Raw genomic sequence first — 461,373 nt, forward strand, 5'->3', positions numbered from 1 at the left:
TGCGCTCGTCGCGCCGACGAGCAGCAGGCCGGTGGCGATGATCGTCGCCAGCTTGCCGCTTTCCTTGTTGCGGGCGCCGGCCAGGATCGCCTGGATGGTTTCCGCGCCCTGCTTGCCGACGAGGCCGCGCAGCTCGTCCAGCAACTGGCCCTGGGCGGCGTCGGTGCCGTAGAAAAAGCCGGCGATCGCGATGACGAGCACGAGGATGGGCGCCAGCGAGAACAACGTGTAGAAGGCGAGGGCGGCGCCCTTGCTCGACGCCCGGTGGCCCAGCCATTCGGTCACGGCGCAGCGCATCACGTGGACGACCTGGCGGGAGAAGGGAATCCAGTTTTGTACTGCCATCAGGTAACCTCCAAAAAGACGAACGCGCCCGAAAGGCGCGTTCAAGGGCCTACGCCCGGTATCGCTCAGGCGCGGCCGGCGTACCGCTGCCGGCTGCGCGCAGGGCGCGCCCTGCATGGTCGCATTACTGCACGCGGCGCTCGATGGTGATCGGCTCCACTTCCACGCGGCGGTTCGGTGCCAGGCACTCGATCAGGTCCTTGCGCTTCTTCTGGTGGCAGTCGGTCACGACCGGGTTCTGCTCGCCCTTGCCGTAGGCCTTCAGGCGGTTGCCGTCGACGCCCTTGCCGATCAGGTACTCGCGCACGGCGTTGGCACGGCGCTCCGACAGCTTCTGGTTGTACTTGGTCGAACCCAGGCGGTCGGTGTAGCCCGTGATGTCGACGTCGGTGATCGACGGATCGGCCTGCAGCGCGGCGGCGATGTCATCCAGCTTCGGCTGCGGCATGTTCAGGGTCGCCTTGTCGAAGCCGAACAGCTCGCTGGCCGACAGGGTCACCTTCTCGAAACGGGCCGGCGGCGGTGGCGGCGGCGCGGCCGGTGCCGGCGGCGGGGTCTCGACGACCGGTGCCGGCGCAGGTGCCGGTGCCGGGGCAGGTGCCGGACGCGGCGGCGGGTTGAAGGCGTAGTTCAGGCTGACGGTCGCGTACTTGGTGTTGGCGCGCGAGAAGCCGAACTTGTCGTCGTCGCGCAGGTGGGCGCGCACGTCGCGCAGGTCGGCCTGCAGGGACCACTGGTCGTTCATGCTGACCTGGAAGCCGAAGCCGGCCTGGTAGTAGGGAGACCAGCCGGACGCATTACGGATCGGATTGCTCTCGTGGTCGCGTTCGCCGCCCACGCCGACCAGCAGGTACGGACGGAAGGTCTTGCGCGACAGCATCAGCAGGGCATCGACGCCGACGAGGGTCTGGCGGTAGTTGTAACCGTTGTCGTCGACGCGCGCCTGGGTGGCGCCGAACTGGATATCCCACAGCGGATGCACGGCCTTGCCGAATTTCAAGCCGCCGCCCCAGTCCTTCTTGGAGGTCAGGAAATCATGGTCGGGCTTGATGCCGACCACCGTCGGGGCGATGTACCACGATGGATTGATGACCTCGGTGGTGTCCTGGGCCAGGGCCGTTCCGGCTGAGCACAGGATGGCGGCCGCCAGAGCGATCTTCTTCGTATTATTCACAGGTAACTCCCATAAGTTGTAAAGGTACTTGACATCGCATGCCTTGCAGAGATGTTGATGCCAAGCATACAAGTCGGCCGTTTTTCAGGTCAGTGCGCTAGCGCACCTAACGCCCGGTTGCTGTGGCGATTTTACAACGTAGTCAACTATGCCATGATTGCCGGTTGTTTCAGGATGTTACGAACTGCGCGGTAATTCCCGCCTATTGCGCCCAACGTCGCCCTTTCTGCGATGTAGCTTCCTTTCATTACAGCTTCGTCATCATCCGCTTCGCGAGGTCGCGCGTTCGTCACGCGATGACTGATCAATACCGCTTTCGATTTCAGGCTGCGCTGCATGGTTCCCGTTGAGCCCCGCCAATTTGGCGCTCGTCAATGCGTGCGCGGATTTCTCTTGCCTTGAGGGATAAATAACTTTCAGAAATTTTTAGAAATGTTGGATGGCGCACAGACCATGCGTGATGAGGCAGGCAATCTTGTATCCAGTTAAGCGGAACCGGCGTGTTGACGAGTGGTCATACAGATACGGCGGTCCGGGCCATACCAGAACACAGTCCTTTTCACGGAGTAGACCAATATGCATGCAGCGACTCACCACAATGCGGTACAAGGCGATCTCAACGCGGTGCACACTTCCAGCAACTCTGCACTGATCGAACGCGTTCCACCGCAACCGACCGAGCGCGCACCGATTTCGCTCGCGCCGATCGAGCGGGTGCGGTCGACGTCGGCCACCCAGCGCCGGATCGAGAACATGCAGAAGCTGATTGGCGAGCTGCAAACCCATGAGATGCTGGCCGACGAAATCGCCTGGTTCCTCAAATTCTCGCCGTCGGGCGCCCGCAAATATATCCGCGACCTGCGCGAAGCCGGCGTCATCGAACTGGCCCGCTACATCGAAGGCACCGCCACCTACCTGGGCAAGGCCGTGTACCGCATTTCGCCGGACCCGGATCGCGTCAAGGCCTTCCTGGGCGCCATCTGCCAGCCCAAGCGCGAAGGCGTCGCCCCGCGCAAGGAGCGTCCGGGCCTGCGCGAGCAGAGCATGGCCGGCACCGGCCGCCACTTCCACATCCTTGCCGACGACACCCATTACGCGATCCGCGTCAACCGCAGCCCGGTGACCCGCGATCCGCTCGTCGCCGCACTGTTCGGCCCGCCGCCGAGCCAGGTCGGCAAAGAGCGCGCCTGAGCGCCCGGAATCTGCCCCGCGGCCGCAGGAAGCGGCCACGGTCGACGCGCCACCCCGCCGACAGGCCGGGTGGCGCTGTTTTTTTCCAGATTTGCAATTGAAAAGGCGACAAGCGCGCTCATATGCCGGATGCGGCACCCTGACCGCTTACCCCATCAAGGAGAATCCATGCTGCCGAGTGCCGAAGCCCTGGAAGGAAAACCGGTTCCCCGTGTCACGTTCAAGGCGCGCCCGAACGATCAATGGCGCGATGTGACGACCGATGAGCTATTCAAAGGCAAGACCGTCGTCGTGTTCGCCCTGCCGGGCGCGTTCACGCCAACCTGTTCCTCGGCGCATCTGCCGCGCTACAACGAACTGGCGCCCGCATTCCGCGAGAACGGCGTCGACGACATCGTCTGCATGGCCGTCAACGATGCGTTCGTCCTGCAGTCCTGGCAGGCCGGCCAGGAAGCGGGCAATATCACGATGATCCCCGACGGTAACGGCGATTTCACGGAAGGCATGGGCCTGCTCGTCGACAAGCGCGACCTCGGCTTCGGCAAGCGGTCGTGGCGCTACTCGATGCTCGTCAAGGACGGCATCATCGCCAAGATGTTCATCGAGCCGGACAAGGAAGGCGATCCGTTCGAAGTGTCGGATGCCGACACCATGCTGCGCTACATTAATCCGGACGCGGCCCCGCGCGAGCCCGTCGTGATGTTCTCCAAGCCGGGTTGCCCGTTCTGCGCGCGCGCCAAGGCCGTGCTCAAGGCGAACGGCATCGTCTTCACGGATATCCCGCAGGATGCGAAGATCACGACCAGCGTGCTGCGTGCCGTCTCCGGCGGCACCACGTGGCCGCAGGTCTTCATCGGCGGCAAGCTGATCGGTGACGCCGAGGCGGTCGCGGCGCATTTCGCGCGCCAGGCGCCGGCCGAGGTCAATTAATATCGGCATCGGGAGATTGCGATGGAAGCCGCTTTCGTCTGCGCCGCGCTGGCGCTCGCCGCGCTGCTGGCCTGGCTCGTGCCGCGCTGGCGCCTGCGCCGCGTGCTCGGGCGGCCGCTGACCGCCTTTCAGCTCGGCGTCATCGAACGCAACGTCGCGCAATACCGGGGCATGTCCACCGAACTGCGCGCGCAGTTGCAAGGCCTCGTCAAGCAGTTCCTGCACCACAAGACGTTCGTCGGCTGCGCCGGCCTCGAGGTGACGGAAGAGATGCGCGTGACCATCGCCGCGCAGGCCTGCCTGCTGCTGCTCAATCGCCCGAGCCGCGTGTATCCCGGCCTTCATGCCGTGCTCGTCTATCCCGGTGCCTTCCTCGTGCCGCGCCGCGAGCAGGACGCGGCGGGCGTCGTCACGGAAACGCGCCAGGACCTGCTGGGCGAATCGTGGGGCGACGGCCGCGTCGTGCTGTCCTGGGAGCACGTGCGCCGCGCGGGCCTGCCGGCCGAAGGCACGCACAACGTCGTGCTGCACGAATTCGCGCACCAGCTCGACAGCGAATCGGGCAGCAACAACGGCGCGCCCTTCCTCGGCAGTCCGGAACGCTATCGCAGCTGGTCGGAAACGCTGTCGCGCGATTTCGCCCTGCTGCGGCGCGATGCGTACTGGGGCCAGCGCGACGTGCTCGATCCGTACGGCGCCACGAATCCGGCCGAGTTCTTTGCGGTGGCAACGGAAAGTTTCTTCGAGCAACCGCACGAGCTGGCAGCGCGCCATCCCGGCCTGTACGCGGAGTTCGAGGCGTATTACCGCGTGGACCCACGCGCCTGGTTTGCCGCGCCGGCGCCGGAACCCGAGCATTACGGCGAAGTCTATGGACAATGGCGCTAAGCCGCGCGCAAGCGTGCGCTCGCGTACAGAGAGCCAGCCCAGCGGGATGCATGATGCACTTACTTTCGACGCAGGAGGTCATCCATGTCCACGATCATTGCAGGGCACTTCCAGCTGCAGGATGACGTCGAGCGGGCGCGCCGCGCCCTTGTCGACGCCGGTTTTTCGAGCGAACGCATCAGTGGGTTCTACCTGAGCCAGCCGGGCCAGCACGACCTGACGCCGATCGGCGGCGACAACATCCACTCGCCGGGCGCGAAGGAGTCGCCGATGGGCGTGGCCGAGGGCGCCGGCGCAGGTGCGGCGATCGGCATCGTCGCGGGCGCCTTGACGACCCCCGTCACCGGGCCGCTGGGGCCCGTGGTTGGCGGCCTCGTCGGCGCGCACGTCGGTTCGCTGTTCAGCTTTTCCAAGATGAAAGAATCGGGCGAGAGTGAAGAGGGCGGCCGCGCGCCGGTGGAAAACCGTCCGGCCGGCATGCTCGTGGCCGTCGCATTCGACGATGGGGGCCTCGAACAGCGCGCCGTCGACCTGCTGCGCGACCTCGGCGCCCATCATATCGAACGGGCCAGGGGCAATATCGTCGACGGCGACTGGGCCGACTTCGACCCGGCCACCGTCCCCGACATCATCCACTGAGTATCCGCCGCCGCGTGCTGCGGCGGCGTTCTGTCCGATTACTCAGGTACATCGTTTTCCCTCCGCCATGTCCGGCCGCCCCAGCTTTATCCGTTTGCGCTTCGTCAAGGACGGCTTTGTCCGTCGCCCTAGACTCGGTGCTTCGTGCTGCGCACCCGGCGCGGCAGGTTTGATGACAGGACGATGAAACCATGCACGATAACAAAGTAGCCTTGGTGACTGGAGGAATGGGGGGACTCGGCACGGCAATCTGCCGGCGCCTGCAGGCGGAGGGGTTCCGCGTGGCGGCAACCTATTCGCCCGGCAATGCCACGCCTGACGCGTGGCTGGCCGCCCAGAGGGACGAAGGATACCGATTCACGGCGTATCGCGTCGACGTCACCGACTACGGCGACTGCGAATGGATGATGCAGAAACTGCTGGCCGAGATGGGCCGGGTGGACGTATTGGTGAACAATGCCGGCATCACGCGCGACAAGAGCCTGCGCAAGATGACGCTCGAGGATTGGCAGGCCGTCCTGCGTGCCGACCTCGACAGCGTGTTCAACATGAGCAAGCAGGCGGTCGAACCGATGATGGCGCAGCGTTGGGGGCGCATCATCAATATCTCGTCCGTCAACGGCCAGCAGGGCGCGTTTGGCCAGGCCAATTACTCGGCCGCAAAGGCCGGCATGCACGGCTTCACGAAGGCGCTCGCGCTGGAAATGGCGCGCCATGGTGTGACCGTGAACACGGTATCGCCCGGCTACTTGCGCACCAAGATGGTCGAGGCGGTGCCCAGCGAAGTGATGAACGGCAAGATCCTGCCGCAGATCCCCGTGGGCCGCCTGGGCGAGCCGGACGAGATCGCCGGTCTCGTCGCCTACCTGACCTCGGAAGACGCCGGCTTCATGACGGGCGCCAACCTGGCCATCAACGGCGGCCAACACATGTATTAAGCGGCACACGGTGTGCGGCACACGGTGTGCGGCACACGGCGTGCGGCATAGGGTGTGCGGCACACGCTGAGCGCCGAATGTTGTGCGACGGCGCTGCCGCGCCTGGCCGGTCCGGCTGGTTCGGGGGAGCCGGCGCCGGCCAGCGCGGGGCGCCAGGCAGTGCGGGGCGGGACGGCCTGTCCGACGGGCCTCCCGCTCTTTTTCATGGGGCGCCCGACCGTCCCATATGCGCGCTAGCGTCGTTCGGCGCGCGTCTGGCAATCGATGCACAGCCGGGCCTCCGGCCGTGCCAGCAGGCGCGACGCGCCGATCGGCTGGCCGCATTCCTCGCACAATCCATACGTGCCGTCTTCGAAACGCGCCAGGGCCTGGCGCAGCTGGCGCATCTCGGCCGAGTGGTGGTCGGCGGCTTCGCGCGACAGGTCGTTCAGCAGGCGTACGGTGGCACGGTCCAGCGGCGACGTCTCGACCTCGTCCACGGGCAGCTCGCTCGTGTCCTGTGGCGGTTGCTCGACGCGGGACAGCGCCTCGATGCGCCGTTCAAGCATGGTCTTGAGCAGCGCCAACTGCTCGGGCGTAAGGGGTTCCATGGTCACGCCATGGCCACGGGGAAGGCGTGACGGCAGGCGCCGGACTCGACGTGTGGATTGACGTTCATGGAGATCCCCTTCGTTCGTGTCATTGGATGCCGCGCGGCGGCAACCCAGTGTAGCGCGGAACGACGGGGATGCCTACCGCCGCACCTCAGGCCGGAGCGGCGGGCGCGGCGGGCGCGTTGTCGACGCCGATGACGTCGAGCTGGCCCTTGAGACCCTCGACGGCGGCGAGGATGGGCACGACCTGGCCCGTGCTGGCCGCCGCCGCCAGCCCCAGCAGGCGGGCCACGAGCGTGATGCCGTCGCCGATGCGCGTGATGCGGCGGATCTTGTCGGCGGCGTCCACGGTCAGCTGAATCAGGTGTTGCTGCGGCTGGCCCAGCGCCGACACGATGCAGGCCGCCGCCTCCGCGTACAGCCGGTTGGCGCGCTGGCGCAGCTCCATCTCCGCGTTCAGCAGGGCGCGCGCGGCCGCCTGCTCCGATTCCGGCACGTCCTCGCCCTGGTGGCGCCGGATGTCGCGCATCACGCGCTCGTGGATGCTGTCCGCGCACTCCGACAGCTTGTCGGCCAGTTCTTCCACCTGGTGTGCCGTCGACAATGCCTCGGCCGGGCCGGGCGGCGGCGCGGTCGGCGCGGCCTTGGCGCCGTCCTGCCGGGAATTCGTGTCGTTTGCCATGATCTCTCCTCGTGCGCTCAATCGGACAGGGCGTCGCGCAGGCTCGTGAGGTCGCGCGCGTACGCGGCCAGCATCCTGCGTATTTCGTCGCCGTGCAGGTTATTGATGTTTTCGCGCAGTTTTTGATGGCCCAGGGCGACCTTCGTCAAACCCTGCAAGGCCAGGTCATAGCGTTTGTCGACCAGCTTGTATTCCGTCGACTTGTTCAGGTAATGGACCTTGGCGAGGGTCACCAGCATGCGGTCGGATGTCTTGCTGGAAAAGGGGATTTCGACGTCGAAGATGCCGAGCACGGTCTTCTTTTCGTTGTCGTTGGTCTTGGCGTACAGCCGCGTCAGCGTGATCATCGCTTCCAGCAGGATCTGCACGTCGGCGTCGCCGTCGCGCACCATCGTTTCGACGCTGCGGTTCTGGTAGCCGGACGCGATCACCCGCGTCAGCAGCCGCGCCAGCCCCGTGTAGGCCGCGATCTGGCGCTGCTGCAGGCCCGATTCCGCATTGGCCTTGAGGCCGCTGCCGAGGTCGTCGATGCGGTCGGACAGGTCGTAGCGGGTGTCGCCTGCCAGCACGCTGAGCGTCTGCATGTACAGCACGACGGTCTTCTGGATGCTGACGAAGTCGTCGTAGACGGCACGCCGGCGCGCATCGTTTTCCTTGGCGATGCGGTCGGCGGCCGGCGACAGATACGGTTGTTCGCGCTCGTACGTGTCGCGGTAGCGGCGCGACAGCTCGCCGTAGCCGCCCAGGCGGGCCGAGGCGTCGGCGAATTGCCGCACCTCGACCAGGCTCACCTGGCCGGTACTGGCACACCCGCCCAGCAACAGGCTGGCGGCGAGGACAAAAAGGGAGAGGCAGCGGCGCAGGTCCATGGGTCCTTTCTGGGCGGCAAAAGGCCGGCCGGAAAAGCCCCCATTCTTTCAAACCTGGGCGCTTCGTTATTGCCAATGATCAATTCAAACGGACGGACGCCAGCCCAGGCCCGCCACGGTGTCGCCCTGCGGGATGTATTCGCAGCCGACCCAGCCGTCGTAGCCGAGCTCGTCCAAGGTGCGGAACAGGAACGGGAAATTGATCTCGCCGGTGCCCGGTTCGTGCCGGCCGGGCACGTCGGCCAGCTGGATGTGGCGGATCAGCGGCAGGCGTTCGCGCAGCGTGTTGGCGAGGTCGCCCTCCATGCGCTGCATGTGATAAATGTCGTATTGCAGGAACAGATTGGGCACGGCCGCCTCCGCGATGATGGCGGCAGCCTGCGCGCTGCGGGTCAGGAAATAACCGGGGATGTCGCGGTCGTTGATCGGTTCGATCAGCAGGGCGATGCCGTGCGGCGCCAGCGCGGCGGCGGCGAAGCGGAGGTTGTCGACGAAGGCCGCGTGCGCGCGTTCCCGCGCCACGTTCGGCGGCAGCTTGCCGGCCAGGCAATGCAGGCGCTTGACGCCCAGGTCGAGCGCGTATTCCAGCGCCAGTTCGACGGTGTCCTGGAACTCGCCGGCGCGGCGCGGATCGCAGGCCAGGCCCCGTTCGCCGGCCGCCCAGTCGCCGGCCGGAAAATTATGCAGCGCCAGTTCCAGCCGATGGCGCTGCAGGCGGCCGGCGATCTGTTCGGCGTCGAAGGCATACGGGAACAGGAACTCGACGCCGTCGAAGCCGGCCGCGCGCGCGGCGCCGAAACGTTCCAGGAAGCCGAGCTCGTTGAACATCAGGCTCAGGTTGGCGGCGAAGCGGGGCATGCGGGTTCCTTTGACGTGGGATAACCCACTATGTTACAGCGCCTATGCTAAACCGTCGTGGCGGGCGCGTCGCGCAGCGCACGCATCGGCGTGAACAGCCAGGCCAGCAGCGCCGCGCCCGCGAGGCACGCGCCGACGCCGCCGAACAGCGCCGGCAGCGCGACGCGGCCGGCGATCCACCCGGACAGCGCGGCGGCCAACGGCGCCAGGCCCATGAAGACGAACATGAACAGGCTCATCGTGCGGCCCAGCAGTTCGCGCGGCACGCGCTGCTGGATCCACGTGAACACCGCGACCTGCACGAAGCCGCCCAGTACGCCGATGACGACGTTGATCAGCATGCCCTGCCAGCTGGCGGTAATCAGGCCCAGCGGCACGAGCAGCAGGCCGACGATGCCGTCGATCAGCAACAAGGTCATGCCGAGATTGCCGGCGCGGCGGCGTCCGATGCTGCTTGCGGCCATGCCCAGCAGGGCGCCGGCGCCATGCGCACCCAGCAGCAGGCCGAGCGCGGACGCGCCGTGCAGGCGGCTGCTGGCCAGCAGCGGCAGTGCGACCTGCATCACGCCGCCGATCACGCAGGCGCACAGGCCCCAGTAGATGAAGCAGGTGCGCAGCAAGGTGTCGCGCCACACGGCCGCGAGGCCGTCCGCCACGGCGCGCAGCACCGGTTGCGGCGCCGGCGGCGTGAACGGCCGCGGTTCGACCTGCGCCAGGGTCCAGGCCGACACGGCGAAACTGAGGCAGTCGACGCCGAATGCCAGCGCGAGGCCGTGCATGTGGCGCGGGCCGCCGCTGCCGTCGCCGGCGAGCGCGAACAGCAGGCCCGCCAGCAGCGGCCCGGCCAGCATCGCCGCCTGGCGCAGCCCCATCATCATGCCGTTCGCCGCTTGCAGGTAGGGTGGCGCGACGGCATGCGGCAGCATCGAGGTGCCGGCCGGGATGCCGAACGCCGAGGCGAGCGAGAGGCCCAGCGCCAGCGCGAGCACGGCCGGCAGGTGCGCGTGGCCGCTGTAGACGAGGATGGCCAGCACGGCCAGCAGCGCGGTGTTGACGTGCTTGGTGAGCATCAGGACCCGCTTCGGCGCGTAACGGTCGACGAGCGCCCCGCCGAACAGGATCAATACGGCGCGCGGGAGGCCCATCAGCGCGACGGACATGCCGAGCGCGACGGGATCGCCCGTCAGCTTGAGCACGAGCCAGGGCAGGGCGATCAGGGTGAACTGGTCGCCGAGGACGGAGATGGCGCCGCCGCTCATCAGCCAGACGAAGTTGCGGTCGCGCAGCAGCGGCCGGGATGGGTTGTTCATGCGAGCTCCTTGTCGTCGCAGGGGCGTGCGCGGGCCTGGCCTGCACGCCATCGTGGTTGCGGTTGGGGTTGCGAGCCGCGGCGCCGGTTCAGGCGTGGCGGCTCAGGACATCAGCGGCCGATGCCGGCGATCTGCGCGAGCAGGTCCGACGTCGCCTGGAGTTGTGCGCGCGCCGGGCCGCCGAGCATGGCGCGGCTGATGTTGTCGACGACGGTCGTCGCGTTCGTCACCAGCTCGCCGCCCGTCGGCGTGATCAGCGCGTAGCCGACGCGGGCGTCACGTGGGTCGCTCTGGCGCGTGACGAGGCCGATCTTTTCCAGCGGCAGCAGGGAACGCGTGACGCCGGACGCCGTCAGGCCCAGCTTGTCGGCCAGATCGACGCGGCGCAGGCGTCCGCCCGGCGCGCGCTGCAGGTGCAGCAGCAGCTGGTAGTCGGCGAAGCTGATGCCGTGGTGGCCGCCCAGGGCGCTGTCGAGGCGGCGCACGAGCGTCGCCCAGGCGCGGGAGAGGCGCAGGCAGAATTCGGTGGTGAGGTTGTCGGGGGTGTCAGGGATGTCGGTCGGGGTGGCGGTCGAGGTCATTGGGGGCTCCGGGTGCTGGACTATTACTTGATTTACCAAGTATAGGTGCGCTTTCAACAGTTTGCAAGTACTTGAGTTCGCAAATATCCCGGCCGGCCACAAAAAAGCCGGGAACAGTGTCCCGGCCTTCGAAGTGCGGACGGACGCCGGCGTGCCGGCGCCCATGTGCGTCAGCGGTCGCCGCCGGAGCGGGGCGCCGCCGGACGCGGGCCGCGGCCACGGCCGCCGCCATTGCCGCCGCCACCACCGCCGCTGCGGTTGCCCGGCTGGCCGGCGCGCGCGCCGTTGTTGCCGCCGCCGTTGCCGGCATTGCGCTGGCCCGCGGCCGGCGCAGCCTGCGTGCGCGGCTTGGCACCGCCGGCAGCGCCTGCGCCGTTGCCGGCGCCGCGGTTGCCGCCCGGACGGCCGCGGCCCGGATGGCCCGGCGCGCCGCTGCGCAGCTGGATCGGCTGCGGCTTCGCGGTCGGGTCCGGCTCAAAGCCCGCGATCACCTGGCGCGGCAGGGTCTGCTTGATCAGCTTTTCGATGTCCTTGAGCATCTGGTGCTCGTCCACGCAGACGAGCGACACGGCCTCGCCCGTGGCGCCGGCGCGGCCCGTGCGGCCGATGCGGTGCACGTAGTCTTCCGGCACGTTCGGCAGGTCGTAGTTGACCACGTGCGGCAGCTGGTCGATGTCGATGCCGCGCGCCGCGATGTCGGTGGCGACGAGCGCCGTCAGGCTGCCGTCCTTGAACTCGGCCAGCGCCTTGGTGCGCGCCGACTGGCTCTTGTTGCCGTGGATCGCCATCGCGCCGATGCCGTCCTTGCCGAGCTGTTCGACGAGCTTGTTCGCGCCGTGCTTGGTGCGGGTGAACACGAGCACCTGTTTCCAGCCGTGCGTCTTGATCAGGTGCGCCAGCATCGGGTGCTTCTTGTCGCGGTCGACCGGGTGGATCTTCTGGGCGATGACTTCGACGGTCGAGTTGCGCGGCGCCACTTCGATCATGGCCGGGTTGTCCAGCAGGCGGTCGGCCAGGCCCTTGATCTCGTCCGAGAACGTGGCCGAGAACAGCAGGTTCTGGCGCTTCGGCGGCAGCACGGCCAGCACTTTGCGGATGTCGTGGATGAAGCCCATGTCCAGCATGCGGTCGGCTTCGTCCAGGATCAGGATCTCGATCTTGTCGAGCTTGATCGTGCCCTGGCCCACGTGGTCGAGCAGGCGGCCCGGCGTGGCAACGAGGATGTCGACGCCATTGGCCAGCATCTTGATCTGCGGGTGGATGCCGACGCCGCCGAAGATCACGGCCGAGTTCAGGTTGGTGTGCTTGGCGTAGGTGCGGACGTTTTCCTCGACCTGGGCCGCGAGTTCGCGGGTCGGGGCCAGCACGAGGGCGCGGATCGGGCGCTTGGAAGATTTGTTCGTCAGTTGCGTGCCGGCCTTGTCGGTCGACAGGCGGTGCAGCACGGGCAGCGTGAAGCCGGCCGTCTTGCCGGTGCCGGTCTGGGCGCCGGCCAGCAGGTCGCCGCCGCCCAGCACGGCGGGAATCGCCTTGGCCTGGATCGGGGTCGGGGCGGTATAGCCAGCTTCAGTGACGGCGCGCACGATGGCGTCGGACAGACCGAGAGAATTGAATGACATAGTTATCTGGTAGGGATCGGCCCGTCGTTTCCACGCCTTTTTGCAGCGGAAACGCCAGTCCAGCCGATCGGATTACACAACAGGGCGGCCGGTACTGGTGCCGGCACGCCAAGACGTGAACGCAGACGCAACGTCAACGATCACGCGACATTATAGTTAAAAAATGTTTCGCTATGGAAATTTTAGCGCGGCCTGTGCCGATTTGGGACAGGGCCGGTGGAAGCGGGAGCGCGACACCTCGTGGGTGCCGGAGGCATGGTTGCAGGCGCCGACGATGCCCGCCTGCCGCGGGAAGGCCGCGCGGCCAGCAAGGCCCGCGGCATTCCCCGGACTTACACGAGACGTATTTTACGCGAAACGGCGGGTGGCCGCTCAGGCGAACGGTTTCAGCAGCGCGACCATGCCGGCGAAGACCTTCGGGCCGGCGGCGATGACGTCGCCCTTGTTCAGGTATTCGGATTCGCCGCTGAATTCGCCGACGATGCCGCCCGCCTCGGTCACGAGCAGCGAGCCGGCGGCGATGTCCCAGATCTTGAGGTGCTTTTCGAAGTAGCCGTCGACGCGGCCGGCGGCCACGTTGGCCAGTTCCAGCGCGGCCGAGCCGCTCGAGCGCAGGCCGTGGCAGCGCGGGGCGACCACTTCGTACATACGCAGGTATTCGGCGAGGTCGCGCGGCTCCGCGCCGTGGCCGGAGCCGATCAGCGCCTTGTTGATGCGGTCCGGATTGCGCACGCGGATGCGCTTGTCGTTCAGGTAGGCGCCGGCGCCCTTGGTGGCGGTGAACAGGTCGTTGCGGACCGGGTCGTAGATGACGGCCTGCGTGATCACGCCGCGCTGTTGCAGCGCGATGGAGATGCAGTAGTTGGGATAGCCGTGCAGGAAGTTGGTGGTGCCGTCGATCGGATCGATGATCCAGACGTATTCGCTCTCGTCGTTCAGGTTCGCGGTGGCGCCCGATTCCTCGCCGAGGATGGCGTGGTCGGGGTAGGCTTTCAGCAGCGTTTCGACGATCGCCTGTTCCGAAGCCTGGTCGACGTCGGTGACGAAGTTGTTGTGGCTCTTTTCGCTGACGGTGATGCGGTCGAGGTCGAAGGATGCGCGGTTGATGACGGTCGCGGCGCGGCGGGCGGCCTTGATGGCCGTATTGAGCATGGGGTGCATAAGCTATCCGTAAAAAATGCTGACGCCCACCGCGCGCGGGCGCCGTGAACGATCTGAACGAGAAATAATTAAAGAGCAAAGCGGTGCCGAAGCCGTTAAAATCGCGAACTTCTTGTTCGCATTTCAACGCTCGTCACCGCGCGATGGCGTTATTTTAAATGAACCCGACCGAAACTGTCTCTTCTCTTTTCAAACGTCTGCGCTTCGTGCTGGTGGAGACGAGTCGCGCCGGCAACGTCGGCTCGGTGGCGCGCGCCATGAAAACGATGGGCTTTTCCGACCTCGTGCTCGTGTCGCCGCGCTGCACCGACCCGCTGCACGATCCGGAAAGCGTCGCCTTCGCCAGCGGCGCGATCGACGTGCTGGAAGGCGCGCGCATCGTGGACAGCATCGCCGACGCCCTCGACGGCTGCAATTTCGCGGCCGCCGTGTCGGCCCGGCTGCGCGAGTTCTCGCCACCCGTGTGGAGCCCGCGCGCATTTTCCGCGCACGCGGCCGGCACGGCGGACCTGCGTCCGGTCCTGATCCTCGGCAACGAGCGCTTCGGCCTGCCGAACCAGATCGTCGAGCAGTGCAATGTGCTGATCAACATCCCGGCCAATCCGGACTATTCGTCGCTGAACCTGTCGCAGGCCGCGCAGGTGCTGGCCTACGAATGCCGGCTGGCCGCCCAGGGCGAAAACCGCACGCAGGAAGGCGTCGGCTTCCAGGGCGAGGCCGCGAGCGTGGCGCAGGTCGAGGGCATGTATGCGCACCTCGAAGAAGCGCTGGTGGCGATCGGCTTCCTGAACGCCACCAATCCGAAAAAGCTGATGCCGCGCCTGAAACGCCTGTTCGCGCGCGCCCAGCTGGAGACGGAAGAAGTCAACATCCTGCGCGGCATCGCCCGCCAGATGCTGAAAGCCGCACCGGCCAACGACGCCGAAGCCGGCCACGATTAATCCGCGAGTCGACAATTCGGGGTCGACAATTCGGGGTCGACAATTCGGGGGCGACAATTCGGGGTCAGAGCCCGGTTTTGGGCAATTGTGCGGCGGCTTTGGTCGGCGAGCCTTAGACGCCGCGCTCTAGTTTCATCCCGTCGCGGGGCGGGTCGTTTCGCTTACACTTTTACAAATACTGATAAAGGGTAGGCATGGAGACAACCCGTAGGACCTTCCTGAAGGCCGGCCTGCTGTCGGCCGCATTGCTGGCCGCGGGCGGCGGCTGGTATCGCGTCACCCATCCGGCGCCGCCGCGCGGGTTCGTGCTCGACGGCGAGGCGCGCGCGGCGCTCGACGCGATCGTCCCCGCGATCCTGGCCGGCGCCTTGCCGGATGCGCCTGCCGACAAGGCCCGCGCCATCGCCGCGACGACGGAACGCGTGCACCAGACCATCCTCGGCCTGCCGCTCGCCGCCCAGCAGGAAGTGCAGGATTTGTTCGGCCTGCTCGCGCTGGCGCCGGCACGGCGCCTGCTGACGGGCATCCCGCACGGCTGGGCCGAGGCGCGGGCGGTCGACGTCGCCGCCTTCCTGCAGGACTGGCGCGTGCATCGCCTCGCCCTGCTGCGCACGGCGTATGCGGCCCTGCACGACCTCGTGCTCGGCGGCTGGTACAGCGATCCCGCGCACTGGGATGCCATCGGCTATCCGGGACCGCTGAAGGAGCTGGCATGAGCGCCGAATCCGTGATTCCGGATCCGATCCACGCCGGCCTCGCGCGCGGCTGGAAGGTGATCGACGGCGCACGCGAAGAGCGCGACCGCGACCTGTCCGCCGACGTGGTCATCGTTGGCAGCGGTGCCGGCGGCGGCGTGACGGCGGAGATCCTCGCGCTGTCGGGCCTTTCCGTCATCGTCGTGGAAGAGGGCGCGCTCAAGTCGTCGCGCGACTTCAGGATGCGCGAGGCCGACGCCTACCCGACCCTGTACCAGGAATCGGCCGCGCGCAAGACGCGCGACAAGGGCGTCAACATCCTGCAGGGCCGTACCGTCGGCGGCTCGACGACGGTGAACTGGACGTCGAGCTTCCGCACGCCGCCGTCGACGCTCGCGTTCTGGCAACGGCATGTCGGCCTCGCGACGTACAGCGAGGCCGCGCTGGCGCCGTGGTTCGCGCTGATGGAGGCGCGGCTGCACGTGGCCGACTGGCCCGGCGCGCCGAACGAGAACAACGAGGTGCTGCGGCGCGGCGCCGCGAAACTCGGCATCGCGACGGGCCTCATCCGCCGCAACGTCAACGGCTGCTGGAACCTGGGCTACTGCGGCATGGGCTGTCCGACGAATGCGAAGCAGTCGATGCTCGTGACGACGATCCCGTCCGCGCTGGACCACGGCGCCACGCTCGTCACCCGCGCCCGCGCCCAGCGGCTCGTCGTCAAGGGCGACAAGGTCGACGGCCTCGAATGCACGCTGCTGGACGCGGCAGGACTGCACGCCACGGGACGGACGTTGCGCGTGCGTGCCCGCCATTACGTGCTGGCCGGCGGCGCCATCAACACGCCGGCGCTGCTGCTGCGCTCGAACGCGCCGGACCCCAGCGGACAGCTGGGCAAGCGCACGTTCCTGCATCCGACGCTCGTCTCGGCCGCGCTGTTCCCGCAGCGCGTGGACGGCTATGCCGGCGCGCCGCAGACTGTCTATTCGGACCACTTCATGCACACGCAGGCCATCGACGGCCCGCTCGGCTTCAAGCTGGAGGCGCCGCCGCTGCATCCGGTGCTGCTGGCCACGACGATGCAGGGCTTCGGCCGCGAGCACGCCGACATGATGCGCCAGTTCCCGCACCTGCAGGGCATGCTGGCGCTGCTGCGCGACGGCTTCCATCCCGAGTCGCAGGGCGGCAGCGTCGGCCTGCACGGCGACGGCGCCGCGGTGCTCGATTACCCGCTGAACGATCCAATCTGGGACGGCGCCCGGCGCGCGCTGCTGACGATGGCCGAGATCCAGTTCGCGGCCGGCGCCAGCGGCGTGCAGGTGGCGCACGAACGGGCGCCGCGCTACGCCAGCTGGAACGACGCGAAGGCCGGCATCGCCGCGCTGCCGTTCGAACGGCACCTGACGCGCGTCGTGTCGGCCCACGTGATGGGCGGCTGCGCGATGGCGGGCGCGGACCACGCCGGCGTGACGGGACCGGACGGCCGCTACCGGGGCCTCGCGAACGTCTCCGTGCACGACGGCTCGCTGTTCCCGACCTCGATCGGCGCCAATCCGCAACTGTCGATCTACGGCATCACGGCGCGCCTGGCCAGCGACCTCGCGCAAGCGCTGACGGGACGCCCGGCCGCGCGCCCGCAGGCGCAGGCGTGACGCGATGAAGCCATGAAGCCGGCCAGCGCACGCACGCTGCTGCGGCTCGTGCTGCTCGTGCAGGCGGCCGCCGCGCTGCTCATCGCGTGGGTGCTGCTGCGCCGCGGCGTGCCGGCGTGGGGCGCGCTGGCGGCCGGCGTCGGGGCCGTGGCGCTGGTGCGCCTAGTCATCAACATGAACAACTTCGTCATGGCGGGGTGGGCGGCGAGCGCCACGCCGCCCGAGCACCGGCTCGGGCCCGGGGCGCGCCTGCGCCTGCTGGCCGAGGAATTTTGCGCCAGCATGCTGGTGACGTCCTGGCACGTGCCGCGCGGCCGTGCGCGCATGACGATCCACCCGCACGGCGCCTACCCGCCCGTGCTGCTCGTGCACGGCTACGGCTGCAACAGCGGCTACTGGGCGCACCTGGCGCCGCTGCTGGACCGCGAGGGCATCAGCCACGCGGGCATCGACCTCGAACCGGTCGCGGGCAGCATCGACGATTACGCGCCGCTGATCGAGGCGCGCGTGCGCGAACTGTGCACCGCGACCGGCGCCGCGCGCGTCGCCATCGTCGCGCACAGCATGGGCGGGCTGGCCGCGCGCGCGTGGATGCGACGGTATGAAACCGGCGGCAGCGCGCGCGTGGCGGCACTGATCACGCTCGGCACACCGCACCACGGCACGGCGCTGGCGCGCTTCGGTCTTGGTGCGAACGCCGCCCAGATGCGCCGCGACAGCCCGTGGCTGCGCGCGCTGGCCGCCGGCGAGACCGGGGACGTGCGCGCGCGCATCGTGTCGCTGTACACGCACCACGACAACATCGTCGCCCCGCAGGATTCGAGCGTGCTGGCGGGCGCGCGCAACGTGGCGTTCGGCGGCGTCGGCCACGTGGCGCTGGGCAGCAACCCGCGCGTGCTGGCCGAGGTGTTGCGCATACTGCGCGAACTGCGTCCCGCGGAGGCGTGAAGGACGGCGGCTGTGGCCGCGCCGTCCGGTCGATGATATCCTTGCGGGTGAGTCCACCCACATTTGTTTCCATGCAACAAAAAGCCCCGCGCCGAACCCGCGAACGCATCCTCGAGCTGTCGCTGCGGCTGTTCAATGAATTCGGCGAACCGAACATCACGACGACCGTGATCGCCGACGAGATGAACATCTCGCCGGGGAACCTGTATTACCACTTCCGCAACAAGGACGACATCGTGAATTCGATCTTCGTCCAGTTCGAGGCGGAGATCGAGCGCATGCTGACCGTACCGGCCGGCCGCCGCTCGAACATGGAAGACGTGTGGCTGTACCTGCACCTCATGTTCGAGCTGATCTGGAAATACCGGTTCTTCTATCGCGACCTGAACGACCTCCTGTCGCGCAACCGCAAGCTCGAACTGCACTTCAAGGCGATCCTCGCCCACAAGATCAAGGTCGCGCGCCAGTTGTGCGAAGACTTGCGCAGCGAAGGCTCGCTCGAGGCGGGCGACGCCCAGATCGGCGCGATGGCAACGAACATGGTCGTCGTCGCCACGTACTGGCTGTCGTACGAATACGTGCGCAATCCGCGCAAGTACAGCGAGCAGCAGGCCATCGCCGACGCGCTGGCGCGCGGCTGCTACCAGGTGCTGTCGATGCTCGGCCCCTACCTGCGCGGCGACACGCTCGCGCTGTTCCAGCGCCTGTCCGACGATTTTCTCGCCAAGCTGCCGCCGGAACCCTGAGGACTCCATGAAATCCATTGCCGTCTACTGCGGCGCCTCGCTGGGCGCCGATCCCGTGTATGCCGACGCCGCGCGCGGCCTGGCCCGCGCCCTCGTCGAGCACAACATCGGCCTCGTCTACGGCGGCGGGAAGGTCGGCCTGATGGGCGTGATCGCGGACGAAGTGCTGCGCCTCGGCGGCGACGCGACCGGCGTGATCCCGAAGCACCTCGTCGAGCGCGAGGTCGGCCACGCCGGCCTCACGCGCCTGTTCGTCGTGAAGGACATGCACGAACGGAAAGCGATGATGTCCGACCTGGCCGAAGGCTTCATCGCCATGCCCGGCGGGATGGGCACGCTGGAAGAACTGTTCGAGATGGTCACCTGGGCCCAGCTGGGGATCCACGCCAAGCCGATCGGCCTGCTCAACGTGAACGGCTTCTACGACGGCCTGGCGTCCTTCGTCGGCCACCTCGTCGAGACGGGCTTCGTGCGTCCCGCGCACGCCGAACTCATGACGCTCGACGCCGATCCCGATGCGCTGATCAGGCGCCTGCGGCTGGCCGCGCCCGGCGCCCGGTAGCCGAAGCCCTTATCCCGCCACGGCTTCGGCATTCCCCAGGCGCCGTTGCTGGGCCTGCGCCTGCAGCATCTCCGTGATGCGCTCGGCCGCCACCGGTGGGCTGAACAGATAGCCCTGCATCTCGTCGCAATCGTTCGCGAGCAGGAAGTCGCGCTGCTCGACCGTCTCCACGCCCTCGGCGATCACGCGCAAGTGCAGGCGGTGGCCCAGCGAGATCACGGCCAGCGCGATGGCCTGGTCGTCGGAGCTGGAGGCCAGGTCGCGCACGAACGACTTGTCGATCTTGAGCGTCGAGATCGGGAACGATTTCAATGCGGACAGGCTCGAATAGCCGGTGCCGAAATCGTCGATCGACAGCGTCACGCCCATTTCCTTCAGTTCGCGCATGCGCTCCACGGCCTGGTTCAGGTCGCGCATCAGCAGGCTTTCCGTCACTTCCAGGTCGAGCGAGGAGGGCGGCAGGCCGCTGTCGCGCAGCGCGCCGGCGACGCGCTCGACGAGGCGCTTTTCCTCGAACTGGCGGGCCGACACGTTCACCGAGACCGTGAGCGCGTCGAGCCCGGCCGCGCGCCACAACTGGGCCTGGCGGCAGGCCGTGCGCACGACCCATTCGCCCAGGCCGACGATCAGCCCCGATTCCTCCGCGAGCCCGATGAAGCGCATCGGCGGCACCGTGCCGTGCTCCGGATGGCGCCAGCGGATCAGCGCCTCCACGCCGAACACGCGGCCCGTGCGCAGGTCCACCTTCGGCTGGTACAGCAGGTAAAAACGTCCGGCCGGGGACTCGACCGCCGGCGCGTCGGCGCCCGGCTTGTCCGGCGCGTCATCCGCCAGCGTGGCGTCCAGCGCCCCGCGCAGGCCTTCCAGCAGCACGAGCTTTTCCTCGACGCTGGCGTTCATCTCGCGCGTGTAGAACTGGAAGTTGTTGCTGCCCAGGTCCTTGGCGCGGTACATCGCGGCGTCGGCGTTCATCATGAGGGTCTTCGGGTCGTCGCCGTCGCGCGGGTAGACGACGACGCCCATGCTGCAACTGACGCGCACGGACTGGTCGCCGATCTGCACCGGCTCCGTCACGGCCTGGCGGATCTTTTCCAGCACGGGCGTCAACGCCAGCGGGCTCTCGCCGGCGTCCGGCAGCAGGATCACGAATTCGTCGCCGCCCAGGCGGCCGAGGGTGTCCGTGCGGCGCAGGCAGGCCTGCATGCGGCAGCCGACGACCTTCAGCAATTCGTCGCCGGCATTGTGGCCCAGGCCATCGTTGACGAGCTTGAAGCCGTCCAGGTCGACGAAGGCGAGGGCCAGGTGGCCGCCGTTGCGCTGGGCGTTGCGCACGGCCTGGTCGAGGCGGTCGCGGATCAGGCTGCGGTTCGGGAGCCCCGTCAGCTCGTCGTGGTGGGCCATGTGGCGGATGCGGTCCTCGGCCAGCTTGCGCTCCGTGATGTCGCGCACCATTGCGACGGCGCCGCCTTCGACGGGCACGATCTGGCGCTGCAGCCAGCGGCCGGCGGCCGGGCCGGCGCTGGCCTGCCATTCGGCCTCGATGACGCGCTGTTCGGCGACCACCTGGACGAGATGGTCGTACATGCCGTTGGTGCGGTAGTAGGGCAGCACGTCGCCCAGCAGCTGGCCGCGCAGGGCCTCGTTGGCGATGCCCGTGAACAGTTCGGCGCGGCTGTTGGAGCCCTCGACCAGGAAATCGACGATGCCGCCGTCCATGCCGGTCACGCTGCGCAGCACGAAGAAGGCGTCCGGACTGGCCTCCGACGCCGCCGCATAGGTTTGCTGGGCCTGGCGCTCGCGCCGGCGCGCCTTGGCCACCTGCCACGACCAGGCGCTGATCATCGCCACGACGGCCACCAGCAGCGAGCTCGCGGCCGTCGCGCCCACCAGGTAGGTGCCGTAGTGCTGCTCGTACTGCGCCATCTGTTCGCGCGCGGCCAGGCCGACGACGACCGTGAGCGGGAACCCGGCCAGGCGGCGCGCGCCGGCGTAGCGCTCCACGCCGTCGGGCGGCGTCGGTTGCGGCGCCACGGCTTCCTCCCCGATGCCGTCGAGCGCGATCGGCTGGCCCCACGAGACGTCGTCGCCGATGCGCACGGCGCGCGCCACGCCGTCGCTGCCCACGAGCGCCAGCAGGCCGAGTTCCCCGGCACGCGAGCGCTCGTACGAGCTGGTGAAATAGGCAGGATCGACTTCGACGATGGCCACGCCGGCGAAGCTGCCCTCGGCGTCGTCGATGCGGCGCGTGAAATGCAGGTGCGGTTCGCGGCGGACCGGATCGCCGGCGGTCTGGCTGACGAAGACCGCGCTGGCATCGTCGTTCGCGTGGATGGTGAAATAGGGGGCGCGCGACACGTCCTGCGCCGGCATCGGTGGATTGCTGTCGACGATGCGGCCGTCGCGGTCCGCGATGCTGACCTCGAACACGAGGCCGGGCGGCAGCAGGCCCTGGGCGCGCAGCGCCGGCAGGGCGCCGCGCGGGCCGTTCAGTTCGACCGCATACTTGACGACCTTCAGCGTCTGGTCGATCGCATTCAGGTTGCGCGCGACCTGCGCCTCGTACGTGTCGAGCTGCTCGCGCGCGGAATCGTGCGCGGCGGCGACGGCCGCGAGACGTTCGGTCTCGATGAAATGGAACGTCGCGGCCCAGATGGCCACCAGCGGCAGCAGCGCGAACAGCGGCAGCGCGATATGCGTCTCGAGGGCGCGCGCGAGCCAGCGGGGACGCCGGCGCCGGCCAGGGGAAGCGGACGAGGGCTTCATCATTGCACCACGAGGACGGCGTGCACGCTGCCGTCGAGCGCGCCCCGTTCGATATAGCCGATGGCGCCCGGATCGTCCGCGACCTTGCGCCGCACGGCCGCGCTGTCCGGCAGTTCGGCGGGCGGCTGGCCGCGGCCCGTGAACACCATCTTCGACCAGTGCGCCTTCAGCAGGGCCGGCGTCTTGCTCGTCACGCGCGCATAGAATTCGTCGCGGATCGGCGCGCCGAGGCGCAGGTCGTACGGCACGGCCTCGGCGCCGTCGGGGAAGCGCACCGACTGGCCGAGGAAGATCGCGGCCACCTGGTCGGCGCGCAGCGTGGCGACGGGATTGCGCGCGGAGACGATCACGACGAGGTCGGCCGCGCCGGCGCGAGCATCGGCAAGGCAGGCGAGCAGCAGGGCCGATCCCAGGAAGCGGGAATACTTGTGCGTCGCCATGCTAGTACACGAAGTCCAGGGCGACGCTGGCCACGTGGGTGGTGCGCCCGGAACGGAAGCGCGGCGTCGGGTTGATGAAGGTGCCGACGGAGTCGTCGTGCGGCGTGACGCGGTCGAGCTGCACCTTGAGCGCCATGTTCGTATGCAGGTCCCAGCGCAGGCCGGCCGCCACGGACGTCTGCTGCGGGATCCGGATCAGCAGGGCATTCAGCCCGGCGTTCAGCATGGCCGCCGTCGGCGCCAGCGCCGGGGGCAGGGCGGCCGCCGGCAGGCCCGCGTCCAGCGTCGGCCCGACGGCCCGCACGCGCGCCCACGTCGCGTACGGCGTCAGCGACTTCCAGCGCCAGCCGGCGCTGACATAGGCGTTGCGCGTCGCGCCGAGGAAGGAATGGCTGACCGTGCGGCCCGCCTCGGCCATCACGAACCAGCTGCCCGGGTCGTAGTTCACGCCGATATTGGCGAGCATCATGCGCTTGTGGTCCATCGCATAACGCCGGGTCAGGGCCTGGCCGGCCGGGCCGAACGCATTGAAGGCGTCGAACAGGTCGACGGCGATGTCGCTCGAGATCTCGGCGCTGACCATGTTGGCGCGCACGCTCAACGCGCCCCAGTCGCTCGTGTTCGAGATGCCGACGCCGCCGCGCCCGTACACGTGCAGGGGTGCGATCAGCGCCACGGCGCTGTGGCCGTAGAAGACCTGCGACGCGTTGCGCACGGGGCCGAGGTCCCAGCGCAGGGTGGCGTCGACGCCGTCGCTGCTGGTGACGGGCAGGACGTTGTAGCCTTCGACCGGCGGCCGCACCCACGGATACGCGTAGCCGACCTTGCGGTAGTCCGCCGTCAGGAACACGGGCAGTGCGATGCGGCCGGCGCGCAGGGCCAGTTCGGGCGTCACCTGGTACTTGATGTTGGCCCATTCGATGCGCGGCCGGTAGGTGTTGTCCAGCCCCTGTTCGCTCACGACCTGCAGTACGGCCGACCAGTGCCGCGCGAGCGTGGCGTCGAGCTGGATGCCGAGGCGGGTGTCGACGTCGGTGCTCCAGCGGCGCGTGAGACCGGTGCCGCTGGCCTTGAAGACGGACGACGTGTAGTCCGCATCGTGTTCGCTGGCATGCGCGACGCCCAGCGTGCCGAAGCCGGAGATGCGCCAGTCCGGGGTGCGCACCGGCTCGTCCTGCGCGCGGGCGGTGCCAAGGCAGGCGAGGCCGAACAGGGGAGGTAACAGGAACTGAACGAGGCGTTGTTGCTGCATTTGAGTCGACGGATGGGCCGGCTGGGAGCGCCAGGGTGCGGAACTCGACTGTAATCCTTGCTCAAAGGAAAGTCGACAGCTTTTGCCCGTCGGCCGCCCTTGTTCAAAATCTTGTTGCGCTACGGCAACGAGGGATTGCGTCAGATCCGGCCATTGGCTGCCGCGCCGCCGCGCTTTATAACTGCCGTGGCGCGCTCAGCTTGTGCGGCCCCTGTTCCAGCGTCATGCCGACCGTGCCGTCGGCCTGCTTGTCGAAGTGGAGCCGGATGTCGTGTTCCGCGTCCACGAACGTGTCCTGCGCCAGCGCCGTCAGCTTCATCGCCGGCTGTCCCACCGGCGTGGCGCGCAAGGTGCCGCCTTCGCGCGTGACCTCGATGACGAGTCCGGGCGCGAGCGGGTAACGGCCCAGGTACTGGTCCAGGACGGCGGGCGCCACCTGCACGGCCCGCAGTTCGGGCACCGTCGTGCTGCTGCGGTGGTGCGTCGTGCGGTTCAGTTCATCGTCGATCGTCAGGTCCGTGACGACACCTTTTGTGTCGCGCTGGAACTGTACAGTGATTAAGCTGTCACCGATCAGGAAGCCGTCCTTCCGGTACCCGCGCAGCGGCGCGCGCGGCATGCCCGTGCCCTGGATCGTCAGCCCGCCGTTCTCGTGGCGGACCGTGTGGGCCCGCTTGTCGTCGATCGGGTAGACGCCCACATAGCCGTCCAGTGTCGCCGCATCGGGCGCCGTCGCGGACGGCACCGGCAGCGGCTTGCCGGCCACGTCCATTGCGATCCCGTGGGTCAGCTTGGCAAGCGGCACGTGGATGCCGTCGGCGTCGCGGTTGGCCAGCATGGCGACATAGACATGCTCCTTCGGCAGCCAGACGGCGTCGGACGTGAAACCCGGGATATTCCCGCCGTGGAAGACTTCGTCGACGCCGTGCAGCCGGCCCACGAACCATCCGTAGCCGTACGGATTGGGCGTGCCGTCGTTGAGCGTGTGGGCGCTCCAGGCCCGGCGCAGCGTGTCCGGCCGCAGCAGCTTGCCATCGGCGAGTGCCGCCTGCCAGCGCGCGAGGTCGTCCACGGTCGACACGAGCGCGCCGGCCGCGTACGGCCACGTCATGCTGATCGGGCCTGCCGGTTGCGCCCGGCCGTCGTAGCCGGTGACGGGCTGGAAGCGCGCGTCCTCGTAGCCGGTGTGCGTCATGCCGAGGGGCTTGAAGATGCGTTCCTCGAGAAAGCGGGCATACGGGAGGCCCGACGCCTTCTCGATGATCGCGCCCAGCAGGAAATAGCCGGAATTGTCGTAGCTGAACCGGCTGCCGGGGACGAATTCCAGCGCGTCGTCCTTGAAGAAGGCGATGCCTTGCGCGACGGTGACGTCGGTGCGCATCACGTCGCGGAACCCGCGCTTGCCCGTGTAGCTGGGGATGCCGGACGTGTGCGTCAGCAGATGTTCGATCGTGATCTTCGCGCCGTGCGTGGGATAGTCGGGCAGGAAGCGCGTGATGTCGTCCGACAGGGCCAGCTTGCCTTCATCCGCCAGCATCAGGATGGCGACGGCCGTGAACTGCTTCGTCATCGAGCCGATCCGCGCAGGGGCATCCGCCCGCAGCGCCGTGCCGGACGCCACGTCCGCGCGGCCATAGCCCTTGCGGAACACGGTCTTGCCGTCCTTCGTGACGATCACGGCGACCCCGGGGCCGGTGGCCGGGAAATACGGAGCGATCAGCGCGTCGATCCGCGCCGCGAGCGCCTGCTCTTCCGCTTGCGCGGCAGGTACCGCGAGCGTGGGGGACAACGGTGCCAGGACGAGCGACACCACGGTAACGACATTCACTGCATATCGGCGCATGGATTCTCCTTGTGTGCGCCAGGATTATATGATGTCCGATAGGCAATATTTCGTTGCTGTCCGATGAAATAAATGACAACGCCGATACCGGGAGCGATATCCCGCCGTGGCGGGCCGGGTCACTCCCACAAGCGCGCGCCGCCCAGGTCCAGCTGGGTGAGGTAGAGCCGCAGGTCGAACTCGTACTGGTGGTAATCCGGCTCCATCCAGCAGCACAGTTTGTAGAACGCCTTGTCGTGGTCCTTTTCCTTGAGGTGCGCGAGTTCGTGCACGGCGATCATGCGCAGGAACGCGGGCGGCGCGTCGCGGAACACGGTGCCGATGCGGATCTCGTGCTTGGCCTTGAGGCGCCCGCCCTGCACGCGCGAGATTGCCGTGTGCAGGCCCAGTGCCTGCTGGACGATGCCGATCTTGCTGTCGTAGGCGACCTTCGCGACGGGCGCCGCGTTGCGCAGGTATTCATCTTTCAAATCCTGCACGTAGCCGTACAAGGCCTTGTCCGTGCGGACGTCGTGCGCGTCGGGGTAGCGCTGGCGCAGGTGATCGGCCAGGCGGTCGTCGGCGATCAGGCGCTCGACCTGGGACAGCACGTGCGCGGGATAGGCGCTCAGGTATTTCAGGCGGGAGGGAGAAGACATAAGGGCGGCACTGTAGCACGTCCATGTCTCGACGTCAGCGGATGACGGTGATGCAACGGGCGACCACGCCCGGCACGGCGGCGCGGTCGGCGCTTGCGCGCTTCGTGAAGGGGACCGGCCCTGGGCGCAGACCGATCCCGAACGTCATTGCTCCTTGCCGCCCTGGCGGTTGCCCGCTTTCGCGGCGGCCGCGGCGCGGTTGGCCGACTGCCGGCTTTCCCCGCCCTTGCGTCCGATATCGGCCATGTGGGCGCGGTTGCGGCTGACCACTTCCCCGCCTTTCTGGCCCGCGCGGCGCGCTTCCTCCGAATCGAATTCGTGCGCCGTGCCCTTCTGGTGGGCGGCCTGGCCACCCTTGCTGGCGATTTGCCGCTGCTGGTTCTGGTCCATCGCAGCGAAACCGCGCTTGGCCGGCTGGCTTTTCTGCTCGCTGCCGCCGGAGTCGGCAGCGCCCTTGTTGCCGCCATCCTTGCTTGTCGCCATATCGATCTCCTTGTGCCTGAACAATCAAAGCGAGCGTCAATGGATGCGCTCGTGAGTTTAGAGAGGCGGGAAATGAAATGGTTCCGGCGGCGTGCGGCTGGTTTCAGTGGATGTCGTCGGCGATCTTGAGCACCAGTTTTCCGAAGTTCTTCCCTTCGAACAGCATCGTCAACGCGTCGGGGAACCGGTCGAGCCCTTCGACCACGTGTTCGCGGCTCTTGATCGCGCCGTCGCGCAGCCAGGCGCCGAGGCGCTGCACGCCTTCCGGATAGCGCGGCGCATAGTCGAAGACCACCATGCCTTCCATGCGGGCCCGGTTCACGAGCAGCGCCAGGTAGTTGGCCGGCCCGCGCACGGGCGTCGTGTTGTTGTACTGCGAGATGGCGCCGCAGATCACGATGCGGGCCTTGAGGTTGATGCGCGCCAGCACGGCGTCGAGGATGTCGCCGCCCACGTTGTCGAAATAGACGTCCACGCCCTGCGGACAATGTTCCTTGAGGCCAGCCGCGACGGGACCCGCCTTGTAGTCGATGCAGGCGTCGAAGCCCAGCTCGTCGACGACGTAGCGGCATTTATCGGGCCCGCCGGCGATGCCGACCACGCGGCACCCGAGCTGCTTCGCCACCTGGCCCACCGTCGCGCCGACGGCGCCCGCGGCCGCCGAGACGACGACCGTCTCCCCGGCTTTCGGCTGGCCGATGTCGGTGAGGCCGAAGTAGGCCGTCATGCCGGGCATGCCCAATACGTTCAGCCAGGCCGGCAGTGGGGCGAGCGCGGGATCGATCTTCATGGCCGCGGCCGCCTTGACGTCGACGGGGCCCGTCCAGTACTGCTGCACGCCGAAGGTGCCGGCCAGGTGGTCGCCCACGGCGACGTGCGGCGAGCTGGATGCCTCGACGACGCCGACGCCGCCCGCGCGCATCACCTCGCCGATGGCGACCGGCCGGATATACGATTTACCTTCGTTCATCCAGCCGCGCATGGCCGGATCGAGCGACAGGTACAGCACGCGCACGCGCACCTCGCCGTCCTGCAGCGGGGCGAGCGGTTCCTCGGTCAATTGCCAGTCGCTGGCCTTCGGCAGGCCGACGGGGCGCGCGGCGAGGCGGAATTGCCGGTTCATTGGGGTCATGTGCGTCTCCTTTTGCCAACCGGGGTCAGAGCCCGGTTTTTGGCAATGTCTTTAAATCGGGCTCTGACCCCGGTTTGGGGAAATGGCGGATTGGCAATCCATGCGACAATGTGCCGGATCAGTCAACCTCAACCATTCTGAAGTATTTAGCAATGTATCCAGAATATATCCTGACCTTGTCCTGCCTGGATCACCGCGGCATCGTGCTGCGCGTGTCCGGTTTTTTGGCCGAACACGGCTGCAACATCATCGACTCGGCCCAGTTCGGCGATCCGGAATCGAAACTGTTCTTCATGCGCGTCCACTTCGCGCTGGAAGACGACGCGATGTCCGACGAACTGCTGCGTGCCGGCTTCGGCTCGCTGTGCGCCGACCTGGGTGCCGAGGGCGCGCTGCAGGACGCGAGGCGCAAACCGCGCGTGCTGATCATGGTGTCCAAGATCGGCCATTGCCTCAACGACCTGCTGTTCCGCTACCGCAGCGGCCTGCTGCCGGTGGAGATTCCGGCCATCGTGTCGAACCACATGGACTTCTACCAGCTCGCGGCCAGTTACAATATCCCTTTCCACCACTTGCCGCTCGAGGCGGGTGCCGGCGAATCGGCCAAGCTCGCCCAGGAGGCGCGCATCATCGACCTGCTCGACACCCACCGCATCGACCTGGTCGTGCTGGCGCGCTACATGCAGATCCTGTCGCCGGGACTGTGCGAAGCCTTGAAGGGCAGGGCGATCAATATCCACCATTCGTTCCTGCCCAGCTTCAAGGGCGCGCGTCCGTATGCGCAGGCGCACAAGCGCGGCGTCAAGCTGATCGGCGCGACGGCCCACTTCGTCACGGGCGACCTGGACGAGGGCCCGATCATCGAGCAGGACGTCGAGCGCGTCGACCACGCCATGAGCGTGGATCAGCTGACGGCGATCGGCCGCGACGTCGAGAGCGTCGTGCTGGCCCGCGCGGTCAAGTGGTTCGTGGAACACCGCATCCTGCTGAACGGCGACAAGACCGTCGTGTTCAGCTGACCACTTTAGATTGAAAGACTGGCTTCAATGGCCCTGAAAGCAACGATTTACAAGGCAGACCTGAGCATTGCGGACATGGACCGCAACTACTACCAGGAGCACGCGCTCACCATCGCGCGGCATCCTTCCGAAACCGACGAGCGGGTGATGATCCGCCTGCTCGCCTTCGCCCTGCACGCCGACCCTCAGCTTACCTACGGCAAGGACCTGTTCGACGTCGAGGAGCCCGCACTGTGGCTCAAGGACCTGACGGGCGCGATCGACCTCTGGATCGAGGTCGGCCAGCCCGACGAACGCCGCCTCATGAAGGCGGCCGGCCGCGCCGAACACGTGGTCGTGTACTGCTACAGCGCCACCAGCAACATCTGGTTCAAGGGCCTGGCCAGCAAGCTCGAACGTACGAAGAAAATTTCCATCATTAACATTCCGGCGGAAACCAGCGCCCAGCTCGAGCAGATGGCGCAGCGCTCGATGCAGCTGCAATGCACGATCCAGGACGGCCAGGTGTGGCTGACGGACGGGCAGCAGACCGTGCAGGTCGAGCGCGAGATCCTCATGGCCGAGCGCTGATCGGACAATTTGTCCGGGGCCGCGTGTGCGCCATGGCGTGCATACGCGGCTATAATCGGATCATGCCGATTCGTTCGATAAAACGCATGCGCTTCATCTGGCTGGCACTGTTCGCAGTGCTGCTGAACGCGCTCGCGCCTACGGTCTCGCATGCGCTGGCCGCGCGCCGGCCGGCGATCCCGATCGACGTCTGCAGCGTCGATGGCGGCGCGCCGTTCGCGGCCGCGGCCGCGCTGCTCATGCAGGACGAACATCGCGGCATGGGCCTGCTGGGCGACTGCGGCTATTGCCTCGCCCACGCGGGCAGCCACGGCATGCCGCCGCCCGCGCATCCGCCGCTGGCGCTCGTGCACGGCACGGCGCCCCGTCCTTTCCTGTTCCATCACGCGCCCCGTCCGCTGGCCGTCTGGCTGGCGGCCGTCCCGCGCGGTCCCCCATCCTTTGCCTGACCTTTGTCCCGGTGCCTGTGCGCCGCCATTCACTTTTAGTCAGGTAAAGTCATGTATAGCAAATTCCTCGTACTGGCCGCGGCCAGCCTGTTTACGTCCGCCGCGTTCGCCCAGGTGACCGTCGGCGATCCGTGGATCCGCGCCACCGTGCCGGCCCAGAAGACGGCCGGCGCCTTCATGCAGCTGCGTTCCGCCACGGCCACGCGCCTCGTCGGCGTCCAGACCCCCGTCGCGGGCCGCGCCGAAGTCCACCAGATGGGCATGGAAGGCCAGACCATGCGCATGCAAAAGGTCGACGGCATCGACCTGCCGGCCGGCCAGACCGTCAACCTGGCATCCGGCGGCTACCACGTCATGCTGTTCGACCTGAAGCGCCAGCTCAAGGACGGCGAGCAGGTGCCGCTGACCTTGACCTTCGTCGGGGCCGATAAAAAGCGCGAGAACGTCACCGTGCAGGTGCCGGTCAAACCGCTTACCTACACCGCCGCGCACTGACGGGAGCACACGATGAAAGCATATTGGATCGCCGCCTTGTTCGCGGCGCCGCTGGCGCACGCCCATATCACCGTCGCGCCGGCCAGCGCGCCGGCGGGCGCCTACCAGACGCTCGTCTTCAAGGTCGGCCACGGCTGCGACGGCAGCGCCACCACCGGCATCACGGTGTCGTTGCCCGATGGCGTGACGGCGAAGCCCATGCCCAAGCCGGGCTGGACCATCAACCTCGTCGACGGCAAGCTCGCGGCGCCGCTGCGCATGCACGGGAAGACGATCACGAGCGCCGTGCGCGAGATCACCTGGCGCGGCGGCCCGCTGCCGGACGCGTACTACGATGAATTCACGCTGCAGGCCAGGCTGCCGGACGCGCCGGGCCGCTACGTGTTCAAGGTCGGCCAGCAGTGCGAGAAGGGCCGCGTGGACTGGGCCGGCGATGCCGCATCGAAGACGCCCGCGCCCGTGATGGACGTGGTGCCCGCCGATATGGCGATGCCGATGCACCACCATTGAGGTGGGCATGCGACATCGACATCATCGCCTTGCGCTCGCCGCATGGGCGTGCCTCGGCGCGTCCGCGCATGCCCACGCCGACGACACGCACCTGAACACCGTGATCGTGTCGGGCGGCCGCCCGACGTCGCTGCCCGCGCAGATCCCGACGACGATCGAAGGCATCACCGGTGCCCAGGTCGAGGAGCGGATCAACGCGTTCGACAGCGAGGACGCGCTGAAATACCTGCCCAGCCTGAACGTCCGCAAGCGCTACACGGGCGACTACGACCACGCCGTGCTCGCGAGCCGCGCGTCCGGCACGGGCAACAGCGCGCGCTCGCTCGTGTACGCGGACGGCATCCTGCTCTCGAACCTGCTCGGCAACGGCGCCTCGTACACGCCGCGCTGGGGCCTCGTCACGCCCGACGAGATCGAACGCGTCGACGTGCTCTACGGCCCGTTCGCGGCCGCGTATCCGGGCAACTCGGTCGGCGCCGTCGTCGACTTCCAGACCCGCATGCCGACGAAGCGCGAAGCCCACGTCAAGCTGTCCGGCTACTCGCAGGGTTTCAAACTGTACCGCACGGACGACCGCTACGACGGCTGGCAGGGCAGCGCGGCGCTGGGCGACCGCAGCGGCGCGTGGTCGTGGTGGATCGACGTGTCGCGCATGAACAGCGACGCGCAGCCGATCGCGTTCGCCAACAGGCTGCTGTCCAGCGGCATCCCGAACGGCGGCGGCATCCCGGTGACGGGCGCCGTCGCGGGCCGCAATCCGTCGGACAAGGACTGGTGGCTGCTGGGTGCGACGAGCCGGACGCGCACGGTGCAGGACCACGCGAAATTCAAGCTCGCCTGGGACATCACGCCGACGCTGCGCGCCAGCTACACGTTCGGCTGGTGGCGCAACGATGCCGCGCGCACGGCCGAATCGTACCTGCGCGACGCGGCCGGCAACCCCGTCGTCACGGCGCCCCGCGTGAACATCGACGGCCGCGCGTACGACATCAAGGCGTCCGACTTCGCGCCCAGCCGCGGCACGCTGGAGCATGCGCTGCACGGGCTGTCGCTCAAGAAGCACAGCCGCGCCACGTTCGACTGGGAGATCGCCGCCAGCGTCTACGACTACGCGCGCGATCTCGTGCGCACGCCGACGGTGCCGGTGCCGGATGCGGACACGAACGGCGCCGGCCAGGTCACGGACATGCACGGCAGCGGCTGGAACACGCTGGCATTGAAAGGCATCTGGCGGCCGGATGCCGGCGCGCTGACCGGCCACACGGTCGAATTCGGGCTGCAGTCCGATCACGCCCGGCTGCGCACCCGCGTGTTCGGCAGCGGCACGGACTGGCTGCACGCGGGCGACGGCCGGCAGGTCTCCATCTTCAACGGGAACACCTGGCTGGAAAGCCTGTACGCGCAGGACAGCTGGCGCATCGCCGACGCCTGGCGCGCCACGCTGGGTGCGCGCTTCGAGCGGTGGCGCGCGTATGGCGGCGAGCTGTCGAACGCCGTGCTGGCGGCGCCGCTGCCGTTCCCGGACCGCAGCGAGACGGCATGGTCGCCCAAGGCCGCGCTGGCGTGGCGCGCGAGCCCGGACTGGACATTGAAGGCATCGACGGGCCGCGCGGTACGCGATCCGACGGCGGCCGAGCTGTTTCAAGGGGCCATCGTCGACAATGCGATCGTCAACGGCAATCCGCACCTGAAGGCGGAAAAGTCGTGGACGAGCGAGCTGTCGGCCGAGACGCTCGGCGACAAAGGCTCGCTGCGCGTGACGCTGTTCCGCGAGACGACGCGCGACGCGCTGTATTCGCAGCCGCTGCTGGTGAGCGGCGGGACGACCGTGAACACGGTGCAGAACGTGGGCCGCATCCGCACGGACGGCCTCGAAGTGGCGGCGCAGGCGGACGACGTCGGCGTGCAGGGATTCGGGCTGTCGTCCAGCCTGACGTTTGCCGACTCCATCATCACGGAGAACGCGGGCTTTCCGGCAAGCGTGGGCAAGTGGCAGCCGCGCGTGCCGCGCTGGCGCGCGACGATGCTGGCGACGTGGAAGGCGAACGACAAGTGGACGGCCACCCTCGGGGCCCGCTACAGCGGCCGCCAGTACTCGACGCTGGACAACAGCGACCCGAACGGCAATGCGTACATGGGAACGTCGGATTACCTCGTGGTCGATACGCGGCTGCGCTATCGCTTCGACCGCCAGTGGAGCGCGGCGCTCGGGGTGGACAACCTCAACGACCGCAAGTACTGGGCGTTTCACCCGTACACGCAGCGGACCGTGGTGGCCGAGGTGCGTTGGGACCTGTAGCGTGCACGGCGCGGTCCGTGCGGCCGTTCAGCGGCAGCGGTAGGGTGGGCACCCTGTGCCCACGCGTGACGTTGACGTTGACGCCACGTCGAAGGTCACGTGGGCACGGGGTGCCCACCCTACGATCAGCGCGGCGCCGCGCCCAGCCGGCGCACATTGCCCGATCCGACCACGGACCGGGTCACGTGCGGATCGCCGTAGTAACTGACGTCCCCGGAGCCGGCCACCGTCAGGCCCAGGCTCTCCTTCACCCACAAGGTCACGTTGCCGGAGCCCGCCACGGTGACGCTGGCGTTGTCGGCGCGCACATGGGCCAGGTCGACGGTGCCGGAGCCGCCGATCGAGATCGACGTGCTGCGCGCCGTGCCGCCGGCCACCTTGAGGTCGCCGCTCCCGCCGAGGGCGACGTTGACGGTATCGCCCTCGACGCGGCCGACCTTGATGGCGCCCGAGCCGCCCACGTCGAACTTGACGCGGCCGCCGTGCACGACGTCGGCATCGATATTGCCCGAGCCGCCCAGCACGAGGCGGTCGACGCTGCGCGCCTGCACGACGATTTTCAGGTTGCGGGTGCGCAGGTTCGCGTTGTGTTTTGCCCGGATCTTCAGCGTGCCGTCCTCGACGACGGTCTCGATCAGTGGCAGCAGGTTGTCGTCCGCGTCGATGGTGAGACCTTCGCGGCCGCTGCCGCTCTTGATCTCGACATTGCCTGGCAGGGACATCGCGACCCCGTCGAAATGGGCGACGTCGCGCGCCTGGTGCTGGATCTTGCCGCTGCCTTGCACCTGTTCGCTCTTGCCCCAGCTCCAGTCGCCAGCGATGGCTTGCGGCGCGACGGCGATGCAGGCGAGGGCGCAGGCGGCGATGACGAGGCGGCGGGTTTTATTGTCGATCATGATGTTCTCCTGAGTACGTGGATGTTCTCGATGGGTACATCGTAAGCGCGAGGCGGGCGTCACGATACCGGTTTGCGACAGGCCGCACGAAAACCGGACCGGACTGCATGCTCGCGGGGTGAACTGCATATGTTCCGGCGGCGTTCGTCAGGTCGTCATCCCGCCGTCAGCGAGGCATCAGCGCGTCGTCGGCACGTTATTAGCTCGTCGTTCCCGCCTGCGCGGGGACGACGGCATACGGCACATCGGGCCAGGACTTATTTCGGCAATGCGGAGGGCGCCCCCGTCACCGCGAGCGCCGCCTTGACGGTCTGCGCGTGGCCCGGCTGGCCGCCGCCCAGGTAGATCGTGTACGTACCCGGCATCACCTTGCGCGCGCCGGCCGCGTCGACCTGCGACAGCGCGCGCGCATCGAGGGCCAGCGCGACCCGGGTGCGCTCGCCCGCCTTCAGGTGCACGCGGCGGAACGCCGCGAGCGTCGGATTGGCGGCGTCGCCCGGCTTGGCCACGTACAGCTGGACGACTTCGTCGCCGTCACGCTTGCCCGTGTTGGCCACCTCGACGTCTACATCGACGGGCGCGCCGGCCGCGATGGACGGCGCCGACAGCGCCGGCGTACCGTAGCGGAACGTCGTGTACGACAGGCCGTGGCCGAACGGGTACAGCACCTGGCCCTTGAAATAGCGGTAGGTGCGCCCAATCATGCGGTAGTCGCCGAACGCGGGCAGGTCGTCCACGCCGCGGTAGAACGTGACGGGCAGACGCCCGGCCGGGCTGTAGTCGCCGGCGATCAGGCCGGCCACGGCGTGGCCGCCTTCGCCGCCCGGATACCAGGCCTGGATAATCGCGGGCACGTGCTTGTCGGCCCAGTTGACGGCCAGCGCGCTGCCGCTCATCAGCACGAGCACGGTCGGCTTGCCGGCCGCGACGACCTGTTCCAGCAGGCGTTCCTGCGGCGCGGGCAGGTCCAGGCTGGTGCGGTCGCCGCCCATGAAACCGGGCACCTGCAGCTTGAGTTCCTCGCCCTCCAGGTTGGCCGACAGGCCCGCGACGTACACGACCAGGTCCGCGCGGCGGGCCAGGGCGACGGCCTCCTTGCCGCCGTCGACCGGCGTGCTCCACACGAGTTTCTGGTCGCCGCGCGCGCCGCGCTGCACGGCCTCGATCCTGAGCGGATACGTGCGTCCCGCCTGCAGCGTCGCCTTGCCGGCCGCGATCGAAGGCGAGTCCACGACGTCCCACGCATCCACGACGAGCTTGCCGTCGACCCAGATGCGGTAGCCGGCATTGCTCAGGAAGCGCAGGCTGTAGTCGCCGGTGCGCGGCGCCTTCAGGTAGCCGGTCCAGCGCGTGGACGCATTGCGGCCGCCGTCCTGCCACGCGGCGCGGGCATTGGTTTCCGTGGCGCCGTGCGCGGCGCCCGTCAGGTCCGGACCGGCGAAGTGTTCGGCCGCGAGGCCGGGCGTGCGGCACGCGGCATCGACGCACAGGCTGGCGTCCGGCACCGGCGGCTCGGCCGGGCCGACGAGGCCCGTGCCCGGCGCGTACAGGATCTGCGCATCCGGGAAGCGGGCGCGGATGCCCGCGAGCACGGTCACGGGGTGGGACGGCTGGCCGTTGTAATTGCCGACCAGCGCATCCTCGCTGTCCGCGTTCGGGCCGATGACGGCGATGGTCCGCGGCGCCTTCTTGAGCGGCAGCAGGCCGTCGTTCTTCAGCAGCACCATCGCCTCTTGCGCCGTCTTGAGGGCGACGGCGCGGTGCGCCGGCGTGTCGTTGTCGTCGGGCCGGATGCCCGCGTAGGCCTTGGGCGGATTCGGGTCGAGCAGGCCGAGGCGGATGCGCCCCGCGAACAGGCGCACGAGGGCGCGGTCGATGACGGCTTCCTTCAGCTCGCCGTGGCGCACGGCGTTCGCGATGGGGCCGGCCTCGGTCGTCATCTTGTTGCGGTAGTCGCCGCAGATCAGGTCCATGCCGGCCGTGAACGCGGCGGCCACCGCCTGTTCTGGCGTCCTGGTGTAATGGAGGCTGTCGGCGCGGTAGATATTCGCGGCGGCGCCGCAGTCCGACACGACGAAGCCGCTGAACCCCCAGGCGCGGCGCAGGCGCGCATCGAGCAGGTCGTCGCTGGCGCACGCGGGGACGCCGTTGACGGCGTTGTAGGCGCACATGACGGATGCCACTTTGCCTTCCGTGACGGTGGCGCGGAATGCGGGCAGGTACGTGTCCTCGAGGTCGTGCGGGGACGGGTGGACGTCTTCGCGGTGGCGGTTCGATTCCGGTCCGCTGTGCACGGCGAAGTGCTTGGCGGTGGCGATCGTCTTGAACGAGGCAGGATCGTCGCCCTGCAGCCCGCGGATGAAGTTCACGGCGATGCGCGACGTGAGGTACGGGTCCTCGCCATACGTCTCCTGGCCACGGCCCCAGCGCGGATCGCGGAAGATGTTGATGTTGGGCGACCACACGGTGAGGCCGCGATACCAGTCCGTGCCGCCGTCCGGGGATCGGGTCGCCATGTACTTGGCGCGGAATTCCGTGGCGATGACGTCGCCCACGTCATGCATCAGCGTCTCGTCCCACGTGGCCGCCATGCCGACGGCCTGCGGGAACACGGTCGCGTATCCGGCCCGCGCGACGCCGTGCAGGCCCTCGTTCCACCAGTTGTAGCGCGGGATCTTCAGGCGCGGGATCGCCGGCGCGTCGTTGCCGAGCTGGGCGGCTTTTTCCTCCAGCGTCATGCGCGCGACGAGGTCGGCGGCGCGCGCCTCGGGCGTCTGCTGGGCCAGCGCCGGTGCCGCCGCGCACAGGGCGGCCAGCGCGAGCGGGGCGAGCGTGAAGGGGATGCGGCGTGGATCGTGGTTCATCGTAGTCTCCTGTTATTGGTTTCTGGCGATGCTAACACGAAAATGTCATGCGCTAACAATGAGCGAAAACACAACGCGATGTGGCGGCGACGGCACGTCCGGGGCTTGGTCTTGGAAAAAATATCTTTCCAGTTGGAATTTTGACAGCATGCTGGTTTTATAATCAACGCATCGCTCATCCGAGCCCGTTTGGTACATCGAAGAATGATGGAACACCACCAGTCGTCGCAGATCCCCACCCTGTCGTATATCGAAAACGAAGACCACCCGGTGTTCGGGACCCTGGTCGAGCAGATCCTGCACCTGCTGAATTCGAAGCTGGTATTTTCCGACATCATCATCCACCAGAACAGTCCGCTGATGCTGCGCCAGCCGAAGGGCCTCGTGGCCGTGACGGATTCGCCCATCACGAAGGAAGAGCTGGAAGAATTCTTCGACGTCATCGAGCCGAACTGGGCCGAGCGCATCGTCGACCGCGCGTTCGACCGCTCGATCGACCTGCACACCGCGCGCATCCGCGCCAACTGCTTCAGCTTCCAGGGCAAGAAGCGCCTCGGCTGCGTGATCCGCCGCTTCCCGAAGGAACCGCTGGCGCTGGACACCCTCGGCCTGCACGCGGACGAGCGCGAATTCGCGCGCCTGACGAGCGGCCTGGTCCTGATCATCGGCGACACGTGCCAGGGCAAGTCGACCACGATCGCTTCCATCCTCGACGAGATCAACCGGCAGCGCTCGGGCCACATCATCACCATCGAAGACCCGGTCGAGACCCTGATCCCGCAGCGCAAATGCATCATCACGCAGCGCGAGGTGGGCGTCGACGGCGACGTCGAAAGCTATTACCTGGGCGCGCTGGACGCGCTGCGCGAGCGGCCGGACGTGATCGTCATCGGCGAAATCCGCGACGCCCAGACGGCCCAGGAAGCGCTGGCGCTGGCCGAGTCGGGCCCGCTCGTGCTGGCGACCCTCCATGCGCGCTCGACGGAACTCGGGCTGCAGAAGATGCTGCGCCTGCTGGGCAATTCGGAAGCGCAGGGCCAGGCCCTCGCACACGCGCTGCGCGGCGTGCTGTGCCAGGCGCTGCTGCCGTCGAAGCAGGGCAACCGATATCACCTCGCCACGGAGTGCCTGACGCTCAGCCCGGCGGTCGGCGCGATGATCGAGGAGGGCGACCTGGGCGCCATCCGCGCGCACATGAACGCGGGCCGCGGGCCCGGCTGTCACACGATGAACAGCGTGCTGGAAGCGCTGCTGGCGGCGCACAAGGTCGGCGTCGACGACGCGCGCGCCGCGACGACGGACCGGATCGGCTTCGCCGAGATGGTCTGACCGCGATCGGGTAGTGCTGCTATCCGATCGTGTTCATCTCGCTTTCATCCTCGGTGTAGCGCACGGGCGCCAGGTTGTGCCTGGCGATGAGTTCCGGCACGGTCGCCGGGGCGCCCCGTTCGATGCGTTCGTGTTCCAGGACGTGATCGAGCATCTCCGCCTCGCTGCAGCGGCCGGGCGTCGCGAATTCCAGCGGTTCCTCGTTATTGCGGTACCAGACTCGATAAATCGGCATGCCAGTCTCCTGATGGTGGATGTCCGCAGTATGCCAGATCGGCCGAGCGCGCCGGCGCCGCGCGGCGCCTGTCGGTGCGTCAGGATCATGCGATCAGCCAGCCCGGGTTGACCGGTACCGGGATCGTGATCGGACGCCCGGCCTGGCCGTCGATTCCAGAAAAATGAATTTTGTCGCAATGTGCGAGCGTTCCCGGATTTCGCCTCAATAGAATCAGTCCATTCGAAGAGCTGATGGCATGACGCCCGACGAATTTCTCGTTCATTTTATCGAGATCCGATATATCGAGATCCGACATAGATAGGGGCGGTCGGTCGACGAACGCTGGTCAAGGTTAGCCTGAGGTTTTTCACGTCCAATCGAGATGCCGGTAGCGCGACAAACGGAACCATTCCGCATTAATGTCCTGAATCGGGTCCGGCCGGCCCACGATGGACGACAGGCCATGCATAAGTTCCCCGGCGCTTTCACTTAATGGAATTTGCGGGAGATTTTCTTGACGTTGATCCCAAAGGAACGGATAAACATTGAATCCGCCTTTACCGTCAATTTACTGACTTCCGCGTTGTTTTCTTTGGCGAGGCCAATAATCCAGTTCGCGACCTCTTTGCGGACATTGTCATCAAGCTTGTCGCCGTCACGGACAAAAAACGTCAAAGCGGGACGCGGCGGGCACGTGGTCCATTTTTTTTCCTTCTTGTCAAACCGTTTTGTGGCACCGCAACCGGAGTGAAACATTGCGACGGCCCGAACAGTAGAGCGGTCCGCATCGGTAACTACCAGCGCCTTTTCGGAAATTGACACCGGGTCGGCGCCGGCGAATAATCGCCTGCCACTCGGCAGGGCGACTTCCGGTTCCGGACGCCCCTTGAACGCAAACTCGAATTGGGAGTCGATCAGGTTACGGTTGTTCTCCTCGCGTGGAATCGATATGTAAAGTCCTTCTTCGCTTCCAAAAAGAATCTGGGCAGCGGAGGCAAGCCTGTCACGGGTGCCATCGGTCGTCCAGTCGAGTGACGTCGTGGAGGCCGACGGGGTTGGCGTGGGAGGGGATGTCTGAGCCGATGCGGACATGACCAATGAAACCAATCCGGCCGCGAAAGCTTTTTTAAGATTTTTCGAACTGATCATGGTTGTTCTTTCCTGGTGGCATTTGGTCGAGCCGGCATTTGAAGGAAGTTGATTTGTAGTCATTGCGTTTCCAGGAGGTTCGCAAGATCTTGTTGCCGTGGGTCGGTCTGGTCGGGGCCGTTCCAGTTTCTCGGATTATCGATGGCCGCGGCCCAGTTTCCAGTGGCCATCTGCTGCCAGAAGTTAGGCCAGCTCGGGCGATTCGAGTGCACATACCGTGTTTTTATCGGCATCGGCGTTGTCCGCAATGTGATCTGAATTGTCCGCAGGAAGAAACCAGATCAGTTCTCCGGGCGCGTTGATTTTATGATTGGGAATGGCGCCATGAAAAATAGAGTGGTGGAAGTGATTGAGTGAGTTTTTAACGAGCCAGGCACTGAAGGGACATTATTTATGCAAAACGCCCGACTTGCATGTCGATGCGGTCCGGAGGGGAAGGCGTCGCCGTGCCCGCCGGCAGGCATGCTCGCTGGTCAATCCAGCGGCACCTCCCGCCACCGGTTGACCTCCGGCGCCGTCACCACCGGCGCCGCATTGCCCCAGCTGTTCCTGACGTACGTCACGACGGCAGCCACCTCGGCATCGTCCAGCTGCGGACTGTACGGCGGCATGCCGAACGGCCGCGGATTGCCGCGCGTGGCCGGCGGAAAGCCGCCGTTCAGCACGATGCGGATGGCGTTGACGGGGTCGCGCATCGTCAGCGCGCCATTGCCCGCCAGCGGCGGATACGCGGGGTGGCCGGCCACGCTGGTGCCGCGCCCGTCGGTGCCGTGGCAATCGGCGCAGTGATGCGCGTACAGTTGGCGGCCCGCCTTCATCACGTCCTCGGGCGGCGGCACGGCAGGCTGGCGCGGCGCAGGTTCGGGCGGCAAGGATTTCAGGTAGACGGCCATCGCGCCCGCATCCGCCTCCGTCAGGTATTGAAGGCTTTGTCCAACCACCTCCGCCATCGGGCCGAAGACGGCGCCGCGCGGTGCGACGCCCGTGCGCAGCAGCTGCACGATATGCGCTTGTTCCCAGTTGCCGAGGCCGGCTTCGTTGTCCGCGTCCAGCGCGGGCGCGTACCAGCCGCTGGTCGCGATCTGGCCGCCGGACAGCCGCGTGCCCGTCGCGCCCAGGCCGTTGCGCGGGCTGTGGCAGGCGGCGCAATGGCCCAGGCCTTCGACGAGATAGGCGCCGCGGTTCCACGCGGCGCTTCGTGCCGGCTGCGGCGCGTACACGCCCGGCTTGAAGTACAGCAGGCGCCAGCCGGCCAGTACGATCTGCCGGTCGTAAGGGAAGCGCAACGCGTGCGGGCGATTCGCCAGGCGCACCGGCGCGAGGCTGCGCAGGTAGGCGTACAGCGCGTCGGCGTCGTCGCGCGTGACCTTCGTCGTGTTCGTGTACGGGAACGCGGGATACAGCAGGCGGCCGTCCGGCGCCGTGCCGTTGTGCAGCGCGTGCCAGAAGTCGTCCGCCGTCCAGGCGCCGATGCCCGTCGCCGCGTCCGGCGTGATGTTCGGGGCGTAGAGCGTGCCGAACGGCGTCGCGAGCGCGCGGCCCCCCGCGTACGGCTTGCCGTCGCGCGCCGTGTGGCAGGCCAGGCAGTCGCCGGCGCGGGCGAGATAGGCGCCCCGGGCGATGTTGGCCGGCGTCGCCGCCCACGCCTCCTGCGACCGCGCCGGGATGAATTCGGCGCGCGGCCACGCGAGCGCGATCAGGCCCAGCACCAGCACCAGCAGCAGCACAACCGACAAACCGGCAGCCCGGAGGACGATGCGTCTCATGGCCGCTCCGGTTCGCTGCCGCAGGCGAGCGGCATCGGGTGGGCGACGTCCGGGGCCGGGGCCGCGTCGTCCGGCAGCGGTTCGCTCGCGAGCCAGCCCGAGACGGCGGCCACGTCCGCCAGCGACAGCCGGCCGGCGATTGTCGCCATGCAGTCGGGGGCGTTGGCATGCCGGGTGCCGTTGCGCCAGGCGCCGAACTGGGCGTTGATGTAGTCGCGCGGCAGGCCCAGCAGGCCCGGGATCGCGGGCAGGGCGCCCGTCAGGCGCTGGCCGTGGCAGGCGACGCAGGCCGGCACCTTCGACACCGCGTCGCCGCGCGTGACGAGTTCGCGTCCGCGTTCCAGCTGGTCCGCCGGCAGGCTCGCGCGCGCCAGCACGGGCGCGGGCAGGTGCTGGGTCGAAAAATACGCGGCGATCTCGCGCAGGTAATCGTCGGACAAAGGCGCGACCATATACGTCATCAGCGGAAACTGGCGGCGGCCGGCGCGGAAGTTCTGCAACTGGTTGTACAGGTAGCCGGCCGGCTTGCCGGCGATGCGGGGGTAGTAGCGCGGTCCCGCCGTCGGCGGCGGTGCGGACGGGCTGCCGTGGCACGACGTGCAGGCGGCGACGCGCTGGGCCAGGGTGTCCGGCACGCCGCGCTCCGGCTGGGCCGGCGCCGGCGCCGCGTGCAGGATGGCGGCGAGGAGCACGGCGGAGCGGAGAACCGGGACGGACATGGCATTCCTGTGGTTGACGACTTTACCAGGCGCATGATACCGCGTCGCCTTGCAGGTCACGCAATCTTTCGAAAACACTAACTTAGCGCATACCTCACGCGTGGGCACGTTTCATTTGAGGCCCCGGCCTCAAATGCCCACCCTACCAACGGCGGAGGTAGGCCAGCAGGGCGGCCAGGTCGCGGTCGTCGTGGATGCCCCAGAAGCGCATCTTCGTGCCGGGTACCGTCTTGTCCGGATCGCGCAGGAAGGCGGACAGGGTGCGCTCGTCCCAGACGATGCCGGATGCCTTCATGGCGTCGGAATACGCGAAGTCGGCCGTCGTGCCCGCGCGCCGGCCGAACAGGCCGTTCAATTGCGGGCCGAAGCCGCCGCGCGCGTTCGGGCCGATCTGGTGGCAGGACGCGCAGGTCTTGAAGACGGCCGCGCCGTCGACGGGGCCGTCATGGCGCGAGCAGCCCGCCAGCGCGAGCAGCATGCCCAAGCATGCGACTGCGGCACGCATCTTATGAAGTACGCGGCTTCGGCTGCGCTGCCCGCACCGGGCCGCCGGCGAGCGGTGTCAAAGGCAGCGGGGGCGGCGGATTCGCGCGCCAGTGGCGGTAGATGCGCAGGGCCACGTGGGCGTCGTCCGCCGCGTACAGGATCTGCTTGTCGGACAGGCGCGGCAGCGCCCAGTTGGTCGTCGTGATCTTGCGCGACTTTTGCAGGCGCTGGCCGAAGAAGCGCGCGACGGCCGTCTTGGCGCCCAGCGCGTTGCGTTCGCCGCGGCGCAGGGCGGTGGAGAGGTCGAGTACGTTGCGCGTCTCGATCCCCAGTTTGGCGCGCAGGCGGCGCAGGTCGTCGCCGAGGCCGAAGCCGACCTTCAGGATCGCGGGCGATTCCAGCACGGCGCGCAGGACGTCGATGCCGGGGACGGCCGCCGGCGCGGCATCCTCCGGCGCGGCGCCGTCCGCATGATCGGGCGCGCGGGCGGCGGGCCGGCGCATGCCGATCTGGAACAGGTAGGCATGCGCGTCCGTTGCCAGCTGCACGAGGTGCGGCCCGGTCGATTGCTCGCCCTTCTGGAACGTGGGTTTCGACTCCGTGTCGAAGCCGATCGCGTCGGACGCCAGCAGCGCGGCCAGCGCGCCGTCCGCGTCCTGGCGGCTACGGACGAGGCGCACATCGGCCAGCGCGATGCCCTGGTAAGGGGGGAGGTCGTCCTCGGCCTCGCTCATCCGGGGCCGCTCAGCGCTTGGCGAACTTGGATGCCAGCTGCTGCAGCTTTTCCTGGCGCTTGCGGTCGGATTCCGCCGCCGCGGCCGCATCGCGCTCGGCCTTCTTGCGCTCGGCTTCCTTCTTGAAGCGTTCCTGCAGGAGTTCCTTGGCGTGCTGGCGGTGGGTGTCCGTCACTTCGGCGCCCGGATTGCCGTCCAGGTCGTAGCGCAGGGTGGCCTTTTCCATCGCGCGCAGGTAGCGCATCGAGCCAGTGTGGATGCCCAGCGCGGCGCGCATGGTCTTGCGGTTCAGGCCGGGCAGGCGGGCCAGCACCTGCTTGTCGATGCCGATCGCCAGCGGCAGGCAGTCGCGGAAGGCCTTGAACTGCTGTTGCAGCTGCTTCAGCAGGGCGCGCGGCGACTGGACTTCAGCGCCGGCGGTCGACGCGGCGGCGGCCGGGGTTGCGGCTGCGCTCGCATCGTGCGCGTCGGCTTCCGGGACCGGAGCCTGCGGCGCACCGTCGGCAGGATGCGCGTCGGGAACGGCGTGGGTGGCGTTTTCGGTGGCCTCGGGGAGCTCGGCGACAGGACTCATCGTATTCATTGACTTCATGGTAAGAACGGGAAGCGGAAGGATAGCATGGCCGCGCCCCGCGCGTGCGCCGCTCAGCCGTGTAACGGATCGTTTTGTTGACCAAATGATTGTTATTTCCTGCATGTGCAGCGGCGCGCGGCCGAGAAATCGTGTATCATCCGCCCCTTTCCTTGCGCACGGTTTGCGCCGACGCAGCCAGGATCTGGAAGAGGAAAAGGAAATATGCGGCTGAGTGATATCCCTTATCGGATATTTCAATTATCGCTAAACATTTCCTTGACGCATAATGCGTAGGTCTCCTCTATTTCTCACCTGGAAAATAGATTCAAGCCCGTTGTCTGACGGGCTTTTTTTCGTTCCGACATGCTAAGCCGCTATTTCAACCACTCACCGTTCCGCCCGATCCCCTTGTGCGCGCGTGCCGCAGCCCGTCCAGGCTGCCCGGTGCGACGCCCGCCGAGCGGGCGCAGCGCCAGGAGTGCTTGATATCCAGGTTTCCGCCCTTAGGTAAGACCGTCCTTCTCGGGCCATCCCCATCATCCCCGCCCTCCGGGGTCCGCACTGCGGGCCAGGTGGGTTATTGACTTCGCAGGCGCGCGCCACGCCTCGACTGGAGAAATTATATGAAAAACACCGCCAAGACCCTGACACTGACAGCGAAGAAAGCGCCCGCCAAGAGCACCGCGCAGCTGTCGGTGCCGAAGACCGCGACTTCGTATTTCCTCGAAACGGAAGCGGCCGCCAAGGTGACGGTGGTGAAGACCCGTTCGCGCCTGGCGTCGCTGAAGGCGGTCCAGACCGACGCCGGGCAGGTCTCGCAGCCGGAACCGTCCGACGCCGTCGCGGCCGACGTGCAGACCGCGGACAGCGCCATGCCGGCCGCGGCCGAACCGGCCGACGTGTCCGCCCTCGACGCCGCCGAACCGATGATCGTGCCGGGCGTCGCCGCCGTGGCCTTCGACGAGGCGGACGGCGCGCTCCCGACGCCGACGGCGCCGGCCGCGCCGCCGGTCATCGTCAAGAAACGCATGTCGCGCCTGGCCGCCTTGACGCCGGCCGACGCCCCGGCCGTGGCGGAACCGGTTGCCGCCGCGCCCGCAGTACCGGCCGTCCAGGCCGCCGAAGCGTCGGATCCGGCCCCGGCCGCGCGCGTCGTGCGCGCCCGCACCGCGCGCCGCATCGAGCCGTCGGCCGCGGCGACGACGTCCACCCAGCCGACCGGCACCGTCAGTACGACGACCGACGCCGCCGCGCTGGCCGCGATCGACACGTCCGGCTATCTGCTGCCGCAAGTGAAAGTGCCGGGCCGCCGCGGCCGCAAGCCGAGCGAATTCGTGCCGGAGAACGACGAGATCGCGGCGCTGAACGCCGTCGAGCGCGCCGAACTGAAGGCCGTGTCGAAACTGCGCGAGCGCAAGGCCAAGGGCGGCGCCAACCTGTTCGGCGCCGCGGAAGGCTTTTCCAGCGAGGAACTGGAAAAGCGCCGCCAGCAACTGAAGAACCTGATCAATATGGGGAAGGAGCGCGGCTACCTGACCCATGCGGAGATCAACGACCACCTGCCGGAAAACATCATCGATCCGGAAGCGATCGAAGGCATCATCGCGACGTTCAACGACATGGGCATCGCCGTCTACGAGCGCGCCCCGGAAGCGGAAATGATGCTGCTGTCCGACGCCGTCGTCACCCCGACGAGCGAGGACGAGGTGGAAGCGGCGGCCGCGACGGCGCTGTCGACGGTCGACTCCGACTTCGGCCGCACCACCGACCCCGTCCGCATGTACATGCGCGAGATGGGCGCCGTGTCGCTGCTGACGCGCGAGGGCGAGATCGCCATCGCCAAGCGCATCGAGGACGGCCTGAAGGACATGGTGCAGGCGATCTCCGCGTGCCCGGTGACGATTTCCGAGATCATCGCGCTGTCGCACAAGATCGCCAAGGACGAGCTCAAGATCGATGACGTCGTGGACGGCCTGATCGATCCGAACGAAGGCACCGCCGCGAGCGCACCCGTGAGCAGCGCCGGCGACGAGGACGACGAGGACGAGGACGACGTCGGCGAAGAAGAGGACGACGGCGGCGCGGGCGGCAGCGCCGCGGCCGGCTATTCGGCCGAGCAGCTGGCCGCGCTGAGGAAGGGCGCGCTCGACAAGTTCAGCACGATCGAAAAGCAGTTCGACAAGATGGGCCACGCGTTCAAGACGCAGGGCTACGGCTCGCCGGCCTACACGGCGGCGCAGGAAGTGATCTCGACCGAACTGCTGGGCATCCGCTTCACGGCCAAGGTCGTGGAAAAGCTGTGCGACACGCTGCGCCACCAGATGGACGAAGTGCGTTCGATCGAACGCGCCGTGCTGGACATCTGCGTGAACCGCTGCGGCATGCCGCGCGCCCACTTCATCAAGGTCTTCCCGGGCAACGAGACGGACCTCGAGTGGGTGCAGCGCGAAGTCGACTGCGCGTATCCGTACAGCGCCGTCCTGAAGCGCAACGCCCCGGCGATCCTGGAACTGCAGCAGCGCATGATCGACCTGCAGGCGCGCGTGGCGCTGCCGCTGGCCGACCTGCGCACCATCAACCGCCAGATGGCGGCCGGCGAAAAGCGTGCCCGCACGGCGAAGCGCGAAATGACCGTGGCCAACTTGCGTCTCGTGATCTCGATCGCGAAGAAGTACATCAACCGCGGCCTGCAATTCCTCGACCTGATCCAGGAAGGCAACATCGGCCTGCTGAAGGCCGTCGACAAGTTCGAATACCGCCGCGGCTATAAATTCTCGACGTACGCGACGTGGTGGATCCGCCAGGCGATCACGCGTTCGATCGCCGACATGGCGCGCACGATCCGCGTGCCGGTGCACATGATCGAGACGATCAACAAGATGAACCGCATCTCGCGCCAGATCATGCAGGAAACGGGCAGCGAGCCGGACATGGCGACCCTGGCGACGAAGATGGAGATGCCGGAATCGAAGGTGCGCGAGATCATGAAGATCGCGAAGGAGCCGATTTCGATGGAAACGCCGATGGGCGAGGACGGCGATTCGCAGTTGGGCGACTTCATCGAGGACAACGCGACGCTGGCCCCGCTGGACGCCGCGCTGCACGCCTCGATGCGCAACGTGATCAAGGAAGTGCTGGATTCGCTGACCCCGCGCGAAGCGAAGGTCCTGCGCATGCGCTACGGCGTCGAGATGTCGAACGACCACACGCTCGAAGAAGTGGGCAAGCAGTTCGACGTGACCCGCGAACGCATCCGCCAGATCGAAGCGAAGGCGATGAGCAAGCTGCGCCAGCCGTCGCGCTCGGACAAGCTCAAGACGTTCCTGCAGAACCAGTAAGGCTGTTCCGCGTGGGCACGGGGTGCCCACCCGACCGCCGGGTTGCCGAATCGTTCTTGCGCAGTCCTGCCAGCAGGGCCTGCACCGGGCGGGACGCCTTGCCGGCGTCGGAGCAGACCAGGCCGAACTCGCGGTGGACAGGCGGGCTCAGCTGCATCACGCGCAGGCCGCGCTGGTCTTCCGGCAACGTCGATTCGGGCACCAGGGCTGCGCCCATGCCCTCGCGTACGAGCATGCAGGCACTGGCCCAGTCGCGCACGGTCACGCGCACGTCCGGCAGGCGCAGGCCCGCTCGCTCCACCAGGCCCTGTCCGTGCTCGGCGCAACCGCCGGTGGCGAGGATGAAGGGCAGGGCGGCCACTTCCTCGAGGGTGACGCCGTTCCCGCTGGCGCGCCGGCCCAGCGGATGACCGGAAGGCAGTACCGCCACCCAGGCATCGCGTCCCAGTATCGCTGCGGCGCGGCGCGGCCCGGCGCGGGATTCAATACGACGCCCAGCTCCACCGTGCCGGCGTCCAGCCATTCTTCCACTTCCTCGTCCGTGCCTTCGAGAACCACCAGTTCAATGCCGGGATGGCGACGGCGGAAATCCCGCAGCAGTCCAGGCAGCAGCAGCGCGATCACCGATGGAAAGCAGGCCAGACGGATGCGCCCGCCTTTGAGGCCCCGGCTGTCGTCCGACAGCACCCGGATCGCATCGAGGTGCGCCACCATCGCACGGGCGTGCCCGATCGCTTGCTCGCCCAGCGCGGTGACGCCGATGCGCCGCCGCTCGCGGGTGAACACCTGGAATCCCAGCGCCGCTTCCAGTTGCGCGATGGCCTGGCTGGCGCCGGACTGCGTGATGCCCACGCGCTCGGCGCCGCGCGACACGTTGCCGGCATCGGCCACGGCGACCAGCAGGCGCCAGTGCAGGAGATTCATCATGTCGATCAGTAGCTCAGCTAATACATGGAAAATTGAACATTAATTTTACAGGCTGATGCCCGGCGCGGACACTGCCATGCGGCGCCGGCAACGTGCCACGCCTGCCTGTCAACGTTCCGAGGAGTTCCATGAAGCTGTACTACGCCCCCCATACCTGCTCGCTGTCGCCCCATATCGTGTTGCGCGAACTCGGCCTGCCGTTCGATCTCGTCAAGGTGGACAACCGGACCAAACAGACCGCGGACGGCCGCGATTTCCGCACCATTAATCCCAAGGGCAACGTGGCCGCGCTGGAACTGGACGACGGCCAGGTCCTGACCGAAGGTCCGGCCATCGTCCAGTACCTGGCCGACCTCAAGCCGGAAAGCGGGCTGGCGCCGCGCGCCGGTACATGGGGACGGGTGCGGCTCCAGGAATGGCTGAATTTCGTGACCAGCGAGATCCACGCCGGTTCCGCGCCGTTGTTCAATGCCGCGCTTCCCGAGGAAACCCTGGCGTATTTCCGCAACCGGCTGTTCAAGCGATTCGATTTCCTGCACGACGTTTTGCGCCATCAGGACTATCTGGCGGGCACGTCATTCAGCGTCGCCGATGCCTACCTCTTTACCGTGCTGGGCTGGTGCAGGTTCTTCGCCATCGACCTCGGTCGCTGGCCGGCGCTGCAGGCGTACGCGCAGCGGGTCGGCGCACGGCCGGCCGTGCAGGCGTCCTTGCGCGCCGAATCCATGGCGTGACGGCTGGCGCCGGGAGCGGCGTCTGCATCAGCCCGACGCCTTGCCGCCGGTCGAGACGAGCAGCTTGGCCAGCAGTGCCGACAGTTGCGCCTGCTCCCCGTCCGTCAACCCGGCGACGACCGCCTGCTGGTTGGCGACATGCCCGGTAACGGCCTCATCGATGAGGGCGAGTCCCGTGGCGGAGAGCGCCACCAGGGTTCCCCGTCCGTCCCTGGGGTTGGGCTGGCGTTGCACGAGCCCGGCCTTTTCCAGGCGATCGATGCGGTTCGTCATGCTCCCGGACGAGATCATGGCCGCTTCGTAGAGTTCGGTCGGGGTCAGCGCATACGGCGTCCCGCTGCGCCGCAGCGTTGCCAGCACGTCGAATTCGCCCGGCTGCAGGCCGAAGCGCGCGAACAGCGGGTTCAGGTGGTCGCGCATGATGACCACGCCCGCTTCGCCCAGCCGTCCCAGCAGGATCATCGGTCCCATGTCGAGGTCCGGCCGCTCGCGCGCCCATTGTTCCGCTGCTTTTTGTGCTCTATCCATGTTTGCAAGTATCTTGATGTAGAGATAAAATATCTTCACATCAAATTATATGGAACGCCGGTTGCACGGCAAAGGGTTCCGGGAAGTCTTCATGTCGAAATCACTCAGCGCATTTGCATTTCCGGCAGCGATCGTGCTCGTCGGTATCAATCTTCGTCCCACGATGGCGACGATCGGGCCGTTGCTCGACGTGATCCAGCATGAGACAGGGTTGAGCGATACCGGGGCAAGCCTGCTGACCACGCTTCCGGTCGCACTGATGGGACTGTGCATGCTGGGCGCGGGCCGCCTGCAAGCTGCCTTTGGCGAACGCCGGGGCATCGCGTTCGGCGTGCTGCTCATCATGCTGGCCTGTCTGGGGCGCTGGGTGTGGATCGGTGCCGGCGCGCTGCTCGCCACGGCGGTCGCCAGCGGCATCGGCATCGCGATGGTCCAGGCGTTGATGCCGGCCGTGATCCGGCAGCGCGCGGGAACGCGGGCGGCGGCGCTGATGGGGATCTATTCGACGGCGATCATGGGCGGGGCGATGATCTCCAGCGCGGCCAGTCCCTGGCTGGCGCAGGGCCGGACATGGACGGCGGCCCTCGGCGTATGGCTGCTCCCGGCCCTGGTGGGACTGGTTGCCTGGTGCCTGGCCACGTCGCCGTCCGACGTGCTGCCCGTGCATGCGGTACGGCGTCCGGTCCATCGCAAGCGGCGCGGCTGGCTCTTGCTGGCTTTTTTCGGCCTGGGCACCGGTGCCTACACCCTGGTCCTGGCATGGCTGCCGCCGTTCTACACCCAGCTCGGCTGGACGGCCGAGGCGGCGGGAGCGTTGCTTGGCGCCCTCACGTGCGCGGAAGTGGCGTCGGGAATCGCGGTCTCCGCATTGATCGGCCGTGCGCCCGACCGCCGCGCGGCGCTGCTCGTGGCGATCGGGGCGCTCCTCGCCGGGATGCTCGGCTTTTCCGTCGCGCCTGCCGTCCTCGCGTGGCCGGCGGCGGTGCTGGCCGGATGCGGCATCGGCGCGCTGTTTCCCCTGTCGCTCATCGTCGCGATGGATCACGGCGACAACCCGGCGGATGCCGGTGCGATCGCGGGATTCGTTCAAGGCGGCGGCTCTGCTGGCGGCGGTTCTGCCGTTCATCGCCGGACTGCTGCGCGAGTACCTCGCGGATCTCGCCCCCGCATGGTGGCTGATGGCCGCGCTCTGCCTCGTGCTGGCGGCCGTCGCGGTTCCGTTGCGTCCCGGCCATCGTATTTCCTTCCAAAACTGATACGCTGCGTCGGGCATGCCGGACCGACAAGGTTTTGTTGTGCCGGTCCGACATAAGTTGTCGAACGAAAAATGGTTCCGACGGGAAATTCAAATTCCGTCTGGCAATACCTAGCCGGCTTGCGGATACTTGGCACATCGTTAGTTCCCGTTTCGCTGCTCATGTTCCCCTCCCGTTCCTGTTTCCTCCTGCTGGCCGCCTGCGGCCTGCCGCTGGCCGCATCGGCCGCCGCCGACGATTCGATTGCCACCGACCGTCCCGATTTCGTCGAATCCAGCCAGGTCGTCGGCCGTGGCCGCCTGCAGCTGGAAACCAGTCTGCAGTGGGAGCGCGACCGCGCCGATGGCGTCACGGCCCGCACGCTCACCACGCCGACCCTGTTGCGCATCGGCGTGGGCGACACGACCGAGCTGCGCTTCGAGACGGATGGCCGCACCGTCGCGCACGCGGGCGGCGGCGGCACCGGCGCCGGTTACGCGGACACGTCGGCCGGCATCAAATGGCACACGGCCGACCAGAGCGGCGCGGCGCCGTCGCTGGGCGTCCTGCTGCATGCCGACCTGCCCAGCGGCAGCACGGCCCTGCGCGGCTCGGGCGTGCGGCCGTCGTTGCGGCTTGCGGCCGAGTGGGAACTGGCCGATGGCCTGTCGTTCGGCGTCATGCCCGGCGTCGGCACGGACAACGACGAACGCGGCGCCCGGCGCGGCTACGGCATCCTCGCCGCCACGCTCGGCAAGGACCTGGGCGAACGCCTGCACGGCTTCGTCGAACTGGCCGCGCCCCGCGTCGCGCGCGCGGACCGCGGCGGCACGCAGGCGAGCTTCGACACCGGCGTGACATGGCTGCTCGCGCAGGACATCCAGATCGACGCCGCGCTGACCCGCGGCCTGAACCGCCGCACGGCCGACCTGGGCATCGGCCTGGGCCTGTCCGTGCGCCGCTGAAGGAGAACACCATGCTGAACCGCTTCACCATCCGCCAGCGCATGCTGGCCTGGAACGTCGCCGCCATCGCCTTCGTCGTGATGGTCGGCGCCATCGGCGAACTGGCCGTCAGCCAGCTCGACGGCGCCATGGACGCCATCACCGCCAACGGCAGCGCCATCCGCCAGCAGATGGAAGCCGACCAGACCCACGACGCGCTGCGCGCCGACGTGCTGGCCGCGTTGCTGGCCGGCGAAAACGACGACGCCGCCGCGCGCGACGCCGCACGCCGCGACGCGACCGAACACACGGCCCTGTTCCGCAAACTGATGGCGGACCTCGACGCCCAGGTCACGGACCCGGCCATCCGCGCCGCCATTCAAACTGTCAAACCCGACGTCGACGCCTACCTGCAGAGCGTCGACAAGATCGTCGCGCTGGCGCTGCGCGATCCCGCCGCCGCGCGCGCCGTCTTTCCGGCCTTCATGGACCGCTTCCACGTACTGGAAAAGAGCATGGAGGCGCTGTCCGAGCGCATCGAGTCCGCGTCGGAAGCGACCCGTGCGGATGGCGACACGACGGTGCACGCCGCCCGCGTGCGCGTCGTCGCCATGGCGCTGGTGGCCGTGCTGACGACGTTCGTCGCGGGCCTGCTGCTCGTGCGTTCGATCAGCCGCCCGCTCGACGAGGCCATCGACCTGGCCGACCGCATCGCGGCCGGCCGCCTGGACGCCGACCTGGCGTGCGCCGACGACGACTGGAGCGAGACGGGCCGCCTCAAGCGCGCGCTGAAGGCGATGCAGGCGAGCCTGCGCCGCATCGTCGGCGACGTGCGTGGCGGCACCGAGGCGATCGCGGCGACGACGGCGCAAATCGCCGCCGGCAATGCCGACCTGTCGCGCCGGACCGAAGCGCAGGCCGCGGCGCTGGAAGAAACGGTGTCGTCGATCGAACAGCTGACGGCGACGGTCCGCCAGAACGCCGAGCACGCACGCCAGGCCGACAGCCTGGCGGCATCGGCGTCCGAGGTGGCCCGGCGCGGCGGCGTCGTCGTCGGCCAGGTGGTGGACACGATGGGCGCGATCGACGTGGCGTCGCGCCGCATCGTCGACATCATCGGCGTCATCGAAGGGATCGCGTTCCAGACGAATATCCTCGCGCTGAACGCCGCGGTGGAAGCGGCGCGCGCCGGCGAGCAGGGGCGCGGCTTCGCCGTCGTCGCGGGCGAGGTGCGCACGCTGGCCCAGCGCGCCAACGCGGCGGCCGGCGAGATCAAGGGACTGATCGACGACTCCGTGGCCCAGGTCGACCTGGGCAGCCGCCTCGTCGGCGAGGCCGGCGCCACCATGCGCGACGTCGTCGACAGCGTGGGCCGCGCCACCGCGATCATGGGCGAGATCAGCACGGCCAGCCGCGAGCAGGAAGAGGGCATCGGCCAGGTCAACCGGTCCATCGGCGAGATCGACGGGGCCACGCAGCAGAACGCCGCGCTCGTCGAACAGGCCACGGCCGCCGCGGGCGCCATGCAGCAGCAGGCGGAGCAGCTGCAACGCCTCGTCGCCAGCTTCGTCCTCGACGCGGCGCCGGCGGCCGGGCCGCGGGACCCGCTGCCGCAGGCCGCCGTGCCGCGCCTGGCGCTGCACTGATCATTACGGTTTGGACAGGAAGGGCCCGGCGTACGTGCACGCGGGGCCGTCCTTGGCATACTGTCGGTACGTGCGTTACCGATAGCCTCCATGCCGATGCCTCTGCGTTTTCCCCTCGTTGCCTGCCTCGCGGCGGGCGTCCTCGCCGTCCCGGCCGCCCGCGCGGACGATGACACCATCAACCCCGACCGTCCCAACGTCGCCAATTCCAGCCAGGTGGTCGGCGCACGCCGCGTGCAGCTGGAGACGGGCGTGCAATGGGACCGCCAGCGCGACGACGACGCCCACGTGCGCACGCTCACGACGCCCACCCTGCTGCGCATCGGCCTGTCCGACGCGCTGGAGCTGCGCGTGGAAACGGCCGGCCGCACGATCGCGCACGCGAGCGACCCCGCCGCGGGCGCGCACGCGACGAGCGCCGGCTGGGCCGATGGCGCGGCCGGCGTCAAATGGCATGTCGGCGACCAGGACGGCATGCGGCCGGCGGTCGGCCTGATCGCGGAAACGGCCCTGCCGACGGGCAGCGCGGCGCTGCGCGGCACGGGGTTCCGGCCGTCGCTGGACGTGCCGGCCGAATGGGATCTCGGGAACGACTGGTCGCTGGGCGTGATGCCGGGCGTCGGCCGCGATAGCGACGACGCCGGGTCGCATTACACGTACGGCGTGTTCGCGGCGTCGCTCGGCAAGGCGTTCAGCGCGCGCCTGCACGGCTTCGCGGAAGTGGCCGCGCCGCAGATCGCGCGGGCGGCGCATGGCGGGACGCAGTCCGTGCTCGACGCGGGCGCGTCGTGGCTCGTGAACAGCGATTGCCAGCTCGACGCGATGGTCGTGCATGGGTTGAACCGGAACGTGCCGGGGCTCAGCCTGGCGTTCGGGGTGTCGGTAAGACGCTAGCAGCGTCGCCCCCGCGCAGGCGGGGGCCCAATTTTGCATGCATTTCGACATGCATAAAGCTTGGGTCCCCGCCTGCGCGGGGACGACGGATCAGCCGGTGTTACGCAACCCCGCCGCCACCCCGTTGATCGACAGGTGAATCCCCCGATGCACGCGCTCATCGACCTTCTGCTCGGCCGACAGCGCGCGATGGCGCTGGATCAGCTCGACCTGCAAGTGGTTCAACGGGTCGAGGTAGGCGAAGCGGTTCTGGATCGAACGGGCCAGCAGCGGATTGTTCACGAGGCGTTGCTCGGTGCCCGTGACGAGTTCCAGGCAGCGCAGCGTTTCCGCGTACTCGGCCGAGATGCGCTTGAAGATGCGTTCGCGCAGGATCGCGTCCGGCACCAGCTCGGCGTAGCGCGAGGCGATGGCGAGATCGCTCTTGGCCAGCACCATGTCCATGTTCGACAGCAGCGCCGCGAAGAACGGCCAGTGCTGCGCCATTTCGCGCAGCAGCGCCAGGCGTGCGTCCCGGTCGCCGTCGGCGATCCAGCCGGAGACCGCGGCGCCGAAGCCGAACCAGCCCGGCAGCAGCAGGCGGCACTGGCCCCACGAAAAGCCCCAGGGAATCGCGCGCAGGTCTTCGATGCGGCGCGTCGACTTGCGCGACGCCGGGCGCGAGCCGAGGTTCAGTTCCGCGATCTCGGCGATCGGCGTGGCGGCGAAGAAGTAATCCGTGAAGCCCGGGGTCTCGTACACGAGGTTGCGGTAGGCCTTGTACGCGCGCTGCGACAGCTCGGCCATCACGGGCTCGAAGCGCGCCAGGCGCTCGATCTGTTCGCGGTCGGCGCCGTGCGGCATCAGGCCCGCTTCCAGCGTGGCGGCGACGAGCAGCTCCAGGTTGCGGCGGCCGATTTCCGGATTGCTGAACTTCGACGAGATGATCTCGCCCTGTTCCGTCAGGCGGATCTGGCCGTTCACGGTGCCCGGCGGCTGCGCGAGGATCGCCTCGTAGCTCGGGCCGCCGCCGCGGCCCACGGTGCCGCCGCGGCCGTGGAACAGCCGCAGCTTGACGTTCGCGTCCGCGAACACCTGCACGAGCTTCAACTCGGCCTGGTACAGCTCCCAGTTCGACGTCAGGAAGCCGCCGTCCTTGTTCGAGTCCGAATAGCCCAGCATGACTTCCTGCAGGCGGCCCTGGTGCTCGATGACGTCGGCCACGATCGGCAGTGCCATCCATTCGCCCATGATGGCGGCGGCCTGTTGCAGGTCGGGGATGGTCTCGAACAGCGGGATCACCATCACGTCGCTCGTCTTCTCGCTCGGCCGGTACAGGCCCGTTTCCTTTTGCAGCAGCAGGACTTCGAGCAGGTCGGACACCGTTTCCGTGTGCGAGATGATGTAGTTGCGGATCGCGCGCGCGCCGTAGCGCTTGCGGATCTCGCGCGCCGTGCGCAGGATCTGCAGTTCGGCGTTCGTGGTCTCCGAATAGCTTTCGTACGGGGTGTACAACAGGCGCGGCTGGGCCAGTTCGTCCAGCAGCAGCTTGACCTTCGCGTCCTCGTCGAGCGCGGTGTAATCGGCCTGCACGCCGGCGCGCGCGAACAGTTCGGCCAGCACGCGCTCGTGCACGTCCGAGCTCTGGCGCATGTCGAGCGAGGCGAGGTGGAAGCCGAAGATGCGCGCGGCGCGCAGCAGGCCGTTCAGGCGCGGCACGGCCAGGATGGCGCCGTGGTTCTCGTTGAGCGAATCGACGAGCACCTGCAGGTCGGCGCGGAAGTCGCACGAGTCGCGGTAGGCGTCCGCATGGCCCACTTCCTTGCGCAGGATGTTGGTGGCGCCCAGTTCGCGCGCCGTCGACGCGAGGCGCGCGTAGATGCCGATCAGGGCGCGGCGGTAGGGCTCGTCGCTGCGGTGCGGCGAGTGGTCGGGCGATGCGTCCGCCAGCGCCAGCAGCGCCGGGCTGGCCGGCACGAGCAGCGTGGACGGCGACAGCTCGGCGCCCAGCGCGTGCACTTCATCCAGGTAAAAATCGAAGATCGTCGTCGAATGGCGCACGAGGGCGCGCTGCATCGTCGTGGCGTCGACGTTCGGGTTGCCGTCGCGGTCGCCGCCGATCCAGCTGCCCATCTGCATATAGGTCGCGTCGTCGAGGCCGGAGGCCACCGCGCCGTACTGCGCCGCGAGTTCTTCTTCGATGTCGTCGTACACGGCTGGCAGCTCGCGCAGGAACGTCGTGCGGTAGTACGAGAGGGCGTTCTCGATCTCGTCGGCCACGGTCAGTTTTTCGTAGCGCAGCATGCGCGTCTGCCACAAGGTCGCGATGCGGGCCTGCAGCAGTTGCAGGTTGCGCGCGCGTTCCTTCGGCGTCAGCGGCAGGTCGCGCTCGGCCAGCAGGCGGGCGATGTCGTGTTCGGCGTCGAGCGTGCTCTTGCGCTGGACTTCGGTCGGGTGCGCCGTCAGCACGGGCGCGATGAGCGCCTCGCGGAGAAAAGCCTCGACCGTGTCCTGCGCGACGCCGGCGTCCTTGAGGCGGGTGAGGGCGTACGCGACGCTGGACGGTTGCGGCGTCGATCCGGCCAGCAGGTGGGCGCGGCGGCGGCGGATGTGGTGCTGGTCTTCGGCGATGTTGGCCAGGTGCGAGAAATACGAGAAGGCGCGCACGACGGAGTTCGTCTCTTCGCGCGACAGTCTGGAGAGCAGGCCGGTGAGCTCGGCGGCGGCTTCCTGGTCGTCTTCGCGGCGGAAGCGCACGGCGGTCTGGCGGATCGTTTCGACGACGTCGAACACGGCTTCGCCTTCCTGGTCGCGCAGCACGTCGCCGAGGAGGCGGCCGAGCAGGCGGATGTCTTCTTTCAGCGGTGCGTCCTTGTCGACGCCGCCGGGCGGGGGATTGAGTGCAGCAGGATTGTCCATATCGACCATGGTTGAATTGTTGAGAACTGCATGACAACGAATCGGTACTACCAATCATTCCTGGGGCACGCAGGCGGTCGGCCGTGGCGTGTGGGTGGGCCCATGCTAGAATTTATGTCTCGGGCATGGGCTTGACCGGCGCTGCCCGATCCGGGCGCAACGACAGTGAAAGAATCCGTTTTGAACTCTAACGACACGACGCAGCACGTTCCCGCGCAACTGATTATCGCATCGCGCGAAAGCCGGCTGGCCATGTGGCAGGCCACGCACGTGCGCGACCGGCTCGCCGCATTATATCCGCAGTGCCAAATCGACATTCTCGGCATGACGACGCGTGGCGACCAGATTCTGGACAAGACATTGTCGAAGGTGGGCGGCAAGGGCTTGTTCGTCAAGGAACTCGAAGTCGCGATGGCCGACGGCCGCGCCCACCTCGCCGTGCACTCCCTCAAGGACGTGCCGATGGAATTGCCGGAAGGCTTTGAACTGGCCGCCATCCTCGAGCGCGAAGACCCGCGCGACGCCTTCGTCTCCAACGATTTCGACAGCCTGGCCGCGCTGCCGGCCGGCAGCATCGTCGGCACGAGCAGCCTGCGCCGCCAGGCCCTGATCGCCGCGCGCTACCCGCAACTCGTGATCAAGCCGCTGCGCGGCAACCTCGACACGCGCCTCGGCAAGCTCGATCGTGGCGACTACGCCGCCATCATCCTCGCCGCCGCCGGCCTCAAGCGCCTGGGCCTCACGCGCCGCATCCGTGCCTATCTGGAGCCGGAAGAGAGCCTGCCGGCCGCCGGCCAGGGTGCGATGGCGATCGAGATCCTGTCGAACGACGCCGCCGGTTTCGACGTGCGCGCGCTGCTGGCGCCGCTGAACCACACGCACACGGCGCAGGCCGTGCAGGCCGAGCGCAAGGTGTCGAAAGTGTTCGGCGGCAGTTGCCAGGTCCCGCTCGCGGCGCACGCGACGGTCGACGGCGACACGCTGCACCTGCGCGCGATGGTCGCGACGCCGGACGGTCGCCGCAGCGCCTACGCCGCCGCCAGCGGCCCGGCCGCGCTGCCGGAAGCGGTGGGCGAGCAGGTCGCGCAGAAGCTGGCCGCTCAGGACGCCACCGGCATCCTGGCCGAATGCAAGGCGGCCGCCGCCGGCGATGCCTGACGCGGTCGTCATCACCCGTCCGCGCCAGCAGGCCGAGCCGCTGGCCCGCGCGGTGGCGGCGCTCGGCCGCACGCCGCTGATCCTGCCGTTGCTCGAGATTTCCCCGCTGGCCGACGACGCCCCGCTGCGCGCCGCGCTCGCCGGGTTGCACGCTTATGCGCTCGTCGCGTTCGTGTCGCCCAACGCCGTCGATGCCGCCTTTGCCCACATCGACGCCTGGCCCGCCGAGGTGGCGCTGGCCGTCGTGGGCGAGGGCAGCCGGGCGGCGCTGGCGCGCCATGGCATCGACGGCGCGCGCTACCGCATCCACACGCCGCTCGATCCTTCCCGCAGCGATTCCGAACACCTGCTGCAGGCGCTCGATACGGCCGCGCTGGCCGGCCGCAAGGTGCTCGTCGTGCGCGGCGAGACGGGGCGCGAACTGCTGCCGGAGGCCCTGCGCGCGGCCGGCATCCAGGTCGACGCGGTGGCCGCCTATCGGCGCGCCGTGCCGTCCCTGAATCCGGACCTGGCGGCGTCGTTGCGCGCCTTGCTGGCCGGTCCGAACGACTGGATCATCACGAGCTCGGAAGCCCTGCGCGGCCTGGCCGGCCTCGTCGAACAGCTCGATGGCGGTGCAAGTGTGGCAAAATTGCAACAGCAGCACCTGATCGTTCCGCATGCGCGCATCGCGGAAACGGCGGGCGCACTCGGTTTCAAGGCCGTGACGCTCACGGGGTCCGGCGACGAGCGGCTGCTTGCCGCGTTACAATCACGAGCATGAACGAATTGCCCAACAATCCAGAAAAACCAAACGTGGGCGGTGCGGTCGTGCCGCCGGAGAGCTACGTCACACCGGCGTCGGCGCCGGTGGGCGGTCCCGGCGAGCCCCGCGTCCCCGAAGGGTCAAGCCTCGGCGCGCTGCTGCAAAAGCCGCAGAACCTGGCCATTCTGGCGCTGGCCGTCCTGCTGGCCCTGCAGACCTGGTCCACGCACGCCCGCTTCAACCGGCTGCGCGAGGACGTCGCGCGCACGCTGCAAAAAGACAATGCCTCGAACGCCGAGACGGCACAGGCCGTGCGCGACACGCAGGAAGCCGCCAAGGAATTGCAGGTCAAGGTCGGCGTGCTGGAAAACCGCCAGACCGAGTCGCAGAGCCAGCAGGCCGCCCTCGAGCAGATGTACCAGGACATCTCGAAGAACCGCGACGAGTGGGCGCTGTCCGAGATCGAGCAGGTCCTGTCCACCGCGAGCCAGCAGTTGCAGCTGGCCGGCAACGTGCAGGGCGCGCTGATCGCGCTGCAGAACGCCGACCGCTCGCTGTCGCGTTCGGACAAGCCGCAATTCATCACGATCCGCCGCGCCATCGCGCGCGACATCGAAAAGCTGAAGGCGCTGCCGTCCGTCGACCAGCCCGGCATCGCCCTGCGCCTGGACAACGTCATTGCGCAGATCGACAGCCTGCCGCTGCTGTCCGACGAAAAGCCGGCCGAGCCGATCGCCCCGACGCGGGTGAATGCTGCGGGCGTCGCCACGCCGGGCGTCGCCACGCCGGGCGCCAGGGCTGCGGGCCAGCCGGCGGCGCCTGCGAATCCGGGCCTGGGCCGGCGCGTCGCGGACACCTGGCGCAACTGGAGCCACGAGATGTGGGACGACATCCGCCAGCTGATCCGGGTGCGCACGGTCGACAATCCGGACGCGTTGATGCTGTCGCCGAGCGAATCGTATTTCGTGCGGGAGAACCTCAAGCTGCGCCTGCTGAACGCGCGCCTGGCGCTGCTCTCGCGCAACGAGGGCACGTTCCGCGACGACCTGAACAGCGCGCAGCAGATGCTGGTGAAATACTTCGACACGAAGGCGCGCTCGACCCAGGCCGCGCAGGCATTGCTGCGCCAGGTGCAGGCCAATAACGTCACCATCGACGTGCCCGATCTGTCGGAGAGCCTGAACGCCGTGCGCAATTACAAATCGAAGTCTTGAGCGGCGGGACCTGAACGATGCGTTTACTTCTCTGGTTAGTCGCCCTGATGGCCGCGGCGATCGGCATCGCCGTGACTGCGCGCTTCAATCCCGGCAACGTCGTCTTTTTCTATCCGCCGCACCGGATCGACCTGTCGCTGAACCTGTTCGTCGTCCTGACGGCCCTGCTGTTCCTCGTGCTGTACCTGCTGGCGCGGGCCGTGCGCGCCACGCTCGACATGCCCGAGCGCGTGGCCGAGTATCGTTTCCGCAAGCGCGAGCGCGACGCCAACCGCGGCCTGCGCGAGGCCTTGAAAGCCTTGTTCGAGGGCCGCTTCGGCCACGCCGAAAAGGCCGCCAGGCGTGCCGCCGACCTGCCCGAGAATGCCGGTCTCGCCGCGCTGATCGCGGCGCGCGCCGCCCACCGCATGCGCGAGCCGGCCCGGCGCGACGTCTGGCTGGCCGGCATCGCGCACGACCAGTCGCTCAAGACGGCGCGCCTGATGACGGTCACGGAACTGCTCGTCGACGACCACAAGCCGGAAGGCGCGCTGGAAGCCGTGGCGGAACTGAACGCCAGCGGCCAGCGCCACATCCACGCGCTGCAGTGGGCCATGAAGGCCAACCAGCAGGCGCGCAACTGGCCGGAGGTGCTGCGCCTCGTGCGCACGCTGGACAAGCGCAACGCGCTGCATCCGGCGCTCTCGAGCAGGCTGCGCGAGCTTGCCTACGACGCCCTGCTGTCCGAGGGCGGCCACGACGCCGAGTCGATCCGCCGCGTGTGGGGCACGGTGCCGGGCGGCGACCGCGTCAAGCCGTACATCGCGGCCCGCGCGGCCGCCGCCTTCAACGCGCGCGGCCTGCACGACGAGGCCCGCGGCATCGTCGAGGACGCGCTCAAGGCCGGCTGGGACGAGCGCGTCGTGCGCGCCTACCGCGAAGCGGCCGGCCCGGAAGGGTCGAGCGCCTTGCTCGCGCAGATCGAGAATTGCGAGACCTGGCTGCGCGCCCATCCGAACGACCCCGAACTGGAACTGACCCTCGGCTCGCTGTGCCTGCGCCAGAAACTGTGGGGCAAGGCCCAGCGCTACCTGGAGCAGGCGCTGTCCGACGCCACCGAGCCGCACATGGTGCGCGACGCCCACCTGAAGTTGGCCCAGCTGCACGAAGCCCTGGGCCAGCGGGAAGAGGCCGACAACCACTACCGGCAGTGCGCGCTGGCGACGGTGCTGTGACGGGCGTGTCCGCGGCCGCGCCGGCGCTCGTGCCCGCGGACGCTCATGCACCGTGCCGCGCCTTGTGGCCGTGCACGATGACGACGGCCATGTGGCCCGGCGTCCCGAGGTGGTTCGCGACCGGGACGGCCGGCCGGGCCGTGCTGGCCTCGGCGTCCGGCAGGCGGTCGACGACGAGCGACCCGGCGCCGACGACGGCAAGCGTGGTGACGAAGATGGCTTCCATGTGCTGTTGGATGTTCATGCTGTTTCCCCCGATGCTGGTTGCGGATGCGTGAGCGGTCTTGCTCACGACATCGATACAGCATGGGGCGTGCCAGCGCCCCGGACCGGGCGCGGACGGGGCGCGGGGGGCCGTTGCTGGCCTGCCGAGTCGGGCCTGGAGCAACAGTTCGCGTGGGGCGTGTCGGGTGCGTGCCAACACGATGCGCCGCGCGCACACCGGCTCATCCCATTCCTCTGGGACCTTGTGCGGCGCACAAGCCCAAGGCGATTCGTTATAATCGTTGTTTTATTGTTTCCCCTGCAACCAAGGACTATCCATGAGCCTGAATAACGTCAACGCCGGCCGCGATGTGCCGAACGACTTCAACGTCGTCATCGAAATCCCGATGAACGCCGACCCGATCAAGTACGAAGTGGACAAGGAATCGGGCGCGATCTTCGTAGACCGCTTCATGGGTACCGCCATGCACTATCCGTGCAACTACGGCTACATCCCGAACACGATCGCCGACGACGGCGACCCGTGCGACGTGCTGGTGATCACGCCGTTCCCGCTGATCCCGGGCGTCGTCGTGCGTTGCCGCGCGCTGGGCGTGCTGAAGATGACCGACGAAGCCGGCGGCGACTCGAAGATCCTGGCCGTGCCGGTCGAGAAGATCCTGCCGGTCTACGCGAACCTGCAGAAGGTCGAGGACGTGCAGGAACTGACCCTGCGCCAGATCCAGCACTTCTTCGAGCACTACAAGGACCTGGAAAAGGGCAAGTGGGTCAAGGTCGAAGGCTGGGCAGGTCCGGATGCCGCCAAGGAAGAGATCCTCACCGGCGTGAAGAACTTCGAATCGGGCGCCAAATAAGACGCCGACGGTGTCCGCACCGTCCACGGCAAGGGCCGCCACCTTCGGGTGAGCGGCCCTTTGTCGTTGGCGGCCTCGCAACCCCGATCACCACCCGATATCGCGCAGCAGCGGGAAGGTCAGGTCGCGCGGCGGCGCCACCGCATGGGTGAGGTCGTCGTTGATCGCCGGTTCCATCAGCTGGTTCGGCTTGGCCTCCGTCGTGTAGTGCGACACGGTCGAGCCCGGTGAGTAGGTCGTCGGCGTGTACAGCAGGATGCGGCCCGCGTTGTCGGTGCCGGCCAGGCGGGTCGTGTCGAGGCCGAGGCTGGCGACGACCCCCGACTGCGTGCGCGAGCGGCGCTGCAGCACGGCCTTCAGCGTGACGCCGTCGGCCTGCGTGATGCGCACGGACGGGATCGTGATGGCCGGGTCGCTGCCGCTCATGCCGGCCACGTCGCCGGGCTGGTTGTCGGCGACGATCATGGCCAGCGCTCCGGCGGCCTGGACGTTCCTGGCCTTGGTGACGAAGTCGCAGGACCCGCGGTCGACGAGGGCCACGTTGCCGCGCACCGCGAGGGCGTTCAGGGCGCCCAGCGGGTCGCACGCGAGACCCGTGCCGTCGGCCTGGTCGACGACGGGCATCAACTGGCCGGCGACGGGCGGATTGGACAGCGGCGGACCGAACGACGCGTCTCCGACCGGATAGTTGCCCGCGGCCTGGCCCGCCGCGCTGCCGCCGACGCCCAGGTTGGAGGAGGGTGCCAGCACCTGGGGCACGGCGGCCGTCACGATGGGGCCGTTCCAGGACAGCCCGCGCCACGTCACGGCCGAGGCGGCGCGCTCGGCGTCCGTCATTTCCACCCACAGCTTGCCGGTGCGATTGTTCAGCAGGTAGTAATCCCAGATCGATGGGATGCTCTGGATTTCGGCGCCCGTCTCGTCGTCCGTGAACGTCTGGAAGCCGAGGCCGTGCGCGAATTCGTGCAGCAGGACCGTCACGAGGTCGATCTGGTCGCCGAAGTTGTCGTCCAGGCCGAGGTAGAAGCCGGAGCCGGGCAGGCAGTCCGGGAACAGGCCGAGGCGCGAATTGAAGCGGGCGACGATGTGCGGCGAGCCCGGCGTCGAGATGTCCTGGCCGGCCAGCTTGCTGGCCAGGGCGCTCGGATACCAGGTCGAAGCGCGCGGCGCGCTCGGGAAATCGGACCAGATCTCGTAGGCGCCGGCCGACCCGAGCACGGCGCTCGTCGCCGTGCAGGCCAGCGGCACGAACGAGGCGCCGATGCGGATCGGCACGGTGCTCGTGAGCGTGGCGCCCCAGATCTCGGCCGCGCGCTGGAACGCGTTCAGGCGCTGCTGGCCGAGCGTCGTGCCGGGATTGCCGCCGACGGGCGCGACCGGGGTCGGGTCGTTGAAGCCGACGCCGGCATCGTTCTGGTTGACGATCACGATGGTGGCCGCGGCCTGGGCCGGCGCGGCGCCGCCCAGGGCGAGGGCGCAGGCGGCGGCCACGCAGGCGGCGGCGCCCAGGGCCCGCTGCAGGCGTGAAGGTTTAGCGGCTTTCATGGGTTTTCTCCCCGTGGTTATGGTCGAGGGCATGGCCGACGGCGGCCTCGCCCTGCACGCATTCGCTCGTCAGCTTGCCGTCGGCGCCGCGCGTGACGACGTCGTAGACCATGGTCTTGTCGCCCAGGCGCACGCCGCGCGAGCCGTCGCCGCGGCTCACGGTGCTCGGCGCGCGTGGCGCCGCCAGGCCGGCGGACGCCGGTGCCCTGGCGCGCAGGTCCCTGAGTTCGTCGGGTGTCGGGGCGCGCATCTTGCCCGTTTGCGGGTCGCGCACGACGACCATGCCTTCCTGGCCGGCGGCCTTGGCATGCAGCGAGAAGACGGCCATCAGGCACAGGGCGGCCAGCGTACCGATGGTGAGCAGTTTTTCCTTGGACATGGCGTTTCTCCGATCAAAGGCGCGACTGGCGGCGCAGCAGGGTGAACATGCCCAGGCCCAGCGCCAGCATCATCCAGTGCGCCGGCTCCGGCACCGCCGTTACGACCGAGACCGTATCGAGGCCCACATAGTTCAGGGTATCGGCCGGGCCCAGGTAGCGGAATGCGAAGCGGCCGCTGCCGTTGTCCGTGACGGTGGCCGTGAACTGCTGCCAGTCCGCCGGATAGGCGGCCGTGCCGCCGACCGTCGCCAGCAGCGTCGAGAAGTCGGCCACATCCGTGCCCGTGCCGGATGCGTAGCGCACTTCGAGCATGTCGTTGAAGCCGGGCAGGTCGTCGTGGCGCGTGTAGAAGCTCAGCGTCGTGGTGCCGGACAGGTCGAGGACCGGGGTGATCAGCCAGTTGTCGACGCTGCCGCTGCCGTTCGCGGCGCCGAGGAAGTTGGCGGCCGCGTAGGCATCCGGGGCGCCGGACTGGGCCGGGAACAGGGCGCCGTTGCCCTGGAACCAGCCGCTGCCGGCCGGGACGCTGTTGTTGACCTGCGCCCATCCGCCAAGGGCCGCGACATTGTCGAATCCTTCGTTGAGCACTTCGACCCCGGCCGCACGGGCGCTCGATGCGCCCGGCACGGCCAGCGACAGGGACAATGCCGCTGCCGCATACAAGGTTTTTACGGGTTTCATGGAAGCCCTTTCATGGAAGCCAGTAGGATGGTGGACCGCTCGCGCTGGCTGGTCGACGAGGCCATAGCTGGGCTCATCTTATGAGTCGGATGACAATGAATTTTGATATTTAGCTAACGAACAGGCTGGACAAATCGAATGTACTGTCGGGTGGGACCGATGGGCGCTTGACGCGGACTGGCGCGGAAGAATGATGAGGTGAAGCATGGTGGGCACGGGGTGCCCACCCTACGATGGTCCGGGCGCGCCAGGATGCTCGCCGAATTGACGTCCCGCGCGGCGCGGGCGGTAGGGCGGGCTCCCCGAGTCCGCCAGGAAAGTTACCGAATCAGCGCCCTGCGCGGCGCAGGCGCAGCTTGCCGACGATGCCGATCGGGAAGAAGTAGATCGAGAGAATGAACAGCACGCCCAGCCACAGCATCCAGCGGTCCGGCTGGAGGGCGGCGGCCAGCAGCGGTATGCCGGACACCATCGCGGACGCCTGCCCCATCAGCACCTTGAGATAGTTCTGGGCGAGGATGAACAGCGTCGCGCCGACGACCGCGCCGTACATCGTGCCCATGCCGCCGATGACGACGATGAGGAGGATGTCCGTCATGATTTCGAAGCCGAGGCTCGTCTTCGGCCCGACGTAGCGCAGCCACAGGGCCATCAGCGCGCCGGCCAGCGCGGCGACGACGGCGGCCAGCACGTTCGCCCAGATGCGGTAGACGACGGTGCGGTAGCCGAGGGCCTCGGCGCGGAACTCGTTCTCGCGGATCGCTTGCAGGACCCTGCCGAACGGCGAATTCACGAGGCGCAGCAGGAACAGGAACAGCACGAGGCAGCCCGCGAACACGATGTAATAGGTGATCAGCCTGCCGTCGACGGCGCGCCCGAACACGTCGTGGTCGACGAGCGTGTAGCCGGGCGACAGCAGTTCCGGCACGCTGAACGTGCGGCCGTCCTCGCCGCCGGTGAAATCCGACAGCTGCGATGCGAGCACCGAGAACGACGACGCCACGGCCAGCGTGATCATCGCGTAGAAGATGGCGCGCACGCGCAGCGCGAACAGGCCGACGACGAAGGCGAGGACGACCGTCAGCGCCAGCGCGGCGGCCAGGCCGGCGACGATCGCGCTCCAGGTCGGCTCGTCCACGCTGGACAGGGCGATGCCGACCCCGTACGCGCCGATGCCGTAGAACATCGTGTGGGCGAAGGAGACGATGCCCGTATAGCCCAGCAGCAGATCGTACGAGGCGACGAGGACGATGTACACGCAGATCGTGGCCGCCGTGTTCAGCGGGCGCGCGCCGGAAAACAGGAAGGGCGCGAACAGCAGGCCGAGCAGGATCGCGACGAGGATCGCGGACAGCAGCCGGCTGCGCGGCAGGTCGCCGGAAAGAAGGCGGATCAGCATCAGTGACGTCCTTTCGCGTACAGGCCGGCCGGGCGCCACAGGAGGACGGCGATCATCAGCACGATGTTCGAGACGAGCGCCACCTTGGGCGCGAGGAAGCCGGCGTAGTTGCCGACGAGGGCGATCAGCAGCGAGCCGATGAAGCAGCCGCCGACGGAACCGAGACCGCCGATGATGATGACGATGAAGGTCAGCACCATGATCTCGCTGCCCATCTGCGCCACCAGCGTTTCCTTGTACAGGCCCCACATCACGCCGCCCAGGCCCGCCAGCGCCGACCCGGCCGCGAACACGCCCACGAACAGGCGGCGGATGCGGTAGCCCATCGCCTCGACCATTTCTCCGTTTTCCACGCCGGCGCGGATCAGCAGGCCGATCTTGGTGCGGTTCAGGGTCAGGAACATCGCGCCGAACACGACGAGGCCGACAGCGACGGCGAGCAGCCGGTATTTCTCGATGGCGGCATCGCCCAGGAAGATGGCGCCGCGCAGGGCGGCCGGCAGCGGCAGGGCGATCTGGTCGGCGCCCCAGATCACGTTGATCAATTGCTCGGACACGATCATGCCCCCCATCGTGACCAGGATCTGCTTCAGGTGCTGGCCGTACACGGGCATGATGACGACCCGTTCGAACGCCCAGCCGAGCAGCGCCGTCACGACCATCGCGAGCAGCACGGCGAGGCCCAGCACGCCGAGGTTGGCCAGCAGCGAATCCGTCTCGAGCCAGCCGCGCATGGGCAGCAGGACGACGGTCGCGGTGAATGCGCCGACCGAGACGAAGGCGCCGTGGCCGAAGTTCAGCACGCTCATCAGGCCGAAGACCAGCGTCAGGCCGCTGGCCATAATAAAAATCATCATGCCCATCGCGAGCCCGGCCACGGTCAGGGTGACCCACGTCGGGACGCTCATGAAAGGCAGCGCCGCCAGCACGACGGCCGGCACGAGCAGCAGCGGGGCGATGTCGCGCCGCGCCGCCGGCAGCGGGGCGTCCGCCTGGGCGATCGGTAAGGTTGCGCTCACGTGGTTATCCTGTTCATTGGTGGGAGTCGAGCGACAGGCCCAGCAGGCGTTGCTGCAAGGCCTCGTCGTGCGTCAGGTCGTGCATCAGGCCGGCGTGGACGACGCGGCCGTCGTCCATCACGCCCACGCTGTCGCCGAGCGTGCGCACGAAGTTGAAATTCTGTTCGACCAGCAGGATCGTCGTGCTCGTGTCCTTGAGGTCGCGGAACGCCGCCATCAGGCTTTGCACGATGGCGGGGGCCAGGCCCTTGGTCGGCTCGTCCACGAGCAGCAGCTTGCGGGGCTCGACGATGGCGCGCGCGATGGCCACCATCTGCTTCTGTCCGCCCGACAGGTTTCCGGCCGGGTAGTTCCAGAATTTCTTCAGCGCGGGGAAGAAGCCGCAGATCCAGTCCACGCGCGCCGCGTCCAGCGGGCCGTTGCGGGCGGCAAGGTACAGGTTCTCGCGTACCGTCAGCTCGGAAAATACGGCCATGCTTTCCGGGACGTAGGCGATGCCGGCACGGGCGATGTCCGGCGTGCTCAGCTTTGTGATGTCGCGGCCGTCGAACGTGATGGTGCCGCGGCTGGCCTTCCACAGGCCCATGACGGTGCGCAGGGTCGTCGTCTTGCCGGCGCCGTTGCGGCCCAGCAGCACGGCCAGGCCGCCGCGCGGCACGACGAGGTCGACGCCCTGCAGGATGTGGTATTGGCCGATGTGCGTGTGGACACCGGACAGCGTCAGGATGGGTTCGCTCATGGGCAGCTTCATGTTCGGGACGTCACGCGGGTTCGGGGGTGCCAAGATAGGCCTCCTGCACGATTTTCGATCGCATCACCTCGGCCGGTTCGCCGTCCGCCACCAGCGCGCCATTGTGCAGCACGATGATGCGGTCGGCGAGCGCGCGCACGACGTCCATCTTGTGCTCGACGAGCAGCACGGTCTTGTCGCGCTCGGCCTTGACCTGGTGGATCAGTTCCAGCACGACCGGCACCTCGTCCACGCTCATGCCGGCCGTGGGCTCGTCGAACATCAGGATGGCCGGCTCCAGCGCGAGCAGGATCGCCACCTCGAGCTTGCGCTGGTCGCCGTGCGACAGCGTGCCGACCAGCGCGCCGCGCCGGGGCGTCAATGCCACGCGCTCCAGGTAGTGCTCGGCGCGCTGGATGACTTCCTTGTGGCCGGACCACAGCGACAGCATGCTCATGCCGATGCCGGCGCGGCTCTGCACGGCCAGGCGCACGTTTTCCAGCACGGTGAGGTGCGGGAACAGGTTGGTCAGCTGGAAGGCGCGCCCCACGCCGAGGCGGGTGCGGCGCGCGGGGCCAAGGCGCGTCACGTCCTGCCCGCGCACGATCACGCTGCCCGACGTCGCCTGCAACTGGCCCGACACCAGGTTGAAATAGGTCGTCTTGCCGGCGCCGTTCGGGCCCACGATCACGGTCAAGGTGCCCGGATAAAACTCGGCCGTCACCGCTTCGACGGCCACGTGGCCGCCGAAGCGGATGGTCAGGTCGCGCGTGACGAGTGCGGGCGCGGGCGCGGCGTTCGCGACTGTCATGTCAGCGCTTGTTCCGGATGGGCAGCGGCAGTTCGCTCGCCGGGATCTCGCGCACCAGTTCCAGCAGGTCCCACTCGCTCTTCTGGTCCTTCTTGATGCGGAAGTGGTACATGGGCTGCAGTGCCTGGTGATCTTCTTTTCGGAACGTCATCGTACCCTTCGGCGTGTCGAACGACATGCCTTCCATCGCCGTCACCATCTGGTCGCCGTTCCCGGAAGGGACCTTTTGCAGCGCCGCGACGACGGCCGCCGCCGCCGCCATGCCGCCGGCCGTGAACATGTCGGGCGGGGCCTTGTAGCGCTTCGTGTGCTCGGCCACGAGCCAGTCGTTCATCTTGTTCTTCGGGAAGCCGTAGTAGTAATTGATGGTGCCTTCGGTGCCGGCGTATGCCTTCCACGTCTTCATCACGGGCAGGATGTTGCCGCCCGGGGCGAGCGAGATGCCGTAGCGTTCCGGCTTCATGTCGGCGATCTTGTTCATCGGGTTCGGGCCGGCCCAGACGATGGCCAGCACGCGCGGCTGCGGCTTGTCTTTCAGGGCGTCGAACAGGCGCTGCGTGGGCGCCGTGAAATCGGTCGCGGCGGCGGGGGCGTATTCTTCATGGACGACGGTCGCCTTGCTTCCGGTCGCGGCCAGCGCTTCCTTGCCGGCCTTGATGGCGTCGCGGCCGAACGCATAGTCCTGCGCGAGGAACGCGATGCTGCCGCTCTTCAGCGTCGACGCCGCGGCCAGCGCGTCCTGCATCGAATTGCGCGCGGTGCGGAAGATGTACTTGTTCCACCGGGCGCCCGTGATCTCGTCGGCGACGGCCGGTTCGACGATCAGCACCTTCTTGTATTCCTTCGCGACCGGCAGCATCGCGAGCGCCGCGCCGGATGACGTGGTGCCGACGGCGATGTCGACCTTGTCGTCGCCATAGGCCTCGGCCAGCAGCGTGCGCGAGAGGTCGGGCTTGCCCTGGTCGTCCTTGACGAGCACTTTCAGCTTGCGGCCGTTGATTTCCATCTTGCCGCCGGTGAGGTATTCGAGGCCCAGCATGAAGCCGGTCTCGGTTTCCTTGGCATACGATTCGAGCTGGCCGGTCTTGCCGGCGATCAGGGCGACCTTCAGGTCCGGGGCGGCCAGGGCGGCGCCCGTCGCCGTCAGGGCGAAGGCGGCGAACAGGGTCAGGGGCAGGGGTTTGATCAGGCGTTTCATGTTGTCTCCATGTTTGGTGGGCACGGGGTGCCCACCCTACGGTGCAGTGGCCAGGAATTTCACGATGGCGTCCAGCGCTACGGGTTCGGTCAGCATCGGCGCGTGGCCCACGCCCGGCACGTCGACGTACGCCATCGCGGGTGCCGCGCGCCGCATCCACGCGGCTTGCCGTTCTTCCAGCAGGTCGGACAGCGCCCCGCGCACCAGCAGCACCGGGCGCTCGTGCGCGAGCTTGCGGAACGCCATCCGCAGCGGCAGCGACGTCGGCCTGAGTTTACCGGTTTGCAGGGCGATGGCAATGTTCGGGTCGTAGCGGGGCGCCAGCCGGCCGGCGGCGTCCGGGGCGAAGGCGCGGCGCGCCCATTTGTCCCATTCGGGGGCATCGTTGTCCGGGAAAGCGCAGGCGTTGATGTCGCGCACGTAGCCCGCGGCGTCTTCCCACGAGCCCACGGTGCCCGTCCGGCCCGCGTAGCCGGTGATGCGCGCCAGGCCTTTTTCCGAGATGACGGGGCCGATGTCGTTCAGTACGGCCGCAGCCACCAGGTCGATGCGCCGCGCCGCCAGCGTCATGGTGATCAGGCCGCCCATCGACGTGCCGATGAATACGGCGCGCGCGATGCCGAGGTCGGATGCGAGGCGGACGACGTCGCCGGCGTACACGCCCGGCGTGTAGTTGTCGTGATTCGGATCGCGCTCGGAATCGCCGCGGCCGCGCACGTCGAGCGCCAGCACGCGCCGTCCCAGCGCGGCGATGCGCGGCGCGAGCTCGTCGAAGTCGGACGCGTTGCGCGTCAGCCCGTGGATGCAGATCACGGGCAGCCGCGCCGGCCCGCCCGCGCCCGCGTAGTCGCGTGCGTGCAGCGACAAGCCATCGTCACTGGTGAAGGTGATGTCGGTGTAGGTGGACATGTGACCGTTTGGTTTGTTGACAGGCGCGTCGAGCCTGGGGCGCCTCGGCGGAGAGCCCCGGCGGGGGGCTCTCCTCGCGGTCCGGGCGGACGATCAGAACTTCACGTCCAGCGTCGCGCGGACGCTGCGCGGGTCGCCGTAGAAGGCGGTGACGGAGTTGAAGAAGCCGGAGAAGTTATAGCCGGCCACCTTGTAGCGCTTGTCCGTCAGGTTGCGGCCATGCAGTCCGACCTGATACTTGCGGTCGGAACTGGTCCAGACGAGGCCCGCGTCCCACAGGCCGAAGCCGCCCTGGGACAGCGCCAGGTTGCCGGGGATGGTGGCATCCAGGCTGGGGACGCCGGTCGGGCGCGCGATCTCGGTCTGGTACACCTTGCTCTTGTAGGCAATGCTGTTCATCAGGCTCAGCGTGCCCGAACGTCCCGCCAGCGCGAGCGGCCAGTCGTAGTTCACGGACAGGTTGGCGGCGTTCTTGGGCGTGTTCTGGAACTCCGTGCTGCCCGCGATGTTGACCAGGTTGGCCCCGTTCGCGACATACCACTGCTTGTACTTGGCATCGATGTGGCTGTACATCGCGCTGACGCTGAGCGCGTTGGTCAGGTAGGCGATCATTTCCAGTTCGAGGCCGTCGATCCTGGCCTTGCCGGCATTCGTCAGCGTGCCGGCGAAGCCGTTCACGTTGCCGTTCGCGTCGAAGGTCGGGATCGAGCCGGGGATCTGGACGTTCTTGTAGTCGGTGTAGAAGACCGCGGCATTCGTCTGCAGGCGGCCGCCGTGCATCGACGACTTCAGGCCCAGCTCGACGGTGCTGACTTCTTCCGGATCGACGCCGCGGCGCTTGGCCAGCGAGGCCGCCGTGTTCGGGCCGCCGGATGCCGTCAGGTCCATGCGCGGATCGAACATGCCGCCCTTGAAGCCCTTGGAAAAGGTGCCGTAGACGTTGTGGTCCGGCGCGAACTTCCAGCCGATGCCGACCTTGGGCGTGAATTTCTTGTCGGTGCGGTCCAGGTCGTCCTTGCCGAGATCCGTGTTCGGCGGCCCGAACGCGAAGGCGGCCGGATTGCCCAGCAGCGCCGACCCTTTCAAGCCGAGATAGGTCTGCTTGAAGATGCGCGCGCGCCGCTGGTCGTCCGTGTAGCGGCCGCCGACCGTGACGTTGAACGTGTCGGTCAGGCTGTAGCTGGCGTCGGCGAAGGCCGCCCACGTGCGGGTGTCGATGTCGTCGTACGTCAGCAGCGACAGGCCGCCGGCCGCGTTGTACAGGACGTCGAACTTGTTGAAGGCGTTGGCCTTCATGTAGAACACGCCGGCCACGCCCTGCAGGCGCGAGCCGGTGTAGGTCAGCTGGAATTCCTGGCTGGTCTGGTGGTCGCTGTAGATGGCCGGCGCCTCGAACAGCGGCGTCTCGAGCGAATCGAAATCGATCGGGGCATACGATTCCGACTTGCGGTTGGCGGTGATCGACTTGAACGACAGGGTCGGATCGATGGTGTAGTCGATCAAGAGCGAGGTGCCCTGGTTGATTACCTGCTGCTTGTGGCCGACCACCGAGTACAGGTCGGCGCGCGTGTCGTACAGGCCGGGCAGCGGCTGGATGTTGGCCGGCGCGGGGCCCGCCGTCACGCGATAACCCTGGCGCGGTTGCGAGTCGTCGACCGTGCGGTCGTAGGCGAAGCGCACGAACAGGTCGCTGTTCGGCAGCAGTTCCGCGCTGATGCGGCCGGCCCACAGGTCCTTGTTGTAGTTCTGCTGGCCGGTGAGGACGTTGTGGCCGAAGCCGTTGCGGTTGAAGGTGGCGAGCGTGCCGCCCAGGCGCAGGATGTCCGTCACGGGCGTGCTGGCCTTGACGACGAGGTCCGCTTCGCCGTAGTTGCCCACGGTGGCCTTCGCATCCAGCATGGGTTTCGGGGCGAGCTTGCGGGTCACGTACTTGACGGCGCCGCCGATCGTGTTGCGGCCATACAGCGTGCCCTGGGGGCCGCGCAGCACTTCGATGCGTTCGAGGTCGTAGATGTCGGTGAGGGCGCCCTGCGGACGCGCCAGGTAGACGTCGTCGAGATAGATGCCGACGCCCTGCTCGTAGCCGGCGACGGGGTCCTGCTGGCCGATGCCGCGGATGAACGCGGTCAGCGTGGTGTTGGTGCCGCGCGACGTTTTCAGCGTGGTGTTCGGCACCTTGTCGGTGAGCGCGGTGAGGTCGGGGATGGCCTGTTTTTCGAGCTCGGCGCCGGACAGCGCGGTCACCGCGCCCGGTACGTCCTGGATCAATTCGGCGCGGCGGCGAGCGGTCACGACGACCTTGCTGATGTCTTCCGTGGCGGACGCGGCAGGAGCGGTGTTCGCGTCTTCCTGGGAATGGGCGACCCCGATCGTGCTGCCGTACATTGCCATGAGCACGGCAATGGACATGGCGGAACGGGCGGGGCGGTGCAGTTTCGGCTTGCTAACACGCATTGAATGTCTCCTGATTTTGTTTGGTGTTATGCGTTCAGGTACGTTTCGCATGATCGGAGTGTGCCTCGGATGAAACTGGTTGAAAAGACAACGCCGCGCCCACCGGTTGTGCATTTATGCACAGCACGCCGGAACCGCCCATCGCAGGCGGCGCCTGAGGACGCGGCACGTTGCAACGCGCGGAAAACCGCTCTGCTGTGCATACGCAAGAGATATTCCGAAAACGTTGCAGCGGCAATGTGCACTGGTGCACAATATGTCACCTTGATATCAAACAACGGGTTCTCGAAAAAGCCGCACTGAACGGTGACCCCATGCGTGACGGGTCGGCGGGGACCGGGGGAGACAACCATGCACAGCCTGCCGGAGTGGACGGATTTGCGGTTTTTCCTGGAGCTGGCGCGCGCCGGCACCCTGTCGGGGGCGTCGCGCCGCCTCGACGTCGAGCACACGACCGTCGCCCGGCGCATCGACCGCCTGGAGCAGCAGCTGGGGACGACCCTGTTCGACCGCTCGCGCGAAGGCTACGAGCTGACGGAGATGGGCCTGGCCCTGCTGCCGCACGCCGAGGCGATGGAAGGCGCGGCGCTGGCCGCCACCGAGCAGCTGGGCGGGGCGGAAGTGGCGGCGCACGGCGTCGTGCGGCTGGGCGTGCCGGAAGTGTTCGGGGTGCGCGTCGTCGCGCCCCTGCTGGTGACACTGTTCGACGAGCACCCGGACCTGTCGATCGACCTGCTGGCCCTGCCGCGCTTCGCCAACCTGGCCAACCGCGAGGCCGATCTCGGCGTCATGCTCGATCCGCCGTCGACGGGGCGCTACATGGTGACGCGCCTCGCCTCGTTCCGCTTCTACCTGTATGCGTCGCCGGCGTATCTCGCCCGGCACCCGCCCATCCGCACGCATGCGGACCTGGAGCACCACCACTTCGTCGACTACGTGCAGGACCGCCTGGCCAGCCGCGAACTGTCATACCTGAACGAACTCGGATTCACGCCGCGCCGCCGCCTGTGCTGCTCGGGCATGGGGGCGCAGATCGAGGCGGCGTCGCTGGGCCTGGGCCTCATGATGGCGCCGCCGTATGCCGTGCCGGACGACGGCCGTCTCGTGCCCGTCCTGCAGGGCTTTTATGCGGAGCGCTCGTTCTGGCTGGCGGCGCCGACGGACCTGTACCGGCTGCGCCGCGTGAAGGTCGTGTGGGACCTGTTGCGCGACCTGGCCGACAACAATCCGAAGCTGTGGTGGGACAAGGGCGACATCGGGAGGGCGGCGTGATCCGCGACTATGTGCCGGCCGACCGACCGACCGACCGCGCCGCCATCACAATTTGCCGCCGATCCGCGGCGTGCCGTATGCGCGTTATGTGTTGCGGTTGACGTAGCGCGTGGGCACGGCGTGCCCACCCTACCGCTCATTTTCGGAACGGGTTGCGGTCGTTGAGCTCATCGATGTAATCGTCGATCCCGCCGGCTTCGCGCTCCAGGAAGCGCTCGACGGCGTCCGCGAACGACGGATGCGCGAGCCAGTGCGCCGACCAGGTCCGCGTCGGCAGGAAGCCGCGCGCCATCTTGTGCTCGCCCTGCGCGCCGCCTTCGAACACCTGGATGCCCTGTTCGATGCAGAACTCGAGCGGCTGGTAGTAGGCCGCCTCGAAGTGCAGGCAGGGCACGTGTTCCAGCGCGCCCCAGTAGCGGCCGTACAGGGTGGTCGCGTCGTGCACGACGAGCGAGGCCGCGATCGGGTGGCCGTCGCGCTCTGCGATCACGAGCAGCAGGTTGTCCGGCATCGTTTTTCCGATGCGGCGGAAGAAGTCCAGGTTCAGGTAGGGCTTGGAAAAGTGTTCCGAATAGGTGTTGCGGTAGCAGCGCGTGAAGAAGCGCCATTCCTCGTCCGTGATGTCCCGCCCGCGCACGCGCCGCAGCGAGACGCCGGCCTCGCGCACCTTGCGCCGCTCGGCGCGGATGTTCTTGCGCTTCTTTTGTTCCAGGGTGGCGAGGAAGTCGTCGAACGTCGCATAGCCTGCGTTCATCCAGTGGAACTGCACCCCGCTGCGCAGCATGAAGCCGGCGTCGGCCAGCTGTTTCGCTTCCTCGTCCGGCGGGAACAGCACGTGCGTGGACGACACCTCCGTCGCCTTCTGCGTCTTCACCAGAACGTCGACGAGGGCCGCCCGCGCCCGCGCGTCGCGCGCGAGCAGGCGCGGGCCGGCGACGGGCGTGAACGGGATCGCGGACAGCAGCTTCGGATAATAGTCGAGTCCATGCTCCTGGTAGGCATTGGCCCACGCCCAGTCGAACACGTATTCGCCGTACGAATGGCCTTTCACGTACAGGGGCAGGGCGGCGGCCAGGCCGTCGGCGGCGTCGTACAGCGCGATGTACTGCGGCTGCCAGCCCGTTTCCGGCGTCGCGCTGCCGGATTCGTGCAGCGCGTGCAGGAACGCGAAGGACAGGAACGGGTTGGCATTGTCCTGCAGGGCGACGAGGCCGTCCCACCGGGCTTGCCCGATCTCGGACAGAGAAGAAACGATATGCGTGCGATAATTCAAGATGACTTCCGTGAGCTGTTGAGACCTATGGATAAGCGATTCTTCAACCTGTATTCCCACGATTTCGCGCGCGTGGCCGTCGCCAGTCCGCGTTGCAAGGTCGCCGACCCGGCCTTCAACGCGCAGGAAACGATCCGCCTCGCGCGCGAGGCCGCCGACGCGGGCGCCGTGCTGGCCGCCTTCCCCGAACTGGGCTTGTCGGCCTACACGTGCGACGACCTGTTCCACCAGCGCGCGCTGCTCGACGCCGTGCTGGACGCGCTGGCCGAGGTGGTCGCCGCATCGAGTTCTCTGCCGCTGGCGCTCGTCGTCGGCGCGCCGCTGCGCGTCGGCCACGTGCTGTTCAACTGTGCCGTCGTCGTCGCGGGCGGCCGCATCCTGGGCGTGGTTCCGAAAAGCTATCTGCCCAATTATGGCGAATTTTACGAAAGTCGGCAGTTCAGCGCGGCGGACAACGCCGCAGTCGACCATATTTCGCTGCTGGGCCAGGACGTGCCGTTCGGCCCCGAGCAGCTGTTCGAGCTGGAGAATCTGCCGCTGCTGCGCTTCCACGTCGAGATCTGCGAAGACGTGTGGGTGCCGATCCCGCCGTCCTCGTACGCCGCGCTGGCCGGCGCGACGGTGCTGGTGAACCTGTCGGCGTCGAACGTCGTGGTGGGCAAGAGCGGCTATCGCCACCAGCTCGTGGCGCAGCAGTCGGCGCGCTGCCTGGCCGCGTACCTGTACACGTCGGCCGGACAGGGCGAATCGACGACGGACATGGCGTGGGACGGCCAGTCGCTGATCTACGAAAAGGGCGACCTGCTGGCCGAGTCCGAGCGCTTCCAGGGCGACTCGCACATCGTCTATGGCGACGTCGACCTGGAACGCCTGTCCGTCGACCGCATGCACACGACGACGTTCGCGCAGTCCGTGCGGCGCCATGCGCACGAGGTGGCAAAATTCCGCGTGCAAAAGTTTGCCGTCCCGCTGCCGCTCGAGCGCGACCTGCCGCTGGCGCGCCTCGTCGAACGCTTCCCGTACGTGCCGGCCGACGGCCGCCGGCGCGACGCGCGCTGCACCGAGGTCTACAACATCCAGGTGCAGGCGCTGGTGCAGCGGCTGCAGTCGTCCGGCCACCAGAAGGTCGTGATCGGCATCTCGGGCGGCCTCGATTCCACGCACGCGCTGCTCGTCTGCGCCAAGGCGATGGACAAGCTGGACCTGCCGCGCGCGAACATCCTCGCGTACACGATGCCGGGCTTCGCGACGAGCGAACGCACCTTGCGCCAGGCGCGCGAACTGATGCGCGTCGTCGGCTGCACGGCGCACGAAATCGACATCCGCCCCAGCTGCATCCAGATGCTCAAGGACCTCGGCCACCCGTATGCGGAGGGCGCGGAACAGTACGACGTCACGTTCGAGAACGTGCAGGCGGGCGAGCGCACGAGCCATTTGTTCCGCCTCGCGAACCATCACCACGCGATCGTGATCGGCACCGGCGACCTGTCCGAGCTGGCGCTGGGCTGGTGCACGTACGGCGTGGGCGACCACATGTCGCACTACAACGTCAACGCGAGCGTGCCCAAGACGCTGATCTCGCACCTCGTGCGCTGGGTCGCGGACACGAAGCAGGTCGGCGAGACGGGGTCCGATGTCCTGATCAACGTGCTGGAAACCGAGATCTCGCCGGAACTGGTGCCGGGCAAGGCGGGGGACGCGAACAAGCCGGCGCAGGTGACGGAAGACTTCATCGGCCCGTACGAGCTGCAGGATTTTAATTTGTACTACACGATCCGCTACGGTTTCGGACCGGCCAAGGTCGCGTTCCTGTCCTGGAGCGCGTGGCGCGACGCGGCACGCGGGCCGTGGCCGGAAGGCGGCAACCCGGCGCGCAACCAGTACGGCCTCGCGGCGATCAAGAAGAACCTGGGCATCTTCCTGTGGCGTTTCTTCAAGACGAGCCAGTTCAAGCGCTCCTGCGTGCCGAACGGGCCGAAGGTCGGCAACGGCGGCTCGCTGTCCCCGCGCGGCGACTGGCGCGCGCCCAGCGATTCGGAAGCGACCGTGTGGATGGCGCAGCTGGCCAGGATTCCAGATTGACCGGGCGCCATGCGATAATCCCGGGAAATTGAAAGGAGATACACATGAAACAGATTACCTGCGTGATCAAGCCGTTCAAGCTGGACGAAGTGCGCGAAGCGCTGGCCGAGGTGAACGTCACCGGCCTGACCGTCACGGAAGTGAAGGGCTTCGGCCGCCAGAAGGGCCACACGGAACTGTACCGCGGCGCCGAATACGTGGTCGACTTCCTGCCCAAGGTGAAGATCGAAGTGGTGGTCGACGATGCGCTGACGGAGCAGGTGGTGGACGCCATCATCAAGGCCGCGCGCACGGGCAAGATCGGCGACGGCAAGATCTTCGTGCAGGAAGTGGAGCAGGTGATCCGCATCCGTACCGGCGAGACGGGGCCGGACGCGGTTTAAGCCCGCGCGCGTCGTCCCCGCGAAGGCGGGGATCCAATTTCAGCCGGCGGGCCGCGAGCAACTTGGGTTCCCGCCTGCGCGGGAACGACGGTTTGAAGCCGGACGCGTCGCCTCCGTGCACTCGCCGCCGCGCACACCCGTCGTCCCCGGCGAAGGCGGGGATCCAATTTCAGCCGGCGGGCCGCGAACAACTTGGGTTCCCGCCTGCGCGGGAACGACGGTTTGAAGCCGGACGCGTCGCCTCCGTGCACTCGCCGCCGCGCACACCCGTCGTCCCCGCGAAGGCGGGGATCCAATTTCAGCCGGCGGGCCGCGAGCAACTTGGGTTCCCGCCTGCGCGGAAACGACGGTTCGAAGCCGGACGCGTCGCCTCCGTGCACTCGCCGCCGCGCACACCCGTCGTCCCCGGCGAAGGCGGGGATCCAATTTCAGCCGGCGAGCCGCGTATAACTTGGGTTCCCGCCTGCGCGGGAACGACGGTTTGAAGCCGGACGCGTCGCCTCCGTGCACTCGCCGCCGCGCACACCCGTCGTCCCCGCGAAGGCGGGGATCCAATTTCAGCTGGCGGGCCGCGAACAACTTGGGTTCCCGCCTGCGCGGGAACGACGGTTCGAAGCCAGACGCGTCGCCTCCGTGCACTCGCCGCCGCGCACACCCGTCGTCCCCGCGAAGGCGGGGATCCAATTTCAGCCGGCGGGCCGCGAACAACTTGGGTTCCCGCCTGCGCGGGAACGACGGTTCGAAGCCAGACGCGTCGCCTCCGTGCACTCGCCGCCGCGCACACCCGTCGTCCCCGCGAAGGCGGGGATCCAATTTCAGCCGGCGGGCCGCGAACAACTTGGGTTCCCGCCTGCGCGGAAACGACGGTTCGAAGCCGGACGCGTCGCCTCCGTGCACTCGCCGCCGCGCACACCCGTCGTCCCCGCGAAGGCGGGGATCCAATTTCAGCCGGCGGGCCGCGTATAACTTGGGTTCCCGCCTGCGCGGGAACGACGGTTTGAAGCCGGACGCGTCGCCTCCGTGCACTCGCCGTCGCGCACACCCGTCGTCCCCGCGAAGGCGGGGATCCAATTTCAGCCGGCGGGCCGCGAACAACTTGGGTTCCCGCCTGCGCGGGAACGACGGTTCGAAGCCGGACGCGTCGCCTCCGTGCACTCGCCGCCGCGCACAACCGTCGTCCCCGCGAAGGCGCACTGCTGTCCGGAATAAAATTCTTGACAGTTTCATCAGATGAGGCTCAGCTGGAGCTCTGCCATTTCTTGCTGAAGTCGCCGTCGTTGTCGATAGCGGGAAGCTTCGATCTCGGGGCGCTGAAACAAGGTGGCGCGTATCAGCACGAGACAGTCCCAGAGACTGATCTTGAGCGAGTGCCGCTGCTTGTAGAGCGCCACGAGCAAATAGCTGATCAACGCTGTAAGCACCTGGATGCGCACTGCGTTTTCGCTCCGCCCGAGGAATTTTTTGATTTTCAGGTGCTGCTTGATCCACTTGAAAAACAGTTCGATTCCCCAGCGCTCCTTGTAACGCTGGGCGATCTCGAACGCGGCGCTGTCCAGATCGTTGGTGGCCAGGACAAGCGGCGTGTCCTTTTCCGGGCGAGCGATCGTGATACGCCGTAGCGATGCCAGGTACGGGTTGTCTCGTCCTCCGGGACGCTTATGTTTGAGCCGGACGATTTCATCATTGAGCACGACCCCGGCGGCTTCGGCGGGAATGCTTCTTTCTTCGATTATCTGTAGGCCGGCATTGCGTTTGAACCGGGTAACGAACTGCGCCCCAGCCTGACTGATGGCGTTCCACCAGGCGTAGTCGCAGTAGCCTTTGTCGAAGACGTAAAGGGCGCCCCGAACCAGCGGTACGCTCCAGGCTTTCTCTACGTCGTTCACGTTGGCCGCGCTGAACGAAATCCAGTCTGGCGTCCGGGTCTCGGCATCGAGCAGGACATGGACCTTGATACCCTGGGTGTTGCGGGTGCGGTTTTCTTGTGTCCAACGCTCGAATTCCCGTCCCTTGAGCGTCAACGACGTCGAGTCGAGCAGATACATCAATTCAGCACTATCGCTGCGCAACTGACGCGACACCTGTCCCATCAGCCAATTGGCGACGTCACTGAACACGGTATCGGAGCGCCTGGCGTTCGCATCGGCCAGCGTCGTACGTTTGATCATCCCGGCGCCCAAATGGTAATGGTGAGAGCGGTGATGATTAAAGCCCGTCTCCAGCGCCCGCAAGCCCGGCGCTTCACTGAGCTGCCCGTACATCATTGCGATCAGGTGCTGCCAGTGCCCGAATTTTTTAGAGTACTTGTCGGCCTTGTGTCTTTTTACCAGCCGATCGAACTCCGAGCGGGGCAGGCCCTTTAATAATTCCTGAAAGGTAGCTATGCTGAACATGTTGCGGGGTTTTGGTTTTTTGAGTTTGGCGACTCGGGTATACGCCCGCAAACCAGTCCCTGCAACACCTTCAGCGATTTCCCCTCAAATTATTCCGGACAGCAGTGCGCGCAGGCGGGAACCCAAGTTTCCCGCGGTGCGATCACGCATGCAATATTGGGCCCCCGCCTGCGCGGGGGCGACGGTCTCTCAGCTGATGGCTGCTTCCAGCAACGTCACAGTCACCGTCGTTCCCGCGCAGGCGCACTGCTGTCCGGAATAAAATTCTTGACAGTTTCATCAGATGAGGCTCAGCTGGAGCTCTGCCATTTCTTGCTGAAGTCGCCGTCGTTGTCGATAGCGGGAAGCTTCGATCTCGGGGCGCTGAAACAAGGTGGCGCGTATCAGCACGAGACAGTCCCAGAGACTGATCTTGAGCGAGTGCCGCTGCTTGTAGAGCGCCACGAGCAAATAGCTGATCAACGCTGTAAGCACCTGGATGCGCACTGCGTTTTCGCTCCGCCCGAGGAATTTTTTGATTTTCAGGTGCTGCTTGATCCACTTGAAAAACAGTTCGATTCCCCAGCGCTCCTTGTAACGCTGGGCGATCTCGAACGCGGCGCTGTCCAGATCGTTGGTGGCCAGGACAAGCGGCGTGTCCTTTTCCGGGCGAGCGATCGTGATACGCCGTAGCGATGCCAGATATGGGTTGTCTCGTCCTCCGGGACGCTTATGTTTGAGCCGGACGATTTCATCATTGAGCACGACCCCGGCGGCTTCGGCGGGAATGCTTCTTTCTTCGATTATCTGTAGGCCGGCATTGCGTTTGAACCGGGTAACGAACTGCGCCCCAGCCTGACTGATGGCGTTCCACCAGGCGTAGTCGCAGTAGCCTTTGTCGAAGACGTAAAGGGCGCCCCGAACCAGCGGTACGCTCCAGGCTTTCTCTACGTCGTTCACGTTGGCCGCGCTGAACGAAATCCAGTCTGGCGTCCGGGTCTCGGCATCGAGCAGGACATGGACCTTGATACCCTGGGTGTTGCGGGTGCGGTTTTCTTGTGTCCAACGCTCGAATTCCCGTCCCTTGAGCGTCAACGACGTCGAGTCGAGCAGATACATCAATTCAGCACTATCGCTGCGCAACTGACGCGACACCTGTCCCATCAGCCAATTGGCGACGTCACTGAACACGGTATCGGAGCGCCTGGCGTTCGCATCGGCCAGCGTCGTACGTTTGATCATCCCGGCGCCCAAATGGTAATGGTGAGAGCGGTGATGATTAAAGCCCGTCTCCAGCGCCCGCAAGCCCGGCGCTTCACTGAGCTGCCCGTACATCATTGCGATCAGGTGCTGCCAGTGCCCGAATTTTTTAGAGTACTTGTCGGCCTTGTGCCTTTTTACCAGCCGATCGAACTCCGAGCGGGGCAGGCCCTTTAATAATTCCTGAAAGGTAGCTATGCTGAACATGTTGCGGGGTTTTGGTTTTTTGAGTTTGGCGACTCGGGTATACGCCCGTAAACCAGTCCCTGCAACACCTTCAGCGATTTCCCCTCAAATTATTCCGGACAGCAGTGCGCGAAGGCGGGGATCCAATTTCAGCCGGCGGGCCGCGAACAACTTGGGTTCCCGCCTGCGCGGGAACGACGGTTTGAAGCCAGACGCGTCGCCTCCGTGCACTCGCCGCCGCGCACACCCGTCGTCCCCGCGAAGGCGGGGATCCAATTTCAGCCGGCGGGCCGCGAACAACTTGGGTTCCCGCCTGCGCGGGAACGACGTATGAATTTAGCGGGCCGCGAACGACGGTGTCGATGCTGAAGGCGAGTGCAGCGCCTGCTACCGCCCCAGCCTCAGATCGAACTTCCACGTCACGAGCCGGAACACGACGATGAACATCGCGCTGGACCACAGCGCGAAGTCGTGCGGGAAGCCGTTCATCCCCAGCAGCAGGAACATCCAGTTGCCGAGGAATGCGCAGATGGCGTAGGGCTTGCCGTCCCGGAACACCATCGGCACTTCGTTGCAGACGATGTCGCGCATCACGCCGCCGCAGATCCCCGTGATCACGCCCATCATCGAGGCGATGAACAGGGGCATGCGCGCGTCCAGCGCGGACGACACGCCGGCCACGGAAAACAGGCCCAGGCCGACGGCGTCGGCGATCACGATCAGCCGTTCCGACACGATCTGGCGCAGCGTGCGGATCAGCGGCGTCGCGACCAGCGCCAGCACGAAGATCAGGATCGCGTATTCCTGGTGGATCACCCAGAACAGCGGCCGTTTATCCAGCAGGATGTCGCGGACGGTCCCGCCGCCGAACGCGGCGATGAAGGCGACCGTGAACACCCCCACCACATCCATGCGCTTGCGCCGGGCCTCGATGAAACCCGAGAACGCGCCGACCAGGATCGCGACGATCTCGATGACGGTGATGAGGTGGATGCCGCGGCCCGTTGTCTCCATCTTGCTAGACTAACATGCCGACCCCGGCGCCGTCAGCCCCGTAGGGTGGGCACCCCGTGCCCACGCGGAAGCAGGCATCACGCACGCGTCGCGCGTGGGCGGAGGGCCGCCCGCCCTACAAGTTCGGCGCCAGCGGCAGCCGCACGGCAAACACCACCTTGCCGTCCTCGTGGCGGTAGGCGATCTCGCCCGCGTGCTCGCGCACGATCTGCTGGGCGATGTACAGCCCCAGGCCCATGCCCGTGCGGTTGCGCGGATTGTTCAGCGCGCTGCGCTTGAACGGATTGAACAGCGCGGCCTCCGTCTCCGGGGCGATCGGGCTGCCCGCGTTCGCCACTTCCAGCACGGCCTGGCCGTTCTCCGATGCCAGGCGGACCGCGATCGGCTGGTTCGGTTCGCCATGGTGGCGCGCATTCGACAGCAGGTTCGAGATCACCTGGCCCAGGCGGCCGCCGTCGGCCAGCACGAACGCCGGGCCCAGCGTGTGCGCATCGTAGACGATGGTGGGGTAGGCGAGGCGCGCTTCCTCGACCATGTCCTCGACCAGGGCCGCGAGGTCCACCGGCTCCAGGGCGACGCCCAGGCCCATGCCGCGGTCGATGCGGCTCATGTCCAGCACCTGGCCGATCATGCGCTGCATGCGGTTGCTGGACGAGCGGATGCGCGTGCCCAGCGTCCCCTTGTTGCTGCCGGCGTCCGTCCGCTCCAGCACCAGGCCCGCCATGTTGATCGAGTTGAGCGGATCGCGCAGGTCGTGGCCCAGCATCGCGAGCAGCTGGGCGCGCGTCGCTTCGGTCTGGGCGCGGCGCGTGTTCGAGACGCGCGCGAGTTCCCCGAGCATCATGCGCGCATGGGTGAGGATGCCGTCCTCCCACGGGTGGGCGCGGCCGCGCACCGTCTCGATCCAGGCGTCGAACGACCCCCGCGGCGTCAGGCGTTCGCCCATCGGGCCGGCCGTGCTCTTGTCCGGCTTGCCGCCCCACGCCACTTCCTCGACCTGTTCCGTGCGCAGCAGCACGCACCAGCCGCCGCTGGGCGGATCGAACGGCAGGCCCAGCATGCCGGCCCATTTGCCGAGCCGGGGCCGGAGCGCGTCCGGCCAGTCCTGCACGCAGCCGCGCGTGACGACGTCGCTCGGCTCGGCCGGCAGCGACGCGACGACGGCCTCGCCCAGCGCCTGGTCGACGCCGCGGCAGACGACGCGCCCGTACTGGGTCACGACCAGGGCCTGGGCGTGCGTGGAGTCGAGCAGCCCGTCGCCGTGCTGGAGGAGGGCGTCGAGCGGATCGTCTTCCAGCAGCAGCGATTCGACGAGGCGCGTGCGGACCTGGGCCGCGTGTTCCACGAGCGCCGCGTCCTCGCGCGATTCGATGCTTTGGACGGTCGACGCGATCACTTGCGCCAGCACGTCGGCCGCCATGCGCACGGAGTAGGGCACGCGTTTCGGCGCCATGTGGTGGCAGGCGACCAGTCCCCACAGGCGGCCGCCCACGACGATCGACACGCTCATCGACGCGCCGACGCCCATGTTCTGCAGGTATTCGACGTGGATCGGCGACACGCTGCGCAGCACGGCGAAGCTCATGTCGAGCGGCGCCGCGGCGGGCAGGCCCAAAAGCGGCACGGCGTGGTAGCCCACGTCGGCGATCATGCGCAGGGTGTTCAGCACGTACAGGCGGCGCGCCTGCGGCGGGATGTCGCCGGCCGGGTAGCGCTGGCCGAGGTAGGGCACGAGGTCGTCGCGGCGCGCCTCGGCCACCACGTCGCCGGAATCGTCGCCGCGGAACCGGTAGGCCATCACGCGGTCGAAGCCCGTGAAGTCGCGCACCTGGCGCACGGCCGTCTCCAGCAGGCCCTCGATGGTGCGCTGGCGGCGCAGGCGGTCGATCGACGAATGCGCCTTGATCGCGAACTGGGCGACTTCGGCCATGCCGACGTCGCGCGCCTCGAATTCGACGAGCACGCGCCGTGCGTGCGCGTGCACGACGCAGTCGTAGTCGCGGCCGCCGATGGCGACGGCCGCCACCATGGCCGGCGCTTCACCGCTGTCGGTCGTGGCGATGCATTCCTGGATGAGTTCCGTCACCGCCTGCGGCAGGCCCAGCGCGCCGTACGGTTGCCCCAGCGCGGGCGCCGCGCCCGCGATCGTGGCGATGTTGGCGCTCCAGCCTTCGACGAGCCCGGTGTCCGACAGGAAGATGAGTGCGCCGTGCGGCTGGATCGAGCCGGGGATGTGGATCGGTTCGTCCGCGCAATTGTGCAGGTCGACCCGCCGCGGCGCTGCCATCGGTACTGGCGTGGTGGACTCCACTCATTCATCCTTATGCTGGCGGCGCCAGGACGGCGCGACGGTGCCTGCATATTACAGCGTTCGCCAAATCGCCGCGGATTTTTGTCAACTAAACACGCCCCGTACGGACGTGCCATGACACATTCACCGGTCGTCGAGCGCGGGACGCAGGAGCACGATCAGGGCGCCGTTGCCGCCGTCGGCCCGGTTCGCCACGCAGAAGGCGACCACGTCGCTCGTCTGCACGAGCCAGCTGTGGACCATGCCGCGCAGGACGGGTTCGCCGCCGGCCGAGCCATAGCCCACGCCGTGGATGATGCGCACGCAGCGGATGCCGCGCTTGCTGGATTTGTGGAGATAGGCGTCGACGTGGCGGCGCGCCAGGTCGCGCGTGAGGCCGTGCAGGTCCAGCTCGTCCTCGACGGGCCAGTGGCGCTTGCGCAGCTTCTTGACGACGTCCGGGCCGACGCCTGGCGCCGACCAGCTGAGGGAGGGGTCTTCGTCGAGCAGGCCGTCGACGTCGAACTGGTCGGAGAGCATCGATTCGCGCAGCACGGCCGCCGTTTCTTCCTCGGCGGTGCGGGGACGCGCGGGCAGCGGCGTGCCGCGCGTCTCGAAATCGTGCATCGGGCGCCACACGTAGCGGTCGGATTCGGGCATCTTGACGACGTCCTTGACGGCCGCGCCGAATTCGACGGCGTGCTCGCGCGCGAGGCGTTCGCGCTTGTCGCGCTCGGCCTTTTCGATGGCGCGCTGCCTTTCGTCTTCCTTGAGCTTGTCGCGCAAGGATTTTAATTCCGAAAATTGTTTCATCATTGCTGCCGCAATTTACTTCACCTGCCTGCCCCCGGCAAGCAGGCGTATCGCCATCGAACAGCCTGCAAAAAGTTATTCCAAGGCTTCCAGGTAGCGCTGGGCATCCAGCGCGGCCATGCAGCCCGAGCCCGACGACGTGATCGCCTGGCGGTACACGTGGTCCTGCACGTCGCCGGCCGCGAACACGCCCGGCACGCTGGTCGCCGCGGCCATGCCTTCGCTGCCGCCGCGGGTCTTGAGGTAGCCGTTGTGCATGTCCAGCTGGCCTTCGAAGATGCCGGTGTTCGGCTTGTGGCCGATCGCCACGAACAGGCCGTGCACCGTGAGCTCCTTGGTCGCGCCGCCGTCCGTCGACTTCAGTCGCACGCCCGTCACGCCGCTCTGGTCGCCCTTGACCTCGTCCAGCGTCTGGTTCAGTTCCAGCACGATCTTGCCCTCGGCGACCCTGCTCATCAGGCGGTCGACGAGGATGGGCTCGGCGCGGAACTTCTCGCGGCGGTGGATCAGCGTGACCTTGGTCGCGATGTTCGACAGGTACAGCGCTTCCTCGACGGCCGTGTTGCCGCCGCCGATCACGGCGACTTCCTGGTTGCGGTAGAAGAAGCCGTCGCAGGTCGCGCACGCCGACACGCCCTTGCCCATGAATTCCTGCTCGCTGGGCAGGCCGAGGTACTGGGCGGAGGCGCCGGTCGCGATGATCAGCGCGTCGCACGTGAATTCGTGCGAATCGCCCACCAGGCGGATCGGCTTCTCGTTCAAGAAGGTCGTGTGGATATGGTCGAACACGATTTCCGTATTGAAGCGCTCGGCGTGCTGCAGCAGGCGCTGCATCAGTTCCGGACCCTGGACGCCCAGCGGATCGCCCGGCCAGTTCTCGACGTCCGTCGTCGTCATCAGCTGACCACCCTGCTCGACACCGGTCACCAGCATCGGACTGAGATTGGCTCGCGCCGCATAGACGGCGGCGCTGTAACCGGCGGGGCCGGAACCGAGGATCAGGACTTTGGCGTGTTTGCGAGTGGTCATGTGTGAACTTCTTCTATTGGATGATGCCCGGAAAGTGGGGTCGGGCAGAGCGGAATCAAGAGGCGTTGAACCCGGGATTATAGTCGATGATGCACGTGAGCATGAATCGTGGGGCCTGCGCGGCAATATATCGCTTAGAATGGTCATCTTTGGGGCATTGTTACCCAGCAGTACCGTTTCAAACCGCAATGAGCAAGAATAGTCCATCGACGAGCACGACCTATACTCACAAGCCGAGGCCGCCGCGCCAGCCGCTGCCGAACCGGCTCGTGCGCCTGTTGTCGGAGGCGCGCTGGCTGGCAATGGTCGTCGCGCTGTTGTATTTCGTCCTCATTTTGCTCAGCTATAACAAGGTCGATCCGGGCTGGTCGCACGAGAACGCCGTCGCCCACGTCGCCAACCTGGGCGGCCGCGCCGGCGCCTGGCTGGCCGACCTGCTGCTGTTCATCTTCGGCTTTTCCGCCTGGTGGTTGTGCGTCTGCTTCACGCGCGCCGTGTGGCAGGGCTACCGGCGCCTGCATTCGCGGTTCATCGTCCAGGAAGCGCAGCAGGAACCCGAGCACCAGGGCGAGACGCTGATCCGCTGGATCGGCTTCGTGCTGATGTTCGCCGGCAGCGTCGGCCTCGAATACCTGCGCATGTGGTCATTGAAGGTCGAGCTGCCGCGCGCGGCCGGCGGCGTGCTGGGCCAGCTGATCGGCCACGCCGCGCACAACGCGTTCGGCTTCACCGGCGCGACCCTGCTCCTGCTGCTGTTGTTCGGCCTCGGCTTTTCCTGGTATTTCCAGGTGTCGTGGCTGGCCGTGGCCGAGCGCATCGGCGAATCCGTCGAGACGAGCTGGGACTGGTTCCGCCTGCGCTACGAAGACCGCGAAGACCGCCGCTACGGCGAGGTCGCGGCGCACAAGCGCGACGAAGTCGTCGTGCACGAACGCGCCAAGTACGTGGAAAAACACGCGGGTTCGCCCGTGCGGATCGAGACCCCGCGCGACGATGAGTCGGACGACGCGCAGGACGCCGCGCCCGCCGCGCCGGGCTTCCTGGCCAAGATGAAGGCCAAGGTCAAGGCGCGCGGCGAGGCGAAGCTGGCCCGCGCCAAGGCCGAGCCGCAGATCGACGACGCCGCTCATGCATCGTCCGCGCCGGCCGCGCCGCCGTTCGCGGCCGAGCCCTCGTTCGACGACGAGCCGGACACCGGGCCCGCCCCGCGCGTGCCTTCGCCCACGCCCGCGAAGGCGCCGCTGCCGCCGGCATCGGCGCCGAACCCGGCCCCGATCAAGATCGAACCGCAGATGGTCACCGTGCCGCGCTCCGAGCGCGCCGAGAAGGAGCGCCAGTCGCACCTGTTCGAGGTCCACGGCGACAATACGCTGCCGCCGCTGGCGCTGCTGGACGACGCGCCGCCGGCGCAGGAATCCGTCGCCATCGAGACCCTCGAATTCACCAGCCGCCTGATCGAGAAGAAGCTGTCCGACTTCGGCGTCGAGGCGAAGGTCGTGGCCGCGTATCCGGGCCCGGTCGTCACCCGCTACGAGATCGAACCGGCGACGGGCGTGAAGGGCAGCCAGATCGTCAACCTGGCGCGCGACCTCGCGCGTTCGCTGTCGCTGACGTCGATCCGCGTCGTCGAGACGATCCCCGGCAAGAACTACATGGCGCTGGAACTGCCGAATCCGAAGCGCCAGATCGTGCGCCTGACCGAGATCCTCGGCTCGAAGGTGTATGGCGACAGCGCCTCCAGCCTGACGGTCGCGCTGGGCAAGGACATCGCCGGCAAGCCGGTCGTCGCCGACCTCGCCAAGATGCCGCACCTGCTGGTGGCGGGTACGACCGGTTCCGGCAAATCGGTGGGCATCAACGCGACGATCCTGTCGCTGCTGTACAAGGCCGATCCGGCCGACGTGCGCCTGATCCTGATCGACCCGAAGATGCTGGAGATGTCGGTCTACGAAGGCATCCCGCACCTGCTGGCGCCCGTCGTCACCGACATGCGCCAGGCCGGCCACGCGCTGAACTGGGCCGTGAACGAGATGGAGCGGCGCTACAAGCTGATGTCGAAGCTGGGCGTGCGCAACCTGGCCGGCTACAACGGCAAGATCGCGGAAGCGGCGAAGCGCGAGGAGCACATCCCGAACCCGTTCTCGTTGACGCCGGACGCGCCGGAACCGCTGGACAAGCTGCCGACGATCGTCATCATCATCGACGAGCTGGCCGACCTGATGATGGTGGTCGGCAAAAAGGTCGAGGAACTGATCGCCCGTATCGCGCAGAAGGCGCGCGCGGCCGGCATCCACCTGATCCTGGCGACGCAGCGTCCTTCCGTGGACGTCATCACGGGCCTGATCAAGGCGAACATCCCGACGCGTATCGCGTTCCAGGTGTCGTCCAAGATCGACTCGCGCACCATCCTCGACCAGATGGGCGCGGAGACGCTGCTGGGCATGGGCGACATGCTGTACATGCCGCCGGGGACGGGCCTGCCGGTCCGCGTGCACGGCGCGTTCGTCTCGGACGATGAAGTGCATCGAGTTGTAAAACATCTCCAGTCGACGGGCGAGCCGAATTACATTGAAGGCATTCTCGAAGGCGGCGTGGCCGAAGAGGGCGGCGCCGACGGCATCCCGGCCGGCGAAGGCGGCGGCGAATCCGACGCGATGTACGACCAGGCGGTGGCGGTGGTGCTGAAGAACCGCCGCGCGTCGATCTCGCTCGTGCAGCGCCACCTGCGCATCGGCTACAACCGCGCCGCGCGCCTGCTCGAGCAGATGGAACAGAGCGGCGTCGTGTCGCCGATGCAGTCGAACGGCAACCGCGACATCCTCGTGCCGGTCACGAACGCCGAATAGACCGCGTTGCGCACCGTGACGGTTTGCAAATCGCGTGGGCACGGTGTGCCCACCCTACGCCGGCGACGGGTCCGTAGGGTGGGCGGCCCTCCGCCCACGCGTTCCGCCAGCACGAGCACGGCCGCATCGCCGGCATACAATAAAAGGAAATCGACCATATGACCATGACGCTGAAAACCACGCTGATCGCCGCCGCCATGCTGTTCGCCGGCGCGGCCCACGCCACCGCGCTCGACCAGTTCAAATCCTTCGTCGCCGGCACCAGATCGGCCCGCGGCGAATTCACGCAGACCCAGGTCCGCACGTCGGGCAAGCCGGGCAAGACGTCGAGCGGCACCTTCGTGTTCTCGCGCCCCGGCAAATTCATCTGGACCTACCAGAAGCCGTACGAACAACTGCTGCAGGCCGACGGCGACACGCTGTACCTGTACGACAAGGACCTGAACCAGGTCACCACGCGCAAGCTGGGCGGCGCGCTGGGCAGCTCGCCGGCCGCCATCCTGTTCGGCAGCAACGACCTGGAAAAGAATTTCACCCTGTCCGAGGCGGGCACGCACGACGGCCTGGAATGGCTGAACGCGACGCCCAAATCGAAGGACACGACGTTCGAGCAGATCGGCATCGGCCTCAAGGACGGTACGCCGCAGGCGATGGAGCTGAAGGATAATTTCGGCCAGACCGTGCTGCTCAGGTTCACGAGCTTCCAGCGCAATCCGGCGCTCGGCGCGCAGGCGTTCAAGTTCGACGTGCCGAAGGGTGCCGAGGTCGTCAACCAGTAAGCCACTTGCGCTTTCGACGCAAAGGCCATACATAGGCAAGATGAACAATAACAACGCCTCGCGCGCCATGGGAGCTGCCCGTGGATGACCTTTTCAAGACCGAACCCGCGGCCCCGCTGGCGGAAAGCCTGCGGCCGAAGACCATCGACGAGGTGATCGGCCAGAGCCACCTGCTGGGCGAGGGCAAGCCGCTGAACCTCGTGTTCAAGTCGGGCCGCCCGCACTCGATGATCCTGTGGGGCCCGCCGGGGGTCGGCAAGACGACGCTGGCGCGGCTGACGGCGCACGCGTTCGATTGCGAATTCATCGCGCTGTCCGCGGTGCTGTCGGGCGTGAAGGACATCCGCGCTTCCATCGAGCAGGCCGAGCACTACCTTGCCTCCGGCCGCCACACGATCCTGTTCATCGACGAGATCCACCGCTTCAACAAGTCGCAGCAGGATGCGCTGCTGCCGTTCGTGGAGTCCGGCCTCGTCACCCTGATCGGCGCGACGACGGAAAACCCGTCGTTCGAAGTCAACTCCGCGCTGCTGTCGCGCGCTCAGGTGTACGTGCTCAAGGCGCTGGACGACGACGAGCTGCGCCAGTTGCTGGAGCGCGCGCGCCGCAGCGGCGGGCTGTCGCACCTGCAGTTCGACGACGTCGCGGTCCAGACCCTGGTCGGCTATGCGGACGGCGACGCCCGGCGCTTCCTGAACCTGCTGGAGCAGACGAAGACGTCGGCCGACACGTCCCGGACGACGCACGTCACGCGCGAATTCGTCGAGAACGCGCTCACGCTGAACGCACGCCGCTTCGACAAGGGCGGCGACAATTTCTACGACCAGATCTCGGCGTTGCACAAGTCGGTGCGCGGCTCGCATCCGGACGCCGCCCTGTACTGGCTGTGCCGCATGCTGGACGGCGGCGCCGACCCGAAATACCTGTCGCGGCGCATCGTCCGGATGGCGTGGGAAGACATCGGCATCGCCGACCCGCGCGCCATCCAGCTCGCCAACGACGCGGCCGCGACCTTCGAGCGCCTCGGTTCGCCGGAGGGCGAACTGGCGCTGGGCCAGGCCGTCGTCTACCTCGCCATCGCCGCCAAGAGCAATGCCGGCTATAACGCGTTCAATGCCGCGATGGCCTTCGTGCGCAAGGATAAATCGCGCGAAGTGCCGGTCCACCTGCGCAACGCGCCGACGAAGCTCATGAAGGAACTGGGCTACGGCCACGAATACCGCTACGCCCACGACGAGCCGCACGCGTACGCGGCCGGCGAGACCTACCTGCCGGACGGCATGCCCGAGCCCGGCTGGTACCAGCCGGTGCCGCGCGGGATCGAGGCGAAGATCGCGGAAAAGCTGGCCTGGCTGCGCAGCCTGGACGACGACGCCCGCGCCGGCGGCGAGGACTGAGCGCATGCCGCATCAACGGTGCGCATGCCGCATGAACGACGCATGCCGCATGAAGGGCGCGCACGCACCATGAACGGCGTACACGCACCAAGAACGTGGCTCCCGCACCATGAACGTGGCTCCGGCACCATGAACGCGGCTTCGGCACTATGAACGTCGCTCCCGCGCAGGCGGGAGCCCAAGTACCTCCCCGTACCCGGATCGGCACGCGGCAATGGTTTGCCGCCCGCGACTTGGTACAATTGCGCTTTCGATATCCCACGCTGCGACAATCCCGACAATGATAGACATTCAACTCCTCCGCAAAGACATCGACAACGCCGCCGCGCGCCTCGCGAGCCGCAAGTACGTGCTCGACGTCGCCGGATTCAACGCCCTCGAGGGCGAGCGCAAGGCGATCCAGACGCGCACCGAGGAATTGCAGGGCAAGCGCAATTCGCTGTCCAAGCAGATCGGCATGCTGAAAGGCAAGGGCGAAGACACGAGCGCCGTGATGGCCGAGGTGGCCGGCATCGGCGACGAGCTCAAGGCCGACGAGATGCTGCTTGCCCAGGTGCAGGACAAGCTGGCGCAGTTCATGGCCGCGATCCCGAACCTGCCGCACCCGTCCACGCCGGTGGGCCAGGACGAGTCGGGCAACGTCGAGGTGCGCAAGGTCGGCACGCCGCGCGTCTTCGATTTCGAGGTCAGGGACCACGTCGACGTCGGCAACGCGCTGGGCCTGGATTTCGACACCGCGACCAAGCTGACCGGCTCGCGCTTCGCCGTGATGAAAGGCGGCATCGCCCGCCTGCACCGCGCGCTGGCGCAATACATGCTGGACACGCACACGGGCCAGCACGGCTACACGGAGTGCTACACGCCGTACATGGTGAACGCGGATTCGCTGCGCGGCACGGGCCAGCTGCCGAAGTTCGAGGAAGACCTGTTCGCCGTGAAAAAAGGCGGCGCGGAAGGCGAGGGCGAGAACTTCTACCTGATCCCGACGTCGGAAGTGTCGCTGACGAACATGGTGCGCGACGAGATCGTGGCCGCGGAAGCGCTGCCGATCAAGATGACGGCGCACACCCCGTGCTTCCGCTCGGAAGCGGGCAGCTACGGCCGCGACACCCGCGGCATGATCCGCCAGCACCAGTTCGACAAGGTCGAGCTCGTGCAGATCGCCCATCCGGAACAGTCGTACGACGCGCTGGAAGAGATGGTGGGCCAGGCCGAGACGATCCTGAAGAACCTGGGCCTGCCGTACCGCGTGATGCAGCTGTGCACGGGCGATATGGGCTTTTCCGCCGCCAAGACCTACGACCTCGAAGTGTGGCTGCCGGCGCAGAACACGTACCGCGAGATCTCGTCGCTGTCGAATTGCGAAGACTTCCAGGCCCGCCGCATGCAGGCCCGCTTCCGCAACGCAAAAGGCAAGCCGGAACTGCTGCACACGCTGAACGGCTCGGGCCTGGCCGTGGGCCGCACGCTCGTGGCCGTGCTGGAAAACTACCAGCAGGCGGACGGCAGCGTCGTCGTGCCCGAGGTGCTGCGCCCGTACATGGGGGGCCTCGAGCGCCTCGTGCCGGCAGCGTAAGTAAATAGATCTTCCGTTTTTGCCGGAGGCCGTCTATAATGCGGCCTCACGCGAAACGACCGCAACGCGATCGCGACCTGGAGAGGTGGCAGAGTGGTCGAATGTACCTGACTCGAAATCAGGCGTACGGGTGACCGTACCGTGGGTTCGAATCCCACCCTCTCCGCCAAACAGACAAGGCTCCCATCGGGAGCCTTTTTTGTTTTGGCGGCGCGGGCAGGGCGCCCGCGCGCCCATGCGGATCAGTTACTGTAGAGCAGACCGCGGCCGGCCCGCTTGAATTTCCAGGCGAGCCGGTGTGCGCCGCAGTTTTCAAAATCACCAAAGTGCGGGGTCTTTTTCGACGGACGGGGCCACCATTTTTTCGGACATTGGCGTGCGCCTAGGGGCAGGAAGAGCGATCGATGTCGATTCGCGTATCGGTCGCCGTCAAAATGTGATTGGTCGTGGCAGGGGGCGGTCGTAATAATTTGCGATCTTCCTTTTTTGTTGGCGCGTTCGCGGCGCAGATGCCACGAACGTCACACCAGAGCGCCCCGTAAGCGCAGCCCCACGATACAGCCTATCCCTCCCATGAAATCGAACATTCCGCAACGCCGCTTCCGCGCCCACCGCCTGCTGTCGCTGGCGACCCTGATCGCGCCGCTGGCGATGGCGCAGACCACCGTCAGGATCGACCTCGCCAAGCCCGGCATTCCCGTCAGTCCGACCTTGTACGGCCTGATGACCGAGGAAATCAACTATTCCTACGATGGCGGCTTGTACGCGGAACTGGTGCGCAACCGCGTCTTCAAGGACGACGACAAGACGCCCGTGCACTGGTCGGTGGTGCAGGATGCCGGCGGCAGCGCCGCGATCGCGCTCGACCAGCGCTTTCCCGTCCCCGCCACCGCCCTGACCACCAGCCTGCGCCTGGACGCCGAGCGCGCCGCGCAGGGCCACCGGGTCGGCATCGCCAACGCTGGCTACTGGGGCATTCCGGTCAAGCCGAACACCCGCTACCGCGCCAGCTTCTACGCCAAAACCGCCGGCGCGGGCGGCGTGCCGCTGACCGTCAGCATCGAAGGCACCGACGGCAAGACCGTGTACGCGCAGGCCGAGGGCGGCCGCATCGACGGCGAATGGAAACGCTACAGCGTCACCCTGGCGACCGCCGCCGACGTCAAGCCGACCGCCGACGCGCGCCTGGTGATCGCCACCGAAAGTCCGGGCACCGTCTGGTTCAACCAGGTCTCGCTGTTCCCGCCGACCTACAAGGACCGGGCGAACGGCAACCGGGTCGACCTGATGCAGAAACTGGTCGACATGAAGCCGCGCTTCCTGCGCTTCCCGGGCGGGAACTACCTCGAGGGCGTTACCGTGGATACCCGCTTCAAGTGGAAGGAAACGCTCGGTCCGATCGCGCAGCGTCCCGGCCATCCCGGCACCTGGGGATACCGCTCGTCCGACGGCATGGGCCTGCTCGAATTTCTCGAGTGGACCGAGGATATGAAGGCCGAGCCGGTGCTGGCGGTGTTCGCCGGTTACGCGCTCAACGGGGAGAACGTTCCCGCCGGCCCGGCGCTGCAGCCCTTCGTGCAGGAAGCGCTCGACGAGATCGAATACGTCACCGGCGACGTCAGCACGACGTGGGGCGCGCGGCGCGCCAGGGACGGCCATCCGGCGCCGTTCAAGCTGCGCTACGTCGAGATCGGCAACGAGGACGGCTTCGACAAGCACAAGACCTACGACGGCCGCTACACCCAGTTCCACGACGCCATCAAGGCGAAGTATCCGCAGCTCAAGCTGATCTCCACCGTCAATGGCAAGGACTGGCTGGGCCAGCAACAGAAGGTGATCAGCCGGGTGCCCGACCTGGTCGACGAGCATTACTACTACAAGCCGCTGCAGATGATGCACGACGCCGCGCGCTACGACAGCTACGAGCGCAAGGGGCCGAAAGTGTTCATCGGCGAATGGGCTTCGCAAGAGGGCGAGCCGACCACCGACCTGCATTCCGCGCTGGCCGACGCCGCGTTCATGACGGGCATGGAGCGCAACGCCGACGTCGTCGAGATGGCCTGCTACGCGCCGCTGCTGGTGAACGCCAATCCGGGCGGCGTGCAGTGGCGATACAACCTCGTCGGCTACGACGCGCAAGCGAGCTATGGCTCGCCGTCGTACTACGCGCAGAAAATGTTCAGCAATTATCTGGGCGACGTGTCGCTGCCGGTGACTGCGCAAAAAGTGAGTACGCAGACGTGGCAGGAGGCGGCCCGGAAGGAGACGCCGCAGGTGCTGCCGCCGGCGCAGGAAGTGCCGACCATGTTCTTCTCGGCGACCAGGTCGGCGCAGCGCGGCGAGATCTACCTGAAGGTCGTCAACGCGATCGGCAGTGCGCAGACGGTGCGGGTCGACCTTGCCGGGGCCGCCAGGGTGGCCGCCGAAGGCAAGGCGATCGTACTGAGCTCGGCGCATAAGGAAGACACCAACACCATCGCCGAGCCGAACAAGGTGGTGCCGGTGACCAGCAAGGCGAGCGGGCTGGGCAAAGAGTTCAGCTATCGCTTCGCGCCGTATTCGGTCACCGTGCTGGTGCTGTCGACCAAATAGGCCAACAGGCCGCCGGTGCCGCGCACCGAAGCGCTTGAGGAAAGGAGATCGCGCCTGTTATGATGGCCAGACCGTACCCGTCGATACGCGGGGCGCCGGGACAGTCCAACCCGCTAAAATATGCAAGAGTTCTATAAAAAGGCGCTGCTGGCGCTGATTGTCCTGCTCATCGTCGACGCGCTGCTGGCGGTGTTTTTTGTCTATCAGGCCTTTCCGACACGCGCACTCTTGCCTGGGCATAGAGATGGTGCGCGCACGCATTTCGGCACGTATTCCGACGTGTCCACGGGGGGCAGGTCGACAGTGCGCCTGCACGACGCCTCGCCCGACCGCTTGCGCTTCGACTTCACGCTCAGGGAAACCGCGTATCCTTTTGTCGCCGCCGACCTGGTCCTCGATGACGCCAAGGGACGGCCGGTCCTCGAGGATTGGTCGCGCTTCCGTACCATTACCTTCGTTGCCAAATGCGCGCCGGCCACTTCCCTGATGATGGAGGTGTCCACCTTCGACGAAAAATTATCCAAGCCAGGCCAGTACGCGACCTATGTTCCGCCGAGGACGTATTTTTCGTGCAGTGAACAGGGCATGCCGGTGACGCTCGACCTGACCCGGCTGATGATTCCCGAATGGTGGTTCCCCGCGCGGAAGCAGGATCTGGCGCTCCAGGCGTATCGGCTCGACAAAGTCGGGAAGATCATGTTCGGCACCAGCGCCGTCACGCCGCGCAATGTGGCTTCCTACGTTGAAATCGGCGAACTGACCTTGCATGGCCGCGACTACCGCTATCTGGCCGCGCTCGCCGCCATCATCCTCGGTGGCTTTGCGGCATTCGGCGGATGGTTTTTTCTGGCCCATTCCCGCGCCTTGCTGGCCAGCGTGAATTCAAAAATGAAAATCAATCTGCCGATCGTGGCTTATCGCCAGTTGACCCTGGAACCGTACAAGGACAAGGAAAAGGCGTCGATATTGCGGTATATCGCCAGCACATATACCGATCCCAAGCTGGATTTGGAAGCCGTGGCGGAAGGGACCGGTGCGAACCGCTATAAAATCAATGAAGTGCTGAAATCCGAACTGGGCATGACATTCACCAGTTATCTGAATAAGCTGCGGCTGACCGAAGCATCCAGATTGCTGACGGAAAAGAGCAGCGCCGCCGTTTCCGAAATCGCGTATTTGGTGGGTTATTCGAATGTTCCGTATTTTAACAAGCTGTTCAAGGAAGAATTTGGCTGCACGCCCAAGTCATTCCGGATGCTGTCCGCCCAGCAGGGACGGCAGGACGGCAATCCAAACCCGCAGTCCGAGCCGGCTCCTTCCGACCACCCAGCCTGAACTCCCTGGCTGAACGGCCGCCCGCCGCCATCCCAGCTCTCGCAAGGGCCCATTCCACGGGGCCCGTCCACGACGCAAACCCGGCAGGTCGGCCACGTTCTTGCGGCCCGCTTGCTCGACCGTCCACCAGCTGCCACACGCGACTTCCACCGTGGCTGACTTCGCTTGCAATTTCTGCGGTTTGTAAGAAGTTCGCACGGCGGCGATATCGTTGCCCGAGATGATCATCCTATGCTTCGGTCAGAAGATAAATACAAGGGCGACGGTCATGCAATTGAAGAAAATGGCGGTCTGCCTGACGACGGGCTTGTTGATGTCGTTCGGCGCCGCGGCTGAAAATTATCGCTGGGATAACGTTGCGATGGGCGGCGCCTGCCGCTGCGACACCCAGGCCGGGCGCGGCATCGCGCCGACCGACTGGCTGAGCGAAAAGGACACCGGCCTGATGGGTGTGGAATCGCTGGCCATCGATCCGGAAAACGCGGCCAATGCGTACCTGCTGGCGGGTACGGAATACTTCAGCAACGGCAAGATCAGGCCCGGCGGCCTTTTGCATGCGCAAGCGCGGCCGCTGTCGCTTTCCCGGCATGTTTTCAGAGCATAAGATGATGACGACGGAAGCACACCGGATCGCGCTGTTATTCAACGCGAACAAGGCATTCGATCACGAAGTCATGGCCGGAATTGCCGCATTTCTTGGAAGGACGCGCGCGGCCTGGGAGTTATTCCTGGAAGAAGATTTCCGATTGCGCCTGTCGGGCATCGAGCAGTGGCAGGGCGATGGCATCATCGCCAATTTTGACGATCCGGCCGTGGCGGAAGCGTTGTCGCGCTGTAGCGTGCCTGTCGTGGCGGTTGGCGGTTCCTATGCCGATCCGGCCAATTACCCGGCCGGCGTGCCGTATGTGGCGACCGACAATGTCAAGCTGGTCGAACTGGCACGCCAGCATCTGGCCGACGTCGGCCTGCACCACGTTGCCATGTTCAGCGTACCCGCCGCCGCGGACAACCGTTGGGCGCAGGAGCGCGAGAATGCCTTCCGCAGCCTCATGCAGGGCGCCCGGCTGGAAGCGGAAATCTTCCGCGGCTGCGAGACCAACGCCCATTCGTGGGACGAGGCGGTCCAGGGGCAGATCGACTGGTTGCGCAGCTTGCCCAAACCTGTCGGCATCATCGCCGTCTCGGACGCGCGTGCGCGCCAGCTATTGCAGGCTTGCATTATCGCCGGCGTCGAAGTGCCGGAAAAGGTGGCGATCATCGGCATCGACAACGACCCGCTGGTGCGCAGGCTCACCCGCATCCCGCTCAGTTCCGTGATCCAGGGCGCCCAGGAGATCGGGCGCGCGGCAGCCAATCTGATCGAGCAGATGCTGCGCGGGATGCGCCCGCCGGACACGCCGATCGTGGTGCCGCCGGCCGGCGTCAACGTGCAGGCGTCCAGCCAGTTCCAACCGATCAGGCATCCGAACGTGATGCGGGCGCGCCACTTCATCCGCCAGTATGCCTGCCAGGGCATCAAGACCGAACAGGTCGCTCACTACGTGGGCGTATCGCGCTCTTCGCTCGACGCCAGCTTTCGCCAGGAACTGGGATGCAGCGTGCACGACGTGATCATGAGCTTCAAGCTCGATGCCGCCAAGGCCGGCCTGGAAAACGGGGACTGCAGCATCGCCGACGTGGCGCTGGGCAGCGGCCTTACGTCCGTCCACTACATGCGTCGGGTGTTCAAGCGCGAACTCGGCTGCACGCCGCACGCCTACCGTGACCGCCTGCTCAGCGAGCGTGGACAGACGTCGGATGGCGCCAGCCCAGAAACCTGACGAGGTTTCAGCTCGGGGCCGTCCTGCGTCTCGCTGCTGATGGGGCTGGGCGATCGACACCACGCAATTGCGCTGCACTCTGCGCGCGCCGCATGCGCGCCGCAATTTTTAAAATCGGCAGGCGTGGCCGGCGTCAGGCCCTTGCGATCCCGCGCACCGGCGCTCCACCGGATAACATTCCCGCTGCAAATCCTTCAACAATCTGCACATTGAAAGCAATTCGCCGATCGGAACTACTCGCCAGGCATCAAATTTTTCTATTCTGCATCTTTGCCCACAAAAATACAGAGAGGAGATCGATGCGATCCTTGTCCATGCCGTACGCAGCCTTGCTCGCAGTGCTGCTCGCAGGTTGCGGCGGCGCCCGCGGGGGTTCGGCACCGTCGATCGCGGCACCGGTCCAGGCCACGGCCCCGGCAACGGCGGCCACCCCGGCGCCGGCGGCGAGCCCCTACCCGAGCTACAACACGAGCCCCGTACCGCCCGACACGACCGGCATGTCGCACAATGCGCGGCAGATCGCCGCATCGATCCGCATCGGCTGGAACGTCGGCAACACGATGGAAGCGACGGGCGGCGAAACGGCATGGGGCAATCCCCAGGTGTCGAATGCGCTGATCCAGGCCGTCAAGAAGGCCGGATTCAATGCCATCCGGCTGCCCGTGTCGTGGGACCAGTACGCGGACCAGAAGACCGGCCGGATCAGCGCCGCGTGGCTCGCCCGCGTGAAGCAGGTCGTCCAGTATTGCGTCGACAACGACATGTACGTCCTCGTCAACATCCACTGGGACGGTGGCTGGCTGGAAAAGAACGTCACGCCCGACAAGAAGGACGCCGTGAACGCCAAGCAGAAGGCGTACTGGGAACAGATCGCGACGGCCCTGCGCGGTTTCGACGAACACGTGATGTTCGCCAGCGCCAACGAGCCGGATGCGAAGGACGCGACGGCGATGGCGGTCCTGATGAGCTATCACCAGACCTTCGTCGACGCCGTGCGCGCCACCGGCGGCAGGAACGCCTACCGGGTGCTGGTCGTCCAGGGCCCCCAGACCAACATCGACCTGACGGTCAAGCTGATGCCCACGCTGCCGGCCGACAAGGTGCCCGGCCGGATGATGGCCGAGATCCACTTCTACGACCCGTTCAATTTCGTGCTGATGGACAAGGACGCAACCTGGGGCTACAAGGCGTATTACTGGGGCGCCCCCAACCACTCGACGACGGACACGATCCGCAATCCGACGTGGGGCGAGGAAGCCTACGTCGATGCGCAATTCGCGAGCCTGAAGACGCAGTTCGTCGGCAAGGGGATTCCCGTCCTGCTCGGCGAATTCGCCGCCATGCGGCGCACCGGCCTCACGGGCGCCGCCCTGGCGCTGCACCTCAAGTCGCGCAATTACTACCACACCTACGTCGTCAGGAAGGCCGTCGCCAACGGCGTGGTGCCGTTCTTCTGGGACGTCGGTGCGCCGGACGACCGGTCGGGCGGCATCTTCGACCGCAGGACGAACCTGGTGCGGGGCCAGCAGACGCTGGACGCGCTGATGGCGGGCCTGACGGCGAAATAAGCCGATGCTTGCGGTTCTCCTACCCACCGTCTATAATGCGGCCTCACGCGAAACGACCGCAAGATGATCGCGACCTGGAGAGGTGGCAGAGTGGTCGAATGTACCTGACTCGAAATCAGGCGTACGGGTGACCGTACCGTGGGTTCGAATCCCACCCTCTCCGCCAAACAAACAAGGCTCCCATCGGGAGCCTTTTTTGTTTGCCGGAGAGAGCAGGGCGCCTGCGCGCCCTGCGGGGTGGGATTCGAAGGGCTGGGCTTGCACCCCCAGCCCTCTTCGAATCGCCCATCTGCCGTCCGCTGCGCGGACGGCGCCGCGCGCCGCGGGCGCGCGCTGCAAAGCCACCGCAGCCCGCAGCCCCCCATCACCCACTCACCCCCGCCTGACCGCATGCAGCCATACCGCCGCAATCCGCTCCACGCGCTCATACCCGTCGCACCCCAGCTGCCCCCCAAAGATATCCGGATCCAGTTCCTCGTACGACCAGCAATCCGTCCCGCCATCGAGCCGGCCGCGGATGGCGTCCAGGAACGGATCGGCACCGTCGACGATGGCCACGCCCGTGTACAGCAGCAGGCTGCCGCCGGGATGCAGCCGGTCCAGCGCCGCATGCACGATGCGGATCGACAGTTCGGCGCCGTGCGCGCCGCCGCCGTGGCGGTACGTCAGCGCGTCCGGGTCGAGGATGTACGGCGGATTCGACATGACGAGGTCGAAGCCGCCGTCGACGCCGTCCAGCAGGTCGCTGCGGCAAGGTACGACGTTGTGCGCGTCGTTCACGTTCGCGTTGACGTCGGCCAGCGCCAGCGCGGCGGGGTTGATGTCGGTTGCGTAGACGGTCGCGTCGCGGCAGCGCAGCGCCAGTTCGATCGCGCCGGGTCCGGCGCCGGCGCCGATGTCGATGGCGCGCCGCACCGGCCGGTGCAGGCTGCCGTGCGCACCGAGCACGCGCTTCAGCGCGGCCGTGTAGCGGTAGGTGTCGGGGCCGAAGTATACGGCGTCCGCGTCGCACGTGGGCCAGGCCGAGTGAAAATACAGGTGCTCGCCGATGGTCGAGGCGCGCACGAGCGAGCGCCAGCCGGCCGGCGCCTGTCCGTCCGCGATGTCGTTGCCGTCCGCGTCCACGGGCGCCGCCTGGCGGGCCGCGCGCTGGGGGCCGTCGAGCGCGTCCGGCAGCCGGCCGGCGCGGAACGGCCGGCTCCAGCCGAACACGCCGCGCAGGTCGTGCGCCCAGGCGTTCTCCGGGCGGCCGTTGACGCGCCGGTGCGTGGCGGGCGTGACGGTCACGAAACGGTAGCGCGCGGCCTGTAGACTGCGGCCGAGCGCGGCCAGCGCATCGTGATGGGCGAAGGAGGCGGCGGTCGGGGTCATAGGCGGAGCATGCGCCCGGCCCGCGCGCGCTTCCGTACGCGGGCGCACACAGACGTGGACGGGCTGTCACCCAACCCGCGTGTGCGCTATGGCATCATGTGCAGCGTACGCATCCTACGCATCGTACGCATATGTGAAAGTTCGAACAGATGCGGCCGCGCGCCACACGCACAATGAACCCGGACCGATGCGGCAAGCACGGTCCAACGACAAGGACGATCATGAAGATGACGCCGGACGTGACCCTGAATGAGCGCGTGCAGCGGGAGGTCGAGCGCGAGCGCCACGAGCGCCTGCTGCACGACGAGCAGCGCGCCGGCCTGGCGGTGGACGACGAGTTCCGCCTCAAGGATGCGCGCGAAAACATGGGGTCGGTGAAGATCAGGCGTGCCAAGGGGCGCTGACGGCGCCCGGCACGGAACAATGACGGCGGCACCCGGACGGTGCCGCCAGGGAGAAGAATTATGCGTTGGCAAGGTGACCGGCAAAGCGACAACGTCGAGGACCGCCGCGGCGACGGCGGCGGCGGTGGCGGATTCAGTTTCGGCGGCGGGACCGTCGGCATCGGGACGATCGTCATCGCGCTCGTCGGTTCGTGGTTCTTCGGCGTCTCGCCGTCGACGATCCTGAACCTGCTGTCGGGTGGCGGCGGCGCGCCGGCGCAGGTCCAGCAGGCGCCGTCGCATCCGCCCGCGAGCGACCGCGAGACCCAGTTCGTGAGGACGGTGCTGGGCTATACCGAAGACACCTGGACGCAGATCTTCCGCGCCAACGGCGCGACGTACTCGCCGCCGGTGCTGGTGCTGTACACGGGCCGGACGAGCACCGGCGGCTGCGGCCAGGGCCAGGCCGCCGTCGGTCCGTTCTACTGCCCGGCCGACCGCAAGGTCTACCTCGACCTCGACTTCTTCCGCATGATGCAGCAGCGGTTCAAGGTCGGCGGCGAATTCACGCAGGCGTATGTGATCGCCCACGAAGTCGGCCATCACGTGCAGAACCTGCTGGGCATCTCGGGCAAGGTCGACAGCGCGCGCCGGCACCTGTCCGAGACCCAGGCCAACGCGGCGTCCGTGCGCCTGGAACTGCAGGCCGACTGCTTCGCCGGCGTGTGGGCCTACCACACGAACCAGGCCAAGCAGATCATCGAACAGGGCGACGTCGAATCCGCACTGAACGCCGCCAGCGCCATCGGCGACGACGCGCTGCAGCGCCAGTCGCGCGGCACCGTCGTGCCGGATTCGTTCACGCACGGCACGTCGGCCCAGCGCGTGCGCTGGTTCACGCGCGGCCTGCAGACGGGGTCCGTCGAGCAGTGCAATACGTTCGAGGCGCGCCAGCTCTGAGCCCGCACCGCGCACATTGACATCGGCCGCCGCGTGCGGCCGTTTTCAATCATGGTCCCCGATTCGGCAAAAAAAGTGTTCATTAACCCGCGTACGTTTCCGTGCGCGTATCGCCTTCCTTAGCGATTTGACATACCTTCTTGTCAAGGGCTCGTCCGTGGCGGCGGGCCGTCCATCAATGAGGAGGAATTATGCTGGCAATGAATTACCGGGGGCCGTACCGCGTCCGCGCCGATTACAAGCCCGATCCCGTCATCGAACACCCGGGCGACGCCATCGTGCGCGTGCTGCGTTCCTGCATCTGCGGATCCGACCTGCACCTGTACCACGGCATGGTGCCCGACACCCGCGTGGGCCACACGTTCGGCCATGAATTCGTCGGCGAAGTCGTGGACGTCGGCCGCGACGTCCAGACGCTGAAGGCCGGCGACCGCGTGCTGGTGCCGTTCAACCTGTTCTGCGGGTCCTGCTTCTTCTGCCAGCGCGAGCTCTTCGGCAACTGCCACAACACGAATCCGGAAGCGACGGCCGTCGGCGGCATCTACGGCTATTCGCACACGGCCGGCGGCTACGACGGCGGCCAGGCCGAGTACGTGCGCGTGCCGATGGCCGACGTCGGCCCGCTGCCGATCCCCGACGACCTGCACCTGGACGACGCCGTGCTGCTGACGGACGCCGTCCCGACGGGCTACCAGGCCGCCGAGATGGGCGACATCCGCGAAGGCGACACGGTCGTCATCTTCGGCGCGGGCCCGATCGGCATCTTCGCCGCCAAGTCCGCGTGGCTGATGGGAGCGGGGCGCGTGATCGTCGTCGACGAGGTCGAGTACCGGCTCGAATTCGTCCAGCGCTACGCCCAGTGCGAAGTCGTGAACTTCCGCGAAGTGAACGATATGGCCGAGCACATCAAGAAGATGACGGACTGGATGGGCGCCGACGTCTGCATCGACTGCGTGGGCGGCGACGCGGCCGGCTCGATCGCCCAGACGCTGACGGGCCGCCTGATGAAGATGCAGGCCGGCGCCGCGACCGTGCTGCACTGGTGCATCAACTGCGTGCGCAAGGGCGGCAACGTGTCGATCGTGGGCGTGTATGGGCCGACGTTCAACGCCGTGCCGATCGGTAACGCGATCAACAAGGGCATCACGATGCGCATGAACCAGGCCAGCGTCAAGCGCCACCTGCCGCGCCTCATCGAGCACATCCGCGAGGGCCGGCTGAATCCCAAGGAAATCATCACGCACCGAGTGCCGCTGGAAGAGGTGGCGGACGCGTACCACATCTTCTCGAGCAAGCTCGACAACTGCATCAAGACCGTCCTGATCCCGCCGTCCGCGCGCGAGGTCCAGGCCGTCAGCGCCAGCGCACTGCATTGAGGAGACATCATGGAACACCACGACCATCACCAGCACGACGGCGCCGCGGCCCACGTCCACACGCATCCGCTGCAGGGCGACATGGCAGAAGGGCCGCGCCGCCCCACCCGCGACGAGCTGGCGCACATCGAGGGCTGGGGCGCCGACCTCGACCGCAAGAACCGCCCGGCCATCCCGATGGAACGCATGCCCGCGCGCTTCATCCATCCGCACGAGGGCCAGTTGCCGCAGCAGCCGGAGACCGTCGAGATCCTCGTGTCGACCGAACGCCCCGGCATCACGCCGATCTTCGGCACCGCGCAGCCGCCGAAAGGCTTGTCCGGCATGATCCGCCGCGCCGCCTATAAATGGGCCGAGAACGACCTGCGCCGCTGGCTCATGCTGCTCGCCGCGGACCGCGTGAACGTCGTCGAAGGCATCGGCGAGGACCTGGTCCACGGCAAGGTGCCGAACGTGCTGGCCGAGATGGGCATCAAGGCGGAATGGGAGCACAACCGGGCCGGCCTCGTGAAGAAGGCCGTGATCGCGGGCGCGGTCCTCGGCACGGCCGTGTACCTGATGCGGCGGCGCGAGCGTTGAGCGCGCCATAAGCGCATCCGGCGCATCTGGCGCGCCCAGGCGCACCGTATCCCGCCACGTTCCACCCCGCCCGGCGGCAGCCGCACGCTGCCGTCGGGCTTTTTGCGCTTGAGCAAATTCCTTCGAGAGAGCTCGGCCACACTGATTCCGTGTGCCCGCTCAATGAAAGGAAATCTCATGAACAAGCGCAAGATGTTGCTGGCGTCGTTCGGCGCCCTGTCCCTGGTTGCCGTCGTGCCTGCCGGCGCGGCCGGTCCCGGGTTGACTCGCCCGGCGGTCGCCGCCTCGCCCCAGATGGACGCGGCGCTGCTGGCCCAGCTGGACGCGCGCCGCGCCGCGAGCGGGCAGGACGCGCGCTACGGCTATGCGATCGTCGCCCGCCATCCCGGCGCGCAGGGCACGCAGGTTGCGCGCGCGGCCCACACGTTCAAGGGCGTGCGCATCTTCGGCTTCGAATCCGTGCTGGTGCTGGATGCGAACGGCAAGATCGTGTCGGAATCCGATGCCGAACAGCGCGCCAATTTCGCCCGGCTCGACACTGCCGGGCCGGGCGCGGATTTCAGCGTCGTGCCGGCGATTTCGTCGAAGGCGGCGATCGATGCGGCGCTGGCGTCGCTGGCCGCCCCGGCACGCCACGAGACGCCGCCCAGCGCCGAACTGATCATCTGGCCCGCCATGCGCACCGAACGCTTGCCGGAGGCGCGCGACAAGCAGGAGCAGGCGCTCAACGCGCTCGACGTGCAGGACGTCGTCGACCACTACGAACTCGCCTACCTCGTGCACACGCGCATGCTCGTCGGCGACAGGCCGGCCTACCACGACACGATCGTGAGCGCGCGCGACGGCGGCATCCTCGCGCAGTGGAGCATGCTGCAGACGGTCGTCGGCATCGGCCACAGCCAGTACAACGGCGACGTGCCCGTCAACACGACGTCCGCCAACGGCAAGTACAGAATGATCGACGACACCCGCGGCACGGGCGGCACGTTCGGCGCGATGGCGATCACGAACGCCAACCACGGCACGAGCGCGGGCGACGTGTACGCCAACGACACGAATACCTGGGGCGACGGCAAGCAGTACGTGGCCGGCGGCGCGACGACGAACGCGAACGGCCAGACGGCCGCCGTGAACGCGATGTGGGGCCTGATGAACACGTACGACACGCTGAAGAACGTGTTCAACTGGCTCTCGCTGGACGGCCACAACACGGCGACGTATATCGCGGCGCACGTCAACACCGCGTACGACAACGCGTACTACAGCGATACGTGCCGCTGCATGTTCATCGGCGACGGCTCCAGCTTCAACAGCCTCGGTTCGATCGACGTGATCGGCCACGAGATGGGCCACGGCGTCACCGCCGCCACGTCGAACCTGACGTATTCCGGCGAGTCGGGCGGCCTGAACGAATCGTCGTCGGACATCAACGGCGAGGCCGTCGAAGCGTATGCGCGCGGCGGCGCGAAGGGCGACAGCATCCCGCTCACGGGCAACGACTGGGTGCTGGGCAAGGAAATCAGCAAGAGCGGCACGCCGCTGCGCTGGATGTACCGTCCGAGCAAGGACGGCAGCAGCCCGGACGCGTGGAGCAGCTCCCTCAAGCGCCTGGACGTGCACTACAGCAGCGGTCCGAACAACCGCATGTTCTATTTCCTGGCGCAAGGATCGAGCGCGGACCAGGCCGGCGACTACTACAGTAAATACCTCGTCAAGACCCCGGCCGCGATGACGGGCATCGGCATCGACAAGGCCTACCGCATCTGGTTCAGGGCGAACACGACCAAGTTCACGTCGAGCACCAATTACGCGGATGCGCGCGCCAAGATGATCGAGGCGGCGGGCGAGTTGTACGGCAAGAGCAGCGGCGAAGTGATTGCCGTGCAAAGGGCGTACGCGGCCATCAATGTCGGTGCCGACGTGGATGAGCCGGCGCCTCGCTAGCCGCCGCCGTCAACCGCCGGCGAGGAGGCAAAGATCCCACGGCCGTGCGGACAGGGGCGTGCTCTCGTCCGGTTCCGCCAGCGCGAGCGCGACCCCGGCCCATCCCTCGAGCAATCCGGCGCCGCGGCCGTCGTCGCCTTCCTTCGGTGCGTGCGCAAGCTCGGCGCGCAGCCGGGTCGTCAATGCCCTGGCCGCGGGCAGGTCGGCGCGGCGCGCCAGGCCGGCCAGCACGTGGACGACGCCGCTTTTACCGTGGCAGAGTCCGGGCGAATCGAGGACGAAACTGGAGTCCGGCTGCCGGAGCCGGGCTTCCAGCAGCGTTTGCCAGTACGTGTCCAGGCGCCGGTCGTCCAGCGCTTGCGCGGCCGTGGCCAGGACCATCGCAATGCCGAGGTCGCCGTAGCACCAGCCCAGGCGCGACGCGCCGGCCGGCGCCGTCAGCGTCGATGGAAAGCGGGAGTGCGCGGCCGGCGGGTTTTCCTGGGCCATGAGCCAATCGATTGCGTAACGCAGCATGGTTCCTGTGGCGGGCGACCCGAGGCCGACGCGGAGGCCGAGGCTCAGCAGGCCGATCACGCCCGCCACGCCGTGGGCAACGCCAAGGTCGTAGCGGCCATCACGCTGCTGCTGCTGCTGCTGCTGCCCGCTGCCGTTGCCCGGAATATGCTTGCCCGCCGTCTTCCAGGTCCAGCTGTCGTGGCCGCGTTCCGCCGCCGTCCGGAGCGCGTGCTCGGCCGCCTGGAAAATCGCCTGCGCGGCCGTTCGATCGGTCCGCATCAGCGCATAGGCGCCCAGCCCGCTGATCCCGCTGACCAAATCGTAATTCGCGTCCCCGGGCGCCTTGCGCATGAACTGGCATAACACCGCGTCCATGTCGAGCACGAACCCGGCGATATCGTCCTCGTCGTCCCCGAGCAGTGCGGGATCGACGCGCCGGACGAATTCGAAGGCGTACAGGATTCCGGCGAGGCCCGTCCAGAGGCCCGGCGCAAGGTGCTGGCGGGGCAGGTGGGCGACGAGGTCCGCAACCAGCCGCGCGATGCATTCGCGCCGCGCCGCGGTCGGACGCAACTGGTAAAGCCGGGCCTGCATGAGCACGACGCCGGCGACGCCGCTCGCCAACCCGAGATTGGGCGCCAGCGACGGGGCGCGCGCTTGCACCAGCAGTTCGAGACGTGCGATGTCGTTGTCGATCGTTGGCATCATGATTCCTGGGGCCGGGACAGAGGCGTGGACAGTGACGAATGCGTCGTCATTGTAGTCGAGAATGCCGGCGCCCGACCCAGCCGTATCCAGCCCCGCCGGGGTCGCAAAAATTAATAAACTAATTATTTAGTTGACGACGTTGCGACCCCGTGTTTTAATTTTTCACAGCATCGGATCACCCCACTGACGCTGCCCCGGATACGTTCGGGCGCGGCCCGACGACGCCCGACCTGGCGTTCGCATGACTACGAAGGAGTGTCGAGAATGGTTCCATCGATGAATGCAAAACAAGCCCGCATAGTGGCCCGGGGCGTCTTCGCCGCGCTCGCGGCCGCCGCGCTCTGCGTGGCCCAGCCCGGCACTGCCGCGCCCGCGCATGCAGCGGTGCAGGGCGCCTCACCGCTTGCCGCCCAGGCGTCGACCGGGAACGGTGCGCGCCTGGTGGAGGCCGCAAGGGCCAACGACCTCGAGGCGGTACGCGCCTTGCTGGCCCGGGGCGCCAACGTCGACGACGGCGTGGACGGCGATGGGACCGCGCTGATCGTCGCCGCGGGCCAGGGCAACCTGCGCATGGTCGACGCGTTGCTGCAGATGGGCGCCACCGTCGACAAGTGCTGGAGCGGCGACGGCAACGCCCTGATTGCCGCGGCGACCAAGGGGCGTACCGAGGTCGTGGCGCGCCTGCTGCAGGCCGGCGCGCACGTCGATGCAATCTGCCCGTACGACGAAACGGCGCTGATCAACGCGTCCCGCGCCGGCCATCTGGACGTCGTCAGGCAGCTCGTCGAGCGCGGCGCCAACGTCAACCTGGGCGCCTGGGCGGATGCGAAGCGCTGGCGGACGCCGTTGAATCAGGCGCGCGATACGAAGATCCGGAATTTCCTGGTCGGGAAGGGCGCGCGCTCGTAGGCGCCGCGGTTTCCACCTCGTCGAATGGAAGCGAGCATGAAGACATCACCCTGGTTCGTCCCCTTGTCCGGCGACGGCAGCGCCGCCATGCGGCTGTTTGCCTTTCCCTTCGCCGGCGGCAGCGCGGCGGCGTATGCGCCATGGCGCAGCTGGATGCCCGGCCATGTCGAGTTGATCGGCGTGCAACTGCCTGGCCGCGCCATGCGCATGCGCGAGGCGCCGATCGACGACATGGACACGCTCGTGTCGGCCCTCCTGCCGCACTTGCGGCCGGCGCTCGACAAGCCGTACCAGCTGTTCGGCCACAGCAACGGGGCGCTGATGGCGTTTGCCGTCCTCGACAGTCTGCTCAAGCTGGGCGCGCCCGCGCCGCAGGCGATCATCCTGTCGGCCAAGGCCGCGCCGACCGCGCCGTGGCGGCGCGAGCCGATGAGCACGCTGCCGGAAGCCCGGTTCCTGGAACGGCTCAAGGAGCTCGACGGCACGCCGCCGGAACTGCTCGCCGATCTCGAGCTCATGCGTCTGCTGAGTCCCATGATCCGCGCCGACTTCCGGCTCGGCGAAACCTTCGCCATGCCGGCGCCCGCCCCGGCGCTGGCCACCGTGCCGGCCCTGATCATCGCCGGCAGCGACGACGCCATGCCGCCGGAGGACGTCTTCGCATGGCGGACGCTGTTCCCCGCCAGCCGCCAGGTGACGCTGTCGGGCGGCCACTTCTGCATCAACACCGATCCCTCGTTCGCGCATGTGCTGGTAGACTTCATCGAGACCTCGCATTGCCGTGCCGAGGCTTGAGGAGACACCATGGCCCGCCCCAGTACCCCGACATTGACCGATACCGAGCGCAAGGTGCTGGAAGTGCTGTGGAAGAAAAAAAGCGCTTCCGTGCGCGAGGTCACGGACGAACTGTCCAGGAAAACGCCCACCGCCTATACGACGGTCCTGACCATGCTCGGCATCCTGGAAAAAAAGGGACTGGTCAGCCATGTGCGTGACGGCCGGGCGTTCATCTACAGCGCCGCCATCAGCCGCAGCGACGCCATGGCGAGCGCGCTGCAGCACCTGCTGAAGCAGTTCTTCAACGGTTCGCCGGCGGTCCTCGCCCAGCACCTGGTCCAGGAACACGACATCGGCCCGTCCGAACTGGATGCCTTGCGGCGGATGATCGACGATGCCCCGGAGGACGAGGACAAATGACGGCCGCCTACTGGACCGGCCTGCTGGCGTCGGTCGCCCTGCAACACCTGTGGCAGAGCACCGTGCTGCTGTTGCTGGCGGCCGGGCTGGTGCGCGCGTGGCCCATGAGCGCGCGCCTGCGGTCGCATCTGTGGCTGCTGGCGTTCGTGCTGTCGGCGGCCGCCCCGCTGCTCATGTTTGCGCCGCAGCCGACGAGTCCGCTGATGCCGCACCTGGCATTGCCGGCGCTGACGGCGCCCGCGCTGGCTAACGTGGCGGCCGCTGCGCCGCGCGAGCCCGCCGCGCCCGCGCAGGCGGTGCATGTCGTCGCGGACGGCACGGGTTCTCCCGGCGCGCTGGACACGGCCGTCATGCTGGCGTGGCTGCTCGGCTTTGCCGTGCGGATGGCCGGACTCCTGCGCGGCTGGCGCGCCGCGCGCGCGCTGGCCCGCGGTGCCCGGGCCATGCCCTGGCTCGAACAAGCCATGCGGGGCGCGCTGCCGCCGGACGTCCGCATCAAGGGTTCCGATGCCGTGCGCGGACCGATGGTGGTGGGGCTGCGCAACCCGTGCATCCTGGTCCCGTACGGCCTGGCGGCGGAACTTGGCGACGTGGCCATGCGCGACATCCTGAACCACGAAATCGCCCATGTCCGCCGGCGCGACAGGTGGGCCTGCCTGGTCCAGCATGCGCTGACGGCGGTATTCTGGTGGAGCCCGGCGCTGCGCCTGATCGGCATGCGCCTGGACCTGGCGCGCGAGATGGCGTGCGACGCGTATGCGGCCGGATCGACCGGCGCGCGCAAGCAATATGCCCGCTCCCTGCTGGCCAGCGTCGACAGCATGGCACGGCCGCATAACGGCATGCTGGCCAGCCGTATTTTCGGTACGCCGCAGGCGCTGACGGCGCGCGTGGCGTCGGTACTGCGCGGCGACGCGCCGCTGAACCGGACGCGCAGCGCCGTGCGTTCGCTGAGCTGCGCCTGTGCGCTGGCCGGGTTCGTCGCGCTGGCCTATGCGGCCACGCCGCGGCTGGCGGAGCGGTCCGCCGCCGCGACCAGGCCCGCTTCGGCGCAGGACATCGCGCTCGTCGACGCCGCCGGCGCCGGCAACCTGGCCCGCGTCAGGGAACTGGCCGGCGCGGGCGCCGCCATCGACGCCGCCGTCGAAGGCGACGGCACCGCGCTCATCGCCGCCGCCCGTCACGGCGACGCGGCCATGGTCAAGACGCTGCTGGCACTGGGCGCGCACGTCGACGTGGCGGTCGACAGCGACGGCACGGCGCTGATTGCCGCCGCCGCGCAAGGACGCCTTCCCATCGTCGAGCTCCTGCTCGCCGCGGGCGCCAGGGTCGATGCCGTCAGTTCGTATGACGAATCGGCCCTGATCAGTGCCGTGCGCGGCGGCCACATCGACGTCGTCCGGCGCCTGGTGGCGCAGGGTGCCGACGTCAATCGGGGGGTGTGGGCCGACGGGGGCCGCTGGCGCACGCCGCTCAACCAGGCGCGCAGCGCGGCCATGCGCGACTATCTGCGCAGCCGGGGCGCCACGGCCTGACGGGCGCGCGCTACCAGACGAAGCTCGTCAGTACCGTGGCCGGATCGATGAAATCGTAGGCCACGGTACAGCGTTGGCCCTGCACGAAATCGGCCGACAGCGTCTCCGTCAACGTCAGCGACAGCGTGCGATGTTCGACATCGACGGCGGTGACGGCCGCCGCGCTGAAATCGAAGAATCGGCCGACCGAACCGAATGCTCCCTTGTACAGGCTTTCCTTGGCCGAAAACGCGATGGTCACGCGCGCGGCGATGGACAACGCCGTGTCCAGGCGGCGCAACCCGTCGAATTCGGCGCGGCTCAGCGCGGTCGCCAGCAGGGACGCCTGCATCTCTGCCGTGACGACGTGCTCGATGTCGATGCCGACGCCGCAGCGCCGTCCGGCCGCGAGGGCGACGGCGGCCGCGTACTGCCGGGAATGCGAAATGCTGCCGACGATCCCCGGCGGCCACACCGGTTCGCGCATGGCACCGATCGGCACCTCGTACGAGGCGGCGTGCAGGCGCGCCAGCGCGTGGCGGGCCGCCAGGCGGCCGGCGAAAAACTCGGCCTGGCGGCGCCGCACGCTGCGGGCCACGCCGGGCGGACAGGCGATGCCTTCCGCGCCGAAGCTGGCCGGATCGAACCGATTCTCGGCGAAGGGCAGGATGCACACGGGCGGCACGCGCGCGCCCGGCCCGGGCAGGTGGTGCCACGGGCCGTGAACCGGCGGTGTCACCATGCCTGGCGGGCGGTCACGCGGCGCAGCGTGCTGTAGGCGATCACGCCGAGGGCCACCGGCACGGCCAGCTTGTTCTTGGCCGCCACCTGGCGGAACACGCGCCGGGTGACCGGGTCCTTCCACGCCGCCAGGCGCGCCGCGGGCGTGCGGAAGCAGTGCGCCAGCGTGTAGCCGATCCCGGTGTCGGCCGTGTCGACGCCATGCCACCAGAACGGCGGGATATACACCGCATCGCCCGCTTCGAGCACGCCCTCGTACTTGGTGAGCGGCCGATCCGCGGGGAATGCGCGCGCGCCGTCGGGACGATGGTGCGCCTTCGATTCGATCAGTGCGCTGTTGGGCAGCCAGTTGTCGGCGGTGAGGCGGAACAGGGAGAAGCGCTTGCTGCCGGCAAGCTGGGTCGTGATCGTTTCGTCGAACGGGTGGTAATGCCATTCCGTGGACGCGTTCCTGTAGATGAAGATGCGGTCGCGCGGATACATGCGCGGCTTTTTGTCCAGCGGGCCCAGGAAGGCATACTCGCCCAGATCCTTCACCCATTGTGCCGGCACGGCCGTCGCGGGAATGGAATACGTCGTGTCGTCCGGGCTGGCGCGCAGTTGCGCGAAGCAATCGCGCAGTTTCATCGTTTCCAGTTTGTAGTCCTGGGCCATCGCCGCGTTGAACACGCGCGACATCTTGACCTCCACGTCGCCGCACAGGGCATCCAGATAGCCCGGTTCGCGCCAGCTTTGCGTGGCGCGCCAATGCCTGGCGGCGCCCTTGATCAGGACCGGGACGTGTTTATTCAAGAACTGGCGCTGGAATATTTCCGGCGTCAGCGCACCGGCGTCGACGGTCGCCAGCGGTGCCACCTTGCCGGGGACCAGGTCGATGATTTTTACGATATTGTCGGGCATGTCATCACTCTGCTGTGGTTGCGATACGGTCGGATAAGACGGTTTGCGCGCCCGGTTCGCTCGCGGCCAGTTGCCGGCGCAGCTGTTCGAGGAAGGCCGGATGATCCAGCACGGTGCGGTGGTCGCTGCCGTCGACCACGCTCGCGAACCGCACGTCCGCCAGCGCGGTCCAGTCGCGCAGGGATGCGCCGGTGCGCGCCACGCTCTGTCCGGCCGCCCAGACGTGGACCGGCACCTGCGCGGAACGCAATGCATGGCGGCGGGTCATGCGGCCGTGATTGAAGCGTGCCCATGCCCGGTACTCGGCCCCGTCCACGTCGGTGCCCGTCAGCGCGAACGCCGGCATGTCCTGCAGCCGCTCCCAGGCCAGCTGCTTCTCCACGTGGTCCAGGCGCGCGAACAGGTTGTGCCATTGCGCCGGCATGCCCGTCCCACGGGACCATTGCGCCAGCATGCCGTCGAGGCTGCCTTCATCGGCCATGGGCGAACGGGGCGCGAGGGCCGCTTCGCCGGTATCGTGGACGTCGACCATGGCGACGAACCGCACGTCCACGCGCCCGCGCAGCAGCCGGGCCACCTCGAAGGCCAGGTAGCCGCCCATGGACCAGCCGAGGAACACGACCGGGCCGCCTTGCGCGATGCCGGCCACGCGGTCGGCGTACATTGCCGCCAGGTCCGGCATCTCCCACCCGTCCCAGCGGGCGCCGCCCAGGGTGGGGCAGACGAACGCATGCACGCTGCGCTCGTCCTGCAGCGCGGCGGCGACGGCGCCGAACTCCAGCCCGTTGGCGAACAGGCCCGGGAAGCAGAACAGCGGCGCCTTGCCGCCCGCATGGTCATGCAGGACCACGTGGTCGCCGGCGCCCGCCGCCTGCCGTGCCGGTGCGCCGGCGGCGTCCAGCACGGAGGCGAACGCGGCCACGGTCTGGTGGGTGAACACGCTGGCCGGCGCGGGCGCCACGCCGAGTTCCACGCGCGCCTGCGTCAGCATCTGGATGGCCAGCAGCGAGTGGCCACCCAGTTCAAAGAAATTGTCGTGCCGTCCGAGCGGCCCGATCTTGAGCAGCGCCTCCCACAGGCGCGCCACGGCGGCTTCGGTCGGACCCAGCGGCGCGTCGTAGCTGCGGCCGGCATGAGTATGCGCGGTCGGCCGCTGCAGGGCGTTGCGATCGAGTTTGCCGTTCGGCGTCTGCGGCCAGGACGGCACGTGGACGAACGCCGCCGGCATCATGTACGCCGGCAGCAGGCGGGCGGCCCGCGCGCGCAGGTCGCCCGCTGCGAGCGCCGTCGCGCCGCCGTAATACGCGACCAGGCGCTTGTCGCCGGGCTCGTCCTCGCGCGCCAGCACCACCACGTCCACGCCGAGTTCCTGCGCCAGCGTGGCCTCGATCTCGCCCGGCTCGATACGGAAGCCGCGGATCTTGACCTGGGCGTCGTTGCGCCCGAGGTAGTCGATGGTGCCGTCGGCGCGCCAGCGGCCCAGGTCGCCGCTCTTGTACAAGCGTCCCGCGCCGCCGAACGGATCGTCGACGAAGCGTTCCGCGCTCAGGTCGGGACGGTTGAGGTAACCGCGCGCCACCTGCACGCCGCCGATATGCAGCTCGCCCGCGACCCCGATCGGGACCGGCATCATGTGCCGGTCGAGGATGTAGATCCGGGTATTCGCGCCGGGGCCGCCGATGTTGCGCCAGTCGCCGGCGGCGCGGGGTTCGGTTGCCGTGACGCTGACGGTCGCTTCGGTCGGCCCGTAGGTGTTCAGCAGCCGCGGCCGCGGGCCGGCCGCCAGCCAGGACGCGAGCGCGCGTTCGCCGACCGCCTCGCCGCCGATGACCACCCAGCGCACGCACGCGGGCGCCGGCGCGCCGGACTGCGCGAGTTCGGCCCAGAACCGGGTCGGCAGGTCGACGACGCTGATGCGCTCCTGTGCGCAGAGCGACCAGAACGCATCGGGGCCGGCCACCCAGTCCTCCGTGCGCAGCACCAGCGCGGCGCCGCAGGCCAGGGCGCCGAAGATTTCCTCGACGGCGGCGTCGAACGAGACCGAGACGAATTGCAGGACGCGGTCGGCCGGACCGAGGTCCAGGCGCCGGCCGAACGCGTGGACATGGTTGACCACGGCGCGGTGCTCCACCAGCACGCCCTTGGGCAGGCCGGTGGAGCCGGAGGTGTACATCACATAGCCCAGGCACGCCGGGTCCAGGCCGTCCACGACGGGGTTGGCATCGCTGTGATGGCCCCATTGCCGGCCGTCGTGCAGATCGATCACCGGCACGTCCTCGCGCAGCTGGCGGCGCAGCGCGGCGGACGGCTGGCCGTGGGTGAGCAGGGCGATGGCCGCGCTGTCGCGCAGCATGTGCTCCTGCCGCTCGCTCGGGTAGTCCGGATCGAGCGGCACGTACGCGGCGCCGGCCTTGAGGACCGCCAGCAGGCCCGTGACCAGCGCCGCATCGCGCCGGGCGCTGACCGCGACGAGCCGGCCCGGTCCCGCGCCGTGCGCACGCAGGTGATGCGCGAGGCGGTTGGCCGCGCCGTTGAGCTGGGCGTAGGTCAGGTGCGTGCCGGCATGGCTGAGCGCGATCGTGTCGGGCGTGCGCGCGGCCTGTTCCTCGAACAGTTGGTGGATCAGGCGGTCGTGCGGGTAGTCCGCGCCGGTGGCGTTGAACAGGCGCGTGACCCGGTGCAGTTCCGCGTCGTCCAGCAGCGCCAGCGTGGCGACCGGCTGGCGCGCGTCGCGCGCCATCGCCGCCAGCACGGTGCGGAAATGGCCGATCCAGCGCTCGATGGTCGCCGCGTCGAACAGGTCGCTCGCGTAGTGGATTTTCCCCGCGATCCGGCCGTCCGCCGCGTGCAGCGCCATCGCGAGGTCGGCCGCCGCGGACTGCGCCTCCAGGCGCAGCGTGTGCGCCGGGCGCAGGGCCTCGGCCACCTGTTCGAAGGGCAGTTGCCGGTCCGCGCAGGCGGCCAGCATCGTGTCCTGCGCCTGGGCCAGCACGTCGGCCACGCTGGCGTCACCGCCGACGCGCAGGCGCAGCGCCAGCGCGTCGGCGGGGAACACCGGCATGCGGACGGCGACGTCGTCCTGGCCGCCGAGCTTGGCGAGCAGGATCGAGAAGCCCGTGTACAGGACCACGGACGGGGGCATGCCGTGGTCGTGCGCCAGCGCGTCCAGTGCGGCGCTCGAGTCGCCGTCCAGCGCGAAGGCCATGGTCCGCTCCTCGCGGCTGCGGCCGGGCGCACGCGGGCGGTCGAGCGGCAGTTCGAGCCATGCCGGCTCGTGGTCGTCCGGCGCCGCGTCGTACCGGGCATGCAGGTGCGCGTCCGGCTGCGGCGCCGGCAAGGCGCGCCGATCGAGCTTGCCGTTGGCGGTCAGCGGCCATGCCGGCAGGTGGACGTACGCCGCCGGCACCATATGCGCCGGCAAGCCTTCGAGCGCATGCGCGCGCAGGCGCGCGGCGGGCACCGGCGCGGCGGCCGTGTAGTAGGCCACCAGCTGCGTATTGCCGGGCGACTCTTCGCGCGCCAGCACCACCGCTTCCCGGACGTCCGCAAGTTTCGTCAGGCATGCTTCGATCTCGCCGGGCTCGATCCGGAAACCGCGCAGCTTGAACTGGAAGTCGTTGCGGCCGAGGTATTCGAGCTCGCCGTTGTCGCGCCAGCGGGCCAGGTCGCCGGTGCGATACCGTTTGCCGCCGCCGGCGGGATCGTCGATGAAGCGCTCCAGCGTCAGTTCGGGCCGGCCCAGGTAGCCGCGCGCCACGCCGGCGCCGCCGATGACCATTTCGCCGCACACGCCGACCGGCACCGGCCGCATGGCCGCGTCGACCACGTACACGCTGGTATTCGCGAGCGGGCGGCCGATGCTGGGGCCGTTGCGGTCGCCGTTGATGCGGATGCAGGTGGCGTCCACCGTGCACTCCGTCGGTCCGTACACGTTATAGAACTCGATCGACGGGCAGGCGCTCAGGGTGTTCCACAATGCGGGCCCGATCGCCTCGCCGCCGATCAGCACCCGCTTGAGCGCGTCCAGGCCCGCGTCGAGCAGGCCGGCCTGCACCAGCAGCTCCAGCTGCAGGGGCGTGCAATCGAACGTGTCGACGCGCTTGTCCGCCAGGAATGCGAGGAAGGCATGGGCATCGAGCCGGACCGGCGCGCCGACGATGGCCACGCAATGGCCGGACAATAACTGCACCAGCGCCTGGACCGAGGCGTCGAAGGATAGCCCGGCATTGAGCGCGATCGTCGATGCCGGCGCGCACGCGTCGAACACGGCCACGCCCAGCGCACGCCACAGATGAAGGACCTGGCGATGCTCCACCATCACGCCCTTGGGCATGCCGGTGGAGCCCGAGGTATAGATGACATAAGCCAGGTGCCGCGAGGTCAGTCCGGGCACGTCGAGCGGCCCGGCATCGCCATCGCCATCGCCATCGCCGTCGTTCCCGTCGACGGCGAGCACGGCGTGCCCGTCCGGCAGGCGCTCCCGCAGGGCGCCGCTCGTCAGCACCGCCGCCGGCCCGCAATCGTCGAGCAGCCAGGCCAGGCGCGCGGCCGGGTAGGCGGGATCGAGCGGCACGTAGGCGCCGCCGGCCTTCAGGGTCGCCAGCACGGCCACCACCATGTCGATGCCGCGCTCGAGGAAAATGCCGACCCGCCGGTCCGGACCCACGCCCAGCGTGCGCAAGCGCCGCGCCAGGGCGGTGGCGCGTCCGTCCAGGCCCGCATAACTCAGGCAGGCATCGTCGTGGCGCAGCGCGATCGCGTCGGGCGTGCGCGCGGCCTGTTCGGCGAACAGCTCGTGGATCAGGCGCTCGCGCGGGTAATCCGCCGTGGTGGCGTTGAACAGCCGCGTGACCCGGTGCAGTCCGGCGTCGTCCAGCAGCGACAGGGCGGCGACGGGCTGGCGCGCGTCGCGCACCATCGCCGCCAGCACGGTCTGGAAATGGCCGATCCAGCGTTCGATGGTCGCCGCGTCGAACAGGTCGCTCACGTAGTTGATGTCGCCCGCGATCCGGCCTTTCGATTCATGCAGCGCCATCGAGAGGTCGAACTGGGCGACGTCCGCCGACGCCGACTGCGCCTCCAGGCGCAGGCCCGGCAGCTCGAGCGCGCTGGCGGGCATGTTCTGCAGGCTGAACATGACCTGGAACACCGGACTGTGGGCGAGGGTGCGCGGCGGCCGCAGGGCCTCGACGACCTGTTCGAACGGCAGTTCCTGGTGTTCGTAGGCGCCCAGCGTCGATTCCCTGGCCTGGGCCAGCACGTCGGCCACGCTGGCTTCCCCCGTCAGGCGCAGGCGCAGGGCCAGGGTGTTGACGAAGAAGCCGATCAGGCCTTCCAGCGCCGCCGAGCGGCGGTTCGCCGCGGGCACGCCGACGACGATGTCGTCCTGGCCGCTGAGTTTGGCGAGCAGGATCGAGAAGCCCGTGTACAGGACCATGAACAGGGTCATGCCGTGTTCCTGCGCCAGCGCGTTCAGTCCGGCGCTCAGGCCGGCGTCCAGCGCGAAGGTGATGGTCCGGCCCTTGTGGCTCTGGCTGGACGGACGCGGGCGGTCGAGCGGCAGTTCGAGCAATGCCGGCGCGCCGCCCAGCTGGCGCGTCCAGTAATCGAGCTGTTCCTGCAGCAGCGCGCCTTGCAGCCGCTCGCGCTGCCACACCGCGTAATCGGCGTACTGGATGGCGAGCGGCGGCAGGGGATCCGGCAGCCCGTCGCGGTAGGCCGCGTACAGCGCGCCCAGCTCGCGCACCAGCACGCCCATCGACCAGCCGTCCGAAATGATGTGGTGCATGACGAACAGCAGCACGTGCACATCATCGGCCACTTTCAGCAGGCTGGCGCGGACCAGCGGGCCCGCGGCCAGGTCGAACGGCGCGGCGGCTTCGCGGGCGCTGCAGCGCGCGATGGCGTCGTCGCTCCAGCCGGTCGCGTCGATCTCGCGCAGCGCGAACGGCCCCGGCGCGGCGATCGCCTGGCGGTCGGCGTCGAAAGTGGTGCGCAGCGACTCGTGCCGTTCGACCATCCGGTCGAGCGCACGGCGCAGCGCATGCGGGTCCAGCGTGCCGGCCAGGCGCACCGCGACGGGCATGTGGTACGCCGCGCCGACGGCGCCGAGCTGCTCGACCAGCCAGATGCTCTGCTGGCCCCACGACAAGGGCAGGGGCGCGGCGCGGGCGGCGCGCGCGATGGGCTGCGGCCGGACGCCGGCGGCCTGCGCCACGCGGCGCGCGAGCGCCTGCAGCGTCGGGTGCTCGAAGACGTCGCGCAGCGCGATGGCGCTGCCGTCGTGCAGGCGCGCGCACAGCTGCACCGCCATCAGCGAATGGCCGCCGAGCGCGAAGAAATCGTCGTTGCGGCCGACCCGCTCGACCCGCAGCAGGTCTTGCCAGACGGCCGCCAGTGCCTGCTCGTGGTCGCCCTGCGGCGCTTCGTAGCGGGCATGCAGGTAGGCGTCCGATTGCGGGGCCGGCAAGGCGCGGCGATCGAGCTTGCCGTTGGCGGTCAGCGGCAGCGCGTCGAGCACGACGTACGCGCTCGGCAGCATGTAGGGCGGCAGCTGCGCGGCGAGCGCGTCGTGCAGCGTCGCGGCGTCCGCCGCGGCGCCCGGCGCCGCCGTCACATAGGCCACCAGGCGCCGCTCGCCGGGACCGTCGGCGCGCGCCAGGACCACCGCCTCCTGCACCGCGTCGAGCCGTGCCAGGCTCGCCTCGATCTCGCCCAGTTCGATGCGAAAGCCGCGCAGCTTGATCTGGAAGTCGCTGCGGCCGACGTAGTCGAGGGTGCCGTCGGGCAGCCAGCGCGCCAGGTCGCCGGTCTTGTAGAGCAGCCCGTCGCCGCCGAACGGGTCGGCGACGAAGCTCGCGGCCGTTTCCTGCGGCCGGTTCAGGTAGCCGCGCGCCACGCCGTCGCCGCCCGTGTACAGCTCGCCGAGCGCGCCGAACGGCAGCAGTTCGCGCTGGCTGCCGAGGATGAAGCAGGAGGTGTTGCGGATGGGCCGTCCGATCGGGTACGCGGGCCGGACGTCGCGCATCTCGAAGGCGGTGGTGAAGGTCGTGTTCTCGGTGGGGCCGTAGCCGTTGACGAAGCGGCGCGGCGCGGCGCCGCCGGTGAGCACATTGTCGACGGCCTGCTTGTCGACCGCCTCGCCGCCGATCAGCAGCGTGTCGAGGCGGCCGAACATGCGCGGCCTGAGGTGGGCGCTCTGGTTGAACAGCGACGTGGTCAGGAACAGGATGTCGATGCCCTGGCGTTCGATCGCCCGTTCGAGCCGGTCCGGATCGACCAGGGTATCGACGTCGATGAAGCTGAGGCAGGCGCCGTTGAGCAGGGCGCCGAAGATTTCGAACGTCGCGGCGTCGAACGAGCTGTTCGACGATTGCGCGACGGTATGCCCGGGCGCGATGCTGCAGTAGCCGGCGTCGCACACCAGGCGCACGATGCCGCGCTGTTCGATCATGGCGCCCTTGGGCTGGCCGGTCGAGCCGGAGGTGTACATCAGGTAGGCGAGGCGGCGCCCGCCGCGCGCGTCCGGCAGGTCGTCGTGCCGCGGCCCGTCCGCGTCGAGCAGGTCGAGCGCGACCGGTTCCGTCGGCAGGCCGTCGAGGACGGCGCGGCGGCGCGCGCTGCACAGCACCAGTTCGCAGCCGGTATCGCGCACGACGAGCGCGACGCGTTCGGCCGGCATCGTCACGTCCATCGGCACGTAGCTGCCGCCGGCGTGCAGGATCGCCAGCATGGCCACGACGATGCCGCTGCCGCGGTCCATGTGGATGCCGACGGGCTGCTCGTCGCGCAGGCCGCGGCGGACGAGCCAGGCGGCCAGGCGCCTGACCTCGTCGTCGAGCTGGGCGTACGTCAGTTGCCGTTCGCCGTCGACCAGCGCGATGCGGTCCGGCGCGCGCCCGGCCTGCTCGCGGAACAGGTGCGGAATCGAGGTGCCCGGCCCGCCGCGGCGGACGCCGTTCAACGCCAGCAGGCGCTCCCGTTCCCCGGGCGCCAGCATGTCCAGCCGGGCCAGCGGCACCGCCGGGCGCCGGCCGATGTCGCGCAGCAGCGCCAGGTACTGCTGCGCCATGGCGGCGATGGTGTCGGGATTGAACAGGGCCGTGCTGTACTGCCAGCTCATGGCCAGCGTGCCGCCGCTCTCGACCACGTTCAGGGTCAGGTCGAACTTGGCGCTGACGCCGGCCGTGTCCACGCCCGCCAGCGACAGGCCGTCGAGCCGCAGCGCGGCCGGGACGGCGTTATGCATCGAAAACATGATCTGCACGAGGGGCGCGTGGGCCGGCGAGCGCACCGGATTGAGCGTCTCGACCAGCACGTCGAACGGCAGGGATTGGTGATCGAAATCGGCGGCCGTGTTGCGGACCGCCTCGCCGAGCAGGTCGGCGAAGGAACGCGTGGCGTCGATCTGGTTGCGCAGCACCAGCGTGTTGACGAAGAAGCCGATCAGGCCTTCGAGTTCGGGGCGCAGGCGGTTGGCGACCGGCGTGCCGAACACGATGTCGGTCTCGTGGCTCCAGCGCGACAGCAGGACCGCGAACGCCAGTTGCAGGGCGATGAACGACGTGGCGCCGGCGTCGCGGCAGACGGCGTGCAGCGCGGACGCATCGTCCAGCGTGCAGGTGTAGTGCGCGCCCTCGTACTGCTGGCGCGCCGGCCGTGGATGGTCGGTCGGCAGCGCGTGCAGGTGGGGGATGCCGTCGAGCCGCCGCTTCCAGTAGTCCAGTTGGTGCCGCTGGGCGCCGCCGGCCAGCCAGTCGCTCTGCCACGCGGCGTAGTCGCCGTACTGCACGGCCAGCGGCGCCGGCGCCGTGCCTTCGTACAGCGCGACCAGTTCCTTGACCAGGATGCCCATCGACCAGCCGTCCGAGGCGATGTGGTGCATGTTGAGCAGCAGGACGTGGCAGTCCGCATCCACGCCAACCAGCGTGGCGCGCAGCATCAGGTCGCGGGACAGGTCGAAGGGGCGCGCGTTTTCCGCCGCCATGGCCCCCGCCAGCGTGGCGCCCGGGGCCAGGTCGACGCGGTCCAGCGTGAACCCGGCATACGGACGCACTTCGCACATCGGCTCGCCGTCGCGCGCAACGTACACCGTGCGCAGCACGGCGTGCCGCTCGACGATGGCGCCGAAGGCCCGCTCGAGCGCGCCGCGATCGAGCCTGCCCTCGATCCGCAGCGCCGCCGGTATGTGATACGCCGTGCCCGTATCGCCCATGCGGTCGATCAGCCACAGCCGCTTCTGGGCGTACGACAGCGGATGCATGGCGTCCCCGCGCGCCGGAATGGCCGCCGATTTGAGCGCTTCGCCCAGCTCGCGCTGGCGCAGGAAGGCGACCAGTCCATCGCGCTGTTGCCGGATCAGCGCCGCGATTTCCGCGGTCACGCTGCCGGGCGCGCTCCGCGTCGTCAACTTCCCTTCGTTCAGGCGCAATTGAATGCCCATGGCGTCGAGACGATTGATCAGGGCGATTTCTTGGTTCATTGATGCGTGCTCCCTAGTTGTTCGATGTGTTCTGCCTGTGCGCGGCCGCCGTCGGGCGGGCGGCCCGGCGCCGCGGCCATGGTCAGGCTGCCGTCTTGCTCAGCAATTGCGCGGCCGTGTCGACCCGGGCGGCGGGGCCCGCGCTGTCGTTGCGCACGCGCCCGGCCTCGAAATTCAGGCGGTGGTCGGCGGCACCGAAATAGCGGTCGTCGTGCGTGACCGCGACGATCGTCTTCCCCTTGGCCTTGAGCCAGGGGATGATGTCCTCGTAAAACGTCTTGCGGTAATGCGGATCCTGGTCGGCCGCCCATTCGTCGAGCACATAGATGTCCTTGTCCTGCGCGACGGCGGCGACCAGCGCCAGGCGTTTCTTCTGTCCCTGCGACAGGCGCACCGTGTCGAAGGCGCCGTTCGCCATCCTGACCACCGAGCCCAGGCCGAAGCGGTCCAGCAGGTGCTCGACGTCGGCATTCGCCGCGGCCTTGCCGTCGGCGCCGAGGACCTGCTTGAACAGGTAGAACTCCGACAGCACGATCGCGAACAATGCCCGGTAGCCGTCGCGGCTGGCCGGGTCCAGCGGCGCGCCGTCGATGTACACGGTGCCGCCGCTCGGCTCGTGCAGGGCGAGCAGCAGCTTGATGAAGGTCGATTTGCCGCTGCCGTTGCCGCCCGTGATGAAGGTCACTTCACCCTTGCGGATGTCGAGGTCGATGGGGCCGAGCACGAACGGGGTCTCGCTGCCTTCCTTGCGGTAGCTGTACTCGACTTGCGAGAAGCGGATGCTGTTCCATGCCGGCGGGGCCGCGACGCTCAGTTCCGGATCGATTTCCGTGTCGATCTGCAGGCTGTCGATCTTGCCGAGCGATACGCGGGCATTCGAGAACAGCTGCAGCAGGTTGACCACGTTGGCGAAGGGGCTGGCGCAGTAGGTGATGACCAGCGCATACGTCATGACGATGGCCTGGTCGCCCAGATACCGGCCCGCTTCCATCATGATCCCCAGCAGCAGGAAGATCTGGGCCACGGTCACGATGCGGTTGATGTCGGAATAGAAGCGGTACGTGATCTCGGCGTCGCCCAGCGTTTTCGCCTGCGGTTCCAGGTCGTGCTGGTAATAGAACGACTTGCGCGCTTCGTCCACGGTGAGCTGGGCGCTGCCGTCGAGCATGCCGCGATAGGCTTCCACGGCCCGGTCCTGGTTGTCGCGCAGCTTCGCCCCCAGCCTGCCGAGCCGCCGGATCAGGGTCTTGGACACCAGGAACGCCCCCCCGATCGCCAGCGCCAGCACGAGGAACAGCTTGAGCGACAGGAAGGCGAGGAACGACAGGCAGGACACCAGCAGGATGAGGTTGAACACGAAGGTGGGCAGGTCCGAGAACGCGTTCGAGAGGATCGCCACGTCGTTGGTCAGCACGTTGTACAGGCGCGGCGAACCGGCCCGCTCCAGCTTCTCGTACGACGTGCCCAGGATGCGCCGGATCAGCGACGTCCTGATCTTGTAGACGGCCTTCGCCGACAGGAGCGAGAGCAGGCGCGAGGCGCCGATCGACGTCGTCAGCAGCAGCAGCCAGGTCACGCCGTACCGGAGGAGATCGAAGTCCTGCAGGCCCGCCGTCCTGGCCCGGGAAATCATGACGAACAGCGATACCGCGAGCAGCGCGGACAGGCTGCTCGAGATCGTCGCCAGGGCCAGCAGGCCGCTGAGTTTCTTTGCAAAATAGGTGAACATGCGCGTACTTTCTGCGAGTTTTCTGTTACGGGGCGCGGCGGCGCGGTCCGGGATGCCGGACCGCGCGCCCCGCGTGTCACTGCGTTACCACTCCATCTCGACCGAGTCGGCCGCGGCCTCGCTCGCGGATGCCTTGCCGATGCTGCGGGTCGCCGCGACCAGCGCGGCCATGTCGCGCACGGTCCTGCCGCGCATCAGTTCGGCCAGCGACAGTTCGACGCCGCAGGCCTGGCCGATGCGCAGCAGCAGGCGCGTGAGCAGCAGCGAATGCCCGCCCAGGGCGAAGAAATCCGCAACCACGCTGATCTCGTCGCGTGCAAGCACGTCGCACCAGATCTTCTGAATCTCCGTTTCCAGCTCGGACGCGGGCGCCACGTACGCGTCGGCGGCGCCGAAATCGGGCGCCGGCAAGGCGCGGACGTCGACCTTGCGGTTCGGCGTCAGCGGCAGCGCGTCCAGCGCCATCCAGGCCGACGGCTGCATATAGCCGGGCAGCCGGTCGCGCAGGTCGGACCTGATGACCGCCAGCAGGTCCGCGCCGGCCGTCTCGTCCGGCACCACGTACGCCACGACCTTGCGCTCGCCGTCGGCATCGCGCATCGGCACCACCGCGCAATGCTTGACCTGCGCGTGGGCGCAGATGGCGTGGCGTACCTCGTCCAGCTCCACCCGGTAGCCGCGGATCTTGAGTTGCGTGTCGGCGCGGGCCACGAACTCGACCTGGCCGTCTTCCAGCGTGCGCAGCAGGTCGCCGGTGCGGTACAGCGGCTCGTGCACGCCCGGTACGCTGCCCACGGGCAGGAAGCGCTCGGCGGTCAGCTCGGGCCGGCGCAGATAGCCGAGCGACAGGCCGCCGCCGCCGATGTACAGTTCGCCGGCGACGCCTTGCGGCAGCGGACGCAGGTCCTTGCCGAGGATGTAGAAGCTGGCGTGGTCGAGCGGGCGGCCGAGCGGCACGCCGGTATGGCAGTCCGGGAGGCTGGCCAGCGTGCGCGTATCGAACGTGGTGGCCGCCACCGTGACCTCGGTCGGGCCGTAGATGTTGTTCACGGCGGCGCGGTCGCCCCAGCGGGCCAGCCAGCGGTCGACGAGGCGCCGCTGCATCGCTTCGCCGCCGACCATGACCAGGCGCAGGCTGGCGCAGGCGCCGTCGTCCAGGTCGGGCGGCAGCTCGTCGCACAGCAGGTGCAGGTAGGCCGTCGCCAGGCACAGGATGTCGATGCGCTCGCGGTCGACCAGTTCCCACAGCTGCGGGCCGTCCGGCAGCAGGGGGCTGGTGCGCAGGACGAGGGTGCCGGCATTGAACAGGGTGTAGAGCAATTCCATCAGGAAGATGTCGAAGCCGGTGTTCGAGACCTGCAGCAGGCGCTCGCCCGGCGCCAGGTCGAAGCGCCGCACGCTGCCGCGCAGGTAGGCCAGTGCGTTGCCATGGTTGATGGCCACGCCTTTCGGACGGCCGGTCGAGCCCGAGGTATAGATCACGTACGCCGGGTCGCAGGCCGCCAGCGTGCCGATCGGTTCGGCCTTCTCGCCGCTCGTGTGCGCCTCGAGGGCCAGCGCGGGCAGGGCGTGCACCGTCAGCCCGGCCGGCAGCAGCGCGGTGCGGTGGCCCGGATCGGCCACGATGTGCACCACGGCCGACTCGTCGATGATGTCGCGCAGGCGCGCGGCGGTCTGCTCCGGGTCGAGCGCCAGCACGACCGCGCCCAGCTTGAGCACGGCCACCACCGCGGCGGCCATCTCGGGCGAGGGCGAGGTCGCGAAGCCGACCAGGTCGCCGCGGCCGACGCCGCGCCTGCGCAACACCGCGGCAATGCGGCCGGACTGGTCGTCCAGCTCGCCGAAACCGAGCGTGCGGTCGCCGAGCTTCACGGCGCACACGCCGCTGTGCGCCGCCAGCAGGGCCTGGAACTGTCCGACCAGGTTCTCGTGCGGTTCCACCAGGCTGGTGTTTTGCGCCAGCGCGGCGGCGATCTGGCGGTCAGATTCGCGCAGCACGTCCGCGGCGGCGTCGACGCCAGCCAGCATGGCCTCGAGCGCTTCGCCGAGGTATTGCTGGATGCGCAGCGCGTAGCGGTCGTCGAACCGGGTGCCGTCGAACGCGACGTTGATCTGGCCGAAATTGGCCTGCATGTCGCGCACGACGAACGTCACCCCGAGGCCGATCTCGTTGAATTCGAAGCTGGCGCGCGCGCGGGTGCCGCGCATGCCCATGTCGTGCGCGTCTTCGGTGACCGAAAAGTGGTTGTAGGTGAACGTGGTTTCGGGCTGGGCGAGGGCGCCCTGCTGGCGCTTGATTTCCGACAGCGGATAGAAGCGGCGCGGCCAGATGTCGGCCTCGGCGCGGTAGCAATGCAGGATCAGCTCGCGCCAGCTCGGCTGGCGGCACGACAGGCGCAGCGGAAGCTGCGACACGTACAGGCCGAGCAGGTCGTCGCTGTCGCGCGTTTCCGGGCGCCCGTGGGTGGTGAGGCCGACCAGCAGGTCGACTTCGCCGCTGAATTTGCTCATCACCTTGGCGTAGGCGGCCAGGAACAGCGACTTGAGCGGGACGCCGACGGTGCGCGCCAGCGCGCGGCAGGCCGCGAACTGGTCGGCCGGGATGTCGAACGGGGCGATCTGGCGGGCGCCGGCGTCCGTGCGCGCCTGCATGCCCAGCAGGACGGTGGGGGCGGCGTCGGCGAGGTAGCCGGCCCAGAAGGCCTGCTGCTCCGGGTCGGCGATCGCCTGGCGTTCGCGGTCGATGAAGTCGCGGTAGGACGACGACAGCCGCGGCGCGGCGCGCATGGGCTGGACGCCGGCCAGCATGGCGTATTCCTGCGCCAGCTGGGTCATGAAGCTGGCCAGCGACCAGCCGTCCAGGATGGCGTGGTGCTCGAGCCAGATCAGTTCGAACTCGGCGTCCGCGATGCGGTAGACGTGCGCGTGGAACAGCGGGGCCGCCTTGAGGTCGATGCGTTCGCCGCGCAGGCGCGCCAGTTCGTGCGCCAGGTGGGCATCCTGCGCGGCGGCGTCCATGTGGCGCAGGTCGTTCACGTACAGCGGCGCCGGCACCGAGCGGTGGATCAGTTGCAGCGGCTCGCTGTAACCGTCCAGGTCGAACGACGTGCGCAGGATCTCGTGGCGGGCCATGACATGCCCGAGCGCCAGGCGCATGCGCTCGAAGTCGATCTCGCCGCGATAGCGCTGGTTGATCACGTTGTGGTAGGCCGAATTGTCAGCGCTGGCCAGGTTTTCGTAGATCATCCCTTGCTGAAGGCGCGACATCGGGCAGGCCGCCTCGACCCCGGCCGGCAGGCGTGCGCGGTCGGCCGCGTCGATCAGGTCGAACGGGCCGGTCGCCGCCGCCGCCGCGGGCGCGGCGCTGGCGCCGACGCGGGCCAGGTCGGCGACGCAGGGGGTGGCGAAGACGTCCGCGATGCTCAGGTTCAGGCCCGCTTCACGGGCCAGCGCCACGAGGTTGACCGCGCGGATCGAGTCGCCGCCCAGGCCGAAAAAATTGTCGTCGATGCCGACGCGATCGATTTGCAGCAGCCTCGCGATCAGGGGACACAGCAGCTGCTCCGCGGGCGTTTCCGGCGCCACGTAGGCGCGCTGCCAGACGTCCCCGCCGGCCGGCGGCGGCAGCGCGCGGCGGTCGACCTTGCCGTTTTCGGTCAGCGGCAGCCGGTCGAGCGCGACCACGCTCGCCGGGATCATGTAGTCGGGCACGGCGGCCGACAGGTGCCGGTGCAGCGCCTGCTTCCAGTCGGCGCCGGCGTCGCCGGCCAGCACGAGGTAGGCCACCAGCTGGGGCGCGTCGGCCGCGCCGGCGAGCACCACGACGGCCGCCTCGACGGCGGCATGCGCCACCAGCTGGCGCTCGATGTCGCCCAGCTCGATGCGGAAGCCGCGCAGCTTGACCTGGCCGTCGTTGCGTCCCATGTACGCCAGCGCGCCGTTTTCCAGGCGGCGCGCCAGGTCGCCGGTGCGGTACAGCACGTCGCCCGGCTGCGCAGGATGGGCGACGAAGCGTTCGGCCGTCAGTTCGGGCCGGTTCAGGTAGCCGCGCGTGACGCCCGCGCCGCCCACGTACAGCTCGCCGGTCACGCCCGCCGGCACCGGCTTCATGCGCTCGTTGAACACGTGCAGCGTCAGGTCGGCGAGCGGCACGCCGATGTCGTTGATGCCGTCGACCGCATCCTGCGCGCACAGGCGCCGGTACGTGACGTGGACGGTCGTCTCGGTGATGCCGTACATGTTCACCAGCGCCGGGGCCTGGTCGCCGAAACGGTCGAACCAGCGCCGCAGGCGCGTGGTCTCCAGCGCTTCGCCGCCGAAGATCACGTAGCGCAGCGCGCCGCTGCTGGCGCGGGCCAGCAGTTCGGGCATCAGGTTGGAAAACGCGGTCGGGGTCTGGTTGAGCACCGTGACCTGTTCGTCGAGCAGCAGGGCGGCGAATTCGGCCGGCGCGCGCGCCACGTCATGCGGCACGATCACGAGGCGCCCGCCGTACAGCAGCGCGCCCCACATTTCCCACACCGAGAAGTCGAACGCGTACGAGTGGAACAGGGTCCACACGTCCTGCGCCGAGAACGAAAAATGCCGTTCGGCGGCGGTGAACAGGCGCGCCACGTGGCGGTGCTCGACCATCACGCCCTTGGGCTTGCCGGTCGAGCCGGAGGTGTAGATCACGTAGGCGAGGTCGGTGCCCGCGACGGGCGGCAGCGGCGCGTCGGCGGCGCCGGCGGCCTCGCCTTCCTGGTCGAGGAAGAACACCCGGCCGTCACAGCCAGCGAGCAGCGCGGCATACTTCGACGTGCTCAACGTGAAGCGCGCCGCGGCGTCGGCGCGGATGAAGCGCTGGCGCTCTTCGGGCACGGTCGGATCGATCGGCAGGTAGGCGCCGCCGGCTTTCAGGACGGCCAGGATCGCGACGACCACCTCGATGCTGCGGTCGAGCGTGATGGCGACCAGCTCGCCGCGCTGCAGGCCGGCGTCGAGCAGGCGCCGCGCCAGCGCCGTCGCCTGCGTATCGAGCCCGCCATAGCTCAGGCGGCGCCCGTGTTCGCAGACGGCGACGGCCTCCGGCTGGCGCCGCGCCCACTCTTCGAACCTGCCGTGCAGGTTCGCCGCCGGTTCGGCGCCGGATTGCCGCTTGGCCCTGGCCAGTTCCTGCAGGCGCTGGCGCTGTTGCGGCGACAGGGCGTCGAGACGGGCCTGGGCCTGCGTGCGTTGGTCGGCCTGGGCCGGGTCTTCGAATCTCATCATCTTCGGATTTCCTGTGAATGAACTTGCGTGTACGGGACGGCGCTCAGGCGATGGCGTCGGCGCGCACGGCGGCGCCGCTCCAGCGCGTGGCCGGCGCGGGCGCCGGCAGGGCGGCGCGGTCGATCTTGCCGTTGCTGGTGGCGGGCAGGCTGTCGAGCGTGACCAGGTGCGACGGAATCATGTAGCCCGGCAGCGACGCCGTCAGGTGCCGGTGCAGCTCCACCTTCCAGTCCTGGTCGGCGGCGCCGACCGGCACCACGTAGGCGACCAGGTGGCGCTCGTCGCCTTCGCCCTTGATGGCGACGATGGACGCGTGCACGGCGGCGTGGCTCACCAGCCGGCGCTCGATTTCGCCCAGCTCGATGCGGAAGCCGTGCAGCTTGACCTGGTCGTCGTTGCGGCCCAGGTAGGCCAGCGCGCCGTTTTCCAGGCGGCGCGCCAGGTCGCCGCTGCGGTACAGCACTTCGCCCGGCAGCGACGGCAGCGTGATGAAGCGCTGGGCCGTCAGTTCCGGCCGGTTCAGGTAGCCGCGCGTGACGCCCGCGCCGCCCACGTACAGCTCGCCGGTCACACCGGCCGGCACCGGCTCGCGCTGCTCGTCGAGCACCAGCAGCGTCAGGTCCGATAGCGGCACGCCGATGTCGTTGGCGCCGTCGACCGCGTCCTGCGCGGACACGCGCTTGTACGTGGCGTGGACCGTGGTCTCGGTGATGCCGTACATGTTCACCATGGCCGGGGCCTGGTCGCCGAAGCGCTCGAACCAGCGGCGCAGGCGCCGGGTGTCCAGCGCTTCGCCGGCGAACACCACGTTGCGCAGCGCGCCGCGATCGTTGCTGGCCAGCAGTTCGGGGATCAGGTTGGAAAACGCGGTCGGGGTCTGGCTGAGCATCGTGACCTGTTCGTCGAGCAGCAGGCTGGCGAACTCGGCCGGCGCGCGCGCCACGTCGTGCGGCACGATCACGAGGCGCCCGCCGTACAGCAGCGCGCCCCACATTTCCCAGACCGAGACGTCGAAGGCGTACGAGTGGTACAGGGTCCACACGTCCTGCGCCGAGAACGAGAAGTGCGGTTCGGCGGCGGTGAACAGGCGCGCCACGTGGCGGTGCTCGACCATCACGCCCTTGGGCTTGCCGGTCGAGCCGGAGGTGTAGATCACGTAGGCGAGATCGGTGCCCGCGACGACGGGCAGCGGCGCGTCGGCAGCGCCGGCGTCGGCGTCTTCCCGGTCGAGGAAGAACACGCGGCCGTCGCAGCCGGCGAGCAGCCCGGCGTACTTCGACGTGCTCAGGGTGAAGCGCGCCGCGGCGTCGGCGCGGATGAAGCGCTGGCGCTCTTCCGGCACGCCCGGGTCGATCGGCAGGTAGGCGCCGCCGGCCTTCAGGACGGCCAGGATCGAAACGACCACCTCGATGCTGCGGTCGAGCGTGATGGCGACCAGTTCGCCGCGCTGCAGGCCGGCGTCGAGCAGGCGCCGCGCCAGCGCCGTCGCCTGCGCGCCCAGTTCCCCGTAGCACAGATGGCGCTTGCCGTGGCTGACCGCCACCGCCTGCGGACGCCGGATCACCCATTGCTCGAACTTGTCGTGCAGGTTGCCGTTGGCCGCATGGCGCCGCGCGCGCGCCAGCTCCATCAGGCGCTCGCGCTGCTGCGGGCTGAGGGCGTCGAGCGGGTTCGGGGTGCTGTTCTGTTCTTTCATCGGATTCACCTCTTGAGGGTTCAAATGTTGTCCAGTTCGTCCAGGAGGGCGAGCAGGTGTTCGTCGTCGAGATCCGCGCCGCCGTCCGCGGGGCCGGCAGCATCGTCGAGCGCGTCGTCGAGGCTGGCGACCAGGCCGTCGGCCAGGCCGGGCATGGCCGCCAGCAGGCGCACCACGTGGCGGACGATGCGTTCGCTTTGGGCGGCCGAGAATTCGCCGCTCTGGTACATCAGCTTGACCGTCATGCCGTCGCCCGGCATGAACACCAGGGTCAGGCCGGTGCCGGTGCTTTCCTGGCTGTGCAAGCCGGTCATGCGCAGCGTCGCCTGGGCATCGCGGATGCTGTCGACCGGATAGTTTTCGTACACGAGCGTGGTGTTGAACAGCTCGGCGCGCGTGCCGAAGGGCGACTGCGCCAGGATGTCGGGCAGCTGCAGGAACCCATGGTTCTGCCACTCGAGCTGCTGGTGGTGGGCGTCGCGCAGCCATTGGCGCAGCGGCTGGCCGGCGTCGACCTCCAGCGTGACGGGCAAGGTATTGATGAACGGTCCGACGGTGGCGTCGGCCCCGGCCAGCTGGGCCGGGCGGCCCGAGTTGACGGAACCGAAGCACACGCGTCCCAGCCCCGTGTACGTGTGCAGCACGTAGGCCCATGCGCATTGCACCAGGCTGTACGACGTCACGCCGACGGTGCGGGCCAGCGCCTCGAGCCGCGCCGTTTGATCGGCCTCGAGCTTGAGCTGGACCTGGGCCGGCTGCGAGGACGGGGCATGGCGCACGTCGGGCGCGATGATGCAGGGGGCTTCCTGCGGCGCCAGGCGGGCGTGCCAGTACGCCTTGGCGCCGGCCTCGTCCTGCTTGCCGAGCCATTGCACGTAATTCTTGAACGTCCGCGCCGCGGGTTCGCCGCGCAGCTCGCCGCCCGCATAGCTGTCCAGCAAGGAGCGGAATACCAGCGGCACGCTCCAGCCGTCGATGATGGCGTGGTGGGTCGTCCACAGCACCCGGTGGCAGCCCGGCGTCAGGCGCCACACGGCGACCCGGCTCAGGGGCGCCTGCGCCATGTCGAAGCCGCGCCCGCGGTCGGCCCCGGTGAACTGCGCGATGACGGCTTCCTGCTCGGTCGGCGGCAGCGCCGCCAGGTCTTCGTAGAAGAACGGCAGCGTCACGCTCTCCGGCGCCATCTGCAGCTGGGCGATGCCGCCCTGGCGCGGCACGACGAAGGCGGTGCGGAACACGTCATGCCGGTGCGGCAGGGTTTCCCACGCATGTTGCAGGCGCGGCAGGTCGAGTTCGCCTTCGATGTCGAAGATGAGCTGGTTGACGAAGGCGGCGTTGTGGCCGGCGCTGTCGCGCATCGACCGGAACAGCATGCCCTGCTGCGATCCGGTGGCCGGATACGCGTCGCGCATGGCCGGCCACCGCAGCTGCCATTGATCGAGCTCGGCCTGGTCGGTCGCCAGCGGCGCGACGTCGCTCGGGGTCGGCCCGGCGAGCGGCCGTTCCTGCCAGCAGCCGACCAGTTCGGCGAGGGCGCGCTCGAAGGCGCCGGCCAGCGCGGCGATGTGGGCGCCGTCCACGTGGCGCCGGTTGTACTTGATGGAAAAGCGCAGCCGTCCGCCGGCGACGAGGCCGTCGAAGGCCAGCGGCGCGGCGCGGCGGCGGCGCGGCGAGACGTTGTCGCCCGACGCTTCCGGCGCCGGCGCGAACAGGGCGCCGGCGCCGACCACCTGGTCGAACTGGCCGAGATAGTTGAACATCACCGCGCCGGCGCGGAACGCGCTGTCGTCGAGCCCGGTCGCGGGCCGGGCCAGGTGCTTGAGCGCGCCGAAGTGTTCGCCCTTGGCCGGCACCCGGCGCAGCACCTCCTTGGTGTCGCGCAGCAGCGCGGCCGGATCGCCCTCGACGCCGCCGAACAGGACCGGGTACATGGCCGTGAACCACCCGACGGTGTCGCCGATGTCGAGCACGTCGCCGAGCGCGGCGCGCCCGTGGCCCTCCATCAGCACGGCCAGCGGCGCCGGGCCGCGCCAGTCGTCGAAGGCCAGGCGCAGCGCGGCCAGCAACACCTCGTCCACGTTCATGCGGTAAGCCCGTCCGCAGCCGGCCAGCAGTTGCTCGGTCAGCGCCTGCGGCAGCACCACGGTGGTCGAGCCTTCGTCGGCCACGAGGTCGTCCTCGTCCGGGCCGCGGTCCGGGGCCGCCGGGGCGGCCGCCAGCACCGCCTGCCAGTACGGCAGCTCGGCCAGCACGGCGGGCGCACCGGCGAGGTCGCGCAACGCGTCGACGGCGCGCTGGAAGGTGGCGGGGCGGGCCGGCAGCGCGACCGGCTGGCCGGCCGCGGCCTGGCGGTAGCCCGTTTCCACGTCCTGCAACAAGGCGCGCCACGAGACGCCGTCGACCACGAGGTGATGGGCCACGATCAGCAGGCGCGCGCCGCCGTCGGGCAGTGCAAAATGCGCGAACTTCAGCAACGGCCCTTCCAGCGACAGCGAACGCTGGATGCGGTTCGCCTCGCGCAGGAAGGTATCGGCCGGCGCGGGGTCGGCGGCGTCGATGACGACCCGGCACACGCCGGCGGCCGGCGCCACGTCCGCCGGCGCGCGGTAGTGCGCGCTCCAGCCGTCGCCGTCGCGCACGAAGCACAGGCGCAGCGCGTCGTGGCGCGCGTGCAGCGCGGCCAGTACCGGTTCGATCAGCGCGGGATCGAATCCGGGGCCGACGTCGAGCAATACCGACTGGTTGAAGTGATGCGGGTCCGGGCTGCCGTCGGCGAGCAGTTCGCGCTGCATCGGATGCAGCAGTTGCGCGCCGTGCGCCGGGCGGGCGTCCGCTTCCGGGTGCTCGACGACTTCCATCAGGCGCGCCATCGCCTCGACGGTCGGTTCGGCATAGAAATCCTTGACCGAGAACTTCAGCCCGTCGCGGCCCAGGTGGGCGCTGAGCTTGAGCAGCAGGATCGAATCGGCGCCGAGCGAAAAGAAATCCTGGTCGATCGACGGCGGGGCAATCTGGAGCACCGTGCACCAGGCGTCGAGGACCCGCTGCTCCATCGCGTTGCCCGGCAACTTGCGCGGCGCCGCGTGGCCGGCGGCTGCCTGCGCCAGCGCCGCCAGGTCGGGACGGCCGTCCGGCAGGCGCGGGATCTGCGCCAGCGCCAGCACGGCGTGCGGCGGCACGGCCGCGGGGAGCACGTCCGCGAGGAACCGGCGCGCCGCATCCGCATCGGGCGCCGCCGCGCCGGGCACCGGGACGGCATAGGCGACGAGGCGCCGGTCGACGATCCGCACCACCGCTTCCGCAATGGCCGGATGCTGCGCCAGCGCGGCCTCGATCGGCGCCAGCGCGATCGGGTAGCCGTGCAGCAGGGCGAGGTCGTCGAGCGCGCCGAGCATCTCGAGCCGGCCGTCCGCGCGCCAGCGCGCGCACTGGCCCGTGCCCGCCATGCGCCCATCGGGCCCGCTCACATGCAGTTCGCCGTGCACGCCGATCGGCGCCGGCATGCCGGCCCGGTCGAGCACCTGGCGCCCGGCGCCGTCAGCTTCCTGCCACCGGTCGAGCAGGGCGCGCTCCGCGCCGGCGACGATGTCGAAGCCGAGCACGGGGCGGTCGGCGCCGTCCGGCAGGGCGGCCAGCAGCGCTTCCAGCTGGTCGGCCATGCGTTCGACGGTGGCTTGCTCGAACAGGTCGGTGTCGTAATACCAGTTGGCGAACAGGCCGTCGGGCGATTCGGCCATGATCAGGGTCAGGTCGACCTTGGCGGCGACGGTTTCCTCGACGCGTTCGAGTTCGAGTCCGTCGATCGACAGCGTGCCGCGCTCGTAGTTCTGCAGCGCGAACAGGACCTGGAACAACGGCGCATGGCTGCGCGAGCGCGCCGGCGCCAGCTCCTCGACCAGCATCTCGAACGGCACGTGCTGGTGTTCGAACGCGGACAAGGCCATCCGGCGCGTCTGGTCCAGCAGCTGGGCGAAGCTCGGATTGGCCGACAGGTCGGTGCGCAGCAGCAGGGTGTTGACGAAGAAGCCGATCAGCGGTTCGAGCGGCTTGTGCATGCGTCCCGCGATCGGCGTGCCCATCACGATATCGTCGCTGTTGCCCAGGCGTCCCAGCAGCAGCGCGAACGCGGCCTGCAAGGTCATGAACAGCGTGGCGCGGTGCGCCTGGCTGAAGGTCCGCAGGCGCGCCAGCAGTTGCGGCGCCAGGGTACGCTTGAGCAGCGCGCCGGCATGCCTGGACACGGCCGCGCGCGGCTTGTCGAGCGGCAGGCTGTGGACCGCCGGGATGCCGGCCAGGCGCGCGCGCCAGAAGTCGAGCTCCTGCTCGAGCAGCGGCCCGACCAGCCAGTTGCGCTGCCACGCGGCGAAGTCGGCGTACTGCATCGACAGGGGCGCCAGCGCCGGCTCGGTGCCGGATGCCAGCGCGCGATAGAGTTCGGCGAACTCCTTGACCAGGATGACTTCGGACCAGCCGTCCGAGACGATATGGTGGGCGTTGAACAGCAACAGGTGCTGGCGCTCGCCGAGACGGACCAGCGTCACGCGCAGCGGCAGTTCGGCCGTCAGGTCGAATGCGCGCCGGGCGTCGGCGTCCACCAGCGCGCGCTGGCGTCCGGCGCGCTCGCCGGCCGGCAGCGCCGCCAGGTCGAGGCGGGCGATCGGCACCGGCTGGGGCGGACGGATGACCTGCAGGGCTTCGCCGTCGGCTTCGCAGAACACGGTGCGCAGCGACTCGTGGCGCGCCACCAGGCGGTCGAGCGCGCCCTGCAGCGCGTCGAGGTTCAGCGCGCCGTTGAGGATGAAGGGCGCCGGCATGTTGTACTGGGCGCTGCCGCCGCCGAGGCGGTCGATCATCCACAGCCTGCGCTGCTGGAACGACATCGGGATCGGCGCGCCGCGGTCGGCCGCCACCAGCGCCGGATAGCGCGCGCTGCCCGTGTCGGCCTGTTCGACCAGGCGCGCCAGCGCGGCGACGGTGGGGTCTTCGAACAAGGCGTGCATCGCGATGTCGGCGCCGAACGCCTCGCGCACGTCGGCCAGCACGCGGGTGGCCAGCAGCGAATGCCCGCCCAGGTCGAAGAAATTGTCGTCCGCGCCGATGCGATCGAGCTTGAAAATGGCGCACCACAGCGCGGCGAGACGTTGCTCGGTGTCGCCGCGGGGCGCCACGAACGGCGTGGACAGGTCGGGGCGGGGATGGCAGATCGTGCGCGGCGCCGGAGCAGGTACGTCCTGCGCCGCAGCTGGGGCGGCGCCGGCCGGCGCGTGCCGCGTGCCGGCGACCTGGTCGTACACGGTGGGCGCGAAGGCATAGGTCGGCAGCGCGATGAACGGGCCCTCGATGTCGGCCGACACGGCGTCCCAGCGCAGGCTGGCGCCGTCGGCGTACAGGTGGCCGAGCGCGCGCAGCAGGAAGGCGTCGTCGGCGTCGTCCTGGCGCGGGTGGCGCACGGCCTGCAGGCACAGGTGGCTGTCGTCGCAATCCTCGTGACTGCGCACGAACGTGGCGAGGGCATTGCCCGGACCGATTTCGAGGAAAGTGTGCGGGCCTTGCCGCTGCAGGGCGCCGATGGCGTCGGCGAAGCGTACCGCGCCGCGCAGGTGGCGGCACCAGTAGGCCGGATCGAGCGCGTCGGCTTCGGTGACCGGCGCGCCGGACAGGTTCGACATGAAGGGGCGCCGCGGCGCCCGGCGTGGCGTGGCGTCGACCGCGGCGCGGAACTCGGCCAGGACCCCATCCATCATGCGCGAGTGGTAGGCGTGAGACGTCTTCAGGCGGGTGCAGGCGACGCCGTCGGCCGCCAGGCGGGCCTCGAGCGCGGCGATGGCCGGCAGCGGTCCGCTGACCACGGTCAGTGCCGAACTGTTGACGGCCGCCAGGTCGAGGCTGTCGTCGAGCCAGGCGCCGATGGCCGATTCCGGCAGCCGCACGCTGAGCATCGCGCCCGGCTCGGCGCCCGCCATCAGGCGCCCGCGCCGGCACACCAGCGCGAGGGCGTCGGGCAGCGTGAAGACGTCCGCCAGGCAGGCCGCGACGAATTCGCCCAGGCTGTGCCCGATCATCATCGCCGGTTCCACGCCCCAGGCCATGAGGGTGCGGGCCAGCGCGTATTCGACGATGAACAGCAGCGGCTGCGCCAGCGCGGTGTCGGCGGTTTCGGCATGCCGGTCGCCGGCCGGATCGGCCAGCAGCAGGTCGCGCACGCGGGCGGACAGGGTCGGCTCGAGCAGCGCCAGGCAGGCGTCCACGTGCGCGCGGTACTGCGGCTCGCGCGCATACAGCTGGCGCGTCATGCCCGGGTATTGCGCGCCCTGGCCGCTGAACATGAAGACGACGGGGCGCTGCCGCGGCGCCGGCGCGGCGGCGCCGTTCGCGACGTCGTCGAGCTGCGCCAGCAATTGTTCGCGCGTGGCGGCCACCAGCGGCCGGCGCACGGCGAAGTGGCGGCGGGCCTGCTGCAGGGTGCGCGCCACGGCGTCGAGCGACGGCGCCCCGGCGCCGAGCGCGCGGCGCAGCTTCGCGGCGTAGCGGCGCAATGCCTGCGGGTCGCGCGCGGACAGCGGCACCAGGCGATGGCGGCCGGCGTCGGCCGAGGCCGCGCGCCGCTCCACGTATTGTTCGACGATGGCGTGGGCGTTGGTGCCGCCCACGCCGAAGGCGCTCACGCCGGCGCGCAGCGGGCGCGCGGGTTGCTCGAGCGGGGTGAGCGCAGTGTTGACGGCGAAGCCGCCGCGTTCGAACGCGATCAGCGGATTCGGCCGCGCGTAGTGCAGGGACGGCGGCAGCACCCCGTGGCGGACCGCCAGCACGGCCTTGATGAAGCCCATGATCCCGGCGGCGGCGTCGAGGTGGCCGATATTCGACTTGACCGAGCCGATCAGGCATGGCGCCGCGCCGTCGCGCGCGCCGTAGGCCTGGCCCAGCGCCTCGACTTCGATCGGGTCGCCGATGCGCGTCGCGGTGCCGTGGCATTCGACGAAATCGATGTCGCCGGACGCGACTTGCGCCAGGTCCAGCGCGCTGCGGATGACCCGGCTCTGGCCCGCCACCGACGGCGCGGTGTAGCCGACCTTGTCGCTGCCGTCGTTGTTGATGGCCGACGCCTTGAGCACCGCGTGGATCGGATTGCCGTCGGCGATGGCGTCGTCCAGGCGCTTGAGCGCCACGATGCCCACGCCCTGGCCCGGCACGGTGCCGTTGGCCTGCGCGTCGAACGCGCGGCAGTGGCCGTCCGGCGACTGGATCATGCCTTCGTGGTAGGCATAGCCCTTGACCACGGGCGACACGCACACGCCGCCGGCCAGCGCCACGTCGCAGTCGCCGCTGAGGAGTCCCTGGGCCGCCATGTGCAGCGCGACCAGCGACGTCGAGCAGGTGCTGTCGATGCCGATCGCCGGTCCCTTGAGGTTCAGGCGATACGACACGCGGGTGGGAAAGAACTCGCGCTGGTACAGCATCTTGAGGTCGTAGATCTCGCCGATCTTGTCGCCCACGTGCTGCGCCACCGCGCGCAGCCAGTTCATGTTCTGGCTCGAGCCGGCATACAGGCCGATGGCGCCGGCGGCCAGTTGCGGGTCGCAGCCGCCCGCCTCGAGCGCCTCCCAGCAGCACTCGTGCAGCAGGCGCAGCTGCGGGTCCATGAATTCGGCCTCGCGCGCCTTGTAGTCGAAGAAGTCGGCGTCGAACCCGAACCGTTCGTCCAGACAGCCGGCGGCCTTGACATAGGCTGGGTTGGCGATATCGGCTTCCGGCACGCCGTACGCGCGCAGGGTGTCGTCGTCGAAGAACCGGATCAGTTCCTCGCCACGGCACAGGTGGCCGAAGAATTCCTCGGTGTCGGCCGCGCGCGGCAGCCGGAGCGCCATGCCGACCACGGCGATTTCGAGTCCGGTCGTATGGGTCTGTTTCATCGTGCACCTCGTTGTGCCAAGCGCGCCGCCAGGCGGCTCTTGCTGCGTTTCGGAAGATCGGTCTCGGCCGCCGCGTGGCGGCTTCGTTCGTTGATGTGGGCCGCCATGGCGCGCACGGTCGGATGCTCGAAATAGCTCACCACGCTCAGGTCCTGCTCCAGCACCAGGTTGGCCTTGCTGGCGATTTCGATCAGGTGCACCGAACTGCCGCCCAGGTCGAAGAAATTGCGCTCGACGCTGATCCGGTCGCGCCCCAGCACTTGCCGCCAGATGTCGGCCAGCGCCGTTTCGACGGGGCCCTCGGGCGCGATGACGATGTCGTCGTCGCGGTTCCAGACCGGCGGCGGCAACTGCTTGCGGTCGACCTTGTTGTTGGGCGACAGCGGGAACGCATCGAGCACCACGTAATAGGCGGGCACCATGTAGTTGGGCAGCAGCGACCCGAGGTGCAGGCGCAGGCGCGCGCCGAGCGCGGCGGCGTCTTCCTGCCCGTCGGCATCGAGTTGGACGTACGCCACCAGCTGTTGTATGCCGGTCGCGTCCTTCAGCACCATCACTACTGCGTCGGCCACTCCGGCGGCACGGGTGAGTGCCGCCTCGATGTCGCCCAGCTCGATCCGGAAGCCGCGCAGCTTGACTTGCAAGTCCTTGCGGCCGATAAATTCAATATTCCCGTCGGGGAGGTAGCGCCCGAGGTCGCCCGTCTTGTAGACGCGGTCGTGCAGCGCGTCGTGCACGACGAAGCTGGCGGCGGTACGCTCGGCGTCGCCGTAATAGCAGCGCGCCACGCCGATGCCGCCGATGTGCAGCTCGCCCACCACGCCCACCGGACAGGGCACGAGGTCGTCGGTGAGCACATAGAACGCCTGGTTCGCGAGCGGCTTGCCGTAAGGGACGCTCTTGCGTTCGCCCATGTCCGACACGATCGGATAGCTGATCGACCACACCGAGCCTTCGGTCGCGCCGCCCAGGCTGTGCATGGCCACGCCCGGGAAGACGGCGGCGATGCGGGCCGGCAGGGTCGGCGCGATCCAGTCCCCGCTCATCATCAGCACCCGCAATGCGCCGCCGCCGCGGCGCGCGCGCCATTCGTACTGGGCGGTCAGCAGCTCGGCCGAGGCCGGCACGGAGTCCCACAGGCTGATGCGCTCGCGCTCGACCAGCCCGGCCCAGTGCGCCGGGTCCTTCTGGCGCGCCTCGTCCGGGAACACCACGCGTCCGCCGGCCGCGAGCAGGCCGAACATGTCGTAGACCGACAGGTCGAACGACAGCGCCGACACGGCCAGCACGGCGTCGTCCGGTCCCACGCGGTAGCGCTGGTTGATGTCGAGGCAGGTATTCACCGCCGACCGGTGCTCGATCGCCACGCCCTTGGGCTTGCCCGTGGAGCCGGACGTGAAGATTACGTAGGCCAGGCTGGACGGTGCCTGCACGCTGGCGAAGCCCGCGAGCGCGGCCGCCGCGGCGTCCGGCGCCAGCGGCGCCAGCGCCGCCGGGTCGATCCGGACGGCGCCGTGCGTGATGCCTTCGGCCAGCGCCGCGCCGGCCAGCAGCACGCGTGCGTTGCCATGTTCCAGCACCTGGTCGATGCGCGCCGCCGGCCAGCCGGTGTCGAGCGGGAGGTAGGCGGCGCCCGCCATCATGATGGCCAGGGCGGCCGCCAGCTGCAGGCGGCCCTTGGGCAGCAGGATCGCCATCAGCGTTTCCGGTTCGGCCGCGTGCGGACGCAGGCGCGCCGCCAGCGCCGCGGCATGCGCGAACAGCTCGCCGTACGTCTGGCTGCCATGCTCGTCGACGACCGCGATCGCGTCCGGCGTGGCCCGCGCCTGCGCCACGAACAGGTCGTGCAGACACTGTTCGTACGGCAGCGCCATGGCGGTGTCGTTCCACTGGCGCAGCATCTTGTCGGCCTCCGCCGGCGGCAGCAGGTTCAGCGCCTGCAGGCGGGTCGCGCCGGACGCGACGACCGCGTGCAGGATCTGTTCGTAGGCGTCCGCCATGCGCGCGATCGTCGCCGCGTCGAACAGGTCGGTGTTGTAGGTCCAGGTCAGCTCCAGGCCGCCGGCGCGTTCGTTGGCATTCAGCAGCAGGTCGAACTTGGCCATCACCACGTTGCGCTCGACCGGGCGCATCGCCAGCGACGGCAGCGCGAACGCCGTCTGTTCCTGGCTCTGCAGCACGAACATGATCTGGAACAGCGCCGGATGGCTCAGGCTGCGTTCGGGCTTGAGCGCGTCGACGAGCATCTCGAACGGCACGGTCTGGTGCTCGAAAGCCTCCAGCACGGTGCCGCGGGTGCGGGCCAGCATGTCGTCGAAGCTCGGGTTGCCCGCCAGGTCGCTGCGCAGCACCAGGGTGTTGAGGAAGCAGCCGATCAGTCCTTCCAGGCATTGCTGCGAACGCCCGGCCGCCGGCGTGCCGATCACGATGTCGTGCTCGTTGCTCCAGCGCGCCAGCAGGGCCGCCAGCACCGTCTGCAGGGTCATGAACAGCGTCGCGTCGCGCTTGCGGGAATACTCCTTGAGCGAGGCGAGCAGGCCGGCCGGCACCTGGCGGGTGAGCAGCGCGCCGTTGTAGGTCTGGCGGACCGGCCGGGGCTTGTCGAGCGGCAGGCTGTGCACCTGGGGCACGCCCTGCAGCCGGCGCTGCCAGTACGCGGTGTCCGCCGCCAGCACCTCGTCGGCGAGGGTGTGGCGTTGCCAGTGCGCGAAATCGGCGTACTGGATGGGCAACGGGGCGAACGCCGGCGTGCCGCCCTCGGCGAAGGCGCGGTACGCCTGGACGAATTCGGTCGTCAGCAGGTTGATCGACCAGCCGTCGGAAGCGATGTGGTGCATGTTGAACATCAGCACGTGGCGCTCGGGCGCCAGGCGCAGCACCTGCGCGCGCAGCATCAGGTCGGTGCCGAGGTCGAACGGCGCGGTGGCGTCGGCGCGCAGCAGGCGCTCGACTTCGGCGGCGCGGGCGGGCGGCGCCAGGTGCGACAGGTCGGTCAGCCCGACCGCCACGTCGGCGGCGGGCTGCACGCACTGGACCGCATGGCCGTCGCGTTCGGCGTACGTGGTGCGCAGCACCGCATGCCGCGCGACGATCGCCGTCAGGCTGCGGCGGCAGGCGTCGAGGTCGAAGCGGCCGGCCAGCTCGAAAGCGGCCGGCATGTTGTACTGGACGCTGGCGCCTTCGAGACGGTCGATCAGCCACAGGCGATGCTGCGCGAACGACAACGGCAGGTCGGCGCCGGCGGCCAGCGGCACGATCGGCGGCAGCGCGCGCCCGCGCGGCATGGCGTCGAGGACCTGGGCAAGTTGCGCGATGGTCGGGCCGGCGAAGAAGGTGGCCAGCGCCAGTTCGGCCCCGAGCCGTTCGCGGATCGCGCTGATGACGCGGATCGCCAGCAGCGAATGGCCGCCCAGCGCGAAGAAGTTGGCCTGGACCGACAGGCCGCCCTTGCCGAGGATCGTGCTCCAGATGGCCTCGAGCGCATGTTCCGTGGCCGTTTGCGCGCCCCGGCTGCGTTCTTCCTGCCCGTCCTGTGGCGGCGCCGGCAGGGCGCGGACGTCGAGCTTGCCGCTGGCCGTCAGCGGCAGCGCCGGCATCTCGACGAACGCTGCGGGCAGCATGTATTCCGGCAGGCTGATGCGGCAGTGCGCCGCCAGCGCGTCCGCGCCCACCGCCGCGCCATGGGCGACGACGTAGGCCAGCAGCGACTCGCCGTCCGGCGCCGGCACGACGGCCGCCTCGGCGACGCCCGGGTGCGCGGCGAGCACTTCTTCGATTTCGCCGGGCTCGATGCGGTAGCCGCGCAGCTTGACCTGGGCATCGCTCCGGTACAGGTAGGCCAGGGTGCCGTCGGGGCGCCAGCGCACCATGTCGCCGGAGCGGTAGAAGCGCTCGCACCCGTCCGCACCCGGCAGGGCGATGAATTTGTCGGCGTCGAGTTCCGGCCGGTTCAGGTAGCCGCGCGCCACGCCGGGACCGCCGATGCAGCATTCGCCGATGGCGCCGGGCGGCACTTCCTGCAGGCGGGCGTCGAGGACCCTGACCTTCACGCCCGCCAGCGGCCGGCCGATGTGCGGCACCGTGCCGGCCTCGATGCGCGCCCAGGTGGCGTCGACCGTCGTTTCGGTGGGGCCGTAGACGTTGATGGCGACCCGGCCGGCGCGCGCCATCGCGGCGGCGATGCCGTCCCACAGCGCGCCGTTGATCGGTTCGCCGCCGACGAGCAGGTGCGGCAGGGCGCCCGGACGGCGCGCGCCTTCCTGCAGCACGAGTTCGAGCAGGCTCGGGGTGCCGTCGAGCATGTCGATGGCGTGCAGCCGCATGTAGTCGAGCAGCGGCGCCGGCGACGTGCGCAGGTGTTCGGACAGGATGTGCAGTTCGCCGCCGGCGCCCAGCTGGGCCACCGCCTGCAGGGAGGCATCGAACACGAGCGGCGCGTTCCAGGCCCAGCGCAGCGCTTCCGGCACGCCGTTCTGGCGCAGCATCAGCGCCAGTGCCTGGCCCAGGTGGCTCAGGCTGTCGTGCTGCACCATGACGCCTTTCGGGCGCCCGCTGCTGCCCGACGTGTACAGCACATAGGCCAGCGCGGCGGGCTGTGCCAGGTCGGGCGCATCGCCGTAGCCGGCCAGCCAGTCGTCGTCGGCGGCGGCGCCGTCGAGGAACATCAGGTCGATGGCCGGCAGGTCGAAGCGTTCGAGCGTCTGGCGGGTGCCGAGCACCATGGTGGCGCCGGTGTCGGCCACGATGAAGGACTGGCGCGCCGCCGGGGCCTGCGGGTCGATCGGCACGTAGGCCGCGCCGGCCTGCCAGATACCGAGCACGGCGATGAGTTGCTCGGCCGAGCGCGGGCAGCAGATGCCGACCCGGTCGCCCGGCGCGATCCCTTGCTCGGCCAGGCAGCTCGCCAGGCGCCCGGCGCGGGCGGCCAGTTGGCCGTAGCTGAGCACAACGTCGCCGCTGCGCACCGCCACGCGTTCGGGGTGGCGCAGCGCGGCGTCGCGGAACTGGCGCAGCATGGTGTCGCGCGGCGCCGGCAGCGTGACCGGGCAGGCGTAGCCGGCCAGGCGCGCGCGCTGTTGTTCTCCGACCAGGTTCAGCGCGCCGACGGCAGCGCCGGCACCGCCGGCCAGTGCATCGAGCAGCACCCCGAAGCTGTCGGACCAGGCGCCAATGGTGGCGTCGTCGAACAGGTCGCGGTTGTAGACCCAGTTGAAGTCGATCGCGCCGTCGCGCTCGGTCGCGCTGAGCATCAGGTCGAACTTGGCCGCGACCTCGTCGCGCGCGACTTCGGTGATGGCCAGGCCCGGCAGGTCGAGCTTGCCCACTTCCATGTTCTGCAGCACGAACCAGAGCTGGAACAGCGGCAGATGGCTGGCGCTGCGCGGCGGATTCAATTCCTCGACCAGCAGGTCGAACGGCAGCGCCTGGTGTTCGAACGCGTCGAGCACCATGGCGCGGCTGGCGCCGAGATACTGCTCGACCGTGGTCTCCGGCTCGATGCGGTTCCTCAGCACGACCGTGTTGACGAAGCAGCCGACGAGGGCGTCGAGTTCCGGCCGGTCGCGCCCGGCGACCGGCGTGCCGACGACGACCTCGGCTTCGCCGCTCACGCGCGCCAGCAGCAGCGCGTAGCAGGCCTGGAGCAGCATGAACAGCGACATCTCGTGGCGCCGCGCCAGCGCGTTCAGGGTGCGCGTCAGCGCGGGTTCCGCGCGGGTGCGGATGACGGCGCCGCGGGTGGTCATGCGCGCCGGGCGCGGGCGGTCGAGCGGGAGCCCATGCAGCTGCGGCAGCTGGTCCAGCTGGCCGCGCCAGTAGCCGGCCAGCGCGGCGTAGCGATCGGGCGCCAGTTGCGCGCGCTGCCATTGCGCGTAGTCGGCATACTGGACCGGCAGCGGCGCCCGCGCCGCGGCGCCGCTGCCGCAGGCCGCGCGGTAGAGCGCACCCAGGTCGCGGATCAGGACCCCGACGGACCAGCCGTCGGAGGCGATGTGGTGCATGTTGAACAGCATCCGGTAGGCGCACGCGTCCATGCGCACCAGCGTGATCCGGAATACCGGGCCCGCGGCCAGGTCGAAATCGGCGTGGGCCTGCGCCAGCAGGCGTTCGGCGGCGGTGACGGCGCGCTGCGTGGCCGGCAGCGCGCGCAGGTCGTGGTAATCGATGGTGCTGTCGACGACGGACGCGATGACCTGGACGGCGGCGCCGTCGACCTCGCGATACGTGGTGCGCAGCACTTCATGGCGCTGCACCAGCGCGTCGACGGCCGACTGCAGGGCCGGCACGTCGAGTTCGCCGTCGAGGTCGAAGCAGGCCGGCATGTTGTACTGGTTGCTGCGGCCCTCGACGCGGTCGATGAACCACAGCCGCTGCTGGGCGTACGAGGCGGCGAGGACACCGTTGCGGTCGGCGCGCGCCAGCGGGGCCGGGCCGCCGCCGGCCTGCTGCGTCGCCAGCCATTGCGCCAGTGCGCGCACGGTCCCGAGCTGGAACAACTGGCGGATCGGCAGCGCGTGGCCGGTGGCCGCCTGCAGCGCGCTCGCCATCCGGATCGCCAGCAGCGAATTGCCGCCCAGGTCGAAGAAATTGTCTTCGGCGCCGATCTGCTCGCGCTGCAGGATCTTGCACCAGACGGCGGCCAGGGTTTGTTCCAGCGCGCCTTCGGGCGCCACGTAGGCCTGGGCGATATAGTCGGATGCGGCCGGCGCCGGCAGGGCGCGCTTGTCGACCTTGCCGTTGGCCGTCACGGGCATCGCGTCCAGCGCGACGAAGGCCGCCGGCACCATGAAGCGCGGCAGTTGCTCCTGCGCGTGGGTGCGCAAGGCGGCGCCCAGTTGCGCGCCGCCGGCGCCGCCGGGGCTGAAGTAGGCGACGAGCTGGTGCGCGTCGCGGATCACGACGCACGCTTCGCGGACGCCCTCGAACGCCAGCAGGCAGCGTTCGATTTCGCCGAGCTCGATCCGGTAGCCGCGGATCTTGACCTGCTGGTCGGCACGGCCCAGGAATTGCAGGACGCCGTCGCGCTGCCAGCGCACCAGGTCGCCGGTGCGATAGAGCAGGCGGCCGCTGCCGGCGTCGCGGACGAATTTTTCCGCCGTCAGCGCGGGGTCGTTCCAGTAGCCCAGCGCCACGCCCGCGCCGGCCGCGCACAGTTCGCCGATGGCGCCGACCGGCAAGGCCTGGCCGCGCGCGTCGAGCACGAGCACGTCGGTGCCGGCCACCGGGCGGCCGATCGGGACCGGGCGCCCGGCCGGCCAGTCGCGGCCGATCGGATGGCACGCCGTGAACGTGGTGTTTTCGGTCGGGCCGTAGCCGTTGACGATGGCGACCTGGTCCAGCTTCTCGTACAGGCGGCGCACGATCGCCGGCGACACGACCTCGCCGCCGGTGAGCACGTGGCGCAACCTCGGCAGCGGACGGTCGAGCTGCTCGACCCATTGCTCGAACAGGGCGGTCGTCAGCCACATGGCATTGACCCGTTCGCGTTCGATGAAGGCGGTCAGCTCCGCCAGGTCGAGCACGCCGTCGGGATAGATCGCCAGCGTGCCGCCGTTCAGCAGCGGGCCCCAGATTTCCAGCGTCGACGCATCGAAGCCGACGGTGGCCAGCTGCAGCATGACGGTGCCCGCGTCGAGCGGCATGAAGTTGGCATTGCGCACCAGGCGCAGGATCGCGCGCGTCGGGATCGCCACGCCCTTGGGCGCGCCGGTGGAGCCGGACGTGTACATCAGGTAGGCCAGCCGTTCGGCATCGGCGGGCGGCGGCGCGAACGCGGCCGGCGCCCCCGCGCGCAGGGCGTCGAGCGTGATGGCGGCGCTCGGGCTGCCGTCCAGGCGCTCCAGCAGCTTGCCGTCCGCCACCAGCAGGCGCGCGCCGCTGGCGCCGAGAATCTGGACGATGCGCTTCACGGGATAGTTGGCGTCGAGCGGCACATAGGCGGCGCCCAGGCGCACGATGCCCAGCAGGCAGGCGATCAGGTCGGTGCCGCGCGGCAGGTACAGCGCGACCCGGTCCGCCGCCGTCACGCCCTGGCCCGCGAGGCGCGCCGCGATCGCGCCCGCATCCCGGTCGAGCTCGGCATAGGTGACGCGCCGCTTGCCCGCGGCGAGGGCTATGCCGTCCGGGTTGCGCGCCGCTTCGCGCGCGAAGCACGCATACAGCGCGTCGTCGCAGGCGCCGGCATCCGGGCCGTGCGCGTAGGCCGCGAAGAAGGCGTGGTCGGCGCCGGTCAGCAGGTTCAGCTCGCCGATCGGCCGGGTGGGCTCGGCCAGCAGGGCGTCGAGCATGGCGGTGAACTGGTCGGCCATCGCCGCGATGGTGGCCCCTTCGAACAGCGCGCTGGCGTATTGCCACTCGAGGCGGATGCCCGCGTCCGACTCGACCGCCGACAGCATCAGGTCGAACTTGGCATCGACATGGTCGCGTTCGACGCGCGTGACCTCGACGTCGGCCAGCTCCATGCGCTTCGATTCGGCTTCCTTGAGACTGAACACGATCTGGAACAACGGATGGTGCGCCAGGCTGCGTTCCGGGTTGAGCATGTCGACCAGCAGCTCGAACGGATAATGCTGCTGGCCGAACGCGCGGCTCACCAGCGCATGCGACTGCGCCAGGTACTTTGGTGCCGGTTGCGAGAAATCGATGGTGTGGCGCAGCGCGATCAGGTTGGCGAACAGCCCGACGACAGGTTCGGTGTCGCCGTGGATGCGCCCGGACACCGGCGTGCCGATCACGACGTCGGCGCTGGCCGACAGGCGTGCGATGAACGACGCGAACAGGCTTTCCAGCGCGATGAACAGCGTGGTGCCGGCTTCGCGCGCCAGGCGCCGCAGGCCGTCGCGCTGGATCGCGTCGAGGTGGACGGCGATCTCGGCGCCGGCGTGGTCGGCGATGGCCGGGCGCGTCTTGTCGGTCATCAGCCCGTGCACCGGCGGCGCGTCGCGCAGCTGGTCGCGCCAGAACGCGGCGGCGTGCGCCATCTGGCCGTTGTCGACGAGGGCGCGCTGCCATTCGGCGTAGTCGCTGTAGGCGATTGCCAGGGGCGGCAGGGCGGCGGCGGCGCCGGCCTTGCGGGCCGCGTACAGCTGGCGCAGTTCGCGCATCAGGACGCCGATCGACCAGCCGTCGCAGGCGATATGGTGGATATTCAGCACCAGCAGCGCCTCGTCCTCGTCCAGCAGGAGCAGGGTGGCGCGCAGCAGGCGGCCGGCGGCCAGGTCGAAGCGGTGGACGGCTTCGTCGCGCATGTGTTGCCGGACCCGGGCCGCGCGCGCGGCGCCGTCCAGCGCGCACAGGTCGTCGACCCGGGCGTCGAGCGTCCAGGCCGGGTCGGCGTGCTGGCGCACGTCGCCGCCGGCGTCGGTGAAGCGCGTGCGCAGCGCCGCATGGCGGTGGCCGAGCTGCTCCAGGCAACCGAGCAGTGCATCCTGGTCGAGACTGCCGCGCAGGCGGTAGGTGGCCACCATGTTGTAGTGGGCGCTGCCCTGCTCGATGCGGTCGATCAGCCACATCTGCTGCTGGCCGCACGACAGGCGCGCGCCCGCGGCGTCCGTGCGCGCTTCGATCGCGGGCAGCGTGACGGCGGCGGCATCGGCGCGCGCCTCGTCGATGCAGCGCGCCAGGTCGGCCAGCACCGGGTGCGCGAAGATGGTGTCGAGCGCAAGCCCGGACCACACGCGGCTGCGCACGCGGTTGAGCATGCGGGTGGCGAGCAGCGAGTGCCCGCCGATGTCGAAGAAATTGTCGGTGCGCGCGACGTGCGGACGCGCCAGCAGTTCGGACCAGATCGCCTGCAGCGCCGCTTCCGAAGCGCTGGGCGCCGGCGCGGCGTCGTCCTGGCCGGTCGCCGGCGCCGGCAGCGCGGCCGCGTCGGGCGTGCCGTCGGCCAGCAGCGGCAGCGCGGCGACATTGACCACCGTCCTGGGCAGCAGGAAGTGCGGCAGGCGCAGGCGCAGTTGCCGCATCAGCGCGTCGGACGCCGCGCCGGACACCACGTACGCGACGAGGGCGCCGTCGGCGCCGGCAGCCGGGTCGAACACGACCGCCGCGGCCGCGACGTCCGGCAGCGCGCGCAACGCGCTTTCCGTCCGGCGCGGATCGACTTCGAAGCCGCGCCACATGAGGCGCTGGTCGGTGCGGCCGCCGAAGACCAGGGCGCCGTGATGGTCGATCCGCACGCGCATGCCGGTGCGCACCGCACGCGCCGCCGCGGCGGACCCGTCCAGCGCGACGAACCGGCCGTGCGCCGGCGGCATGCCGGCGTAGCCGTCGGCGATGCCGGGGCCGGCAACGACCAGCTCGCCCCACGCGCCGGCGGGTGCCGGCGCCTCGCCTTGCAGGACCAGCAGGCGGGCGCCGCCGATGGCCTGGCCGAGGCCTGGTGCCGGACCGTCGTGCGCCAGGCACGCAATGCCGCTCTCGAGCGGGCCGTGGAGGGCGACGACGCGGCAGGCGCCGACGACCGGCAACGGGGCGGCCGGATCGTGGCCGGCCAGGAACAGGACGGCGCGCGGCGCGGCTGCGAGTCCGGCGCGCAAGGCGTCGCACTGGGCCGGCGTGGCTTGCATGACGTCGACCGCGCCGTGCGGCAGCGGTTGCAGCGTGCCCGCGCCCGCGAGGGCGAGCAGCAGCATGGTGTTGAAGAAGCCGAGGCCGGCCACCGGCGCATAGCCGTACACGAGGCCGGGCGCCAGCGCGCAGCGCTGTCCGAGCGCGTCCGCGTAGTGGGCCAGCTGGCCGTGCGTGAACGTTACGGGCAGGCCGTCGGCGCCGGGGAGCAGGGCCGCGGGGGCGTCCGGCGTCGGCGGCGCGTCCGTGGCGATGCCGGCGTAGTCGTCCAGCCAGTCGTCGTCCTCGATGCCTTGCAGCAGCACCAGTTCCAGGTCGTGCAGTTCGAGCCCGTCGGCGCTGCCGGCGCTGGCCAGCAGCAGGTGCAGGCCGGCGTGTTGCCCGGGAGCCGCACCGGCGGCGACCGGCACGCATACGGCGGCGAGCTTCCACGTCGCCAGCGTGGCGACGAGCGCTTCGGCGCCGCAGCCGGCGCAGATGCCGACGCGGCTGCCCGGCAGCACGCCCAGTTCGCCCAGCAGCGCAGCGAGGCGGTCGGCGCGCTCGTCGGCGCGCGCGTAGGCCATGGCGCCGATGGCCGCGGCGTCCGGACGCCGCGCGACCGACTGGCGCCAGGCGACGGGCAGCAGGGTGGCCGCGCGGGCCTCGGCGGCCATGACCGGCGCCGCATCGAACGCGACGTGCGACAGCGGCAGGTCCGGCGCGCCGCATGCCGTGTGCAGCAGCCGGTCGAAATGTCCGGCGAAGCGCGCGATGGTGGCCGCCTCGAACAGGCCGCGGTCATATTCCCAGGTCAGGCGCAGCTGCCCGTTCTGGTGCTCCACCTCGAGCTTCAGGTCGTAGCGGCCCTGCGTGCGTTCGATGGCGCGCACGTCGGCCGCGAGGTCGTGCAGCGCGAGCGTGTCGGCGCGGCCTTCGTGCATCGAGAACCATAGCTGGTACAGCGGCGAGAAAGCGAGGTTGCGCTCGACCTTGAGCTCGTCGACCAGCATGTCGAACGGCACGTCCTGGTGGGTCAGCACGAAGCCCAGGCTGGTCCTGGTGGCGGCGATCGCCTCGCGCAGGGTGTAATCCCGCGGCAGGCGGTTGCGCAGCACGACGGTATTCGAAAAATAGCCCGTCACCGCCTCGAATTCGCTGCGTTGGCGGTTGGCGGCCGGCATGCCGAACACCACGTCGGGCTCGTTGCCCAGCTTGTGCAGCAGGATCGAATAGAACGCCGCCATCACGCCGAACAGCGTGGTGTGCTCGGCCTTCGCCAGCGCCGCCAGCGCGGCGGCCAGCGTGCCGTCGAGCGCGTAGTCGAGGCGTTCGACGCCGGCGCGCGGCGCGGCCAGGCGGTCGCCGTCGCAGGGCAGCGCGTGCAGGCGCGGCGCGCCCTGCAGGAAGTCGCGCCACTGCGCCAGCTTGGTGGCGAGGAACGGGCCCTGCATGCGCGTGCGCTCCCAGCTGGCGTAGTCGAGGTACTGGTAGGGTGGCGCGTCCAGGGTCGGCGTGCGGCCGGTGGCGCACGCGTCGTAGATGCGGCAGAAGTCGGCGAACAGGATTTCCTGCGAACGGGCGTCGGAGGTGATGTGATGGGTCACCAGCAGCAGCACGTGGTGCGCGGGCGCGACGGCATACAGCGTGGCGCGGATCAGCGTGTCGTGCGCCAGGTCGAACGGGACGGCCACCGCCGCGCGCATCAGCGCCTCGACGTCGGCGCCCGCGCCGCAATCGACGTCGGCGCATTCCAGGCGCACGCCGCTGCGGACTTGCTGCCAGGGCTGGCCGTCGACGTCGACGAAGGCGGTGCGCAGGCTTTCGTGACGCTGCACCAGCGCGTCGAGTGCGCTGCCGAGTGCGGCGCGGTCGAGGCGGCCGCGCAGGACCAGCGCGATGCCGCCGTTGTAGGCGCCGTCGTTGCCGCCTTCGCGGGCGGCCAGTTGCTGCATGAACCACAGGCGCTGCTGGTTGAAGGAAGGAAGGTGCAATTGTTCGCGCTGGCCTGCCGCGACCGCGTGTACCTGCGCGCCCGCGCCGTCGTCGCGGCTCGCCCGGAGCAGCTCGATCAGCCCGGCCTTGTGCTCCTTGACGAGCGCCAGCAACTTGTCGTCGATGGCGGCCTTGTCGCCGACCAGCTTCAAGCGGTCGCCGTCGAGCTTGAGTTCGACCGACCTGGCGCGGCAATATGACAGCGCTTCAAGAATGTGCATTTGGTTTTCTTCCTATCGATTGCGGGCGTATCGGATGTCAGGCGGACCAGGTGCGGGCTTCGGCCATCGCAACGAGCACTTTGCGCGCACCGTCGTACGGGTCGCGTCCATGGGAATACAGCATGTTGTCCAGTAACATCAGGTCGCCGTTACCCCATGCGAAGGCGATCTTTTCTTCTTCGTAGACGGCCCGGATGGCGTCGAGCGCTTCTTCCTCGATGGCTTCGCCGTCGCCGTAGTAGGCATGGCGCGGCAGGCGGTCTTCGCCGAAGGTCTGCAGCAGGGCCTGGCGGTTCTCGGCGGTATGGCTCGACACGTGGAACAGATGGGCCTGGTTAAACCAGACGGTCGCGCCGGTGTGCGGATGCACGGCGGTGGCCGGGCAGTCCTGCTGCGTGCGCAGCAAGTCGTCGCCGATCCATTCGCAGACGATGCCGTGCCGTTCGCAATACGCATTGACTTCCTCGCGCGACTCGGTCTGGAACGTTTCCTGCCATGGCAAGCCGACGCTGCTGTAATGGCGCACGTAACGCACGCCCTTGCGCTCGAACTTGGCGCGGATCGGCGCGGGGATGCGCTCGTACACGCGGCGGCTGTCGGCCACCGGCGTCGCGCCGCCCTGTTCGGCCGCCACCAGGCACATGAACGCCACCTTCATCGGCCATTCATGCGAATAGGCGTTCTCGTTGTGCAGGGGGATGCTTTCTTCCTTCGGGTACTCGGTCGAGGTATAGACGTTGCCCTTCAGTTCAGTGCGCGGCGTGGAGCGGTTGGTATAGGACAGCAGGCCGTCGCTGAACAGCGTGGCGGCGATGGTGGCGAACTGGCCGCTGCTGATGATGTTCAGTCCGCGCAGCAGGACGACGCCGTCGGCTTCGATCCGGGCCATCAGCCGCGTGCGGTGCTCGGCCATCCAGGCGCCCAGCTTCATGCCGTTCAGCGTCATCGGATAGCTGATGGCTGCCAGTTGTTCGGGGGAAGCGTACTTGCTCAGTTTCATGTGCGATCCTTAGATTTCGATTTCGATAGCGTCTTCACCGGCCTGCTGGGAACTCGTGGCCATGGCCAGCGCGTCGATCAGGTCGGCAAGCGTGCGCGGAGAGTGGTTTTCCATCAAAAAGTGCACCGGGATGCGGCGCTGCAGTTGCTGGTCCAGTTCGTTGGCCAGGCGGGTCACCAGCAGGGAGTTGCCGCCGGCGTCGAAGAAGCGCTGGTCGACCGACAACTGTTCGGTCTTGAGCAGCGCGCACATGATGCGGTGCACGACGATCTCGGTCGGCGTGGCCGGCGGCACGCAGGGCGACGCCTGCTGGCCGGCCAGTTGCGCGAGCAGGGCGCGGCGATCCGGCTTGCCGTTGCCCAGCAGCGGCATCGAGGCCAGCACGACGATCGCCTTGGGCAGCATGTAATCCGGCAGCGCGCCGCGCAGCGCCGCCATCGCGTCGGCCGGCGCGAGGCCGCGCGCGACCACGAAGCTCGCGAGGCAGTCCTGGCCGGCGTCGTCGCGATGGACCAGCGTGATGGCGTGGCTCACGCCGGACAGGCGCAGCAGGCTGCTGTCGATTTCGGCGAGTTCGATCCGGAAGCCGCGGATCTTGACCTGGTCGTCGAAGCGGCCGCCGAACTCGAACAGGCCGCGCGCATTCAGGCGCACCCGGTCCCCCGTGCGGTAATGCCGGACCGGCGCGCCGGCGGCGCCGGGCGCGCGGAAGAACGCCGCGCCGTTGAGGTCCTCGCGGTTCTGGTAGCCGAGGCTGACCGTCGGGCCGCCGATCACCAGCTCGCCCCACGCGCCGTGCGGCACGGCCAGGCCGTCCTTCAGCACCTGGGCGGACACGCCCGGCAGCGGCAGCCCCAGGGGCGCGGCATGGTCGATCGCGTGCAGGTCGATGGCATGGGTCAGGCAGCCGATCGTCGTTTCCGTCGGACCGTAATGGTTGATCACGGCACAGGCGCGCCGCAGGCATGCCGCCTTGATGGCGTCGAGCGTCTCGCGGCGCAGGACTTCGCCGCCGAACACGAGGAAGCGGGACGGCACCGGCGCCGCGTATTCGCCTTCGTCGCACAGTGCCGTGAAATGGCCCGGCGTGATCTTCATGACCTCGATCGCGTGCTCGTGCACATAGCGGCTGACGGCGGCGCCGTCGAGCATGGTCGCGTTGTCCATCAGGTACAGGCACGCGCCGTGCCACAGGCCGAGGTAGAGCGTCGTGTTGCCCAGGTCGGTGTGGAAGGCCGAACTGACGGCGTAGCGGCGGCAGTCGCCGAACCCGTGGCGCTCCGTCATGGCGGTCACGTAGTGCGCCAGGTTGGCATGCGTGACGCGCACGCCTTTCGGATAGCCGCTCGAGCCGGACGTATAGATCAGGTAAGCGACGTGGTCGCCGGCCGGCGCCGCGGGCGGCGCGGCATCGGCGTAGTCGGCCAGCCAGTCGTCGTCGGTGACGCCGTCGAGCAAGACGATGTCGGTGCCGGCGCCCGCGAACCGGGAAGACACCTGCGCATGGCAGACCAGGACGCGCGCGCCGGCGTCGTCGAGGACGAACTCGAGGCGGGCGGCCGGCAGTTTCGGATCGATCGGCACGTAGGCGGCGCCGAGCGCCTGGATCGCCAGCATCGCGACGACGCCGCCGATGGTGCGGTCGGCGCACAGGGCCACGCACTGGCCGGCTTCGACGCCGGACTCGCCCAGGACGGCCGCCAGGCGCCGCACCTTGCCGGCAAGCTGGTGGTAGTCGAGCGTCGTGCGGCCGTCGCTGACGGCGGGCGCGCTTGGATGGACGGCTGCGTGGGCGAGTACGCGGTGCGCGACCGATGCGCCCGATGCGACGGGCGTGCGCAGCGCGGCGGCCGGCACCGTGCCCGCGAGCGCCAGCCGGCCGGCCAGTTCGCGCGCCGGCACGTGCAGCAGGTCGGGCAGGCCGCGCAGCAGGTCCACGTAGGCGGCCAGCATGCGCTCCATGGACGCGGCCTCGAACAGGTCGTCCGCATACTGCCACTCGAGCAGCATGCCCTGCGCGCCGGGCATGGCGGCGAGCATCAGGTCGAACTTGGTGTTCGCTTCGCTGCCGTGCTGGAGCTCCAGCCCGGCGCCGTCCAGGTGCAGTTCGCCCGGTTCCGCGCCGTGCAGCACGAACCACAGCTGGAACAGGGGATTGACGCTGCGCGACTGGACCGGAGCGAGCGCGCCGAGCACCTGCGCGAACGGCACCTGATGGTGGGCGAGGTGGTCCTGCCACTGGCCCGCATTGCGCGCCAGGACGGCATGCAGCGTTTCCGGCGGCGCGTACGCGGTGCGCGTGACGACCGTGTTGATGAAGCAGCCGATGTGCGGATACAGGCGCTTGTGCGGCCTGCCGCTGACCGGTGTGCCGACGAGGACGTCGCGGCACTGGCTGTATTCGCCGACGAGGACGGCGAACGCGGTCTGCATCAGGATGAACAGCGACACGCGTTCCCGGGCCGCCAGTTGCGCCAGGCGCGCGCTGGCGGCCGGGTCGAGGCGGCCGCGCGCGACGCGGCCGCGGAAACTCATTTTTTCCGGCCGCGGCTTGTCGAGCGGGAGTTCGTGCACCGCGGGCGCGCCGTGCAGGTGCGCCTGCCAGTGCGAGACCGCGGCCGCGACGGCGCCGGCCCGCTCGCACTGGTCGAGCGCGAAATCCTCGTAGCTCACGGCCAGTTCCGGCAGGTCGGCCCGCGCGCCGCCGCGCACTTCGCGGTACAGCGCCGCCAGCTCGGCCTGGAAGTTCGCCAGCGACAGGCCATCGACGGCGATGTGGTGGAACGTGACGAGCAACAGGCCCGGCTGGCCGTCGCAGGTGAACAGGCTGGCGCGGAGCGGCAAGTCGCGTTCGAGGTCGAAGGAGCGCAGGCGCTCGTCGCGCGCGAGAGCCGCGCGCGCGGCGGCGTCGAGCGCCGGCACCGCGCGCACGGCGAGCACGAAGGCGGTCGGGGAGACGGGGCGCAGCACGGCGCGCTCGCCCTGGTCGACCACGACGCAGGCCAGCGGCAGGTGACGCCCGACGATGCGGCGCAGCGCTTCCTGCAGCGCCGCGCAATCGAGCGCGCCCCGCACCAGGTAGGCGCCCGGCACATTGTATTCGTGGCTGCCGCCGTTCAGCTTGTGGCTCAGCCACATCTGCTGCTGGACGAACGACATCGCCACCTCGGCGCCGGTGCCGCGCGCCGCGCCGGCGCGGCGCGGTGCCGGCGTCTCTGTCTGCGCCAGGCAGCGGTCGACCAGGTCGGCCTGCTGGCGGATGGTCGGCAGGCGCAGGATGTCCGCCAGGGCGACGTCGGTGCCGAAATGGTCGTTCAGCTCGGCCTGCAGCTGCATGGCCGCGAGCGAATGGCCGCCAAGCGCATAGAAATCGGCGTCGACCGAGGCGACCGGCACCTGCAGCGCCGCCTGCCACAGCGTCCACACGGCGCGCTCGGTCGCGCTGGCGTCCGCCTGCACGGGTGCGGCCGGCGCGGGCGGCGGAGGCAGGGCGCGCAGCCGTGCGCGGTCGATCTTGCCGTTGGCATTGATCGGAATCTGGTCGAGCACGGTGATGTGCGCCGGCACCATGTAGTCCGGCAGGACGCAGCGCAGGTGGGCGGCCAGCCGCGCCGGCAGCGTGTCGGCGGCGGCGCCATGGCAGCGCACGAAGGCGCGCAGGTATTTGTCGGCGGCGCCGTCGCCGGCCGCCACCACCGCCGCCTGGGCGACCTCCGGATGGCTGCACAGGCAGCTCTCGATGTCCCCGGGTTCGACACGGAAGCCGCGGATCTTGACCTGCTGGTCGATGCGTCCGAGGTATTCCAGCTGGCCGTCCGGGCGCCAGCGCACGCGGTCGCCGGTCTTGTAGACGCGCTCGCCGATGTCGGGGCCGGGGACGTCGGCGAACTTCTCGGCCGTCAGCGCCGGCTGGTTCAGGTAGCCGATGGCGAGGCCGTCGCCGCCGGTCCACAACTCGCCCGCTTCGCCGATGGGCAGCAGGCGGCCGTGGGCGTCGACGACGTGGACGGTGGTGCCGTTGACCGGCCTGCCGATCGGCAGCGCGCGCACCGGGTCGCCCGGGCCGGTCAATGCCGCGCAGGCGGTGAACACGCCGTTCTCCGTGGGCCCGTAACCGTTGATGAAGACGACGCCGGGCGCGAGCTGCCGCATCTTGAAGTGCGCCGCCGGCGGCACCACGTCGCCGCCCGACAGCAGATACTTCAGGCTCGATGGCACGTGCGTCAGGCGCGCCACCCATTTGTGCGCCAGGCCGGCGGTGAGCCAGAGGTGCGTCACGCCATGCGCGTCGATGAGGCGGGTGAGCGTGTCCAGGTCGAGCGGGCGCTGGCCGTGCAGGACCAGCGTGCCGCCGTTGAGCAATGCGCCCCAGATTTCCAGCGTGGCGGCGTCGAACGCCAGGTTGGCCGCCTGCAGCATGACCGTGGCGGCGTCGAGCACCATGAAATTCGGCTCGAGCACCAGGCGCAGGATCGCGGCCTGCGGCAAGACCACGCCCTTCGGCGTCCCGGTCGAACCGGACGTGTAGATGATCCACGCCGGCATCGTGTTCAGGGCCGCCGGCGGCACCGGCGGCGCCGGACGGAACGCGGCGCCGTCGGCCTGCGCGACGGCCGCGCGCGTGCGCGGGTCGTCGAGATCGATCAGCGCGCACTGCAGCGATGCCAGCGCGGCGCTGCCGTCGGCGTCGGTCAGGATCGCCGCCGGGGCGGCGTCGGCGACGATGGCGGCCAGGCGTTCCGGCGGACAGGCGAGATCGAGCGGCACATACGGCCGGCGCAGCATCACGGCGGCGAGCATGGCCACGATGGCGTCGGCCGATGCGCGCATGGCGATGGCCAGCGGCGCGCCGGCGTCGCCGCTGGCGCCGGCGTCGTGCTGCAGCCAGGTCGCCAGCTGGCGCTGCGCGGTCCCGCAACTGGCCATAGCTGAGCGCCGCGTCGGGGCCGCGCAGCGCGATCGCGTCGGGCGTGGCGGCGCACATGGCGTCGAAGCGGCGCGCGATGTCCTCGCGCTGTCGGCCGGGCGTTGCCGCGCCCAGTTCGGCGAGCAGGACGCGCTTTTCGTCGGCGGGCACGAGCGCCGCGGCGGCCAGCGTGAGCTCGGGCGCCGCCATGAATTGGCGGGCGAGATCGTCGAGGCGGTCGAGGATGCGGGCCGCATCGGTGGCGTCGTGGAACGCCTCGTTGACGTCGAGCTGGAGCTGGGTCGGCTGGTGTGCGCCGAAATCGCACACGTTGAGGGACACCGGCGTCTGGGTCCAGCAGTTGGTCAGGTATCGGGTGACCGTCTGCAGGTGCGGGCTGTCGGTTTCATAATCGAGCCGCATGTAATTGAAATGGATGTCGAACATCCGCCCGGCGCGCTGGCCGCCCGCGCCGGTGCCGGTCGCCACCTGGGCGCCCGCGGCCTGCCTGCTGCTGCGCAGCATGGCCTGCCTGGCCATGCCCATGAGGTCGACGATGGTGCTGTCGGCGGGCGCCGACAGCAGGCAGGGAATCACGCGCACGTAGCTGCCGACGATGTCTTTGTCGGCGCGGCGGCGGTTGTGCGAGGGCAGGCCCACCACCAGGCTGGTACGCAGCTTGAGGGAGGAAACATAGGCAAACAGCAGCGCGAGCAGCAGGTGGTGGAATTCGAAGCCGTGCGCGCACGCGAAGCCGGTCAGCGCATCCAGGCGCGCCGGGGCAATGTCGCGCACCACGCGCACGCTGCGCTGCGTCCCGGTGTCGGCGGTGCGCGCCTCGAACAGCGGTTCGAACACCGCGTCGGGCAAGGCATCGAGCGCCTGTTCGCGCCGCTGCGGCGCGGCGCCGTCCTTGGCAAGGCGTTCGGCGACGCTGTGCATGAACGTCATGGCCGGGGGCGGGGTCGCGTTGCCGCGCCGCGTCCCGGCCAGGTAGCTTGCCATCAGCCGCTTGACCCACAGGCCGAAGCCCCAGCCGTCGATGACGAGATGGTGGGCCACCGAGCAATACCAGGACTCGCGCGGGCCGACCTTGATCAGCGCGGACACCTGCAGCGCTTCGCGGTCCAGCTGGAACACGTGCTGGAACGTGCGATCCAGCCAGGCCAGCGCCGCGTCGGCGGGAGCCTTCTCGGCGCTGACATCGAGCAGTTGCAGGACCGGCTTGCCCGGCTCAACCCACTGGCGCAGCTGCCCGTCGATCTGTCCGAAGCGCAGCTGCAGCGCGTCGTGCAGGGCGCTCTCGCGTTCGAACGCCGCGGTGAATGCCTCGATATCGACGTCTTCGGTCAGTTGAACATAGCCGCCGATGTTGTACAGCGGGACGGTCTTGTGGATGGCCTGGTCGAGAAAGATCGCCGTTTGCGACGCCGACAAGGGAAAGCCAGTGTGTTGTGCGGTCATGGAATCGACTTTTCGGACTGGTTATGGACGCGACAGGACGTGACGGGCCACGCGCCTGCCCGTGGGCAGGACGCTGGCGTCCGTCAGGCAAGGACTCTTGGGGCGTTAGTTCAGGGGCGTCAGGCGCAGGACGTAACGCGGCGTGCCGGCGAGCAGGGGCAGGGGTTTGCCCGTCCGCCATTCCTCGTGGCCCTTGCGGAAATACGGCGTCAGCGGATTGCCTGCCTCGCCCGCCGGCATCGTCAGGATGGCGTCCTGTTCGTGACCGGGGGATACGACGAGGCGCATGGCCGGGCCGAAGGACATGAACTGGGCCAGCACCACGTTGCTGTCGCCATTCATCGGGCTGCTGGGCATGTCGAGTATCGAGCCGAGCAGGGGAATGCCCTTGCTCAGCGGATGGCGGATATCGGACATGTTCGCTTCGCCCCATACCGCTTTCGACAGCGCACCGTTGAAGCGCTTCTTGTACGGGCCATAGACGCGGCGCACCAGGGCATCCTGGAAGTACGCATCCCATGACGCGAATCCGGCGGGCAGCATGTTGGCCGGACGCCTGGACACGATTTGCCACAGCGGCAGTTCCCAGTTGTGCGCAAACATGTCCCAACGCAGCTTGGGATCGCTCTTGAGGACTTTGGAGAGAGCCTCGGTCATCAGGTCGCCGGCGACTTCATCGCGGAAGCGGCGAATGACGCGGTAGGCCGCCGAATCGGCCGCGGCGCGGCCATCCCACTGCGCAAACGTGTCCTTGAGTACTTTCTTGTCCTCGGACTCGGGCATGCCGGCGATGACCTGGGTGATCAGGCCATCCCAGCGCTTCATGAGCAGGGACACGTCGTCGAGCTGCATGGCGAGCATGTCGGCTTCGTTCATCGTCTTGCTCGCCGCCAGGACCTGCTGAATGCGCATCGCGCGCACGCCCAGGGCGAAGGAGGATCCCGCGCCGATTTTTTTCAGGGCGTCGCCGTCGAGGACGCGATTGTTCGCCGTCCACAGGTAATCGTGGTCCGCGGTCGTGAGCAGCGGGTAGTCCGGCGTGTCGAGCCAGCCCGACCAGCCGACGCCATTGCCCCATTCGACCGGTTCGGTCCCGTCGAAACCGGTGCGCTGCGGAATCCTTCCGGCGATGGTCCAGGCCGCGTTGCCATGGGCGTCGGCGATCAGCATGTTCATCTGCGCCATGCCCGCGTGGGAGGCGATCTTGAGCGCGCCGTCGATGGACGGTTCGGTCATCATGCCGTACAGCTTCAGGTTGTTGCCCTCGACATGATGAGCCACCCAATTCATCGCGTAGGCGGCCTGGGCGTCGCTCGCGACCACCGGTCCCCACTGGGTTTCCTGCACGTCGAGCGGGATGGCGCTGCCGCCCTTGACGGCGATCATCTCGCGTACCGTCCTGCTCTCGGCCGCCAGGTGTTCCTTGGGAATGCGGACCAGGTCGCTCCAGTCCCCGTTGCTGTTGGTCAGGCCCCAGGCGATATTGCCGTTGCTGCCGGCGACCAGGAGCGGCAAGCCCGGGATGCTGACGCCCGCGACGATCCGGGACGACTCCTTGGTCTTGAAGCTGACCCGGTAGAACGTATTCGGCTGTTGCAGCGGCAGGTGCATGTCGTTCGCCAGGATGGCGTGACCGTCGATGCCTTTGCGCCCCGATACGGCCCAGCTGTTGCTGCCGATGATCGACTCCTTCGGCTGGCTCATGCCGAACCCCGCGTCGGCGACCAGGTCGTCGACGTGCGGGGCGCTGGCGATGGCAAGCTGCTTGCCCAGCAGTGCGGGCAAGGCGGCGGTGGCCGGCGCGCCGGCGTGCCCGGCCATCGGCGCATCCCATTCCGATTCGGACGGCTGCATGAAGTCGGCGAACTCCCGGTCGTACTGGGTGATCAGTTTTTGGCGAATCAGTTCCGGATGAGGCTCGTTGCGAACCTGCAGCATGAGGTACATGGCCATGTTCACCAGCAGGACGTCCTCTTCCTTCCAGGGCGCCGGCGCCGTGAGCAGCAGCGAGTATTCGAACGGCCGGGCATGCAGCTGGCGCAGGCCGGCGTTCACGCCGGCGACATAGTGGCGCAGCACCGTGCGCTGGTCCGCCGGCAACTGTTCGACGAATTCACGTGCGCGTGCGCGGAAGCGGTGCACCCGCGCGAGCTTGTCCGCCTCGACCGCACGGGCGCCGAACAGTTCGGCCAGTTCGCCGGCCGCCTTCCGCCTCAAGAGGTCCATCTGGAAGTAACGCTCCTGCGCATGCAGGAAACCCATCGAGAATACCGCGTCGTTCAGGTCGGCCGCTTCGATCAACGGCGTCCCGTTTTCGTCGCGCTTGATCAGCGCGCTCTGGTGCAGACCTGCGAGTGCAATATCGCCGTCGAGTTGCGGACGGCTGGCATACATATTCAGATAAAACGCGCCGGCAGCCAATGCCGTTATGCCCAGCACACCACTTGCCCCAATCAACGCGTATTTTGAAACCCGGCGCATATCTTCTCCACTCGTTTCGCTACCAGATAACTCGCCTCAGTGCTTTCTTGTGAGGGAATGTAATGGTTGTTAAAAATTTATTCTCGCATAAAGATTGTGAGCGTGGAAGAAAAAAATTTCAATATTATCGAGATTATTCACGGCGCATGAACCCGGTCCGGCGTTTCGATTTGCGAATGCCGGGCCGGTTATATATGGGAAGGGATCGCATGGTCCGCGAAATTGGATCGGCGGTAGGGGGAATGAGATTGACCCGGCGCTGCCGTGGCGCGGTTTAGGCTGTCGCGAAGGTCGGATTCCGCTGACGCTTGCTGTGATGTCCGATAAGGCCGCTATATAGATTAGTCGTGCGGCAGTTTTGACACGCAAATGTCATATTCGCCCGCCTCGCGCCGAATGGCGGCGGGCGGGTTCCCCACGTTTTATCGCGGGCTGGCGTTGCGCCGCGGCGCCCGCAGGCCGTCGCTCTCATAGGGAAACGGTGCCGAACGGCAGCCCGGCGTTGCGCCGGCGCCGGCGAGGCCGCACCCGGCGCCAAATCGTGATAATTCACGTATATCTTTTACTCGGATTATTCCTAATTGTATGAATGAGAATACTCTTAAACTTTCTCGTGGGTATATTCTTAATGTCGGGGTAGGACTATTCTTAATCACATGGCGGGAATATTCTTAATTGTTGAATGGGAATATCGTTGGTTGGCTTTGTATAAAAAAGACATGCTAGAGTGCATATGTCGCCGCGATGTGCGCAGGGATCATGATCCGATGACGGTTTGGTGGTGCGGATATGAGGCCTGGAGTTTCTGGTGTAATCACGCGCATTTGCATACGACTGCCGATTGCCTGCGTCCCGGTTTTGTCAATGGCGCGGATAATCCGGTATTGCGGCATTTTCGGTATGCCTTGGTCGGGAAATGGCGTTGATTGGTGAGCCGGACAAATATGGCGGGCAGGGGAGTGGTGCAGGGTTCGGTTCGAACGAGTCGGCGGGTCCAGGGTGGTTCTATTGAATTTTTGCCGGAATTTTGCCGTTGGTCGCAACATTATAAGAATATTTATGGAACGTCTATATAAGGCAGTATTCTGCCTTCCTGTAGTCGCAATACACTGCTCCGTTCATGCCCAGCAAGGCGATCGCCCCGTCGAGATCCAGCGCGTTGAAATCAAGGGGCCCGGTGCCGTCGAGCAGCGCCGCAACGATGCGGTCGGCCGCATCGTCGTCGGGCGCGACGACCTGGACCGGTTCGGCGACACGACGCTCTCTGGCGTGCTCAAACGCCAGCCGGGGCTGAGCGTGAGCGGCAACGAGGTCCGCATGCGGGGACTCGGCGCCGGCTACACGCAAATCCTGATCAACGGCCAGCCTGCGCCCGGCAATTTTTCGATCGACAGCATTCCGCCCGACCTGATCGAACGGATCGAGATCTTGCGCAGCGCCGCGGCCGACACCATGTCGCAATCGATCGCGGGCTCCGTCAACATCGTCCTGCGTAAAAAGGCCTCCGGTCCGCCACGGCGTACCGCCAAGGTCAGCGTCGAACACCTGCAGGAACGCAGCAACCCGGCCGGCACGGTGCAATGGTCGGGGCGGCGCGACAAGACCTCGTATTCGGTGGTGGCCACCGTGTCGCGCTCCCAGGTGCACAACGAGCCGTATGCGGACGAGCGCTCGGTCGATGCCGACGGCCTGGCCCTGCGCCGCTTTTACCAGCCGGTCGATATCGACCAGCGGCGCGCCAGCCTGACGCCACGCGTCGATACGACGCTCGCGAACGGCGACAAGCTGTCCTGGCAAGGCATATTCAACGACACCCGCACGTACGCGGCGGGCGAGTCGCGCGAAACCACGTTCGTGGGCGACCCGACCGCCTCGCCCGAGGCGCACTGGCGCAACGTGTTCAAGGCCTGGCTGGCGAAGTCCGACCTGAGCTGGGACCACCGGTTCGCGAACGCGGGCCGCCTGACCCTGACGGCCGGCGTCGACATCAGCGATCGGGACGGGGGCTTCCAGTATCACGGGATCGACAGCGACGGCATACCGTGGCTGGACCGGGTCGTCGTCGAGGGCTTCAGGGAGCGGCGCGCCACGACCACCGGCAAGTATCTTGCGCCGCTGGTCGCCAACCACGACATGGCGTTCGGCTGGGATGCGGCGGTCACGCGGCGCAGCGAGTCGCGCCTGCAGCAGGACAGCGAACCGCAGACGCCGCCGTATTACACGCTCGACCAGGGCTATACGGCGACGGTCGGGCGCCTGGCGCTGTACGCACAGGACGAATGGACGCTGGGCGAGCGGCTGCAGGCCTATCTGGGCCTGCGCTGGGAAGGGCTGAATACCCATACGACGGGAACCGAGTTCGCCGGCACGTCGACGCAATCGCGCGTGCTGAGCCCGATCGCACAGGTCGTCTGGAAACTGCCGGGGCGCGAACGCGACCAGCTGCGTGCCGCATTGTCCCGCACCTACAAGGCGCCGCAACCGATCGACCTCGTGCCGCGCCGCTATCCGACCAATAACGACAACGGTGCGACCAATCCGGACATGCAGGGCAATCCCGGCTTGCGGCCGGAACTGGCGTGGGGGCTCGACGTCGCGTACGAATCCTATTTCTCCCGCGACGGCGTGGTCAGCATTTCCGGTTACGCGCGCCGTATCCACGACGTCGTGTTGCGCGAGCTGTGGGTCGAGAACGGTAAATGGATCAGCGCCCCCATCAACGATGGGCAGGCGGAAGTGCGCGGCATCGAATTCGACGCCAGGGTGCCGGTCGCGGCGCCGCGTCCCGGATGGCCGGGCACGGACGTGCACGTCAATTTCGGCCGCAACTGGTCGCGCGTCGACAATCTGCAGGGGCCGGACAACCGCCTGGCCGCACAGGCGCCGGTCACCGCCAACGTCGGCGCCGACCTGAACTTCAAGGCCGGCATCACGGCGGGCGTGAATCTGCACGTGGTCGGCGGCAATGTCGCCCGGTTGACGTCGGCATTGACGACCCGCACTGCGATCCTGCGCGAACTCGACACGTACGTGGCATGGCCGGCCTGGGGCGGTCAATGGCGTTTTTCGGCCAGCGACCTGTTGCACCAGACCCGGCGCGACGTCCAGATCTACGACGACGGCGGGACCGTCAACGAGCGCAGGACATATATGCCGCGGCAAGCCGTCGTGCGCCTGCAGTATGAGGCGCCGTTCTGAACGCAGCGCCGCGCCGGTGGCGACGCCGGCGCGGGCATGGAGCATGATCGAGCCGTCCGATATGAACGATGTCACGCGAACCGCCACGCATCGGCCGCAGCACGTAGCACGCTACGTTCCTGCCGGTTTCTTCGTGTTGCGCACGCCGTTGCTCCCTCTCGATCTGTTCGAGCGTTGGGCGGACGACGGGACCGGCGGCGCCGCATCGCGCCGCGCCCATGAAGACCGCGTGCGCCGGCGGTTGCGCGACCATGTGAACGATGCACGCGTGCAGGAAGCGCTGTTGCTGGCGTCGCCCTCGCTGCACCAGCGCCTGCACTACTGGTTGAACGACCCCCTGAGCGCGAAAAGCCGGAAGATCGAAGCCGCACTGGTCAAATATTTTTCGCGCATGTGCAGCCGGTCCACGCCGTTCGGACTGTTCGCCGGCATGTCGACGGGTCGCGTCGGGGCGCGCACGCAGTTGGTGTTGAACGACCCGTCCAGCTATGAAAAGCACGCACGGCTGGACAATGGCTATGTGTGCCGGCTGGCCGAGCGCCTGCTCGGGGACGACAGAATCAGGCAGCAGCTGCGATTTTTTCCCAACGATACGATATGCGAGAGCGGAGACCGCCTCCGCTACGTCGCGTACGAGGTGGAAGCCCGGGCCCGTACCTATCGGCTCGCGGGCGTCGAGAACAGCCGGGCCGTCGTCGCTGCGCTCCGGATGGCGCAAGCGGGGGCGACGCTTCGCGCACTGGCGCAACACGTCGCGCGCAGCGAAAACGTGGACGAAGAAGAAGCACATGCCTTCATCGATGCCATGGTCGACTGCCGGTTCCTGGTCTCCGAACTCGAGCCGACGGTTACCGGCGATGAACCCTTGCGTTCGATGCTGGCCACCGTCGCCGCCCTGGACGACAAGACCGACGACGTCATGCGGCTGATTGCGCTCGACCGGAAGATCGGGGCCCTGAACGCCGGACGCGTCGGCGGGCCGGCGCATGGCTACGACGGGATCGTTGCGGAACTGGATGGCCTGGATGCGCCGCGGCATGTCGCCGACGCGCTGCAGGTCGACCTGTTCAAGCCGGCCGGGGACTTGTGTCTCGACGAAGGACTGGTGGCGGACATCGCGCAATGCGCCGGCCTGGTCTACGCGGCGACGGCATCGCAGTCGCGCGCGGTCGACGGTTTCATCCGGCGTTTCGTGGCGCGTTACGACGGCCAGCGGGTGCCTCTCGGCGACGTCCTCGACGCGGAAAAAGGCATCGGTTTCGGCGACATGGGGGCCGACGAGTCCCACTTGCTGCAGGACCTGAAGTTCGCCCAGGACGACGCTCCCGAGTCCGAGGCCGGGACGCCGTTCGGCCGGTATCTGGTGCGGAGATTCCTGGAGGCCGTCAAGAACGGCAGCGACGAGATCGCGATCACGCGCGACGACCTGGCGCGGTTCCAGCGCGACGGCCTGCCGCCGCCGCCCGCATCCATCTGCGCGAAAATCGTGCCCGTCAAACGCGATGCGGCAGGTATCGCGAAGGCGCACGTGCGTTTCTTGTCGGGTTCCGCGAGTTCCTTGTTCGGTCGGTTCTGTCATGGCGATGAAACGCTGCGGGCCCTCACGGCCGACCTGATCGCCGAGGAAGGACGGCGATGCCCTCACGCGGTCGTCGCGGAAATCGTTCACTTGCCCCAGGGGCGGATCGGGAACGTCGTCGCAAGACCCTGCTTTACCGACCATGAGATCGTCTACCTGGGGCGATCCGGCCGCCCGCTGGACAAGCAGGTCAGGCTGGACGACCTGATGTTGTCGGTCGAGGACGGCCGCCTGAGATTATGGTCGAACCGGCTGGAGCGCGAGATCGTCCCGCGCCTGTCGTCGGCACATCACTTCCTGGGGAAAGGAAATCTCGGGGTTTATCAGTTTCTGGCGAGCCTCCAGTTTGCCGGCGCGGGGCGCTTCGGACCGGTGTGGCCGGCCTGGTTGCAGGGCATGCCCTACCTGCCGCGCATCAGCGTCGGCAGGCTGCAACTCACCCATCGGCAGTGGAACCTGTCGGCGGCCGATATCGACAAGCTGGGCGACGCGTACGCAAGCGGCCTGCCGGGAAAATTCGCCGAGGTGGCTGGCGAATACAAGCTCCCCCGATTCGTGTCGCTGGTCGAGCATGACAACGCGCTGGCCATCGATTTCGACAACCCCTTGTCGGCGCAGGTTTTTTTCGACATGGCCCGTGGCGCCCGGTCGCTCAGGCTGGAGGAGGCCTACGTGCCGGCGCAGGACGCGGCGGTCAGCGACGGCAAGCACAGCTACGCGAGCGAAATATTCATTCCGCTCCTGCTGAGCAAGGACGAGGCGGGCCGTCGACAGGCGAACGGTCACGGGACGCCGCCGTCCCGCGCGGCCGGCGCCGTCATCGATGGGCACGCCGTCGGGCGGACGCTCGCGCCCGGCGGAGAGTGCCTGTACGTCAAGATCTATTGCGGCAACGCGACTGCCGACCGGCTGATCGGTGGGACATTGCACGACCTCTTGACGGGCTGGACGGCCAAAGGGCAGGTCGAGAAATGGTTCTTCATCCGGTATGCGGATCCGGAAGCCCATGTACGACTGCGCCTGTTCGGGCCGCCGGCGGCGCTGTGGGGCGGCGTGGTCATGGACCTGAACGCGGCGTTGCGTCCGTTCCTTGCGGACCGCACGATCTGGAAAATCCAGATCGACACCTATGAACGCGAACTCGAGCGGTACGGCGGGGGCGACGGCATATTATCGTGCGAAAAGATCTTCCATGCGGACAGCGAGGCGGCTGCCCGGTTCATTCCGATCGGCCGGCAATGCGGTGCGAAGAAACACGGCGATCACGCGATATTGGGCGTGGATACGCTGTTGAAAGATTTCGATATCGATGCATCCGACAGGCTGATTTTTCTGCGTCGTCTCGCCGCCGGCTTTGGCAAGGAATTTAACATTTCAAAAGATCAGGCCATTCTCTTGGGGAAAAAGTTCAGGGGGATGCGAGACAATCTCCAGGTCTTGTTGAATGGTGCGCCGACGGGGCAATCGGAAGCCCGCGACATTTATATGGCGCGCTCGGAAATCATCCGTGCGGAAGGACGGCACTTGCTGCAAAAACTCGGGCGCACCCGGCAGCAGCAGATTTGTGCCAGCGTGATTCACATGTCCGTCAACCGATTTTTCAGATCGGAGCAGCGCCGGCACGAGATGGTGATATATGACCTGCTGCGCCGCCATTATGAATCGCTGGCCGGACGCGATCGCGCGGAAAATTAACCGCACGCGGAATTGCATGCGTCCGTCCGGTATCCCGGGTGACTGGAGCGTCGATCCTGATATTGCGACGCGCGATTATTCGAGATATCGGCTGCGATCGGCGGACGCATTGGCCGACTGAATGGAACATAAAAAAATGGACACCGGATGGTGTCCATTGATTACGTGCGCCGGTTGACCGGTTTAATGCCGATCAGCCTGCTTAATCCTGCGGGAAGTTCTCGCGCGTTTCAGAACCGCATACGGCGGAGCAGTCATAAGTATTGATTACATTACTTTTCTCGGCCATATCGCCGTTGCTCAGTTGCTTCAGTGTTTCCAGGTTCAGCGACAATTTTGGTTTTGCAACGTCCATCTTTAAAGCCTCCAAAACATGAGTGTGAATAGGACTAAAACTTCGCGTATGCGGATTCATCCGAATATCTGATGTCCGCTTGTTAATAATATCACGAGATTCCCGGAAAATATCGTGCTTCGGTGGTCGTCATATATTATTTAATGCGATCCGGAGCGGGCGTTTTCGTCGTTTGGAATGGTTCCATATCGGCATAAGCGCCGACGCGTATTCGCCGCCGGCGAATATCGATACAGGACGCGGATTCGGCGGCGCTGGCCGATGACATGTGTTTGGGGGCTTTCGGTCTGAAACGGCCGGTGCAGGAAATGGTCGACGCCCGGTCGCCCGCGCGTCGACGGGCCCGGGCGCGCGGGCCGCCGGGGCCGCCGACGCAGGCGGGAGAGCGGGTCCGGGCGGCCGTTCAGGTCCAGTAAACGTATTCGGACGAGGACATTTGCGCGACAAAACAGTTGATGACCACCCTTTTGCTGCGCGTGCTGGTGACGGCATGGATATATTTGCCGTTAATGATCGCCATGTCGCTCGTTTCGACGGCAAGCTCGATATAAGTCTTATTCTCCAGCAAATCCAGCGGATAGGGATAACCATTGCCCTGCAGTTCCAGCCGGTCGCGCGTGGAGGTATCCGGAATGTAGTCGTAGATTCGCAAGCGGCCCGAGACAGCGTCCGCGCTCGCATAGAAATTAATCGCCATGACATTCTTGGCGTCGCGCACTTCCCAGCCTTCGTTGCGACTGCAGTCGATTTGCGAAAAGTCCTCGTGCGGGCGCAGCAGGAATTCGCTCGTGACCGATAAATCGGGAAGCCATTCCACCGCGCGGGCATGCAGGGCTTCCCGATCGCCGAGCCGGGAAGGGCGAATGGAACGCCGTGTTTTCTCGTTGATCGCCCGATGCACGAGCCTCATCGGATCGACCGTATTCTCGAAAATGCTGCTGACCGAGGCACGGGCTTCCGAGCATTGCATGAAATATTCTGCCGGCGTCTTGCTGTAGTGGGTCGCGCCAAGTATATAACCCGGAACGTTATCGGGGCGGCGCCGGCGGTGTTCGGACCCGAAGAAGTTTTTTTGAATGGCGATACAGTCGGCAGGCGGCACGACGTTCTTGACCAATGCGACGTCCAGCTCATCGGAGCTGATCATCGATATCGCATCGCCGATGCACTCGGCGCCTACAAATTTTCTGTATTTCACTCTCGTCCCTTTGTAAGAAATCCTGCGCACTTGCTGCAAAAGCGCGAAGTAGCCGCGCCGAAACGCAGCGGCTACGTAAGCCGCCACCCGTCCGCGCTTATTGATTGATACGACAGTTCGAATTGTCCGGATTGCGCGCGAATCCAATCATGCAGGGTAATCCACGTACCGTGGATGCCATTCGTTCGAATATATTAAACGGCGCAATGACGTTGAGAATGATGCCACAATTTTATTCTCAAACGCAAAATATTTGTAAATGAAATATATGCGAATTGCATATGTATTCGCGATCGGTCAATTCGGGGGTTTTTATCGCGGGAGTTCGTCCGAACGGGGGGGGGGAGGCGATTGCCGGCCGCCCGTAACGGGAGCCGGCGCCGTGTTCGAAGCGCGGAGCGGTGGAGCGCAGTCGGGGGAATGCGGCGACTGCGTTATTGATACGGGAGGATGGGGCTTTGCCGGCGGCCCGGCGTTAATCCGGCCGGACGTTCCTGGGCGCCGGCGGCGCCTTGATGGTTTTCCCCGCCAGGGCGGGGAGGGGCCGCGCACGCCACGGTCTGACGCGCGGCACTACGGCTGCAGCAACGGATACGGATCCACCGGCGTTCCCTTCCACCACTGCTTCTCCGGGGTCAGCTCGAACACGGCGAAGTGCAGGTGCGGCGCGTTCGGATCGGCGTTGCCCGTCGACCCGACATAGCCGATCAGGTCGCCGCGCTTGACCTGCGCCCCTTCCTGCAAGCCGTCCGCATAGCGGTCCAGGTGCGCATAGTAATAGGCGTATTTTTCGGTCGGATCGAACTGGTAGATGGTCAGCCCGCCCGGTTTGCTCGTGAAGAGTTTCACGATCTTGCCGTCCGCGGCCGCCACTACCTTCGCGCCCTTGGGCGCCATGATGTCCAGTGCTTCGTGATGGCGTTCGCTGCCGCGCGGCTGGTCGTACGTGTCGGTGAGCTTCGCGGGCGGGATGCCGTCGACCGGCACCAGCAGCTTGCCTGCCGGTGTGGCTGGCGGCGCGGCCGGCGTGGCCGCCGGGGTGTCCGTGCCGGCGGGACGCAGCGGCAGATCCAGTTCGGTCAGGTCGGGCATCACCTGCGGCGCCGGCGGCAGCTTGCCGTCGAGGGTGCCGGCGGGCGGCGGCGGCGCGGGCAGGGAACCCGTGTTCACGGCCACCGCGGGCGCCGCGTGCTCTGGCGGCATCTGGCGCAGCCAGACGAACAGGCCGCCGGCGCCCACCAGCACGCCGAGCAGGAAAGTCATCAACCATCTCATCGCCGTCTCCTCATTGCTTGGTTTTACTCTGTCAGCAGCACTGCCGTCCCCGCCTGCACGAGGCCCGCCACCTCGGATGCGCTCCAGTTCGTCAATCGGATGCAGCCGTGCGATTCGCTCTTGCCGACCGACGCCGGCACGGGCGTGCCGTGGATGCCGTAGTGCGGCTTGGACAGGTCGATCCACACCACGCCGACCGGATTGTTGGGGCCCGCAGCGACCGTCGTGTTCTTGTCGCCCGGCTTGGCGTCCCAGAACAGCTTGGGGTTGTAGTGGTAGGTCGGATTGCGGTGCACGCCATCGATCTTCCAGGTGCCGATCGGCAGCGGATCGTGTTCGCTGCCGCTCGACACGGGGTATTGCGCGAGGACGGTCCCGGCCGCGTCCTGCAGCTCGAGGGTGCGGGTGTCCTTCGACACGACGACGCGCGCGGCCGGCGCCAGCGGCGGCGTGCCGACGACGTTGGGCACGAGAATCTGTTCGCCCGCGCGGCCCAGGTCCTTGCCGGGATTGAGTTTTTGCAGCAGCGCCGGGCTGGCGTGGAATTTTTCGCCCAGGCCTTCCGCCGGCGAGCTGTAGCCGAGCGTGGGCAGTTTCGCCTTTTCCATCATGTCGTCCGGCACGGCACGGAACGGACCCGCGACGTCGGCATCGAGCAGTGTGTAGGTGAGCAGCGTGGGCGTCGCGTCGGCGTTGAGGGCGTTCCACGTCGCGTCGTCGAGCTTGCCCGTGGCGTTCAGGCCGTGCGCCTTCTGGTAGCCGGCGAGGGCGTGTTGCATGTTGGAGCCGAAGGCGCCGTCGATTTCGCCGGGCGAAAAATGGGCGCGGTCGAGCAGTACCTGCGCGCGCAGCAGCTTGTCGGATTCCGGCGCGGGCGTGGCCGCCGTTGCCGTTGCCGTCGATGCGGCCGTGCCGGCGGGACCGGGTTGCGCGGCGCCCGCCGGGCTGCCGGCGAGGCTGCCCAGCATGGCGATCAGAAACGGGATGCGAAGTGTTTTCAATTGATTCCTGCCTGAAGATGCGTTGGCTTCAGGTTAGTGCCGTGCCGGGCGCCGCTCTGTGCGGGAACGAACCCACCATGGTTGGGCTGCCCGATGCGTGCAGGCGGTACAATCGCCGGCATGACCGCGTTGACCATCACCCTGCAGCCCTCCGGCTGGTCGTTCCCGACCCAGCCGGACACGACGGTGCTGCACGCCGCCGAACGGGCCGGCATCGACCTGCCCAGTTCCTGCCGCAACGGCACCTGCCGCACGTGCATCTGCCGCCTCGCGGGCGGGACCGTACGGTATCTCGTGGAATGGCCGGGCCTGTCCTTCGACGAAAAGCGCGAGGGCTATATCCTGCCGTGCGTGGCGGTGGCGCTCGGCGACCTGGTCGTCGACCAGCGGCTCGCGAAACGGATCGTGTTTCCGGACTGAGCCGACCGGGCCGCGTCAGCGCGGGGCGGGCAGCATCGATTCGATCGCGCGCAGCACGAGCGGCCACGACGCCGACGTCGCGGCGACTTCGTCGTAATGGCTGGCACCCGGCAGAATGACGACCTCGGCCGCGTCGCCGGCGGCACGGGCGCGCGCCGCGAAGTCGTGCGCCACGCGCGGCGGCGAGATGGTGTCCAGTTCCCCGGTGACGAGGATCGTCCGGCTGCCGTTCGGCATCAGGTCGCCCGCATTCGTGTCGGCGAAGACGTCCGGGCGCGCGGCGCTTGGGGTGCCGGCCAGCTCGGCGACGTCGCGGCTGCAGCTCGTTTTCAACAGGGCCGATTCGCGCCGCAGGTCGGCGAGGCCGCCCAGGCTGACGACCCGGCGCACGGGCACGGCGTCGGCCCGGAACAGCGGGCTGGACGCGGGAATGCGGGGCCGCGCCGCGAGCCATTGCGCGAGCTGGCCGCCGGCCGAGTGTCCGACGGCCACGAGGCGGTCGAGGTCGAGCGGATGGTCGCGTGCCGTGCGCGCCAGCAGGTCGAGGGCGGCGTTCATGTCCTGGTAGGTGCCGGGATAGCCGCCGCCGGCTTCGTCCACGCGGCGGTATTCCACGTTCCAGACCGCGATGCCGCGTGCCGCCAGCGCCCCGGCCATATTGCGGAACTGCGTGATGCCGCCGTATTCCTTCGTCCAGCAACCGCCATGCACGAGCACGGCCACGGGAAACGGGCCCTTGCCGGGCGGGACGAACAGTTCGGCGTACTGCGACGGCGCGGCGCCGTAGCGCAGCGTGGCGTCCGGGGCGGGGCCGGACAGGGCCATGTAGTCGGTCAGCGTCATCGGGGCGGCGTGGAGGTTGGCGGACATGGCGAGGGCGAGCGCGAGGGCGGGAAGGCGGCGCGGCATGGTCGGCGACGGGATGTCAAAACCCGACTATACCAGCCCGCGCCGCCCGGCCGCACGATTGAAAACCCGGCCCGGTCTTCCATGCTAGGCTGCACACAACATCAACGCCTATCAATCGGAGGATCATCATGAGCCAATCGAAATCCAGCGGCAGCCAGAACAAGCAGTCGGGCAACCTGTCCGAGGCGGACGTGCAGAAGCGCCAGGCCGGCGTCAAGGACAAGAGCAGCCACGACAACAAGTCGACCGTGAAGGCGGGGACGGGCAAGGGCGCGGGCGGCGGCGCGAAGCAGAAGGAAGGCCGCTGAGCCTGCGCCGGAGAAGACCGATGAGTTTGCCGGAACAGGACGAGGGCCTGCGCCAGCGCGCCCACTCGACGCCCGATCCCACGACGCCGGACCCGGAGCTGCCGCCGCCGCAGCCGAGCCCCGATCCGGACGACGTGCCGGCCCCGGCGCGCGCGCCGGTGAAGGAACCCGACGCGCCGGTGGCGCCCGTCAAGGCGCAATGACCGATGCCGCGCCGTGGTCGTGGCGCGGGCAGGTCCGGATGCGGTGAATGAGGTGTGAACTGCGGATGGACGAAGTGCGGATGGGGTGGACCGTCGGGTCGCCCCATCCGTTGTCACGTGGTGCGGGTCAGCGCTTGCCCGGCTCGCCGTCGCGCGTGGCCTGCTGGCCGGCGTCCTGCTGGTCGCCCTGCTTGTGGCCGCGCGGCGGGATTTCGCGGATCATGGCGTCCGTTTCGTGCTGGGCCGGCGAGCGTTCGCCGCTGCCGATGTCCGCTTCGTGCAGGTTGGCGGGGGCGTTGGCGCCGGGGTCCGGCTTCGGTACGTTGGTTCTCATGGCGTGCTCCGTTGCGTTGTCGTGTTGGCGCGATACTAACAGTCCATGTCGGCGCCCGGCGCGCAATAGGATCGTCGCGGGACGCCTGTTTGTTGCTAAGTGGACACAAATGACGCTTGCGTACGCTGGCGCACATATTTCGTCAGGGAATTTTTTATAATGAACCCCGTGGCCAATGACATTCGGAGGAGAGAAGTATGAGCACCACCTTGTACAACAAGATTCCGCTGGGCCGCAGCCCGTTGCTGGGCTCGCATCGGATGCACGCGGCGGTGGCGCTGGGCGTGCTGGCGGGGGCCGGCCTCGTGTGGGCCGCCGTGCGGGCCCTGCGCTGATCGCGGCGCGGGTTGCCGGGACGGCCCGCCGCCGTTACCATGGCGGGCTTGTTTCCTTGGAAAGTGGTAATGAAGAATCTGAAACTGACGGGCGACGAATACGACGCCCTCGAATTCATCCGGCGCGGCGCCAGGAGCGACCGCGTCAATGCCTGTGTCGGGCGCAACGCCAAGCGCCTGTCGGGCCTGAAACTGGTCCAGTATGCGAAGAGCGGCAACCTGGCGCTGACGGCGCAGGGGACCGAACTGCTGTTCCTGCGCCGCTGCGTGCAGGCCCTGCGCGCGCTCGAGGCGGACCCGGCGGCGCCTGTCGACGAGGACGTCGTGCAGTTCCTGAGCCGCAAATCGCATATCGCCGCGCGGGCGGAAGGCGGTTTCGAATTGACGGCACGGGGCCGTGAATCGTTGGCGGACATCGCCGCGCAAGAGTAATGAAAGCCGCAGGGTGGGCACCCCGTGCCCGCCGAATGCGCGCATCCCGGTAACGCATGGCGGGCAAGGGTTGCCACCCTGTGCCCATCATTCAGGCGTCTCGGGTTCAGTTCGTCCGGCGTCGGTTCGGATACACCAGGGCGCGCACGGCGATCTCGGCCGGCACACCCATGGCCGCCAGGAATTCGGCGGCCCGCTGCAGGCCCAGCGTGGGGACCGATGCCACGGCCTGGTTGACGAGGTCGCGCGTGCGCATGTCGGTGCGCGGCCTGCGTTCCGCCAGCGTTGCGGCGGCGGAGTCGATATTCATTTCAGTCATCATCGTCATACTCGGTAAGTAGTATTGCTAAAGAGTCACCGGGTATTGTAGAAGAACGATGTACGTTAGGCTATAAGTAATTGCACCAATTATTGCAGTTGGGGCAAATAGTTAAAGCAGATTCTAGATTCCGCATGCGGCGGCCGTCTGCGGCTCGTCTTCCGGGGCCGCCAGGCCGCGCCGCTGGCGCAGCAATTGCTCGAATTCATGGGCCGGCAGCGGCTTCGAGAAATAATAGCCCTGCATTTCGTCGCAGCCCTGGTGGCGCAGGTAATCGAGCTGTTCCGCCGTCTCCACGCCCTCGGCGATCACGGACAGGCGCAGGTTGTGCGCCAGCGCGATGATCGAGGCGACGATGGCCGCGTCGTTGGCGTCGTGCGTGATGTCGTTGACGAACGAGCGGTCGATCTTGAGCACGTCGATGGGGAAGCGCGACAGGTAGGAGAAGCTGGAATAGCCCGTGCCGAAGTCGTCGATCGACAGGTTGACGCCCAGCGACTTCATGCGGTGCAACAATTCCACGGCCGGGGTGACGTCGCTCATGAACAGGCTCTCGGTCAGTTCCAGTTCCAGGCAGGACGGCTCCAGGCCCGTGTCGTTGAGGACGGCTTCGATGCCCGGCACGAGGTCGGCGGCGCTGAACTGGCGCGCCGACAGGTTCACGGCCACGCGCAGCTTGCCGAGCCCCGCATCCTGCCAGGCCTTGTTCTGGGCGCACGCGGTGCGCATGACCCAGGCGCCGATCGGCACGATCAGGCCGGTGTCCTCGGCCACGCCGACGAAGCGCGACGGCGGCACCATGCCCAGCTCCGGGTGCTTCCAGCGGATCAGCGCTTCCATGCCGACGATGCGGCCCGTCTGCAGGTCGACCTGCGGCTGGTAGTGCAGCACGAACTCGTTGCGTTCGAGGGCGTTGCGCAGCGCGCTTTCGATGCGCACGCGCTCCAGCGATTCCTCGTTCATGGCCGGCGTATAGAACTGGAAATTGTTGCGGCCCAGCTTCTTGGCGCGGTACATGGCGATGTCCGCGTGCTCGATCAGGTTCTCGGCCGGCGTGCCGTCGCTCGGGAAGGCGGCCACGCCGATGCTGCAGGTGACGAAGAATTCCTTGGGGCCCAGCATGACGGGCTGCGCCACGGAATCCATCACGCGCTGCACGATGTCGGGCGTGAGCGGCTGGTCCGAGTGCTCGGACAGGATCACGACGAATTCATCGCCGGACAGGCGCGCCACCGTGTCGGTGTCGCGCAGCGACGAGCGCAGGCGCGCCGCGACCGTCATCAGGAGGACGTCGCCGGCCTTGTGGCCCATGCTGTCGTTGACGAACTTGAAGCGGTCCAGGTCGATCAGCATCACCCACACCGGATGGCCGCTGCGGGTCGCGTAGGCGACGGCCTGGCTCAGGCGGTCCTGCAGCAGCGAACGGTTGGGCAGGCCCGTCAGCACGTCGTGCTGGGCCACGTGGTGCACGCGCTGCTCGGTGACCTTGCGCGCGGTGATGTCGCTGCCCGTGCCGCGGTAGCCGGTGAAGCCGCCCGTCTCGTCGAAGACCGGCTGGCCGTTGATGCAGAACCAGCGTTCCTCGCCGTTGTCGTCGACGACGCGGTATTCGAGGTTGCGGAACGGCTCGTGCGCTTCCAGCGTGGCGACGTGGTCGCGGCCCAGTTTCGTGTCCGCCAGCGCGGGCACGTAGTCCCAGCGCCGGCGGCCGAGCACGCGCTCGGTGCCGATGCCGGATTTTTCCGTGAAGTCGCCGGTGACGTGCGTGAAGCGGAACTGCTCGTCCTGTTCCCAGTACCAGTCGGACGACATGGCGACCAGCTGGCGGAAGCGCTGCTCGCTCTCCTGCAGGGCTTTTTCCGTGCGCTTGCGCGCGAGGACGTCGTCGATCAGGCGCTGGTTGGTGAGCTTCAGGTCGGCCGTGCGTTCGCGCACCAGTTCCTGGACCTTGCGCGTGCGCTGGCCGGCGGCCTGCACGAAGGCGGTCAGGAGCAGCGTCGACAGCGCGCCGCCGGCCAGCAGCAGGGTCGAGCCGAGATGGTCGGCCAGCCACGCGGAGGGCGCGGCGATGGCTTCCACCGTCCACGACTGGCCGCCGACCGTGAAGGTGTTCACGGCGCGGCCCGTGTAGCCGGCCGACAGCAGCGCGACAGGCGGCGTCGACGGCGCCGCGTCGCGGGTGGCGTAGACGAGGTGGGCCGGATCGGCGCGGCCGCCGCCGTAGAACCTGAGCTGGATGCCGTGGTCGTCCAGCAGGCCGGCCCGTGCCAGCGCGGCGTTGACGAGCGTCGGGATCGAGATCACGGCGGCCGTGTCGCCCAGCAGGCGGCCGCCCTGGGCATACACGGGCATCAGCACTTCGAAGCTGGGCGCGCCGGGCGCCTGCGCGATCTGCAGCAGGCCGGTGAGGGCGGCGCGGCCGCTCGCCTGCGCGCGCGCGAGGGTGTCCATCACTTGCCGGTTCTGGCTGACGTCGAGGCCGAGGGCCGCTTCGTTGCCCTGCATCGGTTCGAGGTAATCGACGACGTGGTAGCGCGAACGCTCCGGCGCCCGCGTCCGCGCCGCGCCGTGCATCTCGCGCAGCACGAGGTCCGGCTGGAACTGGCGCAGGTCCGCTTCGAACGCGGCCCGCTCGCCGGCCTGCACGACGCGGTGGAAGTTGAAGGCGCGGATGTACGGGTTACGCTGGAGCAGCGGCGTCGTGAAATCGTGGAATTGCGCGCGCGTGACCGGCTGGACCGTCGTGAACAGCTGGTTGGTGACGTTCAGGACTTCGACGGCTTCGTCCATGCCCTGGCGCAGCGCGGCGACGCGCACGCCCGTGCCCTGTTCGAAAGCCAGCGCCTTGTTGTCGTATTCGAGGCGGCTGACGGCGACCGTCAGCACTGCGGTTGCGATCAGGCCGCCCCCCAGGGTGAGGCCTGCTGCGAGCGTGAGCGAAAACGGCAGTCGGCGACGCGACATCCAGTGATCCCTATGCATGTAAGATGGGTGCTTGCCTGAAGGCATGAATTGAGGGGCTAGTTTGTCACAGAAACTCTAGTTTCCGCAAACAAATTGTCACAGACGGATGCGTACCGGCCGAAGATGTGGCGGGGCCAAAACAGATCGCGATGCGATCCGGGCAAGGATGAATCTTATGGCTAGCCGGTTCAATAATCCGGGGCCCAGGCCGCGCCGGCGCGCATACCGGGCAACGCGCCGCGCGACCGCGGCGTCCGGGGCGTGCACGGCGTACACGATGCGGTTATTGCCCGCGACCTTGTCGAACCAGCAGGTGTGGCCGTCGAATACGGTGTCCAGCGCATCCATCACGTCGGGGTAGCGCGGGTCGTACGTGAACACATTGGCCACCAGCACGCCGCCGGGCCGCAACGCACGCCGGCAGTCGGTGTAGAAGGGCGCGTCGGCCAGGCACGGCGGCAGTCCGCGCGCGTCGAAGCCGTCCGCGAGCAGCACGTCGGCCGTGGCGGGATGCGCGGCCAGCCAGTCGGCCGCGTCGGCGTGGACGACCGTGAAGCGGTCGCTGTCGGGCGGCACGTGGAAGGCGTCGCGCAGGGCGATCACGTCGGCGCGCAATTCGATGACGGTGATGCGCGCGCCGGGGAAGTGGCGGTGGCAGAACTTGGCCAGCGATCCGCCGCCCAGACCGACCATCACGATATGGCGCGGCCGCGGCCGGAACAGCACGAAGCCCATCATCGCGCGCTGGTAGGCCAGCGCGAGGGCGTCGGGGCGCGCCAGCAGCATCTCGCTCTGGATGTCGCCGGGGGCGAATTCCAGCGTGCGCCGGCCGCGGCGCGTACGTACGAGCGGCGGGGCGGGCGGGAACGGATGGGACGGGTTGTCGCGGTGCTGCATCGTGCCGAGTATACGTGAAATCGATATCGGCCCCGCCTCTCCACGGCGTAACTTGTTGCGCACGATGGGTTTCTGATAAGCTGGCCGTTGCAGCCCAAGCGGAGACCTCATGTTCCTGGACCACCCGACCATTACCGCCACCAACAGCCAGACCGAGCCGGACCGCATCGAGCGCCTGGACCGCGTCTACGGCTACGCGATGGCGTTGGCGGACATGGACGGCAACCCGGCTTTCGTCGAAAAACTGACCCAGATCCACGACCACAAGGGCACCCTGATCGTGTTCTGGCACGAGCCGCCCACCGAGGCCGAACGCGACTACTGGGCGCGCGCCTGGGCCAGCCGCGTCGGCGACGGCACGACCGCGGTCGTGCACGAATTCTGAGGTGCCGATGGATTCCACCACGATGGTACTGGCGCTGGCACTCGGCAATCTCACGCTGTGCGCGACCCTGTTTTTCTTCGAGCAATCCAGCCACAAGCGGCCCACGCTGCCGACCTGGGGCTGGTCGCGCCTGTACCAGGCCGGCGGCTGGCTGCTGCTGGCGATCGGCGCCACCGGCGTCATGCCGGAAGGGCTCGCGCTGCCCATCGGCTACGCGCTCGTGTTCGCCGGCGTCGCCTGGGAATCGGGCGCGGCGTGGGAGCGCGCCGGCCGGTTGCGCTGGCGCCGGGTCAGCGCGCCCGTGCTGGCGCTGGCCGTCCTCGCCTTCCTGCTGTGCTGGCTGATCGACCCGATCGGCCTGCGCGCCGTGGCCGCGTCGCTGATCCTGGCGGCCGGCTACCTGTCCGTGGCCGCGGCGCTGGCGCGCGGCTGGGTGCAAGCGTCGATGCTGCAACGCTTCCTCGCGCTGGCCACGGGCCTGCTGGCCATCGTCGTCGGCGCGCGCGGCGCCCTCGTACTGCTGGCGCCGGCGGGCTGGGGCTGGATGACGAACGATATGTTGCGCCAGTTCCACTCGGGCGCGCTGTACCTGCTGGCGCTGCTGGGCGGCTTCGGCTGGCTGCTGCTGGGCCGCGAGCGCGAACAGGCCGAGCTGGCGCGGCTGGAAGTGGTCGATCCGCTCACGGACGTGCCCAACCGGCGCGGCTTCTTCCGCCTGCTGTCGCCGTGGATGGCGCTGGCGCGCCGTCCGGGCCAGCCGACGGCCCTCGTCGTGTTCGACCTCGACCAGTTCAAGCGCATCAACGACAGCTACGGCCACCCGGCCGGCGACGTCGTCCTGGCCCACCTGGCCGCGATCTGCAAGCGCCACCTGCGCGACAGCGACCAGCTGGGCCGCCTGGTGGGCGTCGAATTCGCGATCCTGCTGCCGCGCACCAGCCTCGACGACGCCACGATGGTCGCCGAGCGCATGCGCGCCGCGATCGCAGGCGAGCGCGTCAAGACCGAACGCGCGATGATTTCCCTGACGGCCAGCTTCGGCGTCACGACGATCCGCCCGGACGACAGTACCGTCACCCTGCTGGCCCGCGCCGACGAGGCGTTGCGTGTGGCCAAGAAGGCGGGGCGCGACCGGGTCGAAGTGGCGGCGTCCGCGTTGGCGCCGGTCGAGGAATGAACACCGCCGGGCCAGTGCGCGCACACACGGACGTGTCCGCCATGGCGCCGTCGTCCCGCATGCCTTATGATGATACGATCAACGATGCTCCTGTCATCGATCCGTCATCCAGCCCCGCTATCGTGGCGCCGTTTTCGACTTCGGAGTCTGCATGAGCACCACATCTCCCATTCACGCCGCACTCGTCCTTGGCTCCGACAGCTTCCGCCTGCTCGTCGGCGCCGTCGAGGACGGCACCCTGCGTCCCCTCGACAGTTTTCACGCGCCCCTGCGCCTGGCCGCCGCGCTGGACGCGCAGGGCTGCCTGAGTCCCGAGGCGATGCACGCCGCGTTCGATTGCCTGCGCGCGATCCGCGCGCGGCTGAACGACCATGCGCTGGCCGCCGTGCGCGTCGTCGCCACGTCGACCTTGCGCATGGCCCGCAACAGCCACCTGTTCCTGCCGGCCGCGCAGCAACTGCTCGGGCATCCCGTCCAGGTGCTGTCCGGCGAGGAAGAGGCGGTCCTGACCTATCTCGGCGTGGCCGACGGCGCGGCCGCCGACGGCGATGCCGCGCGCACGCTGGTGCTGGGCATCGGCGGCGGCTCGACCCAGCTGGCGCTCGGCAGCGGACGGCGCGTGCAGAAGGTCGCGTCGCTGGGCCTGGGCACGTCGCGCCTGGCGCTGACGTTCTTCGGCGGCGGGCGCATCGACGCGGTGTCGTTCGCGGCCGCGATCGCATCCACCCGCGCGAAGCTGGGCGACGAGGCGCCCGCGTTCGGACCGGGGCGGCGCGACCGCGCGTGCGGCGCATCCGGCACGATCCACACGCTGGCCCGGCTGCTCGTCGACAACGGACTGGCCGGCCCCATCACGCGCGGCCGGCTGGAAACGCTCGCCGCGCGCGCGCTCGACCAGGGCGGCGGCGGGGCGCCGCTGGCGGGTCTCGGCCACTTGCGCCTGCGTGACGTGACGGCGGCGCTGGCGATCCTGCTGGGCCTCATGGAAGAGCTGGAGATCGAGGAACTGGACGTGCCCAAGACGGGGCTGCGGGCCGGCGTGCTGGCCGAATTGCGCCACGGCCGCGCGGCGCTGGCGGCGTGACGGACGGCATGCCGGTGTCCGGCAAGGTCTGGCATACTGTTGTCTGTTTTTAATCATTGTTGCCGCCGCCCTTGCTTCCCATGCCGCGTTTTGTTCGCTACGGATTGATCGCCTGCTGTGTCGCCGCCGGCGCGCCGTCGTTCGCGGCGGGGCCGACCGTACCGCTGTGCTTCGAACGCCAGGAGGTGCTGCCGTGGCGCACCCTGGACGGCGGCGGCCTGAACTTCGAACTGCTGGGCGAGGTGGCGCGGCGCCTCGGCATCGCGTTCGATTACCAGAGCATGCCGTGGAAGCGCTGCCTCGCGCAGGTCAAGGCGAACCAGGTCAGCGGCGCGTTCGCCGTCAGCTTCAGCCGCGAGCGCGAGGCGCTGGGCGTGTATCCCGGCACGCACGGGCAGGCGGGCGGCGGCGCCGGCCAGGCCGATCCGGACAAGCGCATGCACGTCGACCGCTACGTGCTCGTGCGGCGCAAGGGCGGCCGCGTCGACTGGGACGGCCGGCACTTCGCCAACGTCGACGGCCGCATCGGATTCCAGCTCGGCTACTCCGTCGGCGACTTCCTGCGCGCCCAGAACGTGCCGGTGGACGAGGGCAGCCAGCAGGCCGACGAACTGTTGCAGAAGCTGCTCGCCGGCCGCCTCGTGGCGGCGGCCCTCGGCGGCGGCGACGCCGTGCGCCTGATGCACACGCCGTACGCGCAAGACATCGAAGTGCTGCCCGTGCCGCTGGTCGAAAAGCCGTACTACCTGATCCTGTCGCACACGTTCGTCGCGCAGCATCCGGGCCTGGCCGCGCGCATCTGGAACACGATCGAACAGGTGCGCACGAGCCCCGCCTACCGCCGCCGCGAGCGCGAGCTGGCCGGCCAGCAGGGAGCCGCCCATTAATCCCGCGCCGACCGCCGGCACCGGGCGTCCGCGCGCGCGCTTGCGCGACCTCGTGCGCGGCCTGGCCGACAGCTGGCGCCAGAACATCGTGTTCCGGCTCGGCGCCGGCATCGTGCTGGCGGTCGTGCTGTCCACCGGCGTCTATACGACCTACGTGATGCATACACTGCAGATCGAGGCCGACCAGCACCTGCACGAGCGCGTGGACCGCCAGGCATCGGTGCTGTCGCATGCGCTGGCGCGGCCGCTGTTCGACATCAACAGCGCGGCCGTGGCGTCCGTCGTCGATTCGCTGGGCGCCACGCCGGAAGTGACGATGCTGCGCGTGCTGGCGCCGAACGGCACGGTGCTGGCCGCGCTGGGCGCCGGCGACGACGAGATCGGGGCCATCCACGTCGGCCGCAAGATCGCCTACCACGACGGCAACCGCGACTACCAGGTCGGCAGCATCGAGCTGGCGTTCTCGCGGCGCCAGGTCGACGACGACCTGCGCCAGCAGATCATGCACACGGTGATGGCCAATTTCGTGCTCACGCTGGCCATCGTCGGCTGCGTGCTGCTGATCGGCCGGCGCATGACGCAGCCGTTCGCCGACATCCAGGAAGCGCTGGAAAAGCTGGCGCGCGGCGAGACCGACATCCACCTGTCCGGCATCGGCCGGCGCGACCAGATCGGCCGCCTGTCGTCCGCCGTGCGCAGCTTCCGCGACACGTTGACCCGGCTGCGGCGCGCCGAGCAGGTGACCAATGGCCTGCTGCGCGAAAAGAGCATCATCGAGCAGCAGCTGCGCGACCTGAACGAAGACCTCGAGCAAAAGATCGCCGTGCGCACGCGCGAGCTCGTCGACTCCATGCGCGTGGCCCAGGGCAGCCAGGCCAAGCTGCAGGCCATCGTCGACACGGCGCTGGACGCCGTCGTGCGCATGGACCGCCAGGGCCGCATCGTCGGCTGGAACGCGCAGGCCGAAAAGATCTTCGGCTGGAAGGGCGAGGAAGTGCTCGGGCGCGACCTCGACGAATGCATCGTCCCCGAACGCCACCGCGCCGCCCACCGCAACGGCCTCGCGCGCTATGAACGCAGCGGCGTGGGCGGGGTGCTGGACAGCCGCATCGAGACGTATGCGCTGCGCCGCGACGGCGGCGAATTCCCGATCGAGCTGGCCATCACGCGCGTGCAGCTGGCCACCAGCGACGACCATGAGTTCTGCTCGTTCATCCGCGACATCTCGGAGCGGCGCGAGCGCGAGCAGTCGCTCGTCGCCGCCAACGTGCGGGCGGAAGCGGCGAACGTCGCCAAGTCCGAGTTCCTGGCCAATATGAGCCACGAGATCCGCACGCCGATGAGCGCGATCATCGGCATGGCCTATCTGGCGCTGCGCACGGAACTCTCGCCCAAGCAGCAGGATTACGTCGGCAAGATCCACCGCGCCGCGCTGTCGCTGCTGGGGATCATCAACGACATCCTCGACTTTTCCAAGATCGAGGCGGGCAAGCTGGACGTCGAGCACATCCCGTTCTGCCTGGACGACGTGCTCGCGAACGTGGCCAGCGTGACGAGCCAGAAGGCGGCCGACAAGCACCTCGAATACCTGTTCCACGTGCCGCACGCGATCCCGCGCATGCTCGTGGGCGACCCGCTGCGCCTGGGGCAGGTCCTCATCAACCTCGTCAACAATGCCGTCAAGTTCACGCCGGCGGGCGAGCTGGAATTGTCGTGCATGCGGCTCGACGATCCGGCCGACCGGTTCCGCAGCGATTACGCGACCCTGCGCTTCGCCGTGCGCGACACGGGCATCGGCATGAACGAGCAGCAGCAGGGCAAGCTGTTCCGCGCGTTCAGCCAGGCCAATGGCAGCACGACGCGCGAATACGGCGGCACGGGCCTGGGCCTGTCGATCTCGCAGCAGCTGGTGGGCCTGATGGGCGGCCGCATCGTCGTCGACAGCAGCCCCGGAAAAGGCTCGACGTTCCACTTCGACCTCGAGTTCCCGCTGTCCGGCGAACCGGAACGCGTGGCCGTCGCGCCGCCGGAGCTGGACGGCGCGCGCCTGCTGCTCGTCGACGACAGCGAGGTCGCGCGCGAGATCATGAGCGAAGCCCTACAGGCGCTGCCGCTGCGCGTCGACCTGGCCGCCAGCGGCGCCGAGGCGGAAAGCGCCTTGCTCGCGGCCGACGCGGCCGGCGACCCGTACAGCGTCGTGCTGACCGACTGGCAGATGCCGGGCATGAACGGCATCGAGCTGGCGCGCCGCATCGCCGGCAATCCGGCGCTGCGCCAGCCGCCGTCGACCGTGCTCGTGACGGCGTTCGGCCGCGAGGAAGTGCAGAAAGAGGCGGAGGCGGCGGGCATCCGCGGCTTCCTGTGCAAGCCGATCGGACAGTCGGCGCTCGTCGACACGCTCGTCGCCCTGTTCGCGCCGCCGCGCGCGCCGCATGCCCACAGCCGCAGGAGCGGCAAATTCGGCCCGCCCGCCGATCGCGCGGCGCGCGTGCTGCTCGTCGAGGACAACCAGGTCAACCAGCAGATCGCGCTCGAACTGCTGCAGGGGCAGGGCTTCGTCGTGGACGTCGCCGCCAACGGCATCGAGGCGCTCACCATGCTGCGCGAAGGTGGCCCGCAGGCCTGCGACCTCGTGCTGATGGACCTGGAGATGCCGCAGCTGGACGGCCACGCGGCCACCGTCGAACTGCGCAAGGATGCGCGCTTCGATGCGTTGCCGATCGTGGCCATGACGGCGCATGCGCTGGCCGAGATCCGCGAACGCTGCCTGCGCGAAGGGATGCAGGACTACATCACCAAGCCCGTCGAGCCGGAGAAGCTGTACGCCACCCTGGCGCGCTGGATCGGCCAGGCCGTGCCGCCGCCGCTGCCGGCCGGGGACGCCGTCGCGCCGGACGGCCCAACGCTGCCGGGGCTGTCGAACGCGTCCGGCATCGACTCCGCGTACGGCCTGCGCCACGTGGCCGGCAACGTCGCGCTGTACGTGCAGCTGCTGGACCGCTTCCGCGCCGCCCAGCGCGACGCCGGCGCCGAGATCCGCGCCGACTACGAGGCGGGCCGGTTGCGCCAGGCGGCCGCGCGTGCGCACCTGTTGCGCGGCGTGGCCGGCAACATCGGCGCGCGCGAGCTGCAGACGCTGGCGCAGGCGGTGGAAGAGGGCCTGGCGTTGTCGTCGCCCGACCGCGCCCGCGCGGCGTCCGGCGTGCGTGCACTGGAAACCGCCGTGGAAGCGACGATGGAATCGCTCGACCGCTACTTCGCCCACGCGGCCGTGCCGCCCGAGCCCGCGGCGCCTGAGGCGTCCGCGGCGGACGGCGCCGCCGGCGGCGGCGCCGATGCGCTCGACGCCGCCGCCCAGCTCGACCAGCTGCTGGCCGAATACTCGGGCGACGCCATCGATTACTTCGAGACGGTGCGCGCCCTGCTCGCGGGCGTCCTCGACGGCGAGCGGATGGCACGCCTGGCGCAGCACCTGTCCCGTTACGAATTCGAAGAGGCGCGCCGGCTGCTGCCGCAGGCGGCCGCCGCAACCCGCCCCGATACCGCGGAAACCTGATGAATATTGCAGCCACCGGACACCCCGGCAACAACGATAAGCCGACCATCCTGATCGTCGACGACACGCCCGACAACATCATGCTGCTGTCGCGCCTCCTCAAGGACAGGTACAACACGAAGGTCGCCAACAACGGCACCCTGGCGCTGCAGATCGCCCAGTCCACGCCGGGCCTGGACCTGATCCTGCTCGACGTCATGATGCCCGGCCTGGACGGTTACGAAACGTGCCGCCAGCTGAAAGCCAATCCCGTCACGGCCGGCATCCCGGTCATCTTCCTGACGGCGAAGAACCAGGTCGAGGACGAGGCGATGGGCCTGTCGCTGGGCGCCGTCGACTACATCGCCAAGCCGGTCAGTCCGCCGATCCTGTTTGCCCGCGTGGCCACCCAGTTGACGCTGCTCGATGCGCGCCGCCAGCTGCAGGCGCACAACGAGAACCTGGAAAAGCTCGTGCAGGACCGCACCGCGCAGCTCGCGCTGATGCAGGAGGCGATCATCATGGCGATGGGGACGCTGGCCGAGACGCGCGACAACACGGCGGTGGCGAAGGGCGACAATCACATCCGCCGCACGCAGAACTATGTGCGCGCGCTGGCGCAGCACCTGCAGCGCCATCCGCGCTTCGCGGCCGAACTCACTGACGAGAACATCGAACTGCTGTACCGCTCGGCGCCGCTGCACGACATCGGCAAGGTCGGCATCCCGGACCGCATCCTGCTCAAGCCCGGCCTGCTCGACCGCGAGGAATTCGAGGTCATGAAGCTGCACGCCGTGTACGGCCGCGACACCATCATGCTCGTCGAGAAGCACGTCGGCGGCACCAACGGCTTTTTGATGTTCGCGCGCGAGATCGCCCATTCGCACCAGGAAAAGTGGGACGGCTCCGGCTACCCCGACCGCCTGGCCGGCGAGCAGATCCCGCTGTCGGCGCGCCTGATGGCCGTGGCCGACGTGTACGACGCGCTGATCTCGCGCCGCGCGTACAAGCCCGCGTTCACGCACCGGCAGGCGCTGGACGTGATGCGCAAGGGCCGCGGCACGCATTTCGATCCGGACGTGCTCGACGCGTTCTTCGAGATCGAGGACCGGTTCGCCGCCATCGCCGCCGAATTCCGCGATGCCGACGCGTAATCCTGGCCGCGCCCTTCCGCGCACGGGCCGAATGATATATATTGTTTGGCTTGTTTGAGGAAGGAGGTCCCGATGGCGAGGACGACGACGGCCAGGACGGCCGCGAAGACCGCGGTGAAGCCCGCCGTGAAGGCTGCAGTAAAAACCGCCGTGAAGCCGGCCGCGAAGAAGGCCGCAGTCGCGAAAACGGCCGCCGCGAAGACGGGGCCGGCAAAGACGCCCGTGAAAACGGCCGCGGCGAAAACGAAGACGAAGGCGGCGCCGGCGAAGACGACGCGCGCGAAGGCAGCCGATCCGGCCACGGTGGCCAGGCAGGCCGCACGCGCCATCGCCGTGCCCGCGCCCGCGAACGGCGCGCGCACGAAGCGTGCACCCGCGGCGGCAGCGGCGACGTCGGCCGCGCGCCCGCGCCTCGTGCGCGACAGCTTCACGATGCCCGAGCAGGAATACGCCGTGCTCGGCGCCGTCAAGCAGGCCTGCCTCAAGGCCGGCCTCGACGTCAAGAAGAGCGAACTGCTGCGCATCGGCGTGGCGCTGCTCGGCCAGCTCGACATGGCGGCCGTGCGCGCCGTGCTCGCCAGCCTGCCGCAGCTCAAGACCGGACGCCCGCCGGGCGAGTGACCCGCCCGTGGCGGGGCGCCGCGCGGCGCTCAGTGATGGGTCGGCGGCGGCGTCTCGGTGCGGGCTTCGGCCGTCAATTCCTTCAGCTCGCGGATCGGGATATTCGACTTCTCGTGCATCCGCAGCAGGATCGTCGCCCCGACGTTCAGCTTGCGGTGCCGGATCTTGCTGATGATGGGCGGCTGGACCTCCAGGACGCGGCACAGTTCCGCGTCGTTCTTCAGCTGCATTCGTTGGATCAAGGTGTCGAGTAATTTGTTCGGAACAAAACTCGACGGCTCCATGGCCCGGGCGCGATGCATCGCCTCGAGCAACTCTTGTTTTTTCTGCCGTACGCTCATGAACTCCTCCGCATGGGAAATTGTTCAAGACAGATCGACTGTTTTGGAGAGTTGCGGTTCCGCTCGGCTCTTGCCCCGTCCGAATGGAATCCAGCCCGACCGTTTCGTTTTGCTGACTTATGCCTGGTGGGTTTGTTGGAATGCTACTACGGAGTTGACAAATCCGACGCACTGTTCATGACTAAAACGCTATAACACGCATCTTTCTTGCGGGAACTTACGTTATTTCAAGCCGGAACGCGTCAAAACGAAGGTGCGGTCGGCCATGGCGGCCGCCGCGTGCGAATGGGTGACCATGATCGCGCCCGCGCCGCTGGCCTTGATCTCGGCGCGCAGCAGGCGCAGGATGCCGTCGGCCGTTTCGGGGTCGAGGTTGCCGGTCGGCTCGTCCGCCAGCAGCAGGGCGGGGCGGTGCACGAGGGCGCGCGCGATGGCCACCCGCTGCAGCTCGCCGCCCGACAACTGGCGCGGGAAGTCGGCGCCGCGCCCGGCCAGGCCGACCGCGTCCAGCATCTGCATGGCGCGCGCCGGGTCCGGACTGCCGTTCAACAGCAGCGGCAGCGCGACGTTCTGTGCGAGCGTCAGGTGCGGCAGCACGTGGAAGGCCTGGAAGATGAACCCCATGCGCGTGCGCCGCAGCCGCGTGGCGGCGTCGTCGTCCAGCGCGGTCATGGGCGTGCCGTCGACGCGGACCTCGCCGCCGTCCGGCGTGTCGAGCCCGGCGATCAGGTTCAGCAGCGTGGACTTGCCCACCCCCGATTCGCCCATGATCGCGACGAACTCGCCCGGTTCGAAGCGGTGCGAGAGGGCCGCCAGCACGGTGCGGCCGCCATAGGATTTGCTGAGGTTGACGAGTTCGAGCATGGATCGCCGTGTTGGCAAAACCGCTACTCTAGCACGCGCGGGCGGCGGCCCGTTCAGTCGTCACGCATGCGCGTGCGGAATCCCGGAATCGCGTATCATGGCCGGAACGGCAACATTCCAGCCGGCCGCGCGGTGCGGCCGCACCACCGAGGACGCCCCGATGCTGAACGCCACATCGCCCGCAGTGCCCGCAGCAAACGATGGATTGCATGTACCCGCCGAACTGGACGAGAGCTTGCGCGCCCGCCAGGCCTGGATCTCGCCCAAATTCCTGTACGATCCGCTCGGCTCGAAACTGTTCGAGGCGATCTGCGAACTGCCCGAGTACTATCCCACGCGGACGGAAGCCGGCATCTTCGACCTGCACGGCGCCGAGATCGCGCGCACGGTCGGCACGGGCGCCACCCTGATCGACCTCGGCGCCGGCAATTGCGCCAAGGCCGCGGGCCTGTTCCCGCTGCTGCAGCCGCGCCAGTACGTCCCCGTCGACATCTCCGCTGAATTCCTGCACGACGCCGTGGAGCGCCTGCACCAGCGCTTCCGCCACATCGAGATGCGGCCGCTCGGCATGGATTTCTCGGCCAGCCTGGAACTGCCCGACGTCGTGCGCGAGGAACGCCGCCTGTTCTTCTATCCCGGTTCGTCGATCGGCAATTTCACGCCGGAGGAGGCCCACGATTTCCTGCAGCGCGTGCACGCGCAGTGCGGGCGCGACGGCGGCCTGCTGATCGGCGTCGACCTCGCCAAGGACCACGCCGTGCTGGACGCCGCCTACGACGACGCGCTGGGCGTGACGGCCGCGTTCAACCTCAACGTGCTGCGCCACGTGAACCGCCTGCTCGACGCCGACTTCGACATCCGCCAGTGGCGCCACCGCGGCTTCTACAACCCGGCCCAGGGCCGCGTCGAGATGCACCTGGAAGCGCGCAGCGCGCAGCAGGTGACGTGGCGCGGCGGCAGCCGCCGGTTCGCGGCGGGCGAGTCGATCCACACCGAGAACAGCTACAAGTACCGCCAGAGCGACGCCGTCGGCATGCTCGGCCAGGCCGGCTTCGCGGCCACGCGCGTCTGGACCGACCCGCGCCAGTGGTTCGCCGTGATCTACGCGCGCGCCCTGTCGCACTGAAGGAGCGGACATGGGGGCCTCCGAACACGACCTGTCCACCACGTTCGCCCATGTGCGGCAACGCTCGCTGCACCTGGCCGAACCGCTGACGCCCGAGGACTGCTGCGCGCAATCGATGCCGGACGCCAGCCCCGTCAAATGGCACCTCGCGCACACGACGTGGTTCTTCGAGACCTTCATCCTCGAGCCGCGCGAACCCGGATTCCGCGCGCACGACCCGGCCTTCCGCGTGCTGTTCAATTCGTACTACAACGGCGTCGGCGCGAAGCACCCGCGGGCGCAGCGCGGCCTGCTGACGCGGCCGGCGCTGGCCGAGGTGCTGGCCTACCGCAGCGCCGTCGACGCCCGCATGCAGCGCCTGCTGGCGTCCGCGCGCGGCGACGGCGCGCTCGCGGCGCTGGTGGAACTGGGCCTGCAGCACGAGCAGCAGCACCAGGAACTGATCCTCACGGACGTCAAGCACCTGCTGTCGACGAACCCCTTGTACCCGCCCTATGTCGATTCGCCGCTGCCCGCATCCGGCCCCGTCGAGCCGCTGGCCTGGATCGACTTCGACGGCGGCCTGGCCGAGATCGGCCACGCCGGACCGGGCTTCGCCTTCGACAACGAATGCCCGCGCCACCGCCAGTACCTGGCGCCGTTCGCGCTGGCGTCGCGCCTCGTGACGAACGGCGAATACCTCGAATTCGTCGAGGCGGGCGGCTACCGCGATCCGTCGCTGTGGCTGTCGGACGGCTGGGACCAGGTCGCGAACGGGACGATCGCCGCGCCGCTGTACTGGGTGAACGACGACGGGCGCCGGCGCGAATTCACGCTGCACGGCCTGCAACCGCTGGACCCGGCGCGGCCCGTCACGCACGTGTCGCTGTACGAGGCCGACGCGTACGCGCGCTGGCGCGGCGCGCGCCTGCCCACCGAAGCGGAATGGGAATTCGCGGCGCGCGACGCGGCGCTGACCTGCGGCGACCTGCATCCGCGCGCGGCCGGCAGTCCGGGCCTCGCGCAGATGTTCGGCGAATGCTGGCAGTGGACGGCCAGCAGCTACGCGCCGTATCCCGGCTTCACCCCGGCCGCGGGCGCGATCGGCGAGTACAACGGCAAGTTCATGGTGAACCAGTACGTGTTGCGCGGCGCGTCGTGCGCGACGCCGCACGGCCATGCGCGCGCCAGCTACCGCAATTTCTTCCCGGCCGGCGCGCGCTGGCAGTTCAGCGGCATCAGGCTGGCGCGATGAAGCCCGCGCACGGTCTGCGCCTGCGCGTGCTGAACCGGCGCGCCAATGCGTGGATCGTCGCGCATCCGCTCGATTTCGTCCTGCAATGCATGCGCGCATTCCGCGCCAACCAGGGCCTGCTGCTGGCGGGCGCCGTCGCCTATTACGCGCTGCTGTCGATCGTGCCGTTCCTGATGCTGGTGGTCGTCGTGCTGTCGCACTTCATCGACCAGGTCGACCTGCTGCTCACCCTGCGCCGCTACCTCGAATTGATCGTGCCCGGGCAATCCGGCCCGATGGTGGAAGAGGTCGCGCACTTCCTCGACACGCGCGACCTGATCACGTGGGTGCTTGGCTTCACGATGCTGTTCTTCAGCTCCCTCGCGTTCACCGTGCTGGAAAACGCGATGAGCGTGATCTTCGTGCACCGCGTGGCCGTGCGCCGCCGCCACTTCCTCGTGTCGGCCGTGCTCCCGTACTGCTACATCCTCGCCCTGGGCTTCGGCGTGATGATCGTGACGCTCGTCGCCGGGACCCTGCAGGTGATCGGCTCGGAGAGCGTGGAACTGTTCGGCCACACGTGGTCGCTGCACGGCGTGTCGGGCGCGCTGCTGTACCTGCTCGGGCTCGCGGGCGAGATCCTCGTGCTCACGTCGATCTACCTCGTGATGCCGGTGGGGCGGCTGTCGCTGTCGCATGCGCTGGTCGGCGGCGTGACGGCGGCGCTGCTGTGGGAAATCGCGCGCCACGTGCTCGTGTGGTACTTCACCACGCTGTCCAAGGTGAACGTCGTGTACGGCTCGATGAGCACCGCGATCGTCGTCATGTTCAGCCTCGAGATCGCGGCCAGCCTGCTGCTGTTCGGCGCCCAGGTGATCGCCGAGTACGAGCGCGTGGGGCAGAAGGGGCAGGGCGCCGCGCCTCAGCCGTTGCGCACGGCGCCGTAATGGCCAATATCGTATTCTGCTGGGAGCTCGGCGCCGCCCTGGGCCACGCCGGCCGCCTGAAAGCCCTCGCGCAGCCGCTGCGCGCGCGCGGGCACGCGATCGCCTTCGTGCTGCGCGACCTCGTGCACACGCGCCGCCTGCTGGCCGACGTCGACGTTCCGGTCTACCAGGCGCCTCTGTGGCTGCACCGCGTGGACGGCCTGCCGCCCGGCGAGGCCAGCCTGGCCGACCTGCTGCTCGCGTGCGGCTGGCTCGATGCGGACGCGATGGCCGGCCTCGTCGACGGCTGGCGCCATCTGCTGCGCGCGCTCGGCGCCCACCTCGTCGTGGGCGACTACGCGCCGGCCGCGCTGCTGGCCGCGCGCAGCCTGGGCATCCCGTGCGCCGCCGTCGGTCCCGGGTTCCAGATTCCGCCGGCCGAGCGTCCGCTGCCGCCGCTGCGCGACTGGGAAGCGGTGCCGCAGGCACGCATGGCGGCCACCGAGGCGCGCGTGCTGGCCACGGCCAACGCAGTGCTCGCGCGCCACGGCGCCGCGCCCTACGCCTGCGCGGCCGACCTGCTGCGCGGCGACCTGCCCCTGCTGTGCACATGGCCCGAACTCGATCCGTGGGGACGCGGCGAGAACGACGCGCGCTGGTTCGGCCCGACGATCGCCGGCCCCGGCACGCATCCGCCGGCGTGGCCGGACGGCGCGGGGCCGCGCGTGTTCGCCTACCTGCGCAGGCCGCATCCGGAACATGGCGCGATGCTGGCCGCGCTGGCGCGCGCTGGCGCGCGCTGGCGCGCGCGGGCTGCCGCACGCTGTGCTACCTGCCCGAGGTCGCGGCCGGCGTCGCGCCGCCGTTCACGCATCCGCTCGTGGCGTGGGCCGGCACACCGGTGGCGCTGGGCGCCGCGTTGCCCGCATCCGCGTTCGCGATCTGCCACGCGGGCGAGTCGACCGTGTCGCAGGCATTGCTGGCGGGCGTGCCCGTCTTGACGCTGCCGCGGACGGCCGAAGCGTTCCTGACGGCGCGCCGTGCACGCCAACTGGGCGTCGGCATCAACATCAACGAGATGGCGCGGCCGCTCGACTGGGACGGCATCGTGCGCCGCATGCTGGACGACGAGGATCAGCGCGTCGCGGCGCGCGCGTTCGCGCTGCGCCACGCCGGCTTTGACGCGGACCGCCAGGCGCAGGCGGTCGCCGACGAGCTGGAGGGGCTGCTTTGGCGCACATAGGATGGGCGCGGCCGGCGCAGGTACGTCGCGGCCAGTCGTCGGCGTCGATGTCGTGTGCGGACCGGTGGCGGCGCGTATCACCGCGTGGGCGGGGCCGCCCACCCTACGCAACGCCGGCATGAAAAAAGCGCGGCCGGCCCGTGAAGGCCGCCGCGCCGTGCGCGCAGGTGACGCCGATCAGGCGACGCGTCGTTCGCCCGGGACGTAGGGTGGGCACCTCGTGCCCACCAGACCGCACCGCACTCAGGCCGCGCGCTGTTCGCCCTGTTCCGCGCTGAGCGCCAGCTGGCGGTTCACGGCGGACAGCACGGCCTTGAACGACGCGGTGACGATATTGCTGTCGATGGCGGCGCCGAACAGGGTCGGGCCGTTCGCGAGGCGCAGCTCGACGTAGCAGGCGGCGCGCGCGTCGGCGCCGGAGCCGATCGAGTGCTCGTGGTAGTCCATCAGGCGGATGTCCAGGCCGAGCGCGTTGACGAAGGCGTCGATCGGACCGTTGCCGCTGCCCTGGTGCGGTTCCGTCACGCGGTTGTGCTGCACGGTCGTGTCGATCTGCACGCGCTCCTCGCCCTCGCTGTTCTCGACCAGGCGGTGCGAGACGTAGCGGTAGGCGGCGTTGTCCTGGTTGAAGTACTCGCGGTCGAACAGCGCGTGGATGTCGGCGGCGGCCACTTCGCGGCCGGTGGCGTCGGCATGCTTCTGCACGACGCGCGAGAACTCGATCTGCAGGCGGCGCGGCAATTCGAGGCCGTATTCCTGTTCGAGCAGGTAGGCCATGCCGCCCTTGCCGGACTGGCTGTTCACGCGGATCACGGCATCGTAGCTGCGGCCCAGGTCGGCCGGGTCGATCGGCAGATACGGCACTTCCCAGATGGCGTCGGCCTGCTGCTTGGCGAAGCCCTTCTTGATCGCGTCCTGGTGCGAACCGGAGAATGCGGTGAACACGAGGTCGCCGACGTACGGGTGGCGCGGGTGCACGGGGATCTGGTTGCATTCCTCGACCAGCTGGCGGACGCTGTCGATGTCCGAGAAGTCCAGGCCCGGGTGCACGCCCTGCGTGTAGAGGTTCAATGCCAGGGTGACCAGGTCGACGTTGCCGGTGCGCTCGCCGTTGCCGAACAGGCAGCCTTCGACGCGGTCGGCGCCGGCCATCACGGCCAGTTCGGCGGCGGCGACGGCCGTGCCGCGGTCATTGTGCGGGTGCACGCTGATCACGAGGTGCTCGCGCTGGTTCAGGTTACGGCACATCCACTCGATCTGGTCGGCGTAGACGTTCGGCGTCGCCGCTTCCACGGTCGACGGCAGGTTGACGATCACCTTGTTGTCGGCGCTCGGCTGCCACACGTCGACGACGGCGTCGACGATGCGCTTGGAGAAATCGAGTTCCGTCGTCGAGAACGATTCCGGCGAATACTCGAGGCCCCATTTCGTGTCCGGATGCTGCGCGACCAGTTCCTTGACCAGCTTCGTGCCGTTCACGGCGATCTGCAGGATCTCGTCCTGGTTCATGCCGAACACGACGCGGCGGAACACGGGCGCGACGGAATTGTAGACGTGGATGATGGCCTGCTTCGCGCCGACGCACGATTCGACGGTGCGGCGGATCAGCTCATCGCGGGCCTGCGTGAGGACGATGATGGTGACGTCGTCCGGAATGCGCTTTTCCTCGACCAGCATGCGCACGAAGTCGAAGTCGGTCTGCGACGCGGACGGGAAACCCACCTCGATTTCCTTCACGCCGATCTGCACGAGCTTTTCGAAGAAGCGCAGTTTCTTTTCCGGGCTCATCGGCTCGATCAGCGCCTGGTTGCCGTCGCGCAGGTCGGTGCTCATCCAGACCGGCGGCTTGTCGATGATGCGGTTCGGCCATTGGCGGTTGTCCAACGGGACGGCGGGGAAGGGGCGGTATTTGGCGGCGGGATTGGTCAACATGGCGGTGGCTCCTGATTTCAAATGCTGGTGAATGTGTCGTTTCTATCGTTGTGGCGGGAGGCTGCCGGACGGGCCACGGGACGCTGGGCCCGGCAACCGATCGGTAGTTTCAGCAGCGAAGGAAACAGCACACGCGCGCCGGCAGACGACAGGAAGGCTCCGGCGAAAAGGGCAGACAGCGTGAATGGGATAGTGGCAAACATCGGTACAACTTTCCTTGGGCTACGAATCCGGCAAGCTTGGCCGGGCGGGACAACGGCGATTTACGCGCGTAGTAGCAGGGCTGCCAGCGTTAGCGCGCCGGCAAGCGATAGGGAAGTCGACAGAGGCAGAGGGGAGAACATTTCTCCACTCTAAGTGAATTTTGTTTGGCGTGTCAAGCGTTTCCTGTGTTGTCGTTTGGCTACCACGGTTGCGCCCGTTTTGCGACAAGCGGTTTTTGCGAACAATCAATTGCTCTAGGACAGTCGAGTGGCACAGTACGCCCTTCTTGTCGCCACGGAGGCCCTATGCCGGCACTGAAAGGTCTGGACACGACGCTGGAACTGACGCGCCACGCGGCGGCGCTCAAGGCGCAAGGTTACGATTTCGCGCTGCGCTATTACAGCTGGAACGCGGCCAAGAACCTGTCGCTCGGGGAGGCGCGGGCGCTGTCGCAGGCGGGACTCGCCATCGGCGTCGTGTGGGAAACGAGCGGCACCCGCGCCGGCTACTTTTCCCGCGCCCAGGGTCTCGCCGACGGCGCGGCGGCGTTCCGGATGGCGCGCGACGTCATTGGCCAGCCGTTCGGCTCCGCGATCTATTTCGCGGTCGACTACGATCCCACGCAGGCCGACCTCGATGGCGCAATCAGTAACTATTTCACGGGCGTGCATGCCGCGCTGTACGTGGCGGCGGAAGGCCAGCCGTCGTACCGGGTGGGCGTGTACGGCTCGGGCCTGTGCTGCGGCACGCTGGTCGAGGGCGGGGCGGCGAGCCTGTCCTGGCTGTCGCAGTCGACCGCGTTCGCCGGCTCGCGCCAGTACGCGGAACAGAAGCGCTACGACATCATCCAGCTGCTGCCCGCGCGCATACTCGGCGCGGACGGGATCGTGCTGGACGTCGATCCGGACGCCACGCATCCGGACCGCGACGGCGGCTTGTTCACGGTTTAGCCGACGACCACCCGCGGCGCGCCCGCTTCCATCGACCCGATGACGGCGGCGGCGCCGAAGCCTTCGCGGCGGAACAAGGCCAGCACCTCGTCGACGCTGCCCGGATCGCACGCGACGAGCAGGCCGCCCGACGTCTGCGGGTCGGTCAGCAGCACGCGCTGCGTGTCGGTGATCGCGCCGCCGAGCAGCACGTCGTGGCCGTACGCATCCCAGTTGCGGCCGGACGCGCCGGTGAAATAACCCGCCTGGGCCAGCGCCTCGACGCCCGGCAGCAGCGGAATGTTCGCCATGTCGAGCTTCGCCGTCAGCGTCGCGCCGCGCGCCAGTTCGAGCAGGTGGCCCAGGAGGCCGAAGCCCGTCACGTCCGTCAGCGCGTGCACGCCCGCCAGTTCCGACAAGGCCTTGCCCGGCTTGTTCAGCTTCGTCGTGTTCGCGACCATGGCGGCATAGCCGTCCGCGTCCAGCTGGTCCTTCTTGAGTGCCGCCGACAGCACGCCGACGCCCAGCGGCTTGCCGAGGACGAGCACGTCGCCCGCGCGCGCATCGGCATTGCGCTTGACCTTCGACGGGTGCACGAGGCCCAGCACGACGAGGCCGTAGATCGGCTCGACGGAATCGATGGTGTGGCCGCCCGCGATGGGGATGCCCGCTTCCGCGCAGATCGATTCGCCGCCCTGGATGATCTTGCCGATGGTCTCCAGCGGCAGTTTATTGATCGGCATGCCGACGAGGGCCAGGGCCATGATCGGCGTGCCGCCCATCGCGTACACGTCCGAGATCGCGTTGGTGGCGGCGATGCGGCCGAAGTCGAACGGATCGTCGACGATGGGCATGAAGAAGTCGGTCGTCGCGATCAGCGCCTGTTCGTCGTTCAGCTTGTAGACGGCCGCGTCGTCGGCGGTCTCGATGCCGACCATGAGCTCTTTCGGTACCGGGAAGCCGCTCGACTTCTTGAGGATCTCGGACAGCACGCCCGGCGCGATCTTGCAGCCGCAGCCACCGCCGTGGGAGAACGAGGTCAGTTTGATGGGTTGGTCGGCGGAAGTGTTCATACCTGTGCTCATGGTTGTGCTTATGGGTGCTTGCGTTCGTCGGAGAGCAGATTATCCACCAAGTCGAGCAGGCGCGCTCGCTCCGCCGCGGGGGCGAACAGCGCCGCGCGCGCCGCGCACTGGCGGCGCAGGCGCTCGACGAAGCGCGCATCGGCCACGCTGCGTTCGATGAGCGCGGCCAGCGCGGGCGCGTCGCCGGGCGCGAACAGGCCCGCGTAATCCTCGCCCAGCATGCCGACGTTGCCGGCGATGCTTGATGCCAGCACGGGCACGCCGCTCGTCACCGCTTCGATGATCACGTTGGCGCCGCCCTCCATGCGCGAGGCGATCACCATCGCGTGGCAGCGGCGCAGCCGGCGCCGCGTCGCCATGTGGGGCAGGGCGCCGAGCCAGCGGTAGGCCGGCGTGGCCTGTTCCGTCTCCCGCGCGCGCCGGCCCAGTTCCGGATCGAGCGCGGCGCCGATGTGCAGCAGGCGCACGCCGGGCGTGCGGACCAGGCGCGCCGCGTCCATGAACGTCCGCGGGTCTTTTTCGGCGCGCAGGTGGCCGATCATCGCGACGTCGAACGGCAGGTGCGGCCGGGCGGGAGCCAGGCGCGGGGCCGACTGGTAGATCACGTGGGCCTTGGGACGCAAGGCTTGCGGCAGCTCGTCCAGGCCGCGCGGCTGCAGCACGACGACGGCGCGCGCGCGGTCGAGCGACGCGCGCGCGGCGGCGTCGACGTGGATGTCGCGGTAGAGGTCCGTCCCCGTCATGACGAGCAGCGCCGGGCGGTCCGGATGGGCGTCCGTGAATGCCGCCAGCGCGGCGGCGGAGCGGCGCGCGTGCAGGGCGATCAGCAGGTCCGGGACGTCGTCCGGCGGTTGCCACCCCGGGCCGACCGTGACGCGATAGTCGCGCGCCAGGTGGCGCCGCCAGCGGCTGGCGGTCTGCCAGTTGCCGTTGTTGTCGCGCGCGGACGCGGGGCTGACGATGTGGATGCGGGCACGGGCCATCGGGGCGGAATCGGAGTCGAATTGGGGTCGGAAGCGGGAAGCGGGATTGGTCGTACAATGATGCATGACCGTCAATCAAGCATCGTTCCGCCACGCGGGACCCAGGGAGCTGGCCGTCGCGCTGCAGGATGCGCGGCATTATACGCTCGCGCTGTTCGAAGCCCTCGCCGTCGCCGGCTACGATGACGCCGCACGTGTGCCGCGCCTGCCGATCGTGAATCCGCCGCTGTGGGAACTGGGCCATACGGCCTGGTTCGCCGAATGGTTCGTGCTGCGCGGCGCGCTGGACAGCCGGCCGGGCGCGGCCGACGGGCACTCGCTGCTGGCGCGCGGGGACGACTGGTTCGATTCCGGCACGGTCCCGCACGCCGCGCGCTGGACCCTCGACCTGCCGCCGCCGGGCGCCGTCAAAACGTATTGCCACGAAGTCCTCGACCGCATCCTCGACCGCCTCGCGCACGAGGCCGACGACGATCTTGCCCTGTACCCGTACCGCCTCGCGCTGGCGCACGAAGACATGCATGGGGAGGCGTTCATGTATTCCTTGCAGACGCTGCAGTCGCGCGGCGCGCCCGCGCCAAACGGGCCGCTGGCGCCGCGGGTGCAGTCGGTGGTGGCGGGCGGCGCGGGCGAGATCGCATTCGCCGGCGGCAGTTTCATGCGCGGCGGCGACCAGTCGTCCGGCTTCGTGTTCGACAACGAGAAAAACGCCGCGCTGGTCAAGGTGGCGCCGTTCGCCATCGACGCCTCGCTCGTCAGCACGGCCGCGTTCCTCGATTTCGTGCACGACGGCGGCTACGAGCGGCCGCAGTACTGGACCGACGCCGGCCGCGCCTGGCTCATGACGCAGGAGCGTTCCGCGCCGCGCTACTGGGCGCGCGAGGGCGAGGACTGGCATACGGTGCGCTTCGGCCGTCCGGTGGCGCTGGACCTCGCGGAACCCGTGCGCCACGTGAACCTGTACGAAGCGCAGGCCTGGTGCGCCTGGGCCGGCCGTCGCCTGCCGACGGAAGACGAGTGGGAATACGCGGCGGCGGCTCGCCAGCCGGGCTTCGCGTGGGGACAGTTGTGGGAATGGACGGCATCCGTCTTCCTGCCGTTCGCCGGCTTCGAGGCTGACCGTTACCGCGATTACTCGGCCCCGTGGTTCGGCACGCGCCAGACCTTGCGCGGCGCATCGTTCGCCACGCCGGCGCGGCTGCGCTCGCCGCATTTCCGGAATTTCTACACGCCGGAGCGGGACGACATCTTTGCCGGATTCCGCAGCTGCGCGTTATAACGCTGCGCACAAAAACGTCGTCCCCGCGAAGGCGGGGACCCAAGTACTGCGCGCGTTAACGAAACGCTGGCAACATTGGGTCCCCGCCTGCGCGGGGACGACGAGGGAGTGCTTACGGTGTCACGCGATCTGCGATCAGTGATCAGCGGTCGCCGATCACTGAACGTGCGATCAGCGATCGCCGAACGTGCGGCGGGCCGAGTCGGCCGAGCGCGGGTGCGCGCCGAAGCCGCTGCGTTCGCGGCGCGGGGCGCCTTCGCTGCGGAAGCCGCCGCCGCCTTCGCGACGCTGGCCGTCGGCAGCGAAACCGCCCGGGCGCGGCGCGCCTCCGCGGCGCTGGCCTTCATAGCCGCCTTCACGACGCGGCGCGTCGGCACGATAACCGGCGCGCGGTGCGTCGCCGCGGTAGCCGCCTTCACGCTGGCCGCCCGGCTGCTCGCCGCCCGGCTTGTGGAAGCTGCGCTGGCCCGGCTTGCCGGCGTTGCGGCCGTCGCCCGGCTTCCAGCCCGGACGTGCGCCCGATCGCGGTGCCGCCGAACGCTTCGGCTCGAAACCTTCGACCACGTCGACCGGGATGGTCTGCTTGGTGAAGCGTTCGATGCGGCGCACGTTCATGCTTTCCGCGTGGTTCACGAGCGAGACTGCGGTGCCGTTGCGGCCGGCGCGGCCCGTGCGGCCGATGCGGTGCACGTAGTCTTCCGGGAACTTCGGCAGGTCGTAGTTCACCACGTGGGTGATCGACGGCACGTCGATGCCGCGCGCGGCGACGTCGGTCGCGACGAGCACGCGCACCTGGCCACGGCGCATGCTGTCCAGCGTGCGGTTGCGGGCACCCTGGTGCATGTCGCCGTGCAGCGCGGCGGCGGCGAAGCCGGCGATGTTCAGGCGGTCGGCGATCATGTCGGCGTCGCGCTTGGTGGCGGTGAACACGACGGCCTGGTCCATGGTTTCGTCGCGCAGCAGGTGGTCGAGCAGGCGGTTCTTGTGCGACAGGTCGTCGACAAAGTGGACCTTCTGCACGATGTTCTCGTGGCGATTGGTCGCGCTCATGATCTGGATCACTTGCGGGTTCTTCGTGATGCGGCGCGCCATGTTGCCGACGACGCCATCCAGCGTGGCCGAGAACAGCATGGTCTGGCGCGAATCCGGCGTCGCGGCGACGATCTTCTCGATGTCTTCGATGAAGCCCATGTCCAGCATGCGGTCGGCTTCGTCCAGGACGAGGATCTCGAGCTGCGAGAAGTCGATCTTGCCCGACTCCATGTGGTCGATCAGGCGGCCCGGGGTCGCGACGAGGATTTCCGGATTCTTGGCCAGCAGTTGCATCTGCTTCGGATACGGCATGCCGCCCAGGATCGACACGGCGCGGATGCGGCGCATGTGTGCGGTGTACTGCTCGGTCGCGTTGGTCACCTGCAGGGCCAGTTCGCGGGTCGGGGTCAGGACCAGCATTTTCGGCTGGGCCGCCTTAAAACGGACGCGTTCGCCACGGGCGCGCGTCGATTGCGCTTCCTGCGCCGGCGTGCGGGCTGCGGGAGCGGGTTCGATGTTGGCGAACTTGTTCAGGGCGGGCAGCATGAATGCCGCCGTCTTGCCCGAACCGGTTTGCGACGAGACCAGCAGATCGCGGCCCGCGATAGCTGCCGGCACTGCCTGCTCCTGCACCGGGGTCGGCTTTTCGTAGCCGGCCTGTGCAACTGCTTTGACGATGGACGCGTGTAAGCCTAGTGCTTCAAAACTCATGTGTACTTTACTTTCGGTATGGATCAGTGAGCGTCCACGCTATTCGAGCGGAACGCGAAATAGCAACGCGAGCCAACAATACGAAATGACTCTGAAACGAAAGAAATTTCGGCACAAAAGCTTTGCGCCGGGATGGTGCCTGTTTCGGCACGCAGGGCGGGAGGGCTTTATGAAAGGACATCCGTCGTGGATGCCTGGGCTTGCGATGCTGCGGTTTTACTACTTGACGACTTCGGTGAACTGCCGCGGCGACTATCGCAAACGCGGTTATTGCAGCGCACAAACGACACTATACCGTACTTTTGAAGAGCGTGCACGGCACGCGTCGAGATGTGCGCGGGAAGACGGGTCGTGGACCCGTCGCGTGGTCGAAATGATACGACTGGCCGGCGCGCCGGCCGCGGCGCCTCAGCGGCGCTTGCGGCCGTTGGCGTTGACGGCCGGCCTGGAACCGCGCGACACGCGGCTCTTGATCTCGGCCACCGCGTGCGCGGCGCTGGCCCGGATGCGTTGCGCGCCGCTCAACCTGTGGCCGCTGCGGCGCGATTCGCCGCGGTCGGCTTCCAGCACCATCGAGGCGTTCTCGACGATGCTCTCGGCGATGTCGTTGCCGGCCGTGGCGCTCGTCTTGGGCACGAGGATGGTCGAGCCGGCCTTGAGACGCATCTGCGGCGGGATGTTGTTGGCCTGGCGGATCACTTCCGGCGTCGTGCCCAGCTTGGCGGCAAGCGAGGCGATGCTTTCGCGGGCCGACGTGATCTTGTGCGTGGTCCAGGTCGACAGCGCGCGGCCCCATTGCGCCAGGTTCAGGTTGAACTTCTCGGCGTTTTCCTTGGGCAGCAGGATCTTGGTCGATTCGCCCGTGATCACGGGCTTCTTGAACTGTGGATTCAGGGCCTTGAATTCGTCGACCGACATCTCGGCCAGTTGGGCGGCCACGGCCAGGTCGATGTCGGACGTCTTGTCGACGGCCACGAAATACGGCGTGTTGTCGATCGTCGGCAGCACGACGCCGTACTGGGCCGGATTGGCGATGATGTTCTTGACGGCCTGCAGCTTCGGCACGTAGTTGCGCGTTTCCGCCGGCATCAGTTCGGACAGGCTCTCGAAGTCGGTCGGCTTGCCCAGCGCGCGGTTCTTCTGGATCGCCTTCTGCACATTGCCTTCGCCCCAGTTATATGCGGCCAGGGCCAGTTGCCAGTCGCCGAACATCGTGTACAGGCGCTGCAGATAGGTGAGGGCGGCGTCGGTGGAGGCGAGCACGCCGCGGCGCTCGTCCTTGAACATGTTCTGCTTCAGGTTGAAGTCGCGGCCCGTGCCCGGCACGAATTGCCAGATGCCGGCCGCGTCGGCGTTCGACAGCGCTTGCGGATTGAACGCGGATTCGATCACGGGCAGCAGGGCCAGTTCCGTCGGCATGCCGCGCTTTTCGAGTTCCTGCACGACGTGGTACAGGTACAGCGAGGCGCGGCTGGAGGTGCGGGTCAGGTAGTCGGGACGGCTGGCGTACCACTGGATGTGCTTGGCGACGAGCGCGTCGTCGATGTCGGGAATGGCATAGCCGCTGCGGATGCGGGCCCACAGGTCGGGGTCCTTGTAGTCGTCGGACTTGGACAGGGTCGGCGCTTGCGGCGTGACGGCCTTGGCCATCGCGGCGGCGCTGCCGCTGCTGCTCTGGGCGATCGGGCTCGGGGCGCTGTCGGCGGCGTGACCGAGCGCGGGTCCCAGCAGGAGCGCGACGGTCAGGGCGTAAGTGGAGCGAGTCGTTTCGTTCATAGCTTTCCAGTGTTGCGTCCAGGAACGGCAGGACTGACGAATGAAGGCGAAGTGTACGGACCAGTTACCGAGTCAGTCAAGAAATATGTCGGCGCGGTTACAAAAAACCTTGTCTATTCTTTTTGCTAATTCCGGCCTTCGCTGAGACGGATTTTGCGGGAGTATCGTTCCGGCTGAGTAGAGTTTGACTGACGGATATCAAGTGATTTTGCCTATACCCCCTGGGGTATGGTGAGATGGCGCCGGCCGGACCCGCGCGTCCGGCGGGCGCATATTGTCAAATTTGTACCTGGACTAAACCAACCGGCGGGTAATACCACCTGCGCCGGCCCTGCCTGCCAAGGTAGCCCGACGTGCCGGGCGTTCTATGAGAGGACGCAAAGTCCGCGTACAATTGCCGTCTCCGCATCATGCGGTTTGTATTTTTTGAAAGCTTCACATGAGCATTGCCAACGAGAACGTGGATGACGACGCGATCGTCGCCGCCACCCGGCGCTGGGTCGACCGCGCCGTCATCGGCCTGAACCTGTGCCCGTTCGCCAAGGCGGTGCAAGTCAAGGACCAGGTCCGCTACGTCGTGTCGCATGCGCGCACGCCCGAGTCCCTGCTGGATGCGCTGATGGACGAGTTGCAGCTGCTGGCCGACGCGGATCCGGAGCAGGTCGACACGACCCTGCTGATCCACCCGTACGTCCTCCAGGATTTCCTCGATTTCAACGAATTCCTCGACGTGGCCGATGCCGCCGTCGAAGACCTGAGCCTGGACGGCGAGCTGCAGATCGCCAGCTTCCATCCGGACTACCAGTTCGCGGACACGGACCCGAACGACATCGAGAACTTTACGAACCGCTCGCCGTACCCGGTCCTGCAACTGCTGCGCGAAGACAGCATCGACCGCGCGGTGGAAGCGATTCCGGACGCGTCCGAGATCTTCGAGAAGAATATCGACACCATGGAAAAGCTCGGCCATGAAGGCTGGGACAAGCTCGATGTCGGCCCCGTCCGTTGATGCCGCGGGGGCACCGCTCCCGCCGCGTCCGGACACGCCCTGCGTCGCCGTCTGCTCGACCACGTTCGACGACGTCTGCCGCGGCTGCGGCCGCACCGTCGTCGAGGTGGCCCATTGGGTCTCGATGACGGCGGAGCAGAAGGAAGCCGTGTGGCAGCGCATCCTCGCGCAGGGCTATCCGCGCCGCAACACCTGACCCTTGTTGGTTGGGTGGGCACCCTGTGCCCACGCGCAATGCCGCCGTACCGCGCACGTCACGCGCAATGCCGACACAACGGATGGGTCATGCGCGGGCACGGGGTGCCCGCCCTACTCGCCCGATATTAGAAGGACCCGACGAAATCCCGCTTGCCGATGTCCAGCCCGTTATGGCGCAGGATGTCGTACGCCGTCGCGGCGTGGAAATAGAAGTTGGGCAGCGCGTAGTGCAATAAATAGACCTCGCCCTTGAACTGGCGCTGATTGGCGCCCGTGCCGATCGTCACGTCGCGGTCGCCGCCCGCGTCCACCGCCTCGCGCGCCACCGTGTCGAGGAATGCCAGCGTCTTTTCCAGGCGCGCCTGCAGGCCCGCGAAATCGTGCTCGACGTCGTCGTAGCGCGGCACCTCGACGCCCGCCAGGCGCGCCGCCGCGCCCTTGGCGAAATCCGTCGTCAGCTGCACCTGGCGCAGGAGCGGGAACATGTCCGGGAACAGGCGCGCCTGCAGCAGGGCGTCCGGGTCCAGTTTTTTCGCGTCCACGTGCGCCTCGGCCTTCGTCAGGATGGCCGCCAGGCTGCCCAGGATCTGGCGGAATACGGGCACCGAGGCCGTGTACAGGGAAATGGTCATCGTCGACTCCTTCATGAAGAAAGAATCCGATGATAGCAAGCCTGCATCGAAGCCGCTGGCCGCCCCCCGAAATCCCGGCGTGGCGGGTTGGTAACGGTTACCGCTATCACCTGCGGCGGACGCCAAAAAATCGTGACGTGCGGCAATTGTTCCGTGCATAATCAAAAAAAAGATTACCTTATTGATTTGCCACAATAGTTGTCGTGCCGGCCACAAACCGGGCGGCAGCGCTCCCACCGCCATGGCCTTCCTTCCCCGAGTCGCCCTGTCCGCGCTGCCGTCGCGCCTCGCCCGGCTGTACGGTCGTTCGCTGTACGCCGCACTGCTCGTGATGGTGTTCGGCGGCCTCGCGGTGCCGGCCGTCGTGGGCGGCTACCTGCTGATCGGCGTGCAGGAGCGGCAGGCCGCCCGCCGCGAGCTGGACGACACCCTGCAGCGCAATGCCGACATCCTCGCGCTCGGCATGCAGGAATCGCTGTGGAACATGAATGTGGACGCGGCCCGCTCGCTCGTCGATTCGCTGATGCGCGACCCGGCCGTCGTGCGCGTGCACGTGAGCGCCCAGGCCGAGGGCGATTTCATCGACCGCCGCGCCGCCGCCGCGCCCGGCGGCAACGTATTGCGTGCCGAGCGCGATGTCGTCGTGCACGGCCAGGCGATCGGCCACGTGGCCGTCGAGATGGACGACAGCCGCAGCCAGGAATCCCTGCGCGCCAAGCAGGTGCGCTATGCGCTCGTGCTGGCCGTCCAGCTGGTCGTGTCGCTGCTGTTGATCCTGATCCTGCTGCGCCGGCGCCTGCTGGCCCCGCTGGGCACGCTGATGAGTTTTTCCGACCGCCTGTCGCGCGGCAAATTCGATGCGCCGCTGGAGTTGTCCACGAACGACGAGCTGGGCCGGCTCGGCGCCCAGCTGGAGCGCATGCGCATCGCGATCGGCGACCTGTTCCAGGACATCGGCCGGCGCGAGGAGCGCTTCCGCACCATCGTCACGCAGGTGCCGGGCGCCGTGTTCCGTGCCCGTCCGGGCGGGCTGATCGACTTCGTCAGCGACGCCATCGAAGACATTTCCGGCCACCCGGCGAGCCAGTTCATCGGCGCCCACACCGACCGCTGGGCCGACGTGATCTGCCCGGAAGACCGCAAGATGCAGCGGCACCTGGTCAAGGAGGCCGTGGTGGCCGTGCGGTCGTACGAGATCGAGTACCGCATCATCGACGCCGCCGGCATCGAACGCTGGGTGCTGGAAAGCGGCCAGCCGGTCGGATTCGACGGCAACGCCGCGTTCTGGATCGACGGAATCATCTCCGACATCAGCGAGCGCAAATACAACGAGATGCGCATCGAGGCGCTGCTGGCCGAGCAGGGCGCGGTGCTGGACAACGTCATGTTCGGCATCCTGTACGTGCGCGAGCGGCGCGTCGTGTCGACCAACAGCCGTTTCGACGAATTGTTCGGCTATGCCGAGGGCGAACTGGTGGGCGATCCGATCGCGGTGCTGTTCCCCACCGTCGAGGACTACGAGCAGGGCCTCGGCGCGGCCAATCCGGTCCTCGCGCGCGGCGGCGACTTCAGCGCCGACCGCCAGTTCCGGCGCCGCGACGGCAGCCTGTTCTGGTGCGCCGTGAGCGGCCGCGCGCTCGATCCGGAGCGGCCGGACGAAGGCAGCATCTGGGTCTATGCCGACATCACGGAGCGGCGCCAGGCCGAGGAAAAGCTGCGCCTGTCGGCCACCGTGCTGGAACACATCGCCGACGGCGTGATGGTGATCGACGTGCACGGCCGTATCGCCGCCACGAATCCCGCCTTCACCCAGATCACCGGCTTTACGGAGAGCGAAGCCGTCGGCACGTATTCGAACCTCACGCGCATGACCGGCGCCGACGCCGGGTTCCACGAAGCGCTGTGGGCCGACCTGGCGGAGACGGGGTTCTGGCGCGGCGAAATCCGCAACCTGCGCAAGAACGGCGAAGCCTACCTGGAGTGGCTGACCGTGTCGGCCGTGCGCGGCGACCACGACGCCGTCACGCACTACGTCTGCGTGTTTTCCGACATCACCAAGGCCAAGGAATCGCAGGACAAGCTGGACCACCTGGCGCACCACGACCCGCTCACGGGCCTGCCGAACCGCCTGCTGTTCCACGACCGCCTGCAGCACGCGATGGTGCGCACGGCGCGCGCCAACCGCCAGCTCGCCGTGATGTTCATCGACCTCGATCGCTTCAAGACCGTCAACGACACGCTCGGCCACCACGTCGGCGACGAACTCCTGAAGCAGGTCGCGGGCCTGCTGGCCGGCTGCCTGCGCGACGGCGACACGCTGGCGCGCCTGGGCGGCGACGAATTCATCGTGCTGCTCGAGGACATCGACGGCGCGCACGGCGCGCGCCAGGTCGCGGAAAAGCTGATGCAGCTGTTCGAGCGGCCAGTGCTCGTGTCGGGCTACGAGCTGTTCGTCACGGGCAGCGTGGGCATCAGCCTGTTCCCGCACGACGCCGTCGACATGAACGTGTTGATCAGGAATGCCGACGTGGCGATGTACCAGGCCAAGGCGCGCGGGCGCAACGGCTACCAGTTGTACGCGCCGTCGATGGACGGCGACGGCGCCGAGCGCCTGCGCATGGAGGGCCTGCTGCGGCGCGCGATCGAGCGCGGCGAGATCTGCCTGCATTACCAGCCGCAGGTCGAGATCGACACGGGCCGCCTGATCGGCGCCGAAGCGCTGGTGCGCTGGCACAGCGCCGAACTTGGCCACGTGCCGCCCGTGCGCTTCATTCCGCTCGCGGAGGACATCGGCTTCATCGGCCAGCTGGGCGCCTGGGTGCTGGAAGAGGCCTGCCGCCAGGTGGTGGCGTGGGAAACGGCCGGACTGTACGTGCCCAAGATCGCGGTGAACCTGTCGGGACGCCAGTTCGACCGCGGCAGCGTGGCGCCGCAGGTCGCGCGCGCGCTGGCCGACACGGGCCTCGCGCCGCAGCGGCTGCAGCTCGAGGTGACGGAATCCGTGATCATGAATACGGGAGACGCCCTCGAGTACATCAACGACCTGCATGCGCTCGGCGTGGAGCTGGCGATCGACGATTTCGGCACCGGCTATTCGTCGCTCGCCTACCTCAAGCAGCTGCCGGTGCAGACGTTGAAGATCGACCGCAGCTTCATCCAGGACATCGCCGCGGGCAAGGATGGCTGCGGGGACGACGAGGCGATCGCCGTCGCCATCGTCCAGCTGGGGAAAAGCATGGACCTGGCCGTGATCGCGGAAGGCGTGGAGACCGTCGAACAGGCCGCGTTCCTGCTGCGCCAGGGCTGCCGGCGCGCGCAGGGCTATCTGTACGGCCGGCCGATGGCGGCGGATGAATTGCTGGATACATGGAGGACAGACGATGCGGGACACGGACGCACCAGGTTCGGATAAGGAAGACGGTGGACGCGTACGCGGCGTACGCAAGGCGCGCCGGCGCTTCCTGCTCGGCGGCCTGGCCGCGGGCACGGCGCTCGTCGTGGGCTGGGGCGTCGCGCCGCCGCGCCAGCGCCTGCGCGCGACGGCCGCCGCCGCCGTGCACGATGCCGGCACCGTCGTCCTGAACGGCTGGGTCGCCATTGCGCCCGACGGCACGGTCGACGTCGTCGTGCCGCGCAGCGAGATGGGGCAGGGCGTCCATACGGCGCTGCCCGTGCTGCTGGCCGAGGAGCTGGACGCGCCTCTGGCCTCCGTGCGCGTGGTGCAGGCGCCCATCGACAAGATCTTCGCCAACCTCACGGTGCTGCGCGACACCCTGCCGTTCCACCCGGACGATGCCGGCGCCCTGCCGCAGGGCGCGCGCTGGATCGCGGGCAAGGTGGCGCGCGAGCTGGGCATCATGTTCACGGGCGGCTCGACGAGCGTGAGGGATGCATGGCCGACGATGCGCACGGCGGGCGCCGTCGCCCGCGCGATGCTGGTGCGCGCCGCCGCCGAGCAGTGGGGCGCGCAGGCCAGCACGCTGGCCACGCGCGACGGCATGGTGGTGCATCCGGACGGACGGCATGCGCCCTACGGCCTGCTGGCGAAACGGGCGGCCGCGCTGGGCGCCGACATCGGGCCGGACGACGTGCGCCTCAAGACGCCCGCGCAATATCGCCTGATCGGCAAGCCGCTGCCGCGACGCGACACGCCGTCGAAAGTGAACGGCCAGGCCGTCTTCGGCATCGACGTGCGCCCGGAAGGCCTGCTGTACGCGGCGCTGCGCATGGCGCCCGTGCTGGGGGCGGGCGTCGCCGGCTTCGACGCCGGCAAGGTCGCGGCGCTGCCGGGCGTGGTGACAGTCGTCGACGTGTCGTCCGTGCTGGCGCCGTTTTCCGGCGCCGGCGCCGGGGTCGCGGTCGTGGCCAAGGGGTGGTGGCAGGCGAAACAGGCGGCACAGGCGCTGCCCGTGCAATGGACCGCGAGTCCGCACGCGGCGCTGTCGGGCGAGTCGGTGTTCGCCGGGTTCGCGCGGGCGCTCGACGAAGAGTCGGGTTATGCCTATTTCGAATCCGGCAGCCAGGACGGGCCGGACCTGGCGGGCGCGCGCACCGTGCATGCCGAATACCGCGCACCGTTCCTCGCGCATGCGACGATGGAACCGCAGAACTGCACGGCGCAGGTCCTGAACGGCAAGGTGAAATTGTGGTCGCCCACGCAGGTGCCGAGCATCGCCGTGGACATCGCGGCGAACGTCGCCGGCGTCGCCCGTGACGACGTGGCCATCGAGGTGACGATGCTGGGCGGCGGCTTCGGCCGGCGCCTGGAGACGGATATGGTCGCGCAGGCCGTCGCCGTGGCGATGCAGACCCGCGGCCGCCCCGTGCAACTGGTGTGGACGCGCGAGGACGACGTCGGCCACGACGTGTACCGCCCGGCCGCGCTGGCCCGCTACACGGCCCGCGTGGGCACGGACGGCAAGGTGCTCGCATGGGACAGCAAGCTGGCCAGCGGCGCCATCGGCCATCAGTACTTTCCGCGCAACCTCGGCCTGCCCGGCGTCGGTCCGGACAAGACGACGGCCGAGGGCGAGTACGACATGCAGTATGCGATCGCCAACCGGCGCTGCCGCCACGTCGCGGTCGACAGTGCGGTGCCGGTCGGGTACTGGCGCTCGGTCGGCCATTCGCACAACGCGTTCTTCAAGGAGAGCTTCGCTGACGAACTGGCGCATGCGGCGGGCCAGGACCCGGCCGCATGGCGGCGCGCGCTGCTGCGCGATCACCCGCGCCATCTCGCGGTCATGGACGCCGCGCTCGCGCGCGCCGGCACGCCGCCCGCGGGGCGAGCGCACGGCCTCGCCGTGCACCAGTCGTTCGGCACGGTCGTCGCGCAGGTGGCGGAAGTGTCGGTGGAGGGACGGGAGATCCGCGTGCACCGCGTCGTGTGCGCCGTCGATTGCGGCCTCGCGGTGAATCCGAACATCGTGGCGCAGCAGGTGGAGTCGAGCGTCGTGTTCGGCCTGTCGGCCGCGCTGGCGGGCGAGATCACGTTCGCGGGCGGACAGCCGCAGCAATCGAATTTCGGCGATTATCCCGTGCTGCGGATGGCGCAGGCGCCCGCGGTCGAGACGATCATCATGCCGAGCGCGGCGCCGCCGGAAGGCATGGGCGAACCGGCCGTGCCGCCCGTCGCGCCGGCGGTGGCGAATGCCGTGTTCAAGTTGACGGGGCAGCGCTTGCGGAGCTTGCCGCTGCGGTTGGCGTAACGCGATTGTGGCATGTCGGCGTCATGCGTGGGCGCGGGGCGCCCACCCTACGTGTTTCCTATTCGGCTGTGCCCGCCAGCAGGGCGCGCAGATTGCACTCGCGCTGCCACGCCTGCCGTTCCGGCGTGGACCTGGCCTGGCGCGCCAGTTCATCGGCGCTGAGCCCGGCCTGCGCCTGGATCAGGCGGTCGGCCACGCCCGCATCCGGCAGCATCGTGCCGAAGAACGCGACGGCGTCGCCGCGCTGCAGGAGCAGGGTCGGGAAGTTGTCGACGTCGAGGTCGCCGACGACGTCGGCCCTGTCTTCCACGTCGATCCACACGAAGGTCTTGTCCGGATGGCGCGTGGCCAGGCCGTCGAACGCGGTGCGGTAGGACGAGCAGGTGCCGCACCACGCGGCGCACAGGCAGGCGACGATCCAGCCGTCGCCATGGACGGCGGCGGCGACCTGGTCGCGGGTATCGGGCTCGAGGGTGAGGCTGGACATGGGCGGGATTTTACAACGGTTCCGCGCTTTTGGCCGGCCGGGCCGCCGGGTTACAATACGCCATGCCTATCATCCTCGCAATCGAAACCTCGTCCGAGCTGGCGTCCTGCGCCTTGTTGAACAGCGCGGCCGGCGCGGACGCTCCCGTACTGACCCGTGAATCGTCCGGCGTGCGCACGCACTCGCAATCCGTCCTGCCGATGGTGCAGGACCTGTTGCGCGAAGCGGGCGTGGCCTTGTCCGACTGCGACGCCATCGCGTTCGGCGCGGGTCCCGGTTCGTTCACGGGCGTGCGCACGGCGTGCGGCGTGGTGCAGGGCCTCGCGTTCGGCGCGAAGAAACCCGTGCTGCCGCTCGTGACCCTGGAAGCGATGGCCGAGGCCTGCCGCGCCCGCACGGGCGCGACGGAGGTGCTTGCCGTGCTGGATGCGCGCATGGGCGAAGTCTATTGGGCGCAGTACCGCTGGATGGGCGAATGGCAGGTCGTGCGCGCGCCCGCGCTGTGTGCGCCTGCCGCCGTCGCGCCCGAAGCCGCGCCTGGCCTCGCCGCCTGCGGCAACGGCTTCGCCGCGTATCCGGACGCGTTCGCGGGACAGGCTTTCGCCGCCGGCGCCCACGCGGACATCCTGCCGCACGCGCGCGAATTCGCGCTGCTGGGCGTGGCCGCGCTGGCCGCGGGCCGCGCCGTGCCGGCCGACGAAGCGCAGCCGCTGTACCTGCGCAACAAGGTCGCGTACACGAGCGCCGAACGCCAGGCCATCAACGCGGCCAAGGCCGGGGCGGAGCAGGACAAGCGATGAACGACGCCGCGCGCCTGGAACTGCGTCCGATGGTCGTGGGCGACGTCGACGCGGTGCATGCCCTCGAATGCAGCGTCTTTCCGCATCCGTGGAGCCACGCGAATTTCATGGATTCGCTGGCGAGCGGTTATGACGCGTGGGTGCTGCGCGGGCCCGAAGGCGCGCTGGCCGGTTACTTCCTGTTGATGTATGCGGTCGACGAGGCGCACCTGCTCGACGTGGCCGTCGCGGCGCCGCTGCACGGCCGCGGCGTCGGGCGCTACCTGCTGGACCGCATCGCGGCCCGCGCGCGCGCGGAGCGCATGGAGTCGATCCTGCTCGAGGTGCGGCCGTCGAACGCGCGCGCGCTGCAGGTGTACCGGCGCTACGGCTATGCCGAGATCGGCCGGCGCAAAGGCTATTACCCCGCGCACGAAGGCCGGCGCGAGGATGCGATCGTGATGAGGTATATGTTATGAACGGTGTCAGTGAACGCGACGCCATCTTCCTGAACGAGATGGGCCTCGCGCCGTTGTGGCAGCTGCGCACGGCGGCTGCCGTCGAGGAGGCCGCGGCGCCCCCGCCGGCCGCCGCGCGGGGACCGTCGCCGCTGCAGCCGGTCGCGCAGTCGGCGTCCGCGCTGGCGCCCGTCGCCGCGCCGCCCGCCGCGCCGCCCGCACCCGTCGCGCCGCCGGCACGGCCAGTCGGGCCGGCGCAGCCGCGCGCGCCCGGCCCGTCGCCGTTGCAGCCCGTGGCGCAATCGGTGTCCGCGCTCGCGCCGGTCGACGTCGACTCGGCCTGGGACGATGCGGCCTTGCCGAGCGCTGCGACGCCGGAAGAAATCGCGGTCATGGACTGGGACCAGCTGGCCATCGCCATCGCCGCCTGCCGCCGCTGCAGCGCTTGCCGCGAAGGCCGCGCGCCGGTGCCGGGCACGGGCGCGAAACAGGCGCGCTGGCTCGTCGCGGCCGGCGCCACGACGGCTGCCGACGACAAGGCGCGCGTGCCGCTGGCGGGCGATCCGGGCAAGCTGCTCGACAACATGCTGGCCGCCGTCGGCATGGGACGCGAGCGCGACGTCTATGTGACGAATCTGATCAAGTGCCGTCCCACGACGCCAAACGGCGGCGAACGCGCGCCCACCCCGCAGGAGGCGGCCGCGTGCCGTCCCTACCTCGAACGCGAGGTGGCGTTGACGGGCGCCGGCACCGTGCTCACGCTCGGCCAGATCGCCGCCAACACGCTGCTGGGCAGGCCGCTGCCGGAACCGCTGGCCGGCAGCCGCGGCGAGGTCCACGCGCTGGACGCCGGCGGGCGTGCCGTCGACCTGGTGGCCACGCTGCATCCGGGCGAACTGCTGCGGCGCGGCGCCGACAAGGCCCTGGCCTGGGCCGACCTGTGCAGGGCAAGGCACGCCCGTGCACGATCGGACTGACACCTACCAGGCCTGCTTCGAGCGCCGCTGGGGCCATCTGCGGCGCGCACGGGTGCGGGCGCTGGCCTGGCTGCTGGACGCCCCCGACCTGCTCGACATCCACGACCCGCACTGGGAAGGTCGCGTCGCCACGCTGGGCTTGATGACGCCGGACACCGAACGCTGGCTGCGCGAACTCGACGCCGATCCGGCACCGCTCGACGCCGCGCTCGGCGCGAAGATGACCACGCGCCTCGGCCTGTATGCGGAAAAGCTGATGGCCTTTTATTTCGCGCACCAGGGGCGCCTCGTCGCGCACGGCCTGCAGGTGCGGGCGAGCCGCAACGATACGGTGGGTGAGTTCGATTTTCTACTGGACGCGGGCGAAGGCGTCGAACACATCGAGTTCGCCACCAAGTTCTACCTGCTGCAGGACGAATCGGCGGTGGGCTTCGACACCTTCGTCGGCCCGAACCTGGCCGACAGCCTGGGCCGCAAGATGCGCAAGGTGTTCGACCGCCAGCTGCTGCTGGGCAGCCACCCGGCCGCGCAGGACGTGCTGCCGCGGCCCGTCGTCGCGGCGCGCGCGCTCGTGAAGGGCTGGCTGTTCTACCCGCGCGGCACCTACCACGCGATGCAGGGGATCACGGCGGGCCACTGCCGCGGCTTCTGGTGCGCCCTGGCCGAACTCGACGCCTTGCCTGGCGACCGCTTCCTGATCCTGCCGCGCCTGCAATGGCTGCCGCCGTTCCGCGCGCAATCGGCCACGTGGATGCTGGACAAGGCCCAGCTGGCCGCGGAACTGGCAGATCATTTCATGGTGTCGGACACGCCCGTGCTGGTGGCGCTCGTGCGCGAGCAATCGGGCAACTGCGCGGACGCGATCGTCGAATTCGAACGCGGATTCATCGTCCCCGACGACTGGCGCGAACGGGCCAGAAGCCGGCTGCGTCCCTGAGCGGCATCAGACCGGGGTCAGAGCCCGGTTTTAAGAAATTATTTAAGAGAACGGCCAGGCGTCACTGCCGTGATTGCTCCGAGGATGTTGCCCAAATTCGGGCTCTGACCCCGGTTTACGATTTAATGTTTGTGCTCGCCGATCAGCGCGAGCGAATCGTGCTCGCGCTGGTTGGCGGCATGGCGGCGGCCGATCAGCCACATGATGCTGGCCAGCGACAAGCCGAACATGACGATGATGACGTTCAGGTCGAGGTTCAGCGTGATCATGACGGCGTACAGCGCCAGCATGGTGAGGATGGAGAGGTTCTCGTTGAAGTTCTGCACGGCGATCGAGTGGCCGGCGCTCATCAGGACGTGGCCGCGGTGCTGCAGCAGGGCGTTCATCGGCACGACGAAAAAGCCCGACAACAGGCCGATGAGCAGCAGCAGGGGCACGGCGATGGTCAGCGAATACACGAGCGTCATGCCCATCACGACGAGGCCCATGAGGATGCCCAGCGGGATGACGGTCAGCGATTTCTTCAGCGGGATCAGCTTGGCCGCCAGCGCCGCGCCGACGGCGACGCCGATCGCGACGACGCCGATCAGGCTCGTCGCCTTGTCGAGCGGCATGTGCAGCGAGCGCTCGGCCCATTTCAGCACGATGAATTGCAGGGTCGCGCCGGCGCCCCAGAACAGCGTCGTCACGGCCAGCGAGATCTGCCCCAGCTTGTCCTTCCACAGCGTGGAGGAGCAGTCGGCGAAGTCGGCGATCAGCTTGGCCGGGTTGCGTTCCTGGTGTTCGTAGCGCGCGCCGGTGTCCGGAATGCGCAGGTTGAAGCCGGCCGCCAGCGCGTACACGAAGATCAGCACGGCGAGCTGGGCCCGGGTCGGGGTGTTGATGCCGGTTTCGATATAGGGCACGTCCAGGGTCATCAGCCAGGCGCCGCCGTGGGCGCTGACGAGGGCGCCGCCCATGACGGTGCCGAGGATGATCGACATGACGGTCAGGCCCTCGATCCAGCCGTTCGCGGCGACGAGTCGTTCCGGCGGCAGCAGTTCGGTCAGGATGCCGTATTTGGCGGGCGAATAGACGGCGGCGCCGAAACCGACGACCGCGCAGGCGATGAGGGGATGCACGCCGAAGAAGATCAGGCAGCAGCCGAAAACTTTGATTAAATTGGCGATGAACATCACCCGTCCCTTGGGCATCGAATCGGCGAACGCGCCGACGAAAGCGGCCAGCAGGACGTAGAACAGGACGAACGACAGCTTCAGCAGTGGAGTCAGGGACGCCGGGGCTTTCATCGCCGTTAGCAGACCGATCGCGACAAATATCAGCGCGTTGTCTGCCAGCGACGAGAAGAACTGCGCCGCCATGATGGTATAAAAACCACGATTCATTCGAAAAGGCCAAAAAACTGGATGGGTTGCTTTATACCATGAAAGAACCGTTCGCCCAAGGAATCGACAATACGGCATTTCACTGCCGCAGGTAAAATATGCCTTTCGTTCGCCGCCAACCGCCCCCATCTGCAAGCCATGCCACGCCCCCTGCACGCCACCATCCACCTCGACTCCATGCAGCATAATCTGGCCCGTGCGCGCGCCTGCGCGCCGCAGGCGAAAATCTGGGCCGTGGTGAAGGCGAACGCCTATGGGCACGGCCTGGAACGGGGCAGGCGCGGCTTCGCGGCGGCCGACGGCCTGGCGCTGATCGAAACCGAAAACGCCCTGCGCCTGCGCGAGCTGGGCTGGACGAAGCCGATTCTTTTATTAGAGGGAATCTTCGACACGTCCGACATCCCGCTGCTGGCCGAGCACGCCATCGACAGCACGGTGCATTGCATCGAGCAGGTCAGGATGCTCGAATACACCCGGCTGTACCGCCCGATCGACGTGCACCTCAAGATGAACACGGGCATGAACCGCCTCGGCTTCCGTCCGGACGAGTTCGCGGCGGCGTACCAGCGCCTGCGCGCCGTCCCCGGCATCCGCAACATCACGTTGATGACGCATTTCGCGAACGCGGACGAGCTGGAGCATCCGCGCCTGTCGATCGCCGAACAGGTGCGCCGTTTCCGCCTCGGCGCGGACGGCCTCGCCGGCGAGCGCAGCCTGTCGAATTCCGGCGGCGTGCTGCATACGGCGGAACTCGTCCAGGAACTCCAGAGCGACTGGGTGCGGCCCGGCATCATGCTGTACGGCGGCACGCCGGGCGGGCGGTCGGCCCGGGATTACGGCCTGCTCCCGACGATGACCCTGAAGTCGGAGATCATCGGCCTCCAGCACCTGGAACCGGGCGACAGCGTGGGCTACGGCAGCCGTTTCCAGGCCGACCGGGCGCTGCCGGTGGGCGTCGTCGCCTGCGGCTACGCGGACGGCTACCCGCGCCACGCCGAGCACGGCACGCCCGTGCTCGTGGACGGCATCCGCACGACGCTCGTCGGCCGGGTGTCGATGGACATGATGGCCGTCGACCTGTCGCCCATCCCGAACGCGCACGTGGGCAGCAAGGTCACGCTCTGGGGCGACGGCCTGCCCATCGACGAGGTGGCCCAGGCCGCCGGCACGATCGGCTATGAATTGATGTGCGCCCTGGCGCCGCGCGTGCGCGTGGCCGAGGCGCCGCTCGGGTGCGATCCCATCTTATAAAACAAGGAATCATGGCTAAATCCCGTACCAGTTTCGTCTGCGGCGACTGCGGCAGCGTCGCCAGCCGCTGGACCGGCCAGTGCGCCGACTGCAAGGCCTGGAACACGATGACCGAACAGGTCGAGTCCCAGGGCCTGAACCGCATGTCGCAGACGCATATCCACAAGAGCCTGGCGCAGACGGCGCCCGTGCTGTCGCTCAAGGACATCGACGCGACCGACGTGCCGCGCTTCGGCACCGGCATCGACGAATTCGACCGCGTGCTGGGCGGCGGCCTCGTCGCGGGCGGCGTCGTGCTGATCGGCGGCGACCCCGGCATCGGCAAGTCGACCCTGCTGCTGCAGGCGCTGGCCAACCTGGCGGAGGCGCGCAGCACGCTGTACGTCTCGGGCGAGGAATCCGGCGCCCAGATCGCCCTGCGCGCGCGCCGCCTGCAGGTCGAAGCGAAGGACCTCAAGCTGCAGGCCGAGATCCAGCTGGAAAAAATCCTCGGCACGATCGCCGACCTCAAGCCGGACGTCGCGGTGATCGACTCGATCCAGACCTTGTATTCGGACGCGCTGACGTCCGCCCCCGGTTCGGTCTCGCAGGTGCGCGAATGCGCGGCCCAGCTCACGCGCGTGGCCAAGCAGACGGGTGTCACCATCATCCTCGTCGGCCACGTGACGAAGGAGGGCGCGCTGGCGGGCCCGCGCGTGCTGGAACACATCGTCGACACGGTGCTGTATTTCGAGGGCGATACGCAGTCCAGCTTCCGACTCGTGCGCGCCATCAAGAACCGTTTCGGCGCCGTCAACGAGCTGGGCGTGTTCGCGATGACGGAAAAAGGCCTCAAGGGCGTGTCGAATCCGTCCGCGCTGTTCCTTTCGCAACACGACAACCAGGTGCCCGGCTCCTGCGTGATGGTGACGCAGGAGGGCACGCGGCCGCTGCTCGTCGAGGTGCAGGCCCTCGTGGACGCCAGCCACTTGCCGAACGCGCGCCGGCTGTCCGTCGGCCTGGAGCAGAACCGCCTCGCGATGCTGCTGGCCGTGCTGCACCGCCATGCGGGTATCGCCGCGTTCGACCAGGACGTGTTCATCAATGCCGTCGGCGGCGTCAAGATCACGGAGCCTGCGGCCGACCTCGCCGTGCTGCTTGCCATTAACTCGTCGATGCGCAACAAGCCGCTGCCGCGCGGCCTCGTCGTGTTCGGTGAAGTCGGCCTGGCCGGCGAGATCCGGCCCGCGCCGCGCGGCCAGGAACGCCTGCGCGAGGCGGCGAAGCTCGGGTTCTCGGTCGCGGTGATCCCGAAAGCCAATGTGCCCAAGCAAAAGATCGAGGGGATGAACATCGTGGCCGTCGAGCGCATCGACGAAGCCTTCAGCAAGTTGCGTGAACTGGACTGACCTGTGTCTGCGGTGGAATTGGACTACGGCAATACGCGGATTGCCGTTTGCACATATAATCCCACCTCGTTTTCAAAAGCATCACAGGCTATCGTGGTTACAGATCAGAGGACTTCCGCACGCAAGATCTTGAAGGTGAGGGCGGTACTGGCGATGGAAGGCCAGGCGCCCGTCCAGGGACGCACATCGGACGTCGGCACCAACGGCGTCTGCATGACGGTCCCGCACCCGCTCCAGACGGGGCAGACGGGGCAGGCCGGCTTCGACCTGCTGGTCGACGGCCATCCGTTCGCGCTGCATGCCCGCGTCAAGGTCATGTATTGTATTTTCAGCAACGGCGAATTCAAGGCCGGACTCCAGTTCATGCACCTGGACCTGAATTCGATGAGCCAGCTGTCGCGCTTCCTGCGCTGACACGCCGGGCGTGCGAAAGAAAAGCGGCGGGCGCCTCGAGCCCCGCCGCTTTTTCTTTGATGAGGCCTCGTCGGTCTCCAATGCTATTCGTGATAGCGATCGTGCAACTTTTGCGAACTGCCGATGCCTTCCGAGATCACCTCATACAACACGAGGACCACGATGCCGGTCAGCATTCCAGAAATGAATAACATAACCACCAAACGCCGTTAAGCGCCCCCTCCGAACCTGCACTGTCTTGCCGTTTTGAGTTTGTAGGACAAATCCTCCATACCAGTAAACACTTTCAAGGTAGCAGAAGGCAACGCATTTACAAGGCGCTTTTTTTCTGCCGTCCGGGCACGAATATGACAGGGCGCCGGCAACCGTGTGACACGAATTTTCGGGCTGTCACATCATGCACGCTGGATGTCATATGGTCAGAATGGCCATGTCATAAAGCCGTCATATTTGCTCTCTACACTGCGTAGCATCAACCGTGTCACTACCTCAACAAAAGGACCTTGATATGCGCATGAAGCAACTGCTGGCAACCATCATCATCGGCACCACCGCCGCGTTCGCGAGCACCGCGACCCTGGCCGCCGACATCACCGGTGCTGGTTCGACCTTCGCCTACCCGATCTATTCGAAGTGGGCGGAGATGTACAAGAAGACCAGCGGCAACGGCCTGAACTATCAATCGATCGGCTCCGGCGCCGGCATCAAGCAGATCAAGGCCAGGACCGTCGACTTCGGCGCGTCGGACATGCCTTTGTCCGTCGAAGAACTGAACGAAGCGGGCCTGATGCAGTTCCCGACGATCATGGGCGGCGTCGTCGCCATCGTCAACCTGCAAGGCGTCGCCCCGGGCCAGCTGAAGCTGACCGGTCCGGTCCTCGCCGACATCTACCTGGGCAAGATCGCCAAGTGGAACGACAAGGCCATCGCTGCCCTGAACCCGGGCGTCAAGCTGCCGGACGAAGACATCACCGTCGTGCACCGCGCCGACGGTTCGGGCACCTCGTTCCTGTTCACCAACTACCTGTCCCAGACCAACGCGGACTTCAAGTCCAGGATCGGCGCCGGCACGGCCGTGAAATGGGTCGTCGGCGTGGGCGGCAAGGGCAATGACGGCGTCGCCGCCAACGTCCAGCGCATCAAGGGCTCGATCGGCTACGTCGAATGGGCGTACTCGAAGAAAAACAAGCTGGCCCACACCCAGCTGAAGAACCACGACGGCAACTTCCTGCAGCCGGACGACGACGCTTTCAAGGCCGCAGCCGCCAACGCCGACTGGGTCAAGGCACCGGGCTTCGGCGTCGTCCTGACCGACCAGCCGGGCAAGGCCGCATGGCCGATCACCGGCGTGACCTACGCCCTCGTGCACAAGCAGCAGGCCGACGCCGCCAAGGGCAAGGAAGTGCTGGGCTTCTTCAACTATGCCTTCAAGAACGGCGCCGCCGCCGCCACCGAGCTGGACTATGTGCCGATGCCGGATTCCGTCACCAAGCTGGTGGAAGCCGCCTGGAAGGCCAACCTGAAAGACGGTTCGGGCAAGGCGATCTGGTAATTGAGCAAAACCCGTAACGTGGGTAGCGTCGCTCCCACCCTCCCGGCGAGTGGTCGGGAAGGGTGGGAGCGACGCATTGCTTTTGGGTAATAAATTGGACAAGAACATGAACGCACACCCCGCGCTCGCCGCCGACGAGGCCGGCCAGGCCGCGTTGCAGGAGGACGCCCGCAACGTTGCACTGCGCAATACCATGCGCGTGCAGCGCATCCAGGACTTCATCTTCCACAAGGTGACCTTGCTGTTCGCCTTGAGCGTACTGGTCGTCCTGGTGGGCATCATCGTTTCCCTGGCGATCGGCGCGGCGCCCGCGTTCCACGCCTTCGGTGCCTCCTTCCTCGTGACGAACGAGTGGGATCCCGTCAACGACAAGTTCGGCGCGCTGATCGCCATCACGGGCACCCTGGTGACGTCCGTCATCGCGCTGCTCGTCGCGTTCCCGATCAGCTTCGGCATCGCCCTGTTCCTGACGGAGATCTGCCCGGTCTGGCTGCGCCGTCCGATGGGCATGGCCGTCGAGCTGCTGGCCGGCGTGCCGTCGATCATCTACGGCATGTGGGGCCTGTTCGTGTTCGCGCCCCTGTTCGGCGACTACGTCCAGCCGCTGCTCAAGCATACGCTCGGCGTGCTGCCGTTCATCGGCCCGTTTTTCCAGGGACCGACGATGGGCCTGGGCCTGCTGACCGCCGGCCTGATCCTGGCCGTCATGATCATCCCGTTCATCGCCTCCGTCATGCGCGACGTGTTCGAGATCGTCCCCGCCGTGCTGAAGGAATCCGCATACGGCCTCGGCTGCACCAAATGGGAAGTCGTGCGCAAGATCGTGCTGCCGTACACCCGCGCCGGCGTCGTCGGCGGCGTGATGCTGGGCCTGGGCCGCGCGCTCGGCGAGACGATGGCCGTCACGTTCGTCATCGGCAATGCGAACGATATCGCCCTGTCGTTGTTCGCGCCGGGCAACTCGATTTCCTCGACGCTGGCGAATGAATTCGCCGAAGCCAGCTCGCCGCTGCACGTGTCCTCGCTGTTCGCGCTGGGCCTGATCCTGTTCGCCATCACGTTCATCGTGCTGTCGGCCGCAAAACTGATGCTCGTGGGTATGGCCCGCCAAGAAGGAGTGAAGTAATGGATGGCGTCGTGAATTCTGTTTATCGCCGCCGCCTGCTGGGGCACCGCATCGGCATCGCGCTGTCCGTGCTGGCGATGGCCATCGGCCTCGGCTTTTTGCTGTGGATCCTGTCCACGTTGCTGATCAATGGCTTCGGGGCACTGTCGCACACGCTGTTTACGATGGACACGCCGGCCCCCGGCAGCCCGGGCGGCGTGCGCAACGCCATCGTCGGCAGCCTGATGATGGTGGGCCTGTCCACGGCGATCTCGACCCCGATCGGCATCCTCGCCGGCATCTACCTGGCCGAGTACGGCCAGAACAACAAATTCGCCGCCGTCACGCGCTTCGTCACGGACATCATGCTGTCGGCGCCGTCGATCGTGATCGGCCTGTTCGTGTATGCCCTGTGCGTGGCGCGTTTCCAGCATTTCTCGGGCTATGCCGGCACCATCGCGCTGTCGCTGATCGCGATCCCGGTCGTCGTGCGCACGACGGACAACATGCTGCACCTCGTGCCGAACAGCCTGCTGGAAGCCGCGTTCGCGCTGGGCGCGCCGCGCTGGAAGGTGTCGATGACGGTGCGCCTGCGCGCCGTGAAGGCCGGTGTCGTGACGGGCGTGCTGCTGGCCGTGGCCCGCATCGCCGGCGAGACGGCGCCGCTGCTGTTCACCGCGCTGAACAACCAGTTCTTCAGCCTCGACATGAAGCAGCCGATGGCCAACCTGCCGGTGGCGATCTACCTGTTCGCGATGAGCTCGTACGAGGACTGGCGCAGCCTGGCCTGGGGCGCCGCGCTGCTGGTGACCTTCAGCGTGCTGCTCCTGAATATCCTGTCGCGGACCGCGTTCCGCCAAAAGAACCCGCAATGATGACTTCGATGATGACCCAGACCCTGTCGACTCCGACGACGACCATGTCCAAGCCCAAGACCAAGACGATCGAAATCTCCGGCCTGGACTTTTATTACGGCAAGACGAAGAGCCTGAAGAACGTCAGCCTGGACGTGCACGACAAGCAGGTCACCGCGTTCATCGGCCCGTCGGGCTGCGGCAAGTCGACGCTGCTGCGCACGCTGAACCGCATGTACGACCTGTACCCGGGCCAGCGGGCCGAGGGATCGATTCTTTACCGCGGCCGCAACATCCTGGAGCCCGGCGTCGACGTGAACATGCTGCGCGCGAAGATCGGCATGGTGTTCCAGAAGCCGACGCCGTTCCCGATGTCGATCTACGACAACATCGCATTCGGCGTGCGCCTGTACGAAAACCTGTCCAAGGGCGAGATGGACGAGCGCGTGGAATGGGCGCTCAAGAAGGCCGCGCTGTGGACGGAAGCGAAGGACAAGCTGAACAAGAGCGGCCTGTCGCTGTCCGGCGGCCAGCAGCAGCGCCTGTGCATCGCGCGCGGCGTCGCCGTCAAGCCGGACGTGCTGCTGCTCGACGAGCCGACGTCGGCCCTGGACCCGATCTCGACGTCGAAGATCGAAGAGCTGATCAGCGAGCTCAAGGGCGACTACACGATCGCCATCGTCACGCACAACATGCAGCAGGCCGCACGCTGCTCGGACTACACGGCCTATATGTACCTGGGTGAACTGGTGGAATTCGGCGAGACCGACCAGCTGTTCCTGAACCCCGTACGCAAGGAAACGCAAGACTACATTACCGGCCGCTTTGGATAGGGGGCTTGGCAACCTACTGCGCGTTGCAGGGCCGGCCTGCGATGCTCGCCGTACCGGATGTACGGCTGCGCTTCTCGGCCACCCCTGCCGCCGCTCGCTACGGTTGCAAAGCCCCCGATACGCTAACACTGTTCGTTACTAGAGTAAGATAACGATAGACGATAGGAAAGATATATATGGTAGGCGAGCACTCTTCCAAGCAGTACGATCAGGAGCTGGAGGCGATCCGTTCCAAGGTGCTGCTGATGGGCGGCATGGTGGAAACGCAGTTCGACGAGGCGCTGAATGCTTTTCGCGTCGGTAATACGGAACAGGCCGACAAGGTCATCGCGGACGACCACGCCGTCAACCAGCTCGAAGTGCAGCTGGACGATGCCTCCAGCCACCTGATCGTGCGCCGCCAGCCGGCCGCCAACGACCTGCGCACGGTGATGGCGACGATCAAGGTGATCACCGACCTCGAGCGCATCGGCGACGAGGCGACCAAGATCGCGCGCACGGCCAAGAGCCTGCACGAGCGCGGCATGGTCAGCTTCAACCACTACGAGACGGTGCGCACGATCTCGCGCGCCACGGCCGACATGCTGCACGACGCCCTCGACGCGTTCGCGCGCCTGGACGGCCGCGCCGCCGTGCAGATCATCGCCCAGGACGACGTGATCGACCACGAGTTCCGCACCATCCTGCGCAGCACCATCACGTTCATGATGGAAGACCCGCGCACGATCTCGTCGGCGCTGGACGTGCTGTGGGTGGCCAAGGCCATCGAGCGCATCGGCGACCACGCCAAGAACATCGCCGAATACGTGATCTACGTCGTCGAGGGGCGCGACATCCGCCACAGCAAACCCGTCGGCGCGCCGGCCGCCGCCAACGGCGAAGGGTGATCGATGGCGGCCAACACGAGCGTCCTGATCGTCGAGGATGAACCGGCGATCGTCGAACTGGTGAGTTACTCCCTGCGCGAAACGGGCTGGGAGATCCGCACGGCCGCCAACGTGGCGTCGGCCTGGGATTCGATCGTGCACGGCAGGCCCGACCTGCTGCTGCTGGACTGGATGCTGCCGGACCAGAGCGGCCTGCGCCTGTTGTCGCGCCTGCGCGGCGACCGCGACTTCCAGGACATCCCCGTCATCATGCTGACGGCCAAAAGCATGGAAGAGGACAAGATCGCGGGCCTGAACACGGGCGCCGACGACTACGTCACCAAGCCGTTCTCGCCGCGCGAGCTGGTGGCCCGCTCGAAAGCCCTGCTGCGCCGCAAGAGCCCGCACCTGGCCGAGGCGCCGCTGACGGCCGGCCCGGTGACGCTCGATCCGGCCAGCTGCACCGTCACGCTGGACGGCCGCCAGCTCGACATGGGCAATGCCGAATACCGGCTGCTGAAATTCCTGATGGCGCACCGCGAGCGCGTGTTCTCGCGCAGCCAGCTGCTCGACAAGGTGTGGGGCGATGCCGCCGCCGTCGAGGAACGCACGGTCGACGTCCACGTGCTGCGGCTGCGCAAGGCACTGAAGGAAGCGGAAAAGCTGATCAAGACCGTGCGCAGCGTCGGCTACATGCTGTCCGAAAAAGAAAAATAAGGAAAGGTCGTCCGTTTGAATCCTCGAGTCGTGTTCTGGGTCCCGGCGCTGCTGCGCCTGGGCCTGATGCTGGCGGTCGCCGGCATCGCCTGGTGGCTGCTGGGGGCCGTCTCCGGGCTGGCGCTCGCGCTGCTCATGAGCCTCGGCCTGCTGGTCTCCCAGCTGAACTACCTGCACAAGCTGGGGGAGTGGCTGAACGACCCGCAAAGCACGAAGCTGCCGGACGGGTGGGGCGCCTGGACCGACGTCTTCGCGCGCTTGTATCGCCTGCGCCGCGACGACGAACGCAATCGCGACGAGCTGACGGAATGGCTCGCGCGCTTCCGCCAGGCCATGCACCTGCTGCCGGAAGGCGTGGCGATCATGGACGACGTCCTGTTCCTCGAATGGTGCAACCCGGCGGCCGAGCGCCACCTCGGCCTCACGCTGGAACGCGACAAGGGCCGGCGCGTGACGAACCTGATCCGCCACCCGGAATTCATCGACTACCTGATCCTCGGCCGCTACGAACAGCCGCTCACGCTGTCGATCCGCAGCCGCAAGCTGATCGTGCAGATCATCCCGTTCGAGAACCGGCGTCAGATCCTCGTCACCCACGACGCCACCGAGACCGAGCGCATCGAAGCCATGCGCCGCGATTTCATCGCCAACGCGTCGCATGAGCTGCGCACGCCGCTGACGGTGATCGTCGGCTTCCTCGAGATCGCGCTCGCGGACCCGGGCCTGGACGAGAAGACGCGCACGGCGCACCTGACGCTGATGACGGAACAGGCCCAGCGCATGCAGCGCCTGATCGAAGACATGCTGACCCTGTCGCGCCTGGAGTCCGACGACTATCCGTTGAAGCGCGAGCGGGTCGACGTCAGGGCGCTGGTCGAGCAGGTGGCGGTCGATGCGCGGGCGCTGTCGGGTGGCCGCCACGAGATCGGCTTCGCCGTCGACGGCCCGGACGTGATGGGCAGCACGGAAGAGCTGCGCAGCGCGTTCGGCAACCTGGCCAGCAACGCCGTGCGCTACACGCCGCAGGGCGGGAAGATCGAATTGCGCTGGCTGCGCGGTTCGAACGACCTGCGCTTCGAAGTGATCGACAACGGCATCGGCATCGACGAGCAGCACATCTCGCGCCTCACCGAGCGCTTCTACCGCGTCGACAAGAGCCGCTCGCGCGAGACGCAGGGCACGGGCCTCGGCCTGGCGATCGTCAAGCACGTGCTGCTGCGCCACGGCGGCAAGCTGGCGATCCGGTCGGTGCCGGGCAAGGGCAGCGTGTTCACGGCCACGCTGCCCAATACGTCGCTGCCGGGGTAACGTCGAAAAATTGGGCCCCTGCCTGCGCAGGGGCGACGGTTTTGACGCTCGCGGCCAAAAAACGTCGTACCCGCGCAGGCGGGTACCTAATTTTGTCTTTGCCGTGGGATCCCACGATAAACGCCAGGATCGGGTTACAATCCCATCTTTGTCCCGTTTATCAGCCCGTTCCGGATGACCCTCTCCCGACGTTCCATTCTCGCCACGCTCGGCGCGGCGGCAGTGCTGGCCGGCTGCGGCTCGGCGCCCACCCAGCCCGCCGCGCCGGTCGCCGTCGCGCCCGCGCCCGCACCCCTCCCGCTGCGCCACGTAAGGATCGGCCTCGCCCTGGGCGGCGGCGCCGCGCGCGGCTTTGCCCACATCGGCGTGATCAAGGCCCTGGAAGCCCAGGGCATCGTGCCCGACATCGTCGTCGGCACCAGCGCGGGTTCCGTCGTCGGCGCGCTGTATGCGTCGGGCTACAACGGCTTCGAACTGCAGAAGATCGCCCTCGACATGGACGAGACGACGATCTCCGACTGGGCCATCCCGTTCTTCAGCAAGGCGCCCGGCGTGCTGAAAGGGGAGGCGCTGCAGGCCTATGTCAACAAGGCCGTGCACAACCGCCCGATCGAAAAGCTCAAGATCCCGTTCGGCGCCGTCGCCACGGACCTCAAGACGGGCCAGCCCATCCTGTTCCGCCGCGGCAACACCGGCATGGCCGTGCGCGCGTCGTCCGCCGTGCCGGGCGTGTTCCAGCCCGTAGTGATCGGCAAGCGCACGTATGTGGACGGCGGCCTCGTCGCCCCCGTGCCAGTGCGCTTCGCGAAAGAGATGGGCGCCGAATTCATCATTGCCGTGAATATCTCCAGCGCGACGGAAGCCCAGGCCACGGCCAGCTCCATGGACGTGCTGATGCAGACGTTCACCATCATGGGGCAGCGCCTGAACCAGTTCGAGCTGAAGAGTGCCGACGTCGTCATCACGCCCGCGCTGGGCGCGATGGGCAGCGCCGACTTCAACGGCCGCAACCTGGCCGTGCTGGCGGGTGAACAGGCGGCGGCCGGCGTGATGGCCGAACTCAAGGCCAGGCTCAAGGCCAAGCAGAGCACGCCCGCGCCGATGACGGCCGCGCGCTGATCCTGCGGCACCTGCAGACTATTTTTGTAACGCACCACGAAAGAGATATCAAGATGCAAACCAAGCCCGTCCTTACCCTCGAAGACATCAAGAAGATCGCCGCCGGCGCGGAAAACGAAGCCGTCGCCAATGGCTGGAAGGTCGTCATCGCGATCTGCGACGACGGCGGCCACCCGCTGTGGCTGCAGCGTCTGGACGGCGCCGCGCCGGTGTCGGCCCACATCGCCCCGGCCAAGGCCAGGACTGCCGCGCTGGGCCGCCGCGAATCGAAGATCTATGAAGACATGATCAACAACGGCCGCGTGTCGTTCGCCCGCGCGCCGGAACTGGATGGCATGCTGGAAGGCGGCGTGCCCATCGTCGTGGACGGCCAGGTCGTCGGCGCCGTCGGCGTGTCCGGCGTGAAGTCGGCGGAAGATGCCCAGATCGCCAAGGCCGGCATCGCCGCGCTCGGCCTGTAAGCGCCCCCCCGTTTTTTTGCGGCTGCGTGGGCCGTAGGGTGGGCGGCCCTCCGCCCACGCGTGACGTATGCGGTGCGTTGGCGTCGTGTTGGCGTCGTGTTGGCAGTGCGCGTGGGCACAGGGGTGCCCACCCTACCGAGTTCAGCCGGGGTATTTAGACGAAAATGGCAGGGAAGGCGATTGCCGGCCGATATAAATCGCGCTATAATTCAGAGGTTTAGCCATCACTTATCTGCCGTAGCGACTACCCCACCCATACCTCAATCTAGCGACCTGTGACACTGGGCGAAATGCGTGCCCACACCCTGTTCAGGCCGGTCTGACGTGGCGCAGCCTACGGCAACTTTATCGGGAGTTGCCCTTGCCGCCATTTTTTTCTGGCCCAGCCGTTCCAGCCATCCTAGCCCTGGCAGACGGAACCATTTTCAAAGGATATTCGATCGGCGCCGCCGGTCACACGATCGGGGAGGTGGTGTTCAATACCGCCATGACCGGTTACCAGGAAATCCTGACCGACCCCAGCTACTCGCGCCAGATCGTGACGCTGACCTACCCGCACATCGGCAACTACGGCGTCAACCTCGAAGACGTCGAGGCGACCAGGGTGCACGCCGCCGGCCTGATCATCCGTGACCTGCCGCTGCTGGCCTCGAATTTCCGCTCCACCCAATCGCTGTCGGACTACCTGAAGGCCGAGAACGTGGTCGCCATCGCCGGTATCGATACCCGCAAGCTGACCCGCATCCTGCGCGAAAAGGGCGCCCAGAACGGCGCGATCCTGACCGGCACGCAAGGCAACGAACCGCTCGAATCGCAAGCGCTGGAACTGGCGCGTTCGTTCCCCGGCCTGAACGGCATGGACCTGGCGAAGGTCGTCTCCGTCAAGGAACCGTACGCGTTCGCCGAAACCGAATGGAAGCTGGGCGAAGGCTACGGCAAGCAAGAAAGCCCGCAGTACCACGTGGTCGCCTTCGACTACGGCGTCAAGCGCAACATCCTGCGCATGCTGGCCGAACGCGGCTGCAAGATCACCGTGCTGCCGGCGCAAGCCACCGCCGAGGAAGCCCTCGCGCTGAACCCGGACGGCGTCTTCCTCGCCAACGGCCCGGGCGACCCGGCCGCCTGCGACTACGCGATCGCCGCGACCAGGAAAGTGATCGAGTCGGGCGTGCCGACGTTCGGCATCTGCCTCGGCCACCAGATCATGGCGCTGGCCTCGGGCGCGAAGACCGTCAAGATGAAGTTCGGCCACCACGGCGCCAACCACCCGGTGCAGGACCTGGATTCGAAACAAGTCCTGATCACGTCCCAGAACCACGGCTTCGCAGTCGACGCGGCCACGCTGCCGGCCAACTGCCGCGTGACCCACGTCTCGCTGTTCGACGGTTCGCTGCAGGGCTTCGAGCGCATCGACAAGCCGGCGTTCTGCTTCCAGGGCCACCCGGAAGCGTCGCCCGGCCCGACCGACGTCGCCTACCTGTTCGACCGTTTCATCAGCAAGATGCAAGCTCACGCCAGCGAGAAGAAATAAATGCCAAAACGTACTGATATTAAAAGCATCCTGATCATCGGCGCTGGCCCGATCGTCATCGGCCAGGCGGTCGAATTCGACTACTCCGGCGCGCAAGCCTGCAAGGCGCTGCGCGAAGAAGGCTACAAGGTCATCCTCGTCAACTCGAACCCGGCGACCATCATGACGGACCCGGAAACTGCCGACGTCACGTACATCGAACCGATCACGTGGAAGGCCGTCGAGCGCATCATCGACAAGGAGCGCCCGGACGCGATCCTGCCGACGATGGGCGGCCAGACGGCGCTGAACTGCGCGCTGGACCTGCATCGCCACGGTGTGCTGGACAAGTACAAGGTCGAACTGATCGGCGCCACGCCGGAAGCCATCGACAAGGCCGAGGACCGCTTCAAGTTCAAGCAGGCGATGACGAAGATCGGCCTCGGTTCGGCCCGTTCCGGCATCGCCCACTCGATGGACGAAGCCCGTACCGTGCAGCGCGAACTGGGCTTCCCGACCATCATCCGTCCGTCGTTCACGATGGGCGGTTCGGGCGGCGGCATCGCCTACAACGAAGAAGAATTCGAAGCGATCTGCAAGCGCGGCCTGGAAGCGTCGCCGACGTCGGAACTCTTGATCGAAGAGTCGCTGCTCGGCTGGAAAGAGTACGAGATGGAAGTCGTCCGCGATAAAAAGGACAACTGCATCATCGTCTGCTCGATCGAGAACCTGGACCCGATGGGCGTGCACACGGGCGACTCGATCACGGTCGCGCCGGCGCAGACGCTGACGGACAAGGAATACCAGATCATGCGCAACGCGTCGATCAACGTGCTGCGCGAGATCGGCGTCGACACGGGCGGCTCGAACGTGCAGTTCTCGATCAACCCGAAGGACGGCCGCATGATCGTCATCGAGATGAACCCGCGCGTGTCGCGTTCGTCCGCGCTGGCATCGAAGGCGACCGGCTTCCCGATCGCCAAAGTGGCGGCGAAACTGGCTGTCGGTTTTACGCTGGATGAACTGCGCAACGAGATCACCGGCGGCGCGACCCCGGCCTCGTTCGAACCGTCGATCGACTACGTCGTCACCAAGATCCCGCGCTTCACGTTCGAGAAATTCCCGACCGCCGACAAGCACCTGACCACGCAGATGAAGTCCGTCGGCGAAGTGATGGCGATGGGCCGCACGTTCCAGGAATCGTTCCAGAAAGCGCTGCGCGGCCTCGAAGTCGGCGTCGATGGCCTGAACGAAAAGACCCGCGACCGCGAAAAGATCGAGGAAGAACTGGGCGAGCCGGGTCCGGAGCGCATCTGGTACGTGGGCGACGCGTTCGCGCAAGGCTTCACGCTGGACGAGGTGCACAACCTCACCAAGATCGATCCGTGGTTCCTCATCCAGATCAAGGAAATCGTCGACATCGAACTGTGGCTGGATCACCAGAAGCTGGAGAGCCTCGACAAGCCGACGCTGTATAAACTCAAGCAGAAGGGCTTCTCGGACCGCCGCCTGGCGTTCCTGATGCAGACGACGCCGGAAGCCGTGCGCGCGCAGCGCCACGCATTCGGCATCCGTCCGGTCTACAAGCGCGTGGACACGTGCGCCGCCGAATTCGCGACGAACACCGCGTACATGTACTCGACGTACGACGAAGAGTGCGAGTCGAATCCGACCGACAAGAAGAAGATCATGGTGCTGGGCGGCGGTCCGAACCGCATCGGCCAGGGCATCGAGTTCGACTACTGCTGCGTGCACGCGGCCCTCGCCATGCGCGAAGACGGCTACGAGACCATCATGGTCAACTGCAACCCGGAGACCGTGTCGACCGACTACGACACGTCCGACCGCCTGTACTTCGAATCGCTGACCCTGGAAGACGTGCTCGAAATCGTCGAGCTGGAAAAGCCGGAAGGCGTGATCGTCCAGTACGGCGGCCAGACCCCGCTGAAGCTGGCGCTCGACCTGGAAAAGAACGGCGTGCCGATCATCGGCACGTCGCCGGACATGATCGACGCCGCCGAAGACCGCGAGCGCTTCCAGAAGCTGCTGCAGGACCTGGGCCTGCGCCAGCCGCCGAACCGCACCGCACGCACGGAAGCCGAAGCACTGGCGCTGGCGTCCGAGATCGGCTATCCGCTCGTCGTGCGTCCGTCGTACGTGCTGGGCGGCCGCGCGATGGAGATCGTCCACGAGCAGCGCGACCTCGAACGCTACATGCGCGAAGCCGTCAAGGTGTCGAACGATTCGCCGGTGCTGCTGGACCGCTTCCTGAACGACGCGATCGAAGTCGACGTCGACTGCATCTCGGACGGCGAGACGACGTTCATCGGCGGCGTGATGGAACACATCGAGCAGGCCGGCGTGCACTCGGGCGACTCCGCGTGCTCGCTGCCGCCGTACTCGCTGTCCCAGGCGACCATCGATGAACTGAAGCGCCAGACCTCGCTGATGGCGAAGGCGCTGAACGTCGTCGGCCTGATGAACGTGCAGTTCGCGATCCAGCAGTCGGAAGTCGAGGGCCAGCTAGTGGATACCGTGTATGTGCTGGAAGTGAACCCGCGCGCATCGCGCACCGTGCCGTTCGTGTCGAAGGCGACGGGCCTGCAGCTGGCGAAGATCGCCGCGCGCTGCATGGTGGGCCAGACGCTGGCACAGCAGGGCATCACGAAAGAGATCGTCCCGCCGTTCTACAGCGTCAAGGAAGCCGTGTTCCCGTTCGTGAAATTCCCGGGCGTCGACACGATCCTCGGCCCCGAGATGAAGTCGACGGGCGAAGTGATGGGCGTGGGCATGACGTTCGGCGAAGCGTTCGTCAAGTCGCAGCTGGCGGCCGGCATCATCCTGCCGGAGACTGGCCGCGTGTTCCTGTCCGTGAAGGGCTCGGACAAGCCGCGTACCGTGAAGGTGGCGCGCGACCTCGTCGACCTGGGCTTCACGCTCGTCGCGACGAAGGGCACCGCGGCCGTCATCGCCGCCGCCGGCATCCCGGTCACCGCGGTCAACAAGGTGATCGAGGGTCGTCCGCACATCGTCGACATGATCAAGAACCACGAGATCGCGATGGTCGTGAACACGGTCGAAGAGAAGCGCAGCGCCATCGCCGACTCGCGCACGATCCGTACGTCGGCACTGCAGTCGCGCGTGGTCACCTACACGACCATCGCCGGCGCCGAGGCGGCCGTGCAGGGCATGCGCCACCTGGACGAGTTGCGGGTGTACGATTTACAAGGCCTGCATAAAACCTTAAACTAAGCGCAATGCAGTAAGATTGCAGTAACGCTTAGCAGTACCAAAGACCACAGAGTTCGCGCGGCTTGCGCCGTGCGGCTCTGTGGTTTTCACTTGGTACGTCCGCAAACACTGAGAACAGATAGCCATGAACACTCCATTGACCAAATTCGGCGCCGAGAAGTTGAAGGAAGAGCTGCACCAGCTCAAGACCAAGGAACGCCGCAACGTGATCGATGCGATCGCCGAGGCGCGTTCGCATGGTGACCTGTCCGAAAACGCCGAATACGACGCCGCCAAGGAGCGCCAGGCGTTCGTCGAAGGCCGCATCGCCGAGCTGGAACAGAAACTGTCCACCGCGCAGGTCATCGACCCGTCCACGCTGGACGCCGAGGGCCGCGTCGTGTTCGCGTCCACCGTCGACCTGGAAGACCTCGACAACGGCCAGAAAGTCACGTACCAGATCGTCGGCATGGATGAAGCGGACCTCAAGGAGAACAAGGTCTCCGTCACGTCGCCGATCGCGCGTGCGCTGATCGGCAAATACGCCGGCGACGTGGTCGAAGTGCAAGCCCCGTCCGGTCCGCGCGAATACGAAATCCTGGAAGTCCGCTACATCTGAGTCCGCGACAATGCTCGCCAACGCGCGGTTGCTGCTGGCCGCCCTGTGGGCCGGCAGCGTGTGGACGGTCAGCTACCTGGCCGCGCCGAGCGCGTTCGCCGTCCTCGACAGCACGCAGGCCGGCAATGTCGTCGGCATCATGCTGACGCGCTCGGCCTGGCTCGCGATCGCGCTGGCGGTGCTGCTCGGGTTGCTGGTGGCACGTGCCACCGACCTCGATGCGCGCCGCAAGCGCTGGCTGTACGGGGTGATTGGCGGGATGCTGGCGTGCAGCCTCATCGTCTACCTGGGGCTGCAGCCGACGATGGCGGCGATCCGCGCGGCGGCCGGACCGGCCGGCGTGCGGGCGTCGCCGCAATGGGGGACGTTCGCGGCGCTGCATGGGGTGTCGCAGGGGTTGTACCTGGTCGAGACCATCCTGGGCGCGCTGCTGGTCGTGAAGGCACGATAATGCGGGCGTCTGGTGGCCGCCCCGTGCCCACCATGCCGCCGACGCGAAAAAAAACCGGGGCAGCGGCCCCGGTTGATTTTTTTGAATACGGATTATTTCAGGACCGTCTTCTTGGTGCTGGCCTGGCGGGGCTTGGCCCGCTTGATGTTGCCGCCCTGGGTGACGCGCTCGTTCCCTTTCAGCAGGACCTTGGTCACGCTCGGCTTCTTGGTGCCGCTCGGGCTCGGCTTGACGATGGTGACTTCGCGCAGGCCCTTGCCGGACTTGGTCGAACGTTCCTTGACCTCGTCCTTCTTCGGGCGGTACAGCACGAGCAGTTTGCCGATGTGCTGGACCGGGGCGGCGTCGAGTTCCCCGCAGATCTGTTCGTAGATCGCGACGCGCGCTTCACGGTCGTCGCCGAACACGCGCACCTTGATCAGGCCGTGCGCATCCAGGCTGGACGAGATTTCCTTCATGACGGCCGCGGTCAGGCCGGCTTCGCCGATCATGACGACAGGATTGAGTCCGTGGGCTTCCGCACGCAGCGCGGCACGCTCGACCGGGGTAAGTTTGATCATGATGTTATTTTGAGATACCTATTAAAAGCAGTATTTTACGCGAATGGCCAAGAACAAATTCAATAAAAACTGGATCCACGATCACATCAACGATCCTTATGTCAAATTGGCACAGAAAGAGGGCTACCGGGCACGTGCGGCCTACAAACTGAAAGAAATCGACGAAACCGAAAAGCTCATCAAGCCGGGCCAGGTGATCGTCGACCTCGGGTGCACCCCGGGCAGCTGGGGCCAGTACACCCGGCGCAAGCTCGCCGGCGGCGACGAGGGCGGCATCAAGGGCACGATGATCGGCCTGGACATGCTCCCCATGGAGCCGATTGCCGACATGCATTTTATTCAGGGTGATTTTCGCGAGGAAAGCGTGCTCGACGAGCTGGCCTGCGTGCTCGAGGGCCGCATGGCCGATCTCGTGCTGTCCGATATGGCACCGAATCTGTCCGGCATTCCGTCGGCGGATGCGGCGCGCATGGAGGATTTGATCGATCTCGCTATTGAGTTCTCTCAAATGCACCTCAAACCATCCGGCGCATTGTTAGTGAAATGCTTCAAGGACATGGGGTTTACGCAAATCCTTGAGAAGTTCCGCACTGAATTCAAGGTCGTCAAACAGATCAAACCGAAGGCCAGCCGCGACAAATCATCGGAAATCTTCCTGCTCGGACGTGGTCTGAAGAATCCAGCGAGCTGGAATTGCGAAAATCGGCGGCGCCGCCCTTGATTTCCGGGAGCGCAGCCGCACATCAGCAAAGGACAGCCACACCCACGTCCGCTGTGGGATGGAATGTTCATGATGCCTGCGCAGTGGAAATAAAAACCGTTTATAGTGGCGTATAGGCACCATGGGAGGGCGTGCGTGGCACGGCCTGCTGAATGCGGTAGAATCTGCCTTTGAAAAAATGGGAAAAGATGCGTTCGCATCAGAGGAGTCTTCGTGAATAATATGTTTTCCAAATCCGCCATCTGGGTGGTCGTCGCACTGCTGTTGTTCATGCTGTTCAAGCAGTTCGACAACCATAGCGTCGCGGGCGGCAGCAAGACCATTGCTTATTCCGAGCTGCTCGATGACGTCAAGGCAAAACGCATCAAGGACGTCGTGATCGAAGGGTCGAGCATCACCGCGACCCGAACCGACGACACGAAGGTGCGCACCACCGCGACCATGCTCGACCGCGGCCTGATCGGCGACCTGCGCGACAACAACGTGCGCTTCGACGTCAAGCCGCCCGAGGAACCGTCGTTCCTCCAGCAAGTCTTCATTTCCTGGTTCCCGATGCTGCTGCTGATCGGGGTCTGGGTGTTCTTCATGCGCCAGATGCAGGGCGGCGGCAAGGGCGGGGCGTTCTCGTTCGGCAAGTCGAAGGCGCGCATGATGGATGAAACGAACAACACCGTCACGTTCGCCGACGTCGCCGGCTGCGACGAAGCGAAGGAAGAAGTGGGCGAGATCGTCGACTTCCTCAAGGACCCGACCAAGTTCCAGAAACTGGGCGGCCGCATCCCGCGCGGCGTGCTGATGGTCGGCCCCCCGGGTACCGGTAAGACCCTGCTGGCCCGCGCCATCGCCGGCGAAGCCAAGGTGCCGTTCTTCTCGATCTCCGGTTCCGACTTCGTCGAGATGTTCGTCGGCGTGGGCGCGTCCCGTGTGCGCGACATGTTCGAGAACGCGAAAAAGCATTCGCCCTGCATCATCTTCATCGACGAGATCGACGCCGTCGGCCGCCACCGCGGCGCCGGCATGGGCGGCGGCAACGACGAGCGCGAACAGACGCTGAACCAGTTGCTGGTCGAGATGGACGGCTTCGAGGCATCGTCGGGCGTGATCGTGATCGCCGCGACCAACCGCGCCGACGTGCTGGACAAGGCGCTGCTGCGTCCGGGCCGTTTCGACCGCCAGGTGATGGTGGGCCTGCCGGACATCCGCGGCCGCGAGCAGATCCTGAACGTGCACATGCGTAAAGTGCCGATCGGCACCGACGTGAAGGCCGACATCCTGGCCCGCGGCACCCCGGGTTTCTCCGGCGCCGACCTGGCCAACCTCGTCAACGAAGCGGCCCTGTTCGCCGCGCGCCGCAACAAGCGCCTCGTCGAGATGAACGATTTCGAAGATGCGAAGGACAAGATCTTCATGGGGCCGGAGCGCAAGTCGATGGTCATGCGCGAGGAAGAACGCCGCAACACGGCCTACCACGAGTCGGGCCACGCCGTGATCGCCAAGCTGCTGCCGAAGGCCGATCCCGTGCACAAGGTCACGATCATGCCGCGCGGCTTTGCCCTCGGCCTGACCTGGCAACTGCCCGAGCACGACAGCTTGTCCGGCTACAAGGACAAGATGCTGGAAGAAATCTCGATCCTGTTCGGCGGCCGCATCGCCGAGGAAATCTTCGTCGGCCAGATGTCGACCGGCGCATCGAACGACTTCGCCCGCGCCACCAAGCTGGCCCGTTCGATGGTGACCCGCTTCGGCATGTCGGAAAGCATGGGCGTGATGGTCTACGAGGACGACGCGAACGAAGGCTTCTTCGGCGGCTCCGTGAAGACCATTTCCGAAGCCACGCAGCAGAAAGTCGATGCCGAGATCCGCAACATCCTCGACTCGCAGTATGCGCTGGCGCACCGCCTGCTCGAAGAAAATCGCGACAAGGTCGAAGTGATGACGAAGGCGCTGCTCGAATGGGAAACCATCGACGCCGACCAGATCAACGACATCATGGCCGGCCGCGAGCCGCGTCCGCCGAAGTCGGTGGTGCTGACCAAGCGCACGCCCCCGAGCGACAGCGGTGGCGGCGTCGCCCAGAACGCGACCGCACCGGCCTGAACCGCCAATCGGCGGTAGCCGGGTCATCCCACGGAAGGCACCCCGAGCGGGTGCCTTTTTATTGTTCAATCAGTTGGTGTTTCGTCATGCGTCAATATCTGCAGTGCGGCCGTTTCGGCTATAACCTCGCCCGGCGCCCCCTGGTCATGGGCATCCTCAACGTTACCCCCGATTCCTTTTCCGACGGCGGCCGTTACCAGGCCCTCGAATTCGCCGTGGAGCGGGCCGAACAGATGATCAGGGACGGCGTCGACATCATCGACATCGGCGGCGAATCCACGCGTCCCGGCTCGCCCAGCGTGCCCGTCGACGAAGAACTGCGCCGCGTCATGCCGGCGATTTACGCGTTGCGCGAACTGGGTCATGCGCTGTCGATCGACACCTGCAAGCCGGAAGTGATGCGCGAGGCGATCATCGCGGGTGCCGACCTGATCAACGACATCAATGGTTTCCGGGCGCCGGGCGCCATCGACGCCGTGAAGGACAGCGACTGCGCGCTGTGCGTGATGCACATGCAGGGCACACCCCAGGACATGCAGGCGCAGCCCGCCTACGGGGACGTGGTGGCCGACGTGATCGGCTTCCTGCGCGAGCGGGTCGACGCGCTGCTGGCGGCCGGCGTGGCGCGCGAACGCATCACGATCGATCCTGGATTTGGTTTTGGGAAGAGTGTCGAGCATAATTACGCTTTGCTTCGTAGCATAAGCCGTATGGAAAGCGAATTAGGCCTGCCCGTCCTGGCGGGGGTGTCGCGCAAATCGATGATCGGCGCCGTCACGGGCCGCAGCGTGGAGCAGCGCCTGGCAGGAAGCCTGGGCGGCGCGCTCGCTGCGGTAGCGCAGGGCGCCCGTATCGTGCGGGTCCATGATGTGGCAGAGACGGTGGATGCGCTGAAGGTCTGGCAGGCCGCCACCACGAATAATCAATAGATGAAGAGAATTTAATTAATGGCACGCAAATATTTCGGTACCGATGGCGTTCGCGGGCTGGTGGGCAAATCGCCCATCACCCCTGACTTTGTAATGCGGTTGGGCTATGCGGCCGGCAAGGTGCTGGCCAAGGACAAGGCCGGCACGCATGACCGTCCCACGGTCCTGATCGGCAAGGACACGCGCATTTCCGGCTACATGCTGGAAGCCGCGCTGGAAGCCGGTTTCTCGGCGGCGGGCGTCGACGTGATGCTGGCCGGCCCGATGCCGACGCCGGCCATCGCCTACCTGACGCGCGCGCTGCGCCTGCAGGCGGGCGTCGTCATTTCGGCGTCGCACAATCCTTTCCAGGACAACGGCATCAAGTTCTTTTCGGGTCATGGCACCAAGCTGCCGGACGCCGTCGAGCTCGAGATCGAAGAGGTGGTCGACCAGCCGATGGGCTGCGTGTCGTCGGAAAAACTGGGCCGCGCCACGCGCCTGCGCGATGCGCAGGGCCGTTACATCGAATTCTGCAAGAGCACGTTCCCGAACGAACTGGACCTGCGCGGCCTGAAGATCGTCGTCGACTGCGCCCACGGCGCCGCCTACAACATCGCCCCGCACGTATTCCATGAGCTGGGCGCGGAAGTCGTGGAACTGGGCACCAAGCCGGACGGCTTCAACATCAACGACGGCGTCGGCGCCACGTCGCCCAAGGCGATGGCGGCCGCAGTCGTCGAGCACAAGGCCGACCTCGGTATCGCGCTGGACGGCGACGCCGACCGCCTGATCATGTGCGACGCCGCCGGCCGCCTGTACAACGGCGACGAGCTGCTGTACGTGATGGTGCGGGCGCGCATGGCAACCGGTCCGGTGGCCGGCGCCGTCGGCACCCTGATGACCAATATGGCGCTCGAAGTGGCGTTCAAGGAAATGGGCATCGGCTTCGCGCGCGCGAAGGTCGGCGACCGCTATGTGCTTGAAATGATGCAGGAGCAGGGCTGGCTGCTGGGCGGCGAGGGTTCGGGCCACCTGCTGGCGCTGGACAAGCACACCACCGGCGACGGCATCGTCTCGGCACTGCAGGTCCTCACGGCGCTCAAGCGTTCCGGCCGCGGCCTGGCCGACTGCTGCAGCGACCTGAAACTGTATCCGCAGACCCTGATCAACGTCCGCGTGCAGCCGGGCACGGACTGGACGAAGAATGCGGCCGTCGTGGCCGAGAAGGACAACGTCGAGCGCGAACTGGGCGACAATGGCCGCGTCCTGATCCGCCCGTCGGGGACGGAACCGCTCGTGCGCGTCATGGTGGAAGCGAAGCACGCGGAACTGGCCGAATCGATGGCCAAGCGCATCGCGGCACGCTTCGAGGTCTGATCGTCGCGCCGGGGAGCGTTCATTGACGCTTCCCGCCCGGCGGGGTATGATCGTTCCAATCGGAGTGTAGCGCAGCCCGGTAGCGCACCTGCTTTGGGAGCAGGGGGTCCAAGGTTCGAATCCTTGTACTCCGACCACCGTCTTGCAAACGGGCTGTCGTCGACGGCCCGTTTTCATTTGTGAAGCCGTACCTCGTCGTATGCGCTCGCGACTGCCCATAGCTCAGTTGGATAGAGCATCAGCCTTCTAAGCTGAGGGTCGCAGGTTCGAACCCTGCTGGGCAGGCCAATCATCCCGTCGCCGCTTAGTTGTTCAGCAGCCCGGGCTCCCGCCCGATCTCTTCCAGCACCTGTGCCACCGGCCGCACGCTCATCCGCAAATTCAACGCCACGTGCGCGATGCCGGCCCCGTACAGCTGTTCCAGATAGCGCTTCAGTTCACCGATGCCGGCGCGTATGCCCATCGGGAAGTAGGACAAGGGCGCGTTGCGGTCGGCTTCGAGCACCACGCGCAGCGCCATCATCAGCGGCTTGCCGGCGCAGCCGCATGCCTGCTGGGCCGCTTCCCAGTCCCGGCTCAGCGCGGTCAACTGGTCGATCGAGCCGGCGTAGCTGAACCAGCCGTCGGCATGCGCGGCAATCCATTCGAGCGATTGCTGGGCGCGCCCCACCACCACTTGCGGCAGGCGCCGTTGCGCCGGCGGCGGCGCGATTTCGAACGGGGTCGCGCCGAAACTCCGGTGTGCCGCCGCCTCGCCGGACCACAGGCCGGGCAGGCGCTCGACCGTGGTGCGGAAGCGCTCGCCGCGGCTTGCATACTCGGTGCCGAACACGCCGTATTCGAGCGGACGGTCTCCGGTCGCCACGCCCAGCACGAAACGTCCGTTCGACAGCACGTCGACGCTGGCGGCGCGCTTGGCCAGGTGCAGGTCGTGGTCGAGCGGGGTGACGACAGCGGCCGTGCCCAGGGTGATGCGGCGCGTCACGGCGGCCAGGTAGCCGAGATAGGTCCACGGATCGAACACCTGGCCCGGATCGCCGTCGGTCGGATCGAAGGTCGGGACGTCCCGCAGCCAGGCGCCGCGAAAGCCGATTTCGTCGGCCAGGCGCACGTGGTGGGTGGTCTGGGCCAGGTTCGGCATCGAGACGCCCCGGCCGCTCCAGCGCGCCCAGTCGTTGTCGGCCGGGAGCAGCAGGCCGAGGCTGGCGCGGCCCGGCAGGCGCAGGGCGTCGAGTGCGGGCTGATCGCTGCGGTGCGAAGCATTAGACATGGGCGAGCTCCGGGCAAAAAACAGGTGTCATAACAAATCCCAAAAAGTTGTCTTGTGTATCACTTGAAATGCCGGTTGCTTCATGCACCCGACGTCTTTGGTTGCATCACATCACTTCGTGGCATCGCCTTGCATCGTCAGCTTCAGCGCGATTTCGTCGCTGACGTTGGGGATGTTGAAGCCCAGGCCGAACTCCGATCGTTTCAGGGTGCCGGTGGCGTCGAAGCCGATTGCCTGGCGCTTTGTCATCGGATTCTCGCCAGCCTTGTTCAGCCGCGCATGCAGCACGACCGGCCGGGTGATGCCATGGGCCGTCAGGTTTCCGGTAATCGTGTATTTGCCGTTACCGATGGCTTTCACGCGCGTGCTCTCGAAGGTGATGTTCGGGAATTTGGCGATGTCAAAGAACATCGGGCTCCTGAATTCGGTGTCGAGCTGCGGGACAAAGGTATTGATCCTGGCCACCGGCAGCGTGACGCGTACCGAGGATTTCGACGGATCGTCATGATCGAATACCAGGGTCCCCTGGTCGATATTGGCGACGATCATCGGATTGGAAAAGCCGAAATTACTGCGACTGAGCAGGACGAACGTGTGGGTGGCATCGATTTCGTAAGTCACCGGCGCAGCCTGAACAGTGAATATTGGCGCGCAAATCAACGCGCCGATGAGGGTGCGGGTAAGCACGGCCACGGCAACTCCTATCAAGACAATAAGCGTCCAATATTACCGTATATGGACGAGCGGCTATGCCTACGGCTTGAATAAATGTTATTCGCTCCTAACGCCTTCCGCGTGCCCCCGTCCCTCTTAATACTATCGCAGTGCCACGATTCGGGAAGACTGATCGACCTGGTGTACCAAGCGCCATCGGACCGCATTCAGCATTGCTTCAGCCTCAAGTGATGTTTCCATTATCCAATACAAACTTATCACGAACAACAATACGGAGAAAGATAATATGGCCGTTCAAGCAGAAGCCAAGTTTCCATTTGAAGGGACGCTCTCGAAAGCATTGGTCCACAAGGTATCCATCGATCAGGTGTTGTTGACGGATTACGAGGCGCAGTCCGATAAAGGGACTTTGCTGTATGCACAGCTTCCCCGGTCGCATGGCTTTTATTGCGAGCATATTGTCGACGCCAGGCGCTTTGATCTCGCGGCGCTGATCGAAATCTGTCGGCAGGCCTGTTTTGTCGTGGCGCATACGCAATTCGGCGTGCCGCTGGAAGGAAATGGTTACCAATTCCTGTTCCAGGAACTCGACGCCAACCTGTTAATGGAGCGATCGGCGATCTTCGACGACAACCATGCGGGGCAGCCCGTCCGGCTCGTGGTGAAAAGCACGATCGAAAGGGAATGGAAAAAGCGCAGTGGCGTTACCTACGGGCTGTTGTGGTTCTATGCGCTGGCCACCACGGACGGCGTGGAAATCGCACATATCCGGATCCGGCAAACCTGGCTGGAACGCGGCAAATGGCGTGAGATCCGCCAGATCATGAAGCGGGAACGCAATATTGCGCCGGACATGGCGATTCCGCCCGCGCCGCGTACGGAATTGAAACCCGCCGAAGTGGCGCGGATAAATCCCCACAATATCGTCCTGCACAGCCTGCGACTCGTCGACATTGGACGCTACGAAGCCATGGCCCGGATCGACACCCGGCATCCCGTGCTGTTCGATCGTGCGACGGAACACATCTACGCCATGATCCAGATCGAGGTGAGCAGGCAGATGGCCCTGTATGCCATGGCTCGCATTTTCGATGTCGATGCCGTCGAACTGGACGTATGGAAATGCAAGTCGACGTTCGAGACCGTCGGCGAGCTGCAGTTGCCGACCAAGGCGACGGCGAATGTCCGCGTGGACGACAGGGATCAGTTGAACGCCACAGTGTTCGTAACTGTTTCGCAACAGGACAGGACGATTTCCACGTTCGAAATCGGCGTGCGGCGCATGACCTGACCGGCTATTCGGCCGGCAAATCGCACCTTCCGCCAGCCAATCGTATTCAATCGATTCACAACCCACTGAAGGATATGCAAATGGAAAACTTTGACATCAAAAGCCTGATCGAACTCATCAATGAAGTCGGCGAGCAGGACGAATCCGCGGAAATCAGTATCGGCATGGATAACCTGAGTACCAGGTTCGACGATCTGGGCGTGGATTCCCTCACCTTTCTTTCTGTCGTCGCACAACTCGAATCGCGTTATGGAATCCGCATCGGATTCGAGGAAGCGGCGTCCGCAAAAAGCCCCGCCGAGCTGTTCGAGCTGGTACGGAAGTGCATGGTGCCGGCGTAAGGATTGAAACGGCCGGACCGGCTTCGAATAGTCGGCCGGTATCTACGGGCATGCCAGCGTCGAAACGAACATTTTACATTGGGGAAGCAAGTATATGTGCGGAATTACCGGTTGGGTGGACTTCGAATTGAACATGAGCACGAAAGTCGATGTGCTCAAGCAGATGACTGAATCGCTGGCGAACCGCGGACCGGATGCCGACGGCATATGGCACGACGCGCATGCGGCCATTGGCCACCGGCGCCTGTCGATTATCGATCTGTCCGGAGGCCGTCAGCCGATGGAAGCCGGGACGATGGGAATGGCCCAGGCGGTGCTGACGTTCTGCGGCGAGATCTACAATTATCGCGAACTGCGCAAGGAGCTGCAGTCGGCCGGCCATGCGTTCGAAACCGAAAGCGATACGGAGGTCCTGCTGAAGGCGTATCTGCAATGGGGCGAGGACATGACGAGCCGCCTGAACGGCATGTATGCGCTGGGCATCTGGAACCGCCGCACGGAAGAACTGGTGCTGATCCGCGACCGGATCGGCGTGAAGCCGCTGTATTACTATCCGACGCCCACGGGTATCCTGTTCGGTTCGGAACCGAAGGCCATCCTGGCCAATCCCGCCGCGCGCCGGCGTTTATCCATGAACGGGCTGCGCGAGATCTTCGACATGATCAAGACGCCCGAGCAGACGGTGTATGACGGCATGTTCGAAGTCCGTCCCGGCCATATCGTGCGATTCAGCCGGAAGGGCTTGTCGAAGCGCGCCTACTGGTCGCTCCAGGCTGCGCCGCACACCGACGACTACGATACGACCGTGCGCACGGTGCGCGACATCCTGTCCGATGCGGTGAGCCGCCAGATGGTTGCGGATGTGCCGATATGCACCTTGCTGTCCGGCGGCCTGGATTCGTCCGCCATCACGGGATTCGCCGCGCAAAGCCAGGGATCACGGAAAGTCCGCTCGTTTTCCGTCGACTTCAAGAACAACATGAAGAATTTCGAGGTCGATGCCGTCCGTGGCGCACCGGATGCCCCCTTCGCGCGGGCGCTGGCCGAGCACGTCGGCGCGGAGCACACCGAAGTCTTGCTGGACAGTAGCGAGTTGTTGGACAAGACGGTTCGCAGCAATGTCCTGCGCGCCCTGGACATGCCGTCGGTCTATTGGGGCGACATGTGGCCGTCGCTCTATCTGTTGTTCCGCTCGATCAAGAACCATTCGACGGTAGCGCTGTCCGGCGAAGCGGCGGATGAAATCTTCGGCGGCTACAAGTGGTTCCATAATCCGGCGGCGATCCAGGCTGACACGTTCCCCTGGTTGACGCCGGGCTCGTCCCGCTACTTCGGCGGCCTGGGGCTGCTGGATCCGGACCTGCGCGGCCAGCTCGATATCGAGGCGTATCGCAAGGAACGCTATCTGGAGGCGTTGAAAGAGGTACCCGTGTTGCCGGGCGAGTCGGCCGTCGACCGGCGCATGCGCGAGATCACCTATCTGAACCTGACCCGGTTCTTGCAGACGCTGCTCGACCGCAACGATCGCATGAGCATGGCGGTCGGCCTGGAGGTGCGTGTCCCGTTCTGCGACCACCGCCTCGTGGACTACGTCTTCAATGTGCCCTGGCACATGAAGAATGCCGATGGGCGCGAGAAGAGCCTGCTGCGCGCTGCCGCCAAGGAGGTGTTGCCGGAGGTGATCTACAACCGTGTCAAGACGCCGTACCCGGCCACGCAGGATCCGAGGTACGAAAACGGGCTGCGCGACGAATTGGCGGAATTGCTGGCCGACAGCAACGCGCCCGCCCGCCCGCTGCTGGACCTGAAGAAGGCCGGCACGTGGACGAAACGGACCGATGCGGCCGTGAGCCATCCGTACAACCGCGGCAGCCTGGAGGCGACGTTGTCGCTCAATCGCTGGATGAAGGAGTACGACCTGGAGCTTGCGGTCTAGGACCGCCCTGGCGGCGCCCGGCGGCAAGCCGGTGCCGGGCGCCGCATCGATCATGAATGAGGATTGGAACCGATATGCGCGAGCCCGATACGATGCCGGCAGACTACCTGCAACAGATCAGCCAATGGCAGGCGCAACGCCTCGCCGATCTGCTGGCGCCTTCCGGCTGGCTGAGCCTGACGGGCTTCGGCTGGCTGGAGCCTGGCGACAACCGGATCGGCAGTGCCGCCGACAACGATATCGTGTTCCGACACGGTCCCGCCCACCTGGGTGTCGTCACGCTGACGGCGAGCGGGGAGGTCTGGATCCGGCTGCCGGCCGGCAGCGATGCGAAGATCGACGGCAGTCCCGTGCACGAGGCCAGGCTGTTCGACGATGCCGGCATCGGGAAGGCGCCGTCCGTCGTCAGCTTCGGCACGGCGAGCCTGTTCGTGATCCATCGCGATGGCCGCAAGGCGTTGCGCGTCAAGGACGAGAAGGCGGCCGGGAGCGTGCAGTTCGCCGGACTGGATTACTTCGCGGTCGATCCGGCATGGCGCGTGATTGCGGACTGGGTGCCGTTCGCCACCCCTTACAAGCTCAGTCTGAACCGCCGGCTTGGCAGCGTGAGTACGGTCGATGTGCCCGGCAAGGCCCGGTTCCGGTTGCACGGCCGCACACATACCTTGCTGCCTTACCAGGAGAAACCAGGTGGCGACCTGTTCTTCGTCCTCGCCGACCGGACGTCGGGCGAGGAAACCTACGACAAGGCCCGCTTTCTGTATGCCGCGCCGCCCGCGGACGGCAAACTGGTGCTCGATTTCAACAAGGCGCATAACCCGCCCAGCGCCTTCACCCCTTATGCGAACTGCCCGATCGCACCGCCGGAAAACGCGTTGGACATGCGGGTGACCGGCGGCGAGAAACGCTATCGCGGGCACCGGGGGGCGTGACGGCCCGCCAGCGTGGCGCTCCCCGCTACGTCAACGACAAATGGTCGGCCAGATAGGCGTAGACCGTCGACACCCGGCGTATTTGCCGCGACTCGACGTGAGTCAGCAACCAGAGCTGCGTTTCGCATTCGTCGATCGGATCCGACAATTGCACCAGGTCCTCGCGATGCTGCGCCAGGAACAACGGTATCAGCCCGATGCCGAGGCCGGAAGCGATGGCTGTGGTGACGGACAACATGCTGTTGACCTTGTGCCGCGGCATGACCGACGGGTACTCCCGTCTGCGCCACACCACGGATGAATGGTCGGGCAGGGCATCGTCCGGCGCCACCCAGTTGCACAGCGCCAGATTGGACGTGTCGACGCCGGGCATCTTGTCCGGCCGGGGCCCGAACAAGGCAAAGCGGATCTGGCCGAGATGCTTGCCGATGAGGTAATGCGGCGGCTGCCGCGTGACCCGCAGGGCGATGTCGGCGTCGCGCTTGGCCAGGCTGGTGAGATCGTTGCCGGTGGTGAGTTCGAACTGCAGCAACGGCTGCGCCGCGGCCAGATCCGCCAGCATGGGGAACACGAGGCCGTGCAAGACCGTGTCGGTGGTGGTCAGCCGCACCAATCCCGAAACCAGTCCGTCCTGGCTTTGCTGGACGGCCGTGCGCGCGCCTTCCAGCTCCATCTCGATACGTTCCGCATGCTGCGCCAGCTTCAGCGCCAGCTCGGTCGGGTGCGAGCCGTTGCGCGAGCGCGCGAACAACTGCTGTCCCAATCCTTTTTCCAGCCGCTGGATGGCCCTGAATACCGTCGAGCCGTCGATGCCCAGGCGCTTGCCGGCATCGCTCATGGTTCTTGCCCTGACCGTCGCCAGAATGATCTCCAAGTCGTTGGAGCTTACCTGAAAATGCGTTTCTGCAAGCATAGGTTGTATTTCCGGCTATTTTCATCGTCTCCGCTGCAATATACCTTGTGCCGGCTGGCATTAGCAAGGCGATATCAACCACTATGGATGACATTATGAAAAGCGAGAATAGCAAGGTGAAAAAGGCGGGACTGCCGCTAAGCGGCCTCCTGGCATTGGCAACATCGATCTTCATCACGATCCTGACCGAAACCCTGCCGTCGGCATTGCTGCCGCAAATGGGCGCAAGCCTGGGCGTGTCGGAGCCGCTGGTCGGGCAGCTGGTAAGCATCTTCGCGATCGGATCGATCGTCGCGGCGATTCCATTGACGGTAGCGACCCAGACATGGGGAAGAAAATCGCTGCTCTTGATTGCCGTCGGCGGCTTTGCCGTCGTCAACACAGTGACGGCGCTGTCGACCAATTACGACGTGACCCTGGTCGCGCGCTTCTTTGCCGGCGTCTTCGCCGGGTTGCTGTGGTCGCTCGTGGTCGGCTACGCCGCGCGCATGGTGCCCCCGAACCAGCAAGGACGCGCCATTGCCATCGCGATGGTGGGTACGCCGCTGGCGCTGACCATCGGCAGTCCGACCGGCGCCTTCCTGGGCAAGGTCCTCGGTTGGCAATATACGTTCGGCATGATGAGCGTGCTCACCTTGCTGCTGGTGATCTGGATGGCCTTTACGCTCCCGCGCTTCCCGGGCCAGGCCGCCGGACGCCGGGTGCCGCTCACGCAAGTCATGGCCGTGCCGGGCGTCAAACCCGTGATGTTCGTTACGCTGTCCTACATTCTGGCGCATAACATCCTGTACACCTACATCGTGCCTTTCCTGTCACCGCTCGGCATGGCGGACAAGATCGACATCGTGCTGTTCGTGTTCGGCATCGCCGCGCTCGTCGGCATCTGGGTCATCGGCGCGCTGATCGACCGCTGGCTGCGCGAGCTGGTGATCGCCAGCACGGTGCTGTTCGCCGCGGCAGCGTTGATGCTCGGCTTGTGGGCGGCCACGAATCCGATGGTCGTGTACGGTTGCATCGCACTCTGGGGCCTGGCTTACGGCGGCACCGCGACGCTGTTCCAGACGGCGTCGGCCAAGGCCGCCGGCAGCGTGGCCGACATCGCCCAATCCATCGTCGTGACCGTGTGGAATATCGCGATCGCAGGCGGCGGCATCATCGGCGGCATCGTGCTGAACAGCTACAACGTGATGTATTTCCCGTGGATGCTGCTGGTCCTGCTCACCCTGGCGTTGCTGGTTGTCCTGAACGCCCGCAGCGCCGGCTTTCCGGCGGCAGGCGGCGCGCACGAGCTCAACAGTGCAGAAGCAGAAGCGAACGCGTCATGACCGATCGTATTCATCAGGAGGCGCGTCCATGAAACCATTGGAAATGCCGTACAAGCTCGTGATGGCATCGGCGGCGCTGTGCCTGCTGGCCGGCTGCGGCGAGCAAAAGGCCGCCGGCGGCGCCGCGCCGGCGGCGGCCGTCAGCGTGGCCAAGGTCTTGTCCAAACCGATACAGCAGTGGGACGAATTCAACGGCCGCATCAGCGCCGTCGATGCGGTCGAGATCAGGCCCAGGGTCACCGGCTATGTGGAGCGCATTGCCTTCGACGAAGGCGGCGAGGTGCACAAGGGGGACCTGCTGTTCGTCATCGACCCGCGCCCCTACCGCGCCGCACTCGACATCGCGACGGCGCGCCTGGAACGGGCGCAAGCCGGCGCGGTGCTGGCGGAGAAGCAGGCGCAGCGCAGTAGTGCCTTGTTCAAGAAGAATGCCACGTCTCAGGAAGAGGCCGAACGGACCAAGGCCGAGTACGAGCAGAGCCGGGCCGACGTCATCGCCGCCAGGGCCGCCGTCGAGGCGGCGAAACTCGACCTGCAATTCTCCGAGGTGCGGGCGCCGGTCTCGGGGCGTGTCAGCCACGCCATGCTGACGGTCGGCAATCTGGCGATGGCCAACCAGACGGTGCTCACCACGGTGGTGTCGCAGGATCCGGTCTACGTGGACTTCTATCCCGACGAAGAGAATTACCTGCGCTATCTGGCCAAGGCGCGGCGAGGGTCGAAAGACGCGCTGTCCGTGCGGGTCGGACTGATCAACGAGCAGGGCTTCCCGCACCAGGGCCGCCTGAAGTTTCTCGATAACCGCGTCGATCCTTCCACCGGCACGAACCACATGCGCGCGGTGTTGCAAAACCCCGATCACCAGCTCACGCCGGGCCTGTACGCGCACGTCCAGTTCGCCGGCCTGGCGCCGTCCGAGGCGTCCCTGATCGACGACAAGGCGGTATTGACCGACCAGGACCGCAAGTATGTCTACGTGCTCGGCGCGGGCGACAAGGCCGAGCGCAGGGAGGTGAAACTGGGCGCCGTCAACCACGGGCTGCGGGTGGTCGAGTCGGGCCTGAGCACCAAGGATTTCGTCATCGTCGACGGCCTGCAGAGGGTCTTCTATCCCGGCGCGCCGGTCAAGCCGACCGTCGTCGCCATGGGCGCACCGGTGGCGCAGCTGGCGGACGCAAAATGAAGGGCAGCTCAATGGATTTTTCCAAGTTCTTCATCGACCGGCCGATATTCGCTATCGTGCTGTCGATCATCATCTTTGCCGCCGGCGCGATCGCCATCCCGTTGTTGCCGGTCGCCGAGTACCCGGAGGTAGTGCCGCCCAGCGTGGTCGTGCGGGCGGCCTATCCGGGCGCCAATCCACAGGAGATCGCCGAGTCGGTGGCGACGCCGCTGGAGGAGGCGATCAACGGCGTCGAAGGCATCATGTACATGAAGTCGGTGGCCAGTTCCGATGGCGGGCTGCGTGTCGTGGTGACCTTCCAGCCGGGCATCGACCCCGATACCGCGGCCGTGCGCGTGCAGAATCGGGTGAGCCAGGCGTTGACGCGCCTGCCCGACGAGGTGCGCCAGTATGGTGTCACCACCCAAAAGCAGTCGCCGACGCCGCTGATGTACGTCAGCCTCTACTCGCCCGACAACCGCTACGACCCGCTGTATCTGCGGAACTACCTGACCCTGCACATCAAGGACGAAATGACCCGCCTGCCGGGCGTCGGCGATGCTGGCCTGCAAGGTTCGGGCGATTACGCCATGCGGCTCTGGCTCAATCCGGACAAGCTGGCCTCTCACGGCCTGACCACGTCTGACGTGGTCAAGGCGGTACGCGAACAGAACGTGCAGGTGTCGGCCGGCCAGCTGGGGGCCGAGCCGTCGCCGAAGGGTACCGATTTCCTGGTCCCCATCAATGTGCGCGGACGGCTGCGCAGCGAAAAGGAGTTCGGCAATATCGTGCTGAAGAGCGGCGCGGACGGGCAGATCGTGCACCTGTCCGACGTGGCGCGCGTGTCGCTCGGCGCCGGCGACTACACGATGCGGGTCTTCCAGAACAGCGAGAACGGCTCGACGATCGGCATCTTCCTGTCGCCGGGCGCCAATGCGTTGTCGGTCGCCGACGCGGTGTACGCCAAGCTGCATGAATTGTCGGCCAACTTTCCGCCGAGTATCTCGTATCACGTGATCTGGGACCCGACCGTCTTCGTGCGCGAATCGATCCGCGCCGTCCAGCACACCCTGATCGAGGCGGTGTTGCTGGTGGTCCTGGTGGTGATCCTGTTCCTGCAGACCTGGCGGGCGTCGATCATTCCGCTCGTCTCGGTGCCCGTGTCGGTGGTGGGCACGTTCGGCGTGCTCTATCTGCTCGGCTACTCGATCAATACGCTGACCCTCTTCGGCCTCGTATTGGCGATCGGCATCGTGGTCGACGATGCGATCGTGGTGGTGGAAAACGTCGAACGCAACATCGCGCAAGGCCTCACGCCGCGCGCGGCGGCCCACCAGGCGATGCGCGAGGTGTCGGGACCGATCATCGCGATCGCGCTGGTGCTCTGCGCCGTGTTCGTGCCCATGGCGTTCCTTGGCGGCGTCACCGGCCAGTTCTACAAGCAGTTCGCCGTCACCATCGCCATCTCGACCGTGATTTCCGCGATCAACTCGCTGACCTTGTCGCCGGCGCTCGCGGCCAAGCTGCTCAAGGCGCACAACGCGCCGGGCGACGCCCTGTCGCGCCTGATCGACCGCAGCTGCGGATGGGTGTTCCGCCCGTTCAACCGGATGTTCCAGCGCGATGCCGACCGCTATCAAAAGGGCGTGGCCCGTGCCCTGGGCCATCGCGGCAAGGTGTTCGTCATCTATGCCGGCCTGCTGATCGCCACCGGGTTCCTGTTCCGTGCCATACCCGGCGGCTTCATCCCGACCCAGGACAAGCTCTATCTGTTCGCCGGCGCCAAGCTGCCCGAAGGCGCTTCGCTCACGCGCACGGAAGACGTGACGCGCAAGATGATCGAAGCCGCGCGCAAGGTGGAGGGGGTCGACATGGTGTCGGGCTACGCCGGGCTCAACGCCCTGCAGACGGTGAATACGCCCAACCTCACGGCGTCGTACGTCATCCTGAAGCCGTTCGACCAGCGCAGCCGCAGCGCGGCGGAGATCAATGCGGAACTCAATGAAAAGTTTTCCGCCATCAAGGGCGGCTTCGCCTATGCCTTGCTGCCGCCACCGATCCAGGGACTGGGCAACGGCTCGGGCTACTCGCTGTATCTGGAGGATCGCGCAGGGTTGGGCTACGGCGCATTGCAGAAGGCGCTGACCGACTTCCAGGCGGCGGTGGCGCAAACGCCCGGCATGACCTTTCCGGTCAGTTCGTATCAGGCCAACATTCCGCAATTCGAGGTCAAGGTCGATCGCGACAAGGCCAAGGCACAAGGCGTTGCACTGACCGACTTGTTCGGGACGATGCAGACCTACCTCGGCTCGACCTATATCAACGACTTCAATATGTTCGGTCGTGTCTACCGCGTAATCGCCCAGGCCGACTCGGCGCATCGCGTGCAGGCGACGGACATTACCAGCCTGCGCACGCGCAATGCACGGGGCGAGATGGTGCCGATCGGCTCCATGGCGACGGTCGTGCCGACCTACGGACCCGACCCGGTGATGCGCTACAACGGCTATCCCGCCGCGGACCTGATCGGTGATGCCGACCCGAAGGTGTTTTCGTCCGTGCAGGCCACCGCCAAACTGACCGAGATCGCCCAGAAGGTACTGCCGCCCGGGATTACGCTGGAGTGGACCGACATCAGCTACCAGCAAATGAATCAGAGCAATGCCGCGATCGTCGTGTTTTCGCTCTCGGTGATACTGGCCTTCCTGGTGCTGGCATCGCTCTATGAAAGCTGGACGCTGCCGCTGTCGGTGATCCTGATGGTTCCCGTGTGCATGTGTTCGGCGCTGCTCGGCGTCCGGTTGGCGGGTGGCGACAACAATGTCTTCGTGCAGGTCGGCCTGGTCGTACTGATGGGGTTGGCGTGCAAGAACGCCATCCTGATCGTCGAGTTCGCGCGCGAACTGGAGCTCCAGGGCAAGGGTATCGTCGAGGCCGCGCTGGAAGCCTGCCGGCTGCGCCTGCGCCCGATCATCATGACGTCCGCGGCCTTCATCGCCGGGTCGGTGCCCCTGCTGTTTGGCCACGGTGCCGGCAGCGAGGTGCGTCAGGCCACCGGGGTGACGGTCTTTGCCGGGATGTTGGGCGTGACCATGTTCGGCCTGTTCCTGACGCCGGTGTTTTATGTTGCGCTGCGGACTTTCGGCGCGAGGATGGTCGGCGCCGCTCCGATCATCGCAACGGGAAGCGTCTTGAAGGAATTAGAACATGAATAAGCTGAGACAAAGCGTACTGGCGCTGCCGGCCGTGCTCCTCGCCGCTTGCGCGGCCGGTCCGGATTATCGCCAGCCGGCGGCGCCGGCGATCGAACACTTTGCTCGTGCCGAGGCCGGCAGCACCCGGGCTGCACCGATGGTCAATGCCGAGTTCTGGCAGGCTTTCCGCGATACGCAACTGACCAGCCTGGTCGAGCAGGCGCTGTCTGCCAACAACGACCTCCGCGTTGCCTTGGCCAGGTATGACAGTGAGACAGCGCTATTGCGTGAAGCTAAGTCCGGTTATTACCCCACCGTGAACGTGAACGCCAACACGGGTCATCAAAAACTGAGCGTGGACCAGGCGTACGGCTTTCAGCGCAGCAACGACGTCCATGGCGCCAGCGTCAATGCCGGCTGGGAGCTGGACGTGTTCGGTAAAGTGCGGCGCGATGTCGAGGCGCATCGCGCCGAGACTGCCGCCCTCGCCGAGGATCTGAAAGCCTTGCAGGTGATCATCGTGGGGCAGGTCGCCAGCGCCTATATGGATTTGCGAGGTACGCAGGAGCGCCTGCGGGTGGCGCGCGAAAGCATCGATAAGCAACGTGAAACATTGCGTATCATCAGCGCGCGGATGGAGGCCGGCCGCAGTTCCGATTTCGATGTTGCGCGCGCGCGTGCGCAGCTCGAGTCGGCCACGTCGCGCGTGTTCGCGCTGGAGGCGCGCATTGCCGTCGACGAACACCGTCTCGCGGTATTGACCGGCCGTCCGCCCGAGGCCCTGATCGCCGAGCTCGACGTTCCCGCCGCGCTGCCTGCATTGCCCCCGGCGGTCGATCCTGAAACGCCCGCCATCGTGCTGCGCCGCCGCCCGGACATCGCGGCGGCAGAGCAGCGCCTGCACGCGGCCACCGCGCGGATCGGCGTCGCGAGCGCGGATCTGTTTCCTCATGTCAGACTCTCGGGGATGCTCGGCACGTTCGCCTTCCGTTCCGGCGACCTGTTCACGAACCAGCGGGAAACCAGTCTGCTGGGTCTGAACGTCGATTGGTCGTTTCTCGATGCGGGTCGTGTGCGTGCACGTATCGCGGCGAGCGATGCCGCCGCTGCCGGCCTGCTGTCGACGTACCAGCAAACGGTGTTGCTGGCGCTGGAGGATACCGAAAATGCCCTGATCCGCTACGCGCGCACGCGCAGCGAGGACGAGCACCTCGAGCAAGCCGCGTCTGCCAGCAGCCATGCGGTCGAAATCGCACGTGAGCAACTGCGAGCCGGCACCATCGGTGTCTATGAAGTGCTCGACGCCGAGCGTGAGCAGTTGCGGGCGCAGGATGCGTTTGCCGAAGGACGGACCCGCAGCGCGGTCGCGGCGGTGGCCTTGTTCAAGGAACTCGCAGGTGGATGGCCGCAACAGATGCCTGCATCCGCGTCGCTGTCGGCTGGAATCCGCTGATACGGCTGCAGCGCGTCACGACACGGGGCGGTATGCGCCATACCATAGGTGGCGCGTACCGCCCCGAACGGCGGGCTCGATCAGGCGGCGGGCCTGTGCAAAGGCTGATTTGCCGCGCCGGCCATGCGGGAAGTGAACGCCACCGGCTCAACGGGACTGAAAAACTGCGGCGACAGCGATTTGATCAGGTCGACGAATTTGCGGAACTTGAGCGGATAGTGCTGCGATTTGGGATAGGTAAGATAAATAGATACCGGTAATCCGGACCAATCGGGCAGCACATGCACCAGCGTGCCTGCCGCAATGTCCTCGGCGACCGCGCAACTCGAGATCAGGGCCGCCCCTATTTTCTGCAACGCAGCCTGGCGGGCAACCGGCACGCTGTCGGCCATGAAACTTGGCGAAATATCCAGTTTGCGGGAATTGCCCCATTGATCCCGCAGCTGGATCGAACCGCAGTGATGGTTCGGCAGTGTCACCCACGGTAATCTGGACAAATCCTCCGGCTTGCAGATACCGCCGTAGCGCGACAGAAGCGCAGGTGCGGCGACGATGATCTTGTTCACCTCGCCCAATTTGCGGGCAACGACCAATTCGTCTTTTATCGTATCGACCTGAATGGCGCAGTCGACGGCATCATCGACAAATCGGGCCGGCGCGTCGCTTATCTTCCATTCCAGCCGGATGGCCGGGTTTGCCTTCAAATACTGGGCGGCGACTTCGATCAGCCGGGATTGACCAAAACCACTTGGAACGACAACCCGCAGCAAGCCGCAGGGCAGGTCGGTTTCGCCCCGCAATTCGCTTTCGAATCTGTCCAGCTCTTCGGACATGATGCGGGAATATTCGTAATAGCGGCGACCGGCTTCGGACAGGCTGATGCCGCGCGTGTTGCGGTTGAGTAACTTGATGCCCAGATGTGCCTCCAGCATGCGGAGTTGGCGGCTGACCGTCGGCTGGCTGGTATTGAGCTGTTGCGCGGCACGGGAAAAACTGCCCGCGGAGACGATCTGGACGAAGGTGTTTATCAAGGCGAGTTGATTAGCAGATGTTTTGGTCATGTAATCTCATTCCCTGTCAAAGGGTGGTCATATTTCGAACACGGCCGCAGTATTCTTATGCGACATTCGCGGAATCGTAGTACGCCACCGTTGTCGCGTTAGATAGTGGTGTCACGAGAAGGCGCCAACTGCAAAGTCGCGTGTGCGGACTGCAGCCGGGGAAATGATGCAGTCCTTTTGGTATCCCGCGTCGTGATACCGCGCCAACCTTCGAGATATGGAAATGCGTTCTCAAGGAGGATGGCGGTGCCGTAGGTGCTTGTCATTGCGTCGTCCAATTCGCGCTCCTGAATTTCCCTTTATATCATATGATTCGCCGGTGAGCCGGCATCAATATTATGTCTGATGCTGACTAAAAAAACTCTCGAAGTTTCACAATTTGTAAAATATTTATTTGAGTCCGTTGGTTTATTTCCTTTGCAAAATTAATATTTCTCGATATTTAATTTTTCTATTGACGAAAGAAATATTCGCACTTGTCTGCGGGGTTTGGTTGTTAGCGCTATAAATTCGGAATACCAAAAGGCGCAGGGTGGATAATGCCTGTTTTCGTAATATCGGTCATTTACTAACGCTTCATAGGCGAACCAGTTTTGATCAATGTCAATGATTGTGGTGAATTGCCATCGGCTTTTTTCTTGCGCGGGTGATTCGTCCGTCCGAGGGGGAGATCTATTACAGCTCAATTACAGTTGCGCGTAGCGGGCGCCGCGCCCCCGAGGGCAGCGGCTTCATGTGCGAACCAGGGAATCCTTGCGCTGGACCGGCTTGTTCCGCAGCGCATGGAACCGGTATGCGAATCATGGGCGTGGGCTCGATGCCGACATGTTTTTATCGTAGTGTGCCGGTCGGGAGTGGTTCGCCATTTCGGTGAATCCTGCCCCGGCGTTTAAATGCGCATGCACGTATCTCGATAGGACGAATGCCGCAGGCCATCGGTGAACAGATTACGCATCGATGCCGAACCCGGACCCGGCCGATGTATGTGTTGGTGTAATCGAGGAGCGCGGAATGTCGCGATCGAGTGGTTGGACCGCTTGATGGACTTTCAATGGTCTTTTGATTGCTGGCTTAGGCGATAAATCTTGCGTGAAGCATTCGTCTAGCGCCGCGTTGAAATCCGTTCATCGGCATTGCCGACGACATCGCCCGCTGACGCGGGGGCAGGGGTATCACATACGCGATTGCCTGGCGATGTCGACTGCACTCGTCCGCCGGCAGAACGTTCTTCCCGTGAACACCGACGTTCATATGCTTGAAACGGTACGGCGCCGATCAGCGTCGAACGTCTGTCAACCCGCCGCTTATTCGCGCTCTTCGGTGCGCGGCGCCATGGTCGCGTTATCGTCGAACGGCCAGCCGCTGGGTGGCGGTACGTGGCGCTGGAATTCGTGCGGCATCACGATCGGCACTTGCAGGCAGACGCTCTGCGTCGGCAGCACTTCCATCCAGGCACGCACGAGTTCCTTGTAGGCGATGCCGACGGGCCGGATCTTGCGATCGAGGTCGAACAAGCCCAGTGCGTTGACGTTGCCGTTGTTCTCGCGCAAGGCCGTATCCCAGTCGACCTGGTCCGTCAGCGAATACCACGTGAAGCCGACGAGCGGCACGCCATTGTTACGCACGCGCAGGACGTTGGCCCATTCCTTGCGCAGCCAGTGCACGGCCTCGTCGCCGCGCGGTCCTTCGCACAGATTCGTTTCCGTGTGCATCACGGGGAGCCGGTATCGGTTGTAGTACTGGTGCGTGATGACGGCATAGCCGAAGATTTCACCCGCCGCGCGCGTCAATCCATCCGCCGACACGTAATGCTCGTTGGTCTGGTAATAATCGTTGCCCATGATGCAGTGGTGCTTCAGATTATTATTCAGGAAAAAGTGATACTCCTCGCGCGTCATCCCGTTGTCCATCATGTATTCATACATTTCGGAATCCACGCGACGGCCGTAATTCAAGTCCAGCGACAGGAAGCGGCGCGCGTTGTACAACTCGGCGGGGCCGATGGCGGACGGGCTTTCGGCATGAAAGTATTCGGTCGATTCGCTCTGGATGAACAAGGCATCCGGCCGCACCTGCAGGATCGCGTGCATGGCCAGGATATTTGCCTTGACGAGGTTCTTTGTCGCGGTGACGTAGGCGCGGTCCGTCGTCATCTGCTCGTTCCACCAGCCGTACAAGGCGGAAAAGAGGGCGCAGATCGACATCTCGTTGATCGGCGTATACAACTGCAGCCACGGATAGCGCCGCGCGAACGTGCCTGCATAATCGGCGAACAATTCGGGAAAATCCGGGTTCTGGAAGTTTCCGATCCAGTCGGGCACGCCGAAGTGGCACAGGTCGATGATCGAGGCGATGTTACGCTGGCGGAGGTCGTTGAGCGACAGGTCAGCGAATTCCCAATCATAGCGCTTGGGACCGAGCCAGGTCTTGTGCAGCGGCGGTCCGTAGCGCAGGACTTTCAGTCCGAGCTCCTGCACCAGATCGAAGTCCGTGCGCCAATGCGTGTAATGGCCGCACTTCTCCATCTCGTCCATTCGTACCCGACCGTTATCGATTGTCGGAATGCTGTTTTCGATACCCGTAGCGAAAATAAATCCTGGTGACATGCGAACCCCTGGCTGCTGACCCGTCGAAATCATTGTAGCCGGGATTACAAACAGCGTTCCGAACCGTGCGCGCCCCCATTTGTGCGCGCCCCCTTTACTGTCGCGTGTAAGCTGTGCTATCAATCAGGCAACATTCCGCCTTTATTCCCGACCCACACGACCCGCATGCCCAACGCCACCGCGGTACGATCCGCCTCGACCCTGGACGCATCCGCGCGCCGGCTGGCGATGGGCGTGCTGGTCTCCCTGCTGCTGCACGGCCTCGTATTGTCCTTGCAGTTCGGCATTCCCGGATTGCGGCCAGGGCCGGGCGGGCCGATCGCGATCCGGTTGACGCCTGCACCTGTCGTCGCCGCCGTGCCGTCCGCGCCGCCGCCCGTAATGCCGCCGGCACCGGTTGCGGCCGTGCCGGCACCGCAAGGGGGGCCGACGCCGTTGCCGTTGCCGCAGCCGCGGCCGGACGCGCTCCGGCGCGGATTCAGGCTGGTCGATCCGGTCGCGCCGGCGCCATCGCCAGCGGCGCCGGCGCCCACACCCGCGCCCCCGCCGCGGCGGGTCGCACAGCGCCGCCGCAAACCGCCGGCGACGCGCCTGGCCGACGGCCTGCACGCGCGCGTGATCGCGCAGGAAACGCATCAGGACAACACATTCGACGTGCCGCTGCCGGCCGTGGAACCCGATCCGATGCCGGACCCGCTGGCTCGCACCGAGCCGACGGCCGAGGCCGACAAGCCCGCGCTGGCCGATGCACAGGACGAGGACACCGCGCGGGCCGAGCGCGCCCGCCTGGCCGATGAACGCGAGCGCGAACGGGAGCGCCGGCGCGAGGCGGACGAAGCCCGTCTGCGCACCGAAGCCGAGGACAATCTGCGCGCCGAGGCCGAGCTGCAGCGGCAGCGACTTGCGGACCAGTCCGCGCAATATGAAGCGGCGCTGGCCGATCAGCACGCGGCCGAGGAAGCGCAGGCCCGCGCACGGCAGGAGGAAGAACGGCGCCTGGCCGAGCAGCAACGCGCCGAGCAGGCGGAACAGGAACGTGCGCAACAGCTGGCCGAGCAACGCCGCGTCGAGCAGGCCGAGCAGGAGCGCGCGCAGCAGCTCGCTGAACAGCAACGGATGCGACAGGACGAACAGGCACGTGCGCAGCAGTTGGCCGAGCAGCGCCGTATCCGGCAGGCGGAGCAGGAACGGGCGCAGCAGTTGGCGGAGCAGATGCGCACGCAGCAGGCCGAGCAGGCGCGTGCGCAGCAGTTGGCGGAACAGGAGCGCGCCCGCCAGCTTGCGGACGAGCGGTTGCGCCAGGAGCGTGCGCAGCAAGCGGATCAGGCCGCACGCCGCCAAGCCGAAGAAAACGCCCGGCTCGCGCAGGAGCAGGCGCGCCGTGACCCTGCGCATGATCTGTCCGATGCCGGGGGCGCTGCCGCGTCGCCCGCGCCCGCTCCGGCACGCGCGGGCGCGGACGGCAGCGACGGCGCGGGGCGGGGCAACGGCACGCTCCCGCGCGCCGCACTGGGCAGCGACCTGGCCTCGCGTGCACGCGAAATGATGCGCGGCATCGATATATTGAAACCCGTGCCGCAGGCCGTGCGGCCGGCCGAGGATGCGGCGCGCACGGTGCGGCGCGCGCTCGCGGAGGCCGCGCGCCACGACATTCCGCTGCGCATGTACATCGACAGCGTGCGCCAGAAGATCGAGCGCAACGCGGTCCTGAGCGAAGCCCAGCTGTCGGCCGACGTGGTGCGCACCGACCCGATCGTCAGCGTGGCGATCCGCAGCGACGGCAGCGTCGAGGACGTGATCATCCTGCGCTCGAGCGGCCGCGCGGACATCGACGAATTCGTGCGCCGCGTCGTGCGGCTGAACGCGCGCTATTCGGCGTTTCCACCGAACGTCGCGGCGAACTACGACGTGATCGAACTGCGGCGCGTGTGGCGCTTCGCCGGCATCCTGCGGCTGCTGGAAGAGATGCGCTGACGGCCGCACGCGCCCGCGGTTGACCTATGCGTGGTGCTTGACGTGCGCCAAAGTCCTGTCGGTTGAGCGGCTTACCCTGACTCTGATTGCCAGAGGTTGGCAGCTCATTTCGACAGGCAACCATGCATGCTTCCATTACGCAATTTCTAAGACGGGCCGCGGGCTTGCTTTCCGCCGTGGCCCTGCCATGGCTGTACGCCGGCCTGCTCGCCGGCTGCGCGTCGGGCATCCAGTTCCGCTCGCAGGACCATGCCGGCGCGGACGAGCCGGCGCCGCCCACCGAGATGATCACCGAACGGCTGATCTCGGCGGAACACCAGCAGCACCAGGTCCGGGCCAACGAAGACCTCGAACGCCTGCTGGTGCCGAACCCGCCGCCCTATGCGATCGGCAGCGGCGACATCCTGGCCATCGTCGTGTGGGACCACCCCGAACTGACCGGCGGTCTCGTCACGGCGGCCAACGCCGATCCGGCCGCGACCGCCGCCGCGGCCGCGAACGCGAATGCGGCGCCGCAGGGCTTCGTCGTCGATCACCAGGGCCGCATCCAGTTTCCGCTGGCCGGCCTGTTGACCGTCCAGGGCCTCACCGAGGAACAGGCGCGCGCGCTGCTGACGACGCGCCTCGCCAAATACCTCGCCAATCCGAACGTGACGCTGCGCGTGCAGGCCTACCGCAGCAAGCGCGTGTACATCGACGGCGAGGTCAAGTCGCCCGGCCTGCAGGCCATCAACGACATCCCGATGACGCTCGTCGAAGCCATCAACCGCGCGGGCGGCCTGCTGCCCACGGCCGACCAGAGCCGCATCGAGCTGGAGCGCGGCAAGACGCATTACGCCATCAACCTGCGCGACCTGGTCCAGAAGAACATCAATCCGGGCCTGGTCATGCTCGCGCCGGGCGACGTGGTGCGGGTGCACTCGCGCGACGAAAGCAAGGTGTTCGTCTCGGGCGAAGTCGTGACGCCCAAGGCGCTGACCATGCACGACGGCCGGCTGACCCTTAACGAAGCGCTGGGCGAGAGCGGCGGCATCAGTCCCCTGAGCGGCGATGCGCGCCAGGTCTACGTGGTGCGCAAGACGCCGCAGCGCACGCGCGTGTTCCAGCTCGACGCACGCGTGGCCGGATCGCTGGCGATGGCCGAAGCCTTCGAACTGCAGCCGAAGGACATCGTGTACGTCGCCGCGACGCCGCTGGCCAACTGGAACCGCAACCTGAGCCTCCTGTTCCCGGGCGCGCTGAGCTCGGCGGTGAATGCGGCCAACCGGCCCTGATTCCGCATGCGCCCGCATATGCCGATCTACGGAGCAATCCCATGAGTACCACTGGTGAGTCGCATGCCCTGTCGCCCCTCGTTCCCCGTCCGCCGATCATCAGCGTGCCGTTCGATCCGCGTGCCGTCGACGCGCCGCGCGAGGACCCTGCGTTCGATCTCAAGGGTTACCTGAACACGCTGTACGACAGCCGCTGGCTGATCGGCGGCATCACCGCGTTCATCACCCTGATGGCCGTGTTGTACGCGCTCGTCGCCAAGCCCGTGTTCGAGGCCAACCTCATGATCCACGTCGAGGAAGAGAGCCCGAACGCGTCGAAGAACATCCTCTCCGAAGCGTCCTCGCTGTTCGAAACCAAGAAGGCGGCGATCGCCGAGATGGAGCTGCTGCGGTCGCGCATGGTCGTGTCGCGCGCGGTTGACAACCTGCAGCTGTACATCGACGTGCGGCCCAAGTACTTCCCCATCGCCGGGTTCTGGTTCGCCAACCAGAACGGCAACGCATTGTCGAAGCCGGGCCTGTTCGGCTACGGCGGCTATGTCTGGGGCAGCGAACGGGCCGAGGTGTCGCTGTTCGAAGTGCCGGAAGCCTGGCTGGGGCGCGAGTTCACGCTGACGGCGCTCGGCCAGGACCGCTACCGGTTTTCCGGCGGCGGCCAGCGCATCGTGTTCGAAGGCGAAGTCGGACTGCGCTACCGCGTGCCGACGCCGGAGGGCCTGATCGAGCTGAAGGTCGACCGCCTGTCGGCGGATCCCGGCGGCCGGTTTCGCCTGCGCCGCATGTCGCGCTTCGCGATGATCGAGGCGATCCAGAACGCGCTCGTGATCACCGAGCAGGGCAAGCAGTCGGGCATCATCGAGGTCAAGCTGCAGGGCGAGAATGCGCGCCGCACGTATGCCGTGCTGAGCGAGATCGGGCGCGAGTATATGCGGCAGAACCTCGCGCGCAAGACCGAGGAAGCGGAAAAGTCGCTGGCGTTCCTCAATCAGCAACTGCCCATCCTCAAGCGCCAGCTGGAGCAGGCGGAAGACCGCTACAACCAGTTCCGCAACGCCCACAACACGGTCGACCTGCAGGAGGAAGCGCGCATGAGCCTGACGCAGGCCGCCGCGGCCCGGGGGCGGCGCATGGACCTCATCCAGAAGAAGACGGAGCTGATGGCACGCTTCACGGAAGACCACCCGATCGTCGCCGCGATCAACCGCCAGCTCAAGGAAGTCGACACGGAGATCGACCAGGTCAATGCCCGCATCAAGGACTTGCCCGTGCTCGAACAGGATGAAGCGCGCCTGACGCGCGACATCAAGGTCAACACCGATCTCTACACGGCCCTGTCGAACACGGCTCAGCAGCTGCGCCTGATCTCCGTGGGGCGGGTCAGCAACGTGCGCATGGTCGATGCGCCGATCGCACCCGAAAAGCCGATCAAGCCGAACCGTCCGCTGATCGTGGCGCTGGCCGTCGTCACGGGGCTGTTCCTCGGCACCCTGATCGCATTTACGCGCAAGGCCATGATGGGCGGGATCGACGATCCGCAAGCCATCGAGCGCCTGCTGCGCGCGCGCGTCGTCTATGCGACGATCCCACACAGCAATAATCAGGACAAGCTGATGCGCAAGGCGAGGAGCGACGGCGGCGCGCTGCCGCTGCTGGCCCAGATCATTCCCGAAGATGCCGCCATCGAAAGCCTGCGCAGCTTCCGCGCCGCGCTGCAGTTTTCCATGCCTCACTTCCAGAGCAATATCGTGATGTTCGCCGGGCCCACGCGGGGCCTCGGCAAGTCGTTCGTGTCCGCGAACTTCGCCGCCGTGATGGCGGCCAGCGGCAAGCGCGTGCTGTTGATCGACTCCGACCTGCGCAACGGCCAGCTCCACCGTTATTTCGGCATGAGCCGCGAGCGCGGCCTCTCTCGCGCCATCCTGGGCCAGTCGTCGATCGACGAGGTGATCCACCACGACGTCGTCGAAAACCTCGACTTCATCCCGACGGGCGAACTGCCGCCGAATCGCTCCGAGTTCCTGCTGCACCTGAATTTCGGCGGCCTGCTGCAACAGGTCGCGACCCACTACGACCTCGTTCTGCTCGACCCACCGCCGCTGCTCGACGTGGCCGACGCCCTGATCATCGGCGGTCACGCCGGCGCCGTCTTCATCGTGGCCCGCTCGGGCCGTACGAACGAGTCCGAGATCAACGAATCGATCAAGCGCCTGAACCACGCGGGGATATCACCCCAGGGCGTGCTGTTCAACGACATGGCGCCGCGCCTGGGTGCTTACGGCGCCTATACCAAATTCACGGCGACGGGGCAGATCGGCTTCGCCGCAGGGTGAATGGAAGTGCCGCTGCTGCCTCGGCGTCTTCGCGATACGTTTGCCCGGCGCCGAGCGCCGGGCGCCGGGCGCCGGGGCCGGACGACGCGGCGGAGAATACGTCCGCTGAACCTCTTGGCGTTGCGCACGCTGGCATCGACATACCGGCATCGACATACCGGCATCGACATACCGGCATCGACATACCGGCGCCGATGCACCGACATCGAGTCTGGTGAAGGCTTATCCCGTTAGCACGTCATAGCCCGGAGCCCGTCGGTTGAGGCGACCGTGTGCTGGCATTCCACGTCACGGACGGTGCGGCAGATTGCGCGCCACGGTCGGCATGTCGATCAAGGACAGACACAGCGGCCAGATGCCGGCCCCGCCGACGCGATCGCGGCGGGGCCCGATGCAGCGTGTCATTTCATCGACGAGGACGCCATCGACGTGCGCTGGGGACGCGGCCGCAGGACATTCCTGACGGCGCGGCGCACGCGGAACGTATGGGATTCGAACAGGCGATACGACAGCCATGCCGTGGCCAGCAGGGTCAGGAGCATGCCCGCATAGACGGCGTACGCCAGCGGCGCGTCAGGGACGAGGCGATCGCGCCCGAACGTTTTCTGGCCGGCATACCGCAGCAATTTGATGACGGGGATGTGCGTCACGTACAGCGTGAACGAAAACTCGGACAAGGTGTGCGCGAGCCGTGCGACGGCCCGCATCGGGGACGACGTCGTGGCGAACGGCGCATGCAGCGTGGACAGGAAGGTCAGCAACGGCAGGCTGTACACGAGATCTTGCAGGAACGATTCAGGGTTGAGATCGTCGTTGCTGCCGCGCAGGCGGAAATAAATCGAACTGGCCACGACGATGGCGGCGAGACCCGCGCGCGCGCCGGTGCCGCAGTCGATGCGGATGCGCGAAAACGCGGCACCCAGCAGCCACAGCGCGAAATACAGGGTGATGGACAAGGGCAGCGACGTGCCCAGCACCAGGAGCACGGCCGCGGCGCAGCCCTGGCGCATCCGGCTGCGGCTCGTGAACATGATCAGCAGCAGGGGAAACTGGATGTAGTACCAGGTCTCGTTGGCGAGGCTCCACAGGGCGTAATTGCCCCCGAAATTGTCGACATCCACCGTCTGCAGGCCGACCAGGTTGCCGGCAAATGCCGCGGCCGAGTATGCATTGGCGGTGGAAAAATCGGCGCGGGCCGGGTCGACGACGTCCGTCATGACGCCGACGAGCAGCATGAGGCACAGGGCGGGAATCAGGACCGTCCACAAGCGGGTCAGGCGATCGATCGCATAGGCTCGCCACGGCGAGGCGCCGTCGGCGGCGCCGGTCGACGTATTCGCGCGCTCCAGTTTGTTGAGCAGGCTGCCGCCGACCAGCCAGCCGCTGATCAGGAAGAAGACGACGACCGCCTGGTGCGCAAAGCCGGTGCCGAAGGCCAGCAGTTGGTAATAGACGGATGGACTGGCGATGTCGCGCAGTCCAGGGAATATTTCGGCGCGCAGGTGCGCCGCCGCGACTTGCAGCGCTGCCAGGCCACGCATCAGGGAAATCAGGAGCGAACAGCCGGTTGTACTGTCGAGCTGACTCTTTCGCTGCCAATGGATAGCTGGAATATGCGTGCCGGACATGGTGCCTCCTGATAAAAGGTCTCGGGACGCTAGCTGCAGTTGTCCCAAGGGTAGGGATAGGGATTGCCGGACAGGGCCAGCGCGAGCCGGATCATCCAGTAACCTACGGAAACCGAATGCAGCGCCCAGGCCGTCGCGCAGAATGCGGGCACGGCGCAGGCGATCGCCCGGCCCGGCGGGGGCGCAGATACGCTGCACGCCAGGTGGACGGTGCAGAGGAAGGCCGCGAGCCCGACGATCCAGCCGGCGATGGCTTCGACTGGCGTGTGTTCGCCGGCGTGGACGAGGGCCGCGGCGACCGCCACGCCGAGGCCAAGCGCGAGCAGCGCGACACCACGGCGCACCGGCGGCGCGCAGCGCTGCGCCAGCAGCCAGCACAGCGTCGGGAAGGCTGCGGTGAAGCCGGCGGCGTGGCCGCTGACGGCCTTGTAGCCGAGCGTCGGCAGGCCCGTTTCCCAGCCCATGAAGGCGACCTTGGTCGCCGCGACGAGCGCCAGCGCCAGTCCGAACACGAGACTCCAGCCGAGGGCTGCACGCCAGGCCCGGGCAGCGAGGAGCCAGCCCGCGATCGCGCTGCCGGCCGGGAGCGTGAGGGACAGGTCGCCCAGGTGGAACAGCTTGGACCAGAGCATGGCGGTATCCGGCTCGTCAGCTGAGGATCGCGGCCAGCGTCCGGAAGATGATGCGCACATCGAGCCAGAACGACCGCTCGCGCACGTAGCGCTGGTAATACTCGAGCTTGACGGGCAGGATCGTCTCGATATACGCCCGCTCGGGATCCTGCGCGCGTCCGAGGATGTCGTTTTCGTCCTTGTAGAGGATGGCCGCGAGGTCAGTGATGCCCGGCGCCACCGAAAGAACGGTCTCGCGCACCGCGGGCGGATAACGGTCGACGTAGCGCGGCACTTCCGGACGCGGTCCGACGAGGCTCATCGTGCCCGCCAGCACGTTCAGCAACTGGGGCAGTTCGTCCAGCTTCGTGCGCCGCAGGAAGCGGCCGGCGCGGGTGATGCGCGGGTCCTGGCCGACCGTCAGCTGGCGGCCCCCGTCGGGATGGTCGGCCATGGTGCGGAATTTGTAGATGGCGAAGTGGCGGCCGTATCGTCCTACGCGGCGTTGGCGGAACAGCGCCGGTCCGGGCGAGTCGAACCGGATCCACAGCGCGAGCGCGAGCAGCGCCGGCGCCAGCAGGACCAGGCCGCAACCGGCCGCCACCACGTCGAACAGGCGCTTGCTCATGCCAGCAGCTCGGCCAGGTGCCCGATGACGCGGTCCTGGTCGGCGTCGCTCATCTTCGTGTACAGCGGCAGCGTGAGCATGCCGTGGTAGCACGCTTCGGCCACGGGGAAGCGGGCGGGCGACAGGTCGTAGGCGTCGCGCCAGTAGGGCTGGCGGTGCAGCGGGATGAAGTGCACGCTCGTGCCGATGCCGCGCCGGGCGAGCTCGGTTATCAACGCGTCGCGTCCGAGCCGCGCTTCCCCGGTCAGCCGGACCACGTACAAATGCCAGGCGTGCGTACTGTCGTCGTCCGGCCGGGCGGGGAGCCGCAGCGGCAGGCCCGCCAGGCCGTCGTGGTAGCGCCGTGCCAGGCAGGCCCGGCGCGCGGCGAAGCGGTCGATCTTGCGCAGTTGCTGGATGCCGATGGCCGAGGCGATGTCGGTCAGGTTGTACTTGAAGCCGGCCGCGACGACCTCGTAATACCAGGCCGGCTTGTGCGACACGTAGCGGTCGAACGCGTCCTGGCTGATGCCGTGCAGGCGCATCACGCGCACACGCTGCGCGAGGCCGGGGTCGCCCGTGACGATCATGCCGCCTTCGCCCGTGGTCATCGTCTTGTTCGCGTAAAAGCTGAAGACGGTGATGTCGCTGTCCAGCGTGCCGATCAGCCGGCCCTTGTAGCGGGTCGGGAAGGCGTGCGCGGCGTCCTCGACGACGCGCAGCCCGCGGCGCCGCGCCAGCGCCAGCAGGGCGTCCATGTCGCAGGCCAGCCCGGCATAGTGGACGGGGACGACGGCGCGCGTCTGCGGCGTGAGCGCCGCTTCGACGGCGTCCACCGACAGCGTCATCCGGTCCGGTTCGACGTCGACGAAGACGGGTCGCGCGCCCAGGTAGCGCACGACCTCGGCCGTGGCCGTGAACGTGAGCGTGGGCACGATGACGTCGTCGCCCGGGCCGATGCCCAGGCTTTCCAGCGCCAGGTGCAGGCCCGCGGTGGCGGAGTTCACGGCAATCGCCTGCAGGCCGCCGCCCAGGTAGGCGTTGAAATCCTGTTCGAATTGCCGGGTGGTCGGGCCCGTCGTGACCCAGCCGGAGCGCAGGCAGGCGACGACGGCGTCGATTTCCGCCTCGTCGATGTCGGGCAGGGCGAACGGCAGGAAAGGCGCGGCGGTAGCTTGGGTCAGGTCTTCAGGCATGGCGGCTGTCTCCAGCGAGTGCGGTTAAAAAGCGTTGTCCGAGGACGGCATAGGTGTGGTTGGCCAGCGCATGGGCGCGCCCGCGCCGGCCGAGCGCATCGCGCGTGGGCGCATCCAGCGCCTGCATGGCGAGCACGGCGTCGGCGATGGCCTGCGGGTCGTCCGGCGCGACCGTCAATCCGCAGCCGGCTTCCATGACGGGATCGTTGCCCGCCTCGACGGCATGGACGATGGGACGGCCTGCCATCATGTAGTCGATCAGCTTGTTGGGCGAGATGCCGAAGCGGTACAGGGCCTGGCGGCGCCAGCCGATGTAAGCGACGTCGAAGCGCTGCAGCAGGGCCGGCACCTGCGATTTCGGGATCGGGTCGAAGAAATGCACGCTGGCCAGGCCCAGTTCGGCGGCGCGCCGTTCGAGCGCAGGTTTTTCGGGACCGGACCCGACCAGAACGAAGGCGACGGGATGGCCACGCAGGCGGTGCGCGGCGTCGAGCAGCGTGCCCAGCGCGTTCGCGACGCCGTGCGTGCCGGCATAGCCGACGACGAACCGGCCCTGTTGGCGGAGCCCGTCGAGGACGATGTCGAGCCGGGCGGGCAAGGGCGCCGGGTCGGCTCGCCACTCGTCCGGGTCGACACCGTTAGGCACGAGATGCAGCTTGTGCGGCGCCATGCCGTGCGCCTCCAGGTGCGGGCGCACCTTGGGCAGGATCGAGACGATGGCGTCGGCGCGGCGGCAGGCGAAGTCTTCCGCCGCCTGCAGCAGCATGATGAAGGGATGGCGGCGCGAATAGCCGCCCAGTTCCATGGGCGACAGCGGCCACAGGTCGTGCACCTCGTACAGCAGGCGGGCCCCGGCGCGGCGCGCGATCCGGGCGGCCGGCCAGATGTCGAGCGGATACGTGCTGGATGCGATCACCGCGTCCGGCCGGACCGTCCGCGCCAACTGTTCGCCCGCCGCGCCCAGGCGCCACAGGAACGCGGCCATATTGCGCACCCGCGCCGCGCCGTTGCCGCGATACGACGGCGCCGCCAGCCAGACGTAGTCGATGCCGTCGATATTTTCTTCCAGGCGGGTGCGCCGGCCCATCTGCGGCGCCTGCGTGCGCACATGCGATGCCGACGCGGCGACGATGGTCACCCTGTGCCCCGCGCGTACCCACTCCCGCGCGAGATAGTAGGGGCGGTACTCCATGCCATGGAGCACCGATCCCGCGTAATGGTTGATCAGGAGGATATTCATGTGTGCCACACCACTTCCTCGGCCAGGCGCACCACGTTGCAGCGGGTGTTCTCGAGCCAGTTCGTTTCCCATTGCACGGGATGGGTGAGAAAACAGACGCGCTCGTAGCGGCCCAGCGCGTCGAACGGTGACAGCGGGTAGTAGTACACGGGATGCGGACGGTCGCTGATGTACACGTCGAAGTGGCGCAGCAGGTCGGCGTCGTAGGATTCGCATTCGATGCCGCAGCGCCGGCGCAGTTCGGGGTCGCTCAGCAGTTCGTGGTTGATCACCTTCAGGCGGCGGTTGGCGAAGTCGCCGTGGCTGGCGACCGTCGTCATCGGCGTGCCCAGGTGTTCGCCGATGCGCATGAAGTTGCGCACGAACAGTTCGCGGATCTCGGGGAAGCGGGCCCGCACCTCGTCGCCGCGGCGCATGCGGTGGCGCTTGGCATACGTCGCGACTTCCTCGTAGTGGTAGCTGGCCTCGCTGCCGGCCGCCTCGATGTCGCGCATGAAGCCGTAGTCCAGCGTACTGAGGCGGAAGTAATAGCTGGCCCTCACGCCATGTTTCGTTTCGAGCGCGAACATCTTGCGCGCCGTGCGCAAGTCGCTGTCGATGTCGTGGCGGTGCACCAGCACGCGGGTCGGCAGCGCCGCCTCCTGGCGGACCGCGTGGTGGAAATCGCGCACGGAGAGCTGCCGGTAGCCGCATTGGCCGGCCCGGACGAGAAGCGCCTCGTACTCGGGCAGGCGCGACGGCATCAGGTAGTCCGAGTAGAGCCGGTTGAGCAGCGTTTTCATCGCAGGCTGTACTTCACGCGATAGGGTTCGAAGCCGACGATGCGCTTGAAGTGCTGCAGCCCGGACTGCGCACCGAAGAACGTGTCGTACATGACGTAGCGCACGCGCTGGCGTTCGATGAGGCGGGCGATGATGTCGACGACGAGCAGGTGCATGATGCCGTCGTTGTTGCGCAGGCCGATCAGTTGCGAGAAGGCGCTGAAATTGCCGTAGCGTCCGATGTTCGCGTAGGCGACGAGCCGGCCGTCGTCGTTCAGCACGCCGAAATAGTCGAAATGGGGCTGGCGCTCGTAGCGCGCGACCTTGTCCAGGTATTTTCCGTCCATCGGCCGCCCCTGGCGCGTGTCGAGCGACGTGTTGATGGCATGGATGGCGTCGACATGGTCGTTGCGTTCGATCTCCGTGCAGACGTAGCCGCGTGCACGGGCCCGCCTGGCGTGCCACGCACCCCGGTTCTTGCCCTGGATGGCGTCGAGGTAGGCCGTAGCGGCGGGATAGCGCGCAAGGTCGACCAGCGCGGCACCGATCGTCTTGTTGCCGATGAGTTTGTAGCGCGGATGCCGTTTCGTGTAATAGCGATAGGTGGCCGCGACGTCGTCCGGATCGATCCGGGCGTCGAAGCACAGGTCCGCCCGCGGCAGGCGCAGGACCTGGCGCAGCGTGTCGAAGTGATGCAGCAGGGTCGTCATGGTACGTGGGCTCGGCGGTACATGGTCGTTGGGAGCGGGCGTTCTTTCAGCGGCGGCCGTCATGGCCTAGGGACACCCCGCGTGCACGCCGTTCCCGTGGCGCTGGCGGGACGGGGACGCCGGGTCCGGCAGCACCGCGTCGTAAAACGCGGCGAGCTTGTCGGCCTCGCTGCTCCAGTTGTAGCGGGTGTGGACGGCACGGCGTCCGTTTTCGCCCATGCGCCGCGCGATGTGGGGATGGCGGCAAAAATGGTCGATCGCGGCGGCGATCGCGGCGGGATTGCCAGGATCGACGCAGACGCCGCACTGGTTGCCCTCGACGATGTCCTGCCACAGCGGAAAACGCGAGGCGATCACCGGCAGGCCGGCGGCCATGTACTCGAACATCTTGACGGGCAGTGCGTCGAGGTAGTTGACGACGGGATGCAAGGTCACCAGCCCGGCCATCGCACGCTGCATGACCTGGCGCACGCCGATGCGGTCGAGATGACCGTGCGCCTGCACGCGCGTCCAACCCGGGAACCGTGCGATCTCGCGTTCCAGCGCGGGCTCGGAGAACGTGCCGACGAGGGCCAGCCGGGCCGGCGAATGGAGCAGTTCGCAGGCGCGCACCAGTTCGCGGATGCCGCGGATCGCCGAGATGCTGCCCACGTAGCAGACTTCCGGCGCCTTGCGGTCCCAGTCGGGTGGCCCGTCGAATTCCTGCAGCAGCGGATAATTGTTGATGTCGACCGTGTGCGGGTGCAGCCGCGCCAGGCGTTCGCGAATGAAGGGCGTGGCCGCGATCAGGCCGTCGAAGCGGCGGCACGCGTAGTCCTCGTACAGGCGGAAGGCGCGGGACAGCGTCAGGCGCGACACCCTCCCGAGATACGGTTTGGCGAGGAGCTGCGTCGGCACGTCTTCGTGGGAATCGAAGATCACCCGCTTGCCGTTGCGCTTGAGGCGCAAGCCGGCCGGCAGCAGCTCGGGGTCGTGCAGCTGGTAGACATCCCCGTCGAGCCGCAGCGCGGCGCGCAGCACGCGCCGCGTGGCGCGCAGGATCCGGTCGATGCGGCCGGCGGGCCGGCCGACGTCGACGATGCATACGCCGTCGATGGTTTCGTCGCCCAGGCCGTCGGCCACCACCAGCGTGACGTCATGCCCCCGTTCGTTCAGGCTGCGGCACTGCTTGATGAAGATCCGGGTGTCGTAGCGCGGATGGGCTGAGGTCAGGTGGACGATATTTGCCATGTTTTCTCTCGTACCGGTATTGCGAGTAAGCGCCGAGCGTGGCTCCGATCAGCATGTCGGTGAAGTAGTGGGACGAAATCAGGAGCAGGAGGGTCACGCAGGCCAGTGCGAACCCGTGGATGAATTCCGGTCGGCGCCGGCCGGCAAAATACTCCTTGAAGAACATCGGTACGGCAGGCAGCGCCGTGAGCGCGAGGAGATAGACGAAGCCGAACAGGCCCAGGTCCACCCAGGCCGAGAGCACGTTGTGCGAGTAATAGCCGAGGGTATAACTGGCGTAGTCGCCCAGCAGCGGATGGGCGGCGATGGTGTGTTCGGCGTACACCGTCAGGTGATGGCGCTTGTTGGCCGACGTCGATTGCGACAGGTCGAGCAGCTCGAGGATGCGGTTGTCGGGCAGCGCGGCGATGATCTCGTCCATGTGTGCGGAGATCAGCAATGTGGCGATGACGGCGAGGCCGAGAAAGACCAGCTTGTGGCGCGAAAAATAGAATTCGACGATGGGGATCGCGAACAGCAACGCCGCGAATTCGCTGCGTGCCGTGTTGACGAACAGCGTGGCGGCGCCGCTGGCGTACAGGATCAGGCGCAGCGGCAGCGAGCGCGTGTACGCCAGGACGGGCAGGATCGTCATCAGGTAGGAACGCGAGAAGCCCTGGTAGGTGGCGAGGGCGTCGGCGTCCTTCGCCATGCCGAGGGCGCCCAGGAAGAACACACCGTTGACGGAGAACGTGAACACGATCGCGCTCATGGCCGCGAGGCTGGCCAGGCCCATCAGGCGGAACTGCCGCTGGTCGAAGTCGATGAGCGCGAACAGGAAGAACGTGTTCACCATGAACAGGATGCCCGCGACGTGGTGCGCGACGATGGCCAGGGTGGCGCCGGCGGCCGCGTTCACGACGATCACCGCGATGAAGTAGGCATTGAACAGGCCGTAATGCATGTCGATCGACGACAGCCGGCATCGATCGCGACGCAGGCGCTTGTAATAGGCCACGGCCAGCGGCAGCATATAGACCAGCGACACCGGCGAGAAATAGCCGCCCAGGAAGGCTCCCGTCGTGCCCGTGCCCAGCAGCGTGTGGTAGTAGAAAAAGCCGGGGAACAACAGGAAGAACGCGGAATTCAGCAGCAGCTGTTCGCGTGCGGAAGTGCCGGCGCTGTAGGTGGTCTTCATATCGAGGTCTTCATGCCCTGGCCAGGCGGTTCTGCGAGATCTGCCAAGACATGTGCAGATACACCAGGTAGAGCACCGAATAGCCGATCGCGTACCACAGCACGTTCTCGTGCAGCGTCCCCGGTATGAGGAACGCGCCCAGCGTCGTGAAGAACAGCGCGATCTGCCACAGCAGGTCGACCTGCTGCTTGCCCGTGACGAAGAACACGTAGCTGAGCGGGCTCGCGATGAAATTCAGGAAGCACAGCGGTGCGAGGATCTGCGCCAGCTCGCCGGCGGGCCGCCAGGACGCGCCGAACACTTGTTCGAACAGGGCGGGCGAGAACAGCAGCAGGGCCAGGGCCGGCCCGGCGCCCAGCATCGACAAGGCCTTGAACGTATAGCGGTATGCGTGGCTGCAATGGCCGAGGGTCTGGAACTCGTGCACGGATTCGCGCTTGAACACTTCGAGCACGGAGGCCGCCAGCAGCGACACGGGTGCGGCCAGCACGCGCTGGGTGAGCGCGTACAGGCCGGCCGCCACGGCGCCGTGGCGCATCCCGATCAGGAACAGGGGCATCTGGCCGACGAGCGCATTGAGCAGGTTGGAGGGCAGCGAGAAGCGCCAGAATTTCTGGTGCCGGTGCAGGTAGGCATGCGCGGCACGGTCCAGGCGCAACGTCAGGCGCGGACGCGGCGGATGCAGCAGCAGGGTCGCCGCGACGAGGCCGGCCGCGAGGCCGATCAGCTGGCCGATCAGCAGGCCCGCTTCGCCTGCGCCGGCGGCCAGCAGGAGCAGCTGGGTGAGCGCGATGGTGGCGGCGCCCCAGACCTTGGCGCGCGCGGCCTTGCCGAAGGCCTTGTGCGACGTCGCGTAGGCCAGCGTCGTCTGGGTGTAGGCCGTGAGCCAGGTCCCGACGCCGACGAGGAGCAGCGCGCCCCACGACTGGCCGCCCAGCGCGGGCAGCCCGAGCGCATGGGCGAGCAGCGCGCACAGCGAGACGAGCAGGGCGGTCGTGGTGGCCGAATAGAACACGACGGAAAAGCAGACCCGCTGCTGCTCCGGCTCGTGGTCGAGAATCATGGCGGTTTCGAGACGCAGGGTGGCGGCGATGGCGGACACGGCGACGACGCCGAGCCACACCGCGAACGCGCCCATCTCGCTGGGCGTGCACATGCGCGTGATTAGCGGTGCAACCAGCAAGGGCAGGGCCTGGGCGCCGAGTGCGCCGCCCAGGACCGTTGCCACGTGTCTCCAGAAACCCGGCAGGCTCATACGGACATGGCCGCCATTGCCGACGTTGCGGCCGGCGCCGGGATATCGACGGCCTCGAGCAGGGCCGCGCACACGCGCCGGATATCTTCATCGGGCAGATACGGCCCCATCGGCAGGCTCATGACCTTGTCGGCCAGGGCGCGCGCCACCGGGCAGGTCGCGCCTCCGCTCAGGTGCGCATACGCCGGCTGCATATGGATCGGCACCGGATAATGGACTGCCGTCGGGATGCCGGCTTCCTGCAGGGCGTGCTGGACGTCGTTGCGCCGCTCGACCAGCACCGTGTACTGGGCGAATGCGCTGGCGCGGTCGGTGCCGCGGCCGACGAGATCGACCTTGCCTTCCAGCAGCGCGTCATACGTGGCCGCCGCGCGCCGGCGCTGCGCGAGTTCCCAGTCGAACAGGCCGAGCTTGGCCAGCACGACGGCGCACTGCAGCGTGTCCATGCGGCCGCCGACGCCGACCCGGGTATGGACATAGCGCCGGCTCTGGCCGTGCACGCGGATTTCGCGCATGGCGCGCGCCAGGTCGTCGTCGCTCGTGAACAGCGCGCCGCCGTCGCCATAGCAGCCGAGCGGCTTGCTGGGAAAAAAGCTGGTACAGGCGATCGTGGACAGGTTGCAGCTCTTGCGGCCGCGGTAGTCGGCGCCGAAGCTCTGGGCCGCATCCTCGATCACGGCCAGGCCGTGGCGGGCCGCGAGGGCATTGATCTCGTCCATGTCGGCCGGCTGGCCATACAGCGAGACGGGCATGATGGCGCGCGTGCGCGCACCGATGCGCGCCTCGACGAGGGCCGGATCGAGGTTGCCGGTGCGGGCATCGACGTCGACGAACACGGGGACGGCACCCAGCAGCACGATCACTTCGGCCGTGGCGATGAAGGTGAACGGCGTAGTGACGATCTCGTCGCCCGGCCGGACGCCGAGCGCCATCAGGGCGATCAGCAGTGCCTCGGTGCCCGAGGCGACCGTGATGCAATGGCGTGCGCCCGTGTATGCGGCCAGGCGTTCCTCGAGTTCGGCCACTTCCGGCCCCATGATGTACTGGCCGTGGTCGAGGACCGCCTGGATGCGCCCGTTGATCAGGTCGCGTGAAGCCTGGTACTGGGACTTGAGGTCGATGAATTCCATGGTGGTCGGAGGGATCATGGTTGAGGGGAAGCCGGCAGCAGGATGCAGGTCCCGTCGCGCAGCAGGTAGACGTCGCCCGTGTGCGGGCACGCCGCTTCGCCATTGCCGGACAGCGGCAGCGCGAGGCGTTCGCCGAAGCGGCTGATCCAGCCGATCTGGCGCGCCGGCACGCCGGCCATCATGGCGAAGTCCGGCACGGAGCGCTTGACGACGGCGCCGGCGCCCACGAAGGCGAAGCGGCCGACCGTCACCCCGCAGACGATGGTGGCGTTGGCGCCGATGCTGGCGCCGCGCTTCACCACCGTACGGCGGTACTGGTCCTTGCGCACAATGCCGGCACGCGGGTTGTAGACGTTCGTGAACACCATGCTGGGACCGCAGAACACCTCGTCCTCAAGCGTGACGGCGTCGTACACGGACACGTTGTTCTGGATCTTGACGCCGTTCCCGATCACGACGTCGTTGCCGACGAAGACGTTCTGGCCGAGCGAGCAGTCGGCGCCGATGCGGGCGCCGCCGCACACGTGGCTGAAGTGCCACACGCGGGTGCCCGGTCCGAGAACGGCGCCGGCGTCGACGATGGCGCTGGCATGGACGGCCTGGGTTTCATTGAGGTTCATGTCAGTACTCCAGGGGCAGGGCGACGCGTTTGCCGTCGCGCGCGGACATGTAGGCGGCCACGAGCACTTCCAGCGACTTGAGGCCCTCGCGGCCGTCCGTTTCCGGCTCGGCCTCGCCGCGCAGCACGCGGATCACGTTGTCGTAGTACAGCGGATGACCGAAGCCGTACACGGACGTCGTCTGGTAGCTGGCGTCCGTCACGAGCGCGTCGTCCGGGTCGGGCGTGGCGAATTCCCACTGCTGGATGTCGTTGACGGCGACGCCGCCGATGCGCACGGTCCCGTGCTCGCCCAGTACGGTGATCGACCCTTCCAGGTTGCGCGGGTAGGTGAGCATGGTGACGTTCATGGAGCCGAGGGCGCCGTTCCGCCAGCGCACGCTGAGCACGCCCGTGTCCTCCACTTCGATGTCGCGCGCCAGCGTGGCCGTATAGGCCTGCAGGCTCTCGACGGGGCCGACGATCCAGTCGATCAGGTCGACGTAATGGCTGGCCTGGTTCATGAAGGCGCCGCCGTCGAATTCCCACGTGCCGCGCCAGTCGGCGCTCCGGTAGTACTCGGGGGGGCGCGTCCAGAACACGTTCAGGTTGACCATGTAGATGCGGCCGAAGCGCTTCTTGTCGACGGCCCGCTTGAGCAGCTGCAGCGTGGCGTTGCGGCGGTTCTGCTTGACGACGAACAGGCGCACGCCGGCCGCGTCGGCGGCCGCCACCATGCGCTTGCCGTCCTCCCAGCGCGTGGCCATCGGCTTTTCCGTGATGACGTGGCGGCCCGCCTGCGCGATGCGGATCGCCTGCTCGGGATGCAGGCCGGACGGCGTCGTGACGACGACGGCATCGGCCGCGCAATCGCGCAGCATCGTCTCCAGGCTCGTGTAGGCAGACGCGCCGGTGGCCCCGACGGCGCGGTCGAGGGCGCGCGGGTCGACGTCGCAGATGCCGACCAGTTGGGCACGGTCCTGATGCTGGCGCAGCGCCTCGAAGTGATTGGCGGCGATGCGACCGCATCCGACGAGGGCGAAGCGGATCTTGCGGTCCGTGATGGGAGCGGGATACTGGCGCATGGCGGCTCCTCAGGCTTTGACGAGGTTCGGCAACGGGGACGCATAGACGCCGCGGGTATCGACGATCAGGCCGGCATACTGGCGCACCAGTTCGAAGTCGAAGGCGCTGTGCGCCGTGGCCACCAGCACGACGTCGTAGGACGCGATCCGCTGCGGGGTCAGCTCGACGCTCCTGAGGTCGAAGTGGTGCTCGCGCATGCGGGGGAACACAGGCACGTGCGGATCGGCGTAGTCGACGACGGCGCCCTTTTCGCGCAGGATTTCCATCAGCTCGACCGACGGCGATTCGCGCATGTCCTCGACGTCCTTCTTGTACGCGATGCCCAGCACCAGCACGCGGCTGCCCATCACGGCCTTGCCGCGCCGGTTCAGCGCGTCCGTGAGCTTGCCCACGACCCAGTGCGGCATGTCGCTGTTGATCTCGCCCGCGAGTTCGATGAAGCGCGTGTGCAGGCCGTATTCGCGCGCCTTCCACGTCAGGTAGAACGGGTCGATCGGGATGCAGTGCCCGCCCAGCCCGGGGCCGGGGTAGTAGGGCGTGAAGCCGAAGGGCTTCGTGGCGGCGGCGCGGATCACCTCGTGGATGTCGATCTGCATGCGGTCGGCGATGATCTTCATCTCGTTCACGAGGCCGATGTTGACGGCGCGGTGGATGTTTTCCAGCAGCTTGGTCAGTTCGGCCGCACGGGTCGAGCTGACCGGCACGACGCGGTCGATCGCCGGGCTGTACAGCGCGATCCCCGCTTCCAGGCAGGCCGGCGTGACGCCGCCGCATACTTTCGGGATCGTGCGGGTATGGAAGTCGGGGTTGCCCGGGTCTTCGCGCTCGGGCGAGAACACGAGGAAGACGTCCTGTCCGATCGTGAATCCGCGCGATTCCAGGCGCGGCTTCAGCTCTTCGTCGGTCGTGCCCGGATAGGTGGTGCTTTCCAGCGACAGCACCTGGCCCGGCCGCATGAACGGCACCAGGGCGTCCGTCGTGCCGAGGACGAAGGACAGGTCCGGTTCGCGGTAGGCATTGAGGGGCGTCGGCACGCAGATGATCAGCGCATCCGGTTCGCCGGCGCGGCTGAAGTCGGTGGTCGCTTCGAAGCCCCGGTCGCGCGCGTGGACGATGTCGGCGGCGGCGATATGGTTGATGTAGCTTTCCCCGCGGTTGAGGCGTTCGACCTTGGCGCCGTCGATGTCGATGCCGAGCACGCGGAAACCCGCTTCGGCATAGCGCAGCGTCAGCGGCAGGCCGACGTAGCCCAGGCCGATGATGCCGATGACGGCGGTGCGCTCACTCAGCCGGGTGGTGAGCTGTTCGAGACAGGCCGGTTTGCTTTCGTCACGCATGTGTGTCCTCGCCAAACGGGTGGGTGGAAGGTGCCGCGCCGTCATCAAATCCGGAACGGCACGAATCTCTTGATCAGGCCCAGTCGCTGCGGCGGCGCCGCGAGCGGCGCGGCGGCGGTCGTCGCGGATGTGGCCGCCGCGGCGGGGGCCGCGGCCGGCTCCACCGTCGGTCGGTTGGGGCTGTATTCGGTGACGATGGCCTTGACCATCGCCTCGATCATGGCGCGCTCATGGGTCTCGCAGGCCATCATCAGGCACGTGATGAAGGTGTCGAGCACGCCCGGGCGCAGGGCGTTTTCCTTCATGCGCATGATGCGGGGGTGGTCGCTCGGGAAGACGACGCCGTCCGTCAGCAATTCCTCGTGCAGTTTCTCGCCGGGGAACAGGCCGACGTAGCGGATCTCGATCTCGCCGTCCGGATTCTGCGGCGACTTTTCCGTCAGGCCGGACAGGGCGATCAGGGTGCGCGCCAGGTCGACGATGCGGACCGGTTCGCCCATGTCGAGCACGAACACGTCGCCGCCCTTGGCCATGGCACCCGCCTGGATCACCAGCTGGGCCGCCTCGGGGATCAGCATGAAGTAGCGCGACACGTCGGGATGCGTGATGGTGAGCGGGCCGCCGCGCGCGATCTGGCGCTGGAACAGGGGAATCACGGAGCCCGACGACCCGAGCACGTTGCCGAAGCGGACCATGCAGAACGTCGTGGGCGCGTGGTTGCCTGGCCCGTGGCGCGCCGCCGCGGCCTGGAAGATCAGTTCCGCGATGCGTTTGCTGGCGCCCATGATGTTGGTCGGCCGCACCGCCTTGTCGCTCGAGATGAGCACGCAGGTCTCGACGCCGTGCCGGGCCGCCTGGCTGGCGACCACCTGGGCGCCCAGCACGTTGTTGCGCAGGCCTTCGACGATGTTCGTCTCGACGAGGGGGACGTGCTTGTACGCGGCCGCGTGGTAGATCGTGTCGACCGGACCCGCGTGCAGGATCCGTTCGACGAGGTCGGCGTTGCAGACGGAGCCCAGGTGCGCCTCCACGGGGATGTCGGGGAAGCGGATGGCGAGCTCCTGGCGAACCGTGTACAGCGCGAACTCCGAGTGGTCGAGCAGGTGCAGGCGGGTCGGCCCGAGGGTGACGATCTGGCGGCACAACTCGCTGCCGATGGAGCCGCCGGCGCCCGTGACGAGCACCGTCTTGCCGTGCACGCAGCGGGCGAACAGGTCGAGGCGCGGCGGCACGGGCGGGCGGCCGAGCAGGTCTTCGAACTTGAGGTCGCGGATGGTTTCGCGCGGCGTGGCCTTGTCGTCGGCGAGATCGACGAGGCGGCTCAGGATCTTGGTACTGATGCCGGCCTGCGCGAGCCGCTGCATGATGTCGCGCAGGCGCTCCGGCGACACGGACGGGATGGCGATCACGATCGAGCGGATGCACATGGCGCCCACGATCTCGACGAGGCGGTCCGTATGGAACACGCGCAGTCCGCCGATGTTGCGTTCGTTCAGCGCGTGCTTGTCGTCGAAGAAACAGACCGGGCGGTATTCGTCGCTGTTGCGCATCGCCTGCGCCAGCCGTGCGCCGGCCTCGCCGGCACCGTAGATGGCGACCACTTCGGTGGCGCTGCGCCGGTCGGCATGCTGGTTGCGCAGGAAATTACGCACGCCGAGCCGCGACGCAATGACATACGAAAATACGATGAACCAGTAAATGGCCAATGCACTGCGCGGGAAGTTTTCTTCCTTGATCGAGAACGTGACGGCATAGGCACATAAAATGGCGATGGCCAGTGCGATGCCGGTGACGCTCAATAAACGCTGGTCGATGAAACGAATGACGGCACGATATAAATCGGAAACGGAAAATGCGGCGATTGTGACGACCGCGACCAGAATATACGAGGCCGGCCCGAAATGGGACGCCAGTTTCAGATCGCCGCCGCGCAGCAGCATTGCGATCAGAAAGCAGAAGGGCAGTGCGATCAGATCAACCGAGATCATCAGCGCGATTTTCGTCGTGCGATGCAGAGATACCATTCTGGAGCAAAATCGACTGATAAGCGCTTGATTTAGCTTGATCATGATTCTGGAACGCAGCGTGAGTTGGCGAAGATGAATATCCGTCGGTAAAAACAAACGGGTTATCGAGCGTGCGATTTTGTTTCCGGGGTGATCGATCGGTGGATGGAATGTGCCGCCAGTTAGATTAAATATTGCTGAGTAAGTTTATTATCCCGGCGTATATGAAATGCGGGTTTGACCATGCTCAACCGCCTAAACGGAATTTGTCGCGAATGACGCGAACATAAAAATAGGAAATTGAATTGAGGAATATATCTGGGCGTAATTCGTAATTGCGGACAACGAATTAGTTTTTGGAAATAGATTTAGAGAAAACGGGAAATACGGAATGGCCGGCGACCCACGACGGCGTGGTCATGCCGTCGCGGCGCAGGCGTCGGGAAGGGAGGCGGGGGATGCCCGTCCGGCGGCCGCGGGCCGCGCGTCGGACGGGGAGGCTCAGGCGCCGGCCGGATGGCCCGGGCGCGGCTGCGGTGCCATCGGCGGCACCACGATGTCGTCGTTCAGGCGCAGGAACTTGAAGCCGGCCAGGACCTGGCCGTTCTTGCCCGCCTGGCGGTTGCGTTCTTCGCGGGCGGCGGCGCGCGCGATATACGATTCGAACGTTTCCTCGCGGACCTGCGGGTCGGACGAATGGATGAAGTGGCGCTGGCCGTCGGCACCCAGCACGACGAGGCCCACGTGCGATGCCCAGTACTGGCCGTCGCGCGTGGAGATCACGTTGACGAGATCGCCTTCGCGCAGCTGGCTCGCGATGGCGGCCACCCGCTCTTTCGGCACATAGGCCTGGCGGCTCGTTTCGACGGGGATGTTCACGTCCGTGTGGTGGCGCGTCTTGAGGAAGCGGGCACGGTCGATCGTCATCGTGTAGGCCGGACCGTCCTGGCCGGCCAGTTCGGCGCTGATGTCGGTGACGAGCCAGCGGTTGGCGACGTTCCAGTCCATTTCCGTGTAGTGATTGCGCGTGGCCACGCCGATGATGCCGTCGCGGTAGCGGATGCGCTGCAGCATCCAGAAGAATTCTTCCCATGACTGCGACAGTGCCATCGCATAGGTGTGTTCCGCGAATACGACGCAATCGCTGTGGTCAAGGCTGAACATCGGCAAATCGTCGTGCACCTGGTAAGGGAATTCGCCCAGCAGGTTCAGGCGGTAGGGCTGGCCGAGGTTCTTGCGGGCGATCGCGGCGATGCGCTTGCGCAGGTCGGGTTCGGCCTCGTGCACCCAGGCGATGTAACGGCCCGCCTCGACGGGATGCATGCGGTACAACGGCTTCGCCAGGATCGTTTCCAGCGGTTCCGTGGCCAAGGCCTGCACCGTGGGAACGGCGTCGGCGGCGATCGTGGGCGGCGCGGCCGGCGGCGCCGCGCAACCGGCGACCAGCAGGGCGATCAGGGTGGGGATCAACAGCGCGGACGGCGCGCGGGTACGACGCATGGCATTCCTTGGAGGGACAATAAACCGCTACGCTAACCCGGCCGAATGATGCTGTCAAAATGAAATTATTCATACGGGTATGACCCCGCGTGATCCGCACGGACGAGCATTCCTTTAAGTTATAGATTCTTCAACAGTAATCATTATCCAACCACTTTGTCATCGTCAATACTGAGCGCGCGACCGGGATACACCGGCCCTACGACGATAAATGGAGGAGAGAGAAATGTTGAAGCAGAAGCCGCTCGCGGCCGCTGTCTCGATGGCGTGGCTGGCCGTGGCGGGCACGCCCGCGCTGGCCCAGACCGACGCCGGCAGCACCCCGATGCAGACAGTCGAAGTGACGGGCATCCGCGCGTCGATGGCCAGGTCGCTGGCCGTCAAGCGCGACGCCACCGCCAACGTCGAAGTGATCACGGCCGAGGACGTGGGCAAGATGCCGGACAAGAACCTGGCCGACTCGCTGCAGCGCCTGCCCGGCGTGGCCGTCCGCACCGACTACGACGAAGCGGAAAAGGTGGCGATGCGCGGCACCAATCCGGACATGTCCCTCATCGTCTTCAACGGCCACACGGTCAGCAGCGGCGACTGGTACATCGCCGACCAGGCGTCGAGCAGCCGGTCGACGAGCCTGTCGCTGATGCCCTCGTCGGTGCTGAACCAGGCCATCGTCTACAAGACGTCGCAAGCCGACATCGTCGACGGCGGCCTGGCCGGCACCATCAACGTGACGACGCGCAAACCCCTGGCGCAGAAGGAACGCCTGTCGGGCCTGGTCAGCGCGGGTGCCAGCTATGCCACGTTGCCGGGCAAGACGGCACCGGACCTGAACGCGTCCGTCAACTGGAAGAACGAGGCAGGCACGTTCGGCTTCATCGTCCAGGGTTTCGCGGAAAAGCGCTACATCCGCCGCGATTCCGCGTCGCGCCTCGCCTACGGCACGAGCAGTGGCTGGGACGTCATCAACACGGCCACGATGAAGGGCATCACGGACGCGTCGCTGGCCGGCAGCGGCTACAAGGCCGCGGACCTGAACGGCGTGCGCCTGCCCGGTTCGATGAGCACGGAGTTCGTCGAGGGCGTGCGCGACCGCAAGGGCGGCATGTTCTCGCTGGAGTTCAAGCCGAACCAGGACCTCGACGTCACCATGACGGGTTTCACGTCCACACTCAAGGCGCCGAACTACGGCCGCCTCAAGGCCGGCGCCATGTACAGCATGCTGCTCGGTAAAGCCTCGCTGCCCGACGGCGCCACCGGTGCGTCGGCGCCGAACACGAACTCGAACGGCCAGCAGGTGTTCGCCTCGATCCGCAACCCCGTCATCGTGACCGAGACGACGATGTACGGCGACCAGCTGCGCGTACTGAAAAGCGCCGACATCATGTTCCCGGACGGGACGCCGCCCCAGTACATCGGCAACTCCGAAGGCTTTTATCGCCAGGGCGCGCGTGCCACCAGTTCCTTCCTCGACCTGGACGGCAAGTGGCGCGTCAACCCGGACCTGACCCTGAAGACGCTGCTGTCGACGACGCGCGGCGTCGGCAAGACCGACTTCGACCAGGGCCTGACCTACGCCAGTTTCGGCACGGGCGTGTCGTATGCGCTGGCCGGCGTCGACAACGCGCCGTACGTGAAGTACTACGGCACCGGCATCAAGCCGGACCAGCTCGTGGTGCGCACGATTTCCGGCCTGAAGACGACGGACCGCGAAACGAGCGGCCAGATCGACGGCAACTACCGCGTCGCGAAGGGCTGGCTCCAGTCGGTCGACAGCGGCCTGCGCTACGCCGACCACCACCGCGACAGCGCACGCCGCTATCCGGCCTTCCACAACCGTGACATCACGATCGGCGCGCCGACCAGCACCGTGCCCTGGCCATCCAACTTCGGCGCGGGCCTCGACGGTCCGGCCGGCTGGGACAACACGGGTTATACGTTCGATCCCGCCGTGCTGATGGCTTACTTCCAGGGCGCCACCAAGACGACCACCGACGACTACGAGCGCCGCATCGCGTCCGAGCTGCACATGCGCGAGCGCCAGAGCGCGGGCTATGTGATGGCGAATCTGGAAGGCGACCGCTGGTCGGGCAACGTCGGCCTGCGCTTCGTGCAGACCCGCATCAACGCCGACATCCCGACGCCGATCCCGGCCGGCGTCTGCCTGCGCGCCGCGCCCGGCCAGCCGGCGATTCCATGCGCGGCCTATCCGGACGCGATCACGACCTCGGGCGACCTGCAACCGTATTACGACAACGAGGCCTTCAAGAACAACACCGGCAACACCTATTACTTCATCAAGACCGACCGCCGCTTCGACAACTGGCTGCCCAGCATGAACCTGCGCTACGAGTTGACGAAGGAGCAGATCGTGCGCCTCGGCGCGAGCCGCACGGTGGGCCGCCAGAACTACAACCTGCTCGGCGCCGGCTTCGGTTCCCCCACGTGCGACGCGCAGGGCTGCCGCGTGACGGGGCCGAACCCGGACATCAAGCCGCTCACGGCGGACAACCTGGACGCATCGTGGGCCTGGTACTTCGCGCGCCGCTCGCTCGTCGCGGTGAACCTGTTCTACTCGCGCATCCAGGGCTATGCGAAGACCGGCACGTCCGGCGGCGCCACGATCGACCTGTGGGATTCGGCGGCGCAGGCGATGAAGACGTACGCCGTGCAGACGTCGCAGCAGCAGGGCGCCCACATCGCGGGCCTCGAACTGGCGTACGAGCAGCCGATCGGGACGACGGGCTTCGGGTTCACCAGCAACATCAGCCGCGCGCACACGAAGGTCGACGACGGCCGGCCGATGGTCGGCGCATCCGAATGGGCAGCGAACCTCGGCGGCTACTTCGAGAACGACAAGGTGTCGCTGCGCCTCGTGGCGAACTACCGCAGCGAATACGTGAACAGCTCCACGGCGCCGGCGCCGACGGCGAACAGCCAGGGTCTGTACAGCGTCAACGGCGTATTGATGCCGACCGCGCCGACGATGGCCGCGCCGGTGACGACGCTGGCCTTCAACGCCAGCTGGAACGTCACGCCCGATCTGGTGCTCGCGTTCGACGCGACGAACCTGACCGACGTGAAGCGCGCCTACTATCGTTACAGCGAGGAGGAACAGCAGAAGCTTGACGTCAGCGGCCGGCAGTTCTACCTCAAGCTGACATACCGGTTCTGAAGGCGTCGTGACGACATGCAGAAGGGGCTTTCGGGCCCCTTTTTTTCATGCTCCGCGTTGTCGCGTAGGCGCAGTTGAAGGGGGTTTGTAGGACTGGAACTCAAGGGGGCGAACAGTGTGCGGCACCTAACGGTCGGCATCCCCGCCACCCGGCTACGATGGAGGCGTCGAGTGAGGCACCAGCGATCTTCCGCAGGCAGCCAACCACCTCGACAGGTCAGCCGGTCGCCTCGAGGATCGGCACCAGATTCCCACGCCGGCGCGGCGCCGCGGTCATCGAGCCGCGAACGCGCCGGCCTCACCGGAAGCGGAGGTTGCCATGTCTACGACTACGACGAACCATCCACCCAAGCATCTCGTGCGCGAATACCTCGAGCGCCGCTCGAAGGATACGAAGCCGCCGCCGACGCCGGAAGAAATCCGGCGCCAGCTGGGCTGGGGCATGCTGATGCCGGCGGATGACCGGATCGGCACCTCCCGTTCCTGAAAACGATTTGCAGTTTGACCGTCACCGAACAGGAGAAGCCCATGACCGCCAAGATCGGCAGCAAACACATCGCCCAGCACCGCGGCAAGAAAGAGCGCGAGGAAATCCACAAGATGAACATCGCGCGCGAAGCCCTCAAGATCGCCGCCGCCCGCGCCAGATACCGCAACCAGCAGAAGGGCCAGCGCGCACCGGCCGCCGCGGCCGCGTGATCATGGCCTGATCCGCCCGCCGCATCACCCGCTTCCCGCAAGCCCGCCATGGCGACATGGCGGGCTTTTTTGCGCCGTTCACCGGCACCGCGCCGCCGTTGGCCGAAAAGCGCTTCCCCCGCCGGGCGCATCTCCGTTATCGTGTCGTCATTCGATTCGACGACAACCCGGAGGTAACATGAATAGCGAAGCTTCCTACCACCTGCGGCGCCAGGTGCTGTGGGGCCTGGTGCTGGTCGGGCTGGGCGTGGCCTTCCTGCTGGACCAGATGGATGTGTTCGACGTCCGCGCGCTGTGGCACTACGCGCCGCTGCTGCTGGTCGTGGTGGGCATCAACCAGACCATCGGCTACCCGAGTGCCCGCGAATTTTCCAACGGCCTGTGGACCGTGTTCATAGGCTTGTGGCTGTTCGCCGTGCTCGAAGGCCTGTGGGGCCTCACGTTCCGCAACAGCTGGCCGCTGTTCATCATCATCAGCGGCATCACGATGGCGATCCGGCCGATCGCCGAGCGCCGCTTCGGTGCCAAGGGAGGGAACGGCCATGGAAAATAATACGAACCGTGCGTCGAGCCAGGTCGTGCTGGGCCTGCTCGTGGTGGGCATGGGCGTCCTGTTCCTGCTCGATAACCTGGACATCCTGAATTTCCGCCACGCGATCGGCTTCTGGCCGCTCGTCTTCATCGTGGCCGGCTGCGCCGCGTTGTTCGGCAACGGGCCGCGCAGCGGCAATTACATGGGCGGCGTGCTGATCGCGGTCGGCGTGCTGATGATCCTCGGGCGCCTCGGGTTCTTCTACATCAGCTGGGGCACGCTGTGGCCGCTGGTGATGATCGCGCTGGGCGGCCTCGTGCTGTTCCGCTCGCTCGGCCCGGGACGGGTGGCGCGCTCCGCCGCCGTGGCCGGGGCCGGCCTGGACAACGTCGTCGACATCGTCGCGGTCCTGGGCGGCTTCGAGCGCCGCGTCAGCGCGCAGGATTTCCGCGGCGGCGAGATCACGGCCGTGATGGGCGGCTGCGCGCTCGACCTGCGCGAAGCGTCCATCGTCAAGGAAGCCGTGATCAACGTCTTCACGATCTGGGGCGGCATCAACATCAAGGTGCCCCCCGACTGGACCGTCGTCCTGAACGGCACCCCGCTGATGGGCGGCTTTTCCGAAAAAACCGTCAGGCCGCCCGACGGCAGCAAGCGTCTCGTCATCACGGGCTACGCCATCATGGGTGGCGTGGAAGTGCGCAACTAGAGGCGCCGCCGGTGCACGGGGTCTTCGCCAACTGGCGCGCGGCGCTGCTCTACCTGCTGGCCTGGCTGATGCTGGGCCTGCTGCTCGCGGCCATGCTGGCCGTCAGCGGCGCGGGCTGGGGCGCGAGCCTGGCGTTCGCCGTACCGCTGGCCCTCGTGTACGCGTACGCCACCGGCTTTTCCGCCTATTACGTGTGCCGCGCGTATCCGCTCGATCGGCGCCGGCCGCCCGCGATCGCCGCCGGCATCGGCATGACGGCGGCCTGCGCGGCGGCGCTGTGGTGCGCCATCGGCGCCGCGTGGAACAGCCTGTTGACCGCATTGGCGCCGGAGAGTTACCTGCCGGTCGCAAGCGCCCCGGTGCTCGCGTCGATGTTCGGCCTCGGCATCGTCCTGTACGGCCTGGCGGCCGCCGTGAACTATCTGCTCATCGAGTCCGAACGGGTGCGCCAGCTCGAAACGCAGCGCCTGCAGATGAAGCTGATGGCGCAGGATGCCGAGCTGCGCATGCTGCGCGCCCAGGTCGATCCGCACTTCCTGTTCAACAGCCTGAATTCCGTCAGCGCGCTGACGTCGCTCGATCCGGCGGCCGCGCGCGACATGACCGTGCAGCTGGCCGAGTTCTTCCGCCACACGCTGGGCCTGCACGCCGACCGCAAGGTCACGCTCGACCACGAACTGCAGCTCGTGCGCCATTTCGTCGCCATCGAACAGGTGCGCTTCGGCGACCGGCTGCGCTTCGAGGCCGCCATCGATCCGGCCGCCGGCGCCTGCCTGCTGCCGCCGATGCTGTTGCAGCCGCTCGTGGAAAACGCAATCAAGCACGGCATCGGCCAGATGGTCGAGACGGGCCGCGTGCGCATCGAGGCGGCGCGTGCCGGATCGATCCTGCGCATCCGCGTGGAGAACGACGTCGATGCCGACGGCGCCGGCGGTGCGCGCGGCACGGGCCTGGGCCTCGTCAACGTGCGCCAGCGCCTGGCCGCGGCCCATGGCCACGAGGCCAGCGCGCACTGGGCGCGCCGCGACGGCCGCTTCGTCGTGGAGCTGGCGCTGCCGGCCGTCACGGCCGCCGAGCCGCACGCCGCAACCGATATGGAAGGGACCTGACGCATGCGCGTGATCATCGTGGACGACGAACCGCTGGCGCGCGCCGTGTTGCGCGAACACCTGGGCCTGCACGCCGACGTGGAGATCGTCGGCGAATGCGCCAACGGCTTCGAGGCCGTGAAGGCGATCGCGGAGCTGGCGCCCGATCTCGCGTTCCTCGACATCCAGATGCCCAAGCTGGACGGCTTCGAAGTCGTCGAGCTGGCCGGCGCGAAGACGCATTATGTGTTCGTCACGGCCTACGACGAGTTCGCGCTGCGCGCGTTCGACGTCCATGCGCTCGACTATCTCCTGAAACCGTTCACCCGCGAACGCCTCGCGCAGGCGCTGGCGCATGCGCGCGACCGGCTGGCCGCGCCGGCGTCCGCGATCCCGGGCGACGAGGCGATGCGTGCGCTGGTGAGCGACGCCCAGGCGCGCCACCAGCCGATCGAGCGGGTGCTGATCCGCGACGGTGCGCGCGTGCAGGTGATTCCCGTCGCGCGCATCGACTACGTCGAGGCCCAGGACGATTACGTCGCATTCTTCGCCGAAGGCCGCCAGTGGCTGAAGAGCCAGCGCATGGCCGAACTGGAAAGCCAGCTGGATCCGCAGGCCTTCCTGCGCGTGCACCGTTCGTACATCGTCAGCCTGGCGGCCATCGCGCGCATCGAGCCGACGGGCAAGGACGGCCATTGCGCCGTGCTCAAGTCCGGCGCGCGCATCCCGATCAGCCGCAGCGGCTACCAGAAAGTCCGGGACCTGATGCGTTAAGCCGCCTGGCCGGCATGCCACCACGCGGGCAGCAGGGCCTGGACTTCCGGCCGCGCGAAGCGGTCGTCGATCAGCCATACGACGCCGCGGTCCTGCTCCGTGCGGATCACGCGGCCGGCCGCCTGCACCACCTTCTGCATGCCGGGATAGAGATAGGTGTAGTCGTAGCCGGCGCCGAACATCGCCTGCATGCGCCGGCGCAGCTGCTCGTTGACCGGGTTGACCTGGGGCAGGCCGAGGGTCGCGACGAACGCGCCGATGAGGCGCTCGCCCGGCAGGTCGACGCCTTCGCCGAACGAGCCGCCCAGCACCGCGAAGCCGATGCCGCAGCCGCCGGCGACGAAGCGCGCGAGGAACTCGGCCCGTTCCGGCTCGCTCATGCGGCGCGCCTGGCGCCACACCGGGATGTCCGGATGCTCGCGTTCGAAGCGGTCCGCGGCCTGCTGCAGATAGTCGAAGCTGGAAAAGAATGCGAGATAGTTGCCGGGCCGGGCGCGGTACTGGTCCGCCATCAGCGTCGCGATCGGCGCGAGCGAGCCGGCGCGTTCCTGGTAACGCGTCGAGATGCCGTGCGCCACGTGCACGTCCAGCTGGCTCGCGCTGAACGGGGAATCGACGTCGACCCACGCCGTGTCCGCGGGCATGCCGAGCAGGTCGGCGAAATAATGCCAGGGGCTCAGCGTGGCCGAGAACAGTGTCGTCGAACGGGCGTACGCGAAGCGCGGGCCGAGGAACGGGGCGGGCACCACGTTGCGGATGCACAGCGTCGTATCGCGTTCATGTCCCGGCAAATTCGCGCGCGCGACGTCGAACAGCGAGTGTTCGCCGAACGATTCGGCGAGGCGCCCGAACTGCAGCGCGGCGAAATAAAAGTCCTGCAGCGCGGGATCGAGCGGCACCGGGAATGCCGCCATGTGTTCCGTGATGACGCTGGCCGCGCCCTGCAGCGCGTTCAGGAATTTGTCGGGCAGGCCATCCAGCACCTGGTAGGGCAGGGGCGCGGCCTTGCTCACGTCCGTCCACGCGCGCTTGACCTTGTCGAGCGCCTTGTGCAGGGATGGCGGCGCGACGGCGCGGGCCGCGCGCAGGTCGCCGCGTTGCACGGTCGCGGTGTACATCGAGCGCGCCCGGGACACGAGATTGTGCGCCTCGTCGGCCAGCACGCTGACCTTCCAGCCCCGTTCCAGCGCCAGCGCATACAGCATGGCGCCGCCGTCGAACCAGTAATTGTAGTCGCCCACGACGACGTCGCTCCAGCGCACCATTTCACTGCCCAGGTAGTACGGGCAGACGTCGTGCGCGAGGCCGATGTCGCGCAGGGCGGCGCGGTCGAGCATCTGCGCCCCGGCGGCGGCCTCGCGCGCGGCCGGCAGGCGGTCGTAGAACCCTTTGGCGAGCGGGCAGGAATCGCCGTGGCAGGCCTTGTCCGGATGCTCGCAGGCCTTGTCGCGCGCGCTCAGTTCGAGCACGCGCAGCGGGATCGTGGCGCCGGATGTCAACGTGGCCGCGGCGTCCAGCGCCAGCTGGCGTCCCGGCGTCTTGGCGGCCAGGAAGAAGACCTTGTCGAGGCCGTGCGCGGGCGCCGCCTTCAGCACCGGGAACAGCGTGCCGACGGTCTTGCCGATGCCGGTCGGCGCCTGCGCGAGCAGGCTGCGTCCGTTCGCATTGGCGCGGAAGATCGCTTCCGCCAGCTGGCGCTGGCCGGGACGGAAGTCCGCATGCGGGAAGCGCAATGCCGTCAGGGCCGCGTCGCGCGCCGTGCGGTGCGCGAGTTCCTGGCCGGCCCACGCGACGAAGCGGCGGCATTGATCGTCGAACAGCGCCGCGAGTTCGGTGCGCGTGCGGGTCTCGCGCAGGACGGTCTCCTGCTGGCTGCCGATGTCGAAGTAGACCAGCGCCAGGTTGACCTCGTCCATGCCGAGCTGCCCGCACAGCAAATGGCCGTAGACGCGCAGCTGGGCCCATGCCAGGCGCTGGTGATTGTCGGGGATGCTCGCGAACTGGCCGCGGTACGTCTTGACTTCTTCGATCAGGTTCCGGTCCGGGTCGTAGCCGTCGGCCCGGCCGCGCACGTGCAGCGGGCCCCAGTCGCCCGCCAGCGTCACCTCGCTGCGGTATTGCTCGCCGCGCCGGGACGCCACGACGGCATGCCCGGCGATGCCTTCCTGCGCCGTGGGCGAGGGCGTGAAGCGCAGATCGAGGTCGCCCTGCTTGGCCGTGAATTCGCAGAGGGCGCGCACGGCGACGACGTAGCGCGCGCCGCTGTCGTTTTCACTCATGCCGCGGCCTGCTCCCACTGCAGGTAACACACCGTGATCGGCATGCCGTGCGCGGCGCAGTAGTCGATCCAGCGCAGCTGGTTGTCCTGCAGGCGGTCGCCCGGGCCCTTCACTTCGATCATGTCGTAGCGCGCTTCGCCCGGCCAGAACTGGATCAGGTCGGGGAAGCCCGTGCGGTTTTCCTTCACGTCCTGCAGGATGCGGCGGAACCACAGCTTCAGGTGCGCGGCCGGGATGCAATCGAGGGCCAGTTCGATGAGGTCGCGCCCGAGCCAGTCCCACGCGACGAACGGCGATTGCAGGCCGGCCTTCTCGTCATATGTCGCGAGGATGGCGGCGCGGTGGCGGCCGTCGTCCAGCAGCGCGAGGCAGGCTTCGAAGTCGTCCTTGCGGCGCTGGTAGAAATCGGCCGCGAACAGGTCGGCCGGGCCGCGGTGGAACGGGTGGAAGAACGCGCCCGGAATGGCCGCGAAGACGGCGCGCCAGCACAGGAGGCCGAACAGCGTGTTGGCCAGCGTGTTCTCGACGTAGTAGACGGGCGCGTCGTCGCGCCACAGGTGCTCCAGCACGACGCCTTCGACACGCCATTCTCCGCCCGGCAGCGGCAGGCACAGGTCGAGCCGCGCGGCCGGCGTCGCGCGGCGCGCGGGGCGCGTCAGGTGCCCCAGCTTGCGCGCGAGGCGCGGACCGAGGCGCAGCAGGTGCTGGCGTTCCGCTTCGCTTTCCGGGGCTTGCTGCGCCGTCTCGAACAACGCATGGGCCTCATCGAATTTCCCGTGCTTTTCCAGCACGCGGATGGCGCGTCCGCGCGCCCCCGGATAGCGGCAGTCCGCGTACACGGCGTACGCGTTGTCCCAGTCCCTTTCCTTTTCGAGCAGTTGCCCGAGCTGGAACAGCAGGCGCTCGCGGCGGCTGTCGAGCCAGTCGTTGCCGAAAGCGTGCCGCGGCACGTCGGCCAGCACATCCAGCGCCGGTTCGCCGCCGTAATAGCGTTCCTTGCAGGCGTGCAGCTGCAGGTAATGATCGATGTCCTGGCGCGCCCGGAACCCGCGCGAGGCCGGCGAGAATTCCACGCGCTCGTAGCGGAACAGGCCGAGGTCGGACAGCACGAACTCGGTCCAGTCCTGGGCGAGGTTGCCGAAGAAGATGAGGCGCAGCCGGTCGCACAGCGGTTGCACGAGCAGGCGCAGCGCGAGGTCGCCGCAGCCGGCATACCACTGCGAGAACGGGCGGTCCGCGGCATGGGCGGCGTCGGCGCGCAGCGCTTCGAGCTGGTCGGCCTTGCGCGCGCTCTTGCGTGCGCCCGTGAAGCCGAACGCCTCGGCCAGCTCCGGCTTGGCCAAGAGGCCGAACAATTCGTCGAGCGTCAGGACCGGATCGGACTCGATCCAGCCGCTGGGCAGCAGAGTGCGGGCGGCCTCGACCGGGCAGCCGATCTCCGCATAGTTGAGCTTGCTGGCCCGGAACAGGGTGCCCTTGCGCATCACCATCCGGACGAACAGCGCGCGCGCCGGCCGCGGCAGCCGGGGAAAGGCGGCGATGAACGCGTGCTCGTCGTCGATGAGCAGGTCGGCGTAGCGCTCGGCGATCCAGTCCAGCACGCGCTGGAAGTTATCCAGATAATAAAACTCGTTTTCCAGGACTCTGATCATCGTCATACCGCGCCAACTGTACTTTTGTACAGTATAACGGTGGCGGCGACGATGGCCCAGCAGTTTTGGTGCCGTGGCGGCGCGCGGCGTGGTTTTCCGCACCGGTGCGGCGGCTCCGCTACGGTTCTATTGTCGGGATGGCAAGCGCGGGTTGCAGGACTTGTCGGCACAGCCGGACGTTCCCGCGGCATCGGCGGCGCCGCTGTCGGCGCCGGCGTGCTGGAGGATGGCCGAGATCAGGGCGACGTCCGTATCGACCGCCGCTGGCGGCGGCCTCGTCCTGGATGCGGCCGCGGCCCGTTTCTGGCGCGGTGGCGCCGCCTCTCCATGCGCCAGCAACGGCGTCTGGGGCGGCACGGCGCGGTAACCCGGCTGCGGCCGTGCCAGCGGGATGGCCAGGGCCGTGGCCCGCGGCGGCGTGTGACCCGCGGCGGCTGGCTGGGGGCGGGATGTCGCGCCGGCGGCGGCGTGCGCCGGTGCGGCCGCGGTTGCGGCCAATGTGGACGGAGGCGCTGCGTCCGCTGCAACATCGACGATGACGGCGCCGCGTGCGGTTGCCGGCACTGTTGTGTCCGGCGGCTCGGCTGTTTGCGGCGGTGCCGGCATGGACGCGGGCGCGGGCGTTTCCCCGGCCAGCGCCGCATGCATGCTCGGCAGGGTGACGTGGAGGCCGTCGCCCACCGCGTCGAGGGTGGCGGCGGCCGTGCCGGGGCGCGCCGTTTCCGGCCGCAGGGCGGCCTGCGCCGCGCCGGCCGCCTCCGCGTTCCCGGCCGGCGTCGCGCCGCGTACGAGCCACGCCAGCACGACGAGCAGCGAGCAGGCCAGTACGCCCGCGGCGCCGTACCAGAATACGGCCGGCAGGGCGCGGAGCCGCCGGCCGGGCGCCTGGCCGTCCAGCATGGCCAGGATATTGATTTCGCCGCCAGGCCGCCGCGACGACGACATCAGGTTGGGACGTCTGGAGCCGGATTGATTTTCATCTGTAGGGCGCACCGCGTTACTCCTAAGATTGGAAAACTAGTTCCAATTAGAAACAAACCGGAGAAGCCGATGCTGATCTTCGTCGCATTCTTGTACTTTTGCCTGGCCTGCAGCCTCATCTGGCTCGCCCTGTTCCCGGGCGGGAGGGCATCCGTGCTGCAGGTCCTCGGCATGTTGCAGCGCCGCCTGCAGTGGCGCGTGGGCGGCTGGCAGCGCAGCGGCAATGCGACGTTGCAGGCCTCCTGGTCGGGCGCGCGGGGCGTGTTGTACGGCAGCCGCAAGATGTTGCGCCGGCACTGGGCCTGGCTCGCCGTCGGCGTGCCGCTCGTGCTGATTCCCACGCTGCTCGCGTTGCTGATGCGTCGGCCGGACATGCTGCCGGATTACGAGCCCGCCGACACCGTCGTCGACGCGCAGGTCGCTGCGCTGCTCAAGGGCGAGCAATTGGTGCCGCCGGCCGCGTTGCCGCCGCTCGCATTCGGCACGCGCGAAGTGGAACTGGTGCGTCCGATGCTGGTCGACGCCAGCCGCAACTGGGGTCTCATGCGGCCGGAGTACAGCCAGCGCCTGTTGTTGGTTTTCAAGATCATGAAAGAGAAATACGGTTATGAGATGGCCCTGCTGGAAGGCTACCGCAGCCCTGCGCGCCAGGACATGCTGGCGGGCATGGGCACGCAGGTGACGAACGCGCGCGCATTCCAGAGCTGGCACCAGTATGGCCTGGCGGCCGATTGCGCGTTCTGGCGGGACGGCAAGCTCGTGATCTCGGAAAAAGATCCCTGGGCCATGCGTGGATACCAGCTCTACGGCGAGGTCGCTGAATCGGTGGGCCTGACCTGGGGCGGACGCTGGACGATGATGGATTTCGGCCATACCGAGCTGCGGATGCGCGGTGTGATGCGTCATTGATCGCGGACGGGTTTCCGGAGCGTTGTCTCATCTCAAATTTTCGATTGGGAAATAGTGCCAGTATTGCCGATGGTTTCACCACTCTCCGAGCAAACATGATGGCCCGACTCTGGCAGTTCCTCACCGACCGACGTGTTTTGGCCGTAATCGGCATCGGCGTGCTCGCGGCGTTCCTGCTGCTGGGCGCGGAATCCCTCGACGTCGCCCTGATCTGGGCCGCGCTGCTCGGCCTGCTGTTGCTGGGCGCCGGCGGACTTGCGTGGCTCGTCCGCGTCTGGCTGCGCAAGCGCGCGGCCAGCCGGCTGGGCGATGCGATCCTCACCGGCACGGAAGGCGACGGCAAGGCCCAGGCGGCCCGCAACGATGCCGCCGTGTTGCGCAAAGGTATGCTGGAAGCGATCAGCACGATCAAGACGTCGAAACTGGGCCTGACGCGCGGCGCGGCGGCGCTGTACGAATTGCCGTGGTACATGATCATCGGGAACCCGGCGGCCGGGAAGAGCAGTGCGATCAAGCATTCCGGCCTGACCTTCCCGATCCCCGGCAGCAAAGCCGTGCAAGGCGTCGGCGGCACCCGCAACTGCGACTGGTTCTTTACCACCGACGGCATCCTGCTCGACACGGCGGGGCGTTATTCCGTCTTCGAAGCGGATCGCGCGGAGTGGTTCAGTTTTCTCGAACTCCTGCGCAAGCATCGTCCCCGTGCGCCGATCAACGGCATCCTGATCGCGGTCAGCGTCGCCGAGCTGGCCGGCGGCAGTCCCGAAGCCTCGATCGAGCTGGCCAAGAGCCTGCGCACACGCGTGCAGGAATTGACCGAGCGGCTGGGCGTCCACGCGCCGGTGTACGTGATCTTCACGAAGGCCGACCTGATCGCCGGCTTTGCCGACTTCTTCCATGACTGCGAACCGGCGGAGCGCGACCGCGTGTGGGGCGCGACCTTGCGCTACAACCGGCGCAGCACGCCGCAGGACGTCCTGTCGTTCTTCGAGCAGCATTTCGACGAATTGCACGACGGCCTCAAGGAGATGAGCCTGGCCAGCATGGCCGGCAACCGCAGCACCGCGCTGCGCTCCGGCGTGTTCACGTTCCCGCTCGAATTCGCGGCGCTCAAGCCGCAGCTGCGTGCGTTCCTCGCCACACTGTTCGAAGAAAATACGTGGCAATTCAAGCCCGTGTTCCGAGGCTTCTATTTCACCAGCGCGCTGCAGGAAGGCAGCGTCGAGAACCTGTCGGCGCGGCGTGTCGCGGGACGGTTCGATTTGCAGCTGCGCCCGCTCGGCGACAAGGCGGCCGGCGACGACGCGGCGCAGGGAGCGGAGCAGTCGGGGTTCTTCCTGTTGCAGCTGTTCCGCAAGGTGATCTTCGCTGACCGCGACCTGGTCAAGCGCTATACCAGCCCGGCCGCCACGCGAATGAAGATCGGCGCGTTCTTCGCCGCCACGCTCCTGCTCGGCTGCGCACTGGGCGGCTGGAGCTGGTCATATATGGGGAACCGCCAGCTGGTCGCCAACGTCAAGGCCGACCTGGACAAGGTCATGAAGCTGCAGGCCGGACGAACCGACCTGCAGGCGCGGCTGGAGGGCCTCGATATCCTGCAGGACCGCATCGAACAGCTGGAGAAATACCGCCAGGATCGCCCGTGGGCGCTGGCGTTCGGCCTGTACCAGGGCGGCGCGCTCGAACGCAAGCTGCGCGACGAATATTTCGCGGGCGTGCGCGAAGTGATGGTGCAGCCGGTGGCGGGGGCGCTGGAGAACCTGCTGGCCGAGATGAATGCGAATGCCGCCCAGCTCGACCCGAATGTGCGGGCGACCCCGGCGGCCAAACCGGGCCAGCCATACCAGGACGTTTCCGCCACGAATGTTGGCGACGCCTACAATGCGCTCAAGACGTACCTGATGTTGGCGGACAAGACGCATGCCGAACCCGGGCACCTGAACGACCAGTTGACGCGGTTCTGGCGCGGCTGGCTGGAAGCGAACCGGGGCGCCATGCCGCGCGAGCAGATGATCCGCAGCGCCGAGCGCCAGCTGACCTTCGTGCTGGCGCACATCGACGACCAGGCGTGGCCCCAGATCACGCCCAAACTCAGCCTGCTGGACACGGCGCGCGAGAACCTGCGCCGCGTCGTGCGCGGCACGCCGGCGCGCGAGCGCGTGTATGCCGATATCCGCACCCGTGCCTCGACCCGTTTTCCCGGCGTGACGGTGGCGCGCATCGTCGGCGAGCAGGACCAGGCGCTGGTCGTGGGCAGTTACGCCGTCAGCGGCGCCTACACCCGCGACGCCTGGGAAAAATTCGTCCAGGGCGCGATCCGCGAAGCGTCGACCCACGAGCTGCAAAGCAGCGACTGGGTACTCAAGAGCGTCGCCAAGGACGACCTCACGCTCGAAGGCAGTCCGGAACAGATCCAGAAGGCGCTCGTCGAGATGTACAAGGCCGATTATGCGCGCGAATGGGGCAAGTTCGTGCAGGGCGTGACGATCGCCGACCTGAACGGCTTCGACGCCAGCGTGCAGGCGATGAACCGCCTCGGCGATCCGCTGACGTCGCCGCTGGCCAAGGTCCTCAAGACCGTCCACGAACAGACGTCCTGGGACGATCCCGCGCAGGCCCGGGTCGACAGCGTCAAGCTCAAGCGCGGCCTCGCGGGCTGGTTCCGCGAGGTCGTGCTGAGGCAGGCGCCCGGCGAAGCGCGCCAGGTGGCCGACGCAATGGGACCGTTGCCCGTGGGCGGCGTGCAGGCGGCGGGTCCGGTCGGGCGCGAGTTCGCCGGCGTCGCGCGGCTCGTCGGCGTGAAGGAAAAGGACGCGTCGCTGATGACGGGCTACCTCGATGCCTTGTCGAAGCTGCGCAGCCGCCTGAACCAGCTCAAGAACCAGGGCGATCCCGGCCCCGGCGCCAAGCAGCTGATGCAGCAGACGCTGGAAGGCAACGGCTCCGAACTGGCCGACGCCCTGAAATACGTCGACGAACAGATGTTGACGGGCATGACGGATACGCAAAAGCAGATGCTGCGTCCGTTGCTCGTGCGCCCCCTCGTGCAGACCTTCGCCATGATCGTGTTGCCGTCGGAATCGGAAATCAACAAGACGTGGCAGGCCCAGGTCGTCGAGCCGTTCCAGAAGACGCTGGCGGCCAAGTATCCGTTCGCGGCGTCGGCCCAGATCCAGGCCACGCCGGCGGAGATCGGCCAGGTGTTCGGTCCGGACGGCGTCGTCGCAAAATTCGTGGGCACCACCATGGGGCCGCTGGTCGTGCGCCGCGGCGACGTTCTCAGCAGCCGCACGTGGGCCGACATCGGGATTACGCTCGTGCCGCAGGTCGTGAGCGGCTTCCCCGGCTGGGTCGCGCCGTTGTCGGCCAACGGGGTGGCGGCCGGCAACGGTCCGCAGACCGTGTTCCAGTTGCTGCCGCTGACCGCGCCCGGCGTGACGGAGTACACGATCGAGATCGACGGCCAACAACTGCGCTACCGCAACACGCCGCCGGCGTGGGTCAACATGGTGCATCCCGGCCCGCAGGGCAGCAGCGGCGCGAAGATCGGCGCCGTCACGTTCGATGGCCGCACCGTCGAACTGTTCAACGAGCCGGGCCAGTTCGGTCTGCAGAAGATGATCGAGGCGGCGGCGAAAAAGCGCCTCGATGCGAGCACGTTCGAATTGCGCTGGAGTGCCGGCAACGTCTCGGTTGCGGTCAACCTCAAGCGCGTCAGCAGCACGGACACCACGACCGGCGACGCCCAGGCCAGCCAGGGCTTCCGCGGCCTGCACCTGCCGGACGCCGTCGTCGGCCGCGCGGCGGCCGGCGGCGGTCCCGCGCTGGCGGGAGCAACGCAGTGAATCGCACCGTGACCCGTACCTCGCAGCGCGTGCCTGCCGCGAGCCGGATCGGCTATTTCGGCAAGGTCCCGGCGCACAGCGACTTCATCAAGCTGGCCGACGACCAGCCGGTCATCGGCATGCTGGACGACTGGATCGCCCAGGTCATGACGCGGCTGCCGTCCGATGCGCGCTGGAAGCTGAATTACGACGCGATGGCGCCGGCCAGCTTCGCCTTCGTCGGGCCGCAGCGGCGCCACGCCGTGGCCGGCCACCTCATCGCCAGCCACGACCGTTCCGGGCGCAGGTTCCCGTTCCTGATGATGCGCACCGTCGACGTGCCCGACCCGGCCGCTTTCGCTACGCGCTGTCCGTTGGCCTTCGGGCCGTTGTGGGACTATCTCGAAGACATGGCGCCGCGCGTCCTGGGCAGCGGCGATCCGAGCGCCTACCTGCAGGCGATCGCGGACGCGCCGGTGGCGCTGGGTGAGCACGATTCCGCGCTGGACAGTTATCTCGCCCTGTCGACCGTGGGCGAACTGACGGCGCAGCTGGAACTGGCGACGAACCGCATGATCCTCGGGCTCGGCCTGCTGCTGCAGCCCGTCATGCACAGCCGGCCCGCGAGCCTGCACAAGAGCCTCGTGCTGCCGCTGCCGCGCGACGGCGCCAACCGGCACGCCGCCGCCGCCTTCTGGCTGGAACTGGTGCTGCCCTTCATCCGGCGCAGCGGTTTCGACCTCGCGCTGTTCCTCACCCGCGTGCGCGACCGTCCGGCCCTCGTCGTCGGCTTCGGCGGCGAGGCGGCCGGCACGCTCCATGCGCTGATCGATCCGCTCGTTGCCGCCGACCAGCAGGTGCACCTCGACGACAACGGCTGGATCGACGAGCAGCTCGGCCTGGACGTCGACGTGCGCACGCTGGCCAGCTACCTCGAACAGCCGGCGCTGCCTCTGCGCCTGGCGCGAGAATTGTTCCTGAACACCTTTATCGGAGCCGCGCCTTGAATCCGAAAACACTTATCTTGTGCGCGGCCGTCGCCGCTGCCTGCATGCCGGCCGCCGCCCTGGCGGACGCGGCCGCCCCCATCGTGGTCTCCGGCACGGTCGGCGATGACGCCAGCAAGGCCGCGTTGCTGGCCCGCCTGCGCGCCGTGTACGGCGCCGACCGGATCGTGGACCAGCTCGCGGTCGGCAGGGTCTCGATGCCGGCAAACTGGAACGACCATGTCGGCAAGCTGATCGGCCCGAACCTGAAACTGATCAGCCGCGGCCAGTTGCAGGTCGACGGCACCAGCGTCAGCCTGCGCGGCGACGTCGCCAGCGAAGCCCAGCGGACGCAGGTCGCCAGCGATATCGCACTGGCGCTCGACCCCGGCTACACGGTCAACAACGGCTTGCGCGTGGCGGCCTCGGAACAGGGCATGCTGGACGCGGCGCTGGCCAACCGCATCATCGAATTCGAATCCGGCCAGGCCACGCTGACGGATTCCGGCAAGGCGATCCTCGACCAGATGAGTGTGGCGCTGCTGCGACTCAAGGACAAGCGGGTCGAAGTCATCGGCCATACGGACAATGCCGGCTCGCGCGCCGGCAACCTGTCGCTCAGCCAGGCGCGTGCGGAGGCCGTCAAGACCTATGTGGTGGGACGCGGCATCAAGCCCGACATGGTCGCCGTGTCCGGCGAGGGCCCGGACCGTCCCGTGGCCGACAACCGCACGCCGGAAGGCCGGGCGCGCAACCGGCGGATCGAGTTCAAGGTCGTCCAGTAGCGCGTCCCGCCGCGGCGTCGTCCGGCATTCGCAAATGCCGGACGACGCCGTTTCAAGGCAGCGTGATCGTCACGTTGGCCGACCGCGGCGGCAGCTTGATGAGATCGTTGTAGCTGACGAGCGCACGGTCGGTCTCGTGGCCGAGCGCGCTGCGGTAGCCCAGATACGCACCCAGGCCGGCCAACGCGAAGACGCCGCACAACACCCACAGCGACGTGTCGCTGGAGAGCTTGTGGGCGATCTGGTCGGGCCGTTCCGCATGCGGCGCGAACGCGCGGCTCTTACCGCGCATGCGCGCGATCTCGTCGCCCAGGCGCGCCGTCAGGTAGTTCAGCTTGTCACGGGCGTCCAGGGCGAAGCGGCCCTGGAAGCCCAGCAGCAGGCACAGGTGGTACACCTCGAGCGCCTGCAGATGGGCGCTGCCTTTGGCGCGCAAGTCTTCCAGGCGCTGGAAAAAATGTTCGCCGGCCAGCTGGTCGCCGAACAGGCGCAGTTGCAGCGGGCGGGTTTCCCACGCTTCGCGGATGGCGTAGTCGGAGCCCAGGATGATCTCGTCGACGGCCGCGCAGAACGCATATTTGGCGGCCGTCACGTCGTCGGCGGGGATGCCGAGCGTCCGGGCGCTGCGGTCGACTTCGCCGAGGAAGCTCGTCATGCGGTCGGCGAACCCGGCCTGGTCCTGCGGGCCGCAGCCGCATTTCAGGAGGAACAGGGCATAGAACCCTTCGACCATCAGGTCGACGAGGGAGGCGGTGCCGGCGGCGCCGCGTTGGGTGGGCGCGGCGCGCCGTTCGACGGGATGGTTCATGCTGCGATCGCAATCAGTTCGAGTTTGAGGTCACGGATACCGTTCGGCACGTAGATCGAGATGGCCTGCGCCTTGAGCATGCTGTCGTACAGCACCCCGCGGTTATCCAGTACGAAATACACCATGTCCGGCCGCACCGGCAGCGCACTCGGCACCTGGGCCGCATGCGCCAGCTTCACGCCGGGCATGGCCGTCAGCACCAGCTTGTCGACGTCTTCGGGGGCGCCGATCTTGAAGCGCAGCGGGACGATGTCGACGAGCTGCAGCGCCGGCAGGTCGGCCGCCACGCCCAGGTACAGCGTCGTCTGGGTGTTGATCTTGCCGGAGTCGAGCGCGCCCAGGTGGTAGGACGGGCGCTCGTTCGACAGCGCGACCGCGAAGTAGCGCGACGAGATCACGGTGTCGAGCAGTTCGCGCAGGATGCCGTCCAGGCGGGCGAACGCCGGGCCCGGGTCCTGGTGCGCATAGGCCGGCAGGTCTTCCAGCCTGGCCGTGCGCGAAAACGTCATCAGGCCGCCGGCCAGCGCCAGCAGTTCCTGGAACAGGCGCTCGGGATGCAGCTCGCGGTGGGCCAGGTAATGGGTCAGCGCCGCGTAGCCGCTGCTGACCGTGTGCAGCAGCCAGAACGAGGCGACGTCGCCGCCGCGCAGTTCGACGACGTGCCGGCCCGGCTCGCGGTAATGGCCGTACAGGGCGTTCACCTTGGCCAGCAGCTTTTCCATCAGGCGCACGAGGCGCGCATGCAGGCCCATGGCCCCGGCGATCGACAGGCTGGGCGGCGTGAACGTCAGGTCGACTTCGAAGCCGCCCGTCGCCACGCGCTGCAGGCGCACGAGCGGGAAGCTGTCGTAGGCATCGAGCGATTCGAGCTCGGACACGAGGCGCACGGTGCGGGTCAGGTACGCCACCGGGGCCGGGGCGGCCTGGCTGAACAGGTCGAGCGTGTCGTGCTCGCGCTGGCCGAAGCGGGCGTCGGGCCGGGCGTCGCCGCGCCCCGCGCAGTTTTCGCCGTGCGGCTTCAGCACGGGCAGGGCGGCGTGGAACGTGATCGTCTGGACGTCGGGCGGCAGCTCGTCCAGGCGCGCCTGCGGCGGCAGCGGATCCTGGTCCGGAGCGCGCACGAGGTCGCCATCCGGGAAGATGAGCGACAGCTCGGTCACGCGCAGCGTGTCGGCCTTGAGGGCATCGGTATCGATGGCCAGCCGGCGCACGCCCCAGCAATACGGATGCAGGGCGTTGGCGGTCTCGTTCAGGCGCGCTTCGTGGTAGCGGTCCTGTTGCTGGAAGTGCTGGGGGCGCAGGAACAGGCCTTCGCCCCACAAGACTTTCGACGGAATGTTCATGAGCCTCCTTTGCACAAAACTCTAGATTGCTGGAAACGTTGTGGCGCTTATTGACAGTGGACAAGAGACAAAGGCTTGACGGCAGCGCCGGCCGGCGCGGCGCCCGTGCCGACCGTCAGCGCGCAGGCATGGAGGCCGACGGTGACGCCGGCCTGTTCGGCGTCGGCGGCAGCGAATGCCGCGCGCCAGCCGTGTTCGGCCGGTGCGTGGAACAGGGCGACGACGCCGAGCCAGGGCGTATCGCGCGCCAGCCGGTCGCTGACGTCGAGGCGCTGGCCCGGCACCAGCGTGACTTCCCTGACGTCGACGAGGTCGGCGCCGAGGGCGTCGCGTTCGGCCTGCGGCGACAGGAACGCGGCGTAGGGCGCCTGTTCGAACGCGCCGCGCTCGCGCAGCTTGTAGATGCGCACCAGCAGGGCCAGCGGCTGCCCGCGCGCGTCGACGTTCAGCCGCGGCGCGGCGTGCAGGTGCACGACGACGTTGCGCGGCGGCTGCTGGGATTCCGGCACGGGAGGCGGCGGCTTGCGCAATCCGATGGCTTCAAGCGGGCCGCCGCCGGCGCAGCCGCCGAGCATCCAGGCCAGGCAACATAATCCGATCCACGATCGCTTCATCTGCACTCCTTGCATTTGGTAAAGAGGACAGGAAGATTTAACGGGATTGTCCGCCATGCACCCTGAGCAGGCGCAACAGCCTTTTCGACAACGCACAATGCGGCGGCAAAGGTGCGTTGACGACACGCAATTCTCTCCGGAAATCGTTCACCAATAATGGCGTCTGATTTCAAACCGGGAGAGCCAGATGACATTCGAACGCCTGATGCCGCTTGCCGCGGTGCCCCTTACGTGTATCGCCTTGCTGTCGGCCTGTGCCAGCACGGCGCCGGTGGCCAGCCAGGCCGCGATCAAACCGGTGCCGACGATGGCGTCCGCGATGGCGGATGCCGACGCCGCGGTGCTGGCGGGCCAGAACGACAAGGCCTACACGATCCTCAAGCACGCCGGCAGCACGTTCCCGACCGATAAGACGCCCTGGGTGCGCATGGCCCAGATGCATTTCGACAGCACGAACTACGGCGAAGCGATCGTCGACGCGCTGGAAGCCCTCGAGCGCGACCCGGACGACACGCTGGCGAACAGCATCGTCGCGGTGAGCGGCCTGCGCGTGACGAGCAAGGCGCTGGCCGACCTGAGCCGGAAGAACAACCTGACCGGCAATGTGCGCACGGAGGCGCAGGATCTCGCCAAGCTGCTGCGCACGAGCCTGAACGAAGACGTGCTGGTGCCGAACAACCGTCCGGTTGCCTCGCGCGTGCGCGAGACGGCCCGGCGCGGCGCCGCGGCCGCGACGCATTCCACCGCATCGAACGATCCGTTCGGCGCGCTCAAATAACCCGACCACCGCACTGGAGACCCCATGGCCAAGAATGAAAGCGTGCAGAAACGCCTGCAGAAAGTGCGCGCGCCGCGCGTGCAGATGACGTACGACGTCGAGATCGGCGACGCGATCGAAAACAAGGAGTTGCCGTTCGTGGTCGGCGTGCTGGGCGACTTCGGCACCGATCCGGACGCAGCCAAGAAGCGCCTCAAGGACCGCAAGTTCGTCAACGTCGACGCCGACAACTTCGACGAAGTGCTGGGCGGCGTGGCGCCGGCCACGAGTTTCCGCGTGCCGAACCACCTGTCGGCGGAAGGCGGCGAGTTCGCCGTGCAGCTGCAGTTCAAGCAGATGGACGATTTTCGTCCGGAAGCCGTCGTGCAGCAGGTGGCGCCGCTGAAGGGGTTGCTGGATGCGCGCGCCAAACTGGCCGACCTGCGCAACAAGCTGGCCGGCAACGACAAGCTGGAAGACCTGCTGAACGACGTGCTGACCAACACGGAAAAGCTGGACAGCCTGCGCAAGGGCGGCGGCAAGCCGGGCAAGGAGGAAGCATGAGCGCGATCCTCGATACCGCGAAGACGGCGTCGGCGCAGGCGGCCCACGCCGACCAGCTGGACGTGTCCCTGCTCGATCAGATCGTCGAGCAGAGCCGGGTGGCGAAATCGACCAGCGAACACGAACGGGCGCGCGACATCATCTCCGAGCTGGTGAGCCAGGTGATGGAAGGGACGATGGTCATGTCGACGAACCTGTCGGCCACGATCGATGCGCGCCTGGCGGAGCTGGACCGGATGATTTCCGACCAGCTGTCCGCGATCATGCACGCCCCCGAATTCCAGAAGCTGGAACGCAGCTGGACCGGCCTGCACTACCTCGTCAAGAACACGGCGACGAGCACCGGCCTGCAGGTGCGCATGCTCAACGCCAGCAAGCGCGAACTGGTGAAGGACTTCCAGTCGGCGCTGGAATTCGACCAGAGCACGCTGTTCAAGAAGGTCTACGAAGAGGAATTCGGCAGCTTCGGCGGCGCGCCGTACGGCACCCTGATCGGCGACTTCGAGATCACGCGCCAGCCCGAGGACATCTATTTTCTCGAGCAGATGTCGCACGTGGCGGCCGCCAGCCATGCGCCGTTCATCACGTCGGCCGGGCCGGAACTGTTCGGCGTCGAGAGCTTCGGCGACCTGGGCAAGCCGCGCGACCTGGCGAAGGTGTTCGATACGGTCGAATACGCGAAATGGAAGGCGTTCCGCGAATCGGAAGATGCGCGCTACGTCGGCCTGACCCTGCCGCGCTTCCTGGGCCGCCTGCCGTACAACCCGGCCGACGGCACGGCCACCGAAGGCTTCAATTTCGTCGAGGACGTGGACGGCACCGATCACCAGAAATACCTGTGGTGTAACGCGGCCTACGCCTTCGCGACCAAGCTGACGAAGGCGTTCGAGGACTATGGCTGGTGCGCGGCGATCCGCGGCGTCGAAGGCGGCGGCCTCGTCGAGAACCTGCCCACGCACACGTTCAAGACGGACGAAGGCGAGATCGCCCTGAAGTGTCCGACCGAGCTGGCGATCACGGACCGCCGCGAGAAAGAGCTGTCGGACCTCGGCTTCATCTCGCTCGTGCACTGCAAGAACACGTCGTACGCCGCGTTCTTCGGCGCGCAGTCGGCGCAGAAGGCGCGCAAGTACGCGAACGATGCGGCCAATGCGAACGCGCTGCTGTCGTCGCAGCTGCAATACATCTTTGCCGTGTCGCGCATCGCCCACTACATGAAGGCCATGATGCGCGACAAGATCGGCAGCTTCGCGGCCGCGTCCAACGTCGAGGATTACCTGAACCGCTGGTTGACGCAATACGTCCTTCTCGACGACAACGCCAGCCAGGAACAGAAGGCGCAATTCCCGCTGCGCGAAGCGAGCGTGCAGGTGGCCGAGGTGCCCGGCCGGCCCGGCGTGTATCGGGCCGTGTCGTTCCTGCGGCCCCATTTCCAGCTCGACGAATTGTCCGTTTCGCTCCGTTTGGTCGCGGAGTTGCCGCAATCGACCAAGAACTGATTCTTTCAATAACCTGAACTGGAGTAGAACATGGCAATTGACGTGTACCTGCAAATCGACGGCATCAAGGGCGAGTCGGCCGACGACAAGCACAAGGACTGGATCGAGTGCAAATCGGTCAACTGGGGCGTGACGCAGCCCAAGTCCGCGACGGCGTCGACGGGCGGCGGCCACACCGCCGAGCGCTGCGAGCACGACGAGATCGAGATCGCCAAGCTGGCCGACCTGTCTTCGCCGCTGCTGCTGCAGACCTGCTCGTCGGGCAAGACCATCCCCAAGGCGAAATTCGAATTCATGCGTGCCGACGGGCAGGGCGAACGTGTCAAGTACTTCGAGATCGAGATCGAGAACGTCTTGATCGGCACCGTCAAGCCCCAGGTCGCGGAAGGCGATTTCCTGCACGAGACGGTCGGCCTGAAATTCTCGAAGATCAAGTGGAAGTACACCCAGCAGAAGATCGGCGGCGGCGCCGGCGGCAACACGTCGGGCGGCTGGGATCTCGCGACCAACCGGGTCGTCTGACGCACGTTTTTCCTTCACGTTCCCCGCGTCTTCCGCGGCCGCAAGGCCGCGGTTTTTTTCCTGCGGCTTTGAAAGGAGCAGCGATGACAGCCTATCTTCCGGGCCTGCTCGACCGCCTGATGGGGCAGCAGGCCCACCCCGGCCGCGCCGGCGCCGACCAGCTCAAGGACAACGTCGCGCGCGACCTCGAAGCCCTGTTGAACGCCCGCGCCGGCATGCCGCCCGCCTCCTTCGACGCCTATCCGCTGGCGCGCGCCTCGATCCTGAACTACGGCCTGACCGATTTCGCCGCATATTGCCTGTCCAGCAGCGAGGACCGGGCCGCGATCTGCGCCTGCCTCGAGGACGCGATCGGGCGCCACGAGCCGCGCCTGAAGAACGTCAGCGCCGCGCTGGAAGGAGAGCAGGGCGGCGTAAACCGCCTCAGCTTCGTGATCAACGCGACGCTGCACGCCGGCCTTGGCGCGGAGCCGGTCAACTTCAACGCCGTGCTGCAGCCTTCTTCGCTGAATTATGTGATTACCAAGGCCGGCCGCCCCGCGCGTCCGTGACCGCCACCAAAGGACATCGACGATGGACATCAATCTCAAGACCCTGATCGCCAAGCTGAACGACGTCACGCGTACCGCCGCCACGCGCGCGGCCGGCATCTGCGTCGGGCTCGGCCAGTACGAAGTCGACATCGAGCACCTGTTCCTTGCGCTGCTGGAGCAGCCGGGGAGCGACTTCGTGGTGGTGGCGCGCGAGGCGGGCATCAGTCCCGCCAGCCTCGAATCGGACCTGCGCCGCGAAGTCGAGCGCCTGCCGGCGGGCAGCGCGCGCACGCCCGTGTTCTCGCGCCATCTGCCGGTGCTGTTCGAGCACGCCTGGCTGATCGCGTCGCTGGACGCCTCGGGTCAGACGCAGCGGATCCGCAGCGGCCACCTGCTGCTCGCGCTGCTGACGGAGCCGGGCCTCGCGCAACTGGCGCAGCGCGCGTCGCGCCAGTTCGCCGGCTTTCCGCTCGACCGCCTGAAACACGATTTCGACAAGCTGACGCACGGTTCCGACGAAGCGCCGGCGCAGGTGCCCGACGCGCCGGCGGCGTCCGCGGACCCGGTCACCGAACTGCAGGCCAACGCGCCCGGCAAGACGCCCGCGCTCGACCAGTACACGACCTGCCTCACGGCGCGCGCGCGCGAAGGCAGGCTCGATCCCGTGATCGGGCGCGACGCCGAGATCCGCCAGGTGATCGACATCCTGATGCGCCGGCGCCAGAACAATCCGATCCTGACGGGCGAGGCGGGCGTGGGCAAGACGGCCGTCGTCGAGGGCCTGGCGCTGCGCATCGCCCAAGGCGACGTGCCGGACGTCCTGCGCGGCGTGGAGATCCATGTGCTCGACCTGGGTCTGCTGCAGGCCGGCGCCAGCGTCAAGGGCGAGTTCGAGAACCGCCTGAAGAACGTGATCGACGAGGTGAAAAAAAGCCTGCATCCGATCATCCTGTTCATCGACGAGGCGCACACGATGATCGGCGCCGGCGGCGCGGCCGGCCAGAACGATGCCGCCAACCTGCTGAAGCCCGCGCTGGCGCGCGGCGAACTGCGCACCGTGGCCGCCACCACGTGGAGCGAATACAAGAAGTACTTCGAGAAGGATGCGGCGCTGGCGCGGCGGTTCCAGGTCGTGAAGGTCGAGGAACCGAACGAGGAGACGGCGTGCGCCATGCTGCGCGCGATGGCGCCCCTGATGGAGGCGCACTTCGGCGTGCGCATCTACGACGAGGCGATCGTGGAAGCCGTGCGCCTGTCGCACCGCTACATCAGCGGCCGCCAGTTGCCGGACAAGGCCGTCAGCGTGCTCGATACCGCGTGCGCCAAGGTCGCGCTGGGGCAGAAGGCGACGCCGGCCGTGCTGGAAGATTGCACGCGCAGCATGGAGCGCCTGGACGCCCGCATCCAGGCGCTCGTGCGCGAAGAAAGCGCGGGCGCGGACCATGCCGCCGCGCTGGCCGCGCTGCGTGCGGAACGGGCGCTGGCGCTGGAACAGCAGGAACGGCTGCGTGCGCGCTGGGATACCGAGCAGGCGCTGTGCGCGGAGGTCCACGCGATGCGCGCGCGCCTGGAAGCGGGGCAGGGCGACAGTCCCGCGCTGCGCGCCAAGGTCGCGGAGCTGCACGCGCTGCAGGGCGAAACGCCGCTCGTGCCGGTGCAGGTCGACGGCCAGACGGTGGCCGCCATCGTCGCCGCGTGGACCGGGATTCCGCTCGGGCGCATGGTGAAGGACGAGATCCGCACCGTGATGAACCTGCAGGGTTTATTGGATGAACGGATACTCGGCCAGGGCCACGCCAGCGGCATCGTCGCCCAGCGCGTGCGCACGGCGCGCGCGAACCTCGAGGACCCGAACAAGCCCAAGGGCGTATTCCTGTTCGTGGGCACGTCCGGCGTCGGCAAGACCGAGACCGCGCTGGCGCTGGCGGACCTGCTGTATGGCGGCGAACGCAAGCTGGTCACCATCAACATGAGCGAATACCAGGAAGCGCACAGCGTCTCCGGGCTGAAAGGCTCGCCGCCGGGCTATGTGGGTTATGGCGAAGGCGGCGTGCTGACGGAAGCCGTGCGGCGCAATCCGTACAGCGTCGTGCTGCTCGACGAGGTCGAGAAGGCGCACGCGGACGTGCTCGAACTGTTCTTCCAGGTGTTCGACAAGGGCGTGCTGGACGATGCCGAGGGGCGCCAGATCGACTTCCGCAACACGATCATCATCCTGACGTCGAACGCGGCGTCGAGCCAGATCATGCAGGCCTGCCTGAACAAGGCGCCGGCCGAGCGCCCGGCGCCGGACGCGCTGGCGGAACTGATCCGGCCCACCCTCATGAAGCATTTCAAGCCCGCGTTCCTGGGCCGGCTGACCGTCGTTCCGTTCTATCCGATCGACGACGCCGTCCTCGGCAACATCATCCGCCTGAAGCTGGACCGCATCAAGCAGCGCGTCGCCATCAACCACGGCGCGCGCTTCGAGTACGACGACGCGCTCGTCGCGGCCGTGCTGGCGCGCTGCACGGAGGTCGATTCCGGCGCGCGCAACGTCGACACGATCCTGGGCGGGACGCTGCTGCCCGAGATCGCGGATTCGGTGCTGGCGCGCATGGCGGAAGGCGGCGCGATCGGCAAGGTGAAAGTCGGCGCGACCAGGGCGGGCAAGATCAAGTACGCCATCGAGCCGGCGTGAGGAGACCATCATGCTGAACCTCGAACGGCTGCTCGCGCCGGTCAGCGCGGAGCGGCCTTGCGGTGAAGACCTCGCGTTTTCCAGCGAGATCGACGCCATCGTGCGTGCGCGCCAGGCCGACGATCCGTCGCTGCAGCAGGGCGCGTGGGTCACGGACCTCAAGGAAGCGGACTGGAAATTCGTCGGCCGCCAATGCGCCGAACTGATCGCGACGCGCAGCAAGGACTTGCAGCTGGCCGTGTGGCTGGCGGAAGCCTGCGTGCGCACGGCCGGCTTGCGCGCCTTCGGCGACAGCCTGCTGCTGACGGCCACGTTGTGCGAGCGGTACTGGGAAGGCCTGTATCCGCTGCCGGACGAGGATGGCGTCGAGCGGCGCATCGGCAACCTGGCCTGGCTGGCCGCGCGCATCGCGCCATGGCTGCACGGCGTGCCGTTGACGGAAGGCGCGGCCGGCCATGCGCTGCGCGATTTCGACGCCGTGCGCACGCAGGGTGGCGAAGCGCTGGCCAGGCTGGAAGCGGCGCGCCAGCGCACGTCGCAGGCGTTTTATACGAACCTGATGCGCGATTGCGAACACTGCGCGGCTGCGATCGACCGGCTGGAAAAGAGCGTCGACGCCGTGCTGGACGCGGATGGCCCCAGCTTCAGCGCCGCGCGCTCCGCGCTGGAGAGCCTCGTCATGTTCATCAAGCCGGCGCTCAAGGGGGCGTTGGCGGCGGCGCCGGCCGCGGGCGAGGTCGTGGTCGCCGCACCGGCGCCATCGTCATCGGCGGCGGCGGGCGGGCCGCTGCAATCGCGCGCCCAGGCGCTGGCCCAGTTGCGCGCGGTGGCCGACTACTTCCGCCGCACCGAGCCGCACAGCCCCGTCGCCTACCTGGCCGACAAGGCGGCGCACTGGGGCGAACAGCCGTTGCACGTGTGGTTGCGGGCCGTGGTCAAGGACGACGCGGCCTTCGCCCACATCGAAGAAATGCTGGGCGTCGGCACGCGTCCGTCCTGAACGCCGGCCTCAGTGGGTGGCCGACGGCGGCGTCTGCGACTGGGCGGCCCTGAGCTGCTCGGTCGCGCGCGCGACCTGTTCCTCGACGCGGTGCATGGCGTCGCGCGTCGACTGCGTCACCTGCTCATAGCCCTTGAACGCGTTCTCGATCGCGGCCTTGATGATCTCCACCGCGTTTTCCTGGCCCGGCTTGACGTTCTGGGTGACGTCGTAGATCAGCGCGGACAAGGTGTTCTTCGCCTCGGCCAGATGGGTGTCGGCGGCCTGCTCGAATTCCTTCTTGATGTCGCCGATGATCTGCTTGAGCTGGTCGCCGTAGGCCGTCGCTTCCGTCACGCCCGGCTGCACGCGGGAGGACAGGGCATCGATGGCCGCCTTGGGATCCGGCGCCTGGCTGAACTGGCGGCCTGCCTCCAGGGTGTTTTCCATCGATTGCTTGGCGGTCGCCAGGTTCAGCGCCACCACCTGCTCGACGCCTTGCACGGCCTTGCTGGCCAGGGCATTGAAGGTCTGCATCTGCAGGTCGAACAGGGTCTTGGTGGCGGATGCGAATTGCTCGGGATTGTTGAACATCGATTTCTCCTCGGTTAGGAATCTACGGCGACCAGGTATTGCTCCTCTTCGTTTCGGACGATGTCGTGCGGACTTGCGCCGCCTCGTTGATGCTTTTCAATTATTTAGCAGGCAATGGTTTTTCGCAATGGGCGTCACGATAGGGCCCGTCGGCGCGGGCCCAGCCGGGGCCCAGCGGCGTCTGCGAACAGACGAGCACGCCGGTGCTCTTGCTGCGCCAGTGATACCACGGGGCCGGCGCCGCGTTCAGGACGATGGGACTGGCCAGGACGAGGCCCAGCACGATCAGGACAGTGTTCTTCATGGTTCGCCGAGCTTAACCGCTTCGTGCTGTAAGTCAAGCAGGCTTGAGCTTCCCATCGTGGTAAGGTGTATGCTGGCCACATTCGGCAAGGACGACACCATGAACGATTCGGCACGGGATACCTGGTTCAATATCGGCGAAGCGGCGCGCGCGTCCGGCGTGACGGCCAAGATGGTGCGCCATTACGAGTCGATCGGCCTGCTGCCGCCGGCGCGGCGCACGGAGGCCGGCTACCGGCTGTACGGCACGGACGACGTGCGCATGCTGCAATTCATCCACCGCGGCCGCGCGCTGGGCTTTTCGCTGGACCAGATCGGCGGCCTGCTGGCGCTGTGGCGCGACAAGCACCGCGCGAGCGCCGACGTGCGTCGGCTCGCGCTCGCCCATATCGACGAACTGGACCGCAAGATCGCGGAACTGGAAGCGATGAAGCGCACGCTGGCCGCGCTGGCCAGTTCCTGCCACGGCGATGCGCGCTCGGACTGCCCCATCCTGGACGACCTGGCCGCCCACTGAGCCGCTGGACCGCGGCGCGGCATTGCGGTCTAATGGCTGCCATGCCTTTCCGCCTGTCACTGTCCGCCTGCCTGATCGCGCTCGCCGTCGTCGCGCTGCTCGGCGCTGCCGTCGTCTGGGTGATCGGATCGATGCTGATCGCCGTCGAACCGCATCCGGTGACGCTGCCCGGACTCGATGCCGACGACGTGCTGATGCGTCCGGCGCCAGACCAGCAGGTGGCCGGCTCCTTCCTGGCGGGCCGCGGCCGCGGCGCCGTGCTGCTGCTGCACGGGATCCACGGCGACCGCCGCGACATGGCCGCCCGTGCCCGATTCCTGCACGCGCAGGGCTATGCCGTGCTGCTGATCGACCTGCCGGGCCAGGGCGCCAGTACGGCGTCCTTCGTGACGTTCGGCCTGCGCGAGGCGCTCGGGGTGCGGGCCGCGCTCGAGGAGTTGCGGCGCCGCGCGCCGGGACAGCGCATCGGCGTGATCGGCGTGTCGCTGGGGGCGGCGTCGCTCGTGCTGTGCCGCGACTGTCCGCCGGTCGACGCCGTGGTGCTGGAATCGATGTATCCGACGATCGAGGAAGCCGTCGCGAACCGCCTGCGCATGCGCCTGGGGCCAGTCGGCGGGCCGTTGTCCGCGCTGCTGCTGTGGCAGTTGCCGCTGCGCCTTAGCATCCGGCCCGACGCGCTGCGCCCGATCGCGCGCATCGCGGACCTGAATGCGCCCGTGCTGGTCGCCGCCGGCGCTGCCGACCTGCACACGACCCTGCCCGAAACACGGCGCCTGTTCGCCGCGGCCATGGAGCCCAAGGATTTGTGGGTGGTGGAGGGCGCCGCGCACGTGGACCTGCACGCGTACGCGCCCGCGGAGTACGAACGGCGCATCGGCGCGTTCCTGGCGCACCATCTCGATCCGGTGCCGGTTGCCGCCGGACGCTGAAACGCAAAACGCCGCAATCCTTGTGCAAAGATTGCGGCGTTTTGCGCCAGAACTCTGGTGGTCCTGCGACCGGGTAGCTTTTGGTGCCCACGGAGGGACTCGAACCCCCACACCTCGCGGCACATGGACCTGAACCATGCGCGTCTACCAATTCCGCCACGTGGGCATGCAAACATCAGTACATCGATACAACCGGGTAGCTTCTGGTGCCCACGGAGGGACTCGAACCCCCACACCTCGCGGCACATGGACCTGAACCATGCGCGTCTACCAATTCCGCCACGTGGGCATGCAAAACATCAGTACATCAAAACAACCGGGTAGCTTCTGGTGCCCACGGAGGGACTCGAACCCCCACACCTCGCGGCACATGGACCTGAACCATGCGCGTCTACCAATTCCGCCACGTGGGCAATCAAACTACCATTCGCAATGTTCGCCAGCTGGTGCCCACGGAGGGACTCGAACCCCCACACCTCGCGGCACATGGACCTGAACCATGCGCGTCTACCAATTCCGCCACGTGGGCATTGGACCGCTTTGCTTACATTGCTCGACGTTGCCGTCGAATTCCGCTACGATATCAGGCTTTGCCGTTTTGCGCTAGACCAACTTTCGTTTCGGCCAAGCGCGCATCGCCTGCGCAGCGCCCTCCGTTTCCGGCTGTGCCGTATCCGAAGAGACCGAAAGTATAGCGGATGGATGGCAAATGTCAAAGGCCCCTGAGCAGGACACTGCCTGCACGCTTCGCGGGTGAAGTTAGGCGAATCCGCCGGTCCTCCGTTACACTACGCGCACCCACGTGTCAATGTAACGATATCCGTGCCGTCAGATGGACGGTGCCACCACTGAGAAGATAAGAATACAAATTTGAAGCACCCAACTCATACCATTCCAAGCCGCGAGGAAATCCTCGGCGTGTTTCGCCAGGCCCAGGGACCGCTCGACAGCGGCGCCCTCGCCCGAGCCCTGCAAGTCAACCCGGACGCGGAAGGCGTGCTGGCGCGCCGCTTGAATGCGATGGAGCGTGACGGCCAGTTGCGCGCCAATCCCGCGGGCGAATATGCGCTCACGGACCACTCCAGCTTCATTTCCGGCCGCATCAGCGCGCACCGCGACGGCTTCGGCTTCGTGATCCCGGACGAGGGCGGCGAAGACCTCTTCTTGCCGGACAAGGAAATGCAGAAGGTCCTGCACGGCGACCGCGTGCTGGCCAGGGTCGTCGGCACCGACCGCCGCGGCCGCGCCGAAGGCACGATCGTCGAGGTCAGGGAACGGGCCAACACCCACGTCATCGGCCGCCTTCTGAACGAGAACGGCGTCTGGATCGTCGCGCCGGAAGACAAGCGCATCGGCCAGGACATCCTCGTGTCCGGCTCGCCCGGCAAGGCCAAGTCCGGCCAGATCGTCAGCATCGAACTCGTCGAGCAGCCGTCGCGCTTCCGCCAGCCCACCGGCAAGATCGTCGAAGTGCTCGGCGACCTTGACGACCCCGGCATGGAGATCGAGATCGCCGTGCGCAAGTTCGGCGTGCCGCACATCTTTTCGCCGGCCGCCGTCAAGCAGGCGAACAAGCTGCCGAACGAAGTGCGCGACGCCGACCTGGGCGACCGCGTCGACCTGCGCGACGTGCCGCTCGTCACGATCGACGGCGAGGACGCGCGCGACTTCGACGACGCGGTGTACTGCGAACCCGTCAAGATCGGCCGCACGAAGGGCTACCGCCTGCTCGTGGCGATCGCCGACGTCAGCCATTACGTCAAGCCGAACGACGCGCTCGACGGCGACGCGATCGAGCGCTCGACGTCCGTGTATTTTCCGCGCCGCGTGATCCCGATGCTGCCGGAAAAACTGTCGAACGGCCTGTGTTCGCTGAACCCGGCCGTCGACCGCCTCACGCTCGTGTGCGACATGGTCGTGACGACCGGCGGCGAAGTGAAGGCCTACCAGTTCTACCCGGCCGTGATGCACTCGGCGGCGCGCCTGACCTATAACGAGGTCGCCGCCATCCTGGGCAACACGAACGGGCCGGAAGCGGGCCGCCGGCCGGGCATCGTGCCGCACCTGCTGAACCTGAACGAGGTGTTCCGCGCGCTGCTGCAGGCGCGCCAGGAGCGCGGCGCGATCGACTTCGAGACGACCGAGACCTATATCGTCTGCAATGCGATGGGCAAGATCGAAAAGATCCTGCCGCGCACCCGCAACGACGCGCACCGCCTGATCGAGGAATGCATGCTGGCCGCCAACGTGTGCGCGGCCGACTTCCTGATCCGCCACGACCAGCCGAGCACCTTCCGCATCCACGCCGTGCCGACCGAGGAAAAGCTGAACCAGCTGAGGACCTTCCTCAAGCAGGTCGGCCTGAACCTGGGCGGCGGCACGACGCCGCAGGCGCGCGACTATGCCGAGCTGATGGTGCGCATCAAGGAACGCCCCGACGCCACGCTGCTGCAGACGATGCTGCTGCGTTCGATGCAGCAGGCCGTCTACAGCCCGGACAACGTCGGCCACTTCGGCCTCGCGTACGAGGCGTATGCCCACTTCACGAGCCCGATCCGCCGCTATCCCGACCTGCTGACGCACCGCGCCATCAAGGCCGTCTTGAAAGGCAAGAAGTACGAGCCGACCGGCATCGACCTGTCCAAGCTGAACACGACGGTGTCGAAGACCGTGCGCAAGCAGGCCGCCAAGGACAAGGCGGAAGGCAGGCAGAAGGATCCGAAGGACCTGACGATCTGGGACGCGCTGGGCGTGCACTGCTCGGCCAACGAGCGCCGCGCCGACGAGGCGTCGCGCGACGTCGAGAACTGGCTCAAGTGCTACTACATGAAGGACCGCCTCGGCGAGGAATTCACGGGCGTGATCTCGGGCGTGACGCCGTTCGGCATCTTCGTCCAGCTCGACCAGCTGTTCGTCGAGGGCCTCGTGCACGTTACCGGCCTCGGCACCGACTTCTTCCAGTACGACGAGACCCGCCACGAGCTGCGCGGCGAACGCACGGGCCAGGTGTACCAGCTGACCGGCCGCGTCACGGTGCAGGTGGCGCGCGTCGACCTGGAATCGCGCAAGATCGACCTCGTGCTGGCGCAGCCCGCGAAGAACGACAACGTGCCGGCGCCGCTGGAGCGCGCCCGTGCCGCCGCACAGGACGCGTCGGCCTCGAAGCCGCCGCGCCGGCGTAAAGCCCGGGATGGCGCGGTGCCCGTGTCGCAGCAGGAAGCGCGCGCGACCCCGGCCGAGCCGGCCGCATCCTCGTTCGGCGCCACCGACGAGAGCGAGGAAGACGTCGTGTTCGTGCCGCCGACGCGGCGCCGCCGCGGCCCCCGGAATGCCTCGCCCGCAGCAAACCAGACCGCGTCCAAGAAGACCGCGGCGAAAAAAAGCGCTTCCACAAAGAGCGCGTCCAAAACCAGGAAGAAGAAGTAACGCATGAAAAATAAAATGATTTTTGGCTTCCACGCCGTGACCTCGCGCCTCCGCCACGAGGCCGCCAGTGTAGAAGAGATCTTCGTCGACGCCGGTCGCCAGGACCGCCGCATGCAGGACCTGATCGCCAACGCGAAGGCGGCCGGCGTGCGCGTCATGCCGGTCGAAGCCGAGCGCCTCGACAAGATCGTCGGCACCCGCCGCCACCAGGGCGTGATCGCGTTCGCCAGCCAGTTGTCGCTGGCGCGCAACCTGGACGAGCTGCTGGATGCCGTGGAAGGCCCGCCGCTGCTGCTGATCCTGGACGGCATCACCGACCCGCACAACCTGGGCGCCTGCCTGCGCGTGGCCGACGGCGTCGGCGCGCATGCCGTCATCGCCCCGAAAGACCGGTCCGTGGGCCTGAATGCGACGGCCGCCAAGGTGGCCAGCGGCGCCGCCGAAACTGTGCCTTACATCACCGTGACGAATCTGGCGCGCACGATGCGCGACCTGAAGGAACGGGGCATCTGGCTGATCGGCACGTCCGACGATGCCGACAAGGGCCTGTACGAAGGCGATTTCACGGGCCCGACGGCGCTCGTGATGGGTTCGGAAGGCGAGGGCATGCGCCGCCTGACCCGCGAGACCTGCGACATGCTGGTGTCGATTCCCATGTTCGGCTCGGTCGAGAGCCTGAACGTGTCCGTCGCCTCGGGCGTGTGCCTGTACGAGGCGCGCCGCCAGCGCCTGGCGCGCGAAGCGTAAGGTGGACGGCTCGCCGTCCACGCGGTGACACGCGGCGTCGAATTTGTCGCGTCCGTGTCGATGTCGTTGAACGTGTGGGCGCACGGCCGTAGGATGGGCTCCCCGAGCCCATCAGGCGCCCGCATGACGCCGCCCCAAAAATGATTCCCTCATAAGCAAATACGGCGCGGATCGGCTACCATGCGGTGTCACTTGCCCGAATCCCGACTATGTTTTCCAAGCTGCGCGAAGATATCCAGAGCATCATCGAACGCGACCCTGCGGCCCGTAACGCATGGGAAGTGCTCACCTGCTACCCGGGCCTGCACGCCGTCGTCATGCACGGCTGGGCGCACGCCTGCTGGCGCGCCAATTTCCGCTGGCTCGGCAGGTTCATCTCCTATTTCGCGCGCGTGCTTACCGGCATCGAAATCCATCCGGGCGCGACGATCGGCCGGCGCGTGTTCATCGACCACGGCTTCGGCGTCGTGATCGGCGAGACGGCCGTCGTCGGCGACGATTGCACGATCTACCAGGGCGTCACGCTGGGCGGCACGACCCTGGTGGCCGGCACCAAGCGCCATCCGACGCTCGAGCGCGGCGTGATCGTCGGCGCCGGCGCGCAGGTGCTCGGCGCGTTCACGGTCGGCGAATATGCCAAGGTCGGCTCCAACGCCGTCGTCGTCAAGCCGGTTCCGGCCGGCGCCACGGCCGTCGGCAATCCGGCCCACATCATCCGCAAGGAAGACCAGTCACGCAGCGCCCAGATGTTCGCCGCCTACGGCGTCACGCCGAACGGCGACGATCCGCTGTCGAAGGCGTTGCGCAACCTGATCAACCACGTGGCCCAGCAGGACGAGCAGATCGAGCGCATGTGCGCGACGATGAAGGCGGCCGGTATCCGCTGCCATACGCCGGACGAGAGTGATAAACTCGACCAGGCTCAACTGAACCGGCTCGTCGAGTAAATGGCCGCGAACACATAAAGGACACCGATGCAAGACGATATCCCGGGCAGCTTCGACCCGGCATCCGACCTCGACCCCAACGAAATCCGCGTACTGGGCGTGCTCGCCGAAAAAGAGGCGCTGACGCCGGACAATTACCCGATGTCGCTGAACGCGGTGATGAACGGCTGCAACCAGCTGTCCAGCCGCGACCCCGTGATGCAGTTGTCCGAGGATGTCGTCCACGACACGCTGCAGCGCCTCATGCAGCGCAAGCTCGTGAACGGCATCGCCCAGGCCGGCGCGCGCGTCATCAAGTACGAGCACCGCATGCGCATCAAGTGGACGCTCGAGCAGGACAAGGTGGCCGTGCTGACCGTGCTGATGCTGCGCGGCCTGCAGACCGCGGGCGAGATCCGCAGCCGTACCGGCCGCCTGCATGAATTCAAGTCGGTGGCCGAGGCGGAAAGCGCGCTGCAATTCCTGATCGACAAATATCCGCCGCTCGTCGCGCGACTCGAGCGTGCGCCCGGGACCAAGGAGCCGCGTTACGGCCAGCTGCTGGGCGGTGCGATCGACGTCGCGAAAATGGACGCTGGCGGTGGCGCCGCCGGCGGTGGTTCGGCCGGCGGCTCGACCGGCGCCCGCGTGGCCCAGCTGGAACAGGAAGTGGCCGCGCTGCGCGGCGAAGTCGACGAACTCAAGGCGCAGTTCGCCGCGTTCCGCCAGCAGTTCGAATAACGGCGCCGGCGGCCTTACGTGCCGCCGTCGCCCATCTCCACGAGCGCGTCGTCCGGCCACGCCGGATCGCCGATCGGCGCGAGCACATTCCACCCGTGGGTCTCCAGCGCGCGCGAGCGCTCGCCGGCGCGCAGCACGGCGCGCGTGCCCGCCTGCGCGGCCATGACGCCGTAGTTGAAATCCTTCTTGGCGCACCAGTCCGACGTCATCATCAAGGTGTTGATGGCGGCCTTCGCCAGGAACGGCATCTGTTCCTTGACGATGGCGATGGTCACCCGGCATTCCAGGCGCAGGTCGCCCAGGCGGCGCACGTTGTCCGGCAGGCCGGCCGTGCGCACCTCCGGGTGTCCCGTGTACAGGCCGTTCTTCCGGTTCAGGATGAAGGTGGCGTCGGCATCGTACGCGGCCTGGCTGCGCTGCACGGTGAGCAGGCCGGCGGCGTCGACCGGGACGTTTTCCTGGAACGCGCCGTCGTCGCTCGCCAGGCCCAACCGCAGGCCGTCGTCCGCGTTCGCCGGGGCGCCGTCCGCATCGCGCATGCGGAAGCGCAGGGTGGCGTCGGGCGCCAGCGCGCGGTTGGCGTCGAAGGCATCGAGGCCGGCCGCGACGCTGCGGTAGGAGCGCATCTCCGGGTCCGCGATGCCGGCGACGTGGACCGACGGCACGGGTTCATCGGCCCGCGCGGCGGGCGCGCAGTACGCCGTCAGCAGGATCAAGCCCAGCAAGGCCGCGCGCATCGCTCAGCCTTCGTCGCGCCAGCGGCGCACGCGGATCGCGGCGTACAGCATCGCCACCCCGAGCACGACGCCGATCCAGGCGTCAAGGCCGGCCAGCGACATGTACGACTGGGGCACGAGCCCGCTCATGTCGATGCCGTTCCTGGTCGGCTGAATCGCCGCCGACAGGCCGCCCTGGAACTGGAACCAGATACCCGGCACGATGCCGCCGAGGATGCGTGCGACCACGTCACTCGTATAATGCGCCAGCAGCAACGTCTGGCCGGAAAAGTTCTCGAGTGCCGCATTGATCCATTTGATCGTGACGAGCGCGACCACCGGCACGCCGACAGCCCACAGGAACGGCTTCGATTTCGCCCAGCTCGACACGAGCATCAGCCAGCCCACGGTCGGCAGCGCCCACACGACGTACACCGGCAGCAGGGCGACAAGGCGCAGCGGCGCGAGATACAAGTTGGGTGACGCCAGCATTGTCGCGAACAGATTCAGGCCTTGTGCGCTGAGTTCTATGCAGGTGAGGAGGAGCAGGATCAGTGCCGCGACGATGGCCAGCGCGATCGTGATCGCGGGGGCGACGACCACTGCGGTGATGGTCTTGGACAGTACCGTCATCGAATCGGAAACGGGCAGCGATTTCCAGAACAGGATGCTGCGGTCGCGCCGTTCATCGTACAAGGCGCCCAGGCAGTAGAAGAATACGACCGCGGTCAGGACGACCAACAGCGGCGCCATGCCGCCCATGTACATGCCGGTGGCCATGCGCGCGACCACGTTTGCCGTTTCGTCGGGCAAGAGTGCCGCCAGCCGCGCGTGATCGAGCGGCTGGCCGTTGATCGTGACGTGCGCAGGCAAGTGATGCGTCATGATGCCGTAGCTGATGCCGCCGCCGATCAGGACCACGAGCAATGTCCCTACGATCAGTGGCGCCCAGAACATCGACCCCTTGTGCTCCCAGAACTCGCGCCGCAACAGCCATTTCATGGTGTCCGCGCTGGTAGTCGTATTCATGCGTAGGTTCCTTTCATGGTCGCGACGAACAGGTCGGCGACGGAGGGATTGCGGGTTTCGCCGAGGGCGGCCAGCTGCTGGCGCGAGGCGCCGCCGGGGCCGGCGTCGAACAGCAGCACGGCCTTGCCGAACACGGTGCGGCGGTCGATCGGCTGCAGCGCGTTGGCGGCGCTCAGTTTTTCCTGCGGAACCATCACTTCGACATAGCGCTCGCCGATCTCTTCCATCGACGCGGCCAGCACGATGCGGCCGTCGCGGATGAACATCAGGTCGGTCAGGATGTGCTCGACTTCCTCGACCTGATGTGTCGTGATGACGATCGTCTTGTGCTCGTCAAAATAGTCTTCCAGCAGGTTCTGGTAGAACTGCTTGCGGTAGATGATGTCCAGGCCCAGCGTGGGTTCGTCGAGCACGAGCAGTTTCGCGTCGATCGCCATCACGAGGGCCAGGTGCAGTTGCACGATCATGCCCTTGGACATTTCCTTGACCTTCATCGACGGCAGCAGCTTCGTGTTCGCGAGATAGCGTTCCGCCTTTTCGCGGTTGAAGCGCGGGTGCACGCCGGCCACGAAGTCGATGGCGTCCTTCACGCGCAGCCAGCGCGGCAGGATCGCGACGTCGGCGATGAAGCAGACGTCCTGCATCAGTTCGTTGCGCTGGGTGCGCGGATCGAGGCCCAGCACGGACAGCTGGCCTTCGAACGGGATCAGTCCCAGCGCGGCCTTCAAGGTGGTGGTCTTGCCCGAGCCGTTCGGGCCGATCAGGCCGACGATGCGGCCGGCGGGGATCGTGAAGTCGATGCCGTCCACGGCCGTGCGCTTGCCGTAGCGCTTCGTCAGGCTCTTGGCTTCGATGACGGCGGTCATTGCGCGCCTCCGTTCGGTTCACGCAGCAATTGCTCGATGTTGAGGCCGAGACGGCGGATACGTTCCAGCATCGCCGGCCATTCCTCGCGCAGGAAGCGGTCCCTTTCGCTTGCGAGCAGCTTTTCGCTCGCGCCTTCCGTGACATACATGCCGATCCCCCTTCGTTTTTCTACTAAGTTGTCGTCGACCAGTTCCTGGTAAGCCTTCGAGACCGTGATCGGATTCAGCTGGTATTCGGCCGCGACCTGGCGCACGGAAGGAAGCGGGTCCCCCGCCTTCAGGGCGCCATCGAGCATCATACCGATCACCTTGTCCTTCAACTGCCGATAGATCGGCGAGTTGTCATTCCAGCCGATCGTCATCGCCGGCCCCCTTTCGTCGTGGTGGTGCAGTCCATGTCATGCCTGCCTCCATGTTGGTGATGTAGAGTCGTGGTGTTGTAGTGAAGTATAACACCGAGTCGACGCGAGTCAATACGCGGATGGCCGGGGACGACCTAGCAGGATTGAGAGGGTCGGATTCGGGTCCGGAACGCGAGCCGGACCGGGCGGTCAAACAGCAGGAGCAGGCGGGATCGCCTGGCCGTCGAGGTCGCAACGCAGGATGCGTCCGTCTTCGTCGATCGCGATCCAGCCACCGCGCACGGGCGCCTCATCGAGCTCCCAGTCGGGCAGCACATAGCGCTGCCGGCCGTCGGCATCGTGCAGGGCAGGGCGGTGCGTATGGCCGTGGATCATGACATCGGCGCCGCTGTCCGCATGCAGCGCGGCGATGGCGGCCGGGGTGACGTCCATGATCTCGTACGACTTGTCGCCGTGGGCGGCGCGGCTGCCTTCGCGCAGGCCGGCGATGATCGCCTTGCGCTGGGCCAGCGGCATGGCGAGGAACTGGCGCTGCCATGCCGGGTCGCGCACCTGCGCGCGGAACGCCATGTACTTGACGTCGTCCGTGCACTGGGCGTCGCCATGTACGAGCACGACCTTGCGGCGGGCGCCCCCGCGGCCCGCGATCGCCGCGACGTGCGGCTCGGGCAGCAGGGTGAGGCCGGCCGCGTCGGCGAAGCCGGCGCCGACGAGGAAGTCGCGGTTGCCGGCGAGCCAGCAGACGGCCGTGCCGCCGTCGCTCACGCGGCGCAGCGCGGCGACGACGCGCGCGTTGAACGGATCGTCGAGGTCGTCGTCGCCGGCCCAGTACTCGAAGATGTCGCCGAGCAAATAAAGCCGCTCGGCATGTGCCGCGCGTTCGGACAGGAAGCGGAAGAACGCCTCGGCCGTACGCGGGTGGGAGGCCTGCAGGTGCAGGTCGGAAATGAAGAGTGCGAGCGTGCGCGCGGGTGCGGTCATCTTGTTGCCAGGACGACCGGGCGGTTCCCGCGCGTCATACCTGCCTGTCTGGAGTTACTGAACGACTTCGACTTTCTCGATGATGACGTCCTCGCTCGGCACGTCCGAGTGCATGCCCGAGCGGCTGGTCTTGACGTTGTTGATCTGGTCGACGATGTCCTGGCCTTCGACGACCTTGCCGAACACGGCATAGCCCCAGCCGTCCTGGCCCGGGTAGTTCAGGAAATCGTTGTTCTTCGTGTTGATGAAGAACTGGGCCGAGGCCGAGTGCGGGGCCATCGTGCGGGCCATGGCGAGCGTGTACTTGTCGTTCTTGAGGCCGTTCTTCGCTTCGTTCTCGACGGTCTGCTCGGTCGGCTTCTGCTTCATGCCCGGCTCGAAACCGCCGCCCTGGATCATGAAGTCCTTGATCACGCGGTGGAAGATGGTGTTGGTGAAGTGACCCTTGTTCACGTAGTCCAGGAAGTTGGCAACGGTCTTCGGTGCCTTCTCGGCGTCCAGTTCGACCTTGATGTTGCCCTTGTTGGTGGTCATGAGTAAGGTGGTCATGTTTTTGTCCTGTGATGGTTGGTGATGCCTCGACGGCCGGCACAAGGCACAGCAGGTTGTCGCGGTTGGAGTTGCGAGTTCGTTATTTTACTAGCTTATCGCCCTTGAGGAGGGTCACGGACTGGATCGTGACGGGCGTCACGGGCACGTTCTCGAGGCCGTGGATGTCGTCGACGACGACGCTTTTGATCTTGTCGACGACGTCCTGGCCCTTCACGACCTTGCCGAACACGGTATAGCCGGACCCTTGCATGTTCGGATAGTCGAGGCCCGGATTGTCGACCACGTTGATGAAGAATTGCGAGGTGGCGGAGTCCGGATTCGATTCGCGCGCCATGGCGACCGAATACTTTTCGTTCGACAAGCCATTGTTGGACTCGTTCTTGATCGGTTTGTTCGTGCGGCGCCCGTGGAACTGGGCATCCATGCCGCCGCCCTGGATCATGAAGCCGTCGATCACGCGGTGGAAAATGGTGCCCTTGTAGAAGCCGGACTTCACATATTTAAGGAAATTGGCCACGGCGATGGGCGCTTTTTCCTGGTTCAGTTCCAGCACGATCTCGCCCATCGATGTTTTCAACGCGACTTGCGGCTCGGCGGCGAACGCGGCCGTGGACAGGGCCAGCGCGGCCAGGCCGGCGGCGAAACGGGTGGCAAATCGGGTGACAAACGGGGCGCCGGGCGATTTCAGGACGTGCATCGTAGCTTCCTCTCGGTGGATATAGAGCAAAGTGCTGTCAAGGGTTTTGCAGAAAAATAAACCTATGGCATATGCGGCCAGTCGGGATTTTATCAATGCTATACTTTGCGACGGACTGCGGATTCTATCAAAAAGAACAAGGTTTCCCCGAATCGCGGTCCTGACACTCCCGACGCGCCCGCCACGTCCCGGCATCGCCGCACGGCAGCGTTTCGAGCGTCATGCTCCAACCCTCTAGCAAACATCCGATGAGCCAACTCAAGATCTACAACACGCTCGCGCGTGACAAGCAGGTTTTCGTTCCCCTCCAACCCGGCAAGGTCAACATGTACGTGTGCGGGATGACGGTCTACGATTACTGCCACGTCGGTCACGCCCGGATGATGATGGCGTTCGACGTCATCTACCGCTGGCTCAAGGCATCGGGCTACGACGTCAAATATGTCCGCAACATCACGGACATCGACGACAAGATCATCAAGCGCGCCGTCGAGAACGGCGAGACCATGACGGCGCTGACGACGCGTTTCATCAAGGCGATGGACGAGGATACGTCGGCACTGGGCATCCTGCCGCCGGACGTCGCGCCGCGCGCGACCGAGTACGTGCCGCAGATGCTGTCCATCATCGACAGGCTGGAGACGAAGGAACTCGCCTACCAGGGCGACGACGGCGACGTGAACTATGCCGTGCGTAATTTCCCGGGCTACGGCAAGCTGTCCGGCAAGTCGCTGGACGACCTGCGTGCCGGCGAGCGCGTGGACGTGAACACGGGCAAGCGCGATCCGCTCGACTTCGTGCTGTGGAAGGCCGCCAAGGAATCCGAGCCGGACGAGGCGAAATGGGATTCGAAATGGGGCAAGGGCCGTCCGGGCTGGCACATCGAATGCTCGGCCATGTCGTGCGCCATGCTGGGCGAACACTTCGACATCCACGGCGGCGGCGCCGACCTCCAGTTCCCGCACCACGAAAACGAGATCGCCCAGTCTGAGGGCGCGTTCGGCGCGCCCATGGCCAATTACTGGATCCATAACGGCTTCGTGCGCGTCGATAACGAGAAGATGTCCAAGTCGCTGGGCAATTTCTTTACGATCCGCGACGTCCTCAAGCAATACGACCCGGAAGTCATCCGCTTTTTCATCCTGCGCGCCCACTACCGCAGCCCGCTGAATTATTCGGACGCCCACATCGACGACGCGAAGGGCGCGTTGACGCGCCTGTACACGGCGCTGGCGGAAGCGGATATCGGCGGCGCGGCGGTGAGCGTCGACTGGAACGAACCGCACGCGCTGCGCTTCCGCGAAGCGATGAACGACGATTTCAACACGCCGCTGGCGGTGGCCGAGCTGTTCGACCTGGCGTCGGAAGTCAACAAGAGCAAATCCCTCGCGGCCGCGCGCCAGCTGAAAGCGCTGGCCGGCGTGCTGGGCCTGCTCGAACGCAACCCGCAAGCGTTCCTGCAGGCCGGTAGCCCGCGCGATGGCGGTCTCGACGAAGCCGCGATCGTCGACGCGATCGCGCGCCGCGCCGCGGCCAAGAAGGCACGCAACTTCGCCGAGGCCGATGCGATCCGCGCCGAGCTGACGGCGGGCGGCGTCGTGCTCGAAGACAAGCCGGACGGCAGCACCAATTGGCGTCGCGCCTGACGCCAGCGCGCCCGGACACATAACGAGCATGGCACTTTCCAAGGAACTCGCGGGCGCCGCGCCGGCGCCGCCGGACGTTCAGCCTTCCGTCCCACCCTATTGGGCGGAGGCGAAGGCCGAGCTCATGCGTCGGGACCGCATCATGAACAAGCTGATCCCCCAGTTCGGCGACATGCACCTGCGCGGCCACCCCGATCCGTTCACCACGCTGGCCCGGTCCATCGTCGGCCAGCAGGTGACGGTCAAGGCCGCCGAGGCCGCCTGGACGAAGCTGCGCGCGCTGTGTCCGAAGATGACGCCGTCCCAGGTCATCAAGGCCGGTGCCGAAGAGATCGCCGGCTGCGGGCTGTCGAAGCGCAAGACGGAATACATCCTCGACCTGGCCGACCACTTCAAGGCGAAGCGTGTGCACGCGGACCAGTGGTCGCAGATGGACGACGAGGCCGTGATCGCAGAGCTGGTCCAGATCCGCGGCATCACGCGCTGGACAGCCGAGATGTTTTTGATATTTAATCTGCTCAGACCGAACGTCCTGCCCCTGGACGATCCCGGCCTGATCCAGGGCATCAGCCAGAATTATTTTTCCGGTGAGCCAGTTTCGCGCAGCGATGCGCGCGAGGTGGCGGCCAACTGGGAACCCTGGCGGACAGTTGCCACATGGTATTTGTGGCGTAGCCTGGATCCGGTTCCGGTATAGAATAACGCCCTTGCCGCCGCGCGGATGATCTTCCGCGGCCACGAACACACCCGGAGGTACAATGAGTAAAACAACTTTCCTCAGTTTCGAGCAGCCGATTGCCGAGCTTGATTCCAAGATCGAAGAGCTGCGCTTCGTGCAGGATGATTCCGCCGTCGACATCTCGGAAGAAATCGATCGCTTGGCCAAGAAGAGCCAGCAACTGACGAAAGACATCTATGCCAAGCTGACCCCCTGGCAGGTTTCCCAGATCTCCCGTCATCCGCAGCGTCCGTACACGATGGACTACGTGAACGCGATCTTCACCGACTTCCATGAACTGCACGGCGACCGTACGTTCGCCGACGACCAGTCGATCGTGGGCGGCCTGGCCCGCTTCAACGGCCAGTCGTGCATGGTGATCGGCCACCAGAAGGGCCGCGACACGAAAGAGCGCGCGATGCGCAACTTCGGCATGCCGAAGCCGGAAGGCTATCGCAAGGCGATGCGCCTGATGAAGCTGGCCGAGAAATTCAACCTGCCGATCTTCACCTTCGTCGACACGCCGGGCGCGTTCCCCGGCCTCGAAGCGGAAGAGCGCGGCCAGTCGGAAGCCATCGGCCACAACCTGTACGTGATGGCCGAGCTGAAAGTGCCGCTGATCGCCACGATCATCGGCGAAGGCGGCTCGGGCGGCGCGCTGGCGATCGCCGTCGGCGACGCCGTGCTGATGCTGCAGTACGCGACCTATTCCGTGATCTCGCCGGAAGGCTGCGCGTCGATCCTGTGGAAGACGTCGGAACGCGCGGCCGAAGCGGCCGATGCGCTGGGCCTGACGGCGCACCGTCTCAAGGCGATGGGCCTGATCGACAAGATCGTCAACGAGCCGCTGGGCGGCGCCCACCGCGACCCGCAGCAGATGGCCCAGCTGCTCAAGCGCGCGCTGGCCGACACGCTGCGCCAGTTCCAGGGCATGAAGACCCGCGACCTGCTCGATGCCCGTCACGCCAAGCTGATGTCCTACGGCAAGTTCAAGGAAACGACGCCGCGCGAAGAGTGAGCCGTCGTACGCAAGGGCCGGGCGCCGCGTCCGGTCCGGCCGCCCAGTTCGCGCAGGCCATCGAGGCCCTGCGCGCAGATTATCTCCCCGCCGCCATGCCGCGCGTCGCGGTCGCCCTCAGCGGCGGCCTCGACTCGATGGTGCTGCTGCGCCTCGCACACGCGCACGGACTGGACGTATGCGCCTTGCACGTCCACCACGGCCTGAGCCCGAATGCCGACGCCTGGCGCGACCATTGCGCGGCCGCCGCTGCCGAGCTGGGCATCCCGTTCGACTGGCGCGCGGTCGTCGTCGCGAAAGGGAAGAGCGGCATCGAGGCAGCCGCGCGCAAGCTGCGTTACGCGGCGCTGGGCGAGATGTGCCGGGTCCACGGCGCCGAGGTGCTGCTGACGGCCCACCACCTCGACGACCAGGTCGAGACGGTACTCCTGCAATTGCTGCGCGGTTCCGGTCCGGCCGGGCTGTCCGGCATGGACCCCGCCAACCGCGCCCCCGGCCTGCTGGGCGACGAGCGCCTGGCGATGGCGCGGCCGCTGCTGGGCGTCGCGCGCGCCGATCTCGAACGCTGTGCGCGCGAGCAGGGCGTCGCCTGGGTCGAGGACGAATCCAACACCGATCCGCGCTACGCCCGCAACGCGCTGCGCCACCAGGTGATGCCGGCGCTCGCCGCCGCGTTTCCCGGTTATCAGCAAAGAGTCGCGCGCAGCAGCGCCCATACGCGCTCGGCCCAGCGCCTGCTGGACGAACTGGGCGGGCAGGACCTCGCCGCCTGCCTGGCGGGCGATGCGCTCGACCTCGCGCGCGCGCGCCTGCTCAGCCGCGACCGCATCGACAACCTGCTGCGCCACTGGTTCGCGACCCGCCGCCTGGCGATGCCATCGACGGCGTGGCTGGCGCAGATGGTGGCGCAGATCCTGTCCGCGCGCGACGATGCGCAATTGCTCGTCGAGCATCCCGACGTGCAGGTGCGCCGCCACCGCGACCTCCTGCACCTCGTGCCCCACCCGCCGGAACTGGCCGGCTTGCGCGATCCGGACGACGCCGGCATCATCGACAGGCACGCTCAGCCCTTTACCTGGCGCGGCGAGCCGGCGATCGCGTTTCCGGACTACGGCGGCACGCTGCATTTCGATGCGGCCGAGCGCGGGTTCGATCCCGCCTGGCTGCGGGGGCAGTCTCTCGAGATCGATTTCCGCAAGGGCGGCGAACGGCTCCGGCTGGCGCACAACCGCCCCACGCGCAGCCTCAAGATGCACTACCAGGCCAGCGGCATCCCGGCGTGGGAGCGGGGGCGCCTGCCCATCGTCAACGCCGGCGTCGACCTGTTGTTCGCGGCGGGCCTCGGCATGGATTGCCGGCACGTGTCGGACGGGCCGGGGCGTGTCGCATTACGTTGGGAAAGCGCCACGGCAGCCATCCCGGGCTAATGCTATTTCCGCATTACCATATTCCTATTCGGTATAGATTTCGTGTCCTGACGGCTTGTGATTCTGCGGCGCAGCATGTAGAGTAAAAGGCTCATTTGATTTTTTACAAGCGGAAATCCCTTCAGTCATGGCCTTAATAGTCCACAAATACGGCGGTACGTCGATGGGTTCGACGGAACGCATTAAAAACGTCGCGGCCCGTGTCGCCAAATGGCACGACGCCGGCCACAGAGTCGTCGTCGTCCCGTCGGCAATGTCCGGTGAAACCAACCGTCTGATCGGCCTGGCGAAAGAGATTATGTCGCAGCCGGACCCGCGCGAGCTGGACATGATTGCATCGACCGGCGAACAGGTTTCCGTGGGCCTGCTGGCCATGGCCCTGCTGGCGCGCGGCAAGGATGCCGTGTCGTACACGGGCTGGCAGGTGGGCATCAAGACCGACTCGGCCTTCACGAAGGCCCGCATCCAGTCGATCGACGACACCCGCGTGCGCGCCGACCTGGACGCCGGCAGGATCGTGATCATCACCGGTTTCCAGGGCATGGATGAGGATGGCAACATCTCCACGCTGGGCCGCGGCGGTTCGGACACTTCCGCCGTCGCGATCGCGGCCGCGCTGAAGGCCGACGAATGCCTGATCTACACGGACGTCGACGGCGTCTACACGACCGACCCGCGCGTCGTGAGCGAAGCGCGCCGCCTGTCCAAGATCACGTTCGAGGAAATGCTGGAACTGGCGTCGCTGGGCTCGAAAGTCCTGCAGACCCGCTCCGTGGAATTTGCCGGCAACTACCGCGTACCGACGCGCGTGCTGTCGTCGCTGACCGACCCCCTGATGTCGCTCGAAGAAGAAGCCAACTCGGGTACCCTGATTTCGTTTGAGGAAGAAAGCAACATGGAACAAGCCGTCATCTCGGGCATCGCCTTCCACCGCGATGAAGCCAAAATCACCGTCCTGGGCGTGCCGGACAAGCCGGGCGTCGCCTACCACATCCTCGGTCCGATCTCGGAAGCGAACATCGAGGTCGACATGATCATACAGAATCAGTCGGTCGACGGTAAAACCGATTTCACCTTCACCGTATCGCGCAACGATTACCAGCGCGCCATGGGCGTGCTGGAAGGCATCCAGGCCGAAATCGGCGCCGCGCGGATCCTGGGCGACGCCAAGGTCTCGAAGGTGTCGGCCGTGGGCGTGGGCATGCGCAGCCACGTGGGCGTCGCGTCGCAGATGTTCCGCACGCTGTCGGAAGAGGGCATCAACATCCAGATGATCTCGACGTCGGAAATCAAGATTTCGGTCCTGATCGACGAGAAGTACATGGAGCTCGCCGTCCGCGCGCTGCATAAGGCTTTTAACCTGGAACAAGCTTAACTTTTTTCAAAAAAATGGCCGTGCTTCCTTGACCAAACGAGGTGTGGCCATTAATATGCGTGCACTCAGCGCTGACGCATAAACGTTGAAGCTGACTGGAGGCGTGGCCGAGTGGCCGAAGGCACTTCCCTGCTAAGGAAGCATACGGGCTTAAACCTGTATCGTGGGTTCGAATCCCACCGCCTCCGCCAGAACACCGTTCCTGAACATTCAGGAACATCAAAAAACCCGCTGTTCTCATCGAGACAGCGGGTTTTTTGTTGCCTGGCGTTGCGGCCCCCCAGCAACTGCAGGGCCGCAACGCAGGCGAGCATCGTTGACGAGCCGCTACACGACCAGAATGCCCTGCAGCGACGAAATACGCTGCGGCGCCGACCAGGCGCCGATCAGTTGGCGCCCGGCGTCGAACTCGAGCAGCTGTCGTCCCTTGTGGCCGTTGTCAGGCCCATGGCCCTGCCAGTTCGCGACCAGCAGGTGGCCATTCGGCAATTGCTCGAAGCTCGCATAGAAAAACGGATCGACTTCCGCCGGCACCTGGGCCGCATCGCCGAACCGATGCACGACGTTGCCCGCCCGGTCGAACGACACCATGAACGCCCCGTAACCCGCCGACACGAGCGTCGTGCCGTCGTCCAGCCGCTCGGCCTTCCACGCGTGCTCGAAGCCCGGCGCGGCGAAGCGGCGCCGTTCCGCCAGGTCCGCCGCCGTCTCGAGGATGTGGTCGTTGGTGCACAGCAGGCAGGTGCCGTCCGGCGTCGTCCGCATCAGGCGCACGTAATCGCCGTCGCGGCGCGCGGTGGCCGCGAGGTGCAGGTCGCGGTCCAGCGTCAGCACGTTGACGCCGCCCGTGCCGTCCAGGTTCCAGCCCGTCACGAGCGTGCTGCCGTCGGGCCGGCGGCGGACGGCCGTGACGTCCGTCCAGCGCGCGCAGGTTGCCAGCACGCGGCCCGATTCGATGTCCAGCTCGAAGAAGCCGCGGTCGTAGCCGACCAGCACGCGGTGCGCGTCGAGCCGTTGCAGGTCGCGCGCGAGCGGGTAGGAGGACAGGTCGAGTGTCCAGTGAAAGGTGTCGGTGGCGGTGTCGATCAAGGACAGCTGTTGGCGTCCTTCGTCGATCGCGAGCATCCGGCAGCAAATTGGTTTGAGTATCATCGTGGGTCGTGGGTCGTGGGTTGTGGGTGAATTAGTTATCGATAACTAATGACGATTCTATGTCAACCCCGCAGTGCCGACAACGGGTTTTTGGTATCGATAACTCGGTATTGTCTTTCAGGCTCGCGCGGCTTCCGCGGCGTCGTCCGGCAGCGTGCCGCCGGCATCGCAATCGACCCTGCACACGATCGGGTTGGCGCCGTCGCGGCTCCATTCGCACCAGCCGCCGTCGTACACGGCGATACGTTCCCAATCCATCAGCCAGGCGTAGAAGAACGCCAGCGACGCGCGCCAGCCGGTGCCGCAATAAAACACCGTCGGCCGGCCGGCATGGATCCCGGCGCTGCGCCACATGGCGCGGATGTCAGCCGCCGGCTTCATGCAGCCATCGGCCCGATGAAACGCGGCCATGCTGTTGACGTCGCCCTCGATGCCCGCGCGGCCCCACAGGGCGCCGGGGATGTCGCCGCGCGCGTCGATGTAGTGGTAGCCGGACGTCTTGCCGACGAATTCGTGCCACGTGCGGATGCTGACCAGCGTGGCGTCGCCGCGCGCCAGCAGGCTGCGCACCTGGACCATGTCGACCAGGTAGTCGGGACGCGCGGGCAACGCCGTGCCGAAATCGTCCGCTGCCGGCCAGCGGCGCGGCTGTCCCGGTTCGATGCGCAGTCCGGCCCGGTGCCACGCCGCCAGGCCGCCATCGAGCAGGCGGACATCGGCGACGCCGGCATACAGCAGAAGGTGCGCGACGCGCGCGGCCGCGAGGACGTTGCGCCCGTACAGGACGACGGTGACGTCGTGGCGGATGCCATGGACGAGCAGCAGCCGTTCCAGTTCGGCGTCGGGCACCTTGTTCCACAGCGGGCCGTGTTCGAACCATGCCGTGTCGAGGTAGCCGGCACCGGGGATATGGCCGGCGGCGAACGCCCCGCCAGCGCCGCATCCGGCTTCGAACAGCCGCCATTCGCCGGCGGGAGCCGCGGCGACGATGGCGCCGTCGACCAGCCCCGCCACCCAGGCGGGCGTGACGAGTTGCCGCGGGCGGTGCAGGTCGCAGCGGAAGCCGAAAGGAGGGGTGCTGTTCAAAGGAGAGACGACGTAAAAAGGGCCGGGCCCCGTATGGTACAGGACCCGGCCCACGCACGCCCGAAGGCTCAGTCTCAGACGGTCACGGAATCCGCCACGTCGCGGAACTCGGCGATCTGGTCGAAGTTCATGTAGCGGTAGATCTGGTCGGCGTTCTGGGTGAGCACGCCGGTGTGCGCCATGTACTCTTCGCGCGTCGGGATCTTGCCCAGGGTCGAGCAGACCGCGGCCAGTTCGGCCGAACCCAGGTAGACGCGGGTGTCGATGCCGAGGCGGTTCGGGAAGTTGCGCGTCGACGTCGACATCACGGTCGCACCCTTGCGGATCTGCGCCTGGTTACCCATGCACAGCGAGCAGCCCGGCATTTCCATGCGCGCGCCGGTGCGGCCCAGGGTGCCGTAGTGGCCTTCGGCGGTCAGCACCTGCTGGTCCATCTTGGTCGGCGGCGCGACCCACAGGCGGACCGGGATGTCGGTCTTGCCTTCCAGGAGCTTCGAGGCGGCCCGGAAGTGGCCGATGTTGGTCATGCACGAGCCGACGAACACGTCGTCGATCTTGTCGCCGGCGACGTCGGACAGCGTCTTGACGTCGTCCGGGTCGTTCGGGCAGGCGACGATCGGTTCATGGATGTCGGCCAGGTCGATCTCGATGACGGCGGCATACTCGGCGTCCGCGTCCGGCGCCAGCAGGTCCGGCTTGGCCAGCCAGGCTTCCATCGCCTTGATGCGGCGTTCCAGCGTGCGGCGGTCCAGGTAGCCGCTGGCGATCATCCACTTCATCAAGGTGATGTTCGAGTTCATGTACTCGATGATCGGTGCCTTGTCCAGGTGGACCGTGCAGCCGGCGGCCGAGCGCTCGGCCGATGCGTCGGACAGTTCGAACGCCTGTTCGACCTTCAGGTTCGGCAGGCCGTCGATTTCCAGGATGCGGCCGGAGAAGATGTTCTTCTTGCCCTTCTTGTCGACGGTCAGCAGGCCTTGCTGGATCGCGTACAGCGGGATCGCGTTGACCAGGTCGCGCAGCGTGACGCCAGGCTGCATCTCGCCCTTGAAGCGGACCAGCACCGATTCCGGCATGTCCAGCGGCATCACGCCGGTGGCGGCGGCGAAGGCGACCAGGCCCGAGCCGGCCGGGAACGAAATGCCGATCGGGAAGCGGGTGTGTGAGTCGCCGCCGGTGCCGACGGTGTCCGGCAGCAGCAGGCGGTTCAGCCACGAGTGGATCACGCCGTCGCCCGGACGCAGCGCCACGCCGCCGCGGTTCTCGATGAACGCCGGCAGTTCCTTGTGCATCTTGACGTCCACCAGCTTCGGATAGGCGGCCGTGTGGCAGAACGATTGCATCACGAGGTCGGCCGAGAAGCCCAGGCAGGCCAGGTCCTTCAGCTCGTCGCGGGTCATCGGGCCGGTGGTGTCCTGGGAGCCGACGGTGGTCATGCGCGGTTCGCAGTACGTGCCCGGGCGGATGCCGTGGCCTTCCGGCAGGCCGCAGGCGCGGCCGACCATCTTCTGCGCCAGCGAGAAGCCGCGGCCGGAATCGACCGGGTTCTGCGGCAGGCGGAACAGCGTCGACGGGGCCAGGCCCAGCGCTTCGCGCGCCTTGGCGGTGAGGCCGCGGCCGATGATCAGCGGAATGCGGCCGCCGGCGCGCACTTCGTCGAACAGCACGTCGGACTTGACCTTGAACTCGGCGATGACTTCACCGTTCTTCAGGGCGCGGCCTTCGTACGGGTGCAGTTCGATCACGTCGCCCATCTCCATGTTCGACACGTCCAGTTCGATCGGCAGGGCGCCGGCGTCTTCCATCGTGTTGTAGAAGATCGGGGCGATCTTGGTGCCCAGGCACACGCCGCCGAAGCGCTTGTTGGGGATGAACGGGATGTCTTCGCCCGTGAACCACAGCACCGAGTTGGTGGCGGACTTACGGGACGAACCGGTGCCGACGACGTCGCCGACGTAGGCCACCAGGTGGCCCTTGGCCTTCAGCGCTTCGATCTGCGCGATCGGGCCGATCTTGCCCGGTTCCTGCGGTTCGATGCCGGGACGCGGGTTCTTCAGCATGGCCAGCGCGTGCAGCGGGATGTCCGGGCGGGTGGTGGCGTCCGGGGCAGGCGACAGGTCGTCGGTGTTGGTCTCGCCGGAGACCTTGAACACGGTCAGCGTCAGGCTGTCCGGCACGGCCGGGCGCGACGTGAACCATTCGGCATCGGCCCACGACTGCAGCACTTCCTTGGCGTTGGCGCTGCCCTTGTCGGCCAGTTCCTTGACATCATGGAAATAGTCGAACATCAGCAGGGTCTTCTTCAGGCCCGCGGCGGCCACGCTGCCCACGGCCGGATCGTCCAGCAGGTCGATCATCGGCTTGATGTTGAAGCCGCCGAGCATGGTGCCCAGCAGGCGCGTCGCCAGTTCGCGCGAGACCAGCGGGCTGGTTTCCAGGCCCTTGGCGACCGCGTTCAGGAAAGCGGCCTTGACTTTGGCAGCGTCATCCACGCCCGCCGGCACGCGGTTCGTGATCAGGTCCACGAGGAAGGCTTCTTCGCCCGCCGGCGGATTCTTCAGGAGTTCGACCAGGTCGGTGGTCTGGGCCGCCGTCAGGGGCAGCGGGGGAATGCCGAGGGCGGCGCGTTCGGCGACGTGGGTGCGGTATGCAGCTAACATGAAAAGCTCTTTCAGTCGTTGTGAAAATCAGGAAAGCGGGTGACTCGCCTGTGCTGAACGATATTGTACCTCACTCTTATATAAGACATAAGACGTAATCGCCGAATGGGCGGGAAGACGTGCCGTCGCTTCATGAAATCGCGCCTGCGTCGAGCGTAGCGCACAGCGATCCGTCGTTAAAAGGCAACGTTGTCTCCGCCCGGGCATCGTAAAAAAGCCGGATCGAATCCGGCTTCACGTGCGCATCCAGGTCCTGAAACGTGTCCTGAACGAGTTGGCGGCGATCTGCTGCCGATGCATGCCGAGCAGGGCTTCCTGCAGGTCCGGCGCGAGCAGGATATGGCGTTTGCGGGGATCCGGCGCCGCGCGCCGCCCGGCCGCGCCGACGCTGACCGCCACCGCCCCATCGCGCACGCTGAACCGCAGGACCAGCGGCGGCGCCAGGCGCAACAGGCGGCGCCACAGACGCGGCCGCGCCAGGCTGAACACGGCTTCCCGGCGGCGCTCCCAGCCGAACTTGCGCACCAGGCAGTAGCCGTTCAGGGTCAGCTCCACCGTCGCCAGCGCCAGTGCATACGGCCGGTGGAAGTGTTCGGCGGGGACGGCCTGGCGGGGCTGGCCGCGCGCCGCCGCGAACACGAACGGCGGGCACGCCGCGCACAGCGCCTCGGGACGGCGCCGGCGCGCCAGCTCGTCGAGGGCCCGGTTGCCGGCGCTGTGCGCCGCCTCCAGCAGCGCGCACAGCCCCTCGGCGCGGCATCCGGCGCCGGGCTTATCCATGATCGTCCAGCCACATCGGCTTGCGGTCGAAGCCGACGTGATACACGGCGTATTGCAGGACGATCTGGTGCTCGCCGATGTTGTACAGCCCAAAACTCTTTTCGATGTTCAGCAAATAGCCGCGCGGCGTCCCCGCGAGGCATTTATTCACCGTGTCCATCGATTCCTGGACCTCCGCCTCGGTTCTCATGTTCTGCGGATTGTCGTTGCCGACCACGATGCGTTTGATGAAACGCATATTCGATATCTGGAACTGGTTGGCTGCCATCGTCACTCTCCCTCGTTATCGTCGGCCGGGGCCGGGTCGGGCGCGGGGTCGGGCGCCGGGGGCGGTGCCTCGACCCGCGCGTCGCGCGCGGCCGGGGTGGACACGGCGACCGGCCCCTGCGTCACGACGACGTCGTTCAGCAGGCGCGCGAGCCCCTCGGATTTGTCGACGGCCACGAGCTTGAGCTTGATGTGCGCGGCGTTGCCCTGCTTGGCCGCGAGGCCGCCGGTGGACGGGTTGATCATCAGGCCCGCCTTCTGTTCCGCCGGCGCCGCCCGGCCGAGCTGGCCGATGATCCCCTCGTGCACGTTGGCGCGGTCCTGGTGTTCGAGCGGCCCCAGTTCGACGTCGAGGTCGATCTCGGCCTCGCCGATCACGAGCGAGCCGTGCGGCACGAGCGACAGCACCGGCACGCGGTACAGCTGGCTGGCCTCGGCCGGCGCCGTGCTGTGGATCGCCGGCAGTTCGACGTCGATCGTCGTCGGCCGGTGGGCATCGTCGAAAAAGGTGGCGATGTTCGCCAGCTGCGCCTTTTCCACCATGTGCTGCGCGTTCATGATCGAGCCAGCGACGGCCCTCACCATGTCTTCCAGACTCGTCAGGATTGCCATTGTGTTCCCCGGTGATTGGTTGGTTTGTGGATCAGGCGGCGGACTGCGCGATCAGCGCGTCGAGGGCGCGGTCGGCCAGTACGCCCGCGGCCGCGCCGGCGGACTGGAACAGCAGGGCCGCGTCGCCGGAGGCCTTGCGCATGCCGGTGTCGAGCTCGCGCAGGAAGCCCGCCATCACGAACGAGACGTCGTTCTGGTTCTGCGCCTGGCGCAGGTCGCCGATGCAGGCTTCGGTGCGCGTCACGGCCTCGTCCGCCAGCGTCTTCCATTGCCCGTACCACTGGCTCATGGTGTCGAAGTGCACGTCGAGCAGGCCCTGGGCGGCGCGCGCCGGCGACGCCGCGCCGAGCATGCCCAGCTGCGCCTGCAGCAGCGCGAGGCAGGTGGCGCCGTGCAGGTCGCCGAGGTCCTTGCCCAGTTCCAGCGTGGACTTCACGAATTGCGCGCACTGCGCCTGGGCCGCCGGCCAGTCGGCGCCGGCCTGTTGCAGGGCGGGCAGCGAGGCCCGCATGAATTTCAGCCATTGCGAGAGGGGATGGGATGTCATGTCAGCTCCTTGGGTGAGGTCAGGGATGGGCGGCGCGCGGCTCGCCCAGGCGGTCGATCATGGCCATGACGGCACGCATCTGCGGCGCATCGTGGGTGAAGAAGGTGTTGCGGTCGGAATAGCCCCAGAAGTCCCAGCAGCCGCGCGGATTCGGCGGCATGTCGGCGGCACGCACTTGCGGGTACAGCACGATGAGGCCGTTGGTGTCGGCGAATTCGTTGTAGCCGGTCCAGTCGTAGAACAGGTCGCCGATCTTCGAGCGGCCCTGCTGGCAGCCGTGGAAGGCGACGTGTACGGCGCAGCGGTTCTGTTCGCAGGACGCGGGAATGTAGACCCAGCCGCTGGCGTCCATGCTCGTGCGCGTGCCCTGCAGGAATTCGCGCTGGCCGAAACGCACCATGCGGCCGTGCAGCGTGCCCGTGGCGGGCGCCGCGGCCAGCCCCGGATAGATGTGGCGCAGCAGGACGTGCGACTGGTAGAAGCCGCAGTTGTTGATGTACGGCGGTTCCTCCGCGCTGCACGGCAGGTCGTCCGGATTGGCGGTGACGATCGAGTGGCCGGCGTCCGGGTTGCGGTCGTACCGGACCTGGGCCGGCGGGACGTCCGCCGCGCGGTAGAACGCGGCCGTCTCGTCCACGACCCGGGTCTTGACGGTCTTGTCGTTGGCGCCGCTGAAAATATAGATGCGCTGGCGTTTCAGGCCGGCCACCGGATCGATCCTGCCCTCGGCGGCAAATTGCTGCGCCAGGCGGAACGCCTCCTTGCCGCTCGCCGTCACCGCGCTCGATACCGGGGCCATGCAGAACGACAGGGCGTTCTTCTGGAAATCCGTCGAGCCCGTGCTGCCGGCGCAGTAGAACGGTCCGGCCGCGATGATGCCGGCGCCGATGATCCGGCTCGAATACGCGGTCGCGATCTGGGCGGCCATGAAGCCGCCCGACGAGATGCCGGACACCGACGTGCGCGACAGGTCGGCGTCCAGCCCCGGCAGGCGTTCGGCGGCAAGGGCGGAATGGGCGGCGCCGGACAGGCAGGCGCACAGGGACAACACGAATCGTAATCGTTTCATGGGATATCTCCGGATTGAAGGAAAAAAGCGCCGCGCCGCGGCGCGGAGGACGGTCAGGGGTCGATGATCAGCAGGTCGCCGAACGAGTAGCCGCGCACCCGCTCGGTGTTCAGCGGCAGCTTCAGGCCGAGGTCGGATTCGGCCTTGCGGCGCAGGCGCCTGACCATGGTGTCGATGCGGTTCTGGTCGTAGCTGAGGTAGTCTTCGCCGAACGCCTGCACGATCTGCTTGCGCGAGATGGCTTCGCCCGTCTCGACCATGGCGAACATCTTGATGAAGTTGAATTCGAGGCTGGTCAGCGCCATCTCGGCGCCGTTCGGCGCTTCCAGGCGGCGGTAGCGCATGCTGAGGTGCCAGCCGGGATTGAGCTGCCGGGCCAGGCTCAGGATGTATTCGAGCAACTGCTCCGGCTGTCCGTCCGCGTCGAGCCGCAAGCCCTGCGCGTCCGGATTGAAAATAGTGATGCCCTTGGCATCCGCGCCGTCGCCGTCCGGCGCCGGCGGCGCGGGCGGCCGGCGCGGCAGGCCGGATTTCAAATGGCGGCAGCAAGAAACGACGTCTTTTACTTCAATGACCTGATATCCGGCGCTTTGAAACAGCGATGCCAGATCATGCGTGGCATGCCCGAGTAAAAGTAGATTCATGATGTTCGTCTCTATTCGATTAACTGACGAACAAATGGTAGGTCGGTGAATACCTAAAATTCTGACAATATCTGGCAAACAAATCGGATTCAAAACGGAATGCATGGCGGCGTTGTTTATATGTCCGATTCATCGCGCCGCTTGAATCGGCGGGCGATAAAGATTTCCGATTCCATTTAATCGTCCAGTTATTTTTTTTCAAAGTTTGATGCAGATCAATAGGCAAAACCACGAGACTACCGGGCGCGGTTCTGCAAATGATTAATCGTGCTTTGAAATTAATTGAATGACCTTTGCTTAATATCAAAGGTCGTGACGATCTGCACGTTTAATCCATGCAAGACGGTTTTCAATAAAAAGGCCCGCACAATAGCGGGCCTTTTTTCGGCGATGCGATTTCAAAGGATGGCGCGCGCCGGAATGATTTCGCCCGAATAAGCCGCCGATGATTCATCCATTGAATGCAACGCCGGTCGATTCATTGGAACAGACTTTTTCGCGGTAGCGCGGACACGCCGCCCGGAGCGGATTGAATTGCCGGTAACGGGACGCCGGCATCGGCTTTCAATCCGGGGAAGGACCATATTGGCGACGCGCCGGGCGCGCGCGCTGGCCGATTCTGGCGGACGTGGGCGGCGTGGTCAGCTTGCGTCAGCGTCGGCGGCGCCGGCGGCCTCACGATAATGCTGGGTCCCGGCGCGCGGTGCGCCGGGCACTTCCCACGGAGGAAGGACATGAAGCATGTACTCTGCATACTGGCCTGCGCGCTGGCGATCGACGGTGCGCGGGCCGCGGACGGGAGCGCCGATGCCGCCTGCACGGCGCGCGCCGGCGTGCAGGCGCCGATCGCCGCCGCCATCGCCACGCTCGACAACGCCAAGGTAACGCTGCCGTCGCCGAGCCTGGCCAGCGGCACCGTGACGTACCTGGGCATCACGCCCAATTTCGCCGAACAGCTGGACAAGGTGTGCGTGCTCGGTTACTTCGAGCTGCGGCGCGGCCGCGAGGCGTGGACGGTGCCGCTCGTCGTCGAGAACGTCGACGTCGTCAAGGATAGCGATCCGCACGACGAGACCCGCACCCGGTCGAGCACCCGCGTGTACTTTCGTGTCCCGGGCATCGACGAGTTCGGAGGCGGGCAGGGCCGGCGGCCGTTCTGGAAGTTCTGGGAGCGGGAAGCATCGCTGCACCTGAAGATCGCGGCCTTCGCGTACGCCGACGGCGCGCGCGGACACGCCTATTTCGGCCGCGACCTGCCCGTCACGGTATCGAACAAGGGCGCCAGCATCGGCGCGGCCCTGTTGTTCGCGGCGTTCTTCTACCTGGTGGCGGGCGCCGCAATCGCGCCGGCCGCGCGCATGCCCGGCGCGGCGCGGCGGCGCTGGTGGGGCACCTGGCGCCGGCTGCTGCCGTGGAATATCACGGGCGCCAACGGCCAGGCCAGCCTGTCGCAGCTGCAGATGCTGGTGTTCACGCTGATCGTCGCCACGCTGCTGTTCTACCAGTGGCTCCGCACCGGCCTGCTGCAGGACCTGTCGACCGATCTGCTGTACCTGATCGGCATTTCGACGGCCGGCACGGCCGCCAGCCAGGCCGCGACGGCGATCCGCAAGAACCTGGAACCGGCGATCTACCAGTACGTGCAGCAGCTCGGCTGGTTCACCGCGCCCATCGCCGAGCCGCAGGGCAAGGGCCGGCCGAGCGGTCTCCTGCTGACCAACCGGCGCTTCGACATCTACAAGTTCCAGATGCTGGTGTTCACCTGCGTGATCGCGGCCTATGTGATCGCGAGCGGCGCGGACGAGCTCGGCAACATCCAGATATCGGCGACGCTGCTGACGCTGATGGGCATGAGCCAGGGGGCCTATGTCGGCGGGCGCGCGGCGGCCGATCTGCTCACGCCCCTGCAGGACCAGTTGCGCGGCATGCAGACCCTGCAGCAGCGCTACGCCGCCGCGACCGATGCGCGTGTGGGTGACGAGTTGCGCCGCCAGTTCCGGCTCGCGGCAACCGAGGCCGGCGCGATGTTCGAGACCATGTTCGGCCGCGTGCTGCAGCCCTGGATGCTCGACATGCCGGCCGATGCCGCCACCGCGCGGGCCGACGGCGTCGACGCGGCGGCGGGTCCGCCGGCCATCGGCGCCGGTTAAGGCAGATACTGGTTGCCGGTGCGCGCGGCCGCTTCGTACACGTGCGGGAGCACGAAGCGCCTGGCGCGCATCTTCGAACCGCTCATGGTGACGGTGAACTGCTGCGGCGTCGTCACCGGCAGCGTGGCGGCGGGGCGCCGTCCCAGCGCGATCCGCAGCGCGAGCCTGCCCGCGACTTCCCCCTGCTCGTAGGGCGACGTGCCGATCGCGAGCATCCCGCCGTCTTCCGTGAAGAAGCCGTTGAACGAGATCACCGGCACCTTCGAATGGGCCTCCGTCCAGGCTACCACCTCGCGCGCGGGGACCAGGCCGGCGTCGGTGCCGGAGCGGCGCAGGCGCCGGTAGCCGCTCACCAGCAGCACGTCGTGGGAGGCGGCAAGCGCCAGCACGCCCGCCTGCCACGCGGGCCAGGTGTCGACCTGCAGCACGGTGCCGAGCTGCAGCGGCTTCCAGTCGTAGCGCCGCACCTGGCGGGCGTCGCCGTCGACGGATTCGGACTGGTCGCCGATGTAGGCGACGCGCAGCGCCCGGCCGGGCGGCGCGAGGCCGGCGGCGCTGCCCAGCGCCTCGCGCATGGCGTCGAGGGGGATGCGTTCGAGGATGCCGGTGACGTTGGCGGCGCGCGCGTAGCCATAGTCGGCGGCCGCGCGGTTCACGCCCGCGAACACGACCGCGACGTGCGGGTCGCCCACGAGAAAACGCGCCGCGTACTGCTGGGCGTCGTCGTCGACCGCGATGACGACGTCGGGACGCATGGCGGCGATGACGTTGCGCGCGGCGATGCCGGCACTGGCCTTGAAGCCGGCCGACGGGTGGCGCTTGGTGTCCATGTAGTACCAGCGCACCCGGTAGAGGTAGGTCTTGTCGAGGACCCGGTTCAGGCCCACGTTGACGTCCCGGACCCAGGCGTAGTCCGGATCGTAGCTGTGCAGCACGAGGATGCTGGGCTTGCTGACGTTGTACCAGCCGAACAGCAGCAGCGCGCCGCCCATGAACAGGGCCAGCATGATTTTCTCGAGTGTGCGTGTCATCGTATCCCCAGCATGTCCCAGTACGGAAAGCTCGCGTAGACGGCCAGCAGCCTGGCCAGGTTCAGCAGCGCGTTGAGCCACAGGAAGCGCCTCTCGTCGTAGGGCGCCGCGCCGCCGCTCAGCTGTTGCATCTGCAGGTAGTAGCTGCACTGGTAGGGCAGCCACCACACTTCCGAAAACACGAGGATGATGAAGCCGACCAGCCATTCGTTGACGCCGTTCACCTGGGCCAGCGGCATCAGGATCGTGGCCAGGATCACGCTCGTCGCGTTGCTCGGCGCCGCCAGCCGGATCAGGTTGACGAGCGCATAGAGCAGCAGCACGAACAGGGCGAAATGGTCGCGCATGCTGGTGCCGAGCGCGGACAGGTGGGTGCCCAGCGCGTGGTCCAGGCCCAGGCGGTTGAACGCGGCGACGATGCCGGTGATGCCGCTCAGGTACAGCAGGAAGGTCCAGTCGACCTTTTCTTTCAGTTCCTTCTTGTCGAGCGTGCCCCACAACAGCAGGCCGAACAGCATCGCGAAGCCCAGCCAGGGGGCTTGCACCTTGTGCAGCGAGCTGGTGACGATCCCCGTCACCATGAAGCCGATCCCGGCCAGCGCCGCCCATTCGCGGCCGGACAGCTCGCCCAGCAGGGCGCACTGCTGGTCGATCCGGGCCCGGGGCAGGTGCGGACGTTCGGCGTTGCGGCAGCCGAACCACGCGGCGCAGGCGTGTGCCGCGAGCAGGACGGCGGCGGTGACGAGGGCCGCCTGCAGCCACGCCGCGCCCTGGAAATGGTCCTGGCCCTGGGGCGACAGCAGCCCGAACACGGCGAAGTTGACCGATTTGCTGGTGATGAAGATGGCCGAGAACAGCGTGCCGCCGCTGAAGCAGCTCAGCGCCAGCCGGGTCGCGGCCCGGCCTTGGCGGGCCAGGTGCAGGTTGTCGACCATGTCGGCGTAGAACGGCGCCAGCAGCGCGATGCGGCCGTTGGCGGTGGGGATCAGCGGCGTCAGCAGCAGGCCCGTTGCGAACAGCCCCACGTTGTGCCAGCGCTGGCGGTTGGGCAGCCGGCGCAACAGCAGCAGCATGACGCGGTAGCCGAGGCCGGAACTGACGACGACGGTGCCCAGCGCCAGCGTGCTGAGCGCCATCAGGAAGCCGTCCGAGGCGAAGCCGGACAGGACGACGGGCACCGGCACGAGGCCGGTCAGCAGCGTCGCCAGCAGGGCGAACAGGGCGGGGATGTAATCGTCGACGAGGTTGCAGATCCACATGGCGATCGTCGCCGCGAAGATGGCGAGGAAGATCACGCCGCCGTGGTCGATGCCGTGCCCGCCGCCGCAGGCCAGCGTCAGCAGCGCCGCCGCGCTGACGAGGAGCCAGCCGGGCGCGGCGTGGCGGCGGTAGCCCGTGCGCGGCGCGGGCGCCGGCGGCGCCGGGCGCGCCAGCGTCTCGCCGGCCAGGTTGCTCGTCAGCGAGAACAGCAGATCGGTCTGCAGCATCGGATTGGCGTCGAGCAGGGCCCGCACGGCGGCGCGCGGCAGGCACAGCACGGTGGCGTCCTCGACGGCGACGGCGCCGGTCAGGTAGGCATGCGCATCCGACGCCGCCTCCTCGCCGAAACGCCCCGCCCGGACGGCGCGGCGGACGCCCTGCGGCGACACGAGCGTGACGGCGCCTTCGACGAGCAGGTAGACGCAGGCGGCGCCCGCACCGGCGGCATAGATCGCGGTGCCGGCGCCGAACTGCAGGCGGCGCGCCTGCGCCACCAGGCGCGCCAGGCTGGGCCGGCTGGCGCGTCCGATCACGGGGTCGGCCTGCAGGCGGGCGGCCGCGCTGGCGAGGGTATCCATCATTGCGCCTCCTGCGCGGGGTCCGGGCGCGGGCCGTCGGGCTCATCGGGCCCGCCGGGTTCGATGGGCTCGGCGCGCGGATCGGCGTCGGCCGCGGCCAGCGCGAGCGGCACCTGGCGAAACCACTTGAGCACGACCAGCAAGCCCGAATACACCGACACCACGAGGCCCATCGCCGCCTTGAGCTTGTCCAGCAGCTCGCGCGACAACAGCGGCTTGTCGCGCTCGATGAAGCGGCGCGTGCCCTCGGCGGGCGGATAGGCGCTGGCCGACAGGATCAGCGCCTCGTCCAGGTGCATCTTGAGGCGCGCCGCCAGCGCCGGGCCGTACAGGCTGTCGAGCACCTTGACGATGGCCCCGGCGTCGACCCCGCGGTTGGCGACCAGGGACAGCTTGACGCCGACCGTCTTGATCGCGTGCGGCGGCACCGGCGGCGCCGCGCTGTACATGAGGGCGCCGATCTCCGCCTCGGCCGCCCACTCGTGGCGCAGCGCGAACGACGACGCGAACGGCACGTCGAGCAGGCGGTAGCCGTGCCGCCGGACGAGGTAGTCGACGACGTCGGACGGCGCGAACGACGTGACCACGATGGCGTCGGGCAGGCGGTCGCCGCGCTGCGTGAGCAGGTCCTCGGTCGGGATGTTCGACTCCACGTAGTCGATGCCGTCGCGCAGGCCGGCGAAGGCGAGGATCTGGCGCGCGACGAGGCGCGTGCCGCCCTTGCGGCTGTTGAGGTTGACGCGATGCCCGCGCAGGCCGGCGATGTCGACGATGCCGGGACGGACCAGGAAGTGGAGCAGTTCCGACGTCACGGTCGCCACCTGCACCACGTTCGCGCTCGGCAGGTCGAGGCCGCCCTGGACGAAGGCGAGATCCAGCTTGCCGGCCGCGACGAGCGCCAGCGCTTCCTGCGAGCCGTCGGTGGGCCGCAGCGTGAGGGCGACGCCGTTGGCGGCCGCGGCCTCCTGCAGGGCCTTGGCGAAGAAGTGGCGGTTGCTGGTGATGTCGGTGCCGGAGATCGTCAGCGCGTAGCGGTGCGGGATCAGTTCGACCACCGACCATGCCGCGACGCCGGCCAGTACGAGCAGCAGGGTGGCGACGAGCAGGCGGGCGCTGCGGCCGTGCTGCTGCCAGCGGCGCATGAGCAGCGCCGGAAGGGGAGGATTGGGCATGTCGTGGTCCTGGTCGGAAAACGGTCAGCAAACGGCGACGAGGCCGAGGCGTTCGACGATGGCCTGGCCGGCGGCGCTGCGCGCGAAGCGCACGAACGCACTGCGCGCGCCGCCGGGCTCGCCGTGCAGCAGCAGGTGAAAGCTGTGCGTATAGGGATAGCGGGCCGACAGCACGGTGGCGCGCGCCGGATGCACGCCGTCGACCGCGAGCACGGCGACCGCGCCCGCGGCGGCCCCGGCGCCGGCACGGGCATGGCCGTCGACGCAGGCGATGCCGGCCGGATCGCCCTCCACCGCCGCGCCCAGGGCGGCGGCGTCGGCGCACTCGCGGGCATCGACGGCGAATTCGGCGCCGTCCAGCACCAGCCGTTCCGCAGACTGGCGCGCCGTGTCGCCGCGCGGTAGCGCGTACACGGCCACCGGCCGGTCCGGACCGCCGAGCACGCGCCAGTTCGCGACCTCGCCCGTGCACACGGCACGCACCTGGGCGCGCGTCAGGCCGCGCACCGGCAGGGCGGGATGCGCGACGATGCCGATGTCGTCGCGGGCGATCAGGTAGTTGTGGGCGCCGGCGTCGTCCTCGCCATCCGACAGCGCGCGCGTCATGGCCGCGAGGTCGATCGCGCCGCGGCTGGCCGCGATGTAGGCCGGCAGCGAGCCGCCGCGCTCGACGAGGATGGCGGGCGCGCCCGGCTCGCGCACGAAGGCCTGGGCCAGCGCCCGCGTCAGCGGCAGCATCGCGGCGGCCGCGCCGATCAGCAGCGATTCGCGCGCGGCCCCGTCGTCCGCGCCGCCGCGCGTGCAGGCGCCGGTTGCCAGCGCGCCGGCGGCGCCGGCCAGCGCGATGCAGGCGTGCCGCCTACGCATGATGCGCATCCGCGGCGGCGGCGTAGGCGATGAACCGGTGCGCCGCCAGCGCCGGCGCGCCCAGTGTCACGAGCATCATCGGCGCGTGCAGGGGATAGGCCAGCGGCGCCAGGTCGGCCGCGATGCCGTCGACGCGCACGGCCTTCACGCGGCGCGTGGGGAGCGCCATGTGCGGCAGGTAGGTGACGGCGAACGGACGCGCCGCCATGCGGGCCAGGCGGTCGTTCGTGCCGAGCACCCGCGCCAGCGGCGTGAAGGTGTCGTCGTCGCCGAGCAGCCGCCTGCGCCAGCTGCTCGATACGCCGCCCGTGGGCGGCCCCACCAGCACCTCGATGGGGGCGTCCTGGCCGCCGAGGGCGCGCCAGTTGGCGACGCGGCCGGTGAAGATGTTGCGCAGCTGGAGCAGGGTGAGCGTCGCGAGCGGATTGGCGGCGTGCACCAGCGCCAGGATGGCGTCCTGCGTGACGACCGTCGTGCGGAACGCGACGCCGCGCGCGGTGGCGGCGGCGGCCAGGTCGTCGGGGACGGTGCCGCTGGCCATGGCGATGTCGGTGGTGCCGTCGAGCAGCGCCTTGTAGCCGCGCGCCGTGCCGCAGCCGTCGTCGATGACGACGCGGACGGCGTGCGTCTCCATATAGGCTTCGGCGACGCGCTGCATCCGCGGCAGCAGCGTCGTCGAGCCGGTCAATTGCAGTGCGCGCCCGCCGACGGCGCGCGCAGCGGGAAGCGTTGGGCGTTCATGGCGGCCTCATTCCATTGCTGACCGATCAATGGTAGGGTGCCGCCGCCGTCGCCTCCTGATGGTATCTGACGCTGTCCGGCTAGCGCTCGTCCCGGCGCCCGGCCGCCTCGGCATCGTCCGCCGCGCGGCGCGCCACGGGCAGGTGCCAGTCGAGCTGGATGGCCGCCAGCCGCAGCCCGAAACAGAGGGCCGCGCCGGCGCAGGCGCTCGCGGGGCCGGGCAGGCCCAGCGCGTCGCCCGTCACCATCACGGCCGCCCCGGCCAGCGCGGCGACGGCGTAGATGTCCGAGCGCAGCACGGCCGGGATCTCGGACAGCAGCACGTCGCGCGCGACGCCGCCGCCGACGCCCGTCAGCATGCCGAGCAGGGCGGCCATCACCGGGGACAGGCCGAACACGAGGGCTTTCTGCGCGCCCGCCACGCAGAACAACGCGAGGCCCGCCGCGTCGAACACCAGCACCGGGCTGCGCAGGCGCTTGATGCCCGGATACCAGAAGAAGATCAGCACGCCGGCCAGCAGCGACGCGGCGAGGTAGCGCCAGTCGCGGATCGCCGCCGGCGGCGCCGCGCCGATCAGGACGTCGCGCACGATGCCGCCCGAGTTGGCGGCGACGAACGACAGCACCAGCACGCCGAACAGGTCGAGCCGGCGGCGCACGCCGGCCACGGCGCCGGAGAGCGCGAACACGAAGGTGCCGAGCAGGTCGAGCGTGAGAAGGAGGGTCTTGATCGCGGCGCTGACGTCGAGGGAAACGGATGGGAACATGGCGACATTATGCCGCGCCTGCCGGCTGAAAGGTAATTGAAGGGTTGCGTCGCTATAGTGGGCTCCATTCACCAGGCTGATCGATCGTATCACCGCATTCCATATCTACCTGCCGGGAATGCCGGAGCCTGGGCCAAGAAGAGGAGCACACCATGAATACGACTACGACGACCTACACGCCGGCGCGCGACGACGCCAAGCCGGCCGCCACATCCTTCGCGGGCGCCTGCCGCCGCATCGCGCAGGCCCGCATCGGCATCGTGCCGCTGCCGGTGTATGTGCTGCTGCTGGCACTGATCGGCGGCTTCGTCGCGACCGGCAAGGTACCGAACGATATCTGCGTGTCGATCGCGATCCTGACCGTCGGCGGCTTTTCCTGCGCCGAGCTGGGCAAGCGCCTGCCGTTCTTCCGCAACATCGGCGCCGCGGCGATTTTCGCCACCTTCATTCCGTCCTACCTGGCGTTCAGCAAGCTGCTGCCGCCGCCGGTCCTGAAGAACGTCGTCGACTTCACCAAATCGACCAATTTCCTGTACCTGTTCATCTCGTCGATCATCGTCGGCAGCATCCTGAGCATGGACCGGGCGGTGCTCATCAAGGGCTTCCTCAAGATCTTCGTGCCGCTGGCCATCGGCTCCGTCGTGGCGGGCGTCGTCGGCACCACCGTCGGCACCGTGCTGGGCCTCGGTCCGTACCACACGTTCTTCTACCTCGTCGCGCCGATCATGGCCGGCGGCGTCGGCGAAGGCGCGATTCCGCTGTCGATCGGTTATGCGGGCATCCTGGGACAGGAACAGGGCCATATTTTCGCCGAGGTCCTGCCGCCCGTGATGCTGGGCAGCCTGACGGCGATCCTGCTGTCCGGCATGCTGAATTCGCTCGGCAAGAAGCGTCCCCACCTGACCGGCAACGGCCGCCTGCAGCCGAACGACGACGGCGACCTGAAGCCGCAGGCCGAGGCCGTGTCCGGCAATTTCGACATCAGCAATATCGCCGCGGCCGGCATCACGTCCATTTCGCTGTACATGGTCGGCATGATGTGCTTCCGCCTGTTCGCCTTCCCGGCGCCGGTGGCGATGCTGTTCGTGGCCGTGATGTTCAAGCTGTCGCGCCTCGTGTCGCCGCAGCTGCAGCAAAGTTCGTACATCGTCTACAAGTTCTTTTCCACCGCGGTCACGTATCCGCTGCTGTTCGCGATCGGCGCGTCGATGACGCCGTGGGACAAACTCGTGTCGGCATTCAACGTCGTCAATCTCGTCATCATCGTCTCGACGGTGGCCAGCCTGATCGCGACCGGTTTCTTCGTCGGCCGCAAGATGAATATGTACCCGATCGAAGCGGCCATCATCAATGCCTGCCACAGCGGCCAGGGCGGCACGGGCGACGTGGCGATCCTGACCGCGGCCGAGCGCATGCAGCTGATGCCGTTCGCGCAGATCGCCACGCGGATCGGCGGCGCGATCACGGTCACGCTGACGCTGTTGCTGATGTCGCAGTTGCACTGACGAATCCGCGAACGACAGCGTGCCGGCGAGTATGATGGGACCCATGAACGCACACCGCATCCTCCTGCCGCTGCTCGCCGCGCTGCTGCTGGCAGCGCCGGCACTGGCGAAGCAACCGGCCCAGGCCGAATGCCTCGTCCCGTCGAAGCCGGGCGGCGCGATGGACCTCACCTGCAAGCTGGCCCAGAAGGCCTTGCAGGGCAAACCGGGCGCGCGCCGGCTGAAGCTGAGCTATATGCCGGGCGGCATCGGCGCGGTGGCGTGGCACACGATCGTGTCGCAGCGCCGCGGCGAGCCGGACACCCTCGTCGCGTTTTCCGGCGGTTCCTTGCTGAACCTGGCCCAGGGCAAGTTCGGCAAGGCCACGCCCGACGACGTCCGCTGGGTCGCCGGACTCGGCATCGATTACGGCGTCATCGCCGTGCCCGCCGACTCGCCGTACCGCTCGCTGCACGACCTGATGGACGCGTTGCGGCGCGACCCCGAGAAGATCGTGATCGGCATGTCCGGCACCATCGGCAGCCAGGACTGGATGAAGATGGCGCTGCTGGCGCGCCAGGCCGGAATCGACCCGCGCCAGCTGCGCTTCGTCGCGCTCGAAGGCGGCGGCGAGGAATTCGTCGCGATGCAGGCCGGCTATGTCCAGGTGGTCTCGAGCGACGTGTCCGAGTCGGGCCTGTACACCGCGTCCGGCAAGGCGCGCGTGCTGGCCGTGCTGTCCGACCGGCGCCTGCCGGGCGCGCTGGCCACCGTGCCGACGGCGCGCGAACAAGGTTTCGATGTGGTATGGCCGCTGATCCGCGGCATCTGGATGGGGCCGGACGTGCCGGAAGCGGACTATCGCCGCTGGGTCCAGGCCTTCGACCGCATCGAGTCCGCACCGGAATTCGCACGGATGCGCGCGCAGATCGGGCTGTATCCGCTCGCGCTCACGGGCGACGCGCTGACCCGCTACATCCGGCAGGCCGTCGCCGCCTACAAGCAGCAGGCCAGGCAATTCAATCTCGTGCGGGAGCACTAGCCTCCGGCGGCGCGGCGGCGATCCCGTGCGGTTCGACGGGCGCGCCGGCGGCCGCGTGCTTGTGCCGGACGCGCTGGGCCGCCACGACGCCGACACCCAGCAGCGCCAGGCTGAGCATCGTCCCGAACGACGGCGCCGCGAGCCAGCGCAGCGACTGGTTTGGCTGTTCCAGCGGCTTGTCCTGCGCCGGGTCCGATTGCGCATCGGGCATCGGCGCCGCCGCGGGCTCGCCCGCGAAGAACGGGACCAGCGCCTGTACGAACGCAGCCATGTCCTGCGTGCCGCGGCCCGACAACACATGGGCGTCGCGCACGACATCCTGGTTCAGCCAGGTTGCGCCCGCGTTCACGACGTCGTCGCGCACGCCGGGCCAGGACGTCAGGATACGGCGCGCCGCGAGTCCGGCCGAGACGAGGACCAGCGGCGCCTGGGACATCAGGGCGATCGGCTTGCCGGCCGCATCGCATTGCCGCACGAACGCACGCACCGGCGCCGACTGCCGCAGGATGTCGGGGCTGACGTAGCCGCCCGGGATGAAGAGGCCGTCGTAGTCGGACGCCTGGGCGTCGTCGATGGTCTTGTCGACGCGGACGAGCTCGCCGGGCTCGTGCATGTGCATCCCGCGTATCCGCCCGCGCCGCAGCGACACGAGCGTCACGTCGGCGCCCGCTTCGGTGAGGGCCGCCACCGGGGTCTTCAGTTCCGCCTGCTCGCATCCGTCGGCAGAGAGGATGGCGATTCGTTTTCCAGCCAGTATCTTGATGGTGTTCATGACCGCGTGTCCGCGCCAGGATCATGACTCACAGAGCGGATTGGGCGACCTTTAGTTCCGTCAGGTGCTCGCTGTTTTTGAAGCCGGTCGATGGACATCCCGGCCGAGCGCGCTGTCGATCGCGGCACCGCTGAGCGCCAGCTGCGCGGCATCCTGCTGCAGCAGGTGCACCCGCCGCTGCAGCGGCGCCCAGCCGCGCCAGGCCGCGATCCGGACGGTGCGGCCGTCGTCCGGCGCCGTGTCTTGCGCCGGCGCCGTGCCGAGGTTGCTTCTGACCTTGGCGAACGCGTCGGCGAGCGCGGCCTCGACCTCCGCGCGCGGCATGTTCTCCGCGTAGCGCAGCAACAGCAGGCGCAGCGCCGCCATATGGGCCATCAGCAGGTAATTCTGCACCGTAAAGCGGTTCAGCTCGGCGGGAGCGCGTTGCTGGGCCGCCGGTTCGTCGAGCATGCGGCCGAGCGCGGCGCTGAGATTCCCGAGGCTGTCCATGAAGCGCTTGCGATTGATCCGGTAATGGAAATCGTCGATCGCGCGCCCCAGCAGCAGGTCGGCGGCGGCGTCGACGTATTTGCGGTTGGCGCTGGCCACCGCATCCACCAGGCACGGCAGGTTCTGGTATTCCCAGCTCGGCAGCACGTAGCTGAAGAAGGTGGCGATCAGCGTGCCGAGCACCGTGTCCAGCAGGCGCTCCTCGATGGCGCCGCCGCCGTGCGGCATCGTCAGCCCGATCAGCAGCAGGGATTGCATGCTGGCGGCGATGGCCGTGTAGCGGTATTTGATGGACAGGAACGTGGGGCCGGCCGCGGTCGCCACGAACAGGAAGCCGATCAGTACGGCCGGCGCATGGACGACATACAGGATCGCGGCCGTCAATATGCAGCCGATCAGCGTGCCGACCAGGCGGTCGGTGCGGCGCTGGCGGGTCATGCTGAAGTTCGGCTTGAGGATCACGGCGATGGTCAGTGCCGTCCAGTAGCCGTGCGACTTGTAGGGCAGCCATCCGGCCGACAGCAGGCCCACCGAAATCGCCATCGCCACCCGCAGCGCGAAGCGGAACGTCGGCGATGTCCAGCGCAGGTGCGACAGCAGGATGCCGATGCTGTAGCGCTGCTGGGTGAGGAACGGCGTCAGGTCCGCGCCGGCCGCCATCGGCAGCGTGCCCCGCGTCGCCGCGCTGGCCCCGTGCAGCCGCGCGATCATCGCGATCATGTCGCGGATCTTGTTGAAGGTGGCGCGCAGGACCGCCCGCGCATTGGCGTCCTCGCTGTCGGCCGGCGGCAGGGCGCGCAGCGCCGCGTCGAGCGCGCGCAACTCGTCGCGGTAGTCGATGACGGGATGCGAGGGCCGGTTGCGCGTCATGGCATAGGCCACCGATTCGATGTCGCGCGCCGCCTTGCCGATCAGGTCGCCCAGCAGCGGCAGCACGGGGTCGCCGGCGAAATGCTGGCGCAGCAGGGCGTAGTCGGTGTGCGTCGACAGCACCAGTTCGTACAGGTCGAACATGGCGTAGTGGACCTGCACCAGGACGGCTTCGTCCGCCTTGGGCTTGCCGCGCAGGACCAGGTCGCGCGAGGCCTGCTGCCGCACGGCCAGCGCGCTTTGCTGGCGCACGAGCTTTTCCATCTGCGCGGGCAGAAAGTTGGCCATGTCGTAGCAGCCGGCCTTGATGCAGGTGTAGCTCGCCAGCTCGTACAGCGCTTCGGCCAGCACCTGCTGCTTGAGGCGCCGCCGCAGGAGCCACACGACGGCCATCGCATAGGTCATGTAGCCGGCGCCGCCGGCAAAAAACAGCGCGCCATGACGCAACGCCTGCAGCGGCGTGGCGGCCGCACCGCTCGACAGCATCATCACGAACAAGGCGACGAACTGCAGCGGCATCGCCTTCCTGCCGTACACCGTCATCATGCTGGCCAGAAAAGACACGAGGACGATGACGGTGCGCAGCAGCCATTGCACGGGCGAACACAGGCCGACCAGCAGCGCCACCAGCGAGCACGTCAGCACGCCTGCCAGCATCTCGTTGAACTTGTGGCGCAGCGGGCTCGGCAGGTCCATCAGGCTGGTGCACAGCGCGCCGATCGCCACCGCCATTGCGGTCGGCAGGTCGGCGAAGTGGTACGTCAGGCCTGTCAGGCCGACGACGCCGGTGGCGATCCGCAGGCCGGTATAGAAATAGTGACTGAAGAAGAGCGTGCGGGGCGCGAGGACGTAATGCATGTGTTCGGATCACGCGAGGCGGGACGGCCGGAAACGATGAGTCCATTATAGCGCCGCAGCAAGCGACTTCGCGGCACGCCACGGGGCACGCCTCAGGGCACGCCTCAGGGCATGGCTCGGGGCACGCCTCAGCCACGGTTCGCGCCAGGGCGATCGGCCGGCGCCGCACCGCGCCGCAACCAGCTTTCGCGGCAATATAAAAATTCCGCGCGCGGACACATCGCCACATCGATGCCTTCGCACAGCAAACCGTCGAGGGCGACGGTATTGCCGAGCTTTACCATCATGCCCGTCTGCTCGAGGATGATTTGACGGACAGGGAAGGCGACGCGGTAGCTGTGTCCGATCGCATGATGCATGGTCGGGGGAAAGGTCAATCCGCAATTCCTCCCTTTCTCATCGAGGTTGTGCCGGAGTTCCTCGATCGGTTTGATGGCGACCCATTCGTCCTGCCGCAAGTCGAGGCTGCCTCTGCTCTTCGCTCCCGGGACGCCGATGAGCTGGTCCTGCTTTCCGCCGCCCGCCCGCCGCCACAAGGTGCGGAACAGAATGCGGACGAAGTCGGACAGCGCCAATTCGCGCGCGACGATTTCGCGGAGCAGGGGACGGACGTCCCAGCGATGCAGGGCCGTCGTCGCCGATTCGAGCGCCGTCGACTGGCACACGTAGCGCTCGCCGTCACGCGTGGGCAGGCGCCGCAGCCGCGCCGCCGCCGCGGCATCGTGCGCCGACCATGCGGGCGCGGGCTGGGCGCCGGGAACTGCCCCGGCCGGCGTCAGCCACTCCTGTTTCCAGAACAGCAGGCAGGCACGATGACACTGGTCGTGAAAACTGCCGTCGCAGCGGGCGTCCTGGAGAAAGACGGCGTCTTTCATTTCGCGAAAGCCATGGCCGACGACACACGTCCGGCGCGCGCTGCGATGCACGCGGATGCAGGACCCGCAATACGCCACCATTTCGGGCATGAACGGCAGGCCGTCGAGTTTTCCATCCTCATCCAATGTCTCGAGAATTTCACTCGGGCTTTTGACTCTCATGAGATGCGCTCGCGGCGGGCGCCCGGTTTCATGCTTCATATTGACCTCTCGATCCGGGCCTCATGCCTGGCCCGTCCAATAACGTTGCGCCTTGTCGAACACGAGTGCACCGACCTTGCGTCCTACATCTTTTCCGGCGGTGTTGGCGTTATCGAAGTGGATGCTTCCGTAGATGCGGGAGATGCCCGCTTCGTCCGCCGCGTCGCTGAACGTCGCCCAGCTCAGCGTCAGGTCGGCGGACGGCAGCGAAGGCTCGATGAGCATGGAATGGGCCGGCTTCGTATAGCTGCCGCCAAATACGTCGCTGCCGGTAAAGCGCTGCAGCACTTCCGCCGCGGCCGCGCTGAATGCGCTGTGGCCGGACACGTGTTCGGGGAAGGGCGGTGTCGGGAACGTGGACGGCCGGTAGGGCACCCACGTCTCGCCGGCGATCTGGCGCAATCCGGCCGCCACGCCCGGCGCCCCGTAGCCGGTGACGGACCGGCCCTGCATCAGGTAACGGATGGCGGTGATCGGGCGTTCCGAATCGTAGGCACGCTTGGCGTCCCAGGCGGCGATCGCCGCGTCGGACAGGGCATTGGCCAGCGCGAAGAACAGCAGCACGTCGCGGTCGTCGTCGTTGTTGTCGCGTTGCGAGACGAATTGCGCGAACAGGCACCAGTGCCCGGGCGGCAATTCCGATTTGGGACCGTCCGCCCAATACTCGGCGACGACTTTCTGCCGTTCCGTGAGCGCCGCCTGCACGTCGAGGATGTGCTGCGCCTGCGCGGCGTACTCGGGCGTGCCGAACGCTGCGGGCGGGCCGGGGCGGAACTGGTCGGCCGCGGCCAGCGCAAACGGCGTCATGCGGTCCCAGCAGGCGGCCAGGTAGACGGGCGTGGCGACGGTGCCCGACGCGTCGGCGTACGTCAGCGGTTGCCAGTTGCCCGGCGCCGGCATGGCGGCGAGCGGGGTGGGCGCGGCGACGACCAGCGCCGGATTCTTTGGCGTGTACCCCGTGTAGTCCGCGTACGGCACGCCGCCGGCCGTCAGGTCGCCCAGCTGGTTGGCGCCGTCCTTGTGGCAATAGTCGAGCATGGCCGCGGCCAGCGTCTGGCCGATGCCCTGGGGCGATGCGAGGTCCGTCCCGCTCGTCGACGGGTCGTAGCCGATGCTCGTCATATAGCTGTCGAACAGGGGCTTTTGCGTCGGGAACTGGTCGACCAGAACGCGGTAGGCCGCATGGCTCATCGCCATGGCCTTGTTGTCGGCCACCCGTTCGCTTTCCGGACGCCGCACCTCGGGGCCATGCGGTGTCTGGATCGCGACCGGACTGTACGCCGCCCACGCGTTATACATGCTCGTATGCAGGACCGCGAGCGAGCGGGCGGCCATGGGCGGACCGGGCTTCACGTTGCGTATCGCCTGCAGCGCGGTCTGGTTCCAGCCGACCACGGCCTTGTATTGCGGTGGTGCGGCGGCGAATTGCGGTGCGTTGTCGCCACCTCCGCAGGCGGCGAGCGCGTTGCCGAGTGTCAGTGCGCTACCCATCCTGAGAAACGTACGTCGCTCCATGTCACGCCCCTTTGCTCGATGCGGTGTATGCCACATGCATCAAGTATCGGGACGGATGGCGGGTACAGGATTGCGGGCGCTCAACCGGAAAAGGGGGGCTGCTTGCGTAACGTCGCCGCGCGCCGTTTGCGTTCGTGATAAGGCGCAGCGCGGAATCGGAGGTCCGGCGGCGTATCGGCCCCCTTCAGCGTGCGCAACACGAAACCCGACTGGCGGGGGCGGATGCCGGCTAGGCCGCTGCCAGCACCGCGTAGACCGCATCGTTGGCGCACGCGCGCGCACGTACGGCCAGCGGCTGCGCGTCGCCGAGCAAGGTCACCATCGCCGGCACGTCGCGGCCGTCCAGCGCGGCATGGAAGCGGCGGATGAGCTCGCGGCACAGCTTCTCGTCCGGCGGGGTCTCGTCCGCTTGCGCGCGCAGGCGCCGGCGCGCGCGCGACAGGTGCTGGCGCGCGTTCGCCGGGCTCAGTCCGAGTGCCGCCGCGATGTCGGCATGGCTGCAGTCCAGGACGTCATGCAGGACGAGCGCCAGCCGCTCGGCAGGCGAGAGGCAGGCCAGCAGGCGGGCGAGCGCCCCGGCCCGTGCCGCGCGCCGCAGCAGGGTGTCTTCCGGCGGCACGGGCGTCGCGGCGGGTGCCAGTTCCAGCGCGGCGTGCGCCGCCGCCGCTTCGCGCACGCGCCGGCGCAGGCGGTCGATCGACTGGTGCCGGACGACGGTCGTCAGCCAGGCCGCCGGCGTCGCCAGCGCGTCGCTGTCGGTGCCATGCCATTTGAGAAAACAGTCCTGCACGACGTCCTCGGCGTCCGCCTCGCTGCCGACGATGCGCAGGCTGATCGCTTTCAGGCGCGGGCGCAGCCGTTCGAACAGGGCGCCGTCGGTATCGGTGACGTCGGTATCGGTGATACGTGGCATCGCGATTCTCCTCGTTGCGGTGGTGGTATCCCTTGACGCGCGGCGGCGGCCGGATGTGACACGCCGGCGATTTATTTTTTTGCCGTCACACGGCGGTGTGCCGCGAGCGTCATGCGGGCAGCGAATCCGTTTTGCGATTCGACCTGCCACGAAAGGACCGTCATGACATCGCATTTTCCTCGCGGCCTCGGCCTCGTCCCCACCGTCATCGAACAGACGGGACGGGGCGAGCGCGCCTTCGACATTTACTCGTGCCTGCTCAAGGAGCGGGTGATCTTCCTCGTCGGCGAGGTGACGGAGCAATCCGCCAACCTGATCGTCGCGCAGCTGCTGTTCCTCGAGTCGGACAATCCGGACAAGGACATCGCACTGTACATCAACTCGCCGGGCGGGTCCGTGTACGCGGGCATGGCGGTCTACGACACGATGCAGTTCGTCAAGCCCGACGTGTCCACGCTGTGCACGGGCTTCGCCGCCAGCATGGGCTCCTTCCTGCTGGCGGCCGGCGCGCCCGGCAAACGCTACGCCTTGCCCAACGCCCGCATCATGATCCACCAGCCGCACGGCGGCTCGCAGGGCGTGGCGGCCGACATCGACATCCAGGCGCGCGAGATGCTGTACCAGCGGCATCGCCTGAATACCATGCTGGCCGAGCGCACGGGGCAGACGCTGGCGCGGATCGAGAAAGACACGGACCGCGACCGCTACATGTCCGCCGCCGAGGGCGCGGAATACGGCCTGATCGACCGCGTGCTGGAGGCGCGGGCCACGGCCACGCCTTTATGAAATTTGTCAGATGCCTGAACAATTTATGCCAGGCATCGTTACACCACCGTGTGCGCTCAAACTCGTCGGATATGTTTCGTGGATTCTTGCACTTCGGCTTCGCGGAGACGGGCCGACGCGGGAATCGACGCCTGCATGGAAACAGGCGTCGCCTTACTTCAGATTTCAGATGGATAACAATCTTGGGAGGCCTTACATGAAGTTGATCAATTCATTGCTCCAGAGAGCGACACCGCTCGCGGTGGCCGCGCTCGGCATGGCAGCGCTGGCTGTACAGCAGCCCGCAGCCGCCTATTCCTGGGGCAACGTCGCCATCGGCGGCGGCGGGTTCGTATCGGCCGTCATCCCCAGCAAGACGGAGGCCGGCGTCGTGTATGCGCGCACCGACGTCGGCGGCGCCTACCGGTGGGACAATGCCAACGGCCGCTGGGTGTCGCTGCTGGACTGGGTGGCGGAAGACCAGGTCGGCTATCTCGGCGTCGAGTCCCTCGCGGTCGATCCGAAGAACGCGGCCAACGTGTATATGTACGTCGGGATCGGTTACTTCAACGGCGGCAAATCGGCAATCCTGCGCTCGAGCGATTACGGCAGGACCTTTTCCACGACGGACGTCAGCGGCCAGTTCAAGGCGGACGGCAATGGCATGGGACGCCAGAACGGCGAGCGGCTCGTCGTCGATCCGGGTTCGAGCAATGTCCTGTACGTCGGCACCCGTGCGAACGGGCTGTTCAAGAGCACCAACTACGGCGCGAACTGGTCGCAGATGACGGCGCTGAACGTGACGACGACGGCCAACGGCAATGGCATCAGCCTCGTCCTGGCCGATCCGGCGAGCGTGTCGGGCGGCGTGGCGCAACGCCTGCTCGTCGGCGTGTCGCGCTACGGGTCGGCCGGGGCGAACCTGTACCGCAGCGATAATGCGGGCGCGTCGTTCAGCGCCGTGTCGGGCAGCCCCTCGGGCCTGATGCCGCAGCGCGCCGCCTTCGACGGCGCCGGCAACGTGTACATCACGTATGCCAACGGTGCCGGGCCGCACGGCAACAGTTCGGGCACGGAGCCCATGAACAGCGGCCAGATCTGGCGGTACACGCTGTCCAACGGCGCCTGGACCAACGTGACGCCGTCCGGCGTCAACGCGGCATTCAGCGGCATCAGCGTGGACCCGGTCAATGCACAGCGGCTGGTCGCGTCGACCATCAACCAGTACATGCAGCAGGGCGACAGCTGGGGCGACCATGTGTACATCTCCACGAACGGCGGCGCCAGCTGGACCGACGTGATCAACCGGGGCTTCGTACGCGACAACGGCGGCGTTCCCTGGATCAATGGCAAGGCCATGCACTGGGCCGGTACGGCCGTGTTCGATCCGTTCAACAACAAGGCCGTCTGGCTGACGTCCGGCAACGGCATTTTCAAGACCGCCAACATCGATGCCGTGCCGACCACGTGGACGTTCACCGTCAAGGGCCTGGATGAAACGGTGCCGCTGAACATCTACAGCATCCCCGGCGGGCCCGTGCTGTCCGCCATCGGCGACTACGACGGCTTCCAGCACTACAACATCGACACGTACACGAATCCGCAGTATTCCCCGACGATGGGAACGACGACCGGCCTGGCGGTCGCCGACAGCAATACCAGCCTGGCGGTGCGGGTCGGGAACAAGATGTACACGTCCGCCAACGGCGGCACGAACTGGAACCAGACCAACATGAACGGCACCTACGGCCAGGTGGCGCTGTCCGCCGGCGGCACGGTCCTGCTGCACAGCCCGTCCGGTTCCTCGACCACGTACCGGTCGACGAATATGGGGACGAGCTGGTCGACGGTCGGCGGGCTCGGCGTCAGCAATGCGCGCCCGGTCGCCGATCCGGCCAATGCGAGCAAGTTTTACGTGTACAGCCCATCGGACGGCAGTTTCATGATCAGTACGGACAGCGGCGCGTCGTTCTGGAAGTTCTCCACGCTGCCGACCTGGGGCAGCGATGCGATCCGCGCGGCGCCCGGCCGGGAAGGCGACATCTGGGTGGCGCTGTATGGCGGCGGCCTCGCGCGTACCACGAGCTCGGGCTGGCAATTCAGCAACCTGCCCAACATCACGTATTGCGGCGCGGTCGGCTTCGGCAAGGCGGCGGCGGGCGCATCCTATCCGACCGTCTACATCTGGGGCACGATCGGCGGCGTGACCGGCGTGTACCGGTCGACCGATACGGGGCAGACCTGGACGCGCATCAACGACAGCGCGCACCAGTACGGCGGTCCGGGCAACGGCCATTTCGTGGCGGGCGACATGAATACGTTCGGCGTGGTCTACATGAGCACGGCGGGACGCGGCATCGTCGTCGGCAAGCCGTAACGGGAAACCGGTGACGCCCTGGCTGCCGCCGGCCGTGCACGGCGGCGGCAGCTGGGCGTTGCGTCTCGAATACGTTTCATAGCAGAATCGATAGTTTCCATATGGAACTGTGCTAACCTGCCAGAGTCGCTTCCACCCATCCCGCCCGTCGTCCCAGCCGTGCAACCATCACATGAAACACGCCGACCGGGTGCCGGCCTCGACCTGAAAGACGCGCTGCTCGTCGGCGCGATCGTGATCGTCTGTTCGATCTTCGGCATCTACACGGCGCCCCCGGGTGTGCTGGCGGCGTTCTGGCCCACGAATGCCGTCCTCGTCGGGCTGCTGCTGCGGCGCGCCCATCCGCCCGGACCGGCCCACTGGCTGTGCGCCGTCGCCGGCTATATCGTGGCCGACCTGTACATGAACCACGGCTGGCCCAAGACGCTCATGCTCACGTCGACCAACATGATGGGCGTGTCGGTCTGCTATCTGCTGCTCGCGCGCATGAGCGACGACGTGCGCGGCCTGCGCCATCCGCGCTCGATGCTGCGCTTCGTGCCGGTGGCCATGTGCGCCGCGACGGCGGCCGGGGTCGGCGGCCTCTTCATCCATCCGGCGCTGTTCGGCGGCACGCGGGCCTACGGTTTCATGTTCTGGTTTTCGACGGAGCTCGTCAATTACATCGCCATCCTGCCGGTGCTGCTGACCATGCCGGACCTGCTGCGCCGCATGCTCGGGCCCAGGCGCCGCAGCGACTGGCGCAGCTGGCGCGCCGAACAGGTCGCGCCGCTGGCCGCCTTCGCGGGCAGCCTGTGGCTCGAGACCCAGCTGGGCGGACCGGGCGTGATCGCCTTTCCGATTCCCGCGATGCTGTGGTGCGCATTGACGTACAGCCTGTTCGCCACGGCCGGCATCACGCTGCTGTTTTCGATGTGGACGCTGCTCGCCATCGCCAGCGGCGCCCTCGTGATCGGCGCCCCGGTCGATACCCCGCAAGCGATCATGTCGCTGCGCGTCGGCGTGACCTTGACGGCGCTGGCGCCGCTGGCCGTGGCAAGCGTGATGGTCGCGCGCAACGAGCTGCTGGCGCGCCTGCAGCACGCCGCCTCGCACGATCCGCTGACGCAGGTGCTGAACCGCGGCGGCTTCATGGCGCGCGCGGACGGCGTGCTGGCCGCGCCGGCGCAGGCATGGCCGGCGGCCGTGCTGATGATGGATATCGATTTCTTCAAGAAGGTCAACGACACCCACGGCCACGCGGCGGGCGACGACGTGTTGACCGGTTTCGCGCACCTGGCGGCGGGCTGCTTGCGCAGCGGCGACGTGCTGGGCCGCCTGGGCGGGGAAGAGTTCGCCGTGCTGCTGCCCGGCTGCGCCGCGGACGACGCCCGCGCCATCGCCCAGCGCATCTGCGACGCGTTTGCCGCGCACACGGTGGCGCTGGCCGACGGCACGCGCCTGCAGGCCACCGTCAGCATCGGCCTGGGCTGCTGGAGCGCCCCGGGGACGCCGGTCGGCACGATGCTGTCGGCGGCCGACGCGGCGCTCTATCGCGCCAAGCACGACGGGCGCAACCGCGTCGTGCTGGACGCGGCGTAGGGCAGGGGCCCGAATGCCCGGCATCGGCGGCGGGGACATTTGGTGGGCACGGGGTGCCCACCCTTGTATCTTGAGCGTGTTGGTGATTAGCTACCACTAACTGAGGTGAAGACCAGCTTGTGCCCACCCTGAAGGCGTTGACCTTGTGGAGTAGATTAGGCCCTTCACCTCTCCCCACCCCATGACTGAACACTGGACGGTATCCGAGGGCTCTGACCCTGCATGTACAAGGCGAGTGTGGAGTGGATAGGGAAAATCAAGAACACAAGGAAGATCAAATGTTTTATCTTGGCGTAGACGTTTCGAAGAAAAAACTGGACTGCATGCTGCTCGATACTAAGAACGGCAAGTTGAAGTCCAAATCGTTATCCAACACAAAGGCTGGATTCGAAGAACTGATTGAATGGCTGGCCACAAACAAAGCGCCTGATGCGCATGTGATCATGGAGCCGACCGGTGTGTATCACGAACCGGCCGCGCTGGCGCTGACCGATGCGGGCTTGAAACTGTCACTGGCTAATCCGGCCCAGCTGCGGCAGTTTGCCCAAGGACTGGGCGTCAAGAACAAGACCGATAAAGCCGACAGTACCGTACTGGCGCGCTACGGCGAGACATTGAAACCCGTAGCTTGGCAACCGCCGTCGAAATCTGCGCGTCACCTGAAAGCCCTGCTGACGCGCCGTGACGCTATTGCCGATGATTTGCAGCGCGAACAAAACCGTCAGGAGGCCATCGATTTCGGTGTATCACCGGACGAGGTCAAGCAGTCGATCATGCAGTCGCTCATATTTTTGCAGGCTGAGCTCAAGCGTCTGGAACAGATGATCGAAGAGCATATCGACAACGATCCTGATTTGCGCAACAAGCAGGATCTGCTGGAGACGATTCCTGGCGTGGGCGAGCGTGTCTCGAGTAACCTGACCGCGCTGTTTGCCGCTAAAACCTTCGACACTGCCGAGCAACTGGCCGCTTATCTTGGCCTGGTGCCGGTACAGTGGGACTCAGGTTCGTCGGTGCATAAACGTCCTCGCCTATCCAAGGCTGGCCCATCGCACCTGCGCAAGCTGCTTTACATGCCAGCCGTGGTGGCCCGCCGCTGGAACCCTCACATCAAATCCTTCAGCGACCGTTTGCTCGCCAAAGGCAAGACCAAGATGGCCGTCATCGGTGCCTGCATGCGCAAGCTGGCCCACCTGTGCTTTGGTGTTGTGCACTCAGGCAGGCCATATGACCCGAATTACGCCATGTGAAGCTTGACGCACAAGACGGTATCTACGGCTACAGGCAGGCGCTTGAACGCCGGGCATCCGCGGCGGCGTAGGGTGGGCACCCCTGTGCCCACGCGAACGATTGCATCACGGCGGCATTGCGTGGGCACGTTTCATTTGAGGCCCCCGGCCCCAAATGCCCACCCCGCCGGACCGGCGCTTAAACGCCGACCATCGACACGGCCTTCGTGTTCAGGTACGACTCCAGCGCCTCCGGGCCGCCTTCCGAACCGTAGCCCGAATCCTTGATGCCGCCGAACGGCAGCTCGGCGCTCGGCGTGGCCGGCTGGTTAATCCACAGCATGCCGACTTCCACGCGGTTCATCAGGAGGTGCGCGTTCTTGATCGAGCGGGTGAAGGCATAGCCGGCCAGGCCGTACGGCAGGCGGTTCGCTTCCGCGATCGCGTCTTCCAGGCTGTCGAAGCCGCGGATGCCGGCCACGGGGCCGAACGGCTCGTCGTTGAAGATGGACGCGTCCAGCGGGACGTCGGCGAGGATGGTCGGCGCAAAGAAGTTGCCGGCGTCGCCCACGCGCTTGCCGCCCGTGGCGACGATCGCGCCGCGCGCCCGCGCATCCTCGACGACCTGCGCCATCGCCGTCACGCGGCGCGCGTTGGCGAGGGGGCCCAGCGTGGTGCCCTCGGCCAGGCCGTCGCCCAGTTTCAGGCCTTCGGCGTGCGCGACGAAGGCGCGCGTGAACTCGTCCTTGACCGCGTTGTGCACGAGGAAGCGGGTCGGCGAGATGCAGACCTGACCCGCATTGCGGAACTTGGCGGCGCCGGCGGCGCGCACGGCCAGCGCCACGTCCGCGTCTTCGGCGACGATCACCGGCGCATGGCCGCCCAGTTCCATCGTCACGCGCTTCATGTGTGCGCCGGCCAGCGCGGCCAGCTGCTTGCCGACCGGGGTCGAACCCGTGAACGTGACCTTGCGGATGACCGGGTGCGGGATCAGGTAGCCCGAGATCTCGGCCGGATCGCCGAACACGAGGCCCACGACGCCGGCCGGCACGCCGGCATCGACGAAGCACTGGAACAGCGCGGCGGGCGAGGCCGGGGTCTCTTCCGGTGCCTTGCACAGGAACGAGCAGCCGGTGGCCAGTGCGGCGGCCAGCTTGCGCACGACCTGGTTGATCGGGAAGTTCCACGGCGTGAACGCGGCGACGGGGCCGACCGGCTCCTTCAGCACGAGCTGCTGCGCCTGCGGATTACGCGCCGGCACGATGCGGCCGTACACGCGCATGCCCTCGGCCGCGAACCAGTCGATGATCTCGGCGCCGGCCATGGCTTCCATCTTCGCTTCAAGCAGCGGTTTGCCCTGTTCCTGGGTCAGCAGGCGGGCGATGTCGCCGGCGCGTTCGCGCAGCAGGTTGGCCGCGCGGCGCATCGTGGCGGCGCGTTCGGCCGCGGGCACGAAGCGCCAGGCTTCGAAGCCTTTCTGGGCGGCGGCGAGGGCGCGGTCCAGGTCGGCGATGGCGGCATGGGCGACCGTGCCGATCGCCTGGCCGGTGGCCGGGTTCACGACCGGGATCGTCTTGCCGCCGGTGGCTTCGACCCATTCGTTGGCGATGAGGAGGCGGGTGTCGGGATAGCTGGAAGTCGTCATGAAAGCGTCGTTTCCTGTGTTCAGTGGTGGATATATGATCGGTCCGCGCTGCGCGGAAGCCGCTATGATCGCACCGCTGCGGATTGTTTGCTTAACACACGGCGAACCGGGCGCTCAGGGCGTCCACACGAGGCGCACGGCGAGGGCGCGTTCGTATTCGCTGCGCGTGGCCGGCGCGCCGAATTCCGCATGGCGCGGATCGAACAGGTTCTGTCCGATGAGGGACAGTTCGAGGTCCGGCGCGACGCGCCAGCCGTAGCGTGCGTCGACCGCCGTGTACGCGGGGACGGCCGGCTGCGGCAGCGCCCCCACGTGGCGCAGCGTGACGTCGAATTCGTGCCCGCCGCCCAGGTCGTACGACGAACGCACGGACCAGTAATGGGTCGGGTCGGCCGTGGACAGGCCCGTCGTGCCCGAACGGTCGCGGCTGCCCGGCTGCAGCGACGTGCCGACGCGCTGCACCACGCCGCCGCCGGACAGGCGCCATGCGTCCGCCACCTGCCAGCTGGCCCACGCCTCGATGCCGCGCGTGAGGCCGTCCGCGAGGTTCTCGAACACGGAGCCCGTGCCGTGCGGGTTCGGTTCCAGCGTGCGCAGCCCGTCGTAGCGGCTGAAGAACAGCGTCGCCGAATACGAGAGCGCCGGGTGAGGCCGGGCGCGGTAGCCCAGTTCGAACACATTGGCCGTCTCGGAGGCGAAGTCGGGGCCGCCCGCCACGCCGTACTGCGGCACGCCGTTGACGACGGGCGGCGTCGTCGGGCTGTAGAAATCGCGGTCGATGCGCGACGGCGCCCGCACCGCGCGCGACAGCGAACTCCACACGAGCGCCGCAGGGCGCGGATTCCAGGCGAGGCGCAAGGTCGGCAGCACTTCGACGCCGGTGTAATTGTTGTCCTCGAATTTCAGGCCTGCCGTCAGGCGCAGGTCGTCCTGCAGCGCGACCTCGTCCTGCGCGAACAGGTTGGCCCAGTGCAGGTTCAGCGCGCCGGGCAGGAAGCCGAACCTGGCGCCGTTCTCGACGCGGTCGTGGCCGAGGCGGTAGCCGCCGCCCCAGACGACGTGGTGATTCCCGGCCAGGTGCACGGCGTGCTGCAGCTGCAGGTCGAACGTGTCGAGGCGTTCGTGGAAGGCGAGCGGCTGGTCGCGCTCCGTATGGTCCCAGTACAGCTGGACGGTGCCCGACGAGCCGTCCGCGAACGTGCGGGACACGCGGCCCAGCAGGTTGGCGCCGCCCACCCGGATGTCCTGCGTGCCGGCCTGGCGCAGCCGCGCGTCGTAGACGTCGCCCTGGACGGTCAGGCCGCGCGCGGTGTCGCCCCAGTCGGTACGGAATCCGGCCTGGTCGCGGTGCCAGCCCGTCGGGACCGTGGCGCCCGTGGCCGTGTGGGTATCGTCGTTCTCGGCATGCTTGGCGTATGCGCGGTAATGGCCGTCGCCGCCCAGGCTGCCGCCGTAGCGTACCGCGCCGTCGCGCGCGTCCTTGCCGAGCGTCGTGCCGAGCAGCACGCCCTGCGTCGCGCCGGCCGGTTTCGTGATGATGTTGATGACGCCGTTGACGGCGTTGGCGCCCCACAGCGTGGCGCCCGGACCGCTGATGACCTCGATGCGCTCGACGTCGTCCAGCACCACGTCCTGCACGTCCCAGAACACGCCGGAAAACAGCGGCGAATACACCGTGCGGCCGTCGATGAGGACGAGCAGCTTGTTTTCGAACGGGCTGGAAAAGCCGCGCGCAGTGACGGCATAGTTGCGGGCGTCGACGCGCGCGACCTGCAGGTTGGGCGCCAGCCGCAGCGCGTCAAGCAGCGACGCCGCGCCGGAGCGGCGGATGTCGTTGCCGGTGATGACGAAGATGGACGCGGCCGCGTCGGACAGCGATTCCGACCGGCGAGACACCGACGTGACCTGGATATTCGCCAGCTCTTCCAGGCTCAGTTCCGCCATGTCCCGCGATTGAAGCGGCTCGTCGGCCGCGGCGCCCTGCGCGGCCAGCAGCGCGGCGGCGCATCCGGCCAGGATGGTACGCAATGGAGACAGGGACGATGTGGATCTGGACATGGGAGCGGCATACTTGAGCGGTTTGCGAGATTGTATTGCAGAAACCGAAATATTGATCTCAAACATGTTGTTTCGCGTGCGCGCGCGCCACGTCACAAATTTCGTTACTTGCGTTCGGCAATTTTGTAATTGCGCCGGGAAGATGCGGCCCGGACAATGCGCGCAAACGCCGCCTCGGCCAATAACACATCGGGAGACTCCACATGATGCCCCTTTCATTGCGCGCCAGCCTGCTGCTGGCCGCCGCCATGTGCGCCGCGCCGGGCGCCGCCCCGGCGCAGGAGGCGCCTGCGCACGGCCCGTCCGCCGCAAGCGATCCGGCCGCGCGCATCGGCTGGTGGCGCCAGGCCCGCTTCGGCATGTTCATCCACTGGGGCCTGTACGCCATTCCCGGGCGCGGCGAGTGGGTGCAATGGAACGAACAGATCCCGACCGGTGAATACGCAAAACTGGCCGACAGGTTCAAGCCGGAGCGGTTCGACGCGGACGCATGGGCCCAACTGGCGAAGTCCGCCGGCATGAAATACATGGTGTTCACGTCGCGCCACCACGACGGCTTCGCGATGTTCGACGACGGCGACAACCCGTTTTCGAGCACGAAGACGGCCGCCCACCGCGATTTCGTCGCGGACTACGTGAAGGCCGCGCGCAAGGCCGGGATGGGCGTGGGGCTGTACTACTCGCCGCTGGACTGGCGTTATCCCGGCTTCTTCTTCCCCGACCTGCAGCGCGAGAGCGCGGAAGCGATGCGCGCCCAGTACCACCGCCAGATGCGCGAACTCCTGTCCAACTACGGCAAGATCGACGTGCTGTGGTTCGACGGCGGCGAGACCGACTGGCTGAACTTCGGCGGCGACTGGGCCGGCGCGGAGTGGAAGAAACGGGCACCGGGCCGGCATTACGGCGGCGGCTTCGACTGGCAGCACGACAAGGTGTACGCGATGCTGCGGCACCTGCAGCCGGACGTCGTCATCAACGGCCGCGCCGACATGCCGGAAGATTTTCATGCGCGCGAAGGCGAGGGCGCGCTGGGCGACTTCGACAACACGCATCCGTGGGAACTGTGCACCACCATCGCCGGCGCCTGGGGCTACCAGCCGGGCATGCAGCCGAAACCCCTCAAGCATTACATCCAGCTGCTGGCGAACGTCGCCGGCCGGGACGGCAATCTGTTGCTGAATGTCGGGCCGGGTCCCGACGGGCGCATCGACGCGGTCCAGGCGGACCGGCTGCGCGAGATCGGCGCCTGGCTCGGCAAGCATGGCGACAGTATCTACGGCACCCGCGGCGGCCCGTTCCTGCCGGGCAGCTGGGGCGCATCCACCTACCGCGGCAACACGATCTACGTCCACGTGCTGAACTGGAACGGCGCCAGGCTGGCGCTGCCCGCGATTCCCGCCCGCATCGTGCGCGCGTCGGTGCTGGGCGGCGGTGCGGCAAGCGTCGAACAGTCCGCACGCGGCATCGAGATCGCCGTGGCGCCGGCCGCCCGCGACGACATGGACACGGTGGTGGCCCTGCAGCTGGAGTCGCCCGCCGCCGCGATCGCGCCGGTGCGCTGACCGTCGACCGCGCGCCGACGCGGATCAGCGCACGTTCTGCGCCTTGATCAGCTTGTCCAGCAGCGCGTGCTCTTCTTCCGTCAGGTCGGTCAGCGGTGCGCGCACCGGACCGCCGTCGTGGCCGACCAGGCGGGCGCCGGCCTTGACGATCGACACGGCGTAGCCGGCCTTGCGGTTGCGGATCGCCAGGTAGGGCAGGAAGAATTCGTCCAGCAGGCGGTTGGTCGTCGCGTGGTCGTCCTTCGCGATCGCGTGGTAGAAATCCATCGCCAGTTGCGGCATGAAGTTGAACACGGCCGACGAGTACACGGGCACGCCCAGCGCTTTATAGGCGGCGGCATAGACTTCCGCCGTCGGCAGGCCGCCCAGGTAGCTGAAGCGGTCGCCCATGCGGCGCCAGATCGAGACCATCAGTTCGATGTCGCCGATGCCGTCCTTGAAGCCGATCAGGTTCGGGCAGCGGTCGGCCAGCTTTTCCAGCGACTCCGGCGTGAGGCGGCACTGGGCGCGGTTGTACACGACGACGCCGATGTTCACCGATTTGCAGACTTGCTCCACGTGGGCGACGAGGCCGTCCTGGCTCGCTTCGGTCAGGTAGTGCGGCAGCAGCAGCACGCCCTTGGCGCCGAGGCGCTCGGCTTCCTGGGCGAACGCGATGGCGCTGCGGGTCGGGCCGCCTGCGCCGGCCAGGATGGGCACCTTGCCGGCGCAGGTGTCGACGGCGGTCTTGATCACTTGGGAGTATTCGTCGTGCGTCAGCGAGAAGAACTCGCCGGTGCCGCCGGCCGCGAACAGGGCGGTGGCGCCGTACGGCGCGAGCCATTCCAGGCGCTCGATGTACGTGCTGGGGCGGAAATTGCCTTCGGTATCGAAGTCGGTGATGGGGAAGGACAGCAGGCCCGACGACATGACTTGCTTGAGTTCTTGCGGATTCATGGTAGCTCCAGTGGCGGATGAGGGAGAGTGGCTTTACTTATCAGTCATCGTACAACCAAAGACGAGGCATCGCAAGAATTTTTTCGACGTCGATGCGCCGCCGTGGCCGTTCGGCCCGGATCTACGGGGAGGCATACGAATCCGGGCAACCTGGGGCTGCCCGGAAACGGATGTCAAAAAGGCATGATATCGTACAACTAGCCGCCAAACGTCGCCGGCAGGCGTGCCGCCGTGCGCCGGGCGGCGGGCAGGTGCGGCGCGGTCGCGGCAGCCGGCGGCAGCTTGAACAGGCTGACGGTCGTGAGCAGGTTGCCGGCCTCGACGTTCAGTGCCTCGGCGGCGGCGGCCGACTCCTCGACGAGCGCCGCGTTACGCTGCGTCATCTCGTCCATCTGCGCGATGGCGCCGTTGATCTGCTCGATGCCCAGGCTCTGCTCGCGGCTCGCTTCCGCGATCTCGCCGACGATGCCGGACACGCGCTGCACGCTGTCGACCATCGCCTGCATCGAATCGCCCGCTTCCCTGACGAGGTGCGTGCCCGACACGACCTTGTCGGCCGAGTCGGTGATCAACGCCTTGATTTCCCGCGCCGCCGTGGCGCTGCGCTGGGCGAGGGTGCGCACTTCGCCGGCGACGACGGCGAAACCGCGTCCCTGTTCGCCGGCGCGCGCCGCTTCGACGGCGGCGTTCAGGGCCAGGATGTTCGTCTGGAACGCGATGCCGTCGATCACGGCGATGATGTCGACGACGCGGCGCGACGAGCTGTCGATGGCGGCCATCGTCTCGACCATCCGGTCCATCACGACGGCGCCCGTCGTCGCCATCGTGGACGTCGTCTGCACGAGCTCGCGGGCCTGCGCCGCGTTGCCGGCCGTCTGCTGGACGGTGCTCGTGAGCTCTTCCATCGATGATGCCGTTTCTTCCAGCGAGCCCGCCTGCTGCTCGGTGCGCGCCGACAGGTCGGCATTCCCGAGCGACACTTCATGCGCCGTCGCGCCGATCGCCTGGGCGCCGCTGCGCACGGTGCACACCATCGCGGTCAGGCTCTCCTGCATGCGCGCGATCCCGCCCATCAGGCGGCCGATTTCGTTGTCGCCCGTCGCGGCCGCGTGCGCGGTCAGGTCGCCCTGGGCGACGCGGTCGAGGAGTGCCACGGCCTCGCCGATGGGCGCGATCACGACGCGCTTGAGGAAGAGGTGCACGGCGGCGACGAGCGCCAGCGCCGCCGCGATGCCGGCCGCGACGAGCCACAGCACCGTCGTGTATTCGCGCGCGCGCTCCGCCATCAGCCGCTCGCTGAGCGCCGTCTGCTGCTTCTGGAATTTCTCGAGCAGCGCGGAGAAGGCGGCGCCCTGCGACGTCAGCTGCTCTACGTTGATCTTCGTGTATTGCACTGCGTCGTCGTGGCGCAGCGCGTCGATGGCACGGTCGAGCGTGCCGACGAGGCGCGCCGCGGCGTCGCCCAGTTCCTTGCGCAATTGCACGTCGGTGGCGGCGGGAGGCAGGCGCGCGACGAACGCCTGCAAGGCCGCGGCCGAGCGGCCCTGGCTCGTGGCCGCGCTGTCCAGACCGCTGCTGGCGGACGTGGCCTTGCCGTTTTCCTTGAAGTCGGTGTAGGCGCGCACCAGCGCCGAGCGGGTGCGCGTCGTGTCCTTGTAGATGTCGTTGATCGCCTGCGTGTCGGTATTCAGGCCGTAGGCGAGCGCGAGCGCGTTGTTCGAGCGTTGCAGGGTGAATACGCCCAGGCCGGCGCCGATCACGAGCATGACGGCGAACAGGCCCAGCGACGCCATCAGGCTGAAGCGGATCGTAATGTTTTTCATGGTTGAGTTTGCAAAAGGGGGAACGCTGCAGGCCGGAATCGACCTTGCGGCGGGGCGATCATCGCACGGCTGGTTGGTACTGACTATTTCTTATTGGAAATTTTGTGAAAAACGTTGCGTCGATGCCGCTTCGTCAGCCGACGGTTCGCGTCGTCGCCCGCTCGACCAGCTCGAAACCCACGTCGACGACGTTGCCCGCCAGCGGCCGGCCTTCGATCCTGGCGATCAGCGCTTTCGCGGCCTGCGTGCCGATGGCCCGCTTGTCGATGTGGACGGAGGAAATGGGGGGATGGGTGAACGCGGCGAAATCGAAGTCGCCGAAGCCCATGATGCCGAGCGAATCGGGCACGGCGATGCCTTGCGCGGCCGCCTCGATCAGGGCGCCCTGGGCCAGCACGTCGGAGCTGCACACGACGACTTCCGGATCGTGGCCGGCGGCCAGGATCGCGCGCAGGCCCTCGCGGCCGAGATTGAGGACGGTCGGCGGCGTCGCCATGTGCGTGGCGACGGGCACCACGCCGTGGCGCCGCAGCTCCGCCTCGAGCGCCTGGCGGCGCCGGTTGGCGCGTTCGTCGCGGGCGCAGATCGATGCAAACCGTTTATACCCTTTGCCCAGCAAATACTGCGCGACCTTTTCGCCGATCCGTTCCTGCGAAAAGCCGATGGCGATGTCGATGGGGGAGGGCGTCAGGTCCCAGGCCTCCACCACGGGCACGCCGGTGGCGAGCAGCTTCTTGCGCACGCTGGCGTGGTGCTGGATGCCGGTGAGGACGATGCCGTCGGGCTGGCGCGACAGGATCGCCGTCAGCAGGTCTTCTTCCTTCTGCTGCGAATAGTTCGAGACGGACAGCAGCAACTGGTAGCCGTGCGCCGACAATTCGTCGTTCAGGCCCTGCACCATCTCGGCGAACATCGAATTGGACAGCTGCGGCACGATGGCCGCGATCAGCTGGCTGCGCTTCGTCGTCAGGCTGCCCGCCAGCATGTTCGGGATATACCCCATCGCGGCCGCCGCTTCCTTCACGCGCGCGATCGTGTCCGGCTTCACGAGCTTGGGGTTGTGCAGCGCGCGCGACACGGTGATGGGCGACAGGCCCGCCAGCCGCGCGACGTCCTTGAGCGTGATGCTTTTCGGCCGTTCCGGGTACGTGTCGTCGTCGTTGTTGCGGTCGTGGTCGAGCGGCTCGGTCATGCGCGGGTCTGTTGGGTAAATGATCAGTTGTACGACATCCGACCACAAAACGCTTGCGTTCATGGATGATTGCGGTATCATACCAAACGTCGGTCAAGGATGGTGATTTTGCTCACTCTTGCGCGACTGGAAAAACGATGGCCGAAGAATGACCGGCCATATTTTTAAGATAAAAATGATTGCGGTGTCATTTGTGCGTGATGCACACGCGGCGCCGGCCCCGAACGTCCGGAAATGCAATGGCCGTTTTTTCGGGGTCGAAATGATTGCGCAATCATGGAGAATGCAGCGCCCGTAGATATGGAGACGATGATGACCATCCCCCGCACCATCCGCATGCACGAGAACGACAACGTCGCCATCGTCGTCAACGCCGGCGGCCTGCCGGAAGGCACCGTCTTTCCCGATGGCCTGACATTGAGGACGCGCGTGCCGGAAGGGCACAAGGTCGCCCTGCGCGACATCGCCCAGGGCGAGCCGATCATCCGCTACGACGTGACGATCGGCCATGCGCTTGCCCCGATCGCGCGCGGCACGTGGATCGAGGAATCGCTGGTCGGCATGCCGGCCGCGCGCGGCCTGGACGACCTGCCGCAACCGGTCCGCGACCGCGCGCCGCTCGCGCCGCTGGAAGGTTTCACGTTCGAGGGCTTCCGCAATCCGGACGGCTCGGTGGGCACGCGCAACATCCTCGCCATCAGCGAGACGGTGCAGTGCGTGTCCGGCGTCGTCGAATTCGCCGTCGAGCGCATCAAGAAGGAATTGCTGCCCAAGTACCCGAACGTGGACGACGTCGTCGCCATCGAGCACACGTACGGCTGCGGCGTCGCCATCGACGCGCCCGGCGCCGAGATCCCGATCCGCACCCTGCGCAACATCGCCCGGAACCCGAACTTCGGCGGGCGCGTGATGGTCGTCAGCCTCGGCTGCGAAAAGCTGCAGCCGGCGCGCATGTTCCCGCAAGGTTCGATCGCGATCCGGAACGCGCAGCAGGAACCGGACGTCGTATGCCTGCAGGACGCGGCGCACGTCGGCTTCGGCGACATGATCGAGTCCATCATGCGCACGGCCGAGACGCACCTGGCCGTACTGGACCTGCGCCGGCGCGAGACCGTGCCGGCGTCGGAACTGGTCGTCGGCGTGCAGTGCGGCGGCAGCGACGCGTTCTCCGGCGTGACCGCCAATCCGGCCGTCGGCTATGCGAGCGACCTGCTCGTGCGGGCCGGCGCCGCCGTCATGTTTTCCGAAACGACGGAAGTCCGCGACGGCATCGACCAGTTGACGGCGCGCGCCGCCGACGACGGCGTCGCGCAGGCGATGATCCGCGAAATGGCCTGGTACGACGAGTACCTCAGGCGTGGCGGCGTGGATCGCAGCGCGAACACCACGCCCGGCAACAAGAAGGGCGGCCTCGCCAACATCACCGAGAAGGCGATGGGTTCCATCATCAAGTCCGGCACGGCGCCCATCGCGGGCGTGCTGGCGCCGGGCGAAAAGCTGCAGCAGAAGGGCCTGATCTACGCGGCCACGCCGGCCAGCGATTTCATCTGCGGCACCTTGCAGCTGGCGGCCGGCATGAACATGCACGTGTTCACGACGGGCCGCGGCACGCCGTACGGCCTGGCCGCCGTGCCGGTCGTGAAGGTGGCGACGCGCGACGACCTGGCGCGCCGCTGGCACGACCTCATGGACATCAACGCCGGCCGCATCGCGACCGGCGACGCGACGATCGCGGACGTCGGCTGGGAGCTGTTCCACTTCCTGCTCGACGTGGCGAGCGGCCGCAAAAAGACGTGGGCCGAGCAGTGGAAACTGCACAACGCGCTCACGCTGTTCAACCCGGCGCCGGTGACCTGACCTCCGCGCGACCAAAAAAACACCGACAAACCAAGGAGACACCTTGAAAAAAGCAGCACTGATCGCCCTCGGCCTGGCCGCGGGCGCGGGCGCGCACGCCCAGACGAACGTCACCATCTACGGCATCGTCGACGCCGCCCTCGTGGGCGAAAACGGCGGCAGCGCCGGCCATGTCACGAAGGTGACGAGCGGCGCCGCCTCGGCGTCGCGCATCGGCTTCCGCGGCACCGAGGAGCTGGGCGACGGCCTGGCCGCGTTCTTCACGCTGGAGACGGGCGCCAGGATCGATACCGGCGAAGTCGACGCGGCCGGCACGATCTTCAACCGCCAGGCGTTCGTCGGCCTCAGGACGAAGGCCGGATCGGTCGCCCTCGGCCGCCAGTACACGCCTTACCACACGACCCTGGCCGCGGTGGCCGATCCGTTCGGCACCGGTTACGCGGGCACGTCGAAGAACCTCTTCCCCGACAACGGCACCAACGTCCGCGCCAGCAATACGATCACGTACGCGTCGCCCAGGGTGAACGGCGTGAACGTCGACCTCGCGTACAGCGCGGGCGAGCAGACGGCATTGGCGGCGGGACGCCAGTTCGGCGGCGCGATCGGCTATGCCGCGGGACCGCTGACGGTGCGCCTCGCGTACAACAGCAAGAACACGGACGTCGCGGCGACGGGCACGAACCACGACCTGGGCCGCAACACGCTGCTGGGCGCGAACTACGACTTCAAATGGGTCAGGCTGTATGCGGCGTACGGTATCGACAAGGGCTTCAACAGCGCCACGCTGGGCAACGCCAACAATCCGTACGGCGGCGTGAAGCCGACGCCGTCCATCGACGGCCGCGACATGCTGCTGGGCTTCCGGGCGCCGGTCGGTCCGGGCACGCTGATGTTCTCGACGATGCACAAGGACGACCGCACCCACTTCAACCAGGACGCCACCTCGTGGGGCATCGGCTACCTGTACGAGCTGACGAAACGGACTGGCCTGTACGCGGCCTACGCGCACATCAATAACAAGAACGGCGCCGGCTACACCGTCGCCAACAATTCGGAGTCGGGCTCGGGCAACACCGGCTACGACCTGGGCATCCGCCACACGTTCTGACCGCGGCGGACGCACCCCACAACCTTGGAGGAAACATGGAGCACACTACGACCGCCGCCGTGCCGGCCGCCGCGACAAAGCTCGCGTCGCGCACGCGCTGGAGCATTCTCGCGATCCTGTTCATCGTCACGACGATCAATTACGCGGACCGCGCCTCGATCTCGATCGCGGGACCCGAGATCCGCAAGGCCCTCGGCCTGTCGCCCGTCGAAATGGGCTTCGTGTTTTCCGCGTTCGCCTGGTCGTACGTGATGGCGCAGCTGCCGGGCGGCTGGCTGCTCGATCGCTTCGGCTCGAAGATCACGTACTTCTTCAGCATCTTCCTGTGGTCGCTGTTCACGATGCTGACGGGCGCCGTCGGCTTCATGACGGGCGCCGCCGCCGTGGCCACCCTGTTCGCGCTGCGCTTCGTCGTCGGCGCGGCCGAGGCGCCTTCGTTCCCCGGCAACAGCCGCATCACGTCGGCCTGGTTCCCCACGCACGAACGGGGGCTCGCGTCCGCGCTGTTCAACTCGGCCCAGTATTTCGCGACCGTGCTGTTCGCGCCGATCATGGGCTGGCTGGTCCACAGCTACGGCTGGCAAAGCGTGTTCGTCGTGATGGGGGCTCTCGGTATCGTGATGGCCTTCGTCTGGCTCAAGACGATCTACGGGCCCAAGGACCATCCGTCCGTGAGCGCCGGCGAACTGAAATACATCGAGGAGGGCGGGGCGCTCGTCGACCTGGACGGCGCGCAGCGCAGCACCCAGCCGCCGGCCGTCGACACGTTCGCCTGCGTCAAGGAACTGCTGGGCAACCGCATGCTGCTGGGCGTGTACATCGGCCAGTACTGCATCAACACGCTGACCTACTTCTTCCTCACGTGGTTCCCGGTGTACCTCGTGCAGGAGCGCCACATGACGATCCTGAAGGCGGGCTTCGTCGCCTCGGTGCCCGCCATCGCCGGCTTCCTGGGCGGCGTCGTGGGCGGCACCATCTCGGACCGCCTCGCGAAAGCCGGCTTCTCGCTGTCGATGTCGCGCAAGGTGCCGATCGTGGCGGGCATGCTGCTGTCGATGAGCATGATCGCCTGTAACTACATCGAACAGGACATGTTCGTCGTGGCCGTGATGGCCCTGGCCTTCTTCGGCAAGGGCGTCGGCGCGCTGGGCTGGGCCGTCGTCGCCGACACGTCGCCGAAGGAAGCGGGCGGCCTGTCGGGCGCGCTGTTCAACACCTTCGGCAACATCGCCGGCATCACGACGCCGATCGTCATCGGCTACATCCTGCAGGGCACCGGTTCGTTCGCGGGCGCGCTCGTGTACGTGGGCGCGAACGCGGCCGTCACGATCTTCAGCTACGTCTTCATCGTGGGCGAGATCAAGCGCGTGAAGCTGGTGAAGTCGCTGGTTGCGCACTGACGCATCCGGCCAGGAAGCACAGCAGGTGGTCGGTGAACGCCGGCGCCGCTTCCAGGTTCGAGATGTGCGACGCCGGCACGACGGCCAGCTGCGCCCCGGCGATCGCCGCCGCGAGCCGTTCGCCGTCGGCGACCGTCGTCACCGGGTCGGCGGCACCCGCGATGACGAGCGTCGGCGCGCGCACTGTTGCGATGTCCGGCCGCAGGTCGGCCTGGGCCAGCGCGTCGCAGCAGGCCGCGTAGCCTTCGGCATCCTGTGCGCGCAGGGCCGCGACGAGGCGGTCCACCAGCGGGCGCTCGCGCCCGATGAAGCCCTGCGTGAACCAGCGCGCGGCCGCGCCGTCGGCCACCCCGTCCATCCCCGCGCGCCGCACCTGTTCGGCCCGCGCCGTCCAGCCTGATTCGGTGCCGATGCGGGCGGCCGTATTCGCGAGCACCAGGCTGGCGATCCTGTGCGGCCGGTGGATGGCGAGCCACTGGCCCGTCATGCCGCCCATCGAGATCCCGCAGAAGTGCGCCCGCGCGATGCCCAGCGCGTCGAGCAGGCCGGTCACGTCGAGTCCCAGGCGTTCCAGCGTCACGGGCGCGGTGCCGCGTCCCGACCGGCCGTGGCCGCGCGCGTCGTAGCGCAGCACGTAAAAATCGCGGGCCAGGCGGGCCGCCTGCGGCTGCCACATGGCGAGGTCGGTGCCGAGGGAATTCGAGAGCACGACGCAGGGCCGCGCCGGATCGCCGTCGGCCCGGTAATGCAGGCGCACGTCATCCACTTGTACGAAGCGCATGGCGTCACCCCTGGTCGCCGCCGCCCACCGGCAGCACGGTGCCGGTGACGTACGACGCTTCGCTTGACGCGAGGAACAGGATCGCCGCGACCTGCTCGTCGACGGTGCCGTAGCGGTGCATGAAGCTCGATGCCCGGGTCTGGTCGACGATGCCCTGGTACCACGCCTGTTCCCGTGCGTTCAAAGGCTGCGGATTGCGCGGCACCCTGCGCGGCGGGGCGTCCGTCCCGCCCGTGGCGACGGCGTTGACGCGGATGCCGTCCTGCGCATGTTCGAACGCCAGGCTCGCGGTCAGCGCGTTGACGCCGCCTTTCGCCGCCGAATAGGGCACGCGGTAGATGCCGCGCGTGGCCACCGACGACACGTTGACGATGGTGCCGGTCCTGGCCGCGATCATCGCCGGCAGCACGGCGCGGCAGCACCACAGGGTCGGGAACAGCGAACGGCGGATCTCGGCTTCGATCTGCGCCTCCTCGTATTCCTGGTAGGGCTTGGCCCAGATCGTGCCGCCGACGTTGTTGACGAGGATGTCGATGCGGCCATGGTCGGCAAGGGCGCGGGCCGCCAGCGCGGCGGCGCCGGCCCACGTTTCGAGATCGGCCTCGATGGCGACGACCTGCGCGCCGCAGGCGGCAGCTTCCTGCGCGACCTCGTGCACGAGCGGCGCGCGGTCCGCCAGCACGAGCCGTGCACCTTCGCGCGCGGCGGCCAGCGCCACGCCGCGCCCGATGCCCTGGGCCGCGCCGGTGACGATCATGACCTGGTCCTTGAAGCGGTCGGGATGGATCATGCTGCACCTCCGGTCGTGCTTGCGGCGGCGAACTTCTCGAAGTAAAAGCCGTGCGGCGCGATGCCGACGCCGTCCAGCCAGGCGCGCACGGCGTCGACCATCGCGACGGGGCCGCACAGGTAGACGTCGACGTCGCCGCCGTGCATCCAGCCCGGTTCGACGTGCGCGGTGGCGTAACCCTTGCGCGGATGGCTGCTGGCCGCGTGCGCCACGCACGTCACGTACTGGAACTGGGGATGCGCGGCCGCGATGCGGTCCAGCCGGTCCAGTTCGACGAGGTCGTGGTCGTGGGTGACCGCGTACACGAGGCGGACCGGGTGCGCGAAGCCGTGCGCGGCCAGCACGTCGAGCATGGACAGGAACGGCGCGATGCCGGTGCCGCCCGCCAGCATCAGCACGGGTCGTTGCACCGGGCGCAGGTAGAAGCTGCCGTACGGGCCGGAGAACGCGACCGGCTGCCCCGGCTGCGCGTGCTCCGTGAGCCAGGTGCTCATCAAGCCGTCCGGCACGTTGCGCACGACGAAGCCGGCGTGCGCCGCGCCGGGGGCGGAGCTGAACGAGTACGAGCGGGTCTGGTCCGTGCCCGGCACGCGCACGTTGACGTACTGGCCGGGCAGGAAGTCCAGCTGCGCCGGCGCGTCGAGCGCGACGGAGAACGCGATCGTCGACGGCGACAGCTGCGCGACCGCGGCGACCTTGCCTGGGAAGTCGCCGACGCCCGTCTTGCATGCGGCCGACGTGGCCGGGATGCGCACGACGCAGTCGGAGGTCGGGCGCATCTGGCAGGCCAGCACGTGGCCGGCCGCGGCGTCGCGCGCGTCGAGGGCGTCCTCGATATAGCCGTCGGCGGGCATGTCGTAGCTGCCGGACTCGCACAGCCCGCGGCACGTGCCGCAGGCGCCGTCGCGGCAATCGAGGGGGATGTTGACCTTCTGGCGATAGGCCGCGTCGGACAGTTTTTCGTTGGGGTTGCAGCCGATGAAGCGCGTGACGCCGTCCTCGAACTGCAGTGCGATCGTATGGCTCATGACCGGCTCCTTTAGATGTGATAAATGTCGATCACCTGGCTGATGTAGTCGTTCTTCAGGACGACGTATTTGTCCAGGATGCGGGGCGCCGGACCGGAAAAGTCGATCACGTAGCGCGACATGCCGAAATAGCTGTGGGTCGTGTGGTAGCGGTGGCTCAGCGTGTGCCAGTTGAAGCGCACCGTGTGTAGCGCGCCGTCGACCCGTTCCAGCTCCACGTTGGCGATGTTGTGGCTCGTGCGCGTGTCCGGAATGGTCGCGCTGGAGCGCTCCGTCCTGATGCGGAACACGCGGTCTTCCAGCCCCTGGCGGCTCGCGTAATAGATCAGCGAGATCTCGCGCTCCGGGTCCGCGACCAGCGTGCCGTCGTCGTCCCAGGACGGCATCCAGAAGCGCGCGGCCACGTCGTAGCAGGCGAGCCAGTCGTCCCACCGTTCGTCGTCGAGCAGGCGCGCTTCGCGGTACAGGAAGGCCTGGATGTCGTGCATCGTCACCGCGCTCATGTCGCGTCTCCCGGCGCGGCCAGCGCCCGCTGCATCACGTCCAGCCAGTAGCGGTGCTGGATGGTGTACAGGCCCTCGTCCTCGGTGCGCACGCCGCTCAGCACGGGGGCGAGGCCGATGGCCTGCGCCGCCGCGTCCGCGCCGTGGACCCAGTGCTTCGCGCCGCGGCACATATCGTTCCACTGCATGGCCGCGCCGTTGTAGCCCTGCTGGCAGGCGCGGAATTCTTCCAGGTCGTCCGGCGTCGCCATGCCGCTGACGTTGAAAAAATCTTCGTACTGGCGGATGCGGTGGGCGCGCGCCTGTGCCGATTCGTCCCTGGGCGCGATGCAGTAGATCGTCACCTCGGTCTTGTCCACGGCGAGCGGGCGCAGCACGCGGATCTGGGAGCTGAACTGGTCCATCAGGTACACGTTCGGATACAGGCACAGGTTGCGCGAGCGGCCCACCATCCAGTCGGCCGTCGCGCGGCCGTATTTGTCCGCGTACTCCGCGTGGCGTGCGAAGTTCGGGCGGTCCTCGGGATTGGCCCACTCCGACCACAGCAGCATGTGCCCGTGCTCGAAGGCGTAGAAACCGCCGCCCTGGCGGCCCCAGTTGCCGGCGTCCATCGCGCGGATGTCGTCCGCGCCGGCCGCCTGCTCCTCCTTGCGGCGGTTCGTCGTGGCCGCGTAATTCCAGTGCACGGCCGTCACGTGGTAGCCGTCGGCGCCGTTCTCGGCCTGCAGCTTCCAGTTGCCGTCGAACGTATAGGTCGACGCGCCGCGCAGCACTTCCAGGCCGCCCGGGGACTGGTCGACGATCATGTCGATGATCTTGCCGGCCTCGCCGAGGAAGGCTTCGAGCGGTTCGACGTCCGGATTCAGGCTGCCGAACAGGAAGCCGCGGTAGCTGCCGAAGCGCGCCAGTTTCTTGAGGTCGTGCGAGCCTTCCTTGTTGAAGCAGTCCGGATAGCCGGCGCCTTCCGGGTCCTTCACCTTCAGCAGCTTGCCGCTGTTGTTGAAGGTCCAGCCGTGGAACGGGCACGTGTAGGTGGCCTTGTTGCCGCGCTTGTGGCGGCACAGCTGGGCGCCGCGGTGGCTGCACGCGTTGATGAACGCGTTCAGTTCACCGTTGCGGTTGCGGGCGATGAACACCGGCTGGCGGCCGATGTGCGTCGTGTAGTAGTCGTTGACGTTGGCGACCTGGCTCTCGTGCGCCAGGTAGACCCAGTTGCCTTCGAAGATATGCTTCATCTCGAGGTCGAACAGGGCCTCGTCGGTGAAGGCGCTGCGGTGCAGGCGATAGTCGCCCGTCGCGGCGTCCTCGATCAGGTAGCCGTCGAGGCTCGTCGGCTTGGATGCGTCGACCGGAACGATGGGAATCATGGCGTGTCCTCAGGCGGCGGCACGGGGACGGTCGACCAGCGTGGCCGGGGCGGCGTCGGTGTCGCGGTACAGGTGGAAGTCGAAGTCGATCGACGCGTACGGCTTGTCCAGGCGCAGGGCGTCGAGGCGGGCCGGGTCGTCGATGCGTTGCACGGGCGGCACGAGGCCGGCGCGGCTGGCGAACGCGAAGTCGTCCCACAGGTATTCGTCGCCGTCGATATTGATCTGCGTGGTCAGCTTGCGCCGGCCGGGGTGGCTCACGAAGAAGTGGATGTGCGCGGGGCGGCGGCCGTGGCGGCCCAGCAGGTCGAGCAGCTGCTGCGTCGTGCCGTCCGGCGGGCAGCCGTAGCCGACCGGGATGATCGAGCGGAAGCGGTAGCGGCCGTTGTCGTCGGTGACGATCGTGCGGCGCAGGTTGAAGTCCGGCTGGGTGCGGTCGAAGAACGAGTAGTTGCCGAGCAGGTTCGCGTGCCACACCTCGACCTTCGCGCCCGGCAGCGGGCGGCCGTCCTGGTCGAACACGGTGCCCTGCATGAGCAGGACCTCGCCGCGCTCCGTTTCGGTGCCGTCGTCCAGGCGGGCGAAGCCGACGCTTTCCGGCGCGCCCGCCACGTACAGCGGGCCTTCGATGGTGCGCGGCGTGCCGCCCGCCAGGCCGGCTTTCTGTTCGGCTTCGTCGGCGCGGATGTCGAGGAAGCGCTCCAGGCCGAGGCCCGCGGCCAGCAGGCCCAGTTCGCCCGCCGCACCGGCGGCCGCCAGGTACGACACGCCGTGCCAGAATTCGGTCGGGGTGACGTCGAGGTCCTCGATGGCCTTGCACAAATCGCCCAGCAGGCGCAGCACGACCTGCTGCACGCGCGGGTCGGCGGGGCGGTCGGCGGCGTCCACGACCCAGCTCCGGGCCAGTCGTTCGATGTCTGCGTGGTTCATTTCTGTCTCCTTGTGGTGGATGGTTAGCGGTCGTCGTCGCGGACGGACGACGGGTGGCGGCACAGCGGCATCACGTCGATCTGCATGTAGGGGAACAGCGGCAGCGATGTGAGCAGCGCATGCAGCTCCTCGGCGTCGGCGACGTCGAAGATGCTGACGTTGGCGTACTGGCCGGCGATGCGCCACAGGTGGCGCCATTTGCCTTCGCGCTGCAGGCGCTGGGCGAGGTCTTTCTCGGCCTGCCTGAGCGCCGCCGCGTCGGCGCTCGCCGGCGACGCGGGCAGGTGGACGTTCATTCGTACGTGGAACAGCATGGTGGTCTCCGTGGTGTCATTGGCGCCGCAGGCGGCGCAACTTGTCGGTGTCGATGTCGACGCCCAGGCCCGGACCGGTCGGCACCTGCAGCGCGAAGTCGCGGTACACGAGCGGCTCGCTCAGCACTTCCTCGGTCAGCAGCAGGGGGCCGAACAATTCGGTGTCCCATGCGAGGTCGGCGAACGTCGAGCACACATGGGCCGTGGCCGCGGTGCCGATGCCGCCTTCCAGCATCGTGCCGCCGTACAGGCCGATGCCGGCCAGCCGCGCCACGGCGGCCACGTCGAGGGCCGGCAGCAGGCCGCCGGACTGCGTGATCTTGACGGCGTACACACCGGCGGCGTCCATGCGGGCGAGCAGCATGGCGTCGTCCGGGCCGTGCAGCGCCTCGTCGGCCATGATGGCCACGTCGAAGCGGCGCGTGAGCCGCGCCAGCGCGGCCGTGTTGCGGGCCTTGACTGGTTGCTCGACCAGGTCTATGGCGCCGTCCTGCAGCCTGGCGATGGCGCGCACGGCGTCGGCCTCGCTCCAGGCCTGGTTGACGTCCACGCGCACGCTGGCCCGGTCGCCCAGCGCGCGCTTGATCGCGAGGACGTGCGCGACGTCGGCGTCGACCTCGCGCAGGCCGATCTTGAGCTTGAAGATGCGGTGGCGGCGGATGTCCAGCATGTGCTCCGCTTCGGCGATGTCGCGCGCCGTGTCGCCGCTGGCCAGCGTCCAGGCCACGGGCAGCGTGTCGCGCACGCGCCCGCCGAGCAGTTCGGACAGCGGCACGCCCAGGCGGCGCGCCTGCGCGTCCAGCAGGGCCGTCTCGAGCGCGCACTTGGCGAAGCGGTTGCCCTGGATGGTCCGGCGCACCTTCGCCATCGCTTTCGCCGGCGCGCTGGCGTCCATGCCGAGCAGCAGCGGGGCGATGTGGGTGTCGATATTGACCTTGATGCTTTCCGGGCTCTCATCGCCGTAATTCAGGCCGCCGATGGTCGTGGCCTCGCCCCAGCCCTGGATGCCGTCGGCGCAGCGGATGCGGACCAGGACCAGGGTTTGTGTGTTCATCGTCGCGACGGACAGCTTGTGGGGCCGGATCGTCGGGACGTCGAGCAAGAAGGTGTCGATAGTTTGGATCATATTCGGTGCGTATAATTCGGTGGAGTGATGCCACGATATTCCTGCGAATAACGGGCGTCCAACACTGTTGTGGTATCAAGTCCATACCTGAAAGGTATTGAAATGGAATTGCGGCACCTGCGTTACTTCGTCGCCGTGGCGGAAGAGCGGAATTTCACCCGGGCGGCCGAGCGCCTGCACATCGCCCAGCCGCCGCTGAGCCGGCAGATCCAGCAGCTGGAGGAAGACCTGGGCGTGGTCCTGATCGAAAAAGGCGTGCGTCCGCTGCGCCTGACCGAGGCCGGCGCGTTTTTCCTCGCCCACGCCAGGACGCTGCTCGACCAGGTGCGCGACCTGCGCACGATGACCCAGCGCATCGGCAAGCTGGAACGCACGCTGTCGGTCGGCTTCGTTGCGTCGACCCTGTACGGCCTGCTGCCGGACATCATCCGCCGCTACCGCGAGCGCCATCCCGAGGTCGACATCGCGCTGCACGAGATGACGACGGTGGAACAGCTCAAGGCCCTCAAGGAAGGCCGCATCGACGTGGGCTTCGGGCGCCTCAAGAGCGCGGACCCGAGCATCCGCCGCATCCGCCTGCGCGAGGAGCCGATGGTGGTGGCGCTGTTCCCCGGCCACCGCCTCGCCGGAGGCGCGGGCGGCCTGCGCCTGACGGAACTGGTCCACGAAGCGCTGCTCGTCTACCCGAAAGCGCCGCGCCCGAGCTTCGCCGACCAGGTGCTGGCCGCCTTCAGCGAAGCGAACCTGACGCCGGAACACGTGACCGAGGTGCGCGAACTGCAGATCGCGATGGGACTCGTCGCGGCCGGGCAGGGCATCGCCATCGTGCCGGAAAGCGTGCAGGGCATGCATCACCGGAACGTCGTCTACCGCCCGCTGGACGAGCCGCACGCCGTGTCGCCGATCTTCTTTTCCGTGCGCCACATGGACCGGTCGCCCGAGCTGGAAAACATCCTGGCGGCCGTGTACGCGGTCTACGACGACCACGGGATCGCGCACGGCGGCGAAAAACTGTGAATCGCTGAATCCGGTGCCGCCGCGGCCGCGTATATGAGGGCATGGACGGGGCATGGCGACCGCACGCTTGCAATCGCCACCCCGCCAGTGGCTTGTCGCGCTACAATGTTTTCATTAAATCAATGAAAAGGGCGCCGTGAGCGAGGAGACCGACCAGGACGACCGCCTGTACCACCTGCTTGCCGCCGTGGCCCTGCAGGACCGCAAGGCGTTCCGCGCCCTGTACGACGCCACGTCCGCGAAACTGTTCGGCGTCGCGCTGCGCATCCTGCGCAAGGACGAACTGGCGGAGGACGCCGTGCAGGATGCGTTCGTCGCCATCTGGCACGCGGCGTCCGGCTACCAGCCGCACCTGGCCGCGCCGCTCACGTGGATGGTGACGATCGTGCGCAACAAGGCGCTGGACATCCTGCGCCGCGCGCGGGCGGGCGGCGCGGACGCGCAGGTGGAACCCGACGATGCCGACGGCCTGGCCGACACGGCCGCCGGACCGTACGAGCTGGCGCAGGCGTCGCGCGACGCGCGGGCGCTGGCCGATTGCATGGACACGCTCGCGGGCCGCCAGCGCCAGGCGATCGGCATGGCGTATCTGCACGACCTGTCGCACAGCGAGGTGGCGGGGCGCCTCGGCCTGCCCATCGGCACGGTCAAGACGTGGATCCGGCGCGGCCTCGAGCGGCTGCGCGAGTGCCTGGCCAAACGGGAGGCTGCATGAACATCCGGGACAATCCGGCCCTGGCCGACAAGCTCGCGGCCGAATACGCGCTGGGCACCTTGCGGGGCGGTGCGCGGCGCCGTTTCGAGACGTGGCTGCGCGACGACCGCCGGCTGCGCGCCCTGGTCGCCGACTGGCAGGGACGGCTCGCGACGCTGGCCGAGCTGGAACGGCCCGTGACGCCGCCGGCGCGGGTGTGGGCGGGCATCGAGCGCCGCCTCCACCCCGCGCCCGCGCCGTCCCCGTCGTCCGCACCGTGGTGGCAGTTCTGGCGCACCGCCGCGGCGCGGCCGTGGGGCGTGCTGGCGCTGGCCGCGAGCGCGGGCCTGCTCGTGCTGGCCGTGCGCATGGCCGCGGTGAACGAAGCGGGCGCGCCGCCGCAGCAGATCGCGGCGCTGTCCGACGCCCAGTCGCACACGGCGCTGGTCGTCACGGCCGACACGCGGCGCGGCAAGCTCCGGGTGCGCGTCGCGGCCGACGTCCACGTGCCTGCCGACCGCACGCTGCAGCTGTGGGCGATCACGCAGGCAGGCAAGCCGCGCTCGCTCGGCATCCTGCCCGGCAACCGCAGCACCGACCTGACGCTCGACGCGCGCGCCACCGATCCGGACGTGGCGCTGCTCGCGATCAGCCTGGAGCCGAAAGGCGGTTCGCCCGATCCGAACGGGCCGACCGGCCCCGTGCTGTACAAGGGCAGCTGGGCGCGCCTGTGATTCCACCCATTCATTCATCGTCGAGGTCTGGCATGCGCATGTTCGTCGTCCTGTCCTTTTGTTGCCTGACCGGCGCCGCGCACGGGCAGGATGCGGCACCGGACATCGTGCCGCGTCCTGCGCACCTGCAGCGCGGGAGCGGCGACTACGTGCTGACGCCGGCGACCCGCATCGTCGCGAGCGGCGCGGCGCTGCCCGAGGCGGCGATGCTGCGCGACTACCTGCGCCCGGCCACCGGCTTCGATCTGCCCGTCGGCGCGCACGACGGCGCGAACGCGATCCGCCTGCGCCTCGATCCGAAAGCCGATACGGGCAGCGAAGGCTACCGCCTCGTGAGCGACGCCGGCGGCGTGACCATCTCGGCCGCGCAGCCCGCCGGCCTGTTCTACGGCATCCAGACCTTGCGCCAGATGCTGCCGGCGGATATCTACCGGCAGGCGCCGGTGCGGCGCACGTGGGCGCTGCCGGCCGTGGCCGTCGAGGACGCGCCGCGGTTCTCGTGGCGCGGCAGCCACCTGGACGTCGCGCGCCACTTCATGCCCAAGGCTTTCGTCATGAAGCACATCGAGCTGCTGGCCCAGCACAAGATGAACGTCTTCCACTGGCACCTGACGGACGACCAGGGCTGGCGCATCGAGATCAAGCGCTATCCGCGCCTGACCCAGGTCGGCGCGTGGCGGCGCGAGAGCATGGTCGCGTACGCGCCCCCACGCTACGACGGCACGCCGCACGGCGGCTTTTATACGCAGGACGACATCCGCGAAGTGGTCGCGTGGGCGGCCGCGCGCCACGTGACGATCGTGCCCGAAATCGAAATGCCGGGCCACGCGCTGGCCGCCATCGCCGCGTATCCGGCGCTGGGCAACAACCCCGGCCGCCAGCTGGAAGTGGGCCGCGACTGGGGCGTCATCCCGCAGGTGTTCAACGTGGAGGACGGCACCATCGCCTTCCTGCAGAACGTGCTGGACGAGGTGATGGACCTGTTTCCGGGACCGTATGTGCACGTGGGCGGAGACGAATGCCCGAAGACGGAATGGGCGCATTCGCCGGCCGCGCTGGCGCGCATGAAGCAGGTGGGGCTCGTGCCCGCGACGGCCACCTTGAGCGACCTGCAGGACTACCGCGACGCGCAGGGCCGGCCGGCCACGCATCCGGCCCTGCATGGCTTGCAGAGCTGGTTCATCGGCCGCATGGATGCCTATCTGGCGCAGCACGGGCGCCGCCTGGTCGGCTGGGACGAGATCCTCGACGGCGGCCTCGCACCGGGTGCCACGGTGATGAGCTGGCACGGCGAGGCGGGCGGCATCAAGGCGGCCGATGCCGGGCACGACGTCGTGATGACGCCGGAGCGCGAGACCTATTTCGATTTTTACCAGGCCGCGCCGGGCAGCCCGGGCTTCCGCGAGCCGATGGGCGTGCGCGACGTGACGACGCTCGCGCGCGTGTACGCGTACGACCCGCTGCCCGCCGCGCTGCCGCCGGGAGAGGCGAACCACGTGCTGGGCAGCCAGGCGCAGTTGTGGACGGAGTACATGGCGACGCCGCGCGACGTCGAATACATGGCCTGGCCGCGCCTGCTGGCGCTGGCGGAAGGCTTGTGGACGCCGCCGTCGCGCAAGGACTACGGCCGCTTCGAACGGGCGATGCCGGCCGCGCTGGACCGGCTGCAGGCGCAGGACGTGAACTACCGCCCGCTGGATGGGCCGCGCGGCCCGCGCTGACGGGCCCCGCGCGTCAGGGGTGGCGCAGCACCGCGACCCGGTCCGGCGTGACGTCGGCGGGCAGGTCGCCCCAGGTGGCGCGCAGGTAGTTGACGAGGGCGGCCACGTCGGCGTCGCTCATGCCCTGCGCGAAACCGGGCATCGGCTGCATGTTTTCCAGTCCGCCCAGTTTTTGTTCCGGCAGGCCGTCGAGGATGGTGACGATGAGGTTGTGCGCATTCGCCTCGCGCACGGTCGTATTGCCGCGCATGGCCACGGCCGTGTGCGGCCTGCCCGCGCCGTCGACGGCATGGCAGCCGGCGCACACGTTCAGGTAGATGCGGCGCCCGGCATCGACCTTGCCCTGGTCCACGGCGGCCTGGCGGCGCGCCGGCGCGGCGGGGGGCGGCTCGCCCAGCAGGTAGACGGTCAGCGCCTTGATGTCGGCATCGTCCAGGTGGCGCGTGCTCAGGTTGACGACTTCATACATGTCGCCGAACGCGGAACCCTGCGGCGCCACGCCCGTCTTCAGGAAAGCCTGCAGGCCGCCGGCGGTCCAGCCCCGTTCCGCCAGGGCGGCCGGGGTGATGTTCGACGAGAACCAGCGCGTCAGCGCGAAGCCGGCGAGCGGCCGGTCGAGATCCAGTTGTCCCAGCCTGCCGCGCGGCGTATGGCATTCGTTGCAGTGGCCGAGGACGTTCGCCAGGTAGCGCCCGCGCACCCAGTCCGCCGACTGGCCGTGCGAACTGGCGGGCAGAGTGTCCTTCAGGAACAGCATGTTCCAGAACACGAGCCCGAAGCGCAGGTTGAACGGAAAGTGCAGGTCGTTCTGCCGGTTGGCCAGTTTGACGGGCGCCAGGTGCATCAGGTAGCCGTAGATGGCGTCGCTGTCGGCGCGCGCCATGCCCCGGTACGACGTGTAGGGCATCGCGGGATACAGGTGGCCGTGCGGCGATTTGCCCGCGGTCAGCGCCTGGTAAAAATCGTCGCTGCTCCAGCGCCCGATGCCGGTGTCGGGATCGGGCGTGATGTTGGTGCCGTAGATGGTGCCGAAATTCGTCTTCAGCGGTACGCCGCCGGCGAACGGCTCCCCGCCCGGCGCGGTATGGCAGGCGACGCAGTCCGCCGCCGCGGCCAGGTATTTGCCCCGGCCGAGCTGCGCGGGCGTGGCGGCGCTGGCGGCCGTGGCGGCGGCCGGCGCGCGGTCGGGCTGCCGGCCGCATGCCGCCGCGGCGAGCGCCGCGAGGCAGAGCGCCGCCGTCGTGCGCACTGTCTTCATGATCCGGCCTTCACCAGGCCGGGCGTCGACAGGATCACATCCTTCACGGCTTCGTAATAGCGCACATAGCCGGTACAGCGGCAGATGTGCGGGTTCAGCGCGGCCGAGATGGTCTGTTCGACCTGGTCGCGCGCGACCGGTTCGCGCTTGAGCCGTTCGACCAGCACCGTCGCGCCGTTGACGAAACCGGGCGTGCAGTAGCCGCACTGGAAGCTGTAGTGTTCGAGGAATTTCTGCTGGATGGGCGACAGTTCGACGGCCTCGCCATGCTCGTCGTATCTGGCATGGCCTTCCACCGTGCGGATGGTCTTGCCGTTGAAGAAATGCGCGCCGGTGATGCAGGTGCGGATTTCCTCGCTGCCCCCGGCGCCGTCCAGGATCACGACGCAGGCATGGCAGACGCCGATGCCGCAGCCGAAACGCGACCCGGTCAGATCGGCATACTCGTGCAGGAAGTCCACCATCATCAGGCCTTCGGGCACGTCGACCGGTCCGAACGCCTTGCCGTTGATCGTCAGCGCGAGTGGCCGCATGGTCAGGCTCATGACAGTACTCCTTGAATCTTCTCCGCCGTGATGGGCAGTTCCGTGAACCGGTGGCCGACCGCATGTGCGATCCCGTTCGCGATGGCCGCGACGACGGGAATCATGACCACTTCCGCGATGCCTTTCGACGGGTCGGTTGCCGACAGGGGCGGCAGGACCTCGCCGGACTGCTTCCACACCGCGACGTCGCTCGCGCGCGGCAGGTGGTAGCGGTTGAAATTCCAGGTGCCGTTGCCGGGACCGTCCTCGTACAGCGGCAGGTATTCGTGCAGCGCGTGGCCGATGCCCATCGCCAGTCCGCCCTGCAGCTGGCCGGACACCAGTTGCGGCACGATCTGGTTGCCGCATTCCATGATCGAATGATGCGACAGCAGTTCGATCGCGCCGTCGGACCGGCCGACCGCGAGCTCGACGAGCGTGCCGATCGCGCTGTAATAGGTCACGCCGGCGTTGTTGCGCTGCGCGGCCGGAAAGAAGACGTTGCGCCGCCCGATGACGGTGAATGTGTCGGCGCCGCCGTAGCGCACCGCGAGGCCGTCGAGCGGACGGCGCACGGTCTCCCCATGCACGTCGAAATCCGCCTCGGCCCATTGCCAGCGGTTGAACGCGTGGCCGACGGCGGCCGTCACCAGCTGGAGTTCGTGCGCCTTGTTGGCCAGCTGCTCCAGCGACAACGGTGCCATGCCGTTGGCGGTGAGCTTGCCGTTTTCCCAGCGCGCATCCTCGCGCCGCACGACGTACGACGCCGCCTGCCCGCCGGCGTAGCCGCCCGACCAGATGGCCAGCGCGGCCGGCCAGATCCCGTGTTCGAACACGACCCTGGCCGTCTCGCTCGTGCCGTGCGAGAAGAAGTACGCCGAGTTCGATGCGCTGGACGGCGACACGGCCGCGGGCGTCCACATCGGGTCCCTGGCGAACTTGTCCTGTTCCGCCTGCTTGATCAGGTAGGTGTCGCCGCTGGTCGTCAGCGGCAGCTCGTCCCACTCGGTGACGGCCGTGCGCACGCTGTCTGCCGGCCGCCCCAGCCAGCGCGCGCACACGACGGCCTGGGACGTCGCCATGCCGGTGCCGATGTCGACGCCGACGTGATGCAGCGCGATGCGTCCTTCGGGCGACAATTCCACGCGCGCGAAGATCGCTTCGGCGCCGGTGCCGAAATCTTTTTGCACGCACGCGAAACCGACGCCGTAGCGCTGGCCCGGATGGGCGAGCTCGTAGGCCTGCTTGCGCTTCGCCCGTTCGGTCCACAGCGGATGCAGGCGCGCCCGTTCCAGCACCTCGTCGGCACGCACGGCGCCCGCGGGAACGGCGCCCTGCGTGTTCTTCATGCCCGATTTCAGCACGTTCTTCAGGCGCAGCTCGATCGCGTCGATGCCCAGCATCTGGGCGATTTCGTCGACCGCCATTTCGGTCGCATTCATGCTTTGCAGCGTGCCGTAGCCGCGCGCCGAGCCGGCGTCGACGGCGCGCGAGTAGACGGCCGTCGTCGTGCAGTCGTTTTTCGGGAAATAATAGATCGATTGCGCGGCGGTCGCGGCGACCATGGCGACCGATGGCGAGAAATTCGCGCGCCCGCCGCCGTTGGCTTCGAAATCCGTCCTGAGGGTCTGGAACAGGCCCGTTTTGCGGTCGACGGCGATCTCGTAATGCATCCTGAAGCTGTGCCGCTTGAGCGCCGTTTGAAAATGCTCGAAGCGGTCGTTGGCGAAACGGACCGGGTTGCCGTCGCCGTACAATGCCGCGACCAGGCCGTAAAACGGTACGTTGCAATGGTCCTTGGAACCATAGCCGACCGTGTAGCAGGGATGGATGAACAGTTGCTTGAGCGGAAACCGGCTTTTTTTCACCATCTCGACGGCCGCAGTCATCACTTCCTGCGGGGACTGCGTGGCCAGCACGAGATGCAGCGATTGCGTCGCGGCGTCGTACCAGCCGTTGGCGTTGTCCGGTTCGAGGGCGGACGTATCGGTCGACTGCGAAAAGTAGTCGCGTTTCAGGATCAGCCAGTCGTCCGGCGGCGCCGCCAGTTCCTGCGAGATCCGCTCGCCGTAGGCAATGCCGTCCGGCCCCTGGTCCTTCAGGGTCACATCGGTCTTGCGCGGCACCTTTTTTTCGGAGGGGAAAAGCGGGCTGTTCTTGAGACTGGAAAATGCGTCGTCGTCGTAGGGCGTGCTGCCGCCCACGCGCACATAACGGAATGCGCCCCACGGGTCGCGCTGCTGCGGCGCGACCGGATCGCCGTACACGACGACCCGGTCCTGGAATTGCACCTTGTTCTTGGCGAAGCGAAAACGGTTGAAATCGTGATAGATCAGGATCGCGACCGCATGGCCCAGATAGGCCGGCTGCTTGCCCGCCGGGAGCAGCATGTCGTCGCCGTAAAAGTCGGGAAAGCGCAAGCCGTCGCGCGCGAGATCTTCCGCGGTCACGACGCGGTCCGGCTTGAGGTCGGGGTCGAGCAGGGCGAGATCGATGCCGGTGAACAGGCGATCGGTACGCGTGGCGCGCACGAAGAACGCGTGGGCCTGCTGTTGCGGCCAGTGCGGCATGTTGCGCGCGCGGATATCGTAGGCAAATACCTTCTTGCCCGTCACCTTTGCCGTGCCGTCGATCCGGAAACGTGCCGGACCGGCGGCGCCAGCCGGCTTCACCGGCGTGAGGATGTTTTCCTCGAACAGCGCGGAGAGGGCATCGCCGTGCAACGGCGCCAGCCAGACGCCGACGCCGGAGATCACGGTGAACTTGATGAATTTTCTACGGGAAGACCGAACACCATTATCCATGACCGCGCGCCCGCCAGGAATGCCAACTCGTTTTTTCTGGGTAACTCGTTTTGGTAAAAAGTATATTCACAACGAATTTGAACGGGCGCACGGCTGATGCGGTCATTGCATGAACCACCCGTGGCTGACGACGATGGACTGGCCCGTCAGCGCGTTCGACGGGAAGGTCGCGAGGAACAGCGCCGTGTGCGCGACATCCTCGACGGTCGTGAATTCGCCGTCGACCGTCTCCTTCAGCATCACCTTTTTCACGACGTCGTCTTCGCTGATCCCGAGTTCCTTCGCCTGCTCCGGGATCTGCTTTTCGACCAGCGGCGTGCGCACGAAGCCGGGGCAGATCACGTTGGCGCGCACGCCGTGGGCCGCGCCTTCCTTGGCGACGACCTTGGCCAGCCCGACGAGGCCATGCTTGGCCGTGACGTACGGCGCTTTCAACACGGACGCTTCCTTCGAGTGCACGGACCCCATGTAGATGACGGTGCCGCCGCGGCCCTGCGCATACATCCGCTTCAGGCAGGCGCGCGTCGTGAGGAAGGCGCCGTCGAGGTGGATCGCGAGCATCTTCTTCCAGTCCGAGAACTTGAATTCGTCGACCGGCGCGACGATCTGGATGCCGGCGTTCGACACCAGCACGTCGATGCCGCCCAGCTTGTCGGCCACGAGGGCGATGCCGGCGTCGACCTGCTCTTCGTTGGTCACGTCCATCGCGACGGCGACGACGCGCGCGCCGGACGGATCGAATTCGCGCGCCACGGCCTGCGCGGCGGCGAGATTGAGATCGGCGATGGCGACCTTCGCGCCGTGGTCGAAATAGGTCCTGGCGATTTCCTTGCCGATGCCGCTGGCGGCGCCGGTGACGACGGCGACTTTATCCTGCATGTTCATGGTTGTCCTTGTCGGAAGAGGGTAGGGGGATGGGGTGGCTGGGCGCCGTCAGGAAATCGTGGACGGCTGGATTGTCCTCGAGGCGCGGCAGGCTGAAGATTTCCTCGTGGGCCAGCGTCTTCGTGGCGTCCGCGTAGCCGGCCTGCCAGTGTTCCGTCATGGTCCGGCGCGAGAATTCGAAGTCCTTGTACTGGCCTTCGTAGGTGGGCGAGCGGTACACCAGTTCGACGATGTTGTAGAGCGCACGGTCGGACGCTGCCGCCAGCAGCTTCGCCTGCGGCGTGGCGGCGAGCGCCGGCGGCATCTGCGCAAGCAGTTCGTTGAACGCCGTGCGCAGCTTCTCGGTGCGGCGGAACGCGTCGGTGGCGTTGCGCGTGCGGCTCGAATACTGGATCTCCTTCATGCGCGTGGCGACGCCGGCGAGATCGTTCGGCACGTCGCCGCGCGCGCTCCACAGGTCCACCTGGAACACGAGCGTGTGCAGGCGCGAGCGCGCCGACAGCACCCAGTCGAGCGGCGTGTTCGACACCATGCCGCCGTCCCAATAGCGCTCGCCGTCGATCTCGACCGCGTCGAAGCCGGGCGGCAGCGCGCCGCTGGCCATCACGTGTTCGGGGCCGATGCGGTCGCTCGCGTTGTCGAAGTAGGCGAAGTTGCCGGTCCTGACGTTGACGGCGCCGATCGACAGGCGCGTCTCGCGCGCGTTGATGCGGTCGAAGTCGACGAGGCGTTCCAGCGTCGCGCGCAGCGGCGCCGTGTCGTAGAAACTGGTCGCGCCGGCGCCGGGCCACGTCAGGAACGGCGGCGGCAGGCGCGGCTCGAAGAAGCCGGGCACGCCCTGCACGAGCACGCGGCCCGCCGCGAGCTGGTTGACCCAGGCATGCAGCGTGTCGACGAGCGGCACGCCGGTCCACGTATCGCCGACGATGGCGTCGCCGCCCCCGCTGACCAGTTCCCAGAATTCGCGCAGCCGGGGCACGCGGTCCTGGCGCGCATTGCCGGCGATGATCGCACTGTTGATGGCGCCGATCGAAATACCGGACACCCACGTGGGCTCGACGCCCGCTTCCAGCAGGCGCTCGTACACGCCGGCCTGGTAGGCGCCGAGCGCGCCGCCGCCCTGCAGCACGAGGGCGATGCTGTCGAATTCGGTGGCGCAGGCTTTGCGCGTTTCGGCGGGCGCGCGCGTGCCCTCGTGCAGCACGCTTTCGTCGCGCTTATTCACGCCCGGACACCGGCATGGGGGAGATTGTTCGTGTGGCGCCGGGTTCGGCGGATCGGATCGGTGGCTGGCGCAATTCATTCCTCGCTATGTCAATATGAAGGGCGAGGCAACGGCGGTAGCGCGTGCATCGCGTCGCCTCGTCCGCCATTCTGGCCGATTGCGGACGAGGCCGCCGTTCGTTTGGATGATGCACGCCATGTTTACGCGGCCGCGCTGCTATAGTCGGCGCCATCGCAACGACGCTCGACACGGACATGAACGAGACCTGGACCTGGCATCCGCAACCGGACGACGACGGCCGCAAGGTGCGCCTGCACGCGCCGTCGTGCGAAGCGAACCTCGACGGCCTGGCCGATCCGCAGGCCGCGCTGACCTTCGTGCCCGGCAGCGTGTGCGCCGGCATGGTGGGCGGCGTGCCGCTGGCCCCGTGCGCGCGGGCGACCGTCGACGACGCATGCCGCCGCGCGGGCGCCGCGCCGGCGTTCGACGAGCCGCCCTTCGTGCTGCCGACTGGCAAGCACGCGGCGGCCGGCGCCGTCGTGCGCGAGGCGGACGGCCGGCTCTGGCTCGTGGCGCCGTCGAACGCGTTCGGCGGCTACACGGCCACGTTTCCCAAGGGGCGCGTCGAACCGGGGCTGACACTGCAGGCGACCGCCATCCGCGAGGTCTGGGAAGAATCCGGCCTGCACGTGGAACTGACGGCCTGGCTCGGCGACTTTTCCCGCACGCAGACGTTCACGCGCTTCTACGTCGCGCGCCGGATCGGCGGCCACCCGGCGCAGATGGGGTGGGAATCGCAGGCAGTCCACCTCGTCACGCCGGCGCAGGCGCGCCTGTTGCTGAACCGTGACACGGATCGCGCCGTGCTGGACGCGCTGCTCGGGGAGGGAAGCCGGTGCGTTTGAGTTAGGTCAAAAGTGATGAGGGAGCCGCAAGACAAGCTCAGCCTTTCCAAATTGTAATGTTCGCGGTGGACATCTTAATTTTCGCCTCAGTTTCGCGGCGTACCGTGATTGTTGCGTATCGGAAGCATTTCTTGCCCTTTCTCTCATCTTTTTTAGAGGCCGTTGCACCGTGAAGTTAGCCGCGTTCCCGGAACTTGCCCCGCCGCAAACAGGTGGCCTTGACCTCATCCCGGATGATCCCGTGCAGCGCCGCCAGGTACTGGACAAGCTGGATGAGCTCGCTTTACTGCCTTATCTCGCCCCCACCGGGCCCGGCCGCGGATTCGCGTTGTCGACGGAGGCCGCGCACGCCCTCGTCGACGATGGCGACACGCTGAACCTGTGCCGCGACCTCGGCCTCGACACGGCCGCGAACCTCGTCCACCTCGAACGCGAAATCGTGCTGGCGCTGCTCGCCGCGCCGCGCACGCTGCGCTTTGCGAGCGCCGCCGAGTTCCTGTCCGCCGCCGCGATCCGCCGCAACATCGTCGTCGCGGCGCGCGCCACCCAGCTCGCGTTCGGTACGGCCGAAGCGAACCGCCCGCAGAGCCACTGGACGTATGACGAGGACCGCGGTTTCACGATCCTGCCCGGACAGCCGTTGATCGAGGCGCTCACGCTCGCCACCCAGCCGGACGCGGGCAATGGACAGATGTACGCGTTTTCCTGCTACCGCGCGAGCGAGTACGTGATGCTGCTCGGGATCGCCCGCGAACTCGAACGGGTCAACCCGCCGCTGCTGGCCGCCCTGCAGCGCCAGTGGGAGACGAGTGCCATCCAGTCGGGCGCCTTCCACGACGTCTTTTTGGTCGAATACGGCTCCCTCGAAGCGCCGCTGCCGCCGCGCTATTACGTGCCGGGCGATCGCGTGTGGTTCCGGAATCCGGATGCGCTGTCGTCCGATGCGTCGGGCTATGAAGGTTCGTGGGTCATTTACCTCGGCAATGGCCTGTTCAGCAATTTCTGGCAGCGCGACCGGCCCTACAGCCTGGTCGCCAAGTGCCTCGAAATGTATCACTGGCGCCACGGCACCTATGTCGATGCGGAGGGCGACCTGCGCATGAACGAGGCGATCGTCGACGCGAAGGTCGCGGAAACGGCGGCCAACCCTGCCGCGCTGGCAACGGTCGTCGCGCGCATGTCGCGCCTGCGCGATGGCCGCGGCATTTATGCGGACGGCGGCTGCATCGATTTTTCGCGCGAATTTGCGCGCAATGTCTGTCCGGGAACGGCAAGCATCGCCTTGCCGGACTGACGCCCGTCCGGCCCGCGTCCATGGCAGGAAGGGCGCCGATGGCCGGACGCGCGCCGCGGCGGGGTGCGCAGCCGATGTGCGCGTCGGCCAGGCTCATGGCTGCAGCACATAGTGGCCAGGGGCGTCGCGCAGGCTGCGGCCTTCGGGCGGCGGCGCCACCCACGGACCGGCGAGCCGCGCCAGCCAGTGTTCCCAGGCCGGCCACCAGCTGCCTTCACGTACACGGGTTTCGGATTGCCAGCTGTCGGGATCGACATAGGGACCGTCGTGTTCGTGCGTACTCATCTGGTAGCTGCGGCCCAGCTTGCCCGGCGGCGATACGACTCCGGCGTTGTGGCCGCCCGAGGTCAGCAGGAACGTCACCTGCGTGTCGCTCAGCGGAATGATCTTGTAGACGGAACGCCACGGCGCCACGTGGTCCGTCATGGTGCCGACCGCGAGGATGGGGACGTGGATGTCGGTCAGCGATATGGGGCGCCCATCGACGAGGTAGCGCGCGCTGGCCAGGCTGTTCTGCAAAAACAGGTTGCGCAGGTATTGGGAATGCATGCGGAAGGGCATGCGGGTCGCGTCCGCATTCCACGAGGCCAGGTCGTTGTCCTTGTCGGGAATGTCGAGCAGGTAGTGGCGCAGGCGGCGCGACCAGATCAGGTCGTTCGAGCGCAGCAGCTGGAAGGCGCCGGCCATCTGGCGCGTGTCCAGATAGCCCTGCTGCCACATCACGGCTTCGAGAAAGCTGACCTGGCTCTCGTCGATGAACAGCGACAGCTCGCCCGGCTCCGTGAAGTCGACCTGGGCCGCCAGCAGCGTCATGCTGGCCAGCCGCTCGTCGCCGTCGCGCGCCATCGCCGCCGCGGCGATCGCCAGCAGCGTGCCGCCCAGGCAATAGCCGCACGCGTTGACCTGGGGCGCGCCGGTCTCGCGCGCGACCGTGGCCAGCGCCTCCATCACGCCGTGGCGGCGGTAATCCTCCAGCGACAGGTCGCGGTCGTCGGCCTGCGGATTCTTCCAGGAAATCATGTAGACCGTATGGCCGTGCTCGACGAGGTAGCGGACGAGCGAGTTCTGCGGGGAGAGGTCGAGGATGTAGTACTTCATGATCCAGGCCGGCACGATCAGCAGTGGCACGGCGTGGACCTGCGGCGTCACGGGATCGTAGCGCAGCAGTTCGACGAGGTGGTTTTCCATGACAACCTTGCCGGGCGTGACGGCGACGTCCCGTCCGGGACGGTAGCTGACGGGCGCCGTCGTACCGGCCAGCGCGCGGCGCGTGTCGGTGCCCGCGCGGGCCAGGCCATGCACGAGGTTCTGGCCGCCGCTGGCGAACGTGACCTGCTGCGCCACCGGATTGGTGGCGATGAAGTTCGACGGCGCGACGCCGTCCAGCAACTGCCGGGCGACGAAGGTGACGACGTCGCCATGGTGCGACGACACGCCGCGCACGTCGCTGGTGGCGCGGTGCCACCATTGTTGCGACAGCAGGAAGCCCTGGCTGAGCTGGTTCCAGGGCCACGCATGCCACAGCGGATCGTTGAAGCGCTTGTCCTGCGCCAGCGGCTGCACGGGCTCGGCCGGCGTGCCGAACATGGCGCTGGCGCTGTATTGCAGCCAGCGCTGCATGTTGTTCACGGCCTGCACGCCCAGCTCCATCTGCTTGGCGGGCGACAGCAGCAGGTGGCTGGCCCAGTCGAACCAGGCGCCGGCCAGCGCGGCCGGCGAGACGTAGCCGGTCACGCGGCCCAGCGCGGCGTTCAGCGCCAGGTCGACGTGGGCGTGCTCGACGCTGGCCTCGGGATAGCGCGGCCGCGGCCCGCCCTGCCACGTGCTGGCTTCGCGCCGCTGCTCGCTCGGCGGGATCTCGGACAGAATGTTCATGGCGTGCGGGTTCCTTTCGAAGGTACATGACCGTTTGACCGGGATTCCGCCGCTTGGTGCCGTGCGCGGGCGTGAGATTGTTTGATGCAGCGCAGGCAGGAACGCAGCGATACACGTACCATCTTTTTCGGCGAGGTAGCAAAGCGGTTATGCGACGGCTTGCAAAGCCGTTCAGACGTGTTCGACTCACGTCCTCGCCTCACGATTTCCCTCTGCGTGCCTGACATCCGCTACGAACGGGACCGCGTCGCTCACGAGGCCCGCGGCGCTTTTCGATCACGTGCGAGACATCCAGGCCTCGCACGATCCGACACCCCGGAATCCCGCCGGCCGCACAGCAACAACCCGACAGTCCTTCGCCCGGGTCCCGCAAAAATGTTGACCACAGCGAAAAAAGCCGATAGCATCCCGTTAAATGACAACGATGGACATTTTGCTGTGGCGCGAAGCGGCCGCGGTTGAGTGCGCCGCATTCGAAGGCCCATCGGGCCACAGAGGAGACGAGGTGTCGACCATTCACGATGTCGCCGAAAAAGCCGGCGTATCGATCAAGACCGTGTCGCGCGTGCTGAACGACGCGAACAGCGTGTCGGAAAAAACGCGCAAGCGGATCGAGCACGCCATGCAGGCGCTCGATTTCGCGCCGTCGGCCGCCGCGCGCATGTTGCGCGGGCGCCCGACCGACCTCGTGGCCGTCATCGCGGACAAGCTCACCACCACACCCGACTCGTCCGAGATCATCAAGGGCATCCAGTCCGTGTGCGAGGACCTGGGCAAGATGCTCCTCATCGGCGAGACGGGCGGGCAGGCGCATGTCGCCAGCCGCCTGGTGGCCGACATGCGCACCCACCGCGTCGAGGCGATCATCTTCGCCACGACCTTCCATCGTCCGGTGACCCTGAACGAGACGCTGGGCCAGACGCCGGCGGTGCTCGCGAACTGCTTCGAGGAGACGTCCCGGTTCGCGGAAGTCATACCGGACGACGAGGGCGGCGGCTATGCGGCGGCCGAGACCGTGCTGCAGGCCGGGCACCGCAAGATCGCGTTCCTGCAGCTGATCGACGGCATGGTCGCGACCCGCCTGCGCCTGCACGGTTTTCGCCGCGCCATGCAGGACCACGGCGTGCGGCCGAACGAGGCCTGGCTGCTGCACGGCGCCACGCCCGACAGCGACGACGAATTCGCGCAATTGAAAACGACGATCGAAGGCCTGTTCGCGGGCGCCGATCGTCCCACCGCCATCCTGTGCGGTAACGACAAGATGGCGATCCGCGTGATCTTCCTGCTGCAGCGGCGCGGCCTGCGGGTGCCGGAAGACGTGTCGGTCGTCGGCTTCGACGACTTCCGCCTGCTCTCGGAAGCGTCCGATCCCGGCCTGACGACCATCACCCTGCCATACCGCGAAATCGGCGCGCTGGCGGCGCGCCGGGCGCTCGGCAAGGATCAGGAACCGGGCATCGTGCGCGTGCCGTGCCGTGCGGTGATGCGCGGCACCGTGACGGCGCCGCGGGCAGGGAAGGCGGGCAAGTGATGAAACGGGCGCTGCTTCCGGTCCTCGCCATGGTGGCCGCGCGCGCGCTGGCGGCGCCCGTCGAGATCACCGTGTGGCGCCACGATACCGGCGACGCGGAGATGGTCGCGAGCCGGAACATGGTCGACCGGTTCAACCGTTCCCAGGACAAGTGGAAGGTCGTCGTGGAGGCGATCCCGCAAGGCACGTACACGGAATCGATCACGGCGGCGTCCCTCGTCGGCCATCTGCCCTGCGTGATGACGATCGACCAGCCCGCGGTGCCGAACTTCGCCTGGGCCGGCAACATCCGCCCCCTCGACGGGCTGCTGCCGGCGTCGGTGGTGCGGCCGCTGCTGCCGGGCGGGCGCGGGACGTACCAGGGAAGGCTCTACAGCGTGGGCCAGTTCGACGTCGTGCTGGCCATGTTCGCGCGCCGGTCGAAGCTGGCGGCCGAAGGTGTCCGCGTCGCGACGATCGAGCATCCGTACTCGGCGCGCGAGCTGTATGACATCCTCCGCAAGGTCAAGCAGTCCGGCCATTACCGCTATCCGATCGACTTGAACGGCAAGGCGCACGGCGAATGGGTCAGCTACGCTTATTCCCCGTGGCTCGAGAGCGCCGGGGCGGACCTGATCGATCGCACTGACTACCTGCGCGTCGACGGTGTGCTCAACAGCGATGCCGCCGTGGGTGTCGCCCGCTACTACGCGCGCCTGTTCAAGGACCGCCTCGCCGAACGCAATCCCGCCGACGAGAAGGGCTTCGAACAGGGGCGCTCGCTGATCCAGTACACCGGGTCGTGGAAGGCGCGCGACTACAGCGAACGCTTCGGCGACGATCTCGTCGTGATGCCGCCGCCCGATTTCGGCCATGGGCCCCGGGTCGGCGCCGCGTCGTGGCAATGGGCGGTATCGAGCAGCTGTCCTTACCCGGCGGGCGCCGCGGCGTTCCTCACGCACGTGCTGTCCGCGCCGGAGATGGCCGAGTTCTCGCGCATGACCGGCCTGGTGCCCGTCACGGCGGACGCCGCGGCGTTGACGAAGCACTACCGGCCGGGCGGCGACTGGCGCATCTATTTCGACTTCGCCACGCGCTATGCGCTGCCGCGGCCCGCGACGCCGGCCTATCCCGCGATCTCGGCGGCGTTCGAAAAAGCCATGGCGGACCTCCGCGCCGGCAAGGATGCGGCCGAGGCGATGGACGAGGCGGTCGAGACGATCGAACACGATATCGCCCGCAACGACGGCTACGGTTTTGCCCGGCCCAACACGGCGGCCCGCCAATGAAGACGCTGCTCGGCCGCGACAATCCGTGGGCGATCGCCGCCTTCGCCGGCCCGGCGCTGCTGCTGTTCGGCGTCTTCATCCTGCTGCCGCTGCTGCTCGCGCTCGGGGCCACGTTGACCAATCACCGGCTCGTGTCGCCGGAACCGACCCGCTACATCGGCCTGGAGAACTACGAGCGCCTGCTGGCGCTGCAGGTGGTCGAGGTCGGGCCCCTGCGCGATCCCGCCGGCGCGGTGCTGCGCGACGAGGAGGGCGTGCGCTTCCCGACGTGGCGCCAGGTGCGCCGCGCGCGGCCGGGGCTGGCGGATTACCGGCCGGCCTGGCAGTTCCAGGCGGGCGCACGCAGGTTCGTGCTTGCGGCGACCGACCCGCTGTTCTATCGCTCCCTCATCAACACCTTCCTGTTCGCGCTGCTGGTGCTGCCGCTGCAATGCGGCGTCGCGCTCGGCCTGGCGCTGCTCGTGAACCAGCGCATCGGCGGCCGCATCTTTTTCCGCACCGTGTACTTCGCGCCCGTCGTCACGTCGATGGTGGTGGCGTCCATCGTCTGGTCGTTCATGCTGAATACCGACCGCGGCATGATCAACGAATTGCTGCGCGCCGTGACGGGCGACCCGAACGTCGGACCGGACTGGCTGGGCGAGAGCCGCTACGCGCTGCCCGCCATCGCCATCATGTCGGCCTGGCAGGGCGCCGGATTCCAGATGCTCGTGTTCCTGGCCGGCCTGCAGTCGATCTCGCCCGAGCTGTACGAAGCGGCGACGCTGATGGGCGCGAATGCGTGGCAGCGCTTCGTGCACGTCACGCTGCCGGGGCTGCGCAACACGATCATCTTCGTGGTCGTGTCGACGATGCTGATGGCGTTCGGGCTGTTCACCCAGGTCGACGTGATGACGCAGGGCGGACCGCTCGACTCGACGACGACCGTCGTGTACCACGCGGTGCGCACGGGCTTCCGCCAGCAGGACATCGGCTACGGCTCGACGATCACCATGGTCTTCTTCGGTATCGTGCTGCTGGTCTCCGTGCTGCAGCGGGTGCTCGTCGCGAAAGGGGCGGACGAATGAAGCGCCCGGTCCGCACGCTGCTGCTGTTCGTCGCCATGTGCCTGCTCGGGGTCGTGTTCGCGGCGCCGCTGCTGTTCATGTTCGCGTCGTCGTTCAAGCGCGACGACGCCATCTTCGCCAACCTCACCAGCTGGTCGGCCTTCGTGCCGGATGAGGGATGGTCGACGGCCAATTATGCGGCCATCTTCGAGCGCAGCAACCTGCCGCTGTTCCTGCTGAATTCGACCGTCATCGCGGCGTGCGTCGTCGTGGGCGGTGTGCTGGTCAACAGCATGCTCGCGTTTTCCCTGAGCCGCATGCGCTGGCGCGGCCGCCGCGCGGTCCTGGCCGTGGTCGTGGCGCTGATGATCATCCCGTTCGAAGTCATCGCGATTCCGCTGCTGTCGCTGGTCGCGCGCCTGCCGTGGCCGGGCCTGGAGCAGGGCGCGCTGACGTGGCACGCGGGCTGGTTCAACAGCCTGCACGTGCAGATCATCCCGTTCCTCGCCAATGCCTTTTGCGTCTTCCTGTTCTACCAGTTTTTCCGCGACATCCCGCGCGAACTGGACGAGGCGGCCAAGATGGACGGCGCCGGACCCTGGACCCTGTTCTTCCGCATCATCCTGCCCAACAGCCGCCCCGTGATCGCGACGGCCGCCATCGTGCTCTTCATCGCCGCGTGGAACCAGTACCTGTGGCCGATCATGGTCGTGCAGGGCGAAGCGGCGCGTCCCGTGCAGCCGGGCATCCAGCAGTTCTTCGGGCGTTCCAATTCCTGGGGCCAGATCATGGCGTATGCGTCCGTGGTCACGCTTCCCGTGCTCGCCGTGTTCCTGGCCTTTCAACGGCAGTTCGTCGCCTCGGTCGCGGGCGCCGGCATCAAAGGTTAAACCCAATCATCATGACACTCAAACTCGACGACAAATACATCTGGGACTTCTGGCACGTCGCGCAAGGCGGCGAGCAGCACCTGTTCATGCTGCAGGCCGACCGCGCCATCGGCGACCCGAACCTGCGCCACTGGAACGTCTCCATCGGCCACGCCGTGTCGCGCGACCTGCGCCACTGGGATTACCGCGGCACCGTGTTCGGGCCGTCCGCGCAACCCGCGTGGGACGATTTCACGACGTGGACCGGCTCCGTGATCCATGCCGAAGGCCGCTACCACCTGTTCTACACGGGCACGTGCCGTGCCGAGAACGGCCTGCGCCAGCGCATCGGCCACGCGACGGCGGACAGCCTCGACGGTCCTTTTACCCGCGTCGGCGCCGGCCTCGCGCTCGACCTCGACGAACGCTTCTACGAAGAACACGCGGAAGGCCGCTGGCACGACCGCGCCCTGCGCGACCCGTGGGTGCTGCCGCACAGGATCGACGGGATGTACCACATGTTCTTCACGGCGCGCCGCAACGACGGACCGAAGTACGAACGCGGCGTGATCGGCCACGCCGTCTCGCCCGACCTCGTGCACTGGGAAGCGACGGCGCCCGTGTACGAAGGCGGCCATTACGGCCAGCTGGAAGTGCCGCAGGTGTTCGAGCGCGGCGGCCAGTGGTTCTGCACCTTCTGCAATGTGCGCGAGCACTGGTCCGAGGCGCAGCGCGCGCGCCTGGACGGCGGCGTCTCCGGCACGCACTACCTCGTGGCCGACCATCCGCTCGGTCCCTGGCGTCCGGCCGAAGGATTCCTGGACGGCGACGTCCCGTGCAAGCGCTACGCCGGCAAGATCCTGCACGACCCGCTGACGGGCGCGGATTGCCTGATGGCCTTCCTCGATACCGGCGCGGACGGCGCGTTCGTCGGCCAGATCAGCGATCCGATCCCGCTGCGCCTCGAACACGGCCGCTACCGGCGGGACGATTTTTCGACCCTCGAATGACAACGATGGACAACGGCTAGCCGGCGCGACGACCGGTCCGCACAACGATCAAGGAGACACCGTGATTCCCTTCAACCAGACAAGCCGGACGTGGCGGCGCAGCGTGGCCCCCGCGATGCTGCTGGCGCTGCTCGTGTCGGGCCGCGCCGCGGCGGGCGCCGACATCGCCGCCTGGACGCTCGACGACCGGCACGGCAGCGGCGCCCACGAAGCGGTGTCGGGCCGCCACGACGCCGTGGCCTACGTCTTCAACCATGCGCGCTTCAAGCCGGATTCCGATCCGCAGTGGCGCCCGGCCGCCGCGTGCATCAAGGGCGGCTGCCTGCTGTTCGACGGGTATTCGACGGACATCACGGCACCCGCCCTGACGGCCGCGCAGCTCGGTGCCGGCTGGACGATGAGCGCGTGGGTCGCGCCGCATGCGTTCGAATGGGGCGACGGCGGCCAGTACTCCGCTTTCCTGAGCCAGTTCGACGAAGCCACTCGAACCGGCGTCGCCTTCGGCATGTACCGCTTCGGCACGTGGGGCATCAAGCTGGGCTTCGGCGGCGCCGTGTTCGACCTGCGCGTCGATGACCGCAAGCTGCCGAAGGACACGTGGTCGCACGTGGCGGCCAGCTACGATCCGCACGGCCGGACGGTCCGGCTGTTCCTCGACGGCGAGCAGGTCGCATCCGGCACCGGTCCGGCGGAAGGCGGTTTCGCGCTGCCGCCGCGCGCGCTGACGATCGGCCGCTACTCGCAGCCGCGCACGGTGGCCGGCACGTTCCAGCTGAATACCTTCCTCGGCCTGATGGACGACGTCCGCATCACGGCGGGCGCCGCGACGGGCGACGACGTGGCCCGTCGCGTGCGCGCCGACCTGGCGGCGCATGGCGGCAAGGCGCCGGCGCTGGCGCAGGCCGACGTCACGATCGCCGCGAGCACCTTCGCCGGGGACCGCCATCGCCCGCAATATCACGCGATGCCGGATGCCGGCTGGATGAACGAACCGCATGCGCCGTTCTACCAGGACGGCCGCTACCACCTGTTCTTCCAGAAGAATCCGTTCGGCCCGTTCTGGCACCAGATCCATTGGGGGCACTGGGTCAGCCCGGACATGGTGCACTGGCGCGAGCTCCCGATCGCGCTGGCGCCGGAAGACGACGGCCTGGCGCCGGACGGCATCTGGTCCGGCAGCGCCACGCACGCGAAGGACGGCACGCCGGTGCTGTTCTTCACGGCGGGAAACGACAAGGCGCCCAGCCACGAGCGCGTCGGGCTCGCGCGGCCGGCGGACCCGTCCGATCCGAACCTGCGGCGCTGGACCAGGTATCCCGTGCCGGTGACCGAACAGCAGCCGGGGCCGGGCCATACGGGCGATTTCCGCGACCCGTTCGTGTTCCGCGACGACGCCGGCGACCGCTGGTTCGAGCTCGTGGCGTCGCGGGTGCCCGGCGGCAGCGGCACGGCGCTCGTCCACGAATCGTCCGACCTCGTGCACTGGCGCTACCGCGGCCCGCTGTTCACGCTCGATGCGCAGCGCTATCCGGGCTTCGACAAGACGTTCGAACTGCCCGTGCTGCTGCCGATCGGGAAGGGCGGCGATGGCCGGCCGCGCCACGTGTTCCTGACGGACGTGGGGGCGCAGGCGTATTACTGGATCGGCGTGTTCGATCGCGCCAACGCGCGCTTCGTCCCGGACAGCGAGGCGCCGCGCGTGTTCGACCTGGGCGACCACCATTTTTCCGGTCCCAGCGGCTTCGTCGATCCGAAGACGGGACGCACCATCGTCTTTTCGATCGCCCAGGGCGAACGCAGCGCGCGCGACGAATGGGCGAGCGGCTGGGCCCACAATGCCGGCCTGCCCGTCACGCTCGCGCTCGGCCCGGACGGCGACCTGCGGCTGGCGCCCATCGACGAACTCAAAAGCCTGCGCCGGGACCTGTTGCTCGATCTGGCCGACGTGACGCCCGCCGCCGCCGCGGCCCGGCTGGCCGGGGTCGAAGGCGATCTGCTGGAGGTGGAGCTGGAAGTGAAGCCGGCACCGGGCAACGATGCGCGCCGCGGGCTGGTCGTGCGCAAGACGCCCGACGGCGCCGAGCACACGGACCTCGTCGTCGACGCCGCGCGCAAGCGCTTCGAGATCGACCGCACGCACACGACCCTCGATCCGGACGCGCGTTCGCGCGGCGTGCAGGGCGGCGTATTCGATCCGCGCGGCGGGAACCTGCGCCTGCGTGTATTCCTGGACCGTTCGATGGTGGAAGCCTACCTCGACGAACGCAAGAGCATCACGAGCCGCATGTATCCGTCGCGGCCGGATGCGACGGGACTGGGCTTGATCGCGGCGGCTGGCGACCGCGTCGTGAGGCTCAAGGTATGGCGCATGGGCGCGCTGGATGCGGAGGCTGCGGCATGGCATCCATCGCGTTGAACGGCGTGGGCAAGACCTACGCGGGCAAGAGCGCCAGCCCGGTCCTGCAGGACATCTCGTTCGCGGTCGCGGACGGCGAATTCGTCGTGCTGGTCGGGCCGTCCGGGTGCGGCAAATCGACCGTCCTGCGCATGATCGCGGGACTGGAAGAGGCGAGCGGCGGCGAGATCCGCCTCGACGGCGTGCGCGTCAACGAGACGCCGCCGGCCCGGCGCGGCCTCGCGATGGTGTTCCAGAGCTATGCGCTGTATGCGCACATGAGCGTGTTCGAGAACATCGCCTTCGGCCTGCGCCTGGCGCGGGTGCCGAAGAAGGACATCCACACATCCGTGCACACGGTCGCGCGCATGCTGCAGCTCGAGCACCTGCTGGACCGCAAGCCGCCGCAATTGTCGGGCGGGCAGCGCCAGCGCGTAGCGATCGGCCGCGCCATCGTGCGCAAGCCGCGCGCTTTCCTGTTCGACGAACCGCTGTCGAACCTGGACGCAGCGCTGCGCGCCGACATGCGCGCCGAGATCGCCCGCCTGCACAAGCAGCTGGGGGCGACGATGGTGTACGTGACCCACGACCAGGTCGAAGCGATGACGCTGGCCGACCGCATCGTCGTGCTGGGGCCGATGGGCGTGCAGCAGATCGGCGCGCCGATGGCGTTGTACGAGCGTCCTGCGAACGTGTTCGTGGCCGGCTTCATCGGCATGCCGAAGATGAACCTCGTCGAGGGCGCGGTCGACGCGCACGGCCGGCTCGCGCTGGGCGACGTGCCGCTGGACTGGGAAAACGCGGGCGCATGCGGCAGCACGGTGACGGTGGGCCTGCGTCCGGAGCACCTGGTGCCGGATGCCGGCGGGGCGATCCGCGGCACCGTCGCTCTCGTCGAGCGGCTCGGCGCCGAGTCGCACGTGCACCTGGACGTGGCGGGGCTGTCCCGGCCGCTCGTCGTCTCGATCAAGGACGCGCCGCCGGCACCCGGCAGCGCCTGGGCCGTCACGCACGCGGCGGGCGCGCTGCACGTGTTCGGTGCGGACGGCGTACGGATCGAACCGCGGCAGCCGGCGCCGGCCGGCAATCAAATCAACATTATTTCGGAGGCAGCATGATCGTCGTTTGTGGGGAAGCGTTGTTCGATGTGTTCGCGACGCACGAGAGGGCAGCCGCCATCGACCTGGCGGCATGCCAGGGCGGTTCGCCGTTCAACCTGGCGACCGGCGTGGCGCGGCTGGGCGGCGCCGCACGGTTCTTCGGCGGCCTGTCGCACGACGTGTTCGGGCGCAAGCTGTACGCGGCGCTGCAGGCCGAGGGCGTGGACCTGTCCGCGGCGCCGCGGCCCGACGCCCCGACCGCGCTCGTGATGGTGAGCGTCGACGCCGGCGGCGTGCCGGTCTACACGTTCTACGGCAGCGGCACCGCGGAGCGCGCCGTGCGCCTCGCCGACCTGGAGCGGGTGCCCGCCGACGCGCAGGCCGTGCACGTGGGCTCGTACTGCATGGTCGTCGAGCCGGTGGCGTCCACGCTGCGCGCGCTCGTCGAGCGCCAGCATGGCCGCAGCCTGATCGTGTACGACCCGAACGTGCGCCTGACGATCGAGCCGCGCGCCGACGTCTGGCGCGAGACGCTGTGCTGGATGATGCGCCGGACCGACGTGCTGAAGGTCAGCGAGGAGGACATCCACGCGCTGTATCCGGGCCGCCGCATCGACACGTTCATCGCCGAGGCGCTGGATGCCGGCGTGGCCCTCGTGGCCGTCACGCGGGGCGAGCGCGGCGTCGTCGCGGCCACGCGCACGCTGGCGGCGGTGGAGTTGCCGGCCGTGCCGGTCGCCGTCGTGGACACGGTCGGCGCGGGCGACACCTTCCAGGCCGGCCTGCTGGCCTGGCTCCAGCGCGCCGGCTGCCTCACGCGGCGCGCGGTGGAAGACCTCGGCCGCGACGAACTGGTGGAGGCGTTGCGCTTCGCGGCACGCGCGGCGGCCATCACCTGTTCGCGCCGGGGCGCCGACCTCCCTTACACCAGCGAGCTGGCCGGCGCGGAGGCGCTGGCCATGCCGCAACCCTGATCCGTCTATTTTTTCACAAGAAATGACAACGATGGACATCCGGTTTACGAGACCGGCGGCTGGAAAAACGAAGTGAAAGAAGTCAATATCAACTACAGGAGATTCGTACGTATGCGCTACTCGCTCACCCCCTATATCGGCCGCTCGGCCGCCCTCGCCATCGCGCTGGCACCCGCGCTCGCGTTCGCCCAGCAGCAGGCCGGCGCGCCGGCGGAGCAGCCCCCGGCCGCCGCCACGCAAGCCACGCAAGCCGCGGCCAACGCCGACGAGCCGAACAACGTCGTCATCGTGACCGGCGTGACCCGGACGACGACCAAGAAGAACGCGACCTTCTCGATCAACACGCTGAGCGCCGAGGACATCCAGCGCCTGGCGCCGATGAGCACGGCCGACCTGCTGGGCAACCTGCCGGGCATCTATGCCGAGGGCAGCACGGCCGGCGAGGCCAGCAACAACATCACGGTGCGCGGCCTGCCCGTGGTCGGCGGATTCCGTTTCGCGCCGCAGCTGATCGACGGCCTGCCGGCGTACGAGGAACCGGAAGCCCCGTTCATGAACAACGACGTGTTCGTCCGCGACGACCTGATGACCGACAGCGTGGAAGCGGTCAAGGGCGGTCCGGGCGGCATCCTGTATTCGAACGGCCTGGGCGCGACCATCAACCACATCACGCGCACCGGCGGCGACCACCTCGAAGGCGGCTACAAGCTCGAATACGCGGACTACGGCTTCATCCGCCAGGACGCCTTCGTATCGGGCCCGCTGAACAAGAACCTGACCGGCGCCGTCGGCGGCTACTACCGCCGCAGCAAGGGCATCCGCGACACCGGCTATACGGCGGACCGCGGCGGCCAGATCCGCGGCAACCTCGTCTACACGAGCGACGACCGCAGGACGACCGCGCGCCTCGACGCCCTCGTGATCGACGACCGCACGGCGTTCTACCAGAACCTGCCGATCTCGGTGCCGCGCTTCACCCAGTCCGGCACGCCGGCCAATCCGACGGTGCTCAGCCAGGACACCATCCAGCCGCTGGGCATCGACTTCGCGCACGGGACGACCGCCTCGCCCTACAACCGCCGCTTCGGCATGATCGGCGAATACGGCACCCGCACCATCGACCAGGCCGACGGCATCCATCCCGACTTCAAGATGTTCACGCTGAAGCTGGACCACGAGTTCGCATCGGGCCTGAAGCTCTCGGCCGGCCTGCGCCACACGGGCGGCAGCAGCGGCTTCAATTCCGTCTTCACGGGGAACGACACGGCGACGGCGGCGACCTTCCTGAACGCGCGGCTGCAGAACGACGTGATCTCGCCGGCGCACGCGGCGGCCTTGAGCTGCAACCTGGGTAACGCCAAGTTGATCGGCTACTTCAACGTCCCCTCGAACGGCGCCTGCGCGCAGTTCGCCAACATCAGCCGCGAGGACTTCGTGGCCAAGTACGCGAAGGGCGTCGGCGTGGCAGGCACGTACCTGAACGACGGTTCGCGCGTGGCACCGACGGCTTACCTGAACTTCCTGACGCCGTTCATCGCCCAGACCGACGCCGCCAGCACGGTGCTCGACCTGAAGGGGCAGAAGACGTTCAAGGCGGCCGGTACGCACGACCTCACGTTCGGCGTGTACCGCAGCCACTACACCTACGATCCGAACTTCCAGGCCGGGCTGCTGGTGTCCGAGACCGCCGAGCGCTCGCGCCTGGTCGACCTGACGGTGGTCGACGCCGCCGGCAACCAGGTGGGACCGTCGCTGACGACGGGCGGCGCCATCCTGCCCGGCTGGTTCGGCTTCGTCAGCCACATCAAGGCCGACGGCCATGCGGCCTACCTGCTCGACCACTGGGAAACGTTGCGGGGCAAGCTGAAGATCGATGCCGGCGTGCGCTGGCAGGACGTGCGCGCCAACGTCGACCGCCGCGACCGCAATACGACGACCGACCTGACGCCGGCGAACGTGGTGGTCGGTTCGACGCAGGACACGGCGGCGGACAACGAGATCCAGTTCCCGGGGCAGCCGAACCTGCTGAACAAGACCTATCACGGCATGGGCTGGTCGCTGGGCGGTAACTACAGCATCATCCGGCCGCTGGCCGTGTACGCACTGGCGTCGTATTCGTTCCGCCTGCCGAGCCTCGGCGACCTGAATGACCTGAGCACCGCGGGCGCCGTGCTGGCGAACGGCAAACCCGTCGAGCTCAGCGCCGTCGAGCATATCCGCCAGTACGAGACCGGCCTGCGCTACCTGACGCGCGAGTTCGGCGCGTCCGTCGCGCTGTTCTACAACAAGTTCTCGCCGCGCAGCGCCGTCAACGTCTACAAGGATTTCCAGTCGCCGGCGTGCTCCGCGCTCGGCGGGGTCACGCAGATCAACTCGTGCCCGGACGTGGCCCAGTTGTACAAGCGCGGGGTGCGCAACGTCGGCACCGAGATCGAACTGACCTTCCGTCCGCATATGATCGACGGGCTGGAACTGAAGGGTAACGTCGTGGCGCAGAATCCGAAGGTCGACGGCGCGCGCTACCAGATCACGCAGGAGGACAAGGACGCGCAAGGCGTGATCACGGGTTACCACTACGTGCAGATCAGCGAAGACGGCCGCCGTCCGCGCCGCCTGGCCAAGATCATGGCCAACTTCCAGCCGTCGTACGACCTGCTGGCGGCGACCGGCATTCCGCTGACCGTCTACGGGCAATACCAGTACGTCGGCGACCGCTACTCGGAAGCGACCGACACCAACGTGACCTTGCTGCCGTCCTACCACATCATCAACATGGGGGCGCAGTACCAGCTCTCGTCGCGCTGGATGGCGCAGCTGCACGTGGCCAACCTGACCAACCAGCTGTCGTTCACGGAAGGCGATCCGCTGTTCTCCGACCTGTTGTCGCCGGACGGCACCCGCAACCGGGGCATCGCACGGCCGCTGTTCGGCCGCACGATCCGCGCCAGCATCACGTACCGCTTCTGAATCGCCGACTTCTGAATAGGGGCAGGCCGCCGGCACGGCCGGCGCGCGCCTGCCCGTCTTCGACAACAACAAGGAACACCCCGTGGCTTTGACTTCCCGACTTCCCCTCCTGACCATCGGCGCGGCGCTGCTGTCCGCCGGCTGCGCCAGCCGGTCGCCCGCGCCCGCGCACGACGAACCGTTTCGCCCGCAGTTATCGTTCTCCCCGCAGCGCAACTGGATGAACGATCCGAACGGCCTCGTGTACCTCGACGGCGAATATCACCTGTTCTACCAACACAACCCGAACCAGAACACCTGGGGCGACATGTCCTGGGGCCACGCGGTCAGCACCGACCTGCTGCACTGGACCGAACTGCCGCTGGCGCTGCCCGTCGAAAAGGACGCCGGCGGCAAGATCACGCAGATGTTCTTTTCCGGCAGCGCGGTGGTCGATCACGCCAATACCAGCGGCTTCGGCCAGCCGGGCAAGCCAGCCATGGTGGCGATCTACACGGCCATGTTCCCGCAGGCGCGCACGCTGAACGGCAAGCTTGTCCGGGCCGGCACGCAGGCGCAGTCGATCGCCTACAGCCTCGATCGCGGCCGCACCTGGACGCAATACGCCGGCAACCCGGTGATTCCCGCACCGCCGGCGCAATACGCGGCCGAGTACCGCGAATTCCGCGACCCGAAAATGTTCTGGTACGAGCCTGGGCACAAGTGGGTGCTGGCGACCGTGGCGGCGCAGCGGCACAAGGCCCTGTTCTACAGCTCGCGCGACCTGATCCACTGGGAGTGGACGGGCGAGTTCGGCCCGGCCGGCGCGGCGGGCGGCGTGTGGGAGTGCCCCGACCTGGTCGAGCTCCCGGTCGACGGCGATCCCGCGCGCCGCAAATGGGTCCTCATCATCAGCCTCAATCCGGGCGGCCCGGCCGGCGGCTCGGGCATGCAGTACTTCGTCGGCGACTTCGACGGCAAGACGTTTACGCGCGACCGCGCCGCCGGCACCGACGCCGACGCGCCCCGGTGGCTGGACTACGGCGCCGACTTCTACGCCGGCGTCACCTACAACGATGCGCCCGGCGGACGCCGCCTGCTCGTCGGCTGGATGAACAACTGGCTGTACGGCGAAAAGGTGCCGACGGCGCCATGGCGCAGCGCCCAGGCGCTGCCGCGCGAACTCGGCCTGCGCACGGTGAACGGGCACGTGACGCTGGTGCAGCAGCCGGTCGCGGAAGCGCAGCGTCTGCGCAGCCGCCTGCTGTTCGGCACGCCGGCGCAGACCATCGCGCGCGGTGCGCAGGCCGTGCCGCTGGCCGGCGCCGCGCGCGCGCCGCTCGAACTGCGGATGATCCTGAAGCCGGGCACCGCGACGCGCGCCGGCGTCCGGCTGGGGAAGGACGCGGTCACCGAGATCGGCTACGACGCCGCGCAGGGCGTGGTGTACGTGGATCGCACGCGCTCGGGCGCGACCGGTTTCCATCCGCAGTTCGCGGCGAGGCATACCGCACCGGTCGCGCTGCCGGAGGCCGGGCTGCCGCTGCGGATCCTCGTCGACCGCGGATCGGTGACGGTGTTCGCCGGGGAAGGCGAGGCGGTGCTGACCGACCAGGTGTTCCCGACGACAGGCGCGGACGGCGTCAGCCTGTTCAGCGTGGACGGGGACGCGCACGTGCGCGACCTGAACGTCTGGTCCCTGAATTCGATCTGGAAGGAAGCGCAATGAATACGCTGTTGAAGGGAACACTGGTCGGCGGCCTGGCGGGGCTGCTGTTCGGATTCGATACGGCGGTCATCGCCGGCACCACGCAAGGCCTCACGCAGGCGTTCGGACTCGATCCGGGTGGCCTCGGCATGACCGTGTCGAGTGCGTTGTGGGGCACCCTGCTGGGCGCCCTGTTCGCGGGGCGCCCGGGCGACCGCTTCGGAGCCCGCAACTGCCTGCGCGCCATCGCCGCGCTGTATGTCGTGTCGGCGCTGGGCTGCCTGTTCGCGCCGAGCCTCGCGGTGCTGGTCGCGGCCCGGGTGCTGGGCGGGATCGCCATCGGCGCATCGTCGGTGCTGGCGCCCATCTATCTCGCCGAGATCGCGCCCGCGCACCGGCGCGGCATGCTGGTCGGCGCGTTCCAGTTCAACATCGTGCTGGGCATCCTCGTCGCGTACCTGAGCAATTACCTGGTCGGCCTGGCGGAATCGGGAGCGGACGAGTGGCGCTGGAAGTTCGGGGTCGCGGCGCTGCCCGCGCTGCTGCTGTTCGGCCTCCTGTTCGTCATTCCGAACAGCCCGCGCTGGCTGGCGGTGAAGGGCCGGGGCAAGGAGGCGGAGCAGGTGCTGCGCGAGATCGGCGCCGCCGACGTCGCGGGCGAACTGGCCAGCTATGCGCGCGGCCACATGGCCGCCGGCTCGAAGCTGTCGTGGCGCCGCTACCGCAAGCCGATGCTGCTGGCCTTCGCGATCGCCGCGTTCAACCAGCTGTCGGGCATCAACGCCATCCTGTACTACGCGAACGACATCTTCGCCGCCGCCGGATTCGGCAAGATGTCGGCCGATCTCCAGTCCGTGGCGATCGGCGCCACCAACCTGGTGTTTACGCTGCTGGCGCTGACCGTCATCGACCGCCTCGGACGCAAGACCCTGCTGATGGTGGGCTCGGTCGGGATGGTCGTCGCGCTGGCGGCGACCGCCTGGATCCAGTGGAGCGGCCTGCACCGCGACCTGCTCCTGTGGGCACTGGTCCTGTTCATCGCGGCGTTCGCGTTTTCGCAGGGCGCGGTGATCTGGGTGTACATCGCCGAGATCTTTCCGACCGAGGTGCGGGCGCGCGGACAAAGCCTGGGCGCGTCGACGCACTGGCTGATGGACGCCATCGTCGCCGGCGTGTTCCCCGCCATGGCCGCGCGTTCGAAGGGCCTGCCGTTCATCCTGTTCGCGGTGGCGATGCTCGTGCAGCTGTTCGTCGTGGCCCGCTATTTCGTCGAGACGAAGGGGGCGCGGCTGGAGGATATCGACGTGTGACGGCAGGTGCCACGCCGGGCGACCTCACGGCCGCCCGGCATGTCCCCGGCCGCGCCGGTCAGCGCGTCTGCGCCGCCGACAACAGCGCCGCGTCGCCCCAGCTCACCGGCAGCTGCTCATTGGCGCCGCCCGCGCTGCGCGCCACCAGTTCGATCACCTTCACGCCCGCGACGTCGGCGCCCAATGCCTGCGCCGGCTGGCCCCAACGCGAGGGCTTGCTCGTGGCGAGCAGCTTGCCGTCGCCGTAGATCATGAAGGTCACGGCATGCGTACGGTCCTGGGCGGAATCGTCGACGCCGACCCGCGCGTCCAGGCGGCGGTAGCCGTGGTTGCGCACCTCGAGCCGGGAATTGGCCAGGATGCCGATGCCGGAAGCGTAAGGCGTGCCGGCGATCTGCAGTATCTGGCCGTACGGTGTGCTGTCGGCGCGCGCGCCGCCCCAGCCGGCGTACATCGGCCGTTCGCCCTGGCCCTTGGTGCCGGTCCAGCCGAACGACGAGCGGAAGATCGTCGGATCGGCCTGCGGCGCGCTCACGCCGTCGACGGCCGGATTCACGCTGCCCGGCTGTTCCGACAGATACATGCCCTGCGCCAGCACGCGCGTACCCTGGGCGCGGAAGATCCGCGTCTCGCGCGGCGCGACGCGGATCTTGGTCTCGTTCGTGAACGAGGTGTCGGCCCTGGTCCAGAGATCGGTCAGCGTGACTGGCGCGTCCTTGCGGAACTTGAGGTGCTCGGCGGTCAGGTCGACGTCGATCGGCGCGAAGCCGCGGTTGAACAGCGCGACCGCCTTTTGGCCGGAGGCGAGCGTCTTGACGAGGATTTCCAGGTCGTCGGCGTCGTAGGCGAGTGTCGCCTGGTTGCCGGCCGGGTCCTGGTTGACCGCGATGATGTCGGCATTGCCGAAGATGTCCATCAGCGCCTGCGGCGTCGTCCTCAGGTCGGCGCCCGTCATCAACGGCGCGTTCAGCATGGCCCAGAGCGCAAAGTGCGACCTGGCTTCGACCAGGTGGCCGGCATCGAAATCGCCGGCGCCGATGAACAGCATGTCGGGGTCGTTCCAGCTGCCCGGATGTCCATACAGCGCGCGCCGTGCCGCGCTGTCGAAGTTGCTCAGCATGCGGGTCCAGGACGGCCGGATGTCGTCGCTGGTGCGCGAGATGTTGCCGAAGTTTTTGCCCCACGCGCGCACGTCGGCCGCGCCCCAGACGCACAGCGACAGCAGGAAGTCGCCGTCGGGATTGTTGTGCTGGAGCGCCGCGTTAATCTGCGTGAATTCCGCCTGCACCGCCGGGATATTCGAACGGGCGACCGATTCCAGGTCCAGCACCGGCGTCAGCGCGCGGTACTGGCCCGAGCGGACCTTCGGGCTGGCGGGGCCGTACGCGCGCAGGCCGCAGCCGTCGACCTTGATGAAATCGAAGCCCCAGTCGGTGAAGAAGAGCTTGATGTCCTGGTCGATATGGCCGTACAGGCCGATCTCGCGTTCGAGCACGCTGCCCTTGGGGAGGTCGGTGTCGGTGCCGGAATAGGCTTGCGAGCAGGTGTTGCGGCCAAGGTCGGAATAGATGCCGGCCTTCAGTCCCATCGCGTGCAGCTTGTCGGTGAGGGGGCGGAAGGTGCTGGCGGCGCCCGTGACGGACGACGGGAAACGGTCGGGCCGGATCACCAGATGTCCGTCCGGCACCTGGCGGCGTAGCGCCCACCCGTCGTCGATGTTGATGTAACGATATCCCTTGGCGGCCAGGCCGCTGTCGACGATGCGCTTGGCCGAGCCGATGATCTTCGCTTCGTCGATATCGGTGCCGAACGCGTTCCAGCTGCTCCAGCCCATCGGCGGCACCGACGCGCGGCCGGCCGTGTAGGCGCTCCAGTGCGCCGTCGGGGCGAGGGGATCGGTTGCGGCGTGCGTCGCGGCCGCCGCGAACAACAGGGGTATCAGGACCAGGCGGGGCAGCCGGCATAAAGACCTTTGCGCTTGCATCAGAAGTTCCAGTTCGATTGATGAATGTAGCTGGATTATCTGGATCGCGGGGCTGCACGACAATTATTAAAACTGTCAGGTGCTATATTAAAATATGCAGGCTTCAGCGCCGGGCGCCGAACTGGCGGTCGAGCCAGTCGTAGGCGTGGTCCTGCACCGCGCGCGGGAATTCGTGGCCGCCCGGCCGCACGACCCCCTCGAACCGGTCGGCCGCGCCCCAGGCCCGCCACACCTGCGCCATCTTCGCGTATGCGTCGCGCACGGCGGCGACTGGGAACAGCTTGTCGGTCTCGCCGGCGAAGAACAGGGCCGGTTTCGGCGCGGCGAGGCTCGCCACGTCCGGATAATCGAGCCAGCGCAGCAGGCCGGGATGCATCATCTGGAACGACGACCCGCCGCGCAGCGTGCTGCTGCCCGGGACCATCAGGCCGTCCGCCGTGGCCATCCAGTTCGACGCGACCACGGCGGCGATGTCGTCGGACAGCGCTGCGACCTGCCACGCGCGGAAGGCGCCCATCGAAAAGCCCAGCGCGGCGACGCGCTTGCCGTCGACTTCCGGCAGCGACGCGAGGAAGCGCGCCGCGCGCACGTCCTCGAGCGCCATGTTGCCGGCGAGGGAGCTGCCCAGGTTGAAGAAGTTGGACGCCAGCGCCTGCTGGGCCTCGCCCGTCAGCGGGCCGCGGTCGCCCCAGCCGACGGCATCCGCGCACAGCACCACATAACCGCGCGCGGCCAGCGCGTCGCCGGGCCAGCGGCCGGAAAAGTGCTTGTCCGCCCAGGCCTGCGCGGACGCGTGGCGGGCTGCGTCGGCCTCGCCGAACGGTTCGATCATCTTTTCCTTGCCGATGTCGAACTTGCCGCCATGGTCGTGCAGCATGAGCGCGGCCGGGTGCCTGCCGGCGGATGTCGGCACCAGCAGCAGGGCGCGCACGCGGCTCACGGCCGTGATGTTGAAGACCACCTGGCGCGCGACGTAGCTGCCGCGGTCCTGTTCCGCGATGACTTCCGGCGCGAACGGCGTATCGTCGCGCTCCTGCAGCGTGGCCTGCCACAGCGCGGCGCGCCCGCGCTCGCGCCACGCCGGCAGGTCCGTGACCTGCGGCGACCACGCCAGCGGATAGCGCATCCGCGCCTTCAGCGCCGGGGCGAACACCGGCATGTTGTAGGCGACGCCGGGGCTTTGATAGGCCTGCGCCGGCGGCGCGAGCCGGTCGTTCTCCACCTGCGGCGGCTGCGCCAGCACCCACATGAAGTACAGCGTCTTGGCGGCCTTGGCGCGGGTGACCGTCGCCTGCGGCTCCAGCAGCCGGCCATCGACCATGCGGCCGCGCGCGATGCCCGCCTCCGAGCGGATCAATCCCAGCCGGTACGCATCCTCGACCCTGGCCGCGAGGGCGGGGGCGAGGGCCGCGCGGTCCTCCAGCTGTGCCCAGTCCACCAGCGGGTAGTACATGGCGCCGTGCGCGCCCGTGTCCAGATTCGGGTCGTAGCCCGGGGAGCCTGGCACGACGGTCCGGCCGTTGTAGTCGGTCATGTAGCGCGGCTTCGCGGCGAAGCGCAGGTGGTAGGCGTCGTCCACGATGGCGCCCATGACTTCCCGCCGCAGCGGGCCGGCGGGATAGCCTGCCAGTGCGCCCTCGGGCAGGTGCAGCAGCCGGCCAAGCGCGGCGGCGAATTCGCGCGTGTCCATCGGCGCCTGCGGATGGACGTTACCCTGCGCGTCCTCGCGCAGGGCGCCGAGCTGGATCAGCTTCTCGATCTGGTTGCGGTAGTACGCGCCGTCGCCGGACCGGATGTCGGCCGCGATCTCCGGATAGATCGCGGACCAGTCGCCGGTGCCGATCGCGGCCCGCACGTCGGCCCGCAGCGCGCCGGCCACCCGCGCCGCGACCGCATCGCCCTGCTGCGCGAGCTGCGCCAGTCCGGTCACGACCATGCGCGCGTACTGCTTGGCCATCGCTTCCTTGAAGTGGGTGCCGTCGATCTTGTTGGCGGGATGGCCGTTGGCATAGCTGCCGTCGTTGGTCTTGCCGGGCGTTTCGCCGGCCTCGATCGACATCATCATCGCCGTCACGGCGGCCACGCCCGCTTCGTTGTAGTACGCGACGCTGCGCGCGTTCAGGTCGACCAGCGGCACGCCGGCGTCGCGGGCGACCCTGCGCATCACATCCGGGAAGCGGCGCTTCCGGAACGAGTTTTCGTACGGGCGGCCGGGCGGCTGCGCGCCGTTCACGCGCGACATCGGCGTCACCAGCACGGCGTTCATGCCGCGCGCGCGGATCGCCGGCAGGTAGACGTCGCGGATCATGGCCTCGTACGTCGCCTCCGTCGCGCCGCGGCCCCAGCGTCTGGTCTCGTCCTCGCTCTCGTCGTTGTGGCCGAACTGGATCAGCACGACGTCGCCCGGGTACCCGGCCAGCAGCAGGTCGTTGAAGCGGCCTTCGGCATAGGCGTTGCGGAACGAGCGCCCGCCATTGGCGTAGTTCACGACGCGCACCCGGGCCGGGTCGAACAGCTTGCCGAAGACCTGGCCCCAGCCGCTCATCGGCGCTTCCTCGAACGTGTACGACTTGACCGTGGAGTCGCCGAGCGTGAACACGGCCGGCAGCGTGCCGGCCGGCCGGGCGTCAGGCGCCACCGGCACGATCTCCAGCGCCTCGATGCCGACCGGCGTGCCGGTGCGGTTGGGCTCGACCTCGATGTCGATGAACGCCTGGCCGTTCACGTAGCGGTAGCGCCATTCGTGGCCGTCCACGCGCATGAGCGTCCGGTTGGGCAGCAGGCCCGCCGCGTCCCAGCTGGACGGCTTGAGCAGGCGGCTGGTCTGCATGCCCGATATCGAGACCGTGGCGTCGTCCGCGCCCGCCGTCGCGCGCACCCGGATGTCGTAGGTGCCCGGCGGGACCTTCACGCGGAACGCCATGCCGAAACGGTTGTCGCCGTCGAACGCCGCTTCCTCGATGACGGCGGCCGTGCCGGTGCAGCGGATGCCGGCGCTGTGCACCGGCCGTGGCGGCCGGGCGCCGGTCTGCGCGACGAAGCCCCAGCCGCGCCCCGCGTCATAGGCCGGGACGTCGTCGCCGTGGCCGCAGGCGGCCGCCTGCATGCCCGGCGTCTCCGGGCCGGCGAAGCTGAAGCGCAGCGGCGCCGGCACCGGGCCGGCCCATGCCGGCGCGGCGGCCAGCGCCAGCAGCAGAAAAGAGTACAGGGATGGTTTCATATGATCTCCGGGGTGGCGCGGCCGTTGCGGTCCAGGGTGACGTCCAGCAGCCGCGTGCCGTGGCGCAGGCGCACCGCGGCGCCCGGCCTTCCGCGCAGGGCGACCCGGCGCAGGCGGCCTTGCGCCCAGTCGATGTCGAGTTCCACGCCGCCGCGCGCACGCACGCCGCGCAGCGCGCCCTCGGGCCAGGCCGCGGGCAGGGCGGGGAGCAGCTGGATCTCGCCGCCCCACGACTGCACGATCATCTCGAGGATGCCGGCGGTGCCGCCGAAATTGCCGTCGATCTGGAACGGCGGATGCGCGTCGAACATGTTCGGATACGTGCGCGTGGGGCCGAGCAGGCCGGTGAGGATCGCGTGGGCCCGGTCGCCGTCGCCCATGCGGGCCCACAGCACCAGCCGCCAGGCCGTCGCCCAGCCCGTCGACTTGTCGCCGCGGATGTCGAGCGATACCTTGGCCGCTGCGATCAGGTCAGGCGTGTCGCGCACGTTGATCTGTTCGCTCGGGTAGACGCCGTACAGGTGCGACACGTGGCGGTGCGTGTCCTTCTTCGCGTCCCAGTCCTCCAGCCATTCCTGCAACTGGCCCAGCGCGCCGATCCGGTCGGCGGGCAGGCGTTTGCGCATCGTCGCCAGCGTCGTGGCGAAGCCGGCATCCGGATCCTTCAGCGCGGCATGCGCCTGCAGCGTCCAGCCGAACAGGTCGCGGATGATCTGGCGGTCCATGGCCGGTCCGGCGCACAGCGCCACGCCGGGATGGTGGTTGTGTTCCGGCGACATCGACGGCGACGTCACCAGGCCGCGGCCCTTCGGGTCCTCGACCATGGCGTCCACGAAGAACAGCGCGGCGCCCTTCAGCAGCGGGTAGATGCGGCGCAGCCAGGCCTCGTCCGGGTGGTATTCGTAGTGGTCCCACAGCGTCTTGCACATCCACGCGCCGCCGAGCGGCCACATGCCGAAATTCGGCCCGTCGATCGGCGCCGTGGCGCGCCACAGGTCGGTGTTGTGGTGGGTCACCCAGCCGCGCGCGCCATAGTGCTTGCGCGCCGTGACGGCGCCGGTGACGGCCAGGTCCTCGATCATGCGCAGCACCGGTTCCACGCATTCGGCCAGGTTGGCGGCGTGCGCGGGCCAGTAGTTCATCTCGGTGTTGATGTTGATCGTGTACTTGCCGCCCCAGGGCGGATTGTTCCCCTCGTTCCAGCGGCCCTGCAGGTTGGCGGGCTGCGAGCCCGGACGCGACGACGCCAGCAGCAGGTAGCGCGCATATTGCACGTACAGCGCGGCCAGGCCGGGGTCGGGCGCGGCTTCCGACACGGCGATGCGTTCGTGCGTGGGACGGGCATCGACGGCGCCGCCGCCGAGCCGGATCGAGAAGCGCTGGAACAGCGCCCGGTGGGCCGCGACGTGGTCGGCCTTCAGGCGCGCGTACGGCTTGCGCGCGGCCGCGTCGGTGCGGGCGCGGACGAGCGCGACCGGGTCGCCGCTCACGTCGGCGTAGTTCACGTAGCTGGTGGCGCAGGAGACGAGCAGCGTGATGGCCGTGGCGCCGCGCACCCGCAGGCGGTCGCCGTCGACGCTGGCCGTGCCGTCGCCGACGGCGCGTACGCGCACTGCGTAGCGCAGCGCGGCGGGAATGCCCTGCGCCGGCTGGTTGCGGCCCTCGACCAGCAGCGCGCCGGCGCCGTCCGGCCGGATGGCGAGCGTGGCCGGGCGCTGGCTGGCATCCGTCGACTCGCGCAGGTCCCAGGCGGCACCTTGAAAAGGCGCGGGCGGCGTCTGCGTATCGCCGTACTTGACGTTCGCCGGTGCGCGGTAACCCACGTCCAGGTCCAGCGGGCGGCCGCCCGTTGCCGTCAGGTGCAGCACCACGACCTGGTCCGGTTCGCTGGCGAACGCTTCGCGCAGGTGGCGCGTGGCGCCGTCCGTGAAGCTGGCCGTCGCGACCGCCGTGTCGAGGTCGAGCGAGCGCCGGTAGTGGGCCGCGCCCTGCACGCCGGGGAAGTCGAGCAGCAGGTCGCCTGCGGCGCCATACGGCATCTGGCGCATCGGCTTGCCCATCATCGACGCGCTCGCGAGGTCCGCGGCTTCCTTGAACTTTTCCTGGTCGATCAGCGCGCGCACCCGCGGCAGCGCCGCCAGCGCGTCCGGGTTGCTCGGATCGTACGGACCGCCGGCGAACAGCGTGTCCTCGTTCAGCTGCACGCGTTCCTGCGCGGCGCGGCCGAACACCATGGCGCCGAGCCGGCCGTTGCCGATCGGGAGCGCCTCGACCCAGGGGCCGGCCGGCTTGTCGTACCAGAGGCTCAGGCTGTCGCGGTCGTGCGTCGTCGCGGCGACGACGGTGGCGCCGGCGAGGCCCGGCATGGCCAGCGCCAGCCCGGTCGACACCATGAAGCTGCGGCGCGCCGGCCGGGACGGGTGTTGTCGATTCAAGAGTGTCTCCTGTCGGTCACAAGGTACGGAAGTTCAAACCGACCATGATGCGGCGGCCGGCATACGCGTAGTCCAGCAGGTTGGGCGTCCCGTCGGCAAACGGCGTCGACGCGCCCTGGCTGTTGGTGGTGGTCGCATTCCCGAGATTGCGGCCCTCGACGAAGACCTCCACGTTCGGCCGCAGCTTGTACGCGAGCTTGGCGTCGATGAAGCGCGTGGTGTCCTTGTAGTTCGGCGAACCCGGATTGTAGGGGAATTTGGTGAGCTGGACCCCGACGCCCGGGTAGTTCTGGATCGCGGCCTGCTGGGTGCAGCCGGCGATGCAGGTGAAGTAGGAAGCCACCGCCTGCACCGCGACGCGCGCCGACAGGCGGCCGTCGTCGTACCACAACGCCCAGTTGTACGAATACTTCGACTCGCGCTGCGGCGGCAGCGGGGCGCCGGTCAGCAGGTCGACCGCGTTCTCGCTGGTCGTGATCGACCGCAGCTTCGTCACGTTGGCGTCGAAGCCGGTGTAGCGCAGCGCCCAGGGCAGGAAGGTGAACGCGGTCTTGGTGCCCAGTTCGAGGCCCTTGCGGGTCGTCGCGGCGCCGTTCATCCACATCGAATAGTTGAACGGGATGGTCGACAGGTCGGTGCCCGTGGCCGGGTCGACCAGCGGCGAGCCGGCGAACAGCGGCAGCTTGTTGACGCCCTGGCTCAGCGCGGGGCCGATGATGCCTTTCTGCCGGAAGATGGCGGCCGTGAACATCGTGTCCTTGTTCGGATACAGTTCGAGGCTCAGGTTCTGGTTGAGGTTCTTCTGCGCCTGCAGGGCAGGGTTGCCGAGCGTGCCGCTGCAGCGCTGGGCGACTTCGCCGCCCACGGCCAGCGTCTCGTCGTAGATGCAGGTGCCGGCCGGCAGCAGCTGCGTGATCGGCGGCCGCGCCACGGTGCGCGCGCGGCTGTAGCGCACGACCAGCTTGTCCGGGACCATCCACATCGCCAGGTTGTACGTCGGCAGGAAGTCGGTGGTGCTGGCGTTGACGGCGGTGTTGCGGATGTACGTGTTGGTGACGGTGCCGCCCGGCGCGGTCGGGTTGAGCGGGTCGTAGGACGCGGTCGGGGTGATGGAGCTCAGCGTCATCATCCCGAGGCCGCTGACCTTCGTGCGCACGAAGCGGTACCCCAGGTTGCCGTCGATCTCCCAGCCGAACGGCAGGGCGCGATCGGTGAACGGGATGTGGTCGATGCCGAAGTCGCCCATGATGTAGAACGCCTGCGTGCGTTCCTTGAGCTTCTGCACCGGCTGGTCGTAGACCTTGCCGTCGTTGGCGGTGCAGTGCTTGACGCAGTCGTAATTGTTGTTGGGCGCGCCGATCAGGCCGAAGGCTTTCTCGACGTCGATCTGGGTCCAGTTGTCGAGCATGCCGGCCGGGCGTCCGCTGGCGCCGCTGAACAACTGGGTCGACGTGGCCTTGCCGGTCAGGACCTGCGACACGAGGTCCTGGAACTGCTGCGGCGTCAGTTGCGTCGTGCCGTTCAGGGCCAGGCGCGGGTCGGGGTTCGAGACATAGCCGTACTGGCACGGCTTGCCGCCTGGGCCCAGCGAGCCCGGGGTGTCCTGGCAGGCCTGGACCACGTCGCGGGCGATCGGGGTCGGGAGCACGATCGGCGCCTGGTAGCCCGGCTGGCCATAGGTGCCGTTCGCCGCCTGCAGCACGATGCCGCCGCTGTTGCCGTCGCCCGGATTCCAGTTGTCGACGCGGTTGTCGCGCAGGTTGAAGCCGGCCTTGAAGCGCTTGAAGAACGGGACCGACTCCGGCGTCGCCCACGCGAGATCGAGCTTGGCGGTGCGCTCCTCGGTGGCGCGGATCTGCGGGTTCCAGAACGCCTCGGTGCGCGGCGACGAAGAGCTCAGCAGCGGCTGTTGCGCGATCGTGTACGCCGGCGCGGCGCGCGTGTTGAGGGGGCCGAGCGGCTGCGCGGCGGTGTTGCCGGTGGCCGGGAACACGCGCACGTACTGGGCCGGATCGGCCTGATTGAAGCCGCTGCCGGGGAAGCTGTAGGTCCACAGTCCGTTCGGCAGGACCGACATCGTGGTCGGGCCGTAGAAATTGGTGAAGCTGATGCGCTTCTGGGCGCGCTGGAAATCCGAGCGCGCGTCGCCGACGAAGAATTCCGCGGTGAGGCCGCCGTTCCGGTAGGTGCCGCCCAGCTGGAAGTATTTCGCCGTGATGTCGGCGATGTCGTGCAACTGGTCGGTGGTCGCCTGGCCGTCGGTGATCTGGTACGACGTCAGGTGGTGGTTGGCGTCGGCGACGATCGAGCCGGGCACGATGTTGACGACGGTGCCCGCCAGCGGATAGCCGTTGCTGCGCGTGGTCGGGGTGTCGTACAGGTAGTATCCAGAGCCCGGCACCGCGTTGCGCACGCCGGCCGCGGTGTCGTCGACGTACGGTCGGCCGGTAAAGGCCGGGCTGATCGTCGTGCCGGTGTTGGTCAGCACGTTGCCGAGCGTGTAGGTGAGCTGCGACATGTCGTCGCGGCGGCGGTTGTAGCTGCCCTTGGCGTAGACGGTCAGGTGGTTGTCGACCTTGAAGTCGGCGCGCAGGTCCAGGTCCTGGCGCCTGTCGATCTCGCGCTTGACGAAGTAGCGCACGTTCGACGGCGTGTAGTCGTTCCACTGGTTCAGGCAGGTCGCCAGCTCGTTGCCGCGCTGGGACTGGGCCGCGTTGCGGCTGTTCGACGCGATCGTGTTCAACTGGGCGGCGGCGATGGCCGGGAAGGCGGCGTAGCAGTCGGCCTTGGTGCGCGCTGCCGCCGACTGGGTCAGCACCGACAGCGGCGTCGCCGAGTTGAAGAAGCCGCCGCCGGTCAGCGGCGATTGCAGCAGCGGCTGGTCCACGCTGGCGTCGGCCCGGTTCAGCGTGGCGGGCAGGAAGCTGAAGGTCTTCTGCGGCGAATTGTCGAAGTCGGCCACGCGGTAATAGCCCTGCAGCGCGCTGAAGGCGTTCTGCTGCGAGTGCGACTCGTTCGCCAGCGTCGTCGACGATGCGTTGAGCAGCAGGCCCAGGCGCCCGTCGAGGAATTTGTCCGCCAGGATCAGGTTTGCATCCGGCTTCCATTTTTTGTTCAGCGACGTTTGCGACGCGGCCACGCGCACCGACGCGAAGGGCTTCTTGAAATCGAGGCCGGTGCGCGTCTTGATGATGATGCCGCCGCCCAGCGAGCCCTCGGTCATGTCGGCCGTCGAGCCCTTGACCACGTCCACGCTCTTGATCAGGTCGGACGACAGCTGGCGGAACTCGACGGCGCGGCCGCTGGCGCCGCTGTTGCCGCCCATGTCGGCGCCGCCCGCCGATTGCACGCCCTGGCCGTCGATCTCGACGCGGGTCAGGTCGGCCGAATTGCCGCGCACGGCGACGCTGACGCCTTCGCCGTAGTCGCCCCGGTCCAGCGCGATGCCCGACATGCGCGAGATCGCCTCGCCGACGTTCCGGTCCGGCAGCGAGCCGACGTCCTCGGCGACGATCGAATCGATCGCGGTGGCCGCGTTCTTCGTGCGGTCGATGCTCGATTGCTGCGAGGCGCGCGTCGCGCTCACCACCACCCGGGCGATTTTCTCGCCGCTGGCGCCGTCCCCGGCCGGCGCCGGGTTCTCCTGCGCCACGGCGGCGCTGCCGACGATCAGCGAAGCCAGGGCCAGCGACACGGCCAGGCTCAGGCGCTTCGGCCGCAGCGGATATGATGTGCTCTCTCTCACGATAGGGTCTCCATTGTAGGTATGCGTTCTTTCCGCGGCTGGCGATGTGTACGTTATATATTGCGTACCAGATCCGGCGGTCGGACATAGATTAAGCGAGGAGTCGGGTTGGACCGTTGTGAAACTCACCAAACCACATTGTGATTATTGGCAGACCAATTTAATGAATTGGTCGGTCCAGATTTTGCTCTGCTAACCTTTTGATGTAAAACTGGCTGGACCGGCCAGTTCCGCCACACCGACAACACGCAAGGAGACGCAGCAGCATGTCCACACCATTTCCATTCCGCTCGCCGCACGGGCATTTCGCCACCTCCGGCCGCATCGCCGGCGCCGTCCTGCTGGCCGTGCTGGCGGCCGGGTGCCAGTCGGCGCCCGCCGCCCGGCCGCCGGGCGCCGACGAACCCTGGGTGGCCGACCTGGGCGACGGCCGCTACCGGAATCCGGTGCTGCATGCCGATTATTCGGACCCGGACGCGATCCGCGTCGGCGACACCTACTACCTGACCTCGTCGAGTTTCAACAGCGCGCCCGGACTGCCGTTGCTGCAGTCGAAGGACCTGGTGAACTGGGAACTGGTTGGCCACGCGCTGCCGAACCTCGTGCCGGCCGAGCGCTTCGCCGTGCCGCGCCTCGGCGACGGCGTGTGGGCGCCGTGCCTGCGCTGGCACGACGGCAAATTCTGGATCTTCTACCCGGACCCGGACCTCGGCATTTTCGTCACCACGGCCGAGCGCTTCACGGGGCCGTGGAGCGCACCGCACCTGCTCCTGCCGGGCAAGGGCATCATCGATCCGACGCCGCTGTGGGATGACGACGGCAAGGCCTACCTGCTGCACGGCTGGGCCAGAAGCCGCGCCGGCATCAACAACCTGCTGACCCTGCGCAGCATGGCGCCGGACGGCAGCCGCCTGCTCGACGACGCGGGCGCCACCATCATCGACGGCAACAAGCTGCCCGGCTACCGCACGCTGGAGGGCCCCAAGCTGTACAAGGAAAACGGCTGGTACTACGTGTTCGCGCCGGCCGGTGGGGTCGAGGAGGGCTGGCAGGCGGTGTTCCGCTCGCGCAGCATCCACGGACCGTACGAGGTGCGGACCGTGATGGACCAGGGCACGACGCCGGTCAACGGCCCGCACCAGGGCGCGTGGGTGCGGGCGCAGGACGGCAAGGACTGGTTCCTGCATTTCCAGGACAAGGGCGCGTACGGCCGCGTCGTGCACCTGCAGCCGATGCGCTGGGCGGACGGCTGGCCCGTGATCGGCGAGGACGGTCCGAAGCCCGGCACCGGCCAGCCCGTGCTCGTCCACGCCAAGCCGGTGGCCGGCGGCCCGGTCCGGGTGCCGCCGACGTCCGACGAATTCGACGGACCGGCGCTCGGCCTGCAATGGCAGTGGAACGCCAACAGCCAGGCCGGCTGGTATTCGCTGGCCGCGCGCCCGGGCCACCTGCGCCTGTTCACGCAACCCGCGCCGGAAGCGGACTATGTGCGCGGCGCGCCGGCGCTCCTGTTGCAGAAGCTGCCGGCGCCGGCCTTCGTCGTCAACACGCATGTCCGGCTGAACGGCGCGCGCGACGGCGACCGCGCCGGCCTGATCCTCGACGGCATGCAGTACGCCTGGCTGGGCCTGCGCCAGGCCGGGGCCGCGACGCAGCTCGTCTACACGACCTGCACCCCGGCCAGGGTGCGTTGCACGGAATCGACCCGCGTCGTGCTGCCGTCCGCCCCAGCGGATCTCGACCTGCGCATGGAGATGCGCGAGGGCGGCGTGGCGCACTTCTCGTACCGCAGCGGCGGCACGGCCTTCGTGCCGGTGGCGGAGCCGTTCACGGCCAGCAAGGGCCGCTGGGTCGGGGCGCAGATGGGCTTATTCAGTGTCGGGAGCCAGGCGGCGGGGGCGGGTGCGAGCCTGGACGTCGACTACTTCCGCGTCACCGCGCACTGAGGAGCGGCGTCGTTCCCGGACTGGCCGTCGGCCCTGGCGGGGACCCGATTACGTTACGTGGACGCGCGCCGGACTTGGGCCCCCGCCTGCGCGGGGGCGACGGTTCAGGGGGCGCGGGCCATCGTTTGACTGGGACCATCCGGCCGCATCGGCTCCAATCACGCCGTCCAGGGGGGCGCGCGGGCCATCGTTTGTCCGGAACCATCCGGTCGCACACGGTCCAATCACGCCGTCATTCCCGCGCCGCCCGCGGATTCCAGCCCTTGCCGCCGTCGAATCCCGCGAACACGCGGGCGCGGCTCGAGAAACGCGCGGCCTGCGCGGCCGTCAGCACCTGCCCGCCGCCGCGGCCGGAGAGATCGAGCGGCTGGCCCGCGATGTCCATGCTGTTGTATTCGAACCAGCCGGTCCCGCCGCGCGGCTGGCCGCTCCAGCCCCGGGGCGCGATATGGTCGTCGATGCGGCAGTTGATGTAGCTGACGTTGTCCCAGCTGCTGCCGGGGCGCGCCAGGAAGCTCGCGCCGGCCGGCGCGTCGTTGCCGGCCGGGCCGGGGCCGTGCGTGATGCGGCTGTTCAGGAAGACGAAGCCCGGGTCGGCCCGCGCCGGCGTGCGGGCCTGGACGATGTAGCCGCCCTTCGCGGCGGCGGCGCTGTTGCCGACCGTGCGGATCTCGCTGTCTTCGAACAGCGACGCCGGGCTGTAGCCCCAGATGAAATCGACGTTCCCTTCGATCAGGCTGCGGTAGAACCACGTATAGCCCCGCAGCAGAATCGTGTCCTGCTCGCTCGCGAAGCGGGCGTTGGTCGCGACGAAGCGCCCGTCGCTGGCGAAATTCAGCGCTTCGGCCTGGCCGCCGGTCGTCCTCGCGAGCCACGTCGTGTTGACGACGCTGAGATTGTCGAGCGTGACCAGGTCGGCGTCCTCGATCAGGAACACCGAGCGGCCGCCGTTCGTGCCCGGCGCCAGCGCGTCCTGGCTGCCGCCCGCGCCCGGATTCGGTCCGTCGCTGTTTTCGGCCGCGATCACGGTGCCGTCGCGGCCCGCGCCGCGCAAGGTGACGTTGTCCTTGCCGCGCAGGTACAGCAGGCCGTCGTAGCGGCCGGCGGCGACGTCGATCGTCACCGGCGCCGCGCGCGGCACGTTGCGCATCACGTGGTCGAGGGCGCCCTGCACGGTGCGGAAATCGGCCGGGCCGTCGTCGTCGACGGTCAGGTCGCGCCCCGTGGGCATGCGCGCGCGCGTGGTGAAACGCCAGAGCGCGGCCTTGCCGATCCCGTCGAACGGCTGCCCCGCGAGACGCGCGCCGGGGAAGGCGTTGGCATCGACCAGCACATAGTATTCGGTGCCGTAGGCGAGCCGCGCGTCGTGCGGCCGGATCGTCACCTCGCGCCCGTCGACGCGGACCGGATCGTAGCGGACCACGCGCCGGCGGCCGTCCGCGCTCGTGCCGATGGCGTCGACGTCGCCGTCGAGGCGCAGCACGTCGACCAGCGCGTCGTCGGCCGCGCGGAAGATGCGCACCGAGGCGCCGGGCCCGGGCTTTGGTGCGGCGTCGAAGCGCAGGCGCAGCGGCGTGTCGACCTGGACGTCGGCCGCGCCGGCCGCCGGCATCGCCTTGCCCCGCAAGTCGTAGACCCGGTCGGACGCCGCGAAGGCCGGCCCGACGCGGACCGCGAGCGTCGTGGCGGCGTTGTTGTCCGCGGCGCTCGACACGGTGATCGTGGCGGCACCGGCGCGCAGCGGCGTGATGACGACTGCGTCGCCGTCCATGCTTGCCGTGGCGATGTCGGGCGCGCTCGACGCGACGGCAAACGGCAGCGTGGCGCCGGTCGCGCCCGCGCCCGTGCCCGCGCCCGCGCCTGCGCTCGCGCGCACGAGGTAGCGCTGCGGCGCGTCGCCGGCCTGCAGGTCGAGCCGGCCGGACATGCGCGCCAGGCCGACGCGCACTGGTGCGACGCGGGCGTCGCCTACGCGCACGTCACCGACGCGCAGGTCGTCCAGTTCGAAGTCCCCGTCCTGCGCCAGCACGCCCACGCGCGCGGGCGGCAGCGACGGCTCGTCGACGCCGTTGATGCGGCTCCCGTCGACGTACATCGCCAGGGCCGTGCCGTCGACGTCCAGGCGCAGCGTGGTGAAGGCATCCGGCGCGTCGACCCGCGTGCCGCCCTGCTTGAGACGCGTGATCCGGCCGTCCCGCATGCGCACGATGTCGATCGCGAGCCGTTTACCGTCCGGCGTGGTGGCGAGCGCCAGGCCGAGCCAGTTGCGTTCGTCGGCATAGCGTGCGATCAGGTAGGCGTGCCGCGGCGCCGCGTCCGGGCCGGCCGGACGCAGGCGCGCTTCGACGAAATAGGGGCCCGTGGGCGGCGCGGCGGGCAGCAGCAGCGGGCGCCCGTCGCCGCGCAACAGCAGGACGTGGTTTGTGCTGCCCTGCTGCGGGCGCAGTTGTGGCGCGCTGCCGTCGGCGGCGCGCAGGCGCGTGCCGTGTTCGAAGTCTTCGCAGGCGCGGGCGCCGTTCGGGCAAGCGGCGGCGGACGCGATCCGCGTGCCGAGCGCAATGCCGAGGAGGAGGGCGGTTCGATGTCGTTTCATGAGGCGAATGAGGGTTCGGAGTCGGGATGCCGGCGGGGCCGGCGGCACCGGACGATGCTAGCAAACCGCCGGCGCGGCGGCGGCGGCGGGCGTGGTGTTTTCCCAAGAATCGCTACGGCGTCTGGTCCTTTTCGTAATGGCGGCCCTGCTAGCATCTGCGGCCATGATGACAGGAGACCACGACATGACGTTTCACCCCGCCGGCGCGGTGCGCCGCCTTTTCGCATGCGGACTCGTTGCGCTGGCGGGTGCCGCCTGCGCGCAGGCGCCGACCGCGGCCGAACAGCGTGCGGCGCGGCTGGTGTCGCAGATGACCCTGGAAGAAAAGGCCGGACAGATCCAGCACCGCGCCCGCGCCATCCCGCGCCTGGGCATCCCCGCCTACAACTGGTGGAACGAGGGTCTGCACGGCGTGGCGCGCACCGGCGAGGCGACCGTGTTCCCGCAGGCGATCGGCATGGCGGCGACGTGGGACACGCAGCTCGTACGCGAGATCGCGGACACGACGGCGACCGAATTCCGCGCCAAGTATGCGGCGCGGCGCCGCCCCGACGGCAGCCTGGCGGCCGGTCCAGGGCTGACCGTGTGGTCGCCGAACGTGAACATCTTCCGCGATCCGCGCTGGGGCCGTGGCCAGGAAACCTGGGGCGAGGACCCGTTCCTGACGGCGCGCATGGGCGTCGCGTTCATCCGCGGCCTGCAGGGCGACGACCCGGAACATCCCAAGACGGTGGCGACGGTCAAGCATTTCGCGGTGCACAGCGGGCCGGAATCGAACCGCCACCGCGAGGACGTGCATCCGTCGCCGCACGACGTCGTCGACACCTACCTGCCGGCCTTCCATGCGGCCGTCGTCGAGGCGAAGTCGCAGGCCGTCATGTGCGCCTACAACGCGATCGACGGCGTGCCCGCCTGCGCCAACGCGCACTACCTGAAGGACCTGCTGCGCGGCGACTGGAAATTCGACGGCCACGTGGTGTCCGACTGCGCCGCCGTCGCCGACATCCACCAGGCCAAGTCCCACGGCTACGTCGCCACGCCCGAGCAGGCGGCCGCCGCGGCGCTGAAGGCCGGCACCGACCTGTTCTGCTCCGCCGGTGCGCGCGACACGGCCGATCCGGCAGTGACGGTCAAGGCGGTCCGCGCGGGCCTCGTCGCGGAGCGCGATCTCGACGCGGCGGTGCGCCGCCTGATGGCGGCCCGCGCGCGCCTCGGCCTGCTGGATGGGCCGGACGCGGGGTCGTACGCCGCCATCACCGCCAGCGACTTCGACACACCGGCGCACCGGGCGCTGTCGCTCCGGGCGGCGCGCGCGTCGATGGTGCTGCTGAAGAACGACGGCGTGCTGCCGTTCAAACCGGCACCCGCCCGTATCCTCGTCGTCGGCCCGAACGCGGACAGCGTCGATCCGCTCGTCGGCAACTACAACGGCACGCCGTCGCAGCCGGTCACCGTGTATGCCGGCATCAAGGCTCGTTTCGCCCGGTCGCAGGTCACGTTCGTCGAAGGCACGGGCTGGGTCGGGCCGCCGCTGGAAGACGTGCCCGACGCGCTGCTGTGCCGGGACGCGGCCTGGGCGCAGCCCGGGCTGAAGGTCGAGGAATACGGGAACACGACGCTGGCCGGCACGCCGTCCGCTGTGCGCAGCGACGCCAATGCGCGGGTCGCGTGGGGCACGCCGGCGCGCGTCGAGCGCGCGACGTCGATCCGCTGGACCGGCTACCTCCGTCCGCGCGACAGCGGCGCCTACCGCTTCCGCTATTCCGGCGAAAACGGCTATCGGATCTATGTGGACGACAGGCAGGTGGCGGACGTGTGGGACATCGCGTGGCCGACGTCCGACACCGACGTCCGGCTGAACGCCGGCCAGGTCTACAAGATCCGCGTCGAGGCGATGCAGAAGGGCTCGCGCGGCGACCACCGGCTGCAGTGGAGCCGTCCGAGCGCCAGCGACGGTCTCGCCCTCGCGGCCGCGCACGACGCCGACGTGATCGTGTTCGTCGCCGGCCTGACCGCGCGCTTCGAGGGCGAGGCGATGAGTGTCAAGGCGCCCGGCTTCGCGGGCGGCGACCGCACCACGCTGGACCTGCCGGCGCCGCAGCAACAGCTGCTCGAGCGCCTGCATGCGACCGGCAAGCCGGTGGTGCTGGTGCTGATGAACGGCAGTGCGCTGAGCGTGAACTGGGCGGACGCCCATCTTCCCGCCATCGTCGAAGCCTGGTATCCGGGCGGCGAGGGCGGTCAGGCGGTGGCCGAACTGCTGGCGGGCGACTTCAGTCCGGCCGGGCGGCTGCCGGTGACGTTCTACCGGTCCGCGGACCAGCTGCCACCATTCGGCGACTACGGCATGAAGGGACGGACCTACCGCTATTTCGGCGGCGCGCCGCTGTACCCGTTCGGCTATGGCCTGAGCTATACGACGTTCGCGTATGGACAGCCGGTGGTTGCCAGCCGGTCGATCGAGGCGGGCGACGCCGTCGACGTGACCGTCGCCGTGCGCAACACGGGCAACCGCGACGGCGACGAAGTCGTGCAGCTGTACGTGGCGCGCCAGGCCGACGACGCCCCGATCCGGTCCCTCAGGAACTTCCGGCGCATGCATTTGCGAGCGGGCGAAACCCGCGACGTCACGTTCCGGGTGGATGCCCGGGACATGAGCATCGTCGACGCCGCGGGCCGGCGCGTGGTGCCGCCGGGGGCCGTGGACCTGTGGATCGGCGGCGGCCAGCCGGGCGGCGCCAGGCCGGCCGCCGGCGCCGGGGTGCGGATCGCCGTCAGCGGACAAAAGGCGGTGCCGGCCTTCTGACGTGGCTTTTTCGGCAAGACTCCTGTTCTGTCTCCCCGGAGGCAGATTCGGCCCGCCGCCCGGCGGGCTTTTTTTGTCGGGTGGGCACCCTGTGCCCACGCGTGACGCTACGTAAATACCGCCAAATGCCCACGTGCCCCGACCGAAGATAACGCGAAATATTTTAGGGAAAAGCCGTTTTCTCTCGTCCATACTATTGGGACACGAGAAAAAACATGAACCAAGACACTATCAACTGGCTGACGGTGCACCTGCTGCCCTTCGAAGCCGAGTTTCGCCTCAGATTGCGGCGCGTCTGCGCGAGTGCGGCCGACGTGGACGACGTGATCCAGGAGGTCTACTGCAAGGTGATGCAGATGGACGACGTCACGCACGTCAAGGACCCGCGCGGCTACTTCGTGCAGATCGCAAAAAACCTCATCACCGACCGGCTCCGGCGCGACGCCGTCGTGAATATCGACATCATGGCCAACCTGGGCGAGCTGGACGTCCAGGATCACATGCCCGGCCCCGAGCGGATCGCGTCCGGCCGCGCCGAACTGCGCTGGGTGATGGGCTTGATCGGCAAGCTGCCCGACCGCTGCCGCGAAGTGTTCCGCGCGCGGCGGATCTATGGCCTGTCGCTGAAGGAGACCGCGGATTCGCTGGGCGTCACGGAAAAGGCCGTCGAATACGAATCGGCCAAGGGGATGGAGCTGATCTCCGACATGATGAAACGGCAGGGCGCCCACGACATACCGCCCAGCATGAAGGTGCGCAAGATTAACAAGGCAGGAAAGACCAATGTCAGCGATCGATAATCAGGCCCTTGCATGGCTGCGGATTCAGTCGGAACGGGAACTCGATGCGGACGAGCGGGCGCATTTCGATGCCTGGCTTGAAGAAGATACCCGGCACAAGGGCGCGTATATCCGCGCGACCGTCATCGACAATGCAATCGCGCAGGCGGTCGCGCAGCGCGATCTGTATCCGGGCGACGACCGCTATGCGCTGCGCTCCGATGCGTCCGAACCGAAGGGCGCCAACCGGCGCGCGCTGCTCAGATACGGGGCCTGGGCGGCCGGCTTGGGCCTGTTCGGCGTGGGCGTCTCGCTGAACGTGGCGGAGCGCCGCACCACGTTGTCGACGGCGCGCGGCGAATTCCGGCGGGTCGCGCTGGCGGATACGTCGGTGGCCAGCATCAACAGCAGCAGCCGGCTGGAAGTCAGGCTGACCAGCGAAAAGCGCCAGATCACGCTCGTCAAGGGCGAGGCCTGGTTCGAGGTCGCAAAGGACAAGACCAAACCGTTCGTCGTGGAAGCGGGCGACGTGCGGGTGCGCGCGGTCGGCACGGCATTCGGCGTGCGTCGTTTCAAGGACGGCGCCGAGGTCCTCGTCACCGAAGGGACGGTCGAGGTATGGACCGGCAACGCCAAGGCGCTGCTGACCGCCGGCCAACGCAGTTTCGTTCCCTACAGGACGGCGCAGATCACCGTCGCGCGGCAGCCGCAGGAGATCCAGAGAAAACTGGCATGGAGGGAGGGGAAGTTGATATTCACGCGGCAAACCCTCGGCGAGGCGGTCGCCGATTTCAATCGCTACAGCGTCAAGAAGATCATCATTTCGGACCCTGCGCTGGAGGGCAAGCGCATCTTCGGGCAGTACCAGATCGACGCGGCCGAGCAGTTTGCGAAGGATATCGGCGCCTATCTCAACGTGCCGATCGAAGTCGGTCGCGAAAGCATCGTCATCGGCGCCAGGGATGGTCCCGACAAGAACAGCATCTGATCGCCCCGACAATTCTTATAACGCCTGGCCAAAAAAATCAGGGATTTTCGAGATCCGTTCGTCCTGATTCATAACGGAGCAAAGATTCCGTTTCATAAGAGGACTAGGTAAAGGAGACACGCGTGATGGTCACACATCATTGCGGTAGCATTGCCGCCATTGTTCTTGTTGCCGGCGCGGCCGTCATGCCACAGGCCGGACACGCCCAGGAAGTCGACAAGCAGTTCGACATTCCCGCGGGTCCCGCCACGAGCACGATCAACGTGTTTGCCAAGCAGGCGGGCATCAACATCCTGGCGTCCGAGGATATCCTCGCCAACGTGTGCACGAACCAGGTGCGGGGCAGTTTTCCGATGTCCGTCGCCTTGCAGCGCCTGTTGTCCGGCACGGGCTTGTACGGCAAGGTCAGCGCCAGCGGCGCCGTGTTCATCCTCCCATCGGCGCCTGTGCACGGCCAGCGGGCGGGCGACAAGGACGTGCCCGGCCAGCGCAAGGCCGCGTGCTGCGCCGTGTCGGCCGCGCTCCTGCTCATGTGCGGCGCACCCGCCGGCGCCCAGGCGCAAGCCGCGGAGAACGCGCAGGAACGGCCCGGCGGCGGCGACGACCCCGTGAAGCAGGTGCTGGTGGTCGCCACCCGGGCATCGCAGCAATCCGGCATCGAACGCAAGAAGAACGCCGCGACGGCGCTCGATTCGATCGTGGCCGACGACGTGGGCTCGCTGCCGGACCGGAACATCGGCGAGGCGATCTCGCGCATGTCGGGCGTGTCGCTGGACCGGGGCGACTTCGGCGAAGGCGTCACCGTCGCCGTGCGCGGCAACGGCCCCGACCTGACCCGCGTCGAGATCGACGGCCAGGCCGTCCAGTCGGCCGGCGGCACCGACATGTACGGCGGCGGCGGCGGCCGCGGCACCGAGTTCCGCCAGTTGTCGTCGGACCTGATCAAGAGCGTGGACGTGATCAAGGGCGCGACCGCCGACATGACCGAGGGCTCGCTCGGCGGCGGCGTGATCATCAAGACCCGCACCGGCCTCGATTTCAAGAAGCCTTTCGTCTCGGTGCGCGTGGCCGGCTCGCGCGGCTCGCTGAACCGGATCTGGGAGCCGGACGCGAACGTCGTGCTGGCGCACAAATACCTCGACGGCCGCCTGGGCGTGCTGTTGAACGCGTCGTCCGCCACGCTCGCCAACGAGGCCCATTCGGCCCAGGTGGCGCAATCGGCGCTGCAGGGCTATTACCGGCTGGCCGACTTCGACGGCTCGCCCGCGAAGACGTTCACGTTTCGTCCGGAGACGATGAACGCGGCGGATGCGAATGCGACGACGCCGATGCTGCGCTCGCCGCTGGCCGCCGGCGGCACCTTCGACGCGGCCACGCCGCTCGAGGTGCTGACCCGGTCGGCCGCCGCCGGCACCAAGGCCGACTGCTATGCCGCGTTTCCCGCGCTGACGGCGGCGCAGAGCAGCGCCATCGCGGCGAGCGCGCGCGGCGCCGCGCAGAACCAGCGCATCAACGAACTGGCAAGTTGCCTCAACCAGTGGAGCGACTACACGCCGTCCAATGTGCGCTACATGATCAAGCGCGAATTCGACAAGCGCCAGAACCTCGACCTGCGCGCCGACTTCAAGGTCGACGACCGCCTGACCGTGTATGCCAAGGGCAGCTACAACCGGCGCTACGACGACATGCACCAGTTGACCTACACGCTGGGCAGCGTGCAGGTCAACCCGTCCGGCACCGTCAGCCCGGGATATGCCGGTCCGGCCTATGTGGACGACCTGCAGGCCGGCACGCGTACCCCGGTGCCCGGTTCGGGCTACTACGCCTACGCCACGCCGGCGCAGTCCGCGAACACGCTGTTGCAAAGCTCGGTGGCGAACATCGTCCCCGGCTCCATCGTCGCCGACGCCAACCACCACCTGACCCGGTACACGATCAGCGATGCGAGCGCCACGACCGACCAGGTGCACGAATACGCGAAGACGACGGCGCAATACCTGCAACTGGGCGGCGAATACCGCGACGGCCCGCTCAAGGCCGAGTTCTTCGCCGGCGACGCCAGGTCGCGTTTCGAACGGGCCCAGAAGCGCCTGAGCTACAGCGACTACTACGGCCCCGTGACCATGGCCGTGCTGCCGAACGGGCTGTGGGGCTACGCCATCCCGGCCGCCAGCAACTTCAACCAGGCCGACCCGGCCCAGTACGCGATCCTCACGCCGGGCGCGGCGTCGTCCGCGGTCCAACCCGGCCCCTACAACACACGCGCGCTTCCCGCCTACGCGGCCGCGCAGCAGCCGCTGCTGACCCAGCAGCCCAGCACCTATTTCAATCCGCGCCTGATGGAAAGCGGGGAGCGCACCGCCAGGGTCGACGTGACCTGGGCGACGCCGGAGACGATCCCCTTCTTCAAGCGCTTCAAGGCCGGCGTCAACCTGCGCGACACGCGCCGCGACAGCTGGGACCCGAACACCGGCAACAGCGGCGGCTACACCGTGCGGGCGGCGGTCGGCACGTTCGGCCGGCCCGGCTACGTGCCGGCGGTGGTGCTGCCGACGCCCATCATCCGCAGCACGTTCAACGGCTGCCAGGACACGCCAGGGTCGCTGGGCGCCGGCGGCAACGCCTGCCGCTACGGCTTCACGCCGGGCTTTGACCCGCGCCGCGCGCTCGACGGCAATACGGTGCTGACGGCGCAGCAGTTCCAGGACCTCGTCACGCAAACCTTGAAAGGGCAGGCCACGCCCACCGGGTTTTTTGCGGGCGCCAGCGGGCGGGCGGCCGGACTGCCGGACAACTGGACCGGCATCGACGTCGACAAGGCCTTCGCGCTGGTCGCCACGCCGAACATGAATTTCGACTGCGTCAAGTCGTGCACCGCCAGCGACGGCCAGGTCTACCGGCAACCGCAGCAGCACCTGGTCGAGCGCACCAGCGCGTTCTACGTCATGGGCGACTTCGGACTGGCGCTGCCGTTCGGCTGGGAGATCGACGGGAACATGGGGTATCGCTACGTCCGGACGAAGGTGCATGGCGAAGGCATGATGACGTTCACCTCGGTCACGAAGACCGATTCGTACGACCCGGCCCGGCCGGGCGCGGCCGGCGGCACGGTGACGAACTCGGTCTCGCAACCGGTGGCGATCGACGCCGCCAGCCACGACTTCCTGCCGATCTACAACCTGGCGCTGTGGCTCGTGCCGGACCGGCTGGTGGCGCGCTACAACCACGCCAGGGCCGTGGCGCGTCCGCCCGTCGCGGACCTGCTGCCGTCCGGGACGTGCCGCTACGACGCCACCCTGCAGGACACGAATCCCGGCGCGCCGCAGGGCTGCAGCGGCACGATCGGCAACCCGGCCCTGCGCGCGCAGACCAACGTCAACCAGAACCTGAGCGTCGAATACTATCCGAACCGGGACACGATGTTCTCGGTCGCCGTGTTCAGGCAGGAAGGGAAGGTCGGCCCGGCCGTGCCGCGCGGGGCGAGCAGCGTCCCCCTGGCGGGCGGCTCTAGCCTCGTCGATCCCACCACCGGCGTCGCGCTCGGCGCGCTCGATTTCAATTATTCGCTCTGGCAGAACGGCGCGGCGACGACGCGCAAGGGCCTCGAACTCGGCACCAGGACGGCGTTCACCTTCCTGCCCTGGTTGCTGCGCTATACCGGCGTCGACGCCAATTACACGCGGCTGCGCTCGGCCACGTCGGCGGAAAACGTGGTCGACCTGCTGACCGGCACGCCGCTCCCGCCGGCGCGCGAATCGAAATATTCGTACAACTGGGCGGTGTGGTACGACGACGGCAGGGTGTCGGCGCGGGTCGCCGTGCAGTCCGTGGCGTCGTACTTCACCTGCATCGCCGGCTGCGGCCAGCTCGGGGTCAACGACTATCCAGCGGTGGGCGTGATCGCGACCCGCTTCCCGTACAACCCGGGCTCGCCGAACTTCCGGGACGCGTCCCGCTTCATCGACGGCAAGGTCTCGTACAAGTGGAAGCCGAACGTCGAGTTCTTCATCGAAGGACGCAACCTGGGCAATGCGACGACGTCGAACAGCCAGGCGAGCTTCGCCCCGTTCTCCGCGGGGACGCCGAACCTGCTGGACTATGCCTACGCGGGCCGCCGCATCATGGTCGGGGTCAACTTCCGCAATATGTAAGCAGCTTGGTGAGGAGACAAACATGGCAAGGTCACACGCACACCGCATCGCCCTCCTGTTCAATGCGAACAAGGCATTCGACCGCGACGTCATCCTCGGCGTCGCGGATTACCTGTCGGGCACGCGGACGCAATGGGACCTGTTCCTCGAGGAGGATTTCCGCCTGCGCCTGGCGGGCATCGAGAAATGGCAGGGGGACGGCATCATCGCGGACTTCGACGATCCGGTCGTCGCCGCGGCGCTCGCCGGCACGCGCGTGCCGCTGGTCGCGGTCGGGGGCTCGTACGAGCATCCGGCGGACTATCCGGCGGCCGTGCCCTATGTGGCCACCGACAATGTCAAGGTCATCAAGCTCGCCTACGAACACCTGATCGAGTCCGGGCTGCCCCACTTCGCGTTGTTCAGCCTCCCCGAGGCGAGCGAGAACCGCTGGGCGCAGGAGCGCGAGAAGGCGTTCGCGGCGCTGGTGCAGCACGACCACGCCAGGCCGGAGATCTTTCGCGGCCAATGCACGCGCGCGCCGACGTGGAACCAGGCGGTGCGCGAACAGATCGCCTGGCTGCACCGCCTGCCGAAGCCGGTCGGCATCATCGCCGTCACCGATGCGCGCGCCCGCCAGCTGCTGCAGGCGTGCGCGCTCGCCGGGATCGCCGTGCCGGAGCAGGTCGCGGTGGTGGGCATCGACAACGATCCGCTGGCGCGCGTGCTGACCCGCATCCCGCTGACGTCCGTGATCCAGGGCGCGCAGGAGATGGGCCGCACGGCGGCGCACCTGCTCGACCGCATCCTGCACGGCGTGCCGCTGGCGACGACCCGCATCCTGGTGCCGCCCGCCGGCATCAACGTCCAGGCGTCCTCGCGGCACGTGCCGGCCACGCATCCGCACGTGATGCGCGCCCGCCACTACATCCGCCAGTACGCCTGCCAGGGCATCAAGACCGACCAGGTGGCGAACTATGTCGGCATCTCGCGCTCTTCGCTCGAGAGCCATTTCCGGCAGCAGGTCGGCTACAGCGTGCACGACGAGATCCTGCGCGCGCGGCTCGATGCCGCCACCGCCATGCTGGCGCAGGACGATTGCAACCTGGCCGACGTGGCGCACAAGTGCGGCTTCACGTCGAGCCAGTACATGCACCTGGTGTTCAAGCGCGAACTGGGCTGCTCGCCGCGCGGCTACCAGCAGCGCGTGCGCAATAGGGAGCGCGTGCACGACGATAGCGAGCGTGTCGAACCCCGCCTCCCTGCGGCGCGGCGGCAGGCGATCCACGCCGCCTGACCCCGCGCCGCCGCCGCGCATTACATATTGCGGAAGTTCATGCCGATCATGATGCGGCGCCCGGCATACGCGTAGTCGAGCAGGTTCGGCGTGCCGTTCGCGAACGGCGCGAACGATCCCTGGCTGTTCGACGTCGTCGCATTGCCCAGGTTGCGGCCTTCGACGAAGAACTCGATGTTCGGCCGCCATTTGTAGGAAAGCTTGGCGTCGATGAAGCGCGTCGAGTCCTTGAAGTTCGGCGAGCCCGGGTTGTACGGGAACTTGACCATGCCGCTGGTGACGCCGGCGGCCGGGTAGTTGCTCTGGTCGGCCGAGCCGCAACCGGCGATGCAGTTGAAGTACGACGCCACCGCCTGCACCGCCACGCGCGCCGACAGGCGGCCGTCGTCGTACCACAGCGCCCAGTTGTACGAATATTTCGATTCGCGCTCCGGCGGCAGCGGTGTGCCGGTCAGCAGGTCGACTTCGTTCTGGGTCGAGGTCACCGAGCGCAGCTTCGTGTAGTTCGCATCGAAACCGGTGTAGCGCAGGCGCCAGGGCAGGAAGGTGAAGGCCGTCTTGGTGCCGAACTCGATGCCCTTGCGGGTCGTCGCGGCGCCGTTCAGCCACAGGGCGTAGTTGAAATCGAGGTCCGCCAGCGAGACGCCGGTCGTCGGATCGACCAGGTTGTCGCCGCCCGCCAGCGGCAGGCTGCTCACGCCGCGGCTGAGGGCCGGCCCGATCTTGCCTTCCTGCTTGAAGCCGGCGATCGTGAACATCGTATCCTTGTTCGGATACCATTCGAAGCTCAGGTTCTGGTTGACGTTGGTCTGCGCCTGCAGGCCCGGATTGCCGATCGTGCCGCTGCACGTCTGCGACGCGCTCGGGTCGCGGTCGGCCAGGGTGGCGTCGTAGGTGCAGGTCCCGGCGGGCAGCAGGTAGCTGACGGGCGGACGCGCCACCGTCTTGCCCCAGCTGTAGCGGGTCACCAGCTTGTCGGGGACCATCCACATGGCCAGGTTATAGCTTGGCAGGAAATCGTGGGTCGACGAATCGACGGCCACGGCCTGCGAGATCGAGGTGCTGAGCGTACCGCCCGGCGCCGTCGGTTTCAGCGGGTCGTACACGCCCTCGACCGGCGTGATCGACGTCAGGGTCATCATGCCGGTGCCGTGAACCTTGGTCCGCACGTAGCGATACCCCATGTTGCCGTCGATCTGCCAGCCGAACGGCAGCGCGCGGTGCGTGAACGGCAGCTCGTCGATCCGGAAGTCGCCCATCAGGTAGAACGCCTCGGTGCGCTCGGTGAGGTGCTGGTAGGGCTGCGCATAGACGTTGCCGTCGCTGGCCACGCAGTTCTTCAGGCAGTCGAGGTTCGTGTTGGGCGTGGCCACGAGCGCGAACGCCTTGTCGACGTCGAGTCCCGTCCAGTTGTTCAGCAGGCCGGACGGGCGGCCGGTCGCGCCGGAGAAGAAGCGGGTCGGCGTCGCCTGGCCCTTCAGCGTCTGGCTCACCAGGTCCTGGAACTGCTGCGCCGTCATCGTCGTGTTGCCGTCCAGCGCATGGCGCGGATCGGCGCTCGGCAGGAAGCCGTACTGGCAGGCGTTGCCGCCCGCGCCCAGCGAGCCGGCCGTGTTCTGGCAGCCGTTGAAGGTGCTGCGGATGATCGGCGTGGGCAGCACGACCGCCGGCACGTAGCCGGGCTGGCCGAACGTGCCGACGGCCGCCTTGACCGTGTAGCCGCCGCTGTTGCCGCTGTTCGGGTCCCAGTTGTCGTGGATGTTGTCGCGCAGGTTGAAGCCGGCCTTGAAGCGCGTGAAGAACGGCACCGACTCCGGCGCCGCATACGTCAGGTCCAGCTTGGCCGTGCGCTCCTCGGTCGCGAACTGGCGCGGGTTGTAGTAGGTGCTGGGCTGCTGCGTGAGCAGCGGCTGTTGCGCGGCCGAATACGCCGGCGCGGGGCGCGTGTTGGTGGGACTGGCCTTGACGGCGCCGGTCGCCGCGCCGGGGTAGAGGGTCGCGTACTGGGACGGGTCGGACTGGTCGAAATTCCCGTTCGGGAACGAGTAGCCCCACAGGCCGTTCGGCAGCAGGGTCAGCGTGGTCGGCCCGTAGTAGTTCGTGAAACTCAGGCGCTTCTGCACGCGCTCGAATTTCGACCTGGCGTCGCCGACGAAGAATTCCACGTTCAACGGGCCTTTTTTGTACGTGCCGCCCAGCTGCGCATATTGCGCGGACGTCTTCGCGTATTCGTGCACCTGGTCGGTGACCGCGCCGCCGTCGGTGATCGTGTACTGGGTCAGGTGGTGGGTCGAATCCGCGACGATGGAGCCGGGAATCACGTCGGACACGGAGCTCTGGAGCAGCGTATTCGTCGCCTGGGTCGGGGTGCCGTACGCGTAGTAGCCCGAGCCCGGGGCGGGGACGCGCGTGCCCGCCGCCAGGTTGTCGATGTAAGCGGGTCCGGAATAGGTGGGGCTCAGCACGGCATTCGCGCCGGACGGATTCACCTTGGCGTTGCCGACGGTGTAGGTCAGCTGGTGCATGTCGTCGTAGCGGCGGTTGTAGCTGCCTTTCGCGTACAGCGTCAGGTTCTTGTCGACCTTGAAATCCAGGCGCAGGTCGAGGTTCTGGCGCTTGTCGAATTCGCGTTTCACGAAGTTGCGGATGTTCGACGGCGTGTAGTCGTTCCACTGGTTCAGGCAGGTGATCAACTCGTTGGCGCGCTGGGACGCGGCCGCGCCGCGCGCGCTGGACACGATCGCGCCGCTCTGGGCCGCGGTCAGTGTCGGGAACGCGGCGTAGCAGTCGGCCTTGGTCCTGGCGGCGGCCGACCGCGTCAACACCTCGAGCGGCGTCGCCGCGTCGAACGTGCCGCCCGCGGCCAGGGGCGAGCGCAGCATCGGCGTGGTCGTGTTCGAGTCGGCCGTGTTCATCGTGTCCGGCATGAACGAGAACGTCTTTTCCGGCGAGTTGTCGAAGTCGGTCAGGCGGCTGTAGCCCGCCCGCGCCGCGTTCGCGACCTGCACCGAATGCGACTCGTTGGCGAGCGTCGTGGACGATGCGTTCAGCAGCACGCCCAGGCGGCCGTCGAGGTACTTGTTGGCCAGGATCAGGTTGGCGTCCGGCTCCCATTTCTTGTTGAGCGAGCTTTGCGACTCGGCCACGCGCACCGACACGAACGGCTTCTTGAAGTCGAGGCCCGTGCGCGTCTGGATGCGGATGCCGCCGCCGAGCGAGCCTTCCGTCATGTCGGCCGTCGAGCCCTTGACGACGTCCACGCTCTTGATCAGGTCGGCCGACAGCTGGCGGAATTCGGTGCCGCGGCCGCTGCCGCCGCCATACATGTCCGTGCCACCGGCCGACTGCACGCCCTGGCCGTCGAGCTCCACGCGCGTCAGGTCCGGCCCGTTGCCGCGCACGGCGACGGTCACGCCTTCGCCGAAGTCGCCGCGGTCGAGCGATATGCCGGCCATCCGCGAAATCGCTTCGCCGACGTTGCGGTCGGGCAGCGAGCCGACGTCGTCCGCGACGATGGAGTCGATCGCCGTGGCGGCGTTCTTCTTGCGGTCGATGCTCGACTGCTGCGACGCCCGGGTGGCGGTCACGGTCACCGTGGCCATCTTGACGGGTTCCGTCGTCCCGTCCTGCGCCAGTGCGGCGTGACCCGCGACGAGCGACGCGAGCGCGAGCGCTACCGCGACGCTCATGCGGTTCGGCCGGATACGGTACGTGGGTGAATTTCTCATGGTCTCCTCCAATCGTTCGATGTCGTTTTATGTACGCCGGCGCTGGACTCGAGCCGCCGATTCGGGGGCATTATTGCCGCGATATCCGGACGATTTCCGGATTTGCGAAAAATCGTATTACGATTTACATCATTTCGTAACGAGCGCCCGGCCGCGGCGAAAACGGCCATTGCGAAATCCATCAAGCGCCGTTTCGATTCTCGCGAAATCGCGCGTTTCCGGCCGCGCGCCGCGTGTGCCACCTGTTAGGATTTTTCGCCAATCGAGAGGAGCGGGCAGCGACGGCCCGCCGGGGAGAACAATGAATATTCGCTTATTGACGGCACTGGCCATCCTGGCCGCGGTGCCGGGCAGCGCTTGCGCGGACAAGCTCTGCGACGTGAAAGACTATGGCGCGAAGGGGGACGGCGTCAGCAAGGATACCGCCGCCATCCAGAAGGCCATCGACGACTGCGCCGGCGCGGGCGGCGGCAGGGTGGTCCTGGGGGGCGCGCCGCTGTACGTCAGCGGTCCGCTGGCGTTGAAGAGCCACATCACGCTGTCGATCGCCGCCGGGACGACGCTGGCCGGCAGCGAGGACCACGACGACTACCCACCCGTGCAGGAGCTGGGCGAAGCCGCGCGCCGCGCCTTGCTGTCGTCGGATGACGCGACCGACATCGTCATCGACGGCGGCGGCACCATCGACGGCCGCGGCCAGTCGTGGTGGGCGGACCGCTCGCCCGCGAACCGGCGCCCGCGCCTGATCGTGTTCCGCCACTCCAGCCGCATCCTGATGGAAAACGTCACCGTCCGGAATTCGCCCAGCTGGCAGATCGTGCCGTACTACAGCGATCACCTGACCTTCCGGAACATGCGGATCCTCGCGCCCGACCGCATCTCGCACAACACCGACGGCATCGATCCGTTCTCGTCCAGCCACGTGCTGATCGACCACGTCACGATCGACACCGGCGACGACAACGTCGCCATCAAGAGCGGCCAGCCGGGTTCGCCGGGCGGCGACGCGCCCAGCCATGACATCACCATCCGCGACAGCACCTTCCTGCACGGCCATGGCCTGTCCATCGGCAGCGAAGTGGCGGGCGGCGTCTACAACGTCCTGGCCGAGCGCATCCATTTCAAGGGCACCGGGACCGGCGTGCGCATCAAGTCGAACCGCGACCGCGGCAACGTGCTGAAGAACCTCGTCTATCGCAACCTGACCATGGAAGACGTGGGCACGCCGATCCTGATCAGTGAGTTCTATCCGAAGATCCCGGAGGTCATCGACGCGCAGCCCGTCGGGCGCCTGACGCCGCGCTTTTCCGACATCACGATCGAGAACCTCGAGGCGACGGGCGCGAAGCAGGCCGCGCTGATCGTCGGCCTGCCGGAATCGCCCGTCACGGCGCTCACGCTCCGCCGGGTGCACATCGAGGCGGACAAGGGCGCGGTCGTCAAGTACGCGCACATGACGGCGCAGGATGTCACGGTGCGCGCGGCGCATGGCGGCGCGTACCTGATCGGCCCGGACGTGCAGGGCCTGAACCCGGGCGCCGCGCGCTGAGCGCCGCGACCCTCACTCACTTAACGGAACAGAAAGCACGATGTCGATTTCAATGAACCGCCGCGGCATGCTGGGCATGTCGGCAGCCCTGGGCCTGGTCGGTACGGTCCGCGCGATGGGTCTCGATCATGGCGCGCGCGCGGACGCGGCCGGACGGCACGCCATCGCCGACGAAGGATGGACCCTCTGGCTCGACCGCGCCGCCCAGTGGCAGCAGGATGTCATCTACCTGCCGGAGCAGGTGCCGCCGATGTCGGCCCTGCCGGTCAATCCGCCGACGGGCGGCTGGGACGCGCTGTACCGGGGGCAGGGCCTTGCCGTGACCCTGCCGACGACGGTCGAAGAGCACTTCTGGGGCCGGTTCGGCGAGCGGCCCTACACCGCCGACGAATACCGTTATGCCGAGGACGATCCGGTGCCGCAGAACGGCGCGGTGCCCGGCGTGTCGTGGTGGTGGAAGGCGATCGACATTCCCGCGTCGGCGCAGGGGCAGCAGGTGTGGCTGCACATCCGCGGCGCCCGCATGCGCGCCGAAGTGTTCCTGAACGAGGTGCTGGTCGGCTATTCGATCATGTCGGAACTGCCGATCGACTGCGACCTGACGGCCGCCATGAAGCCCGGCCAGCCGAACCGCCTGGCCATCCGCATCACGAATCCCGGCGGACGGTTCGACTGGAAGGACTCCAACAACACGGCCTGGGGCCAGGTCAAACTCTATCATTCGCACGGCTTCGGCGGCATCGACCGCGGCCTGGCGCTGAGCGTGCACCCGATCGAAGGCCGCATCCGCGACGCCTGGGTGCTCAACACGCCGGACCCGCGCGTGGTCACGGTGCACGCGGAGATCGCGGCCAGCCAGGCCGTCAAGCCCGGCGACCTGGGTGCCACGGTGGTGGACGCGACGGGCGCCAAGGTGCCGGCGCACGTCACGCTCGAGCGGCTCGACACGGCCGCCGGCATCGCGACGGCGCGCCTGCGCGTGCACGTGCCGTCCGCCCGCTTGTGGGACCTCGATACGCCGCACCTGTACCACGTGCGCCTGCAATGGCAGGCGGGGAAGGCGGTCGACACGCGCGCCGTGCGCTTCGGCTTCCGCTGGTTCGCCGCCGAGGGCATCGGCAAGAATGCGATGTTCCGCCTGAACGGCCGCCGCATCAAGCTGTACACGGCCATCTCGTGGGGCTACTGGGGCTATAACGGCCTCTTTCCGACGCCGGAACTGGCGCGCCGCGAAGTCGTGGCGGCGAAGGCGCTGGGCCTCAATTCGCTCAGCTTCCACCGCAACGTGGGCAAGCCGGAAGTGCTCGACGTCCAGGACGAACTGGGCCTGACCCGTACGATGGAGCCGGGCGCCGGGCGCATGGCGATCGGCAGGACGCTCAAGCCGGGCGAGCGCCTGTCCGCCGCCGAGGCGTTCAGCCGCGATTTCATGGTGTCGAAATGCAGGGCGATGGTGCGCGCGCTGCGCTCGCATCCGTCGCTGGTCCACTACACGCTGCAGAACGAGGTGTCGGCCGATCTCGCCAATCCCGACGTCGAAGCGGTCCTGCGCGCCATGCACGACCTCGACCCCAGCCGCAGCGTGATCCTCAACGACGGCTTCGTGGGGCGCGGCGCCGCCCAGGCGATGTTCCTGCCCTACGACGATCATTACTATCGCTCGGACGTCGAGAAGGCCGGCGGCTGGTGGGTCAATCACCAGGGCGCGGGCGACCAGTGGTATGACAAATTCTATGCCGACAAGGAGAACTTCATCCACCGCGAGACGATGCCCGGCGCGATCGTCGAATTCGGCGAGATGGAAGGCTGCGCGGTCGGCGACAACCATCCCCGGATGATCGCGGACATCCGCCGGCACGGCGGCAAGAGCTACGACCTCGAGGACCACGTGGCGATCGCGGACGGCGCCGCCGCCTTCCTCGACAAGTGGGGCTTCCGCCAGGCGTTTCCGACCGCGGAGAGCTACTTCCTCGCGGTCGGCAAGAAGCAGTACGACGCCTGGCAGAACTACCTGGAGAATATCCGGATCTGCGACGAGGTCGACATGGCCGCGATCAGCGGCTGGGAATCGACGGCCATCGAAAACCATTCGGGCATCGTCGACAACCTGCGCTACTTCCACGCCGATCCGGACCTGATCCGCGTGAGCCTCTTGCCGGTGCGTCCGGTCGCCAAGCAGCGCCGCTACGCCTACGCGACGGGCGAGGCGGCGGACCTGGACATCTGGCTCCTCAACGACACCAGCAAGCCGCTGTCCGGCACATTGACCCTGAGCGTGACCGGCCCGGACGGGCAGTCGGTGCGGGTCGGCGATTACGCGGTGCCGGCCAACGTGGCCGACCGGTTCAGCTACCTCGTCGCCGAACACGTGAAGACGCCGCCGTTCGCCACGCCCGGCCCGCACACCGTGCGGCTCGAACTGTCCGGCCGGCCGGACGTCACGTTCGCGCGCGCCCTGTGGGTCACGCGCACGGCCGCCGCGCCGGCCGCGCGCACGCTGCGCATCGCCGTCGCGGGCATCGCACGCGGCCTGCGCGAGCGCCTGGCGGCGTTGCCTGGCGTGGAAATCGAGGACTTCCGGGCGGGCGCGGCTTACGACGGCCTGGTCGCGTCGGGCCTGAAGGCCGCCGACATCGTGCAGCGCCAGATCGGCGACCAGACCGGCCTCGAAGCCGCGCCGAAGAAGGGCGCGAAGCCGAAGCTGGTCCCGGGCGAGCTGGCGCCCGACGTGCTGGCCGCGGTCCGGCAAGGCCTGCCGCTGCTGGCGATGGTGCCGGAAGACGGCCTGGCGGACGGCGTCGCCCGGCAGCTGTCCGGCCTCGGCCTGTTCGACTATGCCGGCCAGGTCGGCGACCTGCGCGCGCCGTGGATGGGCAACTGGAACGTCCTGCGCGCGCATCCCGTGTTCGCCGACATCCCCGCCGACATGGCCGCCGGCGTCTGGCACCAGATCCCGGGACAGCCGTCGAATGGCCTGATCGTGGACGGCGACGGGGTCGCCGTGATCGCCGCCTACAGCCGCGACCACGACCGCCGCCTGGGCGCCGCGAGCTTCACCGTGCAAAAGGCCGGCGCCAGGGTGCTGTTCCACCGCATGCCGGACATGGCGGCGCCGCTGCAGACGCGCTTCCTGCTCAACGCGCTGGGCTGGCTGGCGGCGCGTCCAGCGTGAGTCCCATCAGCCCGATCACGACGTCGTTGGCGAGCGTGCGCAAGGTCAGGCTTTCCAGCCGGCGCGATGGGTCGAGCGGCACCTCGATCACGGTCGCGGCGCCGCCCGCGACCTCGCGCCCGCTGCCCTTGAACGTGGCCGGGTCGAGCACGCGCACGCGCGCCGTCCGCAGGTCCACGCGCACCGGCAGGCGGCCGCACAGGGGGAACTGGTAGTCGTCGACGAAGTAGTCCTGCTCGATGGGCCACCAGTTGTCCGGGTTGCGCAGCGCGGTGCGCGCGGCGCTGCCGTCGGCATAGGCGACCACGATCTCGCCGTTGTCGATCCGGCTCTGCATGAAGTTGGTCGACCCCGCCATCAGCAGGAAGGCGCGGCGCGCCTGCCCGTGCAGCGGGATCGTCACGGCGCGCGGGTAGTTGTCCCATTGCGAAGTGAACACGATGTTGGGCCCCGTGCCGCCCGGCGTCGCGAAGCGCAGGCCGTTCGGCATCGTCAGCACGCCGTCCAGCGCGCGCAGGCCCGTGTCGTCGATGGCGGGCAGGGCGTTCAGGTGGCCGGCCCAGGCGCCGATGCCTTGCGCGGGCAGGGCCAGCGTGACGTGGGGCGCGCGCGGCGTCCGGTATTTGCCGGCCTTGAAGATCCCGGTCACGCGGTCGTTGAACCACGGCGCCAGGTCGACGCTCGTGCCGGCGATGGGCGCGCCGTCGATCCAGTCCGGACCCGCCAGCGTGCAGGCGCCGGGCGGCTGGGGACTGGCTTGCGCCTGCCACCAGGTGAAGTCGCCCTGGCGCACCTGCGTGAAGCCGTCGCGCGCGGCGCCCGTGGCGCGGCCCGATTGCGCGTCAGGCATCGCGCCGCGCCATGCGACCTCGATCTCCGCGGTGCGCCCGAACGGCAGGTCGATGCGCAGCCGGGGGGCGCCGACCGCGTCGGGCACGGCCTGCCACGCGGCCGGGCGGCCGTCGACCGTTACCCGCGCCACGCCGGCGCCGCGGGCCGGCAACTCGAGGACGAGGCGCCGGAAGCGCGTGCTGGTCTGGCCGACGGTCCAGCTGTCGCGGTTGCCGTTGCGGCGATAGGACAGGTCGAGGTCCGGGTGGGTGAGCGCGGCGTGGTCCCATGCGGCCGGCAGGCCGGGACGCAAGGTCAGCACGCCGGCGAGGGCGTCCGGCCGCACGCCGAACAGGCCTTCGACGATGGCGCGCGACATCACGCCGATGCCGTCGGCGAAATCGCGTTGCGCTTCGCGCCGGTAGACGTCGAGGTAGTTCAGCGTGCCGATGTTGCCGGGGCTGATCCCCAGGTACAGGCTGGCCAGCACCGCGCCCTTGGCGATGTCGTACGCGGTCTCCGGGCGGCCCGCCTGCCAGTAGGCGAGCGCCGTATGCAGGTTCTCGTCGAACACGACGTTGTTGATCGACCAGGAATACGGCATCCAATCCGTTTCGGACAGCACGCGGTAGGGCCGGTCGGCGGGCACGCCGGGGCCCGTCACGGGGATCGCGCGCAGGTGGGCGTCGAGGTCCGCCGCCATGCGCGCCGCCTCGAACGCGGTCGGCACCTGCGAATCGATGGTGTGATAGAAGGTCCACAGGCCGTAGCTCGGGTGCAGCAGCCGGCGCCCCAGCACGTCGCGGTATTCGGCGAACGCGCCGCGCGCCGGCATCCACAGCTCGCGGCGCATGGCGCGCCGGATGGCAGCCGCCTCAACCCGGTACGGCGTGGGATCCTTGCCGATCAGGGCGGCGATGCGGGCCGCCATCTCGTTGTGCCACGCGTTGTAGGCCGATGCGTGGGCCACGCCGCCGCCATCGTAGTACAGGTCGTCGCTGGCCCAGATCGCCGCGTAGGCGTCATACAGCGGCAGCGCGTCCGGCCCGAATTCGCGCCGGAACAGGCGCCGTTCCCATGCAAGGTGGCGTTCCAGCACGGGCCACACGGCGCGCGCGTAGGCGACGTCGCCGGTCCACAGCAGGTGGCGCAGCAGGGCGTCGACGAACACGAGGTTCATGTCGTAGTGCGAACTGCTCATGGCGCCGTTCGAATGCAGGCCCGGTTCGTTGCGCGCGAGGTTCGCGCGCGGATCGGCTGGCGGCGGCGCGGCCGGGATCGGGGAGACGTCCTGGCGCTCTGTCCACACGCCGAAGTTGGCGCGCGCGCGCTCGTGCCAGCCCAGCGCATCGAGCGCATACGGGCCGCGCCAGCCGAGCAGCTTCATGCGCCAGGCGATGGCGCCGTGCATGATGGCGTGCTGCTGGCCGTCCCAGACGGCATCGGCCGCCACGTTCAGCGCGCCCATGGCCGCGTTCAGCCACGGGTCGGGCGTGTCGATGCGCACGCGTTCGCGCAGTTCGCGGAAGTGCTTGCGGGCGGCTTCGAAGCTGGCGGCCAGGTCGGCGGGGGCGAAGCGCGGCGGCAATGCGGCGCCCGTGACCTGCAGCGCGAGATCGATGGCCGCGTCGCCCAGCGGCAGCGTCCCGACCGCCACCGCCGGGCCGGCGCCCGGGCTCGACGCGAGCAGCGCCGCGGGATCGTTCCACAGGCGCGCGTCGGCCAGGCGCACGTGCGCGGGGCTGCCGGTCGTTGCGCTGATCGTCGCGCGCCGGCCGGCGGCCACGAAGCCGCGGTCGTCCACGTCGTAGCGCGTGTCGCGCGCGAACTCGGGCACGAACTGGAAGAATTCGGTGATCGGCACGCGCTCGCTGCCGATGTCGCCGCCCCGTTGCCCCTTCTGGCCGTTGCCGGGGCCGAAGGCGAACACCAGTTCCGCGCCAGCGGGCAGGTGTGCGCCGCGGATTTCAACGCCCAGGCCCTGGCTGTCGGCATACGCGACGGCGGCGATGTGGATGCGACCTTCGGGCCCGAGCAGCGGATCGGCGATCTCGTACAGCAGCTCGCCGGGGCGGTAGCGCATGCCGACGTCGGCGGCGTTGTGCAGCCACAGCGTGCCCGCCGCCGTGCGCAGGCCGAGCCGCAGGTTGCCGCCGCGGCCGGGCAGGTACAGCGAGAACTCGGGGCGGTCGCCGCCGTCGACACGGAACGCATCGTTGCCGCCGTACAGCGAGCGGTTGAAGAATTCGGTGCCGTTGTCGATCACGAAGTCCGCGCCTTCCGGGTGGTAGCGCAGGGGCCGCGCAACCTGGCCGCGCAGGTTCGGATGCAGTTGCGCGTTGCGGGTCTCGGGCGATTCGTCGGCGTGGACGGGGAAGGCGAGGCCCAGCCAGACGGCGATGGGAAGCAGGGAAGCGAGTCGTTTCATGCGCGATCAAGAAAAAAGGCCGTGCGCGCGCACCCATCGCGAACACAGCCAAAAGGAGACGAAAAAAGGTGCGGTTCAGCGGCGCCGGCGCCGCAGCGCGCCGGCGAGCAGCAGGAAGCCGGTCGCCATCTGCGCCAGTGCGGCCGGTTCGGGCAGCGGCGTCACGCCGGCCAGGGCGGCGTCGGTGGTCACGTCGTCCGCCTCGCCGGGTTGCAGGCTGAACGTGACCACGTTGCCGCTCGTGCCGGGCGCGTAGCTGAACCGGTCGGCGCCCAGCAGGGCGACCGAGAGATCCATGCCGGACGCGCCGGGCGCCTCGATGCCGCCAAACGCCACGTCGAACGCGAGGATGCCGCCGAAGCCCAGCCATGCGCCGTACTCGTCGCCGTTGCCCAGCACGAGGCTGGAGGCCAGCGTGCCGTGCGGGCTGCCCCATGCGAAGTTGTCGGCGTCGTCGAACGCTCCCGTCACGCGGGCGATGGTGGCGGTGGGCGCGGCGGGCGAGGTGGGAGATAAGGGCCCGGCGAACAGGAAGTCGACGTAGCCGCCCGTGCCCGGCAGCGTGCGGGTATCGATGGTCACGTGGTACAGCGGGTTGGCGCAGGCGCAGCCGGCGGCGGCGAACGTGCCGGCGGCGAGCAGGGTGCGCAGCAGCAGCGATTTCAGGATGTGCATGACGTTCTCCTCAGAGCGTGCCGGTGTAGAGTTTGGGGACGTAGCCGATGGCCGCGCGGGCCGGGTTCAGGAAGCTGGTGGCGACGGTCGCCGATGCGCCCGGCGCCAGCGCGGACACGGGCAGCACGAGGAACGGCGCGGTGCCGTCGCTGCCGGCCTGGTTGGCCAGCGTGACGCCGCCCGTCAGCGCATCGAGACGGAACAGCAGCGTGCCGGACAGCGGCGCGGCCGACGCGTTGGTGAAGGTCACGGTGCCGTTCCACAAGCCGTTCGTGCGGTTCAGCGTGAAGCCCGAGCGGGCGATCTTGACGCTGGCCGTCACGTCCTGGTAGAAGCCCGCGCCCGCCGCCACGTGCGACAGCGTGGCGGCAGTACGCACGCCAGCGTCGCCGGACGCGACGCCGACGCCGGCCCGCGCGCTCGCCGCGAGGGTCGCGTGGGCGGCGTCGAACGGCGTCCACACGACACCGTCCGCGCTCGTGGACGCCGTGAACGTGTCGCCGCCCTGGCGCAGGCGCAGCCAGGTGCCGGCGGCGAAGCCGGTGCCCTGCACGGTGGCCGTCGCGGCGCCGTCGGTGGGGCGCGACAGCAGCTTGAGCGTGCCGGACGCGTCGAGGACGAGGGCCACGAACGCGGCCTGTGCGCCCGTGGCGCCGCGCACCATCACGCCGGCCTGGCCTGCGCCGAGGGCGTCGATCCGTGCGGTGACCATGCCGTCCGGCGTCCACGGCCGCGACGCGAACTGCGCCTGGTCGAAGCTGCCGGCGCCCGTCAGGACCCAGGTCTGCGTGAGCGGATCGTAGGTGCCGGCGCCCGCCGGCGCGGCGCCGCCGATGTCCTGCGCCGTCCACAGGTCGGGCAGGATCAGGCTGTTCGCGTAGGCCTCGATGTTCGTGTACCCGGACGTGCCGAACGGTGCGCCGGCGGCCGCGGGGTCGTTCGTGCCGATGCCGTAGGCCTGCGCCCAGTAGTCGGGGATGCCGTCGCCGTTCAGGTCAGGCAGCGGCGTGCCGCCGTTCAGGATGCCGTAACCCAGGTTGGGCAGGCCGGTACTGGCCTGGTTCTTGGTCAGGCTGCCCCGGGTGCCCACCGACAGGGTGTCGTTCACCGCGACCTGGTCGACCGGATCGCGCGGCCAGACGCCGGCAGATGCGGTCACGTTGAAGTAGGCGTCGGCGGCCGCCAGCGCGGGAATCGCCGGCGTCGTGGGCGCCCATGGCGTGGCCGACGGGATCGAACTGCCCACCTTGTTCTGCGCGCTGCCGTTCAGCGTGCCGTCGCGATTGGTGTCGGCGAAGTTGCCGACCGCGTAGATGGTCTGCTTGTTGTTCACCTGGTAGTAGTAATTGCTGGTCGTCGACGTGCCGGGACCCGCGACGAAATAATTGTTGACCAGGTCGTGCGAGAAGTACCCGCCCGTATTCCCGACCGTGTAGCCGGCCTGGTAGTCGTAGACGACGTTGTTGATGAACTGCGTGTTGTCCTTGGAGAGCGGCTGGCGGTTATGGCCGTTGACCCACAGGTTGCGGTAGAACGTGGACGGCCCGCCCTCGACGTGGGCGCCGAACTGCTGCCCGATCGGATTCGCGATGATCGTGTTCTGCACGGTGAAGTCGACGGCCTTGACGGCGTCGAACGAGTCCCATTGGCCGTACTCGATCGAACAATGGTCGAGGATGAAGTTCGTCGTCTTCGACGCCCCGATGGCGCTCTTGCCGGTCAGCGGATCGAGGTTGCCCTGGCGGACGCGCAGGCCGCGCACGATGATGTTGGACTTGTTGCTGAGCGAGACCTCGCCGCCCATGATGCCGACGCCGTCGCCGGGCGCGGTCTGGCCCGCGATCGTGATGTTGCCCTGGACGGACACCGGCGACTTCAGGACGATGTAGCCGCCCACGTCGAACACGACGATCCGGTTGGGGACGTTCACGGCGTCGCGGAACGAGCCGGTGCCGGCGTCGTTCAGGTTCGTGACGTGCACGATCGCGCCGCCGCGGCCGCCGGTCGCGCTGGCGCCGAAGCCGACGGCACCGGGAAAGGCGGGCACCTGGGCGAAGCCGGGAAGGGCGGCGAGCGCCAGGGCGCAGGCCACGGCCAGCCGCGTTGGATTCTTGAATCGCATGGCGATACCTTTCTGGTCAAAGGGTGCGGAAGTTCACGCCGACCATGATGCGGCGGCCGGAATAGGCGTAATCGAGCAGGTTCGCGGTGCCGTCGGCGAACGGCGTGAACGCGCCCTGGCTGTGCGAGGTGGTCGCGTTGCCGAGGTTGCGCCCTTCGACGAAGACCTCGACCGCGGGCGTGATCTTGTACGAGATCTTGCCGTCGATGAAGCGGGTGGCGTCCGTGAAGTTGGGCGAACCGGGGTTGTACGGCATGCCGATGCGGCCGCCGCCGACGTTCGGGTAGTTCAGCATGCTGGTCGACCCGCCGCAGGCCGCGATGCAGTTGAAGTGCGAGCCGACGGCCTGCACCGCGATCCGCGCCGACAGCCGGCCGTCGTCGTACCAAAGGGCCGCGTTGTAGGTGTACTTCGACTCGTTCTGCGGCGGCAGCGGGACGCCGGTCAGCAGGTCGACGATGTTGGCCGTCGTCGTCGCCGAGTGCATCTTCGTGTAGTTGCCGTCGAAGCCGGTGTAGCGGAAGAACCAGGGCAGGAAGGTGAACGCGGTCTTGGTGCTGAACTCGAGGCCCTTGCGGCCCGTCGTGGAACCGTTGATCCAGGTCGAGTAGTTGAACAGGAGGTCGCCCAGCGACGCGCCGGAGACCGGATCGATCAGGTTCGTGTTGGCGAACAGCGGCGACTTCGACACGCCCTGCGCGATCGCGGGACCGACCTTGCCCTGCTGGCGGAAGCCGGCGATCGTGAACATCGTATCCTTGTTCGGATAGTATTCGAGCGACAGGTTCTGGTTCACGTTCTTCTGCGCCTGCAGGGCCGGATTGCCCACGGTGCCGGAGCATTTCTGCGGGTCCTCGCCCTGGCCGGCCAGCACCTCGTTGTAGGTGCACGAACCGGATGCCAGCAGGCGCGACACCGGCGGCCGGGCGACGGTCTTGGCCGCGCTGTAGCGCAGCACCAGCTTGTCCGGCATGACCCAGGCGGCCAGGTTCAGGCTCGGGAGCACGTCCGACGTCTTGGCGTCCGTGACCGTGCTTTGCTGCACCGTGTTGGTCACGGTGCCGCCCACCGCGTCCGGCACGTCCGGGTCGAAGCTGGCCGTCTTGGTGATCGACGTGAAGCTCATCATGCCGGTGCCGTGGACCTTGGTGCGCACGTAGCGCACGCCCACGTTGCCGTCCAGCTCCCAGCCGAACGGCAGCGGGTGGTCGGTGAACGGGATGTGGTCCAGGCCGAAGTCGCCCATCAGGTAGAACGCATCGGTGCGTTCCTTCAGGTGCTGGGCCGGCTGGTCGTGGAGCTGGCCGTCGTTGGCGGTGCACTGCTTGACGCAGTCGAAGTTCGTGTTGGGGATGTTCAGGATGCCGAACAGCTTCTCGACGTCGATCTGGGTCCAGTTGTCGATCAGGCCCGCCGGCCGGCCGCTGGCGCCGCTGAAGAACTGCGTGGGCGTGGCCTTCAGGGTCATGACCTGCTTGAGCATGTCCATGAACTGGTCGGTGGTCATGACCGAGGCGCCGTCCAGGATCTGGCGGATGTCGCCCTTCGGGATCCAGCCGTACACGCACTTGTTGCCGCCGGGCGCCAGCGAGCCCGGCGTGTCGGCGCAGCCGTACATCGTGCTGCGCAGGGTCGGCGACGGCATGACGAGCGGTTCGACATAGCCCGGCTTGCCGTAGCTCCCCACCGCATTGCGCAGGATGTAGCCGCCGTTGTTGATGTTCCAGTTGTCGTTGCGCGTGTCGCGCAGGTTGTAGCCGGTCTTGAAGCGCTTGAAGAAGGGAATGGACTCCGGCGTGGCCCACGTCACGTCGACCTTTGCGGTGCGCTCCTCGCTGAAGTACATCGTCGGGACCCAGGTCAGGTTCGGCGAGGACGTGACCGCGTTCTGCTGGGCGGCCGTGTACGCGGGCGTGGCCGTGGTGATGTAGGTGCTCAGCGGGACGGCCCCGCTGGCGCCGCGCGGATACAGCTTGGCGAAGCGCGACAGGTCCGAGTTGTCGGTCGGGTTGAAGCCCGGGAAGCTGTAGCCCCACAGGCCGTTCGGCAGCACTTGCAGGGTGCCCGAGCCGTAGTAGTCGTTCAGCGTCAGGTCCTTGACGCCCTTCTTGAAATCGGACCGGGCGTCGCCGACGAAGAATTCGGAGGTCAGCCCGCCGCGCTTGAAGGCGCCGCCCAGCTGCAGGTAGCGCGCGGTGGTGACGCCGATGCCGTGGCTCTGGCCGGTCTTGGCCACGCCGTTGCTGTTCGTGTTGTCGAACGTGTATTTCAGCAGGTGGTGGTTGGCGTCGACCACCGCGGAACCCGGTTCGACGTTGGTCGCGCCGTTCTGCACGCTGAAATTACCCATCGAGAACGACAGCGAATTGATGTCGTCGTGGCGCTTGTTGTAGCTGCCCTTGGCGTACACCGTCAGCTCGTCGCTCACCTTGAAGTCGGCGCGCAGGTCGAGGTTCTGGCGGCGGTCGATCTCGCGCCTGACGACGTAGCGCGGACCCGACGGGGTGTAGTCGTTCCACTGGTTCAGGCAGGTGTTCAGCTCATTCGTGCGCTGCGTCTGGGCCGCGGTGCGGTTGGCCGACACGATCGTGTTCAGCTGCGCCGCGCTCAACGCGGGGAAGGCGCCCATGCAGTCGGCCTTGCTCTGGGCGGCGGCCGACCGGGTGATCAGGTCGAGCGGCGTGGCCGAATTGAAGCTGCCGCCGCCGATCAGGGGTGAGGACAGGATCGGGTTGCCGGTCGCCGCGTCGGCCGTGTTGACGGTGCCCGGCTGGAAGCTGAAGGTCTTCTGCGGCGAGTTGTCGAAGTCGTACAGGCGGTAATAGCCCTGGTTGCTGCCCGAGACCTGGGCCAGGTGCCCTTCGTTGTCCAGCGTCGTGGTCGAGGCATTCAGCACCACGCCCAGGCGCCCGTGCATGAACTTGTCCGCGAGGATCAGGTTGGCGTCCGGTTCCCACTTCTTGTTCAAGCTGCTCTGGCTGCCGGCCAGGCGCAGCGAGGCGAACGGCTTCTTGAAATCGAGGCCGGTGCGGGTCTTGATCTGGATGCCGCCGCCGAGGGCGCCCTCGGTCATGTCGGCGGTCGAGCCCTTGACCACGTCCACGCTCTTGATCAGGTCCGCCGACAACTGGCGGAATTCCATGCCGCGGCCGTCGCCGCCGCCGTTCATGTCGCTGCCGCCGGCCGACTGCACGGCCTGGCCGTCGAGTTCCACCCGCGTCAGCTCCGGGCCGTTGCCGCGCACGGCCACCGTCACGCCCTCGCCGAAGTCGCCCCGGTCCAGCGCGATGCCGGCCATGCGCGAGATCGCCTCGCCGACGTTCCGGTCGGGCAGGGCGCCCACGTCCTCGGCGACGATCGAATCGATCGCGGTGGCCGCGTTCTTCTTGCGCTCGATGCTCGATTGCTGCGACGCGCGGGTGCCGACCACTTTCACCTGCTTCACCGCGCCGGCGTCGCCGGCCGCCTGGGCCGGCTGGTCCACGCCCTGGGCCTGCGCATGCGCCAGCGGCGCGCCCATCATCATGACCGCCGCCGATACCGCGCAACAGGTCGCCTTTCGTTGGCTGGGAATGCCCGATTTTGTCATTGTCTCCTCCGTCATATTGGAACCGCTCGACGCGTTGTCGCGTGTACCCGCGGGGCGTTTCAGAATCACGACGGTGCCGCTCGCGCCGATCCGTCCGATCAGGCTGGTGCCCTTGAGCAGCCGGTCGACTGCTTCGGAGATGACGAACGTGCCCACCAGTGCATTGGTCGTCACGCCGTCCAGAATATCGGCCGAGGCCAGGATATTGATGCCGGCCTGTCGCGCGAATTCGGGAATGGAGTGCGTCGCCGCGCCGGCCGGTATGTTGAACGGCTGCGGCACGTCCTCGGCATGCGCGGCACCCGCATGCGCCGCCATGCTCACGGCGACGACGATGCCTGCTCTTCCGATGTAGTCATGCAGTTGGGTCATGTCTCTCTCCTGGCTTCACCTGGATGCGGAACTATGCTGCCCCGTTATAAGTAAAGACGGACGGCGCTCCGGTTTCCTCGGACGTGCCGGGTGCCGGATTCATTCGCTCAACAACATGAGCGGAGCCTCGATGGATGCAAACGAAACAGACCCGGCGCGCCTTGCGGCACGCCGGGTCCGTGGAGGAGCCGAAGGGTGATGCGCAATCCCGCAATCAGATGGCGCGCCGGCCGGCGTCGTGCGCGCGGCCGATAAGAATCCTTTCCGTGGTGATTTCGACCGGCACGTCCAGGATCAGGCTGACGTCCCTGGCGAACAATTCCGGGGCATCCAGCTGATACTGGCCGATCAGGCGTTTGTCCTGCAGCGCGGGATCGACGATGACGATGGTGCGCGGGCTGTAGCGGTTGAAATCGGCCACCGCTTCGCCCAGCGTCTGGCGCGTCAGCACCAGTTTGCCTTCGCGCCAGGCGAGGCGGCGGTTCACCTCGTCGGGCTGGCGCGTCACGGGAATCGCCTTGGCGTCCGGGGCCAGGAAGGCGTGTTCGCCCGCCGTGACCAGGCGCCGCGCCGCCGTGCCGTCGCGGCTCCAGACTTCGACCGTGCCTTCCGTGACCAGCACCTCCGACCCGGACGCCAGCCGCCGGACGGAAAACGCGGTGCCGACGGCGCGGATCAGGGCATCGCCGGCGGCGACGATGAACGGCTTCGATTTATCCTTGGCCACTTCGAACCACGCTTCGCCTTTGCGCAGGTTGATCCTGCGCTGGTGTCGGGTAAAGGCAACTTCGATCTGGCTGCCGCTGTTGATGCTGGCGATCGATTTGTCCTGCAGCGGGACGCGGCGGAATTCGCCTTTCGCCGTGCTCAGGACCGTGCCCTGGTGCAGCGCCGCATAACCGAACGTGCCGGCCACCGCCGCCATGCTCGCGGCCAGGCCGCCGAGCACCAGGTTGCGCCGCCGGGACCACACGCGGCCGCGCGTCTTGTCCGCAGCGGGAACGACCTGGTTGCCGGTCGCGATATGCATCGCGTTGTCGATCGCCAGGGCCCGCGCGTACGCGCCCCGGTGGCGGATATCCGCCGCGTACCACGCGTCGAATGCCGCCGTGTCCGCGCGGTCCAATGCGCGCATCCGTTGGCGCACGACCCATGCGAAGGCTTCGTTATCGATCTCTGACATTGCTCGTCTTTACCGCACGTTTGGGTGCCGCGGCCGGGCGTTCGCCGTCGGCCCGCGCCATGCCGTGCCTGGAAATCATTTCCGACATCAGCCGCATCCCGCGCATCATTTCATGTTCGACGACGCTGTCGGTCAGGCCCAGCGTTTCCGCCGTCTCGTTCTGCGACATGCCGTGCACGCGGCGTGCGCGGAATACCGATTTGCAGCGGTCCGGCAAATTGCCGATCAGGCCGAACACCCATTTCAATTCCTCGCGCGCGAACACCACGCGCTCCGGCGACGGCGCGGTATCCGCGACGTCCAGTTCCTCCAGGTTGGCCATCGTTTCGATGCTGACGACCGCATCGCGCCGGATGCGGTCGAGCACGATGTTCTTCGCCGTGCGGAAGACGAAAGCCTTCGGGTTGAGGACATGGCCGAGGTCCGGCATGACGAGAATCCGGTAGCAGGTCTCCTGGATCACGTCGTCGATTTCGGCGGCGTTGACGCAGACGCGGCGCAGCATGCCGCGCAGTTCCGCCTCGTGCGGCAGAAAGTTTATTGTCAGCCAGTCAATGACTTCGTTATCCATGCGGTTGCTCATCCGTGGTCCCTATCTGTTAAGACGAACGCCATGAACATTTCCTCAAGATTTTTTCAGGGGCTGTCGACAAGCTTGCCGGCGATCGTCACCCGGGTCAGCACGACGTCGCGGGCGTTGTGGAGGTAGATGGGTTCCTTGCCGTTGCGCGGCGTGCCGAAGTCGCAATCGGTGAGCGTCACGTTCGA

General features: G+C 67.7%; 343 protein-coding genes, 10 tRNA genes and 4 pseudogenes (2 of these 357 running past the window's edge). 181 read left to right on the top strand and 176 right to left on the bottom strand.

Annotation, left to right across the window (positions count from 1 at the left end):
* The 3 genes from ACEN9Q_RS05725 to ACEN9Q_RS05735 form a co-directional block, all read right to left on the bottom strand.
* A protein-coding gene (locus ACEN9Q_RS05725) for a YihY/virulence factor BrkB family protein (RefSeq protein WP_056450756.1) crosses the window boundary here: on the bottom strand, nt 1-345 show its 5' portion. The gene continues 588 nt to the left of window position 1, outside the view; 345 of the gene's 933 nt are visible here — the first part of the coding sequence; it begins with the start codon at nt 343-345; the stop codon falls past the left edge of the window.
* 124 nt (nt 346-469) lie between these two features.
* On the bottom strand, nt 470-1,519 hold the full coding sequence (locus tag ACEN9Q_RS05730) for an OmpA family protein (RefSeq protein WP_056450759.1): 1,050 nt from the start codon (nt 1,517-1,519) through the stop codon (nt 470-472).
* Nucleotides 1,520-1,665: 146 nt separating this feature from the next.
* Entirely contained in the window at nt 1,666-1,857 is a 192-nt protein-coding gene (locus ACEN9Q_RS05735; protein WP_495627642.1) for a hypothetical protein, read from the bottom strand.
* Between the two features lie 238 nt (nt 1,858-2,095).
* Between ACEN9Q_RS05735 and ACEN9Q_RS05740 the strand changes: the two genes are divergently transcribed.
* The 5 genes from ACEN9Q_RS05740 to phbB all read left to right on the top strand — a co-directional run bounded on the left by ACEN9Q_RS05740 (nt 2,096) and on the right by phbB (nt 6,105).
* Complete coding sequence (locus ACEN9Q_RS05740; RefSeq protein WP_056450762.1) at nt 2,096-2,710, top strand: winged helix-turn-helix domain-containing protein; 615 nt, start codon at nt 2,096-2,098, stop codon at nt 2,708-2,710.
* A 168-nt stretch (nt 2,711-2,878) separates the two neighbouring features.
* Nucleotides 2,879-3,640, top strand: coding sequence for a glutathione peroxidase (locus ACEN9Q_RS05745; RefSeq protein ID WP_056450765.1), 762 nt, complete (start codon nt 2,879-2,881; stop codon nt 3,638-3,640).
* A gap of 21 nt (nt 3,641-3,661) precedes the next feature.
* On the top strand, nt 3,662-4,528 hold the full coding sequence (locus ACEN9Q_RS05750) for a M90 family metallopeptidase (protein ID WP_495627643.1): 867 nt from the start codon (nt 3,662-3,664) through the stop codon (nt 4,526-4,528).
* 84 nt (nt 4,529-4,612) lie between these two features.
* Nucleotides 4,613-5,167: a hypothetical protein gene (locus ACEN9Q_RS05755; RefSeq protein ID WP_056450771.1), complete on the top strand. Its 555-nt coding sequence runs from the start codon at nt 4,613-4,615 to the stop codon at nt 5,165-5,167.
* Nucleotides 5,168-5,358: 191 nt separating this feature from the next.
* Nucleotides 5,359-6,105 carry an acetoacetyl-CoA reductase gene (gene phbB / locus ACEN9Q_RS05760; protein ID WP_495627644.1) on the top strand — a complete coding sequence of 249 codons (747 nt, stop codon included), beginning with the start codon at nt 5,359-5,361 and terminating at the stop codon, nt 6,103-6,105.
* Nucleotides 6,106-6,338: 233 nt separating this feature from the next.
* Here phbB and ACEN9Q_RS05765 read toward each other — a convergent pair whose 3' ends face one another.
* The 8 genes from ACEN9Q_RS05765 to ACEN9Q_RS05800 form a co-directional block, all read right to left on the bottom strand.
* Nucleotides 6,339-6,695, bottom strand: coding sequence for a TraR/DksA family transcriptional regulator (locus ACEN9Q_RS05765; RefSeq protein WP_056450776.1), 357 nt, complete (start codon nt 6,693-6,695; stop codon nt 6,339-6,341).
* A gap of 154 nt (nt 6,696-6,849) precedes the next feature.
* Entirely contained in the window at nt 6,850-7,380 is a 531-nt protein-coding gene (locus ACEN9Q_RS05770) for a hypothetical protein (protein WP_495627645.1), read from the bottom strand.
* Nucleotides 7,381-7,397: 17 nt separating this feature from the next.
* Entirely contained in the window at nt 7,398-8,249 is an 852-nt protein-coding gene (locus ACEN9Q_RS05775) for a hypothetical protein (RefSeq protein ID WP_056450779.1), read from the bottom strand.
* A gap of 84 nt (nt 8,250-8,333) precedes the next feature.
* Nucleotides 8,334-9,107: a 2-oxo-tetronate isomerase gene (gene otnI / locus ACEN9Q_RS05780; RefSeq protein ID WP_495627646.1), complete on the bottom strand. Its 774-nt coding sequence runs from the start codon at nt 9,105-9,107 to the stop codon at nt 8,334-8,336.
* A gap of 47 nt (nt 9,108-9,154) precedes the next feature.
* Complete coding sequence (locus tag ACEN9Q_RS05785; RefSeq protein WP_495627647.1) at nt 9,155-10,417, bottom strand: MFS transporter; 1,263 nt, start codon at nt 10,415-10,417, stop codon at nt 9,155-9,157.
* Nucleotides 10,418-10,527: 110 nt separating this feature from the next.
* Complete coding sequence (locus tag ACEN9Q_RS05790) at nt 10,528-10,998, bottom strand: MarR family winged helix-turn-helix transcriptional regulator (protein WP_495627648.1); 471 nt, start codon at nt 10,996-10,998, stop codon at nt 10,528-10,530.
* 170 nt (nt 10,999-11,168) lie between these two features.
* Nucleotides 11,169-12,617, bottom strand: a complete 1,449-nt coding sequence (locus ACEN9Q_RS05795; protein WP_495627649.1) for a DEAD/DEAH box helicase — start codon at nt 12,615-12,617, stop codon at nt 11,169-11,171.
* Between the two features lie 372 nt (nt 12,618-12,989).
* Nucleotides 12,990-13,769, bottom strand: a complete 780-nt coding sequence (locus ACEN9Q_RS05800) for an inositol monophosphatase family protein (RefSeq protein ID WP_495628919.1) — start codon at nt 13,767-13,769, stop codon at nt 12,990-12,992.
* Nucleotides 13,770-13,936: 167 nt separating this feature from the next.
* Between ACEN9Q_RS05800 and ACEN9Q_RS05805 the strand changes: the two genes are divergently transcribed.
* The 6 genes from ACEN9Q_RS05805 to ACEN9Q_RS05830 all read left to right on the top strand — a co-directional run bounded on the left by ACEN9Q_RS05805 (nt 13,937) and on the right by ACEN9Q_RS05830 (nt 19,322).
* Nucleotides 13,937-14,719, top strand: coding sequence for an RNA methyltransferase (locus ACEN9Q_RS05805; protein ID WP_495627650.1), 783 nt, complete (start codon nt 13,937-13,939; stop codon nt 14,717-14,719).
* Between the two features lie 194 nt (nt 14,720-14,913).
* Nucleotides 14,914-15,435 carry a twin-arginine translocation signal domain-containing protein gene (locus ACEN9Q_RS05810; RefSeq protein WP_495627651.1) on the top strand — a complete coding sequence of 174 codons (522 nt, stop codon included), beginning with the start codon at nt 14,914-14,916 and terminating at the stop codon, nt 15,433-15,435.
* Entirely contained in the window at nt 15,432-17,066 is a 1,635-nt protein-coding gene (locus tag ACEN9Q_RS05815; protein ID WP_495627652.1) for a GMC family oxidoreductase N-terminal domain-containing protein, read from the top strand. Before ACEN9Q_RS05810 ends, ACEN9Q_RS05815 begins: the two co-directional genes overlap by 4 nt.
* A gap of 12 nt (nt 17,067-17,078) precedes the next feature.
* Nucleotides 17,079-18,014, top strand: a complete 936-nt coding sequence (locus ACEN9Q_RS05820; protein ID WP_495627653.1) for an esterase/lipase family protein — start codon at nt 17,079-17,081, stop codon at nt 18,012-18,014.
* Between the two features lie 71 nt (nt 18,015-18,085).
* Complete coding sequence (locus ACEN9Q_RS05825; RefSeq protein ID WP_495627654.1) at nt 18,086-18,760, top strand: TetR/AcrR family transcriptional regulator; 675 nt, start codon at nt 18,086-18,088, stop codon at nt 18,758-18,760.
* Nucleotides 18,761-18,767: 7 nt separating this feature from the next.
* Nucleotides 18,768-19,322, top strand: coding sequence for an LOG family protein (locus tag ACEN9Q_RS05830; protein WP_495627655.1), 555 nt, complete (start codon nt 18,768-18,770; stop codon nt 19,320-19,322).
* Nucleotides 19,323-19,331: 9 nt separating this feature from the next.
* On the opposite strand, the gene ACEN9Q_RS05835 is transcribed toward ACEN9Q_RS05830, so the two are convergent.
* From ACEN9Q_RS05835 to ACEN9Q_RS05865, 7 genes are all read right to left on the bottom strand, one after another.
* Nucleotides 19,332-22,088, bottom strand: coding sequence for a bifunctional diguanylate cyclase/phosphodiesterase (locus ACEN9Q_RS05835; RefSeq protein WP_056450814.1), 2,757 nt, complete (start codon nt 22,086-22,088; stop codon nt 19,332-19,334).
* Nucleotides 22,085-22,525, bottom strand: a complete 441-nt coding sequence (locus ACEN9Q_RS05840) for a type 2 periplasmic-binding domain-containing protein (RefSeq protein WP_495627656.1) — start codon at nt 22,523-22,525, stop codon at nt 22,085-22,087. Before ACEN9Q_RS05840 ends, ACEN9Q_RS05835 begins: the two co-directional genes overlap by 4 nt.
* Before the next feature lies 1 nt (nt 22,526).
* Nucleotides 22,527-23,777: a hypothetical protein gene (locus ACEN9Q_RS05845; RefSeq protein WP_495627657.1), complete on the bottom strand. Its 1,251-nt coding sequence runs from the start codon at nt 23,775-23,777 to the stop codon at nt 22,527-22,529.
* A 175-nt stretch (nt 23,778-23,952) separates the two neighbouring features.
* Complete coding sequence (locus tag ACEN9Q_RS05850) at nt 23,953-25,620, bottom strand: serine hydrolase (protein WP_495627658.1); 1,668 nt, start codon at nt 25,618-25,620, stop codon at nt 23,953-23,955.
* Between the two features lie 119 nt (nt 25,621-25,739).
* The gene (locus ACEN9Q_RS05855) at nt 25,740-26,258 is read right to left on the bottom strand and encodes a M48 metallopeptidase family protein (RefSeq protein ID WP_056450829.1); all 519 of its coding nucleotides are present in this window, start codon (nt 26,256-26,258) and stop codon (nt 25,740-25,742) included.
* A gap of 144 nt (nt 26,259-26,402) precedes the next feature.
* Nucleotides 26,403-26,741, bottom strand: a complete 339-nt coding sequence (locus ACEN9Q_RS05860; protein WP_056450831.1) for a KGG domain-containing protein — start codon at nt 26,739-26,741, stop codon at nt 26,403-26,405.
* Between the two features lie 103 nt (nt 26,742-26,844).
* The gene (locus ACEN9Q_RS05865) at nt 26,845-27,873 is read right to left on the bottom strand and encodes an NADP-dependent oxidoreductase (protein ID WP_495627659.1); all 1,029 of its coding nucleotides are present in this window, start codon (nt 27,871-27,873) and stop codon (nt 26,845-26,847) included.
* A gap of 152 nt (nt 27,874-28,025) precedes the next feature.
* Here ACEN9Q_RS05865 and purU point away from each other — a divergent pair, with 152 nt between their 5' ends.
* The 6 genes from purU to ACEN9Q_RS05895 all read left to right on the top strand — a co-directional run bounded on the left by purU (nt 28,026) and on the right by ACEN9Q_RS05895 (nt 33,215).
* Nucleotides 28,026-28,892: a formyltetrahydrofolate deformylase gene (purU, locus tag ACEN9Q_RS05870; RefSeq protein WP_056450844.1), complete on the top strand. Its 867-nt coding sequence runs from the start codon at nt 28,026-28,028 to the stop codon at nt 28,890-28,892.
* Nucleotides 28,893-28,919: 27 nt separating this feature from the next.
* Nucleotides 28,920-29,462, top strand: coding sequence for a YaeQ family protein (locus tag ACEN9Q_RS05875; RefSeq protein WP_056450847.1), 543 nt, complete (start codon nt 28,920-28,922; stop codon nt 29,460-29,462).
* A gap of 86 nt (nt 29,463-29,548) precedes the next feature.
* Nucleotides 29,549-29,911: a DUF2946 domain-containing protein gene (locus ACEN9Q_RS05880; protein ID WP_056450850.1), complete on the top strand. Its 363-nt coding sequence runs from the start codon at nt 29,549-29,551 to the stop codon at nt 29,909-29,911.
* A 51-nt stretch (nt 29,912-29,962) separates the two neighbouring features.
* Nucleotides 29,963-30,406 (top strand): copper chaperone PCu(A)C, encoded by a 444-nt coding sequence (locus tag ACEN9Q_RS05885; RefSeq protein WP_056450854.1) that lies wholly within the window; start codon nt 29,963-29,965, stop codon nt 30,404-30,406.
* Nucleotides 30,407-30,418: 12 nt separating this feature from the next.
* Nucleotides 30,419-30,916 (top strand): YcnI family copper-binding membrane protein, encoded by a 498-nt coding sequence (locus tag ACEN9Q_RS05890; RefSeq protein ID WP_495627660.1) that lies wholly within the window; start codon nt 30,419-30,421, stop codon nt 30,914-30,916.
* Between the two features lie 7 nt (nt 30,917-30,923).
* Nucleotides 30,924-33,215 carry a TonB-dependent receptor gene (locus tag ACEN9Q_RS05895; protein WP_495627661.1) on the top strand — a complete coding sequence of 764 codons (2,292 nt, stop codon included), beginning with the start codon at nt 30,924-30,926 and terminating at the stop codon, nt 33,213-33,215.
* 125 nt (nt 33,216-33,340) lie between these two features.
* Here ACEN9Q_RS05895 and ACEN9Q_RS05900 read toward each other — a convergent pair whose 3' ends face one another.
* Both ACEN9Q_RS05900 and ACEN9Q_RS05905 read right to left on the bottom strand, forming a co-directional pair.
* Nucleotides 33,341-34,111 (bottom strand): head GIN domain-containing protein, encoded by a 771-nt coding sequence (locus ACEN9Q_RS05900; RefSeq protein WP_495627662.1) that lies wholly within the window; start codon nt 34,109-34,111, stop codon nt 33,341-33,343.
* Between the two features lie 257 nt (nt 34,112-34,368).
* Entirely contained in the window at nt 34,369-36,975 is a 2,607-nt protein-coding gene (locus ACEN9Q_RS05905) for a glycoside hydrolase family 3 protein (protein ID WP_495627663.1), read from the bottom strand.
* A 207-nt stretch (nt 36,976-37,182) separates the two neighbouring features.
* Here ACEN9Q_RS05905 and ACEN9Q_RS05910 point away from each other — a divergent pair, with 207 nt between their 5' ends.
* Nucleotides 37,183-38,304 carry a type IV pilus twitching motility protein PilT gene (locus ACEN9Q_RS05910; protein ID WP_056450868.1) on the top strand — a complete coding sequence of 374 codons (1,122 nt, stop codon included), beginning with the start codon at nt 37,183-37,185 and terminating at the stop codon, nt 38,302-38,304.
* Between the two features lie 19 nt (nt 38,305-38,323).
* On the opposite strand, the gene ACEN9Q_RS05915 is transcribed toward ACEN9Q_RS05910, so the two are convergent.
* The 8 genes from ACEN9Q_RS05915 to ACEN9Q_RS05950 all read right to left on the bottom strand — a co-directional run bounded on the left by ACEN9Q_RS05915 (nt 38,324) and on the right by ACEN9Q_RS05950 (nt 43,958).
* Complete coding sequence (locus ACEN9Q_RS05915) at nt 38,324-38,539, bottom strand: hypothetical protein (protein WP_495627664.1); 216 nt, start codon at nt 38,537-38,539, stop codon at nt 38,324-38,326.
* Between the two features lie 85 nt (nt 38,540-38,624).
* Complete coding sequence (locus tag ACEN9Q_RS05920) at nt 38,625-38,804, bottom strand: hypothetical protein (RefSeq protein WP_495627665.1); 180 nt, start codon at nt 38,802-38,804, stop codon at nt 38,625-38,627.
* A gap of 206 nt (nt 38,805-39,010) precedes the next feature.
* The gene (locus tag ACEN9Q_RS05925; protein WP_495627666.1) at nt 39,011-39,670 is read right to left on the bottom strand and encodes a hypothetical protein; all 660 of its coding nucleotides are present in this window, start codon (nt 39,668-39,670) and stop codon (nt 39,011-39,013) included.
* A gap of 473 nt (nt 39,671-40,143) precedes the next feature.
* On the bottom strand, nt 40,144-41,436 hold the full coding sequence (locus tag ACEN9Q_RS05930; RefSeq protein WP_495627667.1) for a c-type cytochrome: 1,293 nt from the start codon (nt 41,434-41,436) through the stop codon (nt 40,144-40,146).
* On the bottom strand, nt 41,433-42,155 hold the full coding sequence (locus tag ACEN9Q_RS05935) for a c-type cytochrome (protein WP_495627668.1): 723 nt from the start codon (nt 42,153-42,155) through the stop codon (nt 41,433-41,435). The genes ACEN9Q_RS05930 and ACEN9Q_RS05935 overlap by 4 nt, the downstream gene beginning before the upstream one ends.
* Nucleotides 42,156-42,297: 142 nt before the next feature.
* Nucleotides 42,298-42,633, bottom strand: coding sequence for a c-type cytochrome (locus tag ACEN9Q_RS05940; RefSeq protein ID WP_495627669.1), 336 nt, complete (start codon nt 42,631-42,633; stop codon nt 42,298-42,300).
* Between the two features lie 28 nt (nt 42,634-42,661).
* Complete coding sequence (locus ACEN9Q_RS05945; RefSeq protein WP_495627670.1) at nt 42,662-43,375, bottom strand: 3'-5' exonuclease; 714 nt, start codon at nt 43,373-43,375, stop codon at nt 42,662-42,664.
* A gap of 10 nt (nt 43,376-43,385) precedes the next feature.
* Nucleotides 43,386-43,958, bottom strand: a complete 573-nt coding sequence (locus tag ACEN9Q_RS05950; protein ID WP_082548416.1) for a ProQ/FINO family protein — start codon at nt 43,956-43,958, stop codon at nt 43,386-43,388.
* A 614-nt stretch (nt 43,959-44,572) separates the two neighbouring features.
* Between ACEN9Q_RS05950 and rpoD the strand changes: the two genes are divergently transcribed.
* A complete protein-coding gene (gene rpoD, locus ACEN9Q_RS05955) occupies nt 44,573-47,287 on the top strand; it encodes an RNA polymerase sigma factor RpoD (RefSeq protein ID WP_495627671.1) in 2,715 nt (904 codons plus the stop codon).
* On the opposite strand, the gene ACEN9Q_RS05960 is transcribed toward rpoD, so the two are convergent.
* Nucleotides 47,262-47,810, bottom strand: a complete 549-nt coding sequence (locus ACEN9Q_RS05960) for a LysR family transcriptional regulator substrate-binding protein (RefSeq protein WP_495627672.1) — start codon at nt 47,808-47,810, stop codon at nt 47,262-47,264. The genes rpoD and ACEN9Q_RS05960 overlap by 26 nt on opposite strands.
* Nucleotides 47,811-47,821: 11 nt before the next feature.
* Nucleotides 47,822-48,214, bottom strand: a pseudogene (locus ACEN9Q_RS05965) (LysR family transcriptional regulator); the annotation flags it as partial.
* Between the two features lie 128 nt (nt 48,215-48,342).
* On the opposite strand from ACEN9Q_RS05965, the gene gstA reads away from it, so the two are divergent.
* Nucleotides 48,343-48,948, top strand: a complete 606-nt coding sequence (gstA, locus tag ACEN9Q_RS05970; protein ID WP_495627673.1) for a glutathione transferase GstA — start codon at nt 48,343-48,345, stop codon at nt 48,946-48,948.
* Nucleotides 48,949-48,975: 27 nt separating this feature from the next.
* Here gstA and ACEN9Q_RS05975 read toward each other — a convergent pair whose 3' ends face one another.
* Nucleotides 48,976-49,476, bottom strand: a complete 501-nt coding sequence (locus ACEN9Q_RS05975; RefSeq protein ID WP_056450894.1) for a MarR family winged helix-turn-helix transcriptional regulator — start codon at nt 49,474-49,476, stop codon at nt 48,976-48,978.
* A 91-nt stretch (nt 49,477-49,567) separates the two neighbouring features.
* Between ACEN9Q_RS05975 and ACEN9Q_RS05980 the strand changes: the two are divergent.
* The 4 genes and pseudogenes from ACEN9Q_RS05980 (at nt 49,568) to ACEN9Q_RS05995 (ending at nt 54,195) form a co-directional block, all read left to right on the top strand.
* Nucleotides 49,568-50,732: pseudogene (locus tag ACEN9Q_RS05980) on the top strand (MFS transporter).
* Between the two features lie 161 nt (nt 50,733-50,893).
* On the top strand, nt 50,894-51,676 hold the full coding sequence (locus ACEN9Q_RS05985) for a transporter (protein ID WP_495627674.1): 783 nt from the start codon (nt 50,894-50,896) through the stop codon (nt 51,674-51,676).
* A gap of 11 nt (nt 51,677-51,687) precedes the next feature.
* Nucleotides 51,688-53,301 carry a methyl-accepting chemotaxis protein gene (locus tag ACEN9Q_RS05990; RefSeq protein WP_495627675.1) on the top strand — a complete coding sequence of 538 codons (1,614 nt, stop codon included), beginning with the start codon at nt 51,688-51,690 and terminating at the stop codon, nt 53,299-53,301.
* Between the two features lie 90 nt (nt 53,302-53,391).
* Entirely contained in the window at nt 53,392-54,195 is an 804-nt protein-coding gene (locus tag ACEN9Q_RS05995) for a transporter (RefSeq protein WP_495627676.1), read from the top strand.
* Between the two features lie 90 nt (nt 54,196-54,285).
* Here ACEN9Q_RS05995 and ppc read toward each other — a convergent pair whose 3' ends face one another.
* On the bottom strand, nt 54,286-57,093 hold the full coding sequence (ppc, locus tag ACEN9Q_RS06000) for a phosphoenolpyruvate carboxylase (RefSeq protein ID WP_495628920.1): 2,808 nt from the start codon (nt 57,091-57,093) through the stop codon (nt 54,286-54,288).
* Nucleotides 57,094-57,273: 180 nt separating this feature from the next.
* Here ppc and hemC point away from each other — a divergent pair, with 180 nt between their 5' ends.
* From hemC to ACEN9Q_RS06020, 4 genes are read left to right on the top strand one after another with little or no spacing between them, the layout of a single operon-like run.
* A complete protein-coding gene (gene hemC, locus ACEN9Q_RS06005) occupies nt 57,274-58,251 on the top strand; it encodes a hydroxymethylbilane synthase (protein ID WP_495627677.1) in 978 nt (325 codons plus the stop codon).
* Complete coding sequence (locus ACEN9Q_RS06010; protein WP_495627678.1) at nt 58,244-59,014, top strand: uroporphyrinogen-III synthase; 771 nt, start codon at nt 58,244-58,246, stop codon at nt 59,012-59,014. The genes hemC and ACEN9Q_RS06010 overlap by 8 nt, the downstream gene beginning before the upstream one ends.
* The gene (locus ACEN9Q_RS06015) at nt 59,011-60,210 is read left to right on the top strand and encodes a uroporphyrinogen-III C-methyltransferase (RefSeq protein WP_495627679.1); all 1,200 of its coding nucleotides are present in this window, start codon (nt 59,011-59,013) and stop codon (nt 60,208-60,210) included. Before ACEN9Q_RS06010 ends, ACEN9Q_RS06015 begins: the two co-directional genes overlap by 4 nt.
* A 17-nt stretch (nt 60,211-60,227) precedes the next feature.
* Nucleotides 60,228-61,424, top strand: a complete 1,197-nt coding sequence (locus ACEN9Q_RS06020) for a heme biosynthesis protein HemY (protein WP_082548421.1) — start codon at nt 60,228-60,230, stop codon at nt 61,422-61,424.
* A 43-nt stretch (nt 61,425-61,467) separates the two neighbouring features.
* Here the strand turns inward: ACEN9Q_RS06020 and ACEN9Q_RS06025 are convergent, their stop codons facing one another.
* Nucleotides 61,468-61,668: a hypothetical protein gene (locus ACEN9Q_RS06025; RefSeq protein WP_056450922.1), complete on the bottom strand. Its 201-nt coding sequence runs from the start codon at nt 61,666-61,668 to the stop codon at nt 61,468-61,470.
* A 298-nt stretch (nt 61,669-61,966) separates the two neighbouring features.
* On the opposite strand from ACEN9Q_RS06025, the gene ppa reads away from it, so the two are divergent.
* Nucleotides 61,967-62,503: an inorganic diphosphatase gene (gene ppa, locus ACEN9Q_RS06030; RefSeq protein WP_056450925.1), complete on the top strand. Its 537-nt coding sequence runs from the start codon at nt 61,967-61,969 to the stop codon at nt 62,501-62,503.
* A gap of 87 nt (nt 62,504-62,590) precedes the next feature.
* Here ppa and ACEN9Q_RS06035 read toward each other — a convergent pair whose 3' ends face one another.
* The 10 genes from ACEN9Q_RS06035 to ACEN9Q_RS06080 form a co-directional block, all read right to left on the bottom strand.
* Nucleotides 62,591-64,048: a PA domain-containing protein gene (locus ACEN9Q_RS06035; protein ID WP_495627680.1), complete on the bottom strand. Its 1,458-nt coding sequence runs from the start codon at nt 64,046-64,048 to the stop codon at nt 62,591-62,593.
* Nucleotides 64,035-64,427 (bottom strand): post-PEP-CTERM-1 domain-containing protein, encoded by a 393-nt coding sequence (locus ACEN9Q_RS06040; protein ID WP_056450931.1) that lies wholly within the window; start codon nt 64,425-64,427, stop codon nt 64,035-64,037. Before ACEN9Q_RS06040 ends, ACEN9Q_RS06035 begins: the two co-directional genes overlap by 14 nt.
* A gap of 13 nt (nt 64,428-64,440) precedes the next feature.
* Entirely contained in the window at nt 64,441-65,109 is a 669-nt protein-coding gene (locus ACEN9Q_RS06045; RefSeq protein WP_082548425.1) for a choice-of-anchor J family PEP-CTERM protein, read from the bottom strand.
* A 328-nt stretch (nt 65,110-65,437) separates the two neighbouring features.
* Nucleotides 65,438-66,508, bottom strand: coding sequence for a branched-chain amino acid ABC transporter permease (locus ACEN9Q_RS06050; RefSeq protein ID WP_495627681.1), 1,071 nt, complete (start codon nt 66,506-66,508; stop codon nt 65,438-65,440).
* Complete coding sequence (locus ACEN9Q_RS06055) at nt 66,508-67,527, bottom strand: branched-chain amino acid ABC transporter permease (RefSeq protein WP_495627682.1); 1,020 nt, start codon at nt 67,525-67,527, stop codon at nt 66,508-66,510. Before ACEN9Q_RS06055 ends, ACEN9Q_RS06050 begins: the two co-directional genes overlap by 1 nt.
* 13 nt (nt 67,528-67,540) lie before the next feature.
* A complete protein-coding gene (locus ACEN9Q_RS06060; protein ID WP_056451002.1) occupies nt 67,541-68,266 on the bottom strand; it encodes an ABC transporter ATP-binding protein in 726 nt (241 codons plus the stop codon).
* Between the two features lie 22 nt (nt 68,267-68,288).
* On the bottom strand, nt 68,289-69,068 hold the full coding sequence (locus ACEN9Q_RS06065) for an ABC transporter ATP-binding protein (RefSeq protein ID WP_495627683.1): 780 nt from the start codon (nt 69,066-69,068) through the stop codon (nt 68,289-68,291).
* Between the two features lies 1 nt (nt 69,069).
* Nucleotides 69,070-70,266, bottom strand: coding sequence for a substrate-binding domain-containing protein (locus tag ACEN9Q_RS06070; protein WP_495627684.1), 1,197 nt, complete (start codon nt 70,264-70,266; stop codon nt 69,070-69,072).
* 36 nt (nt 70,267-70,302) lie between these two features.
* Complete coding sequence (locus ACEN9Q_RS06075; RefSeq protein ID WP_495627685.1) at nt 70,303-71,175, bottom strand: alpha/beta fold hydrolase; 873 nt, start codon at nt 71,173-71,175, stop codon at nt 70,303-70,305.
* 93 nt (nt 71,176-71,268) lie between these two features.
* The gene (locus tag ACEN9Q_RS06080) at nt 71,269-73,629 is read right to left on the bottom strand and encodes a TonB-dependent receptor (RefSeq protein WP_495627686.1); all 2,361 of its coding nucleotides are present in this window, start codon (nt 73,627-73,629) and stop codon (nt 71,269-71,271) included.
* A gap of 351 nt (nt 73,630-73,980) precedes the next feature.
* Here ACEN9Q_RS06080 and ACEN9Q_RS06085 point away from each other — a divergent pair, with 351 nt between their 5' ends.
* A complete protein-coding gene (locus tag ACEN9Q_RS06085; RefSeq protein ID WP_495627687.1) occupies nt 73,981-74,901 on the top strand; it encodes a LysR family transcriptional regulator in 921 nt (306 codons plus the stop codon).
* Between the two features lie 136 nt (nt 74,902-75,037).
* Here ACEN9Q_RS06085 and ACEN9Q_RS06090 read toward each other — a convergent pair whose 3' ends face one another.
* Nucleotides 75,038-76,174 (bottom strand): GNAT family N-acetyltransferase, encoded by a 1,137-nt coding sequence (locus ACEN9Q_RS06090; RefSeq protein ID WP_495627688.1) that lies wholly within the window; start codon nt 76,172-76,174, stop codon nt 75,038-75,040.
* Between the two features lie 27 nt (nt 76,175-76,201).
* Between ACEN9Q_RS06090 and ACEN9Q_RS06095 the strand changes: the two genes are divergently transcribed.
* Both ACEN9Q_RS06095 and ACEN9Q_RS06100 read left to right on the top strand, forming a co-directional pair.
* Nucleotides 76,202-78,256 carry an NAD(+) synthase gene (locus ACEN9Q_RS06095; protein WP_495627689.1) on the top strand — a complete coding sequence of 685 codons (2,055 nt, stop codon included), beginning with the start codon at nt 76,202-76,204 and terminating at the stop codon, nt 78,254-78,256.
* Nucleotides 78,257-78,300: 44 nt separating this feature from the next.
* A complete protein-coding gene (locus tag ACEN9Q_RS06100; RefSeq protein ID WP_036236923.1) occupies nt 78,301-78,639 on the top strand; it encodes a P-II family nitrogen regulator in 339 nt (112 codons plus the stop codon).
* Between the two features lie 1,226 nt (nt 78,640-79,865).
* Here the strand turns inward: ACEN9Q_RS06100 and ACEN9Q_RS06105 are convergent.
* The 6 genes from ACEN9Q_RS06105 to trxB form a co-directional block, all read right to left on the bottom strand.
* Nucleotides 79,866-81,032, bottom strand: coding sequence for an IS4 family transposase (locus ACEN9Q_RS06105; protein ID WP_495625211.1), 1,167 nt, complete (start codon nt 81,030-81,032; stop codon nt 79,866-79,868).
* A gap of 279 nt (nt 81,033-81,311) precedes the next feature.
* Entirely contained in the window at nt 81,312-82,478 is a 1,167-nt protein-coding gene (locus ACEN9Q_RS06110; protein WP_495625211.1) for an IS4 family transposase, read from the bottom strand.
* A 366-nt stretch (nt 82,479-82,844) separates the two neighbouring features.
* Nucleotides 82,845-83,471, bottom strand: coding sequence for a trimeric intracellular cation channel family protein (locus ACEN9Q_RS06115; protein ID WP_200958299.1), 627 nt, complete (start codon nt 83,469-83,471; stop codon nt 82,845-82,847).
* 115 nt (nt 83,472-83,586) lie between these two features.
* Complete coding sequence (locus tag ACEN9Q_RS06120; protein WP_495627690.1) at nt 83,587-85,758, bottom strand: ATP-binding protein; 2,172 nt, start codon at nt 85,756-85,758, stop codon at nt 83,587-83,589.
* Between the two features lie 147 nt (nt 85,759-85,905).
* Nucleotides 85,906-86,577, bottom strand: a complete 672-nt coding sequence (locus ACEN9Q_RS06125; RefSeq protein ID WP_495627691.1) for a Smr/MutS family protein — start codon at nt 86,575-86,577, stop codon at nt 85,906-85,908.
* Between the two features lie 72 nt (nt 86,578-86,649).
* Nucleotides 86,650-87,603 carry a thioredoxin-disulfide reductase gene (gene trxB / locus ACEN9Q_RS06130; RefSeq protein ID WP_495627692.1) on the bottom strand — a complete coding sequence of 318 codons (954 nt, stop codon included), beginning with the start codon at nt 87,601-87,603 and terminating at the stop codon, nt 86,650-86,652.
* A gap of 188 nt (nt 87,604-87,791) precedes the next feature.
* Here trxB and ACEN9Q_RS06135 point away from each other — a divergent pair, with 188 nt between their 5' ends.
* From ACEN9Q_RS06135 to ACEN9Q_RS06185, 11 genes are all read left to right on the top strand, one after another.
* Nucleotides 87,792-90,449, top strand: coding sequence for a DNA translocase FtsK (locus ACEN9Q_RS06135; RefSeq protein ID WP_495627693.1), 2,658 nt, complete (start codon nt 87,792-87,794; stop codon nt 90,447-90,449).
* A gap of 158 nt (nt 90,450-90,607) precedes the next feature.
* On the top strand, nt 90,608-91,228 hold the full coding sequence (gene lolA, locus ACEN9Q_RS06140; RefSeq protein WP_495627694.1) for an outer membrane lipoprotein chaperone LolA: 621 nt from the start codon (nt 90,608-90,610) through the stop codon (nt 91,226-91,228).
* 80 nt (nt 91,229-91,308) lie between these two features.
* The gene (locus ACEN9Q_RS06145; protein WP_495627695.1) at nt 91,309-92,625 is read left to right on the top strand and encodes a replication-associated recombination protein A; all 1,317 of its coding nucleotides are present in this window, start codon (nt 91,309-91,311) and stop codon (nt 92,623-92,625) included.
* A gap of 280 nt (nt 92,626-92,905) precedes the next feature.
* Nucleotides 92,906-94,201, top strand: coding sequence for a serine--tRNA ligase (serS, locus tag ACEN9Q_RS06150; protein WP_495627696.1), 1,296 nt, complete (start codon nt 92,906-92,908; stop codon nt 94,199-94,201).
* A 79-nt stretch (nt 94,202-94,280) separates the two neighbouring features.
* Nucleotides 94,281-94,370: transfer RNA gene (locus ACEN9Q_RS06155), tRNA-Ser, on the top strand.
* A gap of 404 nt (nt 94,371-94,774) precedes the next feature.
* A complete protein-coding gene (locus ACEN9Q_RS06160) occupies nt 94,775-96,793 on the top strand; it encodes an alpha-L-arabinofuranosidase family protein (protein WP_495627697.1) in 2,019 nt (672 codons plus the stop codon).
* Between the two features lie 120 nt (nt 96,794-96,913).
* The gene (locus ACEN9Q_RS06165; RefSeq protein WP_495627698.1) at nt 96,914-98,128 is read left to right on the top strand and encodes a helix-turn-helix transcriptional regulator; all 1,215 of its coding nucleotides are present in this window, start codon (nt 96,914-96,916) and stop codon (nt 98,126-98,128) included.
* A 268-nt stretch (nt 98,129-98,396) separates the two neighbouring features.
* On the top strand, nt 98,397-98,732 hold the full coding sequence (locus tag ACEN9Q_RS06170) for a hypothetical protein (protein ID WP_495627699.1): 336 nt from the start codon (nt 98,397-98,399) through the stop codon (nt 98,730-98,732).
* A gap of 1 nt (nt 98,733) precedes the next feature.
* A complete protein-coding gene (locus ACEN9Q_RS06175) occupies nt 98,734-99,948 on the top strand; it encodes a XylR family transcriptional regulator (RefSeq protein WP_495628921.1) in 1,215 nt (404 codons plus the stop codon).
* Nucleotides 99,949-100,247: 299 nt separating this feature from the next.
* Nucleotides 100,248-101,516, top strand: a complete 1,269-nt coding sequence (locus ACEN9Q_RS06180) for a glycoside hydrolase family 5 protein (protein WP_495627700.1) — start codon at nt 100,248-100,250, stop codon at nt 101,514-101,516.
* 76 nt (nt 101,517-101,592) lie between these two features.
* A tRNA-Ser gene (locus ACEN9Q_RS06185) sits at nt 101,593-101,682 on the top strand.
* A 206-nt stretch (nt 101,683-101,888) separates the two neighbouring features.
* On the opposite strand, the gene ACEN9Q_RS06190 is transcribed toward ACEN9Q_RS06185, so the two are convergent.
* The gene (locus ACEN9Q_RS06190; RefSeq protein ID WP_495627701.1) at nt 101,889-102,887 is read right to left on the bottom strand and encodes a methyltransferase; all 999 of its coding nucleotides are present in this window, start codon (nt 102,885-102,887) and stop codon (nt 101,889-101,891) included.
* Between the two features lie 221 nt (nt 102,888-103,108).
* Here ACEN9Q_RS06190 and ACEN9Q_RS06195 point away from each other — a divergent pair, with 221 nt between their 5' ends.
* The 5 genes from ACEN9Q_RS06195 (at nt 103,109) to ACEN9Q_RS06215 (ending at nt 108,129) form a co-directional block, all read left to right on the top strand.
* Nucleotides 103,109-103,291, top strand: coding sequence for a hypothetical protein (locus ACEN9Q_RS06195; RefSeq protein WP_056450230.1), 183 nt, complete (start codon nt 103,109-103,111; stop codon nt 103,289-103,291).
* Between the two features lie 60 nt (nt 103,292-103,351).
* Nucleotides 103,352-104,230 carry a KPN_02809 family neutral zinc metallopeptidase gene (gene ypfJ / locus ACEN9Q_RS06200; RefSeq protein ID WP_495627702.1) on the top strand — a complete coding sequence of 293 codons (879 nt, stop codon included), beginning with the start codon at nt 103,352-103,354 and terminating at the stop codon, nt 104,228-104,230.
* 191 nt (nt 104,231-104,421) lie between these two features.
* Nucleotides 104,422-105,606, top strand: coding sequence for a zinc-dependent alcohol dehydrogenase (locus ACEN9Q_RS06205; protein WP_495627703.1), 1,185 nt, complete (start codon nt 104,422-104,424; stop codon nt 105,604-105,606).
* Nucleotides 105,607-105,615: 9 nt separating this feature from the next.
* Nucleotides 105,616-106,185, top strand: coding sequence for a hypothetical protein (locus tag ACEN9Q_RS06210; protein WP_229412888.1), 570 nt, complete (start codon nt 105,616-105,618; stop codon nt 106,183-106,185).
* A 177-nt stretch (nt 106,186-106,362) separates the two neighbouring features.
* A complete protein-coding gene (locus ACEN9Q_RS06215; RefSeq protein WP_495627704.1) occupies nt 106,363-108,129 on the top strand; it encodes a M4 family metallopeptidase in 1,767 nt (588 codons plus the stop codon).
* 9 nt (nt 108,130-108,138) lie between these two features.
* Here the strand turns inward: ACEN9Q_RS06215 and ACEN9Q_RS06220 are convergent, their stop codons facing one another.
* A complete protein-coding gene (locus ACEN9Q_RS06220; RefSeq protein WP_495627705.1) occupies nt 108,139-109,335 on the bottom strand; it encodes a lanthionine synthetase LanC family protein in 1,197 nt (398 codons plus the stop codon).
* Between the two features lie 276 nt (nt 109,336-109,611).
* Here ACEN9Q_RS06220 and ACEN9Q_RS06225 point away from each other — a divergent pair, with 276 nt between their 5' ends.
* Genes ACEN9Q_RS06225 through ACEN9Q_RS06240 form a run of 4 tightly spaced genes read left to right on the top strand, consistent with a single transcriptional unit; the run spans nt 109,612 to nt 112,976 of the window.
* On the top strand, nt 109,612-110,244 hold the full coding sequence (locus ACEN9Q_RS06225) for an ankyrin repeat domain-containing protein (protein WP_495627706.1): 633 nt from the start codon (nt 109,612-109,614) through the stop codon (nt 110,242-110,244).
* 36 nt (nt 110,245-110,280) lie between these two features.
* Nucleotides 110,281-111,039, top strand: coding sequence for a thioesterase II family protein (locus tag ACEN9Q_RS06230; RefSeq protein ID WP_495627707.1), 759 nt, complete (start codon nt 110,281-110,283; stop codon nt 111,037-111,039).
* Between the two features lie 9 nt (nt 111,040-111,048).
* Nucleotides 111,049-111,441 (top strand): BlaI/MecI/CopY family transcriptional regulator, encoded by a 393-nt coding sequence (locus tag ACEN9Q_RS06235; RefSeq protein ID WP_056450244.1) that lies wholly within the window; start codon nt 111,049-111,051, stop codon nt 111,439-111,441.
* Entirely contained in the window at nt 111,438-112,976 is a 1,539-nt protein-coding gene (locus ACEN9Q_RS06240) for a M56 family metallopeptidase (RefSeq protein WP_495627708.1), read from the top strand. Before ACEN9Q_RS06235 ends, ACEN9Q_RS06240 begins: the two co-directional genes overlap by 4 nt.
* 10 nt (nt 112,977-112,986) lie before the next feature.
* On the opposite strand, the gene ACEN9Q_RS06245 is transcribed toward ACEN9Q_RS06240, so the two are convergent.
* From ACEN9Q_RS06245 to ACEN9Q_RS06300, 12 genes and pseudogenes are all read right to left on the bottom strand, one after another.
* Nucleotides 112,987-113,697, bottom strand: coding sequence for a 4'-phosphopantetheinyl transferase family protein (locus ACEN9Q_RS06245; protein ID WP_495627709.1), 711 nt, complete (start codon nt 113,695-113,697; stop codon nt 112,987-112,989).
* Nucleotides 113,691-114,596 (bottom strand): cupin-like domain-containing protein, encoded by a 906-nt coding sequence (locus ACEN9Q_RS06250; protein ID WP_495627710.1) that lies wholly within the window; start codon nt 114,594-114,596, stop codon nt 113,691-113,693. The genes ACEN9Q_RS06245 and ACEN9Q_RS06250 overlap by 7 nt, the downstream gene beginning before the upstream one ends.
* Before the next feature lie 4 nt (nt 114,597-114,600).
* Nucleotides 114,601-124,077: an amino acid adenylation domain-containing protein gene (locus ACEN9Q_RS06255; RefSeq protein ID WP_495627711.1), complete on the bottom strand. Its 9,477-nt coding sequence runs from the start codon at nt 124,075-124,077 to the stop codon at nt 114,601-114,603.
* Nucleotides 124,078-124,159: 82 nt separating this feature from the next.
* Nucleotides 124,160-125,806, bottom strand: a complete 1,647-nt coding sequence (locus tag ACEN9Q_RS06260; RefSeq protein ID WP_495627712.1) for a cyclic peptide export ABC transporter — start codon at nt 125,804-125,806, stop codon at nt 124,160-124,162.
* A gap of 84 nt (nt 125,807-125,890) precedes the next feature.
* Entirely contained in the window at nt 125,891-131,056 is a 5,166-nt protein-coding gene (locus tag ACEN9Q_RS06265) for an amino acid adenylation domain-containing protein (RefSeq protein WP_495627713.1), read from the bottom strand.
* Nucleotides 131,057-131,099: 43 nt separating this feature from the next.
* Entirely contained in the window at nt 131,100-132,752 is a 1,653-nt protein-coding gene (locus tag ACEN9Q_RS06270; RefSeq protein ID WP_495627714.1) for an amino acid adenylation domain-containing protein, read from the bottom strand.
* A gap of 20 nt (nt 132,753-132,772) precedes the next feature.
* The gene (locus tag ACEN9Q_RS06275; RefSeq protein WP_495627715.1) at nt 132,773-140,662 is read right to left on the bottom strand and encodes a type I polyketide synthase; all 7,890 of its coding nucleotides are present in this window, start codon (nt 140,660-140,662) and stop codon (nt 132,773-132,775) included.
* Nucleotides 140,659-153,423, bottom strand: a complete 12,765-nt coding sequence (locus ACEN9Q_RS06280; RefSeq protein ID WP_495627716.1) for an amino acid adenylation domain-containing protein — start codon at nt 153,421-153,423, stop codon at nt 140,659-140,661. The genes ACEN9Q_RS06275 and ACEN9Q_RS06280 overlap by 4 nt, the downstream gene beginning before the upstream one ends.
* Nucleotides 153,424-153,460: 37 nt before the next feature.
* Nucleotides 153,461-154,423, bottom strand: coding sequence for a TauD/TfdA family dioxygenase (locus ACEN9Q_RS06285; protein ID WP_495627717.1), 963 nt, complete (start codon nt 154,421-154,423; stop codon nt 153,461-153,463).
* A gap of 9 nt (nt 154,424-154,432) precedes the next feature.
* The gene (locus ACEN9Q_RS06290) at nt 154,433-159,349 is read right to left on the bottom strand and encodes an amino acid adenylation domain-containing protein (RefSeq protein ID WP_495627718.1); all 4,917 of its coding nucleotides are present in this window, start codon (nt 159,347-159,349) and stop codon (nt 154,433-154,435) included.
* A 181-nt stretch (nt 159,350-159,530) separates the two neighbouring features.
* Nucleotides 159,531-160,793, bottom strand: a pseudogene (locus ACEN9Q_RS06295) (condensation domain-containing protein); the annotation flags it as partial.
* A gap of 105 nt (nt 160,794-160,898) precedes the next feature.
* Nucleotides 160,899-163,232 carry a penicillin acylase family protein gene (locus ACEN9Q_RS06300; protein WP_495627719.1) on the bottom strand — a complete coding sequence of 778 codons (2,334 nt, stop codon included), beginning with the start codon at nt 163,230-163,232 and terminating at the stop codon, nt 160,899-160,901.
* Nucleotides 163,233-164,333: 1,101 nt separating this feature from the next.
* Between ACEN9Q_RS06300 and ACEN9Q_RS06305 the strand changes: the two genes are divergently transcribed.
* Together ACEN9Q_RS06305 and ACEN9Q_RS06310 are read left to right on the top strand one after the other, a co-directional pair.
* Nucleotides 164,334-166,472 carry a TonB-dependent receptor plug domain-containing protein gene (locus ACEN9Q_RS06305; protein WP_495627720.1) on the top strand — a complete coding sequence of 713 codons (2,139 nt, stop codon included), beginning with the start codon at nt 164,334-164,336 and terminating at the stop codon, nt 166,470-166,472.
* Between the two features lie 43 nt (nt 166,473-166,515).
* Entirely contained in the window at nt 166,516-169,746 is a 3,231-nt protein-coding gene (locus ACEN9Q_RS06310) for a lantibiotic dehydratase (protein WP_495627721.1), read from the top strand.
* Between the two features lie 202 nt (nt 169,747-169,948).
* Here the strand turns inward: ACEN9Q_RS06310 and ACEN9Q_RS06315 are convergent, their stop codons facing one another.
* From ACEN9Q_RS06315 to ACEN9Q_RS06330, 4 genes are all read right to left on the bottom strand, one after another.
* A complete protein-coding gene (locus tag ACEN9Q_RS06315) occupies nt 169,949-170,101 on the bottom strand; it encodes a hypothetical protein (RefSeq protein WP_495627722.1) in 153 nt (50 codons plus the stop codon).
* 403 nt (nt 170,102-170,504) lie between these two features.
* A complete protein-coding gene (locus ACEN9Q_RS06320) occupies nt 170,505-171,248 on the bottom strand; it encodes a hypothetical protein (RefSeq protein WP_056450280.1) in 744 nt (247 codons plus the stop codon).
* A gap of 624 nt (nt 171,249-171,872) precedes the next feature.
* Entirely contained in the window at nt 171,873-172,562 is a 690-nt protein-coding gene (locus tag ACEN9Q_RS06325) for a M23 family metallopeptidase (protein WP_495627723.1), read from the bottom strand.
* A gap of 35 nt (nt 172,563-172,597) precedes the next feature.
* Nucleotides 172,598-173,575 (bottom strand): L,D-transpeptidase family protein, encoded by a 978-nt coding sequence (locus ACEN9Q_RS06330; protein WP_495627724.1) that lies wholly within the window; start codon nt 173,573-173,575, stop codon nt 172,598-172,600.
* A 120-nt stretch (nt 173,576-173,695) separates the two neighbouring features.
* Between ACEN9Q_RS06330 and ACEN9Q_RS06335 the strand changes: the two genes are divergently transcribed.
* Entirely contained in the window at nt 173,696-173,995 is a 300-nt protein-coding gene (locus tag ACEN9Q_RS06335; RefSeq protein ID WP_495627725.1) for a 2Fe-2S iron-sulfur cluster-binding protein, read from the top strand.
* 15 nt (nt 173,996-174,010) lie between these two features.
* On the opposite strand, the gene ACEN9Q_RS06340 is transcribed toward ACEN9Q_RS06335, so the two are convergent.
* Nucleotides 174,011-174,904 (bottom strand): alpha/beta hydrolase, encoded by an 894-nt coding sequence (locus ACEN9Q_RS06340; RefSeq protein ID WP_495627726.1) that lies wholly within the window; start codon nt 174,902-174,904, stop codon nt 174,011-174,013.
* Nucleotides 174,905-175,032: 128 nt separating this feature from the next.
* On the opposite strand from ACEN9Q_RS06340, the gene ACEN9Q_RS06345 reads away from it, so the two are divergent.
* Both ACEN9Q_RS06345 and ACEN9Q_RS06350 read left to right on the top strand, forming a co-directional pair.
* On the top strand, nt 175,033-175,212 hold the full coding sequence (locus ACEN9Q_RS06345; protein WP_056450288.1) for a hypothetical protein: 180 nt from the start codon (nt 175,033-175,035) through the stop codon (nt 175,210-175,212).
* Between the two features lie 20 nt (nt 175,213-175,232).
* On the top strand, nt 175,233-175,415 hold the full coding sequence (locus tag ACEN9Q_RS06350) for a hypothetical protein (RefSeq protein ID WP_495627727.1): 183 nt from the start codon (nt 175,233-175,235) through the stop codon (nt 175,413-175,415).
* A 127-nt stretch (nt 175,416-175,542) separates the two neighbouring features.
* Here ACEN9Q_RS06350 and ACEN9Q_RS06355 read toward each other — a convergent pair whose 3' ends face one another.
* Nucleotides 175,543-175,749, bottom strand: a complete 207-nt coding sequence (locus tag ACEN9Q_RS06355; RefSeq protein ID WP_056450292.1) for a hypothetical protein — start codon at nt 175,747-175,749, stop codon at nt 175,543-175,545.
* 197 nt (nt 175,750-175,946) lie between these two features.
* Here ACEN9Q_RS06355 and ACEN9Q_RS06360 point away from each other — a divergent pair, with 197 nt between their 5' ends.
* On the top strand, nt 175,947-176,084 hold the full coding sequence (locus ACEN9Q_RS06360; protein WP_200958414.1) for a hypothetical protein: 138 nt from the start codon (nt 175,947-175,949) through the stop codon (nt 176,082-176,084).
* Nucleotides 176,085-176,153: 69 nt separating this feature from the next.
* Nucleotides 176,154-176,516 carry a hypothetical protein gene (locus ACEN9Q_RS06365; RefSeq protein WP_056450293.1) on the top strand — a complete coding sequence of 121 codons (363 nt, stop codon included), beginning with the start codon at nt 176,154-176,156 and terminating at the stop codon, nt 176,514-176,516.
* A gap of 106 nt (nt 176,517-176,622) precedes the next feature.
* On the opposite strand, the gene ACEN9Q_RS06370 is transcribed toward ACEN9Q_RS06365, so the two are convergent.
* The 3 genes from ACEN9Q_RS06370 to ACEN9Q_RS06380 all read right to left on the bottom strand — a co-directional run bounded on the left by ACEN9Q_RS06370 (nt 176,623) and on the right by ACEN9Q_RS06380 (nt 180,696).
* Complete coding sequence (locus ACEN9Q_RS06370; RefSeq protein WP_229412892.1) at nt 176,623-176,826, bottom strand: hypothetical protein; 204 nt, start codon at nt 176,824-176,826, stop codon at nt 176,623-176,625.
* Nucleotides 176,827-176,958: 132 nt separating this feature from the next.
* A complete protein-coding gene (locus ACEN9Q_RS06375; RefSeq protein ID WP_495627728.1) occupies nt 176,959-179,799 on the bottom strand; it encodes a bifunctional diguanylate cyclase/phosphodiesterase in 2,841 nt (946 codons plus the stop codon).
* 96 nt (nt 179,800-179,895) lie between these two features.
* Nucleotides 179,896-180,696, bottom strand: a complete 801-nt coding sequence (locus tag ACEN9Q_RS06380; RefSeq protein ID WP_495627729.1) for a fused MFS/spermidine synthase — start codon at nt 180,694-180,696, stop codon at nt 179,896-179,898.
* A 109-nt stretch (nt 180,697-180,805) separates the two neighbouring features.
* Between ACEN9Q_RS06380 and ACEN9Q_RS06385 the strand changes: the two genes are divergently transcribed.
* From ACEN9Q_RS06385 to ACEN9Q_RS06415, 7 genes are all read left to right on the top strand, one after another.
* Complete coding sequence (locus tag ACEN9Q_RS06385; RefSeq protein WP_322404613.1) at nt 180,806-181,081, top strand: hypothetical protein; 276 nt, start codon at nt 180,806-180,808, stop codon at nt 181,079-181,081.
* A gap of 7 nt (nt 181,082-181,088) precedes the next feature.
* Nucleotides 181,089-182,258 (top strand): GGDEF domain-containing protein, encoded by a 1,170-nt coding sequence (locus ACEN9Q_RS06390; protein WP_495627730.1) that lies wholly within the window; start codon nt 181,089-181,091, stop codon nt 182,256-182,258.
* 151 nt (nt 182,259-182,409) lie between these two features.
* The gene (locus ACEN9Q_RS06395; protein WP_056450304.1) at nt 182,410-183,342 is read left to right on the top strand and encodes a Ppx/GppA phosphatase family protein; all 933 of its coding nucleotides are present in this window, start codon (nt 182,410-182,412) and stop codon (nt 183,340-183,342) included.
* 80 nt (nt 183,343-183,422) lie between these two features.
* The gene (locus ACEN9Q_RS06400; RefSeq protein WP_495627731.1) at nt 183,423-184,229 is read left to right on the top strand and encodes a substrate-binding periplasmic protein; all 807 of its coding nucleotides are present in this window, start codon (nt 183,423-183,425) and stop codon (nt 184,227-184,229) included.
* A 40-nt stretch (nt 184,230-184,269) separates the two neighbouring features.
* A complete protein-coding gene (locus ACEN9Q_RS06405; RefSeq protein WP_495627732.1) occupies nt 184,270-187,785 on the top strand; it encodes a response regulator in 3,516 nt (1,171 codons plus the stop codon).
* Nucleotides 187,785-188,918 (top strand): response regulator, encoded by a 1,134-nt coding sequence (locus ACEN9Q_RS06410; RefSeq protein WP_495627733.1) that lies wholly within the window; start codon nt 187,785-187,787, stop codon nt 188,916-188,918. Before ACEN9Q_RS06405 ends, ACEN9Q_RS06410 begins: the two co-directional genes overlap by 1 nt.
* A gap of 72 nt (nt 188,919-188,990) precedes the next feature.
* Nucleotides 188,991-189,539: a hypothetical protein gene (locus ACEN9Q_RS06415; RefSeq protein WP_495627734.1), complete on the top strand. Its 549-nt coding sequence runs from the start codon at nt 188,991-188,993 to the stop codon at nt 189,537-189,539.
* A 29-nt stretch (nt 189,540-189,568) separates the two neighbouring features.
* Here ACEN9Q_RS06415 and ACEN9Q_RS06420 read toward each other — a convergent pair whose 3' ends face one another.
* Nucleotides 189,569-189,880, bottom strand: a complete 312-nt coding sequence (locus ACEN9Q_RS06420; RefSeq protein ID WP_056450309.1) for a hypothetical protein — start codon at nt 189,878-189,880, stop codon at nt 189,569-189,571.
* A gap of 222 nt (nt 189,881-190,102) precedes the next feature.
* The gene (locus ACEN9Q_RS06425; protein ID WP_056450312.1) at nt 190,103-190,744 is read right to left on the bottom strand and encodes an ABC transporter ATP-binding protein; all 642 of its coding nucleotides are present in this window, start codon (nt 190,742-190,744) and stop codon (nt 190,103-190,105) included.
* A 160-nt stretch (nt 190,745-190,904) separates the two neighbouring features.
* Between ACEN9Q_RS06425 and egtD the strand changes: the two genes are divergently transcribed.
* The 5 genes from egtD to ACEN9Q_RS06450 are packed head-to-tail and all read left to right on the top strand — an operon-like array spanning nt 190,905 to nt 195,252.
* Nucleotides 190,905-191,870 (top strand): L-histidine N(alpha)-methyltransferase, encoded by a 966-nt coding sequence (egtD, locus tag ACEN9Q_RS06430; RefSeq protein ID WP_495627735.1) that lies wholly within the window; start codon nt 190,905-190,907, stop codon nt 191,868-191,870.
* Nucleotides 191,871-191,880: 10 nt separating this feature from the next.
* Complete coding sequence (gene egtB, locus ACEN9Q_RS06435) at nt 191,881-193,104, top strand: ergothioneine biosynthesis protein EgtB (protein ID WP_495627736.1); 1,224 nt, start codon at nt 191,881-191,883, stop codon at nt 193,102-193,104.
* Nucleotides 193,101-194,030 (top strand): YihY/virulence factor BrkB family protein, encoded by a 930-nt coding sequence (locus tag ACEN9Q_RS06440; RefSeq protein ID WP_056450319.1) that lies wholly within the window; start codon nt 193,101-193,103, stop codon nt 194,028-194,030. The genes egtB and ACEN9Q_RS06440 overlap by 4 nt, the downstream gene beginning before the upstream one ends.
* Complete coding sequence (locus tag ACEN9Q_RS06445) at nt 194,030-195,010, top strand: glycosyltransferase family protein (RefSeq protein WP_495627737.1); 981 nt, start codon at nt 194,030-194,032, stop codon at nt 195,008-195,010. The genes ACEN9Q_RS06440 and ACEN9Q_RS06445 overlap by 1 nt, the downstream gene beginning before the upstream one ends.
* A complete protein-coding gene (locus tag ACEN9Q_RS06450; RefSeq protein WP_495627738.1) occupies nt 194,974-195,252 on the top strand; it encodes a hypothetical protein in 279 nt (92 codons plus the stop codon). Before ACEN9Q_RS06445 ends, ACEN9Q_RS06450 begins: the two co-directional genes overlap by 37 nt.
* A 243-nt stretch (nt 195,253-195,495) precedes the next feature.
* Here the strand turns inward: ACEN9Q_RS06450 and leuA are convergent, their stop codons facing one another.
* Entirely contained in the window at nt 195,496-197,184 is a 1,689-nt protein-coding gene (gene leuA, locus ACEN9Q_RS06455) for a 2-isopropylmalate synthase (protein WP_495627739.1), read from the bottom strand.
* Nucleotides 197,185-197,693: 509 nt separating this feature from the next.
* Between leuA and ACEN9Q_RS06460 the strand changes: the two genes are divergently transcribed.
* The gene (locus ACEN9Q_RS06460) at nt 197,694-198,338 is read left to right on the top strand and encodes a DUF1906 domain-containing protein (protein WP_495627740.1); all 645 of its coding nucleotides are present in this window, start codon (nt 197,694-197,696) and stop codon (nt 198,336-198,338) included.
* Here the strand turns inward: ACEN9Q_RS06460 and selD are convergent.
* A complete protein-coding gene (gene selD / locus ACEN9Q_RS06465; RefSeq protein ID WP_495627741.1) occupies nt 198,335-199,390 on the bottom strand; it encodes a selenide, water dikinase SelD in 1,056 nt (351 codons plus the stop codon). The two genes, ACEN9Q_RS06460 and selD, sit on opposite strands and share 4 nt — an antisense overlap.
* 20 nt (nt 199,391-199,410) lie before the next feature.
* Nucleotides 199,411-200,385 (bottom strand): selenoneine biosynthesis selenosugar synthase SenB, encoded by a 975-nt coding sequence (gene senB, locus ACEN9Q_RS06470; RefSeq protein ID WP_495627742.1) that lies wholly within the window; start codon nt 200,383-200,385, stop codon nt 199,411-199,413.
* A gap of 64 nt (nt 200,386-200,449) precedes the next feature.
* Here senB and senA point away from each other — a divergent pair, with 64 nt between their 5' ends.
* On the top strand, nt 200,450-201,664 hold the full coding sequence (senA, locus tag ACEN9Q_RS06475; RefSeq protein ID WP_495627743.1) for a selenoneine synthase SenA: 1,215 nt from the start codon (nt 200,450-200,452) through the stop codon (nt 201,662-201,664).
* Nucleotides 201,665-201,835: 171 nt separating this feature from the next.
* Here senA and ACEN9Q_RS06480 read toward each other — a convergent pair whose 3' ends face one another.
* Together ACEN9Q_RS06480 and ACEN9Q_RS06485 are read right to left on the bottom strand one after the other, a co-directional pair.
* Nucleotides 201,836-203,407 (bottom strand): DEAD/DEAH box helicase, encoded by a 1,572-nt coding sequence (locus ACEN9Q_RS06480; protein ID WP_495627744.1) that lies wholly within the window; start codon nt 203,405-203,407, stop codon nt 201,836-201,838.
* Nucleotides 203,408-203,815: 408 nt separating this feature from the next.
* Nucleotides 203,816-205,183 (bottom strand): transglycosylase SLT domain-containing protein, encoded by a 1,368-nt coding sequence (locus tag ACEN9Q_RS06485; protein WP_495627745.1) that lies wholly within the window; start codon nt 205,181-205,183, stop codon nt 203,816-203,818.
* 439 nt (nt 205,184-205,622) lie between these two features.
* Here ACEN9Q_RS06485 and ACEN9Q_RS06490 point away from each other — a divergent pair, with 439 nt between their 5' ends.
* Both ACEN9Q_RS06490 and ACEN9Q_RS06495 read left to right on the top strand, forming a co-directional pair.
* The gene (locus tag ACEN9Q_RS06490; RefSeq protein ID WP_495627746.1) at nt 205,623-206,192 is read left to right on the top strand and encodes a DUF1415 domain-containing protein; all 570 of its coding nucleotides are present in this window, start codon (nt 205,623-205,625) and stop codon (nt 206,190-206,192) included.
* On the top strand, nt 206,173-206,388 hold the full coding sequence (locus tag ACEN9Q_RS06495; protein ID WP_495627747.1) for a DUF1289 domain-containing protein: 216 nt from the start codon (nt 206,173-206,175) through the stop codon (nt 206,386-206,388). Before ACEN9Q_RS06490 ends, ACEN9Q_RS06495 begins: the two co-directional genes overlap by 20 nt.
* Before the next feature lie 127 nt (nt 206,389-206,515).
* Here ACEN9Q_RS06495 and ACEN9Q_RS06500 read toward each other — a convergent pair whose 3' ends face one another.
* Nucleotides 206,516-207,022: a DUF1993 domain-containing protein gene (locus ACEN9Q_RS06500; protein ID WP_495627748.1), complete on the bottom strand. Its 507-nt coding sequence runs from the start codon at nt 207,020-207,022 to the stop codon at nt 206,516-206,518.
* A gap of 241 nt (nt 207,023-207,263) precedes the next feature.
* Between ACEN9Q_RS06500 and ACEN9Q_RS06505 the strand changes: the two genes are divergently transcribed.
* Nucleotides 207,264-210,434 carry a bifunctional diguanylate cyclase/phosphodiesterase gene (locus ACEN9Q_RS06505; RefSeq protein WP_495627749.1) on the top strand — a complete coding sequence of 1,057 codons (3,171 nt, stop codon included), beginning with the start codon at nt 207,264-207,266 and terminating at the stop codon, nt 210,432-210,434.
* Nucleotides 210,403-212,730 (top strand): xanthine dehydrogenase family protein molybdopterin-binding subunit, encoded by a 2,328-nt coding sequence (locus ACEN9Q_RS06510; protein ID WP_495627750.1) that lies wholly within the window; start codon nt 210,403-210,405, stop codon nt 212,728-212,730. Before ACEN9Q_RS06505 ends, ACEN9Q_RS06510 begins: the two co-directional genes overlap by 32 nt.
* 58 nt (nt 212,731-212,788) lie before the next feature.
* Here ACEN9Q_RS06510 and ACEN9Q_RS06515 read toward each other — a convergent pair whose 3' ends face one another.
* Entirely contained in the window at nt 212,789-213,217 is a 429-nt protein-coding gene (locus ACEN9Q_RS06515; protein WP_495627751.1) for a thioredoxin family protein, read from the bottom strand.
* 62 nt (nt 213,218-213,279) lie between these two features.
* Between ACEN9Q_RS06515 and tsaB the strand changes: the two genes are divergently transcribed.
* The 4 genes from tsaB to ACEN9Q_RS06535 are packed head-to-tail and all read left to right on the top strand — an operon-like array spanning nt 213,280 to nt 216,368.
* On the top strand, nt 213,280-214,017 hold the full coding sequence (gene tsaB, locus ACEN9Q_RS06520; RefSeq protein WP_495627752.1) for a tRNA (adenosine(37)-N6)-threonylcarbamoyltransferase complex dimerization subunit type 1 TsaB: 738 nt from the start codon (nt 213,280-213,282) through the stop codon (nt 214,015-214,017).
* Nucleotides 214,014-214,475 (top strand): ribosomal protein S18-alanine N-acetyltransferase, encoded by a 462-nt coding sequence (rimI, locus tag ACEN9Q_RS06525; RefSeq protein WP_056450351.1) that lies wholly within the window; start codon nt 214,014-214,016, stop codon nt 214,473-214,475. The genes tsaB and rimI overlap by 4 nt, the downstream gene beginning before the upstream one ends.
* The gene (locus tag ACEN9Q_RS06530) at nt 214,472-215,431 is read left to right on the top strand and encodes a uracil-DNA glycosylase (RefSeq protein ID WP_495627753.1); all 960 of its coding nucleotides are present in this window, start codon (nt 214,472-214,474) and stop codon (nt 215,429-215,431) included. The genes rimI and ACEN9Q_RS06530 overlap by 4 nt, the downstream gene beginning before the upstream one ends.
* Nucleotides 215,415-216,368, top strand: a complete 954-nt coding sequence (locus ACEN9Q_RS06535) for a DUF1853 family protein (protein ID WP_495627754.1) — start codon at nt 215,415-215,417, stop codon at nt 216,366-216,368. Before ACEN9Q_RS06530 ends, ACEN9Q_RS06535 begins: the two co-directional genes overlap by 17 nt.
* Nucleotides 216,369-216,490: 122 nt before the next feature.
* Here ACEN9Q_RS06535 and lplT read toward each other — a convergent pair whose 3' ends face one another.
* Nucleotides 216,491-217,753 carry a lysophospholipid transporter LplT gene (lplT, locus tag ACEN9Q_RS06540; protein ID WP_495627755.1) on the bottom strand — a complete coding sequence of 421 codons (1,263 nt, stop codon included), beginning with the start codon at nt 217,751-217,753 and terminating at the stop codon, nt 216,491-216,493.
* A gap of 138 nt (nt 217,754-217,891) precedes the next feature.
* Here lplT and alr point away from each other — a divergent pair, with 138 nt between their 5' ends.
* From alr to ACEN9Q_RS06620, 16 genes are all read left to right on the top strand, one after another.
* Nucleotides 217,892-219,004 carry an alanine racemase gene (gene alr, locus ACEN9Q_RS06545; protein WP_495627756.1) on the top strand — a complete coding sequence of 371 codons (1,113 nt, stop codon included), beginning with the start codon at nt 217,892-217,894 and terminating at the stop codon, nt 219,002-219,004.
* Between the two features lie 11 nt (nt 219,005-219,015).
* Nucleotides 219,016-220,392: a DNA repair protein RadA gene (radA, locus tag ACEN9Q_RS06550; RefSeq protein ID WP_056450359.1), complete on the top strand. Its 1,377-nt coding sequence runs from the start codon at nt 219,016-219,018 to the stop codon at nt 220,390-220,392.
* 93 nt (nt 220,393-220,485) lie between these two features.
* Complete coding sequence (locus ACEN9Q_RS06555) at nt 220,486-220,806, top strand: PilZ domain-containing protein (RefSeq protein WP_082548392.1); 321 nt, start codon at nt 220,486-220,488, stop codon at nt 220,804-220,806.
* A gap of 508 nt (nt 220,807-221,314) precedes the next feature.
* Nucleotides 221,315-222,358, top strand: a complete 1,044-nt coding sequence (gene pstS / locus ACEN9Q_RS06560; RefSeq protein WP_056450362.1) for a phosphate ABC transporter substrate-binding protein PstS — start codon at nt 221,315-221,317, stop codon at nt 222,356-222,358.
* A gap of 193 nt (nt 222,359-222,551) precedes the next feature.
* Nucleotides 222,552-223,484, top strand: a complete 933-nt coding sequence (gene pstC, locus ACEN9Q_RS06565) for a phosphate ABC transporter permease subunit PstC (RefSeq protein ID WP_495628922.1) — start codon at nt 222,552-222,554, stop codon at nt 223,482-223,484.
* Nucleotides 223,484-224,338, top strand: a complete 855-nt coding sequence (pstA, locus tag ACEN9Q_RS06570) for a phosphate ABC transporter permease PstA (RefSeq protein WP_056450364.1) — start codon at nt 223,484-223,486, stop codon at nt 224,336-224,338. Before pstC ends, pstA begins: the two co-directional genes overlap by 1 nt.
* A gap of 44 nt (nt 224,339-224,382) precedes the next feature.
* Entirely contained in the window at nt 224,383-225,150 is a 768-nt protein-coding gene (gene pstB / locus ACEN9Q_RS06575; RefSeq protein WP_495628923.1) for a phosphate ABC transporter ATP-binding protein PstB, read from the top strand.
* Between the two features lie 176 nt (nt 225,151-225,326).
* Nucleotides 225,327-226,037, top strand: coding sequence for a phosphate signaling complex protein PhoU (gene phoU / locus ACEN9Q_RS06580; RefSeq protein ID WP_495627757.1), 711 nt, complete (start codon nt 225,327-225,329; stop codon nt 226,035-226,037).
* A gap of 3 nt (nt 226,038-226,040) precedes the next feature.
* The gene (locus ACEN9Q_RS06585; protein ID WP_056450367.1) at nt 226,041-226,733 is read left to right on the top strand and encodes a response regulator; all 693 of its coding nucleotides are present in this window, start codon (nt 226,041-226,043) and stop codon (nt 226,731-226,733) included.
* 15 nt (nt 226,734-226,748) lie between these two features.
* Entirely contained in the window at nt 226,749-228,041 is a 1,293-nt protein-coding gene (phoR, locus tag ACEN9Q_RS06590) for a phosphate regulon sensor histidine kinase PhoR (protein ID WP_495627758.1), read from the top strand.
* Nucleotides 228,042-228,215: 174 nt separating this feature from the next.
* Entirely contained in the window at nt 228,216-229,160 is a 945-nt protein-coding gene (locus tag ACEN9Q_RS06595; protein ID WP_056450194.1) for a patatin-like phospholipase family protein, read from the top strand.
* Nucleotides 229,161-229,213: 53 nt separating this feature from the next.
* The gene (locus ACEN9Q_RS06600) at nt 229,214-229,621 is read left to right on the top strand and encodes a GlcG/HbpS family heme-binding protein (protein ID WP_056450192.1); all 408 of its coding nucleotides are present in this window, start codon (nt 229,214-229,216) and stop codon (nt 229,619-229,621) included.
* A 361-nt stretch (nt 229,622-229,982) separates the two neighbouring features.
* Nucleotides 229,983-231,152, top strand: a complete 1,170-nt coding sequence (gene carA / locus ACEN9Q_RS06605; RefSeq protein WP_495627759.1) for a glutamine-hydrolyzing carbamoyl-phosphate synthase small subunit — start codon at nt 229,983-229,985, stop codon at nt 231,150-231,152.
* Nucleotides 231,153-234,383 (top strand): carbamoyl-phosphate synthase large subunit, encoded by a 3,231-nt coding sequence (gene carB / locus ACEN9Q_RS06610; protein ID WP_495627760.1) that lies wholly within the window; start codon nt 231,153-231,155, stop codon nt 234,381-234,383. It abuts the gene before it with no gap.
* A 124-nt stretch (nt 234,384-234,507) separates the two neighbouring features.
* Nucleotides 234,508-234,981, top strand: coding sequence for a transcription elongation factor GreA (gene greA / locus ACEN9Q_RS06615; protein WP_056435392.1), 474 nt, complete (start codon nt 234,508-234,510; stop codon nt 234,979-234,981).
* Between the two features lie 10 nt (nt 234,982-234,991).
* Nucleotides 234,992-235,432, top strand: coding sequence for a DUF4149 domain-containing protein (locus ACEN9Q_RS06620; RefSeq protein ID WP_056435389.1), 441 nt, complete (start codon nt 234,992-234,994; stop codon nt 235,430-235,432).
* 92 nt (nt 235,433-235,524) lie between these two features.
* Here the strand turns inward: ACEN9Q_RS06620 and yhbY are convergent, their stop codons facing one another.
* Nucleotides 235,525-235,992, bottom strand: coding sequence for a ribosome assembly RNA-binding protein YhbY (gene yhbY, locus ACEN9Q_RS06625; protein WP_056435386.1), 468 nt, complete (start codon nt 235,990-235,992; stop codon nt 235,525-235,527).
* A 43-nt stretch (nt 235,993-236,035) separates the two neighbouring features.
* Here yhbY and ACEN9Q_RS06630 point away from each other — a divergent pair, with 43 nt between their 5' ends.
* The 6 genes from ACEN9Q_RS06630 to ACEN9Q_RS06655 all read left to right on the top strand — a co-directional run bounded on the left by ACEN9Q_RS06630 (nt 236,036) and on the right by ACEN9Q_RS06655 (nt 241,386).
* Nucleotides 236,036-236,713: an RlmE family RNA methyltransferase gene (locus ACEN9Q_RS06630; RefSeq protein WP_495627761.1), complete on the top strand. Its 678-nt coding sequence runs from the start codon at nt 236,036-236,038 to the stop codon at nt 236,711-236,713.
* A gap of 213 nt (nt 236,714-236,926) precedes the next feature.
* Nucleotides 236,927-238,810, top strand: a complete 1,884-nt coding sequence (ftsH, locus tag ACEN9Q_RS06635; RefSeq protein WP_056435380.1) for an ATP-dependent zinc metalloprotease FtsH — start codon at nt 236,927-236,929, stop codon at nt 238,808-238,810.
* A gap of 86 nt (nt 238,811-238,896) precedes the next feature.
* Nucleotides 238,897-239,739: a dihydropteroate synthase gene (gene folP / locus ACEN9Q_RS06640; protein ID WP_495627762.1), complete on the top strand. Its 843-nt coding sequence runs from the start codon at nt 238,897-238,899 to the stop codon at nt 239,737-239,739.
* Between the two features lie 18 nt (nt 239,740-239,757).
* Nucleotides 239,758-241,098 (top strand): phosphoglucosamine mutase, encoded by a 1,341-nt coding sequence (glmM, locus tag ACEN9Q_RS06645; RefSeq protein ID WP_056435372.1) that lies wholly within the window; start codon nt 239,758-239,760, stop codon nt 241,096-241,098.
* 60 nt (nt 241,099-241,158) lie between these two features.
* A tRNA-Pro gene (locus tag ACEN9Q_RS06650) sits at nt 241,159-241,235 on the top strand.
* Between the two features lie 74 nt (nt 241,236-241,309).
* A tRNA-Arg gene (locus ACEN9Q_RS06655) sits at nt 241,310-241,386 on the top strand.
* A 16-nt stretch (nt 241,387-241,402) separates the two neighbouring features.
* On the opposite strand, the gene ACEN9Q_RS06660 is transcribed toward ACEN9Q_RS06655, so the two are convergent.
* Nucleotides 241,403-242,368, bottom strand: coding sequence for an LLM class flavin-dependent oxidoreductase (locus ACEN9Q_RS06660; RefSeq protein ID WP_495627763.1), 966 nt, complete (start codon nt 242,366-242,368; stop codon nt 241,403-241,405).
* Nucleotides 242,369-242,479: 111 nt separating this feature from the next.
* Nucleotides 242,480-243,061 carry a YceI family protein gene (locus tag ACEN9Q_RS06665; protein ID WP_495627764.1) on the bottom strand — a complete coding sequence of 194 codons (582 nt, stop codon included), beginning with the start codon at nt 243,059-243,061 and terminating at the stop codon, nt 242,480-242,482.
* A 268-nt stretch (nt 243,062-243,329) separates the two neighbouring features.
* Here ACEN9Q_RS06665 and ACEN9Q_RS06670 point away from each other — a divergent pair, with 268 nt between their 5' ends.
* The 4 genes from ACEN9Q_RS06670 to ACEN9Q_RS06685 all read left to right on the top strand — a co-directional run bounded on the left by ACEN9Q_RS06670 (nt 243,330) and on the right by ACEN9Q_RS06685 (nt 247,543).
* Complete coding sequence (locus tag ACEN9Q_RS06670) at nt 243,330-244,334, top strand: AfsA-related hotdog domain-containing protein (RefSeq protein WP_495627765.1); 1,005 nt, start codon at nt 243,330-243,332, stop codon at nt 244,332-244,334.
* A gap of 80 nt (nt 244,335-244,414) precedes the next feature.
* Nucleotides 244,415-244,675, top strand: a complete 261-nt coding sequence (locus ACEN9Q_RS06675) for an acyl carrier protein (RefSeq protein ID WP_056435360.1) — start codon at nt 244,415-244,417, stop codon at nt 244,673-244,675.
* A gap of 94 nt (nt 244,676-244,769) precedes the next feature.
* A complete protein-coding gene (gene asnB, locus ACEN9Q_RS06680; RefSeq protein ID WP_495627766.1) occupies nt 244,770-246,611 on the top strand; it encodes an asparagine synthase (glutamine-hydrolyzing) in 1,842 nt (613 codons plus the stop codon).
* A gap of 74 nt (nt 246,612-246,685) precedes the next feature.
* On the top strand, nt 246,686-247,543 hold the full coding sequence (locus tag ACEN9Q_RS06685) for a DUF1684 domain-containing protein (RefSeq protein ID WP_495627767.1): 858 nt from the start codon (nt 246,686-246,688) through the stop codon (nt 247,541-247,543).
* 25 nt (nt 247,544-247,568) lie between these two features.
* Here ACEN9Q_RS06685 and ACEN9Q_RS06690 read toward each other — a convergent pair whose 3' ends face one another.
* Entirely contained in the window at nt 247,569-248,456 is an 888-nt protein-coding gene (locus ACEN9Q_RS06690; protein ID WP_495627768.1) for a LysR family transcriptional regulator, read from the bottom strand.
* A gap of 95 nt (nt 248,457-248,551) precedes the next feature.
* Between ACEN9Q_RS06690 and ACEN9Q_RS06695 the strand changes: the two genes are divergently transcribed.
* From ACEN9Q_RS06695 to ACEN9Q_RS06710, 4 genes are read left to right on the top strand one after another with little or no spacing between them, the layout of a single operon-like run.
* Nucleotides 248,552-249,781 (top strand): MFS transporter, encoded by a 1,230-nt coding sequence (locus ACEN9Q_RS06695; RefSeq protein WP_495627769.1) that lies wholly within the window; start codon nt 248,552-248,554, stop codon nt 249,779-249,781.
* Nucleotides 249,782-249,809: 28 nt separating this feature from the next.
* A complete protein-coding gene (locus ACEN9Q_RS06700) occupies nt 249,810-250,964 on the top strand; it encodes an efflux RND transporter periplasmic adaptor subunit (protein WP_495627770.1) in 1,155 nt (384 codons plus the stop codon).
* Nucleotides 250,965-250,975: 11 nt separating this feature from the next.
* Nucleotides 250,976-254,158, top strand: coding sequence for an efflux RND transporter permease subunit (locus ACEN9Q_RS06705; protein WP_495627771.1), 3,183 nt, complete (start codon nt 250,976-250,978; stop codon nt 254,156-254,158).
* Nucleotides 254,151-255,590: an efflux transporter outer membrane subunit gene (locus tag ACEN9Q_RS06710; RefSeq protein ID WP_495627772.1), complete on the top strand. Its 1,440-nt coding sequence runs from the start codon at nt 254,151-254,153 to the stop codon at nt 255,588-255,590. The genes ACEN9Q_RS06705 and ACEN9Q_RS06710 overlap by 8 nt, the downstream gene beginning before the upstream one ends.
* An 80-nt stretch (nt 255,591-255,670) precedes the next feature.
* On the opposite strand, the gene ACEN9Q_RS06715 is transcribed toward ACEN9Q_RS06710, so the two are convergent.
* Nucleotides 255,671-256,651, bottom strand: a complete 981-nt coding sequence (locus ACEN9Q_RS06715) for a LysR family transcriptional regulator (RefSeq protein WP_056435338.1) — start codon at nt 256,649-256,651, stop codon at nt 255,671-255,673.
* Nucleotides 256,652-257,955: 1,304 nt separating this feature from the next.
* A complete protein-coding gene (locus ACEN9Q_RS06720) occupies nt 257,956-259,185 on the bottom strand; it encodes a family 1 glycosylhydrolase (protein ID WP_495627773.1) in 1,230 nt (409 codons plus the stop codon).
* 237 nt (nt 259,186-259,422) lie between these two features.
* On the opposite strand from ACEN9Q_RS06720, the gene ACEN9Q_RS06725 reads away from it, so the two are divergent.
* The 3 genes from ACEN9Q_RS06725 to ACEN9Q_RS06735 all read left to right on the top strand — a co-directional run bounded on the left by ACEN9Q_RS06725 (nt 259,423) and on the right by ACEN9Q_RS06735 (nt 264,835).
* Nucleotides 259,423-261,231, top strand: coding sequence for a TonB C-terminal domain-containing protein (locus ACEN9Q_RS06725; RefSeq protein ID WP_495627774.1), 1,809 nt, complete (start codon nt 259,423-259,425; stop codon nt 261,229-261,231).
* A 176-nt stretch (nt 261,232-261,407) separates the two neighbouring features.
* On the top strand, nt 261,408-262,505 hold the full coding sequence (locus ACEN9Q_RS06730; protein ID WP_229412486.1) for a polysaccharide biosynthesis/export family protein: 1,098 nt from the start codon (nt 261,408-261,410) through the stop codon (nt 262,503-262,505).
* A 41-nt stretch (nt 262,506-262,546) separates the two neighbouring features.
* Nucleotides 262,547-264,835, top strand: a complete 2,289-nt coding sequence (locus ACEN9Q_RS06735) for a polysaccharide biosynthesis tyrosine autokinase (protein WP_495627775.1) — start codon at nt 262,547-262,549, stop codon at nt 264,833-264,835.
* Nucleotides 264,836-265,236: 401 nt separating this feature from the next.
* Here the strand turns inward: ACEN9Q_RS06735 and ACEN9Q_RS06740 are convergent, their stop codons facing one another.
* The 16 genes from ACEN9Q_RS06740 to ACEN9Q_RS06815 form a co-directional block, all read right to left on the bottom strand.
* Nucleotides 265,237-266,376: an acyltransferase family protein gene (locus ACEN9Q_RS06740; protein ID WP_495627776.1), complete on the bottom strand. Its 1,140-nt coding sequence runs from the start codon at nt 266,374-266,376 to the stop codon at nt 265,237-265,239.
* A gap of 116 nt (nt 266,377-266,492) precedes the next feature.
* A complete protein-coding gene (locus ACEN9Q_RS06745; RefSeq protein ID WP_495627777.1) occupies nt 266,493-267,095 on the bottom strand; it encodes a phosphatase PAP2 family protein in 603 nt (200 codons plus the stop codon).
* A gap of 16 nt (nt 267,096-267,111) precedes the next feature.
* The gene (locus ACEN9Q_RS06750) at nt 267,112-267,702 is read right to left on the bottom strand and encodes a sugar transferase (protein WP_495627778.1); all 591 of its coding nucleotides are present in this window, start codon (nt 267,700-267,702) and stop codon (nt 267,112-267,114) included.
* Nucleotides 267,699-268,877 (bottom strand): DegT/DnrJ/EryC1/StrS family aminotransferase, encoded by a 1,179-nt coding sequence (locus ACEN9Q_RS06755; protein ID WP_495627779.1) that lies wholly within the window; start codon nt 268,875-268,877, stop codon nt 267,699-267,701. Before ACEN9Q_RS06755 ends, ACEN9Q_RS06750 begins: the two co-directional genes overlap by 4 nt.
* Entirely contained in the window at nt 268,870-270,117 is a 1,248-nt protein-coding gene (locus ACEN9Q_RS06760) for a glycosyltransferase family 4 protein (RefSeq protein WP_495627780.1), read from the bottom strand. Before ACEN9Q_RS06760 ends, ACEN9Q_RS06755 begins: the two co-directional genes overlap by 8 nt.
* Complete coding sequence (locus ACEN9Q_RS06765) at nt 270,114-270,899, bottom strand: hypothetical protein (protein WP_495627781.1); 786 nt, start codon at nt 270,897-270,899, stop codon at nt 270,114-270,116. Before ACEN9Q_RS06765 ends, ACEN9Q_RS06760 begins: the two co-directional genes overlap by 4 nt.
* On the bottom strand, nt 270,896-271,588 hold the full coding sequence (locus ACEN9Q_RS06770) for a hypothetical protein (RefSeq protein WP_495627782.1): 693 nt from the start codon (nt 271,586-271,588) through the stop codon (nt 270,896-270,898). Before ACEN9Q_RS06770 ends, ACEN9Q_RS06765 begins: the two co-directional genes overlap by 4 nt.
* Nucleotides 271,589-271,654: 66 nt before the next feature.
* Nucleotides 271,655-272,818 carry a glycosyltransferase family 4 protein gene (locus ACEN9Q_RS06775; RefSeq protein WP_495627783.1) on the bottom strand — a complete coding sequence of 388 codons (1,164 nt, stop codon included), beginning with the start codon at nt 272,816-272,818 and terminating at the stop codon, nt 271,655-271,657.
* On the bottom strand, nt 272,724-273,995 hold the full coding sequence (locus tag ACEN9Q_RS06780) for a hypothetical protein (protein WP_495627784.1): 1,272 nt from the start codon (nt 273,993-273,995) through the stop codon (nt 272,724-272,726). Before ACEN9Q_RS06780 ends, ACEN9Q_RS06775 begins: the two co-directional genes overlap by 95 nt.
* A gap of 10 nt (nt 273,996-274,005) precedes the next feature.
* A complete protein-coding gene (locus ACEN9Q_RS06785; protein ID WP_495627785.1) occupies nt 274,006-275,223 on the bottom strand; it encodes a lipopolysaccharide biosynthesis protein in 1,218 nt (405 codons plus the stop codon).
* Between the two features lie 23 nt (nt 275,224-275,246).
* Nucleotides 275,247-276,380: a DegT/DnrJ/EryC1/StrS family aminotransferase gene (locus ACEN9Q_RS06790; protein WP_495627786.1), complete on the bottom strand. Its 1,134-nt coding sequence runs from the start codon at nt 276,378-276,380 to the stop codon at nt 275,247-275,249.
* Nucleotides 276,381-276,394: 14 nt separating this feature from the next.
* Nucleotides 276,395-277,000, bottom strand: coding sequence for an acyltransferase (locus ACEN9Q_RS06795; RefSeq protein WP_495627787.1), 606 nt, complete (start codon nt 276,998-277,000; stop codon nt 276,395-276,397).
* A 1-nt stretch (nt 277,001) separates the two neighbouring features.
* Entirely contained in the window at nt 277,002-278,063 is a 1,062-nt protein-coding gene (locus ACEN9Q_RS06800) for a Gfo/Idh/MocA family protein (protein ID WP_056435294.1), read from the bottom strand.
* A gap of 9 nt (nt 278,064-278,072) precedes the next feature.
* A complete protein-coding gene (locus tag ACEN9Q_RS06805; RefSeq protein ID WP_495627788.1) occupies nt 278,073-279,401 on the bottom strand; it encodes a nucleotide sugar dehydrogenase in 1,329 nt (442 codons plus the stop codon).
* 44 nt (nt 279,402-279,445) lie between these two features.
* Entirely contained in the window at nt 279,446-281,389 is a 1,944-nt protein-coding gene (locus ACEN9Q_RS06810; protein WP_495627789.1) for a polysaccharide biosynthesis protein, read from the bottom strand.
* Between the two features lie 519 nt (nt 281,390-281,908).
* A complete protein-coding gene (locus ACEN9Q_RS06815) occupies nt 281,909-282,907 on the bottom strand; it encodes an N-acetylmuramoyl-L-alanine amidase-like domain-containing protein (protein ID WP_495627790.1) in 999 nt (332 codons plus the stop codon).
* 226 nt (nt 282,908-283,133) lie between these two features.
* On the opposite strand from ACEN9Q_RS06815, the gene ACEN9Q_RS06820 reads away from it, so the two are divergent.
* From ACEN9Q_RS06820 to ACEN9Q_RS06850, 7 genes are all read left to right on the top strand, one after another.
* Nucleotides 283,134-286,079, top strand: coding sequence for a TonB-dependent receptor (locus tag ACEN9Q_RS06820; RefSeq protein WP_495627791.1), 2,946 nt, complete (start codon nt 283,134-283,136; stop codon nt 286,077-286,079).
* Nucleotides 286,080-286,398: 319 nt separating this feature from the next.
* A complete protein-coding gene (locus ACEN9Q_RS06825; protein WP_200958235.1) occupies nt 286,399-286,566 on the top strand; it encodes a hypothetical protein in 168 nt (55 codons plus the stop codon).
* Between the two features lie 41 nt (nt 286,567-286,607).
* A complete protein-coding gene (locus ACEN9Q_RS06830) occupies nt 286,608-286,778 on the top strand; it encodes a hypothetical protein (RefSeq protein ID WP_200958234.1) in 171 nt (56 codons plus the stop codon).
* 178 nt (nt 286,779-286,956) lie between these two features.
* Entirely contained in the window at nt 286,957-287,331 is a 375-nt protein-coding gene (locus tag ACEN9Q_RS06835) for a LiaF transmembrane domain-containing protein (RefSeq protein ID WP_056435281.1), read from the top strand.
* Nucleotides 287,321-288,019 carry a LiaI-LiaF-like domain-containing protein gene (locus tag ACEN9Q_RS06840; protein ID WP_056435278.1) on the top strand — a complete coding sequence of 233 codons (699 nt, stop codon included), beginning with the start codon at nt 287,321-287,323 and terminating at the stop codon, nt 288,017-288,019. The genes ACEN9Q_RS06835 and ACEN9Q_RS06840 overlap by 11 nt, the downstream gene beginning before the upstream one ends.
* An 11-nt stretch (nt 288,020-288,030) precedes the next feature.
* Nucleotides 288,031-289,128, top strand: coding sequence for a sensor histidine kinase (locus ACEN9Q_RS06845; protein ID WP_495627792.1), 1,098 nt, complete (start codon nt 288,031-288,033; stop codon nt 289,126-289,128).
* 3 nt (nt 289,129-289,131) lie between these two features.
* Entirely contained in the window at nt 289,132-289,881 is a 750-nt protein-coding gene (locus ACEN9Q_RS06850; protein WP_495627793.1) for a LytR/AlgR family response regulator transcription factor, read from the top strand.
* Here the strand turns inward: ACEN9Q_RS06850 and ACEN9Q_RS06855 are convergent.
* The 3 genes from ACEN9Q_RS06855 to ACEN9Q_RS06865 all read right to left on the bottom strand — a co-directional run bounded on the left by ACEN9Q_RS06855 (nt 289,878) and on the right by ACEN9Q_RS06865 (nt 294,805).
* A complete protein-coding gene (locus ACEN9Q_RS06855) occupies nt 289,878-292,160 on the bottom strand; it encodes an ATP-dependent DNA helicase (RefSeq protein ID WP_495627794.1) in 2,283 nt (760 codons plus the stop codon). The genes ACEN9Q_RS06850 and ACEN9Q_RS06855 overlap by 4 nt on opposite strands.
* On the bottom strand, nt 292,157-293,812 hold the full coding sequence (locus ACEN9Q_RS06860) for a VRR-NUC domain-containing protein (RefSeq protein WP_495627795.1): 1,656 nt from the start codon (nt 293,810-293,812) through the stop codon (nt 292,157-292,159). The genes ACEN9Q_RS06855 and ACEN9Q_RS06860 overlap by 4 nt, the downstream gene beginning before the upstream one ends.
* Nucleotides 293,813-293,938: 126 nt before the next feature.
* Nucleotides 293,939-294,805 (bottom strand): hypothetical protein, encoded by an 867-nt coding sequence (locus tag ACEN9Q_RS06865; protein ID WP_495627796.1) that lies wholly within the window; start codon nt 294,803-294,805, stop codon nt 293,939-293,941.
* A 57-nt stretch (nt 294,806-294,862) separates the two neighbouring features.
* Between ACEN9Q_RS06865 and ACEN9Q_RS06870 the strand changes: the two genes are divergently transcribed.
* The 4 genes from ACEN9Q_RS06870 (at nt 294,863) to ACEN9Q_RS06885 (ending at nt 301,297) form a co-directional block, all read left to right on the top strand.
* Nucleotides 294,863-295,702, top strand: coding sequence for a M15 family metallopeptidase (locus tag ACEN9Q_RS06870; RefSeq protein ID WP_495627797.1), 840 nt, complete (start codon nt 294,863-294,865; stop codon nt 295,700-295,702).
* 98 nt (nt 295,703-295,800) lie between these two features.
* Entirely contained in the window at nt 295,801-299,547 is a 3,747-nt protein-coding gene (gene tssM / locus ACEN9Q_RS06875; protein ID WP_495628924.1) for a type VI secretion system membrane subunit TssM, read from the top strand.
* An 8-nt stretch (nt 299,548-299,555) separates the two neighbouring features.
* Complete coding sequence (gene tagF, locus ACEN9Q_RS06880; protein ID WP_229412483.1) at nt 299,556-300,533, top strand: type VI secretion system-associated protein TagF; 978 nt, start codon at nt 299,556-299,558, stop codon at nt 300,531-300,533.
* A 44-nt stretch (nt 300,534-300,577) separates the two neighbouring features.
* A complete protein-coding gene (locus tag ACEN9Q_RS06885; protein WP_056435408.1) occupies nt 300,578-301,297 on the top strand; it encodes an OmpA family protein in 720 nt (239 codons plus the stop codon).
* A gap of 52 nt (nt 301,298-301,349) precedes the next feature.
* On the opposite strand, the gene icmH is transcribed toward ACEN9Q_RS06885, so the two are convergent.
* The 3 genes from icmH to tssJ are packed head-to-tail and all read right to left on the bottom strand — an operon-like array spanning nt 301,350 to nt 304,062.
* On the bottom strand, nt 301,350-302,105 hold the full coding sequence (gene icmH / locus ACEN9Q_RS06890) for a type IVB secretion system protein IcmH/DotU (RefSeq protein WP_495627798.1): 756 nt from the start codon (nt 302,103-302,105) through the stop codon (nt 301,350-301,352).
* Entirely contained in the window at nt 302,102-303,448 is a 1,347-nt protein-coding gene (gene tssK, locus ACEN9Q_RS06895) for a type VI secretion system baseplate subunit TssK (protein WP_495627799.1), read from the bottom strand. Before tssK ends, icmH begins: the two co-directional genes overlap by 4 nt.
* Before the next feature lie 47 nt (nt 303,449-303,495).
* Entirely contained in the window at nt 303,496-304,062 is a 567-nt protein-coding gene (gene tssJ / locus ACEN9Q_RS06900) for a type VI secretion system lipoprotein TssJ (RefSeq protein WP_495627800.1), read from the bottom strand.
* Nucleotides 304,063-304,249: 187 nt separating this feature from the next.
* Here tssJ and ACEN9Q_RS06905 point away from each other — a divergent pair, with 187 nt between their 5' ends.
* From ACEN9Q_RS06905 to tssA, 7 genes are all read left to right on the top strand, one after another.
* Nucleotides 304,250-304,840, top strand: a complete 591-nt coding sequence (locus ACEN9Q_RS06905) for a tetratricopeptide repeat protein (protein WP_056435253.1) — start codon at nt 304,250-304,252, stop codon at nt 304,838-304,840.
* Nucleotides 304,841-304,864: 24 nt separating this feature from the next.
* Nucleotides 304,865-305,383, top strand: a complete 519-nt coding sequence (gene tssB / locus ACEN9Q_RS06910; protein WP_056435250.1) for a type VI secretion system contractile sheath small subunit — start codon at nt 304,865-304,867, stop codon at nt 305,381-305,383.
* A complete protein-coding gene (gene tssC / locus ACEN9Q_RS06915; RefSeq protein ID WP_495627801.1) occupies nt 305,380-306,882 on the top strand; it encodes a type VI secretion system contractile sheath large subunit in 1,503 nt (500 codons plus the stop codon). The genes tssB and tssC overlap by 4 nt, the downstream gene beginning before the upstream one ends.
* Nucleotides 306,883-306,912: 30 nt before the next feature.
* The gene (locus ACEN9Q_RS06920; RefSeq protein WP_056435243.1) at nt 306,913-307,404 is read left to right on the top strand and encodes an Hcp family type VI secretion system effector; all 492 of its coding nucleotides are present in this window, start codon (nt 306,913-306,915) and stop codon (nt 307,402-307,404) included.
* Nucleotides 307,405-307,487: 83 nt separating this feature from the next.
* On the top strand, nt 307,488-307,955 hold the full coding sequence (gene tssE / locus ACEN9Q_RS06925) for a type VI secretion system baseplate subunit TssE (RefSeq protein ID WP_056435240.1): 468 nt from the start codon (nt 307,488-307,490) through the stop codon (nt 307,953-307,955).
* 22 nt (nt 307,956-307,977) lie between these two features.
* A complete protein-coding gene (gene tssH / locus ACEN9Q_RS06930; protein ID WP_495627802.1) occupies nt 307,978-310,617 on the top strand; it encodes a type VI secretion system ATPase TssH in 2,640 nt (879 codons plus the stop codon).
* 10 nt (nt 310,618-310,627) lie between these two features.
* Nucleotides 310,628-311,617: a type VI secretion system protein TssA gene (gene tssA / locus ACEN9Q_RS06935; protein ID WP_495627803.1), complete on the top strand. Its 990-nt coding sequence runs from the start codon at nt 310,628-310,630 to the stop codon at nt 311,615-311,617.
* Nucleotides 311,618-311,626: 9 nt separating this feature from the next.
* Here the strand turns inward: tssA and ACEN9Q_RS06940 are convergent, their stop codons facing one another.
* Together ACEN9Q_RS06940 and ACEN9Q_RS06945 are read right to left on the bottom strand one after the other, a co-directional pair.
* Nucleotides 311,627-312,190: a phasin family protein gene (locus ACEN9Q_RS06940; RefSeq protein WP_056435231.1), complete on the bottom strand. Its 564-nt coding sequence runs from the start codon at nt 312,188-312,190 to the stop codon at nt 311,627-311,629.
* A 100-nt stretch (nt 312,191-312,290) separates the two neighbouring features.
* Nucleotides 312,291-312,494 carry a hypothetical protein gene (locus ACEN9Q_RS06945; protein WP_056435228.1) on the bottom strand — a complete coding sequence of 68 codons (204 nt, stop codon included), beginning with the start codon at nt 312,492-312,494 and terminating at the stop codon, nt 312,291-312,293.
* 69 nt (nt 312,495-312,563) lie between these two features.
* On the opposite strand from ACEN9Q_RS06945, the gene cueR reads away from it, so the two are divergent.
* The gene (gene cueR, locus ACEN9Q_RS06950) at nt 312,564-313,010 is read left to right on the top strand and encodes a Cu(I)-responsive transcriptional regulator (protein WP_229412482.1); all 447 of its coding nucleotides are present in this window, start codon (nt 312,564-312,566) and stop codon (nt 313,008-313,010) included.
* A 41-nt stretch (nt 313,011-313,051) separates the two neighbouring features.
* Nucleotides 313,052-313,939 carry an alpha/beta hydrolase gene (locus tag ACEN9Q_RS06955; protein ID WP_495627804.1) on the top strand — a complete coding sequence of 296 codons (888 nt, stop codon included), beginning with the start codon at nt 313,052-313,054 and terminating at the stop codon, nt 313,937-313,939.
* An 81-nt stretch (nt 313,940-314,020) separates the two neighbouring features.
* Here the strand turns inward: ACEN9Q_RS06955 and ACEN9Q_RS06960 are convergent.
* The 4 genes from ACEN9Q_RS06960 to ACEN9Q_RS06975 all read right to left on the bottom strand — a co-directional run bounded on the left by ACEN9Q_RS06960 (nt 314,021) and on the right by ACEN9Q_RS06975 (nt 314,468).
* Nucleotides 314,021-314,105 (bottom strand) — tRNA-Leu (locus ACEN9Q_RS06960).
* A 38-nt stretch (nt 314,106-314,143) separates the two neighbouring features.
* Nucleotides 314,144-314,228, bottom strand: a tRNA-Leu gene (locus ACEN9Q_RS06965).
* A gap of 39 nt (nt 314,229-314,267) precedes the next feature.
* Nucleotides 314,268-314,352, bottom strand: a tRNA-Leu gene (locus tag ACEN9Q_RS06970).
* A gap of 31 nt (nt 314,353-314,383) precedes the next feature.
* Nucleotides 314,384-314,468: transfer RNA gene (locus ACEN9Q_RS06975), tRNA-Leu, on the bottom strand.
* A gap of 341 nt (nt 314,469-314,809) precedes the next feature.
* On the opposite strand from ACEN9Q_RS06975, the gene rnr reads away from it, so the two are divergent.
* The 4 genes from rnr (at nt 314,810) to ACEN9Q_RS06995 (ending at nt 319,779) form a co-directional block, all read left to right on the top strand.
* Complete coding sequence (rnr, locus tag ACEN9Q_RS06980; RefSeq protein WP_495627805.1) at nt 314,810-317,365, top strand: ribonuclease R; 2,556 nt, start codon at nt 314,810-314,812, stop codon at nt 317,363-317,365.
* 3 nt (nt 317,366-317,368) lie between these two features.
* A complete protein-coding gene (gene rlmB, locus ACEN9Q_RS06985; RefSeq protein WP_495627806.1) occupies nt 317,369-318,112 on the top strand; it encodes a 23S rRNA (guanosine(2251)-2'-O)-methyltransferase RlmB in 744 nt (247 codons plus the stop codon).
* Between the two features lie 209 nt (nt 318,113-318,321).
* Nucleotides 318,322-319,059, top strand: coding sequence for a serine O-acetyltransferase (gene cysE / locus ACEN9Q_RS06990; protein WP_056435220.1), 738 nt, complete (start codon nt 318,322-318,324; stop codon nt 319,057-319,059).
* Nucleotides 319,060-319,086: 27 nt separating this feature from the next.
* On the top strand, nt 319,087-319,779 hold the full coding sequence (locus ACEN9Q_RS06995) for a YceH family protein (RefSeq protein ID WP_495627807.1): 693 nt from the start codon (nt 319,087-319,089) through the stop codon (nt 319,777-319,779).
* 14 nt (nt 319,780-319,793) lie between these two features.
* Here the strand turns inward: ACEN9Q_RS06995 and ACEN9Q_RS07000 are convergent, their stop codons facing one another.
* From ACEN9Q_RS07000 to ACEN9Q_RS07030, 7 genes are all read right to left on the bottom strand, one after another.
* The gene (locus tag ACEN9Q_RS07000; RefSeq protein WP_495627808.1) at nt 319,794-320,516 is read right to left on the bottom strand and encodes a hypothetical protein; all 723 of its coding nucleotides are present in this window, start codon (nt 320,514-320,516) and stop codon (nt 319,794-319,796) included.
* Nucleotides 320,517-320,519: 3 nt separating this feature from the next.
* Nucleotides 320,520-321,524 (bottom strand): hypothetical protein, encoded by a 1,005-nt coding sequence (locus ACEN9Q_RS07005; protein WP_056435213.1) that lies wholly within the window; start codon nt 321,522-321,524, stop codon nt 320,520-320,522.
* Nucleotides 321,521-322,390, bottom strand: a complete 870-nt coding sequence (locus ACEN9Q_RS07010) for an ABC transporter ATP-binding protein (protein ID WP_495627809.1) — start codon at nt 322,388-322,390, stop codon at nt 321,521-321,523. Before ACEN9Q_RS07010 ends, ACEN9Q_RS07005 begins: the two co-directional genes overlap by 4 nt.
* On the bottom strand, nt 322,387-322,752 hold the full coding sequence (locus ACEN9Q_RS07015; RefSeq protein ID WP_495627810.1) for a GntR family transcriptional regulator: 366 nt from the start codon (nt 322,750-322,752) through the stop codon (nt 322,387-322,389). Before ACEN9Q_RS07015 ends, ACEN9Q_RS07010 begins: the two co-directional genes overlap by 4 nt.
* Nucleotides 322,753-322,941: 189 nt before the next feature.
* The gene (locus ACEN9Q_RS07020; RefSeq protein WP_495627811.1) at nt 322,942-323,733 is read right to left on the bottom strand and encodes a UDP-2,3-diacylglucosamine diphosphatase; all 792 of its coding nucleotides are present in this window, start codon (nt 323,731-323,733) and stop codon (nt 322,942-322,944) included.
* A 54-nt stretch (nt 323,734-323,787) separates the two neighbouring features.
* Complete coding sequence (locus ACEN9Q_RS07025; RefSeq protein ID WP_056435200.1) at nt 323,788-324,282, bottom strand: peptidylprolyl isomerase; 495 nt, start codon at nt 324,280-324,282, stop codon at nt 323,788-323,790.
* Nucleotides 324,283-324,364: 82 nt separating this feature from the next.
* Nucleotides 324,365-324,982 carry a peptidylprolyl isomerase gene (locus ACEN9Q_RS07030; RefSeq protein ID WP_495627812.1) on the bottom strand — a complete coding sequence of 206 codons (618 nt, stop codon included), beginning with the start codon at nt 324,980-324,982 and terminating at the stop codon, nt 324,365-324,367.
* A gap of 248 nt (nt 324,983-325,230) precedes the next feature.
* On the opposite strand from ACEN9Q_RS07030, the gene cysS reads away from it, so the two are divergent.
* The 6 genes from cysS to ACEN9Q_RS07060 all read left to right on the top strand — a co-directional run bounded on the left by cysS (nt 325,231) and on the right by ACEN9Q_RS07060 (nt 331,357).
* Entirely contained in the window at nt 325,231-326,628 is a 1,398-nt protein-coding gene (gene cysS, locus ACEN9Q_RS07035; protein ID WP_495627813.1) for a cysteine--tRNA ligase, read from the top strand.
* Nucleotides 326,629-326,656: 28 nt separating this feature from the next.
* Complete coding sequence (locus ACEN9Q_RS07040) at nt 326,657-327,325, top strand: DNA-3-methyladenine glycosylase family protein (protein WP_495627814.1); 669 nt, start codon at nt 326,657-326,659, stop codon at nt 327,323-327,325.
* Nucleotides 327,326-327,386: 61 nt separating this feature from the next.
* Nucleotides 327,387-328,364 (top strand): acetyl-CoA carboxylase carboxyltransferase subunit alpha, encoded by a 978-nt coding sequence (locus ACEN9Q_RS07045; protein ID WP_056435188.1) that lies wholly within the window; start codon nt 327,387-327,389, stop codon nt 328,362-328,364.
* Nucleotides 328,361-329,791 carry a tRNA lysidine(34) synthetase TilS gene (gene tilS, locus ACEN9Q_RS07050; protein ID WP_495627815.1) on the top strand — a complete coding sequence of 477 codons (1,431 nt, stop codon included), beginning with the start codon at nt 328,361-328,363 and terminating at the stop codon, nt 329,789-329,791. The genes ACEN9Q_RS07045 and tilS overlap by 4 nt, the downstream gene beginning before the upstream one ends.
* A gap of 127 nt (nt 329,792-329,918) precedes the next feature.
* Nucleotides 329,919-331,166: an aspartate kinase gene (locus ACEN9Q_RS07055; RefSeq protein ID WP_056435185.1), complete on the top strand. Its 1,248-nt coding sequence runs from the start codon at nt 329,919-329,921 to the stop codon at nt 331,164-331,166.
* 97 nt (nt 331,167-331,263) lie between these two features.
* Nucleotides 331,264-331,357 (top strand) — tRNA-Ser (locus tag ACEN9Q_RS07060).
* 136 nt (nt 331,358-331,493) lie between these two features.
* Here the strand turns inward: ACEN9Q_RS07060 and ACEN9Q_RS07065 are convergent.
* From ACEN9Q_RS07065 to ACEN9Q_RS07105, 9 genes are all read right to left on the bottom strand, one after another.
* Nucleotides 331,494-332,291 (bottom strand): hypothetical protein, encoded by a 798-nt coding sequence (locus ACEN9Q_RS07065; RefSeq protein ID WP_495627816.1) that lies wholly within the window; start codon nt 332,289-332,291, stop codon nt 331,494-331,496.
* 144 nt (nt 332,292-332,435) lie between these two features.
* On the bottom strand, nt 332,436-333,404 hold the full coding sequence (locus tag ACEN9Q_RS07070; RefSeq protein ID WP_495627817.1) for a sulfurtransferase: 969 nt from the start codon (nt 333,402-333,404) through the stop codon (nt 332,436-332,438).
* A 74-nt stretch (nt 333,405-333,478) separates the two neighbouring features.
* On the bottom strand, nt 333,479-336,064 hold the full coding sequence (acnB, locus tag ACEN9Q_RS07075; protein WP_495627818.1) for a bifunctional aconitate hydratase 2/2-methylisocitrate dehydratase: 2,586 nt from the start codon (nt 336,062-336,064) through the stop codon (nt 333,479-333,481).
* A 234-nt stretch (nt 336,065-336,298) separates the two neighbouring features.
* Nucleotides 336,299-336,844, bottom strand: coding sequence for a hypothetical protein (locus tag ACEN9Q_RS07080; RefSeq protein WP_495627819.1), 546 nt, complete (start codon nt 336,842-336,844; stop codon nt 336,299-336,301).
* Nucleotides 336,837-337,112, bottom strand: a complete 276-nt coding sequence (locus ACEN9Q_RS07085) for a hypothetical protein (protein ID WP_056440983.1) — start codon at nt 337,110-337,112, stop codon at nt 336,837-336,839. The genes ACEN9Q_RS07080 and ACEN9Q_RS07085 overlap by 8 nt, the downstream gene beginning before the upstream one ends.
* A 2-nt stretch (nt 337,113-337,114) precedes the next feature.
* Nucleotides 337,115-337,723, bottom strand: a complete 609-nt coding sequence (locus tag ACEN9Q_RS07090) for a DUF2589 domain-containing protein (protein ID WP_082547928.1) — start codon at nt 337,721-337,723, stop codon at nt 337,115-337,117.
* A 31-nt stretch (nt 337,724-337,754) separates the two neighbouring features.
* The gene (locus tag ACEN9Q_RS07095) at nt 337,755-338,270 is read right to left on the bottom strand and encodes a hypothetical protein (RefSeq protein WP_495627820.1); all 516 of its coding nucleotides are present in this window, start codon (nt 338,268-338,270) and stop codon (nt 337,755-337,757) included.
* A gap of 19 nt (nt 338,271-338,289) precedes the next feature.
* Nucleotides 338,290-339,339: an extracellular catalytic domain type 2 short-chain-length polyhydroxyalkanoate depolymerase gene (locus tag ACEN9Q_RS07100; protein WP_495627821.1), complete on the bottom strand. Its 1,050-nt coding sequence runs from the start codon at nt 339,337-339,339 to the stop codon at nt 338,290-338,292.
* Nucleotides 339,340-339,392: 53 nt separating this feature from the next.
* The gene (locus ACEN9Q_RS07105) at nt 339,393-339,875 is read right to left on the bottom strand and encodes a winged helix-turn-helix domain-containing protein (protein ID WP_056440977.1); all 483 of its coding nucleotides are present in this window, start codon (nt 339,873-339,875) and stop codon (nt 339,393-339,395) included.
* Between the two features lie 842 nt (nt 339,876-340,717).
* Between ACEN9Q_RS07105 and ACEN9Q_RS07110 the strand changes: the two genes are divergently transcribed.
* Complete coding sequence (locus ACEN9Q_RS07110) at nt 340,718-342,133, top strand: hypothetical protein (protein WP_495627822.1); 1,416 nt, start codon at nt 340,718-340,720, stop codon at nt 342,131-342,133.
* On the opposite strand, the gene ACEN9Q_RS07115 is transcribed toward ACEN9Q_RS07110, so the two are convergent.
* The 6 genes and pseudogenes from ACEN9Q_RS07115 to ACEN9Q_RS07140 all read right to left on the bottom strand — a co-directional run bounded on the left by ACEN9Q_RS07115 (nt 342,130) and on the right by ACEN9Q_RS07140 (nt 348,549).
* Nucleotides 342,130-343,164: an ABC transporter substrate-binding protein gene (locus ACEN9Q_RS07115; RefSeq protein ID WP_495627823.1), complete on the bottom strand. Its 1,035-nt coding sequence runs from the start codon at nt 343,162-343,164 to the stop codon at nt 342,130-342,132. The two genes, ACEN9Q_RS07110 and ACEN9Q_RS07115, sit on opposite strands and share 4 nt — an antisense overlap.
* Nucleotides 343,161-345,005, bottom strand: a complete 1,845-nt coding sequence (locus tag ACEN9Q_RS07120; RefSeq protein ID WP_495627824.1) for an SLC13 family permease — start codon at nt 345,003-345,005, stop codon at nt 343,161-343,163. The genes ACEN9Q_RS07115 and ACEN9Q_RS07120 overlap by 4 nt, the downstream gene beginning before the upstream one ends.
* Nucleotides 345,002-346,174, bottom strand: a complete 1,173-nt coding sequence (locus ACEN9Q_RS07125) for a TAXI family TRAP transporter solute-binding subunit (RefSeq protein WP_495627825.1) — start codon at nt 346,172-346,174, stop codon at nt 345,002-345,004. Before ACEN9Q_RS07125 ends, ACEN9Q_RS07120 begins: the two co-directional genes overlap by 4 nt.
* Nucleotides 346,175-346,198: 24 nt before the next feature.
* Nucleotides 346,199-347,041 carry a substrate-binding domain-containing protein gene (locus tag ACEN9Q_RS07130; RefSeq protein ID WP_495627826.1) on the bottom strand — a complete coding sequence of 281 codons (843 nt, stop codon included), beginning with the start codon at nt 347,039-347,041 and terminating at the stop codon, nt 346,199-346,201.
* Nucleotides 347,034-347,738, bottom strand: a pseudogene (locus ACEN9Q_RS07135) (substrate-binding domain-containing protein); the annotation flags it as partial. The gene ACEN9Q_RS07130 and the pseudogene ACEN9Q_RS07135, both read right to left, overlap by 8 nt.
* Nucleotides 347,739-347,862: 124 nt before the next feature.
* Nucleotides 347,863-348,549: a trimeric intracellular cation channel family protein gene (locus tag ACEN9Q_RS07140; protein WP_495627827.1), complete on the bottom strand. Its 687-nt coding sequence runs from the start codon at nt 348,547-348,549 to the stop codon at nt 347,863-347,865.
* A 152-nt stretch (nt 348,550-348,701) separates the two neighbouring features.
* Here ACEN9Q_RS07140 and ACEN9Q_RS07145 point away from each other — a divergent pair, with 152 nt between their 5' ends.
* Nucleotides 348,702-350,054 (top strand): 2-hydroxycarboxylate transporter family protein, encoded by a 1,353-nt coding sequence (locus ACEN9Q_RS07145; protein ID WP_495627828.1) that lies wholly within the window; start codon nt 348,702-348,704, stop codon nt 350,052-350,054.
* Nucleotides 350,055-350,097: 43 nt separating this feature from the next.
* Complete coding sequence (locus ACEN9Q_RS07150; protein WP_495627829.1) at nt 350,098-351,075, top strand: Bug family tripartite tricarboxylate transporter substrate binding protein; 978 nt, start codon at nt 350,098-350,100, stop codon at nt 351,073-351,075.
* Here the strand turns inward: ACEN9Q_RS07150 and ACEN9Q_RS07155 are convergent.
* The 5 genes from ACEN9Q_RS07155 to ACEN9Q_RS07175 form a co-directional block, all read right to left on the bottom strand.
* A complete protein-coding gene (locus ACEN9Q_RS07155) occupies nt 351,053-351,847 on the bottom strand; it encodes a type 1 glutamine amidotransferase domain-containing protein (RefSeq protein WP_495627830.1) in 795 nt (264 codons plus the stop codon). The two genes, ACEN9Q_RS07150 and ACEN9Q_RS07155, sit on opposite strands and share 23 nt — an antisense overlap.
* A 60-nt stretch (nt 351,848-351,907) precedes the next feature.
* Nucleotides 351,908-354,064 carry an FUSC family protein gene (locus ACEN9Q_RS07160; protein ID WP_495627831.1) on the bottom strand — a complete coding sequence of 719 codons (2,157 nt, stop codon included), beginning with the start codon at nt 354,062-354,064 and terminating at the stop codon, nt 351,908-351,910.
* A 128-nt stretch (nt 354,065-354,192) separates the two neighbouring features.
* Complete coding sequence (locus ACEN9Q_RS07165) at nt 354,193-355,140, bottom strand: hypothetical protein (protein ID WP_495627832.1); 948 nt, start codon at nt 355,138-355,140, stop codon at nt 354,193-354,195.
* A gap of 21 nt (nt 355,141-355,161) precedes the next feature.
* Entirely contained in the window at nt 355,162-356,655 is a 1,494-nt protein-coding gene (locus ACEN9Q_RS07170; protein ID WP_495627833.1) for a vanadium-dependent haloperoxidase, read from the bottom strand.
* A gap of 229 nt (nt 356,656-356,884) precedes the next feature.
* Nucleotides 356,885-357,568: a sigma-70 family RNA polymerase sigma factor gene (locus ACEN9Q_RS07175; protein WP_495627834.1), complete on the bottom strand. Its 684-nt coding sequence runs from the start codon at nt 357,566-357,568 to the stop codon at nt 356,885-356,887.
* A 162-nt stretch (nt 357,569-357,730) separates the two neighbouring features.
* Here ACEN9Q_RS07175 and clpP point away from each other — a divergent pair, with 162 nt between their 5' ends.
* From clpP to ACEN9Q_RS07195, 4 genes are all read left to right on the top strand, one after another.
* Nucleotides 357,731-358,354, top strand: coding sequence for an ATP-dependent Clp endopeptidase proteolytic subunit ClpP (gene clpP / locus ACEN9Q_RS07180; protein WP_495627835.1), 624 nt, complete (start codon nt 357,731-357,733; stop codon nt 358,352-358,354).
* Between the two features lie 196 nt (nt 358,355-358,550).
* Nucleotides 358,551-360,710 carry an exo-alpha-sialidase gene (locus ACEN9Q_RS07185; RefSeq protein WP_495629010.1) on the top strand — a complete coding sequence of 720 codons (2,160 nt, stop codon included), beginning with the start codon at nt 358,551-358,553 and terminating at the stop codon, nt 360,708-360,710.
* 159 nt (nt 360,711-360,869) lie between these two features.
* Nucleotides 360,870-362,291, top strand: a complete 1,422-nt coding sequence (locus ACEN9Q_RS07190) for a GGDEF domain-containing protein (RefSeq protein WP_495627836.1) — start codon at nt 360,870-360,872, stop codon at nt 362,289-362,291.
* A 278-nt stretch (nt 362,292-362,569) separates the two neighbouring features.
* The gene (locus ACEN9Q_RS07195) at nt 362,570-363,541 is read left to right on the top strand and encodes an IS110 family RNA-guided transposase (protein ID WP_495626422.1); all 972 of its coding nucleotides are present in this window, start codon (nt 362,570-362,572) and stop codon (nt 363,539-363,541) included.
* Nucleotides 363,542-363,719: 178 nt separating this feature from the next.
* Here the strand turns inward: ACEN9Q_RS07195 and ACEN9Q_RS07200 are convergent, their stop codons facing one another.
* Together ACEN9Q_RS07200 and ACEN9Q_RS07205 are read right to left on the bottom strand one after the other, a co-directional pair.
* Complete coding sequence (locus ACEN9Q_RS07200) at nt 363,720-365,165, bottom strand: NAD-dependent succinate-semialdehyde dehydrogenase (protein WP_495627837.1); 1,446 nt, start codon at nt 365,163-365,165, stop codon at nt 363,720-363,722.
* A 114-nt stretch (nt 365,166-365,279) separates the two neighbouring features.
* Nucleotides 365,280-367,223 (bottom strand): TOL_0244 family TonB-dependent receptor, encoded by a 1,944-nt coding sequence (locus ACEN9Q_RS07205; RefSeq protein ID WP_495627838.1) that lies wholly within the window; start codon nt 367,221-367,223, stop codon nt 365,280-365,282.
* 203 nt (nt 367,224-367,426) lie between these two features.
* Here ACEN9Q_RS07205 and ACEN9Q_RS07210 point away from each other — a divergent pair, with 203 nt between their 5' ends.
* The gene (locus ACEN9Q_RS07210; RefSeq protein ID WP_495627839.1) at nt 367,427-368,785 is read left to right on the top strand and encodes an alpha-L-fucosidase; all 1,359 of its coding nucleotides are present in this window, start codon (nt 367,427-367,429) and stop codon (nt 368,783-368,785) included.
* 24 nt (nt 368,786-368,809) lie between these two features.
* Here ACEN9Q_RS07210 and kdgD read toward each other — a convergent pair whose 3' ends face one another.
* From kdgD to ACEN9Q_RS07225, 3 genes are all read right to left on the bottom strand, one after another.
* Nucleotides 368,810-369,721 (bottom strand): 5-dehydro-4-deoxyglucarate dehydratase, encoded by a 912-nt coding sequence (gene kdgD / locus ACEN9Q_RS07215; protein WP_495627840.1) that lies wholly within the window; start codon nt 369,719-369,721, stop codon nt 368,810-368,812.
* Between the two features lie 197 nt (nt 369,722-369,918).
* On the bottom strand, nt 369,919-371,544 hold the full coding sequence (locus ACEN9Q_RS07220; RefSeq protein WP_495627841.1) for a methyl-accepting chemotaxis protein: 1,626 nt from the start codon (nt 371,542-371,544) through the stop codon (nt 369,919-369,921).
* A gap of 133 nt (nt 371,545-371,677) precedes the next feature.
* Nucleotides 371,678-372,736 carry a LacI family DNA-binding transcriptional regulator gene (locus tag ACEN9Q_RS07225; RefSeq protein WP_495627842.1) on the bottom strand — a complete coding sequence of 353 codons (1,059 nt, stop codon included), beginning with the start codon at nt 372,734-372,736 and terminating at the stop codon, nt 371,678-371,680.
* A gap of 309 nt (nt 372,737-373,045) precedes the next feature.
* Between ACEN9Q_RS07225 and garD the strand changes: the two genes are divergently transcribed.
* Genes garD through ACEN9Q_RS07240 form a run of 3 tightly spaced genes read left to right on the top strand, consistent with a single transcriptional unit; the run spans nt 373,046 to nt 377,101 of the window.
* Nucleotides 373,046-374,593: a galactarate dehydratase gene (gene garD / locus ACEN9Q_RS07230; protein WP_495627843.1), complete on the top strand. Its 1,548-nt coding sequence runs from the start codon at nt 373,046-373,048 to the stop codon at nt 374,591-374,593.
* A 43-nt stretch (nt 374,594-374,636) separates the two neighbouring features.
* On the top strand, nt 374,637-375,701 hold the full coding sequence (locus ACEN9Q_RS07235; RefSeq protein ID WP_495627844.1) for a porin: 1,065 nt from the start codon (nt 374,637-374,639) through the stop codon (nt 375,699-375,701).
* Between the two features lie 35 nt (nt 375,702-375,736).
* Entirely contained in the window at nt 375,737-377,101 is a 1,365-nt protein-coding gene (locus ACEN9Q_RS07240; RefSeq protein WP_495627845.1) for an MFS transporter, read from the top strand.
* Here the strand turns inward: ACEN9Q_RS07240 and pcaD are convergent.
* From pcaD to ACEN9Q_RS07280, 8 genes are read right to left on the bottom strand one after another with little or no spacing between them, the layout of a single operon-like run.
* Entirely contained in the window at nt 377,061-377,882 is an 822-nt protein-coding gene (pcaD, locus tag ACEN9Q_RS07245; RefSeq protein ID WP_495627846.1) for a 3-oxoadipate enol-lactonase, read from the bottom strand. The genes ACEN9Q_RS07240 and pcaD overlap by 41 nt on opposite strands.
* Before the next feature lie 4 nt (nt 377,883-377,886).
* Entirely contained in the window at nt 377,887-378,672 is a 786-nt protein-coding gene (gene benD / locus ACEN9Q_RS07250) for a benzoate diol dehydrogenase BenD (RefSeq protein ID WP_495627847.1), read from the bottom strand.
* Nucleotides 378,669-379,700 carry a benzoate 1,2-dioxygenase electron transfer component BenC gene (gene benC, locus ACEN9Q_RS07255; RefSeq protein WP_495627848.1) on the bottom strand — a complete coding sequence of 344 codons (1,032 nt, stop codon included), beginning with the start codon at nt 379,698-379,700 and terminating at the stop codon, nt 378,669-378,671. The genes benD and benC overlap by 4 nt, the downstream gene beginning before the upstream one ends.
* An 11-nt stretch (nt 379,701-379,711) precedes the next feature.
* A complete protein-coding gene (gene benB / locus ACEN9Q_RS07260; RefSeq protein WP_495627849.1) occupies nt 379,712-380,203 on the bottom strand; it encodes a benzoate 1,2-dioxygenase small subunit in 492 nt (163 codons plus the stop codon).
* Nucleotides 380,200-381,570 (bottom strand): benzoate 1,2-dioxygenase large subunit, encoded by a 1,371-nt coding sequence (gene benA, locus ACEN9Q_RS07265; protein ID WP_495627850.1) that lies wholly within the window; start codon nt 381,568-381,570, stop codon nt 380,200-380,202. The genes benB and benA overlap by 4 nt, the downstream gene beginning before the upstream one ends.
* A gap of 9 nt (nt 381,571-381,579) precedes the next feature.
* Nucleotides 381,580-382,500 (bottom strand): catechol 1,2-dioxygenase, encoded by a 921-nt coding sequence (gene catA, locus ACEN9Q_RS07270; RefSeq protein WP_495627851.1) that lies wholly within the window; start codon nt 382,498-382,500, stop codon nt 381,580-381,582.
* A gap of 23 nt (nt 382,501-382,523) precedes the next feature.
* A complete protein-coding gene (gene catC / locus ACEN9Q_RS07275) occupies nt 382,524-382,814 on the bottom strand; it encodes a muconolactone Delta-isomerase (RefSeq protein WP_495627852.1) in 291 nt (96 codons plus the stop codon).
* A 16-nt stretch (nt 382,815-382,830) separates the two neighbouring features.
* On the bottom strand, nt 382,831-383,940 hold the full coding sequence (locus ACEN9Q_RS07280; protein ID WP_495627853.1) for a muconate/chloromuconate family cycloisomerase: 1,110 nt from the start codon (nt 383,938-383,940) through the stop codon (nt 382,831-382,833).
* 102 nt (nt 383,941-384,042) lie between these two features.
* Here ACEN9Q_RS07280 and ACEN9Q_RS07285 point away from each other — a divergent pair, with 102 nt between their 5' ends.
* From ACEN9Q_RS07285 to ACEN9Q_RS07300, 4 genes are all read left to right on the top strand, one after another.
* Nucleotides 384,043-384,957: a LysR family transcriptional regulator gene (locus ACEN9Q_RS07285; RefSeq protein ID WP_056440854.1), complete on the top strand. Its 915-nt coding sequence runs from the start codon at nt 384,043-384,045 to the stop codon at nt 384,955-384,957.
* Between the two features lie 136 nt (nt 384,958-385,093).
* Nucleotides 385,094-385,672, top strand: a complete 579-nt coding sequence (locus ACEN9Q_RS07290; protein ID WP_495627854.1) for a sigma-70 family RNA polymerase sigma factor — start codon at nt 385,094-385,096, stop codon at nt 385,670-385,672.
* Complete coding sequence (locus ACEN9Q_RS07295) at nt 385,669-386,385, top strand: anti-sigma factor (protein WP_495627855.1); 717 nt, start codon at nt 385,669-385,671, stop codon at nt 386,383-386,385. Before ACEN9Q_RS07290 ends, ACEN9Q_RS07295 begins: the two co-directional genes overlap by 4 nt.
* Nucleotides 386,386-386,417: 32 nt before the next feature.
* Complete coding sequence (locus ACEN9Q_RS07300; protein ID WP_495627856.1) at nt 386,418-388,106, top strand: beta-N-acetylhexosaminidase; 1,689 nt, start codon at nt 386,418-386,420, stop codon at nt 388,104-388,106.
* A gap of 13 nt (nt 388,107-388,119) precedes the next feature.
* Here the strand turns inward: ACEN9Q_RS07300 and ACEN9Q_RS07305 are convergent, their stop codons facing one another.
* The 5 genes from ACEN9Q_RS07305 to ACEN9Q_RS07325 all read right to left on the bottom strand — a co-directional run bounded on the left by ACEN9Q_RS07305 (nt 388,120) and on the right by ACEN9Q_RS07325 (nt 394,802).
* Nucleotides 388,120-389,364 (bottom strand): c-type cytochrome, encoded by a 1,245-nt coding sequence (locus tag ACEN9Q_RS07305; RefSeq protein ID WP_495627857.1) that lies wholly within the window; start codon nt 389,362-389,364, stop codon nt 388,120-388,122.
* On the bottom strand, nt 389,361-389,909 hold the full coding sequence (locus ACEN9Q_RS07310) for a (2Fe-2S)-binding protein (protein WP_495627858.1): 549 nt from the start codon (nt 389,907-389,909) through the stop codon (nt 389,361-389,363). Before ACEN9Q_RS07310 ends, ACEN9Q_RS07305 begins: the two co-directional genes overlap by 4 nt.
* On the bottom strand, nt 389,906-392,692 hold the full coding sequence (locus tag ACEN9Q_RS07315; RefSeq protein ID WP_495627859.1) for a xanthine dehydrogenase family protein molybdopterin-binding subunit: 2,787 nt from the start codon (nt 392,690-392,692) through the stop codon (nt 389,906-389,908). The genes ACEN9Q_RS07310 and ACEN9Q_RS07315 overlap by 4 nt, the downstream gene beginning before the upstream one ends.
* Nucleotides 392,693-392,794: 102 nt before the next feature.
* The gene (locus tag ACEN9Q_RS07320) at nt 392,795-393,577 is read right to left on the bottom strand and encodes a 3-hydroxybutyrate dehydrogenase (RefSeq protein WP_056440831.1); all 783 of its coding nucleotides are present in this window, start codon (nt 393,575-393,577) and stop codon (nt 392,795-392,797) included.
* Nucleotides 393,561-394,802 (bottom strand): patatin-like phospholipase family protein, encoded by a 1,242-nt coding sequence (locus ACEN9Q_RS07325; protein WP_495627860.1) that lies wholly within the window; start codon nt 394,800-394,802, stop codon nt 393,561-393,563. The genes ACEN9Q_RS07320 and ACEN9Q_RS07325 overlap by 17 nt, the downstream gene beginning before the upstream one ends.
* Before the next feature lie 254 nt (nt 394,803-395,056).
* On the opposite strand from ACEN9Q_RS07325, the gene ACEN9Q_RS07330 reads away from it, so the two are divergent.
* On the top strand, nt 395,057-395,707 hold the full coding sequence (locus ACEN9Q_RS07330) for an NUDIX hydrolase (RefSeq protein ID WP_495627861.1): 651 nt from the start codon (nt 395,057-395,059) through the stop codon (nt 395,705-395,707).
* A gap of 241 nt (nt 395,708-395,948) precedes the next feature.
* A complete protein-coding gene (locus tag ACEN9Q_RS07335) occupies nt 395,949-397,001 on the top strand; it encodes a TGL-type protein-glutamine gamma-glutamyltransferase (RefSeq protein ID WP_495627862.1) in 1,053 nt (350 codons plus the stop codon).
* A gap of 93 nt (nt 397,002-397,094) precedes the next feature.
* Here ACEN9Q_RS07335 and ACEN9Q_RS07340 read toward each other — a convergent pair whose 3' ends face one another.
* Nucleotides 397,095-398,876, bottom strand: coding sequence for a PHA/PHB synthase family protein (locus tag ACEN9Q_RS07340; protein WP_495627863.1), 1,782 nt, complete (start codon nt 398,874-398,876; stop codon nt 397,095-397,097).
* Between the two features lie 129 nt (nt 398,877-399,005).
* Here ACEN9Q_RS07340 and ACEN9Q_RS07345 point away from each other — a divergent pair.
* The 12 genes from ACEN9Q_RS07345 to ACEN9Q_RS07400 all read left to right on the top strand — a co-directional run bounded on the left by ACEN9Q_RS07345 (nt 399,006) and on the right by ACEN9Q_RS07400 (nt 415,033).
* A tRNA-Cys gene (locus tag ACEN9Q_RS07345) sits at nt 399,006-399,076 on the top strand.
* 305 nt (nt 399,077-399,381) lie between these two features.
* Nucleotides 399,382-400,407 carry a LacI family DNA-binding transcriptional regulator gene (locus tag ACEN9Q_RS07350; RefSeq protein WP_495627864.1) on the top strand — a complete coding sequence of 342 codons (1,026 nt, stop codon included), beginning with the start codon at nt 399,382-399,384 and terminating at the stop codon, nt 400,405-400,407.
* The gene (locus tag ACEN9Q_RS07355; RefSeq protein WP_495627865.1) at nt 400,407-401,675 is read left to right on the top strand and encodes an extracellular solute-binding protein; all 1,269 of its coding nucleotides are present in this window, start codon (nt 400,407-400,409) and stop codon (nt 401,673-401,675) included. Before ACEN9Q_RS07350 ends, ACEN9Q_RS07355 begins: the two co-directional genes overlap by 1 nt.
* Entirely contained in the window at nt 401,672-402,742 is a 1,071-nt protein-coding gene (locus ACEN9Q_RS07360; RefSeq protein WP_495627866.1) for a carbohydrate ABC transporter permease, read from the top strand. Before ACEN9Q_RS07355 ends, ACEN9Q_RS07360 begins: the two co-directional genes overlap by 4 nt.
* On the top strand, nt 402,739-403,611 hold the full coding sequence (locus ACEN9Q_RS07365; protein ID WP_495627867.1) for a carbohydrate ABC transporter permease: 873 nt from the start codon (nt 402,739-402,741) through the stop codon (nt 403,609-403,611). The genes ACEN9Q_RS07360 and ACEN9Q_RS07365 overlap by 4 nt, the downstream gene beginning before the upstream one ends.
* A gap of 11 nt (nt 403,612-403,622) precedes the next feature.
* Complete coding sequence (locus ACEN9Q_RS07370) at nt 403,623-404,600, top strand: family 43 glycosylhydrolase (RefSeq protein ID WP_495627868.1); 978 nt, start codon at nt 403,623-403,625, stop codon at nt 404,598-404,600.
* A 61-nt stretch (nt 404,601-404,661) separates the two neighbouring features.
* The gene (locus ACEN9Q_RS07375; protein WP_495627869.1) at nt 404,662-407,016 is read left to right on the top strand and encodes a GH32 C-terminal domain-containing protein; all 2,355 of its coding nucleotides are present in this window, start codon (nt 404,662-404,664) and stop codon (nt 407,014-407,016) included.
* The gene (locus ACEN9Q_RS07380; protein ID WP_495627870.1) at nt 406,998-408,113 is read left to right on the top strand and encodes an ABC transporter ATP-binding protein; all 1,116 of its coding nucleotides are present in this window, start codon (nt 406,998-407,000) and stop codon (nt 408,111-408,113) included. The genes ACEN9Q_RS07375 and ACEN9Q_RS07380 overlap by 19 nt, the downstream gene beginning before the upstream one ends.
* Nucleotides 408,110-409,069 (top strand): carbohydrate kinase family protein, encoded by a 960-nt coding sequence (locus ACEN9Q_RS07385; protein WP_495627871.1) that lies wholly within the window; start codon nt 408,110-408,112, stop codon nt 409,067-409,069. Before ACEN9Q_RS07380 ends, ACEN9Q_RS07385 begins: the two co-directional genes overlap by 4 nt.
* 111 nt (nt 409,070-409,180) lie before the next feature.
* On the top strand, nt 409,181-412,036 hold the full coding sequence (locus ACEN9Q_RS07390; protein WP_495627872.1) for a TonB-dependent receptor: 2,856 nt from the start codon (nt 409,181-409,183) through the stop codon (nt 412,034-412,036).
* An 82-nt stretch (nt 412,037-412,118) separates the two neighbouring features.
* The gene (locus tag ACEN9Q_RS07395; protein WP_495627873.1) at nt 412,119-413,744 is read left to right on the top strand and encodes a glycoside hydrolase family 32 protein; all 1,626 of its coding nucleotides are present in this window, start codon (nt 412,119-412,121) and stop codon (nt 413,742-413,744) included.
* A complete protein-coding gene (locus tag ACEN9Q_RS07400; RefSeq protein WP_495627874.1) occupies nt 413,741-415,033 on the top strand; it encodes a sugar porter family MFS transporter in 1,293 nt (430 codons plus the stop codon). Before ACEN9Q_RS07395 ends, ACEN9Q_RS07400 begins: the two co-directional genes overlap by 4 nt.
* 58 nt (nt 415,034-415,091) lie before the next feature.
* On the opposite strand, the gene ACEN9Q_RS07405 is transcribed toward ACEN9Q_RS07400, so the two are convergent.
* The 4 genes from ACEN9Q_RS07405 to ACEN9Q_RS07420 form a co-directional block, all read right to left on the bottom strand.
* On the bottom strand, nt 415,092-417,017 hold the full coding sequence (locus ACEN9Q_RS07405) for an NPCBM/NEW2 domain-containing protein (RefSeq protein WP_495627875.1): 1,926 nt from the start codon (nt 417,015-417,017) through the stop codon (nt 415,092-415,094).
* 103 nt (nt 417,018-417,120) lie between these two features.
* Nucleotides 417,121-420,237 (bottom strand): GDSL-type esterase/lipase family protein, encoded by a 3,117-nt coding sequence (locus ACEN9Q_RS07410; protein ID WP_495627876.1) that lies wholly within the window; start codon nt 420,235-420,237, stop codon nt 417,121-417,123.
* Nucleotides 420,234-422,672 (bottom strand): glycoside hydrolase family 95 protein, encoded by a 2,439-nt coding sequence (locus ACEN9Q_RS07415; RefSeq protein WP_495627877.1) that lies wholly within the window; start codon nt 422,670-422,672, stop codon nt 420,234-420,236. The genes ACEN9Q_RS07410 and ACEN9Q_RS07415 overlap by 4 nt, the downstream gene beginning before the upstream one ends.
* Nucleotides 422,673-422,688: 16 nt before the next feature.
* Nucleotides 422,689-426,417: a TonB-dependent receptor gene (locus ACEN9Q_RS07420; RefSeq protein WP_495627878.1), complete on the bottom strand. Its 3,729-nt coding sequence runs from the start codon at nt 426,415-426,417 to the stop codon at nt 422,689-422,691.
* 266 nt (nt 426,418-426,683) lie between these two features.
* Here ACEN9Q_RS07420 and ACEN9Q_RS07425 point away from each other — a divergent pair, with 266 nt between their 5' ends.
* A complete protein-coding gene (locus tag ACEN9Q_RS07425; protein WP_082547911.1) occupies nt 426,684-428,363 on the top strand; it encodes a glycoside hydrolase family 43 protein in 1,680 nt (559 codons plus the stop codon).
* 232 nt (nt 428,364-428,595) lie between these two features.
* Here the strand turns inward: ACEN9Q_RS07425 and ACEN9Q_RS07430 are convergent, their stop codons facing one another.
* Nucleotides 428,596-430,956: a pectinesterase family protein gene (locus ACEN9Q_RS07430; protein WP_495627879.1), complete on the bottom strand. Its 2,361-nt coding sequence runs from the start codon at nt 430,954-430,956 to the stop codon at nt 428,596-428,598.
* Between the two features lie 184 nt (nt 430,957-431,140).
* On the opposite strand from ACEN9Q_RS07430, the gene ACEN9Q_RS07435 reads away from it, so the two are divergent.
* The 5 genes from ACEN9Q_RS07435 to ACEN9Q_RS07455 all read left to right on the top strand — a co-directional run bounded on the left by ACEN9Q_RS07435 (nt 431,141) and on the right by ACEN9Q_RS07455 (nt 440,956).
* A complete protein-coding gene (locus ACEN9Q_RS07435) occupies nt 431,141-433,762 on the top strand; it encodes a glycoside hydrolase family 3 C-terminal domain-containing protein (protein WP_495627880.1) in 2,622 nt (873 codons plus the stop codon).
* 215 nt (nt 433,763-433,977) lie between these two features.
* Nucleotides 433,978-434,562 carry an RNA polymerase sigma factor gene (locus ACEN9Q_RS07440; RefSeq protein WP_495627881.1) on the top strand — a complete coding sequence of 195 codons (585 nt, stop codon included), beginning with the start codon at nt 433,978-433,980 and terminating at the stop codon, nt 434,560-434,562.
* Nucleotides 434,546-435,529, top strand: a complete 984-nt coding sequence (locus ACEN9Q_RS07445) for a FecR family protein (RefSeq protein ID WP_056440757.1) — start codon at nt 434,546-434,548, stop codon at nt 435,527-435,529. The genes ACEN9Q_RS07440 and ACEN9Q_RS07445 overlap by 17 nt, the downstream gene beginning before the upstream one ends.
* 185 nt (nt 435,530-435,714) lie before the next feature.
* Nucleotides 435,715-439,680: a TonB-dependent receptor gene (locus tag ACEN9Q_RS07450; protein WP_495627882.1), complete on the top strand. Its 3,966-nt coding sequence runs from the start codon at nt 435,715-435,717 to the stop codon at nt 439,678-439,680.
* Between the two features lie 22 nt (nt 439,681-439,702).
* Nucleotides 439,703-440,956, top strand: coding sequence for a XylR family transcriptional regulator (locus ACEN9Q_RS07455; RefSeq protein WP_495627883.1), 1,254 nt, complete (start codon nt 439,703-439,705; stop codon nt 440,954-440,956).
* A gap of 20 nt (nt 440,957-440,976) precedes the next feature.
* Here ACEN9Q_RS07455 and ACEN9Q_RS07460 read toward each other — a convergent pair whose 3' ends face one another.
* Nucleotides 440,977-444,684, bottom strand: coding sequence for a TonB-dependent receptor (locus ACEN9Q_RS07460; RefSeq protein WP_495627884.1), 3,708 nt, complete (start codon nt 444,682-444,684; stop codon nt 440,977-440,979).
* A gap of 301 nt (nt 444,685-444,985) precedes the next feature.
* Between ACEN9Q_RS07460 and ACEN9Q_RS07465 the strand changes: the two genes are divergently transcribed.
* Together ACEN9Q_RS07465 and ACEN9Q_RS07470 are read left to right on the top strand one after the other, a co-directional pair.
* Nucleotides 444,986-446,233: a glycoside hydrolase family 28 protein gene (locus ACEN9Q_RS07465; RefSeq protein WP_495627885.1), complete on the top strand. Its 1,248-nt coding sequence runs from the start codon at nt 444,986-444,988 to the stop codon at nt 446,231-446,233.
* Between the two features lie 40 nt (nt 446,234-446,273).
* Nucleotides 446,274-449,405, top strand: a complete 3,132-nt coding sequence (locus tag ACEN9Q_RS07470) for a glycoside hydrolase family 2 TIM barrel-domain containing protein (RefSeq protein WP_495627886.1) — start codon at nt 446,274-446,276, stop codon at nt 449,403-449,405.
* Here the strand turns inward: ACEN9Q_RS07470 and ACEN9Q_RS07475 are convergent.
* The 7 genes from ACEN9Q_RS07475 to ACEN9Q_RS07505 form a co-directional block, all read right to left on the bottom strand.
* Nucleotides 449,368-452,664 (bottom strand): DUF4450 domain-containing protein, encoded by a 3,297-nt coding sequence (locus ACEN9Q_RS07475; RefSeq protein ID WP_495627887.1) that lies wholly within the window; start codon nt 452,662-452,664, stop codon nt 449,368-449,370. The genes ACEN9Q_RS07470 and ACEN9Q_RS07475 overlap by 38 nt on opposite strands.
* A gap of 75 nt (nt 452,665-452,739) precedes the next feature.
* Nucleotides 452,740-453,339 (bottom strand): NF038129 family PEP-CTERM protein, encoded by a 600-nt coding sequence (locus ACEN9Q_RS07480; protein WP_495627888.1) that lies wholly within the window; start codon nt 453,337-453,339, stop codon nt 452,740-452,742.
* A 10-nt stretch (nt 453,340-453,349) separates the two neighbouring features.
* The gene (locus ACEN9Q_RS07485) at nt 453,350-455,461 is read right to left on the bottom strand and encodes a hypothetical protein (protein ID WP_495627889.1); all 2,112 of its coding nucleotides are present in this window, start codon (nt 455,459-455,461) and stop codon (nt 453,350-453,352) included.
* 16 nt (nt 455,462-455,477) lie between these two features.
* On the bottom strand, nt 455,478-459,422 hold the full coding sequence (locus ACEN9Q_RS07490) for a TonB-dependent receptor (protein ID WP_495627890.1): 3,945 nt from the start codon (nt 459,420-459,422) through the stop codon (nt 455,478-455,480).
* Nucleotides 459,423-459,636: 214 nt separating this feature from the next.
* The gene (locus tag ACEN9Q_RS07495; RefSeq protein ID WP_495627891.1) at nt 459,637-460,605 is read right to left on the bottom strand and encodes a FecR family protein; all 969 of its coding nucleotides are present in this window, start codon (nt 460,603-460,605) and stop codon (nt 459,637-459,639) included.
* Complete coding sequence (locus ACEN9Q_RS07500; RefSeq protein WP_082547917.1) at nt 460,589-461,176, bottom strand: RNA polymerase sigma factor; 588 nt, start codon at nt 461,174-461,176, stop codon at nt 460,589-460,591. Before ACEN9Q_RS07500 ends, ACEN9Q_RS07495 begins: the two co-directional genes overlap by 17 nt.
* A 65-nt stretch (nt 461,177-461,241) precedes the next feature.
* Nucleotides 461,242-461,373: the final stretch of a glycoside hydrolase family 28 protein gene (locus ACEN9Q_RS07505; protein WP_495627892.1), read on the bottom strand. It continues 1,611 nt past the right edge of the window; 132 of the gene's 1,743 nt are visible here — the last part of the coding sequence; its start codon lies beyond the right edge, outside the window — the gene reads right to left on this strand; the stop codon is at nt 461,242-461,244.

The sequence above is a fragment of the Massilia sp. Masssp93 genome, assembly GCF_059491295.1.

What these genes read in the sequence shown, in the direction of transcription:
- ACEN9Q_RS05735 (WP_495627642.1), bottom strand. Translation starts at nt 1,857, where the DNA reads ATGCAGCGCAGCCTGAAATCGAAAGCGGTATTGATCAGTCATCGCGTG.
- ACEN9Q_RS05740 (WP_056450762.1), top strand. Translation starts at nt 2,096, where the DNA reads ATGCATGCAGCGACTCACCACAATGCGGTACAAGGCGATCTCAACGCG.
- ACEN9Q_RS05745 (WP_056450765.1), top strand. Translation starts at nt 2,879, where the DNA reads ATGCTGCCGAGTGCCGAAGCCCTGGAAGGAAAACCGGTTCCCCGTGTC.
- ACEN9Q_RS05750 (WP_495627643.1), top strand. Translation starts at nt 3,662, where the DNA reads ATGGAAGCCGCTTTCGTCTGCGCCGCGCTGGCGCTCGCCGCGCTGCTG.
- ACEN9Q_RS05755 (WP_056450771.1), top strand. Translation starts at nt 4,613, where the DNA reads ATGTCCACGATCATTGCAGGGCACTTCCAGCTGCAGGATGACGTCGAG.
- phbB (WP_495627644.1), top strand. Translation starts at nt 5,359, where the DNA reads ATGCACGATAACAAAGTAGCCTTGGTGACTGGAGGAATGGGGGGACTC.
- ACEN9Q_RS05765 (WP_056450776.1), bottom strand. Translation starts at nt 6,695, where the DNA reads ATGGAACCCCTTACGCCCGAGCAGTTGGCGCTGCTCAAGACCATGCTT.
- ACEN9Q_RS05770 (WP_495627645.1), bottom strand. Translation starts at nt 7,380, where the DNA reads ATGGCAAACGACACGAATTCCCGGCAGGACGGCGCCAAGGCCGCGCCG.
- ACEN9Q_RS05775 (WP_056450779.1), bottom strand. Translation starts at nt 8,249, where the DNA reads ATGGACCTGCGCCGCTGCCTCTCCCTTTTTGTCCTCGCCGCCAGCCTG.
- otnI (WP_495627646.1), bottom strand. Translation starts at nt 9,107, where the DNA reads ATGCCCCGCTTCGCCGCCAACCTGAGCCTGATGTTCAACGAGCTCGGC.
- ACEN9Q_RS05785 (WP_495627647.1), bottom strand. Translation starts at nt 10,417, where the DNA reads ATGAACAACCCATCCCGGCCGCTGCTGCGCGACCGCAACTTCGTCTGG.
- ACEN9Q_RS05790 (WP_495627648.1), bottom strand. Translation starts at nt 10,998, where the DNA reads ATGACCTCGACCGCCACCCCGACCGACATCCCTGACACCCCCGACAAC.
- ACEN9Q_RS05795 (WP_495627649.1), bottom strand. Translation starts at nt 12,617, where the DNA reads ATGTCATTCAATTCTCTCGGTCTGTCCGACGCCATCGTGCGCGCCGTC.
- ACEN9Q_RS05800 (WP_495628919.1), bottom strand. Translation starts at nt 13,769, where the DNA reads ATGCTCAATACGGCCATCAAGGCCGCCCGCCGCGCCGCGACCGTCATC.
- ACEN9Q_RS05805 (WP_495627650.1), top strand. Translation starts at nt 13,937, where the DNA reads ATGAACCCGACCGAAACTGTCTCTTCTCTTTTCAAACGTCTGCGCTTC.
- ACEN9Q_RS05810 (WP_495627651.1), top strand. Translation starts at nt 14,914, where the DNA reads ATGGAGACAACCCGTAGGACCTTCCTGAAGGCCGGCCTGCTGTCGGCC.
- ACEN9Q_RS05815 (WP_495627652.1), top strand. Translation starts at nt 15,432, where the DNA reads ATGAGCGCCGAATCCGTGATTCCGGATCCGATCCACGCCGGCCTCGCG.
- ACEN9Q_RS05820 (WP_495627653.1), top strand. Translation starts at nt 17,079, where the DNA reads ATGAAGCCGGCCAGCGCACGCACGCTGCTGCGGCTCGTGCTGCTCGTG.
- ACEN9Q_RS05825 (WP_495627654.1), top strand. Translation starts at nt 18,086, where the DNA reads ATGCAACAAAAAGCCCCGCGCCGAACCCGCGAACGCATCCTCGAGCTG.
- ACEN9Q_RS05830 (WP_495627655.1), top strand. Translation starts at nt 18,768, where the DNA reads ATGAAATCCATTGCCGTCTACTGCGGCGCCTCGCTGGGCGCCGATCCC.
- ACEN9Q_RS05835 (WP_056450814.1), bottom strand. Translation starts at nt 22,088, where the DNA reads ATGATGAAGCCCTCGTCCGCTTCCCCTGGCCGGCGCCGGCGTCCCCGC.
- ACEN9Q_RS05840 (WP_495627656.1), bottom strand. Translation starts at nt 22,525, where the DNA reads ATGGCGACGCACAAGTATTCCCGCTTCCTGGGATCGGCCCTGCTGCTC.
- ACEN9Q_RS05845 (WP_495627657.1), bottom strand. Translation starts at nt 23,777, where the DNA reads ATGCAGCAACAACGCCTCGTTCAGTTCCTGTTACCTCCCCTGTTCGGC.
- ACEN9Q_RS05850 (WP_495627658.1), bottom strand. Translation starts at nt 25,620, where the DNA reads ATGCGCCGATATGCAGTGAATGTCGTTACCGTGGTGTCGCTCGTCCTG.
- ACEN9Q_RS05855 (WP_056450829.1), bottom strand. Translation starts at nt 26,258, where the DNA reads ATGTCTTCTCCCTCCCGCCTGAAATACCTGAGCGCCTATCCCGCGCAC.
- ACEN9Q_RS05860 (WP_056450831.1), bottom strand. Translation starts at nt 26,741, where the DNA reads ATGGCGACAAGCAAGGATGGCGGCAACAAGGGCGCTGCCGACTCCGGC.
- ACEN9Q_RS05865 (WP_495627659.1), bottom strand. Translation starts at nt 27,873, where the DNA reads ATGACCCCAATGAACCGGCAATTCCGCCTCGCCGCGCGCCCCGTCGGC.
- purU (WP_056450844.1), top strand. Translation starts at nt 28,026, where the DNA reads ATGTATCCAGAATATATCCTGACCTTGTCCTGCCTGGATCACCGCGGC.
- ACEN9Q_RS05875 (WP_056450847.1), top strand. Translation starts at nt 28,920, where the DNA reads ATGGCCCTGAAAGCAACGATTTACAAGGCAGACCTGAGCATTGCGGAC.
- ACEN9Q_RS05880 (WP_056450850.1), top strand. Translation starts at nt 29,549, where the DNA reads ATGCGCTTCATCTGGCTGGCACTGTTCGCAGTGCTGCTGAACGCGCTC.
- ACEN9Q_RS05885 (WP_056450854.1), top strand. Translation starts at nt 29,963, where the DNA reads ATGTATAGCAAATTCCTCGTACTGGCCGCGGCCAGCCTGTTTACGTCC.
- ACEN9Q_RS05890 (WP_495627660.1), top strand. Translation starts at nt 30,419, where the DNA reads ATGAAAGCATATTGGATCGCCGCCTTGTTCGCGGCGCCGCTGGCGCAC.
- ACEN9Q_RS05895 (WP_495627661.1), top strand. Translation starts at nt 30,924, where the DNA reads ATGCGACATCGACATCATCGCCTTGCGCTCGCCGCATGGGCGTGCCTC.
- ACEN9Q_RS05900 (WP_495627662.1), bottom strand. Translation starts at nt 34,111, where the DNA reads ATGATCGACAATAAAACCCGCCGCCTCGTCATCGCCGCCTGCGCCCTC.
- ACEN9Q_RS05905 (WP_495627663.1), bottom strand. Translation starts at nt 36,975, where the DNA reads ATGAACCACGATCCACGCCGCATCCCCTTCACGCTCGCCCCGCTCGCG.
- ACEN9Q_RS05910 (WP_056450868.1), top strand. Translation starts at nt 37,183, where the DNA reads ATGGAACACCACCAGTCGTCGCAGATCCCCACCCTGTCGTATATCGAA.
- ACEN9Q_RS05915 (WP_495627664.1), bottom strand. Translation starts at nt 38,539, where the DNA reads ATGCCGATTTATCGAGTCTGGTACCGCAATAACGAGGAACCGCTGGAA.
- ACEN9Q_RS05920 (WP_495627665.1), bottom strand. Translation starts at nt 38,804, where the DNA reads ATGAACGAGAAATTCGTCGGGCGTCATGCCATCAGCTCTTCGAATGGA.
- ACEN9Q_RS05925 (WP_495627666.1), bottom strand. Translation starts at nt 39,670, where the DNA reads ATGATCAGTTCGAAAAATCTTAAAAAAGCTTTCGCGGCCGGATTGGTT.
- ACEN9Q_RS05930 (WP_495627667.1), bottom strand. Translation starts at nt 41,436, where the DNA reads ATGAGACGCATCGTCCTCCGGGCTGCCGGTTTGTCGGTTGTGCTGCTG.
- ACEN9Q_RS05935 (WP_495627668.1), bottom strand. Translation starts at nt 42,155, where the DNA reads ATGTCCGTCCCGGTTCTCCGCTCCGCCGTGCTCCTCGCCGCCATCCTG.
- ACEN9Q_RS05940 (WP_495627669.1), bottom strand. Translation starts at nt 42,633, where the DNA reads ATGCTGCTCGCGCTGGCGGGCTGCTCGCGCCATGACGGCCCCGTCGAC.
- ACEN9Q_RS05945 (WP_495627670.1), bottom strand. Translation starts at nt 43,375, where the DNA reads ATGAGCGAGGCCGAGGACGACCTCCCCCCTTACCAGGGCATCGCGCTG.
- ACEN9Q_RS05950 (WP_082548416.1), bottom strand. Translation starts at nt 43,958, where the DNA reads ATGAATACGATGAGTCCTGTCGCCGAGCTCCCCGAGGCCACCGAAAAC.
- rpoD (WP_495627671.1), top strand. Translation starts at nt 44,573, where the DNA reads ATGAAAAACACCGCCAAGACCCTGACACTGACAGCGAAGAAAGCGCCC.
- ACEN9Q_RS05960 (WP_495627672.1), bottom strand. Translation starts at nt 47,810, where the DNA reads ATGGCTGGACGCCGGCACGGTGGAGCTGGGCGTCGTATTGAATCCCGC.
- gstA (WP_495627673.1), top strand. Translation starts at nt 48,343, where the DNA reads ATGAAGCTGTACTACGCCCCCCATACCTGCTCGCTGTCGCCCCATATC.
- ACEN9Q_RS05975 (WP_056450894.1), bottom strand. Translation starts at nt 49,476, where the DNA reads ATGGATAGAGCACAAAAAGCAGCGGAACAATGGGCGCGCGAGCGGCCG.
- ACEN9Q_RS05985 (WP_495627674.1), top strand. Translation starts at nt 50,894, where the DNA reads ATGTTCCCCTCCCGTTCCTGTTTCCTCCTGCTGGCCGCCTGCGGCCTG.
- ACEN9Q_RS05990 (WP_495627675.1), top strand. Translation starts at nt 51,688, where the DNA reads ATGCTGAACCGCTTCACCATCCGCCAGCGCATGCTGGCCTGGAACGTC.
- ACEN9Q_RS05995 (WP_495627676.1), top strand. Translation starts at nt 53,392, where the DNA reads ATGCCGATGCCTCTGCGTTTTCCCCTCGTTGCCTGCCTCGCGGCGGGC.
- ppc (WP_495628920.1), bottom strand. Translation starts at nt 57,093, where the DNA reads ATGGACAATCCTGCTGCACTCAATCCCCCGCCCGGCGGCGTCGACAAG.
- ACEN9Q_RS06010 (WP_495627678.1), top strand. Translation starts at nt 58,244, where the DNA reads ATGCCTGACGCGGTCGTCATCACCCGTCCGCGCCAGCAGGCCGAGCCG.
- ACEN9Q_RS06015 (WP_495627679.1), top strand. Translation starts at nt 59,011, where the DNA reads ATGAACGAATTGCCCAACAATCCAGAAAAACCAAACGTGGGCGGTGCG.
- ACEN9Q_RS06020 (WP_082548421.1), top strand. Translation starts at nt 60,228, where the DNA reads ATGCGTTTACTTCTCTGGTTAGTCGCCCTGATGGCCGCGGCGATCGGC.
- ACEN9Q_RS06025 (WP_056450922.1), bottom strand. Translation starts at nt 61,668, where the DNA reads ATGAACATCCAACAGCACATGGAAGCCATCTTCGTCACCACGCTTGCC.
- ppa (WP_056450925.1), top strand. Translation starts at nt 61,967, where the DNA reads ATGAGCCTGAATAACGTCAACGCCGGCCGCGATGTGCCGAACGACTTC.
- ACEN9Q_RS06035 (WP_495627680.1), bottom strand. Translation starts at nt 64,048, where the DNA reads ATGAAAGCCGCTAAACCTTCACGCCTGCAGCGGGCCCTGGGCGCCGCC.
- ACEN9Q_RS06040 (WP_056450931.1), bottom strand. Translation starts at nt 64,427, where the DNA reads ATGTCCAAGGAAAAACTGCTCACCATCGGTACGCTGGCCGCCCTGTGC.
- ACEN9Q_RS06045 (WP_082548425.1), bottom strand. Translation starts at nt 65,109, where the DNA reads ATGAAACCCGTAAAAACCTTGTATGCGGCAGCGGCATTGTCCCTGTCG.
- ACEN9Q_RS06050 (WP_495627681.1), bottom strand. Translation starts at nt 66,508, where the DNA reads ATGCTGATCCGCCTTCTTTCCGGCGACCTGCCGCGCAGCCGGCTGCTG.
- ACEN9Q_RS06060 (WP_056451002.1), bottom strand. Translation starts at nt 68,266, where the DNA reads ATGAGCGAACCCATCCTGACGCTGTCCGGTGTCCACACGCACATCGGC.
- ACEN9Q_RS06065 (WP_495627683.1), bottom strand. Translation starts at nt 69,068, where the DNA reads ATGACAGTCGCGAACGCCGCGCCCGCGCCCGCACTCGTCACGCGCGAC.
- ACEN9Q_RS06070 (WP_495627684.1), bottom strand. Translation starts at nt 70,266, where the DNA reads ATGAAACGCCTGATCAAACCCCTGCCCCTGACCCTGTTCGCCGCCTTC.
- ACEN9Q_RS06075 (WP_495627685.1), bottom strand. Translation starts at nt 71,175, where the DNA reads ATGTCCACCTACACCGACATCACCTTCACCAGTGACGATGGCTTGTCG.
- ACEN9Q_RS06080 (WP_495627686.1), bottom strand. Translation starts at nt 73,629, where the DNA reads ATGCGTGTTAGCAAGCCGAAACTGCACCGCCCCGCCCGTTCCGCCATG.
- ACEN9Q_RS06085 (WP_495627687.1), top strand. Translation starts at nt 73,981, where the DNA reads ATGCACAGCCTGCCGGAGTGGACGGATTTGCGGTTTTTCCTGGAGCTG.
- ACEN9Q_RS06095 (WP_495627689.1), top strand. Translation starts at nt 76,202, where the DNA reads ATGGATAAGCGATTCTTCAACCTGTATTCCCACGATTTCGCGCGCGTG.
- ACEN9Q_RS06100 (WP_036236923.1), top strand. Translation starts at nt 78,301, where the DNA reads ATGAAACAGATTACCTGCGTGATCAAGCCGTTCAAGCTGGACGAAGTG.
- ACEN9Q_RS06105 (WP_495625211.1), bottom strand. Translation starts at nt 81,032, where the DNA reads ATGTTCAGCATAGCTACCTTTCAGGAATTATTAAAGGGCCTGCCCCGC.
- ACEN9Q_RS06110 (WP_495625211.1), bottom strand. Translation starts at nt 82,478, where the DNA reads ATGTTCAGCATAGCTACCTTTCAGGAATTATTAAAGGGCCTGCCCCGC.
- ACEN9Q_RS06115 (WP_200958299.1), bottom strand. Translation starts at nt 83,471, where the DNA reads ATGGAGACAACGGGCCGCGGCATCCACCTCATCACCGTCATCGAGATC.
- ACEN9Q_RS06120 (WP_495627690.1), bottom strand. Translation starts at nt 85,758, where the DNA reads ATGGCAGCGCCGCGGCGGGTCGACCTGCACAATTGCGCGGACGAACCG.
- ACEN9Q_RS06125 (WP_495627691.1), bottom strand. Translation starts at nt 86,577, where the DNA reads ATGATGAAACAATTTTCGGAATTAAAATCCTTGCGCGACAAGCTCAAG.
- trxB (WP_495627692.1), bottom strand. Translation starts at nt 87,603, where the DNA reads ATGACCACTCGCAAACACGCCAAAGTCCTGATCCTCGGTTCCGGCCCC.
- ACEN9Q_RS06135 (WP_495627693.1), top strand. Translation starts at nt 87,792, where the DNA reads ATGAGCAAGAATAGTCCATCGACGAGCACGACCTATACTCACAAGCCG.
- lolA (WP_495627694.1), top strand. Translation starts at nt 90,608, where the DNA reads ATGACCATGACGCTGAAAACCACGCTGATCGCCGCCGCCATGCTGTTC.
- serS (WP_495627696.1), top strand. Translation starts at nt 92,906, where the DNA reads ATGATAGACATTCAACTCCTCCGCAAAGACATCGACAACGCCGCCGCG.
- ACEN9Q_RS06160 (WP_495627697.1), top strand. Translation starts at nt 94,775, where the DNA reads ATGAAATCGAACATTCCGCAACGCCGCTTCCGCGCCCACCGCCTGCTG.
- ACEN9Q_RS06165 (WP_495627698.1), top strand. Translation starts at nt 96,914, where the DNA reads ATGCAAGAGTTCTATAAAAAGGCGCTGCTGGCGCTGATTGTCCTGCTC.
- ACEN9Q_RS06170 (WP_495627699.1), top strand. Translation starts at nt 98,397, where the DNA reads ATGCAATTGAAGAAAATGGCGGTCTGCCTGACGACGGGCTTGTTGATG.
- ACEN9Q_RS06175 (WP_495628921.1), top strand. Translation starts at nt 98,734, where the DNA reads ATGATGACGACGGAAGCACACCGGATCGCGCTGTTATTCAACGCGAAC.
- ACEN9Q_RS06180 (WP_495627700.1), top strand. Translation starts at nt 100,248, where the DNA reads ATGCGATCCTTGTCCATGCCGTACGCAGCCTTGCTCGCAGTGCTGCTC.
- ACEN9Q_RS06190 (WP_495627701.1), bottom strand. Translation starts at nt 102,887, where the DNA reads ATGACCCCGACCGCCGCCTCCTTCGCCCATCACGATGCGCTGGCCGCG.
- ACEN9Q_RS06195 (WP_056450230.1), top strand. Translation starts at nt 103,109, where the DNA reads ATGAAGATGACGCCGGACGTGACCCTGAATGAGCGCGTGCAGCGGGAG.
- ypfJ (WP_495627702.1), top strand. Translation starts at nt 103,352, where the DNA reads ATGCGTTGGCAAGGTGACCGGCAAAGCGACAACGTCGAGGACCGCCGC.
- ACEN9Q_RS06205 (WP_495627703.1), top strand. Translation starts at nt 104,422, where the DNA reads ATGCTGGCAATGAATTACCGGGGGCCGTACCGCGTCCGCGCCGATTAC.
- ACEN9Q_RS06210 (WP_229412888.1), top strand. Translation starts at nt 105,616, where the DNA reads ATGGAACACCACGACCATCACCAGCACGACGGCGCCGCGGCCCACGTC.
- ACEN9Q_RS06215 (WP_495627704.1), top strand. Translation starts at nt 106,363, where the DNA reads ATGAACAAGCGCAAGATGTTGCTGGCGTCGTTCGGCGCCCTGTCCCTG.
- ACEN9Q_RS06220 (WP_495627705.1), bottom strand. Translation starts at nt 109,335, where the DNA reads ATGATGCCAACGATCGACAACGACATCGCACGTCTCGAACTGCTGGTG.
- ACEN9Q_RS06225 (WP_495627706.1), top strand. Translation starts at nt 109,612, where the DNA reads ATGAATGCAAAACAAGCCCGCATAGTGGCCCGGGGCGTCTTCGCCGCG.
- ACEN9Q_RS06230 (WP_495627707.1), top strand. Translation starts at nt 110,281, where the DNA reads ATGAAGACATCACCCTGGTTCGTCCCCTTGTCCGGCGACGGCAGCGCC.
- ACEN9Q_RS06235 (WP_056450244.1), top strand. Translation starts at nt 111,049, where the DNA reads ATGGCCCGCCCCAGTACCCCGACATTGACCGATACCGAGCGCAAGGTG.
- ACEN9Q_RS06240 (WP_495627708.1), top strand. Translation starts at nt 111,438, where the DNA reads ATGACGGCCGCCTACTGGACCGGCCTGCTGGCGTCGGTCGCCCTGCAA.
- ACEN9Q_RS06245 (WP_495627709.1), bottom strand. Translation starts at nt 113,697, where the DNA reads ATGGTGACACCGCCGGTTCACGGCCCGTGGCACCACCTGCCCGGGCCG.
- ACEN9Q_RS06250 (WP_495627710.1), bottom strand. Translation starts at nt 114,596, where the DNA reads ATGCCCGACAATATCGTAAAAATCATCGACCTGGTCCCCGGCAAGGTG.
- ACEN9Q_RS06255 (WP_495627711.1), bottom strand. Translation starts at nt 124,077, where the DNA reads ATGAACCAAGAAATCGCCCTGATCAATCGTCTCGACGCCATGGGCATT.
- ACEN9Q_RS06260 (WP_495627712.1), bottom strand. Translation starts at nt 125,806, where the DNA reads ATGTTCACCTATTTTGCAAAGAAACTCAGCGGCCTGCTGGCCCTGGCG.
- ACEN9Q_RS06265 (WP_495627713.1), bottom strand. Translation starts at nt 131,056, where the DNA reads ATGATGAGATTCGAAGACCCGGCCCAGGCCGACCAACGCACGCAGGCC.
- ACEN9Q_RS06270 (WP_495627714.1), bottom strand. Translation starts at nt 132,752, where the DNA reads ATGAAAGAACAGAACAGCACCCCGAACCCGCTCGACGCCCTCAGCCCG.
- ACEN9Q_RS06275 (WP_495627715.1), bottom strand. Translation starts at nt 140,662, where the DNA reads ATGAAACAGACCCATACGACCGGACTCGAAATCGCCGTGGTCGGCATG.
- ACEN9Q_RS06280 (WP_495627716.1), bottom strand. Translation starts at nt 153,423, where the DNA reads ATGCACATTCTTGAAGCGCTGTCATATTGCCGCGCCAGGTCGGTCGAA.
- ACEN9Q_RS06285 (WP_495627717.1), bottom strand. Translation starts at nt 154,423, where the DNA reads ATGAAACTGAGCAAGTACGCTTCCCCCGAACAACTGGCAGCCATCAGC.
- ACEN9Q_RS06290 (WP_495627718.1), bottom strand. Translation starts at nt 159,349, where the DNA reads ATGGCCAGTTGCGGGACCGCGCAGCGCCAGCTGGCGACCTGGCTGCAG.
- ACEN9Q_RS06305 (WP_495627720.1), top strand. Translation starts at nt 164,334, where the DNA reads ATGGAACGTCTATATAAGGCAGTATTCTGCCTTCCTGTAGTCGCAATA.
- ACEN9Q_RS06310 (WP_495627721.1), top strand. Translation starts at nt 166,516, where the DNA reads ATGATCGAGCCGTCCGATATGAACGATGTCACGCGAACCGCCACGCAT.
- ACEN9Q_RS06315 (WP_495627722.1), bottom strand. Translation starts at nt 170,101, where the DNA reads ATGGACGTTGCAAAACCAAAATTGTCGCTGAACCTGGAAACACTGAAG.
- ACEN9Q_RS06320 (WP_056450280.1), bottom strand. Translation starts at nt 171,248, where the DNA reads ATGATCAGCTCCGATGAGCTGGACGTCGCATTGGTCAAGAACGTCGTG.
- ACEN9Q_RS06325 (WP_495627723.1), bottom strand. Translation starts at nt 172,562, where the DNA reads ATGACTTTCCTGCTCGGCGTGCTGGTGGGCGCCGGCGGCCTGTTCGTC.
- ACEN9Q_RS06335 (WP_495627725.1), top strand. Translation starts at nt 173,696, where the DNA reads ATGACCGCGTTGACCATCACCCTGCAGCCCTCCGGCTGGTCGTTCCCG.
- ACEN9Q_RS06340 (WP_495627726.1), bottom strand. Translation starts at nt 174,904, where the DNA reads ATGCCGCGCCGCCTTCCCGCCCTCGCGCTCGCCCTCGCCATGTCCGCC.
- ACEN9Q_RS06345 (WP_056450288.1), top strand. Translation starts at nt 175,033, where the DNA reads ATGAGCCAATCGAAATCCAGCGGCAGCCAGAACAAGCAGTCGGGCAAC.
- ACEN9Q_RS06350 (WP_495627727.1), top strand. Translation starts at nt 175,233, where the DNA reads ATGAGTTTGCCGGAACAGGACGAGGGCCTGCGCCAGCGCGCCCACTCG.
- ACEN9Q_RS06355 (WP_056450292.1), bottom strand. Translation starts at nt 175,749, where the DNA reads ATGAGAACCAACGTACCGAAGCCGGACCCCGGCGCCAACGCCCCCGCC.
- ACEN9Q_RS06360 (WP_200958414.1), top strand. Translation starts at nt 175,947, where the DNA reads ATGAGCACCACCTTGTACAACAAGATTCCGCTGGGCCGCAGCCCGTTG.
- ACEN9Q_RS06365 (WP_056450293.1), top strand. Translation starts at nt 176,154, where the DNA reads ATGAAGAATCTGAAACTGACGGGCGACGAATACGACGCCCTCGAATTC.
- ACEN9Q_RS06370 (WP_229412892.1), bottom strand. Translation starts at nt 176,826, where the DNA reads ATGAATATCGACTCCGCCGCCGCAACGCTGGCGGAACGCAGGCCGCGC.
- ACEN9Q_RS06375 (WP_495627728.1), bottom strand. Translation starts at nt 179,799, where the DNA reads ATGTCGCGTCGCCGACTGCCGTTTTCGCTCACGCTCGCAGCAGGCCTC.
- ACEN9Q_RS06380 (WP_495627729.1), bottom strand. Translation starts at nt 180,696, where the DNA reads ATGCAGCACCGCGACAACCCGTCCCATCCGTTCCCGCCCGCCCCGCCG.
- ACEN9Q_RS06385 (WP_322404613.1), top strand. Translation starts at nt 180,806, where the DNA reads ATGTTCCTGGACCACCCGACCATTACCGCCACCAACAGCCAGACCGAG.
- ACEN9Q_RS06390 (WP_495627730.1), top strand. Translation starts at nt 181,089, where the DNA reads ATGGATTCCACCACGATGGTACTGGCGCTGGCACTCGGCAATCTCACG.
- ACEN9Q_RS06395 (WP_056450304.1), top strand. Translation starts at nt 182,410, where the DNA reads ATGAGCACCACATCTCCCATTCACGCCGCACTCGTCCTTGGCTCCGAC.
- ACEN9Q_RS06400 (WP_495627731.1), top strand. Translation starts at nt 183,423, where the DNA reads ATGCCGCGTTTTGTTCGCTACGGATTGATCGCCTGCTGTGTCGCCGCC.
- ACEN9Q_RS06410 (WP_495627733.1), top strand. Translation starts at nt 187,785, where the DNA reads ATGAATATTGCAGCCACCGGACACCCCGGCAACAACGATAAGCCGACC.
- ACEN9Q_RS06415 (WP_495627734.1), top strand. Translation starts at nt 188,991, where the DNA reads ATGGCGAGGACGACGACGGCCAGGACGGCCGCGAAGACCGCGGTGAAG.
- ACEN9Q_RS06420 (WP_056450309.1), bottom strand. Translation starts at nt 189,880, where the DNA reads ATGAGCGTACGGCAGAAAAAACAAGAGTTGCTCGAGGCGATGCATCGC.
- ACEN9Q_RS06425 (WP_056450312.1), bottom strand. Translation starts at nt 190,744, where the DNA reads ATGCTCGAACTCGTCAACCTCAGCAAATCCTATGGCGGCCGCACCGTG.
- egtD (WP_495627735.1), top strand. Translation starts at nt 190,905, where the DNA reads ATGCTGAACGCCACATCGCCCGCAGTGCCCGCAGCAAACGATGGATTG.
- egtB (WP_495627736.1), top strand. Translation starts at nt 191,881, where the DNA reads ATGGGGGCCTCCGAACACGACCTGTCCACCACGTTCGCCCATGTGCGG.
- ACEN9Q_RS06440 (WP_056450319.1), top strand. Translation starts at nt 193,101, where the DNA reads ATGAAGCCCGCGCACGGTCTGCGCCTGCGCGTGCTGAACCGGCGCGCC.
- ACEN9Q_RS06445 (WP_495627737.1), top strand. Translation starts at nt 194,030, where the DNA reads ATGGCCAATATCGTATTCTGCTGGGAGCTCGGCGCCGCCCTGGGCCAC.
- leuA (WP_495627739.1), bottom strand. Translation starts at nt 197,184, where the DNA reads ATGTTGACCAATCCCGCCGCCAAATACCGCCCCTTCCCCGCCGTCCCG.
- ACEN9Q_RS06460 (WP_495627740.1), top strand. Translation starts at nt 197,694, where the DNA reads ATGCCGGCACTGAAAGGTCTGGACACGACGCTGGAACTGACGCGCCAC.
- selD (WP_495627741.1), bottom strand. Translation starts at nt 199,390, where the DNA reads ATGAACACTTCCGCCGACCAACCCATCAAACTGACCTCGTTCTCCCAC.
- senB (WP_495627742.1), bottom strand. Translation starts at nt 200,385, where the DNA reads ATGGCCCGTGCCCGCATCCACATCGTCAGCCCCGCGTCCGCGCGCGAC.
- senA (WP_495627743.1), top strand. Translation starts at nt 200,450, where the DNA reads ATGACCGTCAATCAAGCATCGTTCCGCCACGCGGGACCCAGGGAGCTG.
- ACEN9Q_RS06480 (WP_495627744.1), bottom strand. Translation starts at nt 203,407, where the DNA reads ATGAGTTTTGAAGCACTAGGCTTACACGCGTCCATCGTCAAAGCAGTT.
- ACEN9Q_RS06485 (WP_495627745.1), bottom strand. Translation starts at nt 205,183, where the DNA reads ATGAACGAAACGACTCGCTCCACTTACGCCCTGACCGTCGCGCTCCTG.
- ACEN9Q_RS06490 (WP_495627746.1), top strand. Translation starts at nt 205,623, where the DNA reads ATGAGCATTGCCAACGAGAACGTGGATGACGACGCGATCGTCGCCGCC.
- ACEN9Q_RS06495 (WP_495627747.1), top strand. Translation starts at nt 206,173, where the DNA reads ATGTCGGCCCCGTCCGTTGATGCCGCGGGGGCACCGCTCCCGCCGCGT.
- ACEN9Q_RS06500 (WP_495627748.1), bottom strand. Translation starts at nt 207,022, where the DNA reads ATGACCATTTCCCTGTACACGGCCTCGGTGCCCGTATTCCGCCAGATC.
- ACEN9Q_RS06505 (WP_495627749.1), top strand. Translation starts at nt 207,264, where the DNA reads ATGGCCTTCCTTCCCCGAGTCGCCCTGTCCGCGCTGCCGTCGCGCCTC.
- ACEN9Q_RS06510 (WP_495627750.1), top strand. Translation starts at nt 210,403, where the DNA reads ATGCGGGACACGGACGCACCAGGTTCGGATAAGGAAGACGGTGGACGC.
- ACEN9Q_RS06515 (WP_495627751.1), bottom strand. Translation starts at nt 213,217, where the DNA reads ATGTCCAGCCTCACCCTCGAGCCCGATACCCGCGACCAGGTCGCCGCC.
- tsaB (WP_495627752.1), top strand. Translation starts at nt 213,280, where the DNA reads ATGCCTATCATCCTCGCAATCGAAACCTCGTCCGAGCTGGCGTCCTGC.
- rimI (WP_056450351.1), top strand. Translation starts at nt 214,014, where the DNA reads ATGAACGACGCCGCGCGCCTGGAACTGCGTCCGATGGTCGTGGGCGAC.
- ACEN9Q_RS06530 (WP_495627753.1), top strand. Translation starts at nt 214,472, where the DNA reads ATGAACGGTGTCAGTGAACGCGACGCCATCTTCCTGAACGAGATGGGC.
- lplT (WP_495627755.1), bottom strand. Translation starts at nt 217,753, where the DNA reads ATGAATCGTGGTTTTTATACCATCATGGCGGCGCAGTTCTTCTCGTCG.
- alr (WP_495627756.1), top strand. Translation starts at nt 217,892, where the DNA reads ATGCCACGCCCCCTGCACGCCACCATCCACCTCGACTCCATGCAGCAT.
- radA (WP_056450359.1), top strand. Translation starts at nt 219,016, where the DNA reads ATGGCTAAATCCCGTACCAGTTTCGTCTGCGGCGACTGCGGCAGCGTC.
- pstS (WP_056450362.1), top strand. Translation starts at nt 221,315, where the DNA reads ATGCGCATGAAGCAACTGCTGGCAACCATCATCATCGGCACCACCGCC.
- pstC (WP_495628922.1), top strand. Translation starts at nt 222,552, where the DNA reads ATGCGCGTGCAGCGCATCCAGGACTTCATCTTCCACAAGGTGACCTTG.
- pstA (WP_056450364.1), top strand. Translation starts at nt 223,484, where the DNA reads ATGGATGGCGTCGTGAATTCTGTTTATCGCCGCCGCCTGCTGGGGCAC.
- pstB (WP_495628923.1), top strand. Translation starts at nt 224,383, where the DNA reads ATGTCCAAGCCCAAGACCAAGACGATCGAAATCTCCGGCCTGGACTTT.
- phoU (WP_495627757.1), top strand. Translation starts at nt 225,327, where the DNA reads ATGGTAGGCGAGCACTCTTCCAAGCAGTACGATCAGGAGCTGGAGGCG.
- ACEN9Q_RS06585 (WP_056450367.1), top strand. Translation starts at nt 226,041, where the DNA reads ATGGCGGCCAACACGAGCGTCCTGATCGTCGAGGATGAACCGGCGATC.
- ACEN9Q_RS06595 (WP_056450194.1), top strand. Translation starts at nt 228,216, where the DNA reads ATGACCCTCTCCCGACGTTCCATTCTCGCCACGCTCGGCGCGGCGGCA.
- ACEN9Q_RS06600 (WP_056450192.1), top strand. Translation starts at nt 229,214, where the DNA reads ATGCAAACCAAGCCCGTCCTTACCCTCGAAGACATCAAGAAGATCGCC.
- carB (WP_495627760.1), top strand. Translation starts at nt 231,153, where the DNA reads ATGCCAAAACGTACTGATATTAAAAGCATCCTGATCATCGGCGCTGGC.
- greA (WP_056435392.1), top strand. Translation starts at nt 234,508, where the DNA reads ATGAACACTCCATTGACCAAATTCGGCGCCGAGAAGTTGAAGGAAGAG.
- ACEN9Q_RS06620 (WP_056435389.1), top strand. Translation starts at nt 234,992, where the DNA reads ATGCTCGCCAACGCGCGGTTGCTGCTGGCCGCCCTGTGGGCCGGCAGC.
- yhbY (WP_056435386.1), bottom strand. Translation starts at nt 235,992, where the DNA reads ATGATCAAACTTACCCCGGTCGAGCGTGCCGCGCTGCGTGCGGAAGCC.
- ACEN9Q_RS06630 (WP_495627761.1), top strand. Translation starts at nt 236,036, where the DNA reads ATGGCCAAGAACAAATTCAATAAAAACTGGATCCACGATCACATCAAC.
- folP (WP_495627762.1), top strand. Translation starts at nt 238,897, where the DNA reads ATGCGTCAATATCTGCAGTGCGGCCGTTTCGGCTATAACCTCGCCCGG.
- glmM (WP_056435372.1), top strand. Translation starts at nt 239,758, where the DNA reads ATGGCACGCAAATATTTCGGTACCGATGGCGTTCGCGGGCTGGTGGGC.
- ACEN9Q_RS06660 (WP_495627763.1), bottom strand. Translation starts at nt 242,368, where the DNA reads ATGTCTAATGCTTCGCACCGCAGCGATCAGCCCGCACTCGACGCCCTG.
- ACEN9Q_RS06670 (WP_495627765.1), top strand. Translation starts at nt 243,330, where the DNA reads ATGGCCGTTCAAGCAGAAGCCAAGTTTCCATTTGAAGGGACGCTCTCG.
- ACEN9Q_RS06675 (WP_056435360.1), top strand. Translation starts at nt 244,415, where the DNA reads ATGGAAAACTTTGACATCAAAAGCCTGATCGAACTCATCAATGAAGTC.
- asnB (WP_495627766.1), top strand. Translation starts at nt 244,770, where the DNA reads ATGTGCGGAATTACCGGTTGGGTGGACTTCGAATTGAACATGAGCACG.
- ACEN9Q_RS06685 (WP_495627767.1), top strand. Translation starts at nt 246,686, where the DNA reads ATGCGCGAGCCCGATACGATGCCGGCAGACTACCTGCAACAGATCAGC.
- ACEN9Q_RS06690 (WP_495627768.1), bottom strand. Translation starts at nt 248,456, where the DNA reads ATGCTTGCAGAAACGCATTTTCAGGTAAGCTCCAACGACTTGGAGATC.
- ACEN9Q_RS06695 (WP_495627769.1), top strand. Translation starts at nt 248,552, where the DNA reads ATGAAAAGCGAGAATAGCAAGGTGAAAAAGGCGGGACTGCCGCTAAGC.
- ACEN9Q_RS06700 (WP_495627770.1), top strand. Translation starts at nt 249,810, where the DNA reads ATGAAACCATTGGAAATGCCGTACAAGCTCGTGATGGCATCGGCGGCG.
- ACEN9Q_RS06705 (WP_495627771.1), top strand. Translation starts at nt 250,976, where the DNA reads ATGGATTTTTCCAAGTTCTTCATCGACCGGCCGATATTCGCTATCGTG.
- ACEN9Q_RS06710 (WP_495627772.1), top strand. Translation starts at nt 254,151, where the DNA reads ATGAATAAGCTGAGACAAAGCGTACTGGCGCTGCCGGCCGTGCTCCTC.
- ACEN9Q_RS06715 (WP_056435338.1), bottom strand. Translation starts at nt 256,651, where the DNA reads ATGACCAAAACATCTGCTAATCAACTCGCCTTGATAAACACCTTCGTC.
- ACEN9Q_RS06720 (WP_495627773.1), bottom strand. Translation starts at nt 259,185, where the DNA reads ATGGACGAGATGGAGAAGTGCGGCCATTACACGCATTGGCGCACGGAC.
- ACEN9Q_RS06725 (WP_495627774.1), top strand. Translation starts at nt 259,423, where the DNA reads ATGCCCAACGCCACCGCGGTACGATCCGCCTCGACCCTGGACGCATCC.
- ACEN9Q_RS06735 (WP_495627775.1), top strand. Translation starts at nt 262,547, where the DNA reads ATGAGTACCACTGGTGAGTCGCATGCCCTGTCGCCCCTCGTTCCCCGT.
- ACEN9Q_RS06740 (WP_495627776.1), bottom strand. Translation starts at nt 266,376, where the DNA reads ATGCGTGGCCTGGCAGCGCTGCAAGTCGCGGCGGCGCACCTGCGCGCC.
- ACEN9Q_RS06745 (WP_495627777.1), bottom strand. Translation starts at nt 267,095, where the DNA reads ATGCTCTGGTCCAAGCTGTTCCACCTGGGCGACCTGTCCCTCACGCTC.
- ACEN9Q_RS06750 (WP_495627778.1), bottom strand. Translation starts at nt 267,702, where the DNA reads ATGAGCAAGCGCCTGTTCGACGTGGTGGCGGCCGGTTGCGGCCTGGTC.
- ACEN9Q_RS06755 (WP_495627779.1), bottom strand. Translation starts at nt 268,877, where the DNA reads ATGCCTGAAGACCTGACCCAAGCTACCGCCGCGCCTTTCCTGCCGTTC.
- ACEN9Q_RS06760 (WP_495627780.1), bottom strand. Translation starts at nt 270,117, where the DNA reads ATGAATATCCTCCTGATCAACCATTACGCGGGATCGGTGCTCCATGGC.
- ACEN9Q_RS06765 (WP_495627781.1), bottom strand. Translation starts at nt 270,899, where the DNA reads ATGAAAACGCTGCTCAACCGGCTCTACTCGGACTACCTGATGCCGTCG.
- ACEN9Q_RS06770 (WP_495627782.1), bottom strand. Translation starts at nt 271,588, where the DNA reads ATGACGACCCTGCTGCATCACTTCGACACGCTGCGCCAGGTCCTGCGC.
- ACEN9Q_RS06775 (WP_495627783.1), bottom strand. Translation starts at nt 272,818, where the DNA reads ATGGCAAATATCGTCCACCTGACCTCAGCCCATCCGCGCTACGACACC.
- ACEN9Q_RS06780 (WP_495627784.1), bottom strand. Translation starts at nt 273,995, where the DNA reads ATGAAGACCACCTACAGCGCCGGCACTTCCGCACGCGAACAGCTGCTG.
- ACEN9Q_RS06790 (WP_495627786.1), bottom strand. Translation starts at nt 276,380, where the DNA reads ATGGAATTCATCGACCTCAAGTCCCAGTACCAGGCTTCACGCGACCTG.
- ACEN9Q_RS06795 (WP_495627787.1), bottom strand. Translation starts at nt 277,000, where the DNA reads ATGAACCTCAATGAAACCCAGGCCGTCCATGCCAGCGCCATCGTCGAC.
- ACEN9Q_RS06800 (WP_056435294.1), bottom strand. Translation starts at nt 278,063, where the DNA reads ATGCGCCAGTATCCCGCTCCCATCACGGACCGCAAGATCCGCTTCGCC.
- ACEN9Q_RS06805 (WP_495627788.1), bottom strand. Translation starts at nt 279,401, where the DNA reads ATGCGTGACGAAAGCAAACCGGCCTGTCTCGAACAGCTCACCACCCGG.
- ACEN9Q_RS06810 (WP_495627789.1), bottom strand. Translation starts at nt 281,389, where the DNA reads ATGATCTCGGTTGATCTGATCGCACTGCCCTTCTGCTTTCTGATCGCA.
- ACEN9Q_RS06815 (WP_495627790.1), bottom strand. Translation starts at nt 282,907, where the DNA reads ATGCGTCGTACCCGCGCGCCGTCCGCGCTGTTGATCCCCACCCTGATC.
- ACEN9Q_RS06820 (WP_495627791.1), top strand. Translation starts at nt 283,134, where the DNA reads ATGTTGAAGCAGAAGCCGCTCGCGGCCGCTGTCTCGATGGCGTGGCTG.
- ACEN9Q_RS06825 (WP_200958235.1), top strand. Translation starts at nt 286,399, where the DNA reads ATGTCTACGACTACGACGAACCATCCACCCAAGCATCTCGTGCGCGAA.
- ACEN9Q_RS06830 (WP_200958234.1), top strand. Translation starts at nt 286,608, where the DNA reads ATGACCGCCAAGATCGGCAGCAAACACATCGCCCAGCACCGCGGCAAG.
- ACEN9Q_RS06835 (WP_056435281.1), top strand. Translation starts at nt 286,957, where the DNA reads ATGAATAGCGAAGCTTCCTACCACCTGCGGCGCCAGGTGCTGTGGGGC.
- ACEN9Q_RS06840 (WP_056435278.1), top strand. Translation starts at nt 287,321, where the DNA reads ATGGAAAATAATACGAACCGTGCGTCGAGCCAGGTCGTGCTGGGCCTG.
- ACEN9Q_RS06850 (WP_495627793.1), top strand. Translation starts at nt 289,132, where the DNA reads ATGCGCGTGATCATCGTGGACGACGAACCGCTGGCGCGCGCCGTGTTG.
- ACEN9Q_RS06855 (WP_495627794.1), bottom strand. Translation starts at nt 292,160, where the DNA reads ATGAGTGAAAACGACAGCGGCGCGCGCTACGTCGTCGCCGTGCGCGCC.
- ACEN9Q_RS06860 (WP_495627795.1), bottom strand. Translation starts at nt 293,812, where the DNA reads ATGATCAGAGTCCTGGAAAACGAGTTTTATTATCTGGATAACTTCCAG.
- ACEN9Q_RS06870 (WP_495627797.1), top strand. Translation starts at nt 294,863, where the DNA reads ATGCTGATCTTCGTCGCATTCTTGTACTTTTGCCTGGCCTGCAGCCTC.
- tssM (WP_495628924.1), top strand. Translation starts at nt 295,801, where the DNA reads ATGGCCCGACTCTGGCAGTTCCTCACCGACCGACGTGTTTTGGCCGTA.
- ACEN9Q_RS06885 (WP_056435408.1), top strand. Translation starts at nt 300,578, where the DNA reads ATGCCGGCCGCCGCCCTGGCGGACGCGGCCGCCCCCATCGTGGTCTCC.
- icmH (WP_495627798.1), bottom strand. Translation starts at nt 302,105, where the DNA reads ATGAACCATCCCGTCGAACGGCGCGCCGCGCCCACCCAACGCGGCGCC.
- tssK (WP_495627799.1), bottom strand. Translation starts at nt 303,448, where the DNA reads ATGAACATTCCGTCGAAAGTCTTGTGGGGCGAAGGCCTGTTCCTGCGC.
- tssJ (WP_495627800.1), bottom strand. Translation starts at nt 304,062, where the DNA reads ATGAAGCGATCGTGGATCGGATTATGTTGCCTGGCCTGGATGCTCGGC.
- ACEN9Q_RS06905 (WP_056435253.1), top strand. Translation starts at nt 304,250, where the DNA reads ATGACATTCGAACGCCTGATGCCGCTTGCCGCGGTGCCCCTTACGTGT.
- tssB (WP_056435250.1), top strand. Translation starts at nt 304,865, where the DNA reads ATGGCCAAGAATGAAAGCGTGCAGAAACGCCTGCAGAAAGTGCGCGCG.
- tssC (WP_495627801.1), top strand. Translation starts at nt 305,380, where the DNA reads ATGAGCGCGATCCTCGATACCGCGAAGACGGCGTCGGCGCAGGCGGCC.
- ACEN9Q_RS06920 (WP_056435243.1), top strand. Translation starts at nt 306,913, where the DNA reads ATGGCAATTGACGTGTACCTGCAAATCGACGGCATCAAGGGCGAGTCG.
- tssE (WP_056435240.1), top strand. Translation starts at nt 307,488, where the DNA reads ATGACAGCCTATCTTCCGGGCCTGCTCGACCGCCTGATGGGGCAGCAG.
- tssH (WP_495627802.1), top strand. Translation starts at nt 307,978, where the DNA reads ATGGACATCAATCTCAAGACCCTGATCGCCAAGCTGAACGACGTCACG.
- tssA (WP_495627803.1), top strand. Translation starts at nt 310,628, where the DNA reads ATGCTGAACCTCGAACGGCTGCTCGCGCCGGTCAGCGCGGAGCGGCCT.
- ACEN9Q_RS06940 (WP_056435231.1), bottom strand. Translation starts at nt 312,190, where the DNA reads ATGTTCAACAATCCCGAGCAATTCGCATCCGCCACCAAGACCCTGTTC.
- ACEN9Q_RS06945 (WP_056435228.1), bottom strand. Translation starts at nt 312,494, where the DNA reads ATGAAGAACACTGTCCTGATCGTGCTGGGCCTCGTCCTGGCCAGTCCC.
- cueR (WP_229412482.1), top strand. Translation starts at nt 312,564, where the DNA reads ATGCTGGCCACATTCGGCAAGGACGACACCATGAACGATTCGGCACGG.
- ACEN9Q_RS06955 (WP_495627804.1), top strand. Translation starts at nt 313,052, where the DNA reads ATGCCTTTCCGCCTGTCACTGTCCGCCTGCCTGATCGCGCTCGCCGTC.
- rlmB (WP_495627806.1), top strand. Translation starts at nt 317,369, where the DNA reads ATGAAAAATAAAATGATTTTTGGCTTCCACGCCGTGACCTCGCGCCTC.
- cysE (WP_056435220.1), top strand. Translation starts at nt 318,322, where the DNA reads ATGTTTTCCAAGCTGCGCGAAGATATCCAGAGCATCATCGAACGCGAC.
- ACEN9Q_RS06995 (WP_495627807.1), top strand. Translation starts at nt 319,087, where the DNA reads ATGCAAGACGATATCCCGGGCAGCTTCGACCCGGCATCCGACCTCGAC.
- ACEN9Q_RS07000 (WP_495627808.1), bottom strand. Translation starts at nt 320,516, where the DNA reads ATGCGCGCGGCCTTGCTGGGCTTGATCCTGCTGACGGCGTACTGCGCG.
- ACEN9Q_RS07005 (WP_056435213.1), bottom strand. Translation starts at nt 321,524, where the DNA reads ATGAATACGACTACCAGCGCGGACACCATGAAATGGCTGTTGCGGCGC.
- ACEN9Q_RS07010 (WP_495627809.1), bottom strand. Translation starts at nt 322,390, where the DNA reads ATGACCGCCGTCATCGAAGCCAAGAGCCTGACGAAGCGCTACGGCAAG.
- ACEN9Q_RS07015 (WP_495627810.1), bottom strand. Translation starts at nt 322,752, where the DNA reads ATGACGATCGGCTGGAATGACAACTCGCCGATCTATCGGCAGTTGAAG.
- ACEN9Q_RS07020 (WP_495627811.1), bottom strand. Translation starts at nt 323,733, where the DNA reads ATGACCGCACCCGCGCGCACGCTCGCACTCTTCATTTCCGACCTGCAC.
- ACEN9Q_RS07025 (WP_056435200.1), bottom strand. Translation starts at nt 324,282, where the DNA reads ATGACCACCTTACTCATGACCACCAACAAGGGCAACATCAAGGTCGAA.
- ACEN9Q_RS07030 (WP_495627812.1), bottom strand. Translation starts at nt 324,982, where the DNA reads ATGCACGTCCTGAAATCGCCCGGCGCCCCGTTTGTCACCCGATTTGCC.
- cysS (WP_495627813.1), top strand. Translation starts at nt 325,231, where the DNA reads ATGAGCCAACTCAAGATCTACAACACGCTCGCGCGTGACAAGCAGGTT.
- ACEN9Q_RS07040 (WP_495627814.1), top strand. Translation starts at nt 326,657, where the DNA reads ATGGCACTTTCCAAGGAACTCGCGGGCGCCGCGCCGGCGCCGCCGGAC.
- ACEN9Q_RS07045 (WP_056435188.1), top strand. Translation starts at nt 327,387, where the DNA reads ATGAGTAAAACAACTTTCCTCAGTTTCGAGCAGCCGATTGCCGAGCTT.
- ACEN9Q_RS07055 (WP_056435185.1), top strand. Translation starts at nt 329,919, where the DNA reads ATGGCCTTAATAGTCCACAAATACGGCGGTACGTCGATGGGTTCGACG.
- ACEN9Q_RS07065 (WP_495627816.1), bottom strand. Translation starts at nt 332,291, where the DNA reads ATGCTCGCGATCGACGAAGGACGCCAACAGCTGTCCTTGATCGACACC.
- acnB (WP_495627818.1), bottom strand. Translation starts at nt 336,064, where the DNA reads ATGTTAGCTGCATACCGCACCCACGTCGCCGAACGCGCCGCCCTCGGC.
- ACEN9Q_RS07080 (WP_495627819.1), bottom strand. Translation starts at nt 336,844, where the DNA reads ATGGATAAGCCCGGCGCCGGATGCCGCGCCGAGGGGCTGTGCGCGCTG.
- ACEN9Q_RS07085 (WP_056440983.1), bottom strand. Translation starts at nt 337,112, where the DNA reads ATGGCAGCCAACCAGTTCCAGATATCGAATATGCGTTTCATCAAACGC.
- ACEN9Q_RS07090 (WP_082547928.1), bottom strand. Translation starts at nt 337,723, where the DNA reads ATGGCAATCCTGACGAGTCTGGAAGACATGGTGAGGGCCGTCGCTGGC.
- ACEN9Q_RS07095 (WP_495627820.1), bottom strand. Translation starts at nt 338,270, where the DNA reads ATGACATCCCATCCCCTCTCGCAATGGCTGAAATTCATGCGGGCCTCG.
- ACEN9Q_RS07100 (WP_495627821.1), bottom strand. Translation starts at nt 339,339, where the DNA reads ATGAAACGATTACGATTCGTGTTGTCCCTGTGCGCCTGCCTGTCCGGC.
- ACEN9Q_RS07110 (WP_495627822.1), top strand. Translation starts at nt 340,718, where the DNA reads ATGAAGCATGTACTCTGCATACTGGCCTGCGCGCTGGCGATCGACGGT.
- ACEN9Q_RS07115 (WP_495627823.1), bottom strand. Translation starts at nt 343,164, where the DNA reads ATGACACGCACACTCGAGAAAATCATGCTGGCCCTGTTCATGGGCGGC.
- ACEN9Q_RS07120 (WP_495627824.1), bottom strand. Translation starts at nt 345,005, where the DNA reads ATGATGGATACCCTCGCCAGCGCGGCCGCCCGCCTGCAGGCCGACCCC.
- ACEN9Q_RS07125 (WP_495627825.1), bottom strand. Translation starts at nt 346,174, where the DNA reads ATGCCCAATCCTCCCCTTCCGGCGCTGCTCATGCGCCGCTGGCAGCAG.
- ACEN9Q_RS07130 (WP_495627826.1), bottom strand. Translation starts at nt 347,041, where the DNA reads ATGCGTAGGCGGCACGCCTGCATCGCGCTGGCCGGCGCCGCCGGCGCG.
- ACEN9Q_RS07140 (WP_495627827.1), bottom strand. Translation starts at nt 348,549, where the DNA reads ATGTTCCCATCCGTTTCCCTCGACGTCAGCGCCGCGATCAAGACCCTC.
- ACEN9Q_RS07145 (WP_495627828.1), top strand. Translation starts at nt 348,702, where the DNA reads ATGAATACGACTACGACGACCTACACGCCGGCGCGCGACGACGCCAAG.
- ACEN9Q_RS07150 (WP_495627829.1), top strand. Translation starts at nt 350,098, where the DNA reads ATGAACGCACACCGCATCCTCCTGCCGCTGCTCGCCGCGCTGCTGCTG.
- ACEN9Q_RS07155 (WP_495627830.1), bottom strand. Translation starts at nt 351,847, where the DNA reads ATGAACACCATCAAGATACTGGCTGGAAAACGAATCGCCATCCTCTCT.
- ACEN9Q_RS07160 (WP_495627831.1), bottom strand. Translation starts at nt 354,064, where the DNA reads ATGCATTACGTCCTCGCGCCCCGCACGCTCTTCTTCAGTCACTATTTC.
- ACEN9Q_RS07165 (WP_495627832.1), bottom strand. Translation starts at nt 355,140, where the DNA reads ATGAAGCATGAAACCGGGCGCCCGCCGCGAGCGCATCTCATGAGAGTC.
- ACEN9Q_RS07170 (WP_495627833.1), bottom strand. Translation starts at nt 356,655, where the DNA reads ATGGAGCGACGTACGTTTCTCAGGATGGGTAGCGCACTGACACTCGGC.
- ACEN9Q_RS07175 (WP_495627834.1), bottom strand. Translation starts at nt 357,568, where the DNA reads ATGCCACGTATCACCGATACCGACGTCACCGATACCGACGGCGCCCTG.
- clpP (WP_495627835.1), top strand. Translation starts at nt 357,731, where the DNA reads ATGACATCGCATTTTCCTCGCGGCCTCGGCCTCGTCCCCACCGTCATC.
- ACEN9Q_RS07185 (WP_495629010.1), top strand. Translation starts at nt 358,551, where the DNA reads ATGAAGTTGATCAATTCATTGCTCCAGAGAGCGACACCGCTCGCGGTG.
- ACEN9Q_RS07195 (WP_495626422.1), top strand. Translation starts at nt 362,570, where the DNA reads ATGTTTTATCTTGGCGTAGACGTTTCGAAGAAAAAACTGGACTGCATG.
- ACEN9Q_RS07200 (WP_495627837.1), bottom strand. Translation starts at nt 365,165, where the DNA reads ATGACGACTTCCAGCTATCCCGACACCCGCCTCCTCATCGCCAACGAA.
- ACEN9Q_RS07205 (WP_495627838.1), bottom strand. Translation starts at nt 367,223, where the DNA reads ATGTCCAGATCCACATCGTCCCTGTCTCCATTGCGTACCATCCTGGCC.
- ACEN9Q_RS07210 (WP_495627839.1), top strand. Translation starts at nt 367,427, where the DNA reads ATGATGCCCCTTTCATTGCGCGCCAGCCTGCTGCTGGCCGCCGCCATG.
- kdgD (WP_495627840.1), bottom strand. Translation starts at nt 369,721, where the DNA reads ATGAATCCGCAAGAACTCAAGCAAGTCATGTCGTCGGGCCTGCTGTCC.
- ACEN9Q_RS07220 (WP_495627841.1), bottom strand. Translation starts at nt 371,544, where the DNA reads ATGAAAAACATTACGATCCGCTTCAGCCTGATGGCGTCGCTGGGCCTG.
- ACEN9Q_RS07225 (WP_495627842.1), bottom strand. Translation starts at nt 372,736, where the DNA reads ATGACCGAGCCGCTCGACCACGACCGCAACAACGACGACGACACGTAC.
- garD (WP_495627843.1), top strand. Translation starts at nt 373,046, where the DNA reads ATGATGACCATCCCCCGCACCATCCGCATGCACGAGAACGACAACGTC.
- ACEN9Q_RS07240 (WP_495627845.1), top strand. Translation starts at nt 375,737, where the DNA reads ATGGAGCACACTACGACCGCCGCCGTGCCGGCCGCCGCGACAAAGCTC.
- pcaD (WP_495627846.1), bottom strand. Translation starts at nt 377,882, where the DNA reads ATGCGCTTCGTACAAGTGGATGACGTGCGCCTGCATTACCGGGCCGAC.
- benD (WP_495627847.1), bottom strand. Translation starts at nt 378,672, where the DNA reads ATGATCCATCCCGACCGCTTCAAGGACCAGGTCATGATCGTCACCGGC.
- benC (WP_495627848.1), bottom strand. Translation starts at nt 379,700, where the DNA reads ATGAGCCATACGATCGCACTGCAGTTCGAGGACGGCGTCACGCGCTTC.
- benB (WP_495627849.1), bottom strand. Translation starts at nt 380,203, where the DNA reads ATGAGCGCGGTGACGATGCACGACATCCAGGCCTTCCTGTACCGCGAA.
- benA (WP_495627850.1), bottom strand. Translation starts at nt 381,570, where the DNA reads ATGATTCCCATCGTTCCGGTCGACGCATCCAAGCCGACGAGCCTCGAC.
- catA (WP_495627851.1), bottom strand. Translation starts at nt 382,500, where the DNA reads ATGAACCACGCAGACATCGAACGACTGGCCCGGAGCTGGGTCGTGGAC.
- catC (WP_495627852.1), bottom strand. Translation starts at nt 382,814, where the DNA reads ATGCTGTTCCACGTACGAATGAACGTCCACCTGCCCGCGTCGCCGGCG.
- ACEN9Q_RS07280 (WP_495627853.1), bottom strand. Translation starts at nt 383,940, where the DNA reads ATGATCCAAACTATCGACACCTTCTTGCTCGACGTCCCGACGATCCGG.
- ACEN9Q_RS07285 (WP_056440854.1), top strand. Translation starts at nt 384,043, where the DNA reads ATGGAATTGCGGCACCTGCGTTACTTCGTCGCCGTGGCGGAAGAGCGG.
- ACEN9Q_RS07295 (WP_495627855.1), top strand. Translation starts at nt 385,669, where the DNA reads ATGAACATCCGGGACAATCCGGCCCTGGCCGACAAGCTCGCGGCCGAA.
- ACEN9Q_RS07300 (WP_495627856.1), top strand. Translation starts at nt 386,418, where the DNA reads ATGCGCATGTTCGTCGTCCTGTCCTTTTGTTGCCTGACCGGCGCCGCG.
- ACEN9Q_RS07305 (WP_495627857.1), bottom strand. Translation starts at nt 389,364, where the DNA reads ATGAAGACAGTGCGCACGACGGCGGCGCTCTGCCTCGCGGCGCTCGCC.
- ACEN9Q_RS07310 (WP_495627858.1), bottom strand. Translation starts at nt 389,909, where the DNA reads ATGAGCCTGACCATGCGGCCACTCGCGCTGACGATCAACGGCAAGGCG.
- ACEN9Q_RS07315 (WP_495627859.1), bottom strand. Translation starts at nt 392,692, where the DNA reads ATGGATAATGGTGTTCGGTCTTCCCGTAGAAAATTCATCAAGTTCACC.
- ACEN9Q_RS07320 (WP_056440831.1), bottom strand. Translation starts at nt 393,577, where the DNA reads ATGAACATGCAGGATAAAGTCGCCGTCGTCACCGGCGCCGCCAGCGGC.
- ACEN9Q_RS07330 (WP_495627861.1), top strand. Translation starts at nt 395,057, where the DNA reads ATGAACGAGACCTGGACCTGGCATCCGCAACCGGACGACGACGGCCGC.
- ACEN9Q_RS07340 (WP_495627863.1), bottom strand. Translation starts at nt 398,876, where the DNA reads ATGAACATTCTGTCCGAGATCCCGCCGAGCGAGCAGCGGCGCGAAGCC.
- ACEN9Q_RS07355 (WP_495627865.1), top strand. Translation starts at nt 400,407, where the DNA reads ATGAAACGGGCGCTGCTTCCGGTCCTCGCCATGGTGGCCGCGCGCGCG.
- ACEN9Q_RS07360 (WP_495627866.1), top strand. Translation starts at nt 401,672, where the DNA reads ATGAAGACGCTGCTCGGCCGCGACAATCCGTGGGCGATCGCCGCCTTC.
- ACEN9Q_RS07365 (WP_495627867.1), top strand. Translation starts at nt 402,739, where the DNA reads ATGAAGCGCCCGGTCCGCACGCTGCTGCTGTTCGTCGCCATGTGCCTG.
- ACEN9Q_RS07370 (WP_495627868.1), top strand. Translation starts at nt 403,623, where the DNA reads ATGACACTCAAACTCGACGACAAATACATCTGGGACTTCTGGCACGTC.
- ACEN9Q_RS07380 (WP_495627870.1), top strand. Translation starts at nt 406,998, where the DNA reads ATGGCATCCATCGCGTTGAACGGCGTGGGCAAGACCTACGCGGGCAAG.
- ACEN9Q_RS07385 (WP_495627871.1), top strand. Translation starts at nt 408,110, where the DNA reads ATGATCGTCGTTTGTGGGGAAGCGTTGTTCGATGTGTTCGCGACGCAC.
- ACEN9Q_RS07390 (WP_495627872.1), top strand. Translation starts at nt 409,181, where the DNA reads ATGCGCTACTCGCTCACCCCCTATATCGGCCGCTCGGCCGCCCTCGCC.
- ACEN9Q_RS07400 (WP_495627874.1), top strand. Translation starts at nt 413,741, where the DNA reads ATGAATACGCTGTTGAAGGGAACACTGGTCGGCGGCCTGGCGGGGCTG.
- ACEN9Q_RS07405 (WP_495627875.1), bottom strand. Translation starts at nt 417,017, where the DNA reads ATGCAAGCGCAAAGGTCTTTATGCCGGCTGCCCCGCCTGGTCCTGATA.
- ACEN9Q_RS07410 (WP_495627876.1), bottom strand. Translation starts at nt 420,237, where the DNA reads ATGAAACCATCCCTGTACTCTTTTCTGCTGCTGGCGCTGGCCGCCGCG.
- ACEN9Q_RS07425 (WP_082547911.1), top strand. Translation starts at nt 426,684, where the DNA reads ATGTCCACACCATTTCCATTCCGCTCGCCGCACGGGCATTTCGCCACC.
- ACEN9Q_RS07430 (WP_495627879.1), bottom strand. Translation starts at nt 430,956, where the DNA reads ATGAAACGACATCGAACCGCCCTCCTCCTCGGCATTGCGCTCGGCACG.
- ACEN9Q_RS07435 (WP_495627880.1), top strand. Translation starts at nt 431,141, where the DNA reads ATGACGTTTCACCCCGCCGGCGCGGTGCGCCGCCTTTTCGCATGCGGA.
- ACEN9Q_RS07440 (WP_495627881.1), top strand. Translation starts at nt 433,978, where the DNA reads ATGAACCAAGACACTATCAACTGGCTGACGGTGCACCTGCTGCCCTTC.
- ACEN9Q_RS07445 (WP_056440757.1), top strand. Translation starts at nt 434,546, where the DNA reads ATGTCAGCGATCGATAATCAGGCCCTTGCATGGCTGCGGATTCAGTCG.
- ACEN9Q_RS07450 (WP_495627882.1), top strand. Translation starts at nt 435,715, where the DNA reads ATGCCACAGGCCGGACACGCCCAGGAAGTCGACAAGCAGTTCGACATT.
- ACEN9Q_RS07455 (WP_495627883.1), top strand. Translation starts at nt 439,703, where the DNA reads ATGGCAAGGTCACACGCACACCGCATCGCCCTCCTGTTCAATGCGAAC.
- ACEN9Q_RS07460 (WP_495627884.1), bottom strand. Translation starts at nt 444,684, where the DNA reads ATGAGAAATTCACCCACGTACCGTATCCGGCCGAACCGCATGAGCGTC.
- ACEN9Q_RS07465 (WP_495627885.1), top strand. Translation starts at nt 444,986, where the DNA reads ATGAATATTCGCTTATTGACGGCACTGGCCATCCTGGCCGCGGTGCCG.
- ACEN9Q_RS07470 (WP_495627886.1), top strand. Translation starts at nt 446,274, where the DNA reads ATGTCGATTTCAATGAACCGCCGCGGCATGCTGGGCATGTCGGCAGCC.
- ACEN9Q_RS07475 (WP_495627887.1), bottom strand. Translation starts at nt 452,664, where the DNA reads ATGAAACGACTCGCTTCCCTGCTTCCCATCGCCGTCTGGCTGGGCCTC.
- ACEN9Q_RS07480 (WP_495627888.1), bottom strand. Translation starts at nt 453,339, where the DNA reads ATGCACATCCTGAAATCGCTGCTGCTGCGCACCCTGCTCGCCGCCGGC.
- ACEN9Q_RS07485 (WP_495627889.1), bottom strand. Translation starts at nt 455,461, where the DNA reads ATGCGATTCAAGAATCCAACGCGGCTGGCCGTGGCCTGCGCCCTGGCG.
- ACEN9Q_RS07490 (WP_495627890.1), bottom strand. Translation starts at nt 459,422, where the DNA reads ATGACCCAACTGCATGACTACATCGGAAGAGCAGGCATCGTCGTCGCC.
- ACEN9Q_RS07495 (WP_495627891.1), bottom strand. Translation starts at nt 460,605, where the DNA reads ATGTCAGAGATCGATAACGAAGCCTTCGCATGGGTCGTGCGCCAACGG.
- ACEN9Q_RS07500 (WP_082547917.1), bottom strand. Translation starts at nt 461,176, where the DNA reads ATGGATAACGAAGTCATTGACTGGCTGACAATAAACTTTCTGCCGCAC.